Annotated in this window: 379 protein-coding genes, 9 tRNA genes, 3 rRNA genes, 3 pseudogenes and 1 riboswitch (2 of these 395 cut by a window edge); of the genes and pseudogenes, 146 read left to right on the forward strand and 248 right to left on the reverse strand. The window is 66.7% G+C overall.

Features of this window, described 5'->3' with window-relative positions:
- The 29 genes from pheT to QU663_RS05205 form a co-directional block, all read left to right on the forward strand.
- On the forward strand, positions 1-1,090 hold the 3' portion of the coding sequence (gene pheT / locus QU663_RS05065) for a phenylalanine--tRNA ligase subunit beta (RefSeq protein WP_034481155.1). It extends 1,559 nt beyond the left edge of the window; only the last 1,090 of its 2,649 coding nucleotides appear in the window; its start codon lies off the left edge, out of view; it ends in the stop codon at positions 1,088-1,090.
- Positions 1,091-1,194: 104 nt separating this feature from the next.
- A complete protein-coding gene (locus tag QU663_RS05070) occupies positions 1,195-1,683 on the forward strand; it encodes a flavodoxin domain-containing protein (protein ID WP_021611748.1) in 489 nt (162 codons plus the stop codon).
- A gap of 74 nt (positions 1,684-1,757) precedes the next feature.
- A complete protein-coding gene (argR, locus tag QU663_RS05075; RefSeq protein WP_084437414.1) occupies positions 1,758-2,279 on the forward strand; it encodes an arginine repressor in 522 nt (173 codons plus the stop codon).
- A gap of 63 nt (positions 2,280-2,342) precedes the next feature.
- Positions 2,343-3,563, forward strand: a complete 1,221-nt coding sequence (locus tag QU663_RS05080; RefSeq protein WP_009057789.1) for an argininosuccinate synthase — start codon at positions 2,343-2,345, stop codon at positions 3,561-3,563.
- A gap of 98 nt (positions 3,564-3,661) precedes the next feature.
- On the forward strand, positions 3,662-5,020 hold the full coding sequence (locus tag QU663_RS05085) for an O-antigen ligase (protein WP_021611746.1): 1,359 nt from the start codon (positions 3,662-3,664) through the stop codon (positions 5,018-5,020).
- 41 nt (positions 5,021-5,061) lie between these two features.
- The gene (argH, locus tag QU663_RS05090) at positions 5,062-6,489 is read left to right on the forward strand and encodes an argininosuccinate lyase (protein WP_021611745.1); all 1,428 of its coding nucleotides are present in this window, start codon (positions 5,062-5,064) and stop codon (positions 6,487-6,489) included.
- A gap of 71 nt (positions 6,490-6,560) precedes the next feature.
- On the forward strand, positions 6,561-7,823 hold the full coding sequence (tyrS, locus tag QU663_RS05095; RefSeq protein WP_021611744.1) for a tyrosine--tRNA ligase: 1,263 nt from the start codon (positions 6,561-6,563) through the stop codon (positions 7,821-7,823).
- A gap of 356 nt (positions 7,824-8,179) precedes the next feature.
- Positions 8,180-9,722: ribosomal RNA gene (locus QU663_RS05100) — 16S ribosomal RNA — on the forward strand.
- Between the two features lie 336 nt (positions 9,723-10,058).
- Positions 10,059-13,182 (forward strand): 23S ribosomal RNA (locus QU663_RS05105).
- A 126-nt stretch (positions 13,183-13,308) separates the two neighbouring features.
- Positions 13,309-13,425 (forward strand): 5S ribosomal RNA (gene rrf / locus QU663_RS05110).
- Together the 16S, 23S and 5S rRNA genes form the textbook arrangement of a ribosomal RNA operon.
- A gap of 238 nt (positions 13,426-13,663) precedes the next feature.
- A complete protein-coding gene (locus QU663_RS05115; RefSeq protein WP_304990694.1) occupies positions 13,664-14,410 on the forward strand; it encodes a hypothetical protein in 747 nt (248 codons plus the stop codon).
- The gene (locus QU663_RS05120) at positions 14,368-16,272 is read left to right on the forward strand and encodes an HAD-IIA family hydrolase (RefSeq protein ID WP_304990695.1); all 1,905 of its coding nucleotides are present in this window, start codon (positions 14,368-14,370) and stop codon (positions 16,270-16,272) included. The genes QU663_RS05115 and QU663_RS05120 overlap by 43 nt, the downstream gene beginning before the upstream one ends.
- Entirely contained in the window at positions 16,272-16,460 is a 189-nt protein-coding gene (locus tag QU663_RS05125) for a hypothetical protein (RefSeq protein WP_021610997.1), read from the forward strand. The genes QU663_RS05120 and QU663_RS05125 overlap by 1 nt, the downstream gene beginning before the upstream one ends.
- Positions 16,457-17,284, forward strand: coding sequence for a TlyA family RNA methyltransferase (locus QU663_RS05130; RefSeq protein ID WP_021610998.1), 828 nt, complete (start codon positions 16,457-16,459; stop codon positions 17,282-17,284). The genes QU663_RS05125 and QU663_RS05130 overlap by 4 nt, the downstream gene beginning before the upstream one ends.
- The gene (locus QU663_RS05135; protein ID WP_021610999.1) at positions 17,281-18,111 is read left to right on the forward strand and encodes an NAD(+)/NADH kinase; all 831 of its coding nucleotides are present in this window, start codon (positions 17,281-17,283) and stop codon (positions 18,109-18,111) included. The genes QU663_RS05130 and QU663_RS05135 overlap by 4 nt, the downstream gene beginning before the upstream one ends.
- On the forward strand, positions 18,108-19,784 hold the full coding sequence (recN, locus tag QU663_RS05140; protein ID WP_034480402.1) for a DNA repair protein RecN: 1,677 nt from the start codon (positions 18,108-18,110) through the stop codon (positions 19,782-19,784). Before QU663_RS05135 ends, recN begins: the two co-directional genes overlap by 4 nt.
- Positions 19,781-20,926: a putative cytokinetic ring protein SteA gene (gene steA, locus QU663_RS05145; RefSeq protein WP_021611001.1), complete on the forward strand. Its 1,146-nt coding sequence runs from the start codon at positions 19,781-19,783 to the stop codon at positions 20,924-20,926. The genes recN and steA overlap by 4 nt, the downstream gene beginning before the upstream one ends.
- Positions 20,923-21,807: a copper transporter gene (locus QU663_RS05150; RefSeq protein ID WP_021611002.1), complete on the forward strand. Its 885-nt coding sequence runs from the start codon at positions 20,923-20,925 to the stop codon at positions 21,805-21,807. The genes steA and QU663_RS05150 overlap by 4 nt, the downstream gene beginning before the upstream one ends.
- A gap of 108 nt (positions 21,808-21,915) precedes the next feature.
- Positions 21,916-23,610, forward strand: coding sequence for a CTP synthase (locus QU663_RS05155; protein ID WP_021611003.1), 1,695 nt, complete (start codon positions 21,916-21,918; stop codon positions 23,608-23,610).
- 8 nt (positions 23,611-23,618) lie between these two features.
- The gene (locus tag QU663_RS05160; protein WP_034480404.1) at positions 23,619-24,263 is read left to right on the forward strand and encodes an NUDIX domain-containing protein; all 645 of its coding nucleotides are present in this window, start codon (positions 23,619-23,621) and stop codon (positions 24,261-24,263) included.
- Between the two features lie 155 nt (positions 24,264-24,418).
- Positions 24,419-25,114 carry a metalloregulator ArsR/SmtB family transcription factor gene (locus tag QU663_RS05165; protein WP_009056222.1) on the forward strand — a complete coding sequence of 232 codons (696 nt, stop codon included), beginning with the start codon at positions 24,419-24,421 and terminating at the stop codon, positions 25,112-25,114.
- 32 nt (positions 25,115-25,146) lie between these two features.
- Positions 25,147-26,592, forward strand: coding sequence for a Fe-S cluster assembly protein SufB (gene sufB / locus QU663_RS05170; RefSeq protein ID WP_009056178.1), 1,446 nt, complete (start codon positions 25,147-25,149; stop codon positions 26,590-26,592).
- A complete protein-coding gene (sufD, locus tag QU663_RS05175; protein ID WP_009056185.1) occupies positions 26,592-27,782 on the forward strand; it encodes a Fe-S cluster assembly protein SufD in 1,191 nt (396 codons plus the stop codon). Before sufB ends, sufD begins: the two co-directional genes overlap by 1 nt.
- Before the next feature lie 16 nt (positions 27,783-27,798).
- On the forward strand, positions 27,799-28,551 hold the full coding sequence (sufC, locus tag QU663_RS05180; protein ID WP_009056224.1) for a Fe-S cluster assembly ATPase SufC: 753 nt from the start codon (positions 27,799-27,801) through the stop codon (positions 28,549-28,551).
- A 5-nt stretch (positions 28,552-28,556) separates the two neighbouring features.
- Entirely contained in the window at positions 28,557-29,834 is a 1,278-nt protein-coding gene (locus QU663_RS05185) for a SufS family cysteine desulfurase (protein WP_021611006.1), read from the forward strand.
- 39 nt (positions 29,835-29,873) lie between these two features.
- The gene (sufU, locus tag QU663_RS05190; protein ID WP_021611007.1) at positions 29,874-30,350 is read left to right on the forward strand and encodes a Fe-S cluster assembly sulfur transfer protein SufU; all 477 of its coding nucleotides are present in this window, start codon (positions 29,874-29,876) and stop codon (positions 30,348-30,350) included.
- A gap of 10 nt (positions 30,351-30,360) precedes the next feature.
- On the forward strand, positions 30,361-30,795 hold the full coding sequence (locus QU663_RS05195) for a metal-sulfur cluster assembly factor (protein WP_034480405.1): 435 nt from the start codon (positions 30,361-30,363) through the stop codon (positions 30,793-30,795).
- A gap of 178 nt (positions 30,796-30,973) precedes the next feature.
- A complete protein-coding gene (locus tag QU663_RS05200) occupies positions 30,974-34,261 on the forward strand; it encodes a helicase-related protein (protein WP_021611010.1) in 3,288 nt (1,095 codons plus the stop codon).
- Positions 34,258-35,034 (forward strand): DUF4391 domain-containing protein, encoded by a 777-nt coding sequence (locus tag QU663_RS05205; protein WP_232210904.1) that lies wholly within the window; start codon positions 34,258-34,260, stop codon positions 35,032-35,034. The genes QU663_RS05200 and QU663_RS05205 overlap by 4 nt, the downstream gene beginning before the upstream one ends.
- A 7-nt stretch (positions 35,035-35,041) precedes the next feature.
- On the opposite strand, the gene QU663_RS05210 is transcribed toward QU663_RS05205, so the two are convergent.
- From QU663_RS05210 to QU663_RS05225, 4 genes are read right to left on the reverse strand one after another with little or no spacing between them, the layout of a single operon-like run.
- Positions 35,042-36,727 carry an AMP-binding protein gene (locus tag QU663_RS05210; protein ID WP_021611012.1) on the reverse strand — a complete coding sequence of 562 codons (1,686 nt, stop codon included), beginning with the start codon at positions 36,725-36,727 and terminating at the stop codon, positions 35,042-35,044.
- Positions 36,728-36,779: 52 nt separating this feature from the next.
- Positions 36,780-37,676 (reverse strand): neutral zinc metallopeptidase, encoded by an 897-nt coding sequence (locus tag QU663_RS05215; RefSeq protein ID WP_021611013.1) that lies wholly within the window; start codon positions 37,674-37,676, stop codon positions 36,780-36,782.
- Positions 37,677-37,691: 15 nt separating this feature from the next.
- Complete coding sequence (gene tgt / locus QU663_RS05220; protein ID WP_021611014.1) at positions 37,692-39,017, reverse strand: tRNA guanosine(34) transglycosylase Tgt; 1,326 nt, start codon at positions 39,015-39,017, stop codon at positions 37,692-37,694.
- Positions 39,014-39,703 (reverse strand): queuosine precursor transporter, encoded by a 690-nt coding sequence (locus tag QU663_RS05225; protein WP_021611015.1) that lies wholly within the window; start codon positions 39,701-39,703, stop codon positions 39,014-39,016. The genes tgt and QU663_RS05225 overlap by 4 nt, the downstream gene beginning before the upstream one ends.
- A gap of 141 nt (positions 39,704-39,844) precedes the next feature.
- Here QU663_RS05225 and QU663_RS05230 point away from each other — a divergent pair, with 141 nt between their 5' ends.
- Positions 39,845-41,458: an ABC-F family ATP-binding cassette domain-containing protein gene (locus QU663_RS05230; protein WP_021611016.1), complete on the forward strand. Its 1,614-nt coding sequence runs from the start codon at positions 39,845-39,847 to the stop codon at positions 41,456-41,458.
- Between the two features lie 64 nt (positions 41,459-41,522).
- On the opposite strand, the gene QU663_RS05235 is transcribed toward QU663_RS05230, so the two are convergent.
- The 5 genes from QU663_RS05235 to QU663_RS05255 all read right to left on the reverse strand — a co-directional run bounded on the left by QU663_RS05235 (position 41,523) and on the right by QU663_RS05255 (position 46,103).
- On the reverse strand, positions 41,523-42,320 hold the full coding sequence (locus QU663_RS05235; protein WP_021611017.1) for an amino acid ABC transporter ATP-binding protein: 798 nt from the start codon (positions 42,318-42,320) through the stop codon (positions 41,523-41,525).
- The gene (locus QU663_RS05240) at positions 42,317-43,276 is read right to left on the reverse strand and encodes an amino acid ABC transporter permease (protein WP_021611018.1); all 960 of its coding nucleotides are present in this window, start codon (positions 43,274-43,276) and stop codon (positions 42,317-42,319) included. Before QU663_RS05240 ends, QU663_RS05235 begins: the two co-directional genes overlap by 4 nt.
- Positions 43,277-43,283: 7 nt before the next feature.
- Entirely contained in the window at positions 43,284-44,231 is a 948-nt protein-coding gene (locus tag QU663_RS05245; protein ID WP_021611019.1) for an ABC transporter substrate-binding protein, read from the reverse strand.
- 99 nt (positions 44,232-44,330) lie between these two features.
- Complete coding sequence (locus tag QU663_RS05250; RefSeq protein WP_034480406.1) at positions 44,331-45,266, reverse strand: ABC transporter substrate-binding protein; 936 nt, start codon at positions 45,264-45,266, stop codon at positions 44,331-44,333.
- Positions 45,267-45,410: 144 nt separating this feature from the next.
- A complete protein-coding gene (locus QU663_RS05255) occupies positions 45,411-46,103 on the reverse strand; it encodes a DUF4191 domain-containing protein (RefSeq protein WP_009056190.1) in 693 nt (230 codons plus the stop codon).
- A gap of 261 nt (positions 46,104-46,364) precedes the next feature.
- Between QU663_RS05255 and QU663_RS05260 the strand changes: the two genes are divergently transcribed.
- Entirely contained in the window at positions 46,365-47,546 is a 1,182-nt protein-coding gene (locus QU663_RS05260) for a lipopolysaccharide kinase InaA family protein (protein ID WP_332248477.1), read from the forward strand.
- A gap of 61 nt (positions 47,547-47,607) precedes the next feature.
- Here the strand turns inward: QU663_RS05260 and sucB are convergent, their stop codons facing one another.
- Entirely contained in the window at positions 47,608-49,344 is a 1,737-nt protein-coding gene (sucB, locus tag QU663_RS05265) for a 2-oxoglutarate dehydrogenase, E2 component, dihydrolipoamide succinyltransferase (RefSeq protein ID WP_304990696.1), read from the reverse strand.
- 25 nt (positions 49,345-49,369) lie between these two features.
- The gene (gene lpdA, locus QU663_RS05270; protein WP_034479968.1) at positions 49,370-50,743 is read right to left on the reverse strand and encodes a dihydrolipoyl dehydrogenase; all 1,374 of its coding nucleotides are present in this window, start codon (positions 50,741-50,743) and stop codon (positions 49,370-49,372) included.
- A 212-nt stretch (positions 50,744-50,955) separates the two neighbouring features.
- Here lpdA and QU663_RS05275 point away from each other — a divergent pair, with 212 nt between their 5' ends.
- Positions 50,956-51,447: a hypothetical protein gene (locus tag QU663_RS05275; RefSeq protein ID WP_021610616.1), complete on the forward strand. Its 492-nt coding sequence runs from the start codon at positions 50,956-50,958 to the stop codon at positions 51,445-51,447.
- 78 nt (positions 51,448-51,525) lie between these two features.
- Here the strand turns inward: QU663_RS05275 and QU663_RS05280 are convergent, their stop codons facing one another.
- On the reverse strand, positions 51,526-51,987 hold the full coding sequence (locus QU663_RS05280; RefSeq protein WP_021610615.1) for a tRNA (cytidine(34)-2'-O)-methyltransferase: 462 nt from the start codon (positions 51,985-51,987) through the stop codon (positions 51,526-51,528).
- 4 nt (positions 51,988-51,991) lie between these two features.
- Positions 51,992-52,519 carry a YbhB/YbcL family Raf kinase inhibitor-like protein gene (locus tag QU663_RS05285; RefSeq protein ID WP_021610614.1) on the reverse strand — a complete coding sequence of 176 codons (528 nt, stop codon included), beginning with the start codon at positions 52,517-52,519 and terminating at the stop codon, positions 51,992-51,994.
- 132 nt (positions 52,520-52,651) lie between these two features.
- Here QU663_RS05285 and QU663_RS05290 point away from each other — a divergent pair, with 132 nt between their 5' ends.
- Genes QU663_RS05290 through QU663_RS05300 form a run of 3 tightly spaced genes read left to right on the forward strand, consistent with a single transcriptional unit; the run spans position 52,652 to position 57,890 of the window.
- On the forward strand, positions 52,652-53,143 hold the full coding sequence (locus tag QU663_RS05290) for a hypothetical protein (RefSeq protein ID WP_034479958.1): 492 nt from the start codon (positions 52,652-52,654) through the stop codon (positions 53,141-53,143).
- Positions 53,144-53,152: 9 nt separating this feature from the next.
- Complete coding sequence (locus QU663_RS05295) at positions 53,153-54,724, forward strand: DNA polymerase Y family protein (protein ID WP_021610612.1); 1,572 nt, start codon at positions 53,153-53,155, stop codon at positions 54,722-54,724.
- 37 nt (positions 54,725-54,761) lie between these two features.
- Positions 54,762-57,890, forward strand: a complete 3,129-nt coding sequence (locus tag QU663_RS05300; RefSeq protein ID WP_021610611.1) for a DEAD/DEAH box helicase — start codon at positions 54,762-54,764, stop codon at positions 57,888-57,890.
- 15 nt (positions 57,891-57,905) lie between these two features.
- Here QU663_RS05300 and QU663_RS05305 read toward each other — a convergent pair whose 3' ends face one another.
- Positions 57,906-58,961 (reverse strand): alcohol dehydrogenase catalytic domain-containing protein, encoded by a 1,056-nt coding sequence (locus QU663_RS05305; RefSeq protein ID WP_021610610.1) that lies wholly within the window; start codon positions 58,959-58,961, stop codon positions 57,906-57,908.
- A 104-nt stretch (positions 58,962-59,065) separates the two neighbouring features.
- Here QU663_RS05305 and QU663_RS05310 point away from each other — a divergent pair, with 104 nt between their 5' ends.
- On the forward strand, positions 59,066-62,344 hold the full coding sequence (locus tag QU663_RS05310; protein WP_021610609.1) for an error-prone DNA polymerase: 3,279 nt from the start codon (positions 59,066-59,068) through the stop codon (positions 62,342-62,344).
- A gap of 6 nt (positions 62,345-62,350) precedes the next feature.
- Here the strand turns inward: QU663_RS05310 and QU663_RS05315 are convergent, their stop codons facing one another.
- On the reverse strand, positions 62,351-63,007 hold the full coding sequence (locus tag QU663_RS05315; RefSeq protein ID WP_021610608.1) for an HAD family hydrolase: 657 nt from the start codon (positions 63,005-63,007) through the stop codon (positions 62,351-62,353).
- A gap of 88 nt (positions 63,008-63,095) precedes the next feature.
- On the opposite strand from QU663_RS05315, the gene QU663_RS05320 reads away from it, so the two are divergent.
- The 6 genes from QU663_RS05320 to QU663_RS05345 all read left to right on the forward strand — a co-directional run bounded on the left by QU663_RS05320 (position 63,096) and on the right by QU663_RS05345 (position 66,488).
- The gene (locus tag QU663_RS05320) at positions 63,096-63,584 is read left to right on the forward strand and encodes a MarR family winged helix-turn-helix transcriptional regulator (RefSeq protein WP_009057694.1); all 489 of its coding nucleotides are present in this window, start codon (positions 63,096-63,098) and stop codon (positions 63,582-63,584) included.
- A 78-nt stretch (positions 63,585-63,662) separates the two neighbouring features.
- Positions 63,663-63,749, forward strand: a tRNA-Leu gene (locus tag QU663_RS05325).
- Between the two features lie 59 nt (positions 63,750-63,808).
- Positions 63,809-64,492 (forward strand): DsbA family protein, encoded by a 684-nt coding sequence (locus QU663_RS05330; RefSeq protein ID WP_232210891.1) that lies wholly within the window; start codon positions 63,809-63,811, stop codon positions 64,490-64,492.
- Positions 64,489-65,004, forward strand: a complete 516-nt coding sequence (locus QU663_RS05335) for a nucleoside triphosphate pyrophosphohydrolase family protein (RefSeq protein WP_021610606.1) — start codon at positions 64,489-64,491, stop codon at positions 65,002-65,004. Before QU663_RS05330 ends, QU663_RS05335 begins: the two co-directional genes overlap by 4 nt.
- 71 nt (positions 65,005-65,075) lie before the next feature.
- A complete protein-coding gene (locus QU663_RS05340) occupies positions 65,076-66,173 on the forward strand; it encodes an FAD-dependent oxidoreductase (RefSeq protein WP_021610605.1) in 1,098 nt (365 codons plus the stop codon).
- A 33-nt stretch (positions 66,174-66,206) separates the two neighbouring features.
- Positions 66,207-66,488 (forward strand): hypothetical protein, encoded by a 282-nt coding sequence (locus QU663_RS05345; RefSeq protein ID WP_021610604.1) that lies wholly within the window; start codon positions 66,207-66,209, stop codon positions 66,486-66,488.
- Positions 66,489-66,571: 83 nt separating this feature from the next.
- Here QU663_RS05345 and QU663_RS05350 read toward each other — a convergent pair whose 3' ends face one another.
- Both QU663_RS05350 and QU663_RS05355 read right to left on the reverse strand, forming a co-directional pair.
- On the reverse strand, positions 66,572-67,504 hold the full coding sequence (locus QU663_RS05350; RefSeq protein ID WP_034479962.1) for an aldo/keto reductase: 933 nt from the start codon (positions 67,502-67,504) through the stop codon (positions 66,572-66,574).
- A gap of 5 nt (positions 67,505-67,509) precedes the next feature.
- Positions 67,510-68,364 (reverse strand): PD-(D/E)XK nuclease family protein, encoded by an 855-nt coding sequence (locus tag QU663_RS05355; protein ID WP_009057696.1) that lies wholly within the window; start codon positions 68,362-68,364, stop codon positions 67,510-67,512.
- A 79-nt stretch (positions 68,365-68,443) separates the two neighbouring features.
- Between QU663_RS05355 and QU663_RS05360 the strand changes: the two genes are divergently transcribed.
- The 12 genes from QU663_RS05360 to nusB are packed head-to-tail and all read left to right on the forward strand — an operon-like array spanning position 68,444 to position 79,781.
- Positions 68,444-69,493, forward strand: coding sequence for a tRNA (adenine-N1)-methyltransferase (locus tag QU663_RS05360; RefSeq protein ID WP_021610601.1), 1,050 nt, complete (start codon positions 68,444-68,446; stop codon positions 69,491-69,493).
- The gene (gene arc / locus QU663_RS05365) at positions 69,486-71,030 is read left to right on the forward strand and encodes a proteasome ATPase (protein ID WP_021610600.1); all 1,545 of its coding nucleotides are present in this window, start codon (positions 69,486-69,488) and stop codon (positions 71,028-71,030) included. The genes QU663_RS05360 and arc overlap by 8 nt, the downstream gene beginning before the upstream one ends.
- The gene (gene dop / locus QU663_RS05370) at positions 71,027-72,547 is read left to right on the forward strand and encodes a depupylase/deamidase Dop (protein WP_021610599.1); all 1,521 of its coding nucleotides are present in this window, start codon (positions 71,027-71,029) and stop codon (positions 72,545-72,547) included. The genes arc and dop overlap by 4 nt, the downstream gene beginning before the upstream one ends.
- A gap of 26 nt (positions 72,548-72,573) precedes the next feature.
- Entirely contained in the window at positions 72,574-72,750 is a 177-nt protein-coding gene (locus QU663_RS05375; RefSeq protein ID WP_009057700.1) for a ubiquitin-like protein Pup, read from the forward strand.
- 1 nt (position 72,751) lies between these two features.
- Positions 72,752-74,137 (forward strand): Pup--protein ligase, encoded by a 1,386-nt coding sequence (pafA, locus tag QU663_RS05380; RefSeq protein WP_021610598.1) that lies wholly within the window; start codon positions 72,752-72,754, stop codon positions 74,135-74,137.
- Positions 74,134-75,177 (forward strand): FKBP-type peptidyl-prolyl cis-trans isomerase, encoded by a 1,044-nt coding sequence (locus tag QU663_RS05385; RefSeq protein ID WP_021610597.1) that lies wholly within the window; start codon positions 74,134-74,136, stop codon positions 75,175-75,177. The genes pafA and QU663_RS05385 overlap by 4 nt, the downstream gene beginning before the upstream one ends.
- A gap of 60 nt (positions 75,178-75,237) precedes the next feature.
- Positions 75,238-76,449, forward strand: coding sequence for a chorismate synthase (aroC, locus tag QU663_RS05390; protein ID WP_296492072.1), 1,212 nt, complete (start codon positions 75,238-75,240; stop codon positions 76,447-76,449).
- Positions 76,446-76,955 carry a shikimate kinase gene (locus QU663_RS05395; RefSeq protein WP_021612376.1) on the forward strand — a complete coding sequence of 170 codons (510 nt, stop codon included), beginning with the start codon at positions 76,446-76,448 and terminating at the stop codon, positions 76,953-76,955. The genes aroC and QU663_RS05395 overlap by 4 nt, the downstream gene beginning before the upstream one ends.
- Entirely contained in the window at positions 76,952-78,034 is a 1,083-nt protein-coding gene (gene aroB / locus QU663_RS05400) for a 3-dehydroquinate synthase (RefSeq protein ID WP_021612375.1), read from the forward strand. The genes QU663_RS05395 and aroB overlap by 4 nt, the downstream gene beginning before the upstream one ends.
- Positions 78,031-78,555, forward strand: coding sequence for a shikimate kinase (locus QU663_RS05405; RefSeq protein WP_021612374.1), 525 nt, complete (start codon positions 78,031-78,033; stop codon positions 78,553-78,555). The genes aroB and QU663_RS05405 overlap by 4 nt, the downstream gene beginning before the upstream one ends.
- 24 nt (positions 78,556-78,579) lie before the next feature.
- Entirely contained in the window at positions 78,580-79,143 is a 564-nt protein-coding gene (gene efp / locus QU663_RS05410; RefSeq protein WP_009055954.1) for an elongation factor P, read from the forward strand.
- Complete coding sequence (gene nusB / locus QU663_RS05415; protein ID WP_009055976.1) at positions 79,143-79,781, forward strand: transcription antitermination factor NusB; 639 nt, start codon at positions 79,143-79,145, stop codon at positions 79,779-79,781. The genes efp and nusB overlap by 1 nt, the downstream gene beginning before the upstream one ends.
- A gap of 101 nt (positions 79,782-79,882) precedes the next feature.
- Here nusB and QU663_RS05420 read toward each other — a convergent pair whose 3' ends face one another.
- Positions 79,883-80,179 carry a DUF2249 domain-containing protein gene (locus QU663_RS05420; RefSeq protein ID WP_050981220.1) on the reverse strand — a complete coding sequence of 99 codons (297 nt, stop codon included), beginning with the start codon at positions 80,177-80,179 and terminating at the stop codon, positions 79,883-79,885.
- A 364-nt stretch (positions 80,180-80,543) separates the two neighbouring features.
- Between QU663_RS05420 and pyrR the strand changes: the two genes are divergently transcribed.
- The 23 genes from pyrR to QU663_RS05535 all read left to right on the forward strand — a co-directional run bounded on the left by pyrR (position 80,544) and on the right by QU663_RS05535 (position 107,472).
- A complete protein-coding gene (gene pyrR / locus QU663_RS05425; protein ID WP_034481826.1) occupies positions 80,544-81,107 on the forward strand; it encodes a bifunctional pyr operon transcriptional regulator/uracil phosphoribosyltransferase PyrR in 564 nt (187 codons plus the stop codon).
- 3 nt (positions 81,108-81,110) lie between these two features.
- The gene (locus QU663_RS05430; protein ID WP_021612370.1) at positions 81,111-82,097 is read left to right on the forward strand and encodes an aspartate carbamoyltransferase catalytic subunit; all 987 of its coding nucleotides are present in this window, start codon (positions 81,111-81,113) and stop codon (positions 82,095-82,097) included.
- The gene (locus QU663_RS05435; protein WP_009055946.1) at positions 82,090-83,409 is read left to right on the forward strand and encodes a dihydroorotase; all 1,320 of its coding nucleotides are present in this window, start codon (positions 82,090-82,092) and stop codon (positions 83,407-83,409) included. Before QU663_RS05430 ends, QU663_RS05435 begins: the two co-directional genes overlap by 8 nt.
- Positions 83,406-84,593, forward strand: a complete 1,188-nt coding sequence (carA, locus tag QU663_RS05440; protein WP_021612369.1) for a glutamine-hydrolyzing carbamoyl-phosphate synthase small subunit — start codon at positions 83,406-83,408, stop codon at positions 84,591-84,593. Before QU663_RS05435 ends, carA begins: the two co-directional genes overlap by 4 nt.
- Positions 84,593-87,892: a carbamoyl-phosphate synthase large subunit gene (carB, locus tag QU663_RS05445; protein WP_021612368.1), complete on the forward strand. Its 3,300-nt coding sequence runs from the start codon at positions 84,593-84,595 to the stop codon at positions 87,890-87,892. Before carA ends, carB begins: the two co-directional genes overlap by 1 nt.
- On the forward strand, positions 87,889-88,755 hold the full coding sequence (gene pyrF / locus QU663_RS05450; RefSeq protein ID WP_021612367.1) for an orotidine-5'-phosphate decarboxylase: 867 nt from the start codon (positions 87,889-87,891) through the stop codon (positions 88,753-88,755). The genes carB and pyrF overlap by 4 nt, the downstream gene beginning before the upstream one ends.
- Positions 88,756-88,856: 101 nt before the next feature.
- The gene (gene mihF / locus QU663_RS05455) at positions 88,857-89,168 is read left to right on the forward strand and encodes an integration host factor, actinobacterial type (protein ID WP_007589281.1); all 312 of its coding nucleotides are present in this window, start codon (positions 88,857-88,859) and stop codon (positions 89,166-89,168) included.
- A 27-nt stretch (positions 89,169-89,195) separates the two neighbouring features.
- A complete protein-coding gene (gene gmk, locus QU663_RS05460) occupies positions 89,196-89,753 on the forward strand; it encodes a guanylate kinase (RefSeq protein WP_034481823.1) in 558 nt (185 codons plus the stop codon).
- A gap of 36 nt (positions 89,754-89,789) precedes the next feature.
- Positions 89,790-90,056, forward strand: a complete 267-nt coding sequence (gene rpoZ, locus QU663_RS05465; protein ID WP_003792400.1) for a DNA-directed RNA polymerase subunit omega — start codon at positions 89,790-89,792, stop codon at positions 90,054-90,056.
- A gap of 1 nt (position 90,057) precedes the next feature.
- Positions 90,058-91,293 (forward strand): bifunctional phosphopantothenoylcysteine decarboxylase/phosphopantothenate--cysteine ligase CoaBC, encoded by a 1,236-nt coding sequence (gene coaBC, locus QU663_RS05470; RefSeq protein ID WP_021612365.1) that lies wholly within the window; start codon positions 90,058-90,060, stop codon positions 91,291-91,293.
- Positions 91,290-92,477, forward strand: coding sequence for a methionine adenosyltransferase (gene metK / locus QU663_RS05475; RefSeq protein WP_021612364.1), 1,188 nt, complete (start codon positions 91,290-91,292; stop codon positions 92,475-92,477). Before coaBC ends, metK begins: the two co-directional genes overlap by 4 nt.
- The gene (locus QU663_RS05480; RefSeq protein WP_021612363.1) at positions 92,474-93,112 is read left to right on the forward strand and encodes a vitamin K epoxide reductase family protein; all 639 of its coding nucleotides are present in this window, start codon (positions 92,474-92,476) and stop codon (positions 93,110-93,112) included. The genes metK and QU663_RS05480 overlap by 4 nt, the downstream gene beginning before the upstream one ends.
- A gap of 41 nt (positions 93,113-93,153) precedes the next feature.
- Positions 93,154-95,136, forward strand: coding sequence for a primosomal protein (locus QU663_RS05485; protein WP_021612362.1), 1,983 nt, complete (start codon positions 93,154-93,156; stop codon positions 95,134-95,136).
- 34 nt (positions 95,137-95,170) lie between these two features.
- Complete coding sequence (locus QU663_RS05490) at positions 95,171-96,106, forward strand: methionyl-tRNA formyltransferase (protein ID WP_034481819.1); 936 nt, start codon at positions 95,171-95,173, stop codon at positions 96,104-96,106.
- Positions 96,103-97,575: a transcription antitermination factor NusB gene (locus QU663_RS05495; protein WP_021612360.1), complete on the forward strand. Its 1,473-nt coding sequence runs from the start codon at positions 96,103-96,105 to the stop codon at positions 97,573-97,575. The genes QU663_RS05490 and QU663_RS05495 overlap by 4 nt, the downstream gene beginning before the upstream one ends.
- A 10-nt stretch (positions 97,576-97,585) precedes the next feature.
- Entirely contained in the window at positions 97,586-98,248 is a 663-nt protein-coding gene (gene rpe, locus QU663_RS05500) for a ribulose-phosphate 3-epimerase (protein ID WP_021612359.1), read from the forward strand.
- A 101-nt stretch (positions 98,249-98,349) separates the two neighbouring features.
- A riboswitch (FMN riboswitch) is annotated at positions 98,350-98,479 on the forward strand.
- A gap of 56 nt (positions 98,480-98,535) precedes the next feature.
- Complete coding sequence (locus tag QU663_RS05505) at positions 98,536-99,309, forward strand: ABC transporter permease (protein ID WP_034481815.1); 774 nt, start codon at positions 98,536-98,538, stop codon at positions 99,307-99,309.
- A gap of 12 nt (positions 99,310-99,321) precedes the next feature.
- Positions 99,322-100,371, forward strand: coding sequence for an ABC transporter substrate-binding protein (locus QU663_RS05510; protein ID WP_051267784.1), 1,050 nt, complete (start codon positions 99,322-99,324; stop codon positions 100,369-100,371).
- Between the two features lie 48 nt (positions 100,372-100,419).
- Entirely contained in the window at positions 100,420-101,349 is a 930-nt protein-coding gene (locus QU663_RS05515) for a YafY family protein (protein WP_021612356.1), read from the forward strand.
- Complete coding sequence (locus tag QU663_RS05520; RefSeq protein ID WP_021612355.1) at positions 101,342-102,277, forward strand: YafY family protein; 936 nt, start codon at positions 101,342-101,344, stop codon at positions 102,275-102,277. The genes QU663_RS05515 and QU663_RS05520 overlap by 8 nt, the downstream gene beginning before the upstream one ends.
- Entirely contained in the window at positions 102,274-105,036 is a 2,763-nt protein-coding gene (locus QU663_RS05525; RefSeq protein WP_021612354.1) for an RNA helicase, read from the forward strand. Before QU663_RS05520 ends, QU663_RS05525 begins: the two co-directional genes overlap by 4 nt.
- A gap of 74 nt (positions 105,037-105,110) precedes the next feature.
- Positions 105,111-106,667, forward strand: a complete 1,557-nt coding sequence (lnt, locus tag QU663_RS05530; RefSeq protein WP_021612353.1) for an apolipoprotein N-acyltransferase — start codon at positions 105,111-105,113, stop codon at positions 106,665-106,667.
- A 19-nt stretch (positions 106,668-106,686) separates the two neighbouring features.
- Positions 106,687-107,472, forward strand: a complete 786-nt coding sequence (locus QU663_RS05535; RefSeq protein WP_021612352.1) for a polyprenol monophosphomannose synthase — start codon at positions 106,687-106,689, stop codon at positions 107,470-107,472.
- Here the strand turns inward: QU663_RS05535 and QU663_RS05540 are convergent.
- Entirely contained in the window at positions 107,469-107,834 is a 366-nt protein-coding gene (locus QU663_RS05540; protein WP_009056016.1) for an RNA polymerase-binding protein RbpA, read from the reverse strand. The genes QU663_RS05535 and QU663_RS05540 overlap by 4 nt on opposite strands.
- A 162-nt stretch (positions 107,835-107,996) precedes the next feature.
- On the opposite strand from QU663_RS05540, the gene QU663_RS05545 reads away from it, so the two are divergent.
- Complete coding sequence (locus tag QU663_RS05545) at positions 107,997-108,740, forward strand: phosphatase PAP2 family protein (protein ID WP_021612350.1); 744 nt, start codon at positions 107,997-107,999, stop codon at positions 108,738-108,740.
- Positions 108,741-108,773: 33 nt separating this feature from the next.
- On the forward strand, positions 108,774-110,288 hold the full coding sequence (locus QU663_RS05550) for an Hsp70 family protein (protein ID WP_034481809.1): 1,515 nt from the start codon (positions 108,774-108,776) through the stop codon (positions 110,286-110,288).
- Between the two features lie 77 nt (positions 110,289-110,365).
- Here the strand turns inward: QU663_RS05550 and QU663_RS05555 are convergent, their stop codons facing one another.
- From QU663_RS05555 to pepN (QU663_RS05585), 7 genes and pseudogenes are all read right to left on the reverse strand, one after another.
- A complete protein-coding gene (locus tag QU663_RS05555) occupies positions 110,366-110,917 on the reverse strand; it encodes a MerR family transcriptional regulator (protein ID WP_034481805.1) in 552 nt (183 codons plus the stop codon).
- Positions 110,918-111,029: 112 nt separating this feature from the next.
- The gene (locus QU663_RS05560; RefSeq protein ID WP_021612347.1) at positions 111,030-111,797 is read right to left on the reverse strand and encodes a MerR family transcriptional regulator; all 768 of its coding nucleotides are present in this window, start codon (positions 111,795-111,797) and stop codon (positions 111,030-111,032) included.
- A 1-nt stretch (position 111,798) separates the two neighbouring features.
- Positions 111,799-112,233 carry an FHA domain-containing protein gene (locus QU663_RS05565; protein WP_009056029.1) on the reverse strand — a complete coding sequence of 145 codons (435 nt, stop codon included), beginning with the start codon at positions 112,231-112,233 and terminating at the stop codon, positions 111,799-111,801.
- Positions 112,234-112,338: 105 nt separating this feature from the next.
- On the reverse strand, positions 112,339-113,154 hold the full coding sequence (locus QU663_RS05570) for a DUF881 domain-containing protein (RefSeq protein WP_021612346.1): 816 nt from the start codon (positions 113,152-113,154) through the stop codon (positions 112,339-112,341).
- 1 nt (position 113,155) lies between these two features.
- Positions 113,156-113,488: a small basic family protein gene (locus QU663_RS05575; RefSeq protein WP_007589292.1), complete on the reverse strand. Its 333-nt coding sequence runs from the start codon at positions 113,486-113,488 to the stop codon at positions 113,156-113,158.
- Complete coding sequence (locus QU663_RS05580) at positions 113,485-114,339, reverse strand: DUF881 domain-containing protein (RefSeq protein WP_021612345.1); 855 nt, start codon at positions 114,337-114,339, stop codon at positions 113,485-113,487. Before QU663_RS05580 ends, QU663_RS05575 begins: the two co-directional genes overlap by 4 nt.
- Positions 114,336-116,913 (reverse strand): annotated as a pseudogene (pepN, locus tag QU663_RS05585) (aminopeptidase N). Before pepN (QU663_RS05585) ends, QU663_RS05580 begins: the two are co-directional and overlap by 4 nt.
- A gap of 71 nt (positions 116,914-116,984) precedes the next feature.
- Between pepN (QU663_RS05585) and QU663_RS05590 the strand changes: the two are divergent.
- The 5 genes from QU663_RS05590 (at position 116,985) to QU663_RS05610 (ending at position 122,409) form a co-directional block, all read left to right on the forward strand.
- A complete protein-coding gene (locus QU663_RS05590; RefSeq protein WP_034481801.1) occupies positions 116,985-118,565 on the forward strand; it encodes a UDP-N-acetylmuramoyl-L-alanyl-D-glutamate--2,6-diaminopimelate ligase in 1,581 nt (526 codons plus the stop codon).
- A gap of 79 nt (positions 118,566-118,644) precedes the next feature.
- Positions 118,645-120,198 (forward strand): ribosome biogenesis GTPase Der, encoded by a 1,554-nt coding sequence (der, locus tag QU663_RS05595; RefSeq protein ID WP_021612342.1) that lies wholly within the window; start codon positions 118,645-118,647, stop codon positions 120,196-120,198.
- A 158-nt stretch (positions 120,199-120,356) separates the two neighbouring features.
- Positions 120,357-120,992 carry a DNA-3-methyladenine glycosylase I gene (locus QU663_RS05600; RefSeq protein WP_021612341.1) on the forward strand — a complete coding sequence of 212 codons (636 nt, stop codon included), beginning with the start codon at positions 120,357-120,359 and terminating at the stop codon, positions 120,990-120,992.
- A 60-nt stretch (positions 120,993-121,052) separates the two neighbouring features.
- Positions 121,053-121,565, forward strand: a complete 513-nt coding sequence (locus tag QU663_RS05605; RefSeq protein WP_021612340.1) for a PH domain-containing protein — start codon at positions 121,053-121,055, stop codon at positions 121,563-121,565.
- Positions 121,566-121,611: 46 nt separating this feature from the next.
- Positions 121,612-122,409, forward strand: coding sequence for a DUF421 domain-containing protein (locus QU663_RS05610; RefSeq protein ID WP_021612339.1), 798 nt, complete (start codon positions 121,612-121,614; stop codon positions 122,407-122,409).
- Between the two features lie 434 nt (positions 122,410-122,843).
- On the opposite strand, the gene QU663_RS05615 is transcribed toward QU663_RS05610, so the two are convergent.
- Positions 122,844-122,917 (reverse strand) — tRNA-Pro (locus tag QU663_RS05615).
- Positions 122,918-123,143: 226 nt separating this feature from the next.
- Between QU663_RS05615 and QU663_RS05620 the strand changes: the two genes are divergently transcribed.
- Both QU663_RS05620 and QU663_RS05625 read left to right on the forward strand, forming a co-directional pair.
- On the forward strand, positions 123,144-123,701 hold the full coding sequence (locus tag QU663_RS05620) for a hypothetical protein (RefSeq protein WP_156912142.1): 558 nt from the start codon (positions 123,144-123,146) through the stop codon (positions 123,699-123,701).
- A gap of 153 nt (positions 123,702-123,854) precedes the next feature.
- Positions 123,855-124,652 carry a hypothetical protein gene (locus QU663_RS05625; protein WP_021612336.1) on the forward strand — a complete coding sequence of 266 codons (798 nt, stop codon included), beginning with the start codon at positions 123,855-123,857 and terminating at the stop codon, positions 124,650-124,652.
- 62 nt (positions 124,653-124,714) lie between these two features.
- On the opposite strand, the gene cmk is transcribed toward QU663_RS05625, so the two are convergent.
- The 7 genes from cmk to QU663_RS05660 are packed head-to-tail and all read right to left on the reverse strand — an operon-like array spanning position 124,715 to position 130,677.
- The gene (gene cmk, locus QU663_RS05630; protein WP_021612335.1) at positions 124,715-125,443 is read right to left on the reverse strand and encodes a (d)CMP kinase; all 729 of its coding nucleotides are present in this window, start codon (positions 125,441-125,443) and stop codon (positions 124,715-124,717) included.
- Positions 125,444-125,470: 27 nt separating this feature from the next.
- Positions 125,471-126,673: a prephenate dehydrogenase gene (locus QU663_RS05635; RefSeq protein ID WP_021612334.1), complete on the reverse strand. Its 1,203-nt coding sequence runs from the start codon at positions 126,671-126,673 to the stop codon at positions 125,471-125,473.
- Positions 126,670-127,419: a pseudouridine synthase gene (locus QU663_RS05640; protein WP_021612333.1), complete on the reverse strand. Its 750-nt coding sequence runs from the start codon at positions 127,417-127,419 to the stop codon at positions 126,670-126,672. Before QU663_RS05640 ends, QU663_RS05635 begins: the two co-directional genes overlap by 4 nt.
- Positions 127,416-127,976 carry an SMC-Scp complex subunit ScpB gene (gene scpB / locus QU663_RS05645; protein ID WP_021612332.1) on the reverse strand — a complete coding sequence of 187 codons (561 nt, stop codon included), beginning with the start codon at positions 127,974-127,976 and terminating at the stop codon, positions 127,416-127,418. The genes QU663_RS05640 and scpB overlap by 4 nt, the downstream gene beginning before the upstream one ends.
- On the reverse strand, positions 127,969-128,865 hold the full coding sequence (locus QU663_RS05650) for a ScpA family protein (RefSeq protein ID WP_021612331.1): 897 nt from the start codon (positions 128,863-128,865) through the stop codon (positions 127,969-127,971). The genes scpB and QU663_RS05650 overlap by 8 nt, the downstream gene beginning before the upstream one ends.
- On the reverse strand, positions 128,849-129,712 hold the full coding sequence (locus QU663_RS05655; protein ID WP_034481786.1) for a ParA family protein: 864 nt from the start codon (positions 129,710-129,712) through the stop codon (positions 128,849-128,851). The genes QU663_RS05650 and QU663_RS05655 overlap by 17 nt, the downstream gene beginning before the upstream one ends.
- Before the next feature lie 14 nt (positions 129,713-129,726).
- On the reverse strand, positions 129,727-130,677 hold the full coding sequence (locus tag QU663_RS05660; RefSeq protein WP_021612329.1) for a site-specific tyrosine recombinase XerD: 951 nt from the start codon (positions 130,675-130,677) through the stop codon (positions 129,727-129,729).
- A 131-nt stretch (positions 130,678-130,808) separates the two neighbouring features.
- Here QU663_RS05660 and tkt point away from each other — a divergent pair, with 131 nt between their 5' ends.
- From tkt to pgl, 4 genes are all read left to right on the forward strand, one after another.
- Entirely contained in the window at positions 130,809-132,893 is a 2,085-nt protein-coding gene (tkt, locus tag QU663_RS05665) for a transketolase (protein WP_021612328.1), read from the forward strand.
- A gap of 167 nt (positions 132,894-133,060) precedes the next feature.
- The gene (zwf, locus tag QU663_RS05670; RefSeq protein WP_304990516.1) at positions 133,061-134,587 is read left to right on the forward strand and encodes a glucose-6-phosphate dehydrogenase; all 1,527 of its coding nucleotides are present in this window, start codon (positions 133,061-133,063) and stop codon (positions 134,585-134,587) included.
- Positions 134,584-135,525, forward strand: coding sequence for a glucose-6-phosphate dehydrogenase assembly protein OpcA (locus QU663_RS05675; protein ID WP_021611234.1), 942 nt, complete (start codon positions 134,584-134,586; stop codon positions 135,523-135,525). Before zwf ends, QU663_RS05675 begins: the two co-directional genes overlap by 4 nt.
- 2 nt (positions 135,526-135,527) lie before the next feature.
- Complete coding sequence (gene pgl, locus QU663_RS05680) at positions 135,528-136,265, forward strand: 6-phosphogluconolactonase (protein WP_021611233.1); 738 nt, start codon at positions 135,528-135,530, stop codon at positions 136,263-136,265.
- A gap of 112 nt (positions 136,266-136,377) precedes the next feature.
- Here the strand turns inward: pgl and QU663_RS05685 are convergent, their stop codons facing one another.
- From QU663_RS05685 to uvrC, 10 genes are all read right to left on the reverse strand, one after another.
- A complete protein-coding gene (locus tag QU663_RS05685; protein WP_232210911.1) occupies positions 136,378-136,881 on the reverse strand; it encodes a YdcF family protein in 504 nt (167 codons plus the stop codon).
- 503 nt (positions 136,882-137,384) lie between these two features.
- Complete coding sequence (secG, locus tag QU663_RS05690) at positions 137,385-137,630, reverse strand: preprotein translocase subunit SecG (RefSeq protein WP_009056010.1); 246 nt, start codon at positions 137,628-137,630, stop codon at positions 137,385-137,387.
- A 162-nt stretch (positions 137,631-137,792) separates the two neighbouring features.
- A complete protein-coding gene (gene tpiA / locus QU663_RS05695) occupies positions 137,793-138,569 on the reverse strand; it encodes a triose-phosphate isomerase (protein WP_034480609.1) in 777 nt (258 codons plus the stop codon).
- Between the two features lie 3 nt (positions 138,570-138,572).
- On the reverse strand, positions 138,573-139,763 hold the full coding sequence (pgk, locus tag QU663_RS05700; protein WP_021611229.1) for a phosphoglycerate kinase: 1,191 nt from the start codon (positions 139,761-139,763) through the stop codon (positions 138,573-138,575).
- Between the two features lie 107 nt (positions 139,764-139,870).
- Positions 139,871-140,878 carry a type I glyceraldehyde-3-phosphate dehydrogenase gene (gene gap, locus QU663_RS05705; protein WP_009056013.1) on the reverse strand — a complete coding sequence of 336 codons (1,008 nt, stop codon included), beginning with the start codon at positions 140,876-140,878 and terminating at the stop codon, positions 139,871-139,873.
- A 203-nt stretch (positions 140,879-141,081) separates the two neighbouring features.
- Positions 141,082-142,065 (reverse strand): DNA-binding protein WhiA, encoded by a 984-nt coding sequence (gene whiA / locus QU663_RS05710; RefSeq protein WP_034480606.1) that lies wholly within the window; start codon positions 142,063-142,065, stop codon positions 141,082-141,084.
- 45 nt (positions 142,066-142,110) lie between these two features.
- Positions 142,111-143,115: a uridine diphosphate-N-acetylglucosamine-binding protein YvcK gene (gene yvcK / locus QU663_RS05715; protein WP_021611227.1), complete on the reverse strand. Its 1,005-nt coding sequence runs from the start codon at positions 143,113-143,115 to the stop codon at positions 142,111-142,113.
- Positions 143,115-144,110: an RNase adapter RapZ gene (gene rapZ / locus QU663_RS05720; protein ID WP_021611226.1), complete on the reverse strand. Its 996-nt coding sequence runs from the start codon at positions 144,108-144,110 to the stop codon at positions 143,115-143,117. The genes yvcK and rapZ overlap by 1 nt, the downstream gene beginning before the upstream one ends.
- Positions 144,111-144,152: 42 nt before the next feature.
- On the reverse strand, positions 144,153-145,376 hold the full coding sequence (gene purT, locus QU663_RS05725; protein WP_021611225.1) for a formate-dependent phosphoribosylglycinamide formyltransferase: 1,224 nt from the start codon (positions 145,374-145,376) through the stop codon (positions 144,153-144,155).
- Positions 145,373-147,388, reverse strand: a complete 2,016-nt coding sequence (uvrC, locus tag QU663_RS05730) for an excinuclease ABC subunit UvrC (protein WP_021611224.1) — start codon at positions 147,386-147,388, stop codon at positions 145,373-145,375. The genes purT and uvrC overlap by 4 nt, the downstream gene beginning before the upstream one ends.
- Before the next feature lie 186 nt (positions 147,389-147,574).
- On the opposite strand from uvrC, the gene glnA reads away from it, so the two are divergent.
- The 3 genes from glnA to QU663_RS05745 all read left to right on the forward strand — a co-directional run bounded on the left by glnA (position 147,575) and on the right by QU663_RS05745 (position 152,944).
- The gene (gene glnA / locus QU663_RS05735) at positions 147,575-148,999 is read left to right on the forward strand and encodes a type I glutamate--ammonia ligase (protein ID WP_021611223.1); all 1,425 of its coding nucleotides are present in this window, start codon (positions 147,575-147,577) and stop codon (positions 148,997-148,999) included.
- A 116-nt stretch (positions 149,000-149,115) separates the two neighbouring features.
- The gene (locus QU663_RS05740) at positions 149,116-150,981 is read left to right on the forward strand and encodes a long-chain fatty acid--CoA ligase (RefSeq protein WP_021611222.1); all 1,866 of its coding nucleotides are present in this window, start codon (positions 149,116-149,118) and stop codon (positions 150,979-150,981) included.
- Positions 150,982-151,027: 46 nt separating this feature from the next.
- The gene (locus QU663_RS05745; protein ID WP_021611221.1) at positions 151,028-152,944 is read left to right on the forward strand and encodes a long-chain fatty acid--CoA ligase; all 1,917 of its coding nucleotides are present in this window, start codon (positions 151,028-151,030) and stop codon (positions 152,942-152,944) included.
- 92 nt (positions 152,945-153,036) lie between these two features.
- Here the strand turns inward: QU663_RS05745 and QU663_RS05750 are convergent, their stop codons facing one another.
- Both QU663_RS05750 and uvrA read right to left on the reverse strand, forming a co-directional pair.
- Complete coding sequence (locus QU663_RS05750) at positions 153,037-153,522, reverse strand: polysaccharide transporter (protein ID WP_232210910.1); 486 nt, start codon at positions 153,520-153,522, stop codon at positions 153,037-153,039.
- A 17-nt stretch (positions 153,523-153,539) separates the two neighbouring features.
- A complete protein-coding gene (uvrA, locus tag QU663_RS05755; protein WP_021611219.1) occupies positions 153,540-156,410 on the reverse strand; it encodes an excinuclease ABC subunit UvrA in 2,871 nt (956 codons plus the stop codon).
- A gap of 57 nt (positions 156,411-156,467) precedes the next feature.
- Between uvrA and QU663_RS05760 the strand changes: the two genes are divergently transcribed.
- Positions 156,468-156,749 carry a YciI family protein gene (locus tag QU663_RS05760; protein ID WP_034480602.1) on the forward strand — a complete coding sequence of 94 codons (282 nt, stop codon included), beginning with the start codon at positions 156,468-156,470 and terminating at the stop codon, positions 156,747-156,749.
- A gap of 68 nt (positions 156,750-156,817) precedes the next feature.
- Here the strand turns inward: QU663_RS05760 and QU663_RS05765 are convergent, their stop codons facing one another.
- From QU663_RS05765 to coaE, 5 genes are all read right to left on the reverse strand, one after another.
- On the reverse strand, positions 156,818-159,214 hold the full coding sequence (locus QU663_RS05765; RefSeq protein ID WP_370465099.1) for a cation-translocating P-type ATPase: 2,397 nt from the start codon (positions 159,212-159,214) through the stop codon (positions 156,818-156,820).
- The gene (locus QU663_RS05770; RefSeq protein WP_021611216.1) at positions 159,198-160,196 is read right to left on the reverse strand and encodes a TerC/Alx family metal homeostasis membrane protein; all 999 of its coding nucleotides are present in this window, start codon (positions 160,194-160,196) and stop codon (positions 159,198-159,200) included. The genes QU663_RS05765 and QU663_RS05770 overlap by 17 nt, the downstream gene beginning before the upstream one ends.
- 40 nt (positions 160,197-160,236) lie before the next feature.
- The gene (locus QU663_RS05775; RefSeq protein WP_021611215.1) at positions 160,237-161,238 is read right to left on the reverse strand and encodes a TerC family protein; all 1,002 of its coding nucleotides are present in this window, start codon (positions 161,236-161,238) and stop codon (positions 160,237-160,239) included.
- A 281-nt stretch (positions 161,239-161,519) separates the two neighbouring features.
- Positions 161,520-163,601 (reverse strand): excinuclease ABC subunit UvrB, encoded by a 2,082-nt coding sequence (uvrB, locus tag QU663_RS05780; protein WP_021611214.1) that lies wholly within the window; start codon positions 163,599-163,601, stop codon positions 161,520-161,522.
- A 94-nt stretch (positions 163,602-163,695) separates the two neighbouring features.
- The gene (coaE, locus tag QU663_RS05785; RefSeq protein WP_021611213.1) at positions 163,696-164,376 is read right to left on the reverse strand and encodes a dephospho-CoA kinase; all 681 of its coding nucleotides are present in this window, start codon (positions 164,374-164,376) and stop codon (positions 163,696-163,698) included.
- A gap of 89 nt (positions 164,377-164,465) precedes the next feature.
- Between coaE and brnQ the strand changes: the two genes are divergently transcribed.
- Positions 164,466-165,815: a branched-chain amino acid transport system II carrier protein gene (gene brnQ / locus QU663_RS05790; protein ID WP_021611212.1), complete on the forward strand. Its 1,350-nt coding sequence runs from the start codon at positions 164,466-164,468 to the stop codon at positions 165,813-165,815.
- Between the two features lie 432 nt (positions 165,816-166,247).
- On the opposite strand, the gene rpsA is transcribed toward brnQ, so the two are convergent.
- Together rpsA and polA are read right to left on the reverse strand one after the other, a co-directional pair.
- On the reverse strand, positions 166,248-167,684 hold the full coding sequence (gene rpsA, locus QU663_RS05795) for a 30S ribosomal protein S1 (protein WP_021611211.1): 1,437 nt from the start codon (positions 167,682-167,684) through the stop codon (positions 166,248-166,250).
- A 171-nt stretch (positions 167,685-167,855) separates the two neighbouring features.
- Positions 167,856-170,585 (reverse strand): DNA polymerase I, encoded by a 2,730-nt coding sequence (polA, locus tag QU663_RS05800; protein ID WP_021611210.1) that lies wholly within the window; start codon positions 170,583-170,585, stop codon positions 167,856-167,858.
- Here polA and QU663_RS05805 point away from each other — a divergent pair.
- Complete coding sequence (locus QU663_RS05805) at positions 170,584-171,060, forward strand: PaaI family thioesterase (protein WP_021611209.1); 477 nt, start codon at positions 170,584-170,586, stop codon at positions 171,058-171,060. The two genes, polA and QU663_RS05805, sit on opposite strands and share 2 nt — an antisense overlap.
- Before the next feature lie 68 nt (positions 171,061-171,128).
- On the opposite strand, the gene QU663_RS05810 is transcribed toward QU663_RS05805, so the two are convergent.
- Entirely contained in the window at positions 171,129-171,719 is a 591-nt protein-coding gene (locus QU663_RS05810) for an ANTAR domain-containing response regulator (RefSeq protein WP_009057992.1), read from the reverse strand.
- A gap of 64 nt (positions 171,720-171,783) precedes the next feature.
- Here QU663_RS05810 and QU663_RS05815 point away from each other — a divergent pair.
- A tRNA-Leu gene (locus QU663_RS05815) sits at positions 171,784-171,857 on the forward strand.
- Between the two features lie 134 nt (positions 171,858-171,991).
- On the opposite strand, the gene QU663_RS05820 is transcribed toward QU663_RS05815, so the two are convergent.
- From QU663_RS05820 to aspS, 23 genes are all read right to left on the reverse strand, one after another.
- A complete protein-coding gene (locus QU663_RS05820; RefSeq protein ID WP_034480594.1) occupies positions 171,992-172,207 on the reverse strand; it encodes a hypothetical protein in 216 nt (71 codons plus the stop codon).
- A gap of 246 nt (positions 172,208-172,453) precedes the next feature.
- On the reverse strand, positions 172,454-173,893 hold the full coding sequence (gene pyk, locus QU663_RS05825; protein WP_021611207.1) for a pyruvate kinase: 1,440 nt from the start codon (positions 173,891-173,893) through the stop codon (positions 172,454-172,456).
- Between the two features lie 123 nt (positions 173,894-174,016).
- Positions 174,017-174,970 carry a prolipoprotein diacylglyceryl transferase gene (lgt, locus tag QU663_RS05830; protein WP_021611206.1) on the reverse strand — a complete coding sequence of 318 codons (954 nt, stop codon included), beginning with the start codon at positions 174,968-174,970 and terminating at the stop codon, positions 174,017-174,019.
- The gene (gene trpA, locus QU663_RS05835) at positions 174,967-175,776 is read right to left on the reverse strand and encodes a tryptophan synthase subunit alpha (protein WP_021611205.1); all 810 of its coding nucleotides are present in this window, start codon (positions 175,774-175,776) and stop codon (positions 174,967-174,969) included. Before trpA ends, lgt begins: the two co-directional genes overlap by 4 nt.
- A 1-nt stretch (position 175,777) precedes the next feature.
- Complete coding sequence (trpB, locus tag QU663_RS05840) at positions 175,778-177,073, reverse strand: tryptophan synthase subunit beta (protein WP_021611204.1); 1,296 nt, start codon at positions 177,071-177,073, stop codon at positions 175,778-175,780.
- Positions 177,073-177,921 (reverse strand): indole-3-glycerol phosphate synthase TrpC, encoded by an 849-nt coding sequence (trpC, locus tag QU663_RS05845; RefSeq protein ID WP_021611203.1) that lies wholly within the window; start codon positions 177,919-177,921, stop codon positions 177,073-177,075. Before trpC ends, trpB begins: the two co-directional genes overlap by 1 nt.
- A gap of 88 nt (positions 177,922-178,009) precedes the next feature.
- Positions 178,010-179,575, reverse strand: a complete 1,566-nt coding sequence (locus QU663_RS05850; protein ID WP_051267738.1) for a chorismate-binding protein — start codon at positions 179,573-179,575, stop codon at positions 178,010-178,012.
- Positions 179,576-179,642: 67 nt separating this feature from the next.
- The gene (locus QU663_RS05855) at positions 179,643-180,335 is read right to left on the reverse strand and encodes an A24 family peptidase (protein WP_021611201.1); all 693 of its coding nucleotides are present in this window, start codon (positions 180,333-180,335) and stop codon (positions 179,643-179,645) included.
- Positions 180,332-181,204: a shikimate dehydrogenase gene (locus QU663_RS05860; RefSeq protein ID WP_021611200.1), complete on the reverse strand. Its 873-nt coding sequence runs from the start codon at positions 181,202-181,204 to the stop codon at positions 180,332-180,334. The genes QU663_RS05855 and QU663_RS05860 overlap by 4 nt, the downstream gene beginning before the upstream one ends.
- Positions 181,201-182,667 (reverse strand): endolytic transglycosylase MltG, encoded by a 1,467-nt coding sequence (mltG, locus tag QU663_RS05865; protein WP_021611199.1) that lies wholly within the window; start codon positions 182,665-182,667, stop codon positions 181,201-181,203. The genes QU663_RS05860 and mltG overlap by 4 nt, the downstream gene beginning before the upstream one ends.
- Positions 182,664-183,152, reverse strand: a complete 489-nt coding sequence (gene ruvX / locus QU663_RS05870; protein WP_021611198.1) for a Holliday junction resolvase RuvX — start codon at positions 183,150-183,152, stop codon at positions 182,664-182,666. Before ruvX ends, mltG begins: the two co-directional genes overlap by 4 nt.
- Complete coding sequence (alaS, locus tag QU663_RS05875; RefSeq protein WP_021611197.1) at positions 183,149-185,857, reverse strand: alanine--tRNA ligase; 2,709 nt, start codon at positions 185,855-185,857, stop codon at positions 183,149-183,151. Before alaS ends, ruvX begins: the two co-directional genes overlap by 4 nt.
- A 122-nt stretch (positions 185,858-185,979) precedes the next feature.
- Positions 185,980-186,603, reverse strand: a complete 624-nt coding sequence (gene rpsD / locus QU663_RS05880; protein ID WP_021611896.1) for a 30S ribosomal protein S4 — start codon at positions 186,601-186,603, stop codon at positions 185,980-185,982.
- A 125-nt stretch (positions 186,604-186,728) separates the two neighbouring features.
- Entirely contained in the window at positions 186,729-188,072 is a 1,344-nt protein-coding gene (locus QU663_RS05885) for a replication-associated recombination protein A (protein ID WP_021611897.1), read from the reverse strand.
- A gap of 10 nt (positions 188,073-188,082) precedes the next feature.
- On the reverse strand, positions 188,083-189,465 hold the full coding sequence (locus QU663_RS05890) for a type IV secretion protein Rhs (protein WP_304990517.1): 1,383 nt from the start codon (positions 189,463-189,465) through the stop codon (positions 188,083-188,085).
- 205 nt (positions 189,466-189,670) lie between these two features.
- Positions 189,671-190,702: a hypothetical protein gene (locus tag QU663_RS05895; RefSeq protein WP_232210902.1), complete on the reverse strand. Its 1,032-nt coding sequence runs from the start codon at positions 190,700-190,702 to the stop codon at positions 189,671-189,673.
- A 330-nt stretch (positions 190,703-191,032) separates the two neighbouring features.
- Positions 191,033-191,827 carry an ABC transporter ATP-binding protein gene (locus QU663_RS05900; RefSeq protein WP_021610976.1) on the reverse strand — a complete coding sequence of 265 codons (795 nt, stop codon included), beginning with the start codon at positions 191,825-191,827 and terminating at the stop codon, positions 191,033-191,035.
- A gap of 4 nt (positions 191,828-191,831) precedes the next feature.
- Entirely contained in the window at positions 191,832-192,878 is a 1,047-nt protein-coding gene (locus tag QU663_RS05905; protein ID WP_021610975.1) for an iron chelate uptake ABC transporter family permease subunit, read from the reverse strand.
- Positions 192,875-193,873, reverse strand: a complete 999-nt coding sequence (locus QU663_RS05910) for an iron ABC transporter permease (protein WP_021610974.1) — start codon at positions 193,871-193,873, stop codon at positions 192,875-192,877. Before QU663_RS05910 ends, QU663_RS05905 begins: the two co-directional genes overlap by 4 nt.
- Positions 193,874-193,909: 36 nt before the next feature.
- The gene (locus QU663_RS05915) at positions 193,910-194,947 is read right to left on the reverse strand and encodes an ABC transporter substrate-binding protein (protein ID WP_021610973.1); all 1,038 of its coding nucleotides are present in this window, start codon (positions 194,945-194,947) and stop codon (positions 193,910-193,912) included.
- 21 nt (positions 194,948-194,968) lie between these two features.
- On the reverse strand, positions 194,969-196,102 hold the full coding sequence (locus QU663_RS05920) for an enterochelin esterase domain-containing protein (RefSeq protein ID WP_021610972.1): 1,134 nt from the start codon (positions 196,100-196,102) through the stop codon (positions 194,969-194,971).
- Between the two features lie 115 nt (positions 196,103-196,217).
- On the reverse strand, positions 196,218-196,835 hold the full coding sequence (locus tag QU663_RS05925) for an L-threonylcarbamoyladenylate synthase (protein ID WP_021610971.1): 618 nt from the start codon (positions 196,833-196,835) through the stop codon (positions 196,218-196,220).
- A 75-nt stretch (positions 196,836-196,910) separates the two neighbouring features.
- Positions 196,911-198,716, reverse strand: coding sequence for an aspartate--tRNA ligase (aspS, locus tag QU663_RS05930; protein WP_009056253.1), 1,806 nt, complete (start codon positions 198,714-198,716; stop codon positions 196,911-196,913).
- 102 nt (positions 198,717-198,818) lie between these two features.
- Here aspS and QU663_RS05935 point away from each other — a divergent pair, with 102 nt between their 5' ends.
- Positions 198,819-200,216: an MFS transporter gene (locus tag QU663_RS05935; protein ID WP_034480369.1), complete on the forward strand. Its 1,398-nt coding sequence runs from the start codon at positions 198,819-198,821 to the stop codon at positions 200,214-200,216.
- Positions 200,217-200,219: 3 nt separating this feature from the next.
- Here QU663_RS05935 and QU663_RS05940 read toward each other — a convergent pair whose 3' ends face one another.
- From QU663_RS05940 to QU663_RS06025, 18 genes are all read right to left on the reverse strand, one after another.
- A complete protein-coding gene (locus tag QU663_RS05940; RefSeq protein ID WP_034480366.1) occupies positions 200,220-202,376 on the reverse strand; it encodes a DEAD/DEAH box helicase in 2,157 nt (718 codons plus the stop codon).
- Between the two features lie 219 nt (positions 202,377-202,595).
- A complete protein-coding gene (locus tag QU663_RS05945; protein WP_021610967.1) occupies positions 202,596-204,197 on the reverse strand; it encodes a GTPase in 1,602 nt (533 codons plus the stop codon).
- On the reverse strand, positions 204,194-205,846 hold the full coding sequence (locus QU663_RS05950) for a GTPase domain-containing protein (protein ID WP_021610966.1): 1,653 nt from the start codon (positions 205,844-205,846) through the stop codon (positions 204,194-204,196). The genes QU663_RS05945 and QU663_RS05950 overlap by 4 nt, the downstream gene beginning before the upstream one ends.
- Positions 205,847-207,199, reverse strand: coding sequence for a histidine--tRNA ligase (gene hisS, locus QU663_RS05955; protein ID WP_034480363.1), 1,353 nt, complete (start codon positions 207,197-207,199; stop codon positions 205,847-205,849).
- A 32-nt stretch (positions 207,200-207,231) separates the two neighbouring features.
- Positions 207,232-207,951: an MBL fold metallo-hydrolase gene (locus QU663_RS05960; RefSeq protein ID WP_021610964.1), complete on the reverse strand. Its 720-nt coding sequence runs from the start codon at positions 207,949-207,951 to the stop codon at positions 207,232-207,234.
- A 1-nt stretch (position 207,952) separates the two neighbouring features.
- Complete coding sequence (locus QU663_RS05965) at positions 207,953-209,284, reverse strand: DUF349 domain-containing protein (RefSeq protein ID WP_021610963.1); 1,332 nt, start codon at positions 209,282-209,284, stop codon at positions 207,953-207,955.
- A gap of 166 nt (positions 209,285-209,450) precedes the next feature.
- Complete coding sequence (locus QU663_RS05970; RefSeq protein WP_021610962.1) at positions 209,451-211,751, reverse strand: bifunctional (p)ppGpp synthetase/guanosine-3',5'-bis(diphosphate) 3'-pyrophosphohydrolase; 2,301 nt, start codon at positions 211,749-211,751, stop codon at positions 209,451-209,453.
- A 79-nt stretch (positions 211,752-211,830) separates the two neighbouring features.
- A complete protein-coding gene (locus QU663_RS05975; protein ID WP_021610961.1) occupies positions 211,831-212,370 on the reverse strand; it encodes an adenine phosphoribosyltransferase in 540 nt (179 codons plus the stop codon).
- Positions 212,367-213,455 (reverse strand): protein translocase subunit SecF, encoded by a 1,089-nt coding sequence (gene secF, locus QU663_RS05980; RefSeq protein ID WP_021610960.1) that lies wholly within the window; start codon positions 213,453-213,455, stop codon positions 212,367-212,369. The genes QU663_RS05975 and secF overlap by 4 nt, the downstream gene beginning before the upstream one ends.
- Before the next feature lies 1 nt (position 213,456).
- Positions 213,457-215,439 (reverse strand): protein translocase subunit SecD, encoded by a 1,983-nt coding sequence (gene secD, locus QU663_RS05985; RefSeq protein ID WP_034480357.1) that lies wholly within the window; start codon positions 215,437-215,439, stop codon positions 213,457-213,459.
- Between the two features lie 26 nt (positions 215,440-215,465).
- Complete coding sequence (gene yajC, locus QU663_RS05990) at positions 215,466-215,876, reverse strand: preprotein translocase subunit YajC (protein WP_021610958.1); 411 nt, start codon at positions 215,874-215,876, stop codon at positions 215,466-215,468.
- Between the two features lie 179 nt (positions 215,877-216,055).
- Positions 216,056-217,069, reverse strand: coding sequence for a Holliday junction branch migration DNA helicase RuvB (gene ruvB, locus QU663_RS05995; protein WP_156912117.1), 1,014 nt, complete (start codon positions 217,067-217,069; stop codon positions 216,056-216,058).
- 19 nt (positions 217,070-217,088) lie between these two features.
- Entirely contained in the window at positions 217,089-217,694 is a 606-nt protein-coding gene (gene ruvA, locus QU663_RS06000; RefSeq protein ID WP_296490622.1) for a Holliday junction branch migration protein RuvA, read from the reverse strand.
- Between the two features lie 57 nt (positions 217,695-217,751).
- The gene (ruvC, locus tag QU663_RS06005) at positions 217,752-218,381 is read right to left on the reverse strand and encodes a crossover junction endodeoxyribonuclease RuvC (protein WP_021611025.1); all 630 of its coding nucleotides are present in this window, start codon (positions 218,379-218,381) and stop codon (positions 217,752-217,754) included.
- Positions 218,381-218,974 carry a pyridoxal 5'-phosphate synthase glutaminase subunit PdxT gene (pdxT, locus tag QU663_RS06010; RefSeq protein ID WP_021611026.1) on the reverse strand — a complete coding sequence of 198 codons (594 nt, stop codon included), beginning with the start codon at positions 218,972-218,974 and terminating at the stop codon, positions 218,381-218,383. The genes ruvC and pdxT overlap by 1 nt, the downstream gene beginning before the upstream one ends.
- Entirely contained in the window at positions 218,968-219,870 is a 903-nt protein-coding gene (pdxS, locus tag QU663_RS06015) for a pyridoxal 5'-phosphate synthase lyase subunit PdxS (protein WP_009057597.1), read from the reverse strand. The genes pdxT and pdxS overlap by 7 nt, the downstream gene beginning before the upstream one ends.
- Positions 219,871-219,872: 2 nt before the next feature.
- Positions 219,873-220,634, reverse strand: a complete 762-nt coding sequence (locus QU663_RS06020) for a YebC/PmpR family DNA-binding transcriptional regulator (RefSeq protein ID WP_021611027.1) — start codon at positions 220,632-220,634, stop codon at positions 219,873-219,875.
- Positions 220,635-220,782: 148 nt separating this feature from the next.
- Positions 220,783-221,265 carry a histidine phosphatase family protein gene (locus QU663_RS06025; protein ID WP_021611029.1) on the reverse strand — a complete coding sequence of 161 codons (483 nt, stop codon included), beginning with the start codon at positions 221,263-221,265 and terminating at the stop codon, positions 220,783-220,785.
- Between the two features lie 32 nt (positions 221,266-221,297).
- Between QU663_RS06025 and QU663_RS06030 the strand changes: the two genes are divergently transcribed.
- The gene (locus QU663_RS06030) at positions 221,298-221,546 is read left to right on the forward strand and encodes a hypothetical protein (RefSeq protein ID WP_021611030.1); all 249 of its coding nucleotides are present in this window, start codon (positions 221,298-221,300) and stop codon (positions 221,544-221,546) included.
- On the opposite strand, the pseudogene QU663_RS06035 reads toward QU663_RS06030, so the two are convergent.
- The 13 genes and pseudogenes from QU663_RS06035 to glgA all read right to left on the reverse strand — a co-directional run.
- Positions 221,534-221,653, reverse strand: a pseudogene (locus tag QU663_RS06035) (histidine phosphatase family protein); the annotation flags it as partial. The gene QU663_RS06030 and the pseudogene QU663_RS06035 sit on opposite strands and share 13 nt — an antisense overlap.
- A gap of 79 nt (positions 221,654-221,732) precedes the next feature.
- Positions 221,733-223,433: a tetratricopeptide repeat protein gene (locus QU663_RS06040; protein WP_304990518.1), complete on the reverse strand. Its 1,701-nt coding sequence runs from the start codon at positions 223,431-223,433 to the stop codon at positions 221,733-221,735.
- Between the two features lie 75 nt (positions 223,434-223,508).
- A pseudogene (locus QU663_RS10615) lies at positions 223,509-224,201 on the reverse strand (hypothetical protein); the annotation flags it as partial.
- Between the two features lie 18 nt (positions 224,202-224,219).
- Positions 224,220-226,013 (reverse strand): hypothetical protein, encoded by a 1,794-nt coding sequence (locus tag QU663_RS06045; protein WP_304990519.1) that lies wholly within the window; start codon positions 226,011-226,013, stop codon positions 224,220-224,222.
- A gap of 151 nt (positions 226,014-226,164) precedes the next feature.
- Positions 226,165-230,754 (reverse strand): tetratricopeptide repeat protein, encoded by a 4,590-nt coding sequence (locus QU663_RS06050; protein WP_304990520.1) that lies wholly within the window; start codon positions 230,752-230,754, stop codon positions 226,165-226,167.
- A gap of 929 nt (positions 230,755-231,683) precedes the next feature.
- A complete protein-coding gene (locus QU663_RS06055; protein WP_034482239.1) occupies positions 231,684-233,066 on the reverse strand; it encodes an acyltransferase in 1,383 nt (460 codons plus the stop codon).
- A gap of 185 nt (positions 233,067-233,251) precedes the next feature.
- Positions 233,252-233,923: a histidine phosphatase family protein gene (locus QU663_RS06060; RefSeq protein WP_021612680.1), complete on the reverse strand. Its 672-nt coding sequence runs from the start codon at positions 233,921-233,923 to the stop codon at positions 233,252-233,254.
- Complete coding sequence (locus QU663_RS06065; protein ID WP_021612681.1) at positions 233,920-236,853, reverse strand: bifunctional [glutamine synthetase] adenylyltransferase/[glutamine synthetase]-adenylyl-L-tyrosine phosphorylase; 2,934 nt, start codon at positions 236,851-236,853, stop codon at positions 233,920-233,922. The genes QU663_RS06060 and QU663_RS06065 overlap by 4 nt, the downstream gene beginning before the upstream one ends.
- Complete coding sequence (locus QU663_RS06070) at positions 236,850-238,190, reverse strand: glutamine synthetase family protein (RefSeq protein ID WP_021612682.1); 1,341 nt, start codon at positions 238,188-238,190, stop codon at positions 236,850-236,852. The genes QU663_RS06065 and QU663_RS06070 overlap by 4 nt, the downstream gene beginning before the upstream one ends.
- A gap of 70 nt (positions 238,191-238,260) precedes the next feature.
- A complete protein-coding gene (locus QU663_RS06075; protein ID WP_021612683.1) occupies positions 238,261-239,220 on the reverse strand; it encodes an SPFH domain-containing protein in 960 nt (319 codons plus the stop codon).
- 38 nt (positions 239,221-239,258) lie between these two features.
- Entirely contained in the window at positions 239,259-239,726 is a 468-nt protein-coding gene (locus QU663_RS06080; RefSeq protein ID WP_021612684.1) for an NfeD family protein, read from the reverse strand.
- Positions 239,727-239,746: 20 nt separating this feature from the next.
- Positions 239,747-240,535 carry an ABC transporter ATP-binding protein gene (locus QU663_RS06085; protein ID WP_009057477.1) on the reverse strand — a complete coding sequence of 263 codons (789 nt, stop codon included), beginning with the start codon at positions 240,533-240,535 and terminating at the stop codon, positions 239,747-239,749.
- Between the two features lie 36 nt (positions 240,536-240,571).
- Positions 240,572-241,795, reverse strand: coding sequence for a glycogen synthase (glgA, locus tag QU663_RS06090; RefSeq protein ID WP_034482244.1), 1,224 nt, complete (start codon positions 241,793-241,795; stop codon positions 240,572-240,574).
- Positions 241,796-241,966: 171 nt separating this feature from the next.
- Here glgA and QU663_RS06095 point away from each other — a divergent pair, with 171 nt between their 5' ends.
- Positions 241,967-243,202: a glucose-1-phosphate adenylyltransferase gene (locus QU663_RS06095; protein WP_021612686.1), complete on the forward strand. Its 1,236-nt coding sequence runs from the start codon at positions 241,967-241,969 to the stop codon at positions 243,200-243,202.
- Positions 243,199-243,894 carry a phosphoserine phosphatase SerB gene (gene serB / locus QU663_RS06100; RefSeq protein ID WP_021612687.1) on the forward strand — a complete coding sequence of 232 codons (696 nt, stop codon included), beginning with the start codon at positions 243,199-243,201 and terminating at the stop codon, positions 243,892-243,894. The genes QU663_RS06095 and serB overlap by 4 nt, the downstream gene beginning before the upstream one ends.
- Before the next feature lie 4 nt (positions 243,895-243,898).
- Here serB and QU663_RS06105 read toward each other — a convergent pair whose 3' ends face one another.
- The 12 genes from QU663_RS06105 to QU663_RS06160 all read right to left on the reverse strand — a co-directional run bounded on the left by QU663_RS06105 (position 243,899) and on the right by QU663_RS06160 (position 256,834).
- Positions 243,899-244,426 carry an NUDIX hydrolase gene (locus tag QU663_RS06105; RefSeq protein WP_021612688.1) on the reverse strand — a complete coding sequence of 176 codons (528 nt, stop codon included), beginning with the start codon at positions 244,424-244,426 and terminating at the stop codon, positions 243,899-243,901.
- A complete protein-coding gene (locus QU663_RS06110; protein ID WP_034482254.1) occupies positions 244,423-245,271 on the reverse strand; it encodes a PrsW family intramembrane metalloprotease in 849 nt (282 codons plus the stop codon). Before QU663_RS06110 ends, QU663_RS06105 begins: the two co-directional genes overlap by 4 nt.
- A gap of 90 nt (positions 245,272-245,361) precedes the next feature.
- Positions 245,362-247,086 carry a PrsW family glutamic-type intramembrane protease gene (locus QU663_RS06115; RefSeq protein WP_034482257.1) on the reverse strand — a complete coding sequence of 575 codons (1,725 nt, stop codon included), beginning with the start codon at positions 247,084-247,086 and terminating at the stop codon, positions 245,362-245,364.
- Between the two features lie 17 nt (positions 247,087-247,103).
- Entirely contained in the window at positions 247,104-248,435 is a 1,332-nt protein-coding gene (locus QU663_RS06120; RefSeq protein WP_021612691.1) for a PrsW family intramembrane metalloprotease, read from the reverse strand.
- The gene (locus QU663_RS06125) at positions 248,401-249,024 is read right to left on the reverse strand and encodes a hypothetical protein (protein WP_021612692.1); all 624 of its coding nucleotides are present in this window, start codon (positions 249,022-249,024) and stop codon (positions 248,401-248,403) included. Before QU663_RS06125 ends, QU663_RS06120 begins: the two co-directional genes overlap by 35 nt.
- A complete protein-coding gene (locus QU663_RS06130; RefSeq protein ID WP_021612693.1) occupies positions 249,021-250,199 on the reverse strand; it encodes a glycosyltransferase family 4 protein in 1,179 nt (392 codons plus the stop codon). The genes QU663_RS06125 and QU663_RS06130 overlap by 4 nt, the downstream gene beginning before the upstream one ends.
- Positions 250,196-251,122, reverse strand: a complete 927-nt coding sequence (locus tag QU663_RS06135; RefSeq protein ID WP_021612694.1) for a phosphatidylinositol mannoside acyltransferase — start codon at positions 251,120-251,122, stop codon at positions 250,196-250,198. The genes QU663_RS06130 and QU663_RS06135 overlap by 4 nt, the downstream gene beginning before the upstream one ends.
- Positions 251,119-251,745, reverse strand: a complete 627-nt coding sequence (gene pgsA / locus QU663_RS06140; protein WP_021612695.1) for a phosphatidylinositol phosphate synthase — start codon at positions 251,743-251,745, stop codon at positions 251,119-251,121. Before pgsA (QU663_RS06140) ends, QU663_RS06135 begins: the two co-directional genes overlap by 4 nt.
- Positions 251,745-252,320: an HIT domain-containing protein gene (locus tag QU663_RS06145; protein ID WP_021612696.1), complete on the reverse strand. Its 576-nt coding sequence runs from the start codon at positions 252,318-252,320 to the stop codon at positions 251,745-251,747. The genes pgsA (QU663_RS06140) and QU663_RS06145 overlap by 1 nt, the downstream gene beginning before the upstream one ends.
- Before the next feature lie 5 nt (positions 252,321-252,325).
- The gene (gene thrS / locus QU663_RS06150) at positions 252,326-254,359 is read right to left on the reverse strand and encodes a threonine--tRNA ligase (RefSeq protein ID WP_021612697.1); all 2,034 of its coding nucleotides are present in this window, start codon (positions 254,357-254,359) and stop codon (positions 252,326-252,328) included.
- A gap of 71 nt (positions 254,360-254,430) precedes the next feature.
- The gene (locus QU663_RS06155) at positions 254,431-255,456 is read right to left on the reverse strand and encodes a GNAT family N-acetyltransferase (protein WP_021612698.1); all 1,026 of its coding nucleotides are present in this window, start codon (positions 255,454-255,456) and stop codon (positions 254,431-254,433) included.
- Between the two features lie 100 nt (positions 255,457-255,556).
- A complete protein-coding gene (locus QU663_RS06160; protein ID WP_021612699.1) occupies positions 255,557-256,834 on the reverse strand; it encodes a hypothetical protein in 1,278 nt (425 codons plus the stop codon).
- Between the two features lie 71 nt (positions 256,835-256,905).
- On the opposite strand from QU663_RS06160, the gene QU663_RS06165 reads away from it, so the two are divergent.
- Positions 256,906-257,589 (forward strand): hypothetical protein, encoded by a 684-nt coding sequence (locus QU663_RS06165; protein WP_156912156.1) that lies wholly within the window; start codon positions 256,906-256,908, stop codon positions 257,587-257,589.
- Between the two features lie 5 nt (positions 257,590-257,594).
- Positions 257,595-259,343: an alpha-glucosidase gene (locus tag QU663_RS06170; RefSeq protein WP_034482265.1), complete on the forward strand. Its 1,749-nt coding sequence runs from the start codon at positions 257,595-257,597 to the stop codon at positions 259,341-259,343.
- A gap of 234 nt (positions 259,344-259,577) precedes the next feature.
- Here QU663_RS06170 and QU663_RS06175 read toward each other — a convergent pair whose 3' ends face one another.
- From QU663_RS06175 to QU663_RS06205, 9 genes are all read right to left on the reverse strand, one after another.
- Entirely contained in the window at positions 259,578-261,218 is a 1,641-nt protein-coding gene (locus QU663_RS06175; RefSeq protein WP_021612703.1) for an Ig-like domain-containing protein, read from the reverse strand.
- A 913-nt stretch (positions 261,219-262,131) separates the two neighbouring features.
- Entirely contained in the window at positions 262,132-262,734 is a 603-nt protein-coding gene (locus tag QU663_RS06180) for an IS3 family transposase (protein WP_304990521.1), read from the reverse strand.
- Positions 262,700-262,939: a transposase gene (locus QU663_RS10620; protein WP_370465159.1), complete on the reverse strand. Its 240-nt coding sequence runs from the start codon at positions 262,937-262,939 to the stop codon at positions 262,700-262,702. The genes QU663_RS06180 and QU663_RS10620 overlap by 35 nt, the downstream gene beginning before the upstream one ends.
- Positions 262,940-263,091: 152 nt before the next feature.
- Positions 263,092-263,463, reverse strand: a complete 372-nt coding sequence (locus tag QU663_RS10625) for a transposase (RefSeq protein ID WP_370465100.1) — start codon at positions 263,461-263,463, stop codon at positions 263,092-263,094.
- A gap of 35 nt (positions 263,464-263,498) precedes the next feature.
- A tRNA-Val gene (locus tag QU663_RS06185) sits at positions 263,499-263,573 on the reverse strand.
- 1 nt (position 263,574) lies between these two features.
- A tRNA-Cys gene (locus QU663_RS06190) sits at positions 263,575-263,645 on the reverse strand.
- Positions 263,646-263,679: 34 nt separating this feature from the next.
- Positions 263,680-263,752: transfer RNA gene (locus QU663_RS06195), tRNA-Gly, on the reverse strand.
- Positions 263,753-263,807: 55 nt separating this feature from the next.
- Positions 263,808-263,879, reverse strand: a tRNA-Val gene (locus tag QU663_RS06200).
- A gap of 1 nt (position 263,880) precedes the next feature.
- A tRNA-Gly gene (locus tag QU663_RS06205) sits at positions 263,881-263,953 on the reverse strand.
- 152 nt (positions 263,954-264,105) lie between these two features.
- Between QU663_RS06205 and glgX the strand changes: the two genes are divergently transcribed.
- The 3 genes from glgX (at position 264,106) to QU663_RS06220 (ending at position 268,129) form a co-directional block, all read left to right on the forward strand.
- On the forward strand, positions 264,106-266,217 hold the full coding sequence (glgX, locus tag QU663_RS06210) for a glycogen debranching protein GlgX (RefSeq protein WP_021611311.1): 2,112 nt from the start codon (positions 264,106-264,108) through the stop codon (positions 266,215-266,217).
- 127 nt (positions 266,218-266,344) lie between these two features.
- Positions 266,345-266,884: a DUF3000 domain-containing protein gene (locus tag QU663_RS06215; RefSeq protein ID WP_198010205.1), complete on the forward strand. Its 540-nt coding sequence runs from the start codon at positions 266,345-266,347 to the stop codon at positions 266,882-266,884.
- Positions 266,885-268,129 (forward strand): HRDC domain-containing protein, encoded by a 1,245-nt coding sequence (locus tag QU663_RS06220; protein WP_021611309.1) that lies wholly within the window; start codon positions 266,885-266,887, stop codon positions 268,127-268,129.
- On the opposite strand, the gene dxs is transcribed toward QU663_RS06220, so the two are convergent.
- A complete protein-coding gene (dxs, locus tag QU663_RS06225) occupies positions 268,126-270,033 on the reverse strand; it encodes a 1-deoxy-D-xylulose-5-phosphate synthase (protein WP_034480690.1) in 1,908 nt (635 codons plus the stop codon). The genes QU663_RS06220 and dxs overlap by 4 nt on opposite strands.
- Positions 270,034-270,163: 130 nt before the next feature.
- Between dxs and QU663_RS06230 the strand changes: the two genes are divergently transcribed.
- Together QU663_RS06230 and QU663_RS06235 are read left to right on the forward strand one after the other, a co-directional pair.
- On the forward strand, positions 270,164-272,164 hold the full coding sequence (locus QU663_RS06230) for a S9 family peptidase (RefSeq protein ID WP_021611307.1): 2,001 nt from the start codon (positions 270,164-270,166) through the stop codon (positions 272,162-272,164).
- The gene (locus tag QU663_RS06235; protein ID WP_034480688.1) at positions 272,161-274,002 is read left to right on the forward strand and encodes a chloride channel protein; all 1,842 of its coding nucleotides are present in this window, start codon (positions 272,161-272,163) and stop codon (positions 274,000-274,002) included. Before QU663_RS06230 ends, QU663_RS06235 begins: the two co-directional genes overlap by 4 nt.
- Here QU663_RS06235 and QU663_RS06240 read toward each other — a convergent pair.
- Together QU663_RS06240 and QU663_RS06245 are read right to left on the reverse strand one after the other, a co-directional pair.
- A complete protein-coding gene (locus QU663_RS06240; RefSeq protein WP_021611305.1) occupies positions 273,999-275,348 on the reverse strand; it encodes a class I SAM-dependent RNA methyltransferase in 1,350 nt (449 codons plus the stop codon). The genes QU663_RS06235 and QU663_RS06240 overlap by 4 nt on opposite strands.
- Positions 275,345-277,426, reverse strand: a complete 2,082-nt coding sequence (locus tag QU663_RS06245) for an APC family permease (RefSeq protein ID WP_034480685.1) — start codon at positions 277,424-277,426, stop codon at positions 275,345-275,347. Before QU663_RS06245 ends, QU663_RS06240 begins: the two co-directional genes overlap by 4 nt.
- Before the next feature lie 91 nt (positions 277,427-277,517).
- On the opposite strand from QU663_RS06245, the gene QU663_RS06250 reads away from it, so the two are divergent.
- Positions 277,518-278,183: a TrkA family potassium uptake protein gene (locus tag QU663_RS06250; protein ID WP_034480683.1), complete on the forward strand. Its 666-nt coding sequence runs from the start codon at positions 277,518-277,520 to the stop codon at positions 278,181-278,183.
- 2 nt (positions 278,184-278,185) lie between these two features.
- Positions 278,186-278,884 (forward strand): TrkA family potassium uptake protein, encoded by a 699-nt coding sequence (locus QU663_RS06255; protein ID WP_034480680.1) that lies wholly within the window; start codon positions 278,186-278,188, stop codon positions 278,882-278,884.
- Here QU663_RS06255 and QU663_RS06260 read toward each other — a convergent pair.
- From QU663_RS06260 to QU663_RS06275, 4 genes are read right to left on the reverse strand one after another with little or no spacing between them, the layout of a single operon-like run.
- Positions 278,833-279,501: a DUF3159 domain-containing protein gene (locus QU663_RS06260; RefSeq protein ID WP_034480677.1), complete on the reverse strand. Its 669-nt coding sequence runs from the start codon at positions 279,499-279,501 to the stop codon at positions 278,833-278,835. The genes QU663_RS06255 and QU663_RS06260 overlap by 52 nt on opposite strands.
- Complete coding sequence (locus tag QU663_RS06265; protein WP_021611300.1) at positions 279,501-279,881, reverse strand: OB-fold nucleic acid binding domain-containing protein; 381 nt, start codon at positions 279,879-279,881, stop codon at positions 279,501-279,503. Before QU663_RS06265 ends, QU663_RS06260 begins: the two co-directional genes overlap by 1 nt.
- 1 nt (position 279,882) lies before the next feature.
- Positions 279,883-280,515 (reverse strand): DUF3710 domain-containing protein, encoded by a 633-nt coding sequence (locus QU663_RS06270; RefSeq protein ID WP_021611299.1) that lies wholly within the window; start codon positions 280,513-280,515, stop codon positions 279,883-279,885.
- 9 nt (positions 280,516-280,524) lie between these two features.
- On the reverse strand, positions 280,525-280,827 hold the full coding sequence (locus QU663_RS06275; RefSeq protein ID WP_021611298.1) for a DUF4193 domain-containing protein: 303 nt from the start codon (positions 280,825-280,827) through the stop codon (positions 280,525-280,527).
- Between the two features lie 165 nt (positions 280,828-280,992).
- On the opposite strand from QU663_RS06275, the gene sepH reads away from it, so the two are divergent.
- Positions 280,993-282,252: a septation protein SepH gene (gene sepH, locus QU663_RS06280; RefSeq protein ID WP_021611297.1), complete on the forward strand. Its 1,260-nt coding sequence runs from the start codon at positions 280,993-280,995 to the stop codon at positions 282,250-282,252.
- An 11-nt stretch (positions 282,253-282,263) separates the two neighbouring features.
- Here the strand turns inward: sepH and QU663_RS06285 are convergent, their stop codons facing one another.
- Positions 282,264-283,397: an alkaline phosphatase family protein gene (locus tag QU663_RS06285; RefSeq protein WP_304990522.1), complete on the reverse strand. Its 1,134-nt coding sequence runs from the start codon at positions 283,395-283,397 to the stop codon at positions 282,264-282,266.
- Between the two features lie 7 nt (positions 283,398-283,404).
- On the reverse strand, positions 283,405-283,941 hold the full coding sequence (locus QU663_RS06290) for a DUF5998 family protein (protein WP_009058650.1): 537 nt from the start codon (positions 283,939-283,941) through the stop codon (positions 283,405-283,407).
- Positions 283,942-284,008: 67 nt separating this feature from the next.
- Here QU663_RS06290 and QU663_RS06295 point away from each other — a divergent pair, with 67 nt between their 5' ends.
- The gene (locus QU663_RS06295) at positions 284,009-286,480 is read left to right on the forward strand and encodes a DNA topoisomerase (ATP-hydrolyzing) subunit A (RefSeq protein ID WP_021612252.1); all 2,472 of its coding nucleotides are present in this window, start codon (positions 284,009-284,011) and stop codon (positions 286,478-286,480) included.
- Between the two features lie 144 nt (positions 286,481-286,624).
- Here QU663_RS06295 and QU663_RS06300 read toward each other — a convergent pair whose 3' ends face one another.
- From QU663_RS06300 to QU663_RS06320, 5 genes are all read right to left on the reverse strand, one after another.
- Positions 286,625-287,575, reverse strand: coding sequence for a PfkB family carbohydrate kinase (locus QU663_RS06300; RefSeq protein WP_021612253.1), 951 nt, complete (start codon positions 287,573-287,575; stop codon positions 286,625-286,627).
- Complete coding sequence (locus QU663_RS06305; protein WP_021612254.1) at positions 287,568-289,034, reverse strand: sugar porter family MFS transporter; 1,467 nt, start codon at positions 289,032-289,034, stop codon at positions 287,568-287,570. Before QU663_RS06305 ends, QU663_RS06300 begins: the two co-directional genes overlap by 8 nt.
- A gap of 220 nt (positions 289,035-289,254) precedes the next feature.
- The gene (locus QU663_RS06310) at positions 289,255-290,277 is read right to left on the reverse strand and encodes a GNAT family N-acetyltransferase (protein ID WP_009058635.1); all 1,023 of its coding nucleotides are present in this window, start codon (positions 290,275-290,277) and stop codon (positions 289,255-289,257) included.
- Between the two features lie 17 nt (positions 290,278-290,294).
- Positions 290,295-291,233 carry a GNAT family N-acetyltransferase gene (locus QU663_RS06315; protein ID WP_021612255.1) on the reverse strand — a complete coding sequence of 313 codons (939 nt, stop codon included), beginning with the start codon at positions 291,231-291,233 and terminating at the stop codon, positions 290,295-290,297.
- A gap of 186 nt (positions 291,234-291,419) precedes the next feature.
- A complete protein-coding gene (locus QU663_RS06320) occupies positions 291,420-293,540 on the reverse strand; it encodes a type IIA DNA topoisomerase subunit B (RefSeq protein ID WP_021612256.1) in 2,121 nt (706 codons plus the stop codon).
- Between the two features lie 258 nt (positions 293,541-293,798).
- Between QU663_RS06320 and QU663_RS06325 the strand changes: the two genes are divergently transcribed.
- The 5 genes from QU663_RS06325 to QU663_RS06345 all read left to right on the forward strand — a co-directional run bounded on the left by QU663_RS06325 (position 293,799) and on the right by QU663_RS06345 (position 297,214).
- Positions 293,799-294,014, forward strand: coding sequence for a hypothetical protein (locus QU663_RS06325; RefSeq protein WP_021612257.1), 216 nt, complete (start codon positions 293,799-293,801; stop codon positions 294,012-294,014).
- Positions 294,015-294,361: 347 nt separating this feature from the next.
- On the forward strand, positions 294,362-294,742 hold the full coding sequence (locus QU663_RS06330) for a hypothetical protein (RefSeq protein WP_021612258.1): 381 nt from the start codon (positions 294,362-294,364) through the stop codon (positions 294,740-294,742).
- 299 nt (positions 294,743-295,041) lie between these two features.
- Positions 295,042-296,325, forward strand: a complete 1,284-nt coding sequence (locus QU663_RS06335; RefSeq protein WP_021612260.1) for a C2 family cysteine protease — start codon at positions 295,042-295,044, stop codon at positions 296,323-296,325.
- Positions 296,322-296,885: a hypothetical protein gene (locus tag QU663_RS06340; protein WP_021612261.1), complete on the forward strand. Its 564-nt coding sequence runs from the start codon at positions 296,322-296,324 to the stop codon at positions 296,883-296,885. Before QU663_RS06335 ends, QU663_RS06340 begins: the two co-directional genes overlap by 4 nt.
- Positions 296,882-297,214: a hypothetical protein gene (locus tag QU663_RS06345; RefSeq protein ID WP_021612262.1), complete on the forward strand. Its 333-nt coding sequence runs from the start codon at positions 296,882-296,884 to the stop codon at positions 297,212-297,214. Before QU663_RS06340 ends, QU663_RS06345 begins: the two co-directional genes overlap by 4 nt.
- Positions 297,215-297,327: 113 nt before the next feature.
- Here QU663_RS06345 and QU663_RS06350 read toward each other — a convergent pair whose 3' ends face one another.
- The 8 genes from QU663_RS06350 to QU663_RS06385 form a co-directional block, all read right to left on the reverse strand.
- Positions 297,328-297,615 carry a ribbon-helix-helix domain-containing protein gene (locus QU663_RS06350; RefSeq protein WP_021612263.1) on the reverse strand — a complete coding sequence of 96 codons (288 nt, stop codon included), beginning with the start codon at positions 297,613-297,615 and terminating at the stop codon, positions 297,328-297,330.
- A complete protein-coding gene (locus QU663_RS06355) occupies positions 297,612-297,896 on the reverse strand; it encodes a hypothetical protein (protein WP_034481697.1) in 285 nt (94 codons plus the stop codon). Before QU663_RS06355 ends, QU663_RS06350 begins: the two co-directional genes overlap by 4 nt.
- A gap of 142 nt (positions 297,897-298,038) precedes the next feature.
- Positions 298,039-301,698, reverse strand: a complete 3,660-nt coding sequence (smc, locus tag QU663_RS06360; protein ID WP_304990523.1) for a chromosome segregation protein SMC — start codon at positions 301,696-301,698, stop codon at positions 298,039-298,041.
- Positions 301,699-301,718: 20 nt separating this feature from the next.
- On the reverse strand, positions 301,719-302,189 hold the full coding sequence (gene ndk / locus QU663_RS06365; RefSeq protein ID WP_009055505.1) for a nucleoside-diphosphate kinase: 471 nt from the start codon (positions 302,187-302,189) through the stop codon (positions 301,719-301,721).
- Between the two features lie 17 nt (positions 302,190-302,206).
- Entirely contained in the window at positions 302,207-302,944 is a 738-nt protein-coding gene (gene dhaM, locus QU663_RS06370; RefSeq protein WP_021611886.1) for a dihydroxyacetone kinase phosphoryl donor subunit DhaM, read from the reverse strand.
- Positions 302,941-303,582, reverse strand: a complete 642-nt coding sequence (dhaL, locus tag QU663_RS06375) for a dihydroxyacetone kinase subunit DhaL (RefSeq protein WP_304990524.1) — start codon at positions 303,580-303,582, stop codon at positions 302,941-302,943. The genes dhaM and dhaL overlap by 4 nt, the downstream gene beginning before the upstream one ends.
- Positions 303,583-303,607: 25 nt before the next feature.
- On the reverse strand, positions 303,608-304,600 hold the full coding sequence (gene dhaK / locus QU663_RS06380) for a dihydroxyacetone kinase subunit DhaK (RefSeq protein WP_034480432.1): 993 nt from the start codon (positions 304,598-304,600) through the stop codon (positions 303,608-303,610).
- Between the two features lie 117 nt (positions 304,601-304,717).
- Entirely contained in the window at positions 304,718-306,388 is a 1,671-nt protein-coding gene (locus QU663_RS06385) for a folylpolyglutamate synthase/dihydrofolate synthase family protein (protein ID WP_021611037.1), read from the reverse strand.
- Between the two features lie 241 nt (positions 306,389-306,629).
- On the opposite strand from QU663_RS06385, the gene QU663_RS06390 reads away from it, so the two are divergent.
- From QU663_RS06390 to QU663_RS06405, 4 genes are all read left to right on the forward strand, one after another.
- A complete protein-coding gene (locus QU663_RS06390; RefSeq protein ID WP_021611035.1) occupies positions 306,630-307,121 on the forward strand; it encodes a hypothetical protein in 492 nt (163 codons plus the stop codon).
- Positions 307,122-307,488: 367 nt separating this feature from the next.
- Positions 307,489-308,409 (forward strand): hypothetical protein, encoded by a 921-nt coding sequence (locus QU663_RS06395; RefSeq protein WP_304990525.1) that lies wholly within the window; start codon positions 307,489-307,491, stop codon positions 308,407-308,409.
- 918 nt (positions 308,410-309,327) lie between these two features.
- Entirely contained in the window at positions 309,328-309,678 is a 351-nt protein-coding gene (locus tag QU663_RS06400; RefSeq protein ID WP_021612276.1) for a hypothetical protein, read from the forward strand.
- Between the two features lie 291 nt (positions 309,679-309,969).
- Complete coding sequence (locus tag QU663_RS06405; RefSeq protein ID WP_021612275.1) at positions 309,970-312,783, forward strand: DNA methyltransferase; 2,814 nt, start codon at positions 309,970-309,972, stop codon at positions 312,781-312,783.
- A gap of 85 nt (positions 312,784-312,868) precedes the next feature.
- Here the strand turns inward: QU663_RS06405 and ileS are convergent, their stop codons facing one another.
- Positions 312,869-316,147, reverse strand: a complete 3,279-nt coding sequence (gene ileS, locus QU663_RS06410; RefSeq protein ID WP_021612274.1) for an isoleucine--tRNA ligase — start codon at positions 316,145-316,147, stop codon at positions 312,869-312,871.
- Positions 316,148-316,588: 441 nt separating this feature from the next.
- Between ileS and QU663_RS06415 the strand changes: the two genes are divergently transcribed.
- The 7 genes from QU663_RS06415 to QU663_RS06445 all read left to right on the forward strand — a co-directional run bounded on the left by QU663_RS06415 (position 316,589) and on the right by QU663_RS06445 (position 324,499).
- Positions 316,589-317,608, forward strand: coding sequence for a permease (locus QU663_RS06415; protein ID WP_021612272.1), 1,020 nt, complete (start codon positions 316,589-316,591; stop codon positions 317,606-317,608).
- The gene (locus QU663_RS06420; RefSeq protein WP_021612271.1) at positions 317,605-318,486 is read left to right on the forward strand and encodes a TIGR03943 family protein; all 882 of its coding nucleotides are present in this window, start codon (positions 317,605-317,607) and stop codon (positions 318,484-318,486) included. Before QU663_RS06415 ends, QU663_RS06420 begins: the two co-directional genes overlap by 4 nt.
- A 129-nt stretch (positions 318,487-318,615) precedes the next feature.
- Entirely contained in the window at positions 318,616-320,061 is a 1,446-nt protein-coding gene (locus tag QU663_RS06425) for a sugar porter family MFS transporter (RefSeq protein WP_232210941.1), read from the forward strand.
- A gap of 42 nt (positions 320,062-320,103) precedes the next feature.
- Positions 320,104-321,624: a sulfatase-like hydrolase/transferase gene (locus QU663_RS06430; RefSeq protein ID WP_021612269.1), complete on the forward strand. Its 1,521-nt coding sequence runs from the start codon at positions 320,104-320,106 to the stop codon at positions 321,622-321,624.
- A 90-nt stretch (positions 321,625-321,714) separates the two neighbouring features.
- Positions 321,715-322,974, forward strand: a complete 1,260-nt coding sequence (locus tag QU663_RS06435) for an ROK family transcriptional regulator (protein ID WP_021612268.1) — start codon at positions 321,715-321,717, stop codon at positions 322,972-322,974.
- Positions 322,971-324,266, forward strand: a complete 1,296-nt coding sequence (locus tag QU663_RS06440; protein WP_021612267.1) for an anaerobic sulfatase maturase — start codon at positions 322,971-322,973, stop codon at positions 324,264-324,266. Before QU663_RS06435 ends, QU663_RS06440 begins: the two co-directional genes overlap by 4 nt.
- The gene (locus QU663_RS06445) at positions 324,263-324,499 is read left to right on the forward strand and encodes a hypothetical protein (RefSeq protein WP_021612266.1); all 237 of its coding nucleotides are present in this window, start codon (positions 324,263-324,265) and stop codon (positions 324,497-324,499) included. The genes QU663_RS06440 and QU663_RS06445 overlap by 4 nt, the downstream gene beginning before the upstream one ends.
- Positions 324,500-324,540: 41 nt before the next feature.
- Here QU663_RS06445 and QU663_RS06450 read toward each other — a convergent pair whose 3' ends face one another.
- Positions 324,541-325,209 (reverse strand): hypothetical protein, encoded by a 669-nt coding sequence (locus QU663_RS06450; RefSeq protein WP_021610673.1) that lies wholly within the window; start codon positions 325,207-325,209, stop codon positions 324,541-324,543.
- Between the two features lie 200 nt (positions 325,210-325,409).
- Here QU663_RS06450 and QU663_RS06455 point away from each other — a divergent pair, with 200 nt between their 5' ends.
- Complete coding sequence (locus tag QU663_RS06455; RefSeq protein ID WP_034480023.1) at positions 325,410-326,462, forward strand: hypothetical protein; 1,053 nt, start codon at positions 325,410-325,412, stop codon at positions 326,460-326,462.
- Positions 326,463-326,544: 82 nt separating this feature from the next.
- Here the strand turns inward: QU663_RS06455 and QU663_RS06460 are convergent, their stop codons facing one another.
- The 4 genes from QU663_RS06460 to glpA form a co-directional block, all read right to left on the reverse strand.
- Positions 326,545-327,297 carry an SDR family NAD(P)-dependent oxidoreductase gene (locus QU663_RS06460; protein WP_021610670.1) on the reverse strand — a complete coding sequence of 251 codons (753 nt, stop codon included), beginning with the start codon at positions 327,295-327,297 and terminating at the stop codon, positions 326,545-326,547.
- 65 nt (positions 327,298-327,362) lie between these two features.
- Positions 327,363-328,646, reverse strand: a complete 1,284-nt coding sequence (locus QU663_RS06465; protein WP_021610669.1) for an anaerobic glycerol-3-phosphate dehydrogenase subunit C — start codon at positions 328,644-328,646, stop codon at positions 327,363-327,365.
- Entirely contained in the window at positions 328,643-329,893 is a 1,251-nt protein-coding gene (glpB, locus tag QU663_RS06470) for a glycerol-3-phosphate dehydrogenase subunit GlpB (RefSeq protein WP_021610668.1), read from the reverse strand. The genes QU663_RS06465 and glpB overlap by 4 nt, the downstream gene beginning before the upstream one ends.
- Entirely contained in the window at positions 329,890-331,476 is a 1,587-nt protein-coding gene (glpA, locus tag QU663_RS06475; protein WP_034480020.1) for an anaerobic glycerol-3-phosphate dehydrogenase subunit GlpA, read from the reverse strand. The genes glpB and glpA overlap by 4 nt, the downstream gene beginning before the upstream one ends.
- 264 nt (positions 331,477-331,740) lie before the next feature.
- Here glpA and QU663_RS06480 point away from each other — a divergent pair, with 264 nt between their 5' ends.
- Together QU663_RS06480 and pepN (QU663_RS06485) are read left to right on the forward strand one after the other, a co-directional pair.
- The gene (locus QU663_RS06480) at positions 331,741-333,780 is read left to right on the forward strand and encodes a M13 family metallopeptidase (RefSeq protein WP_021610666.1); all 2,040 of its coding nucleotides are present in this window, start codon (positions 331,741-331,743) and stop codon (positions 333,778-333,780) included.
- A 115-nt stretch (positions 333,781-333,895) separates the two neighbouring features.
- Positions 333,896-336,460 carry an aminopeptidase N gene (gene pepN, locus QU663_RS06485; protein WP_021610665.1) on the forward strand — a complete coding sequence of 855 codons (2,565 nt, stop codon included), beginning with the start codon at positions 333,896-333,898 and terminating at the stop codon, positions 336,458-336,460.
- Positions 336,461-336,642: 182 nt separating this feature from the next.
- Here pepN (QU663_RS06485) and QU663_RS06490 read toward each other — a convergent pair whose 3' ends face one another.
- The 13 genes from QU663_RS06490 to QU663_RS06550 all read right to left on the reverse strand — a co-directional run bounded on the left by QU663_RS06490 (position 336,643) and on the right by QU663_RS06550 (position 352,420).
- On the reverse strand, positions 336,643-337,434 hold the full coding sequence (locus QU663_RS06490; RefSeq protein WP_021610664.1) for a cell wall-binding repeat protein: 792 nt from the start codon (positions 337,432-337,434) through the stop codon (positions 336,643-336,645).
- A gap of 396 nt (positions 337,435-337,830) precedes the next feature.
- Entirely contained in the window at positions 337,831-338,997 is a 1,167-nt protein-coding gene (locus QU663_RS06495) for an excalibur calcium-binding domain-containing protein (RefSeq protein ID WP_304990702.1), read from the reverse strand.
- Between the two features lie 246 nt (positions 338,998-339,243).
- On the reverse strand, positions 339,244-341,118 hold the full coding sequence (locus tag QU663_RS06500) for a CAP domain-containing protein (protein WP_021610662.1): 1,875 nt from the start codon (positions 341,116-341,118) through the stop codon (positions 339,244-339,246).
- Between the two features lie 1,658 nt (positions 341,119-342,776).
- Positions 342,777-342,849, reverse strand: a tRNA-Ala gene (locus QU663_RS06505).
- A gap of 133 nt (positions 342,850-342,982) precedes the next feature.
- Complete coding sequence (locus tag QU663_RS06510; RefSeq protein ID WP_021610658.1) at positions 342,983-343,717, reverse strand: histidine phosphatase family protein; 735 nt, start codon at positions 343,715-343,717, stop codon at positions 342,983-342,985.
- Complete coding sequence (rsfS, locus tag QU663_RS06515) at positions 343,714-344,139, reverse strand: ribosome silencing factor (RefSeq protein ID WP_021610657.1); 426 nt, start codon at positions 344,137-344,139, stop codon at positions 343,714-343,716. The genes QU663_RS06510 and rsfS overlap by 4 nt, the downstream gene beginning before the upstream one ends.
- A 13-nt stretch (positions 344,140-344,152) precedes the next feature.
- The gene (nadD, locus tag QU663_RS06520; protein WP_021610656.1) at positions 344,153-344,863 is read right to left on the reverse strand and encodes a nicotinate-nucleotide adenylyltransferase; all 711 of its coding nucleotides are present in this window, start codon (positions 344,861-344,863) and stop codon (positions 344,153-344,155) included.
- Complete coding sequence (locus QU663_RS06525) at positions 344,860-346,140, reverse strand: glutamate-5-semialdehyde dehydrogenase (protein ID WP_021610655.1); 1,281 nt, start codon at positions 346,138-346,140, stop codon at positions 344,860-344,862. Before QU663_RS06525 ends, nadD begins: the two co-directional genes overlap by 4 nt.
- A 37-nt stretch (positions 346,141-346,177) precedes the next feature.
- A complete protein-coding gene (gene proB, locus QU663_RS06530) occupies positions 346,178-347,305 on the reverse strand; it encodes a glutamate 5-kinase (RefSeq protein ID WP_021610654.1) in 1,128 nt (375 codons plus the stop codon).
- Positions 347,302-348,825, reverse strand: coding sequence for a GTPase ObgE (obgE, locus tag QU663_RS06535; protein ID WP_021610653.1), 1,524 nt, complete (start codon positions 348,823-348,825; stop codon positions 347,302-347,304). Before obgE ends, proB begins: the two co-directional genes overlap by 4 nt.
- Positions 348,826-348,900: 75 nt before the next feature.
- Complete coding sequence (gene rpmA, locus QU663_RS06540; RefSeq protein WP_003792637.1) at positions 348,901-349,158, reverse strand: 50S ribosomal protein L27; 258 nt, start codon at positions 349,156-349,158, stop codon at positions 348,901-348,903.
- 34 nt (positions 349,159-349,192) lie between these two features.
- The gene (gene rplU, locus QU663_RS06545; protein WP_021610652.1) at positions 349,193-349,513 is read right to left on the reverse strand and encodes a 50S ribosomal protein L21; all 321 of its coding nucleotides are present in this window, start codon (positions 349,511-349,513) and stop codon (positions 349,193-349,195) included.
- A 219-nt stretch (positions 349,514-349,732) separates the two neighbouring features.
- Entirely contained in the window at positions 349,733-352,420 is a 2,688-nt protein-coding gene (locus QU663_RS06550) for an Rne/Rng family ribonuclease (RefSeq protein WP_296491359.1), read from the reverse strand.
- Between the two features lie 414 nt (positions 352,421-352,834).
- Here QU663_RS06550 and QU663_RS06555 point away from each other — a divergent pair, with 414 nt between their 5' ends.
- The 5 genes from QU663_RS06555 to QU663_RS06575 all read left to right on the forward strand — a co-directional run bounded on the left by QU663_RS06555 (position 352,835) and on the right by QU663_RS06575 (position 360,706).
- A complete protein-coding gene (locus QU663_RS06555) occupies positions 352,835-354,382 on the forward strand; it encodes a cytochrome ubiquinol oxidase subunit I (protein WP_021611106.1) in 1,548 nt (515 codons plus the stop codon).
- Between the two features lie 14 nt (positions 354,383-354,396).
- Positions 354,397-355,518, forward strand: a complete 1,122-nt coding sequence (cydB, locus tag QU663_RS06560; RefSeq protein ID WP_021611107.1) for a cytochrome d ubiquinol oxidase subunit II — start codon at positions 354,397-354,399, stop codon at positions 355,516-355,518.
- A gap of 120 nt (positions 355,519-355,638) precedes the next feature.
- The gene (cydD, locus tag QU663_RS06565; RefSeq protein ID WP_021611108.1) at positions 355,639-357,312 is read left to right on the forward strand and encodes a thiol reductant ABC exporter subunit CydD; all 1,674 of its coding nucleotides are present in this window, start codon (positions 355,639-355,641) and stop codon (positions 357,310-357,312) included.
- Positions 357,309-359,063 carry a thiol reductant ABC exporter subunit CydC gene (gene cydC / locus QU663_RS06570; RefSeq protein WP_021611109.1) on the forward strand — a complete coding sequence of 585 codons (1,755 nt, stop codon included), beginning with the start codon at positions 357,309-357,311 and terminating at the stop codon, positions 359,061-359,063. The genes cydD and cydC overlap by 4 nt, the downstream gene beginning before the upstream one ends.
- Positions 359,060-360,706 (forward strand): GAF domain-containing sensor histidine kinase, encoded by a 1,647-nt coding sequence (locus QU663_RS06575; RefSeq protein ID WP_021611110.1) that lies wholly within the window; start codon positions 359,060-359,062, stop codon positions 360,704-360,706. Before cydC ends, QU663_RS06575 begins: the two co-directional genes overlap by 4 nt.
- 103 nt (positions 360,707-360,809) lie before the next feature.
- On the opposite strand, the gene QU663_RS06580 is transcribed toward QU663_RS06575, so the two are convergent.
- The 9 genes from QU663_RS06580 to QU663_RS06620 form a co-directional block, all read right to left on the reverse strand.
- Complete coding sequence (locus tag QU663_RS06580) at positions 360,810-364,358, reverse strand: alpha-L-fucosidase (protein ID WP_034480506.1); 3,549 nt, start codon at positions 364,356-364,358, stop codon at positions 360,810-360,812.
- A 256-nt stretch (positions 364,359-364,614) separates the two neighbouring features.
- Positions 364,615-365,229 carry a response regulator transcription factor gene (locus tag QU663_RS06585; protein ID WP_021611112.1) on the reverse strand — a complete coding sequence of 205 codons (615 nt, stop codon included), beginning with the start codon at positions 365,227-365,229 and terminating at the stop codon, positions 364,615-364,617.
- A 78-nt stretch (positions 365,230-365,307) separates the two neighbouring features.
- Positions 365,308-366,030, reverse strand: a complete 723-nt coding sequence (rnc, locus tag QU663_RS06590; protein WP_009058416.1) for a ribonuclease III — start codon at positions 366,028-366,030, stop codon at positions 365,308-365,310.
- A complete protein-coding gene (locus QU663_RS06595) occupies positions 366,030-366,599 on the reverse strand; it encodes a DUF177 domain-containing protein (protein WP_021611113.1) in 570 nt (189 codons plus the stop codon). The genes rnc and QU663_RS06595 overlap by 1 nt, the downstream gene beginning before the upstream one ends.
- The gene (locus tag QU663_RS06600) at positions 366,592-367,302 is read right to left on the reverse strand and encodes a hypothetical protein (RefSeq protein ID WP_034480509.1); all 711 of its coding nucleotides are present in this window, start codon (positions 367,300-367,302) and stop codon (positions 366,592-366,594) included. Before QU663_RS06600 ends, QU663_RS06595 begins: the two co-directional genes overlap by 8 nt.
- Before the next feature lie 30 nt (positions 367,303-367,332).
- A complete protein-coding gene (gene coaD, locus QU663_RS06605) occupies positions 367,333-367,803 on the reverse strand; it encodes a pantetheine-phosphate adenylyltransferase (RefSeq protein ID WP_021611115.1) in 471 nt (156 codons plus the stop codon).
- Positions 367,800-368,441 carry a 16S rRNA (guanine(966)-N(2))-methyltransferase RsmD gene (rsmD, locus tag QU663_RS06610; RefSeq protein ID WP_021611116.1) on the reverse strand — a complete coding sequence of 214 codons (642 nt, stop codon included), beginning with the start codon at positions 368,439-368,441 and terminating at the stop codon, positions 367,800-367,802. The genes coaD and rsmD overlap by 4 nt, the downstream gene beginning before the upstream one ends.
- Before the next feature lie 21 nt (positions 368,442-368,462).
- Positions 368,463-370,610: an ATP-dependent DNA helicase RecG gene (locus tag QU663_RS06615; RefSeq protein ID WP_021611117.1), complete on the reverse strand. Its 2,148-nt coding sequence runs from the start codon at positions 370,608-370,610 to the stop codon at positions 368,463-368,465.
- Complete coding sequence (locus QU663_RS06620; protein WP_021611118.1) at positions 370,598-372,211, reverse strand: DAK2 domain-containing protein; 1,614 nt, start codon at positions 372,209-372,211, stop codon at positions 370,598-370,600. Before QU663_RS06620 ends, QU663_RS06615 begins: the two co-directional genes overlap by 13 nt.
- 204 nt (positions 372,212-372,415) lie before the next feature.
- On the opposite strand from QU663_RS06620, the gene rpmB reads away from it, so the two are divergent.
- Entirely contained in the window at positions 372,416-372,607 is a 192-nt protein-coding gene (gene rpmB, locus QU663_RS06625) for a 50S ribosomal protein L28 (protein ID WP_003792657.1), read from the forward strand.
- 1,424 nt (positions 372,608-374,031) lie between these two features.
- On the opposite strand, the gene QU663_RS06630 is transcribed toward rpmB, so the two are convergent.
- From QU663_RS06630 to QU663_RS06715, 18 genes are all read right to left on the reverse strand, one after another.
- Positions 374,032-375,201, reverse strand: a complete 1,170-nt coding sequence (locus QU663_RS06630; RefSeq protein ID WP_156912147.1) for a hypothetical protein — start codon at positions 375,199-375,201, stop codon at positions 374,032-374,034.
- A gap of 302 nt (positions 375,202-375,503) precedes the next feature.
- Positions 375,504-379,079 carry a bifunctional proline dehydrogenase/L-glutamate gamma-semialdehyde dehydrogenase gene (locus tag QU663_RS06635; RefSeq protein WP_021612555.1) on the reverse strand — a complete coding sequence of 1,192 codons (3,576 nt, stop codon included), beginning with the start codon at positions 379,077-379,079 and terminating at the stop codon, positions 375,504-375,506.
- A 293-nt stretch (positions 379,080-379,372) separates the two neighbouring features.
- Positions 379,373-380,017 (reverse strand): TetR/AcrR family transcriptional regulator, encoded by a 645-nt coding sequence (locus QU663_RS06640; RefSeq protein WP_021612556.1) that lies wholly within the window; start codon positions 380,015-380,017, stop codon positions 379,373-379,375.
- Between the two features lie 136 nt (positions 380,018-380,153).
- Positions 380,154-381,290: a hypothetical protein gene (locus QU663_RS06645; RefSeq protein ID WP_232210950.1), complete on the reverse strand. Its 1,137-nt coding sequence runs from the start codon at positions 381,288-381,290 to the stop codon at positions 380,154-380,156.
- 386 nt (positions 381,291-381,676) lie between these two features.
- A complete protein-coding gene (locus QU663_RS06650; RefSeq protein ID WP_034482046.1) occupies positions 381,677-382,810 on the reverse strand; it encodes a hypothetical protein in 1,134 nt (377 codons plus the stop codon).
- Between the two features lie 197 nt (positions 382,811-383,007).
- Positions 383,008-384,036, reverse strand: coding sequence for a hypothetical protein (locus tag QU663_RS06655; RefSeq protein WP_304990703.1), 1,029 nt, complete (start codon positions 384,034-384,036; stop codon positions 383,008-383,010).
- A gap of 415 nt (positions 384,037-384,451) precedes the next feature.
- Positions 384,452-385,645, reverse strand: coding sequence for a hypothetical protein (locus QU663_RS06660; protein ID WP_304990528.1), 1,194 nt, complete (start codon positions 385,643-385,645; stop codon positions 384,452-384,454).
- 188 nt (positions 385,646-385,833) lie between these two features.
- A complete protein-coding gene (locus tag QU663_RS06665) occupies positions 385,834-387,078 on the reverse strand; it encodes a hypothetical protein (protein WP_156912151.1) in 1,245 nt (414 codons plus the stop codon).
- A 172-nt stretch (positions 387,079-387,250) separates the two neighbouring features.
- A complete protein-coding gene (locus QU663_RS06670; protein WP_021612603.1) occupies positions 387,251-388,351 on the reverse strand; it encodes a hypothetical protein in 1,101 nt (366 codons plus the stop codon).
- 119 nt (positions 388,352-388,470) lie between these two features.
- Complete coding sequence (locus tag QU663_RS06675) at positions 388,471-388,662, reverse strand: hypothetical protein (protein WP_009056712.1); 192 nt, start codon at positions 388,660-388,662, stop codon at positions 388,471-388,473.
- Between the two features lie 80 nt (positions 388,663-388,742).
- Positions 388,743-389,738 carry a thiamine-phosphate kinase gene (thiL, locus tag QU663_RS06680; protein WP_021612601.1) on the reverse strand — a complete coding sequence of 332 codons (996 nt, stop codon included), beginning with the start codon at positions 389,736-389,738 and terminating at the stop codon, positions 388,743-388,745.
- Between the two features lie 46 nt (positions 389,739-389,784).
- The gene (locus QU663_RS06685) at positions 389,785-390,633 is read right to left on the reverse strand and encodes an RNA methyltransferase (RefSeq protein WP_034482091.1); all 849 of its coding nucleotides are present in this window, start codon (positions 390,631-390,633) and stop codon (positions 389,785-389,787) included.
- Positions 390,634-390,636: 3 nt separating this feature from the next.
- On the reverse strand, positions 390,637-391,017 hold the full coding sequence (gene rplT, locus QU663_RS06690; protein ID WP_009056730.1) for a 50S ribosomal protein L20: 381 nt from the start codon (positions 391,015-391,017) through the stop codon (positions 390,637-390,639).
- A gap of 27 nt (positions 391,018-391,044) precedes the next feature.
- The gene (gene rpmI, locus QU663_RS06695; protein ID WP_005871559.1) at positions 391,045-391,239 is read right to left on the reverse strand and encodes a 50S ribosomal protein L35; all 195 of its coding nucleotides are present in this window, start codon (positions 391,237-391,239) and stop codon (positions 391,045-391,047) included.
- Positions 391,240-391,275: 36 nt separating this feature from the next.
- On the reverse strand, positions 391,276-391,863 hold the full coding sequence (gene infC, locus QU663_RS06700) for a translation initiation factor IF-3 (protein WP_003792668.1): 588 nt from the start codon (positions 391,861-391,863) through the stop codon (positions 391,276-391,278).
- Between the two features lie 351 nt (positions 391,864-392,214).
- Positions 392,215-392,982, reverse strand: coding sequence for an SseB family protein (locus tag QU663_RS06705; RefSeq protein ID WP_021612598.1), 768 nt, complete (start codon positions 392,980-392,982; stop codon positions 392,215-392,217).
- Complete coding sequence (locus tag QU663_RS06710) at positions 392,979-393,704, reverse strand: HisA/HisF-related TIM barrel protein (protein ID WP_021612597.1); 726 nt, start codon at positions 393,702-393,704, stop codon at positions 392,979-392,981. The genes QU663_RS06705 and QU663_RS06710 overlap by 4 nt, the downstream gene beginning before the upstream one ends.
- Complete coding sequence (locus QU663_RS06715) at positions 393,701-394,348, reverse strand: hypothetical protein (protein ID WP_021612596.1); 648 nt, start codon at positions 394,346-394,348, stop codon at positions 393,701-393,703. The genes QU663_RS06710 and QU663_RS06715 overlap by 4 nt, the downstream gene beginning before the upstream one ends.
- Positions 394,349-394,440: 92 nt before the next feature.
- Here QU663_RS06715 and QU663_RS06720 point away from each other — a divergent pair, with 92 nt between their 5' ends.
- Entirely contained in the window at positions 394,441-394,671 is a 231-nt protein-coding gene (locus QU663_RS06720; protein ID WP_009056720.1) for an RNA-binding S4 domain-containing protein, read from the forward strand.
- A 65-nt stretch (positions 394,672-394,736) separates the two neighbouring features.
- Here the strand turns inward: QU663_RS06720 and dnaE are convergent, their stop codons facing one another.
- From dnaE to dinB, 21 genes are all read right to left on the reverse strand, one after another.
- Entirely contained in the window at positions 394,737-398,279 is a 3,543-nt protein-coding gene (gene dnaE, locus QU663_RS06725; RefSeq protein WP_021612595.1) for a DNA polymerase III subunit alpha, read from the reverse strand.
- Positions 398,280-398,399: 120 nt separating this feature from the next.
- Entirely contained in the window at positions 398,400-399,305 is a 906-nt protein-coding gene (locus QU663_RS06730) for an RluA family pseudouridine synthase (protein WP_021612594.1), read from the reverse strand.
- Between the two features lie 8 nt (positions 399,306-399,313).
- Complete coding sequence (gene lspA / locus QU663_RS06735; protein WP_021612593.1) at positions 399,314-399,817, reverse strand: signal peptidase II; 504 nt, start codon at positions 399,815-399,817, stop codon at positions 399,314-399,316.
- 69 nt (positions 399,818-399,886) lie between these two features.
- Positions 399,887-400,465 (reverse strand): DivIVA domain-containing protein, encoded by a 579-nt coding sequence (locus QU663_RS06740; protein ID WP_021612592.1) that lies wholly within the window; start codon positions 400,463-400,465, stop codon positions 399,887-399,889.
- A gap of 173 nt (positions 400,466-400,638) precedes the next feature.
- A complete protein-coding gene (locus QU663_RS06745; protein WP_009056624.1) occupies positions 400,639-400,950 on the reverse strand; it encodes a YggT family protein in 312 nt (103 codons plus the stop codon).
- A gap of 8 nt (positions 400,951-400,958) precedes the next feature.
- Positions 400,959-401,423, reverse strand: a complete 465-nt coding sequence (locus QU663_RS06750) for a cell division protein SepF (protein ID WP_034482097.1) — start codon at positions 401,421-401,423, stop codon at positions 400,959-400,961.
- Positions 401,424-401,599: 176 nt separating this feature from the next.
- Positions 401,600-402,358, reverse strand: a complete 759-nt coding sequence (locus QU663_RS06755) for a laccase domain-containing protein (protein WP_021612589.1) — start codon at positions 402,356-402,358, stop codon at positions 401,600-401,602.
- Complete coding sequence (gene ftsZ / locus QU663_RS06760) at positions 402,358-403,611, reverse strand: cell division protein FtsZ (RefSeq protein ID WP_021612588.1); 1,254 nt, start codon at positions 403,609-403,611, stop codon at positions 402,358-402,360. Before ftsZ ends, QU663_RS06755 begins: the two co-directional genes overlap by 1 nt.
- 127 nt (positions 403,612-403,738) lie before the next feature.
- Positions 403,739-404,788, reverse strand: coding sequence for a cell division protein FtsQ/DivIB (locus QU663_RS06765; RefSeq protein ID WP_198010235.1), 1,050 nt, complete (start codon positions 404,786-404,788; stop codon positions 403,739-403,741).
- A complete protein-coding gene (gene murC, locus QU663_RS06770) occupies positions 404,785-406,176 on the reverse strand; it encodes a UDP-N-acetylmuramate--L-alanine ligase (RefSeq protein ID WP_021612586.1) in 1,392 nt (463 codons plus the stop codon). The genes QU663_RS06765 and murC overlap by 4 nt, the downstream gene beginning before the upstream one ends.
- Entirely contained in the window at positions 406,169-407,293 is a 1,125-nt protein-coding gene (murG, locus tag QU663_RS06775) for an undecaprenyldiphospho-muramoylpentapeptide beta-N-acetylglucosaminyltransferase (RefSeq protein ID WP_009056621.1), read from the reverse strand. The genes murC and murG overlap by 8 nt, the downstream gene beginning before the upstream one ends.
- 35 nt (positions 407,294-407,328) lie before the next feature.
- Positions 407,329-408,585 (reverse strand): FtsW/RodA/SpoVE family cell cycle protein, encoded by a 1,257-nt coding sequence (locus QU663_RS06780; RefSeq protein ID WP_021612585.1) that lies wholly within the window; start codon positions 408,583-408,585, stop codon positions 407,329-407,331.
- Positions 408,572-410,017, reverse strand: coding sequence for a UDP-N-acetylmuramoyl-L-alanine--D-glutamate ligase (gene murD, locus QU663_RS06785; protein WP_021612584.1), 1,446 nt, complete (start codon positions 410,015-410,017; stop codon positions 408,572-408,574). The genes QU663_RS06780 and murD overlap by 14 nt, the downstream gene beginning before the upstream one ends.
- On the reverse strand, positions 410,014-411,099 hold the full coding sequence (gene mraY / locus QU663_RS06790; RefSeq protein WP_021612583.1) for a phospho-N-acetylmuramoyl-pentapeptide-transferase: 1,086 nt from the start codon (positions 411,097-411,099) through the stop codon (positions 410,014-410,016). The genes murD and mraY overlap by 4 nt, the downstream gene beginning before the upstream one ends.
- On the reverse strand, positions 411,096-412,493 hold the full coding sequence (gene murF / locus QU663_RS06795; RefSeq protein ID WP_034482085.1) for a UDP-N-acetylmuramoyl-tripeptide--D-alanyl-D-alanine ligase: 1,398 nt from the start codon (positions 412,491-412,493) through the stop codon (positions 411,096-411,098). The genes mraY and murF overlap by 4 nt, the downstream gene beginning before the upstream one ends.
- A gap of 20 nt (positions 412,494-412,513) precedes the next feature.
- Complete coding sequence (locus QU663_RS06800) at positions 412,514-414,247, reverse strand: penicillin-binding protein 2 (protein WP_021612581.1); 1,734 nt, start codon at positions 414,245-414,247, stop codon at positions 412,514-412,516.
- Positions 414,248-414,264: 17 nt separating this feature from the next.
- Positions 414,265-414,657 (reverse strand): membrane protein, encoded by a 393-nt coding sequence (locus QU663_RS06805; RefSeq protein WP_009056622.1) that lies wholly within the window; start codon positions 414,655-414,657, stop codon positions 414,265-414,267.
- Positions 414,654-415,697, reverse strand: coding sequence for a 16S rRNA (cytosine(1402)-N(4))-methyltransferase RsmH (rsmH, locus tag QU663_RS06810; protein ID WP_021612580.1), 1,044 nt, complete (start codon positions 415,695-415,697; stop codon positions 414,654-414,656). Before rsmH ends, QU663_RS06805 begins: the two co-directional genes overlap by 4 nt.
- 119 nt (positions 415,698-415,816) lie before the next feature.
- Positions 415,817-416,248, reverse strand: coding sequence for a division/cell wall cluster transcriptional repressor MraZ (gene mraZ / locus QU663_RS06815; RefSeq protein ID WP_009056606.1), 432 nt, complete (start codon positions 416,246-416,248; stop codon positions 415,817-415,819).
- A gap of 629 nt (positions 416,249-416,877) precedes the next feature.
- Positions 416,878-417,297, reverse strand: coding sequence for a DUF3040 domain-containing protein (locus QU663_RS06820; protein ID WP_021612579.1), 420 nt, complete (start codon positions 417,295-417,297; stop codon positions 416,878-416,880).
- Between the two features lie 68 nt (positions 417,298-417,365).
- Positions 417,366-418,697 carry a DNA polymerase IV gene (gene dinB / locus QU663_RS06825; protein ID WP_021612578.1) on the reverse strand — a complete coding sequence of 444 codons (1,332 nt, stop codon included), beginning with the start codon at positions 418,695-418,697 and terminating at the stop codon, positions 417,366-417,368.
- 48 nt (positions 418,698-418,745) lie between these two features.
- Between dinB and QU663_RS06830 the strand changes: the two genes are divergently transcribed.
- Positions 418,746-419,567, forward strand: coding sequence for a spermidine synthase (locus tag QU663_RS06830; RefSeq protein WP_009059498.1), 822 nt, complete (start codon positions 418,746-418,748; stop codon positions 419,565-419,567).
- Positions 419,568-419,642: 75 nt separating this feature from the next.
- Here QU663_RS06830 and QU663_RS06835 read toward each other — a convergent pair whose 3' ends face one another.
- Positions 419,643-420,719, reverse strand: coding sequence for a PAC2 family protein (locus QU663_RS06835; RefSeq protein ID WP_021612577.1), 1,077 nt, complete (start codon positions 420,717-420,719; stop codon positions 419,643-419,645).
- A 179-nt stretch (positions 420,720-420,898) separates the two neighbouring features.
- Here QU663_RS06835 and QU663_RS06840 point away from each other — a divergent pair, with 179 nt between their 5' ends.
- The 3 genes from QU663_RS06840 to QU663_RS06850 all read left to right on the forward strand — a co-directional run bounded on the left by QU663_RS06840 (position 420,899) and on the right by QU663_RS06850 (position 426,525).
- Positions 420,899-423,172: an AAA family ATPase gene (locus tag QU663_RS06840; RefSeq protein ID WP_296491245.1), complete on the forward strand. Its 2,274-nt coding sequence runs from the start codon at positions 420,899-420,901 to the stop codon at positions 423,170-423,172.
- Between the two features lie 60 nt (positions 423,173-423,232).
- Positions 423,233-424,438 carry a phosphoglycerate dehydrogenase gene (gene serA, locus QU663_RS06845; RefSeq protein ID WP_021610774.1) on the forward strand — a complete coding sequence of 402 codons (1,206 nt, stop codon included), beginning with the start codon at positions 423,233-423,235 and terminating at the stop codon, positions 424,436-424,438.
- A gap of 86 nt (positions 424,439-424,524) precedes the next feature.
- Positions 424,525-426,525, forward strand: coding sequence for a long-chain-fatty-acid--CoA ligase (locus QU663_RS06850; protein ID WP_021610773.1), 2,001 nt, complete (start codon positions 424,525-424,527; stop codon positions 426,523-426,525).
- A gap of 50 nt (positions 426,526-426,575) precedes the next feature.
- Here QU663_RS06850 and nrdR read toward each other — a convergent pair whose 3' ends face one another.
- Both nrdR and QU663_RS06860 read right to left on the reverse strand, forming a co-directional pair.
- The gene (nrdR, locus tag QU663_RS06855; protein WP_021610772.1) at positions 426,576-427,148 is read right to left on the reverse strand and encodes a transcriptional regulator NrdR; all 573 of its coding nucleotides are present in this window, start codon (positions 427,146-427,148) and stop codon (positions 426,576-426,578) included.
- A gap of 56 nt (positions 427,149-427,204) precedes the next feature.
- On the reverse strand, positions 427,205-427,669 hold the full coding sequence (locus QU663_RS06860; protein WP_034480148.1) for a peptidoglycan-binding protein LysM: 465 nt from the start codon (positions 427,667-427,669) through the stop codon (positions 427,205-427,207).
- A 187-nt stretch (positions 427,670-427,856) separates the two neighbouring features.
- Here QU663_RS06860 and lexA point away from each other — a divergent pair, with 187 nt between their 5' ends.
- Positions 427,857-428,531 carry a transcriptional repressor LexA gene (lexA, locus tag QU663_RS06865; protein ID WP_009057022.1) on the forward strand — a complete coding sequence of 225 codons (675 nt, stop codon included), beginning with the start codon at positions 427,857-427,859 and terminating at the stop codon, positions 428,529-428,531.
- A gap of 67 nt (positions 428,532-428,598) precedes the next feature.
- Here the strand turns inward: lexA and QU663_RS06870 are convergent, their stop codons facing one another.
- From QU663_RS06870 to hflX, 3 genes are all read right to left on the reverse strand, one after another.
- On the reverse strand, positions 428,599-429,588 hold the full coding sequence (locus QU663_RS06870; RefSeq protein ID WP_034480144.1) for an L-lactate dehydrogenase: 990 nt from the start codon (positions 429,586-429,588) through the stop codon (positions 428,599-428,601).
- 102 nt (positions 429,589-429,690) lie between these two features.
- The gene (locus QU663_RS06875) at positions 429,691-431,631 is read right to left on the reverse strand and encodes an ATP-dependent DNA helicase (RefSeq protein WP_021610769.1); all 1,941 of its coding nucleotides are present in this window, start codon (positions 431,629-431,631) and stop codon (positions 429,691-429,693) included.
- Positions 431,628-433,151, reverse strand: a complete 1,524-nt coding sequence (gene hflX, locus QU663_RS06880; protein WP_021610768.1) for a GTPase HflX — start codon at positions 433,149-433,151, stop codon at positions 431,628-431,630. The genes QU663_RS06875 and hflX overlap by 4 nt, the downstream gene beginning before the upstream one ends.
- Positions 433,152-433,237: 86 nt before the next feature.
- Here hflX and QU663_RS06885 point away from each other — a divergent pair, with 86 nt between their 5' ends.
- The gene (locus tag QU663_RS06885; RefSeq protein WP_021610767.1) at positions 433,238-433,852 is read left to right on the forward strand and encodes a class I SAM-dependent methyltransferase; all 615 of its coding nucleotides are present in this window, start codon (positions 433,238-433,240) and stop codon (positions 433,850-433,852) included.
- 69 nt (positions 433,853-433,921) lie between these two features.
- Here the strand turns inward: QU663_RS06885 and dapF are convergent, their stop codons facing one another.
- Both dapF and miaA read right to left on the reverse strand, forming a co-directional pair.
- A complete protein-coding gene (dapF, locus tag QU663_RS06890) occupies positions 433,922-434,845 on the reverse strand; it encodes a diaminopimelate epimerase (protein WP_021610766.1) in 924 nt (307 codons plus the stop codon).
- A gap of 47 nt (positions 434,846-434,892) precedes the next feature.
- Entirely contained in the window at positions 434,893-435,882 is a 990-nt protein-coding gene (gene miaA, locus QU663_RS06895; protein ID WP_021610765.1) for a tRNA (adenosine(37)-N6)-dimethylallyltransferase MiaA, read from the reverse strand.
- A 60-nt stretch (positions 435,883-435,942) separates the two neighbouring features.
- Between miaA and QU663_RS06900 the strand changes: the two genes are divergently transcribed.
- Both QU663_RS06900 and QU663_RS06905 read left to right on the forward strand, forming a co-directional pair.
- Positions 435,943-436,389 carry a hypothetical protein gene (locus QU663_RS06900; protein ID WP_021610764.1) on the forward strand — a complete coding sequence of 149 codons (447 nt, stop codon included), beginning with the start codon at positions 435,943-435,945 and terminating at the stop codon, positions 436,387-436,389.
- Positions 436,382-436,927: a YbjN domain-containing protein gene (locus QU663_RS06905; protein WP_009057024.1), complete on the forward strand. Its 546-nt coding sequence runs from the start codon at positions 436,382-436,384 to the stop codon at positions 436,925-436,927. The genes QU663_RS06900 and QU663_RS06905 overlap by 8 nt, the downstream gene beginning before the upstream one ends.
- 402 nt (positions 436,928-437,329) lie before the next feature.
- Here QU663_RS06905 and miaB read toward each other — a convergent pair whose 3' ends face one another.
- The 22 genes from miaB to nusA all read right to left on the reverse strand — a co-directional run.
- The gene (gene miaB / locus QU663_RS06910; protein WP_009057018.1) at positions 437,330-438,868 is read right to left on the reverse strand and encodes a tRNA (N6-isopentenyl adenosine(37)-C2)-methylthiotransferase MiaB; all 1,539 of its coding nucleotides are present in this window, start codon (positions 438,866-438,868) and stop codon (positions 437,330-437,332) included.
- 10 nt (positions 438,869-438,878) lie between these two features.
- Positions 438,879-439,373, reverse strand: a complete 495-nt coding sequence (locus QU663_RS06915; protein ID WP_021610762.1) for a CinA family protein — start codon at positions 439,371-439,373, stop codon at positions 438,879-438,881.
- 5 nt (positions 439,374-439,378) lie between these two features.
- Positions 439,379-440,005, reverse strand: a complete 627-nt coding sequence (locus tag QU663_RS06920) for a regulatory protein RecX (RefSeq protein WP_021610761.1) — start codon at positions 440,003-440,005, stop codon at positions 439,379-439,381.
- A 3-nt stretch (positions 440,006-440,008) separates the two neighbouring features.
- On the reverse strand, positions 440,009-441,100 hold the full coding sequence (gene recA / locus QU663_RS06925; RefSeq protein ID WP_009057019.1) for a recombinase RecA: 1,092 nt from the start codon (positions 441,098-441,100) through the stop codon (positions 440,009-440,011).
- A 278-nt stretch (positions 441,101-441,378) separates the two neighbouring features.
- The gene (locus QU663_RS06930; protein ID WP_009057013.1) at positions 441,379-441,603 is read right to left on the reverse strand and encodes a DUF3046 domain-containing protein; all 225 of its coding nucleotides are present in this window, start codon (positions 441,601-441,603) and stop codon (positions 441,379-441,381) included.
- 3 nt (positions 441,604-441,606) lie between these two features.
- Entirely contained in the window at positions 441,607-441,921 is a 315-nt protein-coding gene (locus QU663_RS06935; RefSeq protein WP_009057028.1) for a helix-turn-helix domain-containing protein, read from the reverse strand.
- 170 nt (positions 441,922-442,091) lie between these two features.
- Positions 442,092-442,790, reverse strand: a complete 699-nt coding sequence (gene pgsA / locus QU663_RS06940; protein WP_021610758.1) for a CDP-diacylglycerol--glycerol-3-phosphate 3-phosphatidyltransferase — start codon at positions 442,788-442,790, stop codon at positions 442,092-442,094.
- Positions 442,791-442,806: 16 nt separating this feature from the next.
- On the reverse strand, positions 442,807-445,686 hold the full coding sequence (locus tag QU663_RS06945) for a DNA translocase FtsK (RefSeq protein WP_021610757.1): 2,880 nt from the start codon (positions 445,684-445,686) through the stop codon (positions 442,807-442,809).
- Between the two features lie 56 nt (positions 445,687-445,742).
- Positions 445,743-446,642: a PfkB family carbohydrate kinase gene (locus QU663_RS06950; protein ID WP_021610756.1), complete on the reverse strand. Its 900-nt coding sequence runs from the start codon at positions 446,640-446,642 to the stop codon at positions 445,743-445,745.
- Positions 446,643-446,755: 113 nt separating this feature from the next.
- Positions 446,756-448,447: a ribonuclease J gene (locus QU663_RS06955; protein ID WP_021610755.1), complete on the reverse strand. Its 1,692-nt coding sequence runs from the start codon at positions 448,445-448,447 to the stop codon at positions 446,756-446,758.
- Between the two features lie 148 nt (positions 448,448-448,595).
- On the reverse strand, positions 448,596-449,492 hold the full coding sequence (dapA, locus tag QU663_RS06960; RefSeq protein WP_021610754.1) for a 4-hydroxy-tetrahydrodipicolinate synthase: 897 nt from the start codon (positions 449,490-449,492) through the stop codon (positions 448,596-448,598).
- 101 nt (positions 449,493-449,593) lie between these two features.
- Positions 449,594-450,127 carry a GNAT family N-acetyltransferase gene (locus QU663_RS06965; protein ID WP_034480138.1) on the reverse strand — a complete coding sequence of 178 codons (534 nt, stop codon included), beginning with the start codon at positions 450,125-450,127 and terminating at the stop codon, positions 449,594-449,596.
- The gene (gene dapB / locus QU663_RS06970) at positions 450,124-450,864 is read right to left on the reverse strand and encodes a 4-hydroxy-tetrahydrodipicolinate reductase (RefSeq protein ID WP_021610752.1); all 741 of its coding nucleotides are present in this window, start codon (positions 450,862-450,864) and stop codon (positions 450,124-450,126) included. The genes QU663_RS06965 and dapB overlap by 4 nt, the downstream gene beginning before the upstream one ends.
- A gap of 73 nt (positions 450,865-450,937) precedes the next feature.
- On the reverse strand, positions 450,938-452,242 hold the full coding sequence (locus QU663_RS06975; RefSeq protein WP_021610751.1) for a pitrilysin family protein: 1,305 nt from the start codon (positions 452,240-452,242) through the stop codon (positions 450,938-450,940).
- A gap of 129 nt (positions 452,243-452,371) precedes the next feature.
- The gene (locus QU663_RS06980; protein ID WP_021610750.1) at positions 452,372-454,717 is read right to left on the reverse strand and encodes a polyribonucleotide nucleotidyltransferase; all 2,346 of its coding nucleotides are present in this window, start codon (positions 454,715-454,717) and stop codon (positions 452,372-452,374) included.
- Positions 454,718-454,901: 184 nt separating this feature from the next.
- Entirely contained in the window at positions 454,902-455,204 is a 303-nt protein-coding gene (gene rpsO / locus QU663_RS06985; protein WP_003792740.1) for a 30S ribosomal protein S15, read from the reverse strand.
- A gap of 198 nt (positions 455,205-455,402) precedes the next feature.
- The gene (locus QU663_RS06990) at positions 455,403-456,392 is read right to left on the reverse strand and encodes a bifunctional riboflavin kinase/FAD synthetase (protein WP_021610748.1); all 990 of its coding nucleotides are present in this window, start codon (positions 456,390-456,392) and stop codon (positions 455,403-455,405) included.
- Positions 456,393-456,402: 10 nt separating this feature from the next.
- Positions 456,403-457,437, reverse strand: a complete 1,035-nt coding sequence (truB, locus tag QU663_RS06995) for a tRNA pseudouridine(55) synthase TruB (RefSeq protein ID WP_304990529.1) — start codon at positions 457,435-457,437, stop codon at positions 456,403-456,405.
- A 6-nt stretch (positions 457,438-457,443) separates the two neighbouring features.
- Complete coding sequence (rbfA, locus tag QU663_RS07000; RefSeq protein ID WP_021612017.1) at positions 457,444-457,893, reverse strand: 30S ribosome-binding factor RbfA; 450 nt, start codon at positions 457,891-457,893, stop codon at positions 457,444-457,446.
- Positions 457,894-457,993: 100 nt separating this feature from the next.
- Positions 457,994-460,879 carry a translation initiation factor IF-2 gene (infB, locus tag QU663_RS07005; protein ID WP_304990530.1) on the reverse strand — a complete coding sequence of 962 codons (2,886 nt, stop codon included), beginning with the start codon at positions 460,877-460,879 and terminating at the stop codon, positions 457,994-457,996.
- Between the two features lie 136 nt (positions 460,880-461,015).
- Entirely contained in the window at positions 461,016-461,303 is a 288-nt protein-coding gene (locus tag QU663_RS07010; RefSeq protein WP_370465104.1) for a YlxR family protein, read from the reverse strand.
- A 44-nt stretch (positions 461,304-461,347) separates the two neighbouring features.
- Positions 461,348-461,373: the 3' portion of a transcription termination factor NusA gene (nusA, locus tag QU663_RS07015; protein WP_021610832.1), read on the reverse strand. 1,003 nt of this gene lie beyond the right edge of the window; 26 of the gene's 1,029 nt are visible here — the last part of the coding sequence; its start codon lies beyond the right edge, outside the window; it ends in the stop codon at positions 461,348-461,350.

Below are 461,373 nucleotides of genomic sequence, written 5' to 3' on the forward strand. Positions count from 1 at the left end.
CGCGGGCCACGGCCTGACCACGGGCCAGAAGGCGCGTCGTCTCGCTGCTGCGATGCTCGCCGACGGCGGCCTCGTCGAGGTTGAGTCCTACCCGTTCGTGTCCGACACCTGGGATCGTCAGGGTATCCCCGCCGACGATCAGCGCCGCGAGGCCCTGCGCCTGCGCAACCCGATGGCGGACGATGCCCCGTGGCTGCGCACCTCGGTGCTCGACACACTCCTCGACGTCGCCGGCCGCAACGCGTCGCGCTCCAACGCGGAGGTCGCCGTCTTCGAGGTCGCGAAGGTAGCCAGGCCCCACGGCACGGTTCCCGCGGCTCTGCCCGGGGCGGAGGAACGCCCCTCGGATGAGGTACTCGCCGCCCTCGAGGCCGGCATCCCGCCTCAGCCGTGGCACATCGGCGGTGTCCTCACAGGCCAGGCTGTCCCGGCCGGCGTGTTGGCGAACGCCCGCGCCTACGACTGGGCGGACGCCCTGGAGTACGTGCGTCGCGTGGCCTCGGCCCTCGGGGTGCGCGTCGAGGTGACCCGCGCCTGGATGGACAAGGCTCCCGCCCACAAGGGGGCCCCGATGCCCGCCCCGGCCACGGATCCCGCGGACGTTGCTCCCTTCCACCCGGGCCGCGTCGCCCGCGTCTTCGTGCGCGCGGGCCGCACGCTCGTGGACGTCGCGCTGGCGGGCGAGCTCTCGCCGGCGGCGTGCCGCGCCTTCGGCCTGCCGGCGCGCGCCTGTGCCTTCGAGATCGACATGGATGCGCTCATCTCCCAGATGAGCGCCGACCCGATCCAGGTCAAGGGCGTCTCGACGTTCCCGCTGGCCAAGGAGGACATCGCTCTCGTCGTTCCGTCTGACATCCCCGCCTCGCGCGTGGAGCAGATCGTGCGTCAGGGTGCCGGCCCGCTCGCGGAATCGGTCTCACTCTTCGATATCTACGAGGGCGACCAGGTGCCCGAAGGCTACCGCTCGCTCGCGTTCGCCCTGCGACTGCGCGCCGCTGACCACACGCTGACCGCAAAGGAATCCGAGGCGGTCCGTGCGCAGGTGGTGGCCAAGGCCAAGAAGGTCCTGGGAGCCTCCTTGCGCGCCTGAGACATCGCGACCAGCGTCTGGCCGGTCGAATCTCACGTGTGGCGCCCCACTCATTGGGGTGTCGCAGGTGCGGATTCGACCGGTCTTCGCCTTAGCATGGTCTTATGCACATTCTTGTAACTGCAGCATCAAAGCACGGGGCGACGGATGAGGTCGCCGACGCCATTGCCCGGCGTATCGAAGCGAGTGGAATCACCGTTGATCGTCTCGCGCCCGCCGACGTCACGTCGGTCTCGGGTTACGATGCCGTCGTTGTCGGATCGGCCGTGTACATCCTCCAGTGGATGCCCGAGGCACACGACTTCATGGAGCGTTTTAAGGACGAGTTGCCCGTCGGACGCGTATGGGCCTTCTCCGTCGGCATGAATGGCGTTCCCAAGCACTCCGAGCAGGACGGCACGCGCGTCGGACCGCTCCTCACCCATGTCAAGTGCCGCGAGCTGCATACCTTCCCGGGTCGGTACAAGCCCTCCCTCCTGTCCCTGCGCGAGCGTTCGGTTGCCCGCCTGGCTGGAGTTGTCGAGGGGGACTTCCGTGACTGGGAGGCTATCGACCAGTGGGCTGATGAGATCGTCGAGGCGCTGAAGGCCTGAGACTGTCAGAACGTGAGTGGGTGAGGGGTGCCCCTCACCCACTTGCGCACATATATGCATATGCATGTATAATCATGCATATGAGTTCAGCAGCAGCGTTCCCCAGCACCAAGAGTGCCAGGCACGAAATGATCCGCAACCTCCTGGCCTCCGAGTCCATCGGTAGCCAGGAAGCGCTGCGCTCACGCCTTGCTCAGCGGGGCATCGACGTCACCCAGACGACGCTGTCGCGCGACCTCATGGACCTGCGGGCCACCAAGGTGCGCAACGCATCCGGCACCCTCATCTACACCGTGCCCGACCACGACGGGGGAGCGACCCACGACGGCGAAGCCGCCAACGTCCGCCTCGCGCGCTGGTGCCAGCTCCTCCTCGTCACCTCCGTCAAAGTCGGCAACCAGCTCGTTCTACGCACCCAGGTCGGGGCGGCCAATCTCCTTGCCTCCTCGATCGACTCCGTGCGCCGAGAGGAAATCGCCGGCACCATCGCCGGCGACGACACGATCCTCGTGATCTGCCGCTCCGAGGAGGATGCTGTCGGCGTCGAACGCATGCTTCTCGCCCTCGCAGAGCCCGGCGCTCTGCCCGAAAACTAGCCACGGCCTCGTCCCAACGAGCCGCGATACGACCCAACGAAACCCCCAGTGGAAGGAACCCCCATGTCGAGCACAGACCGCGTCGTCCTGGCCTACTCAGGCGGCCTGGACACCTCCGTCGCCATCGGATGGATCGGCGAGCAGACCGGCCGCGAGGTCGTCGCCGTCGCCGTCGATGTCGGCCAGGGAGGCGAAGACCTCGAGGTCATTCGTCAGCGCGCTCTCGACTGTGGTGCCGTCGAAGCCTACGTCGCCGACGCTCGCGACGAATTCGCAAACGAGTACTGCATGCCCGCGCTGAAGGCCAACGCCCTCTACGAAGGCAAGTACCCCCTCGTCTCCGCCCTCTCGCGCCCCGTCATCACCAAGCACCTGGTCAAGGCAGCGCGCGAATTCGGTGCCACGACCGTCGCCCACGGCTGCACCGGCAAGGGCAACGACCAGGTCCGTTTCGAAGTGTCCATCACCTCGATGGCCCCCGACATGGACTGCATCTCCCCGGTGCGCGACCTCGCCCTGACCCGCGACGTCGCCATCGAATACGCAGAAAAGCACAACCTGCCGATCGAAACGACGAAGCATAACCCCTTCTCGATCGACCAAAACGTGTGGGGCCGCGCCATCGAGACCGGCTTCCTCGAAGACCTGTGGAACGCCCCCACCAAGGACGTCTACGTCTACACCGACGACCCGACCTACCCGCCGCTGCCCGACGAAGTCGTCATCACCTTCGACAAGGGCATCCCCGTCGCCATCGACGGACGCCCGGTCACCCCGCTTGAGGCCATACAGGAGATGAACCGCCGCGCCGGCGCCCAGGGCATCGGCCGCATCGACATGGTCGAGGACCGCCTCGTGGGCATCAAGTCCCGCGAGATCTACGAGGCGCCCGGCGCCGTCGCCCTCATCGAGGCCCACCAGGCCCTCGAATCCATCACCCTGGAGCGCATGCAGCACCGCTACAAGCGACAGCTCGAGCAGACATGGGGCGAACTCGTCTACGAGGCCCAGTGGTACTCGCCGCTCAAGAAGTCGATGGATGCTTTCATCGAGCACACCCAGGAATACGTGTCCGGCGAGATCCGCATGATCCTTCACGGCGGACGCGCGACCGTCAACGGGCGCCGCTCGGAGTCCTCCCTCTACGACTTCAACCTGGCGACCTACGAGACGGGCGACACCTTCGACCAGTCGTCCTCGCGCGGATTCATCGACATTTACGGCCTGCAGTCCAAGCTCGCGGCCGCACGCGACGTGCGCTTCGGCGTCAATATGGGGTACTGAGTACTCGCTGAGTGTTCTCTCACAGGGAATGTTTCAGTTGGGTTTCAAGAGGTGGGAGCGTCGGCGACGGCGCTCCCACCTCGCCTACTGTGTCGTGTATGACGTTCCAAGACAGTGTGCCGATCGGAGGGGCCGCGGCCACCGATCAGGATGAGACCCTGCGTGAGCGCATGATGCGCTACACAGTCGCTGGCATGTTTTTCGTCGGCTTCGCCGGGAAGGGCGTGCGTGGGATATTCGGAGACATCGGCTCCCTCGTGCCCATGCTCATCCTTCTCGTGGCCTTCGTGGTGCTGTTCCGCAGCTCCGGGCGGTCCCTGCTGTTGCGCCGCTTCCCGACGACGATCAGCCTGTTCGTGCTCTGGTGCGGGCTCACCTGTTTCTGGTCGGTTGACCCCATGACGAGCGCGCAGTTCTGGGTTCTTCAGTGCGCGCTGACGCTGGTCTCGATCGCCGTCGCGGTCGCGCTGCCGTTGACGGCGCTTGTGGAGTCCCTGATCCTGTCGTTCCAGTGGATCATCGGGTCCTCGTTCATTCTCGAGGTCCTGGTCGGCTTGTTCGGCCGAGGTCCCCTGGCCCCGCCGACCATGTGGGGAAGGGGACTGCTGCCAGCGTCCTCCTATTGGGTCGACGGCCTGATCTTTCACGGAGGCCCCATCCAGGGCTTCCCCGGCAATCGCAACCCATTGGCCTTCGTTGCGCTGCTCCTCGCGATCTGCCTGGTCCTGCGCTACATGCAGACCCGCCGCGCCCTGCCCTCCACTCTCGCGTGGCTGGCCGCATGCGCAGCCGTGTTCCTGCTGACCCAGTCGGCGACGGTCTCCCTGTCCACCGCGGGATGCTTCATCGTGATCGCCGCTCTGGTCGTCCAGCGGCGTGTGCCCGTGCGCTTGAGACTGCGCGTCGTCGGTATTTTCGCCGCCGTGGGCATACTCGCGGCGATCGGCGCGTTCTTCGCGCGCCACGCGATCGCGGACGCCTTCGGGCGCAGCCCGGACATGAGCGGGCGCTCCGTCATCTGGCACGCCGTCGAGCCCTTGGTGAGGCAGCGGCCGATCGGCGGCTGGGGCTGGTTCATCGGCTGGCCGACATGGATGGAGCCTTTCGCTTCCCTCGTGATCCGCCCGGACGGGACCCCCACCAACCAGGCTCACAACGTCTACGTGGAGGCCGCGTTGACGACCGGCTTCGTCGGCGCATTTCTGGTCACGGCCGCGATCGTGTGGACGCTCTTGCGGGTCGTCAAGGTCGCGGTGGCCCATATCGACGATAACCTCTGGGACGTGGTCCCCGCCGTCCTCATGATCGCGATGTTCATCCAGTCCTTCACCGAATCGAGGATGCTCTTCGAGGGCAACTGGATGCTCGTTGTCATCATCGCCACCTGGGTCAAGGTGCGCGGTGAGGTGCCCGTCGTGTGGCCGTCGGCGGCCCGCCAGCACCTCGAATACTCTTAAGCCATAGCTTCGTTCCCGCCACCGACCTTGGGAGGTCAACCATGTCGCAGTCCGACAAGCACGTGTCCCTGTGGGGAGGCCGCTTCGCCGGAGGCCCGTCGCAGGCCCTCGCGGCGCTGAGCGTCTCAACCCATTTTGATTTCCGCCTGGCTCACGTCGACATCGCGGGATCACACGCGCACGCCGACGAGCTGCACCGCGTCGGCCTGCTCACCGACCAGGAGTGCGAGGACATGCATGCGGCGCTCGCCCGCCTCGACGCCGACGTCGCCTCCGGCGCTTTCGTACCCAGCCCCGACGATGAGGACGTGCACACCGCCCTCGAGCGTGGACTCATCGAGCGTGCAGGCGCGACCCTCGGTGGCAAGCTCCGCGCGGGGCGCTCGCGTAACGACCAGATCGCGACTCTCATTCGCCTTTACCTGCGCCAGGAGGCACGCCACTTGGCCGGGCGCGTCCTCGATATCGCCGAGGCCCTCATCGGCCAGGCCAGCCGCGCGGGGGACGCCGTCATGCCCGGTCGCACCCATATGCAGCACGCCCAGCCCGTCCTTGTCGCGCACCACCTGCTCGCCCACGTCTGGCCGCTGGTGCGCGACGTGGCGCGCCTTGGTGACTGGGACAAGAGAGCCGCCATCTCGCCCTACGGTTCGGGCGCGCTCGCCGGCAACACCCTCGGCATGGATCCGCGCCGTATCGCCACGGCCCTTGGATTCACCGACTCCGTCGAAAACTCGATCGACGGGACCGCCGCCCGCGACGTCGTCGCCGAGTTCTCCTTCATCTGCGCCCAGATCGGCATCGACATCTCCCGACTGTCCGAGGAGATCGTCATCTGGAACACGAAGGAGTTCGGCTACGTCACCCTCGACGACTCCTACTCGACCGGGTCCTCGATCATGCCGCAGAAGAAGAACCCGGACGTCGCCGAGCTTGCGCGCGGCAAGGCCGGACGACTCATCGGCGACCTCACTGGCCTCCTCGCCGTCCTCAAGGCTCTTCCTCTCGCCTACGACCGTGACCTCCAGGAGGACAAGGAGCCGGTCTTCGACCAGATCGACACCCTCGATGTTCTGTGCCCCGCCGTCGCCGGCATGATCGACACCATGACGATCCACCTCGAGCGCCTCGCTGAACTCGCCCCGCAGGGCTTCTCGCTGGCGACCGACATCGCCGAATGGCTCGTCAAGCGCGGGGTTCCCTTCCGCGACGCCCACGAAATCTCGGGCGCCTGCGTGCGCCTGGCCGAGGCGAGGGGAGTGGAGCTCGCCGATCTGACGGACGCGGAGCTCGCCCAGGCCTCGTCCCACCTCGACCCGGAGGTTCGTTCCGTCCTCACCGTCGAGGGATCGGTCGGAGCACGCCTCGGCCGAGGTGGTACCGCACCCGTGCGCGTCGCCGAACAGCTCGACGAGGCCCGGGCCGGACTCGCTCACGCCCGTCAGTGGGCGGACACCGCGCTGCGCTAACGCCCGGCGCCGCCGAGCCGATACACTACAAGAACAACAATCCGTCGAATCCGCAAGGAAGGACAAGTTTCGTGACAGACATTCTGGACGAATTGCAGTGGCGTGGGCTGCTCGCGCAGCACACCGACCTCGAGGCGCTTCGCGCGCACCTGGCCGCCGGACCTGTCACCTTCTATTGCGGCTACGATCCGACCGCGCCCTCCCTGCATCACGGTCACCTCGTTCAGCTCATCGTCATGCGCCACCTCCAGCTCGCCGGGCACCGCCCCCTCGCGCTCGTTGGCGGCGCCACCGGGCAGATCGGCGACCCCCGCCAGAGCGGCGAGCGTCAGCTCCAGTCGACCGAGGTCGTCAAGGGATGGGCGGATCGTCTTCGCGCCCAGATCTCGCGGTTCCTCGACTTTGAGGGGCCGGCGGCCGCGCGCATGGTGAACAACCTGGACTGGACCCAGGAGATGAGCGCCATCGACCTGCTGCGCACCATCGGCAAGTACTTCCGCGTGGGCACGATGCTCAACAAGGACATCGTCGCGCGCCGCATCGCCTCCGACGAGGGCATCTCCTACACGGAGTTCTCCTACCAGGTTCTCCAGGCCAACGACTTCCTCGAGCTGTACCGTCGCCATGGCTGCACCCTCGAGACCGGCGGGAACGACCAGTGGGGCAACATGGTGGGCGGCGTCGACCTGATCCGCAAGGTCGAGGGCGTCGACACGCACGTGATGACCACGCCGATCATTACCAAGGCCGACGGCACGAAGTTCGGCAAGTCCGAGGGCGGTGCCATCTGGCTCGACCCTGAGATGATGACTCCCTACGCTTTCTACCAGTTCTGGCTGCAGGTCGCGGATGAGGATGTCGTGCGCTTCCTGAAGATCTTTACCTTCAAGTCTCGAGAAGAGATTGAAGCGCTGGCTGCCGAGGTCGCCGAGCGTCCCCACCAGCGCGCAGCGCAGAAGGCACTGGCCGCCTCCGTGACTGAGCTTGTCCACGGGGCTGATCAGCTCGCCCGTGTCCTCGCCGCAACGGATGCCCTGTGGGGTGGCGGCGATATCCGCGACCTGGACGAGGCCACCCTGGCCGCCGCGACCGCCGACCTTCCGCGCGCCTCGCTCACTCTCGGCGAATCCACCGTGGCCGACGCTCTCGTCGCCCTCGGTTTCGAGAAGGGCAAGACGGCTGCCCGTCGCACGATCTCCTCCGGCGGTGCGTCCATCAACAACGTCAAGGTCACCGACCCCGAGGCGATCCTCCGCCAGGAGGACGTCCTCGCAGGTGGACTGGCTCTCATTCGTAAGGGGCGCAAGAACCTTGCCGTGCTTGAGCTGAGCTGATTCTTTCTGAGAAGGGGGCGTTCGATGGCGATCGGACGGCCCCTTTTCGTTGTGTTTGGTGGGTTTGTGGGTTGTGTGTTGGGGGTCACGTTGTTTTGGGTTGACTTTTGTGTGGGGGGTGAGTAGATTATTCACCTGTCGCCGCGAGCTTGTGAGTGAGTTTGTGGTGGTGGTTCACTGCTTGGGTGGCTGGGTTTTGGCCTGGTTGTTTGGGTGTGTGGGTGTTGTTTGTGAACTCGATAGTGTGTTTGTTTGTTTTGTTTATGCCTGTTTTTTGTTTTTGAGTGTTTTTGGTTGGGATTGCTGGCCGGGCTTTGTGTTTGGTTGGTTTTTCTGGGCTTTAACGTTTTTGTTTTTGTTCGGAGAGTTTGATCCTGGCTCAGGACGAACGCTGGCGGCGTGCTTAACACATGCAAGTCGAACGCTGAAGACCTGGCTTTTGTTGGGTTGGATGAGTGGCGAACGGGTGAGTAACACGTGAGTAACCTGCCCCCTTCTTTGGGATAACGCCCGGAAACGGGTGCTAATACTGGATATTCACTGGCCTTCGCATGGGGGTTGGTGGAAAGGTTTTTTCTGGTGGGGGATGGGCTCGCGGCCTATCAGCTTGTTGGTGGGGTGATGGCCTACCAAGGCTTTGACGGGTAGCCGGCCTGAGAGGGTGACCGGTCACATTGGGACTGAGATACGGCCCAGACTCCTACGGGAGGCAGCAGTGGGGAATATTGCACAATGGGCGAAAGCCTGATGCAGCGACGCCGCGTGAGGGATGGAGGCCTTCGGGTTGTAAACCTCTTTCGCTCATGGTCAAGCCGCAACTTGGGTTGTGGTGAGGGTAGTGGGTAAAGAAGCGCCGGCTAACTACGTGCCAGCAGCCGCGGTAATACGTAGGGCGCGAGCGTTGTCCGGAATTATTGGGCGTAAAGGGCTTGTAGGCGGTTGGTCGCGTCTGCCGTGAAATCCTCTGGCTTAACTGGGGGCGTGCGGTGGGTACGGGCTGACTTGAGTGCGGTAGGGGAGACTGGAACTCCTGGTGTAGCGGTGGAATGCGCAGATATCAGGAAGAACACCGGTGGCGAAGGCGGGTCTCTGGGCCGTTACTGACGCTGAGGAGCGAAAGCGTGGGGAGCGAACAGGATTAGATACCCTGGTAGTCCACGCTGTAAACGTTGGGCACTAGGTGTGGGGGCCACCCGTGGTTTCTGCGCCGTAGCTAACGCTTTAAGTGCCCCGCCTGGGGAGTACGGCCGCAAGGCTAAAACTCAAAGGAATTGACGGGGGCCCGCACAAGCGGCGGAGCATGCGGATTAATTCGATGCAACGCGAAGAACCTTACCAAGGCTTGACATGCACGGCGGCACTGCAGAGATGTGGTGGCATTTAGTTGGTCGTGTGCAGGTGGTGCATGGTTGTCGTCAGCTCGTGTCGTGAGATGTTGGGTTAAGTCCCGCAACGAGCGCAACCCTTGCCCTATGTTGCCAGCACGTGATGGTGGGGACTCGTGGGGGACTGCCGGGGTTAACTCGGAGGAAGGTGGGGATGACGTCAAATCATCATGCCCCTTATGTCTTGGGCTTCACGCATGCTACAATGGTTGGTACAGAGGGTTGCGATACTGTGAGGTGGAGCGAATCCCTTAAAGCCAGTCTCAGTTCGGATTGGGGTCTGCAACTCGACCCCATGAAGGTGGAGTCGCTAGTAATCGCAGATCAGCAACGCTGCGGTGAATACGTTCTCGGGCCTTGTACACACCGCCCGTCACGTCACGAAAGTTGGTAACACCCGAAGCCCATGGCCTAACCACGTTGGTGGGGGGAGTGGTCGAAGGTGGGATTGGCGATTGGGACGAAGTCGTAACAAGGTAGCCGTACCGGAAGGTGCGGCTGGATCACCTCCTTTCTAGGGAGCCCAGTTTTGTGGGGAACAGTTAGTGTGTCTGCCCGTTGTGGTGGGTGTTCTGGTTGTTTTCTTGTGCCTGCATGTGTTTACTGCCCCGGTAGTGGGGTGGTGGGTGTGGGTGCGTTTTTGGGTTGGGCATAAGCGTTTGATAGCAGATGAGTACACTGTCGGGTTCACGTTCAACACCGTGTGAGCGTCTACTGCCTTGGTGGGTGGTGGTTGCCTGCGCAGCCGGCCGGTGGCCTGTGTGTTGTTGGTGTGGGTTGTGTGTGGTGGGTTGTTTGTGATTTGTATAGTGGTTGCGAGCATATTTGTTCTGTACTGTTTTTTGTGTTTTGTTTAGTTTTGTTGGGCATTCGGTGGATGCCTTGGCATCAAGAGCTGATGAAGGACGTTGCGGCCTGCGATATGCCTCGGGGAGCTGGCGAGCGAGCGTTATTATCCGAGGGTGTCCGAATGGGGGAACCTAACCTGGGTTGTGCTGGGTTACCATCATCTGAACGTGTATAGGGTGGTGGGGGGAACGCGGGGAAGTGAAACATCTCAGTACCCGTAGGAGAAGATATTCCGTGAGTAGTGGCGAGCGAAAGCGGAGGAGGCTAAACCAGATGCGTGTGATAGGCGGCGGCCGTTGCGTGTTTGGTGTTGTGGGGCCATGTTGGATCCTTCTGCCGGGGGGTCGCACCGCGTGTTGTTGGGAGTTGAACAGTCTGGGATGGCTGACCGTAGAGCGTGATAGTCGTGTAGGTGGACCGGTGGTGTGTGGTGTGGATGTGGTGCCCGAGTAGTGCGGGACTCGTGAAATCTCGTGTGAATCTGCCAAGACCACTTGGTAAGCCTAAATACTACTTGATGACCGATAGTGCATAGTACCGTGAGGGAATGGTGAAAAGTACCCCGGGAGGGGAGTGAAATAGTACCTGAAACCGTGTGCCTGTAAGCCGTCAGAGCCTTGTGGGGTGATGGCGTGCCTTTTGAAGAATGAGCCTGCGAGTTAGTGATACGTGGCGTGCTTAACCCGTGTGGGGTATGCGTAGCGAAAGCGAGTCTGAAAGATGGCGTTTGTCGCGTGTTCTAGACCCGAAGCGGGGTGATCTACCCATGGTCAGGTTGAAGCAGAGGTAAGACTGTGTGGAGGACCGAACCCACCAGGGTTGAAAACCTGGGGGATGAACTGTGGGTAGGGGTGAAAGGCCAATCAAACTCCGTGATAGCTGGTTCTCCCCGAAATGCATTTAGGTGCAGCGTTGCGTGGTCCCTGGTGGAGGTAGAGCTACTGGATGGCCGATGGGCCCTGTGGGTTACTGACGTCAGCCAAACTCCGAATGCCATTAGGTGTAGCGTGGCAGTGAGACTGCGGGGGATAAGCTTCGTAGTCGAGAGGGAAACAGCCCAGATCATCAGCTAAGGCCCCTAAGCGTGCGCTAAGTGGGAAAGGATGTGGAGTCGCGGTGACAACCAGGAGGTTGGCTTAGAAGCAGCCATCCTTGAAAGAGTGCGTAATAGCTCACTGGTCAAGTGGTTCTGCGCCGACAATGTAGCGGGGCTCAAGCGTACCGCCGAAGCTGTGGCAGCAACACGCGTGCTGGCGCCAGGAACTGGATTGTTGGTGTGTTGTTGGGTAGGGGAGCGTCCTGCATGAGGTGAAGCCTGGAGGTGACTTCTGGTGGATTGTGTGGGAGTGAGAATGCAGGCATGAGTAACGAATCTGCGGTGAGAATCCGCAGCGCCGATTGACTAAGGGTTCCAGGGCTAGGTTTATCCGCCCTGGGTTAGTCGGGTCCTAAGGCGAGGCCGACAGGCGTAGTCGATGGACAACCAGTTGATATTCTGGTACCGCGTTGTGACCGTCCATGCTGAAGTCATTGTGCTAACCAATTTGCTCACACCACCACGTAACCTTCGGGTTTGTTGGTGTGTGTGGGTCTTGGGGTCCCGGTGATTGTAGGCAAGCGTGTTAACAGGGGTGACGCAGACAGGTAGCTGCAGTGCGCCGATGGTTGTGCGTATTTAAGGTTGTGGCCCGTCCCTCAGGTAAATCCGGGGGGCATGAAGGGTGAGAACTGATGAGGGTGACACGATAGTGTTGTCTTGTGGTGATCCTATGCTGCCGAGAAAAGCCTCGACGTGAGGGCATGACGCGCCCGTACCCTAAACCGACTCAGGTGGTCAGGTAGAGTATACCGAGGCGTTCGAGTGAATCGTGGTTAAGGAACTCGGCAAAATTCCTCCGTAACTTCGGGATAAGGAGGACCCCGTGACTTCCCCGCGCCAAGCGCGTGGGTGGGGTTGTGGGGTCGCAGAGAATAGGGAGAAGCGACTGTTTATCAAAAACACAGGTGCGTGCGAAGCCGTAAGGCGATGTATACGCACTGACGCCTGCCCGGTGCTGGAAGGTTAAGAGGAACTGTTAACACTCCTTCGGGGTGTGAAGCGGTGAATTTAAGCCCCAGTAAACGGCGGTGGTAACTATAACCATCCTAAGGTAGCGAAATTCCTTGTCGGGTAAGTTCCGACCTGCACGAATGGCGTAACGACTTCTCCGCTGTCTCAACCGCGAACTCGGTGAAATTGCAGTACGAGTAAAGATGCTCGTTTCGCGCAGAAGGACGGAAAGACCCCGGGACCTTTACTATAGCTTGGTATTGGTGTTCGCTTGGACTTGTGTAGGATAGGTGGGAGACTGTGAAGCTGCCGCGCCAGCGGTGGTGGAGTCGTCGTTGAAATACCATTCTGGTTCAAGCGGTCACCTCAACCTTGGCCCGTGATCCGGGTTGGGGACAGTGCCTGGTGGGTAGTTTAACTGGGGCGGTTGCCTCCTAAAATGTAACGGAGGCGCTCAAAGGTTCCCTCAGCCTGGTTGGTAATCAGGTGGCGAGTGCAAGTGTACAAGGGAGCTTGACTGTGAGACCGACGGGTCGAGCAGGTGCGAAAGCAGGAACTAGTGATCCGGCCATGGCACGTGGGTGCGTGGTCGCTCAACGGATAAAAGGTACCCCGGGGATAACAGGCTGATCTTGCCCAAGAGTCCATATCGACGGCATGGTTTGGCACCTCGATGTCGGCTCGTCGCATCCTGGGGCTGGAGTTGGTCCCAAGGGTTGGGCTGTTCGCCCATTAAAGCGGTACGCGAGCTGGGTTCAGAACGTCGTGAGACAGTTCGGTCCCTATCCTCTGTGCGCGTAGGAAATTTGAGAAGGGCCGTCCCTAGTACGAGAGGACCGGGATGGACGAACCTCTGGTGTGCCAGTTGTACCGCCAGGTGCATGGCTGGTTGGCTACGTTCGGAAGGGATAACCGCTGAAAGCATCTAAGCGGGAAGCCTGCTTCAAGATGAGGTTTCCGCGCCCCCCTGTGGGGTGAGAGGCCCCCGCTAGACTAGCGGGTTGATAGGCCAGAGGTGGAAGCACCGCGAGGTGCTCGTGAGCCGACTGGTACTAATGGGCCAACACTAAACAACACCCACACAATACGTGCGGGTAACAAGAACAACGGACAACAACACTGCCGCAACCACTATACAAATCACGATCAACCCACACCCCCCAAACACACAGCCGGGGGGGACAGTGTTGAACACCAGTCTTGTGGTGGTCATAGCACCGGGGAAACGCCCAGCAACATTTCGAACCTGGAAGCTAAGCCCGGCAGCGCCAATGGTACTGCAACCGACAGGTTGTGGGAGAGTAGGACACCGCCACAACACAACCAAATGGGAGGGACGGCACGCCACACGGCGTGCCGTCCCTCTCCTTTCACACCCCCACCACCCCCACCACACCAAACCTCGTCTAAGATTGGGTGGTTGAACGCGCTTCGTGCGCACCACAGACAAGAGCGCGAGCGAGCGCAGGAATAGAGGTTTAGCACCATGGCAGAAGAGACTCAAGGACGCGGCGGATTCGGCCGTGGTGACTACTCGAAGCGTTCGCCCCAGTGGCGTGAACGCGCCGATCGCGGTGGCTATCAGCGTCGCGATGAGCGCCGGGGCGGTTATGACCGCGGCACGGATCGAGACTTCCAACGTCGAGATGGTGAGCGCCGTGACTTCGGCGGTCGCGACGACGCTCGCGGTGATCGTGGTTTCCAGCGTCGTGATGACCGCCGCGGAGGTTACGACCGTCGTGAGGGGGACCGTGGTTTCCAGCGTCGTGATGACCGCCGCGGTGGTTTCGAGGATCGCGGTGAGCGTGGCGGCTTCCGTCGTGATGATCGTCGTGGTGGTTTCCGTGATGATCGTCGTGGTGGTTTCCGTGATGATCGTCGTGGTGGTTTCCGTGATGATCGTCGTGGTGGTTTCCGTGATGATCGTCGTGATGGCGACCGTGGCGGTTTCCAGCGTCGTGATGATCGTCGCGGTGGTTTCGAGGATCGCGGTGAGCGTGGCGGCTTCCGTCGTGATGATCGTCGTGGTGGTTTCCGTGATGATCGTCGTGATGGCGACCGTGGCGGTTTCCAGCGTCGTGACAACGATCGTCGTGACTTCGGTTCGCGTGATGATCGTCGCGGGGATCGTGGGGGTTACCAGCGTCGTGACGACCGCCGTGGTGGTTTCCGTGATGATCGTCGTGACGGTCGCGGTCCTCGCGGCAACGACCGCCGCAAGGACGCAAACTACCAGAGCTACTCCTCGACTGAGGAATACGTGTCCCCCAACGGCAACGAGCCGACCATTCCTGCTGGCGTGAGCGCTCAGGAGCTCGACGCTGACGCCGCGCGCGCCCTGACCACCCTGTCGGGCCCCAACCGCGACATCGTTGCACGCCACCTCGTCATGGCCGGCCAGCTTATCGACCTCGACCCCGAGGCCGCCTACCAGCACGCGCAGGCTGCGGTTAGTCGCGCCGGACGCGTCGACGTGGTTCGTGAGGCCGCGGCCCTGACCGCCTACGCGTCGGGCCGCTACGAGGAAGCCCTGCGTGAGGTTCGCGCCGTTCGCCGCATGCGCGGTGACGAGTCGCTGCGCGCCGTGGAAGCGGACGCTGAGCGCGGGCTCGGCCACCCCGACAAGGCGGTGGAGATCATCGACGCGACCGACTCGTCGTCTCTGGATCTCGCCGAGCAGGTCGAGCTCGTGCTCGTTTCTTCTGGCGCCCGCGCTGACCTCGGCCAGCCCGACGTCGGCCTCGTGATCGTCGACGACGCGCTGGCGGTGCTGCCCGCGTCCGCTGACGACGAGCTGCGCCGCCGCCTCATGGCGGTCAAGGCTGAGCGCCTGACCGAGCTCGGTCGCACCGAGGAAGCGGAGGAGGTCATCGCAGCGATGCCTGCCGAGGCCGAGGACACCGACATCATTGATATTGCCCTGTACCAGGATGCCGACGTCGACAATAAGCGTTCGCCGCTGCGCGGTTCCGAGAGCGCCTTGGCCGAGGACTTTGACTGTGCTCTCCTCGACCTGGACGGTACCGCCTGGTCCGGCGACGAGCGCATCGAACACGCGGCTTCCTCCGTCATCGAGGCGCGCACGATGGGCATGGCCTCCGCGTTTGTGACGAACAACGCGATGCGTACCCCGCAGCAGGTCGCGGACAAGCTCAACGGCATGGACTTCGAGGCGACCCCCGAGATGATTATGACCTCGGCGATGGATATTGCCGCGATCATGGCGGAGGAACTCGAAGAGGGCGCTAAGGTCTTCGTGCTCGGCGGACCCGGCCTGCGCCTCGCTCTCGAGGAACGGGGCTTCGAGCTGGTCGACAGTGCCGACGACGAGCCTGCCGCCGTCGTCCAGGGACTCGACAAGGAGGTCAACTGGACCCTCCTGTCCGAGGGGGCATTCGCCATCGAACGCGGTGCAGCCTTCTACGCCTCCAACCTTGATGCGACCCTGCCCGTTGAGCGCGGTCAGGCTCTGGGCAACGGCTCGCTCGTGCGCGCGATTCAGCACGCCACCCGCAAGCGTCCCACCGCGGGAGGCAAGCCTGAGCCCGGAATCTACCGCCGCGCGAGCGAACTCGTCGGCGCCACGAACCCCGTGGCAGTGGGCGATCGCCTCGAGACCGACATCATGGGTGCCGTTGCCGCCGGCGTGCCCGCCATGCACGTCTTGACCGGCGTTCACCGTGCCCGCGAGGTCCTGCGCGCCCCGCGCGGCCAGCGTCCCGCTTACCTAGCGATCGACATGCGTGGTCTGCTCGAGTCGCACCCGGCGCCCAAGCACCACCGCGATGGCACGTGGACCTGCGGTCTGTCCCAGGTGGCCAAGGTGACGCGCGCGGGCGTGCTGACCCTTGACGACATCGAGCTCACCGACGCGGTCACGATCTCCATCGACTCCTACCGCGCACTCGCCGCGGCAGCGTGGGAGTGGGCCGACGGCTCCGGCAACCCGGTGACCTGCCCCGACATCACGGTCGTTGACAACGACGACCCGGCCGGCATCGTGACCGCCCCGGAACCGGTCGTCGACGCGGATGACGACTTCGTCGAGGGCGCCGACGCTGACGCGCTGCCGGAGCCCGGTGAGGACACCCCCGCATTCCTGCCCGGTGAGGAGGAACTCGAGGCGCTCCTGGAGTCGACGGCCGACATGGATGACGAGGCCTGATGGCCCTGAGTGAACAGACGGCGGCCCGTTTGGTCGGCTTCGATGAGCTTGGCGCGCAGATGCAAATCTCGACGCTGACGGCCATCGAAGCCGATCTGCGGCGGGCCCTGTCGACCGACGTGCCCCCGGGAACGCCAGTTTTGGGTGTGGGCGTCGGATCGCGAGAGGACGGGAGGGCTCACACGTGAAGCTGAGAAGGATTGACTCCGAGCTGGTGCGACGAGGCCTGGCGAAGTCTCGCTCGGCCGCGGCGTCCATGATCGTGGAGGGACGCGTCAAACTCGACGGCCAGGTCGTCCTCAAGCCCGCGCGCCAGATGGATCCCGCCCAGGCCATCGTCGTGGCCGCCTCCGACGACCCCGAGTATGTCTCTCGCGGCGCGCACAAGCTCGCCGGGGCCCTCGACGCCCTGGGCGATAAGGCCCCGCGCATTGAGGGACGTCGCGCCCTCGACGCGGGGGCCTCGACGGGAGGCTTCACGGACGTTTTGCTGCGCAGGGGAGCGGCCTCCGTTGTCGCAGTCGACGTGGGTTACGGCCAGCTCGCCTGGAAACTTCAGTCCGACCCGCGCGTGGAGGTTCACGATCGGACCAATGTGCGCACACTGGACCCGGCCTCGGTTGCTCCTGCCCCCGGCCTCGTCGTGGGCGACATGTCCTTCATTTCGCTGACCCTTGTCCTGCCCGCGCTGGTCGCAGCGGCCGCTCCCGACGCGGATTTCCTGCTCATGGTCAAGCCGCAGTTTGAGATCGGTAAGGAGCGCCTCGGACACGGGGGAGTGGTCCGCAATCCCGAGCACCACGTCGAAACTGTTGAGAACGTTGCGCGCTGCGCCATCGGCCTGGGGCTGGACATCGCCGCCATCGCGGCCTCCCCGCTGCCCGGCCCCTCCGGCAACGTCGAGTATTTCCTGTACATGCGCCGCGGCTACCCGGATCCGATTGACCCGCGGGAGCTGACTGACTACATTCGCGCAGCCGTCGCGCAAGGACCCGCAGGAGGTGGGGTATGACGCGTGTTCTGATGGTGCGTCACCGTCATCGCACCAACGCGGTGACTTCCGCTGTAACGCTGTCGCAGGCCCTGTCTGAGCGCGGCATCGAGGTCGTCGAGGACGCTTCGGTCGGCGACATTGACATGGTCGTGTCGATCGGCGGCGATGGCACGTTCCTGGTTGCCGCGTCGAGCGCGCGAGCCCTGGACGTGCCGCTGCTGGGCATCAACGCCGGACACATGGGATTCCTGACGGAACTCGGTGCGACAGGTACGGGCGACGTCGCTCGCAAGATCGCCCAGGGTGATTTCACGGTCGAGCGGCGTATGACGCTGGACGTCACCATGGAACGCCCCGACGGTTCGAGGGCGTCCGACTGGGCACTCAACGAGGCCGTCATTATGCACACGGATGTCGCACACCCTGTTCACTTCGCTCTCGTTGTCGATGGGCAGGAAGTGTCCACCTACGGCGCGGACGGGATGATCCTGTCGACGCCCACCGGCTCGACGGCGTATTCCTTCTCGGCTGGCGGTCCCGTCGTGTGGCCTGACACGGAGGCGATCGTCGTGGCTCCGCTGGCCGCGCACGGCCTGTTCACGCGCCCGCTCGTGGTCGGCCCCTCCGCATGCGTGGAGATCGTCGTCCTGGACGACATGTGGACTGCCCCCGAGATGTGGTGTGACGGCCTGCGGCGCATGACTGTTCCGGCGGGCAGCGTCGTTCGTGCCCGCGTTGGGTCGGCGCCCGTCCAGCTCGTGCGCGTGGACGACACGCCCTTCTCGGCGCGCCTCGTGCGCAAATTTAATCTTCCCGTGCGCGGGTGGAGGGACGGCTCGCGGTGATTGAGTCTCTCGATATTGCCAACCTGGGTGTCATCGCGTCGGCGCACGTCGATTTTGGCGGCGGCCTGATCGTTGTGACGGGCGAGACCGGCGCGGGCAAGACGATGGTCCTGTCGAGCCTGCAGCTCCTGCTGGGGGCCAGGGCTGACGCGGCGCTCGTGCGAAGCGGCGCCGATCGATTGTCGGTGGACGGTATCTTTTCTGTCGGCGATGACGTCGCTTCTCGCGTCGAGGAGGCCGGTGGCGTCGTCGAAGGGGGCGAGCTCATCGTCGGCCGGTCCGTCCGCGCGGCTGGCAGGTCGCGCGCGCACCTGGGTTCGCGCCCCGTTCCCGCATCCGCGCTCTTAGAGATCGTCGGGTCAATGGTCACAATCCACGGGCAGTCGGATCAGATTCGCTTGACCGGCGAGGCTGCCCAACGCCGCGCACTCGACCAGTTCGGCGGGGCCACTCACGCCGCGCTGCTGGAGGAGTATCGCGAGGCCTTTCGCGCGGCAGTTGACACGAAGCACCGACTCGACTCGCTGCGTGGGGATGCGAACGATCGCGCGGAGGAGCTCGAGGACCTGCGCGGTGCCCTCGCCCAGATCGACGCGCTCAACCCGCAGCCTGGCGAAGAAGAAGAGCTGGTCCGCGAGGCGTCTCGCTTGACGAACGTTGAGGACCTGCGCGCACTCATGGGGGTCTCGCTGGGCTATCTCAAGGGCGACGACCGCGGCGACTACGCGGGGGCCGTCGAGTCAGCGCGCGGCGCCTACGCGCAGCTAGACGACGCTTCTCATTTCGACGAGGCCGTGGCGGAGTTTGCCGCTCGCGCTCGCAGCCAGGCCCTCGAGCTGGACGCGCTGGCAGACGACGTGTCCGCCTACCTCTCCCGCCTCGACGCCGATCCCGAGCGCCTGGCCCAGATCCACGCCCGTCGCGCGGCCATCAAGGACGCGTTGCGTGGGCGCGCCGGTGACATCGAGTCCCTGCTGACGTGGGCAGACCTGGCGCGCGGGCGCGTCAAGGAACTATCGGCCCCGGCCTCGGATCCTGCGGTGGTCGAGCGCGAGCTCGCGCAGGCCCAGCGCCGCGTTCTTGACGTTGGCGCGCGCCTGTCGAAGGCCCGTGCCCGCCTAGCCAGCGAGCTCGCGGCCGGAGTCAACGACGAGCTGCACGCCCTGTCGATGCCCGACGCGACTCTTCGCATTGACCTGGAGGCAACGAAGCCGAGCTCTCACGGATGCGAAACGGTCGTTTTCCGGCTCCAGCCTCATCCGCACGCCCCCGCGCGCCCCCTCGGTCAGGGAGCCTCCGGCGGCGAGTTGTCCCGTGTCATGCTCGCCCTCGAGCTCATGCTGGGACGCACCGAGGCCTCGTCCACCTTTATCTTCGACGAGATCGACGCCGGCATCGGCGGTCAAACCGCGACCGAGGTGGGCGCGAGGCTGAAGAGGCTCGCGGCGAGTCGGCAGGTCATCGTCGTCACCCACCTGGCGCAGGTCGCCGCCTTCGGAGACCAACACCTCGTCATCGAGAAGCACGACGGCACGACGAACGTCAGAGAGGTCACGGGGGCGCAGCGCGAGGCGGAACTCACCCGAATGATGGGTGGCGATCCGCACTCGCAGGCGGCGCGCCGCCACGCTTCGCAGGTCTTGGCCTCCGCCGTGTCACAATCGCAGGGATGAGTGACACACGTTCAACAACAGCACACGCCCGGACGGGGCGGGTCCGTATCGACGACCGCCCCAAGCACCTGGCGACGCGCCTGGAGCGCGGCGATATCGCCGTCATTAACGTCGCGGACCTGGACAAGGAGAGCGCCGCTGCGCTCGTGGCGAACCAACCCGCCGCCGTCCTGAACGCCCAGCCTTCCCTGACGGGCCGAGTGGCCGCGATGGGTCCCAGGCTCATCCTCGACGCGCAGATTCCCCTCGTGGACGACCTCGGCCAGGACATCATGTCGTTGCGCGAGGGGCAGGAAGTGACGGTTACCGGGGGCACAGTGCTGCTCGAGGGCACCGTTATTGCGACGGGGACGCCCGTGGAGAGCGAGGACCTCGACATTGAGGTCGCTGATTCCGCGCCGCTGTTCGCCGGCTTCGAGGGCGCGATCGAGGACTACCTGGCCAAAGACGGAGCCACCGTCTTGCGAGGGCAGGACGTTCCCGAGCTCTCCGGGCTTCGCGGTCGCCCGGTCCTGCTCGTCACTGGAGCCCCGGACGCGGCCGTTCAGCTGCGTGCCCTCGCCCGTTGGCGCTCGGAGGCGGCCCCCTACGTGCTCGCCGTCGACGGGGGAGCGGACGTTGCCCTGAAGGCGCACCTGCCCCTTGACGCTGTGATCGGCGACGCTGACCTGATGAGCGAGAAGGCGATCCGCAAGGCCAGGTCCTTCATCGTGCGCGTGGGCGGCGACGGACTGGCCCCTGGCTCCGATCGCCTCGACCGCATGGGAGTCGTCTACAGTTCCGTCCCAATGGCCGGCTCCTCGCTCGACGCCGCGCTGGTCGTTGCGGCCCACTCCGATGCCCCCGCCGTCATCACGGCTGGCGTCTCCTACGGTGAAGCCGAACTCGTTGACGCAGGACGCGCCCTGGTCGCCCCCGCCTTCTTCTCGCGCCTCGCGTGCGGGTCGCGCCTCATCGGCGCGGACGCCGTCGCAGCTACGTTCCGTCCCCGCCCGCGCGGCTGGACGCTCGTGCTGCTCGCGCTCGTCGCTCTCGCACTCATGGGCGTCGCTTTGTGGTCCACCCCCTGGGGTCACGACCTCCTGTATCCGCTCACGTCCTTCTTCTCGTCGCTCATGCACCTTGCTGGAGGAACCCAATGATTAACTTCCGTTACCACGTCGTCTCGATCATCGGGATCTTCATCGCGCTGGCCGTCGGCGTCGTCCTCGGCGCCGGCCCGCTCCAGCGCAGCATTAACGCCGGCATGAACCCCTCGTCGTCGCAGGCCGCCTCCGACCCGGTCCTGAGCGCGCAGGCCGAGGCCGAGGCGGCGGGCCTGAAGGCACTGGCCTCCTCGACGCTCACCGGATCGCTGACCGGGACCTCGGTGGCGCTCGTGGTCCTGCCCGGTGCCTCCGACGACGACGTGTCCGCCATACGTTCGACCCTGACCGACGCGGGCGCCTCTGTCGTGGGACGCGTCACGCTGACGGATAACTGGCAATCGACCTCGATGAGTCAGTACCGCACGACGCTGGCCACGACGCTGGCCTCCCACCTCCAGTCGAGCGGCGCCAAGACGGCAAGTGCCGACGGCGTCGTGGGCTACTCCATCGTCCAGGTCCTGACCTCGACGGGAGCAGAGACTGACCTGCTGCGCCAGATCCTCACCGACAAGTCCACGCCGCTCATGACGATCGACGAGGATCCCGCCGGTAAGGCCACGACGCTCGTCGCCGTTGGGGCGCGCGCGCAGACCACGACGTCCACGCAGGCGTCGGTCGCGGCGAGCTCCGATGCGTGGATCGGTCTGGGCCTGGCCGTGGGTTCCACGTCCGGCGTGGTCGTGGGCGACGCATCGTCTCGCGAGGCCATGATCTCCCAGATCCGCACGTCGGGAACCGCGGTGACGACCGTCGACTCGGTGGGCACGACCCTCGCCTCCGTCGACACCGCGCTCGCGTTGTCCACCGCTTCGAGCGGTGCCCGCGCCTTTGGAGTGGGTAACGGAGCACAGTCCGTCATTCCGAGTAGCAAGTAACGCGCGTGTCGACGCGATGTGCCTCGTCGGCCCCCGCTGATCTGCAGAGATAGCGGGGGCCGAGTCATAGGTGGAGTGTTAAGCTGGAGTTCCATGGTGAGTACTTCAATGCGCGCGGTGCGCGCGGAACATTCCATGACCAAGCACATTTTTGTGACGGGTGGTGTCGTTTCCTCCTTGGGCAAGGGCCTGACCGCCTCCAGCTTGGGCAGACTCCTTCGATCGCGGGGACTGCATGTGGTCATGCAGAAGCTCGATCCCTACATCAACGTCGATCCCGGCACGATGAACCCCTTCCAGCATGGCGAGGTGTTCGTGACGGAGGACGGCGCGGAGACTGATCTGGATATCGGCCACTACGAGCGCTTCCTCGACGTGAATCTGTCGGGCGCCGCTAATGCGACGACCGGCCAGGTGTATTCCACGGTGATCGCCAAGGAGCGCCGCGGCGAATACCTGGGCGACACGGTTCAGGTCATCCCTCATATCACCGACGAGATTAAGAACGTCATGCGTCGCCAGGCTCAGCCCGATGAGAATGGTGACCGTCCGGACGTCATCATCACGGAAATCGGCGGCACTGTCGGCGACATCGAATCCCAGCCGTTCTTGGAGGCGGCCCGTCAGGTGCGCCACGACCTCGGCCGCTCGAACGTTGCCTTCGTGCACGTGTCGCTTATTCCTTTCCTGCCCGCGGCGGGCGAGTTGAAGACAAAGCCGACGCAGCACTCCGTCAGCGCACTGCGATCGATTGGCATCGCACCTGACGCACTGGTGCTGCGCACCGATCGCGCGCTGCCTGAGGGCATTAAGTCGAAGGTGGCCCTCATGTGCGATGTCGACCCCGACGCGGTCATCGAGTGCGCCGACGTCGCCTCCATCTACAACGTGCCGCTGACGCTGTATCGCGAGGGCCTCGACGCCTACCTGGTCCAGCGCCTCGGATTGTCCTTCCGCGACGTCGACTGGAAGGAATGGAAGGAGCTCCTGGAGCGCGTGCATTCTCCCAAGCGCCGCGTTGAGGTTGCCCTGGTCGGCAAGTACATCGACCTGCACGACGCGTATCTGTCGGTGTCTGAGGCGATCAAGCACGGCGGCTTCGCACACAACGCTCGCGTTGACATCCGCTGGGTCGCGTCGGACACGTGCGAGACGCCCGAAGGCGCTGCCCGCGAGCTCGCCGGCGTCGACGCGATCGTTGTCCCCGGAGGCTTCGGCATCCGTGGCATTGAGGGAAAGCTCGGCGCGCTGCGCTGGGCGCGTGAGCATCGTGTTCCGACGCTGGGGCTGTGCCTGGGCCTGCAGTGCATGGTGATTGAGGCCGCCCGTCATCTCGCTGGCATCGCCGGGGCGTCGTCGACCGAAATGGATCCGGACACGACCGAGCCCGTCATCCATACGATGGCCGACCAACACGAGTTCGTCGACGGCAGCGGTGACATGGGCGGAACGATGCGACTCGGCGCATACCCCGCGGCTCTCGTCCCGAATTCGATTGTTGCCACCACCTATGGCGCGACGGAGGTCAGTGAGCGGCACCGCCACCGTTACGAGGTCAACAATGCCTACCGCGACCGCCTCGAACAGGTGGGTTTGAAGGTGTCCGGAACCTCTCCGGATGGCTCGCTCGTTGAGTTCGTCGAGCTTGATTCGGCGCTGCACCCCTATTATGTTGCAACACAGGCGCACCCGGAGTTCAAGAGCCGTCCGACGCGCCCGCACCCGCTGTTCGCGGGGCTGATCGCAGCCGCGTTGAAGCGTCACGTGGGACGTTACTCATCGCGCGTGGATGAGAAGGAATGAGAGACGACATGCATTTTCTGTTGAGCGAGCAGGTCCGCGCGATCGCGGATCAGCCAAGCCCGCACACGGTTGCGTCGAGCGAGGTCGTGTGGAGCGGGCGGATCGTTGACATGGTGGAGGACCGTGTGGTGGTCGTCGAGGGCGAGGAACCTGTCGTGCGCCAGTACACGCGCCACCCCGGTGCCGTCGCCGTCGTCGTCATGCGCGGCGAGGAGGGGGCCGAGGAGATCCTGCTTGAGCGCCAGTACCGCCACCCCGTCAATGCGTCGCTGTGGGAGATTCCCGCGGGTCTGCTGGACATCCCGGGGGAGGATCCCCTTGTTGCCGCCGAGCGTGAGCTTGCCGAGGAGGCGGATTTGGCGGCCCGACGCTGGGACGTGCTCGTGGACTTCTTTACCTCGCCCGGTGGTTCGACGGAGCCCCTGCGCGTCTTCCTGGCCCGTGACCTCGAAGCGACCGGCACGTCTTTTGAGCGTGAGGACGAGGAAGCGACGATGGAATACGCGTGGGTGGCGCTGTCCACGGCGCTCGAGTGGGTGCTGGCCGGGCGCCTGCACAACCCGTCGACGGTCATCGGCATCCTCTCGGCACACGCGGCACGAGGCCGTGGCTGGGAGGGGCTGAGGGAGCCAGGTGCTCCCTGGCTTCGCTGATTGCCCGGTAATAGGCCGTAAGTCCCTCGACATGTGGGTCGTGTAACACTCCGACACGCTTTTCGCAACGCCTCTTTATCCAAATTAGCGTAGACTTCTTTCCAGAGAAAAGCACGGATTGGGGCGCGCGAGATGCGTGTCGGAGCGGAGGACAGGTGGCTGAAGAAGTAGACGCCACAACCCGTCAGCAGGTGCTCGATCTCATTGTCGAAAAAGGACCTGTGACGGCATCGGCGATTGCCAAGGTCCTGGGCTTGACGACGGCGGCCGTGCGTCGCCACATCACGCTCCTCCTCGACTCCAAGGAGATCGCCGAACACGAGCCGAGTGCCCCCTCCAAGCGGGGACGTGGACGCCCCGCCCGGCACTATGTGGCCACCGAGCGGGCGCACGTCCACCTTGCCGACGGGTATTCCGACCTTGCCACCAAGGCCCTGGGGTACCTCGGACAAGTCGGCGGAGAAGAGGCCGTCGAATCCTTCGCGGCCGCGCGCTCGCGCGAGATCGAGCGTCGCTACGCGCCCATCGTGCGAGATGCGGGAACGGATCCCAGGGTCCGAGCCCAGGCGCTGGCCGACGCGCTCACGCAGGACGGATACGCCGCGACCGTCCGCGACATCGGGGGAGGCACGCTGGCTGTTCAGCTGTGCCAGGGACACTGCCCGATCCAGAACGTGGCGGGGGACTTCCCCCAGCTGTGCGACGCCGAGACAATTGCCTTCGGCAAGCTGCTCGACGTGCACGTCCAGAGACTTTCCACGCTCGCAGGCGGGGGACACGTGTGTACCACCCACATACCGGTGGGCATGCCGATCATCCGCCCCGGCGCGAGGAACGTGCGACGCAAGTAGCACACGGTTAAGAACGAGAGGTTGACACAACTATGACGCAGGCACCCGCCTCGGGCGCTGACGACCGTCGTATGACCGATGACGAGATCATCGAGTCCATCGGCGGTTACGAATACGGTTGGCACGATTCCGACGACTATTCGAAGGACGTCCCCACCGGAATTAATGAAGAGATCGTCCGTTTTATCTCGGATGTTAAAGACGAACCGCAGTGGATGAGGGAACGTCGCCTGAAGGCCCTGGAGCTGTTCGAGCGCAAGCCCATGCCGGCCTGGGGTCCCGACCTGTCCCACGTGGACTTCGACGCCTTTAAGTACTATGTGCGTCCCACGGACCGTCAGGTCAACGACTGGGAGGACCTCCCTGAGGAAATCCGCGACACCTACGATCGTCTCGGTATTCCGGAGGCGGAGAAGGCCCGCCTGGTCTCCGGCGTCGCCGCCCAGTATGAGTCCGAGGTCGTCTACCAGCAGATCCAGGAAGACCTGGAGCGCCAGGGCGTCATCTTCACCGACACCGACACGGGCCTGCGCGAGTACCCCGAGATCTTCGAGGAGTACTTCGGCAAGTGCGTGCCCGCCGGCGACAACAAGTTTTCGGCTCTGAACACGGCCGCGTGGTCGGGTGGCTCCTTCGTGTACGTCCCCAAGGGCGTGCACGTGACGATCCCGCTGCAGGCATACTTCCGTATCAACACCTCCGCGATGGGCCAGTTCGAGCGAACGCTCATCATCGCCGACGAGGGCTCCTACGTGCACTACGTCGAGGGCTGCACCGCGCCGATCTACGACGAGAACTCGCTGCACTCGGGCGTCATTGAGATCTTCGTGAAGAAGGATGCTCGCGTTCGCTACACGACGATCCAGAACTGGTCGACGAACGTCCTGAACCTGGTGACCCAGCGTGCCATCGTCGAAGAGGGTGGCACCATGGAGTGGGTCGACGGCAACATGGGTGCCGCAATCACCATGAAGTACCCCGCCTGCTTCCTGATGGGCGAGCACGCCCGCGGCGAGACGCTGTCCATCGGCTTTGCCGGCCCCGGCCAGCAGCAGGACACGGGCGCCAAGATGGTGCACATGGCGCCCCACACCTCGTCCTCCATCGTGTCGAAGTCCGTCTCGCGCGGCGGCGGCCGCACGTCCTACCGCGGCCTCGTCCAGGTCAACGCGCGCGCCCGCCACTCCAAGTCGAACGTGCTGTGCGACGCCCTGCTCGTCGACAAGATCTCGCGCACCGACACGTACCCCTACGTGGACGTGCGCACGGACGACGTCGAGATGGGCCACGAGGCCACCGTGACCAAGGTGAGCGCCGATCAGCTCTTCTACCTCATGAGCCGCGGCCTGGACGAGAACGAGGCCATGGCCACGATCGTGCGCGGCTTCGTCGAGCCGATCGCCAAGGAGCTGCCCATGGAATACGCCCTCGAGCTCAACCGCCTCATTGAACTGCAGATGGAAGGATCCGTCGGCTGATGACGACCCCCAACACTATTGTCGACACCATGAACAAGGCCCACTCGCACGGGGCACACGCCGAGAAGGCGCACCCCTCGCGCGCGGACCGCCCGACCTCGTTCAACCTGGACGACATCGCTGTGCCCCACGGACGTGAGGAAGACTGGCGTTTCACCCCGATGCGTCGCATCGAGCGCCTCTTCGAGCCCGCCAACTACGACGCGGGCGACGCGGCCGTGGCCGTCGAGGCCCCCGCCCCCGTTTCTGTCGAGACCGTCGCGCGCGATGACAAGAGGCTGGGCACCGTCCTGGCTCCCGGCGACCGCACCGCGGTCGTGGCCTGGAACGGCTTCGAGCAGGCCACCGTCATCGAGATCCCGGCCGAGGCCGAGCTTGACGCCCCGGTGCGCATCAACGTCGCAGACGTCGAGGGCACCCGTGCCCAGCACATCGTCATCCGCGCGGCCGCCTTCTCCAAGGCCACCGTGATCCTCTCGCACACCGGCTCCGCCCAAGCCGCCCTCAACCAGACCGTCGAGGTCGAGACCGGCGACAGCGCCGACCTGACCGTCGTGTCGCTGCAGGAATGGGACGACACCGTCCTGCACGCCTCGAACCAGCGCCTGGCCCTGGGCCGCGACTCCAAGCTCACGCACATCGTCGTCACCTTCGGCGGCGACCTTGTGCGCCTGTGCGCGGACACCGACTTCCGTGGCCCCGGCGCCGAGCTGACCATGCTGGGTATCTACTTCGTGGACGGCGGCCAGCACCTCGAGCACCGCGTCTTCGTGGACCACTCCCAGCCCAAGTGCTTCTCGCGCGTCACCTACAAGGGTGCCCTGCAGGGCAAGGACGCGCACTCGGTGTGGATCGGCGACTGCCTGATCCGCGAGGCCGCCGACGGGACGGACACCTACGAGCTGAACCGCAACCTGGTGCTCACCGAGGGCGCCAAGGCCGACTCGGTTCCCAACCTCGAGATTGAAAACGGCGAGATCGAGGGCGCCGGACACGCCTCCGCGACCGGTCGCTTCGACGACGAGCAGCTCTTCTACCTGATGAGCCGCGGCGTCCCCGAGGCCGAGGCCCGCCGCCTCGTCGTGCGCGGCTTCTTTGCCGAACTCATCAATCAGATTGGCGTCCCCGAGGTGGTCGATCATCTCATGGCAACCGTCGAGGCCGAGCTGGCCAAGTCCCGTAACAACTGAGCTGTAAGGAATACACATGTCGACTCTTCGCATTAAGGATCTGCACGTCTCCGTCGAGACCTCCGAGGGCCCCAAGGAGATCCTCAAGGGCGTCAACCTCACGATCAACTCCGGCGAAATCCATGCCATCATGGGCCCCAACGGCTCCGGTAAGTCCACCATGGCCTACGCGCTGGCCGGTCACCCCGACTACGAGATCACCTCGGGCGAGGCCTGGCTCGATGATCAGCTCATCACCGAGATGAGCGTCGACGAGCGCGCCAAGGCGGGCCTGTTCCTGGCCATGCAGTACCCCGTCGAGGTCGCGGGCGTGTCCGTGTCGAACTTCCTGCGCACCGCTAAGACCGCCATTGACGGTCAGGCTCCCGCCCTGCGTTCGTGGGTCAAGGACATGAAGACCTCTATGGAGAACCTGCGCATGGACCCCGACTTCGCCGAGCGTGACGTCAACGTCGGCTTCTCCGGCGGTGAGAAGAAGCGCCTCGAGATCCTCCAGATGGAGCTCCTCAAGCCCTCGTTCGCCGTCCTCGACGAGACCGACTCCGGCCTCGACGTCGACGCGCTGCGCATCGTCTCCGAGGGCGTCAACCGCGTCCACGGCGAGACAGGCTGCGGCGTCATGCTCATCACGCACTACACCCGCATCCTGCGCTACATCAAGCCGAGTCACGTTCACGTGTTCGTTGACGGTCACGTCGCCGCCCAGGGTGGCCCCGAGCTGGCCGACGAGCTTGAGGAAAACGGCTACGACAAGTACCTGGGACTCTGATACCTGTGCCCACGGATTTCACTGCCGCCGAGCTCGACGCGATCCGATCGGACTTCCCGATCCTGGGCCGCGTCGGGCGCGGCGGCGCGCCCATTGCGTACCTCGACGCGTCAGCGACCTCGCAAAAGCCCGAGGCCGTCATCGACGCCGAGGCTACCTTCTACCGACGCTCCAACGGTGCGGTCCACAGGGGTACGCACCTGCTGGGTGACGAGGCGACCGACGCCTTCGAGAGCGCGAGGGGCACCCTGGCCTCGTTCGTGGGCGCGCGCCCGGACGAGATCGTGTGGACGAAGAACGCCACCGAGGCCATCAACCTGGTCGCCCTGTCGATGGGCAACGCATCCCAGGGCATGGGCGGGGCACTGGCCGCGCCCATGCGCGTGGGGCCCGGCGACCGCATCGTGTGCACACGGGCCGAGCACCACGCGAACATCGTTCCGTGGCAGCAGCTGTGCGAGCGCACGGGGGCCGAGCTCGCCTGGCTCGACCTGACCCCGGACGGGCGCATCGACCTCGATACCCTCTCGGTCATCACCCCGAACACGAGGCTCGTCGCTGTCACGCACGTCTCCAACGTGACGGGTGCCGTCTCACCGGTCGCCGCGATCACCGCTGCTGCACGCGCGGTGGGGGCGCTCATCCTGCTGGACACCTGCCAGTCGAGCGCTCACATGCCCCTCGACCTGTCCGCCCTTGACGTGGACTTCGCGGTGTTCTCCTCCCACAAGATGCTCGGTCCGACAGGCGCGGGCGCCCTGTGGGGTCGGCGTTCGCTGCTTGAGGCGATGCCCCCCGTCCTGACCGGCGGCTCCATGATCGAGTGGGTGACCATGGAGGGGTCCACCTTCATGGCGCCACCCGAACGCTTCGAGGCAGGCTCTCAGCCCGTCGCGCAGATCGCCGCATGGTCCGAGGCGCTGCGCTACATGTCGGCTCTCGACATGACCCGCGTCGAGGCCCACGAGCACACGCTCACGCGCCTTATGCTGGAGGGTATCTCCTCGATCGAGGGCATCACGGTCCTGGGACCCAACACGGACGTCGACCGCATCGGCGTCGTGGCTTTCGCCGTTGACGGCGTGCACCCCCACGACGTCGGTCAGTTCATGGACTCGGTGGACGTCGCCGTGCGCGTCGGGCACCATTGCGCCATCCCGTTGCACACCTTCTTCCAGGTGCGTTCGTCGGCGCGAGCCTCGGTGGCGCCCACGACCACGCCGGAAGAGATCGAGCGTCTAGTGGATGGCCTGTCGAAGGTGCGAGCCTTCTTCGGCCGGTAGAATCGTTCACAGCCCTCGAAGCAGTTTGGAAAGGTAGCTATGGGTAGTCTCGACCAGTTGTATCAGCAGGTGATCTTGGATCATGCGCGCGAAAAGCACGGCGAGGGCGATCCTGCGGGGATGGACGCAACCTCCCACCAGGTGAACCCGACCTGCGGCGACGAGGTGACCCTCGGAGTCACGATGGATGGGCAGACACTCGCTTCCGTACAGTGGGACGGCGACGGCTGCTCGATCTCGCGCGCGTCCCTGTCCATGATGACGGACCTGACCCAGGGCAAGAGCACCGAGGAGATCGGCCGCCTGTACCGGGACATGGAAGTCATGATGCACTCGCGCAACCTGGGCGTCGACGACGAGATCCTCGACGAGCTCGGTGATGCGGCCGCCCTGGAGTCCACGTCCCAGTTCGCCAACCGCGTCAAGTGCGCGCTGCTGGGCTGGTACGCCCTGCGCGACGCGATGGCCAAGTCCGGTATCGACATTTCCAATGCGGGCGAGCCCGCCGAGCAGTAAAGGATCCGCAATGAGTAACCCGATGGCTCAGTCCGAGCCCGTCGAGCAGCGCTTCGGTGCGCCGGCCTCGAACGAGGCCGAGCAGGCGCCTACCCCCACCCGCCAGATCGACGGAACAGACGTCGTCGAGCAGGGGAGCCTGGCCGCCGACAACGTGCTGGAGGCCCTCAAGGATGTCATCGACCCCGAGCTGGGCATCAACATCGTTGACCTTGGTCTCGTGTATGGCGTCGTCATCGGCCCCGAGAATCAGGTGCGCCTCGACATGACGCTGACGTCGGCCGCCTGCCCGCTGACCGACGTGATCGAGCGTCAGGCCCAGACGATCCTGTCGGGCGTGACCGACGAGGTGCAGATCAACTGGGTGTGGATGCCGCCGTGGGGCCCCGACCGCATCACGCCGGACGGGCGCGAGCAACTGCGCGCGATCGGCTTCAACGTCTGAGCTCCCCGAGTTCACAGCTGTCCCCGGAACTTCACGGTTCCGGGGACACTCGTATGCGGCGCGCTGTCACTGTCGCCGCCTCCCGGCGCTCCTGTGCGAGCAGCACCGGTGTCGCTCGTGCCCTTCGTCATGCTGTTCCGGTAACCTAGTGTGAGTCACGGCATGAAGGAGAGGAACAATGCCCATAGAGATGCTCGACAACACCGAGGGCAAACGCTTGGGAGACTCCCTGCGGGCCGTCCTCGACGACGAGGCGAAACTGTCGTTCATCAGCGCGCACGTCAGCTTGTTCGCCTTTGGAGAGTTACGGGAAGAACTTGAACGCTTGGATTCCGTGCGCGTGCTGTTCAACGAACCAACCTTTATATCGGACATGAAAGGGCTCGCCGATGCTCCGGAGTTCGAGCTCACGCGACGTGCGCAGTGCGAGAGAGAAAGAGCGCTCACTGACTCGGCCCTGGAACTGTCGTTGCACAACAAGCTCAACCAGCGCGCTCTCGCGCGGGCGTGTGCATCCTGGCTGAGGGAGAAGGTTACGCTGCGCTCCGTGCGGCGCGAGCACATGCTCCAGCATCCGCCGACCTACGTCATCGAAGGCTCTGGCGCGAGTCCCCATTTGTTTTGGGGACAGGGCGCCACCTTCACCCTGGAGGGACTGGGAGTTGAACGCCGCCCGGACACGCTGACGATGATCACCCATTGTGCGGGGGATGAGGCCAAGGCACAGGTCGAATTCCTCATGGCGCAATTTGAGTCCGTGTGGGCCGACGACGCTAAGACCTGCGACGTCACCGAGCAGATCGCTTCGAAGATCGAGGCGCTGTACACTGACAATTCCCCCGAGTTCATCTATTTCCTGACCCTCTACCACATCTTCCGGCGTTTCCTCCAGGAGAACCAGGACCACAATCCGCGTGAAGACACCGGCTTTTTCGAGTCGGTGATCTGGGGCAAGCTGTACGATTTCCAGAAGGACGCCGTCATTGGGGCGATTCGTAAGTTGGAAAAGTACAACGGTTGCATCATCGCCGACAGCGTCGGCCTGGGCAAGACGTTCGAAGCACTCGCCGTCATCAAGTACTACCAGCAGCTCAACAAGAACGTCCTGGTCCTGTGCCCCAAGCGCCTGCGTGAGAACTGGACGCTATGGACGCAGGCGAGTGATGAACGTAACCCGCTGGCGAAGGACCGATTCGCCTACAAGGTGCTGAACCACACGGACCTGTCGCGCCGCCGTGGGAAGAGCGGGGACACCGACCTGGAACACCTGCAGTGGGGGACATTCGATCTGGTGGTCATCGACGAGAGCCACAACTTCCGCAACAGGAGCGCGACAGCGGCGAGCACGAATCGTTACACGCGGCTGATGAACGAGGTGATCCGGGCCAACGGACGCACGAAGGTGCTCATGCTGTCGGCGACCCCGATCAACAATCGCCTCACCGACCTGCGTAACCAAATCGAGCTCATCACGGAGGGGCGCGATGACTACCTCGAGAAGACCGACGGCATCACGTCCATTGACTCGGTGATGCGGCTGGCACAAAAACGCTTCAATCTGTGGTGTTCTCAGGCACATGGACGTCACACGACCCAGAGCTTCGCCGAGTACGTTAACGCTGACTATTTCCGGCTTCTCGATGCGCTGACAATTGCGCGTAGCCGAAAGCACATAGCGAAATACTACGGCACGCAGACGGGCTCGTTCCCCGCCCGCCTCGCTCCACGCAACGTCCAGGTGCCCATCGACGAACGCGGCGAGCTGCCTCCTATCGGGGCGCTATACGACATGATCAGCGACCTGACGTTCGCCCAGTATCAGCTTCTGTCTTATGTGCGCGAGGACGCTCGGCCGACCTACGAGGCCAACTACCGCGAGGGCTTCGGCAACGACTTCGGCAGTGAATTGCATCGGACAAACGCGGTTGCCGTGCTCATGCGTGTCAACCTCCTCAAACGCATGGAGTCCTCCGTGAGCGCCTTCCGTTCGACGCTGGGCCGCGTGCGTAGCTCCTGCGCCGACATCCTGGATCGACTCGCGGCGCTTGACGCGCGCGATATCAACGATGCTCTCGCTTGCGTCGACGCGCTCTACGGGACCGAGGGGCTCGATGACGGCCTCGATGACCGCGATGCCGAAATATTCGAGATCGGGGCCCAGATTCGCGTCGACCTGCGCGACGTGGATCGCGGCGCTTTGTCCGCGGACCTGTCACGCGACATCGAGATCCTCGACGAGCTCATCGGTTACGCCCGCGAGGTGACCCCCGATCGGGATGCCAAGCTCGGCGCGTTGAGGACACTGATCGCGGAGAAGACCGGAGCTGGACAGATCAATCCGGGTAACAGAAAAATACTCATTTTCAGCGCCTTCGCTGACACCGCGACCTACCTGTACGACCAGTTGGCGCCGGAACTGCTCCGGACCCATGGCCTGACGTGCGCCCAGGTGACGGGCACCCGCAACCGCGTCGCTGGGAAGCGGCGGGCGAGCGGTGGCTTCGAGGATATCCTCGGCCGTTTCTCGCCGCGTTCGAAGGAAACCATTGGACGTGCGCAGCGGGAGGGCGAGATCGATATTGTTGTCGCAACGGATTGCATTTCGGAGGGGCAGAACCTCCAGGACTGCGATTGCGTGATCAATTACGACGTGCACTGGAACCCGGTGCGCATCGTGCAGCGCTTTGGCCGCGTCGACCGCCTGGGTTCGACGAATAAGCACATTCAGATGGTGACCTTCTGGCCGGACGTCGACCTGGAGTCCTACATCAAGCTTGAGTCGCGTGTGAAGGCACGCATGGCTCTGGGCGATGCGAGCGCCTCCGGTGAGGAGAATCTGCTCACCCCCTCGGAGGACATGAACGACCTGGAGTATCGCTCGGATCAGTTGCGTGCCCTGCGCAGCGAGACCCTCGACCTCGAAGACATGCGGCGAGGAATGTCGATCACTGATTTTGCGTTGGACGATTACCGGATCGAGCTGGAGCGCTACATGAACGCGAACCCGGGCGTGTTGGAAGGCGCAGCGACGGGCTTGCACGCGGTCGTGTCAATCCCGGACGACCTGCGCGCTCAGGTGAGTCCGGGAGTGGTTTTCTGCCTTCAACAGCGTGACGGCACCCATGATGCCAACCGTGCACACGCCCCGCTCTCTCTGATTTACGTGCCGCGGGACGCGACGGGCGCACCGACACTGTCCCATCCAACGTGTTCCCTGGACCTGCTCAGGCGGCTGTGCGAGGGACACCGTGAGCCACTGGAAGCCCTGTGCGCGCAATTCGATCGAGCGACACGTGATGGTGAGGACATGAGCGAGTACACGGCTTTGCTGAGCCAGGGAGTCGCAGCGGCGATCAGGCAGGGAGAAGAGGCAACCCTCGAATCGCTGTTCACACCCGGAGCGATTGCCCAGGGGGCCTCGTCAGAAGCTGACTTCTCACTGGTAAGCTTTGTGGTGCTCCTGTGAGTTCCATCGATTGGGTGTCGACACTGGCCATGCCGCCTTGCGTCCGCCGCTTCGAGCGCACGATTCCTGTCCACGTGCTGGCGCGCGAGGCGGATCTGACGCGCACGCAGCGCGAGGGTCTGGGCAAGATTGAGGCGCTGACTCTTCTGGGAGTCGCACAGGAGATCACGACGAGCATTCCCGCCACTCCAGCGACGGATCGTCGTATCGACGCGGTCTTGTTCGTGCGGGCCTCCCTCGGCAACACGCGGGCGCTCGAGTCAACTGCCACCGTGGTGCACGCCTGCTTCCCGCATCCATCGGTCCTGATCCTGGAGAACGCCCGTGGCGACGTCTGCCTGTCGGCAGCGCTCACGTCGCGTCGCAAGCGTGCGACAGGGTTCGCCGTCAACGCCATGGAGGCGGACAGTGACATCGGTTCGTGGCGGCGGACCGAGCAGGGGAAGGCGTTCCTGTCCTCGTTGGCTTTCGAGACCCTTGATCAGCGTTCGCTGGCTCATCTGACCCAGGACATCATGGCCAGAATCCGTTTGGCTCGCGTCGCTCGTCTTGTTGGCTTCTATCCGGATCCGGGTCTATGCCGGAGCCCGGATGTGGTGGCTGTGATCGAGCGTTTGCTTGAGTGTCAGGGCAGGCAGGATCGACTGCGCGCCCGGTGGAAGGCACACGGGACCACGCAGCGTGAACGCCTGCGGCTACGAATTCCTCTCAGCGAGGCGATCGACCAGACGAAGGCAGCGGTCGATGAGCTGACGCGACGTTGCGGCCGTTGACGTGCGCCTAGCGCCCGAGCTTCTCGCGCACAACCTGAGCGACCTTGCGGCGCAGGATTTTACCCATCTGGTTGCGGGGAAGCTCCGCGATGAAGACGATCTGGCGAGGCAGGGCGTAGTGGGCGATTGACTTTTCCGCCCACTCGCGCACCTGCTCCAGGGTGAGGCGCGCGGCGCCCTCCTCCAGGATGATCGCCGCAGTGACCTCCTCGGTGGCATCGGAGACGGGCACTCCGACGACGGCGACGTCAGCGACCCCGGGCAGCGACCTGATTGCGTCCTCAACCTGGGAGGGATAGACATTGAAACCGCCGGAGAGGATCAGTTCCTTCTTACGGTCGGCCATGGAGATGTAGCCGTCGTGGTTGACGCCAACATCCCCGGTTTTGAACCATCCTTCCGAGGTAAACACGCGCGCGCTCTCCTCGGGAGCGTCAAGGTAGCCCTCGAAGACCTGCGGACCCCGCACGATGATCTCGCCGGGCTGGCCGTCCTCGACGTCACGCGTATCGTCCTCCAGGGAGACCAGGCGCAGCTGTGTGGAGGGGAAGGGAACGCCGAGCACGCCGTGTCGGCGCCGGTCGGATAGGGGAGCGCCGGTGAGGACGGGCGCCGTCTCGGAAAGCCCGTATCCCTCGACGATGAGACCGCCCGTGGTGGCCTCCCAGTCTGCGGCGAGCGCCGTCGACAGGGGCATCGCGCCCGCGACCGAGTAGCGGATCGACGAGATGTCGGTACCGGTCTGCTTCGCGCGCGCGAGGATGCGCTCGAACATGGGAGGGACGCCCACGAAGAAGGACACCGGGCGGCGCTTGTGCGCGTCGAGGGCCATCTGGACGTCGAACTTGGGCAGCAGTACCTGGGTAGCAGCCTTGCGAACGGCAGCGCACAGGAAGAAGGTCATGCCAAAGGCGTGGAAGTAGGGCAGCAAAGAGAAGAATGTTTCGGCGCCCTCATGCAGTTTCCACACCCAGAACATGCACTGATTGACGTTGACGCCGATGTTCGCGTGGGTCAGGGGAGCCGACTTGGGAACCCCGTTCGTGCCCGAGGTGTGCAAGATGACGGCGCGGTCGTGCGGGCCGGGCAGCGGATGGGAGGCGTCAATGGGCCGCGCCGAGGCCGTGGCGCGGTCCCACGACACGCAGGCCGCGGGCACGGCGCCGCGCAGCTGAGCGCGCATCTGGCGCGCGCGAGGCACCGGCAGCTTCAGGAGGAAACGCTGGGAGGCGGGCATCGCGACAGAAATATCGACCGTCAAGACCGTGTCGAGCGCATCGAGGGGATAGGCGTCGACGCACTTTTCCCACACGATCGCGACCCGACCGCCGTGACGCGCCAGCTGCCCGGCTATTTCTTGCGCGGGAGCGAGGGGATTGTGCTGGGCCGCGACCGCCCCGATGCGCATGCAGGCGTAGAAGGCCACGAAAGCCTGCGGGCAGTTCGGCAGCGCGATGGCCACCGTATCACCCGCGCGTACCCCGGCCTCGTGCAGGACGCGTGCGGCGCGCAGCACCTGCTCGCGCACCTGCGCGTAGGTGGTCGTGGCCCCGAAATAGTCCAACGCCACGCGATCGGGGTACAGGCGCGCGGCCGTGTCGAGGAGCTCGTACAGGGAAGCCTCGGGCACGGGTACTTCGTAGGGCACCGCGTCGTAGAAGTCGTGTGCCTGCTCGACGATACTCCGTGTCATGACGTCCTCCTGTGATCGACCTCAACAATTGTAGCGACCGGCACGGGCGCGCTCACACGCGAGAGGCGCTCCAGGTGTCGCACGTCGCAATATCGCCGGAGTCCAGCCCCTTCTGGAGCCAGGTCGCGCGCTGTGTGGCGCTGCCGTGCGTCCACGACTCGGGGTTCGTCGTGCCCTGGTACTTGCTCTGGAGTCGGTCGTCGCCGATGGCCTCGGCGGTCTGCAGGGCGCCCATCACCTGGTCGGCGGTGGGCGTGCGCAGGTAGGGCGTGCCCGTCGTCGGATCCGGGGTGGTGGAGGCCCAGTGCATCCACACACCCGCGTAGCAGTCCGCCTGCAGCTCGGAGCGCACACCCGCCCCCTGTTCGCCCGTCTCTCGCGTGTCGTAGGTGCGGAACACGCCCTGCAGGTTCTGGATGTGGTGGCCCCACTCGTGGGCGACGACGTACTCCTGCGCCAGCTCGGAGTCGGACGCGCCGTACTGGGAGACCATGTCCTCGAAGAAGCCGAGGTCGAGGTACACCGTCGAGTCACCCGGGCAGTAGAAGGGACCGACGGCGCTCGTCGCGGACCCGCACGCCGTGGACACGGAACCCGTGAACACCTGGAAGTCGGGCAGCTCGTAGCCAACGCCCGTGTTCTGCTGTGCCAGCTGTGTCTTCCACACCTCGTCCAGGGACTGGGCGGTGGCCACCATGCGGCACTCCACGCGCGCGTTCGCGTCCGCGCCCGTGCGGCACGTCGAGACATCAACCGTGGAGCCGGACGAGGACGATGTCGACGACGGGGAGGAGATGAGACTCGTCAGGTCGATGCCCGTGACATAGGAGAAACCCAGGATCAGCAGGACGCCCAGGAGCGAGCCTCCGCCAACGCCGACGGCCTTACGGCCAGCGCCCGAGGTGCCCACGCGCGTGGGGTCCAGGTGGATGTTGTCGTTGAAACTCATTGATACTCCAGATCGTCAGGGGCGTCGACCGGCCAGGTAGCGGCCGAGCATGTCTGAACGGAACTCCTCGAAGCACCCGTCCTCGATGGAGGCGCGGATGGCGTCCACGAGGCGCAGCGTGAACCACTCGTTGTGGATCGTGGCCAGCGTCGAGGACAGGATTTCCTTCGCCTTGAAGAGGTGATGGACGTAGGCGCGCGTGTAGTGCGTGCAGGTGTAGCACTCACAGCCCTCGACGAGCGGCGTGAAGTCGCGCTTGAAGCGCGCGTTCGTGATGTTGAAACGGCCGTCGGGCGTATAGATCGCCGCGTTGCGTGCGACGCGCGAGGGATTCACGCAGTCGAAAGTATCGGCTCCGGCCGCGACGCCGGCGAAGAGGTCCTCGGGCTCGGAGATCCCCAGGAGATGGCGGGGGCGGTCCTCGCCGAGCTCCTCGCACACCCAAGACACGATTGTGCCGAGGTTCTCCTTTTCGAGGGCGCCGCCCACACCGAAACCGTCGAAGCGCTGCCCGTCGGCCTCCATATCGGCCATCGTGCGAGCGGCCCGGCGGCGCAGGTCCTCCCACTGGGCACCCTGGATGACACCCCACAGCTGCTGGTAGGGCTTGCCTGCGCGTTCGCGCGTCAGCCGCCGGTGCTCGACCAGGCAGCGCCTCGCCCAAGCGTGCGTGCGCTCGAGCGAGGAGACCTGGTAGTCGCGCGGGTGCAGCAGGCTCGTCAGCTCGTCGAAGGCAAACATGATGTCGGCGCCCAGCTGATGCTGGATCCCCATCGACACCTCAGGATTGAAGCGGTGTTTCGTGCCATCGATGTGGCTGGAGAACACGACACCGTCATCGTCGACCACGGCGTTCGAGGCCTTGATCGCCTGCATCTGGACGGCCGGGTCGCTCGGATCGGCGTGGCCGGAAAACTCCTGCGAGAGGACCTTCTTAAAGCCAGCGCCCAGGGAGAGCACCTGGAAGCCGCCCGAGTCCGTGTAGGTTGGCCCCGCCCAGTTCATGAAGGACGCGAAGCCCCCGGCCTCGTCGACGATGTCGGAACCTGGCTGGAGATAGAGATGATAGGCGTTGGCCAGCACCGCCTGAGCGCCGAGCGATCGCACCATCTCCGGGGTGAGCGCCTTGACGTTCGCCTTGGTTCCCACGGGAATGAAGGCCGGTGTGGCAATGGTGCCGTGCGCTGTGTGAATAATGCCGGTCCGCCCCAGGCAGCGCTCGGCCTCCAGGCGCGCGCCGACCTCGAATCCGCGGTCGGGGCTGTGGGCTCCCGACGAGGCCGGGGCTGGGAAAGGCGCGACCTGTTCGGGGACGGGGGCGCCGAGCCAGTGAGCATTCATTGACCAAACACCTCGTCTTTCGCCAGGCCCTCGCTGCGGCGGATCGCCGCGATCACCGGGTAGGTCACGGGCAGGAGCACGACCTCGAGCAGCACCTTGTAGAAGTACCCGGTCACGGTGTAGTTAATGAGGTTACCCATCGACATCTCGCCGTAGAACAGGATCGTGCAAAACAGGATCGTGTCCGCGGCCTCGCCGACGATCGTCGAACCGATGAGGCGGGCCCACAGGTGCTTCGAGCCCCACTTCCGGCGAATCCACACGAGCACGTAGGAATTCAGCAGCTGACCCGCGAGGTACCCGACCAGGGACGCCAGCACCGCGCGCCACACGACGCCCAGAACTGCGGCGAAGGCGTCCTGGTTCTCGTAGTCGGGGGCCGGGGGCAGGTACTGGACGATGAAGAAGGTAAAGGAGGCCAGGAACGAGGCCACAAAACCCATGATGATGACCCGCCGCGCGCGAGCGAAACCATACACCTCGGACAGGACGTCGCCGATGATGTAGGTGAGCGGGAAGAGGATAGCGCCCCCATCGAAAATCAAATAGTGGGTGGAAGACCCCACCATGAAAGCCTTCGTCGCTGCGATATTCGAAATAAGCAGCAGCGCGACGAACGCGACCGAAATGATGTCGAGGGCGCGCGCGGGGCGCGCCGATCCAGACGGGACCGGGCTATCTGTCATGGGATGAAATCCTCACTTATGAGCACTGTAACGGTTATATGCACCACCCATTGTGCCCGGAAAAGGTGCCGTGTGACCCAACAGGGCACTGCCGGGGCGGGTTGATTCGCCCACAACGGTCCCTCCCTCTACTCTTGGAGCGTGATTAACGTCCAGGACTTCTCGCTGCGAATCGGTGCCCGTGAACTCGTCAACCACGCGAGCTTCCGCATCGACAAAGGAATGTGCATCGGCCTCGTGGGGCGCAACGGCGCCGGAAAGACCACGACAATGCGCCTGCTCGCCGGCGAAGCCGACCGCGGGGGAGCGGCCGAGTACACCGGCACAATCACCTCCAACGGAACCATCGGCTACCTCGCGCAGGACACGCACGTCGGCGACCCGCAGATGCTCGCTCGTGACCGCATCATCTCCGTGCGCGGCATCGACTCCATCATCGCGCGTATTCGCAAGGCAGAGCACGAGATGTCGACGACCGAGGGCGCCCGCCAACAGCGTGCCATGGAACGCTACGTCAAGCTCGATCAGCAGTTCACGAATTCGGGCGGCTGGGCAGCCAACGCGGAGGCCGCACAGATCGCCCATTGCCTCGGCCTCGAGGATCGCGTCCTGAATCAGAGGCTCGACACGCTCTCGGGTGGTCAGCGCCGCCGCGTCGAGCTCGCCCGCGTGCTCTTCTCCAACGCCGACGTCCTCCTGCTCGACGAGCCCACCAACCACCTCGACCACGATTCCATCGTGTGGCTGCGCGACTGGATCAAGACCTTCCCCGGCGGCGTCATGATCATCTCCCACGACGTCAAGCTGCTGGGCGACACCGTCAATCAGGTGTTCTACCTGGACGCCAACCGCGCCCACGTCGACATCTACCATCTCACCTGGGCCGCCTACCTCAAGCAGCGCGAGGAAGACGAGCGCCGCCGCCGCAAGGAACGCGCCAACGCCCTGAAGAAGGCCGAGCACCTCAAGGCCCAGGGCGAAAAGATGAGGGCCAAGGCCACCAAGGCCGTCGCCGCCCAGCAGATGCTGCGCCGCGCCGAAGAACTCTTCGCCCAGGCGGGAGGGGAGGTCGCTTCGGACAAGGTCGCGCGCCTGCGCTTCCCCGACCCCGCTCCCTCCGGCCGCGTGCCGCTCACCGCCGAGGGCCTGTCCAAGTCCTACGGGTCCCTCGAAGTCTTCACCGGCGTCGACCTGGCCATCGACCGCGGCTCCAAGGTCGTCGTCCTGGGCCTCAACGGCGCCGGTAAGACCACGCTGCTGCGCCTCCTGTCCGGCATCGAGGAACCCGACTCCGGCCGGGTCGTCCCCGGTCACGGCCTCAAGCTCGGCTACTACGCCCAGGAGCACGAAACCCTCGACGATACCCGCACAATTCGCGAGAACATGGCCGAGGCCGCCCCCACACTCGACGACACGCACGTGCGTAACATCCTCGGACAGTTCCTCTTCCAGGGCGACGACGTCGACAAGCCCGTCTCTGTGCTCTCCGGCGGCGAAAAGACCCGCCTCGCCCTGGCCACCCTCGTCGTCTCCGGCGCCAACGTCCTGTTGCTCGACGAACCCACCAACAACCTCGACCCCGCCTCCCGCGAGGAGATCCTCGCAGCCCTGCGCGACTACGAGGGCGCCGTCATCCTCGTCACCCACGACCCCGGCGCCGTCACCGCGCTCAACCCGCAGCGCGTCCTGCTCCTGCCGGACGCCGACGAGGACCTGTGGGACGACAGCTACCTCGACCTCGTCACCCTCACCTGAGGAGCAACGCAGCCCACGACAAAGGCCGGGACTGGACGAACCAGCCCCGGCCTCGTCGCACCTGTCAGAGGACCTTGGAGAAGAACTCCTTCGTGCGCTCCTCCGTGGGGTTGTCGATGACGTCCGCGGGAGCGCCCGCCTCGACGATCACGCCGCCGTCCATGAAGACCACCTGATCGGCGACCTCCCGGGCAAACCCGATCTCGTGGGTGACCACAGCCATCGTCATGCCCGACGCCGCCAGGTCCTGCATGACCTGCAGGACCTCGCCGACCAGCTCCGGGTCGAGCGCGGAGGTGGGCTCATCGAAGAGCATGATGTCCGGATCCATCGCGAGCGCACGGGCGATCGCCACACGCTGCTGCTGGCCGCCCGACAGTTCGGCGGGGTAGTGGTCCGCGCGATCCGCCAGCCCCACACGCTCCAGGAGTTCCAGGGCCTGCGCGCGGGCCTCCTTCTTCGAATGCTTGAGCACCTGAACGGGCGCCTCCATCACGTTCTCCAGGGCCGTCATGTGGGGGAACAGGTTGAAGCGCTGGAACACCATGCCGATGCGGGAGCGCTGCGCGGCGATCTCCTTGTCGTGGCGCTCGAAGAGCGCGCCGCCCGCATACTCGCGATAGCCCAGCAGCTCCCCATCGACGTACACGCGACCCGCGCTGATCGCCTCCAGCAGATTCAAGCAGCGCAGCAGCGTGGACTTACCGGAGCCCGACGGCCCAAGGATCACGCACACCTCGCCCGGCGCGATGTCCAGGTCGATGCCCCGCAGCACGTGCAGGTCGCCGAAGAACTTATGGACGCCGCGCACGGACACCATCGGCGTCGCATCGGTCGTCGTCTCCACAGCGTTGTCCGTCATGGTGTCACATCCAAAAACTTGTGCGTGCTCATCTTCTTGTCGTCCCCATCCGAGCTATCCTCGCCGGTGGACGCATGCGCGCCGGCGTTGTCGCGGCGCTCGAACCCCTTGCCGAAGTGCTTTTCGATCATCGACTGGATGACCATCAGCAGGCTCGTAATCACCAGGTACCAGATCGCGGCTGCGATCAGGAGCGGCACGGGGGCGAAGGTCGCCTGGCCGCGCTGACGCGCGATGAAGGTGAGCTCAAGCGTGAAGGGAATCGCCGACACAAGGGAGGTGGTCTTGAGCATCGAGATCGTCTCGTTGCCGATCGGGGGCACGATGACGCGCATCGCCTGGGGCAGGATGATCCTGCGGAAGATCGTCGCCCGCGGCATGCCCAGGGCCGTCGCCGCCTCCCACTGGCCCTTCGAGACGCTCAGCAGGCCCGCGCGCATGATCTCCGCGAGGTACGCGCCCTCGTTGAGGCCCAGGCCCACGAACGCCATCCAGAAGGGCGTGAAGTAGGTCGCCGTATTGAAGCTGACCTCCCAGCCCCACAGCGTGCCGAGGAACGGCACCCCAACGGACAGTGACGGGTAGAGCGTGGGCAGAAGTGACCAGAAGATCAGCTGCGTGTAGATAGGCGTCCCACGGAAGAACCAGATGTAGGCCATCGCCACCCAGCGCAGGACCGGGTTGACCGACTGGCGCATGATCGCCATCGTGATGGCGAGGACCGTACCCACCGCCATCGCGAGGACCGTCAGGATGATCGTGAAGGCGACGCCCTGCATGATCGAGGCGGAGAAGAGCCACTGGAACACGACGTTCCATTGGAAATTCACGTTGGTGATCAGGCCGTGAATGGCCATTGCCGCGAGGATAGCGACGATGATCGCGCTGACCCACCTCCCCGGCCGGGGGACGGGTTTGGCGTCGAGCAGCTTGACGCCGTCTTTCATGTGTGCCATGTGAGCCTCAGTCGGTGGTTGCCGGGTTGAGTTCCGCCGTCGTCAGGGCGGCTTCCTTCGCGCCGTAGGTGTCGAGGATGTCGGCGAGGTAGCCGTTGTCCATCAGGTACTGCATGGCCTTCTGGACCGCCTCAGCGAGCTGGGCATCATTCTTGTTGACGGCCACGCCCTGGGGGGCGGACTCGACGACGTCGCCGATCTGCTCGATCTGGCCGCCCGAGAGGGAAGCCGTGTATCCGATGACGGTGGAGTCGGCTAAGGTCGCATCGTACTGGCCGCCGATCACCTTGGTGGTGATGTCGGTCTGCAGGTCGTGCGGCATGATCGTGATCTTGTCCTTACCGTCGGCCTCGCATTTCTCGGACAGCTCGGTCGCGTAGTCTTCCTGAGCGGTGCCGGTCTGGACGCCGATGGTGGTGCCGCAGGGGTTGGTCGGGTCGAAGTTTTTCGGGTTGCCCTTGGCGACGCCGAAGGCGGATCCGACCTGGACGTAGGAGATCAGGTTGGCCTGCTCCTCGCGCTCGGAGGTGATCGTGAAGGAGGAGATGCCCACGTCGAACTTGGTGCCGAGGGCAGGGATGATCGTCGGGAACTCCGCGTGGTTGGTGGTGCCTTCCTTCAGGCCCATGACCTTGGCGAGGGCGCGGTTGATGTCGACGTCGTAGCCCTGGGGGGTCTGGGAGTCGTCGCCGAGGAATTCGGCGGGGGCGTAGTCCGCGGAGGCGCCGTTGCGCAGGGTTCCTCGCTTCGCGACGTCGTCGGGCACCAGGGCGGCGATTTCGTCGACCGTGGGGATCGCCGAGACGTCGTACGAGGTCGTGGCAGCGCTCGAGCTGGAAGTGTTCGCCCCGGTGGACGGTCCGTTCGAGGACGTGGCCGGGTCCGCGCAGGCGGCCAGCGGGAGTGCGGCTGCTGCTGCCAGAGCGATGAGAGCGTGTGCCTTCGTGATGGTCATGATGTGCCTTCCGATGGGGTGGGGCTGTGTGCCCCTGCGTTGCTACCATTATGCGCCTATATGCATAATGATGCATATTATGCGTTGAGTGTCACGCGATTATTCGACGGTAGGATTGAGTTCGGCCGTCGTTAGTGCGGCACTGTCGGCGCCGTAGGTGGCGAGAATGTCGGTGAGGTAGCCATTGTCCATGAGGTACTGCATAGCCTGCTGGACCGCCTCGGTCAGCGCTGCATCATCCTTGCTCACCGCGACGCCCTGGGGTGCGGATTCGAAGGTATCTCCGAGCTGGACGATCTTTCCGCCCGACTGCGCGCTCGTATAGCCGATGACGGTCGAGTCGGCCAGGGTTGCGTCGTACTGGCCCGATATGAGCTTGGTGGCAATGTCGGTCTGGAGTTCGTGTGGCATGACCGTGATTTTCTCCTTCCCGTCGGCCACGCACTGATTGGACAGATCGTCTGCGTAGGTCTCCTGGGCGGTGCCGGTCTGAACGGCGATCGTCATGCCGCACGGGTTGGAGGGGTCGAAGTTCTTCGGGTTCCCCTGTGCGACACCCCAGGCTGATCCTACGTTGAGGTAGGAGATCATGTTGACCTGCTGCTCGCGTTCGGAGGTAATCGTGAAGGAGGATAGGCCCACGTCGAACTTCGTGCCCAGTGCGGGGATGATCGTCGGGAACTCGGAGTGCTTCGTCGTCCCCTCTTCAAGGCCCATGACTTTCGCGAGCGCCCTGTTGATGTCGATGTCGTAGCCGATGGGGGTCTGCCCATCGGCAGCCATGTACTCGGCGGGGGCGTAGCCGGTCGATGCGCCGTTGCGCAGTGTGCCCCGCTTCTTAATCTCGTCGGGGACGAGGGCCGCGATCTCGTCGACCGTGGGGATGGCCGAGACGTCGTAGTGCGTCGTCGATGCGGCGGTGGAGGAGTTACTCTGCTCGGTCATGCTGGAGTTTGTCGTCGGGTCCGCGCATGCGGTCAGTGCAACCGCCGCCGTGGTCGCCGTCAGGGCTGCGAGAATCTTTGTCGAGTGCATGGTTATGTTCCTCAGTATCTGTATTGTTGCGGATCGTCGATACTGAATATGCAAGCAGACGCATACTATGCATGTCTAGGGAGTCTCACATCCCGGATACGAAAGTGGGCGAGCACACTGTGCTCGCCCACTTGACTGCGCGTCTTAGTTTCCGCGCAGCGCACGCCGCGACGCGCGGGCGCGCAGGGGATCAATGCCCTTGGGGATGGGAGGCTCATTCGAACGCAGCGCGTTGATGCGCGCCGACACCTGCGGAACCTCCTCCGCAGTCAGAACGTTCTTCAGGCCACGCAGGGCGCGCTGCAGGTCCTTCAGAGCTGTCTGACCATCCTCTCGACCCACCTGAATCTGGTGGACGGGAACGTTTCGCATCACCTTGGTGACGCGCTTGGCCTCGGACTGCAGGAGTGGGCGCACGCGGGACGCGGGTCCCTCGGAGATGAGGACGACGCCCGGGCGTCCGACGATGCGCCAGACCAGATCCTGCTCACGCGTGAAGGCGACCGGCTGTTCGGGAATGATCCAGCCACGCTGAATCTGGGAGAGCGCGACCTTCACGGCCCCGGCGGTTTCTTCGACCTGCGCATAGAGCGCGCGGCGGGCCAGGAAGCTCAGGATCGCGAGGGCTGCGGTGATGGAACCCATGATGCCGATGACGAGCCAGCCGATCCAGGATGTGTTCGTCAGGAACGCCAGCAGCATAAACACGGCGATGACGAGAGCGGCCGCTCCCAGGAGGATCCACGGCAGCGCCGGATACGTGCGTGCGGTCAGTCGATACGCGTCGAGCACGTTCTGGTAGAAGCGCCTCTTCGCAGGGGGATTCTTTTCACTCATAGGACCATTATTCTACGTGCTAACACCCCGACAAAGCCCACGCATCCGGCCGGGCACTATGTGAGATGAGTTGCATCACATTGAGTGAGTTTAGACAATGACCGTATGGATATCGGGGGATATGACATTGGTCAGGTGTTCCACATCGGCGCCCGTGGCCCGCTATGGAGGACGCGAACGAACGCCGGAGAGGCACTCATCGCCCTGCGCTCAGCAGACGATGGTCGGCGCTGCCTCCCGCGATGGAAGGCGTGGGCGCGTGTGTCGTCGCATCACGTCGTCGCGCTGCGTGACGTCGTCCAATCCGACGACGGTCGGTGGGCCATCGTCTATGACTACGTCCACGGTCGCCCGCTGGACGTCGAGATCGGATCGGCGGACCTTCGCCCCAAGGCAACCCGACGGCAGATTGTCGAGGGAATTGCCGCTGGCCTGGGTGCCCTTCACGCGGCGGGTATCGTCCACGGCGACCTCACGCCCGCAAACATCATGGTGACGCCGCAGGGCAGGGCGGTGATCATCGATCTCATCGACGAGATCGGGGAAGGGGAGGGGACGCCCGGATGGAGCGTGGACAGCGTCGGCATGGAGGGGGATCGTCAGTGCCTGCGCCGCATCGCCTCGCTCCTCGAGATGGACGAGGTCTTGGCGCAGCTCGGCTACGACGATGTCGCCGCCGCCGTGGCATCGGGGGCAACCCCAGTGCTTGCCGACCCCGAGGAACACGTCATCGCGCGCGAGCCCGTTGATCCCGAACAGGTCATCGCGGATCTTCGGGCGGCTGCCCTGCGCGAAGACACGGCTATCGAAGACGAGGGACACGCGCGGCGGACGAGGAGGCGAACGCACGCAGGAGACATGGGTCCCACCGAAACGAGAGGCCGGATCCGCACCAGGGCGGCGCTCGTTGGCGCAATCGCGGTGCTCATCCTCGCTCTCGGTGTCGGCGGTTACGCGGGATGGCGCACCCTGACTTCGACGGCGAGGCCGAGCGATGGGCAGGGCATTCAGTCCCAGCCCCCGGCGGACCCGTGCGATGTGACGGCGGTGACCGACCTGATCAATCACGCGATCGAGGTACGCGATCAGGCGGTTATCGCGGGAGATGCCTCGGGACTCGATGCCGTCCTCGGCGGAGAACTGCTCGATCAGGACACCGAACGGATCGAGTCAATGCGATCGGGAGGGGTGCGCGTCGAAGCACTCGTATCCCGTGTCGACGACGTCTCCGTTGTCGCCTGCGAACCCGGAGCTATCGACGTGAGCGCGACCCTGAGCGTCTTAGAGTCGCGCACCTGCGTGGAAGAGACCTGCGACCAACACGGGGCGCCGAACTCCGCCACTCTCACCCTGAGGGTTGATCCGGTGTCCGGCAAGGTCGTCGCGGCCACTGCGACACCATCCCCGGAGTCGGAGCAAGCCGAGTCGGGGCACAAGGAGTAGCGTGACAATGCAGTGATGGGGTGGGCCCGCGGGCCCACCCCATCACGAGCGTGGAAGAGAATCAGAGAGCCAGGTCGGCCTCGAACGCACCCTCCTCCAAGCGCTTCTTCACGTCCATGAGGAAGCGCGACGCATCCCCGCCGTCAATCAGGCGGTGATCGTAGGACAGCGACAGGTAGACCATGGAGCGGATCGCGATGACATCGGCGCCGTCGGCCCCCTTCATCACGACGGGGCGCTTAACGATCGTGCCGACGCCCATGATCGCGGTCTCGGGCATGTTGAGAACGGGCGTGTCGAAGAGCGCGCCACCCGAACCGGTGTTCGTGACCGTGAAGGTCGAGCCGGACAGCTCGTCGGGGCCGATCTTCGAGTCGCGGGTGCGTGCCGCCAGGTCGTTGATGGACGCGGCGATGCCGGGGATGTCCTTCTCGCCCGCATTCTTCATGACCGGGACGAGCAGGCCACGCGGCGTATCAACGGCGATGCCCACGTGCTCGTAGTCGAAGTACGTGACCTCCTTGTCGTTGATGGTCGCGTTGAGCTTCGGGTGGTAGGCGAGAGCCTCCGTCGCTGCCTTCACGAAGAAGGGCAGGAAGGTCAGCTTCGTGCCGTGCGTGGCCAGGAAGGTGTCTTTCGAGCGGGCGCGAAGCGCGGCAACCTTGGTGACGTCGACCTCGATGACCGTGGTCAGCTGAGCCGCGGTCTGGAGCGACTCGACCATGCGGCGCGCGATCGTCTGGCGCAGGCGGGTCATCTTTTCGGTCGTGCCACGCAGGGGCGACGGCTCGCGAACGGCCTCGGCCTTCGCGGCGGCGGGTGTGGCCGAGGCCGAGGCGGGAGTCGCCGCTGCGGCGCGCGCGGCGGCAGCCGCAGCCTCGACATCCTCGCGACGCACGCGACCACCGACGCCGGTACCCGACACGCTGGCCAGGTCAACGCCGAGATCGCGGGCAAGCTTGCGCACGATCGGGGTCACGTAGGCGCTGCCGGTCGCGGCCGCGGGGGTTGCGACGACGGGTGCGTTCGAAGCGGCCGCCGCAAGCGTGGAGGCGTTCGGGAACGGATCGACGGGCGCAGCGGGAGCCGCGGGCGCAGCGGGAGCCGCGGGCGCAGCGGGAGCCGCGGGGGCGACCGGAGCCGCGGGGGCGACCGGAATCGCGGGCGCAGCGGGAGCCGCGGGGGCGACCGGAGCAGCCTGAGCAACCGCCGGGGCGGCAGACGGGGCGGACGCGGAGATGACCGCGACGACCGTGCCGACCTCAACGGTCTCATCCTCGGGCACGCGAATCTCGGCGAGGAAGCCCGCAACGGGAGAGGGGACCTCGGAGTCCACCTTGTCGGTGGACACCTCGAGCAGCGGCTCGTCGGCCTCGACGGCGTCGCCCACGGCCTTCAGCCACGTGGTGACGGTGCCCTCGGTGACGGACTCGCCCAGCGCGGGCATGCGGACCTCGGTGCCCGAAGCGGGTGCGGCGGAAACGGGGGCCGCGGGGGTGACCGGCGCGGCGGCAGCCGGCGCAGCGGCAGCCGGAGCGGCGGCGGGGGCCGAGGCCTCGGACGCGTCGCCGATGCGCGCGATCTCGGTGCCGACCTCGACGGTCTCGTCCTCGGGAACCAGGATCTCGAGGAGGACGCCCGCGACGGGGGAGGGGACCTCGGAGTCGACCTTGTCGGTGGACACCTCAACGATGGGCTCGTCGAGCTCGACGGTATCGCCGACCTGCTTGAGCCACGTCGTAACGGTGCCCTCGGTGACGGACTCGCCCAGCGCGGGCATGGTCACTGACGTTGCCATGTGTGTTCTCCTAATAAAAGCTGTATCAGTTGTGGACGTGGAGGGGCTTGCCGGCCAGCGCCATAGCTGCCTCGCCGAGAGACTCGTTCTGGCTCGGGTGGGCGTGAATGAGGGATGCGACGTCCGAGGGGTACGCCTCCCAGTTCACCATGAGCTCGCCCTCACCAATCTGCTCTCCGATGCGCGCGCCGATACCGTGGAAGCCCACGATCGGTCCGCCCTCCACCGAGACCAGCTTGATGAGACCCGACGTTGCCAGGATAGACGACTTTCCATTGCCCGCGAGGTTGTACTCAACCGTGCGCACCCGATCGCCATACTTCTCGCGAGCCTGCTTCTCCGTCATGCCGACCGAAGCGATCTCGGGCTCGCAGAAGGTCACGCGCGGGATGTCGATGTCGGCCTGCATGGTCGGGTTCAGGCCCGCGATCTCCTCTGCCACGAAGATGCCCTGCATGAAGCCGCGGTGAGCGAGCTGCAGGCCAGGAACGATATCGCCGACCGCGTAGATGTTGCCAACGCCGGTGTGCAGGCGCTCGTTCGTGATGACGAAGCCGCGATCCAGCGTGATGCCGACCTGCTCGTAGCCCAAGCCCTCGGTGACGGGGCCTCGGCCAACAGCCACCAGGAGCACGTCAGCGTCGAAAGACTTGCCGTCCTCGGTGCTCACGTGCACGCCCTGCTCAGACTGCGAAGCCGACGCGAAACGGGTGTTCGTGTGGAACTTGATGCCGCGCTTGCGGTAGGCGCGCTCAAGCTGCTTGGAGATGGCCTCGTCCTCGTTGTTGGCCAGGTGGGGCAGCGCCTCGATGATCGTGACCTCGGCGCCGAAGCTGCGCCACACGGAGGCGAACTCGAGGCCGATGACGCCGCCGCCGAGGATCACGGCGGAGGAAGGAACCCAGTCCATCTGGAGGGCCTGGTCGGAGGAGATGATGCGTCCGCCGATCTCGAGGCCGGGGATCGAACGCGAGTAGGAGCCGGTCGCGAGCACGATGTTGCGGCCGGTGATGCGCTGGCCGCCCACCTCAACGGTGTTGGCGTCGGCGAGGCGGCCCCAGCCAGAGATGAGCTCGACGTTGCGGGACTTGAGCAGCCCCTGCAGGCCCTTGTACAGGCCGGAGATGACCGAGTCGCGGTACTTGCCGACCTGAGCCATATCGATGCCGTTGAAGGTGGAGTTGACACCGAACTTCGCGGACTCTCGCACGGCCTCGGCAGTCTCGGCCGCGTGCAGGTACGCCTTCGTGGGGATGCAGCCGCGGTGCAGGCAGGTGCCACCGACCTTATCGCCGTCGATGAGGGCGACCTTCATGCCCAGCTGCGCCGCGCGCAGGGCGGTCGCGTAACCGCCGGAACCCGCACCCAGAATGACGATGTCGTAGATCGATTCGCTCAAGGTAGACAACTCCTCGTTGATGAACTGAACGCTCAGTATGGTTGATTTCATGACGGGCCTCACGGTCCATATAGGCCCATTGTCCCACGTTTGCCCATCGCTGTCCCACAGGTCGGTGTGCCGAGTTGGTGTATCGGGACACACGATCCCGTGCGGCGGGTCGCCTGGCGGAACGCGGTGCATCGAGACAGGCCTGTCGGTAGGATCGAAGCGTGCACACACAAGACGCGACTCATGACAATGGCGGCGCTCGCGACAAGCGCCCACCCTCCCTGGGGCTCGGGCGCATCATTATCGCGCTGTTTTGGGTTCTCGGTGTCTGGATTTTTGCGACGGCTATCATCGATCTTTTTCACGGGCAGGGCAAACCTTGGGGGCCGCAGCTCGTCGCCCTCCTGGCGGGCATCGACTACCTCGTCGCCGCGACTGCCTTGACGCACAACGGCAAGCGCATGCGCATGGTCGGCTGGGTGTCTATCTCCCTGTCGATTGGGATCCCCCTCGTCCTGTGGGTTGCCTCCCTCGGGTTGGACGAACTCAACTCCGCGCGCTCGGCCTGGACCGCGATGGGCGCCGACTTCTACTACCTTCCCCTGGTCGTCTCGCTCATCGGCATCGTATGGATGTGGCGCTCGAATCCTCGCCGGATCGTCTCGCTCGCCGAGCAGGTCGAGCGCTCGGGCCCGCCATGGAAGGCGAGCTGACGCGGGTATTGGCCCGATATCAAGAGACGAGGCGAGGCCCGGCGGAGCGATCCGATCCGGGCCTCGACCGGTTGGAGTCTAGACCCCGCCCGGGAATCCCAGCTGACGCCACGCCTCGTACAGGACGATTGACGCCGAGTTGGCGAGGTTGAGCGAACGCACCCCCTCGCGCATGTGGATGCGGACGCGCTCGCGCACGCGCGGATGATTCATGGCCTCCTCGGACAGGCCGACGGACTCGCGCCCGAACAGCAGAGCGTCGCCGTCCTGGTAGGCGACGTCCGAATACATGGAGGTCGCGTGCCCCGTCAGCGCCCACACTCGTCCGGGAACCTGGGCGAGGGCGTCGTCCAGGCTCTCGTGCACCATGACGTGCGCGAGGTCGTGGTAGTCGAGGCCCGCTCGGCGCAGCTTCGCGTCGTCCATGTCGAAGCCCAGGGGTTTGACCAGGTGCAGCATGGATCCGGTGCAGGCCGACAGTCGGATCGCGGCGCCCGTGTTGCCAGGGATTTCGGGCTCCCAGAAGATGATGTGCAGCATGTCCTCAGGCCTGGTGGGTGACGGTCAGGGTGGCACGCGCGATCGTGTGCTCGAGCGCGGCGAACGAGGCCATGGCGGGGGTCGCGTCGTCGTCGAGCCCCAGGGTGTCTACGTCGAGCGCGTGCACCGTGAAGATGTAGCGGTGGGGGCGGTCGCCGGCCGGCGGGGCGGCTCCGAAGTAGGAGGCCTCGCCCGCATCGCCGCGCAGGTGGAACGCGGGGCCGTCGAGGGTGAGATCGGATGTGCCCGCGCCCGGGTCTAGGTGGGTCATCGAGGCGGGGATGTCCAGGATCGTCCAGTGCCACCAGCCCGAGGGGATGGGGGCGTCCGGGTCGAAGCAGGTCAGCATGAAGCTGGCCGTCTGCTCGGGGAAGCCCTCCCATGTGAGGTCGGGGGAGAGGGAGCCTGCGCGCGCGGTCGCCGACTCTGGCATGGGTGCGCCGTCGGTGAGGGTGGACGAGGTCAGGGTGAAGCTGGGCAGATCGATGCCCTCGAAGGGGGCGGGTGCCGGGGGGCGAGTATCGATGTTCATGAGTACTCCTTTTCTTGTGTCCCCATTGTCGCGTATGAGATGGGGAACGTGCGCCCGGGACGCAGATGTGTGAGCGGGGTTCTACACTTCCCCTATCGAACAGGTGTTCTACGGTTGTGGAAAGGGGGAGACGTGTCCGATGCGCGCATGCGCCTGCTGCGAGCCCGTGAGGCTCTGAGCCGCGCCGAAAATTCTGTCGGTCTGCGCGGCCGGGTCGCCGTCGAGGCACCTCGTATATCCGGCGCACTCGCCCCGGTCCTCCTGGGCCCACAGGACAGGGGACGGCTGATACGCATCCTCATCGACGCCTGCCCGCCAGAGGGGTGGATCGGGCTGTGCGGGGTACGCCATATCGGGTGGGAATGGGCCGAGCGCCAGGGGATGGACCTGGAGCGCGTGCTCGTCCTGAGCCCCGGGGAAGGGACGAACGTGGGGCAGCTGTGCGCGCTACTTCTCGACGCCTGCGACGTCGTCTGCCTGGATGTCGCGGAGCTGACCCGCTCCGAGTGCCGCACGCTGGCGGCCCGAGCCCGCTCGCTGGGGCGCACCCTCGTGACGCTGCGCGCGTGGCCGGGGCTCTCGCGCGCGACGAACGTCGCGGGAGAAAGACGGGCGGTGGTCTAGGTGCGCTACATGGTGGTGTGGGTGCCCGACTGGCCCGTGAATTGCCTGGTGGTCGACCTGCCTCCCGGTGGGTGCGGCGCCGTGACCCACGCGGAACGTATCGAGATCGCCAGCGCCGCAGCCAGGCGCTGCGGTGTGCGCTCTGGGATGAGCGTGCGCCAGGCGACCTACCTGTGCCCGGAGCTCGTGTGTCTGCCGCGTGACCCCGACCGGGAGGCGCGCGCCTTTGGCGCGGTCGTCGACGCCTTCGACACGGTCGCGGCGGGTGTCGAGTGCCTGCGCCCGGGGCTGGCGCGCTGCCGCGCTCGGGGGCCCGCGCGCTGGGTGGGCGGAGAAGAGCAGGCCGCCTCCCTGCTGGTCGAGGCGATCGAGGCGGCCGTGGGTGTCGAGTGCTTCGTTGGAATTGCCGACGGTCCTCTTGCTTCCACGGAGGCTGCCAGGGCGGGGCGCATCATCCCCTCCGACGACACGCTCTCGTTTCTCGGCCCACTCGGCCTATCCAGCGCTCTGGGATGCGTGCCGACGTCGATGGACGAACGCATGCGGGCCACTATCCAGCTCCTGGCGGGGCTGGGCATCACGACGTGCTCGGACCTGCGCGGTCTTGGCCGGGGCCCCGTATGCGAACGTTTCGGGGACGTCGGCCAGCGCCTCTGGACGCTGGCATCGGGCGGGGATGTCGTCGTGCCGCTCGGGGTGCGCGCTCACTCGGACCTGTCAGTCGAGCGCGATATCGACAGCGGAGGAGAGCGCATCGAGACGATGACGATCCCCGTGACACGTGCGGCTGACGAACTCTCCGGACGCCTCTTCCGAGCGGGCCTCGTCTCGCACACGCTGCGCATCGACGTGACAGACGGTGGCGGCTCCTCGCGCACCCGCACGTGGAGCGGATGCGACCTGTCGGTGAGCGCCGACATTGCGTTGCGCGTGCGCTGGACCCTGACGGGGTGGATGAGCGCAACGCAGGGGCCCTCCGGTGAGGTCCGATCAATCCGTCTAACGGCCTGCGACCCGCATCCCGGCGATTCCGCTTCAGCCCTGTGGGGGCGCGGACACAGGGACGCAGACGTGTCGCGCAGCGCCGTGCGCATCCAGGGCCTGGCTGGGCCGGACGCTCTCCTGATGCCGCGCGTGCAGGGCGGGTACGACCCGCGCAGCCGCGTCGTCATGGCGCCGTGGGGGGCGGGGGAGGCGTTACGTTCCCGTTCTGGCGCCTGGGAGGGGGCCGTGTCGGAGCCACCGGCAACCCTGTTCGAGGAGCCGGTGCCGGTGCGTCTCACAGCGTCGATCGGAGCGGGCAGTGACATCTGCGTCGACCAGCGCGGCGCGCTGACGGCGCCCCCCGCGTATCTGTGCGCTGGACGCTCCGCTCATCGCGAATCGGATAGGTGCGACGCCCTCGCGGGCCTCGTGGGGCCCGCGAGGATACGCAGCGTCGCCGGCCCCTGGCCCGTAGCCGGGCGCTGGTGGGAGGGTGAGCGGGCCCGCGCCTACATGCGCGCCACGCTCGAGGACGGGCGAGTGGTCCTGCTCGTGTGGAGTGGGGGTGAGTGGATGGTAGAGGGGCTTGACGAGTGACGGCGCCGCACCTGAGAGCGTGCCGTAGACTGAAAGGATGGTAGCCCTGCCTCTGAGCGAGACCCTCGCGTCGATGTCCGACGACGACATCATGGCCCTCGTCGGCCCCGCCACCTGGGCCAACGGCCTGCGCCTGGAACGCGCGGGCGCTGTGCGCGACGTGTCGTGGGCCACGGAGGATGGCCAGCTGGAGGCGCGCGTGAAGGACGCGGGCCTGACCTATCGGGTGCGCATCTCGCACGGGGCGCTGCGCCCCACGCTCGCCTGCGCCTGCCCGCTGAGATCAGATTGCCCACACGCGGTGGCCGCGCTCATCACGGGCCGCGCGCAGGCCATCGAGCGCCAGTCCCACGTACCCGAGTGGAGCCGCGTCCTGGGTCAGGTGCTGGGGGGCGAACGCTCGCGCGGCGGAGATCCCCTGGCCCTCGTCATCGACGCGCATGATCCGGCCGTGGAGGCCTCGCTCACGCCGCTGCGGCGAGGAGCCTCCTCGTGGACGCCGAAGCGGGCCTCGTGGCTTGACCTGACGGCCACGCAGTGGGCATCGGTGACGGATGGGCTCGATCCGACCCACGTGTCCTTGCTTCGCGAAGGGTATCGACTCTCCCGCGAATCGCGCTCGTGGCATTCGCGCACGGAGGTGACCCTCAGCTCGCTGGGAGAGCACGCCTACGCGTGGCTGACTCGCCTCGTGCGCGCGGGAGTCGAGCTCTTCGCATCCGCGGACGCGCGCGAGCCCTTCGTGCTCTCGCACGCGACGTGGGACGCCGATATCGACGTGACCTGCGGCGACGAGGGGCTGGACGTGCGAGTCGTGGCACGCAACGGCGACCACGTGCTGTCCCGCCCGAGGATCGATCGCGACGCCGGTCTGCTGCTCCTCGATGGAGGCACGGCGGCCGCGCGCATCGAGGGGCTCGCCGCGCTGGACGGTTTTCCCCTCGGGCGCGCGCTGAGGGTACCGACCTCGGACGTCGCTGATTTTCGCGCCTCGTGGCTGCCCGCGCTGCGCAGACGTTTCGCAATGAGCTCCGTCGACGGCAGTTTCGACCCGGAGGCGACACCACCGGTGTCGGTCGTGGGCACGGTGCGCCGGGATGGGCAGACCGTCGTGGTGCGCTGGTGGGCAGAATACGACGAGGGTGGGTTGCGCTCACGCACGCCGCTTGCGCAAGGCGTTGGGGATCAGGCCGTAGCGAGCCTCGTGGAGCGCATCAACCGGTGGGGACGCGGCGTGGAAGGCGACCTATGGACGATGCTTCCGACCACCGGGCGGATCGCCCCGTGGCGGATTCCGCAGTTCCTGGCGACCGTCGTCGATCGCGAAGCCGTGGAAGGCCTCGTGTGGGACGTGGCCGACGACGTGCGCGCCATCGAGGTCTCCGACGACGGCATGGCCGTTGATCTGCGCGTCGAGGACGCACAGTCCGACTGGTTCGACCTGTTCGTGCGCCTGCGGGTCGGCGCCCACAGCCTGAGCGTGCGCGAGGCCCTCGAGGCCATCGGACGCGGGGACGACTACGTGGAGGTGGAGGGCGTCTGGGTGCGCCTGGACGGGCCACGCATCCGCGCGCTGCAGGCCCTCTTGGAGGAGGCACGTGCGCTGACGGGCTGGGAGGGTGAGGGTCTGCGCCTGTCGGCTATGTCGGCGGGCGTGTACGAGCTCTTCGAGAAGGAGGCCGACTCGGTCGTCGCATCGACGCAGTGGCGTGAGCGACTCGCCGCGCTGAGGGGGCAGGAATCGGGCGGCGGACTGGCGCCCGTGCCGGCCCTGGCGCAGGTGCTGCGCCCCTATCAGCGTCACGGGCACGCCTGGCTGACGTCTCGCCTGGGCGCCGGGATCGGCGCCATTCTGGCGGACGACATGGGCCTGGGCAAGACCGTGCAGATCCTCTCCGCCGTCGCTGCCCTGCGCGCCTCGGGCGCCAGCGTCGGGCCGGTCCTCGTCGTCGCCCCCACCTCGGTCGTGGGCGTGTGGGCCGAGCAGGCCGCGAAGTTCACGCCCTTCCTGCGCGTTCGCTGCATTGTCGAAACAGCGGCGCGCAGGGGAACGACGATCACGTCGCAGGTGCAGGACTGCGACATCGTGGTCACCTCTTACACGCTGGCGCGCCTCGAGGCCGACCAGTGGAGCGGGGTTGCTCTGGCCGGCGTCGTCATCGACGAAGCGCAGGCCGTCAAGAACCCCCGCACAGCCACGTATCGGGCGTTGCGTGACATGGATGCGCCCTGGCGCCTGGCGGTGAGCGGCACGCCGATCGAAAACTCGCTGGGCGACCTGTGGTCGCTCCTGTCCCTGACCTGCCCGGGGCTTCTGCCCGGGTGGGACACCTTCACGCAGAAGGTGCGCCGCCCCATCGAGGGGGGCGACGTGGGCATGGCCGCCCGCCTCACCTCCTACGTCGCCCCCTTCATCCTGCGCCGCACGAAGGAGGAGGTCGCCACGGATCTGCCCGACAAGATCGTCGACGTCGTGCGCGTGGAGCTCGGCAAGGAGCACCGCCACATCTACGACCAGTACCTGGCCCGCGAGCGCGCGCGGATCCTGGATCTGCTGGCCGATCCGGAGGCGAATCGCATGAGCGTGCTGGCGTCGATCACCCGTCTGCGTCAGCTCGCGCTCGACCCCGCGCTGGTGGATGAGTCGTATGCGCACGTGGGATCGGCCAAGGTCGAGTACGTTGCCGACCGCCTCGACGAGATTGTGCCGGGCGGGCACCGGGCGCTGGTGTTCAGCCAGTTCACGTCGTTTCTGGCTCGTATTCGGCGCGTGTTGGAGCGGCGCGGTATCTCGGTGGTGCAGCTGGACGGATCGACGCGCAACCGCGAGGAGGTGGTCGAGCGTTTCCGTTCGGGCCAGGCGTCGGTCTTCCTGATTTCGCTCAAGGCCGGCGGCTCAGGCCTGACGCTCACGGAGGCGGACTACGTGTATGTCATGGACCCGTGGTGGAATCCGGCGGCCGAGGAGCAGGCGATCGACCGCGCCCACCGCATTGGCCAGACGAAGAAGGTCAACGTCTATCGGCTGGTGGCCACCGACACGATTGAGGCGAAGGTCGTGGAGCTTCAGGACCGTAAGCGGCGCCTGATTTCCTCGGTGATGAACGGGACGGGGGCGGGCGCGTCGCTCAGCGCTGCCGACCTGCGAGGCTTGCTCGAATGGTGACGCCCCGGCGAGGGATTACCCCTGCTCTGGGCGCACGGCGACCTTGAGGCCGACGCGGGAGCGGACGGCGTCGAGGGCGGCATCGACCTCGGTGAGGGCGAATTCGTGCGTGATCAGCGCGGAGAGGTCGAGAGCGCCCGTCGATAGTGCAGTGACGGCTGCCGCGTAGTCTGCCAGGGTCGCGTTTGCGCTGCCGGAGACGGTGAGCTCGCGGTAGTGGACCACGTTCGGGTCGATCTGGGCCAGTGCACCGGCGGGGAAGCCCGCGAAGCAGGAGACGCTCCCACCGATGGCCGCGCACTGGGCGGCGACGGGGACGAGGCCGGGGTCGCCGACCGCGATGATGACGACGTCCGCGCCGGCTCCGCCCGTCCAGTCGCGCACCTCGGCGACGAGGTCGTCTCCCTGGGAGGCGGTGGTAACCTGTGCGCCGAGGGCGAGGGCGGGGGAGAGGCGGTTGGGGCGCCCGCACGCCATGACGGATGCGTGGGCGCTGGCCGCGAGCGCGCAGTGGATGAGTCCGATGGGGCCGGTGCCCAGGACGAGGACCCGGGTGCCCTCGGTGATGGGCAGGCGTGTGGTGGCTCGCAGGCAGCAGGAGAGGGGTTCGGCGAGGGCTAGGAGGGGTGGGGCGATCTCGCGCGCGGTGGGGGTGATGCACGCGAGGGCTCGTTCGGGCACGCGGATGACGTCGGCGAGGCCGCCGTCCACTCCGGTTCCGAACAGGGCCATGGAGGCACAGACGTTGGAGCGCCCGGCGGTGCACGGCTCGCAGTGGCCGCAGGCGATTTCGGGGGCGAGGCCGACCTGCGTTCCCGGGGCGGGGACGTCGACGCCGGGGGTGAGGGCGGAGCCGACGCGCCAGACGCGAGCGGCGATCTCGTGGCCGAGGATCACGCCGGGGGTGACGCCCTTCGTTTTTTGTCCGGTGACGATGCGCAGGTCTGTGCCGCACAGCGTCGTGGCCTCCACGGTGAGGAGGGCGTCGCGCGGCCCCAGGGCGGGAAGTGGGCGCCGGTCCAGGGTGAGGGTGCCAGGTGAGGTGAGCGACGCTGCGAGCATGGAGTCCATGCGACCAGGATAGGGCGTGGCGGGGTTGTTATGAGTGCCTTGCGTCGCGCGTGTGTGGGCGGCAAACGACGGACTATCGAACAGGTGTTCGATATAATGGTGTAGTGAGTGATGAACCCCGATACGCCGAGCTGCATGCCCACAGCGCCTTCACCTTCCTAGAGGGCACCGACGAGCCTGCCGATATGGTGGCGCAGGCCTCGCGCCTGGGCTTGGACGCGCTCGCCATCCTCGACGTGGACGGCATGTATTCGACCGTGCAGACCACGATGGCGGCCCGTGACTGCGGGCTCCCCATCGTCTACGGGGCCGAGGTCACCCTGGACCCCCACGCGTTGCGCGCGATTGTTCCGGGTTCCCATGCGCGGGGCTGGGGGCTGGCTCCCGGGGCCGAGGAGCCGGGGATCCGTCTGCCGCTGCTGGCCGGGGGGCCCGACGGGTACGAAAACCTCGTGGGCATGATGAGCACGCGGGCGCTGGCCCGGGAGGGGGAGCGCTCTCCCCGCTTCACCCTGGAGGACGTGAGCGGGGCCGGTGGCGGCCTCGTCGCCCTGACCGGGGGCAGGCGGGGCCCCCTCATACGTGCCCTGCGTGCGGGTGGGCCCACGTGGGCGCGACGGGTCATCAACGCCCTCGCGGAGGCGGTCGGAGGGGCCGATCGCGTGCTCGTCGAGTGGCAGGCGGCGCCGGGGGATGGGCCGCAGGACGCGGATGTCCTCGCGGATCTGGCACAGCGGACGGGAGCCATGCTGGTGGCCACGACGGGGGCGCGCATGTCCTCTCCGGCCAAGGAGGCCCTCGGCGATGTCCTCGCGGCGACCCGCATCGGCACCTCACTGGAGGAGGCCTACGCCCACCTGGGGGCACGCCGCTCGTTCCTGCGCTCGCCCTCCGAGATGGCACGCCTGCACGCCGCCTATCCCGAGGCCCTGAGCAACTCCTGCGAGGTGGCGGCGCGCGCGGCCTTCGACCTGCGCCTCGTCGCACCCAGGCTCCCTCACACGAGCGTCCCGACGGGCCATACTCCCCAGACGTGGCTGTCCCACCTGGCCCGGCAGGGCGCACGCGAGCGCTACGGCAGGCGGGAGGAGCATCCCAGGGCGTGGGAGACGATCGACCGGGAACTGGGCGTCATCGAGCGCCTCGGTTTCGCCGGTTATTTCCTCATCGTCAAAGAGATCGTGGACTTTTGCGCCCAGCGTGGCATCGTGTGCCAGGGGCGTGGCAGCGCGGCGAACTCCGCCGTGTGCTTTTGCTTGGGCATCACGGCGGTGGATGCAGTGCGCCATCACCTGCTCTTCGAGCGTTTCTTGTCGGACGCCAGGTCGGGCCCTCCCGATATCGACGTCGACATTGAGGCGAGCCGGCGCGAAGAGGTCATCCAGCACGTGTACGAGCTCTATGGGCGCGATCGTGCGGCCCAGGTCGCCAACGTCATCACGTATCGTCCGCGCTCGGCGATGCGTGACGCGGCGCGGGCCCTGGGCTATCCGGCGGGCAGCGCGCAGGCGTGGTCGCGGGGGAAGGGGGAGGCGCCGCTCCTCGTGAGCGAGGCCGCCCGGGCCTTGTCACGCCTGCCGCGACACATGGGCATCCACTCGGGGGGCATGATTCTGACCGATCAGCCGGTCTCGCGTATCTGTCCGGTCGGGTGGGCAGCGATGGAGGGGCGCACCGTGCTCCAGTGGGACAAGGAGGACTGCGCGGACGCGGGCCTGGTGAAGTTCGATCTGCTCTCTCTCGGCATGTTGACGGCTCTGCGCATCGCCTTCGACGAGTTGGGTGACGGCTCGGGACGCGGCGAGCATCATCCTCCCCTGCGCGGCTGGGCGTCGCGCGCCCTGAATGGGGTGGGGGAGCGTCGGCTCGGCCTGCACACGCTTCCCGCGGAGGATCCTCGCGTCTACGACCTGCTGTGTGCGGCTGACACGGTGGGCGTGTTTCAGGTGGAGTCGCGCGCACAGATGAATACGCTTCCGCGCCTGAAGCCCCGATGCTTCTACGACATCGTCGTCGAGGTGGCTCTCGTTCGGCCGGGCCCCATCCAGGGTCGCGCGGTCAACCCGTATCTGCGCCGACGCGCTGGGAGGGAAGCGGTCACCTACCTGCACCCCCTGCTGGAGCCTGCCCTGCGTCAGACTCTGGGCGTCCCCCTCTTTCAGGAGCAGCTCATGCGCATCGCCTCGGACGCGGCGGGCCTGTCCGGAGCCCGCGCCGATCAACTGCGCCGAGCCATGGGGGCCAAGCGCAGCCCGGAGCGCATGGAGGCCCTCAAGGAAGATCTCATGGCTGGGATGGAGACGCGCGGTATTGACGCGCCCACGCGCGAGCGCATCTTCGATCAGCTCAAGGGTTTCGCCGACTTCGGCTTCCCCGAGTCTCACTCTTTTTCCTTCGCGCACATCGTGTACGCGTCCGCGTGGCTGAAGGTGCACGCACCCGAGCACTTTTATGCGGCGATCCTTTCCTCCCAGCCCATGGGGTTCTACTCGCCGGCGACGCTGGTCCAGGACGCGCGCAGGCACGGCGTGAGGGTCGCGGGCCCGTCGGTGAACGCCTCCTTCCTGGACGCGGGCGTGCAGCTCGCGACCGTCGCGCCAGAAGAATATCGGGAGGGGCGCCCCGACCCGCTCCCGTCGCGCCAGGTCGTCCCCCTGGATGTGGATCCCTCGCTGGTGCTGCGCATCGGCCTGTCCTCGGTACGAGGCCTGGGCGGGGCCGCGACGCGCATCGTGACGGCCAGGGAAGCGGGAGCCTTCACGAGCCAGGCGGATCTGGCCGCGCGGGCCCACCTGAGCGCCACGGACATGGAGAAGCTGGCCCTGGCCGGGGCGCTTGAATGCCTGGGAGTGAGCAGGCGTGAGGGCGCCTGGTCGGCCGGGGCGCTGGCCGCGCCGACGTCGAGGCGGGGGGAGTGGCAGCCCTTCCTGCCCGGCACCGAGGTGGGCACCCGCGTACCCGACCTGCCGGCTCTGACGCCGGCCGAGCAGATGTGCGCCGACGTCGAGGCGATGGGGCTCACCCCCGGGCGCCACCCGTTCTCTTACCTGCGCGACTGCCTCCCGAGCACGGTTCTTCGTGCCGCTGACCTGGGAGCCCACCTGGACGGGCGCATCGTCGAGGTGGCAGGCCTGGTCACGCACCGCCAGCGCCCCCACACGGGCGGCGGCGTCACCTTCTTGTCCCTCGAGGATGACACCGGCTACGTCAACGTCTCGGTGGCCGTGGGCACCTGGAATAAGTTTCGCCGCGTCGGCCTCGAATCGGATGCCCTGCTCGTGTCGGGAACCCTCGAGTGGGGCGACGGCGCGATCAACGTGCGAGCCTTCCGCCTGCGCGCCGTCGAGCTGCCCATCGACGTGCGCTCGCGCGACTTTCGTTAATGCCCCTCAGCGACCGGCAGGCATGAGGAGCGCACGCAGGTCCTCGACCGTGTCGCACACGACCTCGGCGTCGTCCAGACCGTCCGCCGTCGCATACCCCCACCGAACGCCGACCACCGCGATGCCGGCCTCGTGGCCGCCGCGCACGTCCCACACCGAGTCGCCGACGATCACGGGGTGTGACACGTCGGCGCCCATTGCGTCCAAGCGAGCCACGGCCTCGTGAATGACCGTCGCCTTGGAGGAACCCGGGTCCGGCGTGGCCCCCGCGATCACGTCGAAAGCGCCCGCCAGTCCCAGGTCCTCCATCTGTGACAGCGCCATGGGAGCCTGCTTCGACGTGGCCGTCGCCACTGGCACGCCCGCCCGATGCAGGTCCCACACCAGCTCGGGCACCCCCTCGAAAGGCACGGGGTCCAGATAGTGACGCATGTAGCACTCCCGGTAGCGTTTTACCAGGTCAGCCAAGAGTTGACCGGAGTAGCCCAGATCGCCGAAAGAATGCCACAGGGGAGGCCCCACATAGCTGCGAAGACGCTGATCATCGGGGATCGGCAGTCCGAAGTCTGACAGGGTTTCGCGGAAGGCGCCCATAACGGCCGGGGCGGAGTCGACGATCGTCCCGTCGACGTCGAAAAGAACAGCAGAAATGGGTAAAGACACTAAATCCCCCGAGTTGTTGGTGCTTTCTTAGTCACTATGCCCTATTATCCCGAGAGAAGCATCCGACACGACTACGCGAGAGGCAGACGTGGAATCACGAGCACGGCTCACCCCGATCGTTCAAGCCAATAGTGCGCGTGCGGCCGCGTGGAGAGTCTTCTTCGAGGCGTCCGGACGCCTGCAGGGGATCCTCGAGACGCGCCTGAAGCGCACCTACGGCGTCTCCATGCCGGACTACAACATCCTCCTGGCCCTGTGGGAGGCGCCCGGCCACCGCCTGCGCATGGGCGAGTTGGCCGACCGCGTCGTCTACTCGCCCTCGCGCGTCACCTACCTGGTGTCCAACCTGTCGCGCGATGGCTGGGTCGAGCGCATCCCCTCCAAGGTCGACCGACGCGGGTACGACGCTTGCCTGACCACCCAGGGCATTCAAACTGTGCTTGCTGCCACAGAACTGCATCAGCAGACGGTCAGCGAGTACCTCCTGGACGGCATGACGGACGAGGATATCGACGCAATTGCAAAGGTTTTCTCGACCCTGGACTCCCGCCTGAAGGCCGACACAGCCGATTCATAGTTTCGATTGGCGCAAGTCGACGCAATCGTGTTAGGCTTCTACTCGCTTGCGGATCGCAATGGTTCGCATCGCTCACCTGCGCGGGTGGCGGAATAGGCAGACGCGCTAGCTTGAGGTGCTAGTCCTCATTTTACGAGGGTGGGGGTTCAAGTCCCCCTCCGCGCACGAGATGCCCCGGGGCCGGAAGGCTCCGGGGTTTTCCATATCACCGAACAGGAGACACCGTGCGCATAGATATGTGGCTCGACACGTGCGACCCGTGGAGCTACCTGGGGCTACGCCACCTTCGCTCCGCCATGGATACCTTCGACCACGGCGACGAGATCGAGGTCTATCTGCACGCCTACCTGCTCGACCCCGACCTGGACGCGCCCATCGACAAGCCGCGCGTCGTCGCCCTCGTCGAATCCGGGGCGGCGACCCTGGAGGAGGTGCGCGAGGCCGACGAACGCATGCGCTCCCTTGGAGCCCGCGAGGGCGTTCGATTCGACTTCGACTCCCTCGTCATCGCCCCCACCTCCCGCGCCCACCGCGTCATCGCCGCCGCCCACGACGCCGACATCGACACCGACACGGTCGCTGGCCCCGACTCTCTCCATCTCAAGGTCGCCGAGGCCATCATGCGCTCGCACTTCGAGATGGGCCTGGACGTATCCCACCCCGAGGTGCTCATCGGATGCGCGCAGGACATCGGCATGCCCGGGCAGCTGGCAGCCCTCGCCATCGAGGACGAGGAGTGGGCATCGCGCGTCTACTCCGACTACCAGATGGCGATGCACATGGGCGTCACCTCCGTGCCCACCTACGTCTTGGATGCCCAGTTCCTCGTCGATGGACATCAGACCGTCACCGCTTTTTCCAATATCCTGGCCACCGCCTGGGACAACGCACGAAAGGATCACGCATGAGCGAGAAGGACACCACGGCCTCGTCGGTGACGACAGGCGCCCCCAGCCCGATGGAGCTGGTCCTCCAATTCCACCGCACCTACTCCACTCCCATCCGCCCCTTCGACGATCCCACGCTCGACTACGAGCGCGTCGGCATGCGCATGAGCCTGATCGCTGAGGAGTTCGCCGAGCTCATGGGCGCGGTCTACGGACCGCGCGCACGCGCGATCGTCGAGGCCGCCACCGCCGAGGCCGTCGCCGCTGACGACGGGACCCGCGACGTTATCGAGGCCGCCGACGCGCTGGCCGACCTCGTGTACGTCATCTACGGCATGGCCATCGAGTCGGGCATGGACCTCGATTCGGTCCTGGCCGAGGTGCAGGCCTCGAACTTGTCCAAGCTCATGCCCGACGGCTCCGTCAAGCTGCGCGAAGACGGCAAGGTGCTCAAGGGCCCCAACTTCTTCCAGCCCAATATCGCCCGCGGACTGGGGCTTGACACCAGTGCGACCAAGGCGGATGCGGACTAAAGTCCCTATCACGCGCATTCGAGGGCGCGAGGTGACACAATAGACGCGGTCCATTCAAAAGGAGGAATGTCATGGCACGCGTCGTAGTCATCGGCGGAGGATACGGAGGCGTCACCGTCGCCAAGGGGCTCGACCCCCTCGCGGAGGTCATCCTCATCGAGCAGAAGGACCAGTTCGTCCATCACGCGGCCGCCCTTCGCGCCGCCGTTGACACCGTGTGGGAACACGCCATCTTCATGCCCTACACGAACCTCCTGAGCCGCGGCCAGGTCGTGCGTGGAACCGTCTCCGCCGTCGATGGCACCACCGTCCACATCTTCGGGCACGACCCCATCGAAGCCGACTACATCGTCTTTGCCACCGGCTCGACCTACCCCTTCCCGGCCAAGTACTCCTCCTACCGCTCTTCCGTGGCCAAGGCCCGACTGGAACAGCTCCACGAGAACCTCTCGCGCGCCCGTTCCGTCATGATCGTCGGCGGCGGAACAGTCGGCATCGAGCTGACAGGCGAGCTCGCCAGCGCGTTCCCCGGACTGGACATAACGATCGTCGAGGCCACCGACCAAATCCTGGGCACCCCCGGATACACCGACGCGCTGCGCGACGAGATTAGTGAGCAGCTGGCCACCCTCGGTGTTCGCGTCGTCACCGGCTCCGAGCTGGCCTACCTGCCGCCACAGAACGTCGGAGACCTGGCCCACTTCATGGTCGAGACCAAGAACGGCGATGTCATTGAGGCCGACCTGTGGTTCCAGTGCTACGGCGCGCGCGCCAACACCGGGTTCCTGATCGGCAGCGAGTACGAGTCTGTCATGCACCCCGACGGCACGCTCCGCGTCGAGCCGACCATGCAGGTGGCGGGCCATTCCACCATCTACGCCGTCGGCGACCTGACCGATGTGCGCGAGTCCAAGCGCGCCGACGCCGCCCGCCAGCAGGCCCGCGTCGTCATCGCGAACATCACCGCGCAGATTGAGGGGGAGGCTCCTGACGCCCACTACGTTCCCACCAAGGAATGGGTCATTCTGCCGCTGGGCCCGAACATGGGCGCCTCGCAGCTGCTGGATTCCGATGGGCAGACGCGCATCCTGGGCGCCGAGCAGACGGCAGAGATCAAGGGAACGGACCTCATGGTGTCCGTTATCCGTTCGCAGCTCAACCTGCCCTGAAAAAGTGCGCGTTCTCACGGTAGACTAAGTGCCATGACCCGAGATGCCCGCCGCGCGCTGACGCGCCTGCTCAATGCATTCGAGAACCACTTCGACATCGCACGCGATGGAGACGAGGCCGACGACGCCGCGCTCGAAGCCGCCGAGCTGGCGCTGCGCGACGCCTTCTTCACCTACGACGACATTCTCTTCACCCAGCTGGGCGTCGAGCTCCCCTTCGATATCCTCGACGATAGCGACGACGAGGACGACTACGACGATGAGGAAGAGGACGAAGACGACGGGGACGACGACTTCATTGAAGTCGACGACTGATCTGCGCCTCTCAGTCCATTCGTGACGTGAAGGGTCCGAACCTGATGGTTCGGACCCTTCACGGGTTTCGGCGCTCAACTACTCTACTGGGCGACCTCAGCCAGAACCTGGCGGATCGGGTCGGGCAGCGGCTCCGTGTACTCCAAGAGTGTGTCAAGCTGGCGCACGGTGCGTGGGCCAACGAGAGCGGAGCTGACACCCGGGTAGTCGCGCACCCACGCCAGCGCCACGTCCGCAGTCGAGCGGTCCAAGCCGGAGGCTGCACGATGCGCCGCCTCGATGACCCCGCGGGCAAAGCCCGACAGGTACGGCTCTACCATGTGGCGCAGATGCGGGGACGCGGCGCGCGAGTCGGCGGGAGTGGAATGACGGTACTTCCCCGTCAACGCGCCCCCCGCCAGCGCGGAAGCCGCCACCACACCTACCCCGCGGCTGGCGAGCTCGGCCACCGTGCCCGCATGCGAGGCGTCCGCCAGCGAGAAAGGAAGCTCGACGAGCGTGATCGGAGCACTGACACCCACGGCGCCGCGTGTCACGGCCTCGGCGAGCTGCCAGTGCGACGAACGCGACAGGCCCACGTAGCGCGCACGCCCGCTGCGGTAGGCGAGGGTCGCCGCCTCCAGCGTTTCCTCCAGGGGAACCTCAGGGCGCGGCTCAACCAGCCAGACATCGACGTAATCCGTGTCCAGTCGCGCCAGCGCATCGTCCAGGCTCCGCAGCAAATCTCCACGACCCGCCGCGCCCACCCAGGCGCCCTCCGAAGCACGACGCATCCCGCCGCGCCACGCAAGAACCACGCGGTGCCTGCCCACCGACGCCACGGCCTCGGACACAACATCCACAGCCATCCCGTCGCCGTGAGAGGGAGAGCACTCGAGGAGGGAACCACCCGCGTCGACGAAATGCGTGAGCATCTCGAGAGCCTCGGGCGCGTCAGTGTCGCGCCCCCACGTGAGGGTCCCCAAACCGATCGGGGACAGGAAAAGGCCGCTGCGTCCGCATTGCTCCGAGTTCATGAACACTAGCCTAGCCGAGTCCGAGCCAACCACCGCGCATGCTCCTTCGGCATCGGGGGAGTGGTGCCCCCAAAGACCGGGCACAGGGAACGCACGCCGCACCAGTTGCACAGCGGGTTCTTGCGCGCAGCGAAAGAATCGTTCTCAATATCGGACTCGATGCGCGCCCACAGCTGATCGATATGTCGCTCGAAGGCACGAATATCGTCGGCCACCGGATCGAACGTGATCACCTGCCCGGCACGCAGATACACCAGCTGCATGCGCGCCGGCAGCCTCCTCGTTCGCGCCAGAAGCAGCGCGTAGAAACGCATCTGGTACAGGGCCTCGTCCACATAGCGCGGACCGGGAGCCTTGCCCGTCTTATAGTCGACGACGCGCAGGCGCCCGTCCGGGGCCGCATCGATGCGGTCGATGAAGCCGAGCAGGCGCACGCCGCCCGCAGTCGTCGTCGTCACGCGCTCCTCGCGCGCGGCTGGCGCGATCCAGCGCGGCTGCTCGATGGCGAAGTAACCGTCGATCACCCCGCGCGCCTCCTCGAGCCAGGCGTCGCGATCCGCCTCGTCGGCAAACAGCCGAGCAATCGCAGGCGCCTTGTCAACCGCCGCCTCGTAGGCGGGGCCCACCTGCGCGCGAGCGGCCTCGGGCGTGCGCTGCTCGGGCGGGAGCGCGAACAGATCCTCAAGGACCGCGTGGACGATGGTGCCCAGCGCCTTCGCCCGGGTCTCGGGCTCGCGGTACCCGTCCAGGACGTGGAGCCGATACTGCAGGGGGCAGCGCTCGTATTCCTTCGCGCGCGAGGCCGACAGGGCGGGGTCCCACGTGCGCGGGCCGGGGGAGGGGGCAATGAGGTCTGTCATGAATACCACGCTAACCCCCGCCGCCCCCATCTGCGTCCTGGCAGGGGCCAGACAGGCCCGAAGCGCTATTCTTTACGTAATGACTATTCAACGTAATAATTCCGAAACAGCCACTGATTATGGCCAACCCACCCGCCGAGGCCCCCTCGCCGAGGGCGACCGCGTCCAGGTCCGCGACCCGAAGGGGCGCTTCCACCAGGTGATCCTGGTCCGTGGCGGACGCTTCCAGTCCAACCGCGGCGGATTCAACCACAACGACGTCATCGGCCGCCCCGACGGCCAGGTCATCATCACCGACGAGGGCCGTCAGTTCCAGATTCTGCGCCCCCTCCAGGTCGACTACGTCATGTCGATGCCTCGCGGAGCCGCCGTCGTCTACCCCAAGGATGCCGGCGTCATCACCCACATGGGCGACATCTTCCCGGGCGCCACGGTCGTCGAGGCCGGGGCCGGGTCGGGTGCCCTGTCAATGGCGCTCCTGGACGCCGTCGGCCCGCAGGGGCGCCTGATCTCCGTGGAGCGTCGCCAAGACTTTGCCGACATCGCCGCGGCGAACGTGGACCTGTGGTTCGGACGCCGTCACCCCGCGTGGGACCTGCGCGTCGGCGACGTCGACGCGGTGCTGTGGTCAGCCGAGCAGGGCAGCGTGGACCGCGTGGTCCTCGATATGCTTGCCCCCTGGGAGAACATCGAGGCGATCACGCACGCGCTCATTCCCGGCGGCGTGCTGGTCTGCTACGTGGCGACGGTGACCCAGATGTCGCGCCTCGTCGAGGACCTGCGCTCCTCGCAGCGCTTCACCGATCCCGTCGCATGGGAGGACATGCGCCGCGAGTGGCATCTTGACGGCCTGGCCGTGCGCCCCGAGCACCGCATGGTCGCGCACACCGGATTCCTCGTCGTCACCCGACTGCTTGCCCCCGGCGTCACGCCGCAGGAGCGTTCGACCCGCCCCGCTAAGGCAGCGGAGGGCCAAGGCGGCGCCTGGGACGACGAGGCGGACTGGTCCTTGGAGAAAGTCGGCCAGCGCGTGAACTCTGAGAAGAAGGTCCGTAAGGTGCGCCGCGACGTCGTCGCACAGGCCGACACGTGGGCCAGCGAGGGACGCGAGGCACAGACCGATGAATGACGCCGACCAGCGCCTCTCGCTCGAACGGCGCATCGTCTCGCTGGAGGAGAAGAACGGGCGCCTCACGAGCGCTCTGACGGCCGCCCGCACGGAGCTGATCCGCCTTCAGGGCGAGTTGGCTGACGTGTCACGCCCGCCGCAGACGCTCGCGACCTTCGTGCGAGCCTTCCCGGCGGCGCGCCAGATCGAGGTCGTGACGGGCGGCAAGCGCATGCGCGTGGCGGTCTCGCCCAAGCTTGACGTCACCGACCTGTCCTACGGGCAGTGGGTACGCCTGGACGACACGATGATCGCGGTCGCCGCGGACGACTTCGCGCGCAGCGGGCAGGTCGTCTCCGTCCTGGAGCTCGTGGGCCCCGACCGCGTGCTCGTCGCCGCCGAGGGCGGCGCAGAGACTCTCTTGGAGCTCGCCGGGCCGCTGCGTCACGGCAACCTGCGCCCCGGGGATTCCCTCGTCGTGGACGCACGCTCGGGTATCGCGCTCGAGCGCATCGTGCGCGAGGACGTTGAGCAGCTCCTCACCCCCGAGGTGCCCGACGTGACCTACGGGGACATCGGAGGCCTCGACGCGCAGATCGCTCAGGTGCGCGACTCCATCGAGATGCCGTTTAATCACCCCGAGCTTTACCGTCAGTTCGGCCTGCGCCCGCCCAAGGGCATCCTGTTGTACGGACCGCCTGGGTCGGGCAAGACCCTCATCGCCAAGGCGGTCGCGAACTCCCTGTCCCGGCGCGGCGGGGCCTCGACGTTCTTCCTGTCGATCAAGGGCCCGGAGCTCCTCAACAAGTTCGTGGGCGAGACCGAGCGACAGATTCGCGCGATCTTCGCCCGCGCGCGCACGCTCGCGGCCGGAGACACCCCCGTCGTCATCTTCTTCGACGAGATGGAGGCGCTGTTCCGCACGCGCGGCACGGGCGTGTCCTCCGACGTGGAGACGATGATCGTCCCGCAGCTGTTGGCCGAGATGGACGGCGTCGAGTCCCTCGACAACGTCGTCATCATCGGCGCCTCCAACCGCGCGGACATGATCGACCCCGCCGTCCTGCGCCCCGGGCGCCTGGACGTGCGCATCCGGGTGGATCGCCCCGACCGCGCGGGCGCCCTCGACATCTTCTCCAAGTACCTGACCCCTCGGGTCCCGATCCACGCCTCCGAAGTCGCCCGCTTCGGCGGCCTCGATGAGGCCGTGGCGGGGATGATCGAACGCGCCGTGGACGCGCTGTACACCCGCGATGAGACGACCGCTTTGTTCCTCGCGACGCTCGTGAGCGGCGAACACAAGCGCATCTACCTGGCCGACCTCGTCTCCGGCGCACTCATCGCGGGGATCGTGGAGCGCGCGAAGAAGTACGCGATCAAGGATGCCCTGAGCGGCAAGGCCGCGGGGCTCACGATGGGTCACCTGCTGCGCGGCGTGCACGAGGAAATGAACGAGTCGCTGGAGCTGGCAGCGACGTCCTCGCCGGAGGACTGGGCTCGCACGAGCGGGCTCGCGCCCGAGATCGTCAGCGTCAAGCCGATTGGAGTGGTGAAATGAGCAGCGAACGCATCATCGGGACCGAAACCGAGTACGGCGTCTACCGCCCGGGCGACGCCTGGGCGAACCCGATCGCCCTGTCCACCCGCGTCGTCTCCGCCTACGGGGAGATCTCGCGCGCCGGGACTGCGGCCGAGGGGGCGGGTGTCGTGCGCTGGGACTACACGGGCGAGGATCCGCTCAATGACCTGCGCGGCATGCGCATGTCGCGCGCGGCAGTCGACCCGTCGCTCCTCACGGACGATCCGTACCACCTCGCGCCGTCGGGCGGCTCCGAGCGCGTCGCACGCCCCACGGCCGAGGAGCTTGCCTTGCCGGCAGCGACGACCGCTGTGCTCACCAACGGCGCGCGCCTGTACGTCGACCACGCCCACCCCGAATACTCCGCGCCCGAAACCCTGGGTGCGCGCGACGCCCTCCTGTGGGATCGAGCGGGCGAGGTGATCGCCAGGCGCGTCATGGAGCGCCTGGAGGCACTGGGCGAAGAGCCCATCGTTCTCGTCAAAAACAACACCGACGGCAAGGGCGCGGCCTACGGCACCCACGAGAACTACCAGATGCCACGCATCACCGACCTGGACACAATCGTGCGCGGCCTGACCCCCTTTATGGTCACCCGCCCCGTCATCTGTGGCGCGGGCCGCGTCGGACGCGGGCAAAAGAGCGAGGTCCCCGGCTTCCAGATGTCTCAGCGCGCGGACTTCGTCGAAAACGAGGTCGGACTCGAGACGACCTTCAACCGCCCGATCATCAATACGCGCGACGAGCCCCACGCCAACCCCGCACAGTTCCGCCGCCTGCACGTGATCGGCGGAGACGGCAACATGTTCGACGTGTCCGCCTTCCTGCGTTTCGGCACAACCTCCCTGGTGCTGTGGGCCATCGAGCAGGGCACCGACCTGCGCTGGGACTCCATCGTCATGGACGATCCCGTGCAGGAGACGTGGAATGTCTCCCACCACCCGGACCTCGACTATAAGATCGGCACGGCCGGCGGCTCCTACACGGCCGCCGAACTCCAGCAGGTCTACCTCGACCTCGTCCTGGACACCTTCAAGGAGACCGGAACCACGCCGACGGCGGCGGACCAGGAGATCCTCAGGCTGTGGCAGTCCGTCCTCGACCGCATGCGCACCGACCTCTTCTCGGTGGCAGCCCAGGTCGAGTGGGTCGGCAAGTACCAGCTGGTCAAGCGCCAGAAGGAACGGGCGGGACTGGACTGGAACGACCCGCGCCTGGCCGCCATCGACTTGCAGTGGGCGGACCTGCGCCCCAGCCACGGCCTCGTGTTCCGCCTCGCCCAGGCCGGCATGGTGCACCGCCTCGTGTCCGACGAGGAGGTCGAGCGCGCCGCCGACGAGGCACCGACCAACACGCGCGCCCACGTGCGCGGATGGGCCGTGCGCAACCGCCCGGACCTGGTCAAGGCCTCGTGGTCGTCGCTCGTTTTCGACCCGGGCCAGGGCGACCTGGTGCGATTCCCGCTCGCCGACGCCCTCGACACGTCCACCCGCTGATACGACGACAGAAAGAAGAACACACCATGTCGAACCAGATTTTTGCCGGCACCCCTACGCCCGACGACGACGCCACCGAGGCGGCGGGTCAGGTCCAGGCCCGTACCTCCTCGATTGACTCCCTCCTCGACGAGATCGACTCCGTCCTCGAAACGAACGCCGAGGCCTTCGTGCAGGGCTTCGTCCAGAAGGGCGGCCAGTGACGTGAGGCGGAGAGTTTTCGGCATCGAAACGGAGTACGGGCTGACGGCCGCGTCCCCGTCCGGAGCGGCGCCGATGGACGCCGAGCACGCCGCTCGCCAGCTGTTCGAGCCCCTCCTGCACCAGGGCCGTTCCTCCAACCTATTCCTGCGTAACGGCGGTCGACTCTACCTGGACGTGGGCGCCCACCCCGAGTACGCCACCGCCGAGTGCGACCGGCTCGAGGATCTCCTCGAGCAGGACCGCGCCGGTTCCGTCATGCTCGCCGACCTGGCCGTTTCTGCCGACGAGGCGTTGGCGGAGCTGGGCACCGACCTGTCGCTGCACCTCTTCCGCAACAACCTGGACTCGCAGGGCAACTCGTATGGCTGCCACGAGAACTACCTGCTGCACCGCAGGCGCGACTTCCGCCAGGTCGCCGACGCGCTCGTCGCCTTCTTCGTGACCCGCCAGATCCTGGTGGGTAACGGGTGGATCAACACGGGAGCCGCGACGCCGCGCCTGCAGTTCTCCCAACGCGCCGACCAGATGTGGGACGCCGTGTCCTCGGCCACTACCCGCTCGCGCCCCATCATCAACACGCGCGACGAGGCCTTGGCCGACTCGGGCGCGTACCGGCGCATGCACGTCATCGTCGGCGATACGAACGTCGCGGAGCCGACGACGGCGCTGAAGGTCGGCATGACCGAGCTTCTCATCCACGCCATCGAGGACGGGCTCCAGATCGAAGACCTCTCTCTCGCCGATCCGATGCGGGCCATTCGAGAAATCAACGCCGACTTGACCGGCTCCACCCCGATCGAGCTGGCCTCGGGCCGCACGACGAGCGCCGTGGTCCTCCAGCGCGAAATCCGCGAACGTGTCCTCGCGCGAATCGGCGTCGCCGAGCTCGACCCGATGCGTGCCTACGTCGTCGACCTGTGGGGCCGAGGCCTCGACGCCATCGCGAGCGGCGACTGGAGCGGGGTCGACACCGAACTCGACGTCGCCATCAAGCGCTCGCTGCTGGAGTCCTACTGCGCGCGCACCGGCGCTGCCCTGAGCGACCCGCGAGTAGCCCGCCTCGAGCTGTCCTATTCGGACATCACGGCGCAGGGCCTGCGCGAGCGCATGGAGCGCGCCGGCCTCATGCGACGCCTCACGACGCCGGAGGGGGTGGCCCGCGCCACCACCGTGGCGCCGGCTACGACGCGCGCGTGCCTACGTGGTCGCATCATCGCGGCAGCGGAGGACGCGCGCGCCGACCTCAGCGTCGACTGGGTGCACGTGCGCCTCGACGATTCCTCGGCCATTCCGCTCTCCCTGCAGGATCCACTGGCCACCTCGGACCCGCGCGTCGATGGACTCATCGCGCAGATCACCGCGTCGTCTCCTACGATTCCGGCATGAGCTCAGCTTCGCAGACCCCCGACTCCTCGCGTGCCCGACGCGCGAAAGGCTCCTCGCAGCGCGCTGCCGCGAGAGGTGAGCGCTCGCGCGGCTCCTCGCGTGCTTCGCTGCTCGGACGCCTCCTCCTCGCCCTGGTCCTCCTCGCGGCGGGAGGCGGCATCGCCTGGTGGGCTCTCCACCCGGCCGAGCCGAGCGCGACGGAGGTAACGGCCGAGCCGAGCCCGCAGTCGGCGCCGCTTCCCCTCTTCGAGCGCGTCGCCGTCTCGGGCCGCGTCGGCGCGACGCCGACGATCGAGATCAAGGCCCCTCTCGAAGTCACGGGAACGAAGGCGACCACCCTCGTCGAGGGCAGCGGGCGTGACATCACCGAGGGCTCTCCCGTACTGGTCGCGATCACCGCCTTCGACGGCGAGACCGGGCAGACCCTGTCGGAGTCGGGGCGCCCGCAGCTGAGCCTGGGCATCGTGGGAAGCGACGTCATCGGCGACGAGCTGACCTCCATGGTCGTGGGCCAGCGTGAGGGCACGCGCATTGTCGCCTTCCGCACGATCGCGCCGGGTGCCGGCGCTCCGGGAGCCACCAGCGGCATTGAGGTCGACGTCATCGACATCCTGCCTTCGATCGCCATGGGGACTGCGGTGGATGCCACGGTCGGCCCCCTGAGCGTCGAAATGAGCCCGGAGGGCCCGATCATCACGCATTCGACCACCGTTCCCGACGGGGTCACGACGCAGGCCCTCATTAAAGGCGACGGCGTACAGGTCCACGAGAGCGATCGGGTGGTCGCCCAGTTCACGGTGCTCGGCTGGACGGACGGCGTCGTGCGCGTCTCCACCTGGGAGACGGGCGTCCCGCAGGTCATCAACCTCAGCACGGCCATGCGTGGCCTCCAGACCGCGCTGGTCGATCAGAAGGTCGGGTCGCGCCTGGCGATCACGATCCCGCCGGACCTGGCGGCCGGCGACGATACGCTGTGCATCGTCATCGATATTCTCGGCACCGAACCGAGCCTGAGCGGCGACGAATCATCCCAGTCCTGAGCGTTCACCCCGTGAGAGACGGCGGGCGTCGGCGGGCGGCCTTGTGGGACACTGGGAGGCATGCTGAGTTGGATGACCGCCGGAGAATCGCACGGGCCCGCACTGCTTGCCACGATCGAGGGGATTCCCTCCGGCCTGCACATCACCACGGAGGATCTGCGCCGCGCCCTTGCTCGGCGCCGCCTCGGCTATGGGCGCGGCGCGCGCCAGAAGTTTGAGGCCGACGACGTCTCGATTCTTGCGGGCGTTCGCCACGGCGTGACGACGGGCGCCCCGATCGCCCTGCGCATCGGTAACTCCGAGTGGCCCAAGTGGGAGACCGTCATGAGCGCGGACCCCGTGGATCCCTCGGCTCTTCTCATTGATGCCGGTACCGGGGACGAGCGCGAGATCGCGCGGAACCGCCCGTTGACGAGGCCTCGCCCGGGGCACGCCGACCTGCCCGGCATGCTCTCCTACGATCTGCCCGAGGCTCGCCCCGTCCTCGAGCGCGCCTCCGCCCGCGAGACCGCCGCGCGCGTCGCCCTCGGCGCGCTGGCCGAGGCGCTCATCGACCAGGTCGCCGGCATCCGCCTCGTTTCCCACGTCGTGGCCGTGGGCGCCCAGCGCGCCACGTCCCAGGCCGTGCCCACGCCCGCTGACGAGGAAGCCCTGTGCGCCGCGTCCATGCGCACGCTCGACCCGGCCGACAACGCGCGATTCGAGGCGGCCGTGGACGACGCGAAGCACGCGGGGGACACCATCGGCGGCGTCGTCGAGGTCATCGCCTACGACGTTCCGGTGGGCCTGGGAACGCACGTGAGCGCGCGAGAACGCCTGGACGCCCGCCTGGCGGGCGCGCTCATGTCTATCCAGTCCGTCAAGGGCGTCGAGATCGGCGATGGGTTCGCCCAGGCCGCCCTGCTCGGTTCCGCCGCGCACGACGAGATCGTGCGCGGGGAGGACGGACATCTGACGCGCACGTCCAACCACGCGGGCGGAATTGAGGGCGGCACCTCCAACGGCGCTCCCATCGTGGCGCGCGCCGGCTTCAAGCCGATCTCGACCGTCCCTCGCGCCCTGCGCAGCGTGGATCTGGCCACCGGCGAGGAGGCGGTGGGCCTGCACCAGCGCTCCGACACCTGCCAGGTCGTTCCCGGCGCCGTCATCGCCGAGGCCGAGGTGGCCCTGGTGCTGGCCGACGCTCTCTTCGACCACGCGGGCGGGCGCTCGGTGGGCGAGATGCGCCGCAATCTGGCCGCCTACCTTCATGCCGTGGGTGAGCGCGCATGAGCGTCAACCTACCCATCGTGCTCGTCGGCCTACCCGGCGCCGGTAAGTCGAAGGTCGGTCGCCTGCTGGCCTCCCGCCTCGGCGTGGACCACGTGGACACCGACGATCTCGTCGAGGAGCGCCAGGGGCGACCGATCGCCGACATTTTCGCCGTCGATGGCGAGGCTGCCTTCCGCGTCATGGAAACCGATGCGGTCGCTTGCGCGCTCACGCGCAGCGCAGTCGTGTCTCTGGGTGGGGGAGCGGCGGCCACGCAGGCCGTGCGCGACCTGCTCGCTGGCCACACCGTCGTCTACATTGACGCTCCCCACGAGGAGCTCGTGCGCCGTACCGCGTCTAAGACCCATCGTCCTTTGCTCGCGACGGATCCCGACGGGGCGCTGCGGCGCCTGCGCGAGGCACGCGAGCCCCACTACCGCGCCGTCGCCACGCTGATCGTTTCCAGCGGTCCGGGCCCAGCCGACGGCGTCGTCACCGACATTCTCACCAACCTGGAGCACTCATGAGCACCACCATCGAGGTGACCGGCGTCCAGCCGTCGACCATCACCGTCGGACGCGATCTCGGTTTCGATCCGATCGTCGCCGCTCTCGACTCGGCGGCGACCAAGGCCCTCATCGTCCACGCCCGCCCGCTCGCCGCCCGCGCGCAGGCCCTGGCCGAGCATCTACGCAGCCTCGGGTACGAGGCCGCCACCGCCGACCATCCCGACGCCGAGGCCGGCAAGACCATCGACGTCGTGGCCGGCCTGTGGGACACGTGCGGGTGCCTGCAGCTGGGCCGCAAGGACGCGATCATCGCCATGGGCGGGGGAGTGACCACCGACATGGCGGGCTTCGTGGCCGCCACGTGGCTGCGCGGCGTGAGTCTCATCAACGTGCCGACTACGCTGCTCGGCATGGTCGACGCCGCCGTCGGCGGCAAAACCGGGATCAACACGTCGGTAGGCAAGAATCTCGTCGGCTCGTTCTACCCGGCCCGCGCCGTCGTCGCCGACATGAGCCTGTTGTCCTCGCTGCCGCGCGAAGACCTCGCCGCCGGGGCAGCCGAAGTCATCAAGTGCGGTTTCATCGCCGATCCGGACATCTTGCGCATCGTGGAGGAGACTGACCCTGATGCGCTCCTCGATCCCTCCAGCGAGCAGCTGGCCGAGATCACGACGCGCGCGGTCGCCGTCAAGGCCCGCGTCGTGTCGGCCGACCTGACCGAGGGAGGCCTGCGCGAGATTCTCAACTACGGGCACACCCTCGCCCACGCGATCGAGCGCGCGAACGACTACACGTGGCGCCACGGCGATGCGGTCGCCGTCGGCTGCTGCTTCGCGGCGCGCCTGGCCCAAGCCCGGGGGCAGCTCAGCGCCGAGGACGTTGCGCGCCACGACCAGCTCTTCTCCCGCGTAGGCCTGCCCACGCGCTACGAGGGAAGCACTCTGGAGGAGCTGACGCGCATCATGTTGTCAGATAAGAAGGTACGCCGCGGGATTCTGCGCTTCGTCCTGCTGGACGGGATCGCAAACCCGCGCACCGAGGCCGTCGAACCCGGCGAGCTCTGCGTCCCCGCCGAGGCGATCGGAATTCGCCCATGAGCATGATCGTCCTCATCGGAGTGACGGGCTCGGGCAAGACGACGGTCGGTTGGATCCTGTCTCAGCGCTACGCACTCCCGCTCTACGAGGTCGACGATGCCGTTGAGGAGAGCCTGGGCGCGCCAATGCGCACCCTCGTCGTCGGGCGCGACCCGCGCCTGCCCGAGGCCTCTCGCGCACAGGCCGCGCGCCTCTTAGACGCTAACGAGGGCATCGTCACGCTCGGCGCCTCGCAGCCGCTTGACTCCGCCACGGCCTCGGCAATTCAACGAGCACGTGCCAAGGGCGCGCATATCATCGAGCTCGGCGCGGACCTTTCCGCAGTATCTCGCCGAGAAAACCTGGGTGCACCACGCTCGGTGGGGCTTGGCGCACCCCGCGCGGTCCTCACCCAGCTGATGAACCAGGCCCGCGAGGCGTATGCGGCCGTGGCCGACACAACAGTCGATACGAGTGAGCGCACCCCGCAAGAAGTCGCGGATTTCGTCGCCGGCGCGTGTAAACTGACCCCTGATTACTGATTCCTTCACAAGTGAGGTACCCCTGTGGCAACGACAAATGATCTGAAGAACGGCCTCGTCATGGTGATCGACGGCCAGCTCTGGCAGGTTGTCGAATTCCAGCACGTCAAGCCCGGCAAGGGCCCGGCCTTCGTGCGCACCAAGATCAAGAACGTGCTGTCCGGCAAGACCGTCGACAAGACCTTCAACGCCGGCCTCAAGATCGAGACCGCGACCGTCGACCGCCGCGACATGACGTACCTGTACCAGGACGGCACCGACTATGTCTTCATGGACCAGTCCACCTACGAGCAGATCAACGTTCCCGCCGAGACCGTGGGCGATGCCCGCAACTTCATGGTCGAGAACCAGGACGTCATCGTCTCCCAGCACGACGGCACCGTCCTGTTCGTTGAGCTGCCCGCGACCGTCGTCCTGACGATCACGCACACCGAGCCCGGCCTACAGGGCGACCGTTCCTCCGCCGGCACCAAGCCCGCGACGCTCGAGACCGGCTACGAGATCCAGGTTCCCCTCTTCATGGAGGAAGGCACCCGCGTCAAGGTCGACACCCGCGACGGCTCGTACTCGGGCCGCGTGACCGAGTAATGTCGAAGCAGCACCGCTTCACGTCGCGCACGAAGGCCCGCAAGCGCGCGGCCGACGTCGTGTACGAGGCCGATCAGCGCGGGATGGGGTCTAACCCCGACGTGCTGCGCGACCTTCTGCGCGAGCGCCGCGTCATCACTGCGGCTCAGACTCCGCTCCCGGAGTTTTCGATTCAGATCATCGCCGGTGTGGCGGATAACCTGCGTCGCATCGACTCGTTGATCTCGGCGCACGCGCGCGTACCCGGGCTGGATCGTATCGCCGCCGTGGACCTGGCCGTCATGCGCGTGGCCGTGTGGGAGATGCTCGAGAACGACGAGGTGTCGCCGATCATCGTGATCGACGAGGCGATCTCTATCGTTCGCTCGATTTCGACGGATACATCGCCGTCCTTCGTCAATGCGGTCCTCGACGCGATTCGCAAGGATCTGGCCTCGCCAGCGTGGTCGCGCAGAGAGGGCCGCGAGGAGGAGTCTTCCGCTCTTTCCGAGGCCGAGGCGTCCCAGACGAGTCACGTGGACTCAGGTGAGGATCTGCCCGTTCAGGAGGCGCCCGCCAGGTCGCTTCCCGTCGGCGCGAAGCCGCTTGACGGTGCCAGCGTTGACGACGAGCTCGATGAGCTGCTCGAGGAATACTGAGCCGACGCCTCGACGACAATAGTGCATGGGTGTGGCCGCCATGATCGTTCGTGGCGGCCACACTTGTATGCGTCTGCGTTGTGATCCCTGGTCGGGCGCCCTCACAGGGAGACGCGCGTGGTGCGCACGTCCCAGTACTGCGGGCCATCGACGAGGACCTCGAAGGTCCATTCGCCGGGCAGCTGCATGATCTGCGCGAGCAGGGGGCGGGGCAGATGGGGGGCACGGATGATGAACGACTCACCGGCGTTCATCGACCCGGCCGCGCCGAGCACCGCCGCATGACGGAGCCGGTGGGGGATAGCGGTCGCATCGATCGTGGGCTCGTCGCCGTCGTGTCCTCCACACCCGCAGCCGCCGCCGTGGACCCCGGGCGTAGGCAGTTCTTCAATGGTCATTGCGTGATCATCCTGTCTGTCGACGTTGAATGGGTGCGCGTATTCGCACGGTACCAATTTTAACGGCTTCATCCCTTTCATTCGCTTCGTAGGTGACGGGCGCGCAATTTGCGTGATGCGTCGATACCCGGTAGGGGTATTCTTCTATACCCCTACCGGGTATATTCCTCGCAGCTTCATGCCCCGGCGTCCACCTCGGGGACATGCCCCACACCGCACCCAGCCCTCATCGCGCCGCCTCATATGCCCTCCCACGTGGCCTTTCACACGCGCCCGTGATCCGCGAGTGTCACACCAGGCGCGTACCATTGATCTGGAACACATCCTTTAATGACCGTCCCGTGAGGCGGGGAAGGAGCTCGCAGTGGGATCACTGCACGCTGATCGCGCATCGCGCGGCAAAGAAGTATTGGGAGCAGGCGACGTCGCCCGCTCTCTGACACGCATCGCCTACGAAATCATCGAGCGCAACGGTGGCAGTGACAGTCTCGTCATCGCCGGCATTCCGACTCGCGGAGCCACCCTCGCGCGCAGGCTTGTCAACAGGATTCGCGAAGTGTCCGGCACCTACGCGGACCTGGCGATCATCGACGCCACGATGTTCCGCGACGACCTGGCCAGCCAGCCGCTGCGTGCCCCCAAGGAAACGCTGATTCCAGTCACCGGCATCGATGGAAAGACAGTCGTCCTGGTGGACGACGTCCTGTACACGGGCCGCACGATTAAGGCCGCCCTCGATGCGCTCAGCCGCATCGGCCGACCCGCGGCCGTCCAGCTCGCCGTCCTGATCGACCGCGGCCACCGCGAGCTGCCGATCCGACCGGACTACGTCGGCAAGAACTTGCCGACATCGCGGGATGAAACAGTGACCATCCTGCTCGACGAAACCGATGGGCGCGACGGCGTCCTGCTAGGGAAGGGCCTGTAAGCGATGAGCTTGAGCCATCTTATTTCGATCCGCGACGTGACCCGCGAGGAGGCGATCCTGATCCTCGACACGGCGGAGCAGATGGCCGCCACACAGCGCCACGGCGTCAAGAAGCTTCCGACGCTTCAGGGAAAGACCGTCGTCAATCTCTTCTTCGAAGATTCGACGCGCACCCGCATCTCCTTCGAGACGGCCGCCAAGCGCCTGAGCGCCGACGTCATCAACTTCCAAGCGCGAGGCTCGTCCGTGTCCAAGGGCGAGTCCCTCAAGGACACGGCACTGACGCTGCAGGCGATGGGCGCGGACGCCGTCATCGTGCGCCACTCCTCCTCCGGCGCCGCCCACCGCCTGGCCCACGCCGGATGGATGGACCTGCCCGTCCTCAACGCCGGTGACGGCACCCATCAGCATCCGACGCAGGCGCTGCTCGACGCAATGACGCTGCGCCGCCACTACGCGCCGTCGCTGGGAGAAGACGGCACCCCCGCTCCCGGCTCCGGCCTCGACGGGGCGCACGTCGTCATCGTCGGCGACGTCCTCCACTCGCGCGTGGCGCGCTCCAACGTCGACCTACTGACGCTCCTGGGTGCCCGCGTCACCCTGGTCGCGCCCCCGACGCTTCTGCCGATCGGCGTGGACACCTGGAACTGCGACACCTCCTACGACTTTGATGAGGCCCTGGCAAGCCGCCCCGACGCGGTCATGATGCTGCGCGTCCAGCGCGAGCGCATGTCGAGCGCCGGCGGCGGCTTCTTCCCCTCGCCGGGCGCCTACCACGCCGAATACGGCCTGACCCCCGAGCGTTTCGCGAAGCTGCGCTCCGACGCGGTCGTCATGCACCCCGGCCCCATGAACCGGGGCCTCGAAATCTGCGCTGAGGCAGCCGACTCAGACCAGTCTGTCATCGTCGAGCAGGTGTCCAACGGCGTGTGTATCCGTATGGCTGCCCTCTATCTGCTCCTCGCATCGGAAGGACATAGCAATGACTGAACAGACCCGTGACATCCTGATCACCGGCGCTTCGCTGCTCGGCGGGGAGCCCACCGACATTGCGCTGTCCGGCGGCACGATCGTCGCGATCGGCGCCGACGCTCGCGACGCCGTGCGAGACCCGCGCGTCATCGACGCGGAGGGCCTCATCGCCCTGCCCGGCCTCGTCGATATTCACACCCACCTGCGCCAGCCCGGCGGTGAGGACGCCGAGACCGTCTTCACGGGCACCCGCGCGGCCGCCGTCGGCGGCTACACGGCCGTGCACGCGATGGCGAACACGACGCCCACGCAGGACAGCGCGGCCATCGTCGACCAGGTGCTGCGCCTGGGCGAGGAGGCCGACTGGGTCGAGGTGCGCCCCGTCGGCGCGGTCACCAAGGGCCTGGAGGGCAAGCATCTGGCCGCTCTCGGCTCGATGGCCCGCTCGCGCTCGAAGGTGCGCGTCTTCTCCGACGATGGCAAGTGCGTGTCCGACCCCGTGCTCATGCGCCGCGCCCTCGAATACGTCAAGGGCTTCGGCGGCGTCATCGCCCAGCACAGCCAGGATCCTGCCCTCACCGAGGGCGCGCAGATGAACGAGTCGGCGCTGTCCGGTGAACTCGGCCTGGCCGGCTGGCCCGCCGTCGCCGAAGAGGCGATCATCGCCCGCGACATCCTGCTCGCCAAGCACGTGGGCTCGCGCCTGCACGTGTGCCACCTGTCCACGGCGGGCTCCGTCGACCTCGTGCGCTGGGGCAAGGCGCAGGGCGTCGACATTACGGCCGAGGCCACGCCCCACCACCTGCTGCTCACCGAGCAGCTGGCCGCCACCTACGATCCGCTCTACAAGGTGAACCCGCCGCTGCGCCGCGCGGAGGACGTCGAGGCGGTGCGTGAGGGCCTGGCCGACGGCACGATCGATTGCATCGGCACCGACCACGCCCCCCACCCCCTCGAGATGAAAGACTGCGAGTGGCAGGCCGGCGCCTTCGGCATGACGGGACTGGAAACGGCGCTGCCGATCCTCATCGAGACGATGGTCAATACCGGTCGCATGGACTGGACGGATATCGCTCGCGTCATGTCGACGGTTCCCGCCCGCATCGGCCGCGTGCAATCGCAGGGCCAGGGCCTCGTCGTCGGTGCCCCCGCGCACGTGGCCCTCGTGGACGCCACCGTCCGCGTGACGGTCGATCCTGCCAAGCAGTGGACGCGCTCCACGAACTGCCCCTTCCGCGGCATGGAACTGCCCGGCCAGGTGCGCTACACCATTTTCAACGGCGTCCCCACGGTCGTCGACGCCACCCCGATTGCCAAGGAGGACCGATGACCACGTCCGATATCGCTTTGCTCGTCTTGGAGGACGGAACCGTCTTCAAGGGCCGCGCGTGGGGCGCGAGGGGCCGCACGCTCGGCGAGATCGTGTTCTCGACCGGCATGACCGGCTACCAGGAGACGCTCACCGACCCGTCGTACCACCGCCAGATCGTCGTCATGACGGCCCCTCACATCGGCAACACCGGCGTCAACGACGAGGACCCCGAGTCCTCGCGCATCTGGGTCGCGGGCTTCGTCGTGCGCGACGCAGCGCGCCGCGCCTCCAACTGGCGCTCGCGCCGGGAGCTGGAAGATGAGCTGATCGCCCAGGGCATCGTCGGCATCGCGGACGTCGATACGCGTGCGATCACGCGCCACATTCGCGAGCGCGGCGCCATGCGCGCCGGCATCTTCTCGGGGGATGCACTGCCCGTGGGCGCGCAGTACCTGGGGGATGAGGCCGTGGCCTCGCTCGTGCGCATCGTCGCCGATTCTCCCGCGATGAGCGGAGCGGCGTTGGCAGCCGAGGTGTCGACGGACGAGACCTACGTGGTCGAGCCCCTCGGTGACTTCGAGGGCAAGGAACCCATCGCGCGCGTCGTCGCCGTCGACCTGGGCATCAAGTCGCGCACGCCCTACCACCTGGCCGCACGCGGAGCGCGCGTTTACGTGGTGCCCTCCACCGCCACCTTCGCGGACATCGAGGCGCTCAAGCCGGACGGCGTGTTCTTCTCCAACGGCCCCGGCGACCCGTCGACCGCCGACCACGAGATCGGCGTGCTACGCGCCGTGCTGGACGCGGGCATCCCGTACTTCGGTATCTGCTTCGGTCACCAGCTGTTTGGACGCGCCCTCGGGTATGGCACCTACAAGCTAAATTACGGGCACCGCGGCATCAACCAGCCGGTGAAGGACGTCGCGACGGGCCGCGTCGAGATCACCGCCCACAACCACGGGTTCGCGGTTGATGCGCCCGTGGGGGAGCCCTCGATTGCCCCCTTCGAGTCGGGCAGGTACGGCCGCGTCGAGGTCTCGCACGTCGGGCTCAACGACGGCGTCGTCGAGGGCCTACGGGCCCTGGACATCCCTGCCTTCTCCGTCCAGTATCACCCCGAGGCAGCCGCCGGCCCGCACGACGGCGAGCTGCTGTTTGATCGCTTCATGTCCCTGATGAGCGCCGCTAAGGAGACCCACTGATGCCCCGCAGGAATGATCTGTCCTCCGTCCTCGTCATCGGGTCGGGCCCCATCGTCATCGGCCAGGCGTGCGAGTTCGACTACTCGGGCACGCAGGCATGCCGCGTCTTGAAGGAGGAGGGCCTGCGCGTCATCCTCGTCAACTCCAACCCGGCAACCATCATGACCGACCCGGGCATCGCGGACGCCACCTACGTCGAGCCGATCACCCCGGAGGTCGTGGCGTCGATCATCGAGAAGGAGCGCCCCGACGCGCTGCTGCCGACCCTGGGCGGCCAGACGGCCCTGAACACGGCCGTCGCCCTGTCCGAGATGGGCGTGCTCGAGCGCTTTGACGTCGAGCTCATCGGCGCCTCGATTGACGCGATCCGGGCGGGCGAGGACCGCGAGGAGTTCAAGGAGATCGTCGAGCGTTCGGGCGCCGAGGTCGCGCGTTCCTTCATCGCCCACACTCTGGAGGAGTGCCACGCGGCCGCCGCCGAGCTCGGCTACCCCCTTGTCGTTCGTCCCTCCTTCACGATGGGCGGCCTCGGCTCCGGTTTCGCGTACACCCCCGAGGATCTCGAGCGCATCGCCGGCCAGGGCCTGGCCGCCTCCATCACGACCGAGGTGCTCCTGGAGGAGTCGATCCTCGGGTGGAAGGAGTACGAGCTTGAGCTCATGCGCGACAAGGCGGACAACGTTGTCGTCGTGTGTTCGATTGAGAACGTCGACCCGGTCGGCGTGCACACGGGTGATTCGATCACAGTCGCCCCGGCGCTGACCCTCACCGACCGCGAGATGCAGCGCCTGCGCGACATCGGCATCGCCGTCATCCGCGCCGTGGGCGTGGACACGGGCGGCTGTAACATCCAGTTCGCGATCCACCCCGAGACGGGCCGCATCATCGTTATCGAGATGAACCCGCGCGTGTCGCGTTCCTCCGCCCTGGCCTCGAAGGCGACGGGCTTCCCGATCGCGAAGATCGCCGCGCGCCTTGCCACCGGCTACACGCTGGACGAGATCCCCAACGACATCACGGGCTCAACCCCGGCCTCGTTCGAGCCGACGCTCGACTACGTGGTCGTCAAGGTCCCGCGTTTCACCTTCGAGAAGTTCCCGGCCGCCGACCCCACCCTCACCACGTCGATGAAAGCCGTCGGCGAGGCCATGGCAATCGGCCGTTCCTACACGGAGGCTCTGCAGAAGGCGCTGCGCTCGATCGACAAGGGCGGCGTTCAGTTCCACTGGGATGGGCCGGCCCCCACCCCCGAGGAGACCCGCGCGCTCGTGGAGGCTGCGGGAGTCGGCACCGAGGGGCGCCTCGTCCAGGTCCAGCAGGCGATTCGCGGGGGCGCGACCCTCGAGGAGCTCTACGAGTCCACGAAGATCGACCCGTGGTTCTTGGACCAGGTGTTCCTCCTCGACGAGGTCGCGACCCGCATCCGAGGGGCCGAGGCCCTCACGGGCGACGTCCTCGCCGAGGCGAAGCGTCACGGCTTCTCCGACCGTCAGATCGCCGCCATGCGCGGCCTGTCGGAGGATACGGTGCGCGAGGTGCGCGGCGCGTTTGGCATCCACCCGGTCTTCAAGACGGTCGACACCTGCGCCGCCGAGTTCGCCGCCCGCACGCCCTACCATTACTCGACCTACGACCAGGAGAACGAGGTACGCCCGCGCGAGCGCGAGGCCGTCATCATCCTGGGAGCCGGTCCCAACCGCATCGGCCAGGGCATCGAATTCGACTACTCGTGCGTGCATGCCGCCATGTCGCTGCGCGGCCGCTACGAGACGATCATGGTCAACTGCAACCCGGAGACGGTCTCGACCGACTACGACATCTCGGACCGACTCTACTTCGAGCCCTTGACCCTCGAGGATGTGCTGGAAATCTACCGCGCCGAGTGCGCGGCCGGCCCCGTCAAGGGCATGATCGTCCAGCTCGGTGGCCAGACCCCGCTGTCGTTGGCCGCCGACCTCGAGCGCGCCGGCGTGCCGATCCTGGGCACAAGCCCGCGGGCCATCGACCTGGCCGAGGACCGCGAGGAGTTCGGCAAGGTTCTCGAGGCGGCCCACTGCCCGGCACCCGCACACGACACGGCGCACACGCCCGAGCAGGTCATTGCCGTCGCCGAGAAGGTCGGATACCCGGTCCTCGTTCGGCCCTCCTTCGTGCTGGGCGGGCGCGGCATGGCGATCATCAACGACGAGTCGGCGCTGCGCGAGTACCTCGCCAGCCACGACTCCGAGCTGCTCTTCTCGCGCGGCCCGCTTCTCATCGACCGCTTCCTCGACGCGGCCATCGAGATCGACGTGGACGCCCTGTACGACGGCCAGGAGCTCTTCATGGGCGCCATCATGGAGCACATCGAGGAGGCGGGCATCCACTCGGGTGACTCTTCTTGCGTGCTGCCTCCCATGACGCTGTCTGCACGTGAGCTGGAGCGCATCACCGCCTCGACCGAGGCGATCGCGCGGGGAGTCGGCGTGCGAGGCCTCATCAACATTCAGTTCGCGCTGCTCTCCGACACCCTCTACGTCATCGAGGCAAATCCGCGCGCCTCGCGCACCGTCCCCTTCGCCTCGAAGGCGACCGGCGTGCAGCTGGCCAAGGCCGCGGCCCTCATCCAGGTGGGTGCTTCGATCTCGTCCTTGCGTGAGCAGGGCCTTCTACCCACACACGACGCGCGCGAGATTCACGACGGCGGATCGATCGCCGTCAAGGCCGCGGTCATGCCGTTCAAGCGTTTCCGCACGGACAAAGGCGAGATCGTCGACACCGTCCTCGGTCCCGAGATGCGTTCGACCGGCGAGGTGATGGGCATCGACCGCGACTTCCCGACGGCCTTCGCCAAGTCACAGCTCGGTGCATCGACCGACATGCCGACCTCGGGCACGGTGTTCATCTCCATCGCGGACACCGACAAGCGTGCGATCGTCCTGCCGGCTGCACGCATGCATGAGATGGGATTCAACATCCTCGCAACGTCCGGCACCGCCTCCGTGCTGCGCCGCAACGGCATCGAGGCCCAGTCTGTGCGCAAGTCCTCCGAGGGCCGCGGCGACGGGGGAGAGCCGACGGTCGTCGACCTGATCAACGAGGGGTCGATCGACCTGGTCGTCAACACGCCACAGCGCAGCGCCCCGCGTAACGACGGCTACCAGATCCGCGCGGCCTCGGCCTCGCAGGATCGCCCCGCCGTCACGACGCTCCAGGCGTTCAACGCGATGGTGCAGGCCATCGAGGTGCGCATGCGCGGAGCCTACTCCGTGCGCTCCCTGCAGGAATGGGATTCGATCCGATCGGAGGAAACACGATGAACCCGCATTCCGCCACCCGTCCGATTCGCCTCGGTTTCGGAGACCGCCTCTACGCCGCCATGGAAGAGCATGGTCCCGTGTGCGTGGGCATCGACCCGCACGCCTCGCTGCTGGCCCAGTGGGGATTGGATGATGACGCGAACGGCGTTCGAGAGTTCTCTCTTCGCGTCGTTGAGGCCCTGGGTGGGCGCGCCGCCGCCTTCAAGCCGCAGGCCGCATTCTTCGAACGCCATGGCTCGCGCGGCGTCGCGGTCCTCGAGGAAGTCATCGCGGCCTGCCGCGAGGTGGGCACGCTGTGTATCGTCGATGCTAAGCGCGGCGACATCGGCTCCACCATGGCCGGCTATGCGCAGGCCTATCTGTCGGATGATTCGCCGCTCGCCGGCGACGCTGTCACCCTGTCTCCCTACCTGGGGGTCGGCTCGTTGACCCCCGCTCTTGAGCTTGCGAAGCAGACGGGCAGGGGAGTGTTCGTTCTGGCGCTGACCTCGAACCCCGAGGGCGCCTCCGTGCAGCACGCGCGCGGAGAGGACGGACGCAGCGTCGCAGGTCACGTCGTGTCCCAACTGGCGGACTTTAATGCCTCTTGTGATCAATTACACCTTGGCCCTGCGGGCATCGTCATCGGTGCCACCGTGGGCGATGCCGTGCAGCGTCTCGGCATCGATCTTCCGGCTCTAAAAGGCGCTTTTTTGGCTCCAGGAGTGGGCGCGCAGGGTGCCGGTCCGGTGCAGGTCAGGCAGGTTTTCGCGGGCGCGGAAGACGCCGTGTTGGCCTCGTCGTCCCGCGCGATTCTGGGCGCGGGCCCGAGTGTGGCCGGACTGCGCGACGCCTACCTTGCGACGGTCGATTCTCTGAAATAACCTATCGAGTTAATCAGAAGTCGGCGTTTTGGGATGGCGCAAGTGCTTTGAGAGGTGACATAGTTTAATTACCGAAGATCCCAACGGAGGAGATGATCAGAATGGCACTACCTGATCTCACGCCGGAACAGAGGGCACAGGCCCTCGAGAAGGCAACTCAGGCACGGCGTCGTCGCGCCGAGGTCAAGAACGCGCTCAAGGCGCGCTCGATGAACCTGTCTGAGGTTTTGGAACTCGCCGATTCCGACGAGGCCGTGGCGAAGATGAAAGTCGTTTCGCTTCTGGAGTCGCTGCCGCGCGTCGGCACGAACACGGCCGCTGTCCTGATGGACGAGTACAAGATCGCCCAGAGCAGGAGAGTACGAGGCCTTGGCCCCGTCCAGCGCAAGGCACTGGTCGAGCGTTTCGGCTGATACGGGCACGCATGGCACAATTGAGCCATGACTCAGGCTCAATTGACAGTCCTTGCTGGCCCAACCGCTGTTGGAAAGGGAACCGTCGTCGCCGCTCTCCGTGAGCGCTACCCGCACCTGTTGGTGTCGGTTTCGGCGACGACTCGTCATCCTCGACCCGGTGAAGCGAACGGCGTCCACTACTACTTCGTTTCCCCCGAAGAATTCGATTCCATGATCGAAGGGGGAGAGATGTTGGAGTGGGCGCTTGTTCATGGCACAAACAAGTACGGCACCCCTCGCGGTCCTGTCGATGCGGCTCTGGCGGCTGGCGAGCCAGTCCTGCTCGAGATCGACCTTGCTGGCGCGCGACAGGTTCGAGCTAATCGCCCCGACGCTCAGTTCATCTTCCTGGCTCCGCCCTCCTGGGAGGAGCTGGAGCGTCGACTCGTCGGCCGCGGCACCGAAGGCCAGGAGGAGCGCGAGCGCAGGCTTGCCACGGCCCGCGTCGAGATGGACGCCGCCTCCGAGTTCGATCACGTTGTGATCAACGACGATGTCGAGCGCGCGGTGCGTGAGCTGGCCGGGCTCATTGGCCTGGAGTAATATCTATCTGAATCTGCCACTGAGAGGAAGACACGCATGTCCGGAATTGTTGCCCAGCCCGTGGGTATCACCTCCCCGCCTATTGACGATCTGCTGGAGCACGTCGATTCCAAGTACGCGCTGGTTATTTTTGCCGCGAAGCGTGCTCGCCAGATTAACTCCTACAACCTGCAGCTTCAGCAGAACATGATCCAGTTCGTGGGTCCCGTCGTCGACGTTCAGCCCGACGAGAAGCCTCTGGCCGTGTCTCTGCGTGAGATCAACGAGGGCCTGCTCTCTCTCGAAGCAAACCCCGAGGCCTGACGTGGCGTCGATCGTCGTCGGAGTGACCGGCGGCGTCGCAGCCTTCAAAGCACCGATCGTGGTCCGCGAGTGTCAACGCGCGGGCCACGACGTGTATGTGGCGGCGACGCACGCTTCGTTAGAGTTCGTGGGCAGGTCGACCTGGGAGGGCATCACGTCTCGCCCCGTCGCAGTCGAGATCGCGGGGGAGGGGCGCGCCGAGCACGTCGAACTGGCCCGGGTCGCCGACCTGATCATCATCGTCCCTGCGACCGCAAACACCCTCGCCCGCCTGGCCGGGGGCTTTGCCGATGACATGGTGTCGCTCACCGTGCTCGCCTCTCGCGCTCCGGTGGTCGTGGCGCCCGCGATGCACTCGAACATGTGGCTGGCTCCCGCGACCCAAGCGAACGTCGCAACGCTGCGCCAACGCGGCGTCCACGTCATCGAACCCGAGTCGGGCGCACTCGGCTCCGGAGACAGCGGCGTCGGCCGGTTGCCGTCGCCGGAGGAGATCGCGCGCCGCGCCCTGGCGATTCTCGGCGGGAGCGATGAGGCCACTGTGGGCACCTCGCTCGCCGGAAAGACACTGGTCGTGACGGCCGGAGGCACGAGGGAGCCGATCGACCCGGTGCGTTTCCTTGGCAACAAATCTTCGGGTCGTCAGGGCCTGGCCATCGCCGCCGCCGCGCAGCGTGCGGGAGCACGTGTGCGCGTCATCGCAGCCAACATCGACGACTCCGTGATGGCGTGCCTTCCCTCCTCGGTTGAGGTGACTCGCGTGGGCAGCGCCCAACAGATGCGCGAAGCCACCCTCGCCCAGGTGCGGGGCGCCGACGCCCTGGTCATGACGGCCGCGGTCGCCGATTTTCGCCCCGAGGCGACCCACGCCTCGAAAATGAAAAAGGACCCGAGCACGTCGGACGCGCCGACCCTGCGCCTCGTTCGAAACCCCGACATTCTCTCCGAGGTGGGCCACAGCGTCACTCGCCCGCCCCTCGTCGTGGGCTTCGCGGCAGAGACGGGCACCGACGAGCAGATCCTGGCCTACGGCGCCGACAAGGCCGCGCGCAAGGGGGCGGACTACATCGCCTTGAACCGTGTGGGTGCGGGCGTCGGCTTCGGTGACGTCCCCAACGATATCCGACTTCTCGACGCCAGCGGCGCCATCGTGGGCCGTTACACCGGCTCAAAGGATGAGGTTGCCGCAGGTCTTATCGGCCAGATCGCCGCTTTCCTTGATAGCCTTGAGCGGTGAGTCAACAGCTTTTCTCTTCCGAGTCCGTCACCGAAGGTCACCCCGACAAGGTCTGTGACCGCATCTCCGATGCGATCCTCGACGCCCTGCTCGACGCCGATCCCCGCTCGCGCGTGGCCGTCGAGACGATGGCCGCCACCGGCCTCATCCACGTCGCAGGCGAGGTGACCACGGAGGCATACGTTGAAATCCCCGAGATCGTGCGCCGCGAGATCCTCTCTATCGGCTACGACTCCTCGCGCGTCGGCTTCGACGGCGCCTCGTGCGGCGTCTCCGTATCGCTCGACGGGCAGAGCCCCGACATCGCTGGCGGCGTCGACGAGGCGCTCGAGGTGCGCGGCACCCAGGGCGGCGATCGCCGTGACCGCCTGGGAGCGGGCGACCAGGGCATCATGTTCGGCTATGCATCCTCCGATACCCCCGATCTCATGCCGGCGCCCATCTGGCTGGCGCACCGCCTCGCCAAGCGCCTGACCGACGTGCGCAAGCAGGGCGTCGTGGAAGGGCTGCGCCCCGACGGCAAGACCCAGGTGACCCTCGCATACGAGGGCGGGCGCCCCGTGGGCATCGACACCATTGTCGTGTCGACCCAGCACGACGAGAAGCTCACCCAGGGGGCCATCGCCGACGCCGTGCGTACCCACGTCATCGACCCCGTCATCGAGGAGTCCGGCCTGGCTCTGGCAACCGGCGACATGTCTGCGCTGATCAACCCCTCGGGACGCTTCGTCCTGGGCGGCCCCGCGGCGGACGCGGGCCTGACGGGCCGAAAGATCATCGTCGACACCTACGGGGGTATGGCCCGTCATGGCGGCGGCGCCTTCTCGGGCAAGGATCCCTCCAAGGTTGACCGCTCCGCCACCTACGCTGCCCGCTGGGTCGCCAAGAACGTCGTGGCCGCCGGCATCGCCCAGCGCTGCGAGATTCAGCTTGCTTACGCCATCGGACGCGCCCGCCCGATCGGCCTGTACGTTGACACCTTCGGCACCGGCGTCGTACCCGAGGAACGCATCGCGGATGCTATCCGCGAGGTCTTCGACCTTCGTCCCCTCGGCATGATCGAAGACCTGGATCTGCTCCGCCCGATCTACCGCGAGACCGCCGCATACGGCCACTTCGGCCGCGAGGGCTTCCCCTGGGAGGCCACGAACCGCGTCGAACAGCTCAAGGCCGCCCTCGCATGACGAGGTCAGCGGAGCAGATCGAGGATTTCGTGCCCTCCTGGGATACCGAGGAGGCGCGCGGGGCGTGGCGTCGGCGCACGAGCCTGGAGATGATCGTCTCCGGGTTTATCGGCCTGGTCACTTCCTTCGTCCTGTCGATCGAGGCGTGGCAGCTGGCCGCCGATTCGTCGACGCGCTTCGGCTGCGACGTCTCCGCGGTTCTGTCGTGCTCGACGGTCGCCCAGACGTGGCAGGCCCGTATTCTGGGATTCCCCAACGCCTTCCTCGGCATTTTCTTCGAGGCGGTGGTCTTGGCTATCTCCGTCGCGATTGCCTCCGGCGTGCGATTCCCGCGCTGGTACATGGCCTGCACGAATCTCCTGTACACGGTCGCGCTGTTTTTCGCGTTCTGGCTCTTCAGCCAGTCCTACTTCGTCATTCAGGTTCTGTGCCCGTGGTGCCTCCTCATCACGCTCACGACGACGCTCGTGTTCGGCGGTATTACGCGCATCAATATTCGTGACGGCGTGATTCCGGCGCCGGAGTCTGTGCGTCGCATTGTTGGCCAGGGCCTGGATTGGGCGTTGTGGGGGCTCATCGTCTTTGGTGTGCTCGCGATGGTGGTCGCCAAGTATGGGCTTAAGCTCTTGGGCTGAGCGGTACCGCAGATGAGCCCGCGCCGTGTTTCACTAGGCTCATGATGTCCACGCAGGGTCTGCTCGACGGTTTCGACCCGCCTGCCACACGCAGCGCGGAGGTCGCCCGCGTGCTCGTCGACGTGGATCTGGCTCACATGGACCGGCCGCTCGACTACCTCGTCCCCGACGGACTCGTTGACCAGGCCACGGTCGGCTCTCTCGTTCGTGTGCGCTTCTCCGGCAACCGCGTTGACGGCTGGATTATCGAGCGCACCCGCCGCGAGGTGAGCGACGGCGTCGGCCGTCTCGAGGCCGTCGTGTCGGCAACGCCCGTGCTCACGCCCTCCCTGTACGAGGCCGCACGCCGCGTTGCGTCACGTTTCCTTGCCACCACCTCCCAGGTGCTCTCACTTGCGCTGCCGCCCCGGCACGCGCGCGCGGAGAAGGACGTGCTAGCCAGTGCGCCTGGCGCGTGGCCTCTCGTTGATAGCCCGGCTGCAGGGGAGGGATGGCGCGCATATTCGGCCGGTCAGGCCCTGCTGTCGCGACTGGCGGCGGGGGAGAGCCCCCGCGCCATCGTCACCTCCCTGCACCCTCACCTGCGTTCGTGTCTGTCGGAAGCTGTGGCCGCAACTGTGTCATCGGGGCGCAGCGTCATAGTGATCACGGCGACCGGCGAGCAGGCCACGCGCGTGGCCCACGACCTCGAGCAGGATCTCGCCGTTCCCGCGGTCGTCAGCGGAGGAGAGGTGAGTGCCGAGGAGCGTTACCGCGTTCACGTCGCCGCTTCCCTGGGCCGCGTTCCCGTCGTGGTGGGTACTCGCTCGGCCGCGTGGGTTCCCTGCGCGTCCCTCGGGCTCATCATCATCCTTGACGATGGGGACGATCGTCTGCGCGAGCGTCGTTTTCCTCGCTGCGATGCCCTCGACGTGGCCGTGCAACGCTGCGCGGTTGAGGGCGCCGGCCTACTCGTCCTGTCCGCGTCCCGTTCGGTCAAGGCTCAGGCTCTCGTCCGCTACGGTTGGGCGGTGAGTGTCGATCCCACCGTGCACGCGCTGCGCGAGGCTACGCCGCGCGTGCACCTGCACGGGCAGGTTGAGGCACAACGAGAGGGAGCCGGCGGACACATGCGCATCCCGCAGGCCGCCTTACGCATGATTCGCCAGGGCCTGCGCGACGGGCCGGTCCTTATCCAGGTGGCGTCCGCAGGCTACTGGCCGACCGTCGTGTGCCGCCGCTGCGAGGAGCATGCGCGCTGCCCGCGATGCTTCGGGCCTCTGACGATGAGCGCCGACGAGGCGCTTTCGTGTGCCTGGTGCGGGCGCGAACCTAGCTCTTGGCGGTGCCCCCACTGCTCTGGGCGAGAGCTGCGCGGTGCCCGCGTGGGTTCCTCGCGCACGGCTGAGGAGATCGCTCGAAACCTGCCTGAGGCCTCCGTGCTCGAGTCTTCGGCTGCCCATCGCATCAGTCGCACGCTTCCGTCTCGCCCCACCGTCATCGTTGCGACGGCGGGCGCCGAACCCCACGTCGACGGCGGCTACGCCTGCGGGATCGTTCTCGATGCCGCAGCCCTCGCCGGGCGGGCGGAGCTGTGGGCCCCCGAGGAGGCTGCGCGGCGCTGGCTTCGCGCCCTCTCGCTCGTGCGCCCGGGCCGCCCGGGCCTCGTCGTCGGGACGATTCCTGAGGCTTTGGGCCAGATGCTGGTTCGTTGGTCACCCACCGACTACGCGGAGCGACTTCTCGACGAGCGTGAGGCCCTCGGCTTTTTCCCCGCGTGCACGATGGTTGCCCTGGACGGCCCCGCTGCGCAGGTGCGCCAGGTCGCTGACCAGGCCGTGCGCGAGGGCGGTGCACAGCTCGTAGGTACGGTGGCTGTGCCAGCTACCCGTGAGGGTGAGGAGAACCAGGTGCGTACCCTCGTGCGTGCTCCGCTGCCGGACAGCGCGCACATGCTCGCCTCGCTTGCCGACATTCGGCGCTCGCGTAGCGCACGCAAGGCACCACTGGTGAAAATGAGCGTGAACCCACCGGAGCTCTTCTAAGTCCGAGGCCACGCGGTGCCGTAAACTGGCGCCCGTGCGCATTATTTTTGCTGGAACTCCCCACGCCGCAGTGCCCACACTGCGCGCCCTGCTTGCCTCCCCCCATGAGGTCGCCCTCGTGATCACCCGTCCGCCAGCGCGGCGCGGACGGGGTAAAACGCTGTATCCGTCTCCCGTGGCCGAGGTTGCCGCACAGGCTGGCATTGAGCTGGCGGAGACGACGACAGTGAAGACGCCGGAGATCGGCGAGCGCATCGCTGCCGTGGGAGCCGACCTCGGTGTCGTCGTGGCCTACGGGGGGCTCATCCCTCCCGCCGTCCTGGCGATGCCGACACACGGATGGGTGAACCTACACTTTTCTGACCTGCCCCGATGGCGCGGCGCAGCGCCTGTCCAGTGGGCGATACGCGAGGGTGACACTGAGACGGCCTCGTGCGTCTTCAACCTTGAAGAGGGGCTCGATACCGGCGACGTCTACTCGCGCGTCGCGGTGCCGATCGGGCGCGAGAGCGCCGGCGAGCTGCTGAGCGCGATGGCGCAGGCGGGTGCCGCCCAAGCCCTTGACGTCGTCGATAAGCTCCAGGCTGGGACCGCGGTCGCGCTCCCGCAGAGCGCGACGGGCATCACGCACGCACGCCGCCTGGAGCACGCCGACGGTTACGTCTCCTTCACGCGCAGCGCCGAGGAAGAGGATCGCATTATCCGCTCCGTCACGCCCAACCCGGGCGCCTACACGATCCTGCCCGGCGGCACGCGCATGAAGCTTGGCGTGGCGATGCCGGTGGAGCGCGATGACCTGGAGCCAGGCCAGCTGGACATCACGAAGAAGCAGGTGAGCGTCGGCTGCGCGGGCGGCGCGCTCATCCTCGGTCAGGTCGCACCCGCCGGTAAGTCCTGGATGGACGCCGCGGCGTGGGCTCGTGGCGCCAGGCCGGATGTCACGATGCGCATCGGTGGTGCGAGACGATGAGCGAACGCCGATACTCCGACGGCTACCGCAAGCTGCGTCGCGCCGACGAGCCCCGGCGCATCGCCTACGAGGTCCTCTACGAGGTCCAGGCCAAGGGCGCCTTCGCGAACATCCTGTTGCCCAAGGCGCTGCGTCAGGCGCGCCGGGACGGGCACTTCACCGACCGCGACGCGGCCTTCACCTCCGAGCTCGTCCACGGCACGCTGCGCGCGATTGGGCGCCTCGACTGGGTCATCGCGCGCCACGTGGATCGGCCGCTGGCCGACCTGGATCCGCGCGTTGTAGTGCTGGCGCGCATGGGCGCCCACCAGCTCCTCGACATGCGCGTTCCCGACCATGCGGCCGTCTCAGCGACGGTGGACGTCGCCCGCGAGCACCTGTCCGACGGCCCCGTTCGATTCGTCAACGCCGTCCTGCGCTCGATCACGCGCGAGAGTAGCGAGGAGCGCGAGGCCGCCATGGCCGCCATCTCGGACGTGGACGAGGCGCTGGGCGTGCGCTACTCGCATCCCGCGTGGATGGTGCGCGCGTTCCGCGAGGCGCTCGTCGCGCACGGCTACTCGCCGGACGAGCTTGAGGACGTCCTCGCAGCGGACAACGAGGTGCCCACCGTGACACTCGTCGCGCGCCCGGGCCTGATGAGCGTGGACGAACTCGCCGACGAGGCGGAGGATATCCTCGATACGCGCGTGGCCCTCGGTGCCATCTCCCCGCGCGCTGTGCTGCTCGAATCGGGTGATCCAGCGCGACTTCCCTCGATTCGCGACGGCCGCGCGGGCGCCCAGGATGAGGGTTCTCAGCTCGCCGCGCTCATCGCCGCGCACGCGCCCTTGGATGGGGGAGCGGATGAGCGCTGGCTTGACCTGTGCGCGGGTCCGGGCGGTAAGGCGGCGATGCTCGCGGGGCTGGCGCAGGAGCGCGGGGCTCGCGTGATCGCCAACGAGGTCCATCGCCATCGTGCCCGTCTCATCGAACGCACGACGCGGCTCTACGACTCCATCGAGGTGGTCAGCGGGGATGGGCGCAGCTTTGGCGGCGGGCGCAGCGCCTGGCCGCTCGCGTCCTTCGACCGCGTCGTCGTCGATGCTCCATGCTCGGGCATGGGGTCGCTGCGCAGGCGGCCCGAGTCGCGGTGGAATCGCACCCCCGCGGATGTGGAGGAGCTGACGGAGTTGCAGGCTGAGCTCCTGGACCGCGCCGTCGCACTGACGCGCCCCGGCGGCGTCCTAACCTACATCACATGCTCGCCGCACGCGGCCGAAACCCGCGACCAGGTCGCGCGTCTGCTCGAGGTCGGCGACGTCGACCTGTGTGACACTGTCGCACTCGCCGACGACTGTGCTCCATCGCCGCTTGGCGTGCCAGACGCGGCGGGCCGCCTATCCGGCGCGGCGGGCCGCACCCTGCAACTGTGGGATCACCGGTTTGGCACGGATCTTATGTTTGTGGCGTGCCTGCGCAGACGCTAGCATATGCGTTATGAACGCCACAATTAGCCCCTCGATCCTGAACTGCGACATCGCCGACCTGCGCGGCGAACTCGCGAAGATCGCCGGAGCCGACGTCGCCCACGTCGACGTCATGGATAACCATTTCGTGCCAAACCTGTCGTGGGGGCTCCCGGTCGCTGAGGCCGTCGTCAAGTCCGGGATCCTCCCGGTGGACGCCCATCTCATGATCGAGGATCCCGATCGCTGGGCGCCCGGCTACGCGGAGGTCGGATGCCACTCGGTGACCTTTCACGCCGAGGCTGCGGCCGCGCCGCTTCGCCTGGCGCGGGAGCTGCATCGTCTGGGGGCGCGCGCGGGGCTGGCGCTCAAGCCTGCGACTGACATCGCGCCCTTCGTGGATATCCTCAACGAGTTCGACATGATCCTGATCATGACTGTCGAGCCTGGATTTGGCGGCCAGTCTTTCATCGAGCAGATGATTCCCAAGATCGAACGCACCCGGGCGGCCATCAACGCCGCCGGCCTGGAGGTGTCGATTCAGGTGGACGGCGGGATCTCGCGCGCGACTATCGAGCGCGCGGCCATCGCTGGCGCCGATAACTTCGTCGCCGGCTCCGCTGTGTTCCGCGCTGAGGACGCCCACCGCGAGGTGGAGGCGCTGCGCGAGCTCGCGAACGCCCACACTCACTGATCGCGACTACGCCAATGAGCGGGACGGGGCTCGGGCCTCGTCCCGTTCGTGCACCGCGAACTCCTCTCGCAGCCACACGCCCCGCGTGGCACAATGGCAAGCGAGTACTCCGGGGTCGGTGAAAGTCCGAACCGGCGGTGATAGTCCGCGACCCGCCCTCACCGAACGAGGGCGGTTGAGCCGGTGAAATTCCGGCGCCGACGGTTACAGTCCGGATGGGAGGAGTGCATGAGGCGCATGCGTGCGTCTGCTGTGCTGCGCGTACCCCCGGTGTCGGAAAGTAAGTCGTGGCATCTCGGAACAAGCCTCGCGGTGTGCTCACCGTCGCGGCACCGATCATCTTCTTCGCCCTGTTGCTGGCGGGTTGGTGGCTGTCGACCACGCTGACCGGCATCGAAGCCTGGCGCCTGCCCGATCCGCTCACTGTCGCCCGCAAGGGGGCGGCGCTCTTGCAGCGCCCGACCACCTGGCGCCAGATCGCGGTCACGGGCGGCGAGGCGGTTGCTGGGTGCGCGCTCGGAACGGTCGTTGCGCTGCCGTTAGCGTATGCAATCTACCGTTGCCGCCTGTTGGCTGCGGCGGTGGAACCCTTCCTTGGGGCAACCCAGGCGTTGCCCGCCATCGCAATCGCCCCCATTCTCGTGCTGTGGGTCGGGTACGGCATCACGCCAATCGTCGTGCTGTGCGCGCTCATGGTGTTTTTCCCGATCCTGGTGTCCACGGTCGTCGGACTGCGTCATATCGACCGCGAGCTGCTTGAGGCGGCCGCGCTCGACGGGGCGAGGGGGTGGACGATGGCCCTGCACATGGAGATTCCGCTTGCGGCCCCCGCAATTCTCGGTGGTCTGCGCAACGGTTTCGCCCTGTCGGTCACGGGCGCAGTCGTGGGGGAGATGGTCATGGGAGGGTCCGGGCTCGGGCAGGTACTCACTCAAATGAGAAGCAACGTGGACACCGCCGGCATGTTCGTCATCATCGCGATCCTGTGCGTGATGGCGACGATCCTGTACGTCATCGTGTACCAGGTCGAGCGGTCGAAACGTTACGCCATCACGCAGTGAAGGAGACATCCCTTGAAGCTTTCCACTATTGGTCGCGGCCTCGCACTCGGTGTGTGCGCCTCGCTGGTGCTGTCCGCTTGTGTGGCTGGTTCGAACGCAGGCCAGTCGGGCTCGTCCGCAACCGGCGACGCCGACGTCACCATCGGTCTGACCTACATTCCGAACGTGCAGTTTGCGCCCGTGTACGTCGCCGACGCGCAGGGCCTGTATAACGACGCGGGAGTGACGGTGACGGTGCGCCACCACGGCTCCGATGAGGGGCTCTTTACGGCGCTGTTGGCCGGGCAGGAGGACGTCGTTATCGCCTCGGGCGACGAGGCTGTGGTGGCCGCCTCGCAGGGCCTGGACCTCGTCTCGATCGGGCAGTACTACGCGTCCTACCCCGGCACTGTCATCGTTCCCGCGGATTCTCCGATCGCGACCCTCGCAGACCTGAAGGGCAAGACGATTGGCATTCCCGGCGAGTATGGCTCGAGCTACTACGCGACCCTCGCGGCGATCAAGGCCGGCGGTCTGCAGACCTCCGACGTGACTATTTCGTCGATCGGCTACACGCAGCAGGCGGCCCTGGCGGCCGGCCAGGTGGACGCGGTCGTCGGTTTCACGAACAACGACGCGGTGCAGATGCGCCTGTCGGGTCTCGACATTCGCGAGATTCCACTCGATGACGGTTCCACCCCACTGGTCGCGGCCTCGATTGTGACGACGCGCGAATGGGCGCAGTCCCACCCGGATGCGGCGCGCGCGGTCGTCTCTGCAACCACCGAGGCGATGAATGCGATCGCCGCCGATCCCCAGGTCGCGCTCGATGCGACTGCGCAGTGGGATACGACGCTGACCGATGAGACGTCGCTCGGCGCGGCGAACGCGGTGCTCGCTGCGACCGTTCCACTGTGGCTCGGCGACGACGCGCGGGCGGATGGGGTTCAGGATCTCGCGACGTGGTCGTCGATGGTGTCGTTCCTGTCCTCCATCGGCGTCCTCGAAGGGGACGTGGATCCGTCCGCTATCGTGACAAACGAGTACGCCGACGCCGGTGCCCAGGCCTCGTCTCAATCCTGACGGTGCGCCGCACGCACGGGACGCGCACGCGTCGCGTAGGGTAGGTGGGTGAGCACCGCCCCTACCGCCAACGTGCGCGTCCTTGAGCTTTTCGTCGAGCTCCTGGGTGCGCGGCCGGGACGCACCAAGGCGCAGTTGCGTTCCCTTCCCGGCTATCGAGGCCTGGCCGACGACGCGTTCGAGACACAGTTTCAGCGCGACAAAGACGCCCTGCGCGACGCCGGGGCACACCTGAGCATTGGGCGCGGGGAGCGTTATTCGATTGCGCGTGATTCTTTCGCCCCCGACATTGAGGTCACGAGTGTGGACCGGGTGCTGCTCTCGCTTGCTGCCCGCGCCTGGGACCGCGCGGATATCGTGGCGGATTCGATCGACGCGAAGGCGGCGGCCGCGTCGGATGAGGACATCTCCGCGCCCGCGATTCGCTTGGGGCTGCGGGGGCTGGAGGCCGCGACGTCTTTCGCGCGCGCTATTCGCGAGCGCCGCGTCGTGAGCTTCGAGTACCCGGGGTCGGGGGATCTGACAGAGCGCGCGGTGGAGCCGTGGGCCCTGAGCGTTCAGGGGCGGGCGCTGTACCTGTGGGGCTGGGATCTGGATCGGGACGCGGAGCGCACGTTCCGCGTGTCTCGCGTGCGCTCCGCGGTTGAGTTCTTGGGGGAGGAGGGTGACGCCTCTCCGGCCCCCGCGCGCGTCGCCCCGCGCGTCTCCTCGCTGGTGTCCCCGCTTGTTCGCATCCGACGGGGCAGTACCGCGCGGAGTCTGCTCGCGGGGTACGAGGCCTTGGATGAGCGCGCAGCGAGCGTGCACACGCGTGAGGGCTGGGAGCCTGTGAGCCTGGAGGATGGTGAGATCGGCACGTGGATCGCCCGGCTCTTGCCGTTGGCAGCCGACGTGGTCGTCATCGGTCCCGACGCGCTGCGCGCAGCGATGCTCGACCGCCTACGATCGGCTGCGGCCTGGGGAGGAAACGATGCCTGAAACCGTGTCCTTGGCCATCGTGCGCCTGTCCTCGATGATCGCGTGGATCGCCGAGCATCCGGGGGTGCACGTGGATGAGTTGTGCGCGCACTTTGGCCGCACGCGCCGCCAGGTGCGGCGCGACATCGAGTACGTGGCCTCCGTTGGTGATTCGCTGCCCGGGCAGTCCTTCGAGGTCGACTGGGGACTGTTCGAGGAGGAGCAGCGCGTGTCGCTGCGCGCGACGCTGGGGGCGAGCGCGCCCCTGCGTTTGTCGGAGGTGGAGGCTCAGGCACTCCTGATCGGCCTGTCGGCCATCGGCCCTCTCCTGGCGCCGGATGTGGCTGCGCACCTGCCCCATGCGGCCCTCGTCGTGAGTGCCCTGGGCGGGCTAGAGGAGGCGTGCGCCCAGGGCCGCATTGACGCCTCGCCCGTCCCGGCCTCGTCCACCATCGCCGACGCTCTGCGCGAGGCCCTCGCGAAGGCTCAGCGCGTGTCTTTCGACTACGTGTCTGCCCAGGGACGCTTCTCACACCGCGTCGTCGACCCGTGGTCGTTGGAGGCGAGTTCGACCGGCTGGCTGCTGCGCGGATGGTGCACGCAGGCGCAGGGGCCTCGCACGTTTTCGCTCGCGTCGATGTCGAACGTCGGCATCGTCGGACCGCGCGTTCGCTCTCCGCGCCGGGTGCACGACGACGCACCGACCTGGACGCTCGACGTGGACCGCACCGCCCGCTGGATCGCCGACGAGTACGCGGGCAGCGTCGTCGATGAGCTCCCCGATGGGGGAGCGCGCATCCGCGTGCCCGTGTGGAACGAGGAGTGGGGGCTGAGCCTGCTCACCGACATCGCCGCGCACCTGCGCGCCGTGACGCCCGACCGTCGCGCCCTGGCAGGCACGCGTGCGCGTTCGATCATCACCGAGTGGAGTCGGGAGGAAGAATCGTGAGCCCGAAACGACGCAGGCACCGAGCGGCACACGCACGCTTAGTCGAGGTCGAGGAACGCACGAGCGTCGGAGAGGGCAGCGCCTCCCAGCGTTACGCGGCCTACAGGGAGTACGAGCGCGCCGCAGCGTCGCTGCGCGCTCGCTGGGTCGAGGGGTTGAGTTTTACCCCCGATCCCTTCCAGATCGATGCGCTCGACGCCGTCGAGGCGGGAAACTCCGTGCTCGTCGCGGCCCCGACGGGTGCGGGCAAGACGATCGTCGGCCAGTTCGGGGCATACGTGGCTGTGCAGCGCGGCATGCGGGCCTTCTACACGACGCCCATCAAGGCGCTGTCGAACCAGAAGTACCTGGAGCTGTGCAAGCTGTACGGGGCTGACAACGTCGGCCTGGCGACCGGCGACACGTCGATCAACTCCAAGGCTCCCATCGTCGTCATGACGACCGAGGTCTGCCGCAACATGATCTACGCGGGGGCGCCGTTGGAGGACCTGGGCGTCGTCGTCCTGGACGAGGTGCACTACCTGGCGGACAAGATGCGCGGCCCCGTGTGGGAGGAGGTCATCATTCACCTGCCCGCGCACGTCGCCATCATCGCTTTGTCGGCGACGGTCTCCAACGCGGAGGAGTTCGGCGCGTGGATCCGCGAGGTGCGTTCCTCCTGCGAGATCATCGTCTCCGAAAAGCGCCCGGTGCCGCTGTACCAGCACATGATCGTCGGCGAGGAGATTTTCGACCTGTACGCGCCGACCGGCAAGGGCAAGCTCAACCCTGAGCTGGTGGCTGCCACGGGCGACTCGGGGATGCGAGGCGGACGCGGGTCGCGCTCGTGGAACCGGTCGCCGCGCGTGCGCCGCGAGTCGCGGCCCTCGACCCTGATTTCGCTGGACCGGGCGCACCTGTTGCCCGCGATCACGTTCATTTTCTCGCGAGCGGGCTGTGAGGACGCGGTGCGTCAGGTTCTTCTGACCCGCATCACCCTGACGACTCGCTCCGAGGCGGCCGCCATCGAGCGCTACGTCGACGAGGTGATCGCGCTGATCGCCCCCGAGGACGCCGTCGTGCTCGGTGTCGACGCCTGGAAGCGCGGCCTGATGCGCGGCATCGCGGCCCACCACGCGGGGATGCTGCCGCTCATGAAGGAGACGGTTGAGCACCTCTTCTCGGAGGGCCTGGTCAAGATGGTGTACGCGACCGAGACACTGGCCTTGGGAATCAACATGCCCGCCCGTACCGTTGTCATCGAGTCCCTCACGAAGTGGAACGGCTCCGCCCACGTGTCCCTGTCGGCCGGTGAGTACACGCAGCTGTCCGGGCGCGCGGGGCGCCGCGGCATCGACACCGAGGGGCACGCGGTCGTTTCTCACCGCGGGGCAGTGGCGCCCGAGGAGGTCGCGGCCCTGGCGTCCAAGCGCACCTATCCGCTGATCTCCGCCTTCACTCCGACCTACAACATGGTCGTCAACCTGTTGGCCCGCTCGACCCGCGCCCAGACCCGCTCCGTCCTAGAGTCTTCCTTCGCCCAGTTCCAGGCAGACTCCGCGGTGGTCCAGCTGGCGACGCGCCTGAGCGAGCTTGAGGCCCTCAGGGACTCGGCGGCCGATGACCTGTCTTGCTCGCGCGGCGACGTCGGCGAGTATCTCATGATGCGCGAGCGCATCAGCCAGGCCGAGAAGGCGGGCGCGCGCGCCCGCAAGCGCGAGACTCGTGAGGAGTCGCGCCGCGTCCTTGCGGGGGTGCGCACGGGTGACGTGCTGGCCCTGTCCAGGGGCCGCAAGGTTCGTTTGTGCGTCGTCGGCGCGAAGGCGACCGCCGCCTCGGGCCGTGTCGAGGCCTCCGTCATCGGCGAGGATGCCACGTGGCGCGCGCTCGCCCCGGAGGATGTGCGCGGCGGCATCGCGATCGTGGGGCACATGTCGATCCCGGGCGGTTCGGCTCTGAGGCGCACGAAGGAACGCACGCGCATCGCCGCAGAGCTGCGCTCGGGCGCGGCCAAGGGACGATACCAGCTGCCCGCCGATGCGGCGGGGGAGGACACGATCGGCCAGATGCGCGCCGCCATGCGGGCCCACCCCGTGCACCGCTGCCCCCACCGTGAGGAGCATGCTCGCGCGGGCGCCCGGTGGGCGCGTATGGGGCGCGAGATCGAGCAACTGCGCCGCTCGATCGACTCTCAGACCGGTTCGGTGGCCGCCCAATTCGACCGCGTGTGCGCCGTCTTGGAGCGCCTCGGATTCCTCGACGGTGACCGCGTGACGGCCTCGGGGCAGCGCCTGCGCCGTATCTTCGGCGAGCGCGACCTCGTCGTCGCGATGTCCCTCAACGAGGGGGCGTGGAACGACCTGGACGAGGCGGAGCTGGCGTCGATCGTCTCGGCCCTTGTGTACGACTCGCGCAGCGACGACGAAGCGAACGAGCTGGCCCCCACGGGGGTCGGGATCCGCCTGCGCACGGCCTGGGAGGAGTGCGTGGGCACGCTCGCGCGCGTGCACCGCGTCGAGAAGCAGTGCGGCTGCGAGCCCACACCGTCCCTCGACGCTGGGCTGATGTCCTCGACGCTCGCGTGGGCGCACGGGTCGACGCTGGCGACCGCGATTGACGGGGCCGAGATTCAGGCCGGCGATTTTGTGCGGTGGATGCGCCAGGTGATGGATTGCCTCGGGCAGATCGCCTCCGCCGCGCCAACAAGCGATCTCTCGCGCACGGCCGAGGCCGCCAAGGACCGCATCGGTCGCGGTATTGTTGCGTGGTCCACCATCTAGCGTGCCGGGAGGGTAGCGTGAGGACTTCGCAGATACTGCGCCGCGCGTCGATTGCACAAACGTGCGCGGACGCCATGATCGGGGCGGTGGCCGGGCTGGCTCTGTACTCGTCTTTTCCGCCGCTGGGGTGGTGGTGGATGTCGATTCCGGCGCTCGCGCTGTTCATCTCCCGCATCGACGAGGCCCGGGCCCCCAGGGCGCTTGGCGTCACGCTTTCCTTCGGCATGAGCATGTGGCTGCCGCTCATCGACTGGATCCCCATGGCGGTGGGAACGCGGGCGGCGTGGTTCGTGCTCGCCTTCGTGCAGACGCTATTCCTGTGCGCCTGGGTCGTGTTCGTCCGGTGGACGAGCCTGTGGCGCGCGGCTCGCTCGCCGCTGGCGCAGGCGCTCCTGTATGCGATCAGCTGGGCGGGGGTCGATGCCGCGCGCTCGCGCTGGCCGTGGTCGGGCTTCCCGTGGGGTTCGGTGGCCCTACCTCAGGTGGATTCCCCGCTCGGGCATCTCGCGCCCGTCGGCGGGACGAGCCTCGTTGCGGCCGCCGTCGTTTTTATCGCCGTTCTCCTGCGCCGGTCGTGCGCCGGGCGAGATGGGGCGGTTGCCCCTGAGCACCGTTTCTCACGGCCACTCCTGGCGCTGAGCGCGTGCGTGCTTGTCGTTGCCCCGGCGGCGATTCCGCTGTCGAACGAGGCGGAGGCGGGCACCGTGCGCGTCGGCGTGGTTCAGGGGGACATCGCATTGCCGGGCGCGCAGGCCTACAGTCATCCGGGTGAGGTGACGGGAAACAACCTGCGAGCCTCACTCCAGCTCGCCGCAGACCCTGCCGTCCAGGAGCGGCCGATTGACGTCGCACTGTGGGGCGAAGGCTCGGTGGATCGAGACCCGGTGGCCTTTCCCGCGATCGGCGCGATGGTGGACGAGGCTGCACTGGCACTGGATGCGCCGATCATCATCGGCTACACCAACCTGAACGAGCGCGACCGCGTGAAGAACTGGCTCGCCGTGTGGGAGCCGGGGCGAGGCGTCGACGAGGAGGCTCGCTACTCCAAGCACGTGCCCGTACCCTTCGGGGAGTTCATCCCCTTCCGCGAGGTCATTTCATCTTTCGCCACCGAGGTCGCCCAGGCCAGCAAGGACATGGAGGCGGGGCAGGAGGCTCCCCTCATGACGCTTCGTCTGCGCGACGGGCGCGACGTGCCCGTGGCCGTCGGCATCTGCTTCGAGGCGGCCTACCCCTCGGTCATCGGGCAGGGCGTGGCGCTGGGCGGGCAGATGATTGTGACGCCGTCGAACAACTATCATTTCCGTTCTTCGGGGGAGTCCGCCCAGCAGGGCCAGCTGCTGCGCATGCGCGCGATGGAGTATTCGCGCGCCGCGATCCAGTCATCGACGACGGGCAGCTCCTACGTGATCCGGCCGGATGGAAGCGTGTTGGCCTCCACAGACACGCAGAGCGTCGCCACGCTGATCGCAGACGTTCCCCTACGTACCTCGACAACGCTCGCCACGCAGGCGGGGGAGCGGATCCCGAGTGCCTTCATGGGTGCGACGCTCCTCATCGCACTCGCAGGGCTCGTCGCGGCTCTTCGCGGGCGCGCCTCGATGCGCCCAGCAGGTGCGACCACTCGTTAAAACAGGCAGAATGTGACTCATGACTAACGCGCAGCGTCTTGCCCCAACTCCTCAGGGCGACCACACCCTCGTCGTCATCCCGACCTACAACGAGATGGAGACGCTGCCGAGGCTCCTCGACGAGGTCTGGGCTCAGCTTCCCGCGGCCCACATCCTCATCGTTGACGACTCTTCGCCCGATGGCACGGGGGAGTGGGTCGACGAGCGGCGTGCGCGCGAGGAGCGGCTCTTCGTCCTGCATCGCCCCGCGAAGTCCGGTCTGGCAACCGCCTACGTGGATGGCATGGGGTGGGCCATCGCTCACGACTATCCGTTTATCCTCCAGATGGACGCGGACGGATCGCATCGTCCGATCGATCTACCCAAACTGCTGGCGCGCATGGGAGGACCCGACCAGCCCGACCTCGTCATTGGCTCTCGTTGGGTCGCCGGCGGGCGTATCAACGGGTGGTCAACCAAGCGCGTCGCCCTGTCGAAGGCGGGCAATTATTATGTCCGTTTATGCCTCGGGACCCCCGTGCGGGACGCGACCGCGGGGCTGAGGGTTCATCGGTCCTCGTTCCTTGCGAGCCACGGCGTGTTGGAGCGCGTGGCGACCACCGGCTTCGGCTTCCAGGTCGAGATGACGGAGCTCGAACGTTCCCTCGGAGCCGTTATCGCCGAGGTGCCCATCACCTTCGATGAGCGAGTGGCGGGGGAATCGAAGCTCGACTCGTCGATCTTCGTCGAGGAACTCGCCATGGTGACAAAAGGCGGCCTGAGCCGTCTGGCCCAGGCCGCGCGTTCGCGGTTTCGCAGGGGTTAGCCCTTGCGGTAGGAGCCTTCGGGACGCAGGCGACCCTCGCGGTAGGCGGTGAGCTGCTCGCTCAGGACGACCTCGAGTTCCTCGATGGAGCGACGCTCGAGCAGCATGTCCCAGTGGGTGCGCTGCGGCTTGACGGGCTTGTTATCCTCGTCTTCCTCGGTTTCGCCGATGAGCTCGGCGGTCTGACCGCACTTGCATTCCCAGGTGGCGGGAGCCGTGGCCTCGCTGGAAAGGGTCACCTCGAACTCGTGTCCATTCGGGCACGCGTACCGGACGATGAAACGGTCGGCGAAAACGACACCATCCTCGGACTCGAGGGACTTGGCGCCGATCTGCATGCCACGCAGTGCGCGGTCAGCCATAACTGCCTCCTGGACGTAGTGAAGAAACGGGTCCATTCTATCGGACACGTCAAGCGGAGCGCCGTGTCACCCCTCGCGACCCCACCCCCTCGATCCGATAATGTACATTATGTCCGTTTTCCTCCCCCGGGCGCGCCCCTCCCACGCGCTAGAGTTACGACCATGACAACGGACCATCAATCACAGCAACACACCAGGCATCCCGTGCGAGAGGCGCTCACACTCGCCCTCGCCTGCCTGGCCTACTCGGTCCTCTCGTTCTTGGCGCGCGCCAGTGAGTCGCTCGCACTCAGCCACGCCCACAGCATCGTCGCCCTCGAGCGCCGCGTTGGCGTCTTTATTGAGCCGTCTGCAAACGCATGGCTGGGCGCACACTCAACCCTTGCCTCGCTCGCATCGACACAGTACGCGACCACATTCCTCCTCTTTACCGGGCTGACGCTCGTGGCGCTATGGATCAAGGCACCACAGTTTTACTCCCGGGCCAGATGGACGCTCGTCGTCATGACACTCGGCGCGCTCGCCACCTACTGGAGCTACCCGCTTGCTCCCCCGCGGCTCGTGCCAGGACTTGGCATCGCCGACTCCGTCGCCGAGCACACCTCCTCGTATTCCCACCTCTTTGGCACCCTCGCCAATCCCTACGGAGCCATGCCGTCGATGCACACAGGCTGGTCGGTGTGGGTGGCCGTCATGCTCGGAACCTACGTCTGGCGTTCATGGTGGGCGCGTCTCACACTCGCCCTCCATCCAACTCTGACCATCGTGACAATTGTCGCAACAGGCAACCACTATGTGATGGACGCCATTGCAGGAATCGCATATTTCCTGATCGCATGGCTCTGCGTCACACTCACCCGCCGAACCTTACTGAGAAACGTGCGAAGCACCGGCGAGACGTCCTAGGATGCACCGAAAATGCGCGCTACTGTTGAGGCTATGAGACTTGGAGTAGATTTTGGCACCACCACGACCGCGATCGCTATTGTTGATCGAGGAAACTATCCCATCGTCTCCTTCGTCAACAACCGAGAGGACACGGTCGACTTTATCCCCTCGGTGCTCGCACTCGACGGCGATCGCCTCGTGTTCGGCTTCGACGCCGAGGACGCCGCGCGCGAGGGCGCGCCTCACCTGCGCTCCTTCAAGCGCCTTCTGTCCGACCCCTCGGTGACCGACACCTCCACGCTGCGCCTGGGCAACCATTCCATCCCGATCCTTGATGCGCTCACCGGTTTCCTGAGCTACGTCGCCCGCCAGCTGCGCACGAACTCGTCCGTGTCCACCGTGCCCGCCGATGAGCCCCTCGAGGCCCTCGTCGGCATCCCCGCTCACGCGTGGTCCGCCCAACGCTTCCTCACCCTGGAGGCGTTCCGCCGCGCCGGATGGAACGTCCTGGCGATGGTCAACGAACCCTCCGCAGCGGGTTTCGAGTACACGCACCGCCACGCAGGCACCCTGAACTCGAAGCGCACCGCCATTCTCGTCTACGACCTGGGCGGCGGCACCTTCGACGCCTCCATCGTGTCGGCGACCGGCACGCTCCACGAGGTGCTCGGCTCTCGCGGCCTGAACCTGGTCGGCGGCGACGATTTCGACGTTATCCTGGCAACGCGCCTGGCCGCTGCCGCGGGCACGGATTCCGGCCTGCTCGGGGACGCCGCCTGGGAGCGCCTCATCGAGGACGCTCGCTCCGCCAAGGAGGCCCTCTCCCCCTCCACGAAGTTCATCACCGTTCCCGTTGACGGCGAGCCCACTACGATCACGGTCGCGGACTTCTACGAGGACGCGACCGCGCTGGTGGAGGCGACCGTCGAGGCCATGGAGCCCCTCCTGGTCCCCGACGCGTCGGGCGTCGGCCAGCTCGGTGGCGACATCGCCGGCCTCTACGTGGTCGGCGGCGGCTCCCAGCTGCCCCTCGTCGCGCGCATCCTGCGCTCGCGCTTCGGGCGCCGCGTGCACCGCTCGCCCCACACGGCGGCCTCGACCGCGATCGGCCTGGCCATCGGCGCCGACCCGGAGGCCGCCTACACGGTGCGCGAGCAGCTCTCGCGCGGCGTCGGGGTCTTCCGTGAGCGAGACGCTGGTTCCTTCATCTCCTTCGACACGCTGCTCGAACCCAACACCGAGCTGGCGCCGGGCGAGACCCTGACGATCAAGCGCCGTTACCGCGCGGCCCACAACATCGGCTACTTCCGTTTCGTCGAATACTCCTCGCTCGACGACTCCTGGGTGCCCCGCGGCGACCTCCAGCCCTACGGGGAGGTCATCTTCCCCTTCGATCATGCCCTGCGTCGCTCGAACGTCGACATCGCGTCGGTGCCCGTCGTGCGCACGGAGGACGGGCCCCTCATCGAGGAGTCGTACATGGTTGACGAGAACGGCATGGTGTCGGTGGAGATCACCGACGTCGAGTCCGCCTACACGGTGACCTGCCCCCTCGGACGCAAGTAGGGGTCCACTCCCCCGCGCACTGATAAGGCCGTGGGCCTGGCGAATGCCAGGCCCACGGCCTTATATCAATGTGTGTGTCAGGACGCGGATCGCTTCGCGCGGCGGCGCTCGGCCAGCTCGTCGACGAAGGTGCGTTCCGAGCGCTCGAGCGGCAGCTCCGCGAGCGACCCCTCGACTTCACGCCACACGCGCCCGACCGCGATACCGAAGACGCCCTGGCCGCCCTGCAGAAGATCAATCACCTCGTCGGTGGAGGTGCACTCGTAGACGGATGCGCCGTCGCTCATGAGCGTGATCGACGCCAGGTCATCCACTCCCCTGTTCTGCAGCGAGGCGACGGCGACGCGCACCTGCTGGAGGGACACGCCCGCGTCCAGGAGCTTCTTAACGACCTTGAGAACGAGGATGTCCCGGAAGGAGTAGAGGCGCTGCGAGCCCGAGCCGCGAGCCGCGCGTATCGAGGGCTGGAGCAGGCCGGTGCGAGCCCAGTAGTCCAGCTGACGGTAGGTGATGCCGGCGGCGTTGCACGCAATCGGCCCACGGTAGCCGACCTCGTCCGTTTCGAGGCCCTCGAGCGGGTCGCCAAAAAGCATGCCCTGCCGACTCACGGCGTTGGCTTCTGCGCTCACTGTGGGGCTCCTTGGGGGTCGTATGTGATGAGAACAGGACTACGGTAGAGCACCGGGCGGGGCGGGTCAATGACCGTATCGGCGAGTCTAACCTTCAGGTTAAACATGAAAGTTAGACGCCGTCGTCACTGAGCGATGACACGGCCACCGCCAGCATGTCTCGATGCAGCTCGGCGAACAAATCACCCAACTCGATCGCTCGCGCACGCGCCCGTTCGCGGTCCGCGCCACGGCCTCGTCCCCTCTGGGAAGACACCGTCTGATCAATGATATCCGCGCTGCGCTCCGCGCCCTGGCGCACCGCGCGCAACACCCGCACATCCACGCCCGAACCCTCTAGACGCGCGATCGTCGACACCGCCTGCACGCACCGTGCCGGGAAGTATCCCGCCAGATCCGGGGTGATCAGGCCGAGACGCGAATAGCGCTCCAGCGTGTCCATATCGACACCCGTCAGGTCCGACAGGTCAGCGGCGGGGATCGCTCGGCGGCCGCCCAGCGACACCGTCTGGCCCTCCGAGGACACCACCTGCGCAACGCGACGCCGCGTCGGCGTATGTCCGGCGTCGAGGGCATCGAGCTGGGTGCGAATCACGCTGAGCGGAGTGAAAGAATCGCGCTGTTCGGACAGGACGTATCGCAGACGCTCCACGTCGGCGGCAGAGTACTTGCGGTAACCGGCGCCCGTGCGCGCGGGGCTGACGAGGCCTTCGCCCTCCAGGTAGCGCACCTTCGACAGCGAGATCGCAGGAAACTCCGTCTTGAGCTCCTCGACCACCCGGCCGATGGAAAGCACGGGGGCGTGATCGGCATCGTGCGGCCACGAGGTCGCCCCGGGCTCGGGGTGCGAGTCGCGGATGCGTGCGACGGACGCCGACACGTCAGGCCTGCTTGGTCGACGGCTGGTAGGTCAGGCGGTACTTACCGATCTGGACCTCGTCGCCGGCGTGCAGCTCGATGGAGTCGACGCGCTCACGATTCACGTAGGTACCGTTCAGGGAGCCCGAATCGCGCACCACGTGACCGCCGTTGGAGGCGATGAACTGGCAGTGCTTACGCGAGACGGTCACGTCGTCGAGGAAGATGTCGGCCTTGGGCGAACGGCCCGCGTTCGTCACCTCGGGGTCGAGGAGGAAACGCGCGCCCGTGTTCGGACCGCGCTGGACGATCAGCAGGGCGGAGCCGGCGGGGAGCGCCTCGACGGCCTCGCGGTCGCGGGCGGACAGAGCAACCGGTGCCTCTTCGACGTCATCCGCCACGGGTGCCAGGCCGAAGATCGACGTTGCTGTGGGGTCAAAAGGCTGGTTGTCAGACATGGTGCGCTCCAAAAGGTCTCGTTACGGGAATGTGCTAAGTGTAAACGCTCACCATGCCTCAGGCGCGGGCACGGCGGCTTCCGACACCATTATAGGCCGGGGCCTCTACTCGTAGGTCGCGTACTGGGGCGGGCGAGGGCTGGCGAGGGAATCAATCGTGACGTGATCGGTCGGTGTGATCGTGACAGTGGCGCCCTTGGCGCGCATCTGAGAGGCGGAGCCGGCCTGAATCTCCAGGGCGGTCGCGATCGTCTGAGACTCTCCGATGACGGTCCACGTGTAGGGCGAGGCGATGGGTGTGCCGTCCACGACAATGGACCCCGCCTGCCCCGTGAAGGCGGAGCGTGTGGTGAGCCGCACGCCGTTGAGGTCGATGGCCTCGGCCCCCGCGTTGCGCAGCTCGCCCAGCGTCATGACGAACTGCGTGGGGCTCAGGTTGGCCCCCGGGTCGAGAACCGAGACGCTCACCCCCGGCCCCTGGACGGCCACGGTTCCCGCGGCGATCTGCGCCTGGAGCGCGGCCTTCGCGGAGGCCTGTTCGCGCGCTTGGGCCTCGTCGGCAGCGCTTTGCAGGTCCTCAAGCTCGCTGGTCAGCTCTGCGCGCCGCTCGCGCAGGTTCTGCTCCCGGGTACCCAGCTCATCGAGGACGGTCACCAGGTCCTGCTCCGAGAGCCCTTCGAGAGGATCGGAGCGCTGGGCACGGACCTGCGTGGCCAGGGCGAAGCCGAGGATCATGAAGATGATGAGCATGACCACGTGCAGGCCTCGCGGGAGTGCGAAGAATGCTCCCCTGGCGCGCGCCCAGAGGCGCGGCGCAGCGTGTTCCTCGCGGTGGGCGCTCCTCCTGCGGGCGCGATTGCTCCCCTCGGCGTGGCCCGCCTCGTCGGCGGTCGCGGTCTCGTCGATGATGTCGTCGCTCATATCAGGCCTTCAGCAGGAGTCGGCGGATGGATGCGGTGTTGGAGAAGATGCGGATGCCCAGGACCACGACGACGGCGGTCGTCATGGCCGAGCCGACGCCGAGCTGCGTGCCCAAGAAGACGAGCAGGCAGGCCACCACGACGTTCCAGAAGAAAGAGGTGACGAAGACGCGGTCCGCGAAGCGCCCCTCAAGCCACGCGCGCCCCGCGCCAAAGAGCGCGTCCAGGCCCGCGACGACGGCGACGGGCAGGAAGGGCGTGAGCCAGGCGGGTACGGTCGGGTCGAGCAGGACGCCCAGGACGATTCCGATGATGAGTCCGATGACGGCAATCATGAGGTGCCTCCGTGAGTGGGGTCGGAAACGGGCGAAGCATACTGGGGGACGGAGGGCGCGAGCGCGTCCATGGTCAGGGAGGAGACGACCTTGGTGGACACGGTCATGCCAGTGACGGACTGCGCGGCGGAGAGGTAGTCCCCCGTATTACCGCGCACGAGGGCGACGGACAGGGCGTTCGAGTCTCCGATGGCGCTAACCTCGTAGGGCGAGGAGATGGGGGTGACGTTCACCAGGATGGCAGAGCCGGCGGTGCGCACGAATGTGGCCGGCCCAATCCTCTGCCCGTTGATGGAAATCGCTTCGGCCCCCGCTCCCCACAGGGCGTTGACGACCATCGCCAGATCCTGGTCACGCACGGCACCGCTCCCCTTCCCGGGGGCCGCCCGATCCGTGAGCGTCACGATAATGCCGGGGCCCGAGGCAGGAGTCGTCGCGACCTGGAGGGCCAGCGTCCCATCGGTCCCGGCGGCGTTAGCGGGGTCGGAGTATTGCTCGATGGCGTGCCCCAGCGACTGTACCTCCGAGTCCAGGGCGGCCACGTTCTCGCTACGAGTCGAGGCCTGTTGCTTCAAATCCGCCTTCACGTCGCCCGCGGGAGCGCGCAGCGACGCGGTCGCCACGACCGCACCGAAGCCGAGCGCGACGGCCACCGCGAAGACGCCAACCCGCCCTATCAGGGAGGCGGGACGCGGCCCGTGCTCCGCACGGTAGTGCTCGTATCCGGCGTCGAGAGGGTTGGCCAGAAGCGAGGTGAGCAGCGACATCGAGGCCGCGGGGTCCACCGACGAGGCCTCGATGGCCTCGGGCGCCGCCCCCGCGGTCCCGCCGCGCTCCTCCGGCCTCGTCACTGATCGCCCTGCCAGCGACGCTGGACGCGCTCGCGGCGCTCAAAGTCGTCGAGGTGTTCGACGACGATGCGGCGCAGCTGCGCGGGAGCATCCTCGTTGGCGCCGAGCCAGGAGCCCAGCAGCGAGACGCTGGCCTCGACGCTTCCCTCGCGGTCGATGTCGACGCTGAGGTCAAGGACGCCGCTGACGTAGCGCAGGGACATGCCGATCGTGTGGGACTCCCAATAGCCGCGCATGCGTGCCACGGCCTCGCCGATGCCGCGCTCGCCCTCCCAGGTGGAGGACTGCAGGCCCCGCGAGAGTCGCGCTCAGGTAGTCGTTGGACAGCGTGTCCGACCAGGCGGATTCCCACGCCCGAGCGCGGGCTGCCTCGTCGGGGATGGAGGCCAGGGCCTCGACGCTCATGCGGGCGGCCTCACCCGAACCGTCGGCGTCACGCCACGCAAGAATCGTCTCCTCGTCGACGAGGCCTCGGGCTGCCAGCGCGCGGCGCGCGCGCCAGGCGATGTCGGGGTTGTCGCTGGCCGCGAAGGCGCGTACCGTCGCCTCGTATTCGTCGCCGCCGCGGGCCGCGAACTCGGCGATAAAGGCGCGCGTGTAGGCCCGCCATGCGTCGGCGTCGTCGGCCTCCTTCGCCAAGCGAATGGTGGTGGCCAGGACCTGGCCGTGGGCATCTGCGCGCGCCGCGCCGGGCAGGAAGGAGGAGAGCGCCTCCGACACGAACAGAAGCAGGCGGTCGCGAATAGCGGGCTCAGTCTCGGCGGGGACCGCGTTCAGGACGGCAACGACGAAACGCCTGGGATCGAGCAGGCCGTCGCGCACCGCGTTCCACAGCGACGCCCAGACGACCGCGCGGGTGATGGGCGCGCCGATCGTTCCCACGTAGGCCAGGGCGACGTCGGTGGAACGCTCGTCGAGGCGCGAAATCGCATACGTGAGGTCGTCGTCGTTGATGACGACCAGGTCGACGAAGGCTGCTCCGCCGGGGAGGGCAAGCACGCCGTCGGGATCGATGGGGGCGCTCTCACCGTCGATGCGAACATCGAAGACGTGCGTGCGCTCGAGCGCGCCGGAGGCGGCACGCCACGTGGAGACGGTGACGCGATGGGGACGCAGCACACCGCCGCACGCCTCCGCGCCCTGGTGAAGGGTGAAGTCCGAGATCGCTCCGACAGGATCGGTGCGCCAGGAGGCGGACAGCGTCGAGGGGCCGGACGTCTCGAGCCAGGCGCTCTTCCAGGAGCCGAGCTCCTGATGGGAGGCGGCCTCGAGGGCCTCAAGCAGGTCGGCGAGCGAGGTCGCAGCGAAGCGATGCTTGTCGAAGTAGCGGCGCGCTCCCTCATAGAAGGCGTCCTCGCCGACCCACGCGACGAGCTGCTTGAGGACGGCTGCTCCCTTGGCGTAGGTGATGCCGTCGAAGTTTGTCTTGGCGGCGGCCACGTCGGGGATGTCGGCGGCGATGGGGTGCGTCGTGGGCATCTGGTCCTGCGTGTAGGCCCAGATCTTGCGGTTCATCGCGAAGTTGGCCCACTCCCCTGTATATTGCGTCGACGTCGCGATCGCGCTGGCGCCCTGGTTCTCGGCGAAGGATTCCTTGAGCCACAGGTCGTCCCACCACGCGGGGGTCGCCAGGTCGCCGAACCACATGTGGCACATCTCGTGCAGGGTGGTGTTCGCGCGACGCTGACGTTCCGTGAACGTCGGGGTGGAACGGGAGATGTAGCTCTCGTTAAAGGTGATGCAGCCGGGATTCTCCATGGCGCCGAGGTTGTACTCGGGCACGTAGATCTGGTCGTAGGAGCCCCACGGGAAGGTCACGCCGTAACGCTCATGGAAGAAGTCGAGGCCCGCGCGAGTGACCTCACAGACGTCGTCCGCGTCAAGGTAGCGCGCGAGGGTACGCCGACACGCCAGGCGCAGGGGAAGCTCGACGTGTCCGCCGTCGCTCGCGCCGCCGCTCCATGTTCCCCCGTCGATGACGGCCCACGGTCCCGCCACGACCGCGGTGATGTAGCTGGACAGCGGGGGCGTGGCGGAAAAATCGTGACGCACGGCGTCGTCACCGGCTGGCGTTGCGCCGACCTCGACGCCGTTGGAGAAGACGACCCAGGACGGGGGCGCGATCACGTGGAAGGTCCACTCGGGCTTGACGTCGGGCTGGTCGATGCACGGCCAGGCGCGGTGCGCGTCGTTGGGCTCGAACTGGGTGTACAGGTACACCTCCCCGTCCTCGGGGTCGGTGTAGCGGTGGAGGCCCTCGCCGGAGCGCGAGTAGTGGGCGAGCGCGCGCACTTCAAGCGTGAAGCTCTCCCCCACAGGCAGGCCGGATACCCAGACGCGATCCTCATCGTCCTCGAAGGGGTGCTCCGCGCCGTTGAGCAAGACGGTGCGGACTTGCCCGACGATATCGATGAAGGTGCGCTCCTCGCGAGCGGTCAGGGTCAGGACCGACGTGACGGGGTAGGTTTCCTGGGAGGAGTCTGCGGCACCCGAAACGTCAACGGTGACGTCAATGGAGGACACCTCGAGCGTGGCAGCGCGATGGGTTGCTTCGTTGCGTGTCAAAATCTGCATGTCTCCATCCTACTGTGTCACTGTCCATGCGTGTGCGACACGGGCAGCCGATGACGAACTACAGTAGTGCCATGACATCAGTGATTGATATTCGCCCGTCCATCGACCCGACCCCGCTCGCGCGCGTCCTCGCGGGCATCGACATCGAGGGGTTTTATGGCGTTGACGGTGCTCCCGCCTCGATCGATGCCTCCGACGTGAGCGTCACGGGCGTCACCGTTTCCTCCGACGATTGCGAGCCCGGTTGGATCTTCGTGGCGATCCCCGGCCTGACACAGCACGGCATCCGCTTCGCCCACGCCGCCATCGAGGCGGGCGCCAGCGTTATTCTCACCGACGCGGAGGGACGGGTGCAGGCACATGAACGAGGCTTGGGCGCGCCGGTCGTGCAGGTGGCCGATCCGCGTGGCGTCGTCCCCGCCCTGTGCGCAAACGTGTACTCCTCTCCCGCCACGCGCTTGACGACGATGGCCGTGACCGGCACGAACGGCAAGACGACGACCTCGTACCTGATGCGCGCCGCCATCGCTTCGCGTTTCCCCCAGGCGTCCCTGTGCGGCACCGTCGAGACGCACGTCGGACCGATCTCGTTTGAGGCGGTGCGCACGACCGCGGAGGCGCCGGTCATCGCCCGTTTCCTGTCCGCCACCGACCAGTACGGCTGCGGCGCCGGGGTCATCGAGTTGTCCGCGCACGCCCTGTCCCTGCACCGGGTGGACGGCATCGTCTTCGACGTCGCCGCCTTCACGAATCTCCAGCACGATCACCTGGACTACTACGGCGACATGGAGCACTACTTCGCCGCCAAGGCGCTGCTCTTTACACCCGAGCACTCCCGCGCCGGCGTCGTGTGCGTGGACGACGAGTGGGGCCGCCGCCTGGCCGCGCAGGCGACCGTGCCGGTGACCACCGTGTCCGCCCTGACGAGCGAGAGCGCCGACTGGCAGGTCCGCGATATTGCCCCCGACAAGGTGATCGGCCGCACGGTGTTCACGCTCGTCGACCCTGACGGCGTCGGCCACCGCGTCGCGATGCCGATCCTGGGTGAGGTCAACGTGCAGAACACGGCCGTGGCGATCGTGTCCGCCGTGACGCTGGGCATCGACCTGCCTGACGTTATCGCCTCCATCGAGGACGCTCCCCAGATTCCGGGCCGCATGGAGAAGGTCAACCCCACCCCCGGCGCCCAGCCCCTCGTGATCGTCGACTACGCGCACACGCCGGAAGCCCTCGAATGGACTCTGCGTTCGACCCGCGAGCTCACCCCCGGCCGCGTCGTCGTTGTTTTCGGCACGGACGGTGACCGCGACGCGACCAAGCGTGAGGACCTGGCGGCAATCGCGGCGCGCGAGGCCGACGTCCTGTGGGTGACCGACGAGAACCCGCGCACCGAAGATCCCCAGTCGATCCGCGACTATCTGCTGCGCGGCATCGCCTCCGTGCGCCCCGACATGGAGGACGTCACCGAGGTCACGACGTGCCGACGCGACGCCGTGCGCCGCGCCATCTTGGCGGCCGACCCCGGCGACACCGTCATCATCACGGGCAAGGGCGCGGAGTGGTACCAGGAGATCCAGGGTATCCACCACCGCTACAACGACGTGCCCGTCGCCGCCGAGGTCCTCGCTGGCGACGTGCGCTCCCACGAGTAAGCGCAACGAACCTGTGAACTGGCGCGCCACGGGGGTCCCCATACGACCCGCGTGGCGCGCCACACCGTAGACTGGGCGGGTGAACGACTTCGATACCCAGCACGGCGCGACCCCCACTCCCGGGGACGACGCGGCCGACGCCTACACCGCGGACCTGGCCCCGGCCTCGTCTGAGATGATCGACCTGACCGACGATGACGCCGCGGCCCGCGCCCGCGTCATGCGCGCCAACCTCGACCAGTTCGACCTGGACGAGGAGGATTTGGCGCTGCTCTCCGGCGACGTCGAGCTCGACGATTCCGGCGACGTCGCGGCGGGCCTGCCGGTTCTCGCCGTCGTCGGCCGACCCAACGTCGGCAAGTCCACGCTGGTCAACCGAATCCTGGGACGCCGCGAGGCCGTCGTCCAGGACACGCCGGGTGTCACGCGCGACCGCGTCTCCTACCCCGCGGAGTGGGCTGGACGCGACTTCACGCTCGTGGACACCGGCGGCTGGGAGATCGACGTCAAGGGACTGGATCGTTCCGTCGCCGAGCAAGCGGAGATCGCCGTCGACCTGGCCGACGCCGTCGTCCTCGTCCTGGACGCAACGGTCGGCGTGACGGCATCCGACGAGCGCATCGTGGAGATGCTGCGCTCGAAGAAGAAGCCGATCATCCTGGCGGCCAACAAGGTGGATTCGCCCCTGCAAGAGGCCGACGCCGCCTACCTGTGGAGCCTCGGCCTGGGCGAGCCTCACCCGATTTCCGCCCTCCACGGGCGAGGCACGGGTGATCTCCTCGACGTCGTCATGGATGTTCTGCCGACCGAGTCCGCGGTAGCCTCCGCGCTCCCGTCGGGCGGCCCGCGCCGCGTGGCCCTCGTCGGGCGTCCCAACGTCGGTAAGTCCTCCCTCCTGAACGCCCTGGCCGGCGGCGAGCGCGTCGTCGTCAATGAGCTGGCGGGCACGACCCGCGACCCCGTCGACGAGCTCATCGAGTTGGACGGACGTTCCTGGTGGTTCGTCGACACTGCCGGCATCCGCCGCAAGATGCACCGCACGACAGGCGCCGACTACTACGCTTCGATCCGCACGCAGGCAGCCATCGAGAAGGCCGAAGTCGCCCTGGTCCTCATCGACGGTTCCGCCCCCCTGACCGAGCAGGACGTGCGCGTCGTCCAGCAGGTCATCGACGCGGGCCGGGCCCTCGTCGTCGTGACGAACAAGTGGGACCTGGTCGATGAGGAGCGCCAAAAGGAGATCAAGAACGAGCTCGAACGCGAGCTCGTCCAGGTTCAGTGGGCACCGCGCATCAACCTGGCGGCCAAGACCGGTTGGCACACGAACCGCATTGTGCGCGCGCTCGACACCGCCTTGGAGGGGTGGGAGACCCGCATCCCGACGGGCCAGCTCAACGCCTTCCTCGGCCAGCTCGTGGCCGCTCACCCACACCCGCTGCGCGGCGGCAAGCAGCCCCGCATCCTCTTCGGCACGCAGGTCTCCAGCAAGCCCCCGCGCTTCGTGCTCTTCACGACGGGCTTCCTCGATCCGGGCTACCGTCGTTTCATCGAACGCCGCCTGCGCGAGACCTTCGGCTTCGCCGGCACGCCGATTCAGATTTCGGTGCGCGTGCGCGAGAAGCGCCGCAGGTAAGAACGCTTTGACACGTGGCCCGCTTCCCCCGGAGGCGGGCCACACCCGTGCCTGCACTCCCCTGGCGTGTATCCACAGGCTCGTTCCAACCGGCGTCGTTATCCACAAGCGTCACGGCGCCCCTTGACCGGTGACCACCACGCGCGCAGGATCGACACATGAACACTCCACTCACCCAATCTGCTGATCTCCCCCTAGCCTCCGGACTCACCCTGTGCGATGACGGGCTCATCCGGCCCACGTGGGCCTCCCATGACGAGCTGTTACGCAGTTACTACGACACCGAATGGGGGCTACCCGTCCACGACGAGGCGGGCGTCTTCGAGCGCCTCGTCCTCGAGGGATTCCAGGCGGGCCTGTCCTGGCGCACCGTGCTGGCCAAACGCGAGGCCTTCCGCGCGGCGTTCGAGGGCTTCTCACCGGACGCGGTCGCCGCATTCAGCACGGTCGACGTCGAGCGCCTCACTCGTGATCCCGGGATCATTCATAACCGCCGCAAGATCGAGGCGGCGATCAGCAACGCTCACGCGACGCTAGCTATGAGGAACACTTCGGAAGCGACGGACGGCCCCTCCCACCTCGGTGAGTTCGTCTGGTCGTATCGGCCGACGCGTGATCCCCGTCCGCGCTCTCACAACGAGGTGCCCACACAGCTGCCGGAGTCGGTGGCTCTCGCGGCCGACCTCAAGAGTCGCGGTTTTAAATACGTGGGTCCCACGACGATGCTCGCGCTGATGGCGGCGATAGGCATCGTGAACACAGACATTGTGGGAACGCACCGCAGGCCCCGCTGAGGCGCACTGCCACCGTCTTAGGCGTCCTCACGCACTCGCGAAATCTGGCATGATGGTGTCATGGCATTGTCACAGAAGCTCCTCAGCCAGGACGAGATCGTCGTCCGCCACATGCACACCCACATCAAGAAGCTGCTCCCCGCGATCATCGTGGAGTCGATCCTCGTGATCGCAGCGGCTGTCGGTTCTTTCTACGTTCCGGAGAACGCGCGTTACTGGGCGCTTCCGACCATTTGGATCGCCGTCCTCCTCCTGTCGATTCCGCTCATCCTTGTTCCCTGGATCAAGTGGATAACGACGACCTACACGGTGACGACGAAGCGAGTCATCACCCGCACGGGCATCATGAAGCGCACCGGTCACGATCTGCCGCTCACCCGCATCTCCGACATCCAGATCGAAAAGGACTTCGATGACCGGATCTTCGGTTGCGGCACGCTCGCCCTCCAGACATCCGCTGACGATCCGTTGCTGCTGCGCGACGTGCCGAAGGTTGAGACGGTGCAGGTCGAGATTTCCAATCTGCTCTTCAACGACATCCAGGGAGCTATCGACGCGGATCCGACGAGTTAATCACACCACGCCAAACCGCGTCCCCACATGCGAATAGACTGCTCTCATGTTCGATATTCATGGTTTCGAAATGACGGTCTTTAAGCTCCTGATCGGTGTCACCCTGATCGTCCTCCACCTGCGCCTCACGGGCAAGCAGCGGACGGTCCAGCTGACACCGATCGACTTTATCGGGAACTTTATCCTCGGTGGCGTTATCGGCGGCGTCATCTACAACCACGCAATCTCGTTCGCGGAGTACATCAGCTTCCTGCTCGTCACCTTTGGAATCATCTCCGGCCTGAACTACCTGATGTCGAAGTTCATGTCGACCCGCTCTCTCGTGATGGGAAAGGCGTACACGATCATCGAGGGCGGGCGATTTACTCAGGACGCGCTCGACAACACGGATCACAAGCTCGACCCAGTCGAGTTTCTCGCAGAGCTACGCGGCATGGGCATCTTTTCACTGAGCGACATCAGCCTCGTACAACGCGAAGCCAACGGCTCCCTGACGGTACGGCGCAAGGGCGAGGGCGGCATCAACTACGTCCTGGTGTCCAGTGGCCAGGTCGTGACCGACAACCTCGAGTTGGTACATCGCGACGAGGAGTGGCTACGCGGAGAGCTTTCGTCGGCGGGCGCTGGAGAACTGGAAGACCTCTTCGTTGTCGAACTCGACGCCGACAACCGGCTCAACATCGTCGATCAGACGGGAAACACAACTGCGATGACCGTGTCTGATCCGGCCATCAACGAGGTGACGATGGTAACCGAGTTCCAGGCCCCGCACGAGCAGTCGGCGACGCTGGAGGATGTCATCCCCGAGGATGCGCGCGAGGGCGCGGCGAAGTCTGACGGCTGACCGTTCTCGCTCCTCATTCGCGTCTCCGGCTCCCCCGGCCTCGTCTCCGTTGACGAGGCCGGGGCCGTTTTGTGTCGGTCCGTGCACTTCGCGCTCCATCTTGGATGGCGGCGGCCGGTACCGGCTAGGTAGGTCGAAATCATCCCCGTTGACGACTTCGACCTGTGCCACAGTTTACCCCACTGAGGGGGCACCCATTGTCACGCCTCACAACGCATCACATGCGCTGCGACCTGCACGAACCCGCGGAAGATTGGTCGAAAACTAGCGTTTACCGGGGGAAATAGACCACCACAGATGAGCATTACGTTTCGGTTACAAAGATTGACCGACAATTGATGCGGGGACGGAGGTCCCTCCAACGACTCCAGGCAACGAAGGCCCATGGAATACAAAAAGCGCGAGGACACAAACCTGTCCTCGCGACTCTTTTGTCGGGCTGGCGGGATTTGAACCCACGACCCCTTGACCCCCAGTCAAGTGCGCTACCAAGCTGCGCCACAGCCCGTATTCAGTTCGTCGCCGTGGCGACCTGTAGAACTATAGCGCACCCCTCGATCAGGAAGCAACCCGACGGGCGTGCGCCATGACACATTCCCCCTGTTGATCTGACAGCAGCATCCGCCGCCCTCGTGCGTTGCCTCCATATCGGCACGCAGAACAGCGGGTCGGGCGACAGATCCCAGGCTAGACTGATGCTATCTCGTCACCAACACACCGTAGGAGCACACCACATGACCATCCGCCGCCTCCTGACATCTGCCGCGACCCTTGCCCTAGCGGTCACGGGTGTTGCACTGCCGTCTGCCAGCGCGTGGGAGGCGTCGACAGTGCAGGCGAGCGCGGTCGTTGTGAGCACGGAAAACTCCCCTGCCAGCACCGCAACCACCGGACGTGCGACGCGTGCAAGCGTGTCCGTCCCCGCACCGACACGCCGTCGTTTCCGTTCACGAAGGACGTCTCACGACCCGGTTGCCGTCGTCATCTCCTTGGTGCTTTTCGCTCTGATCGCAGGTGGCTACTACCTGTTCCGTTACCTGGCTAACCAGGGGTCGCGCCGCCAGATGCAGACCGTTAATTACAACGGCCCCAGTGGGCCTCAATACGGAGTCACGGGCAACGTCTATGGCGGTGCTCAGTACCCACAGGCGGGTGCACCCATGAATCCGCCGATGCAGCAGGGAAACGGCTACGGCACGGCAGATTACGGCAACTCCTACGGCAGCCAGCAGGGCGACTATCCGTCGTCGGGCATGAACGGTGGCTACGGTTCCTACGGCAGCGGATACTGAGCTTTCGCTGCGCCTGCGGGCACTGCACCACGACCGCGTGTCACGAACACACACATTCGCTGGAATTCCGTCATTGTCTCTTCGATACGAACGTTCGGCGGTCACATGAGCAGGTCTCCCCTCACCTTTACTCGCTCTCGAAGGAAACACCACATGCTCTCTCATCGGCTTCTCGCCTGCGCAGCCACCCTCGCATGCGCGACACTGCCTCTCGTGGTTCCCGCGGCGCAGGCATACACGCTGATGAACACGCCGAGGGTGACCACCTCGAGCTCCGCAGCACTGCCTGCCTCCAGCGACACGCCTGAGCTGAACGCCGCGACGGCCGCGCAAGCACATCACGAAGCCTTCGCAAGCAGCTCTCTCACGCGCACACGCAGCAACACCGCTACCTCATCAGGTTCGACGATCACGACGTTTGAGGCCCTCGTTCTTATCGCAATTATCACGATCATTTTTTTGCCCGCGTCCATCATCTACGTCATCTTTTATCGGCAGGCGCGCAAGGACGTCCGCGATATGCCTAACTACACCAGCGTCAACGGCCCGCAGTACGGAGTGACAGGCTACCCTCAGGGCACCGTTCCCCCGAAGCAATCGCGCTACACCGGCTTCAACCCTCTCTGGTCGAGAAATACCTCCTACAGCGGTGGCCCGGCGATGCCAGGAACACCTGGCGCCCACGGCTACGGCACGCCGACGGGTCAGGGACCGGTGTATGGCACGCAGCCCTCTCAGGGACCCGCCTACGGTTACGGAACCCAACCCGGCCAGGCATCCGCGTACGGGTTTGGCGGCCAGCCGCCCGCCTACGGATACGGAGCTCAGGGTACCCAGGGGCCCGCCTATGGCACGCAAGGCGGTGTCCAGGGATATGGAACAGCGCGCTCCCCGCAGGACCAGAACCCACCGTTCGACCAGGCTCCCGGGCAAAACCATCCCAGCTACTAGCCACCGTATGTGTGTGCCCCGCAGCGAGGCGCTGCGGGGCACACACATCTACCTGCCAGGAGCTATCCCTCGCGGGCGGACAGGTCCTCGTCCACGTATGCCAGGATCGCCTCGCACACGCCGGCGATATCCAGCCCTGTCGAATCCACTGTCTCCACGCCGGGGGCCGCGGTCATAAACTCCGAGACGGTCGAGTCGGCCTTGTCGCGGCCCTCCACCTGGGCGCGCACGATCTCCATGTGCTCCTCGGTCGCGTCCCCATACAGCTCCAGGGTCCGCCGACGCAGGCGCGCCTCCTGGTCCGCCAGCAGCAGGATGCGCACGTCGGCGTCCGGGCACACGACCGTCGTGATGTCACGCCCCTCGGCGATCATGCCGGAGCCCTGCGCGCGCGCCTCCATCATGCGGCGACGCTGCTCGGCCGCCATCCACGCGCGCACCGTCAGGTTCGTCGAAATATGCTTGATCGCCAGGGCGATGCGAGGCTCGCGAATCGCCTGGGTGACCTCGGTATCCCCCACCCACACGTGCGGGTCCGCGGGATCGGAGTGCAGCCGCAGGACCATCTCGTCGGCCGCGGCTGCGACCGCCTCCGCGTCCTCCAGGTCAATGCCACGGTCGAGGGCGTACCACGTCAGCGCGCGGTACATCGCGCCCGTGTCGAGGTATCCGATGCCCAGACGCGAGGCCAGCTCCTTGGACACCGTGGACTTACCAGAACCCGCAGGACCATCGATCGCAATGGTGATGCCCACGCGCGAAATCGCATCCTGACGCATCGAGTCGTTCATCCGGTGATTCTCCTCATCGAGGTTGTTCTAGTGGGTAATGAGCCGCCAGCCCCGCTCCTGCAGGTCCGCGGCGCAGCGGTCAGCGACCGCCGGGTCAATCATGACGCGAGCGACGCCAGCCTGCGCGCCCGCCGAGTGCTCGAGAACCAGGTCCTCGATGTTGATGGAGGCCTCACCGAGCTCACTGAAGAGGCGCCCGAGCGCACCGGGCTCATCGGGGATCAGCACCTCGACCTCGCGGTACCGAGAAGGCGCTCCACCGTGCTTGCCGGGGATGCGCGCGACGCCCTGATTGCCAGCCGTCATCACGCGGTTGATCGCACCGACGCTGCCGCCCCGAAGCGGGCCCAGCTCGGCGGCCGCATCCAAGTGGGTCAGCAGGTCATCCAGGTCGCCCCTCAACTCGCGCAGGATGTCGGCGACAGGCCCAGCGTTGCCGGCCAGGATCGCCGTCCACAAGCGAGGATCGGAGGCCGCGATACGCGCCGTGTCACGCAGCCCCTGCCCCGCCAAACCGAGTGCCTGCGCGGGAGCATCAACGAGGCGCGCTGCCAGCATCGACGACACGAGCTGCGGCACGTGGGACACCAGGGCCACCGCATGATCGTGCGTGCCCGCGTTCATCTCCAGGGGCACCGCGCCCACGTCCGTGGCAAGCGCACGCGCGGCCAACACCGCACGAGGCCACGTGGACTCGTGGGCCACGATCACCCACGGCCGACCGTAGAACAGGTCGGCGTCGGCCGCGCCGGCGCCGGAGCGCTCGCGTCCAGCCATCGGGTGTGAGCCCACGTAGCGGCACGCCTCGTCCTGGAAGCCGCGCTGCGCGAGCGTGGCAAGCACGTCGGCGACGACCGCGTCCTTGACCGAGGCGACGTCCGTGACGATAGCGTTGGGGAATCGCACAAGAGAATCGACGATAACCCGGTCGGCGACGTCGGGAGGGGTCGCGACCACAACGATGCGCGGTGCCTCGTATCCGTGCCCATCCGCGCCCACGTCCTCGTAGCCGACCCCGGCCTCGGCGATAACGTCACTGAAAGGGACGCCGGCGCCCACGTCGGAGGCCAGGCGCAGGGAGGTGGGCGAGGCATCCTCGAGGTAGACTCCCACTCCCCCGGCGCGCAGGGCGAGCCCGAGGGACGCGCCCAGCAGGCCCGACCCGATGATGAGGACAGGACCCACCGTGGACACGACGCGCGTGGGTGCGCCACCGCCCTGGGCGCTCACAGGCCGACGGCCCCGTACAGCGCCGTCAGAGCGTTGCCCTTGACGCGGCGGGTCGTGCCCTGCTTGAGGTGGTCGAGAGAGATCGGCCCAAAGCCGGTACGCACGAGCTCGCGGACCGGGTAGCCGACGGCCTCCATCATGCGTCGCACGAGTCGATTGCGGCCCTCATGGACGACGATCTCAACGGTGGTGATGTCGCCGTAGGTGTCGACAACGCGGAAGGCATCCACCTTGATCGGGCCGTCCTCCAGCTCGATTCCGTTCATGAGAGTGCGCTTGACTCCCGGCTTGACCTCGCCGTGCAGGCGTGCAACGTATGTCTTGCGAATCTCGTAGGACGGGTGGGTCAGGCGGTTCGCCAGCTCGCCGTCGTTGGTCAGCAACAGCAGGCCCGAGGTGTCGATGTCGAGTCGACCCACGTGGTAGAGGCGCTCGGGGTAGTCAGCGATCAGGTCGGCGATGGTCGGGCGTCCCTCCGGGTCACTCATCGTGGACACGGTGCCGATCGGCTTGTTGACGGCCAGCACGATGTGCTTGGTCTCGTCCAGGATCAGGCGCTCGCCGTCGACGTGAATGACCTGGGTTGCGGGATCCACCCGCACGCCCTGGGTGCGCACGACTGTTCCGTCCACGCTCACGCGGCCATCCGCGATCATCTGCTCGGACGCGCGCCGAGAAGCGACGCCGGCCTGGGCGAGCACCTTCTGCAGTCGCACGCCACCCTCGGTGTAAGGGTTAGCCCTCATAGTTCTTCCTCCAATTCGTCCAGCGCATCGGCGTCTGGCAAGTAGGGTGCCAAGGGTACCAGCTCCGACAGGCTCGTCATCCCCATTTTCTCAAGAAACTCCCCGGTCGTGCCGTATAGGCGCGCCCCGGATGGTGTCGCCCCCGTCTCTTCCACGAGGCCTCGAGCGAGCAGGGTGCGCACCACGCCGTCGACGTTCACCCCGCGGATGCGAGCGATGCGGGCGCGTGAAATAGGCTGGCGGTAGGCGATGACCGCCAGGGTTTCGAGGGCGGCCTGGGACAGGCGCGCATGGGAGGAGCCCACGACGAAGCGACCGACGACGTCGGCGTAGGCGCGCGCGGAGTAGATGCGCCAGCCTCCCGCGACCTCGCGCAGCTCGAAGCCGCGCGCCGGCCCTTCCCCCTGGCCGAGGTACTCGCTCGCCAGGGAGCGCAGCGTCTCCGCCACGTCGAGCGGATCCGCCTCAAGGGCGCCCGCGAGCTCGTCGACGGACACCGGTTCGGAGGCGACCATCAGGATCGCCTCGATCGGCCCTCGCAGCTGCTCGTCAGTCATCGCCGCTGTCTCCTTCCATCGTCCGTGCATTCTTCCCCGTCGACGAGGCCGTGGCGCCCACGGCGGCGGGCGTGTCCTCGGGGCGCGTGCCGCGTGGCGCCTCGTCAATGTCGATGTCGCTCGCGTCCACCTCGGCTCTCCACTGGATCGAAAGTGTCCCCAGCGCCCCCTCCTGGATGAACTCGACGGCCCCTCGCCGGAAGAGTTCGAGGAGCGCCAAGAAACGCGACACGATGACGGCGCGCGTGGCGGCATCGGCGATGAGCTGCCGGAAGGTCATCTCCCCTGCCGACGCGAGCTTGTCGGCGACGACGATGGCCTGCTCGCGCACAGGCACGACCGGGTCGTGCAGGTGGGTGACCTGGACGGTGGGCGCCGACTGGGAGAGGGCGTCGGCGGCGAGGCGGGCCAGGTCCTCGGGGCTGGTGAGCCAGGTGAGCTCGGGCAGGAGCGTGGCGAAGTGGGGCTCGAGGGCGACGTCGCGGGCCACGTAGGAGGCGCACGCAACCATGCGCGCGTCGATCTCCTTCGCCGCTTCTTTGAAGGCGCGGTATTGCAGGAGTCGGGAGAACAGGAGGTCCCGGGCCTCCAGGTCCGCCTCGCTCACGTCTTCCTCCTCGTCGAGGCGGGGCAAGAGGTGGGCGGCTTTCATGTCGAGAAGCGTTGCGGCGACGACCAGGAATTCGGTCGTGCGTGACAGGTCGGGCGAGGCCTTCATGAAGGCGATGAACTCGTCCGTCACCTGGGCGAGTGCCACCTCGGTAATGTCGAGCTTTTTGCGCGCGATCAGGGACAGGAGCAGGTCGAAGGGCCCCTCGAAGACGGGCAGCCTCACGGCGAAGAGCTCGAACTCCCCCTGAATCTCGATCGGTTCAGGCGGCGTCGCCACGGGCGATGACTTCCCGCGCCAGTCGGCGATACGCGTGCGCCCCCGCGTGGTTGGGAGCGTAGGACGTGATCGGCTCGGTGGCCACCGAGGCGTCCGGGAACTTAATCGTGCGCCCGATACGAGTGTCGAAGACCAGATCCCCGAAGGCCTCCTTCAGGCGCTGGAGGACTTCGCGCGAGTGCAGGGTGCGTGAGTCGACCATCGTCGCCACGATGCCGTCGATCTTCAGGCGCGGGTTGATGCGATCGCGCACCGTCTCGATGGTCTCGACCAGCAGGGCGACGCCACGCAGGGCGAAGAACTCGGCCTCCACGGGCACGATGACGCCGTGCGCGGCGGTCAGCGCATTCACCGCAAGCAGGCCGAGCGAGGGCTGACAGTCGATCAGGATGACGTCGTAGTCGGCCTCGACGTGGCGCAGCACGCGCGCCAGGGCGCTCTCGCGCGCGACCTCGTTGACCAGTTGAACCTCCGCGGCCGACAGGTCGATGTTTGCCGGGATGATGTCCAGGTTCTCCGTGGCCGTGTGGCACACGGTCGCACGCACGTCGGCCTTGGGGTTCATCAGCAGCGTGTAGATCGTCTGTTCCATGTCGAGGGCGTTGATCCCCAACCCGACAGACGCCGCCCCCTGCGGATCGAAGTCAACGATCAGGACGCGGCGACCGTACTCGGCCAGGGCGGCGCCCAGGTTGATCGTGGTCGTCGTCTTGCCGACGCCTCCCTTTTGATTACACATCGCGATCACGCGTGCGGGTCCGTGGCCCTTCAGGGGCGCGGGCACGGGGAAGTCGACCTGCTCAGTGGGCAGGTCGGGCGTCAGCGTCGGATGCGAATTCATGGTCACTCCTCCATCCTAGGTCATTGCCGTGCAATCTCGTCGGTGCCACGCGCCCGGGGGTGCGAGAGCGTAAAGACCTCGCGCAGGGCCGCGGCGCTCACCGCCGTGTAGATCTGGGTCGTGGCCACCGAGGCGTGTCCGAGCAGCTCCTGCACCTCGCGCACGCTCGCCCCACCCTCGAGCAGGTGAGTCGCGAAGGAGTGGCGCAGCGTGTGGGGCGACACCCTCGACCCCAGCTGCGCGGCTTCGGCGGCCCTGCGGATCGCGGTCCACGCGCTCTGGCGAGAGAGGGGGGCGCCCCGAGAGTTCAGAAAGAACGCGGTCGCGCCACGGCCTCGTGCCGCAAGGGCCGGACGCGCACGAACCCGGTACGCCCCCAGCGCCTCGACCGCGAAGGAACCGACGGGGACGATGCGTTCCTTGCGCCCCTTCCCGAACAGGCGGACCACCGGGACGTCGCCGTCAAGGTCAAGGTCATCGGCGCTCAGGCTCACTGCCTCGGACACGCGCGCGCCCGTCGCGTACAACAGCTCCAGGAGCGCACAGTCACGCAAACCGATGGGCGAATCGTCCGCGTGGGCGACGTCGAGCAGGCGCCCCACCTCCTCGACCGTCAGGGCCTTGGGCAGATGGCGTCCCGCACGGGGGGCGCACAACTGGGCGGAGGGGTCGACCCCGACAAGCCCTTCCGTGAGCGCGTACTTGTGCAGGCCACGAATGGCAGCGGATGCGCGGGCGACCGACGAGGCCGCGGCAGGGTGGCCCGTCACCTCGCCAGAGGCGAGGCGCATCGTGTAGTCCTCGATGTCGCGCACACTCACCTCGGCGAGGCTCGCGACGCCGCGGTCGGCGAGGTCACGGACGTATCGCAGGGCATCACGCCGATAGTTGGAGACGGTGTGCGCCGATGCGCCCTTCTCGACGCGCAGATAGTCCACCCACTCATGCACGAGGGCTTCCAAGGACGTCATGGTGTCAGAGTAAGCGAGATTTCAACAAATGTGCGCGATACCTATGCGCGTGCGCACATTTTCGCTAATATGTGACCCGGTAACCATTTCCCTACCCCGACGCTGGGGTCCAACAACGGCTGGAGGCCGACGTGACACTTCAATGGGACCATATCGATGACGACGCGGTCAAGACCGCCAAGCTCCTCGCGGCGGACGCCGTCGAGCAGGCGGGATCAGGACACCCCGGAGCCGCCATTTCCCTCGCCCCCGCAGCATACCTGCTCTACAACAAGGTCATGAACGTCGATCCGGCCGATCCTCGTTGGATCGGCCGTGACCGTTTCATCCTGTCGGCGGGGCACTCCTCGCTGACCCAGTACGTCCAGCTCTACCTCACCGGCTTCGGCCTCGAGCTCGACGACGTCAAGAAGCTGCGCACCGCCGGCTCCCTGACCCCCGGCCACCCCGAATACGGGCACACCAAGGGCGTTGAGATCACCACCGGGCCCCTGGGCACCGGCATCGCATCGGCCGTCGGCTTCGCCATGAACGCCCGCCGCGTCCACGGCCTGCTCGATCCGGGGACCCCGCTGGGCGAGTCCGTCTTCGACCACAACGTCTACGTCATCGCCGGCGACGGCTGCTTCCAAGAGGGCGTTTCCGCCGAGGCTTCCTCCCTGGCCGGCACCCAGGAGCTCGGCAACATCACCGTCATCTGGGACGACAACCACATCTCCATCGAGGACAACACCTCGATCGCCTTCACCGAGGACGTCTTGGCCCGCTACGAGGCCTACGGCTGGCACGTCCAGCGCGTCGACTGGCTCGGCGAGGATGGCTCCTACGAGGAGAACACCGCCGCCCTGAACGACGCCCTCGAGGCTGCGAAGGCCGAAACCACCAAGCCCTCGCTGATCGCGCTGCGCACCATCATCGGCTGGCCGACCCCTGGCAAGCAGAACACCGGCGGCATCCACGGCGCCAAGCTCGGCTCCGACGCCCTCAAGGGACTCAAGGTCGCCCTGGGCGCCGACCCCGAGAAGATGTTCGACGTCGACGCCGCCCTCGTGGACGAGGTCCGCGCCCGCGCCGCCGCCCGCGCAGCCGAGTACCGCAAGGACTGGGACGCACGCTTCGAGGCGTGGAAGGCCGCCAACCCCGAGCGCGCCGCTCTGCTCGAGCGACTGTCCGCCGGCCGCCTGCCCGACGGCTGGGAGGCCGCGCTGCCCACCTTCGAAGAGGGCAAGGCGCTGGCGACCCGCGCCGCCTCCGGCCAGGTCCTCAACGCGATTGCCCCCGTCCTGCCCGAACTGTGGGGCGGCTCGGCCGACCTGGCAGGCTCGAACAACACGTTCGTGAAGGGAGAGCCTTCCTTCCTACCCGAGCACCGTTCCTCTGCGTCGTTCAGCGGCGACGAGTTCGGCCGCAACCTGCACTTCGGCGTGCGCGAATTCGCGATGGGTGCCGCGCTCAACGGTATCGCAGCCGACGGCTTCACCCGCGCCTACGGCGGCACGTTCTTCGTGTTCTCCGACTTCATGCGCGGCGCCGTGCGCCTGGCGGCCCTCATGGACCTGCCGGTGACCTACGTGTGGACCCACGACTCCATTGGCGTCGGCGAAGACGGCCCGACCCACCAGCCGATCGAGCACCTGGCCTCCTACCGCGCGATCCCGAACCTCGCGGTCGTGCGCCCCGCCGACGCCGCCGAAACGGCCGCCTCCTGGAAGGCCATCCTCGAGCAGTCGCACCCGGCCGCGATCATCCTGTCGCGCCAGAACCTGCCCAACCCCGCTCGCGGCGAAGGCACCGGGCTGGCTACGACCGACAACCTCAGCCGCGGCGCCTACGTCCTGGCCGACACCGAGGGAACGCCCGACGTGATCCTCATGGCCTCAGGCTCCGAGGTCTCCGTCGCCCTCGAGGCGCGCGAGGCCCTCGCCGCCGACGGCATCGCCGCCCGCGTCGTGTCCGTCCCCTGCCTCGACTGGTTCGAGGCCCAGGACCGCGCCTACCGCGACGAGGTTCTGCCCCCGTCCGTGCGCGCCCGCGTCTCCGTCGAGGCCGGCCTGGCCCTGCCCTGGTTCCGCTGGATCGGCGACGCCGGCCGCGCGGTCTCCATCGAGCACTTCGGCGCCTCCGCGCCGGGCGATGCGCTCTTCAAGGAGTACGGCATCGACGCCGAGCACGTCGCCGCCGCCGCGAAGGAGTCCATCGCGGAAGCACGCGCGTGACTTTGTAGTCACCTAAACTAACGGAAGGGCTGCTGACGCGCATGTGCGCGTCAGCAGCCCTATTCTCATAGTCATGTGTGGGTCCTCGGTCCCGTCCCTCTCCCTCGCGGGCGAAGTGTTCGGGCCACGGCCTCGTCCCCCTCCCCGAGTGAACGGAGCGTTACCTCGTGACCAACGCGATTCCCACCCTGCGCGATCCGCAAGACCGCAGGCTTCCGCGCATCTCGCCGCCCTGCGGCCTCGTCATCTTCGGCATCACTGGTGACCTCGCGCGCAAGAAGCTCCTGCCCGCCATCTACGACCTGGCCAACCGCGGTCTGCTGCACCCCGCGTTCTCCCTGACCGGCTTCGCGCGCCGAGACTGGAGCCCCCAGGACTTCGAGGAGTACGTGCGCGCGTCCATCGAGGCGCACACCCGCACCGGCTTCAACGAGGGGACGTGGAATCAGCTCCGATCGGGCCTGCGCTTCGTCTCCGGCACCTTCGATGACCCGGAAGCATACCGTCGCCTCGCCGACACCGTCGCCGAGCTTGACCGGGTGCGCGGCACCGGCGGCAACCATGCCTTCTACCTGTCGATTCCGCCGTCGTACTTCCCCGTCGTGGCCAAGCACCTGTCCGACACGGGCCTGAACAAGCGACAGGGCCGCGAGTGGCGCCGCGTCATCATCGAGAAGCCCTTTGGCCACAACCTTGAGTCGGCGCGCGAGCTGTCCGACGTGATCTCGCAGATCTTCGATGAGCAGGATGTCTTCCGCATTGACCACTACCTGGGCAAGGAGACGGTCCAGAACATCATGGCCATGCGCTTTGCGAACGCCATGTTCGAGCCCCTGTGGAAGGCCAACTACGTCGACTCCGTGCAGATCACGATGGCCGAGGACATCGGCATCGGCACGCGCGCGGGCTACTACGACGGCATCGGCGCGGCGCGCGACATCATTCAGAACCACCTCCTCCAGCTCATGGCACTGACCGCCATGGAGGAGCCCGTTCACTTCACGCCCGAGGAGATCCAGGCCGAGAAGGAAAAGGTACTGTCCGCCGTGAGCCTGCCCGAGGACCTGGCCGCCGACACGGCCCGCGGACAGTACGCGAGCGGCTGGCAGGGCGGCGACAAGGTGCGCGGCTACCTCGAGGAGGACGGCATTCCCTCCGACTCGACGACCGAGACCTTCGCCGCGATCAAGCTCTTCGTGGATACGCGACGCTGGGCTGGCGTGCCTTTCTACCTGCGTGCCGGCAAGCGCCTGGGCAAGCGCGTCACCGAAATCGCGGTGATCTTCAAGCGCTCCGCGCACGTGCCTTTCGGCAATTCTGCCCTCAGCGAGTCCGCCCAGAACGCGCTTGTCATCCGCGTGCAGCCTGACGAGGGCCTGACCCTCAAACTCGGCGCGAAGGTACCGGGCACATCGATGCAGGTGCGCGACGTGACCATGGACTTCGCCTACGGCCATGCCTTCACCGAAGATTCGCCAGAGGCCTACGAGCGCCTCATCCTCGACGCACTTGTCGGCTCCGCGCCCCTCTTCCCGCACCAGCGCGAGGTCGAGGCCTCGTGGAAGATTCTCGACCCGATCCTGTCCTTCTGGGAGACCCAGGGCCAGCCCGAGCCCTACACGCCGGGCACGTGGGGTCCCCAATCCGCGCACGACATGCTGGCCCGCGACGGCCGCTTCTGGAGGCTCCCGTGATCATCACCCTGAAGAACACCACGTCCGCCGAGGTTGCTTCCCGCATCGTGGAGCTGCGCGACGAGCGCGGTTCCGCCGCCCTGAGCCGCGTCCTGACGCTGCTGATCTGCGTTCCCGACATGATTGACGTCGACAAGGCGATCGAGGTGTCCGACGCTGTCTCGCGCGAGCACCCGTGCCGCGTCATCGTCATCGTCGAGCCCGAGTCGACCGCGGGTAATGCTCTGCTTAACGCGCAGATCCGCGTGGGCGACGCGGCGGGCCTGTCGGACATCATCATTCTGGAGCCTCGTGGCGAGGCGGCGTCGAATATTGACTCGCTCGTCATGCCGCTCCTGCAGTCGGACACGCCGGTCGTCACCTACTGGCCGGTCACCCCGCCCGAGAATCCGGGCGCGCACCCACTGGGCCGCCTCGCGGTCAAACGCATTACCGATTCGCGCGCCACGGAGTGCCCGATGGAGACCCTGTCGGCCCTGTCGCTCGTCTACACGCCGGGCGACATCGATCTGGCGTGGGCGGGAGTCACCCTGTGGCGCGCGCTGCTCGCAGCCGTCGCCGAGGACTTCGACCGCCTGCCCACTTCTATCCGCGTCGCGGGTAACGCCACGCATCCCTCGCCGTTCCTCGTGGCCGCGTGGCTGCACCACCAGCTGGGTGTGCCCGTCGATCGGATCGTCGATCCCGAGGCACACACGATCACCGACATCACGTTCTCCTTCGACGATGACACGACCGTGTCGCTGTCGCGCAGCGCCACCTCCTCGGTCGCACGGCTCTCGCGCCCGGGCCTGGAGGATCGCAGCGTGAACCTGGCCCGTCGCTCCGTGCAGGATTCCCTCATGGAGGACCTGCGTCGCCTCGACCCGGACGTGTACTACGGCGAGCTCCTCACGAAGGAACTCCCGCGACTGGCTGCAAGCTCTGAGGGAGAGTAACGATGGTGGCCGTGCACACGCTTGAGGTCCTGCCGACAGTCGAGGAACTCAACCAGGCCGTGGGCCGAGCGTTCCTCGCTCGTCTGCGCACGCTCATCAACGAGGCCGAAGCCGGTTCTCGCGTCGACCTGGCCATCTCCGGTGGCGCGATCACGACGAGCCTGTTGCCCTCGTTGCTTCCATTTGTTGGCGAGGTCGATTGGTCACGCGTGCGCGTGTGGCTGGTTGACGAGCGTTATGTGCCAGCGGGCGACGAGGATCGCAACGACGATCAGGCGTGGGAGGGGTTCTTCCGCGCGGCGTCCGGCGTCGAGTTGGTCCGCATGCCGACCTCGGATGCGTCCGCGCCAGGTGCCGGTTCTCTCGACGCAGCGACCACGGCATTCGCCAACACGTGGCGCGAGCTTATGGGTGATCGCTCCTTCGACATTGCTTTGATCGGTATGGGGCCCGACGGGCACATCTGTTCCCTGTTCCCCGGGCGTGTTGACCTGGAGGAGCCCTCCCCCATCCTGGCGATCCGCAACTCCCCCAAGCCGCCGCCCGAGCGCATCACGGTGTCGATGCCCATCATGCGTGCGTGCGGTGAGGTGTGGCTGACGACTGCGGGTTCCGCGAAGGCGGATGCCCTCGGACGAGCCTTCGCAGGTGCGTCGCCGTTTGACCTTCCCGTCGCGGGTATCCTCTCCCCCTCGACTCGCGTTTACCTCGACGAGACTGCAGCCGCGCGGATTGCGTAGGACTGACGTTGATGTCTACGGCATGAATCGGGGGCGGCAGTTGCCGCCCCCGATTGTTCTGTCTTCGGTGGTTGTCACCAGCCTCGCTCAGGTCACGTGGTGTACACGCCACTCAGCGAAGAACCGCTAGAGCGTAGATGGCGACCGTCGCCAGCGCCCATAGCCCCATAATGACCGCATAGGGCCACCAGTACTTGCGGGAGATAGCGATGAATTCCCGGATAAAAGCCGTCGAGAAATAGTAGAAGGCGGTCTTGGACCCTAAGCCATCCGCGTTGAAGCCGACTGCTCGAGCGTACATCGCAGGACGGAATACGTGGTAGTCGCTCGTGACCAGTACCGACCGGGGACTATCCTCCTCGGTAAGGCCTGCGATCAGGTCACGCGAATTGATCAGGTTCTCCCACGTGGTCGTCGACGCGTCTTCCAAAACGATCTGCGAATCCGGGACCCCGAGCGAACGCAGGTAGCGGGCCATGGCCTCGGCCTCAGAAATCACCTCGTCGGCGCCCTGACCGCCCGATGGCACGAGGGTGGCCTGTCTGCCCTGCGCAACCCATAGGTCGTAGGCCCGATCAACGCGGGCGCGTAGAAGAGGGGTCAGCTCCTCTCCCATAAGCCCCGCACCGTGGATGACAATGAAGTCATAGCGGCTCTTCCTGGGCAACGCACGATAGAACCAGGAGTACAACAGGAGTGCTGTGCATGAGAGGAAAACCAAACGCCGCACACCGTTAGCGCGGCCACCAAGCCCGGTACCACTGCGGGTAAGCCGGCGAGCAGCGCTGCGGGAAGCGCGACAAACCAGGCGACGATAGTGCACGCAAACAGGAGCGGAAGCGCGAGTGACAGAGAGAAGCCCTCGCGGCGAACCAACGAGATCTCATTGATAAACAAGAAGACGATCGTGATGAATGGACTCAGCATCAACACGAGAGCAATCGGCAGGGACATCCACCACTGATCCAGCTGAAGCAATGCCGCTGCGAGCGCCGACGCGCACAGGAAGAACAAGAAATAGGCATGACGAAAACGACGTGGCTCGATGCACTACGACCACAAGAAAATGGCTCCCCACACGAGGGTGGGGAGCCCTAGGACGACGTCGATCCTGACGGATCAGGAGCCGAACTTAACCAGAAGCGCGTAGCAGATGATGCAGATGACCCAGACCAGCAGGGTGCCCAGCGTGATGCGGTTCAGGTTACGCTCAGCGACGCCCGAAGAGCCCGCGGAAGAAGAGATGCCGCCACCGAACATGTCCGACAGGCCACCGCCCTGTCCCTTGTGCATCAGAATGGTCAGGGTCAGCAGGATGCTGGTCAGGTAGATCAGCACGGTCAGCACGTTGTTCAGAATCGTCACAGTCGGTCCAGTCTCTATCACGTTCACGCCCAATGCCGGGCACATACATGCTAAGTGTAACGGAGAATGACGGTGGGGCCAACCGGCACACCGGTTGGCCCCACCTCGCATCCGCTCCGACCCGGCCTAAGTGGCTGGGCGGGGCTGGCGCGTGATGTCTACTCAGGCGTAGAACGTCGCCATGGCGGCGAAGGAATCGGCCTTGAGGGAGGCGCCGCCGACGAGACCGCCGTCGACGTCGGGCTGGGCCATGAGCTCCTTGATGTTGCCGGGCTTAGCGGATCCACCGTAGAGGATGCGGGTGGCCTCGGCGGTCTCGGCGCCGAAGTCCTCGGCCAGGGCGGCGCGGATGGCGCCACACACTTCCTGGGCGTCCTCAGCGGATGCGGTCTCGCCGGTGCCAATGGCCCAGATGGGCTCGTAGGCGATGACGATCTTGGCGACCTCTTCGGCCTTCCAGCCGGCCAGGGCGGCGCGGATCTGGCCAAGGACGAACTCGACGTAGGTTCCGGCCTTGCGGACCTCAAGGGCCTCACCGCAGCACAGAATCGGGGTCATGCCAGCGTCGAAGACCTTGCGGGCCTTGGCGCCGACGAGCTCGTCGGACTCGCCGTGGTACTCGCGGCGCTCGGAGTGGCCCATGACCACGTAGGTGACGCCGAGCTTGGTGAGCATCTCGGTGGAGATTTCACCGGTGTAGGCGCCGTTGTCGTGGATGGAGACGTCCTGGGCACCGTACTTGATGCGCAGGTCGTCGGCGTCAACGATGGTCTGGACGGTGCGGATGTCGGTGAACGGCGGGATAACCAGGACCTCGCACTTGGAGTAGTCGTGTCCCGCGTCGGACAGCGCCATCGCCAGGCCCTGGACGAGGTGGTTGGCCTCGAGGTGATCGAGGTTCATCTTCCAGTTGCCGGCCATGAGGGGGGTACGTGCCATGAGTCAGTCCTCCAGAACTGCGATACCGGGCAGAACCTTGCCCTCGAGGAGCTCGAGGGAGGCGCCGCCGCCAGTGGAAATGTGGGAGAAGGTGTTCTCGTCGAAGCCGAGCAGGCGCACGGCCGCGGCGGAGTCGCCACCGCCGATAACGGAGAACATGGAGCCCGTGGACAGGGCTTCGGCGACGGCGCGAGTGCCGCCGGCGAACGCGTCGAACTCGAAGACGCCCATGGGACCGTTCCAGGCCACGGTCTTGGCGGTGGCCAGCTTGTCGGCGAAGAGCTTCTGCGACTCAGGGCCGATGTCGAGGCCCATCTGGTCCTCGGGGATGGCGTCGACCGTGACGACGGTCGCGGGCGCGTCGGCCGCGAACTCGGGGGCGACGATGACGTCAACGGGCAGGACCAGGTCGACGCCGCGCTCGGCGGCCTCAGCGATGTAGCCCTTAACGGTGTCGATCTGATCGACCTCGAGCAGGGACTTGCCCACGGAGTAGCCCTGAGCGGCCAGGAAAGTGAAGACCATGCCGCCGCCGATGAACAGCATGTCGGCCTTCTTCAGCAGGTTGGCGATGACGCCGAGCTTGTCGGAGACCTTGGAGCCGCCGAGGACGACGCCGTAGGGACGCTCGGGGTCGCCGGTGACCTTGGACAGGGACTCGATCTCCTTGAGCACGAGCAGGCCGGCGGCCGAGGGCAGCACCTTGGCGATGTCGTAGACGGAGGCCTGCTTGCGGTGGACCACGCCGAAGCCGTCGGAGACGAAGGCGTCGCCGAGCTTGGCGTACTCGCGGGCGAGCTCTTCGCGCTCCTCGTCAACCTTAGAGGTCTCGCGGGGGTCGAAGCGAACGTTCTCGAGCAGGGCGATCTCGCCCTCGCCCAGGTCGGCAACGGTCTGGGCGGCGGAGGGGCCAACGACGTCGGAGGCCAGGGTGACCTTCACGCCGGAGAGTTCAGCAAGGCGCTTGGCGACGGGGGCCAGCGAGAAGGCGGGATCGACCTTGCCCTTGGGGCGGCCGAGGTGGGCCATGATGACAACCTTGGCACCGGCGTCGGTGAGGGTCTTGAGGGTCGGCAGCGCCGCGCGGATACGGCCGTCGTCGGTGATGACGCCGTCCTTGAGCGGAACGTTGAAGTCGGAGCGGACGAGGACGCGCTTGCCGCGCAGGTCGCCCAGGGTGGAGATGGTCCTCACGAGGAGTCCTTTCGGTCTGAAGGCGGTGATGATGTACGAGATGCCCGTGCACGCGCGTGCACGGGCATCTCGCTGATCAGCTCATGGCTGGTGTTTCAGCTGTGTGCTCAGGCGAGCTTGGAGCCGACGAGGGCGGTGAGGCGAACGAGAGCGTTCGAGTAGCCCCACTCGTTGTCGTACCAGGACAGGACCTTGACGAGGTTGCCGATGACCTTGGTCTCGGTGGCGTCGAAGATCGAGGTGTGCGGGTCGCCCACGATGTCGGAGGAAACGATCGGATCCTCGGTGTACTCGAGAACACCCTTGAGCTCACCCTCAGCGGCGGCCTTCACGGCAGCCTTGACGGCCTCGACGGAGACCTCCTTCTTCGCGATGAAGGTGAGGTCGGTCAGGGAGCCGGTCGGGGTGGGGACGCGGACGGCGAGGCCGTCGAACTTGCCCTCGAGCTCGGGCAGGACCAGGGCGACAGCCTGGGCAGCACCGGTCTTGGTGGGGATCATGTTCAGGGCCGCGGCGCGGGCGCGACGCAGATCCTTGTGGGGGGCGTCGAGGACGCGCTGATCGCCCGTGTAGGAGTGGATGGTGGTCATGATGCCGCGCTCGATGCCGAAGTTCTCCTCGAGAACCTTGGCCAGGGGGGCGAGGCAGTTGGTCGTGCAGGAAGCGTTCGACACGATGTTCATCGTGGCGCCGTCGTACTTGTCCTCGTTCACGCCCATGACGAAGGTGCCGTCGACGTTCTTCGCGGGAGCGGAGATGACGACCTTCTTGGCACCGCCGTCCAGGTGAGCCTTGGCCTTCTCGCCATCGGTGAAGAAGCCCGTGGACTCGACGACAACCTCAACGCCGAGCTCGCCCCAGGGCAGATCGGCGGGGTTACGCTGTGCGAGCACCTTGATGTGCTTGCCGTTGACGATGATGCCCTCGTCATCGTAGGACACCTCACCCTGGAAGCGACCCGTGATCGAGTCGTACTTCAGCAGGTGAGCAAGGGTCTTGTTGTCGGTCAGGTCGTTAACGGCGACGACCTCAATGTCCGCGCCCTGCTCGAGAGCTGCGCGGAAGAAGTTACGGCCGATGCGGCCGAAGCCGTTGATGCCAACGCGGGTGGTCACTATGGTTCCTCCTGCTCGTGCCCTCACAGGGCACGGTTTTCGATGCAACCGGGCGTGCGGGTTGCCAGCCCGGCCCGCAGATTTCTGCGGTTCCAGCAGTTCCTAATCTACACCCGAAAGCGGACTCTGTCACAATCCAATTTCGAAATTTGCACGTGGGGTAATTCTCGTTTGGACCGGGACGAACGTAACAGGGGAGGAAGTCAGTCCTCTTCGAGCATGTCGAGAGTGAGGGCGGATTCGGTGTCCGGTATGCCGCGTTCGTGCGCGACCTTGTCCGCCAGGGCCAGGAGTCGGCGGATGCGTCCGGCGACGGCGTCCTTCGTGAGCGGCGGATTCGTGTGTTTGCCGAGCTCTTCCAGAGATGCCTGCTTGTATTGCAGACGGAGCGTGCCGGCCTCAAGCAGGTGTGCGGGCACGTCGTCACCGAGGATCTCGAAGGCGCGTTCGACGCGGGCACCCGCGGCGACGGCGGCGCGCGCGGAGCGCCGCAGGTTGGCATCGTCAAAGTTGGCCAACCGGTTTGCGCTGCCGCGGGCCTCGCGGCGTTCGCGGCGCTCCTGCCACGCCTCGAAGGTCTGGGGCGCGCCCATGGCGGCGATGAGGGTGCCGATGGCGTCGGAGTCACGCACGGACACGCGGTCGGCGCCTCGCACTTCCTTGGAGCGGGCCGCCGCTCCAAGCTTGCGTGCGCAGCCGACCATGGCCAGGGCGACCTCGGGGCCGGGGCAGGTGATCTCGAGAGAGGAGGAGCGACCGGGTTCCATGAGGGAGCCGCGTGCTAAGAAGGCTCCACGCCAGATAGCGGCGGCTTCGGCGCTTCCCGACGCGACGAGCACGGGGGGAAGCCCGCGCACGGGGCGGCGCATCGAGTCGACGAGACCGGTCAGTCGCGCGAGCTCGTCAGCCTTGTGGACGACGCGCACGACGTAGCGCTTGCCCCGGCGCAGGGAGGAGCCGGAGACGACGACCACGGAAGATTCGGCGTTGTACAGAGCCTGAAGGTAGGTGCGCAGCCTGCGCGCGGCGACGGGCGAGTCGAGCTCGGCCTCAACGAGGATGCGCCCACCGACGAGGTGGAGTCCGCCCGCGAAGCGCAGCGTCGCGCTTACCTCGGCGGCCACCTCGGAGGGGGTGGTGATGACGGCGCGCGCGAGCTCGTCCTTCATGTCTGATGTCAGCGACACGGATTCTCCCTATGGTGTCTGTTGTTTGTCAGCGGGCAACAGGTTCTAAGGTAACCACGTTTCGGCCTGGCCGACCTCCCCGAGGAAGCCGTCGAATGCGTCACGTAGGGCTGCGGCGAGGCGCAGCGGGTCGTGGTGGGGCGCCCCGTCGCCGGTGCGCACCTGGCGCAGCAGGACGCGAGCGCCCAGCTCCTCGGCGGCGACGATCAGGTCGTCGATGTCGTCGCAGGCGGTGGGGTCGGCGACGACGACGTCGAGTTTGAGCGCGGGCGCGTACTCGCGCAGCACCCGCACGTGATCGGCCGTCGACATCGTGTCGGTTTCGCCGCGCTGGCGGGCGAGGTTGAGCACGAGAGCACGGTGGGCGTCGGTCGTGGCCAGCGCTCGGTTGATCTCGGGAACCAGCAGGTGCGGGATAACGGAGGTGTACCAGGAGCCGGGGCCCAGGACGACCCAGTCGGCCTCAGAGATGGCCTCGATGACGGCGCCGGGCACCGCGGGAGCCTCGGGGGTGATGCGCACGTGCTCGACGGTGCCGGGCGCGACCGCGACTTTGGACTGGCCGGCGACGACGTAGCGGCGCCCGCCGTCGTTCATGTCGGCTTCGATGTCGATCGGGGTGGTCGACATGGGCAGGACGCGTCCCTGAGCCCCGAGGAGTCGGCCGACCCAGTCGAGGCCCTCGACGGGATCGTCGAGGAGCTGCCAGAGGCCGGAGATCAACAGGTTACCGAGGGCGTGCCCGTTGAGCGGGCCGGTCGTGTCCAGGCGCAGCTGCATGACGTCGCGCCATGTCAGGCCCCATTCGGATTCCTCACACAGGGACGCCAGCGCCATGCGCAGGTCGCCGGGCGGCAGGATCGGCATTTCCTGGCGGAGGCGGCCGGAGCTGCCGCCGTCGTCGGCGACTGTGACGACGGCGGTCAGGGCGCGGGTGATGTGGCGAAGGGCCCGCAGGGTCGCGGACAGGCCGTGTCCGCCTCCGAGGGCGACGATGGACTGGCCGGATTCTCCTCGTTGGACCCAGCCAGCTGCATCAAGGTAGGGCATTACTCTCTCCCAATGTCGCGGTGCATGACGCGCACCGAATGTCCGTGCTCGCGCAAGCGAGCGGCGATGGCCTCGGAGCATGCGACGGAGCGGTGCTTTCCGCCCGTGCAGCCGACGGCGATCGTGACGAATGGCTTCAATTCTGCCAGATAGCCGGCGAGCATGGGGGCCAACAAGTCGGCATAGCCGAGAGCGAATTCGCGGGCACCGGGCTGGGAGAGGACGTAGTCGGCGACGGCCTGGTCTTTTCCGGTGAGGTGACGCAGTTCGTCGACCCAGTAGGGGTTCTTCAGGAAGCGGACGTCGACGACGTGATCGGCGTCGAGGGGCAGCCCGTGCTTGAAACCGAAGGACTCGACGGTGACCTGCAGGGGGCGCTTCTCCCCCGCCACGATGTCTCGGATGCGTCGGGTGAGGTCGTGCACGCTCATGGCGGAGGTGTCGATGACCTCGTCGGCGGCGCGGCGCAGCGGGGCAAGCAGACGAATCTCTGCCTTGATGCCGTCCATGAGGGTGCCCGCCCCCTGGAGGGGGTGGGGGCGCCGGTTGGACTCGTAGCGTCGCACAAGGGCCTGGGGGCTTGCCTCCAGGAAGATGATGCGGTAGGCGATGCCGGCTCCCTTGAGTTGTTCGAGGGTCGCGTCCAGCGTGCGGAAGAAGGTGCGAGAACGCACGTCGACGCCGACGGCCAGGCGGTGTACGCCGGCAGCGGGGTCGTTGGACATCATGCCGACCAGGGCGGGCAGCATCGACGGGGGCAGGTTGTCCACGACGTACCAGTCGAGGTCTTCGAGGGCTCGCGCGGCGCCCGTGCGGCCCGCTCCCGAGTAGCCGGTGATGATGAGGACTTCGTTAGAGGCGCGGGGCTCGTACTTGACACGCATCATGTCGCGCACGGGGATGCCCTCGGGGAAGGTGCGCGGGTTTTCCTCCCTCGCGGACGAGGCCGGGGCGTCCGCGGCGCGTGGCGCTTCCTGGGGTGCGTGATCGGTCATGGTGTCCTCCTTGGGGGCGGGGTAGGCGTGTGCGGGGGCGTGCTATGCGCTGGGGCGCGCAGCGTCGTCGATCATGATGGCGGCTGCTGCGCGTCGGGCGATGACGCGCGATTCCTTGGGGGTGGTGGCGGTGGCGGCGACCACGCCGACGCGGCGCCCAGCGCGGCTGATCGGCTTGCCGAAGAGGCGCACGATGTCGGCGGTGGCCAACGCGGTGGCGACGCCACGGTAGGCCGGGGATGCGATGGCGCGCGCGGACTTGATGACGGCGGAGGCGCCGGGGCTGGCCAGGGCTGTGGAGGTGGGCAGGCCGAGGATGGCGCGCGCGTGGAGCTCAAACTCGGACTGGGGCTGGGTCACCATGGTGACCATGCCGGTGTCGTGGGGGCGAGGCGAGAGCTCGGAGAACCACACCTGGTCGCCACGCACGAAGAACTCGACGCCGAAGATGCCCAGGCACGGGCCGTTTCCGTGCTCGGCGAGGGCGTCGGTGACCTCCTTGGCCATGTGCCGGGCGGAGGCGAGCGCCTCCTCGCTCATCGCCATCGGCTGCCAGGACTCGACGTAGTCGCCGTCTTCCTGGCGGTGGCCGATGGGCTCGCAGAAGGAGGTGTGGACGCTGGAGCTTGCTGCGTCCCATGAGCGCACGGTGAGCAGGGTGATCTCGTAGTCGAAGTCGATGCCCTCCTCGACGATGACCACGCCGGTTGTCGCGCGCGCATCCTCCTCGGCGTGGGTCCACGCCGCCCGGGCCTGCTCGGGTCTGCTCACGCGAGACTGACCGTGGCCGGAGGAGGACATCGTGGGCTTGACGAAGGCCGGGTAGCCGACCTCGTCGAGGGCCTCCTCCAGCTCGGCCTCACTGCGCGCGAAGCGGAAGGCGGAGGTGCGCACGCCGGGCAGGGCGGCCGCCAGGGTGCGGATGCGCTGGCGGTCCATCGTGGCCTGGACGGCGAAGGCGTTAGGGACCACGCGCACGCCGCGCTCCTCCGCAGCGGACAGCTCGTCCGTGGCGATGGCCTCGACCTCGGGAACGATCAGGTCGACGTCGACGCCGTCAAGAACCTCACGCAAGGCGTTTGGGTCGCTCATGTCGAACACCAGGGAGGAATCGGCGACCTGCATCGCGGGAGCGCCCTCGTAGGAGTCTGCGGCAATCACCGTGCAGCCGTAACGCTTCAGGGCGATCGTCACCTCCTTGCCGAGCTCGCCGGAGCCCAGGAGCAGCACCCGCGCAGGAAGCGGCATCGGAAGCATCGTGGTCATGGTGTGTCCTCCCTTGACGATGCTGCAAGCCTATCGCGGATCGAAGCAGCGAGGGCGGGTCCCACGCCCTTAACCTCGGCAATCTGCTCGAGACTCGCCTCCCGAATCCGCTTCACGGAGCCGAAATGCTTGAGCAACGCCGCCTGGCGCGCGGGTCCAAGCCCCGGGATGGAGTCCAGCACCGAACGCCGCTGAGCCTTCGAGCGCCTCTTGCGATGCTTCGTGATCGCGAAGCGGTGGGACTCGTCGCGCAGATACTGGAGCAGATACAAAGCCTCCGAGGTGCGCGGCAGGATGAGGGGGAACTCGTCGCCGGGAATCCACACCTCCTCCAGGCGCTTGGCCAGGCCAACGACGGGCACGTCCGCGCCCACCGCGTCCAGGGCGGCGCGAGCGGCGTTGACCTGGGGCAGGCCGCCGTCCACAACGACCAGGTCGGGCCTGTACGAGAAACGCTTGGGACGCCCGGTCGTCTCGTCGATCGGGCCGGAGGCGAAGGCGACGCCATCCTCGTCCTCGCCCTTGACGCCGGCCTCCTCGGCGAGGAGCCGCGAGAAGCGACGGGTGAGGACCTCGTTCATCGCGCTCGTGTCGTCGGGCGTGCCGTTTCCGTCCTCGCCGCGGATGTTGTAGGTGCGGTACGCGTCCTTACGCGGCATACCGTCCTCGAAGACCACCATTGAGGCAACCTGGTTCTCCCCGCCCGTGTGCGAGACGTCGTAGCACTCGATGCGCAGGGGCGCGCCCGGCAAATCCAGGTTTTCCGCAAGCTGCTCGAGCGCCTTCGAGCGCGCCGTAATATCTCCCGCGCGCTTCGTGCGGTGCAGGGCGAGCCCCTGACGGGCGTTCTCCGTGACTGTCTCCATGAGCTGGGCCTTCGGGCCGCGCTTGGGCACGTGGATCGACACGGACGCGCCGCGGATCTGTGCCAGCCACCGCGCGATGGTCTCCTTTTCCTCGGGTTCAACGGAGACGAGCACTTCGCGCGGGATCGCCGAGGTCGGGGTGTGCGCGACGTCGTCCACGCTCACCGCCGCCACCTTCGTCGCACTCCCCGCCCCGGCCTCGTCCATCGACGCCGAGGAATACACCTGCTCGAGGAGGCGGGACATGAGCGCCTCATCCCCCGCCCCATCCACGCGCTCAATCACCCAGCCGCGCGTACCGCGGATGCGCCCGCCGCGCACGTGGAAGACGTAAACGGCGGCATCCAGGTCGTCGCTGACGAGAGAGAACACGTCCGCGTCCGACCCGTCGTCGAGCACGACCGCGTTGCGCTCGAGCACCGTGCGCAGCGCCTTGACGTCGTCGCGCAGCTTCGCGGCGCGCTCGAAGTTCAGCTCCGCCGACGCCTGGCGCATCTGCTCCTCGAGGTCCCGGATCACCGGGCCCGTGCGCCCCTCCATGAACTGGCACAGCTCCTCAGCGAGCTCGCGATGCTCCTCCATGGAGATGCGCCCCACGCACGGCGCCGCGCACTTGTCGATGTAGCCGAGCAGGCACGGACGCCCCTGAGCCTTCGCACGCTGGAATACGCCCGCCGAGCACGAGCGCATTGGGAAGACACGAAGGAGCTGATCGATCGTGTCGCGAATCGCCCACACCTGCGTGTACGGACCGAAGTAGCGTGACCCGGCCCTCTTGCGCTCGCGCGTGACCTGCACGCGAGGGAAGCGCTCCCCCATCGACACCGCCAGGTAGGGGTAGGACTTGTCGTCCTTAAACATGACGTTGAAGCGCGGATTGAACTCCTTAATCCACGTGAACTCCAGCGTGAGGGCCTCCACCTCGGAGCGCACGACGGTCCACTGAACGGCGCTCGCGGTCGTCACCATCTGCTGGGTGCGCGGGTGCAGGTTCGCCAGGTCTTGGAAGTAGTTGGTGAGGCGATTGCGCAGGTTCTTGGCCTTGCCGACGTAGATGACGCGCCCGTGAGGGTCGGAGAATCGGTAGACGCCCGGCGAGGTCGGAATGTCTCCCGTGCGGGGCCTGTACGTCGAAGGATCTGCCACGGTCCCAGCGTACGAGGCCGTGGCTGGGAGCGCCCGTCACCCTCTGTGGGCGTGCTCTATGTCATGAAACCTTTGAATAATGAAACCAATACGCGCGGGCGCCACCTGTAGGCATATACTGGACTTGGTTACGAATTGACCGATTCTTGACCATTGAGTACAGCTCTCCCACAAAGAAGGACGTTCATGTTCACCTCCACCCAAGAGGTCGCAGACTTTATCTCCGAGCAGAACATTGAACTCGTCGACGTCCGCTTCTGCGACGTCCCCGGGGTTCAGCAGCACTTTACGATCCCCGTGAGCGAATTCCTGGACGCCGCTTTGTCGGACGGTCTCATGTTCGACGGCTCCTCGGTGCGCGGATTCACCGCCATCCACGAGTCCGACATGAAGCTCATCCCGGATATCTCCTCCGCCTTCGTCGATCCGTTCCGCGACCGCAAGACCCTGGTCGTCAACTTCTCAATCGTCGACCCCTTTACCGACGAACCCTTCTCGCGCGACCCGCGCCAGGTGGCCGCCAAGGCCGAGGCCTACCTGCGCTCCACCGGCATCGCGGACCAGTGCTTTATCGGCGCCGAAGCCGAGTTCTATCTCTTCGACGACGTGCGCTACCAGGTCAGCCCCCACAACACCTTCTTCTCCGTCGACTCCCCCGAGGCGTACTGGAACACCGGCCGCGTCGAAGAGGGCGGCAACATGGGCTACAAGGTGGCCGTGAAGGGCGGCTACTTCCCCGTCTCCCCCGCCGACAAGTACGCGGACGTGCGTGACGAGATGAGCCGCCTCCTCGAGGAGGTCGGCCTGACGATCGAGCGCGCACACCACGAGGTCGGCTCAGGCGGCCAGCAGGAGATCAACTACCGCTTCGCGACGCTGCAGACCGCGGCCGACGACATGATGAAGTTCAAGTACGTCATCAAGAACTCCGCCCTCGAGTTCGGTCATTCCGCGACCTTCATGCCCAAGCCCCTGTTTGGGGACAACGGCTCGGGCATGCACACGCACATGTCGCTGTGGAAGAACGGCGAGCCCCTCTTCTACGACGAGCGCGGCTACGGCTCCCTGTCCGACACGGCGCGCTGGTTCATCGGCGGCCTGCTCGAGCACGCGCCCGCGCTGTTGGCCTTCACGAACCCGTCGGTGAACTCCTTCCGACGCCTGGTCCCCGGCTTCGAGGCTCCAATCAACCTCGTGTACTCGGCGCGCAACCGCTCCGCCTGTATCCGCATCCCCGTGACGGGCACGTCGCCCAAGGCCAAGCGCGTGGAATACCGCGTGCCGGATCCGAGCGCGAACCCCTACCTGGCGTTCTCCGCGTGCCTCATGGCGGGCATCGACGGCATCAAGCGCCGCATCGAGCCGGCAGCGCCGATCGACAAGGATCTCTACGAACTGCCCCCGACCGAGTACCAGGACATCGCGAAGCTACCGAGCTCCCTCGAGGCCGCCCTGGACGCGCTGCGTGAGGATCACGAGTTCCTCACCGAGGGCGACGTCTTCACGCAGGACCTCATCGACACGTGGCTGGAGTACAAGGAGACCAACGAGGTCGCCCCGATGCGCGCCTACATACACCCCTACGAATACCAGATGTACTACGACCTGTGATCTAACCGTCACTTGAGCGGCCCCCACCCCGATTGAGGGGCGGGGGCCGCGCCACAACCAGTAGACTCACATCGAACCTGTTGTTCAGTCTTTGAACCGACATCCCGGAGGACACGATGAAACGCATGCGTGACGGCTCCTACACGATCAAGCCGGCCTACAAGGTCGGGGAGCACGACATCATCCCCGACATGCTCGCCAAGCGGGCCGCCACGTTCCCCAAGCAGGTCGCCCTCGAGCAGCGCTCCTCCGTTGGCTCCACGCGCTCCCTGACCGCCGGCGAACTCCAGCGCCAGGTCGACTACACCGCCTGTGGCCTCATCGGCCTCGGAGTCGAGCAGGGGCACGCGGTCGCGATCCTCGCCTCCACCTCGTACGAGTGGCTCCTCCTGGACCTCGCACTCCTGTCCGTCGGCGCGATCACCGTCCCGATCTACGAGTCCGATTCCGCCTCCCAGATCCAGCACATCCTCACCGACGCGCACGTCACCCGCGTCTTCACGGCCACAACCCAGCAGGCCGAGCTCGTGCGCTCGGCCGCGCCGTCCTTCACGCTCTCGGTCGACTCCTTCGACCAGGGCGCCCTGCGCAAGGTCGCGCGCGCCGCCACGAACGTCACCATCGAGGACGTCGAACGCCGACGCGCCGCCGTATCCTCATCCGACATCGCGACCATCATCTACACCTCCGGCACGACCGGCAGCCCCAAGGGCGTGGCCCTCACGCACGCGAACTTCGTCGCAACCGCGCAGGGTGCGCGCCAAGTGCTCGGCGAGGTCATCGACTCCCCCGAGACCCGCCTCCTGCTCTTCCTGCCCGTCGCCCACGTGCTCGCCCGACTCGTCATGCACGTCATCCTCTCCGGCCAGGGCGTCCTCGGCTTCTCCCCCTCCATCAAGAATCTGCTGCCCGACATCCAGGCCTTCAAGCCTTCCGTGCTCCTCGTCGTGCCCCGCGTCCTCGAGAAGGTCTACAACGCCGCCTCCTCCAAGGCGGGCGGTGGCATCAAGGGTCGCATGTTCGCGTGGAGTGCCAAGCAGGCCCGCACCTACTCCCTCGCGTCCGAGAAGACTTTCGGTCCCGGCCCCTTCAAGAAGATCCGCCACGGCATCGCCGACGCCCTCGTTTTGAAGAAGATCCGCACGGTGCTCGGCCCCAACCTGCGCTACATCGTCTCCGGCGGCGCTCCCCTGGCCACCGACCTCGCCCACTTCTACGCGGGCATGGGCATTACCCTCATCCAGGGCTACGGCCTGTCCGAGACGACCGGCCCGATCGCCGTCCAGCACATCGGCAAGAACCCGATCGGCGGCGTCGGCCTGCCCCTGCCCGGCAACTTCATCAAGATCGCCAAGGACGGCGAGATCCTCGTGCGCGGCCAGTCCGTCATGCCCGGCTACTACCACCTGCCCGAGCAGACCGCCGAGGTCATGCCCGACGGCACCTGGTTCCACACGGGCGACCTGGGCTCAATCGACCGCAAGGGCCAGCTCACCATCACCGGGCGCAAGAAGGAACTGATCGTCACCGCGGGCGGCAAGAACGTCTCCCCCGAGGTCCTCGAGGACTCCCTGGCCACGCACCCGCTCATCGCCAACGTCATCGTGGTGGGCGACCAGCGCCCCTACGTCGGCGCGCTCTTCACTCTCGACGCCGACATGCTGCCGGATTGGCTCTCCAAGCACGGCCTGGCGCAGTGCTCGCCCACCGAGGCGGCCGAGCTGCCCGCCGTGCGCGAGTCCCTCGAAAAGGCAGTCGAACGCGCCAACAAGGCCGTCTCCCGCGCCGAGTCGATCCGTAAGTTCCGCATCATCGACGCCACCTTCACCGTCGAAAACGGCTACGTGACGCCGTCGATGAAGCTGCGCCGCCGCAAGGTCCTGACCGACTACGCCTACGAGGTCGACGCCCTGTACGGCGGCCCCGTCTCCGCGGAGCCGGCAAAGAAGCACGGCTTCTTCCGCCGCGCCAAGAAGAACTGATCTCACCACGCACGGCGCACAGCGCCCACCCCACGAAAGGACCGCAATGACGGTACGCAGGCTCGCCGACGGCTCATGGGAGTCGATCGCCACGCGCGAGGCCACCGAGGACATGAACCTACCCAAGATGCTCCATCAGCGCGTCGAGCGCCACCCCGGGCAGGTCGCGATCGAGCGCCGATCCAACGTCGGCGCATGGCGCCGCGTGACCATGGAGACGTTCCTCGGCGAAGCCGACTCTATCGCGCGTGGCCTCATCGGCATCGGCCTCGAGGCGGGCGACCACCTGGCGATCCTGGCCCCGACCTCGTATGAGTGGGCCCTCATCGACGTGGCCGCCCTGTCCTGCGGCGCGATCACCGTGCCCATCTACGAGACGGATTCCGCGCAGCAGATCGCCCATATCCTCGCAGACGCCGACGTGCGCATCGTCATCACGGCCACCACGCAGCAGGCCGAGTTGGTCGAGTCCGTGCGCACCGACGGCGTGCGCCATATCCTCTCCCTCGACCGCGGCGCCGAGCGCGTCCTGACCGGCGCCGCCCAGGGGGTCACGGTCGAGCAGGTTCGCGAGCGCACCGACGCCGTGACGCTTCACGACGAGGCGACGGTCATCTACACTTCCGGCACGACCGGTATGCCCAAGGGCGTCGTACTCACGCACGGCAACTTCATCTCGCCGATGCTGCAGGCCTACGACTTCCTGCCCGTCCTCATCAACGACCCGAAGTCGCGCTCGTTGCTCTTCCTGCCGGTCGCCCACGTCCTGGCGCGCTTCGTCATGTACTGCCTGCTCGCCGGTCAGGGAGTCACCGCTTTCTCCCCGGACACCCGTAACCTCGTCAACGACATCGCGACCTTTAAGCCGACGATGCTCCTCGTGGTTCCGCGCGTCATGGAGAAGGTCTACAACGCTGCCGCCGCGAAGGCCGGTGGAGGCGTGAAGGGGCGCATGTTCTCCTGGGCCGCCAAGCAGGCGCGCGCCCTGTCCAAGGCCACCGCCTACGTGGACTCTCCCCTGCCCGAGTCCGCGGTCGCTGGTCCCGGCCCCGACACGACGCCCGTCCCCGATGCCTCGGCGATGCCCTCCCCTGGCCCGTCGTCCGCGCTGAAGCTGCGCGCCCGCGTCGCCGACGCGCTCGTCCTGTCGAAGGTCCGCGCGATCCTGGGCCCGAACCTGCACACGATCATCTCTGGTGGAGCTCCCCTGGCCCTCGACCTGGCAAACTTCTATCGGGGCTTGGGCATCACGCTCCTCCAGGGCTACGGCCTGTCCGAGACGACCGGCCCTATCTCCGTGGAGACGCCGCAGGACTTCCCCCCGGACTCGGTGGGCTTCCCCTGGCCAGGCAACCGGATGACGATCGCCCCCGACGGCGAGCTGCTCGTGCGCGGTATCTCCGTGTCGAAGGGCTACCACAACCTGCCCGAGGCCACGGCCGAGGCCTACGTCGACGGCTGGTTCAAGACGGGTGACCTCGCCTCGATTGACGATCGCGGGCACCTGCGTATCACGGGCCGTAAGAAGGAACTTATCGTCACCGCGGGCGGCAAGAACGTGTCCCCCGAGATCCTCGAAGAATCCCTGTCGACGCACCCGCTCATCGCGAACATCATCGTGGTCGGCGACAACCGCCCCTACATTGGCGCGCTCATCGCCCTGGACACGGAGATGCTGCCCGAGTGGCTCTCGACCCACGGCCTGCCCGTCGTGGATGCGGCGCAGGCCGCGAACCTGCCCGAGGTGCGCGAGTCTCTCGAGAAGGCGATCGCCCGCGCCAACAAGGCCGTCTCGCGCGCCGAGTCGATCCGCCGCTACCGCATCGTGAACGCGGCCTTCACCGTGGAGAACGGCTACATGACGCCCTCCCTCAAGCTGAAGCGCCGCCGCGTCCTGGCCGACTACGCCGACGAGGTCGACGCCCTGTACGCGTCGGGCGAGGCCGCGAAGAAGCAGGAGTAACCCGGCAAGGCACGCGGACCCTCCGTCAACACGAAGCGGCCCCGGCCTCGTTCATCGACGAGGTCGGGGCCGAGTCGTATGCGCAGGCGCGGTTAGTCGGCGGTGTTGCGCCCGACGACGAAAGCGGCGAAGAGCGCGAGGAGGACTGCCACGCCGATGACCGGAAGCGGAATCCACATCAGCGTGCGCCGGGTAATCTCCAGCGCAGCCGAGGCGACGACGCCGACAAGAAGGAATGTATGGAAGGCGCGGGACCACAAGAAGCCGTCACTGTCGCTGCTCCACAACATAAAGAGCGACATGATCACAAGCACAGCGACGACCGCGTAGATCGCGATAACCGTGCCCAGGTGCCACACGTGGCGAGCCTCCGCTTGGGCCGTCACGCTCAGGCACAGGTTGCCCAGCCCGGCGACGAAACCGCAGCCCAGCCCGTAGACGCGGCTGCGCCCGGCCGAGCGGGCCGCGAGGGCCTTGAGCGTGAGTGCGCCGGACACCACCATGAGCGCCACCACGATGAGGTGGACCCATGCGGGCCAGAAATAGGAGAAGCCGTAGAGGCCGTATGCGGGGTTCATGAGCTCCATACTAACCATTACTTCCGCGAAGCAGCGGAGTCGCGCGCGGCCTCCTTCGCGAGGACCTCGGCGAGGTACTGCCCGGTGAATGATTCCTTCACCGTCGCGACCTCCTCGGGTGTCCCCTGCGCGACGAGAGTGCCACCGCCGGCGCCGCCCTCGGGACCCATGTCGATGATCCAGTCGGCGCTCTTGATGACGTCCAGGTTGTGCTCGATGACGATGACCGTATTGCCCTTGTCCGCCAGGGACTGCAGGACCAGCAACAGCTTGCGGATGTCCTCGGAGTGCAGGCCGGTCGTGGGCTCGTCGAGCACGTACACCGTGCGGCCGGTCGACCGCCGCTGCAGCTCAGAGGCCAGCTTCACACGCTGCGCCTCGCCGCCCGACAGGGTCGTCGCGCTCTGGCCGAGGCGCACATAGCCCAGGCCCACCTCCACGAGCGTGTTGAGGTGGCGGGCGATGCGCGAGATCGGGGCAAAGAACTCCGCGGCCTCCGAAATGGGCATGTTGAGCACGTCCGCGACCGTCTTGCCCTTGTACTCGACCTCGAGAGTCTCGCGGTTGTAGCGCGCGCCATGGCAGACCTCGCAGGGCACGTACACGTCGGGCAGGAAGTTCATCTCGATCTTCAGGGTGCCGTCTCCCTTGCAGGACTCGCAGCGACCACCCTTGACATTGAAGGAGAAGCGTCCCGGGCCGTAGCCGCGCACCTTCGCCTCCTGCGTCTCGGCGAAGAGCTTGCGGATCTGGTCCCACACGCCCGTGTAGGTCGCCGGGTTCGAGCGCGGCGTGCGACCGATCGGGCTCTGATCCACGTGCACGACCTTGTCGAGCTGCTCGATGCCCGTGATCGTGCGGTGGCGGCCGGGAACCATGCGCGCGCCGTTGAGGCGCGAGGCCAGGGTGCGGTACAGGATGGCGTTGACGAGCGTCGACTTACCGGAGCCGGACACGCCTGTGACGGCTGTAAAAACACCGAGCGGGAAGGACACGTCGATATTCTTCAGGTTGTTTTCCCGCGCGCCCTTGACGGTCACGACGCGCTTCTTGTCGATCGGGCGACGCGTCGGCGGCACGATGATGCGGCGCTTGCCCGACAGGTACTGTCCGGTCAGCGACTTGCGGTTCTCAAGCAGCTCGGCCAGCGGACCCGAGTGGACGACCCACCCGCCGGTTTCGCCAGCACCGGGGCCGATATCGACGATCCAGTCGGCCTCTTCCATCGTCTCCTCGTCGTGCTCGACGACGATGAGCGTGTTGCCCAGATCCCGCAGGCGCTCCAGGGTCGCGATGAGCTTGCGGTTGTCGCGCTGGTGCAGGCCGATCGAGGGTTCGTCGAGGACGTACAGGACGCCGACGAGGCCGGAGCCGATCTGTGTGGCCAGCCGGATACGCTGTGCCTCGCCGCCCGACAGCGTTCCAGCGCCGCGCGAGAGCGTCAGGTAGGTGAGCCCGACGTCCACGAGGAAGGCCAGGCGGGCCTCGATCTCGGTGAGGATCGGCTCGGCGATCGAACGTGCGCGCTGCTCGAGCTCCACTGTCGCGAGGAATTCGCGCGCCTCCGAGATCGACATGTTGGAAAGCTCGGCGATCGACTTGTCCCCGATGTGCACGGCGAGAACCTCAGGCTTGAGGCGCGCACCGTGGCACGTCGGGCACGGAATCTCGCGCATGTAGGAGTCGAGCTTCTCGGACACGGCGGCCGACTCGGTCTCCTCACGCTTGCGCTCGATGTAGTTGACCGCACCCTCAAATCCCGTCGTGTAGGAGCGCTCGCGCCCCCAGCGGTTGCGGAACTTGACGGTGACCTCGTAATCCTTGCCGTACAGGACGGCGTCCTTGACCTTCTTCGGCAGGTTCTTCCACGGCGTGCCCATCGCGAAGCCCAGCTCCTTGGACAGGGATTCGAGGAGCTTCTTGTGGTACTTGAAGTTCGAGTTCCAGGGGATCACCGCTCCGTCGGCGAGGGAGAGTTCCTCGTCGGGGACGACCAGCTCGGGATCGACCTCGAGGCGGAAGCCCAGGCCCGAGCAGTCCGGACAGGCACCGTAGGGGGCGTTGAAGGAGAAAGTGCGCGGCTCGATCTCGTCGAGCAGCAGCGGGTGATCGTTGGGGCATGCGCGCTTCTCGGAGAAGCGGCGGCGGCGCTCAGGATCGTCCTCGTCCAGATCCACGCAGTCGATGACGACCAGGCCGTCGGAGAGACGCAGCGCGGTCTCGACGGAGTCGGTCAGGCGCTGGCGCATCCCGTCGCGCACGACGAGGCGGTCGACAACGACCTCGATGGTGTGCTTGAGCTTTTTCTCCAGCTTGGGGGCATTTTCAAGGCGCACCATCTCACCGTCGATGATCGCGCGGGTGTAGCCCTCCGAACGAAGCTCGTCGATGAGGTCCTGGTACTCGCCCTTGCGTCCGCGCACGACCGGGGAGAGGACCTGGAAGCGCGTGCCCTCGTCCATCGTGCGCACGCGATCGACGATCTGCTGGGGCGTCTGCGCCTGGATGCGGGCCCCGCACTCGGGGCAGTGCGCGACGCCGGCGCGGGCGTAGAGCAGACGCAGGTAGTCGTGGATCTCCGTGATCGTGCCGACGGTCGAGCGCGGGTTGCGCGAGGTGGACTTCTGGTCGATGGAAACAGCGGGTGACAGGCCTTCGATAAAGTCCACGTCGGGCTTGTCCATCTGGCCGAGGAACTGGCGCGCGTAGGAGGAGAGCGATTCCACGTAACGGCGCTGTCCCTCGGCGAAAATCGTGTCGAAAGCGAGGGATGATTTACCGGATCCGGACAGGCCGGTGAAGACGATCATGGAGTCGCGGGGCAGCTCGAGGTTCACGTCCTTAAGGTTGTGTTCGCGGGCGCCCTGGATGATTAGCTTGTCATGCACCCTTCGATCCTATCCGCCCCCTAGGCAAAAGCGCGGATCAGGGCTAGTGTTATGCGTATGGCTTACTATGCAGTTGAATACGTGTACAACCCCTCGATGACGCAGACCATGGACGAGGTTCGCCCGACGCACCGCGCGTTCCTGTCCGGCCTGCTCGAGCAGGGAATCAACATTGCGTCCGGGCCACTCGTTGGCGAGATCCCCGGCGCTCTCATCCTCATCAACGCCGAAACCCAGGCTGACGTCGAGCGCATCCTCAACGAGGATCCTTTCTACGTCGCCGAGGTTATCCAGGCGCGCCTCATCCGCGAGTGGAACCCCGTCATTCGGGCGTTCTGATCGCACGTCGCGAACGAGGCCGGGGCCGGGTTGATACCCGACACTGGCCTCGCCTCGTATCCGCCCCCCTACTCCTGGATCGAGCGGGCGAATTGGCGCGCGTAGAAGATGCGCTGAGCGATCTCGATGAGGGCGGCGGCGCACGCGCCGACACACGCGATCACGAGCCACTCGTATCCGGTGGGCGCGACCATCGAGAAGAAACCGCGCACCGGCGGCAACAGAACGCCGCCGACCGTCGCGGAGATAACGCTCACCAGTAGGACCCACTTCCACAGCGACAGGGGTCGCGAGGTGATCACGAGCAGCCAGATGGCGCCCAGCATGAGGGACAGGATCGCGGCGGTGGACTCGCGCGCGATCGGTGGGCCATCGACGATGCCGAACGCGGTCAGCGCAGCCGCCGCCAGGATGAAGCCCGTGGGCATCGCGAGCGACAGGGTACGCCTCAGGAATCCGGGCACGTAGCGGCGCGGGTTGGGCCACAGCGCCAGGAAAAACGCGGGGATACCGATCGTCAGCGAGTCGATGTAGCTGAACTGGCGCGGCAGGAACGGATAGCGCCAACCGACCAGGGCGGTGACGATCACCAGCACCGCCGCGTAGGTGGTCTTCGCGAGGAACAGCGAAGACACGCGCTCCATGTTCGCGATGATGCGTCGCCCCTCCGACAAGACCCCGGGCAGGACAGAAAACTTCGAGTCAACGAGCACGATCTGCGCGACCGCCTTCGTGGCCTGCGTACCGTTGCCCATCGCGATACCGAGGTCGGCGTCCTTGAGCGCCAGGGCGTCGTTCACGCCGTCGCCCGTCATGGCCACGCAGTGATCGCGCGCCTGCAGGGCACCCACCATGGCCCGCTTCTGTTCGGGCGTCACGCGCCCGAACACGTCGTGACTCTCGATCGCGTTGTTGAACGCCTCCGAGGTCAGGTCCTCGGGAAGGTCGCGCGCGTCCATGAGGCGAGCGGGCGAACCGTCGGGCGCCGTCAAGCCCGCCTGGGCTGCCAGCGCGCCGACCGTCGTCGGGTTGTCGCCCGAAATGACGCGCACGTGCACGCCCTGCGAGCGGAAGTAGTCAAGAGTCTCGGCCGCGTCCTCGCGCAGGTCCTCCTCCAACGTCACGAGGGCGGCCACCGTCCGACGCGCGGGCAGCTCGTCGTCGATCACGGCCTCGTCCGCACGAACCAGCGCCACGACGCGGGACCCCTGAGTGGCAATGGCGCGCACCCGCTCCAGGAGAACCGCGTTCGTCGCCACGGCCTCGTCGATAACGAACTCGGGCGCACCCAGGATCCAAGACTCGCGTCCGGTCCCCCACGCGCTCCACTTGCGGGCCGAGGAGAAGGGAACGGACCACTCGATACGCTCGACAGCCCCGGCCTGCTCGGCTCCATCCAGGTGCTGCCAGATCGCCTCGGCAGTGGCATTGGTACGGTCGCACGAGGCGCTCGCGAGGGCACGCATCACCTCCTCCGCGTCCCCCGAAACCACGTCGACCTCGCGCACCCGGATGCCACCCGTCGTCAGCGTGCCCGTCTTATCCAAGCACAGGCAATCGACGCGGGCCAGCACCTCGACGGCCGGAAGCTCCTGAACGAGGACGCCCCGGCGTGCCAGCGTCGCCGATCCGATCGCGAAATTCATCGACGTGAGCAACACCAGGCCCTGGGGGATCATGCCGATGACGGAGGCGACCGACAAGACGAGAGCCTCGCGCCAATCCCCGCCCGAGCCGCCGGCGATACGGTTCTGCGAGTAAAAGGTCAGCGCAACGACCGGGAGCAGCATGACGGAGACGACCTGCAGCACGCGGTTGATCGACACCTGAATCTCGGACACGGTACGGGTGAAGGCGCGCGCCTGCTCAGACAGGCCTTGCGCGTACACGCGCTCACCGACCGCCGTCGCCACCATGCGCCCCGAGCCGGCCACGACGCTCGTGCCCGCAAGCAGCTGATCGCCCTCTTTCTTCTTGACGGGACGCGATTCGCCGGTGAGCAGCGACTCGTCGATCTCGAGGCCCGCGGAGGCCAGGACCGTCCCGTCCACGCTCACCTGATCGCCGAGCGTCAGCTCGATAACGTCGTCGAGCACGACGTCGCGAGCCGGAATGACCGACAGGGTCCCATCGCGCAGGACACTCGCCTGCGGGGCATCCACGATCGCCAGCGAATCCAAGGTGCGCTTTGCGCGCAGCTCGGAGACGATACCAATCACGGCATTGATAATCATCACGCCGCCGAAGATGCCATCGCGCAGGTCACCGAACAGCAGCACGATGATCGACGCGCCCACGATGATCGCGTTAAAGAGCGTCAGCACGTTCTCTCGAACGATCGATGCCACGGAACGCGACGTGCGGTCCTTCACGCGGTTAACCGCGCCGCGGGCGACGCGCTCCGCGACCTCTGCCGCACTCAGGCCGCGCTCGCCGAGGCTCGTCACGTCAGCGCTCACGGGCATCCCCCTCATCCATCGCGGTACGTATCAACGACGCGACAACAGTTACCGCCAGCGTCACGACGATGACGCCCAGCGATACCGACACGGAAATGTTGGGCGCCCACTCCACACCCCGACCGCCATTGATAAACGGGAGGGTGTTGGCGTGCAGCGCCTCAAGAATCAGCTTAATACCGATAAAGCTCAGGATGACGCCGAGGCCGTAGCCCAGGTAGACGAGCTTGCCCAGCAGCGCGTCCACGAGGAAAAACAGCTGGCGCAGACCCATCAGGGCAAACACGTTGCAGGCGAAGACCAGGAACGCCTGCTGGGTCACGCCGAAAATCGCAGGAATCGAATCAAACGCAAACATCAGGTCCGCGGAGCCCAGGGCCAGCACGACGACAAACAGGGGCGTCAGGTAGGTGTGCCCGCCGTGACGGTAGAGCATCCGGTTGCCGATGAAACCGTCGGTGATCGGCAGGACGCGCCGCACGAGGCGAATGAAGCCATTCTCGTGGTACTCGTCGTCCGCCTCTTCGCCCCTGGCAGTCTCCCGAACTTGAGACACGGCGGTCCACAGCAGCCACGCGCCAAAAATGAAGAACACCCACGAGAATCGAGAGACCAGCGCGGCGCCGAGCAGGATGAAGACGAGGCGCAGCACCAGCGCGATGACGATGCCGAAGAGCAGCGCCTTCTGCTGGTTCTCTCGGGGCACCCGGAACGCTTTGAGGATGAGAATGAAGACGAAGAGGTTGTCGACCGACAGCGACCACTCCATCGCCCAGCCGGCGTAGAACTCCTGGGCGTACAGCCATCCGTTCGTCAGCCAGATGCCGACGCCGAAGAGGGCGGCGAGCCCCACGTAAAAGAGAGTCCATCGGGCCGCCTCAGCGGCCGTGGGTGGATGCGGGTTGCGTGCGTGCCCGAGGAAGTCGATCACAACGAGTCCGACGGCGACGAGCGCCAGGATCCCCCACGCCCACGGGTGAATAACCATGAATACCTCTTAACTATTCGACCGGCGAATTTTACCGCTCTCAGGCGGCACTGTCGTCGCTTCCGCGCCGAACGCGAGATGCCACGAGCGAAGCTGCGACCGTGATCACGATCGTGACCACGATGAATCCGAGCGAGAAAGCGATGGACGGCTCGGGGACCGTCGCGACCTCGTGGCCGCCGTTGATGAAGGGCAGCTCGTTGGTGTGCAACGCGTGGTTGATGAGCTTGAAGCCAATGAACCCGAGGATCGCGGCGAGGCCATAGTGCAGGAACACGATGCGGTCGAGCAGGCCGTCGATGAGGAAGTAGAGCTGGCGCAGCCCCAGCAGCGAGAACGCGTTGGCGGCGAACACGAGGTAGGCCTCGGAGGTCAGCGAGTAGATCGCGGGGATCGAATCGACGGCAAACATGACGTCGGCCGTACCGATCGCGATGACGCACAGCAGCATCGGCGTAATGTAGGTGCGTCCGCCGTGGCGGTACAGCATGCGCGAGCCGATGAAACCATCGGTGACGGGCACGACCTTCGACACCCAACGCACGAGCGACGGCGGGCGGTAGTCCTCGTCCTCCTCGTCGCCACCGATGCCCTCACGAACCTGACTGATCGCGGTCCACATGAGCCACGCGCCAAAGAGGTAGAACACCCACGAGAAGTTCTCGATGAGCGCGGCGCCCGCGAGAATGAAGATAAGGCGCAGCACCAGCGCGATGACGATACCCGCTAGCAGGACCTCCTGCTGGTTCTTGCGGGGCACGCGGAAGGCCGACAGGATGATGACAAAGACGAAGAGATTGTCGATGCTGAGGGCTTTTTCGGTGATGTAGCCGCCCAGGTATTCCTGTCCGTATTGTGGCCCCCAGACTGCCCAGACGATGGCGCCGAAAATGAGGGCGATCGCAATGTAGGCGATGGACCACCAGGTCGCTTCCTTAAGCGTGGGTTCGTGGGGTGTGCGGACGTGGCCGACGATGTCGACGACGATCATGGTCAGAATAATGCCAGCCAGGATGATCCAGGCAAGGGCGTGCACGTGCATACGTGGGGCCTCCGGTACGAGTCGGGTACCGGAGGTCTCCTCCCGCCAGGAATCCTGGCCGGTGACGCCGGAGGCCGCGCCGCGTTGGCGGGCCGTCGTGATGACGACGCCACTGTTGGTGGGAGTACTCCCCTCCGCTTACACCTCTATCCTAGTCGGAAGTAGCCGATCCCAGGCGATTCATAACAAGTGGCGTCTGTCGCCTTCACGGTGTCGACCGCTCCCGATGGACGAGGCCGCAGCCGCATCCGGCGTCCGGCCGCCCCGGGCAACATGCACGATCAATGGGCGCGCTTCATGGCGCGCAGTTCCTTCTTGAGATCCTCGATTTCGTCGCGTAGGCGCGCCGCGACCTCGAACTGGAGGTGCTGGGCGGCGGTCATCATCTGGGCAGACAGCTCCTCGATGAGTTCGGCGAGCTCGGCCTCCGCGCGCTGACCAGGATTCGAGACGGCAGGCGTCGCGGCCGCACCTCGGTCGCGTGCGCTCTTCTCCTTGCGATACCCGCCCTCGAGGAGGGTCTGCGTGTCGACCTGCTCGCGGGCGAGCATGTCGGTCACGTCGGAGATCTTCTTGCGCAGGGGCTGCGGGTCGATGCCGTGTTCCTTGTTGTAGGCGATCTGAATCTCGCGACGGCGCATCGTCTCGGAGATGGCCTCGTTCATCGAATCGGTCATGTTGTCCGCGTACATGTGGACCTCGCCGGACACGTTTCGTGCGGCGCGACCGATCGTCTGGATGAGCGAGCGGGTCGAGCGCAGGAAGCCTTCCTTGTCGGCGTCGAGGATGGACACGAGGGAGACCTCGGGCAGGTCCAGGCCCTCACGCAAGAGGTTGATGCCCACGAGCACGTCGAAGGTACCCAGGCGCAGTTCGCGCAGCAGCTCGACGCGGCGCAACGTGTCGACGTCGGAGTGCAGGTATTCGACCTTGACGCCGCGCTCGGCCAGGTAGGTGGTCAGTTCCTCGGCCATCTTCTTCGTGAGGGTGGTGACAAGGACGCGCTCGTCGCGTTCGACGCGCAGGCGTACCTGTTCGAGGAGGTCGTCGATCTGTCCCTCGGTGGGCTTGACGACGACGAGCGGATCGACCAGGCCCGTCGGGCGAATAATCTGCTCGACCACCCCGTCGGAGCGTTCGAGCTCGTAGGGGCCGGGCGTCGCGGACAGGTAGACGGTTTGGCCGATGCGCGCCGTGAACTCATCCCATTTGAGCGGGCGGTTGTCCATCGCGGAGGGCAGGCGGAAGCCGTAGTCGACGAGGGTGCGCTTGCGCGACATGTCGCCCTCGAACATCGCGCCGATCTGGGGGACGGTCACGTGCGACTCGTCGATGATCAGCAGGAAGTCGTCCGGGAAGTAGTCCAGGAGGGTGTGCGGCGGCGTGCCGGGTCCGCGCCCATCGATGTGACGCGAGTAGTTTTCCACGCCCGAGCACGACCCGATTTCCTTGAGCATCTCCAGGTCGAAGGTGGTGCGCATGCGCAGGCGCTGCTCCTCGAGGAGCTTGTTCTGGCCGCGGAACCACGCGAGGCGATCGTCGAGCTCGTCCTCAATCGAAGCGATCGCCTTCTTCATGCGCTCCTCGCCGGCGACGTAGTGCGAGGCGGGGAACAGGTAGGTGTGGTCGACTTCGGAGATGACGTCGCCCGTGAGCGGGTGCAGAACCGCGAGGGAATCAATCTCGTCGCCGAACATCTCGATGCGGATCGCGAGTTCCTCATACACGGGGATGATCTCGATCGTGTCACCGCGCACGCGGAAGGTACCGCGCGTAAACGCCATGTCGTTGCGCACGTACTGCATGGCGACGAAGCGTCGCAGCAACGCATCGCGATCGATGATCATGCCGCGGCTCAGCTCGATCATGCGCGCCACGTACTCCTCGGGGGTGCCGAGGCCGTAGATGCAGGACACCGAGGAGACGACGACCGTGTCACGGCGGGTGAGCAGGGAGTTCGTAGCGCTGTGACGCAGGCGCTCGACTTCGTCGTTGATCGAGGAATCCTTCTCGATGAACGTGTCCGTCTGAGGGACGTAGGCCTCGGGCTGGTAGTAGTCGTAGTAGGACACGAAGTACTCGACCGCGTTGCCCGGCAGGAGCTCGCGGAACTCGGCGGCGAGCTGCGCGGCGAGGGTCTTGTTCGGCTCGAGGACCAGCGCGGGTCGTTGCAGCTCCTCGATGAGCCAGGCGGTGGTCGCGCTCTTACCCGTACCCGTCGCACCCATGAGGACGACGTCCTGCTCGCCGTCGCGAATGCGCGCGGCCAGCTCTCGGATCGCCTTAGGCTGGTCGCCCGACGGCGTGTACGGGGAGATAACCTCGAAGGGCTTGTTCTGGCGGATGACGGGGGTTTCGCTCACTCCCCTACGCTACCGCCCACGCCCTGACATCGCGCGGAGGACCCGCCCGGGTGCGCGGCGAGCGACAGTGTGCCCCGGCCTCGTCGTTTGCCCCCTAGAGATCGGCGATCAGCCAGCGCCGCCACACCCGGGACGCGACCTGCCGCAGGTCCTCGGCGCTGCCGCAGTTGTCGATCCACACGTGCGCGATAGCGCGGCGCTGGCGTGACGAGGCCTGGGCACGGATGCGAGCGCGCGCATCCTCGGGCGACACTCCCCTGCCCTCCAAGCGCGCGATCCGCGCCTCGATGGGGGCGTCGACGATGACGACGGCATCAAAACGCTCCGCCCCTGCCCCCTCGACGAGAAGCGGGACGTCATAGACCGCGAGCGAACCGGCGGGGGCGGCGCTCAGGATCTGCCAGGCGCGACGCTCGATGGCGGGGTGCGTGATGGCATTGAGGGCTGCGACGCACTCGTCGGCATTCTCACCGGCGAAGACACGACGCGCGAGGCCCGCGCGATCGAGGGTCCCGTCAGGCCGAATCAGGTCCACCCCGAAGCGCGCGGCGACCTCAGTGAGGGTGCTGTGCCCAGGCTCCATGATCTCGCGCGCGATGGCGTCGGCGTCCGCGACGATGGCACCCAACGAGGCGAAGGCGGCGGTCACCGTGGATTTGCCGGAGCCGATCCCACCGCTGACCGCGACCACGCGGGAGGGGCCCTCTGTGCGCGCCGGGCCCAGTGGGCGCAGGAGCGTGGCGGAGCATTCTCCGTAAGAAAGCGACGTCGTCATGGCGCCAGCGTATCCCCCCTGCGGTTGCGCATACGTACCCTCATGCAAGAATTGGTCCTGTTAAAGCCCCCACAACACAGCGAGTAGCAGTGACGCACACAATCAACGACGATACCACCCAGCGCTCAGGTACCGCGGTCCTCATCGCGACCTCACTGACCCTCTTCTCCATGTTCTTTGGGGCCGGTAACCTTATTTTCCCGCCGATTATGGGCGCGTCCGCCGGCTCGAACTTTACCCCCGCGATCATCGGCTTCCTCATCGCCGGCGTCGCCCTGCCCGTCGTCTCCATCATCACGATCGCCCTGTCGGGCACCGACATGCGCGACCTCGTCAGCCGCGCGGGCACGTACTTCGGCCTCGTTTTCTCGGTGCTGGTCTACCTCTCCATCGGAGCCTTCTACGCGCTCCCACGCACGGGGGCCGTCTCCTTTTCCACGGCCGTCGCACCCATTATCGGCACACAGTCCACCGTTGCATCGATCATCTTCAACCTGATCTTCTTCGCCATCGCCTTTTACCTGTGTTGGAACCCGACCAACATCATCGACAGCCTCGGCAAGGTGCTCACCCCGATCCTGCTGGGCCTGCTCGTCCTCCTCGTCTTCCTCTGCCTGGCGTCCCTGCCGGCTTCACACGACGCTCCCACGGGCGAATACGTCCGCAACCCTCTGGCCGCCGGCCTGCTGGAAGGCTACATGACGATGGATTCCATCGCGGCTCTGGCCTTCGGCATCATCGTCGTGACGTCGCTGGGGCACACGGGCGGCGGTATCGGAGCCAAGGTCGTTCGGCGTACCTCCACCGCGGCAGTGATCGCTGGGGCGCTCCTGGGCGTGGTCTACGTCGGCCTGGGCCTGATCGGGCACGTCATCCCCAACGCACAGAGCTACACGGACGGTGCGAGCCTCCTGGCCGATGCGGCGCGCTCGACGATGGGCTGGCCCGGTCAGATAGTCTTCGGTCTCATCGTGCTCACCGCATGCATGACGACCGCCGTAGGCCTCATCGCCGCCACGTCGGAGTTCTTTAACCGCTTGCTGCCCTCGATCTCCTACCGGGCGTGGATGATCCTCTTCACGCTTATCTCCTTCGTACTGGCATCCACGGGCCTGTCCTCAGTGCTGGCGATCGCGGTGCCGATCATCACCTTCCTCTATCCGATCGCCATCACGGTCGTCTTCATGACGATCGTGAGCCACCCCTTCCGCCTCGCCACGCCCGCGATGTGGACCTTCCGCCTGGGCACGTGGACGGCCGCCGCCTGGTCGGGGGCGACGACGCTGGCGCAGGTCGGCGTCGCCACCGACCGAATCAACTCCCTGCTCATGTGGAGTCCCCTCCAGGCCAACCAGCTCGGCTGGATCCTCCCCACCGTCGTCGCGGCATTGATCGGCGCGTGCGTTGACGTGGCGCTGTTGAAGCGCTCGGCGGCCTGACCTGCGTCGACCACAGACCCCGCACGACATCGGCGAGCGGGATCTCGTTATCTGTACGACGAGGAACGATGTAACCCCGAGCAAAAGTCGCACGTAATTTACATCGGTCAGTTTTCAAGATGTGCTCAAAACGTTGCAATTCGAACGACGCGATTTCAGTGTTTGAAATACTCGCACGGGAATTACGTGCGAGATCGCTGAGCAACTAGGCCGGCCGATTGGAAGTCACCGCGAGGCCTCGGGGCCTGGCAGGGCTTCGGGACGAGGCACCGAGCGAAGCTCGCGGCGCGGACGGCGAGCGGGCCTCACGGCGGTCGGACATCTAACGGCACGTCAAGCAAAAAGTGGTGGCCCCCAGGAAAACCTGGGGACCACCACTCATGCGTTCACTGGCGTGAACCGACGAGTTGAAGCTCAGTCTAAGCGACCGATTCAGTTGTTCGTCAGCTTCTCACGCAGCGCGGCCAGCGCCTCGTCGGACGCAAGGGTACCCTCGTTGTCGACCGGGGTCGAGTAGGAGGCCTGCTCCTCGATGGAGGGAGCCGCTTCGGCGTCCTCTTCGAGGGCCTTGCGGACCTGAGCCTTGTGGGCCTCCCAGCGGGCCTGAGCCTCGGCGTACTGGGCTTCCCACGCCTCGCGCTGAGCGTCGAAGCCTTCCATCCACTCCTGGGTCTCCGGATCGAAGCCCTCGGGGTACTTGTAGTTGCCGTTCTCGTCGTACTCGGCGGCCATACCGTAGAGCGAAGGATCGAACTCTTCGGAGTTCGGGTCCACGCCCTCGTTGGCCTGCTTGAGGGACAGGGAGATGCGGCGACGCTCGAGGTCGATGTCGATGACCTTGACGAAGACCTCTTCGCCGACCTTGACGACCTGGTCCGGCAGCTCGACGTGACGCTGAGCCAGCTCGGAGATGTGGACGAGACCCTCGATGCCGTCCTCGACGCGCACGAACGCGCCGAAGGGAACCAGCTTGGTGACCTTGCCGGGCACAACCTGGCCGATGGCGTGGGTGCGAGCAAAGGCCTGCCACGGATCTTCCTGGGTGGCCTTGAGGGACAGGGAGACGCGCTCGCGATCCATGTCGACGTCGAGAACCTCGACGGTGACTTCCTGGCCAACCTCGACGACCTCGGACGGGTGGTCGATGTGCTTCCAAGACAGTTCGGAGACGTGCACCAGGCCGTCGACACCGCCGAGATCGACGAACGCGCCGAAGTTGACGATGGAGGACACGACACCCGAGCGCACCTGGCCCTTCTGGAGGGTGTGCAGGAAGTTCGTGCGGACCTCGGACTGGGTCTGCTCGAGCCATGCGCGGCGGGACAGGACCACGTTGTTGCGGTTCTTGTCGAGCTCGATGATCTTCGCTTCGATCTCGCGACCGATGTAGGGGGCGAGGTCGCGGACGCGACGCATCTCGACGAGGGAGGCGGGCAGGAAGCCACGCAGACCGATGTCGAGGATCAGGCCGCCCTTGACGACCTCGATGACGGTGCCGGTGACGACGCCGTCCTCTTCCTTGACCTTTTCGATCTTGCCCCACGCACGCTCGTACTGAGCGCGCTTCTTCGACAGGAGGAGACGGCCTTCCTTGTCTTCCTTCTGGAGGACGAGCGCCTCGATCTGGTCGCCCACGGCGACGACGTCTTCGGGGTTGACGTCGTGCTTGATGGACAGCTCGCGAGAGAGGATGACACCCTCGGTCTTGTAGCCGATGTCAAGGAGGACCTCGTCGTGGTCGACCTTGACGACAGTGCCCTCGACGATGTCGCCATCGTTGAAGTACTTGATGGTCTCGTCGATGGCTGCGATCAGGTCTGCTTCCGAACCAATGTCGTTGATAGCGACCTGCGGCGTATTCGTGGTCATGTAGTAGTTTCTCCGAAACGGACTGGATAGTAGATGGACAGTTCCAGCGCCTGCGGACGAATGCGGATGCACCTGTCCCTAGGCACCGTGGTTCAGTTTAGCAGCCTTTGACGCGTAAATGTGACGAATTTGGCGACAGTTTGCGTGGCGTGCGTCGCGTCGTCACACCGATCAGTGCGCCGCGAGCTGCCACGACGCGCCGACGCCGACGGCGACGTCCAGCGGGACGGACAGCGTGACGGGCGACGCCATCTGTGCCCGGACGAGCTCTTCGACGGCGGCCTCCTCGCCGGGGGCGACCTCGAGGAGAAGCTCGTCGTGGATTTGCACGAGGAGGCGCGAGGCCAGGCCGGCCTCGCTCAGGGCGGCGGCGACGTCCATCATGGCGATCTTGACGATGTCGGCGGCGCTGCCCTGAATGGGGGCGTTGAGCGCGGCGCGCTCGGCCATTTCTCGGCGCTGACGGTTCGTCGAGCGCAGGTCGGGCAGGTAGCGGCGACGTCCGAACATGGTCTGCGTGTAGCCGTCGGCGCGGGCCTGGGCGACGAGGCCTTCGAGGTAGTCGCGGACCTTGCCGAAGCGCTCGAAGTAGCGTTCTCGCAGGGCTGCGGCCTCGGGGACGGGGATGCCGAGCTGGGCGGCCAGGCCGTAGGAGGACAGGCCGTAGGCGAGGCCATAGGAGGTGGCCTTGATGCGTGAACGCTCCTCGCCGGTGACCTCGGCGACGGGAGTGCCAAAGACCATGGATGCCATGGTGCGGTGCAGGTCCTCGCCGGAGTTGAAGGCCTCGATGAGCGCCTCGTCGCCGGACAGGTGCGCCATGAGACGCATTTCGATCTGCGAGTAGTCAGCGCTCATGAGGGACTCGTAGCCCTGGCCCGCGACGAACGCGCCGCGGATGCGCATGCCGTCGGCGCTGCGCGCGGGGATGTTCTGCAGGTTGGGGTCGGAGGAGGCCAGGCGTCCCGTGGCCGCGGCGACCTGGGAGAAGGTCGTGTGGATGCGGGAGTCGGATGCGACGGTGGCGGACAGGGAGTCGACCATCTGCTTGAGCTTGATGCGGTCGCGGTGGGTGAGAAGGAAACCGAGGAAGTCGTGCCCCGCTCCCCCGCTCTCCTCGGTCTTGGCCCACAGGTCTACCAGCGCGTCGGCGTTCGTCGTGTAGCCGGTCTTGGTCTTCTTGGTCTTGGGCAGCCCGAAGTGGTCGAAGAGGATTTCTTGGAGCTGCTTGGGGCTGGAGAGGTTGACCTCGCGTCCGGCGGCGGCCCACGCGCCGTCGCGGGCGGCCTCGACGTCGGCGCCGAGCTCAGCCGAGAGGTCGTCGAGGACGCGGGCGTCCGCGGCGATGCCGACGGTCTCCATCTGGGTCAGGAGGCGCGAGAGCGGCATCTCCATGTCTGTCAGGAGCGCCGTTTCGCCGCTCTCGTCGAGCGCCCGGCGCAGCTTGTCGGCCAGCGGGTGGAGCGTGGCTGTGAGGCGGCCCGCGCGCACCTGGGCGGCGGTAGGCCCCTCGCCGATCTCGCCGAGGTCGAAGAGGGCGTCTGAGTCGGCGTTTCCCTCCTCGATGGTCATGCCGAGCAGGCGCGAAGCCACGTCCTCAAGCTTGTGGGATCGCTGGTCGGGGTGGGCCAGGTACGCGGCGAGCATCGTGTCGAAGGAAGGCGCTCCGAGGGCCCATCCCCTCGATGCGAGGGCGTGACGCGTTCCCTTCTCGTCGTGCACGATGAGGGACGAGGCCTGGGCGAGGACGGCGGTGAGCGCGCCCTCTTGCGCGGGGCTGAGCTCGGCTGGATCAATGACCAGGGCCTCGTCGGCGGTCGCGAGGACGATCCGGGAGACATCTCCTCGGGTTGGGCGCATGTCGCCTTGGACGAGGAGGGCGACAGTGGGGTGCGCGAATGTCCACGCGGCGATGTCGCAGTCGGCGTCGGCTAGGCGCACCTCAACCTGCGTCTCGGGCACGGCCTCCTCGGCGGGCTCGGCCGCGGGGGTCTGTCCCATGCCAATGCCGGCGACCTCGCGGACCTTGACGCGCAGGCGCCCGAACTCCAGGGAATCGAAGAGCCTGTCGATGGCCGCCACGTTGGTCGCGCGGCGGGCCAGGTCGGCGGGGGTGACCTCGAGATCCATGTCGGTCAGGAGGCGATTGAGGCGGCGGTTGCGCACGACGTCGTCCATGTGCTCGCGCAGGGCGGCGCCGCGCTTTCCACCGATCTCATCGGCGCGCGCCAGCAGGTTGTCCAAGCCGTCGTACTTGTTGATCCACTGTGCAGCCGTCTTGGGTCCCACACCGGGCACTCCCGGCAGATTATCCGACGTCTCGCCGACGATCGCAGCAATCTCCGGGTAGCGATGCGGCGGCACCCCGTACTTGGCCTCGATGGCCTCGGGCGTCATACGACGCAGGTCGCCCGGGCCCGTGCCCGGGTACAGGACGGTGACGCTGTCGGTCACCGTCTGGAAGGAGTCGCGGTCACCCGACACGACGAGGACGGTCGCTCCTTGCTGGCTGGCACGGTGAGCGAGCGTCGCCAAAATATCGTCTGCCTCGAAACCTTCGCGCGACAGCGAGACAATACCCATCGCGTCCAGGACCTCGCGGATGAGCTCCACCTGGCCCTTGAACTCCTCGGGGGTCGCCTCGCGCGTGCCCTTGTACTCCGGGTACTCCTCGGAACGAAATGAGTGCCTCGACACATCGAAGGCGACGGCCACGTGCGTCGGACGCTCCGTCTCGAGCAGGCGCGTGAGCATTGACACGAAGCCGTAAACAGCGTTCGTGTGCTGCCCCGTCGCCGTCACGAAATTGTCCGGCGGGAGCGCATAGAACGCACGAAATGCCATCGAATGGCCGTCAATAATCAGCACAGTGTCACTCACACATGCCACCCTAGATGCCATGACACACGATCACCAGACGAAACACACCCGCACCTCCAGGCCCGACCCCCTCGCGACAGGCGGCTGGGTGGGCGCCCACTGGCCGGGAACACTCATGGAGGCCACCGGCATGGAGGTGCTCGAACACTCGGCGGCGCGCACCGTGATCTCGCTGCCCATTGACGGCAACCGTCAAAGCGCCGGGATCCTGCACGGCGGCGCCTCCGCTGCTCTCGCCGAGACAGCGGCCTCTTTCGCCGCTCAGATCCACGCGCGCGAAACGCACCCCGGCAAGCAGGCCTACGCGGTCGGCACCGAGCTCAACGCCTCCCACATCAGCGCGGGGCGGGAGGGTACGATCACGGCGACGGCGACCGCCGTGCACCTGGGTCGTTCCTCGACCGTGCACACCGTCGACATTCGAGACGACGCGGGACGACTCATCTCCGTCGCCCGTGTGACCAACCGCATCCTCGTGCGTTCCGCGCACGAGTGAGCGCGTCGTCAGACGAGGCAGGCGGGGAGAGTCGTTGACTCTCCCCGCCTGCGCCGTAAGGTCTGTGATCAGTCGTCGACCTGGTTGATGACCGCGTCGGCAACCTCACGCATGGAGAGGCGACGATCCATCGACGTCTTCTGAATCCAGCGGAAGGCCTCGGGTTCGCTCATGCCCATGTTCTTCATGAGCAGGCCCTTGGCGCGATCCACGCGCTTACGAGTCTCGAAACGGTCAGTCAGATCCGCGATCTGATCCTCCAGGGACTCAATTTCCGCGTGACGCGACAGCGCGATCTCAACCGCGGGAATCAGGTCGGAGGGACTGAAGGGCTTGACCACGTAGGCCATGGCGCCCGCGTCGCGGGCGCGCTCGACCAGCTCGGTCTGGGAGAAGGCGGTCAGCATAACCACCGCGCAGGACAGCTCCTGCAGGATCTTCTCGGCCGCCGTGATGCCATCCATCTTCGGCATTTTGACGTCCATCACACACAGGTCGGGCTCCAGCTCCAGCGCCAGCTCGACTGCTTCTTCACCGTCGGCAGCTTCGCCGACGACCTCGAACCCCGCCTGGGTCAGAGTCTCAACGATATCGAGACGAATCAGCCCCTCATCCTCGGCGACGAGGACGCGACGCGGTTCAGCCTGCTCTTCACTCATTGTCATATTCCTCAGTTTGATCGGTGTGCTCAGCTGTTCTATTGTGGTTCTCGCACACGCGAAAGCCCCGATAGCCCAACTGGCAGAGGCGGTCGGCTCAAACCCGGCTTGTTGTGGGTTCGAATCCCACTCGGGGTACCGCCACTGGAGTACGTGCTCCATGGTACCGGCAAACAGGTACTGGCGCGACGCTGGAACCGTTATTGATACGAGTTGTCGCATCGCAGAAAAGGGGCCGACAAGCAACGCTTGTCGGCCCCTCACCGTATCTGTTAGGCAACCACGCTCAGCTCGAGGCCGAGAAACTCGGCTGCCTCTCCCCTGCGGGTCGGCTCGTCGAGATCGGCGATCGCCTGCTTGACCCTCCTGTCATGGAAGTCGGCAAACCACGGCTCGACGGCTCGCGAGAGCTGGGCGACCTCCAGGTTGTTGGCCACGCGGCCAAACAGAGTGTCATGGACCGACACGGTCCGGATGTTCGTATTCATTTCTTCCTCCATCTTCCGTTGTGGGCGCGCGGAAACGTGCTTTGTTCGCACTGGCATTCCGTGATGTGCCCGCAGCAACCTGCTGCCTCGCCGCGCCGTCGTTGGAGCGGCGTTACACGTCTCAACGTGTATTTGGAATACTTTATTCCAGCGTTGTCATTGTGTCCACGCGAAGGGACTCACATCGCAGAAAACGACGGTGGGGTGCTGGCCATGCCAGCACCCCACCGTTTGCGCCTCTACGGTTTAGCGTGCGCCGCCGATCGCGTAATCGGCTTCGTCACCCACCTCGTGGATACGCAGCATGTTCGAGGAACCGGGGATGCCCGGCGGCATGCCGGCGACGATGACGAGCTGCTCGCCGATCTCCGCCAGGTGCGAGGACTGCACGACCTGATCGAGCTGCCAGACCATGTCATCCGTGTGCTGCACCTCGGGGACGCGGTATGTCTGGATGCCCCACGACAGGGCCAGGCGACGGCGCGTCGACTCCAGCGGCGTGAAGGCCAGCATCGGGATCGGGCGGCGCATGCGCGACAGCAGGCGCGCAGAGGTACCCGACTGGGTGAAGGTCACCAGGTAGCGGGCGTCCATGTGTTCTGCGATGCGGGCGGCCGCTTCGCAGATGACGCCTGCGCGGTCGGCGAAGAAGCTGGGAATGGACGCGATACGCTCGCCACCGTTCTCTTCGGTGGACTCGATGATCGCTGCCATCGTGCGCACCGTCTCGATGGGGAAGGCACCCACCGAGGTCTCGCCGGAGAGCATGACCGCGTCGGCACCATCGAGGATGGCGTTCGCACAGTCGGAGGCCTCGGCGCGGGTCGGGCGCGGGTTCTTGATCATGGAGTCCATGACCTGGGTCGCCACGATGACGGGCTTAGCGGCAAGACGAGCCAGCTCGATCGCACGCTTCTGAACAAGCGGCACGGCCTCGAGGGGCATCTCGACGCCGAGGTCGCCGCGGGCAACCATGATGCCGTCAAAGGCCTCGACAATCTCCTCCAGGGCCTCGACGGCCTGGGGCTTCTCGATCTTGGCGATGACGGGAATGCGCTTACCCATCTCGTCCATGATCTCGTGGACGTCCTTAATGTCGTGGGCCGAGCGCACGAAGGACAGGGCGATGAAGTCGGCATCCTGCTCGATCGCCCAGCGCAGGTCCTCCTTGTCCTTCTCGGACAGCGCAGGAACGGACACGGCGACGCCGGGCAGGTTCAGGCCCTTGTGGTCCGAGACCACGCCGGGGACCTCGACGCGGGTCACGACGTCCGTATCGCTCACCTCGACGACGCGGACCGCGACGTTGCCGTCGTCAATCAGCAGGCGGTCGCCGGGCGCGCAGTCACCGGGCAGGCCCTTGAAGGTGGTACCGACAAGCTCCTTCGTGCCGGGAACATCGCGGGTGGTGATGGTGAAGGTGTCACCAATCTTCAGCTCCTGGGGGCCGTCCTGGAAGGTCTCCAGACGGATCTTGGGGCCCTGGAGGTCGACGAGAACCGCGATCGCACGGCCGGACGTCGCAGACGCCTTTCGCACGCGCGCAATAACGGCCTCGTGTTCCTCAGCCTTTCCATGCGACCGGTTGATACGCGCGACATCCATGCCGGCGTCCACCAGCGCCTGGAGCTGCTCAGGGGTTTCAGTGGCAGGTCCAATAGTGCAGACAATTTTAGCTCGACGCATAAAGCTTAGTCTACCGTCCAGTCACAAAGTAATCACTAAGGAGCTCGGCCCGGCCGACGTGATCATTCCCATGAATGAGCCCATGATGGGACCTTCTACTCCACTAGCGTGCCCGCCGCTGGTTTAAAACTCCTCGAGAGAGCTCTCCTGCGCGGACTCGTCCTCGCTCACGCGCGTGTCGATGACGTCCTCAGCATCGGAGTCGCTTCCCTCAGGGCTCGCCCCCGCACGCTCATCGTCATCCGTCACCGCCCCGTCGCCGACGACCTCGCGCGGCCGACCCAGGCGACCCGCGAGGACAAACAGTGCGACGCCAAGGAGGAACACCGCCAGGGACGTCCACACATTCAGGCGTAGACCGGCAATCGTGTGTGCGTCGTCGATACGCAGCATTTCGATCCACGCGCGTCCCGCGGTGTACACCATCAGGTACATGCCGAACAGCTGGCCGGCCGCGAAGCGGCGGCGGCGCTCAAGCGCCACGATGAGCGCAGCGCCGGCCAGGTTCCACAGGCACTCGTACAGGAACGTGGGATGGAACAGGGTGCCCACCGGGTAGCCCGCGGGCAGGTGCGCGGCGTCAATCTGAAGCCCCCACGGCAGAGTCGTCGGGGCGCCGAACAACTCCTGGTTAAACCAGTTTCCCCACCTGCCGATCGCCTGGGCAACCAGCAGGGCAGGCGCCAGAGAGTCCGCGATTGGCCCGAAACGCACGCCGGCCCTCTTGACGGCGAGGAAGGCACCCAGCGCGCCGAAGGCGACGCCTCCCCAGATCCCCAGGCCGCCGCGCCAGATCTGCAGGGCGAGCCAGGGATCGCCGCCCGGCCCGAAGTAGGCCTCGGGCGAGGTGACGACGTGGTAGAGGCGCGCACCGACGACGCCCAGCGGGATCGCCCACAGAGCGACGTCGAAGATGGTGTCGGGGTTGCCCCCGCGCGCCGCGTAGCGCCGGGAGGTCCACCACACGCCGACGATCATGCCGACGGCGATGATGATGCCGTAGGCGCGCAGCGGGAGCGATCCGAGGTACCACACGCCCTGGGAGGGCGAGGGAATGCCAGCAGCGAGGAGACTCACGCGCGCGCTCCGCTCACACCGGCCTTGAGCTCACGGGCGAGCTCGCTGAGCGCCCGCAGGCCGCGGTCGACGTCGTCTTCGAAGAGGGTCTTGACCAGAGCCGAACCGACGATGACGCCGTCTGCGTAGGCACCGATCTGCCGCGCCTGGGCACCGTTTGACACGCCCAGGCCCACGCACACGCGCTGGGCACCGGCCGCACGCGTGCGTGCAACGACGTCCGCCACGTGCGCGCCGACAGCCGCGCGGGCGCCCGTGACACCCATCGAGGAGGCCGCGTACACCCAGCCGCGCGAATGCGCGGCGATCAGCTTCAGGCGATGCTCCGGGGACGAGGGGGCCGTCAGGTAGATGCGCTCCAGGTCGTACTTATCCGAAGCTTCCTCCCACTGCGCGCCCTCCTCGGGCGGCAGGTCGGGGGTGATGAGGCCCGAGCCGCCGACGGCGGCGAAGTCCTTCGCGAAGCGCTCGACACCCCACCACTCAACGGGGTTCCAGTAGGTCATCGAGGTCGTGGAAATCCCATACGAGGTCAGCTCGTCCACCGCGTGGAAGAGATCCTCCAGGTGCGTGCCACGCTCAAGCGCAGCGACGGTTGCGCGCTGAATCGTGGGGCCGTCCATGCCCGGGTCGGAGTAGGGAAATCCCAGCTCGATGACGTCGACTCCGGCATCCGCGAGGACCTTACCCGCGCGAACGGAGTCCTCGACCGACGGAAAACCGACGGGCAGGTAGGCGATCAGCGCGGCATCGCCGCGCTCGAGTGCCGCATCGATGGCGACGGCGGAATGGGGGGCTCGCGTCATGTCACTTCTCCTCGTTCTCGTCCAGGACGGCCACGCCCGAGGGGCCGGCGCTCGGGTCGATGACCTGTAGCTTCGCGCGGCCGTATCCGAACCAGCGCGACGCCGTGTCCACGTCCTTGTCGCCGCGCCCCGACACTGTCACGATGGCGATGGGCTCGTCTCCGGGCGCGAAAGGTCCCTCGGCCTCGGCTTTCGCCCGGGCCCACGCGCGCACCCCGGCGAGCGCGTGCGATGACTCGATCGCGGGAATGATGCCCTCCGTGCGTGACAGGTGCAGGAAGGCGTCCATGGCCTCGGCGTCGGAGACGGGGATATACGAGGCCCGCCCCGATCGGGCCAGCCACGCGTGCTCGGGGCCCACGCCCGGGTAGTCGAGGCCCGCCGAGATCGAGTGCGAGGCCTTCGTCTGTCCGTCGCGCTCCTGCAGGACGAACGTGCGAGCGCCGTGCAGCACTCCAACCTGGTCGGCCGTGATGGAGGCGGCGTGACGCCCCGTGTCGAAGCCGTCGCCAGCCGCCTCGCAGCCCAGCAGCTCGACGCTCGGATCGTCGATGAACGCCGTGAAGGAACCGATCGCGTTCGACCCGCCGCCCACGCAGGCCACAACGACGTCGGGCAGTCGTCCCTCGGTCGCGAGCAGCTGGGCGCGCGCCTCGTCGCCGATAACGCGTTGAAGATCGCGCACGAGCTCCGGGAAGGGGTGCGGGCCAGCCGCCGTGCCGAAGATGTAGTTCGTCGTCTCGACGTTGGTCACCCAGTCGCGGAAGGCCTCGTTGATGGCGTCCTTGAGGGTCGCAGAGCCGGCCGTCACGGCGATCACCTCGGCGCCGAGCATCTGCATGCGCGCGACGTTGAGGGCCTGACGTTCCGTGTCCTCGCGCCCCATATAGATCGTGCAATCCAGTCCGAGGAGGGCCGCCGCGGTTGCGGTTGCGACCCCGTGCTGACCGGCTCCTGTCTCGGCGATGACGCGGGTCTTGCCCAATTCCTTCGTGAGCAGGGCCTGGCCCAGCACATTGTTGATCTTGTGCGAGCCCGTGTGGTTGAGATCCTCGCGCTTGAGGAAGACACGCACGCCGCCCAAATCTGCCGCGAAACGCGGCGCCTCGGTCAGCAGGGACGGGCGACCGGCGTAGTTGGCAAACAGGTCACGCAGACGCGCCTGGAAAGACTTGTCGCGCCACAAGCGCTTCCACGCCGCCTCAACCTCTTCGAGGGGGCCCATCAGCGACTCGGCCACAAATCGGCCGCCGAAATCACCGAAATACGGTCCGGGGACGAAGTTCTCAGCGCTCATCACAGTCCTTCCTTGCGGGCCGCGGCGACGCGGGCCCGACGATCCGTGCGCAGCGCCGGATGCTGACCGGCGCTGACCATGTCCTGAATGCTCGAGAGAGGATCGCCGGACGTCACCAGCGCCTCACCAACCAGGACCGCGTCCGCGCCCCACTTGGCGTACTCGAAGACATCGTGTGCCTGTGCAACCCCCGACTCGGCGACCGCGATGACGTCCTGCGGGATCACGTCGATGACCTGCTCGACCGTCGAACGGTCGACCTCGAGGGTCTTCAGATTACGCGCGTTAACGCCGATGATCGACGCGCCCGCGTCGAGGGCACGCAGCGCCTCCAGGCGCGAATGCGTCTCGACGAGGGCCTCCATGCCCAGCGAACGCGTGCGCTCCAGGAGCGACACCAGCGCGTTTTGTTCCAGGGCAGCCACGATCAGCAGGACGAGATCCGCGCCGTGAGCACGCGCCTCGTGAATCTGGTAGGGCGTCACGATGAAATCCTTGCGCAGGATCGGGATGTCGACCGCCGCGCGCACCGCGTCGAGATCCGCAAGCGACCCGTGGAAGCGACGCTGCTCGGTCAGTACCGACACCACGGAGGCGCCCCCAGCCTCGTAGACGGACGCCAGGGCGGCAGGATCAGGGATCTGCGCGAGTGCTCCCTTCGAGGGGGAGGATCGCTTCACCTCCGAAATGATCTTGACGGCGCCGTCGCGATTGCGCAGGGCACCCAGCGCATCCTTCGCCTCGGGAACGCTCTGTTCCATCTCCTTGACACGGCTCAGAGGAACGCGATCCTCGCGCTCTTTCAGGTCCTGACGGACCCCCACGATAATGTCATCGAGAACGCTCACGACGCTCCCCTTTCACCGAGAAACAGTTGGACGCCATCAAGGCTAGCGAATAAAAGGGACGCCCGGGCAAAGCATCCGGCCGCGCGTCTCACGACAGCGGGGCCAACGTCGAGGCGCGCACGACGGACTCGACCGCGGCGGCGGCCTTATTGCGGGACTCCTCGTACTCCAGCTCGGGCACCGAGTCCGCGACCACGCCGGCACCGGCCTGAACCGAGGCCACGGAGTCCCTGAGGGAGGCCGTGCGGATGGCGATCGCCAGATCGGCGTCACCCGACAGGTCAAAGTAGCCGACGACGCCACCGTACACGCCGCGGGCGGCCGGCTCGAAGTCGTCGATCAACTGGATAGCACGAGGCTTGGGCGCACCCGAGAGGGTACCCGCCGGGAAAGTCGCAACCAGGGCATCGAGAGCGTCCGCATCCGGTCGCAGGACCCCCGTCACGGTCGACGAAATGTGCTGGATGTGAGAGAAACGCTTGAGCTCCATGAGCGTGGACACCTCGACCGAGGCGGGATCGCAGACCTTCGACAGGTCGTTGCGCGCCAGGTCGACGAGCATGACGTGCTCGGAGAGCTCCTTGGGATCGTCCAGGAGCTCCGCAGCCAGGCGGTGGTCCTGAGCCGAGTCGGCGCCGCGGGGACGCGAGCCCGCGATCGGGTACGTCCACACGCGACGGCCCTGCGCCTTGACGAGCGTCTCCGGGGAAGAACCCACGACCTCGAAGTGACCACCACGCTCGTCGGGCAGATCCAGGTAGTACATGTAGGGCGAGGGGTTGACCGTACGCAGGACGCGGTACACGTCCACGCCGCTGGCCTCAGTCGACACGTCGAGGCGCTGAGACAGGACGATCTGGAAGGCATCCCCGTCCGTAATCGCGCGCTTGGCGGCGTTGACGGAAGACTCGAAGTCGGTGCGGCGCGTGCGCTGGCGGACGGCCGGAGGTTCCTGGCCGCTCACCCCTAGCACCGCCGGGGCGATGGGCGAGGCCAGCTGGCTCGTCATGGCGTCAAGCCGCTGGATCGCGCGGTCGTAGGCGCCATCGACGCCCTCATCAGAGCCGTTGAGGTTCCAAGCGATGGCCATCAGGTACACCGACCCCGTCGCGTGATCGATCGCAGCGACCTCCGTGGCGAGCACGAGCGTCGCGTCGGGGAGGTCGGACTCCTTGGGTGCGGTTGCCGCCAGGGTCGGCTCCCATTCAGGAATGATGCCCCATCCCAGCGACCCGACGAGGGCGCCCGTCAGCGGGGGCAGCCCCTCAATGGGCGACGCCGCCAACTGTTCGAGCGCGGAGTGCACAACCTCCAGGAACGTCCCCTCCACGACGGCACCCTCCGGGTGTGCACCCACCCACTGCGCGTGGCCGTCGCGTGCCACGATGGCGCCGGCGCTGGACGCTCCCACGAAGGACCAGCGGCCCCAAGAACCCCCGTGCTCGGCGGATTCGAGAATAAAGCTGCCGTAGTCGCCGTGGGCGAGCTGACGGTAGACGCCAACGGCGCTGAGCTCATCGGCGAGGACGCGGCGCACGACGGGAATCACGCGCCTCGACGTGGCGAGCTTCGAGAAGACGTCACGAGGGGGCCAAGTCTGACCCCATTCGAGGCTGACAGGCTCGGACGGATGCGAAGGCGTCGTAATACTCACCGTGTCATTGTCCCATCACAAGCGGCCTTGGGCCCGACGGGTCCACGATGAGGCGCGTGAGACCGGCCTATAGCCAGTCGGGCACGACACCCCAGGCGATCGCACCCACGAGGGCGGAGCCGATCATCCACGGGCCCATGGCGACCCGCGACTTAGTGCCGGCGGAGCCCACGACGATCTTCCACAGGGCGGCCAAACCCGCGGATATGAAGGACAGGGCGAGCGCGAAGACGGCGGCGTGCAGCCCGACTGAGCCCACCATGGCCCCGAGCACGGGGGCGAGCTTCACGTCACCCCCGCCCATTCCTCCGGGCAGACGGTTCAGGATCGCGACGGGGACGAGCCAGATGAGCGCGCCCACGGCGAAGCCAATGAGTCGCCCAGACCACATCGGGGAAATCAGGCACCCGATGAGGGCACCGACGATAACGCCGATCCCCATGACCACCGTGTACATGTTGGGAAGCCGGTGCGTGCGCGCGTCCACGTAAGCGCTGAGGGTGCCGATCATGGCGACCGTCATCACCGCCGGCATGCCGGGTCGCATCTGCGCGGCGACGAAGAAGAGAGCACCGACGATGCCCGCCACCCACACGATCGCGTTACGCGACAGAGGCTTTTGGGTCACCTCGATGAAGTATCGGCGCTGCACCCTCCACCCGGAGTGCCACAGCCATCCCAGAATAATGATCCACGTGAGAAAGCCCGAGACGAGGGACAGGTCGGAGCTGATGCGAGGCGAGAGCCACTCGGCAATCACGGGTGCCCCTCTCCCCCGCTCGCGCGCTCGCGCCGCGCGAGCTCATCCTCCAGGGCGGCGCGCATGAGGGACGGGTCGGGGCTGCGTCCGGTCATCAGCTGAACCTGAGCGGCCCCCTGATAGACCAGCATGTCGGTGCCCTCGGCCACGACCGCCCCGGCGCGCTCGAAGGCTGCCCGCAGGGCGGTGTCGCGCGGAGAATAAATAACGTCGAGCAGGACCTGGTCCTCTCGAGCAGTGAGGGCGGCCGCGAGCGGATCCGCGACCGTGGCTGGCAGGGTCGAGATGAGAACGTCGCAGGCAGTCGCCGCGGCGGTCACCGCGCGCATATCCGACCACATCACCTGCTCGACGCTGACACCGAGGCGGGACGCCGCAGCGATCACCGAGCCAGGTCCGCCGAAACGCCGGGCCGCCACCGTGGTCGTCGTGATACCGAGTTCACCCAGGGCTGCCAACGCAGACGAGGCCGTCGCGCGGGCCCCCAGGACCAGGGCACTCGTCGGAAGCGGGACCCCCGCCTGGTCACAGGCGCGCCTGATCGCCGAGGCGATGCCGGCCACGTCCGTGTTGAATCCCGCGAGCACCCCGGCGGAAGGAACGACCGTGTTGACGGCTCCGACCGCGCTGGCCAGCGGGTCGATGGCGTCGAGCAACCCCATGATCGCCTGCTTGCAGGGCATCGTCACCGACAGGCCACGGAAGGAGTCATCGAGGCACGCGACGAAGGCGGGCAGGGTCCCCTCGTCCACCTCACAGCGCCGGTACTCCCAGTCTTCAATCCCGAGCTGGCCCCAGGCCGCGCGGTGAATCACCGGGGACAGAGAATGCGAGATCGGGGAGCCGATGACCCCAGCCCATGCCGTCATGACTGGGGGTTGCACTGGTCGGTGTGGGTCTTGCAGTACTCGACCAGCTTCTCCTTGTTCTTCTCGTGGTCGGCCGCGTTGGACGCGAAGAGAGTGTCGCCCGTGTTCAGGTCGACCGTCACGAAATAGAGCCAGTCGCCGTCGGCCGGTTTGAGGACGGCCTTGATGGCCTCCAGACTGGGCTGGTTGATCGGTGTGGGAGGCAGGCCCGCATGCAGGCGCGTGTTGTAGGGGTTGTCCGCATCCAGGTCGGCCTGGGTGGGCAGGCCGCCCTCCTTGCCGACGCCGTACAGCGTCGTCGAGTCCATGCCGAGCATGCCCTTCGTCTCGCCCTCCGTGTCGGCCAGTCGATTGTCGATGACTCGGGCAACCATCGGCATGTACTTCGAGTTCGTGCCCATCTCACCCTCGACGATCGAGGCCTTGATGAGGACGGTCTCGCGGTCCGCGGCGGGCACACCCAGCTTGTCCAGTTCTTCGACGGTGGCCGCAACCATACGGGCGACGACGCTCGTCGGCGTGTCATCCTTCTCGACCTTATATTCGCCGATGTGCAGCCAGCCCTCGACGTTGCCGCCGGCCTCGGCGGGCAGACCGATGGCCGCGGTGTTCGCAAAGGCCTGTTCGACCTCGGCATCGGAGACGTCCATGACTTCGGCGATGCGCTTCTTGATCACCGACATGCGTTCGCCCGCCAGGACCGTCACAGTCGAGTCGACGCGATTCATCGGATCGAGCAGGACGGCGAGCGCATCCGCGGCGCTCATCTGCAGCTTGAAACGATAGGTGCCCGGATTAATGCTGCGTGCCGCACTGTTCTTCTCGTACTGACGCACGAAGGCTCCCACGGAGCGGACGACGCCTGCTTCGTAGAGCTTCTGGCCGATCTCGCGTCCGGTCGCCTGGTCGTCGATCGTCACCAGGATGTCGGTCGTGCCGGGGCCCGGGTAATCGTCGGAGGCAACGGTCGAGGAATTCATCAGTTGAGAGTATGCAAAGTAGCTCGCGCCGCCCACGAGGCCGAGCACGAGAACGATCACGAAGAAGGAACGAATACGGCGGCGGCGCTTACGCTTGCGGGCGGCGCGGCGTTCGCTGGCGATCCGCCGAGAGCGCATGCCGGTCGTCTCCGAGGCAGCGTCGGTCGGCTTCCACGCGGGGTGCTCGCCCCGCGGCTCGGACTCGCTCAGCGATGAACGCGCGGGCGTCACAGCAGGCACGCCCTGAATCGGGGTGGGCGTGGGGTCGGCCTGGGAGACGGCGGGCGTGCTCTGGCGGGACAGGCGCGCGTCACTCTCATCAAACGAGGCGTGGGCGGGCGAGGCGGTTCCGCGCACCGGGGTGGGCGTCGGATCCGATGGCGTAGGGGTCACGTCCTCGTTGGGAGCGTCGGAGTAGACCTTGGGCTGGCCGGAATGGATCTCTCGGCGCGAGCGGAAGGGATACGTGGGGGGCGTACTCATTGGTTCGCTCCTTCGCTATTCTCGAGGACGATCTCCTCCCCGGGCGCGCGACCGCTCATGCGCTCGAGCTCCAGGGCCTGTTCCAAGATGATCTGCGCCGCAACCTGATCAATGACGCTACGGTGCTCACGCTCCGGAATACCGGATGCGCGCAGACGCTCGTGCGCCTGGTTGGAGGTAAGCCGCTCGTCGACCATCGCAACGCGCACGCCCCCAACGAGCTTCTTAAGGCGACGCGCGTACTTGCGGGCGCCCTTAGCGGAGATGCCTTCCCCGCCGCGCAAGTGCCGCGGCAGCCCCACGATCACCTCGATGGCCTCGTGCTGGGCGACGATATCCGCGAGCTGATCGAGGTCCGACGAGTCGGGGGCGCGCGTGAGGGTCATGACGGGCATCGTGAGGATGCCGTCGGAGTCGCATCGGCTGACGCCGACACGCACGGTGCCGACGTCCACGCCGATGCGGATTCCCCTGCGCAGGCTCACAGCGACTCGATCTGCGAACGGATCGCTGCCAGGCCGGCCGCAATACCCTCGGGCTTGGTACCGCCACCCTGGGCAATGTCGGCCTTGCCGCCACCGCGACCATCGACGTGCGCGAGTCCCGCGCGCAAGAGCGCGCCCGCGTCGAGCGTCAGCTCGCGCGCACGCTCGTTGGTGGCAACCACCAGAGCAACCTTGCCGCCCTCAGCACCGGCCAGGGCGACGACCGCACCGCGCTCGTGCCCCAGACGCGCCGCAACGTCCTGGACCAGACCGCGCAGCTCCTTCGTCGGAACACCGTCGACCGCGGCTGCCACGAGGTCGACCGCCCCGATGCGCTCAGCGGATGCGGCCAGGTCGCCGCCCCGACGCTTTGCCTGATCGGCCTGAATCTTCTCCAGCTTCTTCTCGGACTCGCGCAGCTTGGCGAGCAACGACTCGATGCGCTCGGGCAGCTCATCCACGCGGCCGCCCACGAGCTGGGAGAGCTGGGAGACGAGAGCGTGTTCCTTCGCCTGGAACTCGTAGGCGCCGGAACCGACCAGGGCCTCGATGCGGCGCACGCCGGAGGCCACCGAACCCTCGCCGAGCACCGTCACGCGGCCGATGTGGCCCGTCGTCGGTACGTGGGTGCCGCCGCAGAGCTCGCGGTCGAAGCCGTCGCCGATCGTCACGACGCGTACCTCGGAGCCATACTTCTCTCCGAAGAGAGCGATCGCGCCCATTTCCTTCGCCTTGTCAATGCTCATGACCTCGGTGGTCACGGGCAGGTCCTCGGCCAGCTTCTCGTTCACCAGCTCCTCGATGTCGCTGAGCTGAGAGCCGGAGAGCGCGCTGTTGTGACGGAAGTCGAAGCGCAGACGCGAGGGCGAGTTCTCCGACCCTGCCTGGTCCGCGTGCTCGGACACGACGTTGCGCAGTCCCGCGTAGACCATGTGGGTCGCCGTGTGCGCACGAGCGATCGCCAGGCGACGCTCGGAATCAATCTCGGCGATCACCGAATCACCCAGAGCAATGCCACCCTGACGCAGGTGACCACGGTGGACGGTCAGCCCACGGATCGGAGCCTGAACGTCGGTCACGTCGATCACCGTGTCGCCGCCGGGCAACCGAATCGTTCCGTGGTCGGCCAGCTGGCCGCCCATCTCCGCATAGAAGGGCGTCTGATCGAGGACAATGTCAATAGCGGCGGGAGCTTGCGCCACCGGCACCGGCTGTCCGTCCACGAGGATCGCATGGACGCGGGCAGGCGCAGACTCCTGGGTGTAGCCGAGGAACGTCGAACCGCCGCCCATCTCCTTTTCGATGTCGTGGAAGACGCGCACGTCAGTATGTCCGGTCTTCTTCGAGCGCGCGTCGGCGCGCGCGCGTTCCTTCTGCTCGGCCATGAGGGCGCGGAAGCCCTCCTCGTCGACGGACACGCCCTGCTCGGCGGCCATCTCGAGGGTCAGATCAATCGGGAAACCATAGGTGTCATGCAGCAAGAATGCCGACTTACCCGAAATCAGGGGCGCGCCCGCCGATTCCTTCGCGCTCGCCACGGCCACGTCCAGGATCGTCGTTCCGGCGCTCAGCGTGCGACGGAAAGCATCCTCCTCCGCGTAAGCGACCTCGGAAATCGTCTTCCAGTTCGTCTCCAGCTCGGGGTAGGAGGCCTTCATCGCGTCCTTCGACGCCGTCAGCAGCGTCGGCATCGTCGCTTCGTCGACACCCAGCAGACGCATCGAACGAACGGCGCGGCGGATCAGGCGACGCAGCACGTAGCCGCGGCCGTCGTTGCCCGGACGCACGCCGTCACCGATGAGCATAAGGGAGGAACGCACGTGGTCGGCCACGACACGCATGCGCACATCATCGTCGTAGGCCGCGCCGGCCTCGGGACCCGCGGCCCCCAGGCCGTAGCGCTTGCCGCTCATCTGCATCGCGGCATCGATGACGGGGAAGACCTCGTCGATCTCGTACATGTTCGGCTTATCCTGCATGACGAACGCGAGGCGCTCGAGGCCGGCACCGGTATCGATCGCCTTCTTATCGAGTTCCCCCAGCAACGGGTAGTCCTTGCCGGTTCCCTCGCCACGCATGAACTGGTCAAACACCAGGTTCCACACCTCGAGGTAGCGGTCGCCACCCGGGTCCACAGTGCCACCCACGGCCTCGGGACCGTAGGAGGGGCCGCGGTCGTAGTGCCACTCGGCGCAGGGGCCGGCCGGGCCGGGCTGACCCGTGTCCCAGAAGTTCTCAACGCGCGGCAGGCGCACGATGTGCTTGGGGTCCATGCCGATCTGCTTCGTCAGGACGTTCAGAGCCTCCTCGTCCTGGTCCCAAATCGTCACCCAGAAACGATCACCGTCGAGGCCGTACTTGCCTTCCTCGCGCGAACCGGTCAGCAGGTCCCACGCAAAATTGATGGCGCCTTCCTTGAAGTAGTCACCAAAGGAGAAGTTACCGTTCATCTGGAAGAACGTGCCGTGACGGGTCGTCTTACCAACGTTGTCAATGTCGTTGGTACGAATACACTTCTGCACCGACGTGGCCCTCGGCCACGGAGCAGGCTCGACGCCCATGATGTAGGGAATGAACGGAACCATGCCTGCGATCGTGAAGAGGATCGAGGGCTCCGGAGAGACCAGTGAGACGGAGGGACACACCTCGTGACCCTGCTTCTCAAAGTAGTCGAGCCAACGGGTGCGGATTTCAGAAGTACGCATAGTGCCTTATGTTAGTCGGTTCCCACCCATGACGGCACATCGGCACGCTTACGCGCGCTGTGGGATACACATACAACCGCGCCCCCCAAGCACGTGCTTGGGGGGCGCGGTGATGACAAAGGTCAGCGCGAGTAGTGCTCGACGACCATCTGCACGTCAACGGTCACGGGGACCTCGGCGCGCTTCGGGCGACGCACCAGGGTCGCCTTCAGGCGGGAGAGCTCAACGTCCAGGTACTCGGGGACGGCGGGCAGCACGTCGCGGTGAATGCCCTCAGCGGCAATCTCGAAGGGGACCGTGGTCTGCGACTTGGGCTTGACCTGGATGGTCTGGCCGGGCTTGACGCGGAAGGAGGGGCGGTCCACGATCTTGCCGTCGACGAGGATGTGACGGTGGACGACCACCTGACGGGCCTGCTGGATGGTGCGGGCGAAGCCGGCGCGCAGGACCAGGGCGTCCAGGCGCATCTCGAGCAGCTCGACCAGGTTCTCACCGGTCAGGCCGGCGGTGCGGCGGGCCTCTTCGAAGGTGCGACGCAGCTGCGACTCACGGATGCCGTACTGGGCGCGCAGACGCTGCTTCTCCTTCAGACGAACGGCGTAGTCGGAGTCCTGACGACGGCGGGTGCGGCCGTGCTCGCCGGGGCCGTAGGGGCGCTTCTCGAAGTAGCGGACGGCCTTGGGGGTCAGCGCGAGGCCGAGAGCGCGGGACTCGCGGACCTGCTTACGGGAACGATTTGTTGCCATGATTCTTCTTTCCTGTTTCTCATGTCATGTCGGGACGTTCGCCCGACATGGGGCCAACTCCAGGACCGGTGAAGGTCCGTCGGCTAAGGCCCCAGGTGCCCGCGCAAGCGGACAACTGTTCCATACTAGCGTCTTTTCAGCAGATTGCGAATGACACCAAGCCTCTTCGTGAGCATCGCCTCATGCCCGTTCTCGGTCGGCTCGTAGTAGCGGGTACCCTCCAGGTCGTCGGGCAGGTACTGCTGGGCCGCGACGTGATGGGGATGATCGTGGGCGTAGAGGTACCCGTCGCCGTGCCCGAGCGAGGAGGCCCCGGAGTAGTGGGCGTCGCGCAGGTGGGGAGGAACCGCTCCCCCGCGCCCGGCTCTCACGTCCGCGAGGGCACGATCGATCGCCAGGTACGTGGCGTTGGACTTCGGGGCGGTCGCAACCGCAACAACCGCTTGGGCGAGGAGGAGGCGCGCTTCCGGCATGCCAATGAGGGCGACTCCCTGGGCGACACTGACGCATGTCGTGAGCACCTCTGGCGCGGCCATGCCGATCTCCTCCGAGGCGGCAATCATGATGCGCCTCGCGATGAAGCGCGGATCCTCTCCGGCCTCGATCATGCGCGCCAGGTAGTGCAGGGAAGCGTCGACATCCGAGCCGCGCATCGACTTGATGAAAGCGCTCGCCACGTCGTAGTGCTGGTCGCGGCCCCACCGAACGAGCGCCTGATTCGCAGCTGCCTCCACGCTGGCCACCGTAATCTCACCGGAGCCGTCATCGCTGGCCACGCCCGCCGCGGCTTCGAGAAGCGTCAGCGACTTACGCGCGTCGGAGCCCGCCAGGCGCACGAGGCCCGCCACGGCCTCGTCGGTGATGGAAAACCGACCGGCGAGACCGCGCTCATCAGTGGCGGCACGCCGGACCAAGCCCTCCAGCGCACTGGAATCCAGGGGACGCAACGTCAGCAGGAGCGAGCGCGAGAGCAGGGGCGCGATCACGGAGAACGACGGGTTCTCCGTCGTGGCAGCGACGAGAACAACCCACCGGTTCTCGACCGCAGGAAGGAGCGAATCCTGCTGCGACTTGGAGAATCTGTGAACCTCGTCGACGAAAAGAATCGTCTCCTCGCCACTGCTCGCCAGGGTCCGACGCGCCGCATCCACGACACGACGCACGTCCCCCACACCCGATGACACGGCGGACAATTCGACGAAACGCCGACCCGAGGCGCGGGCGATCAAATACGCGAGCGTCGTCTTTCCGGTACCGGGAGGCCCCCACAGGACAACCGAGGAGACGGCGACCCCACCGCTCGACTCCGCGGAAAGCAAGCGTCGCAGCGGGGCGCCCTCCCCCAGGAGGTGTGACTGGCCGACGACCTCTTCCAACCTGGTAGGCCGCATACGAACGGCGAGGGGCGCGTCCGCGGTAAACGCGGGCACGCCCAGCTCGTCGAATGATTCAGAATCAAACAGATCCATGAAACCTAGCCTACGTCAGGGTGACTCCCTGCGAGGAGGACCCGATCTTCGGACCGGACAGAACCTGGAGGACGACGAGGCCTCCAAGGATCAGCATGCACGCTCCGGCACCCAGCAGGTATCCGTTCAAGCCCTCGGACTCGTCGCCCGAGTTCGAAGAGGACAGGACCTCAGCGTGGAGCTTCACGGAGCCGGAGCCATCCACCGCGGTGCCGGGGCTCGCGGCGGCGACCGTCGAGGCGACCTTGAACTCGGCCCAGCCAACCAGCTGGTGCGAGCGGTTCGCGACGACGACCTTATAGTCACCCATCGGCAGGCCCGTGACATCCATGGTCACCTGGTTCGAGGGCTCAACCTGGAGCCAACGCGCCTCGCCCGTCTGCATGATGCTGGCGCTCACCCACTCGCCAGCAACGGCCTTGTCAGAGGGAACGTTGATCGTGAGCTGTCCACCGGTGAAGGCGGCGCTCACGCCACCCTTGTTGGCGTCGGTCAGCTGCGACTCATCGGTCACGGGCGACACGGGCGTGTCGGAGGGCTGGCTCGAGTGAGCGGCGGGAGAGGAGGAAGCGGAGGGACTGGGCGTCGGGCTCACAGAAGGAGTCTGGGTCGGCTGGACGACGGGCAGCTCCGGATCGTCGGGCTGTGGCGCAGGAGCAACGGTCGGTGCCGCCGACGGCTCGGGGGCGGGCTCCGGGGCAGGATCGGTCGTCGGCACCGGGGCGGGATCGGTCGTCGGCACCGGGGCAGGCTCCGGGGCAGGATCGCTCGTCGGCTCGGGGGCGGGCTCCGGGGCAGGATCGGTCGTCGGCTCGGGGGCGGGCTCCGGGGCAGGATCGGTCGTCGGCGCCGGTGCGGGCTCCGGGGCAGGATCGGTCGTCGGCGCCGGTGCGGGATCGGTCGTCGGCGCCGGTGCGGGATCAACAGGGTCGGTGTCGGCGGGGTTGTAGGGCTTGAAGACCTGTACCGAGTAGCTCGAGGTGGTCGCGAGCGTCTTATCGTCCTTGTAAGTGACGATAGTGACCCAATGCGACGTGCCGGGTTCCCACGTGATGCCCTCGATGTTGTTGGTGCCGTTGGGCACAGGAACGATCATCGAGTAGCTGTTGAGCGGGGCAGCCTTCCACAGGTCATCGGCGGTAGGGGCCACGATCTCACCGTCGCGCTCGAAGGTCACGGCCGACGTGGGAGTCACGCGGCCATTATCGAGAATGACGCCCCAGTAACCCGTCTTACCGTACTGCGCCTCGAAGTCAAAGGCGTTTTCGAGGCTGACGATAAAGGTCGTGTTGGGGATGGAGTAGGGACCATCGTTGCTGTCTGCACGCGCGGTGAAACCAGGAATGGCGAGCGCGATCGCGGCAAAGAGACACAGGGCCATCAGGACACTCATCGCCCGACTGCGGCCCGCGAGCCCCCGCGCGGAGAGGGCAGTCCTAGCCCGTCCGTGCTGCATAATGGTTCTCCTTAGTGACTAAATACTCAGCAGCTATTATCTAGAAACCAGAGTAACAGGTGTGACGACTGATTGCTAAATTCCAACGCACACCAACCGGTTAATCGTGATCTCATTGGCATGAGACGGCCCGCGACTGTCCCTAGTGAGCCCCCGGGTGCGGGCGGCGCACAATACTGACCGTCACGACGGCACCGAGGAGGGCCAGCAGCCCACCACCAGCGAGGATCCATCCGTTCAGGCGCCCCTCTTCCTCACGGGCCGCCTGGTCGTTCGCCTGCTGCTCAGTGTGCGCTTTGGGTCCAATCTGCGAGGCGGAGACGCTCTGCTGTTCGGTAGAGGCGGAGGCTTGTGGGGTCGGGTCGGACGAATCTGCGGGCGCACCGGCACCGCCAGAGGAGGATCCACGGGCAGGGGAAGCGCTCGAAGAAGCCGATGGCGACGGGGACGAGGCCTCGCTCGCGCGGCGCTGTGCATCGTCCGACTCGCCATCCGTCGGCTGCGTGAGGACCACCTTCGAGTTGGTGACGGGCTCCGCTTGCTCGTCGGCAGGAACCGCCGGTGGCATCACGGTCGACGCGGATGAGTCGACGTCACTGGGAGCAGTCGCATCACCACCGGGCTCGGCGGCGTCGCCCCTCTGGTCCGGCTCGACGGGGGTCGGATCATCGACGGCAACAGAACAAGAGCGAACCGCGACCTGCGCATCGACAACCGTCACGCTCACCGTCACGTAGGTGCCCGTCACGCCGTCGCCGATCGCGATCTGATGACTGGAGCCAACCTCCCAGGTGGAGGGAACAGCGATGTCCGCCGAGAAGGAGCCATCGCCGTCGACCTCGAGAACCGCCCAGGCACTCCGATCGCGCGCAACGGCGGCCGGCACCCAGTCGGGAAGATTAGTATCGGCGGGGCGCCGCTCCTTGCCATCATCGAGGGTGACGATCACAAAGCCGCGCGTGGTGTCCGAGCTCGGACCCCACCCACTACCCTCGGCATGAACGGGCTCACCCGCATGGAGGATAGAGGAGACGTGGACGGTCGCATCTTCTTCGGTTGCCACGAGGCAGGACGCCGACACATCCGGCACACCGTCGTCACTATAGGCGGGGGTGGCGGCGACAAACACGCCTGCGACGATGGACGCAGAGGCGGTCAAGCCGAGCAGGGACATGTGCAATCCCTTGCTCCGCGTGAGCGACCGTGTCGTCATGCCTAATGTCTTCCTTTTCCTCGAGATAATCTCAACCAATCCTTGCAGTTCTGGGCAGAACGTTAATGTCAGTGTCCGAGTAACTACCGGTTACATAGTCAATAGTATTATCTCGCGCCCCCGACGCAATTGCGAGCAACAAGCAAATTACTGGACCATAGGCTCGATAGTTGATTTTTCGGGCAAAAATAGCTCCGCACACCATTTATTGTGAGCTATATTATCGGATAATCATGCTGTCAGATAACCCGCTGGTCAGCATTTGAGATTGCGAGTTCACGTGCTCAACACCTAGGGGCGTGGCACGACGAGCGGCGAACCCGTCTGCGGATCCTCGATGATCACGCACGGCACGTCGAACACCGCCTCGATGAGGGCTGGAGTCACGATGTCACTCGGCGCCCCCTGCGCCACGATCCGCCCCTCCTTCATGCACACAAGGTGGGTCGCATAGCGAAACGCTAGGTGCAGATCGTGCAGCACGGCGACAATCGTCCTGCCGTCGGCCTGCAAACGCCGCGCGAGGCGCAACACCTCAAGCTGATGATTCAGATCCAGATAGGTTGTCGGCTCGTCCAACAACACGATGTCCGTCGACTGCGCAAGCACCATCGCGATCCACACTCGCTGACGCTGCCCGCCCGAGAGCTCCCCGACGCGCCGCCGAGCCAAGGCCTCAACGCCCGCCTGACGCATGGCCCACGCCACGGCCTCGTCATCCTCAGCGCTCCACTGACGAAGCAACGACTGATGAGGATAGCGCCCGCGCGCGACCAGGTCCTCCACGAGGATATCCGCGGGAGCCGTGGAAGACTGCGCGAGCAGCCCGAGTCGACGAGCCAGCTCCTTCTGGTTCATCGTCGTCAGGGCCCGACCATCCAATTCGACCACACCCGAGCGCACGCCCAGCACACGCGCCAAGGAACGCAACAGCGTTGACTTGCCGCAGGCATTCGGACCAACAATCACCGTCAGCTGCCCCTCGAGAACGTCGAGAGACAGATCCTCCAAGATGGGAGCATCCTTGCCGTACCCCACCGTCACCGAACGCGCGCGCAACCCCCGCGCATCACCCCTGGCGCCCAACACGTCACCTCACCTCACGAACCAACAGAGCCAACAGATAGATACCGCCCACGACGCCCGTCACCACGCCGACGGGCAGCTCGTGCGGCGCCACGATACGCTGCGCGACCACGTCGGATGCCAACACGATGAGGCCGCCCACGCCAGCCGACGCCGTGAGGCCCACTCCCCCGCTACGGCTCACACGCCGAGCGACATGGGGAGCAGACAGGGCGACAAAAGACACCGGACCGGCAACGGCAGTCGCCGCGCAGACCAGCACCATCGCCACGACAATCGCGACAATGCGAACGACACGAACCCGCACCCCCAACCCTGTCGCGACATCATCGCCCATCGCCACGAGCCCCAACGGCACCGACGCCCACGCAAGGACGCATGCCGCGGCCAGGAGGACGACCACGAGGGGAAGCACCCGAGCCATCGTGACCCCCGCGAGGGAACCCGCGCTCCACAGCTGCGCTCGCTGGGCAGCCTCCAGAGGTGCCTTCACAATGAGGAGCGAGTTCACGGCCCTCAGAGCCGCCGAGCACCCGATACCGACCAACACCACGCGCATCCCCGTGACCCGCACGCCGCCCGCGCACGCCACGATGACAACACCCGAGGCCAGCCCACCCACGAGGGCTCCAACCCCCGTGACGGCAGGACTCGAACCCAGAACGATAATCGCGACGAGAGCCCCCGTCGCCGACCCCGTGGACAGGCCAACTATGTCAGGGCTACCCAGCGGGTTACCCGAAATCGTCTGAAAGACCGCACCGGCGATCCCCAACGCACACCCAACGCACACGGCTGCGACCATGCGGGGCAGGCGAACAGATCGCACGAAGTAGACGCCGAGGAAATCGTCCGACGGACCACCATCACCCATCAGGCGCCGAAACGAATCCGCGGCGCTGAGCCCGTAGTCCCCCAACGTCAGCGACAAGACGCACAGGGCAACGAGGACGACGAGGGCCCCGAGCACGACAACGGCGCTGCGCCTGTGAACGCGCACAGACACGCGCCCCAGTGCCACGCGCACGTACCGATCCCGCTCGCAGTTCACGACACTCCCCTTCCGCGCGCGCCGAGGATGAAGAACGGCGCGCCGATGAGCGCGATGACAACTCCGACGGGCACCTCCTGCGGGGCCAGCACGAGGCGGGACGCAACGTCAGCGGCCGTCACCCACACCGCTCCGACCACCACGGACCACGCAGCGATCAGCCCCTGTCGAGCGCCCACCGCCCGGCGCACGAGCAGCGGAACGGCCAACCCGACGAAGGTCAGGGGGCCGCCGATCGCCGTCGCCCCGCCCGCGAGGGATGCGACGGCGACAGTCCCCAAACCTCGCACGAGGCCCACGCGCACCCCAAGACCCGAGGCGGCCTCGTCTCCGAGGGTGAGCACTCCGAGGGCCGACGTCAGGGCCGCCCCCACGACGAGCCCACAGGCGATGACGATGCCGCCCCACACCAGGGTCGCCACGTCCACGCCCTCGAGCGAACCGGACGCCCAGTAGCGGAACTCGTTGAACGCATTCTGATTGGAGGCGAGTACGGCCTGCGTGAGGGAGGAAAGCGCGGCGGACACCGCGATACCGGCCAGGGCGAGGCGACCATGCGATCCGGCCCCGCCGCGCCCAGACAGGAGGATAACGAGACCCGAGGCGATACCAGCCCCCACCAGCGCCGCACCGATCGTCACGGCGCGCGTCGACACGCCGACCACTGCGGTGGCCGACACGACGACGAAGGCAGCGCCGGCGTTAATGCCCAGGACCCCGGGATCGGCCAGCGGATTGCGCGTCATCGCCTGCATAATCGAACCGGCAAGCCCGAGCGCGCCGCCGATCATGAGGGCGGCGAGCGTGCGGGGAACGCGCAGCGCGAGGACAACCTGCGCGTCCTGCGAGCTGCCGCCATGCACCAGAGCGTCCCACACCGCATCGGCGCCTATCTGGCGCGACCCCAGGGCGAGGGACGCGACGATCACAGCGACGAGGACCAGCGTCGTCACCGCACAGGCGGCAACGACGCTGGCAAGGCGGCGTGGTCTCATCTCAGGTGCATTCCGGATAGTGCGTCGCCGCCCCCGTCACGAGGCCGGAACGAACTGCGCCTCGATGGACGAGACGATTCCATCCATGAGGAGGTAGCCGCCGGTCGAGGTCCACAGGGAGCCGTCGACCGGGATCACGTGGCCCGCCTTGACGGCACCGAGCGAGTCGAAACCAACGGTGTTCTTCGCCTCCTCGAGGGCGGCGGCAGAGGCCTCGACGCCGGTGGCACCGCCCGCGGCGGGGTTGTTCACCGAGGACTTACCCAGCGTGCCGAAGAAGATCCAGTCCGCGTCGATCTGATCGATGTTTTCCAGCGAGACAGGCTCGGAGTGTCCCTCACCGTCGCGATCCTGGTTGGCGGGACGCTTCATGCCGAGCGCGGTGAGAGCCTGGCCAGCGGGCAGCTCCTTGAGGATGAGGCCGGCGCTGTCGCCCTGCCAACGCACGACCGAGTAGGTCTGGTCGAGGTAGCCAGCATCCTTCAGGCGGGCGCTTACGGAGGAGACATGCTGATCAAACTCCGCGAGCTTCGTCGCAGCCTCATCGGACAGACCCAGCGCATCTGCGGTCAGGGTGAAGGTCTCGCGCCAGTCACCACCGGATTGAGTGGTGAAGAAGACGGGCGCGATCTGAGACAGAGCGTTGAGCGTCTCCGTGTCGTTGTCCTTCACGGAGGTGCCGTCGACGAGGATCAGGTCCGGGTGGGCGGCGCCGATTGCCTCGAGGTTGGGGGTGCCAATCGAGCCGAGGATCGGGATGTCTCCGGCGCGGTCGAGGAGGTAGTTGGGGACGGTCTGCTGGCCGCGGCCCGACACGACGCCGATGGGGGTGACGCCCAGGGCCAGCGCGTTGTCCGTCGTGGGCTCCGACAGGGTCACGACGCGGCTCGGGTGAGCGGGAAGCGTCACCTCCTGGCCGGAGGCGTCGGTGACGGTGCGCGTCGCAGAGCTCTCGGACATCCCGGAGGCCTCGTGGGACGAGGCCGGAGCGGGCTGGTTGGACGAGCAAGCTCCCAGCGTCAAGGCTGCCAGGGCGAGCGCCGCGATGGCGCGGACTCGTGTCGAGATGTGCACGTGTTCCTCGATTCGAATAGATCACAATAGATGCGTAGGTAAGCCTAACCTAGGAGCGATTGGCGTCGCCTTGTCATCTTGCGCACCGTCGCCTCGAACACACCACTCGTCGAGCGCGCGCAGGAGCCCCTCGCGCCACCAGGCGACATCGTGCCCGCCCGAATAGGTCTCGAATCTGACAAGCGACGTCGCACCATCCAACAGCCCCACACAACGACGCACCACCGGCCACATCGCCACCTCACGCTCACCCACCTGACACCACAGTGTCAAGCCGTCTGGCAGGCGTCGCTCCCCCCTGCTCAGCTCAGCCATGAGCGTCCCCTCGCCCCGACCTCGTTCCCCTCCTCCCCACCACAGGGATGGAGACTGTGCGACAAAACACTCGACGGGAAGCGTGCCCCCCAGGGCAGCTTCGAGGACACCGAGCCCGCCATAGGACTGCCCCGCCAGGGCGATCGGTCCCACGCCGACCTCATCGCAGACCGCGCCCACGAGCGCCTCGACCCTGCCGGCATCGGTGAGCTCCCGCTCGCGCTCCCCCAGCTCGCCCGCGTCGATGGTCACGACGCGCAGACCCGGGTAGCGCCGCGTCAGCCACCCCACGCCGTTAGCCCTCCAGATCTGCCCATCGAACACAAGAAGCGTGCGCTGTGGCGTCCCATCACCATCATGCACGACCGCGACGCGCCGACGCGGCGACGACCCTCCGGACGCGACCAGCACCGCGCACTCCACCTCGCGCGCGGCGCGCATGTACGACGAATCCCCCTGAACAGCGGGCCAGGCAAGACGCGCATCCGGACCCGCGAACAGGGAAGCGACATGCCCTCGCCCATTGACGAGCACACGCGGATGAGAGCGATCGCGCACCGCCGAGGCAACGACGCGTGCCCACGCACGCCGATCATCCGCCACGCGCGGATCAAGCCCGCCTGGCCCAACCGGCACAAACTGGTAACTCACGATGACATCGGCGGGCAACGCGCACGACAGCACCCACGGATCCACTCCGCCCACCCGCTCCATACGAAAGAGCTCCAGGTGATCGCGCGCCCGATCCGTCACCGTATTGAGGACCAGGTAGACCCCCGAGGCGCCATCCCCGGCGCACCGGAATGTCACCGAAACGGCGTCACGGCCATCGATCACCATCCGCGCGCCAACAAGCGGACCCGCGGCGGCGCCAGCAGACCGGACCACCGACGGCTCAGGAACAAGCCGAAGAAAACCCGTCTCAGAAAACGAAGGCGCGTCGATAATCAGCCGATCAGTCAAAGAGCGAAATGTCGCCCGCGCCCACGCGAGCAACAACCGCGTCGCCGCCCGCGAAGTCGATGACCGTCGTCGGCTCTGCCACGCCGACCGGACCCACGACGACGAGATCGACCTGGTGACCAATGCGCTCATCCACGTCGAACCCATCCGTCAAAGGCTCGGTCTCTCCGGGCATGATGAGCGTCGAGCAGGCGAGGGGCTCGCCGAGCGCCTCCACGATCGTCTGCGTGATGACGTGATCCGGGATGCGCACGCCGACCGTGTGCTTCTTCTTGTTGAGCATCACGCGCGGCACCTCCTTGGTCCCACGCAGGATGAACGTGTAGGGTCCGGGCGTTAGGGCCTTCATCGTGCGGAACTCATGGTTATCCACGATCACCAACTCCCCAAGCTGGGCGAAGGAATGGCACAGCAGCGAGAAGTTATGCTTGTCGTCGAGCTTGCGGACCGCGCGAATCGTGTCCATGCCCGACTTATTGCCGATCTTCGTGGCGATCGCGTAGCCGGAGTCCGTGGGCAGTGCGATGGTGCCGCCGCGCTCCAGCAGATCAACGACCGTGTTGACCAGACGTGCTTGAGGATTTTCCGGGTGCAGCTCAATGTACGACATACCCCTATTGTGCACGAAACCCCCTCCGACCGGGGCCGGATGGGGGTTTCGTGGACAAGACTGCCGAGAGCTAGATCACTTCTTTTCCTCGTCGGTGGATTCCTCGCCGCGCTTCTTCGGCTTTGCATCGACGCCGGCTTCCTTACGCTGCGCGGGCGTGATCGGAGCCGGGGCCTCGGTCAGCGGATCGAAGCCGCCGCCGGACTTCGGGAAAGCGATGACGTCGCGGATCGACTCGGACTTCGTCAGCAGCGAGACGATACGGTCCCAGCCAAAGGCCACGCCGCCATGCGGCGGAGCGCCGAACTTGAAGGCATCGAGCAGGAAGCCGAACTGTGCCTGAGCCTCTTCCTCACCGATACCCATCACGTTGAACACGCGGTTCTGGATGTCGCGGCGGTGGATACGGATCGAGCCGCCGCCGATCTCGTTGCCATTGCAGACGATGTCGTAAGCGTAGGCCAGCGCGTTGCCCGGATCCTTGTCGAAGGAGTCGATCCACTCGGGCTTGGGCGAGGTGAACGCGTGGTGGACGGCCGTCCAGGCGCTGTGACCCAGCGCGACGTCACCCTCGGCCTCGGCATCACCGGTGGGCTTGAAGAGCGGCGCGTCGACAACCCAGGTGAACGCCCAGGCATCGGGGTCGATGAGGTTGCAGCGCTTGCCGATCTCAAGGCGAGCAGCGCCGAGCAGCTCACGCGACGGGGTCGGCTTGCCAGCGGCGAAGAAGATGCAGTCGCCGGGCTCGGCGCCGGTGGCGCCGGCCAGGCCCTCGCGCTCGGCCTCGGTGATGTTCTTGGCCACGGGACCGCCCAGCGTGCCGTCCTCGGCGATCGTCACGTAGGCCAGGCCCTTGGCGCCGCGCGCCTTGGCCCACTCCTGCCACTTGTCAAAGGTGCGACGCGGCTGCGAGCCGCCACCGGGCATGACGACGGCGCCCACGTAGGGAGCCTGGAACACACGGAACGTCGTGTCCTTGAAGTACTCGGTGAGCTCGGTCAGCTCCAGGCCGAAGCGCAGGTCGGGCTTATCGGAGCCGTAGCGCTCCATCGCGTCCTTGTAGGTCATGCGCGGGATCGGCGTGGACAGGTCGTAGCCGATGAGCGCCCACACGTTCTTCAGGACGTCCTCGGCGACCTCGATGACGTCGTCCTGGTCCACGAAGCTCATCTCGATGTCGAGCTGGGTGAACTCGGGCTGACGGTCGGCGCGGAAATCCTCGTCGCGGTAGCAGCGCGCGATCTGGAAGTAGCGCTCCATGCCCGCCACCATCAGCAGCTGCTTGAAGAGCTGGGGGGACTGGGGCAGGGCGTACCAGGAGCCCGGGGAGAGGCGCGCGGGGACGATGAAGTCGCGGGCACCCTCGGGCGTCGAACGCGTCAGGGTCGGGGTCTCGATCTCGACGAAGTCGCGGGCGTAGAGCGCCTCGCGGGCCGCGCGCGAGACCTTCGAGCGCAGGCGAATCGCGTACTGCTCGGGTTCGCGGCGCAGGTCAAGGTAGCGGTACTTCAGGCGGGTTTCCTCACCCACGTTGCCGGAATCTTCAGCATTGGAGGAGACCTGGAAGGGCAGGGGCGCGCTGGTGTTGAGGATCTCGATGTCGTCGCCCATGACCTCAATAGCGCCGGTGGCCAGGTGGGGGTTCTCATTACCCTCGGGGCGAGCGCAGACCTCACCGGTGACCTTCAGGACGAACTCGGAGCGCAGCTCGTGGGCGACGCGCTCGTCGCGCACGACCACCTGGGCGATGCCGGACGCGTCACGCAGGTCGATGAAGGCGACACCACCGTGATCGCGGCGACGGTCCACCCAACCGGTGAGCGTCACGGTCGAACCGACCAGGTCGGTGCCGAGAGTTCCAATGTTGTGAGTGCGAAGCACTGTGATTCCTTTCGTCATTACCATCCGCGAGACAGGCGGCGGCAGAGTCATTGTACGCCTGACGTCCGAAGAGTTGCGTGTGCCGCGAGTAGGATGGCCATCATGCCCGCCGACGATTCCTCCGCCCCCGCTTCCGCCTCGTGGACCCCGTCCGAAATTGGCTTGGCCATCGGGTCCGTGCTTCTCATTACCCTCGTGGCCTTCGAGGAACTCGCCGCCACGACGATCATGCCGGTCGTCGTCGAGTCTTTCGACGCGGCACCCTGGTACCCGATCGCATCGGGGGCGGCACTGGCCGCGCAGCTGAGCGCCACCGTGGTCGCGGGCGCCCTGGCCGATTGGAAGGGCCCCCGTGTCGTCTTGCTCGCGGGGCTGGTGCTCTTCGCAGTCGGCCTGCTGGTGTGCACCGTCGGCTCACACGTCATCGTCTTCGTCGTCGGGCGCGCGCTGCAAGGGCTAGGAGGCGGCCTCCTCATCGTCCCGCTCTACGTGCTCGTGGGCTCGGTTGCCTCCCCTCGGCACCGCCCTACGTTCTTCGCATCTTTCTCCCTGGCGTGGGTGCTTCCCTCCCTGGTCGGCCCCGCGATCGCCGGTCACGTCACCCAGGAGTGGGGATGGCGCTACGTCTTCGGCGTCGTTCCCCTCCTCGTGCTGATCGCCGCCCTTCCCATTGCCTCTGTCCTGCGTTCCGTGCCGACCGCGCAGGGACAGCGCTCCCCCGTCCTGGCGGCCCTGTCTCGTGATGCCGGGCTCGTCGGCGTCGGGGTCGTGCTGCTCCAGCTCGCGGGAGCCCTCGCCTCGCCCGTCGCGCAATTCGGTGTTTTCGCCCTCGGCGCGGTCATCACGGTGTGGGCGCTCCCCCGTCTCCTCCCGCGCGGCACCTTCGTGTCGCGCCCGGGCATGCCCTCGGCGATCCTGGCGAGGCTCGGCGCACTCGCCTCCCAAGTCGGTCTCGCCGTCATGATCCCGCTGATCCTCCAGCGCGTGCACGGCTGGTCCGAGGCCTCCTCCGCCTGGTGGGTCACCCTCGGTTCGATCACGTGGTCCATCGGCGCGGTCGGGCAGGCGCGCGTCCACGACCCGCACCTGCGCCGACGGCTCCCCGTCATCGGTGGCACGCTGATGGCTATCGGCTCGATCCCCGTGGGGGCCCTCCTCGTCCCCGCAATTCCCGTGTGGGTGGCCCTCATCGGTTGGCTTCTGGTGGGCCTGGGCGTCGGCCTCGTTCACGCACCCCTGTCCGTCATGGCCCTCGAGGTAACTCCCGAGGCCAAGCACGGGCGCGTCGCCTCGTGGCTGCAGGTCGCCGATTCCGCCGGTCCCGCCCTCGAACTCGCCCTCGTCTCGGTGGCCATGAGTGCGTGGGCCGCCACCGCCACGGCGGGCGGGGCGGCCTACGCTCCCTATTGGGTGATTGCTGCTGCGCTCGCGATCCTCACGGTGTTTGCCGTGACTCGGCTGCGTCCCGCGTCGGAACGATCCACCGGTGGGGAGAGCTAGCGCTCAGTCCTCGTAGCGGCGCTTACCGAAGTGGCGACGTCCGCCCTCGCGGCCACCGTCGCGCTCCCAGCCGTCGCGGCCGCCCTCGCGTTCACGACGCGCACGCTTGATGTCCTTTTCCCAGCGCTCGGTGCGCACCGAGCGGCGCGGTCGCGAGCCATCGCCCTTCTCGAAGCGGTGCGGGCGCTTGTCGTCGCGATCTGAGAAGCGCCCCTCGCGATCGCCGTAGCCGCCCCGGCCTCGGTAGTCGCGCTCGAAGTCGCGGCGCTCGAAGCCGTCTCGCTCCCCGCGCGCGCCCGGCCCCTCGTCCACGCGGATACGCAGCTGACGACCGGATACGTAGCCCTTGGAGATACGCGACAGCTGCTCGCCCGACAGATCCGCCGTGATGTCGACGAGGGAGAAGGTCGGATAGATCTCGATGTTGCCGATGTCGCGGCCGTCGATGCCGCCCTCGCCCGCGATCGCGCCGACGATCGAGCCGGGCTTGACACGGTCCTTCTTACCGACTTCGATGCGGTAGCGCGTGCCGGAGCCGGGGGCCGGGCGGCCGCCGCCACGGCGGCGAGAGCCGTTGGCACCACCCTTGAGCGGGCGGTCCTTATCGCGTCCCGCCTCGAAGGATGCGCCGACGAATTCGCCGGACTCGTCCAGGCGCTCCTCGCGGCGAATCTTGCCATTTCCACGGCGGTCCTTCTCGCGGCGGGGCGCGGGGCCCTCGTCGCCGACCGCCGTGGCCATGAGCGCGGCCGCGATGTCCTCGACGCTCACGTCCTCGCCCATGTCGGCGAGCAGACCCTTGTACATGTCGAGGCGGCCGCGCTCGATTCGTGCGCCCAGGCCCTCGAGCAGGCGGCGAGCCCGGAACTCAGAGACGGCGGCGGGCGAGGGGATCTCGACCTCTTCCATCTCGGTCCCCGTCAGCTTTTCAATGCGACGCAGGCGGCCGTGCTCGCGCGGGGTAAAGAAGGTGAGGGCGCGGCCCTCGCGCCCGGCGCGGCCGGTGCGGCCGATGCGGTGCACGTAGGCCTCCGGCTCGCGGGGCACGTCGAAGTTGACGACCAGGGAGATGCGCTCCACGTCCAGGCCGCGCGCCGCGACATCGGTGGCGACCAGCACGTCGAGAGAGCCGTTCTTCAGGCGCTCGACCATGCGCTCGCGCTCAGTCTGGGCGACGTCGCCGGAGATGCCTGCAGCTCGGAAGCCGCGGCCCGACAGCTCAAGGGACACCTCTTCGACATCCGCGCGGGTGCGCACGAAGACGATGGCCGCGTCGGCCTCCTCCTGACCCGCCGCGATGTGCTGGGCCCGCGTGGCCAGGACGCGCGACAGTGCGCCGATCTTGTGCTTGTAGGGCACGACCGCGTAGGTCTGGTGAATCGTGTCGACCGTCGACGATTCCGTCGAGACGGCGACCTTGACGGGATCCTTGAGGTGCTCGCGCGCCACCTTCTCAATGGCGGCGGGCATCGTGGCGCTAAACAGCGCCGTCAGGCGGTCATCGGGCACGCTCGACGCGATCGTCTCGACGTCCTCGGCGAAGCCCATGCGCAGCATCTCGTCAGCCTCGTCCAACACGAGCATGCGCACGTTCGACAGGTCGAGTGCGCCCTTCTCGATCAGGTCGATGACACGGCCCGGGGTGCCCACGACGACCTGCGCGCCGCGCTTAAGCGCGCCGATCTGGGGACCGTAGGGGGAGCCGCCGTACACGGGGACGACGTCGAGGCGGGCGGTGCGCGCAGCGAAATCCTCAATGGCCTGGGCGCTCTGCATCGCGAGTTCGCGCGTGGGAGCCAGGACCAGGGCCTGGACGTCGCGCTCATCGGCATCGACGATGGCCAGCAGCGGCAGACCGAAGGCGGCCGTCTTGCCGGTACCCGTCTGGGCGATACCCACGACGTCGCGCAGCTCAAGGAGCGGCGGGATCGCGGCGGCCTGGATCGGGGTGGGGACGCGGAACCCCATATCGGTGACGGCCTCGAGGATCTCCTCGGGCAGTCCGAGGCTCGCGAAGGTCACGGTATCGCCGTCTTCACCGTCGGCTTCCTGCCCGGCGTCGCGATCCTGGCCGTCGGCCTCATCGACGAGATCGAGCTCGTCGTCCATGTCCATGATGTCGTCGCGCTCGTCGCGATCCATGTAGTCGTCAGAGGGCATAGTCATTCCTTGCCTGTTGCGTGTGGGGTAGCAAAACCATCGGGGCGGGCCATCTCGGCTCCTCAGCGCGGCCTCACCCATAACAACAAATCCCGCGTCCCGCGGGGCACCATAACAAGGGGCTGCGCCTCATCGCTGCGTCCAGCATAGCGCGCGCTTGCTCGAAAAAGGTGCCTGTCGTCGGCGAATTCACTGTTCGCGCCAGTCCAAGGCGGCGCTTCACGACCTCCGGTCCAGGCGCAGGCGCGCCACGAAGGAGGCGATGGTGACCTGGCGGTTGTCTTCCGCGCGCAGCGGGGCGACGACGAGGCGCTCGACTTCGTCGCGGCACAGGGCCCTCATGTCGCGACGCACGGCGCGCGCACGCCTCGATGCCACCCAGGAGCTGACGACGCGGCTCGCCCCCGCGCACAGGAGCGTGAGCGCGAGCGACACGCCAATGATCACAGGAGGAACGGGAATCGGGCCGAGCGTGGGAACGCGGGCATCGATGAGGACCGCGCGGCCCAGGTGCGCGAGAAGAATCCACGCACCCCCTCCCACGCAGGCGAGCCAGGCGAGCAGCTGCACGACGCCGAGGAAGCGAACGGCCGCGGGGGCGCTCGCGCTCACGCGCAGATTCGCAGCCACCTCGCGGTGCGCGCCCTCCGGCACCTTCCCAGCGCCCGACAGCGCCCGATCGATGAGTAGGCGCCGCCAGCGCTCTGGGCGCCCCTGCGAGCGCGCGGCCACCTCGCGGCGCACCGCATTAGCGAAGGCCGCTTCGTCGGAGGTGGAGCGTGTCGGCAGCGTGGGCGTCGTGGCGCTCTCCTCGCGGGACTCGTCGCCCAGGTGAAGGCGTCGCAGAGGATCGGCCCCCAGACGCGAGAGCCAGCGCAGGGGAAGCCAGCCGCCGACGCGCGCACACGCGCGTCGCGTCGAGCCGGCCACGGCCTCTTCGATGATAGGTGCCCCCGCAAGGTCCGCTGCGGCCTGAGCGAGCTCACCGGCCAGGCCCTCGGTCTCGACCCCACGGATGGTGCCCTCCAGGCCGAGCGCATCGCGCAGAAGGACCGCGGCCTCGGCCAGGGCGGCGCGCGCACGAGCTGCCTGACGCGACACACGGGCAGCTTCCCCGCCGAGATGGGCGGCGAGCGCGCTCACGCCCTCCCCCGTCGTCGCACTGACGGGAAGGATACGAGCGCCAGCGAGGCCGCGCGCATCGAGGATGCGGCGCAAGTCGGACTCGATGGAGGCGCGCGAGGCGGCGTCCAACGTGTCGATGTGAGTCAGGGCGACCGTCACGGAGGCGTGCGAGGAACGCAGGCGCGACAACCACTCGTCGTGCAGGCGCGCGTCCGCATACTTTTGGGGATTGACCACGACGACCAGCGCGTCCACGCGCGAGGCCAGGCGTTGCGTCACCTCGGCATGAGCCGCCTCGACTGAGTCAATGTCGGGCAAGTCCACGATGACGGTATCGCCCTGCGGACCCGCGGGCGCATCCACACGCGCGGCCACGCCCAGCCACCCCAACAGCTGCGCGGGTTCGCGGCCCGCGGGCAGGACCGCGCAGGCCTCGTTGGTCGTGGGCCGCAAAATACCCGCGCGCACGACCTGCGCCCCGCACAGAGCGTTAACGAGGGACGACTTACCCGCGCCCGTGCCGCCCAGCATGCCGATCACGCACCACGTCGGATCCATCTCGCTGCGCTCAGAGGTCACGTCGATGAGCTCGCGCACCCTCGCCAAGGTCGTCGGCTCGATGTCGGACGCGGCGAGCATCGTGATCTGGTCGAGCTGTGCCGCTGCCGCCGCAACGGGGATCGATGAGCGCCTCATGCCAGCGCCTCCCGGGCCTCGTCGAGCGCCAACGCGAGGGCCTCGACGCGCTCCCGTTCCTGCGAGCGATCCAGCTTCGCGGCAATGGGGGCGACGACGTCGGACAGCGAGTCGGCCGCCAGCGACTCCAGGGCCTCACGGGCCTGCGCGGCGAGCGCACGCACCGTGCGCTCGCCGAAATACGATTCGAGGATCGTCTGCGACAGCGCGGCCGACGCCCCCGCAACGCCGACCTCGATGCCCGTGACGCCGCCCGTCATCGCGAAAGCACTGACCATGAGCGACACCGTCACGACGTTAATTCCTCCGGCCAGGAGCCGCCCCGTCACGCGCGAAGACTCCGCCTGACCGCGCACGATCTGCGTCACCTCGCTGGTCCACGCCTGCGCCGTCCTGCGCGCGCGCTCAAGGCACGCCTGAGCGTCCAACAGCTCCTCGAACTCGCCGATTGCGACGACCGGCTCGGCCAGACGCAGGGCCTCGGTCCACGCACGATGGTACTGATCGCTCAAGCGCTGAGCCAGCCCGCCGGTCAAGTCACGACGCACCTGCTCCTCGGGGGCGGCAGTTCCGCGCACGGCACCCATGACGCGCTCACGCACGCTGCCAAGGACCCTGGCCAGAGTGCGTGTCATGTCCCACGAGCCGAGCACCTCGGCGATGCGGGCGCTCACCTCGCCGCGCAAGACGTCGTCGCTCGACGAGGAGGCAACCTCTCGAGCGCCCGAGGCGATCAGCTGATCGATGCCCTCGCTCGCGGAGGCGATCGCGCGGTAGGACTCTCGGGCGCCGTCCAACGCCTTCCTGGCCTCGTCGAGCGATGCGGCAACGGCCCCCGACAGGGAAGAACGAATGATGGCGGCGCGCTCCTGCGCGTCGTGCCCGATCCCCCGCAAGAAAGACCCCACGGCGGCGATCGCATCGAAGGGAAGACGCCCCTCCGTCAGGGGCTGCTCAGTGATCACGATGATGGGCACCTCGCCCAGGCCTCGGCGCCGCGCGAGCGAGGTCAAATCCGCTCGGATCTCCTCCTGCGCGCCCTCGGGCACCCGGTTGAGGACGATGGCGACACGAAGGCCGCGCTCGGCCGCCTCCTCCAGATGCCTCCACGCGACCGCGTCCGCGTAGCGAGCAGCGCTCGTGACAAAAATCCACAGATCCGCGCCATCGAGAAGTTCCGAGGCGAGCCGACGGTTCCCCTCCTCGACCGAATCGATGTCGGGGGCATCCAAGATGCCGATCGACGGCCACATCATGTCGTCCACCACCACCGTCACGGCGTCCAGGCTCGTACCCGCCCCGCCCTCGTGCTTCGCCAAGCGAGGCAGCACGCGATCCGACATGAACCACGCGCGAGCCGCGGGCGAACACACCACGACCGGGCGCCGAGTCGTGGGGCGAACGGCACCCGACCGGGACACATTACGATCAAGCAGCGAGTTCACGAGGGTCGACTTGCCCGAACCCGTCGACCCGCCGACCACGACGAGCAGGGGCGCGTCAGCGTCCTCCAGACGCGGCAGCACGAGGTCCTGCAGGCGACGAAGCGCCCGCTCGGCCTCGGGGCGGGCGCCCTGGGGCATCGCCTCCAACGATTCCTTGAGCGCGCCCGCGAGGCGGCGGGCGCCTTCAACCGCGGTGGTCGGCACTCAGGCCGTCACCTTCTCCACAGTGGGCACCGCGTCCGCCGCGGGAACCTCCCACGTCGCGGCATCGGCCTGAACCTGCTCTCCCGTGCGGATGTCCTTGACCGTGTCGGCGGCCCCCTCCTCACCCGGGAACCAGACGAATGGAATGCCGCGCTTATCCGCGAACTTGATCTGCTTACCGAACTTCGCCGCGCTCGGGGCGACGTCGGTCGAGATGCCTCGCCCACGCAGCGTCGCCGCGATCTCCTCGGAACGCTCGCGGTGCTCCTCGTTGGTCACGGCCACGACGACGGCCGTCGGAACCTTACGCGAGGCACGCACCAGCGGCGCAGAGATCATGCGCGAGACGAGGCGCGAGACACCAATGGACAGGCCAACGCCCGGGTAAGTGCGCTTACCGTCCTTGGCCAGGGAATCGTAGCGGCCGCCCGAGCAGATCGACCCGAGGTCCTCATGGCCCTCAATCTCTGACTCGTAGACGCTTCCCGTGTAGTAGTCCAGGCCGCGCGCGATCTTCAGGTCGGCGACCACGGCACCCGGCATGCGCTTGTTGGCGGTGTCGAGCAGCTCGGCGAGCTCCTTGAGCCCCTCGTCCAGCAGCTCACCGCTCACGCCCAGTCCAGCCAGGCGCTCGCGCACCTGGGCCGAATCAGCCGTGCGAATCTGGGCCATCTGGAGCAGAACGGACGCCTGGTCGCCGTCGATGCCGGACTCGGCCAGCTCCCTGGCCACGCCCTCGGGCCCAATCTTGTCGATCTTGTCAAGCCCGCGCAGAGCCGCCTCGACGTCGGTGACTCCGAGGGACTCGCACACGCCCTGAACGACCTTGCGGTTGTTGACAAGCACGCGCACCGGCGGGATCGGCAGGCTGTTGAGGGCCTCGGCCATGACGAGAGGCAGGTCCACCTCGAAGTGGAAGGGCAGCTCGCCGTTGCCCACGACGTCGATATCGGCCTGCGTGAACTCGCGGAAACGCCCCTCCTGCGGGCGCTCCCCGCGCCACACCTTCTGAATCTGGTAGCGCTTGAAGGGGAAATCCAACTCGTTGGCGTTCTCCACGACGTAACGCGCGAAGGGGACGGTCAGGTCGAAGTGCAGACCCATGCCCTTGTCCTTGGAAGCGCGCGCACCCGCGGCCGCAGCCTTCAGCGCTTGCAGGCGGTCAAGAACGTAGATCTCCTTCGAGGTCTCTCCCTTGGCCTCCAGCTGCGCCAGCGTCTCGACCGCACGCGTCTCGATTCCCGCGAAGCCGTGCAGCTCAAAGACACGGCGCAGCTCGTCGAGGACGTGCATCTCAATGATGCGTCCCTCGGGGAGCCATTCGGGGAAACCTGACAAAGACGTGCGAGCCATAACAAAATCCTTGAGATCGAACGACACCTGCGCTAGCCGATACGACGAGCGCGGATCAAGTATTGGTTGGAGCGTATCTCATCCGCAAGCGTAGTCGCCGGACCGTGGCCGGGGATGAGGATCGTGCTCGGGTCGAGGGCGTTGGAAATAGTGCGCAGCGAGTGACGCATTTGCGTTTCGTCACCGCCGGGCATGTCGGTGCGCCCCACGCTGTCTTTAAACAGGACGTCGGCGGACAGCGCCCACGGCACCGCCTCCTCGCTGGCGTAGAAAGACTGGTTATTGACGCGCACGTCCAGCGGGCTGTGCCCGAGGAAGAGCGCCGATCCCTCGGTGTGACCGGGGGCGGGCACCATGCGCAGCCACACGCCCAGGGTCAGCTCGACGGAGTCCGCGGGCATCTCACGCAGGTCGGTGGGCCTCACCCAGGGTCCCACGAAGTCGGGCGGGGCCATGGGCAGGAAAGAGGCCGGATCGTCCATGCGGTACATGTCCGGTCCCGGCAGGTAGCACGGGACCGTAGAACCGTCTGCTCCCCAGGTGGAGACCTCGGCCGCATCCCACACGTGGTCGGGGTGGCCGTGGGTAAGCAGCACGGCACCGACGCTCACGCCCTCGAATTCGAGGATTTGCCGAATCAGGTGCCTGATGCCGGCGGAGGGGTCGACAACAAGGGCAGTGCCCGCCCCGGAAGGGACGAGCACAAGCCCATTCGCCGCGTAAAAGGGCGACGGGATGACGTGAAGACGCATGTCACTCCATGGATGAGGAGATCTGCGCGAGCCAGGCGCGCTTGGTCTCGAGGGTCTCACGCACACTGGTCGCCGCCTTCGTATCGCCCTTGGCCTCGGCGTCGGCGAGGGAACGCTCAAGCTGAGCGATCTGCTCCTCCAGCTGGCCCACCATGCCGGCCGCGCGGGCTCGCGTCTCGGGGTTGGTGCGGCGCCATTCCTTCTCTTCGGCTTCGCGAACGGCGGCCTCGACGGCGCGCAGGCGGCCTTCGATGCGGTGCAGGTCGGAGGAGGGCACGCGGCCGACCTCTTCCCAACGGTCCTGAATCTGACGCAGCTGGGCCTTCGCGCGGTCGATATCGGTGACCGGCAGGATGGCCTCGGCATCGACGAGGATCGCCTCCTTGGCCACCAGGTTCTCGCGGTACTCGGCGTCCGTGGCCTCGTCCTTGGCGCGGCGAGCGTCGAAGAACACCTGCTGAGCGGCGCGGAAGCGCGCCCACAGGGCGTCGTCTTCCTTGCGCGAGGCGCGCGGGGCTGCCTTCCAGCGGTTCATGAGCTCACGATAGGCACCCGACGTGCGAGACCAGTCCACCGAGGAGGACAGGGCCTCGGCCTCGGCGATCAGGGCTTCCTTGATGCGCTTTGCCTCGGACTGAGCCAGATCCAGCTGGGAGAAGAACTGGCGGCGGTGGCGGTCGAACTGGGTGCGCGCGGTGGAGAAGCGCTTCCACAGTTCGTCTTCGACCGCCTTCTCCAGACGCGGGCCTCGGCGCTGCAGGGTCTTCCACTCTTCCAGGAGGTCGCGCAGCGTCTGGCCCGACTGCTTCCAGTGGGTCTTGGCGGGGTCCTGAGCGACGATGGACTCGGCGCGCTCGACGACGGCCGTGCGGTCGGCCAGGGCCTGCGCCTTGGCAGCCTTACGCTCCTCGCGAGCAATCTCCTTGCGTTCCTCGGCGGCCTTCTCGACCGCCGCGACGCGCTCGCGCAGCGCGGGGATGTCGCCGACGACGTTGGGGGAAGCAACCTGCTCACGCAACGTCGCGAGAGTCTGATCGATGTCGCGCGGGCTCAGGGAGCTCAGGCGATCCTCGAAGAGCTTGATCGTGGCCTCGAGATCGGCGTAGCGACGCTCGTACAGGGCATAGGGAGACGTGGGAATACCCTCCGGGAAGCCGCCGATGACGCGCTCCTCGTCGCCGTCCTTGACATAGACAGTCCCGTCCTCACCAATGCGGGCGAAGGGGTGCTCAGGCACCTCCGACGCTGCGATCGTCGAGGCCTGGGCTTCCTCGGGAGTAGCCGTCACGGCTTCGGGAGTGGTTTCGTTGTTCGGAATCGACGTCTCGGTCACGATATTCCTTCTTAGACGAGGGCTGACGCCCGGCGCGGTCGCGTGCCGATGTGACACACAATGCTAGTGTGTCACATCTAACGAGAAAATGAGTGTTGACCCGCGAAAAACGGGACGGATGTAACACCTCACCCCGCTTCCCAGCGGCGGCGCGCCGAGTCCTCGTCTAAGAATCCGCCCCGATGCGCACCGCTTCGAAGACACCATCCACCCGGCGAAGCGCCGACAGGACAGCGTTCAGGTGGCCCAGGTCCGCCAGCTCGAAGGAGAAGTTACCGGAGGCAACCTGATCCCCATCCGTCTTGAGGGCCGCGGCCAAGATATTGACGCCATAATCAGACAGGACCCGGGTCAGATCGGAGAGGAGTCCACCACGGTCGAGTGCACGCACCTCGATCTGGACGCGGAACGGCGCGATGAGCCCCTCGGAGTTCCACGACACGTCCACGAAGCGCTCGGGCTGCAGCTGGCTCAGGCGCACCGCGTTCGCGCACGTGGAGCGGTGCACCGACACGCCCTGGCCGCGCGTAATGAAGCCGACGATCGCATCTCCGGGAACAGGCGTACAGCACTTGGCGAGCTTGACCCAAATCTCGTTCGGGCTCAGTCCGGACACGGTGATCGCACTGTCCCCCGAGGCCTCCGACCGAGGCTTCTGCGAGCCCGGCGTGACGCCCTCGGAGAGCGTCTCCTCGGTGCCGTCTCCCCCACCCAGGTTATCCACGAGCCTGTTGACGACGCTCTGGGCAGAGATATGCCCCTCGCCTACCGCCGCGTAGAGCCCCGAGACATCCGGGTATCCAAAGGATGTGGCGACCGACAGGATTGACTCGTGGTTCATGAGCCGCTGGAGGGGAAGGTTCTGCTTACGCATCGCGCGGGCCAGCGCCTCCTTACCTGACTCCACGGCCTCCTCGCGGCGCTCCTTCGAGAACCACGCCTTGATCTTCGAACGGGCACGCGGAGAGGCGACAAAAGCCAGCCAGTCGCGCGATGGGCCGGCCTTGTCCGACTTCGAGGTGACGACCTCGACCGTCTCGCCCGACTCCAGCGGCGTATCGAGAGCGACGAGGCGCCCGTTAACCTTCGCGCCGACCGTGCGGTGCCCGACCTCCGTGTGCACCGCGTAGGCGAAGTCGACGGGGGTCGCACGCGCCGGCAGCACGATGACCTCACCCTTGGGTGTAAAGACATAGACCTCGTCGCCCGCGATCTCGTAGCGCAGCGAATCCAGGAATTCCTCCGGGTCACCCGTCTCGCGCTCCATCTCGACCAGAGCGCGCAGCCAGTTCGCCTGTTCTTCCGAGCTCATGCGGTCCGAGTCGCCGCTCGTGGCGTTCGGATTCTGCTTGTACTTCCAGTGAGCCGCGACGCCGTGTTCCGCGCGCTCGTGCATGTCGTAGGTGCGGATCTGGATCTCCACCGGCTTGCCACCTGGGCCGATAACTGTCGTGTGCAGCGACTGGTAGAGGTTGAACTTGGGCATTGCGATATAGTCTTTGAAGCGCCCCGGGATCGGATTCCACCGGCCGTGCAGCGCGCCGAGAACGCCGTAGCAGTCCTTGATTGAATCCACCAGCACACGCACGGCGACCAGGTCGAAAACCTCGTCGAACGCTTTGCCGCGCACGATCATCTTCTGGTAGATCGAATAGTGGCTCTTCGGGCGGCCACTGACCGTACCCTTCGTTCCCGAGCGACGCAGATCCTCTTCGATCTGATCGATGACGTCACGCAGGTATTCCTCCCGTTGAGGGGCCCTCTCCGCGACGAGCCGGTCGATCTCCTCGTAGATTTCCGGGTACAGGGTCTTGAAGGAGAGTTCTTCGAGCTCCCACTTCACCATGTTCATGCCGAGTCGGTGGGCCAGCGGTGCGTAGATCTCCAGCGTCTCCTGCGCCTTCTTCGCCGCCGACGCGGCCGGAACGAAGCGCCACGTTCGGGCATTATGGATGCGGTCGGCCAGCTTGATGAGCAGCACTCGGATGTCACGGCTCATGGCGACGAGCATCTTGCGCAGCGTCTCGGACTGGGCGGCTGCGCCGTAGCGGACCTTGTCGAGCTTGGTGACACCGTCGACCAGATTCGCGATGGGTTCACCGAAATCGGCGGCCAGCTCCTGGAGCGTGTAGTCCGTGTCCTCCACGGTGTCATGCAGCAGCGCGGCCACCAGGGTCGGGGTCGTCATGCCCATCTCCGCCAGGATCGTCGCGACCGCGACCGGATGGGTGATATAGGGTTCGCCCGACTTGCGCATTTGCCCCCGGTGGCATTCCTCAGCCTTGCGGTAAGCCCTCTCAACCACGCTGATATCCGCCTTCGGATGATTCGCGCGCAGAGCCCGCACAAGCGGCTCAATCTCTGGGATCGTGGCGCGCCCACGCGAACCAAACCACACGAGGCCGGAGCGCACCCGGGAGACGGCCGCGGGAAGCGCGGATCCTGAAGTCGTGTCGTCGCTGCTCATGAACCAATGATAGCGACGAACGAGCGGCTCCGGGGATCAAGATAATCCCCGGAGCCGCTCGTTGCTGGACGACGCTCACTCAGACGAACAGCGCGGTCTCCACCGCGATGCCGTCAAGCTTGCTGCGCCCGTTCAGGCCCTCCAGCTCGAGCAGCACGGCGAGGGCCTCGACCGAGGCGCCGCACTGTTCCAAGAGGTCGACCGCGGCGCGGGCGGTCCCGCCCGTGGCCAGGACGTCGTCGATGATCAGGACGCGCTGCCCCTCGTGAACCGTCTGGGGACGGATCTCCATGCGCGCGCTGCCGTACTCCAGGGAGTAGTCGACGCCGATCACCTCGCCGGGAAGTTTGCCCGCCTTGCGGATCGTCAGCATGCCCAGGCCCAGCTCGGCGGCAACGGGGGCCCCGAGGATGAACCCGCGCGACTCCAGCCCGGCCACCGCGTCGATGCGACCCGCGTAGCGCGCGCCGATCAACTCTACGAGTTCCTTGAAGGCAGGTCCGTTGGCGAACAGGCCCGTGATGTCGCGGAACAGAACACCCGGCTCGGGGAAGTCCGGGATCTCCACCAGGTTGTCTTGGACAAGAGTGGCGACGCGGTCGCCGAGTTCACCGATCATCGATGAGTCTTCTTCCTGTGAGGCTGATTCTCGTTGCCCAGGCGCTTGCCGGGCTTAATAGGGGCCACCTTGACGACCTTCGCGGACGAGGACTCGCCGGTGGTGGTGCGGTGGGCGCGCTCGTGCGCGACGGCCGCGTTGTGCTCGCGGGTCTTGTCCGACAGCTCCTGGAAGGTGACGAGGAGCGGCGAGGCGATAAAGATCGACGAGTAGGTGCCCGCGATCATACCGATGAACAACGCCAGCGAGATATCCACCAGGGTACCCGGGCCCAGGGCCACCGTACCGATGATGAGGATCGCTCCGACCGGGAGAAGGGCCACAACCGACGTGTTGATCGAACGAACCATCGTCTGGTTGACGGCGAGGTTCACATATTCGGCGAAGGTGTAGTGCTTCTGCTCGTAGACGTCCGAGGTCAGCTCGCGCACCTTGTCAAAGACGACGACGGTGTCATAAAGCGAGTAGCCCAGAATCGTCAGGAAGCCGATGACGGTGGCCGGGGAGACCTCGACCTGCAGAATCGCGAACACGCCGACGGTTACTGCGATGTCGTGCACGAGGGCGAGCAGCGCGGAGGCGGCCATCTTCCAGGAGCGGAAGTACACGGTCATGAGCAGGGCCACGAGGGCCATGAAGATGACGAGCGACTGCGCGGCCTTGGTCGTCACCGACGAGCCCCACGAGGGGCCGATCGAGGAGGACTGGACCTCGGACGCGTCCACGCCGTATGCGCTGGCCAGGGCCTCGCGCATCTGGGCGGTCTGGGCCGAATCCAGCGACGTGGTCTGGATGCGCACCGAGTCGGAGCCGACGCGGGTGACCTTGGGGGAACCTGCGACGAGGCCGGTAGAGGTGACCGCGTGTGAGGCGAAAGACTCGCTCTGGTCAGCCACATGCGCGACGTCGAACTGGGAGCCGCCCGTGAACTCGATCGAACGGTTCAGGCCCAGAATCGCCACGAGCGCGAAACCAGCGACGACCACCGCCGCGGCCAACCCAACGAAAATCTTGCGCTTAGGCACGACCGCATAGGACTTCTCGCCCGAATACAGGGCGTTGCCCCACTGAGCAAAACTCATCATGTCAGTTCTCCTCTTCTTCGGTCGCCACGGGTTCAGCGGACACCTCGGACGAAGCTGAGGCACCCTCGGCGGCGGCCTGCTCGGCCTTGCGCGCGGCCAGACGCGCCGCGCGGCGACGCTCGGCGATGGACAGTCCATCCCCGGCCTCGTCCTTCGTCGACGAGGCCGACTCCCCGCGCGCGACGACGCGACCGCGTCCGGCGTACACGAGGGCATTCTTTGCGCCCAGGTGCTCGGGGTCGAGGCCGGAGAGCTTGTGGCCCTCGCCGAAGAAGCGGGTGCGGATCAGGAGCTCCATCATCGGGTGCGTAAAGAGGAAGATCACGGCGATGTCGATGACGGTCGTGACACCCAGGGTGAAGGCGAAGCCCTGAACGCCACCGACGGCGAGCAGGTAGAGCACGACGGCTGCGACCAGGTTGACCGCGTCGGAGACCAGGATGGTGCGCTTGGCGCGATCCCAGCCCTCCTCGACGGCGGCCTGCAGCGGGCGACCGTCACGCACCTCGTCTCGGACGCGTTCGAAGTACACGATGAAGGAGTCTGTCGTCACACCGATAGCCATGATCAGGCCTGCGACGCCAGCCAGCGACAGGCGGTAGCCCATCGCCCACGACAGGAGCGAGATCACCAGGTAGGTGATAATCGAGGCGATGATGAGCGAGCCCGCGGAGATGACCGCGAGGCCGCGGTACTGCCAGATCAGGTAGAAGATGACGAGCAGGAAGCCGATGAGGGCCGCCCACAGGCCAACCGTCAGGTGATCGGTGCCGATGGTCGCTGAGATCTGCTGTTCGGACTCGACCTCGAAGTTCAGGGGCAGCGAGCCGAACTGCAGCTGGTTGGCCAGCGCGGTCGCGGACTGGGAGGTGAAGTTACCGCTGATCTGGGCCTCACCGTTGGAGATGATCGCCTCCATCGACGGGGCGGTGATGACCGTGCCGTCCAGGACGACTGCGAAGGCGTTGCGGTCGGGGCGTCCCTGATAGAAGGAGGAGCCCTGCGGATCCGAGTCGTGGTAGCCGTAGAGGATCGTGGACGTTTCCTTGAACTTCTCAGTGCCATCGGCGTTGAACTGCAGGGAGACGATCCACTGACCGGTGGTCTGGCCGTTGTTGTTGCGCGCGAGACCAGCCGTGGCGCTCTTCAGGTCCGAGCCGGGCACGGCCACGGGTCCCAGGATGTACTTAATCTGGCCGGACTCGTCGCAGGCGGCGTAGGGCTTGTCCGCCGCACCCTCGACGCGCTTGACGTCAGCGGAGGCGGAGCAGTCCAGGGTCAGGAAGTCGTACCAGACCTGCTCGGTGACCCACGCCAGGTCCGAGGCGTTGGCCGGCTCGCTCGCCGGGGTGTCCGACAGGACGCCATCGCCGTTCTGGTCCGCGATGCTCATCGCAGTCGCCTCGTCAAGGGCGGTGGACTGCACCTCGGACGCACCGGACTGGGCTGCGCCAGACTGGGCGTCAGCGCTGGACTGGGCTGCGCCGGACTGGGCGCCCGACTGAGCGCCGCTCTGTGCCTGGCCCGACTGGCCCTCGGCGTCACCAGACGTCGCCGCCGTCGTCTGCTGGTTCTGGATCACGCCCTGGGCCGCGCCGACGCGCAGCACCGGGCGGAAGTTCATCTGCGAGGACGAACGAATGAGGTCCAGCTGCTCCTGCGAGGGGGTGCCGGGAATCGACACCATGATGTTGGAGTTACCGAGGGAGGAAATTTCGGACTCGGACACGCCGGAGGCGTCGATTCGATTACGAATAATCGTGATCGCCTGCGTGATGTCGTTCTCGGTGATCTCGCGCTGACCCTCGGAGGTTGCGGTGGGGGTCAGGATGAGCTGCGTCCCGCCCTTCAGGTCGAGGGCGAGGTCGGGGTAGGGTGATACGCCCTTGACGAAGTGCCCGATCGCCAGCGCCGCGCACGCCGCCACGATGGCGACGGTGAGCGTCACGAGCGCGCGCACAGGGCGTCGCTTATGAGATGCCACGGTTCTACTTTCCGTTCAGCCTTGTCTTACTTCTGCTGCTCGTCGGAGTCCTGGGACGAGGACTGCGCGCCCGTGTCGTCGAGCCCGAGGATGGTCTCATCCTCATCCGCCGACTCAGGCGCGTCGGATGCCTCGGCCGCCTCGTCCTCCTCGGTCGTGGCCAGGGGCGGCTGGCCACCGATCTCGGCGATCATTTGGCGTTCCCAGTACATCTCGTGACCATCGGTGGTCTCTAGGACGACGATGTCGCCGTCCAGGTCGACGAAACGGCCCCAGAAACCGACGCGGGTACGCACCCACGTGCCGGGGGTGACGGCCGCAAGCTGGTCGCGCTTGTCCTGCTCCATTTTCTCCATCTGCTTCTTGCGGGAGCGCGATGTCCACACCATGAACAAGAGGGCGACAGCGATCAGGGCGAGCATGGTTAGGTTGTTCATAAAGGCTGGTTCACTTTCGATGACGGTCCGGCGCGTCGAGCGCACCTTGCCAGTCTAATGCCGAGGGAAGGTTTTAGCCTAAGTGATGTCCATGCGGCGCGGCGCATCGACGCCAGCGTCTTGATTTGTCACCCCGCGGGCGGCCGGGACCAGCGCCATCGGAGACGAGGCCCACTCCCCTAGTCGAAGAGAGCGCCGTCCGGCGCGGGCGGCGCGAGGCCGAGGTGTCCCCAGGCCTTCGGGGTCGCCATGCGTCCGCGATTGGTGCGCACAAGGAACCCTTCGCGCACCAGGTAGGGTTCGGCGACCGTCTCGACTGTCTCCGCCTCCTCGCCGATGGTCACGGACAGGGTCGTCAGTCCCACGGGGCCGCCGGCGAAACGACGACACACCGCGTCGAGGACCGCGCGGTCCAGGCGATCCAGGCCGGAGGGATCGACCTCGAAGAGCTCGAGGGCGCCGCGCGCCGCGTCCAGCGTCAGGGTCCCGTCCCCGTGCACCTGGGCGTAATCGACGACGCGGCGCAGGAGCCGGTTCGCGATGCGGGGTGTTCCGCGCGAACGCGAGGCGATCTCGTGGGCGGCGCGCGCGTCGATGGGCAATCCCAGGAGGGTCGCGGAGCGCGTCACGACCGACTGGAGCTCCTCGGTCTCGTAAAACTCCAGGTGAGCGGTGAAACCGAAACGGTCGCGCAGCGGGGCCGGCAGCAGGCCGGAGCGCGTGGTAGCGCCGACGACCGTGAAGGGCGGCAGCGTCAGGGGAATGGAGGTGGCGCCGGGTCCCTTGCCGACGACCACGTCGACGCGGAAGTCCTCCATCGCCAGGTAGAGCATCTCCTCGGCGGTGCGCGCCAGGCGGTGGATCTCGTCAATAAAGAGGATGTCGCCTTCCTGAAGGCCCGACAGGATCGCAGCCAGGTCACCGGCGTGCTGAATCGCAGGTCCGGAGGTCAGGCGCAGCGACGTGCCCATCTCGGCGGCGATAATCATGGCGAGTGTCGTCTTGCCCAGTCCCGGGGGGCCGGCCAAGAGCACGTGGTCGGGGGTGGCCGAGCGCATGCGGGCGGCGTCCAGGACCAGCTGCAGCTGGCCTCGCACGACGCGCTGACCGACGAACTCGGAGAGCTTCTTGGGGCGCAGGGCCGCCTCGGCGGCGCGCTCAAGCTCACCCGCGTCCGGGGCGACAATGCGCATCGACTCGATGTCGGGCTGGTCAGCCACGGCCGCCTCCCAGGCTCACGAGCGCGGCGCGCAGCATGTCGGAGGCCCCGAGCCCGCTGCCCGCGAGCTTCTCGATGGCCTTGGCTGCCTGCGCCTCGGACCAGCCCAGGCCCACGAGGGCGGCGCTCACCTCGGCGGCGACCGCGTCCTGGCTCGGCGCGGGCGGCGCGGTCGGCTCGGCTCCGGGCAGGGCCGCGGGGCTGCCCAGCTTGTCGCCGATCTCCAGGGCCATGCGCTGAGCCGACTTCTTGCCCACTCCGGGGATCCGCTGGAGCGTGGCCAGGTCCTGGTCTCGCACGGCGCGGCGCAGGTCGTCGGGGCGCAGGACGGCCAGGGCGGCCAGCGCGATCTTCGGGCCGATTCCCGACACCGACAGGAGCTTGGTGAAGACGTCGCGCTCGTCGCAGGATTCGAAGCCATAGAGGGTCATCGAGTCCTCGCGTACGATCATCGAGGTGTAGACGGTGATCTCCTCATCGCGCGGGGCCGCCTGCGCGAAGGCGGGGGTCACGTGGACGCGGAAGCCAATGCCACCGACCACGACGTCGACGTGGTCGAGTCCGACGCTTGCGACAGCGCCGCGCAGAATCGAGATCACTACGGTCCTTTCCCTGGTCACTCGCCCGCGAGACCGCGGGCGAACATATGTACGATTCTAGCCGCGCCTGCGCCTCGGGTCGACGGCACCCGTGCGGCGTTGCGCGGCCTGGGCCTCGGCCCACGCCCGCTGAGCGGGCGTCATGGACCCGCGCGAGGTCAGGCGCCCGGAGATGGACACGGCGACCGAGGAATCCTCGGGCGCCCCGAGCAGGCCGGTCCCCCGCCAGGCGTGCGTGATCGCGATCGCCAGGGCATCGGCCGCGTCCGCGGGCTTGGGCGCCTTGGCGAGGCCGAGGATGCGCGCGACCATCGTCTGGACCTGGGCCTTATCGGCGTTTCCGTTGCCGGACACGGCCGACTTGACCTCCGAGGGCGTGTGGACCGCCATCGGCAGGCCGGCGCGCCCGACGCACGTCATCGCCGCTCCCATCACCTGCATGGTCGTCGTCACCGACTGCAGGTTGTCCTGCGCGAACACGCGCTCGATTGCGACGACCTCGGGCCGGTACTGCTCGATGACCGCGTCGATCGCATCCGCGATGGTACGCAGGCGAAAGTGCGTGGCCAGATCCTTGTCGGTGCGGGCCACGCCGACATAGACGAGGCTCGCGCGCCGCGACTCATCCACGTCAACGACGCCGAGGCCGCAGCGCGTCAAACCGGGGTCAATCCCCATCACGCGCATCAGGCGCGCGCCACCATAGTGACGAAGAGGCCGTGGATACGGTCGTCGCCTCCCACCTCGGGGTGGAAGGACGTCGCCATCACGTTGCCGCGGCGCACGCCCACGATCGGACCGTCGGCGCTGTTGCCCGCGCGCGCAATCACCTCGACGCCTTCGCCGACCGACTCAACCCATGGGGCTCGAATGAACACGGCGTGGAAGGGGCCGCCCTCCAGTCCCGCGACGTCCAGGTCCTCCTCGTAGGAGTCCACCTGTCGGCCGAAGGCGTTGCGACGCACGACCATGTCGAGGGCGCCGAAAGAACGCTGGTCCTTGCGCCCATCCAGGATCGACGAGGCGAGCATGATCATGCCCGCGCACGTGCCGTAGACGGGCATGCCGGACGCAATGCGCGAATTCAGCGCATCAAACAGACCAAAGGAGAGCAGCAAGTTCGACATGGTGGTCGACTCGCCGCCCGGGATGACCAGGCCGTCGACCTGGTCGAGCTCAGAAACCCTGCGCACAAGCAGCGCGCGGGCGCCGGAGTGTTCCAGCGCCCGCACGTGCTCTGCGACGTCGCCCTGCAGGGCGAGAACGCCGATGGTCACCATCCGCGCTCCGCGAGGCGGTGATCGACCGGCAGGTCGTCGACGTTAATGCCGACCATGGCCTCGCCCAGGCCGCGCGAGACCTCAGCGATGACGGAGGGGTCGTCGTAGAAGGTCGTGGCCTTGACGATGGCGGCCGCACGCTTGGCGGGGTCGCCGGACTTGAAGATGCCCGAGCCCACGAAGACGCCCTCGGCGCCCAGCTGCATCATCATGGCGGCGTCCGCGGGGGTGGCGATGCCGCCGGCCGTGAAGAGCACGACGGGGAGGCGACCCTCGCGGGCAACCTCGGCGACGAGCTCGTAGGGGGCCTGCAGTTCCTTGGCCGCGACGTAGAGCTCGTCCTCGGGCAGGGAGGTCAGGTGGCGGATCTCGTCGCGGATCTTGCGCATGTGCGTCGTCGCGTTGGAGACGTCGCCGGTGCCGGCCTCGCCCTTCGAGCGGATCATGGCGGCGCCCTCGTTGATGCGGCGCAGTGCCTCACCGAGGTTGGTGGCACCGCAGACGAAGGGAACGGTGAAGTTCCACTTGTCGATGTGGTGGCTGTAGTCCGCGGGGGTGAGGACCTCGGACTCGTCGATGTAGTCGACGCCGAGGGACTGCAGGACCTGGGCCTCGACGAAGTGACCAATGCGGGCCTTCGCCATCACGGGGATGGAGACGGCGTCGATGATGCCTTCGATCAGATCCGGGTCGGACATGCGGGCCACGCCACCCTGGGCGCGGATGTCTGCGGGGACGCGCTCGAGGGCCATGACGGCCACGGCGCCCGCGTCTTCGGCGATCTTGGCCTGCTCGGGGGTGACGACGTCCATAATCACGCCGCCCTTGAGCATCTGGGCCATGCCGCGCTTGACCTGCGGAGTGCCGACCTCGCGCTTCGCGGTGCTCTCGCTCATGGTTACTCCTGCTCTTCCAGCTGGGCACGAACCTCGTCGCTCAGCGACATGTTCGTGTAGATGTTCTGCACGTCATCAGAGTCCTCGAGAACGTCGATGAGCTTGTTGACCTTCAGGGCGCCCTCGAGATCGAGCTCGACTTCGGTGGAGGCGACGAACTGGACTTCGGCGGAGTCGTAGTCGATGCCGGCCTCCTGCAGGGCGGTGCGCACGGCGACGACGTCCTTGGGGTCGGATTCGATGACGAAGAGCTCGCCGGCATCCTCGACTTCTTCGGCTCCGGCGTCCAGGACGGCCATCATGATGGATTCCTCATCCACACCGTCGGCGGCGGGCACCTCGACGACGCCGCGACGCGAGAACAGGTAGGAGACCGAACCGGGGTCGGCCAGGGAGCCGCCGTGGCGGGTGAAGCCCAGGCGCACGTCGGAGGCGGCGCGGTTGCGGTTGTCGGTGAGACACTCGACGAGGAAGGCAACGCCGTTGGGGCCGTAGCCCTCGTACATGATCGTCTCGTAGTTGGCGCCACCGGCCTCGGCACCGGATCCGCGCTTGACGGCGCGGTCGATGTTGTCGGCGGGGACGGAGTTCTTCTTCGCCTTCTGGATGGCGTCGTACAGCGTCGGGTTGCCAGCGGGGTCGCCGCCGCCCGTGCGAGCCGCAACCTCAATGTTCTTGATGAGGCGCGCGAAGAGCTTGCCGCGCTTGGCGTCAATGGCGGCCTTCTTGTGCTTAGTGGTCGCCCACTTAGAGTGTCCCGACATCACTTCTCCCTGTTGGGTGGATAGATACCGGCACATTCTATCGCGTCAATGGGGCGCTTCCCCATGTGTGTGGCGTGCTCGTGGACAAACGTAAACACCGTCACAGGATCGGGGACGAGGCCGTGGCCGCCTGTCCGGGGCACGCAAGCTATCGGGTCGGTGGGGTGTAGAAGACCCTCATGGCGCATGTTCCAGGTGCGAGGTCCTCCCACGTGCCGTCGAAAGAGAGGACCAGGGCGGTGGCCGTCGGCACTCCCCTGTCGGCCGCCCCTCGGTCCTCCTGGCGGGCGAGGATGTATCCGGCGTAGGAGATGACGGGCTCGTGCCCGACGATCAGGCCTGCCTCGCCCGTGAAGGTGCGGGCCAGCTCGATGATCTCCTCCTCGCCGCCGTCGTAGATGGAGCGGTCGTGCCAGGCTTCGTCGGCGCCCGCGCGCGTGAGGATCGCCGCGAAGGTTTCGCGGGCGCGCTGGGCGTCGGAGGAGACGGCGACGCTGAATGCGCCGATCTCGCGGGCGAGGGTCGCCCCGAGGCGCGCGGCCTGGTCTCGCCCGGCGTCGGTGAGCGGGCGGGAACGGTCGGGATAGTTGTAGGCGGCCTGCGCGTGGCGAACGAGAACGAGGGTTGGCATACTTCCAAGCGTAACCGCATGGGGAGGACACCATGGCTCTGGGAGTCGAAAGCGCCTCGGGCATCTGCTCGGCGCGCGAATGCACGAACGCCGCGATCTACCGGATCGACTGGCGTAATCCGGCGATCCACCGCGCCCGCACGAAAACGTGGCTGGCGTGTGAGGAGCACCTCTCCTACCTGGAGGGGTACTTCAAGTACCGCTCGTTCCCCTACGAGGTCTCAGCGTTCGTGGCACCCGAGGCCGGACACTCAGGCGCCGAGGAGGCTCACGACCACTGATCGAGGGGACGGTCGTTCCAGGTCAGGGCGTGCAGGCCCTTGGCCAGCTCGGAGGCCGAGGCCGGGGCGAAGCCGGGAGCCCACTCGAAGGTGGTCGTGCCTGTACGTTTGTTTGCATTGCGAAAATGCAAACGGAAAGTCCCCCAGCAGCTTAGAAGCCTCCCATCGTGGCAATTCACCTGTGCATTATTCAGCGTTCAAGGACAAATCGTGAGCGGCGCTGTCAGAATCGACGCCAAGGACAGCAGCCTGAGGCAAATCATCCACCAGCTGCCTAGCCTCACGGGCCACCTCCAGCGCCGCCTCCCAATCCCCCACCGCCGACAAACAATTCGAAAGATTACTCATCGACATCGCCAGGTTCGGGGTGTACGCCGCCGGAGACTCCTCAGCCAACCCGCGATACAGCCCCACGGCCTCACGAGCCGCCACCAACGCCTCTGCTCGCTCCCCAACCTCAGACAAACGAATCGCCAGGTTATTCAACGACCCAGCCAGGTTCGGGGTGTAAGCCTGCGGGGAAGCCTCAGCCAGCGCTCGGCGCAAACGCACCGCCTCGCGGGCCGCCTCCAACGCCTCATTCCGCTCCCCCACACCCGACAAAATGTTCGCCAGGTTATTCAACGACGCAGCCAGGTCGGGGGTGTAAGCCTGCGGGGAAGCCTCAGCCAGCGCTCGGCGCAAACGCACCGCCTCGCGGGCCGCCTCCAACGCCTCATTCCGCTCCCCCACTGCCGAGAAACGATTCGCTAGGTTATTCAACGACGCAGCCAGGTTCGGGGTGTAAGCCTGCGGGGAAGCCTCAGCCAGCCCACGATACAGCTCCACCGCCTCACGAGCCGCCTCCAACGCCTCATCCTGCTCCCCCACCTCCGACAAAAAGCTCGCTAGGTTATTCAACGACGCAGCCAGGTTCGGGGTGTAAGCCTGCGGGGAAGCCTCAGCCAGCCCACGATACAGCTCCACCGCCTTGCGGGCAGCCTCCAACGCCTCATTCCGCTCCCCCACCTCCGACAAAAAGGCCGCCAGGTTATTCAACGACATTGCCAGGTTCGGGGTGTAAGCCTGCGGGGAAGCCTCAGCCAGCGCTCGGCGCAAACGCACCGCCTCGCGGGCCGCCACCAACGCCTCATTCCGATCCCCCACCTCCGACAAAAGATTCGCCAGGTTATTCAACGACCCAGCCAGGTTCGGGGTGTAAGCCTGCGGGGAAGCCTCAGCCAGCCCACGATACAGCTCCACCGCCTCGCGGGCCGCCACCAACGCGTCATTCACCTTCCCCACCTCCGACAAAATGTTCGCCAGGTTATTCAACGACGCAGCCAGGTCGGGGGTGTAAGCCTGCGGGGAAGCCTCAGCCAGCGCTCGGCGCAAACGCACCGCCTCGCGGGCCGCCTCCAACGCCTCATTCCGCTCCCCCACTGCCGAGAAACGATTCGCTAGGTTATTCAACGACGCAGCCAGGTCGGGGGTGTAAGCCTGCGGGGAAGCCTCAGCCAGCCCACGATACAGCTCCACCGCCTCACGAGCCGCCTCCAACGCCTCATCCTGCTCCCCCACCTCCGACAAAAAGCTCGCTAGGTTATTCAACGACGCAGCCAGGTTCGGGGTGTAAGCCTGCGGGGAAGCATCAGCCAGCCCACGATACAGCTCCACCGCCTTGCGGGCAGCCTCCAACGCCTCATTCCGCTCCCCCACCTCCGACAAAAAGGCCGCCAGGTTATTCAACGACATTGCCAGGTTCGGGGTGTAAGCCTGCGGGGAAGCCTCAGCCAACACCCGATACGACTGCACACCGTCGCGCGCATGCTTAAGTACCTCGGCCATCTGTTCCGTGTCCCCTTCGAGTGGGGCACGATCGGCAGAATCTCCAATCTCGTCATCCATTTGCGACACTGACAGATTCCCGTTCATCGACCAGCGGAAACGCAGCGCTTCACGCATTGCATCCAGCGCCTCACCTTGTTTACCATTCGCGCGCAGAATAGAAGCCAGCTCGTTGAGAGCATCAACCAACTTTACATGATCCCCAGACGGCTCTGATTTAGCCAACTCTCGATAGAGTTTCACCGCCTCTCGGACCGCATATTCCGCCTCAACAGTCGCACCTAACTTATATCGCGAATGCCCGAGTAGAGTTAATGCCTCAGCAAATTGCACAGCATACGCCGAAGGTGACCCCTCAGACAGAACGCGACATACTTCCAAAGCCTTCTCTGCAGACGTTAACGCTTTGGCCCACTCACCCATCTCTAACAGACGTTTCGTTAACAGAATTTGCCAGGACAACTGTTCTTCAGTACCTGGTTGAGCACAAGCAACCAAACGATTAGTCGCTGCCAGCGCAACCCTCCGCAAGGAAGCATCCCCAGGTGAAATTTCTTCCAGAATATCCTTAAAAGGAAGATCAGCACCAGAGTTGATTAAGTCCTCCAAGGCGCACACAAACGGTCCTCCCTGCGCAATTGCAACACCCAGCGCATTACGCCACAAATGCGGATGATGCCTCAGAGTCTGACAAGCAATCTCTTCTGCCGCTTCCCTATTTAGAGAGGCCGCACGAGTGAGAGCACTAAACACGTTCCCCAGCTGTTGTTCGCGCACGCGACTACGCTCAGCATTAATTTGACTTGCGCGAGGATATTTGACAACCATAACCCACTCCTTCAATCTTTAAGAAAGGATATCGTCTAAGAGCTCTGGATTATTTCCAAAAACCGTAAGGATAAGATGATCTGCCACAGGATCTGGCTGGAGACAGATAGGTTTTTTACCGTCTGTACGCAACAGTGCCTGCACGAGAAGCTCTGCAAAGCGCCCACGGCGTAAGTGTTCACTGCTCCACTCCGGGAGCGCACTAAGGACAGCGTCCACCTGCTCTTCATCTGACGCAGGTGAAATTAAACTCAAAGTTGCAGCAGCTCGGTGAAGATGCCTGGTGCTTACCTCCGCTAGTATTGGAGCTTTGCGCCACTGAGCAAACTCTATCTCTAATACACTCTCATAAAGCTCACTCTGATCCGATAGCATTGCTGTACTATCTACTCTTTCACTGCACACTGCACGCCATGCTCGCAGGATAACATCGAGTGCTGTGCCACCAAGATCATTTGGCACAACACCATTTGAGGGGAGATCCACCTTCATATGTTCACAGAACTTTTCAACAGCTCTTTTGTAAAGATTGGTAAACACGCATGGATCTGTATCTTGATGCGTTTGCCCCAGGTTTGATATCCTGAGAATTCTATTCATATCATTACCATCTTGCACCATCCTTCGTCGAAAATCATCCCACCATTGGTCTGTACCACGCGCTGTCAACACGATCCGGGTCGGCGACTGCCTGGCCCGCAGCACGCGAACCACCCGTGCGACGAGACCTCGCCGAGCTTCCTCGGCGTAGTCCACCACAACCAACAGCTCCGTTGCCACCTCCACTAGAGCCGACAGTTCCGCGTCCGTTATTTCCGTCGTCGACGGCAAAAAACCTGTATACCAACCCTTTCCCGAAAGTTCTTCGCACAACTGCACTGCCATACGTGTCTTCCCAGTCCCCCCTGCCCCCGTCACCACAGCAACAGCGATATCACCATCACCCTCATGCCTCGCAGCTTCCTCCGGCATTCTCGTGGCCCAGGTTCGAAGTTGCTGAATCTCAGGACCTTCCTGAAACGGAACAATTGCATGCCGCGCCCGAATCAGCTGCAGAGGCGTGAAATCTATAGGTAACGGAGTGCGCGCTGGCATCAACACCTTGTCAATGTGCCCCCCGGGCGGAATCTCCCGATCAGGGATGCGACTGCGCAGACCCCCAATGTCCACTAATACATCCCAGTCCCAGTCCCGGATATAGGCGGCACCGCGGGAGAGCGCAACGCCCCACCCAGCCCCAGGTTCTGTCACCTGTTCGACGTCGATCGCCAGCCACGTACCCCTGGGATCATCGGCGGACTCGACCATGAGAGCTCTCAGGTCTTCCCGATTAGGCAGCATCGACTCACGGCTGAACCCCTCGTCGATGAGGACGTCGCACCCCATGGCCCACTGACGTTCTATCGGCACCACGACGATCGCGTGCCGCCGCTGCCCACCGTCAGCCGTCACCGTCAAGATCAGCGGGTAGATCCCGGCATCGAGTGCAGCGCAACAAAAGGCCACACACAGATCCACGCACGTCGCCTTGCCGAATTTAAGCACCTCGTTGACGGGCCGAATCCGCTGTGCGCCAGGCTCACTATCCGTCGGCTCTGAGACCCTTTCAATCCCTAGCTCCGCAAACTTTTCAAAAATTCTCCTCGCATGAGGGCCCACTCGCGTCTGTCCGTGAGCAACGAGGTCAGGCTCAGGACCGGGGAAACCGCTCCACTGCGCAGCGCGGAGCAAGCGCTGCACCCACCCGACGTGAACCATATCCACCAACCCCGTCGGATACTTGACCGAATCCCAGAAAAACCGATCACTCATGACGCAATACCAAGGTGTACACGTTTCGGTAGAAACACAAGACATCATACAAATTGATTCTCATTAGGATGTCCCCCTTAGAATCGTCGACATACATTTGATTGTTGAACCGTTCGCTACAAAATATCGTGTCTCTCTGGCCCCTACACACCTACTCCTTGACCCAAAGGAGAAGATCAAAAAACGATTTCGGGCTTTGGTCGGTTCCGAGGGCCTTGTCGAGCAGGGCCTGGAGCTGCCTGCGGTGGATCGCGTCCATCTCCGCGTTCGCATGCTCGTAGAGTTCGCGCAGCCTCTGTACGGGTTCGTCGTTGACGGCTGCAGACAGCAGACGGGCGATACGCCCGTAGGTCGACTCCGCCACGGACGGGCGCACTCCGAGGATGGTGACCATCGCCCGCCAATTGCGCGCCTCGAGCAGCTCTCTGAGCGTGTCTTCGGCGCCCTCGTCGCTGCCGTGCGCATCGTAGGCGGTTCTCGGATCCGTGAGTTCCGCAAGCGTCAGAACACTCTCCATACTGGCTGCCTCAGCCTCCGGGAGCGTTGCCGCCAGCACCTGGAGGACTTGGGTTCTCATGTCGGGGTCGCCTAGGTCTTTCTCCCATTCCTCTGGCTCTTGCTTGTCACCCTCGCTGATCTGATCTTCGCCGCGCGACGCATCGGGGTTGCCCCTCGTGTGCTCGCGCAGGAAGCTTGCTCCTCTCCCGTTCACGTGAGCCTCACGCCAGTCGCGCGCAAGCAGCCGAGCTCGGTGATGGGTCCGCAGATCGGTTGTGACGGCCTGTATACCCTCGTCAGCGATGTGCTCCACGAGGGCAGCGAGCTCGGCAACAGGGGGACGGTCCACGTACAGCTCGGCAAGGGCGGCCAGCGTTGCTCTCTCCGAGGCCGACGGCGAGCTCCACTGCGCTTCGAGAAAAGCCGCCCGCTGCGCTAGATCGCTACACTCGAGCCATCCCTCAATCCTGGAAGTCGCCGACTCAGCGTCGACGATGGCCCAGCGGGGAAGACCCGTGTCCGTTATTCCCGCATCGGTGACCGCTCGGGCGATCATGCGGCGCACCGGGCCCAGGAGCACCGGATCATCAGTGGAGTCTGCTTCCCGGGCCGCCGCGACGACATCCCCCGCTTCTCCGCCGTCGTCACGCCAGTGGGCCCTAGCCACCAGCAAGCGGGCACGCACAGCTGGCGAGAAGCAATCAACGCCTTCAACGAAGATCTCCAACGCCTCATTCCGCTCCCCCACCGCCGACAAACGAATCGCCAGGTTAGTCAACAACATTGCCAGGTTCAGGGTGTAGGCCTGCGGGGAAGCCTCAGCCAGCCCGCGATACAGCTCCACCGCCTCGCGGGCAGCCTCCAACGCCTCATCCTGCTTTCCCACCTCCGACAAAATGTTCGCCAGGTTAGTCAACGACGCAGCCAGGTTCGGGGTGTAGGCCGCCGGGGAAGCCTCGGACAGCGCTCGGCGCAAACGCACCGCCTCGCGGGCAGCCTCCAACGCCTCATCCTGCTTTCCCACCTCCGACAAAATGTTCGCCAGGTTAGTCAACGACGTTGCCAGGTTCGGGGTGTAGGCTGCCGGGGAAGCCTCAGCCAGCACTCGGCGCAAACGCACCGCCTCGCGGGCAGCCTCCAACGCCTCATCCTGCTTTCCCATCTCCGACAAAATGTTCGCCAGGTTATTCAACGACGTTGCCAGGTCGGGGGTGTAGGCTGCCGGGGAAGCCTCGGCCAGCGCTCGGCGCAAACGCACCGCCTCGCGGGCAGCCTCCAACGCCTCATTCCGCTCCCCCACCTCCGACAAAATGTTCGCCAGGTTAGTCAACGACATTGCCAGGTCGGGGGTGTAGGCCGCCGGGGAAGCCTCAGCCAGCCCACGATACAGCTCCACCGCCTCGCGGGCAGCCTCCAACGCCTCATTCCGCTCCCCCACCTCCGACAAAAAGGCCGCCAGGTTATTCAACGACATTGCCAGGTCGGGGGCGTAAGCCGCCGGGGAAGCCTCAGCCAGCACTCGGCGCAAACGCACCGCCTCACGAGCCGCCACCAACGCCTCATTCCGCTCCCCCACCTCCGACAAAATGTTCGCCAGGTTATTCAACGACCCAGCCAGGTCGGGGGCGTAGGCCTGCGGGGAAGCCTCAGCCAGCCCACGATACAGCTCCACCGCCTCACGAGCCGCCTCCAACGCCTCATTCCGCTCCCCCACCTCCGACAAAATGTTCGCCAGGTTAGTCAACGACATTGCCAGGTCGGGGGCGTAGGCCGCCGGGGAAGCCTCAGCCAGCCCACGATACAGCTCCACCGCCTCACGAGCCGCCTCCAACGCCTCATTCCGCTCCCCCACCTCCGACAAAATGTTCGCCAGGTTAGTCAACGACCCAGCCAGGCGCGGGGTGTAGGCCGCCGGGGAAGCCTCAGCCAGCCCACGATACAGCTCCACCGCCTCACGAGCCGCCTCCAACGCCTCATTCCGCTCCCCCACCTCCGACAAACGAATCGCCAGGTTAGTCAACGACCCAGCCAGGCGCGGGGTGTAGGCCACCGGGGAAGCCTCAGCCAGCCCACGATACAGCTCCACCGCCTCACGAGCCGCCTCCAACGCCTCATTCCGCTCCCCCACCTCCGACAAAATGTTCGCCAGGTTATTCAACGACGCAGCCAGGTCGGGGGCGTAGGCCGCCGGGGAAGCCTCAGCCAGCCCACGATACAGCTCCACCGCCTCGCGGGCAGCCTCCAACGCCTCATTCCGCTCCCCCACCGCCGACAAAATGTTCGCCAGGTTATTCAACGACGCAGCCAGGTTCGGGGTGTAGGCCGCCGGGGAAGCCTCAGCCAGCACTCGGCGCAAACGCACCGCCTCGCGGGCAGCCTCCAACGCCTCATTCCGCTCCCCCACCGCCGACAAAATGTTCGCCAGGTTAGTCAACGACGCAGCCAGGTTCGGGGTGTAGGCCGCCGGGGAAGCCTCAGCCAGCCCGCGATACAGCTCCACTGCCTCGCGGGCCGCCTCCAACGCCGCGTTCCGATTTCCCACCGCCGAGAAACGATTCGCCAGGTTATTCAACGACATTGCCAGGTCGGGGGTGTAAGCTGCCGGGGAAGCCTCAGCGAGCGCTCGGCGCAAACGCACCGCCTCCCGGGCAGCCTCCAACGCCTCATTCCGCTCCCCCACCTCCGACAAACGATTCGCCAGGTTATTCAACGACGTAGCCAGGTTCGGGGTGTAGGCCACCGGGGAAGCCTCAGCGAGCGCTCGGCGCAAACGCACCGCCTCGCGGGCAGCCTCCAACGCCTCATTCCGCTCCCCCACCTCCGACAAACGATTCGCCAGGTTATTCAACGACATTGCCAGGTCGGGGGCGTAGGCCGCCGGGGAAGCCTCAGCCAGCCCGCGATACAGCTCCACCGCCACGCAGGCCGCCACCAACGCCGCTGCTCGCTCGCCAACGTCGGACAGACGAATGGACAGGTTATTGGCCCAGTGTGCCTGTTCCTCCGGACTCCGCTCAGCGGAAGTCGCAAGGCGCCTGGTCGCCGCCAAGGCAGCTCCTGCCAACGCCGGGTGCCCGGCAGGAATCGCATCATCAATCTCACCGAGTGGCAGGGTCGCACCTGATTCGATGAGCGCTTCGAGAGCGGGTGCCAGCGGTCCTCCCTGAGCGAGCGCGACGTCCAGTGCCTCCTTCCACAGGAATGGCCTCTCACGGAGAGCACGCCGGGCCAGGCGAAGTGCCACCTCTCTATCGAGAGAGGAGGCCCGTGTGAGGGTCACGCACGCGTTGCGCACCTGTTGGCCCATCTCAAGCGCACGCGTAACAACCGAGTCCTCAGCATCGGGGTCGTCTAAGCCAGGTAGCTGCACCGGACCCTGTGGAAGCACCCGATCCAGCAGGTCCGGATTCTTTCCGAATACCTCCAGGATGAGGTGTTCGGCAACCGGATCGGGCCGCAGGCTCACGGCCTCAGCACCGTCATCACGCAAGAGGGATTGGACAAGCAGTTCTGCGAAACGACTGCGGAGCAGATGCTCCTGACTCCACTCTGGCAATCTGCTCAGGACGTCGTCGATCTCATCTGTGTCCCGCTTCGGGGCTAGCAGGCTGAGTGTGGCAGCCGCACGACGCAGGTGGTCACGGCTGATCCTTCCCAGTTTCGGCTCCTTACGCCACCGAGCAAACTCAATCGACAGTACTTTGTCGTAGAGCTCTTCCCGGGTCGGCATAGCCTCCTGAGCCCTATCATTGTCGCCGCACACGGCAAGCCAGGCCCTCAACACCACGTCAAGAGCGGTGTCCCCCAGGTAGTCGGGAACCTCAACGTCTGTCGGAACAACACCATTGAGATCATGGGAGAAACGCTGTACCGCCCTGCGATACATGCGTCCGAAGAACCACGGATCCCTCTCCACCTGTTGCTTGCCCCGAATGGACAGTGACAGCGTGTTACTCAGTACGGTTCCGTCTTGCTCCGCCTCCTCGCGGAACTCCTCCCACCACGCGTCGGCGCCACGCGCTGTCAACACGATCCGGGTCGCCGATTCCCTCGCCCGCAGCTTACGAACCACCCGTGCGATGAGACCTCGCCGAGCTTCCTCGGCGTAGTCCACCACCACCAACAGCTCCGTGGTTACCGCCGCGAGAGCAGCCAGCTCCTCATCCGTCACCTCGGTCGTCGAAGGCAAAAACCCCGTGTACCATCCGATCTTGGACAGATCGTCGCACAGCTGCGCAGCCATACGCGTCTTACCTGAACCGCCAGCCCCCGTCACAACGGCAACGGAGATATCGGCATTCCGTCCGTTCCTCCCAGTTCGACTATCACTCGGCACTGTCATCGCCCATGCGCGAAGCTGGCGCATCTCGGCGCGTTGCTGGTACGGCACGACGCCGTGCCGAGCCTTGATCAGCTGCAGGGGCGTGAAATCCTCGGGCAGCTCGGCATAAGCAGGGGCCAAGACCCTCTCGATGTGCCCCCCGGGAGGAAGCACACGATCAGGGGTACGGCTGCGCAGCCCCCCAACGTCCACACAGACGTCCCACTCCCAGTCGTGGACATACTCAGCGCCCAAAAACAGTGCAGTTTTCCAATTGCCATCTGATTCAGTGACCTGCTGTACGTCAATCGCCAGCCACGTACCCCCGGGATCATCGGCGGACCCGACCACGAGAGCTCTCAGGTCTTCCCGATTAGGCAGCATCGACTCACGGCTGAACCCCTCGTCGATGAGGACGTCGCACCCGATGACCCATTGACGTTCCATGGGCACCAAGACGATCGCGTGCCGCCGCTGCCCACCGTCAGCCGTCACCGTCAAGATCAGCGGGTAGATACCGGCATCAAGCGCAGCGCAACAAAAGGCCACACACAGATCAATACACGTCGCTTTCCTAAAAGCAAGCACTTCATTGACAGGCCGAATACGCTGCGCGCCAGGCTCACTATCCGTCGGCTCAGAGACCCATTCAATCCCTAGCTCCGCAAACTTTTCAAAAATTCTCCTCGCATGAGGGCCCACTCGCGTCTGTCCGTGAGCGACGAGGTCAGGCTCAGGACCAGGAAAACCCATCCAATCCGCAGAACGAAGCAAGCGCTGCACCCACCCGACGTGAACCATATCCGCCAGCCCCATCGGGTGGTTGATTGAATCCCACAGATTGCGCTCGTTCACGAAGCTGCCCCCACCTGCGTCTTCAACACAAGACGATCGACGTTGGGCACACCCGTCGCGGACAACATCAACGAGTGCACGCCCTCCTCCAGCGCCGGAAGCTGAGCCGACCACCACCCGTCGTCACGGCGGTTCGCCAGGAACCGTTTACCGCCGACGTTGCCGCCGACATTCCCCACATCCAATACACTGCCAGCCTTGTCTACCACGCGCAGCCTCACCTCAGCGTCAGTGCCCGCGAGCACGACATCGTCGAGATCGAGCTGCAGGTATGCATCGACGTCATGTCGGCGAGCCCCCCTGGCCGCAGCGGGCAAACGATCCCGCGCATACTCCGACACATGCCCAAACACCGACTTCTCTTCCACAAGGTCTTGATGCTTGCCAGCCAGTCGCCGCCACCGGGAAACATCTCTTTCCACGACGCGGGGAATTGTCGAGAACATCGGAACCGTCCCGTCGCCACCATCCCAGCTCGCGTGGAAAGCTCGCGGGTTTCCCTTGGCCACCACGAGTTGATCCGAGTGAGTATCGATGCTGGCGTGCCCCAGAGTCGCGTGTCCCTGCGAGTAGTAGACAGTGAAGGGATTGCGCCCACTCTCTGCAACCTTATTGACCAGCGCATCATGCAAACATCGGTTCTTCTGATAGGCGTTGAGCGCTTTGCCTGAGAACCCAGTGATGGCCGACGTGATGCCGGAAGGCAATTCGTACGGGTACCGGTACTTATCATTCCCGTCGACAACCTGGTAGTGGGGCAGCAGATCGAAGACGGAATCCCATGTCCTCACCGTGTCAGTAACAGCCTGAGGCACATATGGCCCGATGCGCATCCCATTAACCAAGACATTGAGAGCCTTCGCAGCACCTCGATATGGTGTTCCTAGCGTAATGATCTCAGCGACATCGATACCTTCGCTAAGGAAAGCCCACCACCACGCGGCAACCAGGCCGCCCATCGAGTGCGCGACGAGCACTACGCGCCGTCCCTGCGCCCGCGCGCGCACCACACGGTCCAAATCATTGGCGATATGTTCCACCGACCGGCGGAAATCGTATGGAAAAGCGACCACGGTCGCGTCAGGGTCGACCAGTTCCTCACCGGCGGTTACGACGCGGTCAGGGGGTAGTCCCAGTCCCTTGCTGATACCGTTCAGCAATCCGTCGTAGCCGGTCATGAGTTGCCAACATATCACCGAACAGTGCCCGATGAGTCCGACCGGGCGCAGCTCGTTGTTCGGATCGAGCACGCTCGGATCTCGCACCACGCTGAGGAGAGGACCCAAACCATCTCTATAGACGATTGTGCCAGACGCATCCGCGAGTTTACTTCCCCCGATACCGGGAATGACGACGACCAGTGGCAGGGAACGGGACATCGGCGTACCTCCTCGTTGTGGTGTCTTACATGACACTGACCACAAGCTCAGGGTACCTCGACTGACGGTTTGACGACAACAAACGGATCAACCGGTATCAGTTCTCATACAGACCTCTACGAGGTCTCAGAGTTCGTAACCCCCTCCGAGGAATCCGGCGGCGAGGAATCAGGCGCCGAGGCCGCTCAGGCCCACTGATCGAGGGGACGGTCGTTCCAGGTCAGGGCGTGCAGGCCCTTGGCCAGCTCGGAGGCCGAGGCCGGGGCGAAGCCGGGAGCCCACTCGAAGGTGGTCGTGCCCGCGTTCGACATGAAGTGCTTCGACACGAGGGCCTCGTCAATGTCGGCCGACAGCCATGTGGCCAGCAGGCGCGTGAGCGCGCCGTGGATGACGAACACCGCGACGGCGTCCTCCCCCGCCTGTTCGCGGGCGGCCAGTCCCACGCGGCGCACGGTCTCCAGGGAGCGGGCCAGGGCCTCGCGCCCGCTCTCCCCGCCCGGCATCCGGTTATCCAGGTCCCCCGCGCACCACGACAGGGTCGTGCGCACGTACTCCATCTGAGAGGCGGGGTCTGAGGCCATCTCCAGGTCGCCCGAGCGCAGCTCGCGGATTCCCGGGCACACGAGCGGCGTGAGCCCGTAACGAGCGGCCAGCGGCGCGGCCGTCAGGCGCGTGCGGTGCAGGCCGGACAGGGCGATGAGCGTGGGAGGGGCCGCGACCTCGCCCTCCCAGCGATCCGCGAGGCGGCGCGCCTGCGCCAGGCCCTCCTCGGTCAGGCCGAGGCCGGGGCGGACCGTGTCAAGGGCCCCCAGTCGGTTGGCGGGGGTCTGTCCGTGCCGTACCAGCACAATCTTCACTGCTGCTCCCAGAATGTTCGTTCCATCACGTCGCGCGCCTGTCGTGCCGCGCGCAACCAGTCTTCTTCGAGGGCGGTCAGCCCGCCGCTCCCGTACCCGAGGATAGCGGCAAGCGCCCCCAGCTCGGCGCTGTCACGAGGCACAACGTCAAGCTTCACACCGCTCATGCGCCCGGTCGCCAATGTGTTGCCGGCGCGGATGCGCGTGGCCAGGTCCCAGGCGTTCAAAAGAATCTCGGCGTCGGGCGCCCCCAGCAGCCCGGCGTCGCGGGCGGCCGCAATCGCGTCGGTCGTCGACGACGTGCGCAGGGCTTCGACCTCGCGCCCGTGGCGCATCTGGATGAGCTGGATCGTCCACTCGACGTCGGTGAGGCCACCGGGGCCGAGCTTGACGTGGCGGGCGGGCTCCGTGCCGCGCGGCAGGCGCTCGTTTTCCATGCGGGCCTTGAGCAGGCGGATGTCGCGCACCTCGGCCTCGCTCACCTCCCGGTACGCCATGGACTCAAAAAGAGACCTGGCAGCCTGCGCCAGCTCACCGTCTCCGATGGGCCGGGCGCGCACGGCCGCCTGGCGCTCCCACGTGGAGGCCCAGCGCTGCGCGTACTCCTCGTGCGAGGTGATCGTGCGGCTCATCGGGCCGTTCTTGCCCTCGGGGCGCAGGTCGAGGTCGACGACGATGCCGAGTTGGCTGGTCGCCGAGCCGAGCAGATTCTTCACGCGGTTGACGATCGCGGTGGCGCTGGCAGCCGCCTCGGCGTCGGAGGCACCACCCACGGGCTCGTGCAGGGCGATGACGTCCGCATCGGAGGCGTAGGAGCACTCGCGTCCGCCGTAGCGGCCCATCGCGACGAATACGACAGAGGCCCGTTCCTCGCCCCACCGCTCGGCTTCCTCGCGCCGGGCAATCGCCAGCGCACCGAGCAGGGCGGCGTCCGTCGCGTCCGCGATCGCGTTTCCGCGAGGATCGACGCCGCCCAGCAGGTCCCTCATCGCGCAACGCGTCAGCTCGCGGGTACGCACAGCGCGGACCCGAGCGGCGGCCTCCATCGCGTCGTCATGACGGTCGATGAGGGCGGCGACTTCTCGGACCAACCGGTGCGGCTCACGCGGTGCCAGCTCAGCATCATCGTCGAGCCACGCCACTGCCTCGGGACGCTTGGCGAGGGCCTCGGCGATCCACCGAGAGTTCGGCAGCATCGTCATGAGCCTGCGGGCCGCCACCCCCGAGTCGCGCAGGAGCGCCAGGTACCAGTGAGAGTCCCCGATGTCCTCAGAGAGGACGCGGAAGTTGAGCAGCCCCATGTCGGGGTCCGCGCCACCGGCCAGCCATGAGATGAAGACGGGCAGGAGGTGGCGCTGGATGGCGGCGCGCCGGCTCGTCCCCTGAGTGAGCGCGGCAATGTGCGTGAGAGCGCCCGCCGGGTCGCGGTAGCCGATGGCCGCCAACCGGTCGCGCGCCCCCTCTGCGTGCAGGGACGTCTCGTCCTCGCGAAGCTGCGCGGTGGCCGCGACGATCGGCCGATAGAACACGTCCTCATGCAGGGCACGCACGCTGGCGCGCACCTCGTCGATCGCCGCGCGGATCGAGTCCGCGTCCGGGTAGCGCGCCGGATCCATCGCGCGCCCCAGCACGCGCAGCTCCCGGTCCTTGTCGGGAATCAGGTGGTTGCGGCGCATGCGCGGCAGCTGCGTGCGATGCTCGACGGCGCGCAGGAATCGGTAGCACGACGCCAACCGGTCGCCGTCCGAACGGGCGATGTATCCTCCCTCGCGCAGCGCCTCGATCGCCTCCAGGGTGGAACGCACCCGCAAGAACACATCGGTGCGCCCGTGCACCAGCTGGAGGAGCTGGACGGTGAACTCCACGTCGCGCAGACCGCCGCGCCCAAGCTTGAGCTCACGCGAGGCGTAGGAGCGCGAAATGTTGTCCTCGACGCGCCGACGCATCGCGCGCGCGGCCTCGACGAAGCCCTCGCGCGCCGAGGCGCTCCACACGTAGGGCTGGGCGGCTTCCTCGAAGGCCATGCCCAGGCGGGGGTCGCCCGCGCACGCTCGCGCTTTGAGCAGCGCCTGAAACTCCCAGGTCTGGGCCCACTTGTCCCAGTACTGGCGGTAGGACTCGATCGTGCGCACGAGGACGCCGTTGCGCCCCTCGGGACGCAGGTTCGCGTCCACGGTCCACAGCGGCGCCTCGCTTCCCGGGCCCGAACAGGCCGAGGCCGTGGCTGAAGCCAGACGGGTCGCGATCTCCAGGGCGCTTCGTTCGTCCCCGTCAGCCCCGGCCTCAGCAACGTAGACGACGTCCACGTCGGAGATGTAGTTGAGTTCGCGCGCGCCCGTCTTGCCCATCGCGATAATCGCGAAGGGAACCCGCGCCTCCGGGTCGACGTCGCGGCGCGCCAGGGCCAGGGCTGCATCCAAGGTGGCGTCCACCAACGCAGCGATGCGCTCCCCCACGATCGGCATCATGTCCTCGGGGGATGCGCTCGTCAGGTCGTCGGCCGCCAGGTGCAGCAGCACCCGGCGGTAGGCGGCGCGCAAGTCGTCGACGCTGGCCTCCGGCGCGGCCACCCACGCACCGCCGCCGACGCTGTGGGCTCCCACGGCCTCGTACAAGACGTCGCGCGGCTCGCCCGGCTTCTCGTTCATCGCCGCCGCGCGCGAGGGCTGCGCGATCACGTAGTCTCCCAGCCACTGGCTGGCGCCCAGGACCGCGCACACGCGCCGCCGGGCATGCTCGTCCGTGCTGAGCGTCTCGACGAGACCCGCATCCGCCTCCCTCAGTCGCACCGCCTGCAGCAGTGCCTGATCCGGGTCGGCCGACGCGCTCAGATCCGCAACCCACGACTCGCCCCGCGGAAGCTCCTCAAGGAAGGCCTGGGCGCGGCGCGCGTCCAGGAAACCCGCGACCCGCAGCTCCTCGGGGGTCACCGCGGGACGACCTTCAAGAATTGCTCGATCTCCTGGCGGGTGATCTGCTGGCGGTACTCGGTCCACTCCTTGCGTTTGTTACGGATGACGTAGTCGAATACCTGCTCGCCGAGGGTGGAGGCAACCAGCTCCGACCCCTTCATTGCCCGCACAGCGTCCGACAAGGAGGCGGGCAGGGCGTGGATGCCCATCACCTGCCGCTCGCGATCGGACAGATCCCACACGTTGTCCTCCGCCTCAGGCATGAGCTCCATCTTCTTCTCGATGCCGTCCAAGCCCGCCGCGATCATGACGGCGAAGGCCAGATACGGGTTCGCGCTCGGATCGGGGGCGCGGTACTCGATGCGCGCGGATCCGCTCTTCTTCGGCTTGTACAGGGGGACGCGCACGAGAGCCGAGCGGTTCAAGTGTCCCCAGCACACGTAGGAGGGTGCCTCTCCCCCGCCCCACAGGCGCTTGTACGAGTTCACGTGCTGGTTCGTGATCGCAGCCATGTCCCCCGCGTGGGCGAGGAGCCCCGCGATGAAACGCCGCCCCGTCGTGGACAGACGGTACTGGCCCGACGGGGAAAAGAACGCGTTCTCCTCGCCCTCGAAGAGCGACAGATGCGTATGCATGCCCGATCCCGGGTGCTCGATGAACGGCTTGGGCATGAAGGTAGCGACCAGCTCCTCGCGCAGCGCCACCTCCTCAATGACCGTGCGGGCCGTCATAATGTTATCGGCCGCACGCACCGGATCCACGGCGCGCAGATCAATTTCGTTTTGGCCGGGCCCACCCTCGTGGTGCGAAAACTCCACGGGGATACCCATGTCCTCCAGCATGCGCACCGCGCGGCGCCGGAAATCGTTCGAGTCCCCACGCGCCACGTGATCGAAGTAGCCCGCCTGATCCACGGGCACCATGCGCTCGGGGGTCACAGGCTGACGCAGGAGATAGAACTCAATCTCGGGATGCATCATGACGCGGAATCCCGCGTCCGCAGCGCGCTCGACCGTGCGCTCCAGGACACCGCGAGGGTCTGAGGGGGCGGGACGCCCGTCCGGCATGAGCACGTCGCAGAACATGCGCGCCACGGGCTCCTCCTGCGGGCGCCACGGCAGCAGCTGGAACGTCGAGGCATCCGGCATCAGCAGCATGTCCGACTCAAACACGCGGGTCAGGCCCTCGACGGCCGAGCCGTCGAAGCCAATCCCCTCGCTGAACGCATCCTCGAGCTCACCCGGATCGATAGAAATCGACTTCAGGACGCCCGCGACGTCCGTGAACCACAGCCGAATGAAACGGATATTCTTCTGCGCGACCTCGCGCAGCACATGCTCCTGGTGCGAATCCACCGTTGACCTCCCGTTGAATAGACGACGGGCCGACCGCAGGGACTGCGGTCGGCCCGGCATAGGGTCCAGTCTACTTGCCCAGGTTGAAACCCTTCGAGATGGACTCCAGTGCGCCGGTGAGATCGGAGGGAAGCATCCACAGCTTGGACGCCTGTCCGTCGGCGATCTTCGGCAGCATCTCGAGGTACTTGTAGGAGAGCAGCTCGGGCGTGGCCTTGCCAGCGTTGATCGCGGCAAAGACCGTCTGAATGGCCTCGGACTCACCCTGAGCGCGCAGGATCTGCGCTTGGCGGGCACCCTCTGCCTGCAGGATCAGGGCTTCCTTCTGACCCTTGGCCTGCAGCACCTGAGCCTCCTGCTGGGCGGAAGCGGCCAGAACGGCGGCTTGCTTAGCACCCTCGGCCTTCTTGATCTGCGCCTCACGCTCGGCCTCGGCGGTCAGAATCGTGGCGCGCTTGGTGCGCTCGGCGGTGATCTGCTGCTCCATGGCGGCCAGGACTCGCGGCGGCGGCTCGATCGACTTGAGCTCGACGCGGGTCACGCGGATGCCCCACGGGCCCGTCGCCTCATCGAGGACGCCGCGCAGCTGCTTGTTGATGGACTCGCGCGAGGTCTGCGTCTGCTCGAGGTCGAGGGAACCGATCAGGTTACGCAGCGTGGTCGCGGTCAACTGCTCGATCGCCTGCAGGAAATTCGCGACTTCGTAGGTCGCGTTGCGCGGATCGGTGATCTGGAAGTAGATCACCGAGTCGATCGAGACCATCGCCTGGTCGGCCGTGATGACCGGCTGGGGCGGGAAGTTCGCGACCTGCTCACGCAGGTCGATGCGGGCGGCGACGCGGTCCACGAAGGGAACCAACAGGTGGAAGCCACCTCGCATGACCGCCTGGTATCGTCCGAGGCGCTCAACAACGTAGGCTTGCGACTGCGGGACAATGCGCACCGCGCGGACCAGCGAGACCACGACGAAAACGATGAGGGCAAAGATAACGACCAGGGCAATGTTGCCGATGAGGTCAGCGGATCTCATACCGTCTTTCCTTTCTTATCAAACAAATGGGGCGCGACTCAGGACGCGGGGCCGGCATAGGGGTGCGTGGGGGCGAGCTGCGTGGGCTCGACGGCGCTCACGACGGCGGTCGCGCCGTCAATGCGATCGACGCGCACCTCGGCTCCCACCGGGATAGACGCGCCCTCGGTGCGCGCGCTCCACTCGCCGCCCGAAAACTGGATGCGTCCGTGTCGCTCGCCCACGACCTCGGTGACGTACCCGGTCTTACCGATCAGTGCGTCGGTGTTCGTGCGCACGTCACCCGCAGATCGATCGATACGCCCCTTCAGGAAGGGACGTAGACCGGCCAGAAGCGCCACCGTCACGACGACGAAGACGATCACCTGAATCGTCACGCTGGCGCCCAGGGCACCTGCGATGCCGGCCGCCAAGGCGCCGATCGCGAACATGAGGAACACGAAGCTGACGCTCATGACCTCGATGATGCCGCACACGAGGGCGGCAAGGATCCATACCCACCACATGGTTTCGTTCCCTTACTGCTCTATTCGGTGACGCCGCGCGCCCACCAGCGCCCGTCCGTGCGCCCGGCGAGCAGGGGCATGCCGTAGACCTCGGACAGGTTGACGCCCGTCAGCACGTCCTCGATGGGCCCCTGATGGGCGATGGTCCCGTGCGACATGATCGCGCAGTGGGTCGCGCCGTCGGGAATCTCTTCGATCTGGTGGGTCACCAGGATGATCTGAGGAGACTTCGAGCCCTTCATGATCTCGGAGAGCGCTCCGATGAGGAGCTCGCGCGCCCCCAGGTCGAGGCCGGAGGTGGGTTCGTCGAGGACGAGCACCTCGGGGTCGGTCATGAGCGCGCGCGCCAGAAGGACGCGCTGCGCCTCGCCCTCGGACAGGGTGGCGAATTCGCGCTGAGCCAGGTGGGCGACACCGAAGATCTCCATGAGCGCGTTCGCGCGCTCATCGTCGACCTCTTCGTATTCCTCGTCGTGAGCGACAGCGACGCCCCAGGCGGCGCTGCGCACGGTGTCCAACACCGACTGCGTGGGGACGATCTTCGCCGCCACGGCAGCCGAGGCCAGCCCGACGCGCGTCGCGACATCGGCCGGATCCGCGTGGGCGAGATCCGTCTCCGACACCGTCACCTCGCCGCTATCGGGAGTGATGCGGCCCGAGGCGACGCGCGCCAGCGTCGTCTTACCCGCGCCGTTGGGACCGACGATGACCCAGTGCTGGCGCGGACGCGTCGACCACGAGACGTCGGACAGGACCTGCGTGTCTCCTCGCTGGAGGGACACGTGAGAAAGATTCAGGACGTAAGTCATGCATCAAGCCTAGTCGTGTTGGACACCGCGCGCGCCCTAGACGAGCGAGCGGTACAGGTCGGCGGTCTTCACGCCGATGGCTTCCCACGAGAAGTGCTCGCGCGCACGCACGAGGCCGGCCTCGCCCATGCGACGACCCAGCTCCGGGTCGTCCAGGACACGAATAAGGCGATCCGCCATGTCGTGCTGGAAGGTCTCGGGGTCCAGCGGGGTTCCCGTGCCGTCCTGCATCTGCTCGATCGGCACGAGGTAGCCCGTCTCGCCGTCGACAATCACGTCGGGGATGCCGCCGGTCGCCGTGCCGACGACGGGAAGGCCGAGCGCCATCGCCTCCAGGTTGACGATGCCGAGGGGCTCGTAGACCGAAGGGGTGATAAAGACCTGGGCGGCGGAGAGGATCGCGGCGACCTCTGGCTGCGGGAGCATCTCGGAGATGAGCACGACGCCGGAGCGGGTCGCGCGCAGGTCGGCGACGAGGCCCTCGACCTCGGCGGCAATCTCGGGGGTGTCCGGGGCGCCCGCGCACAGGACCAGCTGGACGTCGTCGGGCAGCAGGCGGGCAGCGCGCAGGAAGTAGGGCAGGCCCTTCTGTCGGGTGATGCGGCCGACGAAGACCACCGTCCGACGCGTCGGATCGATGCCGTGCTCCGCCAGGACGCGCTCGCGCAGCTCATCCCCGGCCTCGCCCGTCGGCGCGTGCCACTTGTTCAGGTCGATGCCGTTGTGGATCACGTGGACGCGCTCGGGGTCGATGCTCGGGTAGCAGCGCAGGATGTCCTCTCGCATGCCGTTGGAGACGGCGACGATGGCACTGGCGGCCTCGTAGGCAGTCTTCTCCACGTAGGAGGACAGGCGGTAGCCGCCGCCGAGCTGCTCGGCCTTCCACGGGCGCAGCGGCTCCAGCGAGTGGGCGGAGATGACGTGGGGGATGTCGCCAAGGAGCGAGGCCACGTGGCCCGCGAAGTTGGCGTACCAGGTGTGCGAGTGCACCAGGTCCGAGCCCTCACACGCGGCGGCAATCTCGAGGTCGACACCGAGGGTACGCAGCGCTGCGTTCGCCCCCTCAAGCTGGGGCAGGTCCGAGTGACCGGTCACCCCCGGATCGGCTCCGTCAGTTCCGGGCTCGCGGGGGCCATCGAAGGCCTGCACTCGCAGGTCATCGACGAGGCCGCGCAGCACCTTGGCCAACTCGAGAACATGGACACCGGCTCCGCCGTAGACGTGGGGCGGGTATTCGCGGGTGAGCAGATCAACGCGCATGATGTGGTCCTTCCGACAGTGGCGACGCGTGTAACACATAGTATCCGAAATCACGGGCATCGAAACCGAAACGAGACGGTGCAGCAATCGATGGACATTTGTAATACAGTGTGACTACACCCACGGGCCTGCACCGGTGCGCGCCCAAAACGACCAACGAAGAGGTGCCGTATGGCAAAGAACCACGTTCTAGCGATTGTTCTTGCGGGCGGTGAAGGTAAGCGTCTGATGCCGCTGACGGCGGATCGCGCGAAGCCTGCCGTTCCGTTTGGAGGTCATTTCCGTCTGATCGATTTCGCTCTGTCGAATATCGTGAACTCCGGATACCTCAAGATCGTCGTGCTGACCCAGTACAAGTCTCACTCGCTTGACCGCCACGTGACGAAGACTTGGTACACTTCTCCCCTGCTCGGCAACTTCATTGCGCCTGTTCCGGCTCAGCAGCGTCGCGGGCCGCACTGGTACCTGGGCAGCGCGGACGCGATCTACCAGTCTCTCAACATCGTCGACGACGAGGCGCCCGAGTACATCGTCATCATCGGTGCGGACAACATCTACCGCATGGACTTCTCGCAGATGGTCGACCACCACATCAAGTCGGGCCTGCCGGCCACGGTCGCCGGTATCCGTCAGCCGATCGAGCTCGCCCCCGCCCTGGGTGTCATCGACGGCGAGGGCGGCGTCGTGAAGAACTTCCTGGAGAAGCCTCAGCACGCAGAGGGCCTGCCGGACGATCCCACCAAGGTCCTGGCGTCGATGGGCAACTACGTCTTCACCACGAAGGACCTGGTCAACGCTCTGCGTGAGGACGCCAACAACCCCGATTCGAAGCACGACATGGGTGGCAACATCATCCCGTGGTTCGTCGAGCGCGGCGAGTGCGGCGTCTACGACTTCCAGGACAACGACGTGCCGGGTTCGACCGACCGCGACCGCGATTACTGGCGCGACGTTGGTACGCTGGACGCCTACTACGAGGCGAACATGGACCTTATCTCGGTGCACCCGGTGTTCAACCTGTACAACCGTGAGTGGCCGACGATGACGATGATCGATGGCTCGCTGCCGCCCGCCAAGTTCGTCTATGGCGACCAGGATCGTCTGGGTCACGCGATCGACTCGTTCGTCTCCCCCGGCGTGATTGTCTCCGGCGGTGAGGTCGTGCGCTCGGTCCTGTCCCCGAATACCTACGTCCATTCGTGGGCGAAGATCGAGGATTCGGTCGTTATGCACGGCTGTCGCATCGGCCGCTCGGCCCGGGTCGTGAAGACGATTCTGGATAAGAACGTCGTCGTTGAGGAAGGCGCCGAGGTCGGCGTCAATCACGAGTACGATATCGAGCGCGGCTTCACGGTTACCGAGTCGGGCATCACGGTCGTTCCCAAGGGCACGGTCGTCACCAAGTGAGCTCCACTCACCGTATCGATGAGCCGGGTGCACCGCTGCTATTTGCTAGCGGGGCACCCGGCCTCGTCGTCACCGACGTCGATTCGACGCTCATCAGCCAGGAGGTGATCGAGGAACTGGCCGAGGCCGCGGGCACGCGCCAACGGGTCGCCGAGATTACCTCGCGCGCGATGAACGGCGAGCTTGATTTCGCCGAGTCCCTGCGTGAGAGGGTCGCAACCCTCGCGGGAGTGTCCGCCTCCGTTTTCGCCGACGTCCTCACCTCGATCACGCCGACGCCGGGCGCGCGCAAGCTGATCGACGCCGTGCACGCGGCCGGGGGTCGATTCGGGGTCGTCTCCGGGGGCTTCGAGGAGGTCGTCGCCCCCCTGGCGGCCTCCCTGGGCATCGACTATTACGCGGCCAACCGCCTGGAGGTGGTCGACGGCGCGCTCACGGGCCGAGTCCTCGGGCGCATCGTGACCTCACAGGTCAAGGTCGAGTGCCTGCGCCAGTGGGCCTCGTCCCTGGGGGTGCCGATGGAGCGCACGGTCGCGATCGGGGACGGAGCCAACGACATCCCCATGATGAACGAGGCCGGGGTCGGTATCGCTTTCTGCGCGAAGCCCGCGGTGCGCGAGCAGGTGACGGTCCAGCTCAACGTGCCGGATCTGTCCCTGGCGATCGCGCCGCTGGGCCTGTCCCTGGCCTAGCGTTTTACGGTTCGCGGGTGTCGGTCAGCTCGATGAGCTTTCCGTCCCAGCCATCTTTCCACGCCCTGGCGTACCTCAGGATCTGCGCGGGATAGATCTCCCCGTCGATGGTTGCCGAGGCTTCGTCGATGTCCCACCAGCGTTGGGTGTCGATGACGGAGCGTTCGAGCTCGGTCCACCCGTCCCTGCTCAGCGCAGTGGAGGGGGCCCGGGCGATGAAAAACCACTCGTCCTGGCGCGCGGTGAGCGCCAGGAAATCGAATTCGGCGGTGCGATACAGGACGGGACCGACCAGGTCATCGGGGCACAGGCGCAGGCCCGTTTCCTCGTAGACCTCGCGCACGGCGGCCGCGCGAGGGTCCTCCCCCGCCTCGATGCCGCCTCCGATCGTGAACCACCAGGACCGTTCCGGCTGGTCCTCGTCGTGCCCCATTGCCAGGAGCACCCTGCCTGTGTCGTCGAACAGGAGGACGCGGGCGGCCTCCCGGTGGGGGTAGCCGTCCGCGTCCAGCGGCCAGTCGAGTGCGCTCATGCCTCCAGGGTAGCCCGGCGGCGGCGCATCCCCCACACGAGGAGCGCGACACTGACAGCGAGAATCGGAACCTCGATCGCTCCGTAGGTGAGGTTCCAGGAGTCCTCGGGCGCCAGGAAGCCGACGCCGTTGGCCTGCGCGTGCAGGAGCAAGGCTCCCGCGAAACCGCCGAGGCCCGCGGCGATCCCGACGAAGACACTCTTCGCGCGCAGGATCGCCCAGCACAGCGCGAATCCGAAGACGCCCGTGAAGATGGCGTGCCCGAAGGCACCGAGGAGGGCGCGAGCCAGGAACGATTCCCACAGGCCGCCCATGCCATCGTCGAGGGCGCTCACGTAGTAGCCGATGTCCTCGCCCCACGCGAAGCCGAGTCCCACGAGGCCGCCCAGGACCGCGCCCTGGGCGGGGCGCTGCAACACCTTGCGAGCTGCAAGGATGAGGATGAGCGCGCCGATCACCTTCGCGGTCTCCTCGATAAGTGGTCCTGTCACAACCGACGTCACGACATCGGCCGTCTGGGCACCTGAGATGCTCGTCTCGATGGCCGCATCGGTCACGCCATTTCCGATGCCCGCGATGATGAGCGCACCACCGGTGCCCCACGTGAAGGCGGCGATCCACGAGAGGATCGACGGGGTGAATCGCGCCAACCACGCCAAGAAAACGAGACCGACAAGGGCGCTCACGCACGAGGCGCCCACGGCGAGTGCCGCCGTTGAGTTGGTGGCACCGTCGATCGCGCCACGCACTTCGTAGGCAAGTGCCGGGATGCTCAGGATGATCAATACGATCGAGCTCACGGTGAGTGCCGTCGTTGATCGACGGGCAGGGTGTGTGTGAGTCACGTCTATGTCCTTTCTGTCGGTAGCATCATGGCCCGCTTTCCTGTGTCCGCCCTGTGAGGAGGCGTTGAGTGGGCCATGAGCATCGATGATTCAGACAACACGTGCACCCGTGAGTCGCATGAAGATGGCGCGCTGCTCGGTTGCTTCCTTCGTGGCCTCGCGCGTGGCCTCCAGGCGCTTGGGTTCGGGGCCCCGCACGTTCATGACGACCTGGTCGAGGCCGAGGGTGGCCAGCGCGTAGATGAACTGCTTCATCGCCTTCTTCGAGGCAGGGCCACCGCGCGCTGCCCAGTTCAGGGCGGTGCGACGCGAGGCGGGATCGCACACCATCTGGACCTCGCTGGGGATGATCCAGCCCTGTTGGACGTAGGGCATGAGGCCCGCGGCGGCGTCTCGGCGCTCGCGCTTCATGGCGAAGCCGACGAAGCACAGCCAGCCGATGAAGAGGGGGATCTGCAGGCAGGCGTACAGGAGGTACCAGGCCTCCTCTGAGGAGACGATGTAGCCGGAGCCGTTCCACACGCCGTGGAGGGTGACGCCCAGGAGGTATCCGAGCGTGATCGCGCCGCATCCGAGACCGATCGACTTCGTCCGGGTGACGGCCCAGCCGATCGCCCAGCCCGTCAGGGACGTGTACATGACGTGACCGAACACGCCCATGAAGACGCGCACGAAGAAGGTGGTCCAGAAGGTACCGTCGACCGCCGCGTCCACGAAGTACCCGAAGTCTTCGACGACGAGGAAGCCGGCAGCGGACAGGCCACCGTAGAGCAGGCCATCGAGGGGGGATGAGATGTTGTTTCGGCGCAGGAGAACGATGGCGATGACGCCGAGCGCCTTGAGGAATTCCTCGCCTAGGGGGGCCCCGACGACGACCGCGAAGACCTCGCCGGCCGCGGGGTTATCCGTTGCTGCGGAAAAAACAAGCTTCGCGAGGTCGTTGGACATTCCAGCGAAGAAAATGGCGACGCCCCCGCCCCACAGGAATGCGGCGATCTTCGTCCACCAGGGCTCGGGCTCGAAGCGGTCCACGAAGAGCAGGAAGGAGATGACGATCGACAGCGGAAAGAGGCACATGAACGCGAAGAACATGCCGTACAAAGGCCCAGCGACAAGAATCGCTCCTAAGATGCCGAGAAGCATCATCGCGGCGCCCGCGCCGATGGTGACCCCTTCGAAGACGGGGAGAGGCTTCCTCTCAGGCTCGGGCATGACCCACACCTGGGCTGCCTGCGGTGCGGCCTGCGGATATTGGGCCGTGCCGGGGCCGGGCATGGAGGGACCCGAGCGCACGAAGGAGCGGAATCCGGGGGTGAACTGACCGGGTGCAGGGGCGCCCGGCGCAGATGCGCGGGAAGCCGACGAGGCCTGGGGGGTGCCAGGCTCAGACGCGGACTGTCCCGGGGGCGCGAAGGGGTTGCCCGCGGCGCGGGGCGCCTGGTCGGGCGCGCTCGGGGCTCCGAACTGCGCCGAGGCCCGGGTGGGCGCGCCCTGTCCAAACTGGGGCGACGCCTGCTGTCCCATGGGAACGCGCGCGGGAGGCGTCGTGCCCTGCGTCGGTTGCGGGACCTGGCCCTGCATCGGGGCGGGCACGGCCTGGCCACCGTAGCGGGACATGGACTGAGCCGACGCGCTCGGGGCCGGAACCGGAACCTGAGGCGCCCTGGAGCCCGAAGCAGGAGGGGTCGCGCCCGCCATCGGCTGCGGGACTTGGCCTGCCCCGGGGGCGGGCACAGTGTTGGCTCCTGCGTTGCCCTGCGGGGGAATCGCGCGCCCCGTGGGAGCCGGACCGGGGAACTGGGGATTGTAGGTCACTGTTGTTCTTTCTGCTTTCAGGCTGCCCGGGCGCGCGAGGAGACGGCCTTCGAGACGTCGTGCTGCTGCTCGGCGATGGAGGTTAGGCGCAGGAATTCACGCCTGTTGTCGGCGGCCTCGGTGAGCATCTGTCGATCGTTCTCGATGCGGGCGGGATCGGGCCCGTGCTTGGCCATGAGGCGCTGGTCGAGGCCGAGGGAGGCGAGGTTGGCCAGGAAGGAACGCATCGCTTTCTTGGCGTCGCGACCGCCACGGGCCGCCCACTTCAGGGCTGCCTTGCGGGAACGCTTGTCGGTGGCCATCGTGACCTCGCCGGGCAAGACCCAGCCGGTACGCACGTAGGGAACCAGGCCGGTGCGGATCTTCTCCGCTTCCTTGCGTGTCGCGCGCAGCAGCAGGACGGACCACACGATGAACGCGGGCACCTGAACAACAGCGTAGAGGACCAGGAACCAGCCACCCCCGTAGGAGGCGCTGCCGTTCCACAGGAAGTGGATCCCCATAGCGCACACCCAGAACACGGCGACGATTCCCGCCTTGGACCATCCGCGCTTGAACTTGAGAAGTGCCAGCGCCAGCCCGATACCCGTCATGGACGTGGCCATGACGTGCAGGAAGGGGCTGAAGATACCGCGCATGACGACGAGGACGATGAGGTTGGTCGTGCCCTCGGCCTCGCCACGCAGGAAGTAGAGGATATCCTCGGTGAACATGAATCCAGCGGCCGAGAATCCGGCGTACACGACGCCGTCCAGGACGGAGTTAATGTTGGTGCGCCGCACGAGGACCACAATGAGCACGACGACGCCCTTGAGCGTCTCTTCGACGAGCGGGGCGACGAAGGTCGCGGACAGGGCGGAAGCCCCCTGCGCGTCGCCGGTCGAGTAGGCGATGTTGTGATGCAGCGCGGTGTTGAGGATGCCGGCCGACAGAGTTGCAACGCCGGCGCCCCACAGGAACACCGAGATCTTCGTCTTCCAGGGCTCGGGTTCCCAGCGGTCGATGCGGATGAGGAACCCGACGACGATCACCAGCGGGATGAGAGCCAGCAGTGTCGTCTTGACGAGCGCAAAGTATCCCGTGGCCTCGGGGGTCAGCATGTACAGGGTCAGGCCGATGACACCGAGGACACCGATGACGGTCATGACCATCTCGAACCATGGGAACGAGTGAATCGCCTTGGGCGGCTGCCACACGGGGGCGGCGTCGTCGGGGGCGGGCGCGCCGATGCCGTTGTCCTCACTGATGGCAGCAGCGCTGATCTTGCTCAGGCGGTAGTCTTCGCCCGGCCCTCCCCAGTGGGTCGTCTCCATGTCAGTATCCCCGTCCGCCAGTGTGCGTGTCGTCATCAAAGTCAATCGGCTCCGGAATCGGAGCGTGCCCCGCGAGCCGAAGCAATTTTACCATTCGTGCGGAACGAAGGGCACGCACGCCCGCGACGTCCACGTTATGCACGTTACGTGTCAGTTGGATCCGATAGCACGTCGCGTCGAGCGCCTCGAGCCGCGCCGCGGCCAGCGGGTCTGCGCTGATCGACTCGCGAACCGGCGGAGTCAGCGTATCCCGGATGGCGCGCGACAGGGCGGAGGCACGCTCAAGCCGAGCGGCGACCTCCACGCGATCGGCTTGACGTCCGGCGGTCGTGCGCCGATCGAGGCCATCGGTCGTGAGCTGATCGCCGCCGTCGTGAATATAGGCGCGCGCGAGGTCGCGCATCGCGTCGGCGCTCCCCTCCTCGAAGGCCGCGCACTGCGTCAGGAGCGAGGCCTCCGAGGCCCGGCGCAGGAGCAGCCGCGAAAGCGCGTCGCGTGAGGCAATGATCCTCTGATGCAGGCGATCGAGGCGACGGGCTCGGCTGATCGCCACGAAGGCGACAATCCCGAGCGCGACGATGAGGACGGCGAGGCCGACCAACGCCCACGGGGACAACAAGATCACGATGACTCCCCTCGTTCTTCACGTCCGCGAATCAGGTCCCGCGTGCTGCGCGAACCCGATTCCGCGGGGCTTCCCATGTCGATGGCGAGCTTATAGACCTCGAACACCTTGTCCGCCACGACCTCCCAGTCATACTGGGCGGAGGCTCGCTGGCCCGCATCCGACAGCTCGTCGAGTCTGTCGGGATCCCCCAGCAGGTCGATCAGCGTGGCCGCCAAGGACTCGGAGCTTCCGGTCTCGAAGAGCGCTCCCGCACGCCCGTCCTCGAGGACGGCGCGGAAAGCCGGAATGTCGGATGCGACGACGGCGGTGCGGGCGGCCATCGCCTCAACGAGGACGATGCCGAAGGACTCGCCTCCCGTTTGAGGCGCCACGTAGATGCTCGCGCCCGCGAGCAGCGACTCCTTCTCCTCGTCGCTGATGCCACCCAGGAAGGACACCGACTCGCCAAAACGCGCCACGGCCTCGCGAATGTCGGGGGCATCCCCCCTGCCCGCGATGAGGAAGCGCGCGCCTGGGAAACGCTCCAGGACAGAGCCGATCGCCCCGGCAAAAATGCTCAGGCCCTTGCGCGGCTCGTCAAGCCGCCCCAGGAACACGATGACCGGGCGATCGGCGCTGGCCTCCCAGCGCTCCAACGGCGAAGCAGAGCGGAACGAGGCCGTCTCAACCCCGTTGGGGATGATGACCGCGTCCCCGCCGTGGTGCTCGATGAGGGTCCGGCGCGCCTCCTCGGAGACCGCGATGCGCACACCGATGCGCTCCATGTACAGCCTCATCGGAGCCGAGGCGATGGCGCGCGACACCGAACGACCGAGGGCCGCGTGGAAGGTACCCACCAGGGGCGCCCGCGACAGCATCGCGGCGGCCATGGAGACCGAGGGAACGACCGGCTCGTGCACGTGGACGACGTCGAAGTCGTTGTCGGCGAGCCAGCGGCGCGTCCGTTTGAGAATCGTGGGCTTGACGGAGATGTTGGCGACCGACCCGTTGAAGGGAATCGACACCGAGGAACCGGCCGACGTGATCCACTCGGGCAGGTCATCGCAGGTCGAGGGGGTCAGGACGCGCACGTCGTGACCGCGTGAGCGCAGCTTGAGCGCCAGGTCGCGGATATGGAAGCCCACTCCCCCGGGCACGTCCCAGGAATAGGGGTTGACGATCCCGATCTTCACCGGTTCTTCCTCTCATGCTCCGCCCGGGCGCGGGCGAGGCGCTCGGGGTCTAGGTCCTCGACGAACACGCGCTGCATCATGTGCCAGTCCTGCGGCCGCTCCGCCATCATCGCGGCGAACTCACTCACCCACGCCTGTGTCAGCGCCTCCACGCGGTTCGCGCCCGGCGCCAGCTCCTCGGGAGCGCTCACCGGACCGACGCATCGCACGCGCACGTCCGCGCCCGTGGGAGTCTCATTCTCATAGGTGATGCACGCGACGAAAAGAGGGCGATCCAGTTTGGTCGCGAGGGCCGCGGGTCCCGCCGCGACGAGGGCTCGCGCGCGCCCCAGATCCACCTCGATGCCCGATCCCGAAATGTCGCGGTCAGCCAGCAAGGGCACGATCACGCTACGGCCGCGCACCCGCTCGACGAGGCTGCCGAACACAGACTCACCCTTGGCGACGCCGATGATCTCCATCCCAAGCCCCTCGCGCAAGGCCACGAAACGCTCGAACAGCGAGGGGGGCTCGACCTTCTCGGCCACCGTGACGATCCCCCGACCGTGGGCGCACACCCACGCGCCCGCGCGGTCCCAGCTGCCCGAGTGCCCCAGGGCCAGGACGACCGGGCCGTCCTCACTGGCCGCAGCCAGGGCCTCGAAACCGTCAAAGGAAACGCCCTCCAACAGGGGTGCTCCCCTGCTCGAGCCCAGCATCAGCTCCTCGGCATAGTTGCGAATATGAGAGCGGACGGCGGTAATCAGCAGGTCGCGGGAGGGCTGCTCGCCCGTCAATCGCGCCATGTTGGCGCGCAGGCGTTCGATGGGCGCTCCCCCGCGCCGCGCGAGGACGCCGGCGCCGACGTGAGCAGCACGCATCACGACGCCCAGGGGCAGGCGTGGGGCCAGCGCGAAGGCTGCCGACAGGGGCGAAAAGGTCACTGCGCTCCCTCGTCGATGGTGCGCGCGGTGAACCAGATGCGCTGGCACACGGTCACGAAAGACGCGAAGCAGACCCAGGTCAGGCCAGCCGCGAACACCCATTCGGGCAGCCCGAGGCTCATAAGCATCGCCGTGCCCATGCCGACAATGAGGCGGTCGGTGCGCTCGGCGATACCGAGCTTGGCGACCACACCCACGGACTCCGCTCGGGCGCGGGCGTAGGGCACCGCCGCCGCGCCGATGATCGAGCAGATGCCGACGATGATCGCCCAGGTGCGCACGGGGGAATCCGCCATCCGGAAGACCGCGTAGGCGGTGAGCGAACCGAAGACCGCGCCGTCGGCGAGACGGTCGAGCGTCGAATCCAGGAAGGCACCGAAGCGCGTTCCGCCGGTCGTCATCCGCGCCAGCGTTCCGTCGACCGAATCGCCGAACATCACGACCGCCAGGGCAATGCCGCCCTGCCAGATCCATCCCCGCGGGATGCACACGACCGCGATGGCCACGGACGCCACCGTTCCCGCAACCGTCACCATGTTCGGAGTCACACCGGCGCGGGCAAGAACGCGGGCGAAAGGCGTAAAGATCGCCTTGGTGATCGACCGTCCGTGATTGCCGAGCATCAGTCCTCCTTCGGCCAGGCGGCAGCTAGGCGTGCGCGAGCGTCCTCGAGGAGCTCGGGCACGGCCTTCGTGCGCGCAATGATGGGCAGGAAGTTCGCGTCACCGGCCCATCGAGGCACGATGTGCTGATGCAGGTGAGCGGCGATTCCGGCGCCCGCCACCTCGCCCTGATTCATGCCCAGGTTGAAGCCGTGCGGGGCTGCCACCTCGCGGCTCACCCGCATGGCGGTTGCCGTCAGCTCCCCCAGCTCGACGCGCTCAGCGTCGGTCAGCTCGGTGTAGTCCGAGACGTGACGATACGGACACACGAGCAGGTGACCGGAGTTGTAGGGAAAGAGGTTCATGAGCACGAAGCACGTGGCGCCTCGGTGAACGATGAGCCCCTCGTCGTCGGCCTTACCGGGCGCGGCGCAGAAGGGACACGTGCGGTCACTCGCGTCGGCGGGTTTGCCCTCCCCGTGGATGTAGGCCATCCGATAGGGGGTCCAGAAGCGAGAGAAGCCGTCCGGGACGCCCGCAAGCCCGCGGGCGTCCTCGGTGGGCAACGGTTCGTGGGGCGTGCCCTGCTCCGTCATGTCGCTCACGCCTCGTCGAGGCCGTCGATCTGGTCCGCGTTGTTGCGCTGCTCAATGTGCGCGGCGATCAGCTCAACCGCGCGATCGACAACAATGCCGTTGTGCTGCGAGCCGTCGCGCAGGCGGAAAGACACGGCCCCGGCCTCGACGTCCTCGCCACCGGCGATGAGCGTAAAGGGGATCTTGTCCTTCGACGCGTTGCGGATCTTCTTGCCGAAGCGGTCGTCGGACAGGTCGGTCTCGACGCGCACGCCGCGCTCGCGCAGCTTCGCGGCGACGTCCTTGACGTAGCCGTCGAAGGCCTCGGCGACGGGGATAAGGCGGACCTGGACGGGCGAGAGCCACGCCGGGAACGCGCCCGCGTAGTGCTCGGTGAGGACGCCGATGAAGCGCTCGACGGAGCCCAGCTTCGCGGAGTGGATCATGACGGGGCGCTGACGGGTGCCGTCGGCGGCCGTGTACTCCAGGTCGAAGCGCTCGGGCTGGTTGAAGTCGTACTGGATCGTCGACATCTGCCAGGTGCGGCCGATCGCATCCTTGACCTGGACGGAGACCTTCGGGCCATAGAAGGCGGCGCCGCCCGGATCGGGCACGAGGTCCAGGCCGGTGGCCGCGCAGGCGTCCTCAAGCGCCTTGGTGGCGGCCGCCCAGTCCTCGTCGGAGCCGATGAACTTGTCCTTCTTCTTGCCGTCCTCGTCGCGCGTGGACAGCTCCAGGTAGAAGTCCTTCAGTCCGAAGGCGGAGAGGATGGAGAGGAAGAACTCGATCTGCGTGCGGATTTCCTCGGAGGCCTGCTCGGGCGTGCAGTAGGTGTGCGAGTCGTCCTGCGTGAAGCCGCGCATGCGGGTCAGGCCGTGGACGACGCCGCTCTTCTCGTAGCGGTAGTCGTGGCCCAGCTCGTAGAAGCGCAGGGGCAGCTCGCGGTAGGAGCGGCCTCGCGAACGGAAGATGAGGTTGTGCATCGGGCAGTTCATGGCCTTGAGGTAGTACTCCTGGCCTGCCTTCGTGACGTTACCCTCCTCGTCGCGTTCCTCGTCGACGAGCATGGGCGGGAACATCGTGTCCGCGTAGTAGGGCAGGTGGCCCGACGTGTGGAACAGACCGCCCTTAGAGATTTCTGGGGTGTGCACGAAGTCGAAGCCGGCCTGCTTATGCCGGTCGGTCACGTAGGACTCGATCTCGTGGCGCAGAATGCCGCCCTTGGGGTGGAAGACGACCAGGCCGGGGCCGATCTCCTCGGGGAAGGAGTACAGGTCCAGCTCGGCTCCGAGGCGGCGGTGGTCGCGGCGCTCGGCTTCCTTGATGCGCTCCTGGTAGGCGACGAGGTCCTCCTTGGAGGCCCAGGCCGTTCCGTAGATGCGCTGGAGCTGGTCGTTCGACTGGTCGCCCTTCCAGTAGGCGGCCGAGGCCTTGGTGAGCGCGAAGCCGTTGCCGATCAGCTTGGTGGAGGGCAGGTGGGGGCCGCGGCACAGGTCCTTCCAGGCGACGGAACCGTCGCGGCGGACGTTGTCGTACATGGTCAGGGTCGCGCCGCCGACCTCGACGGACGCGCCCTCCGCGCCCTTGCCCTTCGTGGTCACCAGCTCAAGCTTGTAGGGCTGGGCGGCCAGCTCGCGGGTGGCCTCCTCCTCGGAGATTTCGCGGCGCACGAAGCGCTGGCCTTCCTTGATGATGCGCTTCATGCGCTTTTCGAGGTCGCGCAGCAGCTCGGGGGTGACCGCGTCGATGTTGCCGAAGTCGTAGTAGAAGCCGTCGGTGATGAAGGGGCCGATGCCGAGGTTGACATCGGGGAAGACGTCCTGAACGGCCTGGGCGAGCACGTGTGTGGCGCTGTGACGCAGGATGTTCAGGCCGTCCTCGCTGGCCAGTGTGATGGCCTCGACGCTCGTGCCCTCCTCGAAGGGGGTCGCGAGGTCGCGCGGCGTGCCGTCAACCTTGATGGCGACGACGTCGCGGGACTTCTCGAACCACGTCGTGCCCGTGGTCCCCGCCGGTACGGTCTGGTTTTCTCCGTCGATGACGAGCGAGATGTCGGGCACAGTGTCTCCTTGGTCGATACGGTCGATGCAGTTAGGTGCTAGTGGGATTCTAACGCCCGGGGGCGGGCGATTCAGGAGCGGGCGCGCCAGTCCTTGATCGCTTTTGCCGCGCTCAGGGCGCGATAGATGTTCTTTTTGACGGGCATATCCCACCCGCCGGGGACGTCGGTGAAGTGCGCCGCAAAGGCGCTCTTGTACTTGCCGACACTGTAGAGATCGGGGCAGCGCGGGGAGTGCGCGCCCATGAGGTCGAATTCGCGCACGCCGTCGCGGGCCAGGAACTCGGCGGCCAGGAAGTCCAGGACCGGGGGCTGGCGCAGGCGACGGCCGGCCTCGGTGGAGGCGCCGTATTCGGCCTGCGCACGGATCCCCTCCACGAGGCAGAAGTCCCAGCACAGGATGGCGCCGTCGGCGTCGCGCATGGAGAAGATGCGCGCATGCTTGGGTCCCAGCGTGGTCAGCAGGCTCATGTAGTAGGCCTTGGGGTGGGGGCGGAAACCGTCACGCTCGGCGGTCTCTTCCATGACGGCGTAGTACTCGTCGATGACGTCGGCCGCGTTCGCTGTGTCCTCGTGGAAGGTGATGCCTTCGGCCTTGCCCTTCTTCAGGCCGGAGCGGATCGAGCGCTTGCCGGACTTGGGCATCGCCGCGAGGATCGCGTCTTCGGTCTTGCCGGAGGTGTCGATGACGACGGTGCGGTCGTAGGAGATGGTCTGCAGGGGCATCACCAGGTCGGGGTGCTGGTAGATGGCGTGCAGGCGCACGAAGGCGACGGACTTGTCCCGTTTCTTGATTTCGCGCAGCAGGTCGGCGCGCAGGGCGGCCTCACGTTCGGGGGTCGCCTCCTTGACCCAGGCCGGGCCCCACTTCGCCCACAGGTAGTGCACGCCTCGCACCGCGTACTTGTAGAGGGTGATGAAAGCGACCTTGGTGTCGTCCTCGCACCACGCGTATCGGCCCCATACGCCGTGTCCCTGGGACTTTTCGAAGGCTTCCCACACGCAGGCCTGCTCGATGGGCAGGGAGCGATCCTGGAAGCCGGAGACGGCGGCGATCTTGTCTTCTTGGGAGATGGGCACGAGTGAGGTTGTCGTCATGGTGTCCTCGTTGGTCGGGTCTATCGGTCGCGTAGGGGGTCAGTCTATCAGGGGCGCCTTCCCCGCCGACGAGGCCGTGGCGGGGTGAGGCGGTGGGAGCTCAGTAGGAGGTGTCGGTCGGCTCCGGATAGTAGCGGGCGAACTTGCGCCGGTGGTTCTGTTTCTGGAGCCACACCGTGAGGTTTCGGCGCAGGTCCTTCTCAGTCGGGTTGAGCAGCAGGTCGAAGCGACGCCCCTCGCGGATGATGCGTGTGACCCGCGCGCGCAGCTCGGGGTCTGTGATGTAGCGCAGGAGAAGAGAGTCGGGGACCATCGTGTAGAGGATCTCATCGCGCGCCTGCGTCTGCTCGCATTCCTGGCCGTCGATGAGGTCGGCAACCATCGGGATCATGGGGTTCGCCCCGGCGGCAGCCATGTACCAGTTGTTACGCCCGATGCGGGGGTTGACCTCGAAGAAGACGGCGCGTCCATCGCGAGGATCAATCTTGACGTCAAAGTTCGCGAAGCCGCGGTACCCGTTCTCGGTGAGCAGTGTGCAGGCGTCCTCCCACAGGGAGGGGAAGTCCTCGGTGATCATCGCAACGGGGTTTCCGATCATGGTCGGCGCGTGATCTTCGAGGAGCACGCGCGCGGAGCCGATGAGCGTGACCGTGCCGCGGGAGTCCACGTAGGCGGTGATCGAACGCATCGCCGTGTTATCGCCGGGGATCAGCTCCTGGACCAGGAACGTGTCGCGGAACCCCGCGGCTTTGAGGGTCTCCCACAGCCAAGTGAGCTCGTCGGGGGTGTCGATGAACCAGATCTTGCGCTTGCCCTCGAATTCGAGGACGTCGTAGGGCTCCCCGTTGGCGGCCTTGGCCACCACGGGGAAAGCGAAGGGAATCTCCGGAGCCGCCCAGGCCTCGTCGAGGACGCCTGAGAAGTCGACGACGACGGTGCGGGGCGTGTCGATGCCCGCGCGCTGGCAGGCGCGCGCAAACTCGGCCTTGTCCGTCAGGCGGTTCATGACGTCCAGGGACGGGAAGGGCAGCGCGTAGTGGCGCGACAACGCCGCCATGTTGCGGGCGACGAAAGCGGAGAAAATGTCGTGGTTCGCCATCAGGATGAGCTTCTTGTCGGAATGCTCACCGGCGATGGTCATGAGGGTGTCCAGCAGCTGGGCGTCCGTCGCGTGTGCACTCACATGTCGGACATCGAAAAAGTGTGACCGTGTGATCGAATCGGTCGGCTGGGAACCCACGCAGATGCAGCGACATCCGAAGGCCTCGTTGAAACAGCGGCCAATCCCATACACTCCGAAGTCCCCGCCGATAATGACGGGGAGGATGTCCTGGCGGGGAGCGAGGGGACGAGGCCGGGTCAGGTAGTCGATCGTCATGCCACAAGCCTAGCGCCTGGTAGGATACAGAACGATCCCTGAGACCTCTCTCACCAACACGAAAGTCCGCTATGAGTACCCCGTTCCCCCCTCAGAATCAGCAGCCGTTCCAACAGCAGCCGACCGGCGGTTACAACCAGCAGCCCGGCTACCACCAGGGCGCTCAGCAGGGGTATGGAAACGCAATGCCCGGCTCCACTCCCTCGCCCTACGGCGGCGCGCCGATGGGCCCTGCGCCTCGCAAATCCAACGGCGGGCTGATGGCAGCCATCATCGCCGGTGTGTTTGTCATCACTCTCATCGGCGGCATCGTCGTCCTCTTCCTGTACGCGGCGGCCACGTCAGGTTCTTCGTCCTCCGAGCGCTCGAGCTCTCCGTCGCCAACCTCGACGTACAGCCCGAACCCGTCCAACAGCCCCACGCCGTCTCGCAGTCCCCAGCCGACCTCCAGCCCCAAGCCTTCCTCCAGCTCGTCCAGTTCCTCGACGAGCTCGGTGTCCGATGAGGAAGAGCACGGCGTCATGGAAGCGTGCCGATCCGCGCTGAGCCAAGTTGTGTCCAGCGGCCGCATCACGGACGCCTCGATCCGCAAGTCCAGCAAGAACTCCAAGGGCGAGCAGCAGTTCGAGGTCAAGGGACAGCTGAGCGGAACGGTGGCCGCAACCGGCAAGAACGGGACCCACAACTTCACGTGCTCGGCCGTCTACCACGACAGCAAGGACACCTACGAGGCCTCGGTGACGGTCGACCTCTGATGTCGATGATCCTCCACTCCGACCTGCTGCCGACCGGGCGCGCCGATGCCGACCCGTGGTGGATGAACGCGGTGCTCTATCAGATCTACCCGCGTTCCTTCCAGGACAGCGACGGGGACGGCGTGGGGGATCTGCAGGGGATCGTGCGCCGCCTGGAGTACCTGGCTCAGCTCGGCGTCGATATCGTGTGGATATCGCCCATCTATCGCTCGCCGCAGGCAGACAACGGATACGACATCTCCGACTACCGCGACATCGACCCGCTCTTTGGCGACCTCGAAACCTTCGACGCGCTCGTCGCTCGCGCTCACGAGCTCGGGATGCACATCGTCATGGACTTGGTCGTCAACCACACGTCCGTCGAGCACCCGTGGTTCGTCGAATCCGCCACGGGCCCCGACTCCGCGCGTCGCGACTGGTACTACTGGCGCGATCCGCGCCCGGGAGCGGTGCCCGGCACACCCGGTGCGGAACCCTCGAACTGGGAGTCCTTCTTCGGGGGGTCTGCGTGGGAGTACGACCCGGCCTCGGGCCAGTACTACCTGCACCTGTTCGCGCGCGAGCAGCCGGACCTGAACTGGGAGAATCCCGAGGTTCGCGACGCCGTCTACGACATGATGAACTGGTGGCTCGATCGAGGGGTGGACGGTTTCCGGGTCGACGCAATCGACGTCATCTCGAAGCGACCGGGGCTGCCCGACGGGGGGCCCGCACGCGCCCCCTTCGGCGTCGGCCACGAGTGCTTCGCCGACGGCCCGCGCCTGCACGAGTTCCTTCAGGAGATGCACGAGCGCACGTTCGCCCGCCATCCTGGCTCGTTCACCGTCGGGGAGGCCTCGAATGCCTCCCCCGAGTCGGCCCTCCTGTTCTGCGATCCGGACAGGCGCGAATTCAACATGCTCATCCAATTCGAGCACGTCAACCTGGGCCAGGAAAACGGCAAGTTCTCACCGCGCACACTGGCCGACGGCGAGCTGGCGGACGTCATGTCGACCTGGCAGAAGACCCTGGGCGAGCGGGGCTGGAATGCCCTCTACCTGGAAAACCATGATCAGCCGCGCGCGGTGTCTCGCTTCGGCGACCCGCACGGCGCCTGGTACGAGTCGGCCACGGCACTGGCCACCGCGTACTTCCTCCAACGCGGAACACCCTTCATCTACCAGGGCCAGGAGATCGGCATGCTCGGCGGTCACTTCACCCGCCCGAGCGACTTCCGCGACATCGAGTCCCTCAACTACCTGAGCGCGCATCCCGGTGAGGGCGTGTCTGCGGGGCTCGCGGCCATCTCGCGCGATAACGGCCGCACCCCCATGCAGTGGGACTCCTCCCCCGCCGCCGGCTTCACGTCCGGGACACCGTGGATCGACCTGCCTCCGTCGGCCTCGTCCATTCACGTTGAGCGCCAGCTGGCCGATGCTTCCTCGGTCCTGGCCTTCTATCGGGCGCTCATCGACGCGCGACACAGGGTCCCCGCCCTGACCTCGGGGTCCTTCCGGCGCGTCGACGCGGGCGATCCTGGGCTCTTCGTCTACGTGCGTTCGAGCGAGGGCAGTGAGGTCCTCGTCATGACGAACCTGACGGGGCGTGCGATCACCCCTCGGGGCGTTTTCCTTGACGAGGACTTGAGCCCCTCGCGCTGGGATCTGTACCTGGGCAACGTGGCGTCCCCCACTGATTCCTCGGAGGCCGAGGCGGGCGACCCACTGCCTTCATCGACGATGGCGCCGTGGGAGGCGCGCGTCTACCTGCGCTAGCTCCGGCGGGTGCCCGCCGGAGCACACCCCGAGCGTCCGGAGTGACTCGCCTCCCGCAGGCGCGAGGGCCGCGTGTGTGTCCACGTCGTTGCGTCGCGCGTCCTGCCCCGCTCCCGCTGTGATCGTGGCTATCTCCGACAACGAATAGTGGGTGGGAGGAGCATCGCTCCTCCCACCCACTACACGGCCGTGACGGCCTACGTTATCGTGCTGTGCCCACGCAGTGGCGCGTCATCAGCGCACCTCGCGACCGCGGCGCTTGATGGCCACGAGCGACAGACCAGCCATCGCGACGATCCCGGCGAGCACTCCCAGTCCGGCGGCGTCCGTGCCGGTCGCGGCCAGCTTGGGCGTCGGGGAAGGCGTGGCGGACGGGGTCGGCGCGGGGCTCGACGGCGTGGCGGACGGGGTCGGGGTCGGCGTCGGAGCCAGCGTATTCGTCAGAACGAGCGAGTAGATGTTCTCGTCGCTCAGCGTGAAGGTGGCCTCGCGGTTGTCGGCCGCCAGCATCACGCCGTCTGCTGTCTCGAAGACGCGGCTCTCGGCATCGTTCCAGGTGATCTCCGCTGCCGTGGGCAGGTCGCCCTCGGTGACGGTGACCTCGGTGCCCAGCGGGAGCGACTCGGGGTAGGTGTAGGTTTCCCCGGCCTTAATGGTCGTCTGGAAGGTCTTGTTCACGCTCGGATCGGCGTTATTCTTCAGCGTGATGACGAGCGTGTAGTCGAGGTCCTTCGCGGACTCGGGCAGCTCGCCCTCCACCTTCTTGGTCACCGAGAAGGTCTGGTGCGCGTACGCATTGGCGACAGCTCCGTAGCGCAGGACCTTCGTAATGGGCTCGACCGTCTCACCGGGGACGGTGTACTTCACGGTGTTCGCGAATTCGCCAGCGATGTCGCTGGCCCGCTTGGCGCCCTCGACGCGCGCCGGCAGCATGATGATGGCCGACTGGTGGGCGGGGATCTCCGCGAGCTTGACGGTGACCTTCGTGGAGGTGCACTCGATCTGGGCGGCGTTGCCGAACGCACCGTTCGAGGTGTCCTTGTCGCGGCGCAGACCCTCGGAGGTCGTCGGGTCCGTGACGATGAAGGTGTGGGTCTTCGTGTACTCGTTGACCGTGTCGCAGTCGAAGCTCCAGCGCGAACCGGCGGGGGCCTCGTCGACGATTGAGGCTCCAGTCACGGCCGTGTCGCCGGCGGGCAGGACCACTCGCCACATGATGGCCTTGTTCTCGTCACCGTCCTCCGAGTCACTCAGGTTCAGCCAACCGTCCTTCTGGTAGCGCGCCTCGCCGGGGGTGCGGCGGGTCATATCCAGGGTGCGGGTCACCTTACCACCGATGACCACCTTGTAAGTTTCGCCGCCGGGGCCGGTGTAGCTGGCCAGGCCGTTCGTCGTCACGGTGCCGTACCACTGTGCGGCGGATTCAACCTTGTTGTTGAAAACGACCGTGACGGTGCCGTCGGCCGCCCAGGTGCCGCAGCCGACGACGATGTTGTCGTGGGAGACGACGTCGAAGCTACGCGAGACCGTCGGACGAAGCACCGACTGTCCGGACGTGGATTCGACGACGGAAGCGTCGTAGGTGAAGTAGTCACCGGCCTTGACACGCCCCTGCGTCTGCCACGGGAGCTTGACGCCCAGGTCCCACCAGTCGCCGACCGAGTGGACCTCGTGTCCGGCGTGGTCAACCAGCTGAGCCTTATCCCAGTCCAGCGCGACCTTATCGCTCACGTTGGTCACTGCCGCCGGGCAGGAGGGCGTGTCCGCGCGCGCGGGAACCTGCGCGGAAAAAACCTGTGTGAGTCCAAAAAAACTCAGTACCAATACGAAGGCAGCAAGAAGTGCACCGACGTGACGGCGCTTCGAGGCGACCATAGAAAACTCCTGTCAACGGGATGTGCGACGGCGTCGCTTCACACCCTGCCAGTCTATGCTACTGCTCTGTAATTTGGTCAAGAATCGGAGCGAACAGTCCTCCATCAACGGCAATAACCGCAGTCGACAAAAGCACGATTCCGCTTGTTCACTTTCTTTGCTATCAAAGTGTCAATTTTTAGATGTCGGGCGTGTCGGACAAGTTTTAAAGCGGTCAGGTCTCATGCGAACTGTGACGGAACGCCAACAAACGCTGACTCGTCCCTACCGACGCGCATAAATCCACTAGCAGCCGACAAACTCCCAACAGACGTCACCAAACGACCCAAACTGGGCTCGTGTCACGCAGCGCCTTCATCACCTGGCACACTGCTGTTCACGCCGCAAGCCCTCCCCGATCTGGCCGGGACAACTGATCACGCCCGAGGGTGCGCAGGCCACCATGCGGGACACCACTGAGCGACAGGCCACGTCATGAGGACACACCTCGACTCGGCGTCGACGAGACGCACGGATCCTGCACCAGAGCGCACATCAAGCGCAGGCGGTACGCCTCGGGCCTGGCGGATGGCCGCCCAGGACAGCTCACCCTTCACTCTTGATTGTCCCGCACCAGCAAGCCGACACGTCACCACACAACCAACACGTTGTGTCCATCCTTCAAGTTGGCTCCCACCACCTTCAATACCGATTTTTCCGTACCAAAAAGCCGAAAAGTCACCACAAAACCAACACGTTTTGTTCTTTAACGCACCTTCTGCGTACCGGCGGTCGTCCCGCAGATTCCGCGTTTGTTCTTGTTATTGGGTGCGCTGCACCCGATCTGTAGGCATTGCACCCCTTCTGTTCGGGTGTATCGCCACGTAACGGGTGCAGCGCCACGTAACGGGTGCAGCGGCCCTCGCGCTGTTTGTCAAGGCCAAGTCCTGGGTTTTGTGGAGGCTTGTTGAGGCCGCTTCCTTTCGTGTTGTTGTGTGTTGGTTTTCTGCTTGTTGTGGTGTGATGCCGCCCAGGGCGAGGTGGGGCGGCGGGTGTTGTACCAGTGGACCCAGGCAGCGGTTTCGCGTTCGACCTCGCGCCGATCGCGCCAGGGGCCGGCATAGCCGGGGCGCGCCTCGCTGTAGATGAGTTCTGCTTTGTACAAGGAGTTCAAGGCTTCGGCCAGGGCGTTATCGTAGGAGTCACCGGTCGAACCCACCGACGCCACTGCCTGGCAACGGGCGAGAGCTTGCCCGTAGCGCACGTCGCGGTATTGGACGCCTCGGTCGGAGTGGTGCACGAGCCCACGAGTGTCTATATCATCGCGGCGACGTTGGTAGATCGCCATGTTCAACGCGTCCAGGGCCACGTCGGTATGCAGCGAGGAGGCGACTTTCCAGCCCAAGGTTTTACGCGAGCACACGTCGGTGACGAAGGAGACGTAGACCCAGCCAGCCTGGGTTGGCACGTAGGTGATGTCCGAGACCCACAACTCGTCGAGATCACGGGTCCCGAAATGCCGATTGACCAGGTCCAAGGGGCATGCATGGCGCGGTGCTAAGGCTGACATGACGGGTCCGACGCCGACTCACGCCACGAATGCCCATACGCCGCATCAGTCTCTCGACCGTGCACCGCGCCACATATCCCACGCCCAACTCGTGAGTGTTGAGGAAGGCATGCATTTTACGCACCCCGAACACACAGTAGTTCTCCTTCCACACCTGCCTCATCACACGCATCAGCGCCTCATCGCGCACGCTGCGCGCCGACAAGGCACGAGTCCGGGCAGCGTAATAGGCACTGGGAGCAACCCGCACCCCAAACTGGGTTAAAGCAGCGCAGATCGGCCGGGCTCCCCACCGATGCCGGTTGGCCTCAATGAAATCGTAGACTAGCGTCCGAGGCGACCTGGCTCCGCCCCGAAAAAAGCCGACGCCGCCTTCAAAATTTCGTTGGCCCGCCGTAGCTCACGGTTCTCAGCTTCCAGCGCCCGGATATGGGCCTCTTGATCACTGATCTCGCCACGCTCATTGCGCCCGCCCTGCTCCACGGCGCGCACCCACGTACGCAGCGCCTCAGGATTGATCCCCAACTGGCCGCTAATGCGCTTAATAGCACCCCTACACCGCCCGGGATCAGCACGAGCCTCCAACGCCATACGCGTCGCACGCTCACGCAACTCCATCGAATACTGACGCTGACCAGACATCCCAAACCTCCAATCCGGCCTAAGACACTCTCCACAATACCCGGGACAGCTCATACACAAAGAGCCGGATCACAAGGATCCGGCTTGAATGGTGGGCGATACTGGGATCGAACCAGTGACCTCTTCCGTGTGAAGGAAGCGCGCTACCCCTGCGCCAATCGCCCGAGGTGGGTACGGGATTCGAACCCGTGTATACGGCTTTGCAGGCCGCTGCCTCGCCTCTCGGCCAACCCACCACGCCCAATGGGATCGTGTGGATTCCCGATTGAGAGCGGATGACGGGACTCGAACCCGCGACCCTCACCTTGGCAAGGTGATGCTCTACCAACTGAGCCACATCCGCGTGCACCGCTTGTGCGGCTGGGCATATGCCCGCCAGCCCCTACAAGGGGTGACCGTGGGCGATACTGGGATCGAACCAGTGACCTCTTCCGTGTCAGGGAAGCGCGCTCCCGCTGCGCCAATCGCCCGAGCGGATGACGGGACTCGAACCCGCGACCCTCACCTTGGCAAGGTGATGCTCTACCAACTGAGCCACATCCGCGTTTCTCAGAACGTTGACCGTTCTTCGCAACGGGTAAAACCTTAACAGACCTTGCGGGCAGATTGCAAAACCAAACAACCGTTATCCAAGTCACATGCTCATTTTTGGGCGGATTCACGCTATCGAAGAGCATTCGTGCCACCCTTGTCCGTATGGAAACACGACCTGGTAAGGCTTACCCGCTGGGCGCCACCTTTGATGGAACCGGCACGAACTTCGCGATCTACTCGTCGGTCGCCACCTCGGTGACCCTGTGCCTCCTAGACGACAAACTCAACGAAATGCGCATCCCCATGACCGAGGTGGATGCCTACGTCTGGCACGTCTACGTCCCGCAGGTGCGGGCCGGCCAGCGCTACGGCTACCGCATCGAGGGCCCCTGGGACCCCGCTCGAGGCCTGCGCTGCGACTCCTCCAAACTTCTCCTCGACCCCTACGCCAAGGCCATCGTGGGACAGCTCAAGGATTCTCTCGACCTTCTCTCCTACCAGGCAGACGACCCCCTCAGTCTCAAGGGCGGGGACTCCGCCAAGGCAACCATGCACTCCGTCGTCGTCAACCCCTTCTTCGACTGGGAGGGCGACCGCAGCCCGGGGCACGACTACTCGGAGTCGATCATCTACGAGGCGCACGTCAAGGGCATGACCATGCGCCACCCCGACGTCCCCGAGGAGCTGCGCGGCACCTACGCCGGCATGGCGCACCCGGCGATCATCGAGCACCTCACGAAGCTCGGCGTCACCACCGTGGAGCTCATGCCGATCCACCAGTTCACCAACGACACGACGCTGCAGGCCAAGGGCCTGTCGAACTACTGGGGATACAACACGATCGGCTACTTCGCGCCGCATAACGCCTACGCAGCCACGCAGGAACCCGGCGCTCAGGTGTCCGAGTTCAAGGCAATGGTCAAGGCCCTGCACGCCGCCAACATCGAGGTCATCCTCGACGTGGTGTACAACCACACGGCCGAGGGTAACCACATGGGCCCCACCCTGTCCTTCCGAGGCATCGACAACCCCTCGTACTATCGACTGGTGGACGGGGACCGTCAGCACTACTTCGACACGACGGGAACCGGCAACTCCCTCCTCATGAGCTCCCCGCAGGTCCTCCAACTCATCATGGACTCGCTGCGCTACTGGGTGACAGAGATGCACGTGGATGGCTTCCGCTTTGACCTCGCCTCCACGCTGGCACGCCAATTCGCCGAGGTCGACCGCCTCTCCGCGTTCTTCGATCTGATTCACCAGGACCCGGTCGTCTCACAGGTCAAGCTGATCGCCGAGCCCTGGGACGTGGGCGCCGACGGTTACCAGGTCGGCGGCTTCCCTCCCCTGTGGTCGGAATGGAACGGCAGGTACCGCGACACGGTGCGCGACTTCTGGCGCGGCGAATTCTCCTCGCTGCCAGACTTCGCCTCCCGCCTCGCCGGCTCCTCGGACCTGTACGGCACCACGGGACGCAAGCCCATGGCGTCCATCAACTTCGTGATCGCACACGACGGCTTCACGCTGCGCGACCTCGTGTCCTACAACGAGAAGCACAACGAGGCGAACCTCGAAGGTGGCGCGGACGGCGCGAACGACAACCGTTCGTGGAACTGCGGAGCCGAGGGCGACACGGACGACGAGGAGATCATCGAGCTGCGCTACCGCCAGCAGCGTAATTTCCTGACGACGCTCATGTTCTCCCAGGGCGTGCCCATGATCGCCCACGGCGACGAACTGGGTCGCACTCAGCGCGGCAACAACAACGCGTACTGCCAGGACAACGAGCTGTCGTGGATCGACTGGGATCTCGACGAGCAAGATTACGAGCTGCTGCGCTTCACCCGTCACCTCATCCACCTGCGTCGCGATCACCCGGTGATGCGTCGGCGTCGTTTCCTCGAGGGACCTGCAAAGCGCGGTGGCGAGTCGGACCTGGGCGAGATCGAGTGGTTCACGCCCGCCGGCACTCACATGACGGAAGAGGAATGGAACCAGCCGTGGGCTCGCTCCACGATGGTCTTCTACAACGGGGACGCGATCCGCGAACCCGACGCCAACGGACGGCGCATCCTCGACGACGACTTCCTGCTGCTCATCAACGCCGCGCCGGAGGCGGTCGACTTTACGCTGCCTGACGCCAAGTATGGGCACCTGTGGCACACGGTCATCGACACGGCTGGCGATGACGATCACAAGGACTACCAGTCCGGTGACGTGGTCCATGTTGGACCGCGAACGGCGTTCATTCTGCGCAATCCGCGGGGCCTGTAAAACGCGGGGCCGTCTCGATACGTTGCGAGGAACACGTACCCGCTACTTATCGAGATGGCCCTTAGCGGCGCGTCTGGCCCTCAACAAGGGATGACACCTTTACGATTTAAACGTGAATGAGAACGCGGTGCCTGAGGAGTTTGTTCGGGCCCTGTTGTCCCTGCGACAGGCCGACCACCTGCCGCACATCCTCCTCGAAGAGGTGCCCCCGCCTCGTCGTTTGGCGCCGTTTACGGCCGCACTGGCGATGCGCACGATAGACGAGGACCCTGCGGGACAGCCCCTGTCGACCGGTCGCATAATCGTGCTGCATGATCCCGTGGAGCAGATCGGCTGGAACGGCACGTTCCGCATCGTGTGCCAGATGCGCACCCAGGTTGACGCTGACATGGCTATCGACCCGATGCTCGCCGAGGGAGTGTGGGGCTGGATGGTCGATTGCCTCGACGGCGCGGGTGCTGGTTTCCACGATATGACGGGAACGGTGACGCGCGAGATGAGCGAGACATTCGGCGGGCTCGAGCTGCGTGGCTCGTCTCTGTTCGTCGAGGTGCGCGCATCGTGGACGCCCACCAGCGAGTATCTTGGGGAGCACCTGTCCGGCTGGGCGGACGTCATGCGCCGCACGGCCGGCATCGTTCCCATCCGTCACCTCGAAGGAGTCTGAGTGCTGGTTAACAACGGTGGCGGCTTGCCCACGGGTGATACGGACAATCCGGAGCTCATCGCGCAGCCGCGTGGGGGCACCCCTGCCGTCATTGATACCCAGCGTGACCTCGATGTGGCCGCCCGCGCCCTGTCCGCAGGATCGAGCCCCGTTGCGCTCGACGTGGAGCGCGCCCAGGGCTTCCGCTACGGCGCTGACCCTTACCTGGTGCAGATTCGACGCGAGGACGTCGGCACGTTTTTGATCGACACGCACGCCCTCCCCGACCTGTCCGTGCTTCAGCCGGGCGTGGAGGACGTGTGGTTGCTGCATGACTCTCTGCAGGATCTGCCGAATCTTCGTCAGGTTGGTCTGCGCGCCCCTTCCCTCTTCGATACCGAGGTCGCGGCGCGCCTGGTGGGCTTGGAGCGCTTTGGCCTGGCGGCCGTCGCTGAGCAGGTTCTCGGCCTCGGCCTCGTCAAGGACCACCAGGCGTCGGACTGGTCGGTGCGTCCCCTTCCCAAGGAGTGGCTGCGCTACGCGGCCCTGGACGTCGAACTGCTGACGGAGCTGTATTACCGCCTGTCTCAGCGCCTCGATCAGATGGGGCGCTGGGAGTGGGCGCAGCAGGAGTTCGCCTACGCACTGACGGTGGCTCCCCCGGCTGCGAAGTGGGATCGGTGGCGTTCACTGCCCGGCGCGGGAAAGATTCGTTCGCGTCGAAGCCTGGGTGTCCTGAAAGCACTGTGGGAGACGCGCGAGTCCATCGCACGTCGCATCGACATGTCCCCAGGGCGCCTGGTGCGTAACGCCGCGCTCGTGCGCGCGGCCTCGAATCCTCCGCGCAACAAGCGCGCACTCATGAGCATCAGCGAGTTCCGCTCCCCCATCGCCCGCCAGTACGAGGACGAGTGGATGCGGGCGCTCGCCAGCGTGGCCGCCATGACGGAGGACGAGCTGCCTCCCAAGCGTAAGCCCGTGCAGCCCGGCTCGATCCCGGAGCCTCGCCAGTGGGCTCGTATTGACGAGGCCTCGGCGGCGCGCTTGGGCACGGTGCGCAGTGCGGTCGCCTCCGTTGCGTCGGGCCTGGGCCTGGCGCCCGAGGTTGTGCTGGCCCCGCAGGTGCAGCGCTACCTCGCGTGGGCGCCCCTGGATCCGTCGCGTCCGTCGGGTGACGAGGTCGAGGAACGCATGGTGATGCGAGGGGCGCGTGACTGGCAGATCGACCTCACGCTCGACCCGATCTGCGACGCGCTCGGCGTCTAGCCCTCGCGCGCCCCGAGCGCGGATACGGCGTCACGCGCCGCTCGCTCGATCCCGTCCGCGTCGTAGCCGAAGTCCGCGATCATCTGGGCGCGCTCCCCGTGCTCGGGGAAAACCTGGGGAACCCCGAGGCAGCGCACGGGCGTCGCGGCCTGCGTCAGCCCGTCGCGCAGCGCCCACCCGAAACCGCCGTGGACGATCCCGTCCTCGACGCTAATGACGGCGTCGTAACCGGCGGCCATGTCGACGAGGTCCAGCGAGAGGGGCAGGAGCCAGCGCGGGTCAACCACGGTGACGCCGATTCCATCCGCCGCCAGGCGGCTGCCTGCCTCGATCGCGTCGGGCGCGCAGGCGCCGGTTCCGACGATGAGCACCCGCGGGCTCGAGTCGGCCCCGGCCTCGTCGAAGAGGACGTCCACTCCCCCGACGCTGCGCAGCGCGGGCATCGGGTCAGGCAGGGAGCCCTTGCGGTAGCGCAGGACCGTGGGTGCGTCGCTGACGTCGAGGGCGTCGCAAAGCTCGGCGCGCAGCGTGTCTTCGTCGCGAGGCGCGGCCAACCGAATCCCGGGAATCAGCGAACACATCGCGATGTCCCACACTCCGTTGTGGGAGGCACCGTCCGCGCCCGTGATGCCGGCGCGGTCAAGGACGACGGTGACGCCAGCACGATGCAACGCCACGTCCATGAGCAGCTGATCGAAGGCGCGGTTGAGGAAGGTCGCGTACAGGGCGACGACGGGGTGGGCGCCCTCGTAGGCCATGCCGGCCGCCGACGCGATGGCCGCGGCCTCCGCGATGCCCACGTCGATGACGCGCCCCGGGAAGGCCTCGTGCATGGGACCCAAGCCGACGGGATTCATCATGGCGGCGGTGATGCCCACGATGTCATCGCGTACCCGCGCCTGGGCGCAGATTTCGTCGGCGAACACGCCGGTCCACCCGAAACGTTCGGGGGCGACCGGCAGGCCCGTCTCCGGGTGGATTGGGCCAACGGCGTGGAAGCGGTCCGCGATGTCCTTTTCCGCAGGCTTGTAGCCGCGTCCCTTCTCGGTGATCATATGGACGATGACAGGCTCTTCGAGCGAACGGGCGCGACGCAGGGCCGTCTCGACCGAGGAGATGTCGTGCCCGTTGACGGGACCAATGTACTTGAGGCCGAGGTCCTCGAACATGACCTGCGGCATGAGCGCATCCTTGATGCCCGACTTGAGCCCGTGGAGCGCGTCGTAGGCGGCTCGACCGGGGGTTCCGTGGCTGAGGAGATGCTGCTTGCCCCAGGCGAGGGCCTTCTCGTATCCGGCGGAGGTACGCAGCGCATCCAGGTGCTCCGCGAGGCCGCCGATGGTCGGAGCGTAGGAGCGGCCGTTGTCGTTGACGACGATGACGATGCGACGGTTCTTGGAGGCCGCAATGTTGTTGAGGGCCTCCCAGGCCAGTCCTCCCGTGAGAGCGCCGTCACCGATGACGCCGACCGTCCACGTGCGCTCCCCGCGGCGGTGCTTCTCGCGGGAGATGCCATCCACCCACGCGAGGGAGGACGAGGCGTGGGAGGATTCCACGACGTCATGCTCGGACTCGGCGCGCGAGGGGTACCCCGACAGGCCTCCCGGGCTGCGCAGGGACGAGAAGTCCTGACGTCCCGTCAACAGCTTGTGCACGTACGACTGATGCCCCGTATCAAACACGATCGTGTCCTGTGGGGAGCGGAAGACGCGATGCAGGCCGATCGTCAGCTCGACGACACCCAGGTTGGGCCCCAGGTGCCCGCCCGTGCGCGATACGTTGTCAATCAGAAAGGCACGAATCTGCGCGGCCAACTGATCCAGCTGTCCCCGCTCGAGGCGACGCAGCTCACGAGGGGCGGTGCAGCGCGACAAGAGGTCACGCGTCGTTGGTGCTCCAGACATGGTTTCTAGTGTAGTTGCCCATCGTCTCACCTACAGATCAAAACGGGAGCATCGGGTCCCGATCCGCGCAGGCCCCATGCGCGAGCATTAAGATAGAGGTATTGGCTCGCCAACCGATCTAGGAGGCACTATGTCCGTCACCGTCGCACCCCACGGCATCTGGAAGTCACCGATCACGGGCGATTCTTTCACTGCCCGCTCCGTCACCCTGTCCCAGGTCCGCGTCGATGGTCCGGACACCTACTGGGTGGAGGGGCATCCGCTGCAAGGTGGCCGTGGTACGCTCCTGCGCCGTCGGAGCACCGGTGAGACGGGCGAAGTCCTCCCGCTGATCGACGGCACCCGACTGCCCGACATCGGCACCCGCGTCCACGAGTACGGCGGCAAGGCCTACGCGGTTCACCACGGTCTCATCGTGTTCTCCGATCGCACGGACGGCCGCGTCTACGCTTTCGACACCTCGGATGCGCGCCGGGGCGTTCGTCCGCTGACGCCCCTGTCGAAGGTGCGTTACGGAGACTTCTGGATCGCTGACGTGCGCGACCTCGTCTACGCGGTCGCCGAGGATCATTCGGGCGAGGGCGAGCCCGTGAACTCGATCGTCGCGATCCCGCTGGACGGCTCCGCGGCTCGCGACAACGACGCGGTCATCCCCGTCTTCGGCGGCACCGACTTCGCGCAGGCCCCCACGGTCTCCCCCGACGGCACGAAGCTGGCGTGGCTCTCGTGGAACCACCCGAATATGCCGTGGACCTATTCGCAACTGCACGTCGCATCCCTGACCTTCGAGGGCCGCATCGACCGGGAGGTCGTCCTGGTCGACCAGCCGGGCGTGTGCGTCTACGAGCCTCGCTGGACCCTCGACGGAGAGCTCATCCACGTGGATGACTCCTCCGGCTGGGCGAACCTGTACCGCACCCAGGGCTTCACGTGGAATGAGGGCGAGGATCCGAACGCGTGGATGTCACGCCTGCGTACCCGCGCCCTGCACCCGGGCACGCGCGCGTTCTCGCACCCGCACTGGCACCTCGGCCTGCACTCCTACGACAACTTCGACAATGATTACCTCGTGTGTTCGTGGGCCGAGGACCAGGTCTGGCACATCGGCACCGTCCGCATTGACAACGGCTTGACCGAAGAGTGGGCGACCGGCTGGTGGCCCATCGGCAACGTGGCGGCCGCCGACGGCCGCGTCGTTTTCCTGGCCGACTCCGCCACGCACACCCCGGCGATCATCGAGGTGTCACGCGGCAAGACGAAGGTTCTGCGTCCATCGTCGGAGGCCGAGGTCCCCACAGCCCTCGTGTCCACGGCTGAGATGATCACCTGGAAGACCTCGGACGGCGAGGAGGCTCACGGCTTCTACTACGCTCCCGTCAACCCGGACTATGAGGCTCCCGAGGGCGAGCTGCCCCCGCTCATCGTCAACGTGCACGGCGGCCCGACCGAGGCCGCGCGCCCCGGCCTGCAGGTTCCCTTCCAGTACTGGACCAGCCGCGGCTTCGCCGTGCTGGACGTGAACTTCCGCGGTTCCACGTCCTTTGGCCGCGCCTATCGCGAGCGCCTCAACGGCAACTGGGGCGTCATGGACGTCCAGGACTGCATCGACGGCGCCCGGTACCTCATCGACCTGGGCCGCGTCGATCCGGCGCGCGTCGCGATCCGAGGCCGTTCCTCCGGCGGATTCACCGTGCTCAACGCGCTTGCATCCTCCGACATTTTCACGGCGGGCGCGTCGTTCTCCGGTATCGCAGACCTGGCGAAGCTGGCAGAAACCAGCCACAAGTTCGAGTCTCACTACGACGGCATCTTGCTGGGCACCGACGACCCGTCCGACCCGGTGTGGGCGCAGCGTTCGCCCATCAACCGAGTCGCCGATATTAAGGCTCCACTCATGCTCCTGCAGGGCACCGACGACCCGGTGGTGCCCGTCGAGCAGGCGAAGGAAATGTACGAGGCCCTGCGTGCCGCGGGGAACGCGGTCGCCCTGAAGCTCTACGAGGGCGAGGGACACGGATTCCGGTCGGCTCAGAACATCAAGGACGCCTTGCTCTCGGAGCTGTCCTTCTACCGCACCGTGTGGGGCATCGCCACCGATACCCCCATTCACGTGGAGATCGCGAACCTGTGAGCCCCACCGATCAATCCCCGCGGTCCGAGCGCTCGGCTGTGGGGACGCGCGTTCGCGTCGGCCACACGGTCGCCTCCCATCGTTCCCTGCTCGGCGTCGTCGCCGCACTCGTTGGCGCTGTCGTCGGCGCTGCGGCGGTGCTCTTTAACCTGGCGATCCGCGCGTGGACGTGGGTGTCGACGGGCTTCGAGGAGTACACGACGCACATTGGGGCCTCGCATGGGCTGTGGGGGTGGGCGCCGTGGCTGTTCCTGCTCCTCTCTCCCGCCGTCGCGGGCCTCCTGTACGGTCCGCTCATTCAGCGCTTCGCGCCCTCGGCAAAGGGGCACGGCATTCCCGAGGTCATGCTCGCGGTGCGCCGCAAAGGCGGGCGCATCCCGGGGCGCGTCGCGGTCGTGAAGATCCTGGCCTCGGCCCTGACGATCGGCTCGGGCGGGTCGGCCGGACGCGAGGGACCGATCGTCCAGGTGGGGGCCTCCCTGGGCTCCACCATCGCCTCGTGGCTGCACATGCCCGTCTCCCGCGTCGTCCTATTGGCCTCGTGCGGGTCCGCGGCGGGCATCGCGGCGACTTTCCATGCGCCGCTCGCGGGCGCTGTCTTCGCCCTGGAGATCATCCTCGTGGAGTTCACGGCCGAGACCTTCGGCTTCGTCGTGCTCTCCGCCGTGACATCCTCGATCGTGGCGCGCCTCCTGCAGGGAGACGAGATGGTCGTGCGCGTCGCCGACAACCTGACCTTCGCGTCGATGTCGGACATGTGGTGGGTGGCCCTCCTCGGCCTCGTCGCCGGGCTGTGCGGCCTCGGCTTTTCGAAGCTCCTCTACGCCTGCGAGGACGCGATCGACTGGCTGTGGGCGCACACGCACCTACCCGAGTGGGCGCGCCCGGGCGTCCTCGGCCTCGTCCTCGGCGGGGGCCTCATCGCGTTCCCCTACATGTTCGGGTCGGGTTATCCGCTGGAGGAGCAGGCCATCGCGGGTAGCTACTCGATCGCATTCCTCCTCGCCCTGATGGTGGGGCGCGCCGTATTCACGTCCTTCACGATCGGCATGGGTGGCTCGGGCGGAGTCTTCGCGCCCACGCTGTTCATCGGCGCGATGGCGGGAGCCGCCTTCGGGGACGTCATCTCCCCCCTGTCGGGCTCTCCCGTCGGCGTCTTCGCCGTGGTGGGCATGGGCGCAGCGTTCGCGGGTGCCGCGCGTGCTCCCATAACGGCGGTCCTGATCATCGTGGAAATGACCGGCCAGTTCTCGTTGATCCTTCCGATGATGCTCGCGGTCGTCATCGCGACCGGCGCGTCGCGTTTCCTGACCCGCGCGACGATCTACACGGAGAAGCTGCGCCGCCGCGGGGACGTCCTCGACGACCCGGTCGAGGGAACGCTGCTCGGCACACGCGCGGCGTCCGAGTGGATGACGGAGGCTCCCGAGACGCTCGCGTGCCAGGCGAGCGCCGCGTCCGCGATCACGGCCCTGCGTCGCACGAAGGAGACGGTGCTGCCCGTCGTGAACGAGGAGCGGCGCTACGTCGGTCTCGTGTCCTCGCTGCGCCTGGCCGAGCTCACGCAGGAGGACGGCTCCCTCGACGCTCCCCTGTCGGATCTGCCGCTCATCGACGAGGCCGTGGCCGCCTCCGCTCCCCCGTCCGAGGTTCTCTCGGCGCTGCGGCGCACGGGATTGCAGTCACTACCTGTCGTGGATGAGGATCGGCGAGTGGTCGGCTGGGTGTCCGAGCGCGACCTGGTGGATCGCATGTACCGCGATCAGCGCCGCGCGATCGAGGCACGCACGCAGACGTCGTGGGGCTCGCGCATGCAGGAGCGCCGAAAGAGCCACTAGCGGCTCAGAACAGAGACCGTCTCCACGTGGTGGGTGTGCGGGAAGAGGTCCCACGCCTGCAGCGACTCCAGCTCGTACCCGGCCTCGGTGAGGGTGCGCAGGTCGCGCGCGCCGGCGGCCGGGTCGCAGGACACCAGGACGACGCGCGGGGTACCCGTGGCGGCGATCGCCTCGCACACATCGGCGCCGGCTCCGGCGCGCGGCGGATCGGCCACGACGACATCCGGCACGGCACCCAGCTGGCCGGACAGGTCGACGACACCCTCGCGGTCGACGTTTCCGGCGAAGGCATCCACCCAGTCGAAGGCTGCGAGATTCTCGCCGGCGTCACGCACGGCGCCCTCGTCCCCCTCGAGCGTCACGACGCGCCCCGACTCCCCAACGGCGCGTGCGAGCGGTACGGAAAATAGGCCCGCGCCGGAGTACAGCTCCATGACAGCGCGGCCGACCCCGGCCTCGTCCGGGCCGAACGCGGCTCCAAGCACGGCGTTCGCGAGCACCTCGGCGCCGCGCACGTGTGTCTGCCAGAAACCGGAGGGACGCACGTGGTACGACTCCACGCCGACGCCCACGGGGACGTCCCAGCGCAACACGTCGGCGTCGATGCGCACGCCGTCCGCGGCGTACGTGTCCTCGCCGATCAGGACGACGGGATCGCCGCCGGAAGGGGCAACCGCACGCACGCGGTCGCCAGGCTTCCACAGGCGACGCCACGGCGTGTCCTCGTCGAACAGGCCGAGCTCACGGATCGCGGGAACGGCCAGCGGCATGTCGTCCAGCGCGATGACGCGGCGACCGCGGAACTCGTGCATGCCGGCGCGCCCATCCGCGTCGATGACCACGTCGATGCGCGAGCGGCGGCCGGTCAATGCATCACTCGGATCCTCATCTCCCGGCGCGGGAGCGACACGCACTCCCCCGAGGGCTTCCACGGCCTCGGCCAGGGCCTCGCCGCCCACGCGGCGCAGCTGCCCGGCGATCACGCGGGACTTCCAGTCGCGTTGGGCAGCCGGGGTCAGGTGCGCGAGCTCGCCGCCGCCGACACCGCCAGGACCCGCCTGGGGCCAGACGGACTCGACGCGATTCGCGGACGCGGACACGACTTCAACGGCGTCCGCCCACGCGAGCTTCTTCTGGACGGCGCTCACCCGCGCGCGGACGACCTCCCCGGGGGCGGTGTGACGCACGAAGACGACGCGGCCACTGTCGTCGCGGGCCACACACGCTCCTCCGTGGGCGGGCTCCCCGACGCTCAGCTCGAGGATCTCGCCGATCCCCTCGCGCGAGCGCCCGGAGTCGGTACGCCGACGAGGAGAGGGACGACGGCGGGACCGGCGCGGACTCATGAGGCTTCCTCATCGGTGGTCTCGCCCGGCGACTTGGCGGGCGCTTGTGGGCGGGAGGCAGACTCCGGCGAGGCGGCCGCGGACCCGACGCGCAGGAACGGGTCGTTAACGCGCTGACGTCCTTCGACGACGTCGTCCTCGCCGAGCTGCCAGGGCACGATCGTGATGACGACGCCGGGCACATTGAGCAGAGCGGCACGCAGACGCAGGGCAGACTGGTTGTGGACGAAATTCTCCCACCAGTGGGTGACGAGGAACTGCGGCATGTAGATGACGAGCATCTCGGTGGGCATCGCGCGGCGCCTGCTCCGCACGTACTGAAGGATCACGTAGGAGATGTCACGGTAGGGGGCAGACAGCAGGGTGAGAGGCACCGGAACGCCCGACGCCCTCCACTGGCGCAGGATCTTGTTCTCCTCCTCATCGTCGGCGACCACCGACACGAGCTCGATCGAGGTGGGCGAAGAGGCGCGTGCCGCCGCGATCGCGCGCATCGCGGCACGCGAGAGCGAGGACACCAGGACGAGGGCGCGCACGCGGGTTGGCAGCGCGCGCCGAGCGTGCCAGTCGTCGACACGCAGCTGGTTGCTGATCGTCTCGTAGTGGCGGTGGATGGAGATCTGGAGACCGAATGCGACCGCGATCATGAGCAGCGTGATCCACGCGCCGTGCGTGAGCTTGGTGGCCAGCACGATGGCGAGGACCGCGCCGGTCATCATGAAACCCACGATGTTGACGGCGCGCGAGCGCAGCACCGCCATACGTTCCTGGCCGGACTGACGGGTGCGCAGCTGCCTGTTCCAGTGCTTAATCATGCCCAGCTGCGAGAGCGTGAAGGAGATGAAGACGCCCACGACGTACAGCTGGATGAGTCGGGTGGTCTCGGCATGGAATCCGACGATCAGCGCGATGGCGGCGAGCGTGAGGACCACGATGCCGTTGGAGTAGGAGAGGCGGTCGCCGCGGCGCACCATCTGGTGGGGCAAGAAGGAGTCGCGCGAGAGGACCGAGGCCAGGGTCGGGAAGCCGTTGAAGGCGGTGTTTCCGGCCAGCACCAGGATGAAGCCCGTGACGACGGTAATGAGGATGAAGAGGATGGAACCATGGCCGAAGACAGCCGAGGCGATCTGGGAGATCGCCGGGTCGATGGGTGTCTTGTCGGGGACCGGCGCGCCGTCGAGGGTCAGCTGCGTAGCAGGGTCCTCCACGATCTTGACGCCCGTGACGCGCGCGAGGAAGAGGATCGAGACCATCATGGCGGCGGCGATTCCGCCCAGCATGGCCAGGGTCGTCGCGGCGTTGCGTGACTTGGGTCGGCGGAACATCGGGACGCCGTTTGAGATGGCCTCGACGCCCGTGAGGGCGGCGCAGCCCGAGGAGAAGGCACGCATGAGCAGGAAAGCACCCGCCAGCCCCGCCAGCCCGTCCGCGTGCCCGGGGGCGGCGACAAGGTCATAGGCGGCCGTCGGCGCGGAGCCAAGGTGTCCCGTCGCGAGCTTCGCGAAGCCAACGACGACCATCAGGCCGATAGAGAACATGTAGACGTACGTAGGTACCGCAAAGGCACTGCCGGCCTCGCGCGTGCCGCGCAGGTTGAGCGTCGCCAGGATAACGACGAGGCCCACGGCGATCGGCACCTCGTAGCCCGCCAGCGCGGGCACGGCGGTCGTGATGTAGCTGGCGCCCGAGGAGATGGACACGGCGACGGTCAGGATGTAGTCGACCAACAGGGCCGAGGCCACGAGGAGCCCCCAGGAACGGCCGAGATTCTTCGTCACGACCTCGTAGTCACCGCCACCCGAAGGGTATGCGTGGACGGTCTGGCGGTAGGAGGCGACCACGACGGCCAGCACGAGTGCCACGACAACGCCCACCCAGATGGACTGCATGGCGGCCATTGTGCCAGCGAGCGCCAGCGTCAGGAGGACCTCGTCGGGTGCGTAGGCGACCGACGACAGCGCATCCGAGGCAAAAATCGGAAGGGCGATGCGTTTGGGAAGAAGCTGGTGGCCCATCGCGTCCGATCGCATCGGGCGTCCGATGAGCACGCGCTTCGCGTAGGCCAACAAGTTCGTCACGAATAACAAGCGTAGTCCACCGCGCCCACGTTGGGGCACAGCGCAAGACCACGCGTGGATATTCAGCCCCGAGAGGGGTACTTTGGTACTCGTGCACTTTGTGATCATGGGTTGCGGGCGCGTCGGCGCCCGCCTGGCATCAACGCTCGACGCGGCGGGTCATTCCGTGGCCATTATTGACCAGGATTCCAAAGCCTTTTCGCGCCTATCCCCCGATTTTTCCGGCCGCAGGGTCACGGGGGTCGGCATGGACAGGGCCTGCCTGCGTCAAGCCAACATCAAAGACGCGTACGCCTTCGCGGCGGTGTCCTCGGGTGATAACTCGAACATTATTGCCGCGCGCGTCGCACGTGAGGTTTTTCACGTCGAACACGTGGTGGCCCGCATCTACGACCCCACGCGGGCCTACCTGTACGAGCGCCTGGGCATCCCCACGGTGGCCTCCGTCCAGCGCACCGCCGATTCCGTGCTGCGCCGGATGCTCCCGCCTGACGCCTCGCTCATCTGGTCCCACCCGACCGGCGCGGTGAGCCTCGTCAACGCGACGCCCTCCCCCGCCTGGTACGGCTTAAGTTTCCAAGTCGTCGAGGATCTCACCGGCTGCCGGATCGTTTTCACCTCGCGCCTGGGGTCGATCCGCACGGCGGCGCCCGACTTCGTCGTCCAAGAGCATGACCAACTGTATTTCGCGATCAACGGGACGGACACGACCGGCCTGCGTGACCAGCTCGCCAACCCGCCGAAGATGGAGCAATGAGCATGAAGATCGTCATCGCTGGAGCCGGGTCCGTGGGCCGTAGCGTCGCCCTGGAGCTCCTCGCCCACGACCACGACATCACACTGATCGACAACATGCCCGAGAAACTGCGCATCTCCTCCGTGGCGGACGCGGACTGGGTGTTGGCCGACGCCTGCTCGCCCGACGCCCTGCGCGACGCGGGCGTTGAGGACGCGGACGTTGTCGTCGCTGCCACCGGGGACGACAAGGCGAACCTGGTGATTTCCCTCCTGGCTAAGACCGAGTTCGCGGTTCCCCGTGTGGTCGCGCGCCTGAATAACCCGAAGAACGAGTGGCTCTTCGATCAGGCGTGGGGCGTGGATGTGTCGGTGTCGACGCCGCGTATCATGACGGCGCTCGTCGAGGAAGCGGTCTCGGTCGGCGTTCCCGTGCGCCTCTTCTCCTTCAACACGGCTGCCGTCTCGATGCACGCGCTCATCCTGCCCGAGGATTCCCCCGTCGTCGGCAAGCGCGTGCAGTCTCTAGAGCTTCCGCCCAGCTCTGTGCTGGCAGCTCTCCTGCGTGACGGGCGACCCCTCACCCCCAGCGCGGATGACGTCTTCGAGGCCTCCGACGAGCTGCTTCTCCTGGTTCCCGACGCGAACAGCGCGGACCTCGACCAGCTACGTCAGGCGGTCGCGTCCCCCTCCTCGGAGGAATCAGAGGAAGACGAGGAGTAGGCGCGCAGGCCCCACCAGGTGGCCCAGGCGCCGAGCGCGAAGAGCGGCAGCCCCAGGGCGAGTTTGGCGACGCCGAGCTCGGCGACCGCGCCCGCGGCCCACAGGGGTGCCTGGACGGCCACACGCACACCGAAGAGCCCCGCCCACATCCACGTGAGCGCATTGCAGCGGCGGCGCAGGGAGCGCTGGGAGGCGTCCGCCCGCCAGCCAGTGGGCAGGCCCGTTGCCATCGCGTAGAAGAATCCGACCAGGCTGCGGCGCGCGAGGACCGAGACCGCGAAGGCCGCCGACATGGCGACGTTGGTAGCGATGCCCCACGCGAAGTAGTTTTCTCCGCGTCCAGTCGCGGCGGCGACAACAACTCCAACGGCGACACCGAAGAAACCCGAGAGGGCCTGCTGGACGCCCTGACGCTGAATCAGGCGGATGAGACAGGCGATGAGGGCGACCGACAAGGCTGCCACGAGCGTCGGCACGAGCGCGTGCGTGAGGACGTAGACGACGACGAACACCAGGCCGGGTGCGCTGGCTTCGATGACACCGCGCGTGCCGCCTAATGCCTGCGACCAGGAGAACTCCTGTGAGGTCGCCTGGCTCATCCATCGCGGAGTCGGCATCAGCCCTCCCCCGCGATGACGCGGTAGAGCGGGTTGATGATGACCAGGCGTTCCCCGACGCGGCCGACGGTCCCCTCAACCTCGAGGCGCTGTCCGACGCTGAGCCCCGGAATGGAGGAGCGGCCGGGCCAGCGCAACTCGAGGGTGTCGGTGCCGTCGTAGAGGGTGGCGACGAGGACGCGCTGGGCGCCATCCTCGGGCGGGTAGGTCATGCTCAGGAGGGTGCCGAAGACCAGCGCATGGCTGCGATCCGTCACGTCGCTAATGGGGGTAACGCCGCGCGCGGCACGCGCCGAGTCCTCGTCGAGGGCAGCGTCCAGGGAGCGAGCATCTTTGTCGAGGCCGAGCGCAGCGCCGACACGAGAGATCCACGAGGACATGTCAGGCTTCCTGAGCACCCGCGGGCAGACGGACGGGCAGGAGCTCGAGACGGGTCCTCGGATGCTCGTCGCGGCGAACGACGATGCGGTCGATGACCTTCTCGATCTCGAGGCCGGCATCGGCATCGGCGGCCGCGGGGCCGATGATGTCGATGCGGGCGAACCAGCGATCGCCCTCGCGGCCCAGGATGCGCATGCGCGAGGTCGCGGAGCGGCCGTCGGGCATCCTCATGGGCATGTCGACGAGGAGCTCGTTGCCGTAGCGGGTGCGAATGTCGGCGACCTTGGCGCCCTGCTTCTCGAAGCCGGAGCGGATCTCGTCGCGCAGCTCGTCCCACACCCCGCCCGAGCGCGGTGCGGCGGCGACGCTCATCTGGATGCCGGAGTTTCCGAGCACGACGAGGATCTGCAGCACCGTGGTACCGTCGTCGGCGACTTGGGTACGCAGCTGCATACCCGGCCTGGCAGGGAACAGGATGGCTCCCATATCGACGTAGCCTTCGGAGGTGTCCACCTCCCCGTAGTTACGAGGCCCGGGTTCGTTCCAGATGTCGGCGTCCTCGTCGCTGAGGCGAGGCAGCGCCTCGACCTCGTCGATCTCGTCGTCGTGTGTCTTCTTCTTTCGTCCGAACATTCCTCTACCTTACATCGCGCACTCGGTGCACACGGGATTGCCGTTGGCATCCACGTGGTCGAGCTGCGAGGCATGGTGGACGAGGAAGCACTGCGAGCACGTGAACTCGTCGTCCTGACGGGGAACGACGTGGACGGTGAGCTCTTCCTTTGACAGGTCGGCGCCGGGCAGTTCGAAATTCTCGGCAGCCTCGTTCTCGTCTTCTTCGATCTCGGCCGAGCCGGCATCGTTGCGACGGGACTTCAGCTCCTCGATCGAGTCCTCAGAGACTTCGTCCTCATTCTTGCGCGGCGCATCGTAATCGGTTGCCATGGTTCTCCCCTTTCGCCCTCGAGCATTGTTGCACGAGTGGTCCATGCGCAGGGAGGATAACACTTGTTGGCGTCATGTGCCATCGTATGTGTGACACGCGCACTGCTACGCGACATTGACAGCATAATTTGAGACGATTCCACCTAGACGTATGAGGAGGAAGTGATGATTGAGCTCGAATTGCTCGGGACCAGCGCCGACGGCGAATCCCTGGTGCTCACTGACGCCCAGGGTGAACGCTACTCTGTGTTGATCTCGGACGAGCTCCGTGGCGCGACGCGCCGCGACAAGCCCCGCGTTGAGGTCGCTCCGTCGCGCCCGACGCTGGCTCCTCGCGACATCCAGGCTTTGCTTCGCGCGGGCGCGACCCCGCAGGAGATCGCGACCGAGCATGGGATGGACGTGCGCGCTGTCGAGCGTTTCGAGGCCCCCGTGCAGGCGGAGAAGGACTATGCGCTCACGCGCGCACGCGCGGTGCGTATCGGGGAGGGTGGACCCACGATGGGCGACCTGGTCCTGGATCGTCTCGCGGCACGCGGCGTCGACCCCTCTTCTCTGGAGTGGGCGGCCACGCGCGAGGCCGGCGAGCCCTGGCAGATCATCGTGACCTTCGTGCAGGGCGCGGCCGAGCATGGCGCGCATTGGCACCTGTCGAATTCGGGCACCCTCGAGGCCATCGATCAGGAGGCGCAGTGGTTGACCGAGCAGATCTCGGCCTCTCCGACCGCCTCCATTTTTACTCCCCTCACGCGCCCCGCGCCCGCGCCTGATCCGGACGAGGAGGACCTGCGTACCCGCGAGGCTCTCGTCGATCAGCTCAATGCGGCGCGCGGTAAGCGCCAGCAGATCGAGATCGACCTGGGCGACGACGTGGACGAGGAGGCCGAGTACCTGGCGGCCATCGCCGAGGAAGAAGGGACACAGGACCCCGAGCCCGAGCCATCGACTGGCCCGATTTCGGCGCGAATCTACTCGCTGGCCTCCGCCCGCACCAAGGTTGATCCCGCCGAACAGGAGGATGTCCTCTTCTCGGCGGCTCCCGAACTGCCCGCCCCGCGCCCCACCATGACGGGGGCGATCCCGGTGACCCAGCGTGGGGCACGCGAGGGCGCCCAGACCTCGCCGCACGCTCTGCCGTGGCTCTCCGAGGCCCCCTCCCCCACAGAGGGAAACGACGCCTCGGGTCAGACGGACGAGCAGGAGACGCCCGCGATTCCGATGAAGGTCGTCACCCCCGATGGCGATGAGGCTGCTTCCGCCACGACCGGGGCCGTGCCCGCAACAACCGGTTCCGTGTCCACTGCGACGGGCTCGGTGCCCGCCCAGGGGCCGACGGGATCGCGCCTGGCGCGCAACGCGGCATCAAAGAAGGGCCGCCGTTCGGTGCCCAGCTGGGATGAGATTCTCTTCGGCTCGAAGCCGTAAATTAGCGCCCCCTAGGAGAGGGTGACGACGGGGATACGCATCTCTGTCGAGGTCACCGACCCGTGAATACCCGGCATCGCAATGGCCGACGCGCTCTGCGTGCGCGAATCGACGACGCCGCCGCGCCCGCGTGAGAGCACCAGCAGGTCCCCGATGATGGACGCGCCGCTGCCTTCACCGATGAGGGCGGGCATCTGGGAGCGCGACACGATCCACGCGCTCTCCCCCAGGGCCTCGCGCCAGCGTGCCTCCACTTCCGCGGCGCAACCCTCCTGCGCGTGCACGTGGGCCGCTCGCGTCTCTCCGGCCACGATCCTCACGCCCTCGCACAGGGCGGGCGTCGCGGCCACGTCGACGATCGAGTCGCGCTCCACGTTAATCATGCCGTGATCGGCCGTCAGAACCGTTCGCACGCCGCCAGGGAGGCCGCGCAGCAGGGTGGACAGGCCCGCGTCAAATTGCTCGACCTGCCCGATCCACGCGTCCGAGGCGACGCCGTGGGAGTGGCCGGAATGGTCGATCTCGGACCAGTAGAGGTAGACGACGGGCGTGCCCGCGCGCAGCTCGCGCAGGGCCGCGCTCACGCGCTGCTCGAGGGTGTCGGCGGGCACGTGGCGCGCGCCGCGCAGGGCCGCTCCGGTCAGCCCGGAGCCGGCGAAGCGCGCCGGGGAGACGACCGCGCAGTCCACGCCCTGGGCCCCGAGGCGCTCGAAGTACGTGGGCACCGGCTGCCACTGGGCGGGAGCCGGGCCGCCCTCCATGGCGAGCAGGTTCATGAGGCCGTCCCCGTACGCCACCGAGAAACCCACCATGTTGGTCGCGCCGGGGCGCGCGCCCGTCCCGAAGGCGGTGATCGCCGCCGAGGTCGTGGAGGGGACGATCGTGTGGATCGATCGGATGTCTGTGCGAACGGAGCGCAGCGTCGGCGTGTGGCCCAGGTGATCCATCATGAGCTCGTAGCCGAAGCCGTCAACGAGGATGAGCAGTATCTGCCCAGCCCCGGCCTCGATACCCAGCGCGCGGGCGGCCTTCGCTGATGCCCCGGGCAGGGTGGGATCGATGGCGGCCAGCGCGGCGGGGATGACGTCCGTGATCGTGGGGGCGGCCGCGCCCGGCAGGTCGGCGCCCGGCATGTCCAGTGTCATCGCGCGCTCACTCACCGTGGGTTCCCATCAGGCAGGCTAGGTGATCGACGAATTCGAGGGCCTCGTCCAGCGCGTCCCGCCCGTCGGCGGCCGCCGAAATGCGGAAGGTCAGGTCGTCCGGGTACGAGGTGCCCGTGTAGCCGTGGTCGGCCATGCAATTGGGGTCGTCGCAGCGGGCGGGTTCCATGTCGAGGCGGCGCGCGCCCTTCAGATCCAGCGCGATCGTCAATTCGGAGAGGCCGTCGGCGTGTTCGGGGTCGGAGAAGACTTCCATCGTGGAGTAGCCTGCGATGTCGGCCACGCGGTGCACGGCGGTCGCGATGTTGGCGGAGCCGCCGTCCAGTTCGTCGACGTGCAGCTGGACGATGGCTCGGCGCGTCAGGGAGACGACGGTGAGGTGACGGAAGACGGATCCTCGATCGAAGCCAGTATCGACCTGGCACAGCGTCGCCAGCGGTTCGACTTGCCCCAGGGCGCGGCGCAGCGCGCGCTCGACGGCCCTCGGGTAAAAGCCGCTTCGTTCAATACGGGTCCATGTGTCCATCCCCCAATTGTGCCCCGAAGCGGCGCGCCAGTCGAAATGAGCGCTCAGGCGCGCCATAATTGCCCGTATGGCTAAGAAGGACCAGGTCGTCGATATTCCCGAGAAGGATGAAAACATCTCCGAGATCGACGTATCGACAGAGATGCGTGGCTCCTTCCTGGAGTACGCCGTCTCCGTCATCTACGCTCGCGCACTGCCCGACGCGCGCGACGGCCTCAAGCCCGTCCAGCGCCGCATCCTGTTCCAGATGGATCAGATGGGCCTGCGCCCCGACAAGGGGCACGTGAAGTCCCAGCGCGTGGTCGGCGAGGTAATGGGTAAGCTTCACCCGCACGGCGATTCCGCGATTTACGAGGCCTTGGTGCGCCTCGCTCAGCCCTTTAATCTGCGGGTCCCCCTGGTCGACGGTCACGGTAACTTCGGTTCTCTGGATGATGGCCCGGCTGCCGCTCGTTACACGGAGGCGCGCATGGCGCCCGCCGCGCTGGACCTGGTGACGGGTTTGGACGAGGACACGGTGGACTTCGTCCCCAACTACGACAATCAGTTCATGCAGCCGGACGTCCTTCCGGCCGCGTTTCCGCAGCTGCTCGTCAACGGGGCCTCCGGCATCGCCGTGGGCATGGCGACGAACATCGCTCCGCATAATCTCTCGGAGACGATCGCGGGTGCCATTCACCTGCTGGATCACCCGTCGGCCACCGTCGCCGACCTCATGCGGTACATCCCGGGCCCTGACCTGCCCGAGGGCGGCGTCATCGTCGGCTTGGAGGGCATCAAGGAGGCCTACGAGAGCGGTCGCGGCGCGTTCAAGACGCGAGCGAAGGTCCAGATCGAGCGCGTGACGGCCCGCAAGATGGGCATCATCGTCACGCAGCTGCCCTACATGGTGGGCCCTGAGAAGGTCATCGAGAAGATCAAGGAGAACGCGAACGCGGGACGCCTGAAGGGCATTTCGTCGGTTCAGAACCTCACCGACCGCATCCACGGCCTGCGCCTGGTCATCGAGGTGAAGAACGGATTCAATCCCGAGGCTGTGCTCCAGCAGCTCTACCAGCGCACGCCGCTGGAGGATTCCTTCTCGATCAACGCTGTGGCCCTCGTGGGCGGCCAGCCGCGCACGCTGGGCCTGAAGGAGATGCTCCAGGTGTTCCTGGATCATCGCCTGGATGTGACGACGCGACGCAGCCGCTTCCGCCTGACAAAGTACGAGGATCGCCTGCACCTGGTCGAGGGTCTGCTCATCGCGATCCTGGACATCGACGACGTGATCGCGATCATTCGGTCCTCCGATGACGCGGAGATCGCGCGCGAGCGCCTGATGACGGCCTTCGATCTGTCCGAGGCCCAGGCGAATTACATCCTCGAGCTGCGTCTGCGCCGCCTCACGAAGTTCTCTCGTATCGAGCTGGAAACCGAGCGCGACGAGCTGATGGCCAAGATTGCGTCGCTGCGCGAGATCCTGGAGGACCCGGAGTTGCTGCGCGCGCTCGTGAAGAAGGAGCTGCGCGAGGTCTCGGATCGTCTGGGCACGCCGCGTCGCACGCTGCTCCTGGCTTCGACGGGCACGCCCGTGGGCGCCGCGGCCTCGGACGACGCTGCACTGGCGGCACTGCCGTCGGTGTCGCGTTCGGGCAAGGGTTTGGAGCTGCAGATCCCTGACGACCCGTGCGTCGTCGTCCTGTCGGCGTCGGGCGCTCTGGCTCGCGTCGAGGGCGGGGATCCGCTGGAGCCCGGTCCGCGTGCTGCCTCGGATGGCTGGCGCGCGCAGCTGTCGTCGACGGCCCGCTCGCAGGTGGCCGTGGTGACGGAGGACGGCATCGCGCGCCGCATCGACGTCGTGGATCTGCCGGCTCTCCCCCGCTTCGAGACGGGCCTGTCGCTGGCCGGGGCGATGCCCTCGTCGCTGCTGCTGCACACGGACGTTCCCGCCGTGGGCTTGCTGGATCCCGAGGGCGAGGCCGTGGTCGCGATGGGCACGGCACGAGGCACGGTCAAGCGCCTGCGCCCGGATGTGCTTCAGCGCGACGAGTGGGAGGTCATCGCCCTGGAGGACGGGGACCGTCTCGTGGGCTTCGATCAGTGCTCGGATGGGGCGGACCTGGTGTTCGTGTCCTCGGACGCGCAGCTGCTGCGCACCCCCGCTGCGAAGGTTCGCCCGCAGGGGCGCACGGCCGGCGGCATGGCGGGCATGAAACTGAACTCCGGCGCCGAGGCCCTGGGCTTCTGGGTGGTCGAGGCCCCCATCGACGCCATCGTCGTGACGGTGGCGGCGGCGCTGGGCGCGCTGCCGGGCACGGGCCAGACGACCGTGAAGGTCACGCCTTTCGAGTGCTATCCGGCGAAGGGCCGCGGCGGCCAGGGCGTGCGCTGCCAGCGCTTCCTGCGCGGCGAGGATCGCCTGGACATCGCGTGGGTGGGCACGAGGCCGGGGCGGGCCGCGTCGGCCGATGGTTCCCCCGTGGAGCTGCCCCAAGAGGACGAGCGCCGCGACGGCTCGGGCGTGCCGATCACCTTCGCGATCGCGTCGATCGGCTGAGGCTCCCCTGTCCTCGTGACGTGACGGTGGGGTGGCCGGGACTTCTCCCGGCCACCCCAGCGCTTTATCAGTTGTCATGCTGATGTGCGTGTGGGCCCGGCCGGTCGGCCGGGCCCACACCCGTTAGTTGAGGGATGCTCCTCGTCAGCCTCGCAGCGTCTTGTCTGCTGCCAGGATCTCGTTGACTTCCTCGCGCGTGGGCGAGTAGGCGCCCTGGTAGAGGATCGTGATGCCCGAGGTGATGATGCCGCGGTGGATGGCGGGCAGGATCTGATCCCACGAGGCCTCGCGCAGGCGCTGCTTCGCCTCGGCCGAGCCCAGGAGACCCGCGTCGACGAGGCCGGAGATCAGGCCGGCCATGAGCGAGTCGCCCGCACCCACGGTGTCCACCAGCTCGACGTCGAGGGGATCGACGACGAGCATGTCGCGCTCGGCGGCAGCCACAATGTAGACGCCCCAGGGGCCGCGCGTGCACAGGATCAGGGAGGGGCCGGACTGCAGCCACTCGTGCAGGACGTCCTCGACGGGACGATCCGGGTACAGCCACTTCAGGTCCTCGTCCGACGCCTTGACGACGTCCGCGAGGGCCACGATCGCCTCGACGTGCGGGCGGGCCTCGTCGGGCGTGCCCAGCAGGGCGGGACGGATGTTCGGATCGTAGGACACCGTGCCGCGGATGGCCTGGCGCTTGACGGCGGCCAGGACCTTCTCAGCTCCGGGTTCGACGACGACCACGTAGGATCCGGTGTGCACGTGTCCGACGGTGTCCGGGTCCTCGACGGCAGGAACGTCCCAGGACAGATCGAACTCGTAGGTGGCGTGGCCCTTCTCGTCGACGGCCGCGTGGGCGACCGTGGTGAATTCGGCGCCGTCGCTGCCGGGCGTCAGGGTGACACCGGCGGCTTCTGCGTGCGCGCGCACCTTGTCGCCGCGAGCGTCGCGGGCGAACCAGGTCGCCAGCTCGGACTCGTGACCCAGCCGGGTCAGGCCGGCTGCGACGTTGAGCATCGATCCCCCGACAACTTCGACGGGTTCACTGTTTGGGCGGGTGATCTCATCGATGAGAGCTTCCCCGATGTTCACGATTCTAGTCATTCGTCAACCCCAGTTTCTCTTCCATTTCTTCGAGCGGAATGCCTTTGGTTTCGGGCATCACCTTCAGGACCCAGAATAGCTGACCGACCATCGCGAGGAAGAAGATACCGAACGCGAAGCCGCCGCCGAGCTTATCCGTGAGGACCGGGAAGGCGTACGTGGTGATGAAGGCGAACACCCAGTGCGTGAGCGAGCCCAGCGACTGGCCACGCGCGCGCACGCGGTTCGGGAAGATCTCGGAGATGAAGACCCAGATGACCGATCCCTGACCGAAGGCGTGGGAGGCGATGAAGCCGAGCAGGCCGAGGAGAATGAGCCACACGGGGGCGGCGCTGCCTTCCTGGAAGACACCGCCCTCGTAGGCGAACATCATGCCGGCGAGGAAGCCGAGGGAGATCAGGTAGCCGATCGATCCGACGATCATGAGCTGGCGGCGGCCGAGCTTGTCGATAACGGTCAGGGCGGCCATGGTGGCGATCAGGTTCATGAGGCCGACGATGACGGAGCCGATGTAGGGGAAGGCGTCACCGAGCACCTCGGCGCCGCCGGCGAGCTTCATGACCTTGGGCGCGTAGTAGAGGATCGCGTTGATGCCAGAGAGCTGGTTGAACATCGCGATGCAGAAGGCCATGAGGATGACCTTGCGGTAGCGACGCGTGAAGAAGGCGACCTTGCCGCCCGCGGCGTCCTCGGCGATCTGCGCCTTCATCTCGGCGATCTGCTCGCTGCTTTCTTCCTGCGTAGAGGTGAGGCGCTCGGAAATCTTCACGGCGCGTTCCTCGTGCCCGTGGGCGAGCAGCCAACGCGGCGTCTCGGGGACGGTGGCCAGGAAGATCAGGAAGAAGACGGCGGGCACGGCCATGACGCCGAGCATCCAGCGCCACGCGGTGTCTTCGTGCGCAATTTCGCGGATGACCGCGTTGGAGGCGTAGGCCAGGAGGATACCGAAGACGATGTTGAACTGGACCAGGCCGACCAGACGTCCGCGCACGCGGGCGGGGGCGATTTCAGCGGTGTAAATGGGAGCGACCACGGAGGACAGGCCGACGCCGACGCCGCCCAGGAAGCGGAACACCATGAAGAAGGTGATCGGGAAGGCGGACGAGGCCGAGACCGTGCCGTCAGCAGCTGTCACCAGGGTGGGCACAGGCGCCAGGGCAGTGGCCAGCGCACCCACGCCGAAGAGGATGCCAATCCAGAAGAGGATGGGTTTACGGCCAAAGCGGTCGGCGAGTTTACCGGCGACGATGGCACCGCAGATCGTGCCGATGGTTGCGATGGCAACGATCATGCCCTCCCCCATGGAGGAGAGCGCGTAGAGCTTGGTGAGCTTTTCTTCCGCGCCGGAAATGACCGCTGTGTCAAAGCCGAAGAGCAGGCCGCCGAGAGAGGCAACGATAGCGCTTCGAATGACGAGAGGCGGAATGGATTTAGTTTGTGCTGACGACTTCGTAGTCATGCTGGCTCCGCACTGTGGAGATGGGGCGCGCGTGGCGCCGAGGACACTCACGGTCCCCCGCCGTGAGCCTAAATAATCAATTGGTCAGACAATTAGGACTTAGGGACCGATTCCCAAAAAAGCATTGAAAGAAAGGGACCTACACACACAAGAGCATAGAAAATGGAACAGATCACAACTCTGCGCTGATCACGCGTCATTCCACTATGCGAAACGATTGTCACACGTCGATGGCGTAGAGGCGCGTCTGCCCGACCGTACGGAACCCCAGGGAGTCGTAGACAGCCAACGCGCCCGTATGGTTGGCCGAACCGACGCCGGTGCCAGCCCGATCCATCCCGTCGCGCCTCTGCGCCCACATCGAGGCCAAAATCAACGCGTCAGCCACACGGGTCTCACGCCACGCCGACAGAACGCCCAGCTGATCGATGTAGCCTTCGCGCCATCCCAGCGCCGCCCAGTCCTGCTCGTAACGCGAGGCCAGGAGGAAGCCGGCAACGCGCGGGCGATCGCCGGTGCGATCCACGGCCAGGAACGACCACTCGGGAGCGAAGGCCGTGCGCCCCTGCATCCACTGCTCCTGGGTGAGCGGCGGGCGCCCCCATTCCGACTCGTTGAGGCGGTTCGCGGCGCGCAGGGCAGGCTCTTCCCACTGAGGCCCCCAGGCCTCGACGCTCATGTACGAGCCCAGGTCCGGCACCGGGGCCAGGCCATCGAGCGAGGCGCGCAGCTCATAGTAGGTGCGCGTCCACCGGAAGCCGTGCACCTTCAGCTGGGCCTCGAGGTCATCCTGGCCGGCCTCGACGTGGCAGGTAATCTGCGCGGGGCCCTCCCCCTCCACGCTCGCCAGCATCTGACGGGCCGTCCCCTCCTGCCAGTCGACGATCGCGCTACCCAGGCCGATGCGCCGGAAGTCGGGATCCACTCCCCCGATGCACACGCACTCAACCCGTCCCGGGAATCGCAGCACCACCTGCGCGAAGGCCACCAGGCGACCGGCGGCGATGCCCCGACGCGCGACCCCGACCAGGCCACGCCACTGGGAGGCACCCGAGAGCATCTCCTCTACCTCGTCCGCGCTGGTGCGGTACGGCGGATTATCGCGCGCCTCCATGCGCGCGAAGAGGGCCGCGAGGCCGACGTGATGGTCGGCGCGCAAAGGCTCCCACTCGATGCCGTGATGCTCGCCCGGGAAGGGAACGAACTCGGGGGCACCGGCTCTCTGCGCGAGAGGAATGCTCATGCTCGTCTCCTAGCGGACTACTGGTCGATCGTGTAATAAACCTCGGCGGCTTCGTCGACGAAGCCAAGGTGCTCGTAGATATTATGCGCGCCGTCGGGACTCGACATGTCAACATCAAGACCGATACGACTCACACCCGAGGCCGATGCAGCTGCGACCGCGTGCCCCACGAGGGCCGTCGCCACGGAACGGCCGCGGTGGGCCTCGGCAACGCCGAGGAGGTAGATGTAGGCCTCCGGTCGGCCCGTCGCGACCCAGCGCGCGGCGGGACGGCCCGTCATCGCGTAGCCGACCACCTCGCCCTCGGCGTCCACGGCCACGAAGGACCAGCGCGGGTCGAAGTGATTCATCGCGTCGTCCCACCACAGGGCGCGCAGCGGCGAACGGAACGACTGCTGGAAGGCCTCCATGTGGATGGCGCGGACCTGCGCCTGCGGAACCTGGTTCCACGGCAGGACACGGTATCCGTGGCGTGCGGGCACGGGCACCTCGCCGCCAGCCAGGTCACGGTACATGACCTGATACGTGCGCTTCGCGAAGAAGCCGGCCGCAATGTAGAGGCGACGACGATCGGTCATGTGCGCATCGACGAGGTTCGAGATCGACGCGGGCACCTCGGACTCGGCGCCGAAAGCTTCGACGAGCATCTGTCGGGCGCGACCGTCCTGCCAGTACAGGAGGGCCCGGCCCACGCCTCGGCCACGCCAGTGGGGGTGAATGAAGGCGCTGACGATTGCTGTCGCGGCCTCGTGGATGCCTCGCAGGACGCGCACGGACGCCACCGCGCAGATGTTTCGCTTCGCATCCAGGCCGACGATCGTGTCCACCCAGTCGCGGCCGTTCTCGCCTTCCATCATGTCCGCGATATCTTCCACGGAGGTACGGCGAATCGCCCGGTCATCGTCTTCGATGTGGCAGATGAGCGCGTACACCGCGGGCGCGTCGCGGCCGATCATGGGCCGCCAGCGCAACCCGAGGTGGTTGCCCGGGTACGGGACGGACCCGGGCGGCGTGAGTCGCTGCGCAAGTCCTGTCATGCGTCATATCCTAGCGGCTGATAGGGCCTTTAGTCACACTGACGATGGACATTTGTCCTTGCATTCTGAACACTTGTGCAGCCAGCGGGCGCTTGTCGCGCGATATTACGCGTCGATTCGCATGCGATCCAGGCCGGCGGATTCCTTGACAATGAATTCCTTACGGGGGCCGACGGTAGAACCCATGAGCAACTCGAACACGTCTTCGGCCTCGCGCAGAGCCCGCTCGTCGGCCAGCGTGATACGACGCAGGGAGCGGTGCGCCCGGTCCATCGTGGTCTCCGCGAGCTGGTCGGCGTCCATTTCGCCCAGGCCCTTGTAGCGTTGGATGGGTTCCTTCCAGGTGCGGCCCGAGCGGCGCAGTGCGGCGAGCTTACGGTGCAGCTCGTCCTCGGAGTAGGTGTAGATGTATTCGCGCTTCTTGCGCCCCTTGCCGGCGACCTCGATGCGGTGCAGGGGCGGCACGGCCGCGTAGATGCGGCCGGCTTCGACCATGGGGCGCATGTAGCGGAAGAACAGGGTGAGCAGCAGGGTGCGGATGTGCGCGCCGTCGACGTCGGCGTCGGTCATGAGAATGACCTTGCCGTAGCGAGCCTGGGACAGGTCGAAGGTGCGTCCCGAGCCCGCGCCGATCACCTGGATGATATTCGCGCATTCGGCGTTGGCGAGCATGTCCGCGGTCGAGGCCTTCTGCACGTTGAGGATCTTGCCTCGGATCGGGAACAGCGCCTGGTAGTGGGAGTTGCGGGCGGCCTTGGCCGTGCCCAGGGCGGAGTCGCCCTCGACGATGAACAGCTCGGTCTCCTCGACGTCCTCAAGGCGGCAGTCCGCGAGCTTGGCGGGCAGCGAGGAGGTTTCCAGCGCGTTCTTCTTGCGTGAGATCTCCTTGTGGATGCGCGCGGAGACGCGGGCCTTCATCTCGCCGACGACCTTCTCCATGAGGAGGGAGGTCTGCTGCTTGTCGTCGCGCTTGGAGGAGGCGAACTTCGCCTTGAGCCAGTCAGAGACCACTCGGTTGACGACGGCGCGAATCTGCGGCGTGCCCAGCGTTTCCTTCGTCTGCCCCTCGAACTGCGGCTCGGGGAAGCGCACGGTGATGACGGCGGTCATGCCGGCCTGCACGTCGTCCTTTTCGGGGCGCCCGTCCTTGGCGGCGACCTTGAGTTTGCGCGCGTTCTTGTCGATCGCCGCGCGCAGGATCTTCAGGACTGCCTGCTCGAAGCCCGCGACATGTGTGCCGCCCTTGGGGGTGGCGATGATGTTGACGAAGGAGCGGACGGTCGTGTCATAGCCGATGCCCCAGCGCAGCGCGATGTCGACCTCGCAGGTGCGCTCGACCTCGGTGGCGCGCAGGTGCCCGGTCTCGGAATCCAGGGCCTGCACGGTCTCGTTATAGGTGCCCTCACCCGTGATGTGCCATGTGTCGGTCACGGGGCCGTCGGAGGCCAGCCAGTTCGCGAAGTCGACGACGCCGCCATCGAAGCGGAAACTTTCGTGGAGCTCCTCGTCGCCGCGCTCGTCGTAGCAGTTGATGGTCAGGCCGGGCACGAGGAACGCGGTCTGGCGGGCGCGAGCCAGCAGGTCTTCCCACGAGAAGCCCTCGGTGGACGGGAAAATCTGGAAGTCGGCCCAGAATCGCACGCGCGTGCCGGTCTGCGACTTTTTGACCTTGCCGACGGTCCTGAGGGTGGAGCCGTCGATGAAAGGTGTGAAGGGCGAGTTGGGGGTGCGCTGTTTCGAGTCGTCGAACTGCCCGGGTTCTCCCCTGCGGAAGCACATTTCGTGGGTCTTTCCGCCGCGGTCGACCTGCACGTCGAGGCGGGCGGAGAGGGCGTTGACGACGGAGGCGCCGACGCCGTGCAGGCCGCCGGAGGCCGCATAGGAGCCGCCGCCGAACTTGCCGCCGGCGTGGAGCTTGGTGTAGACGACCTCAACGCCGGTCAGCCCCTGGCCGGGGACGATGTCGACGGGGATGCCTCGGCCATTGTCGGCGACGGATGCAGAGTGGTCGGGGTGCAGGCGCACGTCGATGGTGTCGCAGTGGCCTTCCAGGGCCTCGTCGACGGCGTTGTCGATGATCTCCCAGAGGCAGTGCATGAGGCCGCGGTGGTCGGTGGAGCCGATGTACATGCCGGGGCGCTTGCGCACGGCCTCGAGCCCCTCGAGGACGGAGAGGTGTCGCGCGTTGTAGTCGGATGCGTCGGTAGGAGTCACGTTGTGCATCATATGTGTCCCCGTGCTCGTTTGCGGCCACCGGTGCGCGTGGCGCTGGTTCTGGGACGCTTTCCACGATTGACGAGGCCGGGGCCGGATCGCGCTGGTGAGTAAGGTTTCTGGGGTCGGCGGGGGCCTGCTGGCAGGGGTGCCCACGCCTCCACCGCGCGGTTATGACGGCGTCGGCTCACACTTGTAGCGGAGGGGCGTTGATTGCGCCCCGGGTGAACAGGGGTGCGCGGGGGCGGTGCGATGGTGTGTGATGGACGCATGAACGCACAGACTCTTGAACGCCCCGTACTGGACGAGCCGCAGCTGAGCGCGGCGAATCGTTGCGACGCCTGCGGCGCTCGCGCCTGGGTTCGTGCGACCATGCCGTCGGGCGGCCAGCTGTACTTTTGCGGCCACCACGCGAACGAGCACCTGCCCTCCCTGGTGGGCGCCGGCGCGCAGATCCTGGACGAGCGTCATTTCATGAACGACTGATTGCATCGCACCCGCCTCGGCGGGACGCACGGCTTTGAGGCGCGGGCGGGGACCAACGGGTCCCCGCCCGCGTTTCGCAGTACAGTCAACCCCTACCTACCGAGCAATCACCGCAATCGCATTGCCCAACGAGTTTAGGGGGACTAAACTCATGTCATGACGCGGCCAATGCCATACCACAAGCTGAAGCGAGAGCTCCTCAAGGCAGGCTTCATCGCTTGCCCGGGAAAAGGGGATCACGAGGTCTGGTCGAATGACGGTATCAGGGTTGTCGTGACGCAAACCCGCGAGGTACCGCCCGCATTGACACGACAAGCCCTCGAGGCTATTGAGAGGAGCAAACAGCAATGACGAGCCTCGTCGTCACCGCTTCGCGGTGGCAAAGCAAGCTCGGTGGCGGTTGGGAGCTCCTCAACGGCGACCATGCCATGACGCAGGTCCGACGCCTTTCCGATGCTCGCCAGCAGGTGGTCGATTACCTCGACACAATTGATCCCGATGTCTCCCACGAGGATTGGGATATCACTATCGTTCCCGCAATTCCACAGGCACAGTCGGTCGAACAGGCAAAAGCTGCGACACGGGAAGCGATGGATGCCCAGGCAGCCGCTGCTGCTCAATCCCGCGAGGTCGCCCGGTCGCTGCGAGCCTCGGGCCTCTCCATCGATGACGCTGCCTGGATCATGGGCGTTTCCCGGTCCAGGATTTCTCAACTCGCGCGCGCTTAATACTCTTCCCACACGAGCATACACACACCTGTTGTCGGCCTCCGCCTACTCATGCGGCGGATCACACCAGGCCCGTGCGTGCGTCGTTGAGGGCTTTTTGATGCAACCGTTGCCCTGGCCGCCTGGTGGGGTTCGCATCCGATGGGCGATGTGCCCCGCCGAACCGCTGGGCAACGCGCGTGGCGACCGCAGTGCGCGCCGTCGCCCCGTCGTGGCTGCTCCGGCCTCGCACGCGCCGATGAGCCGTGCGTCTCTGCTACGGTTGACCACACAGTCAGCGGCGACGATGGGACCACCACGTGAGATTCTTCAGATACGCATCCTACTTCCCCGACTGCGACGGAGATCCCGCGGCGATATGGGAGTACTCCTGCACCCTGGAGGAGTGGCATGACGCTCTTCTTGAGGCGCGCGACGACTTCTGGGCCGCGCGTCGCTCCTACCCGGAGTGGGAGGGCCTCTCGAAAAATGCCTTTGTTGCCCAGAGCCTGACAGAATACAGACTTCTCGACGTCCTCGAGGAGGGCTCCGCCAAGGCCGTCGGCGCCGTGCGTGACTACCACGACGCGCTGGGCGTTCGCCTGAGGGTCATCCGCTCAATCCGTTCCGACGCGGAAAACCTCGACAGAATCTACGACTCGCTTACCTGGGGACAGGTGTTCAACGGCGGGGATGCCCACCTCGAGGCTCAATTCAAGAGCTTGAAGGACTACTACGCAAGGCAGCTCAGCACACTCGAGGAGGACCGAGCGAAGTGCGCGGCGGTCCTGCGAGAGGCTCTGCGCATCGAGCCCTTCGTGCCCGGCGACAATGTCCCACTCTCTGAGAAGAAGGCTCTCAGGCAGGAACAACTCGACGCGCTCGCCGCCATCATCGAGAGCGACGACGACTACGATTTCTCGCTCACGCAGGGGGACATCGGGGACTGCTATTTCCTCTCCTCCGTCCTCGCCCTGGCCCAGAGCAAGTCGGGCAGGGATCACCTTCGATCCCTCATCAAGGTACACCGCAACTCCTCGGGACAGGTCGACGGCTTCTACGTGACCCTCCCCGCGGCTCCGGGCGACCCCAATCCCTTCGGCACCGACACCGTCTTCGTGAGCGACGTGTACGCGCGGGGAACATCGAACGGCTCCCCGGGCATCGATTCGATCCTGGAATCCGCCTTCGCGCAGGGCTACACCGGCGGCATCAACCAGTGGTACAAGGGAGGCGCACAGGCCGGACTCAGCGCGCAGGCACTCTACGCGCTGACGGGGCACGCCCACGTCCCAACCCCCACAGTGATGACCTCCCCCGCAAACATTCAACAGGCTTACGCGGCCGAGCGTCCCATCACAGCCGAGACTTTTCTCGCATCCGAGGCAACGGTCTTGGTCGACGGACAAGAACAAACAATCAGGATCTCCGGCTTCCACGCCTACGCGGTCACGGGCGCCGATGAGAACGGCGTCTACATCACGAATCCGTGGGGCTTCAATAAGCGCGCGGACTCCACCGGCAACACGAGCGGGCAGTTCTACATGACCTACGAGCAGTTCAACAAGCACTTCCTCTCCTACACGATCGGATCGTCCTCATGACAGTGCGTGCCAGATACGTCGTCGCCGCTCTTCTCGCCTCAGCCTGCGCCCTTGTCGGACTGGACTACGCGAGCATCACCTACGCGAGCGACCGCATCGAAGACCTCGACGCGGCGTGCCCGGGCGGCATCGTCGTCGCGACGGGAGGAGGCAAAGACCGGATCGAGCTCGGCGCCAACGCAGACCACGACTTCGTCTACTCAGACACCCGCCAGATTGGGATCACCGCCGGGCGCCAACACGCGCTGATCTCAGCCAGTGTCAGGGGCGCCCCCGGCAAACCTCTGCCGCCTCTCCTGCACGTCGGCGACACGCAGGTCGAACCCGGAGTCGGGACCTTCACGTTCCTGGCCGCCCACCCGTCCGGGTACGTCACGGGGCCGCGCGAATCATGGGCACAGTTCTGCTTCGAACCCGATCCCACCTTCGAACTGGCACCGCTGCGATACCCCACCTCGGACCCCCGGCACGACCCGGAGTGCGGCTACAGCTGGGTCACCGCCCCCGAGTGTCTATCGATCAGGCCGACCCCCACCCCTTTCGACACGGAGCAATCATGAGTCTATTTCGAGTTGACCCCGAGCGCATCAAGACGCTGCAAGGGAGAATCGCCGACATCCGCACGTCGCTCGAGACTCATCCCGTCCCCTCCCCTCCCGCTGACGCGGTTTTTTCCTCCCCGGCTATTCTCTCCGCGCTGGGTGAGTTCCGTGAGGCTGCGCGCCAGCGCCTTCAGGACTCGCGCCTGTACTGCGAGGAAACGGAACAGGCCCTCTCCTCGTTAGCGAGCGGTTCCAGCGCGGACGATCAGGCCGCAGCGTCCGCGCTCAACGCGCACAGTTTCGACAAGTTCCAGCGAGGCCGCGGGCAGGATATCGGCCGGGTCTAGTTGGGCGGAAGCTCGCTGTCACTGGCCCGAGTGCGGGGATCACGCCACGCGCATAGAAGCGGCGGCGACGGTGCGGGTCTCCTGGGCACTGCTTTGAGGAGATCCGCACTGCTTTATGCCTTTAGAGCCAGCAGGCCGTCAGATATGAAACGACGAATGAGTTCACTGCGAGTTTGTCCGAGCTCCCCTGCCGCCTCGTCGAGCTCGCGGACTAAGGATTCGGGCAGGCGTGTGCCGACCGGCATTGTGTCCTCGCCGAAGAGCTGCGGACGCCCTGGCAGAACCTTCCACGCTCCGTCGCATTCGCCCGCTTCAAAGCGCTGCGCATCTGCTTCAAGATCGGCGTCGGTAACGGTGATTCCTCCCGCAAAACGGTAGGTTCCCTGTTGTTTCTTGCTCATTGCTCTCTCCTCACAGGTCCAAATATTTCGGTCATCGTTTCCTTTGAAGGTGGAGTCATCGCGTGATAGATGAGAATGCTGCCGTCTTCCTGGAGCGCGGCAAGGAGTTCGAGCAGTCTCCCGTTCCTGTCGTATCCCAACGCTGCGTATGCGGGCCAGTACGGAGAGTCCACGCGTTCGGCACACTCGACTGCATACACCCAGGCGTGAATCGCATCTTCCTCCTCGATCTCAGGATGGCGCGCACTCACTCGTGGATGCACAACAACCGGTACGTCCATCGGCGCCTCACCTCCCCCTCGCCCATGCCAGGAATTTCGTTAACAAAATTCTAACGCTGTCCTCACGGGTCCGCTGATCAATGCAATTGATGGGCAACGAAAGCGTTGAACCGCGACCTTCTCCGCGAGTTGCACCCCTCCCCTAGTCCGCCAAGCGCTGGGAGACCACCGTCGTGACGCCGTCGCGCATCGTGACGCCGTACAGCGCGTCCGCGATCTCCATCGTGCGCTTCTGGTGCGTGATCACGATGAGCTGTGAGGTCTCCTGCAGCTCCTTGAAGATCGCGAGCAGGCGCGTCAGGTTCACGTCGTCCAGGGCGGCCTCGACCTCGTCCATGACGTAGAACGGGGAGGGTCGCGCCTTGAAGATCGCGACCAGGAACGCGATCGCGGCCAGGGAACGTTCGCCGCCCGACAGGAGCGAGAGACGCTTGACTTTCTTGCCCGCCGGCCGCGCCTCGATCTCGATGCCGGTGGCAAGCATGTCCTCCGGGTCTGTGAGCACCAGGTCGCCCGCCCCGCCCGGGAACAGCACGCCGAACACGTGCTCGAACTGCTCGCGCGTCTCAGCGAACGCGGAGGCGAAGGCCTCCTCCACCAGGCGGTCCACGTCCGTCACGATGCGCAGCAGGTCCGCCTTCGACTGCTTCAAGTCCTGCACCTGATCCACGAGGAACTTGTGCCGGGATGCCAGCGCCTCATGTTCCTCGAGCGCCAGGGGGTTGACGCGCCCGAGCTTCTCAAGGTCCTTCTGGGCCTTGGCGAGGGCGCGCTCCTGCTCGGCACGCACGTACGCGCTCGGCTCGGCTCCCGCGACCTTCTCGACGTCGTCGGGGTCGAGGGGCAGCATCGGCACAGGCGTCTGCGGGCCGAACTCGGCGAGCAGCTGCTCGGGTTCGAGGGAGAGCTCCTCCAGGGCGCGCCGCTGCAGGTCTTCGACGCGCAGGCGCGTCTGCTCGGCGGCGATCTGCCCCTGGTGGGCCGAGGCCGTGGCCTCCGACAGCTCGGCGCCCAGCCGATCCAGGGCGCGGCGCGCATCGCTGACCTCCTGGGACACCTGGGAGCGCCGCTCGCTCAAGCGGTCACGCTCGGAGGCGGCCCGGGACAGGGCGCGTTCGGCGGCTTCCAGCGCTATTCTCGCGGCGGACTCCACGTCCGAGGCCGTGGCCAGTTCCGTCTGCCTCGCTGCCTCGCGCCTCGCGTAGCGGGCGCGCTCCTCGCGCTGGGCCGCGGCCCCCTGGCGCAGGGAGCGGGCGCGCGCGGCGGCGCGCCGCGATTGTTCTTCGAGGGTGCGCAAGCTAAGGCGAGCCTCGTTCTCAGCCTCGCGGGCCTCGCGCGCGGCGCGGGAGGCGGCGTCGGCGCGGGCCTGGGCGTCCTCCAGTGATTCGGGCGGGCCAACCGAGTCTGCTCCTTCCAGGCGAGCCTTGGCCGCCACGTCCTGTTCTTTCGCCCACTCCACCTGTTCGTCGGCGCGGCGGGCCACGTCGTGGGCGCGCTCGGCCTCGGCGTTGGCGGCCTGCGCGGCCGACTGCGCGCGCGCCAGTTCCTGCGCCTCCTTCGCGCGCTGGGCGTCTTCCTCGCGCAGGGCCTTCAGGGCGTCGTTCGCCTCGCGAATGCGCCGGTCCAGGTGGGCGTTCGCCTCACTGAGCTGCTCGGACACCTCGGCCATGCGGGCCTGGGCGGCCTCAGTCTGCGTAGACGCCTCCTCGTAGTCGGCGCGAACGGACAGCACGGAGGACGCCTGGTGGCCTCCCTCGACCGACCACGCGCGCAGCACGTCGCCGCCGGGCGTGACGACGGCGCGCACACCGGGCACTCCCAGCACCGACGGCGCCTCGTGCGCTGAGCAGACGACGACCCCATCAAGCAGAGACGTGAGGGGCGCGGCGCCTCCCTCGCAGGCGACGACCGATCCCAGCCACGTGGCCCCCTCGGGCAAGTCGCCGACGTCTGCGGGCACCGCACCCTCGCCCGCGCGTTCAGGGGACGAGGCCCGGGTGTCCGCTGGCTCGTCCGCGTCGCTTTCGGGCGCCGGGGGTGCGACGACGAGCCGCAGCGAGCGCCCGGCTGCGCGGGCGACGTCCAGCTCGTGCAGGCCTCGGGCAAGCGAATCGACGACGACTGCGTCGGCGAAGGGGGCCAGGGCGCTGGCGACCGCATCCTCGTAGCCGGGGGCCACACGTAGCTGCGGCGCCACCTGCCCGAGGACGCCGGGGCGACCCAGCAGCTCGGCGGTGCCGTCCTCGGGGGTCAGCAGCTGGGAGAGCGCGTCGCGTCGTGCCTCCCATCGGGCACGGTCGGCGCGGGCCTCGCGTTCGACGCCGAGCAGCTCGTCCACGCGCGCGCGAGCGGCGTCACGACGGGCCGATGCCTCGGCGTGTGCGCGGGCGGCTCCGCCGCCAGTTTCCGGCCCATCAGCAGCTTTATCGAACGCACTGTCAGACTGCGCCTTCCCGGAAGAGGACACCACGGCCTCGTCCGCAGAGACGGACAAACGACCGGTGGCGGGCACAGCCGCAGCCGCCACCTCGGCACGCTCCTGAGCCGCGCGGTATGCGCCCCACGCGCGCTCTGCCTCGGCGCGGGCGGCCTCCAGGCGTGAGGCTGCCGTGGTGGCGTCACCCGTGAGACGGGCGACCTTCTCCCGATGGTCGGCGATGACACGGTTGACGCGGGCGAGCTCACGGGAGGCTGATTCGTCGGCGTCTTCTGCTGCCTCGCGCGCGCGAGTCGCGGACGTCAGGGCAGAGCGCGCCTCCTCGACCTGAGCGGCCAGGGCGGCGTCCTCGGCGCCGGCGACGCGGGCGCGCTCGTCAAGCACGTCGGGATCCTCGCCGCCCGGGGGCAGCTCGGGAGTGGCACGCAGGGAGACCTTTTGCGTCGCGGCCATCAGCGTGCCGCGCAGGCGCTCGGTGATCGTGGTCAGCGACTGCCAGTCGGCAGACGCCTGATCGAGCGCCGGCGAGGACGCGCGCTCAGCGCCCTCCAGACGCGCAAGCTCGGCGCGCGCGGCGGCTATCTGCTCCTCGAGCGACGCGCGGCGCTCGGCCGCCGACTCGTCCGATGCCTCGAGCACCGACAGCTTGGAAAGCGCAGACGCCAGATCGTCCGCGAGCAGGCGGGCCTTCGCGTCGCGCACGCGCGCCTGAATGAGGGAGGCGCGCCTGGCAACGCGCGCCTGGCGGGCCAGGGGCCCCAGCTGGCGGTGAATCTCGTTCGTCAGGTCCAGGACGCGCACAAGGTTCGCGTCCATGTCCGACAGCTTCTTGAGCGCTCGTTCCTTGCGGCGCCGATGCTTGAGGACGCCCGCGGCCTCTTCGATGAAACCGCGGCGCTCCTCGGGGGTGGAGGACAGGATCGCGTCGAGCTGGCCCTGGCCGACGATCACGTGCATCTGGCGGCCCATACCCGTATCCGACAGGAGCTCCTGGACGTCCAGGAGACGCACGGGCGAACCGTTGATGGAGTACTCCGAGCCGCCCCCGCGGAACAGGGTGCGGCTGATCGTGACCTCCGAGTACTCAATGTCGAGCAGCCCGTCGGTGTTGTCGATCGTCAGGTCCACCTGGGCGCGCCCCAACGCCGCGCGCCCAGATGTCCCCGCGAAGATAACGTCCGCCATGTTCGAGCCGCGCAGCGCGCGTGCCCCCTGCTCGCCCATCACCCAGGCGAGAGCGTCGACGACGTTCGATTTACCCGACCCGTTGGGGCCGACGACGCACGTGATGCCCGGCTCGAGGGCAAGCGTGGTCGCACTGGCGAAGGACTTAAAGCCCCGCAGCGTCAGGTTCTTGAGGTGCACCCTTGCAGGTTACCGGCCCCTCAGTAAATCTCCGGGAACCACAGGGAGATTTCGCGCTTTGCGTTATCCACGGAGTCCGAGCCGTGGATCAGGTTCTCCATGTGGGGGCTGTTCCAGGCGCGGCCCAGGTCGCCGCGGATCGTGCCAGCGGGGGCGGTCGTCGGGTCGGTGGACCCCATGAGGACGCGCATGCCCTCGACGACGCGCTGGCCCTCGACGATCATGGCGACGACGGGGCCGGAGCTCATGAACTCCAGGAGTCCCTCGAAGAAGGGCTTGTCCTTATGGTCGGCGTAGTGCTCGGCGAGCAGCTCGCGGGAGGCGACCATGAGCTTCAGGCCCTTGATCGTGTAGCCCTTTGCCTCGATGCGGCGCAGGATCTCGCCGGTCAGGCCGCGCGCGTAGCCGTCGGGCTTCACGACGATGAGGGTGTGCTCGAGGTCGGGGTCGAGAAGGTGCTGGGGCTCCAGCAGAACACTCTTAGCGCTCACGTTGTCTCCTTTGATTGTCACAGTGGTGCGTTAGCGCTTTCAAGCATATCCGCCAAGGCAGCAACAGCAGCTGTGGCGTCGGCCCCATTTGCTTCGATATGGACCGTGTCGCCCTGCGCGACACCCAGAGCCATGAGGTCGAGCACGGACCCGCCGTCCGCCCCGTTGACGCTCACCTCCGCATCGAAGGTGCCGGCCAGTCGCACGAAGGCGGCCGCCGGGCGCGCGTGCAGGCCCACGGGGTCTGCGACGACGGCGTCCGCGGACGCCCACAGCGACGAGGCCGGGGCCTGTCCCGAGTCCCCGCTGATGAGGGGCACGGGGTCCTTGGGCGCCTCCGGGGCAGGGATGGCCTCGATGTGCGGGGCCACGGAGGCAGCGACTTCGGCGACCTGGCTGAGGCTGTCGCCGAGTTGGGCGCGCACGGAGGCTGCGACGGCGCCCTCGACGAGGGCGGTGTCCACGAAGCGCACGCGCTCGGGCTCGTCGCTCATGTCGATGGCGGATTCGACGGTCATCGTGGCCGATCCGAGGTCGGTGAGTACGACAACGCCGCTGCCCTCCCCCTCGACCGCGCCGAGCGCGGCCTCCAGGGCCGCCTCCACGCGGTCGTAAGAGGTGCCGATGCGACCGTCGTCGGTTCCGCCGGCGGCTGTGAAGGGCACGTCGGGGGCCATCTGTGCGGCGAGTTCGCACACGCCGACAGCCAGGGAGGCGGAATGCGAGACGATAACGAAGGCGACGCGCACGCTCATGCGGCACCGCCCTCGACTGCGGCGCGCGCGGCGGCACGCAGGATGAGGGAGGTCGAGACCGCCCCGGGGTCCAGGTGTCCGACGGAGCGTTCGCCCAGGTAGGAGGCGCGTCCCTTCGTGGCGCGCAGGGGCTTCGTTGCGGCCGCCCCGGCCTCGGCTGCCGTCGCCGCGGCGTCCAGGACGTCAGCCGCGTCGGCGCCCCCTTCCGCGGCCGCGCGGGCGGCCTCGAGGGCCGGCGTCCACGCGTCCACCATGGTTTTTTCGCCCGCGGTGGCCTTGCCGCGCGCCTGGATGCCCCCCAGGGCTGCCTCGATGAGCGCGACGACGCCGGCGCCGTCCAGGTTGCCGCCGCCCGCCGCCTTCGATGCGCGCAGGAACGCGGTCCCGTACAGGGGGCCGGCGGCACCGCCGACCGTGGACATCAGGGTCTTAGCGACCAATTTGAGTACCTCGGCGACGGTGCCCGGCTGGGCTTCGCGCAGGGCAGCAACGGCGGCGGTGAAGCCCCGGTCCATGTTTTCTCCGTGGTCGCCGTCCCCGATGGCCCGGTCCAGGTCCACCAGGTAGTCCCGGTTCTGAGCGACCGTGGCCGCCGAGGCCTCGATCCATCGCAGGGCCCACGCTGCGTCAACGCTCATCGTCTCGCTCCTTCCGCTCGGGCGTTTACTTCCAGGCCACCGTCGCCACGGGCGCGTCGAAGAGCTCGAGGAGCTCGTCGTCGGCGCGCATGAGGGTCACGGACACGCCGGGCATCTCCAGGCTGGTGACGTAGTTGCCGACCATCTGGCGGGCGATCTCGATACCGTCCTTCTTCAGGAGGGCAGCGAGGGCACGGAAGCAGATGTAGAGCTCGGAGATGGGGGTGCCGCCCATGCCGTTGACGAGGGCGACGACGCGCTCACCTTCGGTCAGGCCCAGGTCGGCGCGCACGCGCTCGTAGAGCTCCGCGACCAGCGCGTCGGCGCTCTCCATGGAGCCGCGGCGGTATCCGGGTTCGCCGTGGATGCCGATGCCCAGCTCGATTTCGTCCTCGCCCAGGTCGAAGGAGGGCTTGCCGGCGTGGGGCACGGTGCAGGGGCCCAGCGCCAGGCCCATGGAGCGGGTCTGGTCGTTGACCTTGGTCGCGATGCGGGTGACCTCCTCGAGAGAGTCGCCGCGCTCTGCCGCGGCGCCCGCTATCTTTTCCACGAAGATCGTTCCGGCGACGCCGCGGCGTCCCGCCGTGTACAGGGAGTCCTCGACGGCCACGTCGTCGTTGACGACGACGGTGGCGACCTGAATGTCCTCCATGTCGGCCAGCTCGGCGGCGGTCTCGAAGTTGAGGACGTCGCCCGTGTAGTTCTTAACGATATGCAGGACGCCCGCGCCGCGGTCGGCGGCCTTCGTGGCCTCCAGGATCGGGTCGGGGGTGGGCGAGGTGAAGACTGCGCCTGGCACGGCCGCGTCCAGCATTCCCTCACCCACGAAACCGGCGTGCAGGGGCTCGTGTCCGGATCCGCCGCCTGAGACCAGGCCGACCTTGCCTTCGGCCTTGGGGGCGTGACGGGTCACGAAGTCCGGCGAGTAGTGGACATCGACGAGGTCGGGGTGGGCCAGGGCGAAACCTTCCAGGGTTTCGCGCACGACGGCGTGGACGTCATTGACGAGCTTCTTCATGATGCCTCCTTGCACTGTGCTCATCTGTTCTTGTAGTCGAGATAATCGTGCCACGTTCCACAGAAAAACCCAACTGAGGCGGCCGCCACAGGGCGACCGCCTCAATCGATAATCGGCTCATCGCGGGCTGTGGCCCGCCAGCTTGAGCATTTCCCCGGCCAGCATGACCGAGCCAAACACCAGGACTCCGCTACGATCCGCGGGCTCGGCCCCTGCCTCGGCGATCTCTGCTGCACGATCGACCGCGTCGGCCAGCGATTCGCGCACGTCTACCCGGTCGGGCCCGAAGACCTCCTCGGCGATCTCGGCCAGGCGCGCCAGGTCAGCGGCGCGCTCGCCCGGCATCTGGGTGACGACGAGGTGGTCGACGAAGGGCTCGACCTCGGACAGGACGCCTTCGACGTCTTTGTCGCCCATCGCCGAATACACGCCCGCGATGCGCGCGAAGGCGAAGGAGGACTCCACGGCCTCGCGCAGGGTGGCCGCGCCCGCGGGATTGTGGGCGGCGTCCACGATGATCGTGGGCGAATGCCGCACCACCTGCATGCGCCCCGGGCTGGAGGCGTTCATGAGGCCCTGCTCGACGATGCGCCCGTCCAGGCCGCGTCCGCCCATGAATGCCTCGACGGCGACCAGGGCAGCGGCCGCGTTGTGCGCCTGATACTGCCCGAACAGGGGGACGAAGACGTCCTCGTAGATCGCGGAGGGCGTGCGGATCGTAACCATCTGGCCGCCGACCCCCATCTGGCGGCCCACGACCTCGAAGTCGCGCCCCTCAACGCGGGCGATGGCGTCCACGGAGCGCGCCTGCTCGAGGAGGATGTTGAGGACGGCCTCTTCCTGAGCCATGATGACGACGATCTGGCCGGGCTTGATGATGCCGGCCTTTTCGCGCGCGATTTCCTCGATCGTGGAGCCCAGCCACTTCGTGTGGTCCAGGGCGATTGGCGTGATGACGGAGACGCCCGCATCAATGACGTTCGTGGCGTCCCAGCGCCCGCCCATGCCGACCTCGACGACGGCGGCGTCCACAGGGTAATCCGCGAAGGCCGCGTAGGCCATGATCGTGAAGACCTCGAAGAAGGACAGGCGCGGTCCGCCTTCCTCCTGGCTACGCTCGTCGACCATGGCGATGTACGGGGCGACGTCCTCCCAGGCGCGCACGAATCCCTCGCGCGTGATCGGGAGGCCCTCCAGGGAGATGCGTTCGCGCACGTCGAGCAGATGCGGGCTCGTGAAGCGGCCCGTCTTCATGCCGAAAGCGGCGAGCAGCGAGTCGATCATGCGCGACGTGGAGGTCTTGCCGTTGGTGCCCGTGATGTGGATCGACGGGTAGGAACGCTGCGGGTCGCCCAGGATGTCCAGGGCGAGCTTCACACGGTCGAGCGTGGGATCGATGTCGTGTTCGGGGGCGCGCGCGACGATGGAGCGGTAGATCTCCTGCACACGTTCGTCGAGGGCCATGTCTTCCTCGGCGCGGGCGAGAGCGGCCTCATGGGAAGCGCGCTCGTCGCGTGCCTCGGCGGCGTCGTCGGCGAAGTCCTCGTCCACCTCGCCCTCGATCTCTGCGAGCACGGAGGGGTCAGGGCCCAGCAACAGGGAGTTCTCCACGAGGGCGCGCAGGGCGGCCTCGCGTTCGCTCTCCTCGGCCTGCGGGTCGCTCGTCTCCCCCGCCTGGGTGTCCTCGGCCTCGTCGGCCGCTTCCAGGTACGGGATCAGGTCGGCCGGGATTCCGCCGCGCTGGTCGTCGTGGGCGGGGTCTTGCCCGAAGAACGATTCGCCTGCCATGTGTCCTCCACTTCTCGCGCTGTCCCGGCCATTTTACCGGCCCGCGCGGCGCGGGCGGCCTGTTGTGCCAGTCACGGCGCGTTCGCGCGTACTGTTCGCGAGCCGTCATCGACGAGGCCGGGGTACCTCGCTCGGGTCGTGCGCCGACGCTCGGGACCTCCGGGAGGCGGTTACTCCTTGCTTCCACGAGCGGACCGTTAGGATTGTGCCCATCGCTTCGATCCCTTCATGGAGGTAACACGTGGGTAAGTGGTTTGGTCAGGCAAACGAGATCGAGGAGCTGCGCGCCGAGAACCGCCGACTCAAGGAACAGGTGGCGACCCTTGAGGCGCGCCTGCGCGCGGCCTACGCCGACGCCGGCATCACGGCCCTGGCCGGGCCCTCGCCTACTCCCGAGGCCGCGGCTCCCACCGCGCCCCCTTCTACCGCCGCCGCGCCTTCCCCTGCCACGGCCTCGTTCCCGGAGCTGAGCGCCGCCGAACTCGACATGGTGGCCGCGGGTCGCAAGATCGCGGCGATCCAGTCCTACAAGGGGCGCACCGGCGTCGACCTGAAGACCGCGAAAGCGGCGATCGACGCGGTGCCCAAGGCCCCGTCCGCTGGCCTGGAGCTGACGAGTGCGGAGCTCGACCTGGTGGCGGCCGGTGAGCTCTTCAGCGCGGTCAAGGCCTACAAGGACCGCACGGGCGTCGACCTGAGGACCGCCAAGGCGACGATCGACGCGGTCCGCTGAGCACCAGTAACCTCATTTCCCGCCTACCACGAGGTTTGCTCCACACCGCAGCTGGTTGGAAAGCTGTTGTTTCCCGGTTGACGCTCACTCATGCGGATAGGTTGCGCGCATGCGGATAGGTTATTCGGATACGGATAGGTTATTAACCTATCCAGATGTTCATAACCTATCCAGGTGTTCATGACCAATCCGCGTGAAGGCATCCACCGGCCACAGCGCGTTATCTTGGACAGCAATGCCGGGTTCATCAACGAGGCCGGGGCGGGGCACGGTCATCGCCTGTCCTCATGCTCGGCGGGCCAACCTCTCTGATAGGATGCCGCACACAGCGCGGCATCGCGCAATGTGACAACGCTAAGGAATCAACATGCTACTCGTTGGTGAACACGAGGAAGACGGCTGGATCCAATCCACCTTTACCCTGACCTATCGCGTCGCGTGGGAGCAGCTGCTCCTCGCCGTGTATGGGGCCTACCGCTACTTTTCCGATCCCGAGGTCCTGGTGGACGGCAAGCCCGTCGAGATCGGCACCCCCGAGGAAATCCTCACCATCGCCGAGGACCGCAACATCATGCTGCGTGGCATCTCGACGGTCATTACCGCGCCCCTGATGATCAGCTTCTACAATCAGGTGCAATTCGTCAACGTGTCCGTGGCTGCCGTCAACGACGAGTTCCGCGACACCGACTACGAGAAGTACAACAAGTCGATGGGTCAGCTCATGGACTCCATGGAGATCATGATGCACCTGCCCGCGCCCACAGCCAAGGAAGAGCCCGCCGTCAGCGACACGTCGGCCTCCCAGGAGGCCGCGCCGGACACCGACGAGGTCTCCGCGCAAGCGCCCGCTGGCGACGAGCCGCCGACCGACGAGGCGCAGCCTGCCGCTGAGGAGCTGTTCGCCTCGGACGAAGACGCGCAGGAACGGCCCGTCGCCGAGGCCCAGGCGCCCGCCGAGGATGCACAGCCTGCCGTCAGCGACACACCCGTCGCACAGGCCCAGGCGCCCGCCGAGGATGCACAGCCTGCCGCTGAGGAGCTGTTTGCCTCGGACGAAGACGCGCAGGAACGGCCCGTCGCTCAGGCCCAGGCGCCCGCCGAGGATGCACAGCCTGCCGTCAGCGACACACCGGCCTCCCAGGAGGCCGCGCCGGACACCGACGAGGTCTCCGCGCAAGCGCCCGCTGGCGACGAGCCGTCGGCCGACGATGCACAGCCCGCCGACGAGCAGGTTTCTCCCCTCTCGCGCCTATCGATGGAGCTCGGCATCCCCCAGCCGCCCGCCTGACCTTCAGGAGCTCGCACCATTCCTGTGGTACCCGCCCTGTCGCCCTCGCGCGCCAGGGCGGGCGCTGTGTCGGGGTTTCAGGACGTAACGTGTCGGTTTTGTCGCGACTTTTCGGCTTGCTGGCACGGGACAACCCACATTGACGGGGATTGTTTCATCGTGGGGCGTGAATGCCCCCACGTACCTGATGTGTGGGCGAACGAGTGGCCGGGTATGGACACTCGGGTTCAGGGGCAGTTCGCCAGCGCCGACGGTGCCCACCATGCCAGGCCTCTGGTACGCCACCGTCTGCTCCATCGGCGGCGCCACCGACTGCTCCACCGTCGGCGGCAGCGTCTGCGCCGTCGGCGGCAGCGCATGACTCCCATTGGACGGGCTATCGAAGAATGTCGCATGCAATTCCCCCGACCCTGTGTCGCGCCACGCATTCGCATCGTTGGAATTGCAACGTTTGTAGACACTGTTGAACATTCACTCAATCGAATTGCATGCGAAACTGCTCCGAGCGAGCGCCAGCAACGCGCGCGTGGGCCCGACGCCTCGCACGCGGGCCCTCTGATCCGCGCCTGGGCCCGCTAATGCGAGCATGGGTCCGCTAATGCGCACGTTAACCCGCTAATGTGAGCGTGGGCAGCCCCACCCAGACGCGGAATAGCGGGTTGACGTGCGATATAGCCGGTTAGCGCACGCAATAGCGGGTTCACGTGCGAGCGACACACCAGGCCGGACGCCGTTGTGCCCACATCGCCCCGAACCGCGACGTCACCGCCAGCAAACGGGGGGAATTGCACCAATAGAGGCGCGACACGCCGGCGACACGCCGACAGGATGCTCCTAGTGGTGCAAAACCCCCACCATTACCCCTGGCGTCACGCTCCCTCATGGGTCGAGTGCTCCCGATCGGGTGCAATCCTCCAGATGGGATTCATCCAGTCTGTGGCGCGGCGGCGCACACGGCTGCGCCGGCGCCCCATCGTGATCCCGGGTGAGGCTCCCTCTCCGCAGCAGTGGACGATCGACGACACACGGTGGCCGCGGGTCAAGCGATACACGAGCGCCGCCGACCCGACGATGGTCGTCAAGTCGGTCAACAGCCTCGAGCTGTGTCAGACTCTCTTCGCCACGCAGTTCCCGCTGGAGGACTACCTCGAGTCCTTCATCGACCCGGACGCGAATCCCGTCCTTTCTCCGTATCTCTCCTCGGTCGAGCCGCACCTGGAGTGCCTGCGCGACGCGGGCGTGAAACTGCCGTCCGATGTCGAATACTAGGACGTGTCTGCGCTCCTTGCTCCGTTCACGCGGGACGCCCCACTTCACGCAGCAAACCCTTGCCTCTTCTCAGTTCGGGCACGACGTCGCTCGCACGGACTGTCTAATGACGGTGACCGCGGCCAATTAGTACGAATTTTGTATGTGTCATAGTTTGTTAGCGAAGAACATGGAAACAACAATCTCTTGCCACGTCACGTACCAACAAACTGTCAAGTGTCGATATACTGAGTACCTAACCGACGCCGAGTAATTCTCGCGCCCATTGCCGTCGACAACCAGGAGTCGCCCATGCCCGCAACGCTCTCACTCAATGCAATCCGCAAAAATTGCGCGAAGTTTGCTCACGAGTGGAGCGATTGCGTAGGTGATGAGAAACAGGAAGGCCATGAGTTCATGCGCGAGCTCATGCAGTGTTTTGGCATTACTCAACACAAAGCTATCGCCTACGAGAGGCGTTCGAACCGAGCGTCGACGGGACGTCAGGGCTATATCGACGCCCTCATCCCGGGCAAGGCGCTCATCGAGATGAAGTCCGCGGGGAAGGATCTCGACAAGGCCGAGGAGCAGGCTCTCGATTACATCCACGATCTCACCGACGTCGAGACTCCGCGCCTCCTCATCATCAGCGACTTCCGACGCATCCGGATCGTCGATCTCGACAGTAAGATGGCAACTGACGGTTCGGAAGATACCGGGCGCACGGAGTTTCGACTCGCCCAACTTCCCGATCATGTCGACGACCTGAAGTTCCTCGCTGGATATGGCATGGTTCAGGTCGGTTCGCGCGAGCAGGAGGAGGCCTCGATTCGGGCCGCCCGCGTCATGGCCGACCTCTACGAGGCCCTGGACGGGTCGGGCTACAGCGACCACGAGGCCTCCATCTTCCTCATCCGCACCCTTTTTTGTCTCTACGGTGACGACGCAGGCCTGTGGGAACGCGACCTGTTCACGGAGTTTCTCGTGACCCGAACTCGTGAAGACGGCAGCGACCTCGGCGCGCAGCTCGCGCTCCTCTACCAGACGCTGAACACACACGTGGAGCGCCGTCAGTCGACCCTGGACGAGCTGACCGCGCGTTTCCCGTACGTCAACGGTGGGATCTTCGCGGAGCCCCTCAGCATCCCCAGCTTCTCCTCCACGATGCGTGACGAGCTCATGCGCGCGTGCGCCTTCGACTGGTCGGGCATCAGCCCCGCCGTCTTCGGATCGCTCTTCCAAGCCGTCAAGTCCCCCGAGGCACGCCGCGAGCTCGGCGAACACTACACCAGCGAGACAAACATCCTCAAGACGCTTGGTCCACTCTTCCTCGACGACCTGCGTGAGCGCTTCGCAGAACACACGCACGATCTCACCAAACTCAAGGAGCTCCGTCAGGAGCTAAGAGAACTACGGATCATGGATCCCGCGTGTGGCTGCGGCAACTTCCTGGTCGTCGCCTACCGAGAGCTGCGTCGCCTGGACACCGAGATCCTGGTGCGTATCCGGGAGCTGGAACTCGCCCGCAAGAATAACGACGAGTTCCAGGCCACGATGTTCTTCGACGACCGTGGAGAACATGCTGAGATCACGGTCCAGCTGGATCACTTTTTCGGCATCGAGATCGAGGAGTGGCCGGCACGGATCGCGCAGACCGCCCTGCACCTCGCTCACCACCAGGCGAATCGCGAGATGGAGCGCCTCCTCGGCCAGGCCCCCTCGATCCTTCCCCTCAGCACGTCCGCCCACATCATGATCGGCAACGCGCTGCGCGAAGATTGGACGCAAGTCTGCACGCCCTCCGCATCCGTCAGGATCGTCGGCAATCCACCATTTATCGGCCAGCACATGCGATCCGAGCAGCAGACCGACGATCTGCGCGTCGTATGGGGCGATGGCTACGACGGCTACCTGGACTACGTGACCGGCTGGTTCATCAAGGCTTCCCAGTACTTCCACGCTGTTCCGCGAGGCGGTCGCTTCGCCTTCGTCTCAACCAACTCGATCGCGCAGGGCGCACCCGTCGCGGCCCTCTTCCGCCCCCTCCTTGAGGGCGGCTGGCGGATTCGCTTCGCCCACCAGACCTTCGCGTGGACCTCCGAGGCCCCGAGGGCTGCTGCCGTCCACTGTGTCATCACGGGCTTCGACCGGGGAGCGCCGCACGAGAAGGCACGTCCCGTGCTCTTCACATATTCGACCCTCAAGGCACAGCCCGAGGCGCTACCGGTCAAGCACATCAACCCCTACCTGGTCGAGGGACCTGATATCTTCCTCAAGGCACTCAGACACCCTCTGTCTCCGAATCTTCCAGAAGTGCGCTTCGGATCAAAACCCGTAGACGGCGGGAATCTCATTGTGGAGGCAGAGGACTATCCACAAGTCGCGGCCGACCCGATCGCAGCGAAGTATCTGCGCCCCTTCCGCATGGGCCGCGAGGTCGTTCGAGGCCTCGACCGCTGGTGCCTCTGGATGCACACGGAAGATTTCGATCCTCGTGACATTGACCGTAGCCCCATCTTGAAAGAACGAGTGCGAGCGTGCGCCACTTTTAGACAAGGCTCAAAGAAGACGGCAACGGTGGCGGGAGCTCAGACCGCTCACCTCTTCCAAGAGAATCACCAGCCATCTGAGCCATACGTTGCAATCCCCCGTGTGGTGTCGGAGACGCGATTTTTCTACACGGCAGCACATCTGAGTGAAGACGTCATCGCCGGTGACAAGGTATACACAGCTCTTGATCCCGATGGATTCCTCTTCGCAATAATTAGCTCTTCGATGTTCATGTCCTGGCAGAAGCTCGTCGGTGGACGCCTGAAGTCTGATCTCAACTTCTCGAACAAAATCGTCTGGAACACCCTGCCGCTGCCCGAGGTCTCTGACAAGCAGCGCGCCGCCATCATCGCGGCCGGCCAGGGCATCCTGGAGGCCCGCGCCGAGCAGCCGGGGGCGAGCCTGGCCGACATGTACAACCCGCTGGCGATGGCCCCGAGCCTGCTCAAGGCTCACCGCATCCTCGATCGCGCGGTCGACCGAGCTTTCGGGGCGCGCAAGGCCCTGGAAACGAACGAACAGCGCCTCACGATTCTCTTCAAGCGCTACCAGGAGATGACGGCGACAGAAAACTGATCGCACGTTTTCGACCGAGGTACCCACGGATAGAGAAGTGGGCGGGCCGCGCCTTCGCGCAGCCCGCCCACCTCTACAACAGCACTCAGTGCTTGGCGACGCTCACGGCAAGCTTGTCGCCGGCCTCGACCGTCGCAGACAGCGCGAGGGTCTCGGCGGCGATCATGTCGCGCCAGGCCTCCACGTCCGCCACGTGATCGGCGGGAACCGTCAGCGACAGGTCGATGCGGTCCGCGATGTGCAAGCCAGCGTTCTTACGCTCATCCTGAACGGCGCGCACGACGTCGCGGGCGTAACCCTCGGCCTCGAGCTCGGGGGTCAGCTCCGTATCGAGCACCACGAAAGTACCCGACGCCAGCACGTCCGCGACCTGGCCCTCGGCGGCGTCCACCGAGGTGGACACCGAGAACATGTCGCCCGTGAGCACCAGCGGCGCCCCATCCAGCTCGACGGAAGCGAAACGGCACGCACCATCGTCCATGAGCTCCCACTCGCCCGCCTTCTGCGCCTTGAACAGCTGGCTCGTCAGCTTACGAACCGCCGGTTCGAAGGCACGCGGGTTCAGCGCCAGCTCGGTGCGGACGCTCAGGCCCGAGTCCTGCGGTGCAGAGAAGACCACGGACTTCACGTTCACCTCGGAGGCGATCAGGTCCGCGAAGGGCTCCAGTGCAGCGAAGTTCTCGGACACGACCAGCAGGGAGGCCAGCGGCTGGCGCACGCGCAGCTGATGCGTCTTGCGCAGCGCGTGGGCGGCCGACACGATGGAGCGAACCTCGTCCATGGCTGCGACCAGCTCGGGGGCGTCCACGGCCTCGTCGATGACCGGGAAGTCAACGAGGTGCACGGACTCGCCGCCCGTCAGGCCGCGCCAGATCTCCTCGCTCAGCAGCGGCAGCAGGGGCGCTGCCAACTCCATGAGCGTCACGAGAGCCGTGTACAGCGCGTCGAACGCTGCACTGTCCTCATCCCAGAAACGCTGACGCTGAGTACGAACGTACCAATTCGTCAGGATATCCAGGTAGTCGCGAACCGCCTCACACGCGCCGGCCACATCGTAGCTATCCAGGGCACCCCGCACGTCCTCAACGAGGGTACGGGTATGAGCCAGCAGGTAGCGATCCATCTGCGCCAACGCGGCCACGGCCTCGGGCGAAGAGAGGTCGACACGAGAGGCCTCGTAGCCCTCACCCTTGTTGCAGGCGCCCGCGTACAGCGTGAAGAAGTAGTACGTGTTCCAGATCGGCAGCAGCACCTGACGCACCGTGTCGCGGATCGACTCCTCCTTGACGATGAGGTTGCCGCCGCGTACGACCGGGCTCGACATGAGGAACCAACGCATCGCGTCGGAACCGTACTTGTTGAACACCTCTGCCACGTCTGGGTAGTTACGCAGCGACTTACTCATCTTCAGGCCGTCGTCACCCAGCACGATGCCGTGGGAGACGCAGGAACGGAACGCGGGACGGTCGAAGAGCGCGGTCGCCAGGACGTGCAGCGTGTAGAACCAGCCGCGCGTCTGACCGATGTACTCGACGATGAAGTCGCCCGGGTAGTGGTTCTCGAACCACTCCTGGTTCTCGAACGGGTAGTGCACCTGCGCGAAGGGCATCGAGCCGGACTCGAACCAGCAGTCGAACACGTCGGAGATACGACGCATCGTCGACTTGCCCGTCGGATCGTCCGGGTTCGGGCGCGTGAGCTGATCAATGAAAGGACGGTGGAAGTCCGTGACCTCCACGCCGAAGTCGGCCTCGAGCTCCGCGATCGAGCCGTAGACGTCCGTGCGCGGGTAGGCCGGATCGTCCGAGACCCACACGGGGATCGGCGCGCCCCAGAAGCGGTTACGCGAGATCGACCAGTCGCGGGCGCCCTCCAGCCACTTGCCGAAGATGCCGTCCTTGGTGTGCGCGGGGGTCCAGGTGATCTCCTGGTTGAGCTCCACCATGCGGTCGCGGATCTCGGTGACGCGGACGAACCACGAGGACACGGCCTTGTACATGAGGGGCTTGCGGCAGCGCCAGCAGTGCGGGTAGGAGTGCACGTAGGACTTCTCGCGCACCAGCACGGCGCGGATCTCGGGGGCGCGGCGCGCGATGGGGCCGCCCTGCTCGCGCAGGTCGGCGACCACGTAGCGGTTCGCGTCGAAGATCTGCATGCCCTCGTAGTCGCTCACCTCGGAGGTGAAGACGCCGCCCTCGTCGACGGGCAGGACCACGCCGATGCCGTACTCCATACACGTCCACATGTCGTCCTCACCGAAGGCGGGTGCCTGGTGGACGAGGCCGGTGCCGTCCGTGGTCGTCACGTAGTCGGCGGCGATGATGGACCAGCCGTTGGGGCCGGGGGCGGCGCCTTCAGCGCGGCGCTCGGGGGTGTCGAAGTAGTCGTAGATCGGGTGGTAGTGGATGCCCACCAGCTCGTGTCCCTTGTAGGTGGCCACGACGGTGGGTTCCTCGCCCAGCTCCTTGGCGTAGGCGGGGATCAGGTCGGTGGCGATGAGGACGCGCTCACCCGCGAGGTTGCCCTCGTGGTCGGCGGCCACCTCAACGAGGGAGTATTCGATCTGCGGGCCCACGGCGACGGCCGAGTTCGAGGGCAGGGTCCACGGCGTGGTCGTCCAGATGAGGGCCAGCTCGGGGCGCGCCGAGTCCTCGCGCAGCTTCTGCTCCAGGCGCAGACCCACCGTCACGGTGTTGTCGGTGCGGTCCTGGTACACGTCGTCGTCCATCTTGAGCTCGTGGTTGCTCAGCGGCGTGCGGTCGTTCCAGCAGTAGGGCAGGACGCGGTGGCCCTGGTAGGCCAGGTCCTTGTCGTAGAGCTGCTTGAAGGCCCAGATGACGGACTCCGTGTAGGACTTGTCCAGGGTCTTGTAGTCGTTCTCGAAGTCGACCCAACGTGCCTGGCGGGTGACGTATTCTTCCCATTCCTTCGTGTAGCGCAGGACGGAGGAGCGGCAGGCCGCATTGAACGCCTCGATGCCGATGCCACCTTCGCGGGTGATCTCGGTGACGTCCTCGATGCCGAGCTGACGCTGGGCCTCGAGCTCGGCGGGCAGGCCGTGGGTGTCCCAGCCGAAGCGGCGCTCGACGCGGTGGCCCTTCATGGTTTGGTAGCGGCCCACCACGTCCTTGACGTAGCCGGTCAGGAGGTGACCGTAGTGGGGCAGGCCGTTGGCGAAAGGCGGGCCGTCGTAGAACACGAATTCGTTGGAGCCGTTCTCGCCGGCGTCGCGCATCTCAATGGACTTGCGGAAGGTGTCGTTGCTGGCCCAGAACGCCAGGGTGCCCTCTTCCATCGTGGGGAAGGAAGGGCTGGGGTCCACCTCGTCTTGCCGGTGGCGGGGGTAGAAGCCGTGCTTCGTCATGAGTGTCCTCGTCTCGCGCCTGTACAGGGACGAGGACCGGCGTCGCCGGCACCCGCGGTACCACCCCGCTTGCCGCTCCCTCACCGGGCGCGGCCGCTTCGTTGGGGCTGTGTCGGGCCCTCCCGTCCGGTTCTACTGGAGGGGACGAGGCCGTGGCCGGCGCTCGCTGCCCTCTTTCTTCCGGATGCTCCCCGGTGATACCCCGCAAGCGGGCCGGATCGTAGCGAAAGTCCAGTGTAGCGAAGCGTCCGCTCACGCGCCCGGTGGGCGGGCGTCTGTCTGCCCACAGCGCAGCCCGCCTCCCCCACATGCCCGGCCACGGCCGCCTCGCACCGGCGCGCGTGCGCGGGGAGAGGGGACGCGGCCAGCGTCAATCGACGGGTGGAGCATGCACCGGCGCGCGTGCGCGGGGAGAGGGGAGCCCTGCACTAGAGTTGTGGGGTGAGCAAAACGGACACGAAACGCCCCGCGCGCCCCTGGGGTGCGCTCGTCGGCGCGTGCGTGATCGCCGCACTGCTGATCGTCTGGGCGATGCAGGGGTCCCTGTCGGGCGCGGGTGTGCCGGTCGGGCGGGCCGCGACGATTGCTGTCGGCATGACGCTACAGGCGATCCCCTTCCTGCTCCTGGGGGTCTTCGTCGCCGAGCTGATCGAGGCCTTCGTCTCCCCCTCCTTCATCGCGCGGGTCTTCCCGACCAATCCCCTCGCCTCGGTGCTGACCGCCCTTGTCGCGGCTTTCGCGCTGCCCGTGTGTGACTGTTCTGCCGTTCCGATTTTTCGTTCTCTGCTTCGTAAGGGCGTCCCCCTATCAGCGGCGACGACGCTCATGTTGGCCTCGCCCGCGATCAATCCGCTGGTGATCGCATCGACCCTCTACGCATTCGGGTCCTGGTCGCTGGTGGCCGCGCGCGTCGGAGCGTCCGTCGTCGTCGCCCTGTGCGTGGGCCTGTCCATGCTGGTCGCTCCCCCGACGGCGCTGCGCGAGGAGGGCCGTCCGGGCGCAGATCACGGGCCGGATGCGTGTTGCTGCGGGGACGGGTGCGAGCTGCCCGACCGGAGCATCTCTGGCGTGTTGGCGGCGACGGGGCGCTCCTTCGGGCGGATTCTGCCGTTCCTGCTGGGGGGCGTAGTGGCCTCGACGATGGCACAGGTGGCGTGGCCGGTGTCGTCGCTACTGTCGGGACTACCGGCGGTCGGCGCGTTGGCCCTCATGATGGGGGCCGGTTTCGCCCTGTCCCTGTGTTCGTCCTCTGACGCGGTGATCGCGCGGTCGTTGGCGTCGTTGGCGCCGACGGGGGCTCTGATGGGCTTTATGGTGTACGGGCCGATGATGGATGTGAAGAACGTGGCGCTGTTGGCCTCGCAGTTCCGGGGCGCGTTCGTGGCGCGCCTGTTTGTGACGGTGACGGTGGTTGCCGCCGTGGTGGTCGGCGGCGCCTGGTGGATGGGGGTCCTGTCGTGAAGCTCGTGGATCGCATCGCTCCGACGCTGGAGGCCCTCGCACTGGCTGGTTTGGGGGCGGCGCTGGTGTGGATGGCGCTGTCGGGTCGCTACGGCTCGTTCGTGCCGCCGTCGGCGCGCCTGGGGATCACCCTGTCGGGCGTCGCCTTGCTGGCGTGTTCGTTGGCGTTGTCGTCGCGTTTGGGCGCGGGCGAGGGTGGGCATGTCCATGGGTCCGCCTCGTCGCGCAGGGGCCTGACGCGCTGCGTCGTCGCGGTCCTGGCGGCTCTCATGCTCGTGCTCCCCTTCCACGTGTCTCCTTCGGAGTTGGCGTCGACGACGCTGAGCGCTCGCGCTGGCGATGCGGGGGACGAGGCTGGGGCAGGCACCGGGGAGCAGGCCGAGGAATCCCCCTCCGAGGAATCCCCCTCCAAGGAGCCCGCGAGCGCGGGAGCGGGCGCACAGTCGGCCGACCAGAGCGGGGGCCCGAGCGGTTCTGGCGCCCAGGCCTCGTCGGGCGGGACGTTGGAGCTGACGACGGAGAACTTCGCGGCGCAGATTGAGGAGCTGTCGTCTCAGGGGAAGGTGCACGACGGGCAGCGCGTGGAGCTGACGGGCTTCGTGATGAGCGAGGCGTCGGCGCGCGGCCAGGCGTCGATCCCGCGCCTGACGTCGGAGGAGAGTTTCGCCGTGGCGCGCATGGCGATCTGGTGTTGCGCGGCGGACGCATACGCGATCGGTTTTGCGGTGCGGTGGGATGGTCCGGTTCCCGCGGCGGACAGTTGGGTGCGCGTGAGTGGGACGCTGCGCGTGCGGGGCAATAAGGCGCTGATTATCGAGGCGGATTCGGTTGAGGTGACGAGCGCCCCGGATCCGGAGTTCGTCCTGCAGCAACGCTAACCCCATACTGTTATCCAGCTCACAGCTTTTCTTTATGTCCGTAACTTCGGACACAAAATCGGGGGCGTAGCGTGAGGAATGCGCACACGGCAGGCGCGGGCGCATCTCACAACCTTCAAGGACGAAGACATGTCATCGACACTGACACTCACACCCCGCGAGAAGCGGGCGAGGCGCTACGCCACGAGGCTGGCGCTCATCGCAACCCTCGGCCCCTTCTTCTACGGCTTCGAGGGCATGGTCCTCAACGCCGCTATCAAGGCGGTCGGCACCACCTTCGAGCTCGGCCCCATCCTCCAGGGAGTCGCCGGCGCGGCAGGCGTCATCGGTGGCCTCATCGGCGCGCTCGCCGCAGGACGCATCTCCGACAAGATCGGCCGCAAGACGACCCTCATGTGGGTCGGCCCCTTCCTCCTTTTCGAGGCCCTCCTCGGCCCGATCTCTCCCCTCCTGGGCAGCTTCGGCTACCCATTCCTGCTCGTGACCCGCATCGTCGGCGGCATCGGCTTCGGCGCGGCAACGACGGTCGCCCCCGGCTATGTCGCCGAGATCGCCCCGGCCGACATCCGCGGCCGCCTCATCGGTTTTCGACAGCTGGCCATCATCCTCGGCCTGTTCTTCGCGGGCCTCATTAACACCGGCGTCGTGGCCATCACCGGTGGCGCCGCCCAGCCGGCCTTCGCCGGTCTCATGACCTGGCAGGTCCTCTTCGCCTGCCTCATCATTCCGGCGCTCCTCTTCGTCATTTTCACGGCGACGATCCCCGAGTCGCCGCGCTACCTCGTCTCGGTGGGACGCACGAAGGAGGCCGAGTCGGTGCTCGAGGCGGTCAGCGGCGAAGAGGACCCTTCCGCGCGCGTCGCCGCCATCGCGGACTCCCTGACCGCCACGGGCGGCGCCAAGCTCACGATCGGGCAGATCCTCTCCTCGAAGTGGCGCGGCCTCGTCTTCATCGGTATGGCGATCGCCGCGTTCCAGCAGCTCACCGGCATCAACGGGGTGTTCTTCTACTCCAACTCCCTGTTCGCGGCGGTCGGCTTCACCGAGTCGATGGCCCTGGCCCAGACCCTGCTGATCACGGGCTTCAAGATCGTCGGCGTCGTCACGGGCATCATGCTCGTGGACAAGGTCGGGCGCAAGCGCATGCTCGTCTACGGAGGCACGCTCATCTTCGTGTCCCTGGGCGTCGTTGCTACCGTCTTCACGATCGCTCCCACCGTCGACGGCAAGCCCGACGTCGCCCACTCCCCCGTCCTGGCTTTCCTGGCGGTCGCCGCCCTGTGTACCTTTCTCCTGGGATTCACCTCCTCGTGGGGTCCGATCTTCTCCATCGTCATGGGTGAAATGTTCCCCAACTCGATCCGCGGCGGCGCCATGTCGCTGGCTTCGGGCGCGGATTTCCTCGTCAACTTCCTGGTCGTCCTCCTCTTCCCCTTCCTCATCGGCTGGTCGCCCGCCGGCACCTACTGGATCTACTGCGCCTTCGGCGTCCTGGCCGTCATCTTCACCGCGAAGTACCTGACCGAAACCAGCGGCGCCCAGCTCGAAGACATGGACAAGGTCGTCTCCCAGTAACGCCGAAGCGGCACCACTTCCACTGACGAAAGAGAGAATCCAATGGCTGACACGACGCGGGATATTCCCGATAACGTGCGCAACGTCCTGGTCATCATGACCGACCAGCACCGCACCGACACGATCGGCTGCCTGGGCAACCCGCACGCCCACACCCCCGTCATCGACTCGATGGGCGAATCGGGCTTCGCCTTCACGAATTGCTTCACGCCCACGGCGATTTGCACCCCGGCGCGGGCCTCCCTCATGACGGGTAAGCGCCCGGGCAAGCACCAGGTGCTCGCCAACCCCGAGTGGAACATCGCCTACCAGGTCTCGATCCCCGAGGGCACGTGGACCTACACGCAGGAGCTGCGCGACGCCGGCTACAACGTCGGCATCGTCGGCAAGTACCACTGCGGATACAACCTGCCCGACAAGTTCGGCGCGGACGACGACACCTACTGGGGCGCCGAAAACCCGGTCGCCAACGAGAAGTACGTCGCCTGGCTCCGCGCCAACAACCTCCCGCCCGTGCGCGCCCACGACCTGTGGCGCGGCAAGCTCCCGGGCGGGCGCGACGGCCACATCATCGCCGCCCGCCTCGACCAGCCCGAGGAGGCTACCTTCGAGCGTTTCCTCGCCGACCGCGCGATCGAAAAGCTGCGTGAGTACGCGGCCGACTGGAAGGACTCGGGTCAACCCTTCTGCCTGGACGTGCACTTCTTCGGCCCCCACCTGCCCTACTTCCTGCCCGACGAGTGGTTCGACTTGATCGACCCCGACCTCGTGGAGCTGCCTCAGAACTTCGGCGACTCACTCATCGGCAAGCCCCCAATCCAGCAGAACTACGCCACCTACTGGTCCACCTCCTCGTTCACGAACGAGCAGTGGAGGAAGCTCATCGCGGTCTACTGGGGTTACACAGCCATGATCGACTTCGAGATCGGGCGCATCATGGATGTGGCGCGCGAGCTGGGCATCCTGGAGGACACGGCGGTCTTCTTCTGCGCGGACCACGGGGAGTTCACGGGCTCGCACCGGCTCAACGACAAGGGCCCGATGATGTACGACGACATCTACAACGTGCCCTTCATCGCTCACATCCCCGGCGTCTCAACGGTGGGCCGCTCGGACGCGTTCGTCTCCCTCATCGACCTGCCGGCCACGGTGCTCGACATCGCTGGCCTGGATACCTCCCTCGTGGAGGACGGGCGCTCGATCGTGGACCTCACGCGCGGCGAAGCCGTCGACGGCTGGCGCGAGGACATCGTGTGCGAGTTCCACGGTCACCACTTCCCCCTCCAGCAGCGCATGCTGCGCACGAAGGACTTCAAGCTCGTCATCAACCCCGAGTCGATCAACGAGCTCTACGACCTGCGCCTCGATCCCGCCGAGATGAACAACGTGTACACCGTGCCCGTGTACGACGAGATACGCAAGGAGCTGGCCACGAACCTGTACCTCCAGCTGCGCGAGCGGGGGGACCACTCCTTCGCCAAGTGGATGGCCGCGATGACCGACTTCGAGATCCCGCTGGTCAACACGGCTCGCTCCGACCTCGACGAGGTCACGAGCGACTAGACACGCGCGCGGCGGCGGGAGCCCGCAGGCACATCCGCCGCCGCGCGCGCATGTGGCGTTCGCGCGCGCCGCACCCACTAGACACCTACAGTGATACGTATCATAGACAGGTTGGAACGAGGCCAGGGCGGCGCGCCGCCCGAGGGCCAGCAGACGGGAAGGACGGACATGCACTACCCCACGCGCCACCCCCTTCCCACGCTCGAAGATCGCATCGTGGCGCAGCTGGCGCTCTCCCCCGCGACTCGCTCGCAGCTGTGCGAGGCCCTGGACACCTCCCGCACGAACCTGGGACGGGCACTGTCAACCCTCCTGGACGAGGGATCGGTTGGCGCCGTGCGCTCCAACGTGGCCGGTCGCGGACGCCCCACTCAGCTCCTCGCTCTCAACGCAACGGCGGCGCACGCGGTCGGCCTGCTCATCACGCGCACCTCCTGCGCCGGCGTCATGCTCAACCGGTCGGGGGCTGTCCTGGCGGCCGTCCACATCGTCTCCCACTCATCCCCATCGATGTCCCGCTCGCTCGAACAGACCTGCGAGACCCTGGCCGACAGCGCCGCCGCCCAGGGCATCGACGTGACGCACGTGCGCGCGGTGGGCGTCGGCGCGCCCATTCCGATGGGCCGCAACGCTCGCCTATCCTCAAACGCCTATCCGAGCGTGGAGGAGCTGGCCAGCCTCACGGGCCGCTGGTGGCCCGCGGCCCCGGTGGTGGACAACACGGTGCGCATGGCGGCCCTCGCGGAAGGACTGTGGGGCGCGGGAACCGGCATGTCCTCCTTCATCTACCTGCGCCTGTCGGGGGGTGTGGGCGGCTGCGTCGTGTCCGATTTCCGCCTCGTGGGCGGGGCAACGGGGCTCGCCGGCGAGCTGGGCCACATCACGGTGGCCGGTAACGACGCCCTGTGCGCGTGCGGCAAGCTCGGCTGCCTGGAGACGCTCGCCTCGATTCCCGCCCTGTGCGAGCGCGCCGGAGCACAGGACCTGACGGCGCTGCGCGCCGCCGTGCATGCCGGGGATGAGCGTGCGCTCGGCGCGCTGGAGCGCGCCGCGGCGGCCGTCGGCTACGTGCTCGGGTCGGCCAGCCTTCTCATCAACCCGAGAGCGATCATCCTGGCGGGCGAGATCGTGGACGCGTTCCCCTCCATCAAGGAGGACATCGCCGCCCACATGCGAGCGGAGCTGCTGCCGGTCATGGAGTGGGATATTGACGTGGTCGGGGCATCCCTTGGCCCCCTCGGGGCGGCCCAGGGGTGCGCCTACGTCGCGGCGCACCGCGCGCCGGAAGAAGACGACCGCGAGCGCACGCCCCTGACGTCGGGGTCCGCGGATGAAGGCGACGGCTCATGACTCGTCGGATTCCTTTTTCGGTCGTCACCAAGCCGACGGGGGCGGCCTGCAACCTGGACTGTCAGTATTGTTTTTTCCTGTCGAAGGAGCTGTTGTACGACGCGGGGGCCCAGACCATGTCGGAGGGGACCTTGGAGCGCTACGTGGAGGCGTTCCTTGAGTCGAGTCCCGACGGCGAGGTGACGATGCTGTGGCAGGGCGGGGAACCCACCCTGCGAGGTCTCGGCTTTTTCGAACACCTGATGGAACTATGCGAGCGCTACCGTCGCCCCGCTCAGCGGGTGCGTCACGCTCTGCAGACCAACGGGACGCTGGTGACCGAAGAGTGGGCGCGCTTTTTCGCGGACCACGGCTTCCTGGTGGGCGTGTCGATTGACGGGCCCGCTCCCCTGCATGACGCCTATCGGGTGAACCGCGGCGGGCGCGGCACTCATGCGATGGTGGTGCGCGGCTGGGAGGAGCTCGCGCGCGCGGGGGTTGAGACGAACATCCTGTGCACGGTCAACGCCGCGAATGAGGCGCACGGCTCGCTGGTCTACCGCTATTTCCGTGACGAGCTGGGAGCGCGGTACCTGCAGTTCATTCCCATTGTGGAGCGGGTACGCGCCGCAGACCTGGCCCAGGCTGAGCGTGGCTGGCGCTCCGGTACGTCGGCGTTGTTGTATCGCCAAGACGGGGACTGCGTGACCAGCCGTTCGACCTCGCCGTCTGGTTATGGACGTTTCCTGTGTGAGGTGTTCGACCAGTGGCTGGCCACCGACGTCGGCGAGGTTTTCATCCAGGATGTTGATTCGACCCTGGCGGCCATGTTTGGCTCGGCGTCGGTGTGCGTGCACGCGCGAACGTGTGGGGTGAACATGGCGATGGAGTTCAACGGCGACGTGTACGCGTGTGACCATTGGGTGGAGCCGGACTGGCTGGTGGGGTCGATCTATTCCTCGTCCTTCGCCGATCTGGCGTCTTCTCCCAGGATGGGCGATTTCGCGCGCCTGAAGCCGGATGTGGACGCGCAGTGTCGGGCGTGCCCGCACCTGCGGCTGTGCTGGGGTGGGTGCCCGAAAGACCGTTTCGTCCGACGCGGTGACGGGGCGCACAACTACCTGTGCGAGGGATACCGGGCGTTCTACGAGCACGCCACCCCGGTCCTGCGCGCGATGGGCATGCTGATCGCGGCGGGCAGGCCTGCCTCGGACATCATGGATCCCGCTGTGGCGGCCTCCCTCGGGGTGTGCCTCCCCTCCCCCGCCTCCTCGCCGGCCACGTCCGCGTCCCTAGCCGGGGTGCGGTCGTGATTGTGTCGGCTGTGCTCATCGGCATCGTCGTGGGCGTCGTCGTCGGTTCCCTCGGTGCGGGTGGTGGCATCCTGTCGGTTCCTGTGTTGGTGTACGTATCCGGCTCATCGATGCTCGGTGGGCTTGCGGGTGCTCAGCTCACGACCCGCGTCTCGAATCGCGTCCTCGGCCTCGTGTTTGCGGCGCTCCTCGTGTGCGTGGCCTTCTCGACGCTGGTGGCCACGCTCGCGTAGAGGGCGCGCGAGACGGGTGTCGTCTCGCGCGCCCTCATCGCTCAGCTGGCGGTCGTATCGGATTCCTGGCCGCTCACGTCCTCATCCCCACTGCGGGTGCTACCGGGGCCTCGGCCCCCCTCCGGAGGGCGGCCCGGGCGAGTGCTGCCAGTGTCTCCCTGCTCGCCGCCGGGGCCCCGCTGGCCGTTGCCGGGGCCTTGCTGCTGCCCACCCGGCCCCTGCTGCTGGCCGTCACCTGGCGCCTGGCGACCGCCGGGGCCGACATCACCGTCCTCGTCGCCGTTACTCTGATCGTTGTAGCCGTCCTCGTAGCCCTGCTCGTAGAAGTCCTGACCATCACCCATGACGGCCGCATGCGTGATGATGCCCGCGCCGAAACCGACTGACAGCAGCGCGGCTGCGGCGCCGGCAATAGCTGCGCGCTTGCCCCACGAGGTCTTCTTCGATGCGGGCTCGACTGTCGCGGCACTTGCCGCCACGGCCTCGTCACTGGCCTGGTCGTCGGAAGAAGACTCCGCGACAGGCTCCAGGGGCGTGCCGGCGAACGCATTGCCGGTTTCCTCCTGAGCAACGGGAGGCAACAGCGCCGTTTCCGCCCCAGACGCGTGGGTGGGCAGGACTTCGGTCTGATCCGCGGCCTGCGGCTCCGACTGGGGCAGGATCGAGGTGCGCTCGGTGTCACCCGACAGGTTCTTGTTGTCGTCCGCCATAAGGGACGCTCCTTTCTGCTGATTTGTGCATCATTGCCTCGCAGATTAGGGACGATAATTGAGCGAACGTTATGGCGAAACTGTGAAAACGCTATGAAATGACAGGTGCTGCACATCACTTTTTGGAGTTTGATTCATTTGTCAGCTCACAACTATCCTGCAACGTTCGCCACCCGCCGATCATCCTCAAGAGGTGCCACATGTCCATCAAAACCCTGTCGTCCGCTCTGCTCACCGCCACCTGCGTCCTGGCGTTGGGCGCCTGCGCCCACTCCTCGACCCCCTCCACGACCGGCGCGCCATCGTACCCCTCCTCCGGCGGGCCCACCGCCTCCCAAGACCCCGCAACCGCCCCCATGTCCGGCATCATCTTCGCAGCCTCCGACGCTGGCATCGACACGACGGTCACCACCGTGCGGGCCATCGACCCGCAATCGGGCACGATCACGGCGACGCGCACCTTCACCTTCTCGAGCGAGTACCTGTCCGCACCGGGGTACATGTGCGAGTATATGCAGTGCTATTCCCCCGACTTCTCGCGCATGATCGTCGCGAACAACGACGGCGAGAACGAAAAGGTAGCTGTGGTCTCCACGGACGGCACGCTCACCGTCCTCAACGACGCGATTCCCACGCCGAGCGGACACACCCCCGTGTCCAATCATTTCGCCCAATTCGGCCCCGACGGAGCCATCTACGTGGCCCACATCGACAAGGACGCCGCATCGGATCGCGTTGGCACAATCTACCGTTTCCCCTCAGAAACTGAAGCGCCCAAGGCCATTCCCACAGACTTCACGGTCGAGAACTACGCACGATTCCAAGTCATGCCCGACCTGTCCATCCAGCGCACCAAAACCGCGATGTGGGTCGCCAACGAGGCCGGCGTCGGCTGTTTCGGCGCGGATGCCGTCACCCCCGACGGCACGTGCCTCACGATCGACCAAGGCACCATCTACTCCAAGCCCGGCACGCCTCTCGCCCAGACCACCCCGGCGGACCAGACGCGGCTCGTTTCCAACTGGACGAAAGTCGCTCTGCCCGGCCTGGAGAGCACTCACACCATCGAAGGATGGCTAGCCGTGAGCCCCGACGGCACACAGATGGTACTGTACGCGTCGCCCAAGGACCCCTACTCCGACCTCTCGCTGCCCCTCTTCGTCGCTCCCGTCGCAGGCGGCGACGCAACCCAGGTCACGACGACCACCGAGGACGTCCCGGGCGTCGTGCGCATCCTGGGCTGGACCAAGTAGAAGGAACGAGGCCGGGGACGCTCACCGCTCGCCGCGCACCAGCCCGCCCCGGCCTCGTTCCTATGCTGTGAGCGCGCGGACTCTACTGCGCGGCTTTCCAGGCCACGAGCGTGTTCGTCGCCTGGGCCACCGGGCGCACGATCATCGAATCGATGTTGACGTGGGAGGGGCGCTCCAGCGCCCACACGATCGCCTCCGCAATGTCCTCGGCGACGAGCGGGGCGGCGACTCCCTCGTAGACGCGGTCGGCCGCCTCCTGGGAGCCGAGGCGGTTGAGAGAGAATTCTTCGGTGCGCACCATGCCGGGCGCGATCTCGATGACGCGCACGGGCTCGCCCACCAGTTCCTGGCGCAGCGTGTTGGCGATGATGCGCTCGGCGTGCTTGGCGGCGACATACCCCCCGCCTCCCGGGTAGGTGTCGTGGGCGGCGGTCGAGGTCAGGAAGACGAGGTCTCCCCCGCGCTCATGCATCCCCGGCAGGAAGGCGCGCGTACAGTGCAGGGCGGTGAGCACATTGCGGTCGAACATCGCGCTCCACCTCGCGGGGTCCCCCTCCGCCACGCGGTCGACACCGATAGCACCTCCGGCGTTGTTGACCAGAGCATCCACGGGGCCACCCTCCAGGACGTGGGCGGCCATCACTTCCACCTGTGCCTCATCGGTGAGGTCAGCCGCCCAGTATTCGCAGCCAACCTCGGCCGCGAGAGCCTCCAGGCGCTCGCGACGCCTCGCCACCGCGACGACGCTCCACCCCCGCTGGGCCAACAGGCGGGCGGTGGCCCACCCAATTCCGGTGGAAGCTCCAGTAACGACGACGCGGCGAGAGATGCTCATAGGCACACACTAATATCCCCGGGCACGCATTGTGAACTGCGCGCCCGGGGATACTGCATGAGGCTTCAGCCGTTGGGCAGGCCGTATGCCTTGTGGATCAGCCATATCGGGTGGACGACGTTCGCGCCCGTGGCCGTGCGCAGCTGCCAGCGGCACGTCTCCGTGTCGCAGGCGGCCAGCTCGGCGTTGACCTGCTTAATGAAGTCAAAGACGGGGGCGCCCACGGCCTGGGCGATCGCGTACTTCTCCTTCTTCATGCCGTAGGTACCCGCAATGCCACAGCAAGGCTGCTCGGAGTCCTTGACGGTCACACCGGGAATCAGGCTCATCAGCTCGATGGCCGGCTTGCCCAGACCCTGTGACTTGACCTGGCAGGGCGCGTGGTACGGGATGGTGACGTCGATGCGCTGGAAGTTCATGTCCAGCTCGCCCTTGTCATACAGGTGCAGCAAGAACTCGCTGATGTCCCACATGCGGCTACCCACATCCGTCAGCTCGGGCGTGTCCATCTCGAGGATCTCGTGAGCCTCATGACGCAGCATCCCCGCGCACGAACCGGAAGCGGAGATGATCGGGGCATCGCGGTTCACCGTGCGCAGGTCGTTCGTCAGTTTCGAGACGTACTTGCGAGCATCCTTGTACAGGCCGTTGGACTGCAGCGCCAGGCCGCAGCACCCGTGCTTGGGGACCAGGACCTCGTAACCCAGGTGCTCGAGGACCATGACCGAGTGGATCGAGGTCTCCACCTCGAAATACTGGCCGGCGCATCCGTGGAAGAAGATCACCTGGCCGCGCGTGCCGGAGTTCGGCAGCGGCTTGTGCTTCTTGAACCAGCCCTCGAAGGTGCGCCCGTAGGCGCGCGGCATGGGGGCCGAGCGGTGCACGCCAATGATGGCCTCCATCGCCACACGGATCGGCTTGACGTCGAGCGCCCAGTTCGCGATGGGGGCGACCGGGGTCATCATGGTGCCAATCAGCGAGGTTCGCCCGATCAGGCGGTCGCGCATGGGGATGCCGTGCGCTTCCTTCATCGCAGTGCGCCTGTGGTGGATGATCTCGGTGACCTTCACGCCCTGGGGGCACACGAGCGAGCAGGTGCCGCACGAGGAGCAGTAGTCGATGGACTTATCGACCATCTGCCCGTCCTTGCGGAAGCGCTCGGCCTGCGGGCCGGAGTACTTCGGGCCGCCAAACAGGTCGGTGACGCGCATGACGGGGCACTGTGTCTCGCAGATCGTGCACTTGACGCAGGCATCCAGGCTGGCGCGCAGCGCGGCATCCCCCTCCAGGGAGAAAACGTCGGCTTCTTCCACGCCCGGCCCCATCAGCGTTGACATTTCCAGGGTCATTTCAGCTCCTCCACGATCGCGTCGACGGCGGCCAGGGCACTGGCCAGAGCGATGCCTTCGCCGCTCTTTTCACGCCAGCGGGTGGCGCCGGCCAGGTTGCCGCCCGCGGCAAACAGGTTGGTGTACACGGCCTTGCCGTTTTCGTCGACGACGCGCATGGAGTCGTCGACGGCCAGTCCCGCCAGGAACAGGGGCTGTTCCTCGCCCCAGAAGTCGGCGTGCAGCAGCTGACCGGTGGGGCCCATGACAGGCAGGCCACACACGGTGTCGCGCACGACGCCGTAGGAGTCCATCTCCAGGGCGCCGGAGTCGAAGCCGCCGGCCGCCAGGATGACGGCGCGGGTCTCCACGCGGGTAGCGCGTCCTGCGCTGGCGTATTCGACGGCCTGAACGCGCCCGTCGGCGGTGTGCAGGGCCTTCAGGGGCGAGCCGAGGACGACGCGCGCCTTGGCGGAAGCCAAGCGGGTCAGCGACGCATTCAAGCGCATGCCGGGCACCGACGGGGGCTGGACCGGGATCTCGAAGACCGGGTGTCCGAGCTTGTCCGCCAGGTCTCGCCACGCGTTCGGGTCGTCGAGGCCGAGGACGGCGGGCAGGCCAATGATCGTACCGTCTTCCAGGAGAGGGCGAATCTGGGCGGCCAGGCGCGCGCGGTTCTCCTCGTGGTCGAGGCTGCGCGCGTGGTTGGTGCCGGTCGAGTCGATCTCGCCCTCGCGAACGACGTAGTCGACGCTCAGGGCGCGCGCCTTGATGGGGGCGCCGTCGGGGCCCGTCTGACGCGACAAGTTCTCGGCGACGAGGCTGGGGTAGAAGTCCTTGAAGCGCGCCAGGCCCACGATCGCGTAGCGGGCGCCCGCCTGGGGGATTCCGGCCTGCATAGAGGGAGGAATCAGGCAGGTGGGGCGCAGGGCGCCGACTCCGGTGGGAATGCGCACGTTGCGCGTCTCATCACCGATGAGTGCGTCCGGCCCGACGATGTCCCGCAGCCACGCGACCGAGGCGCCGACCTGGTCGGGGGTGACGTGGGCGTAGGGGTGAGTGGGGCGCGAGGCGACGTGCGCGGGGATCGCGTCCAGGGGCGCCTCGACCGGGTCCGGGCCGTAGCCGAGGATGTCGACCGTGCCGGTGCCGAGCTGGATGCCGCCAACGCCCTTGGTGATCAGGGTGACGCTCAGACCGGCATCGGCGGCCTTGATCGCGGCGGCCAGCCCGGCCAGTCCAGCGCCAATAATAACGACGTCTCTCATCGAACGACCTCTTCCTTGGCTGCGGGCAAGTGCTCGACGTCGAGCGTGCCCTCGTGAATCCAGGCGTCGAGCACGGCCTGCCTGGCTTGCTTGCCGTACAGGATGGGCCACAGGCCGATCCAGCGGTTCTTCAGGAACAGGCGCAGCAGGCCGTTGGCGCGCATCGAATCAATGTCGCCGCGCTCGTGGGCGATTCCGGCGGCTCGCTGGGAGCAGAAGCCGCCCTGACAGGGGCCCATGCCCAGGCGCATTTGGCGGCGAACGTCGTCCAGCTGTCCCTTGGGCAGGGTGTCCATGACTTTTTCAAGCATCGCTCGGGTGGCCATCTCGCATTCGCAGATAATCTGCTCGTGCGTGGGGCCGTCGTTGCGCGATTCGACGTTGTCGAGGCGGTGGCCGATCGTGTACAGGCGCGCCTCCTTGGCCGGGGGAACGGCCTCGTCGGCGGTCTTACACGGGCGGGTCTCGCCCATCTCCGAGCACATGATGTCGACGATGCGCTCGGCCATGAGGCGGTAGGTGGTGAGCTTACCGCCGGCGATGGTGAGCATGCCGTAGACGCCGTCGCGCGTGTTGTGGTCGATGATGCTCATGCCGCGCGCCATGTGGCGGGTGTCGGTCTCCGAGACTCGAGAGTCCTTGATGAGGGGTCGAGCGCCCGCCCACGCGTGGACGGCGCGGGCCTTGCGGAAGCCGGGAATCATGGCCTCGCCCGAGTCGAGCATCTGCTGGACCTGGTCGGCTGGGATGGGCAGGTTGTCGGCGTCGTCGGACTTGAGGTCCGTCGTGCCGATGATGCACACCGTGTGGTCGGGCACCAAAATGTCGCCGTCGGCGGGCCACACACAGCGGTTGATGACCGAGTGGGTGAGGCGGTGATTCATGGCGATCATGATGCCCGCTCCGGCAACGACGTCGACGCCGTGGCAATCCGCCATGGCGGCGATCTGTCCGGCCCAGGGGCCACCGCAGTTGAGGACGAAGCCGCATTCGATGCGCACGTCCTCGCCACCCCGTTCGTCGTGGACGATGACGGCGCTGACGCGATCACCTTCGCGTTCAACGGAGGTGACGCGGTGGTAGGTCAGGATCTGCGCCCCATATGCCTGCGCGGAGCGGATCGCTCCCCAGGTCATCTGCCAGCCGTCGACGGTTCCGTCCTGGACCTCGAAGGCTCGCTTGATGCGCGGGTCGAGCCGGGGTTCGCGGCGCAGGGCCTCGGCGATGGAGATTTCCGCAGCGGGCACCTTTGCTGCCGCTGCACGAGCCAGGAACTGATCCGCGTACTCTTCATCGTCGTGGGCCGTCACCACGAAGAGGCCACCGGTGGCCTCGATCGCGTTGGCGTTGATGCGCTTGACGATTTCGTTTTCTTCGGCGCATTCGGTGGCCGACTCAGGATCGGACGCAATGTAGCGACCACCCGAGTGGAGCAGGCCATGGAAACGACCGGAGGTCCCCTGAGCGATATCGGCCCGGTCGACGAGGATGGCTGAGAAGCCGCGCATCACGACGTCGCGGACGACGCCGGCACCGGTGGATCCGCCACCGATGACGCACACGTCAGTGCGAAGTGTCTTCACCGTGTTTTTCCCTTCACGTCTTCATGAGGATGTGCCTCATTGCGCTTACAATTCTGCCCCACACACCCCCGTTTGAACGAATTCGCAGACCCCCGTGCACATATGTGCACGCACGGCGCGCGCAAAAGTGGCATTCTCACTTCTAGCCCCACATTGCGCGAAATACGCGGAATTACAGCCCGCGACCGTCACGTAAATCGGTGGTCGCGCCCCCGAGATCTCTAGGTCACGCGTAAGGGGCAGGAAACACCCTAGAGTTAGGGCATGACGAACTCATTGCTCGCACGCGTCCTCGAAACCGCGAACATGGACCGCTCCGTGCGCCCCCAAGACGATTTTTACCGCCACGTGAACGGCACCTGGCTGGCGACCCACGAAATCCCCGCCGACCGCCCGATGGATGGCGCCTTCCACGCACTGCGCGACGCATCCGAGAAATATGCCCGCGCAATTGCCCAGGACGCGGCTGCGGGCACCCTCGACGACGCGGACGCATCGCGCATCGCGACCCTGTGGACGCAGTTCCTCGACGAGGACGCCATCGAGGAGGCCGGAGCCACCCCCCTGCGTGCGGACTTGGACGTCATCGAGGCGTGCGACACGCGCGAGGAGCTCGCCGAGGCCATGGGCGCCCTCATGCGCGCAGGCATCGGAGGCCTGGTGGGGGCCTACGTCGGCACCGACCCGCACGACTCCTCCTCCTACATGGTCTGCCTGGTCCAGTCCGGCATCGGGCTGCCCGACGAGGCCTACTACCGAGAGGACGACTACGAGCCGATCCGTCAGGCTTACGTTGCCCACACCGGGCGTCTTTTGTCGCTGGCGGGCATGCCCGACCCCGACGGCGCGGCGAGGCGCATCATGGCGCTGGAGACGGCCCTGGCCTCGCACCACCGCGACTCGGTCTCCAACCGCGATCCCCTCCTGTCCGACAACCCGACCCTGTGGAGCGAGCTCAATACCCTCGCTCCCGGCTTTGACTGGGACGCGTGGGCGCGCGGTGCCCACATGCCCGTCTCCGGCCTCGTCGTCAACGTCGATCAGCCCGACTACCTGCGCGGCGCTGCCTCCCTGTGGGAGCGCACCGACCTGGCGACGCTCAAGGAGTGGCTGAGTGCCTCGGCCATCGACGCCCGCGCATCCCTGCTCTCCACCGACTTCGTCACGGAGAACTTCGACTTCCACGGCCGCACACTGGCGGGCACGCAGGAGCTGCGCCCGCGTTGGAAGCGCGCACTGTCCCTCATCGAGTCCTACCTGGGCGAGGCCATGGGACGGGCCTGGGTCGCCCGCCACTTCCCGCCCGAGGCGAAGGACGCGATGGACGCACTCGTGCGCCGCCTGCTCGACGCCTACGGCGAGTCGATCCGAGGCCTGGACTGGATGAGTGACGAAACGAAGGAGAAGGCGCTGGCCAAGCTGGCGACCTTCAACCCGAAGATCGGCTACCCCGCCAAGTGGCGCGACTACTCCACGCTGCACCTGGACCCCTCCGCCACGCTTGTTGATAACGTGCGGGCCGCCAACGCCCACGCCACCGACCGCGAGTGGGCCAAGCTCGGGGGCCCCGTCGACCGCGACGAGTGGTACATGACCCCGCAGACGGTCAACGCCTACTACAACCCCACGCAGAACGAGATCGTCTTCCCCGCAGCGATCCTCCAGCCCCCCTTCTTCGACGCGCAGGCAGACGACGCGGTCAACTTCGGCGCAATCGGAGCGGTCATCGGCCACGAGATCGGCCACGGTTTCGACGACCAGGGCTCGCGCTACGACGGGGCGGGCAACCTGTCGAACTGGTGGACCGACGAAGACCGGGCCGCCTTCGAGGAGCGTACCCACGCCCTGATCGGTCAGTACGACGTTCTCACCCCCACCGTACTGGCCTCCGCCGCGAGCGACGAGGCAGGCGAGGACGCCGGGGAGGACGGCGCCGAGCGCTCGCTCCCCCACGTCAACGGCGCACTGACCATCGGTGAGAACATCGGCGACCTGGGCGGCATGACAATCGCGTGGAAGGCGTGGGTGGCAGCCCTGGCCGAGCAAGGCCTCACCCCGCAGACCGCTCCCGTCATCGACGAGCTGACCGGCCCGCAACGCTTCTTCTTCTCGTGGGCCCGCGCCTGGCGCACCGCGACTCGCCCCCAGTTCGCACGCCAGATGCTAGCCATCGACCCCCACTCCCCCGCCGAGTTCCGCTGCAACCAGGTGCTGCGCAACCTCGACGCATTCGCCGCGACGTTTGACGTCAAGCCAGGAGACGGCATGTGGCTCGATCCCGCTCAGCGAGTCACCATCTGGTAAAAGCGTGTCCCAGCCGACAAAAGTCGGCGCGCCCCGCGCATCCACCTGCAACACATGACACCATAGGAATGTTTGGCGCGACAGCGCCCCCATTCCATCGACGGAAAGGCACCCCATGCCAGGCCTGAACCTCACGCGCGAGGAAGCGACCGAGCGCGCCTCGATCATCTCCTCCGTGACCCGCTACGAGATCTCACTGGACCTCACGCGCGGCGACACCGACTTCGGTTCGTTCACCCGCATCGAGTTCGACGCGCGCGAAGGCGCCTCCACGTTCGCGGACCTCGTCTCCAACAACGTCCACTCGATTCGCCTCAACGGCAATGCCCTCGACCCCTTCTCCGCCCACCAGGACAACCGCATCGCCCTGGATAACCTGGCGGAACACAACGTGCTCGAAGTCGACGCGTCCTGCCAGTACATGCACACCGGTGAGGGCCTGCACCGCTTCGTCGATCCCGCGGATGGCCAGGCGTACACCTACTCTCAGTTCGAGGTCCCGGACGCACGCCGCGTCTACACGACCTTCGAGCAGCCCGACCTGAAGTCGACCTTTACCCTGACCGTGAAGGCCCCCAAGGGCTGGAAGGTCTTCTCCAACGCGCCCACCCCCTCCCCCGAGGAAGAGGGTGACGCGTGGACCTACCGCTTCGCGACCACCGAGGTCATGTCGACCTACATCACCGCGATCGTCGCGGGCCCCTACCAGGGCACCACGGCCTCGCTCACCTCCTCCGACGGACGCACGATTGACCTGGGCGTGTACGCTCGCGCCTCGATCATCGAACACCTGGACGCCGAGGAGATCATCGACATCACCCGCCGAGGCTTCGAGTTCTTCGAGAGAGCCTACGGCATCGCCTACCCCTTCACGAAGTACGATCAGATCTTCGTGCCCGAGTACAACGCGGGCGCCATGGAAAACGCGGGTTGCGTGACCTTCCGCGACGCCTACGTGTTCCGCACGCGACCCACCGAGGCCCAGATGGAGGCCCGCGCCAACACGATCCTGCACGAGCTGGCGCACATGTGGTTCGGCGATCTGGTCACCATGAAGTGGTGGAACGACCTGTGGCTCAACGAGTCTTTCGCCGAGTTCATGAGCCACCTGGCTCTGGCCGAGGCCACCAAGTACACCGAAGGGTGGACGGGCTTCATGGTCCGCAAGGACTGGGGCCTCAAGCAGGATCAGCTGCCCACCACCCATCCGATCACGGCCGAGATCCGTGACCTGGCCGACGTTGAGGTGAACTTCGACGGCATCACCTACGCCAAGGGCGCCTCCGTGCTGCGCCAACTCGTCTCCTACGTGGGACGCGACGCCTTCTTCGCGGGTCTACACGAGTACCTGACGAAGCACTCCTACGCCAACGCCACGCTGGACGACCTGCTCTCCGAGCTGGCCGCCGCCTCGGGCCGCGACCTCGCGTCCTGGTCGAAGGTGTGGCTGGAGGAGGCCGGCGTGACCCTGCTGCGCCCGGTCATCACGACCGGCGAGGAAGGCACGATCGAACGCCTCGAGGTCGTCCAGGAGGCCTTCTCCGAGGGAGCCTCCCTGCGTCCGCACCGCCTGGGCGTCGCCGGCTACTCGCTGAACGAAGAGGGCACGCTGGCCCAGGTCTTCCACGACGAGCTCGACGTGGACGGCGCGTCCACGATCGTCGAGGCGGCCGCGGGCATCGCCCGTCCCGACTTCATCCTGGTCAACGACGGCGACCTCGGCTACGCGAAGGTTCGCCTGGACGAGCAGTCCCTGGCCTTCGCGATCTCCAACATCACCAAGTTCACGGACTCCCTGACCCGCGGCGTCGTCATGGCCTCCGCGTGGGATATGACCCGCGACGGCGAGATGCCCGCCCGCGATTACCTGAACCTCGCGCTGACCTCGATCCCTGTCGAGGACAACATGAGCCTGCTCATGCTGACCCTGCGCCACATTGACGAGGCCGTGCGCACCTTCGTCGCGCCCCAGTACCGCGCGGACGCCGCCGAGGACACGGGCCGACGCCTGCTCCTCCTGGCTCGCACCGCCGCCTCCGGGTCGGACGCGCAGCGTATGCTCGTTGCCGCGGCCGCCCGTAACGCGACCAGCTCCGAGCAGTTCGAGGCTATCCACGGTCTCTTCGACGGCACCCAGACCCTGGATGGCCTGGACCTGGACGTCGATCTCAAGTGGGATCTGCTCGCGTCTCTCGTGCGCGGAGACGCCGCCACCGAGGCCGACATCAACGCTCTCGAGGCCGCCGACGACACGATGACCGGTCACCAGAATGCTGCGGCCTGCCGCGCCGCGAGGTCGGGCGAGTGGATCAAGGCCGACGTGTGGGACAAGGTCCTATCCGATACGACCATCCCCAACGACACGCGCTGGGCGATGATCTCCGGTTTCTGGGCGCAGGCTCGCACGACCCCGTCGGCTTACGTCGGCTACGTGGGCGAGTACTTCGAGGCCCTGGCGGGCATCTGGGAGCGCTTCACTTTCCACACCGCCGAGGACCTGACGACGCTCCTCTTCCCGACCGCCCTCGCCGGCTACGTGCCCGAGGTCGACGTCGTGTCGGCGGGACACGCCTGGATCGAGGCACACGCCGACGCGTCGGCGGGAACGCTGCGCATCGTCCGCGAGCTCATCGACGTGTGTGAGCGTCAGATCGCCAACCAGGCGGTGGACGCGGGCTGATTCGCTCCTCTCAGACGCCAGGGGGCGTGGCCGCATGGCCACGCCCCCTGTGTGTTGATCATCCGTTCACTCACCTTCGCCCGGTTGGGCATGCAAGCGCCCCGGCCTCGCTGCGAAGAACGAGGCCGGGGCGGTGTGTGTGATTGCGTGTCAGTGAGCGTGACTCACTGGGAGCTCATGCGTCAGTTCCAGACGCCCCACCAGGCGCCGTTGCCGTAGAACCAGTGGCGCTCGCCGTCGATCCACTGGGTGCCGGTGACCATCGCGCCGGAGGCGTTCAGGAAGTACCAGGTGCCATTCACATTGACCCAGCCGATGAGCATGACGCCGGTCTGGTTCATGTAGTACCAGGTGCCGCCAACCTGGGCCCAGCCGGTGACCATCGCGCCGGAGCCGCCCAGGTAGTACCACTCGTTGTTGTACTTGATCCAGCCCATAGCCATGTCGCCGGAAGCATTCAGGTAGTACCAGGTGCCGTCGAGTTCCAGCCAGCCGGTGTGCATGATGCCAGTCTCGGGGTCCAAGTAGTACCAGGAGCCGTCGATGACGTTCCAGCCGAAGGCCTGGGCACCGGAGGGCGCGTAGTACTCCCACATGCCCTCCTGGTTGTGCCAACCGGTGATCATGTAGCCGCGCGCATCGAAGCGGTAGATGGCGTCGTCGATCTCGATTTGCTCATCCTTGGCGTAGGTGCCGTCGCCGAAGTCGAACCACCATCCGATGGCGTCTTGCTTCCAGGAGGCGAACGCGCCCTCGTCGGCGCCGGCCTCGTCTGCGGCGGGGTCGTTGGCCTCGTCGGTGGCGGGAGCCTCGTCGGCGGCCTCGTCCTTGGCGGGATCGGCGGCGGTGACGGCGACCTCGGTGGGCGCCGCGGGGTCGGTCAGGTCGGCGGCGTTGGCGGGAACGACGGTTCCGGCGAGAACGGCAGCACTCACGGCGGCGATCATGAACGTGCGGGTATTGATGGGACGCATCTGTGGGTTCCTCTCAGGTGTGGGGGCGGCATCGCATGCAGTTGTCAGGTCGCCCGAACGGATGATCCTTCGAAGAAGCGTGCTATGGTTCCGCGCTAATGCGTTACTGAGTATACATAATGGTTTGTCAACAATCAAGCATTACCGGCACATCATGTCGCACATCACATAGCGCCCCTCACAGAGCTGTCACCTCATGACCGCCAACCACTGAAACGACAATCACATCATGCCCGTTACTAAATGTCGATCACCCATTGTGTCACACTAAAACGCCACACTGACTGACCAGAAAATATGCGCGCCCCATTCCCCCACCAACTTGACACCCAACGCACAACCGCGCCCCAGCCTCGTTCATCGACGAGGCCAGGGCGCGGCAGGAGACACGCTCACTCAGTAAGGACGAACCTCGCAGGCGACGCCGTCACCATCTCGATCCAGGTCCGCGCTATAGCCGGCCTGCCCCCGATGCAGAGGGGCAGCACCCGCATTCCAAGCCTCGGCGCAATTGCGATACGTGCGCGACGAGGACGCGGCGCCCGACCCGCTCGACGACACAGGATACGCACCCCACCAGGCGCCCGAATCATAGAACCAGTGACGCTCGCCGCCGATCCACTGTACGCCCGTCACCATCGCGCCAGAAGCGTCCAGGTAGTACCAGGTACCCGACTGATTCAGCCACCCGGTCACCATCGCACCGGAGGCGTCCAGGTAGTACCAGGTACCCGACTGATTCAGCCACCCGGTCACCATCTCCCCGGATGAAGCAAAGTAGTACCACGTACCACCAATAGCTCTCCACCCGGTCACCATCGCGCCAGAAGGATCCATGTAGTACCAGGTTCCCGACAGATTCAGCCAGCCGCTCACCATCGCACCGGAGCCGCCGAGGAAGTACCACGTCGCCCCAACCTTCACCCAGCCGGTCACCATCTCCCCGGAGTCACGGAAGTAGTACCACGTCCCACCGACGGCACTCCAGCCGGTCACCATCGCACCAGAGGCATCCAGGTAGTACCAGACGCCCCCTTGAGAGAGCCAGCCCGTCGCCATCGCGCCCGACATATCCAGGTAGTACCAGGACGCGCCAATCTTCTGCCAGCCAGTGCGCATCACGCCGGTCTCAGGATCCAGGTAATACCAGACACCCTGAATCTCCGACCACCCGCGCACCTGCGCTCCCGAAGCGGCGTAATACTCCCACGAACCCGCGGAGCCGTACCAGCCAGTCACCATGTAGCCGTTACCGTCGAATCGGTACGCCACCCCATCGATCTCGCGAACCTCGCCGCGCGCAAATCCCCCATTGTCCAGGTCATACCACCAGCCGACCGCGTCCCGCTTCCAGCTGGGACGAGGCACGGGCGCAGGCTCAGGGGCCGGCGTGGGGTCCGGGGTCGGCGTGGGGTCCGCGGTGGGCGACGCCGTCGGTTCAGCAGAAGGCGAGGGATCCGGAGCGGGCGTGGGGTCACCGTCAGCCGCATATGCGGGCATGACGACGCCGGCGGCGACAACTGCGGCACTCAGGGCCGCGATCATGCTTCGACGCATGTTCATGGAGCGCACGTATGTTCCTTTCAGTAGCGGTGCCACGAAGACACACTGTTCCTCCGATGGACAGCTCATACCTCGGGCCACCAGGATTGCATCAGTTTCGCAACATCCATTTACCGAGTATAGACATGCAGTCTCCAACAAACAAGCATTTCACGAGGCTCGCGTCACACCTCGCCCCTCGAGCCCCGGACACTAGAAAGCGCCCCACCGACGAGCATTCTCATCGGCGGGGCGCTTCTGACTGCGTCAGTTCTTCGCGCGGCGTGATGCGACGAGCGCACCGATACCAGCGACGAGGACCGCTACCGCGCCAACCGCGACCCACACGGCGGAGCTACCCGTGGCGGCGAGGGTGTCGGTACGAGCCTGCGAGGGAGACGGTTCCGCACTCACGGCGGGGGTGGTTGCGGTGGGAGTGCCAGCACCCGGAGCCGGAGTGGAGGGCTGGCCAACCGAGGGATTCTCAGCCGGGGTCGAGGGAGCCGGAGTGGTGGGCTGGCCAACCGAGGGATTCTCAGCCGGGGTCGAAGGAGCCGGAGAGGTGGGCTGGCCAACCGAGGGATTCTCGGCCGGGGTCGAGGGAGCCGGAGTGGTGGGCTGGCCAACCGAGGGATTCTCAGCCGGGGTCGAGGGAGCCGGAGTGGTGGGCTGCTGAGTGGGCTGGCCGATCGACGGGTTCGGGAGGTTCTGCTGATCGGCGGGCTTGGCGGGGTCATAACCGCCGGCGCTCGTCGTACAGGCCGTCAGGGCATCGCGATACTGCTCGGCAGTCAGGTAGCGGCCATTGTCGTCGCCACCCTGCATAGTCACGCCGCCGTCCTTCTCGGGACGCACAGACGTCTGCGCCGCGATATCGGCGGCGAGTTCGTCAAGCTGAGCGTCAATATCCGCCGGGCTCACGGTGGACTGCTCGTTGGCGACGGAGTCGAGGTAGCTGTCCAGGGCGGACTGAGCAGCATCGACGCTCGCCTGCGCGTCAACGACGGCTTGGTTGGCATCGACCGAGGTGCCGGTCTCGACGGGAGCGGGAGCCGGGGTAGAGGGAGCGGCGGAACCGGCCTTAGCGGGAAGCTGGTTCACATCGACAGGCAGGGCGACACCCGGGAGGGAGCCAACCTTGTTCTGCCAGGAGTTCGCACGCTGCGCGTCGCCAGAGCCGGCCAGTCCGGACACGTAGTTCGTATTGTCGGCATTGAAGGCTGCGCCGTCGAAACCGTAGGCCGAGGCCGTGTCGCCCGTCGTATGGAAGCGCGAGATCGTGGGCGAACCGCCGGTGATCGCGTAGAACTTCTGGGTACCATACACGCGGGTACCCTCGCTGTGCCGAGCGATATGCACACCCACACCAACAACATTGTTCTGAGCGAGCATGTTCTTGTCGTGCCCCGAGGAGTTCTTCCACTGATCGAAGAGGGCATCAGCGGCCTGCATGGGGTTCTTGGTCGTGCCGTAGGCCCCCCACTTATCGCCGTAGTTTTCGAGGTGGTTGTAGGCGATGTTCTCGCCTGCGTAGCTCGTTTCGCCTCCATCGAGCGTCACGCCGTTCCAGTACTTGAAGACCGGATCGTGGTTAAAGTCGTCGGTGTCGGACATGTGCTTGCTCCACCCACGAGAGTCGGTGGTCAGCGTGTCCGAAACGACCAGCTCAGGCAAGCCCGCGTTGGCCCGGTAGGCGTTCATCTTCTGAACGATAAGGGCCTCAATGATCTTCGCCTGGGTGTCATAGTCAACCTGTGACCAGTCAACCCAGTCCAGGCCGCGATCACTGGTGCTGGCATTGTCGCTGGGGGCGACGCCCACGGAGGGGTTGGACTGAGCCACTCCCTGCTGAGCGGATTCAAGCGCGGCCTGCGCGTTCGCTAGATCGTTGCGCAGTTGAGCCTCGCGCGCAGGGTCCGCGGTAGCGGACGCAGGCTTACCCGCGACGGCAGAGGCGTAGCTGGCGAGAAGCGGGTTGTATTCGGAGCTGATGCGAGCATCGGCACCGACGAGGGAGTTGCAGAAGGCATCCTGCGAGGCGCCGGTACCCTCGGCCAGGGAGGGGATCACGACGAGGGACGCCGCAATCGTGGTGGCAGCGAGGACCACCGACGTGTGGGTGCGGGTGAGCTGGAACGACATTGACGACCGGCCTAACACTATGGAACAGAGACAGGTAAATCTTTCCATGCGGTACACGCAATTTCAAGCTTTTCTCAGTAAGCAATTACAGGTGAATGACCGAATTTTCAACGCTTTCAAGGTTTGACAGATTTTGAACATCCCACATTCCGATATCAAAACGTTATATTTTCCGACCGTGCACTGACCGTTTCGCAACCATCATCATGACCAGAGCATCAGATTTCCAACCGATAGCAGGCCGCAACAACCCGCTTGCCCTCCCCCAACGCAGCCGAGCAAGAGAACACATCCCGTCGCCAACGTGCACACCCACTGAGCGATCAATGCCAAAAGAGGGCCGTTTGGGGTGAATGGGGCTGGATGTTGGCGAACTTACAGCGAAGTGAGCGGCCGGCACGTTGAAGGCCCCACGTGTGCGACGAGGAGGAGCGTGTGCGACCAGGAAGCCGAGCCATCCCAGTGCGCAGCGCGGGGCGACACGGGGTTATTGTGCACAACGTATTGATGTGGGGTTAGTCCCAAGCGTCGTCGAGGGTGGTGCGCCTGTGCTAGGGCGCCCGCGCCGCAGCGCCTCAGACAGGATCTCCCCCATCGGGAGGATTGCAGCTGATCGGGAGCACTCCACCCGTTAGGGAGCACTGCACCCGATCAGAACGGGTTGAATGGTCCCCGATGGGGTGCATGACCCCATCGGGGACAAGCCTCGTCGCAGAGCTGGCCGCCCGTGATACCCCCGCGCCAGCGAGGCCATCCAAGGTTCGTCGCAACACCAGCCGTCAGCGCCGCCCCAGACGCCCAACAGGGCCTGGCCGCGCCCTCCAGCCCCGCCAACGCCTGGGCCAGGCCCTCATCTCAAGGCCCGGATGGGCAGCCATGCGCCAGTGAGGGAGCATGACACCAGGGACACCGGTGGGGGTTTTGCAGCATTAGAAGCCTCACCACGGCGTGTCGCCGGCGTGTCGCACCTCTAATGGTGCAAATCCCCCCATTTGGTGGCAGTGAGGTCGCGGTTAGAGGTGGCGTGGCGCCCGGCCTCGTGCGTATCTCGCACGCGAACCCGATATATCGCACGTAAACCCACTATTCCATGTCTGGGCGGGGCTGCCCACACTCACATGAGCGGGCCCACGTGCGAGATAAGGGGCCCAGGCTCACATCAGCGGGCCCACGTGCGCGCGGGTGCGCTCGCTCGGACCAGTTTCGCGTGCAATTCAACTAAGTGAACGTTCAATAGCGTCTACAAACGTTGAAATTCCAACGATGTGAATGCCTGGCGCGACACAGCGTCGGGGGAATTGCATGCGGCATTCTTAAGATAGCTCGCCCTGCGGGAGTCATGCGCCGCCGATGGCGCAGCCGATGGCCCAGTCGGTCACCTGGTGCGGTGGACACCGTCGACGCAGGCGACCTGCCAGCGTCTTGCCGTGACGGATCATGGGGCCACACACAGGCCCACCATGCAGTACTCACTGGAACGAGGTGCACGCGACCCACCAGCACACCGACTTTTCCGCACCAGCAAGCCGAACGATCGCCACACAACCAACACGTTTTGTCCTTTAACCCCGATCATCCGGTCCAGGAGACGCGCCCGACTAACGCCGGTCGCAGACAACAAAAAACCGGCGCCCGCAAGCCGAGCACCGGAATTTCTGTGGAGCTAGGGGGATTCGAACCCCCGACCTCTTCCATGCCATGGAAGCGCGCTACCAACTGCGCCATAGCCCCGTTATTTAGTTCGTCGCCCTGGCGACCTGATAAATAATAGCCAACCCGAAGAAGGAAGCGCAAATCAGAATCAAGTGCCGCTCATCACAAGCATGTCTGTTGTCCTCACAGAAGAGGCGCCGGATCCCAGAGGCTACGCGCCCAGGATGTCCTCGCGCGCGCCGATATTGTGCGAGGCCAGACGCCAGCCGGTGCGCGCCGCGCTCTTGGCCGTCGAGACGCCGACAGGCACGAGCTCCGACCAGTGGCAGTTATCGACGCCGCGCAGCCCGTTGAAGTCGGCGGGATCGAGGCCGAGCAGGGACACGACGCCGCGCGCGATCGCGGAACCGTGCGAGACGACGATGAGTGACTGGTCGGACCGGCACCCGGCCGCCGCCTCCAGGACGGCGTCGCGGAAACGCGCTCCCACTGCCTCGGAGCGTTCCACCTCGGCGATCTCGCATTCGCCGTCGGCCCGATACTGCGCATAGGCCTCGGGCTGATCGCGCGCGATCTCCTCGTAGGTCTTGCCCTCGAAGGTCCCGTAGTAACGTTCCGTGAGCCGTTCGTCGCTGGACGGGCCCTCGCAGGGGTAGTCGGCAATGTCGAAGACGCGCGCGACAATACGCGCGGTCTCCAGCGCCCGCCCCAGGGGAGAGCTCACGATGCGCACTCCCCCATCGTCGTAGCTGCGCGTGTTCTCAGCGGCGATCATGCCCACCTCGGCGCTCGGCTCGCACAGGCGGCTCACGAGCACGCCGGCAGCCCCCGCCGCCTGGGAGCGCCCCGCCTCGTTCAGGGGCTTGTCGATGTGCCCCTGGAAACGACGCTGCAGGTTGAAGTCAGTCTGGCCGTGGCGCAGCAGGACGATCCGAGATGCGGTCACTGCGCGGACTCCGCACCGTGCGCCGCTGCACGCTCGGCCGCGGCCGCGCGGGCCTCGTCCATGTCCACATCGATCGCCTGCGCGGGGCAATCGCCCCACAGGCGCTCGAGCGCGTAGTAGTCGCGTTCCTCCTCGGAGAGCACGTGGACGAGCAGCTCCGAGTAGTCCAGCAGCACCCAGGTTCCCTCGGCGCGGCCCTCGATGTGCGTGGGTCGGCGGCCGTGCTCGGCCCACAGCCGGTCCATGATGTCCTCGGCGATGGCGCGAACCTGACGGTCGGTCGGCGCAGACACGACGACGAAGGCGTCGGCCAGAGCGAGCTTGCTGGTCACGTCCACGAGCACGGGCTTGATGCCGCCGCGGTCATATGCGGCGCGAGCAACCAGGCTCGCCAGTTCTACGGTAGCGTCGGGAAGGCTCACTGTTCTCCTTGCGTTAGTACCGGTAGAGGCCGTACTTGTTGATGTATTGGACGACGCCGTCGGGCACGAGGTACCACACGGGTTTTCCTTCCTCGACGCGCGAACGGCAGTCGGTGGAGGAGATAGCCATGGCGGGAACCTCCAGCAGGGACACGGACTCGTGCGGCAGGCCGGGATCCGACAGGTTGTGTCCCGGGCGCGTCACACCGATGAAGTGCGCCTGCTCGAAAAGCTTGTCGGCATCCTTCCACTGCGCGATCTGCGCCAGCGCGTCGGCGCCGGTGATGAAGTAGAAGTCCGAATCCGGGTATTCCGCGGACAGGTCGGCCAGCGTGTCAATCGTATAGGTCGTCCCACCCCGGTCGATGTCGACGCGTGAGACGGCGAACCGAGGGTTGGAGGCGGTCGCGATGACGGTCATCAGGTAGCGGTGCTCGGCCGACGTGACGCGCCGATCCGCCTTGAACGGCTGCACGGCGGCGGGTACGAATACGACCTGGTCGAGCCCGAACACGTCCATGACCTCCGACGCGGCGACGAGGTGCCCGTGATGGATGGGGTCGAAGGTTCCGCCCATGATGCCGATCGCCCGCCTCCTGCGCAGGGCGCGCGGGGGATGCTGGGGCAGGGCCGGGGCTGCGGTGGCGCCCGCCGTTGCCTCAGTGGTCTTCTCGATCGCTGCGCCGCCCGAGGCCGGGACGGGATCCTTCTCCTGCGCGCTCACGGGCGGATGGTTCCTTCCCCCTCGTAGATCCAGGTGGTCGTCGTCAGTTCCGCGAGCCCCATGGGGCCGCGCGCGTGGAGCTTCTGGGTCGAGATCCCGACCTCCGCGCCGAGGCCCAGCTGTCCGCCATCCGTGAAGCGGGTCGAGGCGTTGATGGCGATGGCGGCGGCGTCGACTCCCGCCCGGAAGGCGGCAATGGCCGCCACGTCGGATGCGACGATCCCCTCAGTGTGCCCGGTCGAATAACGCCGGATGTGATCAGTGGCCTCCTCGACGCTCTCAACGACGCGCACCGCCAGGTCCATCGAGAGATACTCAGTCTCCCAATCGGCCTCGGTGGCGGGCACGATCATGTCGGCGTCGATCGAGGGCTGGCCGTCCACGATGGCCCGGGCGGCCTCGTCGGCGTGGATCGTCACGCCGGCCGTCGTCAGGCGCGTGATCGCGGCGGCCAGGAAGCGCTGGGCAACGTCGGCGTGCACCAGCAGCGTCTCCGCCGCGTTACACACGCCCACGCGCTGCGTCTTGGCATTCATGATGATTGCTTCGGCGGCGTCCAGGTCAGCCGAGGCATCGACGTAGAGATGGCAGTTGCCGGTTCCCGTCTCGATGACGGGAACGCGCGACTCTTCGACGATGGCGTTGATGAGCCCCGCTCCCCCGCGCGGAATGAGCGCGTCGATGGCCCCGCGGGCGCGCATCATGGCTCGGGCACCCGCTCGGCCCCACTCGTCGACGCTCTGGATCGCGTCTGCGGGCAGGCCGACCGAGGTCAGCGCGTCACGGCACACCTCGATGAGGACGCGGTTCGAGGCCTGGGCGGCGCTTCCCCCGCGCAAGATGACGGCGTTTCCCGCCTTGATCGCCAGGCTGGCCGCGTCGATCGTCACGTTGGGGCGGGCCTCGTAGATGATGCCGATAACGCCCAGGGGCACGCGCTCCTGCGTGACGCGCAGGCCGATGTCCGTGCGGCTTCCGCGCACGACCTGGCCGACCGGGTCAGGCAGGGCCACGATCTCGAGGACGGCGTCGGCGATGGAGCGAAGACGGTCTTTCGTCAGGGCCAGGCGGTCGAGCAGCCCGTCATTCATGTGCTCGGCGCGACCGCGCGCCACGTCCTCAGCATTCGCGGCCAGGATCTGGTCGGCGCGCTCCACGAGCGCAGCCGCAATTGCCTCAAGTCCGCGGTTCTTCGCACGGGTTGTCGCGCCTGCGAGCACGCGCGCCGCCTCGCGGGCGGCGTCGGTCACCTGGGAAATGTCTGCAGCAGTATCCACTCGCACATCATGTCACACGAGTGGCATTCGGACCGTGTCAGTCCGCACCCATCGCAGAAAATGCGTCGCCTAACACCGCAAGGTCGTCGCGGTGAATGGCGGGCCTGGGGTGCTCGAAGCCGGCTGCTGCCAGCTGCTCCATGCCTGCACCCGCAACCTCGGCGAGGGTGTCCGAGTCGTAGCCGGACACACCGCGCGCAATCAGCCCGGTCGGGCTCGCCACGTCGACCACGTCCCCCGCCTCGAAGTGACCGAGCACCGAGTGCACGCCGGCGATGAGGAGTGACTTCTTGCCCTCGGTAATTGCGCGCGCGGCGCCCTCGTCCACGATGATCTCGCCGCGCGAGGGAGCCACGTGAGCGATCCAGAGGCGCCGTGAGGCGGGACGCTGGGCGCGAGGCTCGAACCATGTGCCCACGTGCGTCCCCTCCAGGACCGCCTGCAGGTCGTTAGCGCTGGCCAGCTGGACGCCGATGCCGCTGGCGGTCGCCAGCATGGCGGCCTGCACCTTCGTCGCCATGCCACCGGTGCCCACGCGCGAGCCTGCACCGGTGACGAGGACGCTCATGAGATCGTCGACACCTGTGACGCGCTCGATCAGCTGCGAGCCCGGGTGGTCCGGGGGCGCCGTGTACAGTCCGTCGACGTCCGTGAGGAGCACCAGGGCGTCAGCCTTGATCATCTGGGCGATCAGGGCGGCCAGGCGGTCGTTATCGCCAAAGCGCAGCTCCCGGGTGGTCACAGCGTCGTTCTCGTTGAGGATCGGGACGACGCCGAGGCCGAGGAGGCGCGTGAGGGACGCGCGCACGTTCGTGTAGTGGTCGCGACGCATGACGTCGTCCGTTGTCAGCAGGACCTGCGCGGCGTCCAGGTGGTGAGCCTGGAACGCGGCCGTCCAACGAGCCATGAGCAGCCCCTGGCCCATCGCGGCAGCTGCCTGAACGCTGGGCAGATCCTTCGGCTTGGCCGAAAAACCGAGCGGATCCAGCCCCGCGGCGACAGCGCCCGAGGAGACGATGATGACCTCCCGATCGCGCCCGCGCCAGCGGGACACGAGGCGCGCGACGGCATCAATACGGTTCAGGTCCAGACCGCCATCCGCGCGCGTCAGCGACGAGGAGCCGATCTTGACGACGATGCGTGAAGCGCCAGACACACCGCTCATGACTGATCCGACGCGTCGGTCCAATGTCCGGCCTGACGCTCCGTCCACAGCTCGTCACGAGCCGCGCTCTTCGCGTCCATGACCTGGTGATACACCTCGCGGCGTTCCTTGCGGCTCGGACGCGCATTCTGCTCCAGGCGCAGGTCGGTGCCGCGCGAGCCCAGCAGCTCCGGTCCGGTCGTGAGGGTCGGCTCCCAGTCGAAGACGACGCCTCCGTCCAGGTCGCCAATCACGACGATGTCGCCGGCAACCGCTCCTGCCTTCATCAGCTCGTCCTCGACGCCCGCGGCGTTCAGGCGATCCGCGAGGTATCCCACGGCCTCGTCGTTGGCGAAGTCCGTCTGACGCACCCAGCGCTCCGGCTTGTCGCCGCGCACCTGGTAGACCTCTTCCCCGTCCTTGCGGGTCTTGCGCACCGTGATCTCCACGCTGCGCCCGACTGCCTTGGGGCGAATAACGGGTCGGGCGGCCTCGAGGGCGGGGCGCTTCGCGCGTTCCTCCTCGACGATGCCAGCCAACGCAAAAGACAACTGCTTGAGCCCCTCGTGGGACACGGCGGACACCTCGAAGACCGGCCAGCCGAACGACTCGAGGTCAGGCCGCGTGATCTCGGCCAGGTCACGTCCGTCGGGAATGTCGATCTTGTTCAGGACGATGACGCGGGGACGCTCCATGATCGGCACGTAACCCTCGACCTGGGTGAGGTCACCCTGGTAGGCCTCGAGCTCCGCCTCGATGATGCGCAGGTCCTCCACGGGCTCGCGATCCGTCTCAAAAGCGGCCGTGTCCAGGACGTGTACGATGACGGCGCAGCGCTCGATGTGGCGCAGGAAATCCAGGCCCAGGCCTCGTCCCTGGGACGCGCCGGGGATCAGGCCCGGGACGTCAGCGACCGTGTAGCGTGTGTCCCCCGCCGACACGACGCCCAGGTTGGGGACCAGGGTCGTGAAGGGGTAATCGGCGATCTTCGGGCGCGCCGAACTCAGGGCGGCGATCAGTGAGGACTTGCCCGCCGACGGGAAGCCGACCAGGGCCACGTCCGCAACGGACTTGAGCTCGAGGACCACGTCGCGTTCCTCGCCCGGCTCACCCAGGAGAGCGAAGCCGGGAGCCTTGCGTGCCTTGGAGGCCAGCGCCGCGTTACCGAGGCCGCCGCGGCCGCCCTCGGCTACCACGAAGCGCGCGCCCGCGCCGGTCAGGTCGGCCAGCAGCTCGCCCGACATCGACTTGACGACCGTTCCCTCCGGAACCGGCAGGACGATATCCGCGCCGGTCTTGCCCTGACGGAAATCGCCCATGCCGGGGGTACCGTTGTCGGCGCGGCGGTGCGGGCTGCGGTGATAGTTGAGCAGAGTCGTCTCCTGCTCGCTCACCTCCAGGATCACCGAACCGCCGTTGCCGCCATCGCCACCGTCGGGGCCGGCCAGCGGCTTGAACTTTTCACGCTTAATCGAGGCAACGCCGTTGCCGCCGTTGCCACCCGCCGCGTGCAGCGTCACGCGATCCACGAAGTCTGCCACTGGTGCTCCTACCAACCGACAATGAATAGTGAAAAGGGCGCCCGGCAACGCCGGACGCCCTTCATGCGCGCGGTCTCAGGCAGAGACCGGCGAAACGCTGACAACCTTGCGATCGCGCTTGCGGCCGAACTCGACCGCACCCGCGCGCAGGGCGAACAGGGTGTCATCCTTGCCGCGGCCGACGCCGTCGCCAGGATGGAAGTGGGTGCCGCGCTGACGAACGAGGATCTCACCAGCGTTAACCAGCTGGCCGCCGTAGCGCTTCACGCCGAGGCGCTGCGCGTTCGAGTCGCGGCCGTTACGGGAGGAACCAAGGCCCTTCTTATGTGCCATCAGGTGCTACTTTCTGCTCGTGGGTCCGTTGGATTCAGGCGATCTCGGTGATCTTGACGACCGACATCTTCTGACGGTGTCCCTGGCGCTTGCGGTAGCCCGACTTGTTCTTGTACTTAATGATGGAAATCTTGGGGCCCTTGGCCGAGTCAACAACCTCAGCCTTGACGGAAACCTTGTCCAGCTTGGCTGCGTCAACAGTGATGGCGTCGCCATCCACCAGCATCAGCGGCTGGAGCTCGATGCTCGAACCGATTTCCTCTGCCAGCTTGTCGACGACGACGACGTCACCGACGGACACCTTTTCCTGCCGGCCGCCAGCCTTGACGATCGCGTAGACCACGTTGGAGCTCATCTCTTCTCGTATTCGTAACCGGGATCCCGCCTCGAAACTGCCGAGGACTTGCGAAGTTCTCATGATCCCGTTGGCACTTGTTGCGCCGACGATCAAATTTAGCCGATTGGCACGCCCGAGTGCAACCCGGCGCGGCCGACGGCTCGTCGGAATAGCTGTGCGATTCCACACCCCGCGCGGAAGGGAGGGCCGAGGTGGCCCTCCCTCACCGCCTACACGTCACCCGGCGTCCACGATTCCCGTGGACACGGCGCGACGGCGACGCTTGACGCGCGGCTGGTCGGACGCCTCGGGCAGCTGGATGTCGGCCGTCGAGCGCGTCGGCGCCGCGGGCTCGCTCGTCTGGGTGCGTGCGGGCAGGTCGACGACGATCGGGGCCGGCGCAGCGTCGGGTTCGACGACGCCGGTGGAGGCCACCGCGCGACGCTTGCGAGCCTTGCGCGGGGCAGGCGGCTCGGGAGCCGCCGGGGCGGGCGCCTCGGGAGCCGTCTGCTCGGCGGCCTCCTTGCGCGACGGCGCGGCGGGTGCCTGAGCGGGCTCAGCGGACGAGGCCGTCGCGGCCTTCCGGGACGCGCGCCTGCGAGTAGCGGGCGCCTTCTCCCGCTGTTCGGGCAGCTGGATCTCGGAGGCATCCTTGATGGGCGCCCCAGGCTGCTCAGCATGGGCGACCGGCTCGGGCAGGTCGATGTGGACCGGAAGCTCGGGCATCGGCGCGCTCTCCGCGACACGGCGGCGGCGACGGGGGCGCTTGGTCGCACCATCGTCCGCTGCTGCCGTCTCGGAAGCCGAAGGAGCGGCGGGTGCCGACTCCGTGGGCGACTCCTCGGCGGGGGCAGCCTCGGCGGAGTCGGCGCTCGCGCCACGCGCCTTACGCTTCTTGGTGGGCGCGCCTTCCTGCTCGCCCGAGGCCTCGTCCTCCTTGCGCGAAGAAGCGGCGGCGATCGCGCTCAGGGCTTCCTTCGCGCGCTCGTGATCCACGTTGTCCTCGACGCGGCGCGCCTCAGCCTTCTTCTGCTGCTTCTTCGAGCCCTTGCCCATCTTCGAGGAGCTGTCGCCACCGGATGTTTCGACGGGATGGTGATGCACGATGAACCCTCGGCCCTCGCACGCCTCGCAGGGGGTGGAGAAGGCTTCGACCAGGCCCTCACCCACGCGCTTGCGCGTCATCTGCACGAGGCCCAGCGAGGTGATCTCGGTGACCTGGTGGCGCGTGCGGTCACGACCCAAGCACTCCACCAGGCGACGCAGCACGAGGTCGCGGTTCGACTCGAGCACCATGTCGACGAAGTCGATGATGACAATGCCGCCGATGTCACGCAGGCGCAGCTGGCGCACGATCTCTTCGGCCGCCTCCAAGTTATTGCGGGTGACCGTCTCCTCGAGCGTGCCGCCGGCGCCGATGAACTTGCCGGTGTTGACGTCGATGACGGTCATCGCCTCGGTGCGGTCGATGATGAGGGTGCCGCCCGAAGGCAGCCAGACCTTGCGATCCATGCCCTTGGCGAGCTGCTCGTCGATGCGATGCGCATGGAAGACATCCTCCGTACCCACCCACTGCTCGACGCGATCAGAGAGCTCGGGGCTGAGCTCATCCACGTACTCCTTGACGGTCGCGTAGGTGTCGCGTCCCTCGATGACGAGCTTCGTGAAGTCCTCGTTGAAGATGTCGCGCACGACGCGCACCGCGAGCTCAGGCTCGCCGCGCAGGAGCGTCGGAGCGCTCTTCGTCGAGGTGCGCTTCTTCTCGATGTCCTCCCACTGGCGCGTCAGACGAGCGACGTCGTCGCGGATCTGTTCCTCCGAAGCGCCCTCGGCGGCCGTGCGCACGATGACGCCGGAACCGGAAGGCACGACAGCCTTGAGGATCTTCTTCAGGCGGGCACGCTCCTTGTCCGGCAGCTTGCGGGAGATGCCCATCATGGAGCCGCCGGGGATCAGGACCAGGTAGCGGCCGGCCAGGGTGATCTGCGAGGTCAGGCGCGCGCCCTTATGACCGATCGGATCCTTCGTCACCTGGACGAGGACCGGGTCACCGGACTTGAGAGCGGACTCGATGCGGCGGGGCTTGCCCTCCATACCGACGGCATCCCAGTTGACCTCGCCAGCGTAGAGCACGGCGTTGCGGCCGCGACCCACGTCAACGAACGCGGCCTCCATGGAGGGCAGGACGTTTTGTACACGGCCCAGATAGATGTTGCCGACCATCGAGGACTGCGTGCGGCGCGCGACGTAGTGCTCGACGAGCAGGCCGTCCTCAAGGATCGCGATCTGGTCGAGGCCATCCTGGTCGCGGATGACCATCGTGCGTTCGACGGACTCGCGGCGCGCCAGGAACTCGGACTCGGAGATTGAGTGGCGGCGCCGTCCCTCGCGACGCCCCTCGCGGCGACGCATCTTCTTCGCTTCGAGTCGTGTCGACCCCTTCAGGGCCTGCACCTGATCCGCAGGATCGGTGCTCTCCTCGGCAGACGAGCTGGAGGAGCGGGCGCGGCGACGGCGGCGACGACGGCTCGAGGAGTCCTCCTCGTCCGAGACCTCCGCCTCGCCGGAGTTGTTCTCTGCCTTGTCGGCACTTTCCTCGGCGGGGGCCGAGGCCTCGTCGGCCTTCTTCGAGCGGCGGCGACGGCGCGGCTTCGACTCCGCGGGCGCCTCGTCGGTTTCGGCGGCGGGAGCACTGTCCTCGGGCGCGGCGTCGTCGGCTTTCTTCGAGCGGCGGCGACGCTTGGGGGCAGCCTCTTCCTGGGGGGCGTTCGATTCCGCATCGGCGGAGGCGCGCCGACGCTTGGGCTTCGCCTCAGGTTCGTCGACGACGACCGGCGCAGCCACGTCGGGTGCAGCCTGGAAGACGGGAGCCTGGAACAGCAGCGACGCGGCGGGGGCCACGGGCGTGTGTGATTCGGTTGTCACGATTCTCCAATTAATGGGCGCGCGCCCCATGCCCGGACGCGCCCGTTTTCATCGCCCGCGAGGGGCGGAAACCTAGTGGAGCGCAGTTGCGCAGCTGCCGGCGGCAAGTCACAGAGGTTCGCTCGGCTCTCATCGCGGGGGCATGCCCGCGACATCCATTCACCCCTTATTGTCGCACATCGCCAACCTGCATCAACCGAAGGGTGACCCGTTCAACGTCACACTCACACAATCTCAGGGAAAAAGCCGTTCAAAATAATCAGACACATATGTCACAAAACTGTCACGCATCGCGTCTTCCAGGCGCTTCGCTGCTGTCTTTTGAGCTACATTTAAATCAGCCCGTGACATAGGTCCTAGCACTCTTGTTGCGGGGCACTTCGATCCCCCATCCCCACACGGGAAGGTCCCATCATGACCCTCGCGCAAACAGCGCTCGACGCGGTCACCGTCGGACGATGGCAGTTCGGTGTTACCACCGTCTACCACTTCGTCCTCGTACCGCTGACGATCGGCCTGTCCCTGCTGGTCGCCATCATGCAAACCGCGTGGCACCGCACCGGCAAGGAATACTGGCTGCAAGCAACCCGTTTCTTCGGCAAGCTCCTCCTCATCAACTTCGCTCTCGGCGTCGCCACCGGCATCGTGCAGGAGTTCCAGTTCGGCATGAACTGGTCCGAGTACTCCCGCTTCGTCGGCGACATCTTTGGCGCCCCTCTGGCTGTCGAGGCCCTCCTGGCCTTCTTCCTCGAATCCACCTTCCTCGGACTGTGGATCTTCGGCTGGGGCCGCCTCTCCAAGGGCATCCACCTGGCGACCATCTGGTGCGTCGCCCTGGGCACCATGTTCTCCGCGGCCTGGATTCTTGCGGCCAACGCGTGGATGCAGCACCCCGTGGGCGCCCGCTTCAACCCCGAAACCGGCCGCGCCGAGCTCGACGGCGCCGGCGGCTTCCTCAAGCTCATCACCTCGGGCGTCTACCTGTCCGAGTACTCCCACGTCATCACCTCCGCGTGGCTGGTTGCCGGTTCCTTCGTGGCCGGAATCGCGATCTGGTGGATGGTGCGCGCTTCCCGTGAGGGCAGCGACGAGGCCGTGGCACAGGCACGCGACGTGTGGCGTCCCATCGCCCGCTTCGGTCTGATCGTCGTCCTCATCGGCGGCCTCGGCACCGTCGCCTCCGGCCACATCCAGGGCCAGGAGATGGTCGAGGCCCAGCCCATGAAGATGGCCGCAGCAGAAGGCATCTGCATGGACACCGACGGCGCCGCATTTACCGTCGCCCAGTTCGGGTCCTGCCCCCTCGGTGAGGACGGCACGCAGCCGACCCAGTTCATCAAGGTCCCGGGTGTCGCCTCCTTCATGTCCCACAACTCCTTCTCCGCAACCTCCGAGGGCGTCGCCGACGTCCAGGAGCGCATGGTGGAGCTGCTCAACTCCGACCCGAATTTCACCGCCAAGTACGGCGATGCTTCGCAGTATGACTTCCGTCCGCCGCAGATGGTGACCTTCTGGTCCTTCCGCTTCATGATCGGCCTGGGCATGGTGGCCTTCCTGCTGGCGGCGTGGGGCCTGTGGGCCACCCGCGGTGGTCGGGCCTCGTCCAACCAGTGGCTGAGCCGCCTCGCGCTCCTCAACCTGCCGCTGCCCTTCCTGGCGGCCTCCTTCGGCTGGATCTTCACCGAGATGGGTCGCCAGCCGTGGGTCGTCGTCCCGAACCTGCAGGCGCTGTCCGCAGGCTCCGACCTGGGTTCCGTCAACATGATGACCGACATGGGTATCTCCCCCAACGTTCCCGCTGGCCAGATGCTCACCTCGCTCATCCTGTTCACCCTGCTGTACGGCGTCCTCGGCGTCATGTGGTACATCCTCATGAAGCGCTACGCCGTCGAGGGCATCCACTCGTCGAAGGCCGACAAGGCTGAGGACGAGACACCGACCGACCTGTCCTTCGGATACTGAGAGGAACACCGATCATGACTCTGTCTATCCTGTGGTTCGTTCTCATCGCCGTTCTGTGGACGGTCTACCTGATCCTCGAGGGCTTCGACTTCGGCGTCGGCATGCTCCTCCCCTTCGTCGCCAAGGGCGACCGTGAGCGCACCCAGACCGTGCGCACGATCGGCCCCCACTGGGACGGCAACGAGGTGTGGCTGCTCACCGCCGGAGGCGCGACTTTCGCCGCGTTCCCCGAGTGGTACGCGACCATGTTCTCGGGCATGTATCTCGCCCTGTTCCTGATCCTCGTCTGCCTGATCGTGCGCGTCATGGCGCTCGAGTGGCGCTCCAAGGTCGCCACCGAGAAGTGGCGTCACGCCTGGGACTGGGCGCACACGATCAGCGCGTGGCTCGTCCCGATCCTGCTGGGCGTCGCTTTCGCGAACTTCGTCCAGGGTATGCGCATTGAGGTCGTTGACGTGGCCACCGGCACCGTTATCGACCCGACGCTGGTCAACCAGTCGCTGGCAACCGCGACGCACCAGCTGACTGGCGGTTTCTTCTCGCTGCTCACGCCCTACACCATCCTGGGTGGTCTGGCCGTTATGGCCGTGTGCCTGGCGCACGGCGCGCAGTTCCTGGCGCTGAAGACGACGGGCGAGGTCCGCGACCGCGCCAACGCGATTGCCGCACCCGCGACGATCGCCGCGACCGTCCTGGCCGCCGCGTGGCTGATGTGGGGCCAGTTCGCCTACACGACGAACGTTCTGGCATGGATCCCGCTCGTCGTCGCCGCCCTGGCGATCATCGCCTCGACCGCCCTGTCGCAGGCGTCGCTGCGCCGCGAGGGCTTGTCCTTCGTGGCTTCCTCCGTGGCGATCGCCGCCACGGTGGCTTGGGTGTTCGCGTCGATGGCTCCCGCCGTCCAGAAGTCCTCGATCAACCCGGCATATTCGCTGACGATTGATCAGGCCTCCTCTTCGGACGCGACGCTGACCGTCATGACGATCGTGACCGTCTGCCTCCTGCCCATCGTTCTGGCCTACATCGCCTGGTCCTACTGGACTTTCCGTGGCCGCGTGGGCACTGAGGACGTGACCACCCGGACGGGTCTGCTCATGAAGAAGATCCGCCTGGGCGAGAACTTCCTCGCCGGCTGATTCTCTGCCGAGCTGCGCCCGGTTCCCCCCTCGGGGAGCCGGGCGCAGTCGTATTCCCACCGGGGACGAGGCCGGGGACCTTCGACCCATGACGTGCACTTTTGGGGCACAATAGTATCCGTGCGTCCCTTTGATCCTCGCTTACTGCGCTACGCCCGTTCGGCTCGCGGTCCCATCGCGCTGACGGCGCTCCTGGGTACGATCACGGCCCTGCTGGTGCTGGCCCAGGCTCTGCTGATTTCCGCCGCCCTCTCCCCCGTCGTGTCGGGGACGGCGTCACTGGGCGACGTGGCGAGTGTTATCGCCGGCATCGGGGCGGTGTTCGCGTGCCGCGCCCTGGTTGTCGCCGGGCGCGAGGCGATCGCCGCGCGCGCCGCCACCAGGGCCGTTACCGAGCTACGCAGGCGGGTGATCGACGCCTCCATCGCCCTCGGTCCGCGGTGGAGGGCAACCAACGGCGCCCAGACGGCGACGCTCCTGGCCACGGGACTGGAGGACTTGCGCCCCTACTTCGTTTCCTTCCTCCCTCAGCTGGTGCTCGTGTGCACGGTGACGCCCGCGGCCCTGGGGGTCATTCTCCTCCTGGACTTCTGGTCGGCACTCATCGCCCTCCTCGTCGTCCCGCTCATCCCCATCTTCATGATCCTCATCGGCCGCTTCACTCAGGCCGCCTCCGAGGACAAGCTGGAGTCCATGAAACGTCTGACCGCCCAGCTTCTGGACCTCATGTCGGGCCTGCCCACCCTGCGGGCTCTGGGCCGGGAGAAGGGCCCCCGCGCTCACCTGCGCAAGCTCGGGGAGGCCAACACGAAGGCCACGATGGCGACCCTGCGCGTCGCCTTCCTGTCGGGCGGCGTCCTGGAGTTTCTGACGACCCTGTCGGTCGCGCTCGTCGCCGTCGAGGTCGGTATGCGCCTGGTTTTCGGCGATATCTCTCTCTTCCACGGTCTGGCCGTCATCATGCTGGCCCCCGAGGTCTTCGAGCCTCTGCGCCAGGTCGGCGCCCAGTTCCACGCGTCGGCCAACGGCGTGACCGCCTCGCGCGCCGCCTTCGACATCATCGAGCAGGCGCAGGACGTAGCCGCCCCCGGCACGTCCCCTAGCCCCGACATGTCCACGACGGCGATCGTCCTGGACGGCGTCGGCGTGCGCGCACGGGGAGCCTGGGGCCCTGCCCCCACCGACGGGGTCATCCGGCCCGGCACGATCACGGCCCTCGCGGGCCCCTCCGGCGCGGGCAAGTCCACGCTCGTCGCCTGCCTGCTCGCCGACGTGGCGCCCGACGCCGGGCGCATCGTCCTGAGGCCCCAGGCCTCGAACCCGCGCGGCGACGACCTGGCCCTCACCGACGTCGACCCCGTGTCCTGGCGCTCCGGCCTCTCCTGGGTCCCCCAGTCCCCCACCCTGATCCCGGGTTCGATCCTGGACAACATGGCAGGTCTGCCGCTGGCCGACCTGGAGGAGGCCGCGCGCGCCACCGGCTTCGACGCCGTCCTGGCCACCGCACCCCACGGGTGGGACAGCACGATCGGCTCCGGCGGGGTCGGATTGTCCGTCGGCCAGCGCCAACGCCTGGCGCTCACGCGCGCGCTCGCCGCGCGCTCCCGCGTCGTCATCCTGGACGAGCCGACCGCGCACCTCGACGCCGTCAGCGAGGAGACAGTCGTGCGAGCTATCACCACGATGCGCGAGGAGGGCCGCACGGTCATCGTCATCGCCCACCGCGCCGCCATTATCGGCGTGGCCGACACGATCATCGACGTTGCGTCCGAAGATGAGGAGGCACTGGCATGAGACTCTTCCTGACCCGCTCGGAATCCGCAGCGCTACGCCGGTGCATCTCCATGCTCCAGGTGTCGCGATCGGGCTTTGCCCTCTCGCTACTCCTGGGCGTGGGCGCGCTCGGCTCGGCGATCGCGCTGGGAGGCACCGCGGCGTGGCTCATCGCCCGTGCCTCCCAGCAGCCGCCGGTCCTCTACCTGACCGTCGCGGCCACCTCCGTCCGGCTCTTCGGCGTCTCGCGCGCACTCGCGCGCTACCTGGCGCGCCTGGCCTCCCACCGGGTTGCCCTCGAAGGGATGGACGCGCTGCGCGGCAACCTCTACGACCGCCTGTGCCTCCAGCCCGCCGCCTCGCTGTCGAGTCTGCGACGCGGCGACCTCATGACGCGCGCCGGGGCGGACGTGGACGAGGTCGGCAACGTCGTCGTCAAGACGCTCCTGCCCGCCCTCATCGCCCTCGTCGTCGGCGTGGGCACGGTCGGGGCCGTCTCGTTCATTTCCCCCGCGGCCGGCCTGATCCTTGCCGTGTCCCTCGTCGTCTCGGGCGTCCTCGCTCCCGCGCTCATCGCCCGCTCGGTACGCTTGGCCGAAACCCAGGGGTCGGCCGCACGCGCCGACATCGCGGCCACGAGCCTCGCGGTTCTGGAGGGCGCCACCGAGCTCTCCCTGTCGGGAACGCTCCCTCAGGCACGCGCTTCCCTCCAGCGCGCCGAAGAGGAGCTTGCCGGCGCGATCGGGCGCTCCGCGCAGCTGTCGGCCCTCGCGCGCGGACTCGACGTGGTCGCCATGGGCGCAGCCGTCATCGGCGCGCTCCTCATCGGCATCCCACAGACTACTTCCGGGGCCCTGGCGCAGGTGCTCCTGGCCGTCATCGTTTTGATCCCCCTGTCCTCCTTCGAGGGGGCCGCCGAGCTCGCTCCGGCCGCCGCCCAACTGGTGCGCAGCGCACAGGCAGCGACGCGCATCTGCGCGCTCATCAGCGAGGAAACCCCCGAGGCTACGCACAAAATCCCCGGCGGAGAGCCCGTCATCGAGGCGCGCGACCTGTCGATCGGCTGGCCGGAAGGCCCGACCCTGGCCACCGGCATCTCGCTCACGCTGCGCCCCGGCTCCTCCCTCGCCATCGTGGGCGCCTCCGGCATCGGCAAGACCACCCTGCTCGCAACGCTCACCGGCATCATCCCGCCCAAGGAGGGCCAGGCCCTCATCAACGGCGTCCCCGCGTGGGGCGCGGATCGCGACCAGGTCACGTCCCTCATCACGATGACCGCCGAAGACGCCCACGTCTTCGCGACCTCCATCTTCGAAAACCTGCGCGTCGCCCGAGCCTCCCTCACGAGGGACGAGGCCGGGCAGCTCCTCGCGCGAGCCGGCCTCCAGGAATGGGTCTCCTCCCTGCCAGACGGCATCGACACGCTCGTCGGATCGGGTGGCACCACCGTGTCCGGCGGCGAACGTCGCCGCCTCCTCATGGCCCGCGCCCTGGCCGCCCCCGCCCCCATCATGACGATCGACGAGGCCTCCGAGCACCTTGACGCGACCACCGCCGACAGGCTCATGGACACCCTCCTGACCCCCTCACCGACGCGCGCTACCCTGGTCGTCACGCACAGGCTCAGCGCCCTCGACAAGGCCGACCACGTCCTCGTACTCGCCGCCCCCCACCCCGGAGCCATTGCAGGCGTCGCCGCGTACGGCACCCACAAGGACGTTCTCGACGCCCTCCCCACCTACCGCCAGGCCCTCGATCAGGAGGAACAATGAGCCCCGATCACACGGACTTCAGGCTGCTCAAGGCGGCCATCGACCTCACCAGCTCGCTCGATCTGAAAAATGGGCTGCAGAACTTCGTCAATCAAGCGTGCGCCCTCACCTCCTCCCCGCACGCCACGATGTGCGTGCTCGATACCTGGGGTGCGACAACCCTGCGGCTCGAGCACCACGACTCCTACCCCGCCCCGCCCGTTCCCGACTCGCTACCGACGGCGATCCCCGTCACCACGCCGCTCCTCGTCAACTCCCCGCAGGACGCGCCCGACATCGACCTGCCCGCCTCCACCCCACCCTTCCTCGGGGTTTCCGTCCTCGTCCACGAGCAGGTCTACGGGCGCCTCTACCTCATGGGAAAGCCCGGAGGCTACACGGATGAGGACGCGGCCGTGGTCGCGGCCCTGGCCCCCGCCGCCGGCATCGCCGTCGAAAACGCGAACCTCTACGCGGACTCCAAGCGCACCGCACGGTGGATCAGCGCCTCACAGTCGCTGACCACGACGATGCTGGAGGGCACGGACGAGGAAGAGGCCCTCGAGCTCATCGCGAAGACGGTGCGCGAGGTCTCCCACGCCGACACCGCGATCATCGTCTTGCAGTCCGTGGGCGACACGTGGGCTGCCGAAATCACCGACGGCAAAAACGCCTCCACCCTGCTCGGCCTGACCTTCCCGCCCGAGGGACGCGCCATGAGCGTCCTGCACGAGGGAACCGGCATGATCGTCGACTCCATGTCGCGCGCCCAGACGATGCGCGTTCCCCAGCTGGCGGCCTTCGGCTCCGCGCTCTACGCTCCCCTGCGTTCCCGCGGCGTCTCCTCCGGCGTCCTCATCCTCCTGCGTCAGATCGGCGCCCCCGAGTTCGACGCCTCCGAGCTCTCACTCGCCGAATCGCTTGCCTCGCAGGCGACGCTCGCCCTCGAGCTCGCCTCCGCCCGCCACGCCCAAGACGTCGCCGCGCTCCTCGACGAGCGCGACCGCATCGGCCGCGACCTCCACGACTTCGCCATCCAGCAGCTCTTCGCGACCGGCATGGCCCTGGACGCCGCCAAGCAGAAAGTTGCACAGGGGCAGGCCGACCCTGCATCCATCGAGTCCCTCATCGACTCCTCCCTCGCGTCCATCGACGAGGCCGTCCGACAGATCCGCACGATCGTCCACAACCTGCGCGAGCGCGACAAGGCCGTCGGCCTCGTCGAGCGCATCCGACGCGAGTCCTCCCTGACGCGCTCAGCCCTGGGTTTCGCGCCCTCCCTCGTCATCACCCTGGACGGGAGCGCGATCAATTCCGACCTGGACAACGAGCTGGTGGTCATCGACGAATTCGACGGGCGCGTCGACCCCGATCTCTCCGACGACGTCGTCGCCATCGTGCGCGAGGGCCTGTCGAACATCGCCCGTCACGCCCACGCGACGGCAGCCACCGTCACCGTCGACGTTTCCGGGCGAGGAAAATCCGGTCGCGTGCGCATCGTCATCAACGACGACGGCCGCGGCATCGACCCCTCCCGCACCCGCAACTCCGGCCTGGCGAACATGGCTGAGCGCGCGCGACGCCACCACGGCAGCTTCGACGCGGACACGGGAGAGGGCGGAGTGGGCACGCAGATCCGGTGGATCGCTCCGCTCGAAGACTAGCGCAGCGCAAGCATCCACAAGACGGTAGGGGTGGAGCTCCCATCGGAACTCCACCCCCACCGCATGGGCACAGAGCCGTGACCTGGCGGCTCTCAGCTCGGCCTCAGCCCAGCCACCGACCGGAGGAGTCGAAGCTGTACCAGCGCCAACCGATCCAGTGGCCGCCCGTGTACATGTCTCCTCCGGAACCGAAGTAGTACCAGGTCGAACCCACCTGAAGCCAGCCGGTATGCATAGCGCCCGAGGCGTCAAAGTAGTACCAGCTGCTACCGCTCAGCTTCCAGCCGATGACCATCGCACCGTTGTCGCCCAGCATGTACCAGCGTCCATCCAGCTGGAGCCAGCCGGTGTGCATGGAGCCCGACGGATTCAGGTAGTACCAGTCGCCGCTGGAAGAGACCCAGCCTGTCGACATGGCGCCGCCGGACGAGAACATGAACCACGCGCCGTCAATCATCGTCCAGCCCGTCGCCATGACTCCCGTGTCAGGCGCCAGGTAGTACCAGGTGCCGCCCTGATTCATCCAGCCGCTGACCTGTGCGCCCGCGGCGTTGTGGTAGTGCCAGGCGCCGTCCCAGTAGACCCAGCCCGTGAGCATGTAGCCGTTCTGATCGAAACGGTAGACGTGACCGCCCAGAGTGAGCGTCTCGTTCTTGGCGTAGTCGCCGCCGGTGATCTTCCACCACCAGCCGACCCCGTCGTTCACCCACATGCCGACCGTGTGATCGGGAGCGGGCGTGGGATCGGGCGTGGGGGTCGGGTCCGGAGTAGGCTCGGGGCTCGGCTCCGGGCTGGGCTCGGGTTCGGGGGCAGGTTCCTCAGCCAGAGCCAGGGTCACGAGACCCGATTCAGCGACCCCGGCCTCGTTCATGGCCATGACGCGGATGACCGAGCCGTTGCTCTCCCCATCGATGGTGAGGGTCAGCTCGGGGCCGTTCTCGTCTTCCACAATGGACCAGGAATCGGAGCCCTCGCGCTTGATCTGCCAGAAGAGGGTCGGGGCCGGCTTGCCGCTCGCCTCTGCCTTGATCGTGACCTGCGTGCCCTCCTTGCCCGTCACGGTGCGGAAAGCACCGTCACCGGAGATCTGAGCATCCTCCGCTGGGTTGGCGGTCACGGTCAGCGGCTTGATAACCGGGGGCTCCTGGTCATCCGGCTCCGGCGTCGGCGTGGCAGCCGCGAAGGCCTCGACCTCCGCGAGCGCGAACTCGCCAAACTCGGTGGGCTGGATGACTCGAATGAAGCGCGCGTCGAAACCCTCGAAGTTGACCGCGCTCGGGCGGGCGCCGACCCCGTCGACCTTGATCATGTGGACGCCGTCGACCACGCCGGCCGTGGCGGGGTTAAAGGAAGCGTCGAGACGTGTCGTTGAGGCGACGACCCAGAAGTCGTGCAGGCGCTGGTCGCAGGGGATTCCCTGGCAGTTGTCGGATGCGGAGCGGTTCCAGACGTTGACGACGCCGAGGGGGTGGCTCTCGCCGAGGTCGACCTCCCACCAGGGGTTGGCCTGCTTGCCGGTGTGGGCGACCGAGCCGTTGTCCCACACGCCGTCCGTGTTGCCGTCGACGGCGCGTGAGGCGGTGCCGCCCCAGCCGGTCGAGGACATGGTGGCCGTCTTGTTGAGGGCGAGGTTGTCGCTGCCCTTGGTGACGGTGAGGGTGGCGCGCTGGGAGGTGGTGGAGCCGTTGGCGTTCGTGGCGACGGCGTAGAACTGCGCGCCGTCATCCTCAAGCGTCGTTGTCAGGGTGTACGTGGGGCTCGTGGCATTCGGAATCGCCGTTCCATCGGTTGCTCCCTTGGGGACGCGGTACCACTGGATGGTGGCGGCCGGGCGGCCCGAGGCGACGACGGTGAAGGTGGCGCTCTCCCCTGCCTTCACGGAGACCGAGGAGGGGTCCGTGGCGATGACGGGCGGTTGGGTGGCCGCGTTTTCGCCGTAGACGTGCACGGTCGCGCTCACGGAGCGCAGGCCGATCGGGTTGGCGTAGTAGGAGGGGTGAGCCAGCTCGAGGCGCAGGGGCGTCACCGTGCCGGGCTCGAGGGTGAGGCCCTCGCCGACTTCCCCGGCCTCGATCTGCGCACCGGTGACCTCGATGGAGGTGGTCCCGAGGGTGATCTTGTAGGTCGTGGAGGCATCGAAGTTGCCCGAGAAGGTCAGGGTGAGGTCGGTGATGGCCTTGTCCGTCTTGTTCACGAGGTAGGCGTCGTAGGCCTGTGCGCCGGAGTAACGCAGTGCGGAGGCGCGTCCGAAGAAGTGCTCCGAGGAGATGGTCGCGCCGTCGACGGCGGTGACCGTCTGCGTGGGCACGTAGGTGGGGGCGGCGTCGAAGGTGACCTTGACGACGGGGCGCAGGTTGGGCTCGGGGTTCTCGCCCGACATGGTCACCGTGAGCGTCGTGCCATCCTGAGTGAAGTCGAGGGAACGGTCGGTGCCGTCCACGCTCACGGCGGTGACGTGGCCGCCGACGCTGGGAAGCGTCAGGGTCTGACCGGTGCTCCACTGCTCGGGGAAGAAGTAGAGGTCGTTGCCCTTGGTCATGATCTTGCCCCAGGAGGGTGCGGGGAACCACGTCGGGCGTGCTCCTGTGATGGCGTCGGGGTGGCGTGCCATCCACTGGCCGACCTCGGTGACGACGCCGGAGTCGAATGCGTCGATCGTCCCGTCACCCTTGGGGCCGATGTTGTAGGCGAACTGGCCGCCCGAGGCGACCGTGCCGATGAGGTTGTTGACGAGTTCGCGTTCCTTGTAGTTCTTGGCGCTCTCGTCGCGGTTCGCCCACGAGCAGTATCCCCAGCAGGCCGGGTAGATCGAGCGGATCGATTCCCAGGGGCCCATGTGGAAGTCGGTTGTCACCGAGTTGTCGCCGCCGACTTCAAAGTCACCGGCCTTGTTCCACACGCGCGAGTTGACCATGGTGTCGGGCTGGAGCTCGTGGACCCACTGGGCCATGCGCTGGGATTGCTCGGCGGTAGGGCCGCCCATATCGAACCAGAGCTCGGCGATAGGACCGTAGTTGGTGAGGAGCTCGGTGAGCTGGGGCTTGATGGTGCCCGTCATGAGTTCCTCGTCGATGGGGTTGACGTTCCCGTAGGGCTCGGGGGTCTGCTTCGTCCAGTCGATGATCGAGAAGTAGAAGGCGAGCTTGACGCCGAGCTTGTTGCACTCGGTGGACAGCTCCTTCATCGGGTCTTTGCCGTAGTTGGACTGCTTGACGATGTTGTAGTCGGTCGTCTTCGTGTCCCACATGGCGAAGCCGTCGTGGTGCTTGGACGTGATCATCAGGTAGGTCATGCCCGAGTCGTGGACCGTCTTGCAGATGGCCGCGGCATCGAAGTTGGAGGCGAGGTCTTTGGCCTTGGCCAGGTAGTCGTCGGTGGGAATGTTTTCCCAGGCCTTGATCTGCTCGGGGTAGCCCATGCCCTGGCGGTGACCGTTGTAGTAGCCGCCGTAGACGGAGTAGACGCCGAAGTGCATGAACATGCCGTATTGGAGCTTCTGCCAGTTGGCGACTTTGGTGGTGTCGCTGAGGGGGACCGCTGCGGGGACGCCGGTGGGCGCGCTTGGCGCGTCGGCGAAGGTTGGTGCGCTCAGGGGTGCGAGCACTAGTGCCGCTGCGGCACCGCAACCGGCAAGCATTCGCTTGAGGTTCACGGGGTGTCCTTTCAGGGGGTGGCGGACTGCGTTGTCCGTCCTCATCGGTGAGGATGAGGCGAACGTTACCCCATGGGACTTATTCATGAACCAGTTTGATAGTAGCTTTCTTACAAATCAGGGACATCCCTGATTAGAGGGAAACTGGAACGGCCGTACTATTCGGTCACGCTGCTCCCCCTATACGAGGAAGCGGGCCGGTTACTCCGACCCGCTTCCTTCGTCGATTGTCACCCTCGGGGGACGAGGCAGTGGCTCAGTTACGCCACGCGGCAGCCCTTTGCCCGGCCACCCACGCGGCCACCTGCGTGCGACGCTGCAGGCCCATCTTGGACAGGAGGGAGGTGATGTGGTTCTTGACGGTCTTCTCCGCCACCCCGAGCTTTTCGCCGATCTCGCGGTTCGACAGGCCATCACCAATCAGGTCGAGGACTTTACGCTCCGACGGCGTCAGATCCGCTGTCGGATCCTCGTGGTCCACGCGCCGACGCGTCAGGGTGCGCTCGTCGAGCAGCACGCGTCCATCCGCGACCGCCTTGATGACGTCGGTGATCTCCGCCCCGCGCACGGTCTTGAGGATGTACGCGCGGGCACCGGCCTCGAGGGACTCAGCCAAGGCCTCGTCATCATCGAAAGAGGTCAGGACGACGGGCAGAATCTGCGGGTGGGAGGCGCGCAGGCTTGTCATGATGTCTATGCCGGTACCGTCGGGCAGCTGGAGGTCGACCAGGATGACGTCGGGGCGCACCAGGTCGGCTCGGCGCACGGCATCCGCGACGGAGCCGGCCTCAGCGACGACCTCGAGAGCCTCGTCGCGGTCAACAATTTCAGCAATACCTCGCCGAACGATCTCGTGATCGTCGACGATCATGACGCGCGTGCGCGCGGAAGTATTTTCACTCACGAGCTCATACTAACTGTTAGGAGGGCAAACGCCCTCGTGTACCTATTACTCCTCCGGGGAGAGCCGACTCATCGCGTCCTGAGCGGCCGCGTTCTCCGCGTGCTTCTTCGACGAGGCTTGGCCGGAGCCAACCGCGTCGGAACGCTCGGCGAGAAAAGCGCGGGCAGTAAAGACGCGCTGATGATCGGGTCCCTCCCCCTGCACCTCGTACGAGACCTCGCCCAGGCCCTCAGCCTGAGAGTACTCCACGAGGAGGGTCTTCCAGTCCTGGTGGTGGCCGCGCGAGGGGGCGTCGGCCAGCAGGAAACTCAGGCGTGCCAGGACGACCCGGCGCGCCTCCTCCAACCCGCTGGTCAAGTACGTGGCACCGATGAGGGCCTCGAACGTGTCGGACAGAATCGAGTCTTTCTCGCGTCCCCCGTGCATGGATTCGCCCTTGCCGAGGAACACAAAGTCACCCAGCCCGATGCGCCGTGCGGCCGCGGCCAGGGGCTGCTGAGAAACGGTCGCCGCGCGCATCCGCGACAGGTCGGACTCGGGCACGTCCGGATACTGCTCGTACAGCTTCTGGGCAATGATGATCGAGAGCACCGAGTCGCCCAAAAACTCCAGGCGCTCGTTGTTTGCGATACCGCCGGCCTCGTTCGCGTAGGAGCGGTGCACGAGCGCGAGCTGCAACAAAGGAGCGTCGATGCGCGTGCCCCACGCCTCCACGAGCGCGTCGGTGTCGGTGCGCGGAGGCACCGGCAGGTGCTTGGATTTGGCCATCAGGATCGCCCCGGCTCGGGGCTGCCGCCCAGGAGGGATGCCAGGGAGGCCAGGCGAGGGTCGATGACGACGTGCTCGTGGTCGGCGGGCAGGTCGACCCACTTCTCGCCGCACACGTCACACAGGCCCGCGCAGTCGGAGCTGCACAGGGGGCGCGGGTCGACGAGGGTGACGATGGCGTCGCGCAGCTGCGTTTCGATGTCGATCGTGTCGCGCTCGCCGATGACGAAGAGATCGTCGGCATCCTCGTCCTCGCCCTCGGAGAGCGTCAGGGCGGGGGCTCCGGGCTCGAAGTAGACCTCCGCGCTGGTGACGTCATGATGCTCACGCACCTCGTCCAGGCAGCGCACGCACTCACCCACCAGGTCGACGGAGGTCGCGACCTGCACGAGGACGCCGTCCTCGACACTGGTCAGGTCCACGGACACGTCCAGCGGCGTGCCGGGAACCACCGACATCGAGGGCGTCCCCAGGTCATCGGGGGCGATCCACGTGATGTCTTCGTGGAGCGTCGAACCCAGCGCGCGCGGCAGGCGCGCCAGGGACAGGGTCAGGGCCTTCTCACTCATGGGACAGGTCCACGTCCGTCACATCGACACCGCGCCGCTCGGCGATCGCGCGTCGACCGGCATCGGTGCGCCGCGACACGTCGGCGATCAGGCGGGCCAGCTCGTCGAGGGAGGAGGCGACGTAGTCGTCGGCGCCCTCACGCAGGGAGGTGGCTGAGCGCTTGGCCTCGGAGACGATCTCGCGGGCGCGGTCCTCGGCCATGCGCACGATGTTTTCGGTGGAGACGATGCGCGCGGCCTGGGCGTTCGCGTCGGCGATGGTGGCCTCGGCGTCGGCGCGCGCCTGCGAGACTAGTGCGGTGGCCTCCTCGTTCGCGCGCGAGCGGGTGCGCTCGGCTTCCTCCTCGGCGTCCGCGCGGATCTGCGCGGCGCGCTCGTTGGCCTGGGCGAGGGTAGAGGAGGCGCGCGAGTTCGCCTCGGCGATACGCGTCTCGGCCGCGGAGTCGGCGCGCCCCAGGACAGCGTCCGCGTCGGCGACGACGGCGTCGGCGGCGACCAGGTCCTCGGGCAGCGCTTCGCGAGCCTGGTCAAGCAGGTCGAGAATCTCGGCCTTGTTGACCATGATCGAGGCGGACAGGGGCACTGCGCGGGAGGACTCGACAAGGTCTTCGATCTGGTCGAGGGCGGCGATCACGGTGGAGGGACCATAAACGGTCTCCTCGTTCCACTCGTCCTGATTCTTGTCTGCGGGCGTGTCGGCCATGAGTCCCTCCTGCGTTCCACCGGGCATGATTCAGTTTCTATTGTCCGTCAGATAGCGCGCGAGCGCCGGTGGGACATACCGGGAAATGTCTTTTTTGAGGCTCAGAAGTTCACGCACCGCACTGGAGGAGACATGTCCGAGGCCGGGGCGGGCGGGAATCCACCACGTGTCCACCCCTCCGACCTCCAGGTTGAGGGCAGCCTGGGGGCCCTCGAAGTCCGCGTCCTGCGCGCCGCGCACCCCCTTGACAATGAGGTGTGCGCCCAGGCGGCGGGCCTCGTCCATGGTGGCGCCCGACAGCGCGACCACCTCCACGCGCTCCAGGTGCGCGGTCGCCTCCTCGATGAGCGCCACACGCCTCGCCGGCTCGATGAGCCCGCGCTTGGCGGGGTTGATGCCCACCCCGATGATGAGGAGGTCAGCGACCTCGGCGGCGCGTTGGGCGACGTCGAGGTGCCCGTTCGTGAAGGGGTCGAAGGACCCGGGGAACAGCGCAATCATTGGGCCATCTCCTCACGCACTGGCAAGGCTGCCGCGCGCTCGGCGGCGTCGCTGTCATCGCCGTTCTCCTCGTTCTTGGGCAGGGGTGGGCCGGCGAAGTAGGCGACCGTCTCCCCCCACGCGCGCGTGTCTTCGAGGACCAGGAAGGGCGGCCAGGTGGGGGCCGGTGCGCGGGTGGAGCGCTCGACGACGATCAGCGAGTCCGGACCGACCCACGGCGCGAGGGCGGACAGCACCGCCGTCATGTCCTCCTCGGCGATGTCGTAGGGAGGGTCGATGAAGACCAGGTCTACCTCCCCCGTGAGGGCCTCACCGCTGCGGGCACCCAGGTAGGCGCGCACGTCCGCCGTCACGACGCGGGCGGACAGACTCGTCGCGCGGACGTTAGCGGTAGCGACGCGCGCGGCCGCGGAGGCCTTCTCGACGAGGGTCGCTCGCGCGGCACCCCTGGACAGGGCTTCGAGGCCGAGGGCCCCCGTGCCGGCGAAAAGGTCGAGGACGGTGGCCCCCTCCAGGACGTTCATGTGATCCAGGCGGGAGAAGAGCGCCTCGCGGACTCGCTCGGAGGTGGGGCGCGTGCCGGACTTGGGCACGGCGAGTGTCCTGCCCTTGGCGCTGCCTGCGACGATTCTGGTCATGCCCCTACCCTACCGGGAGCGCTAGGAGCGCTGCATCCATTCGAGTTGCCTATCCGAGGCGGCCCGCAGGGCGCGGGCGAGGTCGGGGTAGGCCGACAGGGTCGGATCCTGGGCGAGCAGGGCCTCCGCCTCGCTCTTACAGGCCCGGATCAGGGCCTCATCGCGGCGCACCGACAGGAAACGCAGGTGCGTGGCGGTGCCGGACTGACCGGCCCCCAGCACGTCGCCCTCCTTGCGCAGGCGCAGGTCGGCTTCGGCGAGCTCGAATCCGTCCGCCGTCGTCGCGAAAGCCTGGAGCCTGGCCATGCCCGAGTCCGTCAGCTCGTGGCGATGCATGGCGATGCACAGGGAAGGCCGGTCGGAGCGCCCGACACGCCCGCGCAGCTGGTGAAGCTGGGCGAGCCCGAATTGTTGAGCGTCGAGGATCACCATGAGGGTCGCCTCGGGCACGTCGACGCCGACCTCGATGACGGTCGTGGCGACCAGCAGCGGGGCCCGTCCGGCGGAAAAGTCCTCCATGATCTGGGCTTTGAGCGCCGTCTGGGTACGGCCCGTCAGCTCGTGGATGGCGAGGCCCGCGAGCGCGGGGTGGGAACGCAGGTAGGCGGCGACTTCTTCGACGGAGGCGAGGGGGCGCGTGTCCTCTTCCTCGGCGTCGGCGACGGTGTCGGAGGCGTCGATGCGCGGGCAGACGACGTAGACGCGGTGCCCCGCGGCGATCTCTTCGGCGGCGCGCGTCCAGGTGCGTTCAACCCAGGCGGTGTTGGCCGCGTCGGCGAGGAAGGTGGCCACGGGCGCGCGTCCCTTGGGCATGCCGGTCATGCGGGTCTCGTCGAGGTCGCCGAAGACCGTCATCGCGATCGTGCGCGGGATGGGGGTTGCCGTCATGACGAGCTCGTGGACGCCCCGCCCGTCCTGGCGGGCATCGCGCAGGGCGGCGCGTTGTTCGACGCCGAAGCGGTGCTGCTCGTCGACGATGACCAGCGCGAGGTCTGCGAAACGCACGCTGTCTTGGAACAGGGCGTGCGTGCCCACGACGATGAGGGGCGTGTTGGAGGTCATCGCCGCGGCGATTTCGCGGCGCACCGTCGGCGTCGTCGAGCCCGTCAGCAGTCGCACGTCGGGGGTGTCGTCCCCCAGGGGGACGAGGAGGTTTCGCAGAGATGCGGCGTGCTGCTCGGCCAGGACTTCCGTGGGAGCGACCAGGGCTCCCTGATGCCCGGCGGCGATAACCTGGAGCAGCGCGAGGAGCGCGACGACGGTTTTGCCCGAACCAACGTCCCCCTGCAGGAGCCGCTGCATCGGTACTTGTCCCGCCAGGTCGGCGCCGATCTGGGCCACCGCCTCGCTCTGGGAGTGGGTGAGTTCGAAGGGCAGGGTGCGTCGGAAGCGCTCAAGCAGTGGGGCTTCGCGCGGCGAGGCCAGGGCGGGGGTCGAGCGCGCTCCCCGGCGCCTGGCGGCCAGGCCTACCTGGAGGACGAAGGCCTCCGTGAAGGCCAGTGCCCGGCGCGCCCGCTGGTAGTCCTCGTCCGTTTCCGGCTGGTGCAGGCGGCGCAGCGACTGGGCGTAGGAGTCGATGCGCTGGCGCCCTCGCACGTCGGCGGGCACAACGTCGGGAACGTCCGCCTCGTCCAGGTGTTCGAGGACCATACCGACGGCGCGGGCGATGGCCCACGAGGTCAGCTTGCCCGTCGCCGGGTAGATCGGGATGGGGCGGGTCGCGATGCGGACAATGTCCTCCCCGTCGACGCCTTCGAAGGAGGGGTGGGTGAGCTGGAGTTTGCCGCGGTAGGCACCGACCTTGCCGGCGAAGAGGAAGGAGGCTCCCGGGGTGAGGAGGCGTTCGATGGGGGCGAGCTTGAACTGGCTTTTCGCGAAGAAGGTTGCGGACAGGAACTGGACGCCGTCGGTGAGGCTCACCTCCAGGCGCACGCCCGATCCGGAGCGGTTGGCCACCAGGTGGGTGCCCGCGACCTCGGCCAGGATCGTGACATCTTCTCCCTCGCGCAGCGACGACAGCGGGGTGAGCCTGCCCCAGTGGTAGTAGCGGCGCGGGGCGACGAGCAGCAGGTCGCCGACCGTGAAGATACTCGCACCCTCGAGTGCCTTAGCGGTTCTCTTCGGCAGGCGCAAGGACAGCGGGATGTCGAGCGCGCTCACGAGGTGCACCCCGCAACGAGGCTCGGGCCCACCTGTCCGCCGTCCCACGTTTCCAAGTCGATGGAGGAGGAGGCGTCGCGCGTGGACAGGAGCTGGCGCACCGTCGCCACCGTGTACGGGCCGTCGTCCTCGCGGGAGATCAGGAGTCGCCACGCGCGCGCTCCCCCGCGAGCGGCCTCGGCCAGGGCCTCGGCGATGCCCTCAGGGTCTCCGTCACGAGGCAGGGGCGCGCTCGCGCTAGACATCAGGGCGTCGTGCGCCCCATCCCGGAGCATGCGAGCCAGCGTCGGCGCGGCCTCGATCCCGCCCGGCTGCGGCACGAACAGCGGGGCGCAGGCGCGTGCGACGGCGAGAACGTCCAGGTCGTCGCGGCTATCGGCACGCAGGATCGCGGGAACGCCCGGGGCGGGCGCTGGCAGTACCGAGGCGACCGTGCCCACCAGGGCGGCGCTGGCCTCGTCGCAGGGGGCGACGAGCGTGACACCCGTGCGTGAGCCCGCCGCCGACACGATCCCGGCGGCGTCCATCGCGCTGGGGTCGAGGAAGACCACCGCCCCGGCGCGCGCCAAGTCCTCCACGAGGCCCGGGGCCCGCGTGCAGGCGATGACCCGCGCCCGCTCGACCCGTCGCATCGGTCGACGTTGCAGCAGGCGCACTCCTCGATGGGTGAGCCCCTCGTCGGCGAGCTCGTCGATGCCGATCTGCGCATCCGGGCGCGCATCGCTGACCTGGAAGCGCACGACCTGACCCGAGGTGGGGTGCGCGGCCAGCGGCGCGGAGGTGTCCACGTGCAGTCGCCACTCCCCCATGCCAAACAGGTCCACGCGCCCAACGTAGGACAGGCGCGCACCCAGCCCTGTGAGTCGGGCTAGGAGGACGCGCAGGTCCTCCTCGACGCCCTCGACGATGATGTCAACCGTGAAGTCGCGGCCCGGCGGCGGCGAAGCGGGTTCGGGCGCCCGCGAATGACGGCGCGTCAGGTCGGCGAGCATCGCCGTGAAGGACTGGAGGATGCCGGCGTCATCCCGCATGGTGGCGTCAATGCATGCCAGAACCAGCGCGATGAAGGCGCCACCCGGGTCGATCCTGCCCGTCGCCTCGTTTGTCGCGTCCACCAGGCCGATCTGCGCCTGGGAGGAGAAGCGGGAAAAGACGTCCTCCGCCTCGGGCAGCGTGGGCCCCAGCTCCGCAACCTCGCGCACGGCACCCCCCAGCATCTCCGCCAGCGCATCCGACCAATCAATAAAGGAGGAGGACGGCGCAAGGGAGGAGGCGAGCATCCGACGCAGGACCAGGGGCGTCACCTGCGCCGCGTCCCCCAGGGCCCCCGCCCACGCCTCGAACAGGGCGGCCAGGGCAACGCCGCTGTGCCCCACGCCCCTGCGGATCAGGGTCTCCACAGCCGCTTCGAGCGCGACGCGCAGATGCGCGCGCGGCTCCAGGGAATCCATCGCGGCCGCCAGGGCAGCCATCGTGGCTGCCGCGTTCGTGCCCGTGTCGCAGTCCGCTCCGTCCCAGCCGTCCAGGTCGTCAAGGAAGGGCGCGAGCCTGGCCGCCTCCTCGGCCCCCGCTCGGCACGCCGCGATAATCACCGATGCATTCAGTTCCATGACTCCCCTTTCCGGCACCCTCAATTGTCCCCACGGCGCCCGCTGTGTGCGACCTGACACGACCGATATGCCGTGCGACTTGTTGAAAGTGCGCATCATCCGCTATTCTGTCATGGTTGCCTTCGGTTCAAGCACCGAAGGATGCGTTTCCCGCGACCGCGGGGAGCCAAAGACTGAACTGGAAGACATACCGAGGAGAACATCGTGGCTGCCGTTTGTGACGTGTGCGGTAAGGGACCCGGCTTCGGCAAGAGCGTGTCGCACTCGCACGTTCGCACCAACCGCCGGTGGAATCCGAACATCCAGCGCGTTCGCGCCCTGGTCAATGGGACGCCCAAGCGCCTGAACGTGTGCACCAAGTGCCTGAAGTCCGACAAGGTCGCCCGCGCGATCTGAATCGAGACAATACACCACAGCTGGTGGGGTGAGGCGTTGCGCCTACCCCACCAGTTTTTGTATGTACGGGCAGCCCCGCTCCCGCGCCGCGAAACTGGGATTGAAGGACAAAACGTGTTGGTTATGTAGCGGCTTTTCGGTGTGCTGGCGCGGGAAAGTCAGTGTTCAAGGGAATTGTTTCATCGGGGGTCATGAATACCCCCACGCGCCCGATGCGCGGGCGGACGCGCAGCCAGGTGTGGACATTGAGCGTCAGGGGGCAGTTCGCCAGCGCCGACGGCGCCCGCCATGCCATGCCTCCGGTACGCCACCGACTGCTCCATCGGCGGCGCCACCGACTGCGCCACCACCTGTGCCGTCGGCGGCAGCGCATGACTCCCATTGGACGGGCTATCGAAGAATGTCGCATGCAATTCCCCCGACCCTGTGTCGCGCCACGCATTCGCATCGTTGGAATTGCAACGTTTGTAGACACTGTTGAACATTCACCCAATCGAATTGCATGCGCAACTGCTCCGAGCGAGCGCCAGCAACGCGCACACGGGCCCGACGCCTCGCACGCGGGCCCTCTGATCCGCGCCTGGGCCCGCTCATGCGAGCATGGGGCCACTAATGCGCACGTTAACCCGCTAATGTGAGCGTGGGCAGCGCCGCCCAGACACGGAATAGCGGGTTTACGTGCGATATAGCCGGTTAGCACTCGCAATAGCGGGTTCGCGTGCGAACAACACACCATGTCCGAGACAGTTTTGCCCACAACGCAGACCACCTCGCCCACGACACCCCATTGTCGGCGTTTGTCGCCGAGGTGGTCTGCACTTCGGGCGCCACACCACCCCGAACCGCGACCTCACCACCCCGAACCACGACCTCACCGCCAGCAAACGGGGGGAATTGCACCATTAGAGGCGCGACACGCCGACGACACGCCGAAGGGAGGCTCCTCATGCTGCAAAACCCCCACCATGACCCCCGGCGTCACGCTCCCTCACTGGCGCCATGCTCCCTCACCAGTGCAGGGCAGCCCGGCGGAGCACCGATAAACGCCGGGAGGGCGTCGCCAACGGGGCCTTGCTGCACAGGCGCGGGTAGGACAGGCGCAGATAAACGCCAGAAAGGCATCGCCGACAGAACCGGCGCAGGGGAACGATCGACCAGCTCCGCGACGACGCTTGTTGCCGATGAGGCGAAACACCCCATCGGTGATCATTCAACCCGTTCTGATCGGGCGCAATGCTTCCTCGCGGGTCGAATGCCCCCGACCAGCTACAGTCCTCCCGATCAGGTTGAATCCACCCGATAGGGTTGATCCAGTCTGAGGAGCTGCGGCGCGAGCAGGCTAGCCCGAGGCCCCCTCCCACGACGACGCCTGGGACTAACTCCCAACCAACACGTTCTGTCCTACAGCCCGGCAATCACTCCGGTCAGCACCCGGGAACACTTGTGCTTTCGATGCTCACGTCGAATGTCGGTTTGCCGTCGGCGTCAAGGATGAGCGACGCCGACTCATCGAGCCTCAGCGACGCGACCGCGACTGACGGTACTGACCGGAGCACACTGCCCGACGTATTAGGACGAATCAAAAACGAGAGGTCCGACTTGAACTTGTTTGGTTCATAGTCCACGCTCTCGACACTGACAGGCTCGCTCTGAACTTCCAGGACCGCCAGATTGCGGCTCTGCAGTGGAACCGGACAGCCACGATCAAGATTCCCTGCGGGAGTCACGCACGCGTGAGTCTTCTCCTTGATCGCTGCGAGTGCCGCCTCACGAACGTCCGGGGTGTACTCGGTGTTCACCTCGACATCCATCACATCAGAGTCTGCTGAACGCCCGTCGTTTCCCTTCGCAACAACCGCGACCGAATCAGCCGTGACGTACTTGCTGGACAATTCCGGTTCCAGATTGTAGGTACCGGGGTAGAACGCCAGGAGGGCCCACCGCCCAGTGTTATCGGTCGTCAGCGGAGCAGTAGCTTGCACATTGTCGATGGTCATGCCCTCCACGTTGCGTCCCGTCACGTAGATTCGAGTGATGAGGGGATCGAGAATCTCCCAGTTGTCGAAGAATCCTAGCGTCGACTCCCTCTTCATGACCCGGAAGGTCTGCGAAAAGCTCTCTCCCCTGACGCTCATCGTAGCCCTGACCTGATGCAGAGAGGACGAGGAGTCCTCATCTGTGTCAACGATTTCCTCGACAGTCAAACGGTTGGGCGTGGCCCCGAGAGCCTCATCCGTCAAGAACACGCGTTGCTCACTGGGAATGCCCGGATCGACCATCCGCGAGGCGGCACTGGCCTGCCCACTGGACAGCAGACCGAGATAGCGCCGAACCTGAGCCTCGGGAGTGCGCATTGCTCGGGCAACAACGAGGCCTGCCACGCCCACGCCGATCAGCGCGATCACGACGGTGAAGGCGATGATCATACCGTACGGACGACGCTTGCGGACCGCAGCTGTCGGATAAGCGCCGGGTTCTGGCCCGCCGACTTGTCCGGTGGACACGCGCACGAGGGTTCCGTCCTCTAACAAGCGAACTTGCGCCCTCTGCGCGCCGGTAACGCCATCGTACGACGACGCGCCGGCACTCGACATGTCCGCTCCGAACCGCGCGAGCGGATCTCCGTTGTGGGGGTATCGACTCGTACCCATGTGTCACTCCTGACCTCTTGAGCGGCGGTGCGCCGTGTCGTAACCAACGAGTACTTCCTCGCTACATGGTTACCCAGACAGGGCTAACGTTAAGCACCGGGACCACGAAAGTCAAAACACCAGGTGGCGGAACGGGAATCACCGCTGATCCACCCCACGACCGCGCGAACAGGCCGCGAATGACACCTCGCTGCCCGCCGGGACCTCGTGAACACGGGTCGAGCGGGCAGCGAGGGATACGAGCGCTACAGGAGCCCGGCCGCCAAGTCGAGCGGCGTGCCGAAACGGTGATTCGTCAACGACACCGCCTGCTCGCGCAGGAAGGGCAGCAGCTCGGCGTGCGGGCACGTCGTCACGGCACTGGTGTACAGAGCGATGTCGGGGCTGCCAGCACTCACGCGGCAGGCATGCACCCACCGATCCTGCGCGGACTCCTCGCGCGGACCAAGGACGCGCACGCGCAGCCCCAACCCGCCGGAGGCGGCCAGAGCGGCGAGTCGAGCATCCCACGTCTGTTTGTCGTCGACGCTCACCTCGACGCCCGCGGCCTCGATAGCGACCGCCATCGAGTAGGGCAGCTGATCGGCAACCGACAGGGTGACGGGGCCGCCAGCGAGGATACCCGCCGCCATCACGCGCGCGATATCCGCCAGGGCGCTCCCCCGCTCTGCTCGGACGAGGACTGTGGCCGGGCGGTAGCGCAGGATGTTACGCTCGCACGCCAGGCCCGTGACGTCGCGGTTGACCCCGTAGTCGCTGGCCCAGGCGGCGGCATCGGCCACGATGGCGCGATGCAGCTGCGCCAGGTCCGCCGCTCCCAGGTGCTCGCCCGCCGCGTCGTACAGGGCGAGCACGCGGGTCGACAGACCCATGCTCTCCGGCGCATTGGGTTCTCCCGCGAGCTGATCGTGGGCAGGTTCGATATCGCCCAGGCCCAGTAGGTAGGAGGGACCGCCCGCCTTCGTCGTCGAACCGATCGCGGAGCGTTTCCACCCACCGAAGGGCTGGCGGCGCACGATGGCCCCCGTGATGCCGCGGTTGACGTAGAGATTGCCCGCTTGAATGCCGTCCAGCCATTGAGCTAGCTCGTCGGTATCCAGGGTGTGGAGCCCGGAGGTGAGGCCGTAGTCGACGGAGTTCACCGCCTCGATGGCGTCCTCAAGCGTGTCGACGCGCATGACGCCGAGGACGGGCGCGAAGTACTCGGTGAGATGGAACTCGCTGCCGGGAACGACTCCCGCGCGGATGCCCGGCGTCCACAGGCCGCCTCCCAGGCAGCGGGGCTTGAGCACCCAGTGTTCGCCGGGTCCTAGCGTGGTGAGTCCGCGCAGGGCCTTCTCGTCGTCGGGCACGACCACGGGTCCCACCTGGGAGTCCAGGGCGGAGGGCGCACCGACCCGCAGCGATGCTGCGGCGTCCACGAGCTGGCGCGCGATGCGCGCGGAGTGTCCGGCCGACCCAACGAGGATCAGCAGGGAGGACGCCGAGCACTTCTGGCCGGCGTGGGCGAACGCCGAGGAGACGATGTCGCGCACGGCCAGGTCGGGGTCGGCCGACGGGGTGACGATAATGGCGTTCTTGCCGCTGGTCTCGCCCAGCAGATGCATGTCGGGTTTCCACGACTTGAAGAGGCGCGCCGTCTCGTAGGAGCCGGTCAGCACGACACGGTCAACCCGCTCGTGGGTCACCAGGTGGCGTGACACGTCCCCGTCCTCGAGGGGGGCGAGCGCCACCAGGTCCTTGGGGACTCCGGCCTCGTGGAAGGCCGCGATGAGCTCCGCGGCACAGCGCTTGGCGGGAGGCGCCGGCTTGAGGATGACGGCGCTGCCCGCGGCCAGTGCAGCCGCGACGCCACCGGTGGGGATGGCCACCGGGAAGTTCCAGGGTGAGGCGACGACGGTGACGTCCACGGGGACGAAGCATGCCCCCGCCATGTGTGCCTCGTCGGTAAGCTGCAGCGAGGCATCCGCGTAGTGGTGGCAGAAGTCGATGGCTTCGCTCACCTCGGGGTCGGCCTGGTCGATCGTCTTGCCAGCCTCGGAGCCGGCGACTTCGATGAGCTCGCCTCGGCGCGCGGCGAGGACGTCGCCGACGCGGTGCAGCGCGGCGGCTCGCTCCTCGGGGGCCAGGGCCTGCCAGGCGTGGGCGGCCTTGGCGCTCGCATCGATCAGCGCGTCGATTGCCTCGCGCGTGGCCAGGGCCTGGGCGCCCTGGCGCACGGTCTCCTCCCCTCGCGTCGAGGCCGGGATGGCCTCGGCGATGTCGCGCGCCCACTGGCGGTTGGTGGCCAGGGCGGGGTCGGAGTCAGCCTCCGAGGAGAAAGGCCGACGGGCGCGCTCATCGAGGCTCCCCTGTTCGACCGGGACGCCGCCGTCGCGCTCCGCGAGCCGGTTCTGGGAGCGGTTGGGAACGGGGATGGGCGCGTGCGGATCCACGTCGGACAGGGCGGCGAGGAATCGGTCGCGCTCTCGAGCGAACACGTCCTCGTTGGTGGCGATGTCGAAGACGCCGGACATGAAGTTCTCGGGGGCCGCGTTTTCCTCCAGGCGACGCACGAGGTAGGAGATGGCGACGTCAAACTCGCGGGGGTTGACGACGGGCACGTACAGGAGGAGGGAGCCGACGTCTCGGCGCACGACCTCCTGAATGCCGGTCGCCATGCCGGAAAGCATCTCGAACTCGACGCTGTCCTCGACGCCGCGCGCCGCGCGCAGCTCGTAGACGAAGGCGATGTCGAAGATGTTTTGTCCGGCCACGCCCAGGCGGATCGCGCGGGTGCGCTCGGGGGTCATCGCCCAGTTGAGCATGCGCTTGTAGTTGGTGTCGGTGGCCTGTTTGGAGGGCCAGGTGGTGAGCTCCCAGCCGTGGATCTCGGCATCCACCCTCTCCATGGACAGGTTCGCGCCCTTGACGATGCGGACCTTGATGCGCGAGCCGCCGGCATCGACGCGCGCGGACGCCCACTCCTGGAGACGTTGAAGGGCACCGAGGGAGTCGGGCAGGTAGGCCTGGAGGACGATGCCGGCCTCGTAGCCGCGCATGTCCGGCTGGTCGAGGATGGCGGTGAACACGGCGATCGTGAGATCCAGGTCCTTGTAATCCTCCATGTCGAGGTTCAGGAAGGTCCCGTTGTCGCGTGCGAGTCGGTAGAGGGGCGCCAGGGCGCGCACGCCATGGGCGACGACCTCGTCGAAGCCCCAGGGGTTGTGCGGGCCGGTGACCGCAGAGACCTTGATGGAGACGTAGTCGACGTCCTCGCGCGTGACGAGGCGGGAGACCTCGGCGAGGCGGTGGGCGGCTTCCTTCTCTCCGAGGACGGCCTCGCCCAGGAGGTTGACGTTGAGGCGGTGTCCGCCTGCGCGCAGGCGGGCGAGCGCCGGGCCGAGGCCCTTGTCCGTCGCGTCGACGACCAGGTCACCGACGATCTCGCGGAAGACTCGGCGCGCGATGGCCGTCACGCTGCGCGGCGCCAGGCGCGACGCGCTCGATCCGAGGCCCATGGCGGCGGCGAGCGCCGGGGGCAGGAAGTCCTTGCGTCCCCGTGCCAGTTTCTGGAGGGCCGCGCTGGCCACGTCGAGGTCCACGGGACGCACGACGTCGTCGACGAAACGGGTGGTGAACGTCAGGCCGTCCGGGTCGGCGAGGATCCGGGAGAGCAGCTTCGCGGATTGAGGTGTAGGTTCGTGGGCCGACTCGTCTGCCCAGCGGCGCGCTCGGGTGACGGCCCTCTCCCCCAGTTTCCACAGGTCATCGGGGCACTGGCGTCCCTTGGCGCCGTGCGTGCTGGGTCGGGGTGGGGTGGGAACGGCGGCGTTCGTCATGCGTGGCCCTCCAGGCTCGGGTGAGTGTCGGATACTCCGCATCACGTGCGCCTCGATCATTGACCGCGCGTCCTCGCTCTGCGGCGTGCCAGGCTTCCGACGGTGTAAAGCATGCTGGTTTGTCTATCCTAACGCGCCTGAGGGTTCTTAGTGGCGCCGTGGGCGCGTTCGTCGCGCCACGGAAGCACGGGACCTAAGCCCCGCGCCCAACACAAGCCATTGTGACATTGGACATAGACAACTGTGATTGCCGTTCTCATGCCTTCTTCGAGCGTGAGGAGGCAACGCTGCGATCAAGAACGAATAAGCCACCGATCCTTGATATCCGAGACGACGCCCGCTGTCACCGCTCGCATGTCGACATCGCGCCCACCATCGGCACGCGAGCACAGCCACTGGACCTGCAAGCCATCGGACAGCGCGACGAGTTTGCGGGCAATCTGTTCGCTCGGCGCGTCGGGATGGACCTCGCCGGCGGCCTTTCCGCGCTCGAGGGTGTCCACCAGGTATTCGATCGTGGCCATCAAATGCTGACGGAACCAGGGGTAGGCCTGATGACTCGCATCGATGACCGCCGCGGACATCGCGGTGTACAGGGCGACGCCATCGGGATGACGTTGATTATGCGCCACCATCTCCACCCACGCGTCGAGCGCCGCCTCTGTCCCCTTGTCCCCGTCGGGCAGGCGGCTCATCGTGCGCCGATCGCGCTCGTCCAGGACGGCGGCCAACAGCTGGTCCTTCGACGAATAATGATGGAGCAACCCCGCCTTGGAAATATCCGACGCCCGCGCAATATCCGCCAGGGAGGTCGCCACGTAGCCGCGGGTCGAGAAGAGAGTCAGCGCCTCGGCGAGGATGCGCGCCTTCTTGTCCTCAGAACCGGCCTTGGGGCGTCCGGGCCGGCGCGTCGTCGTTACCTGTGCGTCGTTGCTCATGCAGGCTGCTCCACTCTCGCTGTGACAGAGTTACCAACAACCCATCATAGCGTCCCACGCGCCGTGTGCCACCCAATTGGCAAACAACTCTCAACACAAGAAGCGGCGCGGAGCCCTCGCCCCGCGCCGCCCCTTGTCAGAACCCGAATTTCACGTCGAAGACCGGCTTGCCCGCCGAGTCGAGCTGGATTTTCCCGTCGGAGTCCAGCTTGACGGTGACCCTCACCGTCGCTTCCTCGTCGTGAGGAGACTTGTCGAAACCAGAGTCGCTCTGAATGCTGAAGACTGCCTCGCCAGTGTAGGTATCGCTCCCAGGGCCATCCTGCTTCACAGAGGTCGGCGCCGACTTCAGCTCCAGCACCGATAGGTGTTTGGATTGAACGGCGTAGGGGCAAGCCTTGTTGATATTGCCGGGGATCGTCACGCAGGAGTTCGTCAGATCAACGGCGGCGTTGAGAGCCTCCTGGGCGAGCTTGTCGTTATACCGTCCAGTCAACTCCACGGTAGCGCTCGAGGAATTCGTCAGGAAGTCGCTCGCCCCCGCCTTGACGGGCTGCTTGACTGGATCAGCGCTGACGTACTCACCCGTATCGACCGGGGTGAAGGTGTAGACCCCCGGGTAGAACACGAAGGAGGTGCCCGAGGAGTACTTGTTGCCATCGAGAGAAGACGTGACGTCGCCGACGGAGAAACGGTTGACCTTCTCGCCGGTGACGAGCACGCGCGTCACGAGCGCGTCCTCGATCTTCCAGTTCTTCAGGAAGCCCATCGTGGGCTTGGCTGAGGACACACGGAAGGAGTGGGTAAAGCGGTCGCCATCGAGCTGCATCGTGGCGGTGACGATGCGAATGTTCCCGCTGGTCGAGTCGGCAACCACGTCCTCGACCACCAGGCGCGCGCTCGCCGAGGCCATGACGTCGTCGGAGAGGAAGCCACGCTGGTCATTGGGCAGGCCGGGGTCGACCATCGCTGTCGCCGCGCTGGCCTTGCCGTCGGCCAGGAGGTCCAGGTACTGGCGCACCTGGGCCTCGGGCGTACGCGTCCAGTTGGCGAACATGAGGCTCACGGCACCCACGAGTCCAAGGACCATGATCGCAACCAGGACGATGGCGGTGCGCTTGACGCGGCGCTTGCTCGTAGTCGACATGGGGGTAAAGGAGAGGGAGCCCTGCACCTGCGGCGTGGGAACGCCAGCAAACTGATCTGCGGGGACAACCTGCGCGGGCGCCTGCTGCGCCGCAGGTGGCGCAGGGACGGCGTGGGCTTCGGACACAGCCGGAGCTCCTGCCTCCTCAGGAGCGGGAGGAGGCGTCAGACCGTGGCTATTATCCTCGCTGCTCTGTTTCATCGTTGTTCCTCTCTGCCCCGCGTCCGTCATGCGCCCGGAAGCGGACGTCATGGAGTGCCTGGTGGATACAAAAACCGAGCAATTTTCTCACACGCCATAACCTGATTCAACACGCATGCGATACAGGACCGCGCGGCGTGGTTTTCTTCAAGGGGGACACGCATCGCGCGCAGCTCAGAGGCATCCTGTCCGGATCAGACAAGTAGCGGCGCGAGGCATGAGCCCCGCGCCGCTTGTCGCTATCACAGTGACCGCGAGGGTCTCCTGCGCTACGCGCGTGAAAGACGTCCGTGTCGAAGGCGGCGCCGGCCTTAGCGGGATGCGCCCACCCAGAAGTCCGGTGTGCCCTCCGGTGTGAGCTTGAGAGTCCCATCGTTGGCGAATTGGACGTTGACAACCACCGCGGCGTCGACGTCGCGCGTGCCCGGCATGTAGGACTTGTCGGAGTATGTCACCGCGAAAGTGACCTGACCCTGGAAGACCCCCGGGTCCAGGTCCATCGGTTCGAGCGTTGTGGGCATCGTCTTGATGGAGATCGCGCTCACCGCGTCGCTATTGAGGGCGGAGGGGCACTCAGAATTCTGGTTGCCCGGGATGGATGCGCAGGAGTTCAGGAATTCCTTCGCGGACTCGAGCGCCGCTTCCTTCAGTTTGTCGCTGTAGGTTGCTTCCAGGGACACGTCGGCGGCGTCAGCATCGTTGGCGGTTCCACCGTGGACGCCGTCAAGGACGGCAACGGTCTTGGTGTTGACATTCACGTATTCGCTCGGGGCGACGGGCGTGAACGTGTAGACGCCGGGGTAGAAGAAGTACGTGGCCGGCTTACCGGAGACAAGCTTGCGTGGAGCGTCGGCGCTCACCTCTCCGACGGTGAACTGGGTGTATCCCTGCGCGTCGACGCTGACCTGCGCAGCCAGGGAGTTCTTCACCGTCCAGTTATTGAGAACGCCCATCGTCGGCTTGTCCTTGGTCACGGTAAAGGCATGGGTGAAGCGTTCGCCGTTCACCTGCACGGTGGCCGACACCTGACGGGTCTGGGAGTCCTCGTTCGCATCGGCGACCACGTCTTCGACGACCAGCAGCGACGTCGCCGAGGCCATGGCGTCGTCGGTCAGGAAGCGACGCTGGTCGTTCGGCACGCCAGGATCAACCATGGCCGTCGCCGCACTGGCCTGACCGGAGGCCAGCAGATCCAGGTACTTGCGCACCTCGGCCTCGGGCGTGCGTGAACTGTTGGCAACCTTGAGCGCCACCACGCCGGCGATCACCAGCACCGCGAGGACACCAACGAGGATGCCGATCCGGATCGCCCGCTTCTTGCCCCGGCCAGATGGAGGCGTCGACGCCACGCCTCCCCCGGCGGACGTCGACGGAGCCGGAATCGCGGGGGTTGCGGGGTGTTCCGGTATCGGTGCCGTGTTCGCTTGATTCTTCTCAGTGCCCATCGTGTGCTCCTCACAACGTTGACAATCCTCAGCCGGACGGCGGCACACGCTGTGCGCGACGTCATCCAGCCACTCAACCGCGCCCAGTATTACGCCACGCATGCAACGAGTCAAAGAAGGATCACAGTGCGGATAAGCGGTGCCCGTCCGCTTCACGCGAACGGGCACCAGGTGTATAGGGACGGCAGAAGCGGACGTTAGTAGGCGAAGGACACCTTAAAGTCCGGCTTGCCGTCGGCGGTCACCTTCAGCACTCCGTCATCGTCGAAACGCGCGTCGACCTTCACTGTCAGGCCGACGTCCCTCGTTCCGGCGAACAGCGTTCCCTCTGTCGTGACCGTGTAGGTCACGCTCCCAGAAAATGACGTTGGATCGAAGCTGTAGGAATCGAGAGATGTCGGCTTTTCCTTGATGGAAATAGCGGTGACGCTCTGTCCCTGAATCAGGGATGAGCAGTCGTCGCCCTGGTTGCCCGGGTATGTCCCACACGATTCAACGAGCGCCTGAGCTGCTTCGAGAGCAGCGGCTTCCAGCTTGTCGTTGTAGGTTGCCTTGAAGGTGACGTCGCTGCTGCCATCGCTATTTCGAGTGTGCACCTCATCGAGCACGGAGACGGGCACGGGAGTCGCGTCCACGTACTCGTTGGGCACGACGGGCGTGAAATTGTATGCGCCCGGATAGAAGAGGAAGGAACGCCCTTCCATGAAGAAGCTTGCCTTGTCGATAGAGGCCTTCGTCTCACCGACGGAGAACTGATCGATCCCGTCACCGTCCACGGTCACGGGCACCGCCAGCGAGTCCCTAATCTTCCAGTTATCGAGCACCCCCATCGTTGCCTCATCCGAGGTGACACGGAAGGCGTGGGTGAAGCGTTCCCCGTTGACCTGCATGGTGGCGGTCACCGTGCGCGTATCAGAACTGTCATTCTTATCGGCGACCACGTCCTCGACGACCAGCAGCGACGTCGCCGAGGCCATCACGTCGTCGGTCAGGAAGCTACGCTGATCGTTATCCACGCCGGGATCAACCATCGCCGTCGCCGCACTGGCCTGACCGGAAGCCAGCAGATCCAGATACTTGCGCACCTCGGCCTCGGGCGTGCGCGAACTATTCATCACCTTGATAGCAACGACGCCGGCGATCACCAGCACCACGAGAACACCAACCAGCGCTCCGATCACCTTCACGCGCTTACGCGCGCCAGGCGAGACCGGCGTGAAGGACACCCCCGCGGCGGGAACCCCACCGGGCCCCGGAACAGGCGCAGCACCGGGCCCCGGAACAGGCGCGGCACCGGGCCCGGGAATGGGGGCAGCACCGGGCCCCGGAACAGGCGCGGCACCGGGCCCCGGAATGGGGGCGGCGCCAGAAGTTGGGTCTGCCCCAGCCGGGGACGGTGCAGGTATCTCGCTGCCGGTAGTTTCGTTATTGTCAGTACTCACGACTCGCTCCTCACGATGCGCTGATGGTCCGGAGCCAGCATTGGGCGACAAACACACCAATACCAACCACCGGTCAAAAAGACGTGCCCATGATCACACGCCACCAGCCGAGAGTCAAAGCCGTGTCACACTACGGATACGACGCGCTCCCCGACCGCCAAGCGATCGAGGAGCGCGACAGGTCGCTTGCCGGGGGACCTTAGCGGGTGAAACTCACTTCGAAGTCGGGCTTACCGTCCTTGTCCAGCTTGAGTACTTGGTTGTCATCCAGCTGCGCGCGAATCTCCACCTTGGCCTCCACGTCTTGCGTGCCTGCCATGTAGTACTTGTTGTTGTACGTCGCCGTGAAGACGACAGTCGCCCGAAAGACCGTCGGCTGCTCCTCGGACACCGGCGCCAGCGCCTTCGGCATTGAGCCACCCGTTACCGCGGTGACGGCATCGCTCTGGATCGCAAATGGGCACCAAGAATTCTGGTTGCCCGGAATGGTCGAGCAGGTGTCAATGGCCCATTGCCCCGCCTCGATCGCGGCCGCCGTCAGCTTGGTGTTGTAGGTGGCCTTGAGAGTCACGACGTTGTCTCTGCCACCCAACCCATCATCGAGGACAGAAACCGTCTCGGGGTTGGAGTCTGCATACTCGCTCGCCGCGATGGGCGTGAACGTGTAGACGCCGGGGTAGAAGAGGTAGTCGTTCTCCTGTTCGTTACGGCCCACCGCGGACGCATCGGCATTCACGCCGCCGACGCTGAACTGGGCGTATCCCTCGACATCAACGCTGACCCGAGCGACCAGAGAATCCTTGACTGTCCAGTTATTCAGAACGCCCATCGTCGACGCCCCCTTCGTCACGGTGAACTCGTGGGTGAAGCGTTCCCCGTTGACCTGCATGGTGGCGGTCACCATGCGCGTATCAGAACTGTCATTCTTATCGGCGACCACGTCCTCGACGACCAGCAGCGACGTCGCCGAGGCCATCACGTCGTCGGTCAGGAAGCTACGCTGATCGTTTCTCACGCCGGGATCAACCATCGCCGTCGCCGCACTGGCCTGACCGGAAGCCAGCAGATCCAGATACTTGCGCACCTCGGCCTCGGGCGTGCGCGAACTATTCATCACCTTGATAGCAACGACGCCGGCGATCACCAGCACCACGAGAACACCAACCAGCGCTCCGATCACCTTCACGCGCTTACGCGCGCCAGGCGAGACCGGCGTGAAGGACACCCCCGCGGCGGGAACCCCACCGGGCCCCGGAACAGGCGCAGCACCGGGCCCCGGAACAGGCGCGGCACCGGGCCCCGGAATGGGGGCGGCGCCAGAAGTTGGGTCTGCCCCAGCCGGGGACGGTGCAGGTATCTCGCTGCCGGTAGTTTCGTTATTGTCAGTACTCACGACTCGCTCCTCACGATGCGCTGATGGTCCGGAGCCAGCATTGGGCGACAAACACACCAATACCAACCACCGGTCAAAAAGACGTGCCCATGATCACACGCCAGCAGCCGAGAGTCAAAGCCGTGTCACACTACGGATACGACACGCTCCCCGACCGCCAAGCGATCGAGGAGCGAGGATTGTCATACTTATTCGACTTCGTACCTCAGCCAGAACTGAGGCTTACCAGCAGAATCGACCACGATCTTTCCGTTTTCGTCAAACTTCAGCGTCGCGTACACAGTTGACTTCAGGGTGTAGATCGGAGTCCCGGCCCCCTGCTGCACCTTAAAGAAGGCATAGTCGTGGAACTCCGAGGTCGAGTCCGCCCACTCTTTCGCCTCGGTCGGCATCTGCTTGACCTCGAGGACGGTCAGATCTGTCCTCTGTAGCCCAAAGGGACACACCGTATCGAGATTCCCCGGAGGCGTGGCGCACGACGTGGTCTGCGCGACCATCGCCTCGACCGCAGCTGCAAGCAACGAATCACTGTATGATGTATCGACTGTCACATAGCGAAGCGGGTCGGCACCGTACTTGTACTCGTCTCTCGCGGCCTTGAAGATGACCGGGTCGGCTTCGATATAATCCCCCGGGTCGGCGGCACTCACCGTGTAGACCCCTGGATACAGCATGTAGATCGGGGACGTGTATGGAAAATAATTGTCATCACTGACCGGCGCCGTCACGCCGCCGATGCTAAACGTCGACACATCCTTAATCCTGACGGCGATGGGAACGACTAGGGCGTCTTGGATCGTCCAGTTCTTGATGATTCCCAGTGTCGGTTTACTCTCTTGGACTTCAAAGGGGAATGTAAAATGGACATCGCCGACCGTCACTGTGGCATCCACGGTGTGTTTCTTCGATGCGCTGCCTTCATCCCTGTCGACGACATCTTCGACCTGCAGCAGCGAGGTTGCCGAGGCCATGACCTCGTCCGTCAAAAAGACGCGTTCATCGTTGTCCACACCTGGATCAACCATCGCTGTGGCAGCGCTGGCGTTCCCTTGTGCGAGGTAGTCCAGGTAACGGCGCACCTGCGCTTCGGGTGTACGCATTGAGTTCGCAAGGGCGAAGCTGCCAACGGCTACCACCACGAGTGCAACGAGGAACAGGCTAGCGAAAAAGATGGGGTTGGCGCGCTTGCGCGGACGCTGCGAGACCGCAGTGACTAAGGGCTGAACTCCGCCAGCCATCGCCGGTGCCATCGCAATCGGCTCACCCATCGGAAACTGGCCCTGTCCAGGGCTGTATGCACAAGCCGACAGCGGGGCGGACATGCCTGGCACACTCGATGACAACGTCGGCGGATCGGGGACGGGATCGCCATCCATGCCACTAGCTATCGGACGGATCGCGCTCCCGGTCACATCATCACTAGCAGCATTCATTGCTCGCTCCTCACGGCGTCCGTCGGTGATGTCTCGGGTAATCCACCAGAGACTTCCTCGACAACTGGTTACCACGACACCACGAATGCTATCACCAGCGAAATGTCCCCGTCAAACACCTCCGACGCAGACGAATCCCCCGCATCAACGCGCCACACGAGGACGTATCTCGTTAGAACCAGGGCACGCTGAGACTGACAGAGAAAACGGGTTTGCCGTCAAGAGTGACCACGGGGATCCCTCCCTCCGTGGTGGCAACCGTCGCGGTGGGACGCACAGTGAGGTCGTGGGGGCTACGATCAGGGAACCAACCGCCCGTGTCCTGGTAGCGGATAGCTCCGTCCTCGCCAGTGTAGGAGCCATCCTCGGTCGCGCTCACCAGCGCAGATGGGAGTTTCGAGACCTCAAGGACACTCAGACTCGACGAATGTAGAGCGGAGGGACACGAGTCGGCCATATTCGTTCCCTGCGTCGCGCACGCCTGCACCGCATCTTGCATCGCCTGGAGCGCTTCCGTTTTCAGCTCGGCGCTCAGCGCTCCCTGGAGAGTGAGGGCTGTCGTCTCGTATGGACTGTCATGGCTCCCATCCTCGATCACCGCCTGTTGGGAAGGAGCGGTCACGTACGCTCCAACGCCTTCTGGTTCGACCGTGTAAACGCCGGGGAAAAACAGGAAGTCCCGTTTCTTGGATGCGGAGGGATCAAGGTCCGCGACGACGCCGCCGACACTGAACTGGGGCACGCGAGAGCCCGACACGGGCAGCGTGACGAACAGGCCATCTCGCAGCGTCCAGGCCGACACGGCCCCGTTGCCTTTCGCGCGCTCAACGGTGAAGACGTGCGTGAAGCGATCGCCGTCGAGTCGCATCGTTGCGGTAACTGTCGAGGAGTCGACACGCTTGCCGCCGTTATCTTCGGCTTCAACGGATTCGATGATCAGGCGCGACGAGGCCGAGGCCATGACGTCGTTGGTCAGGAAGAGACGCTGGTCGTTGGGCACGCCAGGATCGACCATCGACAGCGCCCCCTCGGCGTCCCCTTGCGCAAGGTAGGTCAGATACCGTCGCACCTCCCCATCGGGCGTTCCCTCTTTTTTCGCGATCCATCCGAGCGCCCCCATGCAACCGACGACGATCGCAACCAAAACAAGAACCGTGAGGGCGTCCTTTCGCGTCCACGCGCGTCTCTTTCGCCACTGCGGCCTGCACGTCGACATGCGCGGGCGCGCATTGCCTGGCACCCCGTACTGCGGACCGGGCATCTGCACCCTCATCGCTCACACCCTTACATGCTCGGTAACTACACGGTGGTGTCAGCCTACGTCATGACGCGAGGGTTGGGCAACGACACGCGCACGCGTCGGCGTCGCGCTGTTTGGGTAAGGGCGCCCTGTTACTTCGTGGAGGCCTCGTCCTCACCCACGACCGGCAGCGCCTTCGTCGGAGGCACCGCCGCGTCTCCGCGCAAGGCCGGAAGCGACAGGCCTGCGGTGGCGGGGATCTCCTCCGAGGACTCGGCGAGCTTACGCGCGAGGCGCGACATGGGACGGGACGAGGCCTGGGCCCTCTCGGTCGACGCGGTCATCCTGATGCACTCCAATCGTTGGTCGTCACGCCGCTTGGCCTCCCCGCCTACCGACGAGGACTCCAGCGGCCCACATCACACTAGTCTACGGAATCGGAGGAGAAATGATCCCACGCACCGCGCAGGACCTCGCCATCGAACATCGCACACGGCGTCTCCCCGGCCGCGCATTCGCGCGCGCGACCGATCGCCCGGAAACCCTCAGGCAGTTGTACATCGGGAGGGAATGCCGCGAGCATCCCATGTTCCTCGCCGCCCTGGAGCACCCACCACACGGGATCCGCCCGGCAGATCAGCGCCGGCCCCTGTAGCTTCCAGGCCTCCTCCTCGATCGAGGGCCGATCAAAGTCAATGACGACACCGGAGGCGGCGGCCATACGCGTCGCATCTGCGGCGGGACCGTCGGAGAGATCCATCATCGCGCGGGCGCCCGCCCCCGCCGCAGCCACGCCCGATCCGAGCGGAGGATGGGGAGAGCGGTAGGTCCGCACGAAGGGCTCGAGCTCCCCGAGCTCCTCCACGCCCCGCGCGCTCGGGACGACGTGGCCCCCCTCGAGCAGATCCAGTCCGGCGTAGGAAAAACCGAGGGTGCCGCTCACCGCGATCACGTCACCGGGACGCGCGCCGTCGCGGCGCACAACGGGCCCGGGACAGTATCCAAAAGCCGTGATTGAGACGACGAGCTTCTCCCCCGCGCTCAAGTCTCCCCCCACGACGCCCGCACCAGCCTGGCGCGCACGGTCCCCCAGGCCTCGGACCACATCGAGGAAGACGTCGGCGTCCATGCCGCGCGGAGCAACCACCGACGCCACAAGCGCCGACGGGCGCCCACCCATCGCGTCAATATCCGCGAGACTCTGCGCCGCTACGCGCTCCCCCACCTCGTATCCCGTCGACCACGAGAGGTGAAAATGCTGGTCCTCAACCATGACGTCCGTCGTCACAATAAAGGATCCTTCGGGAGCAGCCACCTGAGCACAATCGTCGCCGATGCCGATGATCGTGCGCTCGCCTCGCGGGAAAGACTCACGGAAGTGAGACACCAACTGGGCCTCGGACAGGTCACCTAACTTCATGAGACCCAGCGTAGTCGCGTGCGCACCGCTGCGCCGCAAAGGCCAGTCAGCTGTGAAGGCCTCGCACCGTCTGGGATGCGAACAGGCACGTCGCGGCCGCGCTGGCAACGTTCAGGGACTCCGCGTCCCCACTCATCGGGATCGAGACGAGCGCGTCGCACAGGCGCATGTCGTCACCCGACAGCCCCTTCGCCTCGTTGCCGAACACCCACGCGTGAGACTGCGACAGGCGGGAGCGTGCCGAGACGCCCTGCACAAACATCTGCGCCAAGTCGACGGATCCTCCGCCGCCGCTGGTCCCCAGCAAGGCGGCACCGCGGCCGTGCACGAGAGCGCGCGCTTCCTCAAAGGAAGGCACGACGCGCACGGGAATATGGAACACCGAACCGACGCTGGCGCGCACGACCTTCGGGCTCGAGGCATCCACCGTGCCCGCCACGGCGATGACGCCGACGGCACCGAATGCATCGGCCGTGCGAATGATCGTGCCGACGTTGCCGGGATCGCGCCCCTGAGCGAGCACGACGAGGGTCTCGCCCACGCTCGGCTCCGGCAGTTCACGCACGAGGGCATCGAGGGACGCCACCGCGCACACGCCCTGCGAATCACGCGAAAGCGCCGCCGAGACCTCGTTCGTGACGGGATGCACCCACCGGGTCGCACGCCTCGCAGCCTCCACGACGTCAGCGTGCGTGTCCCACGCATCCTGCCGCACGTACACGTCACGGACAGCGCCGGGGCGGAAGCGCGCGAGCTCGCGCACGGCCTGTGGCCCCTCGACGAGCATCAGGCCCGAGCGTGAACGCGCCGAGCGCCCGACCAGACCCGATACCCTGCGCACGCGATCGGCGCGGGGATTATCGAGAAGGGTCAGGCGCTCGGGAAAAGAACCCACCAATCAGGCCTTGGGGGCGTTGACGTCGGCGGGAAGCGCGTCCTTGGCGACCTTCACCAGGGCGTTGAACGCGTTAATGTCGGAAACGGCCAGCTCGGCCAGCATGCGACGGTCGACCTCGACGCCAGCCAGGTTCAGGCCCTGGATGAGGCGGTTGTAGGTCAGGCCCTGAGCGCGGGAGGCAGCGTTGATGCGCTGGATCCACAGGCGACGGAAGTCACCCTTCTTGGCCTTGCGGTCGCGGTAGGAGTAGACGAAGGAGTGAGTGACCTGCTCCTTGGCCTTACGGTACATGCGCGAGCGCTGGCCACGGTAGCCGGAGGCCTGCTCGAGTACGGTACGACGCTTCTTCTTGGCGTTGACAGAACGCTTAACACGTGCCATTTTCTACTGTTCTCCTCTAACTCGAGCTCACTTGCCCAGCAGACGCTTGACGCGCTTGACGTCGGCGGTCTCCAGGACCTGGTCGGTGGCCAGGCGGCGGGTCTTGCGGCTGGACTTGTGCTCCAGCAGGTGGCGGGCGCCGGCCTGCTCGCGCATGATCTTGCCCGAGCCGGTCGTACGGAAGCGCTTCTTAGCACCGGAATGAGTCTTGTTCTTCGGCATTTCTATTCCTTCGTTGTGAGGCGATGGGTATCGCCGTCAGTCCTGTTCGTCAGCCTTGTCGGCTGCCACTCGGGCCTGGTCCTTGCTGGCGCGCTCCGCGCGCTTGCCCCGACGCTCGGCGCGCTCGGCCTCGCGGCGCTTGCGCTGCTCGGTCAGGGCGTCAGCCTTGCGCTTGGTGGGGGCCAGCACCATCGTCATGTTGCGCCCGTCCTGACGGGGCATCGACTCGACGGTGGCGAGGTCACCGATCTCCTCGGCCAGGCGCTGCAGGAGGCGAACGCCGGCCTCGGGGCGAGACTGCTCTCGACCGCGGAACATGATCATGACCTTGACCTTGTCGCCGGCGGACAGGAAGCGCTCCACGTGGCCCTTCTTGACGCCGAAGTCATGATCGTCAATCTTCAGTCGGAAGCGGATTTCCTTCAGCTGCGTGTTCGCCTGGTTGCGGCGAGCATCGCGGGCCTTCTGGGCGGCTTCGTACTTGTACTTGCCGTAATCCATGAGCTTTGCGACGGGCGGCTTGGCATTCGGCGCAACCTCAACCAGATCGAGCCCGGCCTCTTCGGCCAGACGCAGCGCGTCCTCGACTCGGACGACGCCGACCTGTTCACCTCCGGGCCCCACGAGGCGAACCTCGGGGACTCGAATACGCTCATTGATGCGAGTCTCGCTGATGAGCGGCTCCTTCCACAGAATCCTTATGCGCGTAACAAAAAGCCTCCGTTACGCGACGCGCACGGAGGCTTCCAACGGGTCAACACGCACCGGTGCTGACCGCCGAACCCGATCCCCTGCGCGGCGCCCTGACGGGCGGCATCCCCTCTTTCGAGAGGCGGGTATCCAGGTGGGATTTCTCCGCTTGCGTTCCAGGCTTTCGCCCAGACGGTCGTATCAACCCTACCAGAGACGGTACACGAGCGCCAGATCAGCGACCGTTGCACGCCTCACGCTGTGCAGGCCGCGTCCGGTGCACACTCAGCGCAGGACGGGCGCGATCTCGACCCGGTCGGCCGAGGCGATGAGTCGGGGGTTCGCTCCCAGGGCGTTCAGGGCTCCCGACAGCGTCTCTTTCATCGCCGAGGCATCGGCCCCCTGGGCGAATCGCTCGCGGTCCACAGACACGACGACGCGGGTGAGGCCGTCGCCCGCGTAAACAATCTCCAGATCAACGATGGCCGGACACGCCGCGGCGGCCTCGGCCAGCAGGAGCTCGCGCAGGGAGCCGTCACGCCACGCGGGGAGCCACTCGTCCCCCTGCGCCAGGGCAGCGACGGCTGGGCGCGGCAGCAACACCGCGTCGGTGCCCGGGTTGACGACGACGCGTCCACCCGTCTCGACGAGGGCGGTCAGCCCAATCGTGCGAAAGTCCAGGGCCATCGGACGGGCTCCGGGGCGATGCGCGGACAGCGCGCGGACCGACGAATAGATGGCGAGCGCCTCCCCCGCGGGGGTCTGCGCACGCACGAAGTCGATCGGGTTATGACCGTTTTCTCCGGCGTGAACGCCCGTCACGCGCGGGTCCGGTTCGACGTCGATGGGAACGATGACGCGTTCAAAGACGAGGGCATCAACGAGGGCCTCAAGCCGGGCCGCTCCCCCGTCGCTCCCCTGCCCCAGCGCGAGCGCACGAGCGGTACGGGGCAGCCCCTGACCAACGTCAGCGCGGTCGTGGCTCATCATCGACAGGCGCTGCGCCAGTCGATTCTTCTGTTCCTCGGTGAGAGAAGGGGGCGCGGGGTTCATGAGAGTTCCTCGTATCCGGCAACGTCCAGTGCGTCGGCCAGGGTGAACGCACCCTGGTACAGAGCCTTACCTACGATGGCGCCCTCGATGCCGAGCGCGCGCAGGGCCTCGATGTCGGCCAGGGAGTTCACGCCACCCGAGGCGATAATGCGAGCCTGCGTCGCGTCGACAACCCGGGCCAGCAGCTCGCGGTTCGAGCCGCTCATCTGGCCATCCCGCGTCACGTCGGTGACGACCACGCGGGCCACGCCGGCCTCGTTCAACACGCGCAGCGCCTCCCAGACGTTGCCACCCTCGCCGCTCCCACCGCGCGCGGCCAGGCGATCCCCGCGCACATCCAGACACACGGCGACTCGCTCACCATAGGCGTCCACGGCCTCGCAGACCGCATCAATGTCACCCAGTGCCTGCGTCGCGATGTTGACGCGTTCGGGCCCCAGGGCCAGGCCGACGTCGATGGCCGCGCGGCTCACGATGCCACCCGACAGCTCGACGCGCGCGGGCGTCTCGCGGATCACGCGGGCCAAGAGCGCGGAATTCTCGCCGCGACCAAAAGCCAGATCGAGGTCCACGAGGTGAACCCAGCGTGCCCCGGCCTCGGCGAAGGAGTGAGCAACCTCGAGGGGGCTGCCCCAGCTCCCGGCGTCTACCGACCCCGAGGACAGGCGTACCGCCTGCCCGTCCGTCACATCAATGGCAGGAAGAAGCTCAAGGACCGTCATGACTGCTTGCGGCGCAGCCACCCAAGCGGGCCGCCGCCCTTCCGAGAACCATCGGCACTCACCGAATCCGAGTAATCGCCCGGCGTCGTGCGCCCCAACAGCAGGTCCTCCGTCGCCGCAGGCATTGCGCCGAGCAGCAGACCCGCGGGAATCGTCTCCTCCGGCTCGCCGCCAACGTAGCGCTGGGCCGAAATACGGCCCGACACTCCCGGCTCCACGCCGTCGCCCTCCACGAGCCAACTCATCAGCGCCACCGCGCCATACTTGGACAGTCGCGAGACGGCGCGGGCAACCTGATCGACCACGTCCGGCATCGGCCGCTGGCCCATCAGCAGCGCGTCGAGCTCCTCCTCGTCCGTCGGCGTCGTCTCAACACGCAGCCACACGGCAGTCCACGGCTTGAGACGCACGATAGACTCGCGGATGCCCGACAGCGCCAACAGCGAGTGCAGGGCCTCCGGGTAGGCGATCGGGGCCAACACCAGCGCGACCGACAGACGGCCACCCTCTAGGTGCAGCGACTCGTCAACGGGCGTATCGTCCGGATCGCGCGTCGGCTGAGAGGTAGCCGACGGCCCCGTCTCCCCCAGCGATGCGACCAGCGACTGGAACTCCGCATCGATATCGTCGTTGTGAGCGCTCACCGCTCCTCCTTATTGTGTGTCTCTCCCACCAAGGATACTGTTCCTCTACGCCCTCGCGCGTGATGCGCTCTCCACCAGCGAAAGGACCCCTCATGACGACCCCCACGATTCCCGTGCGCGGACAGATCAAACTCGGCCAATTCGTCAAGCTCGCCTCCCTCGCAGAGGACGGCGCGCAGGCCCGCGAACTCATCCAAGCCGGCGACGTGAGCGTCAACGGCGAGGTGGAAACCCGCCGCGGCCACCACCTGAACCCGGGGGACCTGGTCGAGGTCGACGCCCCCTGGGGACGGGCCGCCGCAATCGTCGGGGCCGCCTCCTAAACCGGGCGCGGGGGCACAGCCGCGCACGCCGACGAAGTCAGGATGCCCGCCTCGGCGAGCCTGCCCTACGAGCTGGTGACGACCCCGCCCGCGCCGACGACGGCCTTAATATGGCTGAAGAAGGCGCTCGTCTGCTCGACGCGCAGCTTCGGATCCAGCTCGACGACCGTCGTGCGGCCCGGTTCCGTCAGGTGCAGGCGCACCGGGGAACCGCCCGGGTAGGACTCGAGGACGCCGCGCAGGTCGGTGAGCAGCTCGGGCGTGCAGCGCGCCACCGGCAGGCGAAGGTCGAGCGGCAAGTCCGCACCGCCCGACAGATCCAGGAGGGTCATCGACTGGCCGTAGATGGTCATGCCCTCCTCGCGCACGTTCACCTTGCCCTCGATCTGGACGATGATGTCCTGAGCCAGGTAGGTCTGAATCGACTCATAGGAACGCGGGAAGAAGAGCACATCCACCGAGCCCGACAGATCCTCGATCGTCGCGATCGCCCACGCGTTGCCCTGCTTCGTGACCTTCGTCGTTACGCCCGAGACCAGGCCTGCGATCTTGACGATGCGATCAGCCATCGTGCCCTCCGAGCCCACGACCTGCGCGATCTCGTAGTCCTGGTGGCGCGCCAGAGCCGCCTCCACGCCACGCAGCGGGTGATCAGACACGTACAAGCCCAGCATCTCGCGCTCGGCCGCCAGCTTCGTCTTGCGATCGAACTCGGGCAGGTCCGGGATGTCGATCGTCAGACCCGAGCCCGACTCCTCGTCCTCCCCCAGAGCGCCAAACAGGTCGAACTGCCCGATCGCCTCGTTGCGCTTGACGTCGATGATCGCGTCCACGGCCTCGTCGCAACGAGCCAGGAGGGCGCGGCGCGTGTGCCCCATCGAGTCGAAGGCGCCGGCACGGATCAGGGACTGGATCGTGCGCTTATTGCACACCACCTGCGGGACCTTGTCCAGGAAGTCCTGGAACGAGGCGAAACGCCCCTTCTCAGCACGGGTTTCCACGATGGCGTCGACGACCGGGCCACCCACGTTCTGGATAGCGTTCAGACCAAAGCGGATCGCCTCACCATCAGGGGCAAAATTGCCCATCGACGAGTTCACGTCCGGGGGCAAGACCGTAATGTCCATGTGGCGACACTCCGCCAGGTAGAGGGCGCGACGGTCCTTGTTGTCCTTCGTCGAGGTCAGCAGGGCCGCCATGTACTCGGTCGGATAGTTCGCCTTGAGGAAGGCCGTCCAGTAGGAGACGAGGCCGTAGGCCGCCGAGTGAGCCTTGTTGAAGGCGTAAGCAGAGAAGGGCACGACGACGTCCCACAGGGCCTTGATCGACTCCTCGGAGTAGCCGTTGTCGACCATTCCCTGACGGAAGCCCTTGAACTGCTGGTCCAGGACCTCCTTCTTCTTCTTACCCATCGCCTTACGCAGGATGTCCGCCTGGCCCAGCGAGTATCCCGCCAGCTTCTGGGCGATCTGCATGACCTGCTCCTGATACACGATCAGGCCGAAGGTCGTTCCCAGGATGTCCTCGAGCGGCTCGGCAAGCTCGGGATGAATGGGCGTGATCTCCTGACGCCCGTTCTTACGCAGCGCGTAGTTCGTGTGCGAGTTGGCGCCCATCGGGCCCGGTCGATACAGGGCGCCGACAGCGGAGATGTCTTCGAAGTTGTCGGGCTTCATGAGCTTGAGGAGGTCGCGCATGCCGCCGCCATCGAGCTGGAAGACGCCCAGGGTCTCGCCTCGTCCCAGCAGCTCGTACGTCTTCCTATCGTCGAAGCTCAAGTGATCCAAGTCCGGGTCCGGCTTGCCGTTGATCGCGATATTTTCGAGCGCGTCGGAGACGACCGTGAGGTTACGCAGGCCCAGGAAGTCCATCTTCAGCAAGCCCAGCGTCTCACACGTCGGGTAGTCGAATTGGGTGATGATGGCGCCGTCCTGGGGGCGCTTCATGATCGGGATGATGTCGGTGAGCGTGTGGGAGCTCATGATGACCGCGCATGCGTGCACGCCCCACTGGCGGGTGAGCCCCTCCAGACCGAGCGCGTACTGAACGACCTCGTGCGTGTCCGGGTTCTCCTCGTAGAACTTACGGAACTCCGCGGCCTCGGCGTAGCGCTTGTCCTTCTCGTCGAAGATGCCGTGGACCGTGATGTCCTTGCCCATGATGGCGGGGGGCAGCGCCTTAGTCAGCTGCTCGCCGACCTTGAAGTCCTTGCCGAGGATGCGCGCGGAGTCCTTCAGGGCCTGCTTGGTCTTGATCGTGCCGTAGGTGACGACCTGGCTGATGCGGTCCTCGCCGTACTTGCGCTTGACGTAGGCGATGACCTCGTCGCGCCTACGTTCGTCGAAGTCGACGTCGAAGTCGGGCATCGAGATTCGCTCGGGGTTGAGGAATCGCTCGAAGATCAGGCCGTGGTCGAGGGGGTTGAGCTCGGTGATCTTCATGGCGTAGGCAACCATCGACCCCGCGCCCGAACCACGACCGGGCCCCACGCGGATCCCCTGGGACTTCGCCCAGTTGATGTAGTCGGCGACGGTGAGGAAGTAGCCGGGAAATCCCATCGAAATAATGACGTCTTCCTCGTACTGGGCCTGCTTGCGCACGGCGTCAGGGATGCCGCCCGGGAATCGGTCACGCAGGCCTCGCTCAACCTCCTTGATGAACCACGAGGTCTTATCCTCGCCCTCGGGGACCGGGAAGTCAGGCATGTAGTTCGCGCCCTCCTTCGTGGTCGTGAAATGCACGTCGCAGCGCTCGGCGATCTCGAGGGTCGAGTCGCAGGCGCCGGGCAGCTCACTCCACAGCGAACGCATCTCATCCGAGGAACGGATGTAGTAGCCGTCGCCGTCGAACTTGAAACGGTCGGGGTCGTTGATGCGCGAGCCCGAGTTGATACACAGGAGCGCGTCCTGGATCTTGCGATCATCGCGCTTGACGTAATGCGCGTCGTTGGTGGCCACGAGGGGCGCGTTCATGAGCTTGGCGATCTCGAGGACCTGCTGGTGGGTGCGTCGCTCGATGTCGATGCCGTGGTCCATGACCTCGACGTAGAAGTTCTCCGCCCCGAAAATATCGCGCAGCTGGGCGGCCTCAGCCACGGCCTCGTCCCACTGCCCCAGGCGCAGGCGCGTCTGCACGGCACCCGAGGGGCAGCCCGTGAACACGATGAGTCCCTCGTGGAACTGCGCGAGGAGCTCCTTATCGGCGCGCGGCCACTTGCCGAACTGGCCGTCCGTCGAGGCATAGGACCCCAGGCGGAAGAGGTTGTGCATGCCCGTCGTGTTGTAGGCGACGAGGGTCAGGTGGTTGTAGGAGCCGCCGGCGCTCACGTCGTCGGCGCGCTGCCACGGCTCGCCCCACAGGACCTTCTGACGATCGAAGCGCGACGTGCCGGGGGTCACGTAGGCCTCGAGGCCGATGATCGGCTTGACACCGGCGTTTTTGCAGTTCGTGTAGAAGTCGTAGGCGCCGAAGAGGTAGCCGTGGTCGGTCAGGCCGATCGCGGGCTGGCCGAGGCGCGCCGCTTCTTCCGCCATGGCCTTCGTCTTCGCTGCCCCGTCGAGCATCGAATACTCGGAGTGATTGTGGAGGTGCACGAAGGAATCAGCCATGCGTCGATTCTACTGTCCGGGACCGCGCCGGGGCCGCGCGACTCCCGGGGGCGCGCGGTCGTTCATCTCACGGCTCACCGACGAGGCCGGGGCCGGGTGACGCGGGCATATTCCCCCGCGTCAGTCGCGGGGGTGGCGCAGCGTCTCCAGGGCGGACTGAAGGTCGGCCGGATAGGGGCTGGACACGCTCATCGGCATGCCCGTGCGCGGGTGTGCAAAGCCCAAGCGCACGGCGTGGAGCCACTGGCGGGTGAGCCCCAGACGCTCAGCCTGAGTGGGGTCCGCGCCGTAGAAGGTGTCGCCGACACAGGGATGGCCGACGGCCGCCATGTGAACGCGGATCTGGTGGGTGCGCCCCGTCTCGAGGTGGACCTCGGTGAGCTGGGCCCCCGCCATGAGCTCAAGGGTGTCGTAGTGGGTGACGGCGCGCTTCCCGCCGTCGATGACGGCCATGCGCCATTCGCGCGAGGGGTGGCGCCCGATGGGCGCGTCGATGGTACCCGAGGCGGGGTCGAGGTGGCCGGCGACGACCGCGTGATACACCTTCTCGATCGTGCGCTCCTTGAACGCGCGCTTCATGACCGTGTAGGCGAGCTCCGACTTGGCGACCATCATCGCCCCCGAGGTGCCCACGTCAAGGCGGTGGACGATACCTTGGCGCTCGGGAGGCCCGTAGCTGGTGATCCGATACCCGGCCGCCTCGAGATTGCCCAGGACGGTGGGTCCCTCCCAGCCGGGCCCCGTGTGGGCGGCGACACCAACGGGCTTGTCAACGACGACAATGTCCTCGTCGTCGTAGAGAATCGCCATGTCGGTGACGGGGGTCGGCTTGCTCTGAGGCTCGGGAATAGTGACCTCGATGATGTCGAGGGCGCCCAGGCGATCCGACTTGCCGGCCGCCGCCCCGTTGATCAACACGAGCCCCTCGCCCGCCAGCTCCGCGCAGCGCGAGCGCGACAGGCCAAGCATGCGGGCCAAAGCGGCGTCGACCCTCTCCCCCACGAGCGCATCGGGGACGGGAAGCATACGCGAACTCACTGGGCGTCCTCCTTCGAGGGTTCACGGGACAGCGCAAGGGCCAGCAGAGGCGCCCCAAGGACGATCCAGATGTCTGCGACATTGCCCACGAACCAGGTCCCGTAGGCGATGAAGTCGGTGACGTGGCCGACGCCGAAGCCAGGCTCGGCGGTCAGTCGGTCGATCAGGTTTCCAACGGCCCCACCCGCCAGCAGGGCGATCGCCAACAGCGTGGAGGCACGGTGAACGCGGCGAGCCATCACGACCAGCGCGCCGAGGATGACGACGGTGAAGATCGTCAGAATCCATGTCTTGCCGGCAGCGAAGGAGAAGGCGGCACCCGAATTGTGCACGAGGGAAAGCGACAGCCACTGCCCGAGGAGCGGGCGCGGCCCCTGGCCATCGAGGGCGCTGCGCGCCCAGATCTTTGACGCCTGATCGGTGGCGATAGCGGCAACGAAAACGAGGCCCGCATACATCCACGTCACGCGGGTGTGGGTCGGGTGGGAGGAGTCAGCCATGGTTCCCTATCTTAAAGATCGGCGGCGGCACACCGCAGGGTGCACCGCCGCCGATCGAAGCGATTGCGTTCAGTTCTCGCCGTTGCCGACCTCGTTGAGGAGGGACTCGAGGTGGCTGCGCAGGTTCGTGCGGTACTCGGACTCGAAGGTACGCAGGCCGTTGATCTTGTTCTCGAGCAGCTCGCGCTCCTGCTCGAGCTGGTTGAGCAGGGAGTCCTTCTGCTTCTGGGCGTCGGAGATGATCGAATCGCGCTCGGCGTTGGCCTCGGCGATGATCTTGGCGGCCTGCTCTTCGCCGTCGCGCACGTACTCGTCGTGGACGCGCTGGGCGAGGGCCAGCATGGAGGTGGCGGACTCGGCGTCCTGCGGACCGGTGAGGGCCGGGGCCGCGGGGGCGGGGGTCTCGACAACCGGGGCCGCGGGGGCGGGGGCCTCGGCGGGACTGAAATCGGAGTTGGAAAGCTCGGCGATGCGGCGCTCCGCGGCCTCCAGCTTTTCCTTCAGATCCTGGTTCTCCATCTGCAGGGAGTAGATGGTGGAGACAACCTCATCGAGGAACTCGTCAACCTCATCCTGGTCGTATCCCTCGCGGAACTTGACGTACTGGAACTTCTTGTTGAGGACATCCTCGGTAGTGAGCAGGGCCATTGCTTCGCCTCTCGGTCGTTTCGATTGGACACGCGGAGTCCCGCATGTCTGGACGACCGGGAAGGCCGCCCGCTATCACGTCACAAAAATAATAACCGATATTGTCACACTAGCAACATTCATCACGGGGTGAACGCGATTTATGTGCGAGCTCTCATGCCTAGTTATATTACCTATTGGCTAATAAAATAAAGGAGAGTCACGAAGCGCTGCGCAACGATAAGGACCAAAAACAACAGCAAAAAACCGATGTCGATGGTCATTCCGTCGCCAATCCTCACCGGCGGAATGAAACGACCAATCCAGCGAACCGGCGGGTCGGTCAGCGCGTAGAGAACGTTCGCGACGACGAGGACAATCCCGCGGGGGCGCCATCCGCGCACGAAAAATGGAATCCACTCCAGGATGACGCGCGCGAACAACACCATCATGTACAGGTTGATGAGGACGCTCAGGCCCCACGCAACCCACGACAGAACGACCACGACGGGGCTCAGCCCTGGTTATAGAGGGAACCGCGACGCGCCGAGGAGGAGTTATCGCCGGTGACCTCGACAGAGGCCGGAGACAGCAGGAACACGCGCGCCGTCACGCGCTCGATGACGCCGCGTAGGCCGAAGGTCAGGCCGGCGGCGAAGTCAACGAGGCGACGCGCCTCCTCCTCAGCCATGTCTGTGAGATTGATGATGACGGGGGTCCCATCGCGGAAAGCCTCGCCGATGGTCACGGCGTCGGAGTAAGCGGTGGGATGAATCGTCACGATGCGCGTGAGATCCTCGGAGGGCTCCTCGCGACGGATGGCGGTCAGCGTCGGACGGGATACGGGAGTGATATCGGCCACAGGTGCTACCTCTTCCACCTCGTCGAACTCTTGGAAGTCTTCAAACTCATCGATGGGCTCCTCCTGGGAGTACCAGCCCATGAACTTACGTGCGCGCGCACCGAACGAATCGCTCATCATTCCTCCTTTTGGCGATGCATAGCCACAAGCTACAGGCGCTTGACGGCGAGGAGGCGCAGCGGCGTCGGCGCGTCGCAAGGAACGGGCCGACGAGGCGCATCACGGGGTGTTTCACGCGCACAAAACCAACCGAGGCGACGGTTTGCCGCCGTGGGCTGGGCACCCGCTTTCGCTTACGCAGGCACAATAATGAGCGCTTGACGCCCGCACGCAGGATCGGCGCGATAGGAGAAGAGATCACCATCTTCGAGCGTGCACCGCGGATCAATCTCCACGCACACACCGGCATCGGCCAAAAGAGCCGCCGCGGCCCGCGGCAGGTCAAGGGAGGGGGTCCCCCACGACGTCACAGCACCGATTCCCGGCACAACGGCCTCGCTCTCGCGAACCATCTGCGCAGGAACCTCGTAGCAGCTGCCGCAGATCGCTGGACCAATCAGAGCGTCAATAGGCCCATCGGCGAGCTCGCGGATCGCGTCGACGGCGCGGGTAAGGATACCGCCAAGGAGGCCGCGACGGCCCGCATGGACCGCCGCAACGACGCGACCGCCGTCGGCCGCCAAAACGACGGGCAGGCAGTCGGCCGTCTGGACGGCGAGGCCAGGCGCCCCGACCCACCCACGCGCATCGATGACGATGCCGTCGGCCCCAACAGGACCCCACTCCCCCGGCGCAGGGGCTTCAAGGTTCGACGAGGCTCCCGCCAACCTCGGCGCCCCCTCGACGCACGCCAGGGCCTCGACACGCGTCGAATGCGTCTGGTCCATCCAGACGATGTCGCGGCCGATCAGATGCGCCAGGGCCTCGCGGCGCCGGCGAACGAGCCCCGGATCGTCACCCACATGCAGGCCCACATTGCCCGCAAGCGGGCCGGTGCCCGGGTCGACCTCAGTCAGGTAGATCCGGGCACCGGCCAGAAGCGATGGTGTCATCAGCGCAGGAAGGGAGGGATATCCAGCTCTTCCTTCTCAGGTGCCTCGGGATAGACGCGAGGAACCTCGAAGGAGTGCTCGGACTCAGACTCCTCGTACTCGACGGCTGCGGGCGTCTCGACGGCGGCAGGAGCGGCCTCACGGACCGGTGCGGCGACGTCCAGGCGATGCTGGGGGCGACGCGTCGAAACCTGGCTGATGCGGGTCGTCTCCGCAGCTGGAGCCTTGGCCTCGGGGGCCGCGGGGCGCTTCTGCGCGACGGGAGCAGAGACGCGCGACACCGCAGGACGCGCCGGGGTCGCCTCGGCCACATCGTCAAAGCCAGCGGCGATGACTGTGACGCGAATCTCGTCACCCAGGGTGTCGTCAACAACGACGCCGAAGATGATGTTCGCCTCGGGATGGACGGCCTCGCGCACGAGCTGCGAGGACGCGAAGACCTCCTGCAGGCTGACATCGGAGCCACCCTGGAAGAACATGAGGACGCCGTGGGCACCGTCGATCGAGGCCTCGAGCAGCGGGGAGGAAATAGCGCTCTCGACCGCGCGCAGGGCGCGATCCTCGCCCGTGGCAGCACCGATACCCATGAGGGCGGAACCGGCGTCCTTCATGACGGACTTGACGTCGTTGAAGTCGACATTGATCAGGCCCGGGGTGGTGATCAGCTCGGTGATGCCCTGGACACCGGAGAGCAGCACCTGGTCGGCGGCGCGGAAGGCGTCGAGCACTGAGATGGAGACGTCGGAAATCTCCAGAAGACGATCGTTAGGGATGACGATGAGGGTGTCGACCTCTTCGCGCAGCGTGGTCACGCCACCCTCGGCCTGCGCCGCGCGGCGGTTCCCCTCAAAGGAGAAGGGGCGGGTCACGACGCCAACCGTCAGCGCGCCAGCCTCGCGGGCGACGCGAGCGACGACGGGGGCCGCGCCGGTTCCGGTGCCACCGCCCTCACCGGCAGTCACGAAGACCATGTCCGCGCCCTCAAGCGCGGCGGCGATCTCCTCGATGTGATCCTCCGCAGCCTTGCGGCCGACGGCGGGATCTGCGCCGGCCCCCAGGCCGTGCGTCAGTTCACGACCGATATCAAGCTTCGTCTCAGCATCGGACATGAGCAGAGCCTGCGCGTCAGTATTGACCGCGATGAACTCAACGCCCTTGAGGCCGACCTCGATCATTCGGTTCACGGCGTTCACTCCGCCGCCGCCGACGCCGACGACCTTGATCACTGCCAGGTGGTTTTGCGGTGTCGCCATGGATGTCTCCCTTGCATCAGACCCTCAACCTCTAGTTGAAGGTTGATGTTGAACGTGCTTCGTGTCGGAAAGAAATTAGGGGTCCGCGCGCGATCGTTCAAGCCAACACGCGGACAAAGAAGAAGACTTAACTGGTCACAGGGTGATTCGGAGACGACACGTCGTATGTGCTCGCCTGGACATTCGCCAACAACGTGGCCAGCACCCGCGCCTTTTGAGGCGCGTCGGCGTTGGTCCCCCACTTGACACTCTGGCCCCCGCGCAGCGTGAAAGTCACCTGCGTCCCGGTTGCGGTGATCGCCGAGACCTGGGAGCGAGTCGACTCATCGAGCGCACCGAGAACAGAAGCGACATCGGAGGCCCCCGTCGTCCGATCATCCGGCAGCGTCACGAGCGGATAGGTACCCGCGCCACTGAGCTGCTGGAACGCCACACCCTGATCGTCCACCAGCCAATAGCCGCCCGAGGCAGCCTCGACGGCCATGCCCGTGCGCATCGTGACCGAGACCGTCAGGCTCGTCGGCCAGCGGCGAGACACCGACGCCGACTTCACGGCGACGTTCGATTCGACGGCGCGCGCGACCTCCTGCGTGTTCAGGCGCGTCAGCGGCACCCCCTCGAACGCGGCCACCGAGGAACGCACCGACTCGTCAGTTGCAAGCGTCCCATCCTCGCCAGATACCTGAATGGCGGACGTCGACAGGGCGAACAGGGGCGAGAAAAACGCCACCCACGCGGCACCACCCACGATCGCCACCGTCAACACGGCAATCGCCACGCGACGAAGAAGGAGCATGCGTCGCGCACGCGCGCGCTCGCGCAGCCGATCCCCCAGGTCCGTCGTCTCCTCGCCGCCCAACAGCGCGGCGGCATCCGCGGCCGCGATCGGAGTCGCCACGGTTCCTCGCGCGCTCCGACGCACAACCGCGGACGAGGCCTCCTCGCCGCCCTCACCGCGCGCCTGTCGATCCGAGCGCGCCTCGCGCGAGCCACGCTCGCGCGAGCGAGGCGAGGACCGGCGCTGAGAAGCCTCACCGCGCGCCTGGTCACCCTCCGAAGACAACCCCTGTCCCGACGAGGCTTCCACGGCCTCGTCGGACACCTTCCCGGACGCGTTCGACGCCGCTCGGGACCGGTCGTGGCGTCCGCCCGGACGCCTCGGGGAGGGAGGCCTCATGCCTCCATCCGCTTCCACTCTTCCAGGACGTCATCCCCGCAGCGCGTGATCGAACCCGCGCCCATCGTGACACAAACGCCACCCTCGGGGGTCACAGACGCCGCCAGGCGCGCTGCCTCGTGCATGTCCTCCACGTAGGAGGCGCCGGGAACGCGCGACGAAATCAGCGTCGAATCCACGCCCGGCTCCGGATCCTCGCGGGCGCCGTAGATCCCCGCCAGGACGACGTGGTCCGCGCCGGCTAGAGCGTGCGCGAAACGCTCGGCAAAGATGCGGGTGCGCGAGTACAGGTGCGGCTGGAAAACGACCGTCACCGGCGCCCCATCGGCGACGACGCGAGCCTCTCGGATCGCTGCCTCCACCTCCGTCGGGTGATGCGCATAATCGTCGAACAGCCGGCGGCTGCCCACCTGGCCACGCGCCTCGAAGCGACGCGCCGCCCCCGTGAAGCGACCCAACCCATCCGCGACGGCCTGCGGTTCCAGTCCGCACTCGATGCCCGCCACCCAGGCCCCCGCCGCGTTCAGTACATTGTGTTCACCGGGCACGGACATGACCAGCTCGGCATGACGCTCCCCCCACGCCAGGCGCGCCGTTGCCCCATGTGCCTTCACCTGCACATCGGAAATCTCGACATCCACCTCGCACAGCGAGCGCTCCGGGCGCCCGTAGGTCACGACCCGCAAACCCTGCGCGCGCGCCGCGGCGGCCAGGCGCACAGCGCCCTCATCCTCCCCGCACGTCACCAGCAGCCCGCCGGGCACCAAGCGCCTGGCAAACTCAACGAAAATATGTTCGAACTCCTCGCGCGAATGGTAGCGATCCAGATGATCGGGCTCCACGTTTGTCACGATCTCAATAGCCGGGGAATAGTTCAGGAACGAGCCATCCGACTCGTCGGCCTCGGCGACGAAGACGTCTCCGCCGCCCAGGTGCGCGCCCGTGCCCAGCTGGGGCAGCACGCCGCCCACAGCCACCGACGGGTCCAGCCCGCACGCCGCCAACGCGATCGCCAGCATGCCCGAGGTCGAGGTCTTACCGTGCGCCCCGGCCACGCCCACGAAACGCATACCCGTCGCCGCCAGAGCCAGCGCCTGGGAGCGGTGAATCACCAGCTGACCGCGCGTCCGTGCGATCGCCAGCTCCGGGTTGTCCTCGCGGATCGCCGTCGACACCACAACCACCGATGCCGGGTCCACATGCGAGGCCTCGTGCCCAACAAAGACGCGCACCCCGACGGAGCGCAGGTGCTCGAGCACGGCGGAGTCCTCGCGGTCCGACCCCTCCACGGTCGCGCCACGCGAGGCCAACAGCTCCGCGACAACGCTCATGCCGGCACCACCGATGCCAATCAGATGGAAACGATCCTCAAGCGTCGGCTCACTCATGGCCGCCCTCCTTCACCTGCGCCAAAGCCAGATCAGCCAGTGCGCGGGCCGCTCCCGCACGCCCCAGCGACTGCGACGCAGCCGCCATATCCGCCAGACGCGTCGACCCCAGCAACGGGAACACGTTGCGGCGCACGAACTCGGCGGTAAAGTCCTTGTCGTCGATCAGCTGCGCGCCACCGGCGGCGACATGATCGGCCGCGTTCAGGCGCTGCTCGCCGTTGCCGATCGGCAGAGGCACGTAGATGCACGGCAAGCCCAGGGCCTCCATCTCGGCGACCGTTCCAGCACCCGAGCGACACACGACGAGATCCGCGACGGCCAGCGCGTCCTCCATCGTCGTCAGGTAATCAATGACGTGCCAGCGATCCGCCAGACCGGCGGCCTCGACGGCCTCCCTCACCGGCTCGTCCTTGCCGCGGCCCGTCAGGTGCACGACCTGGGCGCCCTCGGGCAGCGCATCCGCCGCGCCCGTCATCGACTCGTTGACGTGCAAGGCCCCCAGGGATCCGCCCGTCACCAGCAGCGTCGGGGCGTCGCCGTCCACGCCCAGGCGCTCGGCTGCCTCGCGGCGCGCCAGCTTGGCCCCCTCCGCGTCCGCGCGACGGCTCGCCAGATCCGCGATCGCCGCCCGCAGGGGCAGACCGGTCACGACCGTCTCCCCGCTCTTTGCCGCCAGCGGCGACGAGGGGAACGTCAAAGCAACGACGGCGGCGTGGCGCGCACCCACCTTATTGGCCAAGCCCGGGCGAGCGTTCTGCTCGTGGATGACGATCGGCACACCCGCGCGCGATGCTGCGATGTAGGCCGGAGTCGAGACGTAGCCGCCGAAACCCACGAGTACATCGGCACCCTGCAGAGCCTGCGCGCAACGCTTCACCGCATCCGCGAAGCGAGAGGGCAACGTAAAAAACGCCAGAGAGGGACGCCTCGGCAGAGGAACACGAGGAATCTCCACCAGCGGGAAACCCGCGGCGGGAACCAAATCGGCCTCAAGACCAGCCTTCGTCCCCAACACGACCACCTCGGCGCCGCTCTCGCGCAGCTGCGCGGCCGTCGCCAAAAGAGGATTCACGTGGCCGGCGGTCCCGCCGCCAGCCATCACAACCTTGACCATAAGCGTCTCCTTAACGCGAGTGCCTGACCTTCAGTTTAGCGAGCGGAGCGCCTGCGGGGCGCCACCCGCGGGTCCCGACCAGCCGAGGCCTCGTCCGGCCTCCCAATCATCCGCATCCCCGCACGCGCACGCGCGAAGGACGCCACGACCGCCACCGACGTGATCGTGAACAGGAACGACGAGCCGCCGTAAGACACGAGCGGCAAGGGCACGCCGATAACCGGGCCAACGCCGGTCACCGACAGCACGTTAATGACCGTCTGCACACCGATCCACGTGCCCACACCCGACGCGGCGATAATGACGAAAAGATCCGAGGACTCACGCGCCACGCGGAACATGCCCCACACGAGCAGCCCCAAGCACAGGAGCACCGCGAAAGTGCCAAGCAAACCGAACTCCTCGCCGACGATCGCGAAAATGAAGTCCGTGTGCGCGGCCTGCAAGTAGTTCCACTTCTCACGCGACGCGCCCGGCCCCAGGCCCGTGAGCCCACCCGAGCCCAGCGCCCACAGCGAGTGGTCGATCTGCTCCGGCGCGGACTCATCCGGCCCCTTCGAGGTGCCCGGCAGAACCGCCAGGATGCGCCGGATACGCGTCGGATTCGACAACACGAGCAGCACCAAAGTCGGCACCGCAACCATGACAAGCCCGCCGAACCAGCGCTTGGGCAGGCCCGCAACCCACACGGCTCCGAGCGCACCCATCGCAACAACCATCGCCGTGCCCATGTCGCGCCCCAACATGACCGCTCCGAGAGCCACCAGGACCGGCAGGCCCACCGCAACACTCATCGTCTTAATATCGGAACGCTTCGCGGCCGACTTGGAGACCATGAATGCCAAAAACACGACGAGCGCGAGCTTCAAGAACTCCGACGGCTGGGCCATCACCGGGCCGAGCTTCACCCAGTTCGCGTTGCCGCCCTCCGAGCGGCCCAGGGGGCTCAGAACCAGCGACTGGAACGCAAGCGCCCCGATGAACATGGGTGCCGCCAGGCGCATCAGCCACCGCTGGGGCACCAGCTGCACGCCGGTCGCGATTAACAGCGAGACGAGGATGATCGCCAGCGGGCGCGCATACGCCGTATAGGGGTTCTCCCCCTGGGCAATCGACGTGACTGTCTGAGCGGAAAAGCCCATGACCAAGCCAAACAGAGACAGCATGAGAGCCGGGATCACGACCAGGTAATAGGTCGTCACCGGGTTGTCTTCACGCTCACGCCCCGACCCGAAGCGAATCCGGGGCAGGGTCACGGTCGGGATATGCCAGCCGCGCTTATTCGTCGCCACCGGCGCTCCCCCACCCGGCAGCCAGGCGGTGCACAGCCTCGGCGAACACGTCGCCGCGCTGGCCGTAGTTGTCGAACTGGTCCCAAGACGCGCACGCCGGGGCGAGCACGACGGTGTCACCCGGACGCGACAGGGCCACGGCCTCGTTGACGACCGAGAACATCCAGTCCTGGTGGCCATCGACCTCGACGACGGGCACCCCGGGCGCGCCGCTCGCCAGGGCCGCCACGAGGGCCCGACGATCCGCGCCGATGACGACGACGCCGCGCAGGACCGGCTCAACCTGGCTGATAAGCTCCGTGAAGTCCTGCCCCTTGGCGTCACCGCCGACGATCCAGATCGCGCTGCGCGGGGGCAGCCCCGACAGGGAGGCTCGGGCCGCGTGCGCGTTGGTTGCCTTCGAGTCGTCGATCCAGGTCAGGTCCGCGGCGCGGGCGACGACGGCGCGTCGGTGCCCGGCGGGACGGAAGGAACGAAGACCCGCCTCCACGGCCTCAGGCTCCACGCCGTAGGCGCGCGCCAGCGCGGCGGCGGCCAGCGCGTCGGAGAGAACGGCGGGCGAGGGGTGGGGGCCGAACGCCTCAGACAGGTCAGAAACGTGGGCGAGGGCCAGGGCGTGGCGCGCCCGATCATCGACGAAAGCGCGATCCACCAGCAGTCCCTCAACAATGCCGAACTGCGAGACGCTCGGCGCCCCGAGCGTCAGGCCGATAGCCCGTGCACCCTCCACGACGTCCGCGTTCTCCACCATGGCCTCGACGCGCCGGTCGGCAGCCGGGTACACGCAGGCGCGCACCGTGTTCTCGTAGACGCGCGCCTTATCGGCCGCGTAGGCCTCCACGCTGCCGTGCCAGTCCAGGTGATCCGCGTCCACGTTCAGGCACACGGAGGCGAGCGGACGCACCGTGCGCGCCGTGTGCAGCTGGAAGCTGGAAAGCTCAACCGCGAACACCTCGGCGTCAGAGTCGATCGCGCGCGTGATCGGCGTACCGATGTTGCCCACCTCTTCGGCTTTGACGCCCGAAGCGCGCAGGATCTGCCCGAGCATACCGACGGTCGTGGTCTTGCCATTCGTTCCGGTCACCGTCAGCCACGGGCGCCCCGCGTGGGGGCCTTCCTCCTGGAGGCGCCAGGCGAGCTCCACCTCACCCCACAGGTCAATGCCCGCCTGCTCGCACGCGGAGAAGATCGGGTGATGCGCGGGGATCCCCGGAGAGACAACGACGAGGTCGGGGCGGGCGTCGATCACCGCGGCCGACAGTGCGTTCGCGTCCTCCTCGACGTGGACGGGCACGCCCGCGACGTCGTCGAAGGAAAGAGAGTCGGTGGCCCGCGACGCGTAGGCGCGAACACTCCAGTCGCGGGCAAGCAAGGCGCCCGCGGCTCCCTGGCCGGACTTACCCCAACCGATGACGGCAGCGCTGCGGTTCATCGCGCGTACACCCACTCCGCGTAGAAGACGCCCGCTCCAGCGACCGCGACGATAGCGGCGATCAACCAGAAGCGGATGACGATCGTGACTTCCTTCCAGCCCAACAGCTCGAAGTGATGATGCAGCGGAGCCATGCGGAAGACTCGCTTGCCCGTCGCCTTGAACACGCTGATCTGGATCACGTCGGAGAGGACAACCGCGACGAAGAGGCCACCAACGATGATCGCGAGCAGCTGGGTCTGGGTGAGGATAGACAGGCCGGCGACGGCACCACCCAGGGCGAGCGCGCCGGTGTCACCCATGAAGATCTGGGCGGGCGACGCGTTCCACCACAGGAAGCCCGCCAGGGCGCCGATGAGGGCGGCACAGAAAATCGCCAGGTCAAGCGGGTCGCGGGTCGAGTAGCAATTCGCCGGGTTAGCCCCCAGCTGCGTGCAGGACTGAATACGCTGGAAGTAGGCGATGAACGTGTATGCGCCGAAGACGAAGATGGACACGCCCGTCGCCAGGCCGTCCAGGCCGTCCGTCAGGTTGGTTGCGTTCGACCAGGCCGTCACGATGAGGTTCGTCCAGATAAGGTACAGGATGACACCGAGAGCGAGCCCCGCGAAGCCGAGCGTCACCGCGGTCGGACGCGCGAAGGAGATCGCAAGCGTTCCGGGGTACTCACCGTATTCGTTCGGCAAGATGAGGGTGCCCAGCGCGAAAGCGGAGGCAATCAGCACCTGGCCGATAATCTTGCCCGACGGATGCAGGCCCAGAGAACGCTGCCTCATAATTTTAATGCCGTCATCGAGCAGGCCGATAACGCCGAGCCCCGCGAACAGGAAAACCAGGAGAAGACCCGACCACGAGGGACCAGCCCCCGCGACGAAGGAGCCGATCAGCCAGGCGACAATGGTCGCCAGGATGATGACGACGCCACCCATCGTGGGGGTTCCGCGCTTCGTCAGGTGCTGAGTCGGCCCATCCTGACGGATGAACTGACCGTACTGGTGCAGCACCAGAAAACGGATGAGCAGCGGTGTGCCCATCACGGACAGCGCCATCGCGATGATGAACGCAGCGATAAGACCAATCACCGGGTCATTCCCTTCTCCCGCAGGATGTCAGCCACCTGCCACGAATGTGAACCAAAGGAACCCTTCACCAGGACGACTGCTCCGTCGCCGGCGAATTGAAGAGCCAAGCGGGCGGCGTCGGAAGGATCCGACGCGACCTCGCGGTGGGGTACACCGCTGGCTCCCTCGAGATAGTAGTGAGCGTTCGCGCCCAGGCCGACGAGCACGTCCACGCCTGCCTCCTCGATCATCTCGCCGACCTGCTCGTGCAGCGACCGGGAGTCCTCCCCCAGTTCGAGCATCTCTCCGAGGACGGCGACCGTTGGCCTGCCTTGACCGATCGACGCCAGCGCGGCGATACCCGCGCGCATCGAGTCAAGGTTCGCGTTGTAGGAGTCGTCAATAAGCGTGAGCTCCCGGCCCCCTACGACGAGCTCGTGAACGTCCATCCGGTGGGGGCTGAGCGCGCGAGCACTGGACAGGACCCGCGCGACAGTCGCCAGATCGACGCCCAGGGTGAGAGCACCCGCGGCGGCGGCCAGCGCGTTCGCGACGTGGTGACGGCCGACGATTTTCAGGGAAATATCCGCGCTGCCCGCAGACGTGACGAGCGTGAAATGCGCGCGGTCCGCGGCGTCGACGCTCACGTCCAGCGCGCGCACGTCGGCAAGCGGGTTGCCCGACGCGGAGAATCGGATGACCTTGCCGCTGGCCAGGGGCGCCATCGCCTCGACATTGGGATCGTCCATGTTGAGGATAACGGGACCTCCCGGGCGGGTCCCCTTAATCAGCTCGGCCTTCGCCCGCGCGACGCCCTCAAAGCCGCCGAAACCGCCCACGTGGGCGTGGCCCACGCACAGCTCAATGGCCACGTCGGGGGCGACGATATTTGTCAGGTAGGTGATGTGGCCGGGGCCGGAGGCCCCCATCTCGAGCACCAGGTGGCGCGTGGACTCGTCCGCCAGCAGAGCCGTCAGGGGCAGCCCGACCTCGTTGTTGAAGGAGAGCTTGGGCGCCACTGTCGGACCATCCGCGCTCATGATCTGGAAGAGCAGGTCCTTCGTCGTCGTCTTGCCCACGGACCCCGTCATCGCGATGACATCCAGCGTCCCGCGGCCACGCAGTGCCTCGACGTGCGCACGCGCGAGAGCACCCAGCGCCTCCGTCGAATCCGTCACGACGATCTGCGCCACGGCCTCGTCGACCTCATGCTCCACGATCACCGCGACCGCGCCGCGCGTGGCCGCGCCCGCCACGAAGGCGTGCCCGTCGGCACTCTCGCCGCGCCGCGCGACGTACAGCGACCCCGCCTGCGCTTCACGAGAGTCGGTCACCACCGGTCCGGTCACAGTGACGTCGGCGCCCACGAGGCGACCAGAAACCGCGTCAGCGATCCATTGAGCTGATGTCTGCATGTTTCTCTTCTCCTTCAGACTCACGGAGTCGTCGGGTACAGATTAGCGGACCCAGAGGACGCCGGGATACCCAGGTTGCCCACCGCGGTACGCGCGACGTCGCCGAACAGCGGCGCCGACGAGTCGGATGAGACCGACGCCACTCTTGGATTGTAGAGAATCACGGCGATCGCCAGGCGCGGCGCGTCCACCGGAATGATGCCGGCCGTCGTCGAGACCAGACCCGAGGCCCCGTCGATGACCGTCTCCGCGGTGCCCGTCTTCACGCCCACTCGGTAGCCGGGAACCTTCGAGGCGCCCGCAGTACCCAGGTCGTCCTCGACGACGGACTCCATCATGGTCAGCAGCTGCGAGGCCGTACCCGCCTCCATGACCTGAACCGGCTGGGTCGCCTCGGGAACCTCGACCGTCCCGTCCGCGTTCGTCCACGACTTGACGATATGCGGGGAAATACGCACGCCGCCGTTCGCGATCGTCGCGAGCGCCGACGCCTCCTGAATCGCCGTGATCGCGTAGGCCTGGCCGAACATCGTCACGTAGCGGTCACGCCCCTGCCACTGGTCCGAACTACGCAGCAGACCCGCGGACTCGCCCGGCAGCTCGATGCCCGTCTCCTGACCGAAGCCAAACGCACGCATCATCGAATAGCGCTGGTCGTCCGTCATCGTCTGGCCGATCAGCACGGTGCCCGTGTTCGAGGACTCGGCCAGGATACCCGTCGCCGTCAGCGTCTCCCCGCCATGCTCGTGGAAGTCCGTGATCGGGCCCCCCGCATCGGGCAGATTGAGGGAATAAGGCACCTGGAAGACGCTCGTGGGGGTGATCGTCCCCTGGTTCAGAGCCGCGCCCACCGTGATGAGCTTGCCCACCGAGCCGGGCTCGAAGGTATCTTGCACGGCGTGCACCTTCTGCGGATTCGCGTTGTCCGGCTCCTTCGAGTTCGAGTCGGCCATGACCAACACGTGGCCCGTCGCGACGTCCTCGATGACTACCGCGCCCCAGTCAGCCTGGTGCTTGGCCACGCGGGCGTCTAACAGATCCTGCACCTGATGCTGCAGATCCGCATGCAGCGTCAGCTCCACGGAGCCGCCATTCTTCGGCTCCACCGTCGTACGCTTGCCGCCCGGCATGACGGCGCCGTTGGGAGCAATTTCGAAGGCCTGCGCTCCGGGCGTACCCGTGAGCAGCTGGTCGAACTGGGCCTCCATGCCCGAGGAGCCCTGCCCCTCAGCGTTCACCGTCCCAATGACGGGGGCGGCCACGTTTCCGTTCGGGTACTCGCGCTCGAAGACCGACTCCCACTCGATGCCGTAGATGTCGAGCTTACGGATCTCGCGGTAGGTGACCGCATCGACGTTGCGCTTGATGTAGACGTAGGTCGACTCACCCAGCATCATGCCGCCGAGGACCGCCTCATCCATGCCCAGCAGCGGGGCGAGCTGATGAGCGGCCTCAGCCGGGCCTCGCCCAACCTCATTCCCGTCGTCGTCGCGGTGCACGTAGGACCGAATGTTCACCTGGTTGACCGCGATGTCGTAGGTCTGAATTGAATTCGCCAGGACGACGCCCGTCGCATCGACGATCGAGCCGCGCGCGGCGGCCACCGACGTCGACGACGTGCGCACGCGCTGCCCCTGAGCAGCCAGGGATGGCCCCTCAATGATCTGGAGCTGGACCAGGCGCACGCCACACAGGCTCAGCGCCCCGATGATCAGAATCAGGATCCAGCGCGAGCGTGTGAAGACGGTATCCATAGGAATGACGCTCCGCGTTACTTGGCGGGGGTCCCGCCCTCAACGGTTCCCGTCTCGAGCGTGATGAAGCCCGAGGTACCAGCGGGGACCATGCCGTTGGCCTTCGCGGCCTTCTCGAGCTCCGCGGGCGAGGCCTTGCGGTCCAGTTCGGCGCGCATGGTCCACGACTGTGCTTCCAGCTCGTTGAGCGCCAGCTGCTGCTCGCGAATCTCGAAGGAAGTCTGAGCCATGCGGGTGTTGAGCACCATCGACGCGAGCACGGAGGCCAGGGCGACGGCGACGAGGAGCATGAGGATGGCCACGGCCGAGCGGCGCGGACGAGTCCCCTCGACGATACGAAGCTCGCGAACCTCCTCACGGCGCAGCTCAGGGCGGGCCGCAGGACGTGCCTTGGCAGTTGCTGCACTCATGAGAGATCCTTCCATTCGGCAATGAGTTCCGCTCCGCGCAGTCGCACGGAAGCTGATCGGGGGTTGTGGTCTTGTTCGGCTCGGTCGGCGCGATTCGCGCCCTTGGTGAGCAGTCTGAGGCTGGGGGCCATCTCGTCTGGGATGATCGGCAACCCGGGGGGCGCGGCGCTGGTAGAACCGCGGCGCAAGATGTCTTTGACTAGTCGGTCTTCGAGACTCTGGTACGACTCGACCACCAGGCGCCCTCCGACCCTCAGGCACGACAGGGCGCGCGGCAGGGCGCGCTCCAAGATGGTGAGCTCATCGTTGACGGCCACGCGCAGCGCCTGGAAGGTGCGTTTTGCGGGGTTGCCGCCGGTGCGGCGCGCCGGTGCGGGGATGGCCTCGCGGATGATGTCCACGAGTTCGCCCGTGCGCGTGATGGGGGCGTCGTCCCTACGGCGAATGATCAGTCGCGCGATGCGGGGCGCAAACTTCTCTTCGCCGTAGGTACGCAGGATCCGGATGAGCTCCCCCTCCGAGGCGGTGGCCAGGAGGTCAGCGGCGCTGCGTCCGGCGGTCGCGTCCATGCGCATGTCGAGCGGCGCGTCCTTCGAATAGGCGAAGCCCCGGTCAGCTTCGTCGAGCTGGAGGGAGGACACTCCCAGGTCCATGAGGACCCCGTCGATGCGCGCGCCGCGACCGCACTGCTCGGCCACGGCCTCGTCAATGCGATCGTAGGTCGTGTGGACCGCGCGGAAGCGGCTCCCGAATCGTTGGAGGCGAGCGGAGGCAAGCGCGATAGCCTGCGGGTCACGGTCGATACCGATAACGGTCAGCTCGTCGAAGCGCTCGAGCGCGCCCTCGGTGTGACCGCCCATCCCCAAGGTGGCGTCCACCAGGACGGCTCCGGGGGCGTCAATCGCGGGCGCGAGCATGTCGAGGCACTCGGCGAGGAGGACGGGGACGTGGCGCTCGGCAGCGGGGCGACCGAGGTCGACCTCGTCGGCCGAGCCCGCGGGGCGCGACGAATCGCGCACCGAGTCCAGTGCATGCGCCATGCCACACCTCCTTGTCGTTCGTCGCGACCGGTGTCCGACCCGTCCACCCAGGTCCCCCACCGTGCTCCGCCACCGGGGAAGTGATGTCGGAACAGCGGGCGGAGACCTCGGAGTACGGGTCAGAACATCCCGGGAATAATTTCTTCTGCTGTATTGGAGAAGACCTCTTCCTGGACGGCGAGATATTCGCGCCAGGCCGAGGCGTTCCAGATTTCGGCTCGCGAGCCCGCGCCGATGACAGCGAGCTCACGGTCCAGCCCCGCGTATGCGCGCAGGTCCGCGGGGACGCTGATACGCCCCTGCTTGTCCGGAATCTCCTTATAGGCCCCCGAGAGCATCACGCGGATCCAGTCGCGCGCCTGTTTGGAGGACAGGGGTGCGCGGCGAAGCTCTGCGGTCATGCTCTCGAATTCCGCGGCGGGGAAGGCGTACACGCAGTGCTCTTGGCCGCGAGTGAGGACGATCCCGCCCTCCATGTCCTCGCGAAAGCGCGCGGGCAGGAACATGCGTCCTTTGTCGTCGAGCTTGGGCTCGTACGTGCCGAGGAACATGTCACCGCCCTCCCCTGTTCGGAACTTTCCCCCACTTTAACCCACCAAGCCCCATATTTACAGAGAAACGTGCGGCGTGGCGCGCGATACTTATGGCATTTTTGGCATGTTTCCAATGAAAAATTGCCGTGGAGAAAAGTGGAGGAAATCTAGCACACAATCTGCGTGCGAGGAGGGCCATTCACAACCCGCCGGCGTCAATCCCGGGCCGCACACGTGAGATATTTCCTTGATATTCCGCGGATTATCAACGAGGCCGGGACGCGCTCGGGCGCCGCTCCCCCACCAGTGGAGGGCGGTGGGGAGGAGAGTGGGGAACCCCGTGGGGCACGGTGGGGCGCGCCGTGGGGAGGAGAGTGGGGAACCCCGTGGGGAGGAGAGTGGGGAGCGCCCGGGGCGGATGGGGGGTTTTGCACCATTAGAAGCATCGCTACGGCGTGTCGCCGGCGTGTCGCATCCCTATTGATGCAATTCCCCCCTCGCAACGGGGAGGAGAGTGGGGAACCCCGTGGGGCACGGTGGGGCGCGCCGTGGGAAGCGCGGCAGGGAGGCTAGATCGCCCCCCACAGACACCGAAGCGGGGGCGCGCCCACGCGCACCCCCGCCCCTCAACCCGGCAGTCGGTCAGGTCAGTCGTCGTTCTTCCGGTCGTCCCAGCGTCGTTCCTGATCCTGAATGAAAGAGTCCCAGCCGCCGCTTTCCTTGCTCTTCTTCCGCCTGGCGGCCTGCCCCGTCTCCTCCGAGGACGTCGCCCCCGGGCGGGACAGCGCGAACAGGACGCCGGCGACGGTCAGCGCGAAACCGACGACCCCGAGCAGGATCGACACGACCGAGTACCCCAAAGAGACGGCCGCGACCAGGACGACCATGCCCAAGACAGCTCCCCCAAAGCCGAGGGCGATGCGTCGAGGCACCCGCGGCCCGCTCGAGGGCTCGGACTCCTCCGCGGCAGCAGGAGCGGACATCTGTGAGGCCAGCGCGGGGTCCTCCTCGCGCAGGGACGCCTCCATCTGCTCCAGGACCTTCTTCTCATACTCGGTGAGAGCCATTGCGTGCCCCTTTCGGACGGTAACTGCTCACAAGCTTAGCGTGTGCCTTGCTCGGGAGACGAACCGGCTCACAGGAGCATCCCCTGCTCGCCGCGCGCATCACCGGCAGACCCGGCCGAGGCCTCGGACGAGTCGGACCTGCCCGAGGGGTGTCCGTCCTCCGCTCCAAAGGAACGCCTCCCCGGGACCTTCTTTCCCAAGAGGGTGGCCGGCGCCAGGGCCCCGGCACCGAACTTGGAGCGAATCTGATCCATCGCACGCTCGGAGGCTGCGGGGCGCTCGTCCCGGTCCAGTGTCACGGCCACGCCACCGGAACGCGACTGCAAGCCCTCCACGCGCACGCCGAAAAGCCTCACTCCCCCGATCGGCATGTCCTCGCGGGCAAACAAAGACTGGGCAGCGCGAGCGATGTCTCGCCCGGTGTCGGTGGGAGCGACCAGGCTCACGCTGCGTGTGATCGTGTGAAAATCGGCGCCTCGCATCTTGATCCCGACCGTCCATCCGACGACTCCCCCGGCGCGTAGCCTGCGCGCACAGTCGTGAGCGGCAGCCAGGATGAACTCCTCGATCAGCTCCCGCGAGCGCACGTCCTCCTCGAAGGTACGTTCCATGCCGACGGACTTCTCGGAGCGTGAGGCGGCGACCGGGCGTGGGTCGATGCCCCAGGCGAGGTCATGGAGATGGTGGGCGGCGGCGACGCCGAGCAGCTTGGACAGGCGCGCAACGGGGGCATGGGCGAGGTCACCGATCGTGTCAATACCCTCGCGGTCGAGGATGGCCCCAGTCCTGCCGCCGACTCCCCACAGTGCGCCGACGGGCAGGCCGTGCAAGAAGTCGACGGTGGCTGGTGCGGGGATGAGCAGGAGGCCGTCAGGCTTGGCATGCGAGGAGGCGATCTTAGCGACCGACTTGGTGGCGGCGATACCCACTGAGGCGGGCAAGCCCACGCTCTCTCGGATGCGGGCGCGGATGAGGCGGGCGATGCGGGTGGGAGTCCCCAGGCGGCGCCGGGCACCGGACACGTCGAGGAAGGCCTCGTCGATGGAGACCTGTTCGAGGTCGGGGGTCACGGTGGCGAGAATCTCCATGACCTGGCGGGAGTAGCGGCGGTACAGGGAGTGGCTGCCGGGGATGAACGCGGCCGTGGGGCACAGCGCGCGGGCGCGCGAGGTGGGCATGCCTGCGCGCACACCCAGGGCGCGCGCCTCGTAGGTCGCGGAGGTGACGACGCCGCGCCCGGAGGTGCCGCCCACGATGATGGGCCTGCCGACGAGCGAGGGGTCTTCGCGCATCTCGACCTGGGCGAAAAACGAGTCCATGTCCACGTGCAGGATCGGCGTGGCGGAGTCGTCCGATCCCCAGTCACGTTTCGCGCGCGCATCCCTGGGAGCGTTTGACATGTCACCTCCTGACTCCGATGTCTTGGTCCCACGGTTACAGTGTCAACCATGGCACGCTCATCTTCGTCACGCGACATCTCCTTCGAGACGGATTTCGGCTCCGCGCGCATACGATGGGATGGTCCGCGCGCCACGCTCTTCCTCGATGGAGTGGAGTCCTCGGCGGTGGACACCTCTGACCCGACCTACCTGGAGTTTGAGTACATGCAGCATATGAGCGCGGTCGTGGCCGCATCGCGGGGCGAGGGGGATCGATTTCGCGCGCTGCATGTGGGTGGCGCCGCGTGCGCGCTGGCGTGCGCGTGGTCGGCGCGGTATCCCCAGTCTCGGCACGTGGCCGTGGAGGTGGACGGGGCGCTGGCCGCGCAGGTGCGCGAGCATTTTCCGATTCCCAAGGCCCCGCAGGTCAAGATTCGCGTGGGGGATGGCCGCGCGGTCCTGGACGCGGCCCGCGAGGGGGCTTTCGACGTGATTGTGCGTGACGCCTTCGCTGCGGGCGTGACGCCGGGGCACCTGCGCACGCTCGAGTGTGCCCGCCAGGCACGCCGCGCTCTCGCCCCCTCGGGCGTCTATCTGGTCAATTGCGCGCACGGGGGCGAGGCCAACGCCCGCCAGGACGTGGCGGCGCTGCAGGAGGTCTTCCCCTTCGTGGCGTCCATTCAGGATCCGAAGGTGGGGCGAAGTGGGCGCCGCGGCAACGTGGTGGCCGTCGCCTGCAATCAGGGCGTCGTCGACGCGGACGAGATCGATCGCGCTCTTCGCACGCTCGCACTTCCGGCGCGCATCACGCGGCCGAGGGAGCTGACGCGCTGGGTGGCGGGGTGCCCGCCCCTGACGGATGAGCAGGTCGGCTATCCCCCGTCGCATTGACGAGGCCTGCCCTCCGTCTCGCTCCCGTTCGACGCCGGGCGGGCGCTCCCAGACGAGGCCGGGCGTGCGCCGCGCTCAGGCGCGGTGGCGCGGTGCGGAGGGCCCGGGCTCTTGGCCGTTGCGGCGCGCCTCGACGCGGGCGAGCACGTCTTCGAGGGTGTCGGGCTTGGGGGGTTCCTCGGGGTTATCGACGCGAGGGGCGCGCTGGACGGACTGGATTTCCTCGTCCTTGGCGCGCGAGACCTGCGCGAGGTAGGCCTCGATGACGTCGCCAATATCCTTGGTGGCCTTCTCTTCTCCGCGCGCGGCAGGCGGCTGGCCCATGCCGGGCAGGGGAATAGCCCCATCCCCACCGCTCCACGCGTCGAAGTGCTCTTCGAGGGCGCTCACGGTGTGGGCGATCTCGGGGTTGTTCTCGACGAGCTTCTCGATGTTCTCCTGGTCTTGGGCGGCGCCCTGTTCGAGGTCGCCGACGGGCAGGGACAGGTCCGCGAACTTCGCGAAGGAGGTGAGCAGCGCCGAGGATGCGGCCGGGTAGCCGGTGTCGGCCATGTAGAACGGGACGGCACCCAGCAGCGCCAGCCCGCCCATGCCTCGTTGCCCCATGCGGATCTGCACGAAGGTCGACAGGGGCGCAGGGAACTGCATGTGGTTCGCGATCGTGGCCCCACCCGCGGGCAGCAGGGAGGCGTCGGTCGCCTGCACGTGCACGGGGGTCGGGCGCGTATGGGGGACGCCGGAGGGAACGCCGTGCAACGAGAAGGTGATCTCGACGCCCGCGCGCTCGCAGATGCCGCTGATCGCGTTGGTGAAAGACTCCCAGTGGGCGTCCGGTTCCGCGCCATGCAGGACCAGGATCGGGTTACCCATATCGTCCTCGACCAGGTCGAGAACGGTCTGGGGCATCACCATGTCCGGGGAGGACACCCAGTCCTCGACGGTGATAATCGGCCGGTGGGATCGGTAGTCCACGAGCGCGTCGGCGTCAAAGGTCGCGACGCGCTCGTTGTGCAGCGAGCGCAGCATCTGCCCGATGGCCATGCGCCCGGCCCCACCGGCGTCGATCGCCCCGTCGAAGTGGATGAGGAGGATCTTGGCCTTTGCGCCCGCGGCGGGGCCATCCTCGTAAAGGTCGGTCGCGTTGATGCTCACGTCTCCTCCTCATGCTCGATCTTCTTCGTCGTGTCTAACGTACCCGCGAGGCACCCGCCGCGTCACCCGGGAACGCCATTTGAGCTTGGGGCGAAGCGCGCGAGTCGAATTGCGGCTGTTCACAGCGCAGCGACGAAAAGTGAGGGACAATAGAAGGCCACCAAAATCGAGGAGGACCCATGACCACGGGCGCGCAGCAGCACTCACTCACGGATCTTCCGTTGCCCGAACAGGAGTTTGTCGACAGCGCGTACGCGCGCCTGGATGCCCTGCGCGCCTCCTACCGCGAGCGCCAGGGACGCATTCACTCGACCCATGGTGTCGGCAACGCGCAGGCGTGGACGGAGCGCGAGGCTCTCTCGGCGCACTTGGGTGAGATGGCCGCGCGCCTGGAGGGCGTGGAGGAGCGCCTGGTGTTCGGCCGCCTCGACATGGTGGATTCGTCGACGCGTCACGTCGGGCGCCTGTCACTGTCCCATGATGACGGGACTCCCCTGCTCGTCGACTGGCGTGCCCCAGCTGCGCGTCCCTTCTATCAGGCGACGTCGGCCAAGCCGGAGGGGGTCGTGCGTCGCCGCCACATTTCGACGCGTGATCGGCGCGTGACGGGGCTGGAGGACGAGCTGCTCGATGCCTCGGCCGCGCACGGCCTGGAGCTGCAGGGCGAGGGCGCGCTCATGCATGCGCTCAGCGAGGCGCGCGACGGTCGCATGGGTGACATCGTCGCCACGATCCAGTCCGAGCAGGATCGCATCATCCGCGCCTCTGACAAGGGTCTCCTGGTCGTCCAGGGCGGGCCGGGCACCGGCAAGACAGCGGTCGCCCTGCACCGCATTGCGTATCTCCTGTACGCCCACCGCGAGCGCCTGGAGCGCTCGGGCGTGCTGCTCGTTGGTCCTTCTCGCTTGTTTTTGCGCTACATCGAGCAGGTCCTGCCGTCCCTGGGCGAGACGGGCGTCGTGTCGGTGACGGTGGGCGACCTGGTTCCGGGCGTGCATGCCCGGGCCAGCGAGGACGAGGCCGTGGCTCGGATCAAGGGGCTCCCGGCGTGGGCGGCAATCGTCAAGGAGGCGGTGCGCGCGCTCGCGAAGCTCCCCCGGGAGGATCAGGAGCTGCGCGTGTGGAACCGGACGGTGACGTTGACGCGCGCGGACGTGGAGGGCGCCCGGAGGCGCGCCAAGCGTTCGGGGCGGCCGCACAACGTGGCGCGGGAGTCTTTCGCGCGCGAGCTCATGGACGTGCTGGCGCTGCGCCTGGCGCGCGAGGCTGGGGATGCGGATTCCGAGGGCGGCGTCGATCCGGAGGTGAAGCGCTCGTGGCTCATCGAGATTCGCGACTCCATCGATTGTCGTCGTGCGATCAACACGGCGTGGATGCCGACGAGCGCGCAGACGCTGCTGCGCAGGCTCTATGCCCGTCCCGAGGTGCTGGCGGCGGCCAACAGGCGCGCCAAGTCTCCCTTGCGCCCCGACGAGCTGGCGCTCCTCGTGAGGCCGCGATCCGCGCTCTGGACGGTGTCGGATGTGCCGATCCTGGACGAGTGCGAGGAGCTGCTGGGGCCCATGCCCTCCTCCTCGGCTCCCTCCCAGGAAATGGATCCGGCAGAGCTTGAGCGGGCGCGCGCAGCCATCGAGGGACAGAACCTGGGCGGGGGCATCGTCACCGCCCAGATGCTCGCCGAGCACAGCGCCGCGCAGGAGTCGTGGGCTCCCCTGTCTGAGCGCGCAGCCAAGGACCGCACGTGGGCCTACGGCCACATCGTCGTCGACGAGGCACAGGAGCTGTCCCCCATGGCCTGGCGCGCCCTGCTGCGCCGCTGTCCCTCGCGTTCCTTCACGGTCGTCGGCGACCTCGACCAGCGCCGGGGCTCCACGCGGCCCCCCTCGTGGGAGAAGGCTCTGGGGCCGGCTGCTCGCGCCTTCGCGGCCGAGTACGCGCTGACCGTGTCCTACCGCACGCCCGCGACCCTCACCTCGCTTGCCGAGGGCGTGGTGGCGCGCGCAGGATCACCCGTCCTCTACCCGATGACCGCCGTTCGCGACGTCGAGGGCTGCTACCGCGTGACTCACGCGGACGCGCCCGAGGAGGCCCCGGCCTCGTCGCGCCGCGACAGCCCCCTGTGGCGCGCCGTCGTCGATGCCCAGCGCGAGGCCGAGCAGCGCCTTGATCGCGAGGCCGGTGCCTCGCGCGGGCGCATCGCCATCATCGTCGGCGCGCAGCGCGCCCGGGCGTGGGGCGCCGACGTCGACGGCGAGACCGCCCTGTCCGAGCGCGTCGCCCTCCTGTCCGCCAACGCCTCCAAGGGGCTCGAGTTCGACTCCGTCATCCTGGTGGAGCCCGGCGAGATCATGAGCGATGGGACCGGCGACCTCTTCGTTGCGCTCACGCGCGCCACCCACGACGTCCACGTCGTGCACGCCGGCCCCCTGCCCGCCGGCATGGAAGAGTGGTAGCGAGTGACCACACAGTGAGGACCCCACGCTGGTCACCCTCTCATCTGCCATGATGGAACCATGACACGCGCACTGCTTCTGGAAAACCCGCACCCCATCGCCGACGACATCTTCGCGAAGTTCGGTATCGAGGTCACCCGCGTCACAGGCGCCCTGTCCGAGGACGACCTGATCACGGCCCTCGACGGCGTGGACTACCTGGGGCTTCGTTCCAAGACGGAGGTCACTGAGCGGGTCCTGCGCGCGCGCCCAAACCTGAAGGCCATCGGGGCCTTTTGCATCGGCACCAACCAGATCGACCTGGCCACCGCCACTGACATGGGTGTGGCCGTCTTCAACGCCCCCTACTCCAACACGCGTTCCGTCGTCGAGCTCGCCATCGGCGAGATCATCGACCTGTCGCGCCGCGTGACCGTGAAGAACTCGCGCCTGCACCGCGGCGTGTGGGATAAGAGCTCCGACGGCGCCCACGAGGTGCGCGGGCACACACTCGGTATCATCGGCTACGGCAACATCGGCACCCAGCTGTCCGTCCTGGCCGAAGCCATGGGCCTCAACGTCATCTTCTACGACGCCGCCGAGCGCCTCGCCCTGGGCAACGCCACGCAGATGCCCACGATGGAAGCTGTCCTGCGCGAAGCGGACGTCATCTCCGTGCACGTCGACGGCCAGGAGTCCAACACGAACCTGATCGGCCGCACCGAGTTCGAACTCATGAAGCCGGGCACCCTGTTCATCAACCTCTCGCGCGGACACGTCGTCGACGTGGAGGCCCTGCACGCCGCGCTCGTGTCCGGACACCTCGGCGGCGCGGCCATCGACGTGTTCCCCGAGGAGCCGCGCGCCAACGGAGACCCCTTCTCCTCTCCCCTGGCCACCCTCGACAACGTCATCCTCACCCCCCACATCGGCGGCTCCACGGAGGAGGCGCAGTACGACATCGGCCGTTTCGTCGCCGCCAAGATCGGCGAATACCAGGCCAGCGGTTCCACGGACATGAGCGTGAACCTGCCGAACCTGACGATGAACGTCGGCAAGCGTTCGCGCTACCGCATCCGCCTCATTCACCGCAACGTCCCCGGCGTCATGGCCCGCGTCAACCAGATCTTCGCTGCCTCCGAAGCGAACGTCGACGCGCAGATCCTGGCCACCGTCGACGAGGTCGGCTACGTGCTCACCGACATCTCCGCGGGCCTTGGCCGCGAGGCGCTCGAGGAGCTCACGCACCTGCCCGAGACGGTCCGACTGATCGCGACTCCACTGTAAGACTGTCGCCTTCGTCGCGTTCCCAGCTGGTCAAACGGGACCGTAACTTACGGTATCGTAGGGGAAGCATCCCCAAAGGAGGACAGATGGACCTGACGTCGAAGCTACGCGCGCTCTACGCGCCCGGAGTTGCCTACGAGATCGCCACCCCCACCCAGCCGATCCCCGAGATGGTCCTGGAGGTCGCCTCCCGTTACCCGGGGCGCGCCGCCATCGACTTTTTCGCGCGCCAGCTCACCTACGCCGAGCTGGCCGAACAGATGCGTCGCTGCGCGGGCGCACTCCATCAGGCGGGCGTGCGCCCCGGCGACCGCGTCGCCCTCGTCATGCCCAACTGCCCACAGCACGCGGTCGCGGTCCTCGGAACGATGCTACTCGGCGCCATCGTCGTCGAACACAACCCGCTCGCACCCTCCGGCGAGCTGCAGGGCGAATATGAGCGCCACGGCGCACGCGTCACCATCGCCTGGTCGAAGACCCTGGAGAAACTGACGTTCCTCGGGCGCGGGCACACCACCTTCTCCATGGACCTGACGACGGCGCTTCCCACGGCCTCGAGAATGGCGCTCAAGCTCCCCTTGAAGGCGGCGCGTGCCAAGCGCGAACAGCTCGCGAGCCCGCGTCCCGCCTGGGCTCGCTCCTGGTCGCGGGCAATGCGTACCGCGACGCCCTGGGACGGGCAGTGCCCCTCCTCCATGGACGACGTCGCCCTGCTCATCCACACGGGCGGCACGACGGGCGTGCCCAAGGCGGCGGCTCTCACGCACGCCAACCTGCGCGCCAACGTCGAGGAGTCCATCGCGTGGGTGCCGGTCCTGCACGAGGGTGCCGAGGTCTTCTACTGCATCCTGCCCCTCTTCCACGCCTTCGGCTTCACGATCGGTTTCCTGGCGGGCCTGCGCCTGGGGGCGACCGTCGCCATGTTCCCGAAGTTCGACACCGCCCTGGTCCTGGCCGCCCAGCGCCGACTCCCCTGCACGTTCTTCCTGGGCGTGCCCCCCATGTACGAGCGCCTGCTGGCGGCAGCCGAGGGCACGGACGTGGACCTGTCCTCCATCCACTTCTCCCTGTCGGGCGCGATGCCCCTGTCGGCGCCTCTGGCCCACAAATGGGAGGAGGCGACCGGCGGCCTCATGATCGAAGGCTACGGCATGACCGAGGCATCCCCGATTCTCCTCGGTTCCCCCCTGGCCTCCTCGCGGGCGCGCGGGGCGCTGGGTATTCCCTTCCCCTCCACGCAGGTGCGCATCGTCGACCCCGAGGACCCCGCGCGCGACGTCGAGGACGGCGCGGTCGGCGAGCTCATCGCAACCGGCCCGCAGGTTTTCTCCGGGTACTGGAATCAGGACGAGGAGACCGCGGAGGTGTTCACCGCCGACGGCTGGCTGCGCACGGGCGACCTGGTCCAGGTGCGCGACGGCTTTATCTACATGGCGGACCGACGCAAGGAGATGATCAACTCCTCCGGCTTCAACGTCTATCCCTCTCAGGTCGAAGATGCGGTGCGCACGATGCCCGGCATCCTCGACGTGGCTGCCGTGGGGGTCCCCGCCGGCGAGAGCGGCGAGGATGTCGTCGCCGCCGTCGTGCTCGAGGCCGGCGCGTCGGTCACGCTCACGGACCTGCGCAACTGGGCGGAAAAGTCTTTAGCGCACTACGCCCTGCCCCGTCAGGTCGTCGTCATGAGCGAGCTGCCGCGCTCCCAGCTGGGCAAGGTCATGCGAAAGAAGGTGCGCGAGCAGATCGTGGGCGCGCGCGGGGCGACCTCCGAGGCCGTGGCCGGGGCACGCGAAGCCGTGGCCGAGGCCGTGGCCGGGGCGCGAGATTCCGTCTCCGCTGCACGCGAGTCCATGTCGGAGCGCATTGCGGACGCGCGCGAGTCCATGTCCGAGGCCGTGGCGGACGCGCGCGGAGCTGCCTCCGAGGCGGCGGCCGGCGCCCGCGAGGCCGTGGCCGGGGCCCGCGAGTCCATGTCGGAGAAGGTTGCGGAGGCGCGTGAAGCGGCCTCAGAGGTCACCAGCGAGGCGAGCGCCGCCATGCGCAGGCTGACGTCGGGAGGCCATGGCACAGACGAGGAGCGCCACTAGGAGCCGTTCTCCCTCCCCACCGAGACGCCCGCATCGCTTCGATGCGGGCGTTACTCGTCTCCGAGGAGGGTCGGCCCGGCCGCGCGCTTGCGACTCGCGCGCGTCTTGCGGGGCTTCTTGGTAGGCGCGGAAGCGCTGACGGGCTCCTCACCCACCTCATCGGGTGCCACTGGGGTCTGCAAGCGCTCACGCAACGCCTGGATCGCGTCCTCGAAATCCTCGAGGGTGTCGAAGGCACGATAGACGGATGCAAAGCGCAGGTAGGCGATGACGTCCAGGTCACGCAGGAAGGGCAGGATGGCCTTTCCCACCTCGTTGGTCGACACGTTGGACACGCCGGTGGAGCGCAGTTTCTCCTCGACTTGCTGGGCGAGGATGGCGAGCTGATCGTCGGAGACGGGCCTGCCCTGGCAGGCTTTTTTCACGCCGGAGACGACCTTGTTGCGCGAGAAGGATTCGACGACTCCGGAGCGCTTGACGACCTGGAACGACGACGTCTCCAGGGTCGTAAAGCGTTTCTTGCAGTGCGTGCACTCGCGACGGCGCCGAATCGAGGCGCCGTCATCCGCGATGCGCGTATCGACGACGCGCGAATCAGGGTTATGGCAGAAAGGGCAGTGCACCCTTCAACGGTACACGCTCAGACACTGACCTGTCACAGGAGTCCCACCTGTCACCGTTACCGGACGGGCACGACGACGCGCTGACCCGGCTGCAGGGCCCCGCTCAGATCGTTAAGACGTTCGATATCCGAGACGATTTCCTCGAGGGGACGTTCGCTCTTCACCCCCTGTGCGAGCGACCAGACCGAGTCGCCGCTGACGGCCGCCTTCACGACCGTCGGCCCGTCGTACACCGCGGGCTGGAGGGCCAGACCGAGGGCACCGGCGCCGATCGACAGCACGAGCGTTGCGAGAGTCCCGACGACGATCCCGCGCCGGGAGGAGCGAACCGAACGACGAGGCACGGCCGGAACCCGCAGGAACGACGGATCATCACCGCGCTGCGCCTCCACGCGGCGACGCGCAGACGGGGCCGAGGAAATGTCGCGAACAGTGGCCAGGGGCGCATCCTGCGCCACCCGCATCGGCGAGCGGCGCGCCGGGAACGAGACGGCAGGCTTGGTAGCGAAGGAAACACTCATGACGACCTCCAGAGAAACGATATCGAACACATGTTCGTCGAACACCTGTACGATAGCATGGCGAGAAACAAATGTCGAGGCACACTCGAACATATGTTTCATTTCCCGCCAATTCGGCTTAAACTTGACGTAACCAGTGGACGACCACCCATGCACATCTGCGTCCATCAACCACGGAGGAGCACCCATGACCGAGCGTTCGATCAGCGATCGGCACCGCGCGATTCTGCGAGTTATCAACGAAAAACTCGATTCGAGCGGCTTCCCTCCCTCTGTGCGCGAGATCGCATCCGCGGTCGGCTTGGCGTCCCCCTCCACCGTCAAACACCACCTCGACGCACTCGAGGCGCAGGGCTACCTCGCCCGCGAACCAGGTCTGCCGCGCGCCCTCGACCTGACCGACAAGGCGCGCAGTGAGCTCGGCATCGAGGCGCCCGCTCCCTCCCCCATCGTCCGCATCGAAATCCCCGTCTCCCACGTGGAGGAAGAGGGCACGGCGATCCCACTCGTCGGCCGCATCGCGGCGGGCTCGCCCATCACAGCTGAGCAGCACGTCGAGGACGTGTTCCATCTGCCCACCTCCATGACGGGGCACGGAGACCTCTTCATGCTCGAGGTCAGCGGACAGTCCATGATCAATGCCGGAATCTTCGACGGAGACTACGTCGTCATCCGCTCCCAAAACGATGCGCGCAACGGAGAATTCGTGGCCGCCATGATCGATGGCGAGGCCACCGTCAAGGAACTCTCCATCACGGGCGGACACGTGTGGCTCCTGCCCCACAACCCTGACTACTCCCCCATTCCCGGCGACGAAGCCACCATCCTCGGCAAGGTCGTCACCGTCATCCGCTCCCTCTGACTCCCCATTCATACTAATGGCGCCGACCCCAGCCGGGGTCGGCGCCATTAGCGAAGGCGTGACAGGCTCAGAAGCCCAGGTCGCGGGCCACCTGACGCAGGCGCTCGGCCGAAGCGGTCAGGCCGTCACGCTCGTTGAGGGTCAGCGGCGGGTTCAGAACGCGTCCCGCGCCGTCGCGTCCGACGATCGTCGGGGCGGCCATGACGACGTCCGAGATGCCCTCCCAATCCTCGAGCAGCGTCGAGATGGTCAGGACGCGCTGCTCGTCGCGCAGGACCGCGCCCGCGATGTTCGCAGCGGACAGGCCGATCGCGTAGTTCGTCGCACCCTTGCCCTCGATGATCTTGTAGGCGGACTGGACGACCTCCTGCGCAATGGAGTTACGCAGGGCCGAGTCGAAGACGCCGCCGCTCAGCGTCGGTCCCCACTGCGACAGGGGCACGTTGCCGATCTCTGCGCTGGACCACAGGGCGACCTCGGAGTCGCCGTGCTCGCCGGCCACGTAGGCGTGAATGTTCTGCGTGGCCACGCCGGTCTCGCGCGAGACGAGGTAGCGCAGACGGGAGGTGTCGAGCACCGTGCCCGAGCCGAAGACCTGGTTGCGGGGCATGCCCGTGAGCTTGAGCGCCACGTAGGTGACGACGTCGACCGGGTTGGTCACGAACATGAATCGAGCGTCGGGCGCCACGTTCTGAAGGTTCGGGACGATCTTCTTCATGAGGTTGACCGTCGAGCCGGCCAGCTCCAGGCGGGACTGGCCGGGCTGCTGCTTCGCGCCAGCCGTGATGATGATGAGGTCGGAACCGCGCACGATCTCGACGTCGTCGGAACCCTCAATCGAACCGGCGGGGGTGAACTGGATGCCGTGCGCCATGTCGAGGGCCTCGGCCTCGACCTTCGGCTTGTTGATGTCTTGGAGGACGATCGAGCGAGCATCGCCACGCATCGCACACGCATACGCGACGGCGGTACCAACGGCGCCAGCACCGATGATGGCGATCTTTGAGGGACGTCCAGAGGACTTCGAGGGGTACAGGGTCTGCGCTTTGTTTTCCACGTGTCTCTCCTAGTGTGAGCAGGCGCTTCCATTGCTGCAGGTCGTGGGAGGCCTAATGGTTAATTTACACGACTTTTCACGTGTGCGAAACCACTCTTTCACCTACTGAACGCCCTCGCCGTTCAAACGCCTCAAGGCCCCCCGAACGACCTGCGGATCCGTGGTCGGCCACATGGCGGGCAGGGACCGCATAATGAAGGCCCCGTAACGCTTGGTCACCACGCGCGGGTCGAGGATCGCGACGACGCCGCGGTCGCTCGTCGAGCGCAGGAGACGTCCCGTCCCCTGGGCCATCATGAGGGCCGCATGCGTGAGAGAGACGGACATGAAGCCGTTTCCTCCCCGGCGTTCGACGTCCATCGACCGGGCGCGCGAGACCGGGTCATCCGGGCGCGGGAATGGGATCTTGTCGATGACGACCAGGCGACACGCCTCCCCAGCCACGTCCACGCCCTGCCACAGGGACATCGTGCCAACCAGACACGAGTCGCGTTCGTCCCGGAAACGCCGGATCAGCTGCGCGAGCGTCTCCTCCCCCTGGAGGTAGACCGTCAGGTCGGTACGCTCACGCAGAGCCTGCGCCCCGGCCTGAGCCCCCCTGCGTGAGGCGAAGAGCGCGAGGACCCCGCCCCCCGAGGCCTCGGCGAGTTCCACGAGCTCATCCAGCAGTTGCTCGGAGGGACCATCGCGCCCGGGCAGGGGCAGGTGGGTGGCCACGTAACGGATACCCTGGCGGGCATGGTCGAAGGGAGAGCCCACATCAATGCCGTGCCAAGGCACGCCCGTCACGGCCATCCCGGTGGCGGCGGCCATGACGTCGAAGTTGCCGCCGAGGGCAAGGGTCGCCGAGGTCAGGATCGCGCCTCGCTCGCCGATACCGACCCCGCCGATCGCCCCCGACACGTCGAGGGGGCCCACCGTCAGGCGGGCGTTGTCGGACTCATCCTTCGTGATGTAGGCGATCGACTGATCGGGGTCGCGTCCCCACGCGTCAAGAGCGCCGATCAGCTCGTCGATGGCCGCGCGGGCGAGGAGCTTCGCGGCGGGCTCGCCCTGGGCGTCGGACACCTCATGGCTGGCGCGCCGGGCCGCGCCATCCAGCACGACCATCGCATCCACGAGCGCGCCCGGCCGATACTCCAGGAGCCCCTCCTCCAGGGGTGCCATTGCCGCGCCCAGGCCCGCCCCGGCCTCGTCCAAGTCGGTGGAATCGATCGAGAGATTCGAGCGCAGGGAGCGCGCCACGCGGCTCACGCGCGCCACCGTCAGGTCGGCTGCCGCCTGGGAGCGCACGCGGTCGGCCAACTCGTGGGCCTCGTCGATGACGACGGCATCGTACTCGCCGAAAAGCTCGCCCTCCCCGCACGCGTTGATACCGAACAGGGAGTGGTTCGTGACGACAACGTCCGCGTCCGCGGCTTCCACGCGAGCCGCCTGCGCGAAGCACTCGTCAACAAGCGGGCAGTGCTTGCCCAGGCACTCGGGCTTCGCAACCGACGCGTGGTGCCAGGCGCGATCCGAAACGCCCGGAACCAGGTCGTCGCGGTCCCCCGTCGTGGTCTCGCTGATCCACTCGCGGATGCGCAGGATTTCCTTGCCGAGCTCGCCCGTCGGGCCGGCTCCGATGTCCCGGTCTTCGAACAGGGTGCCCTCCGTGGGGTACCCGCCGTCCAGCTTGTGCATGCAGGCGTAGTTCGACCAGCCCTTGAGTACCGCGACCTTCAGGCGCGCGCCCGTCGCCGAGGCGACCGCGTCGACGGCCACCGGCGCATCCTTGACGAGGATCTGGCGCTGCAGCGCAAGCGTCGCCGTCGAGACGAGCCCGCGCACACCGCTCACCGCGCAGTGCGTCAGCAGGGGCACCAGGTAGCCCAGTGACTTGCCCGTGCCCGTACCCGCCTGCACCAACAGGTGCTCGCGGGCCTCCAGCGCGGCGGCCCCCTCGGCGACCATCGATGCCTGCCCCTCACGCGCGGACCCGCCCATCGAGGTGACGACCGCGTCGAGGACGCGCCCCGAGGCCTCGACCAGGTCCTCGCTCACTGCCCGCTCACCGCCGCCTCACCCACGGTGCCACCCACCGCCGCGCGGGCGATGACGGCCGCCAGCGCCTCGTCGACGCGGGCCACGATGCGAGTTCCAGCGTCCACGTATTCCTCACGCTCCACCTCGCCCTCCTCGTGGATCCTGTGCACGAGGGAACCCGCCGAGTACGGCAGGATCGCGTCGACGGCGACCCGAGGCCGGGGCAGCATATCCTCGAGCGCGACGCGCAGCGCGTCCACACCCCACCCGGTGTGGGCGCTCAGGGGAACAGCGCGGGGGAACACCGTGCGCAGCAGCGCGATCTGCTCGGGCGAGGCCAGGTCGGCCTTGTTCAGGGCGATCAACTCGGGGATGTCCGAGGCCCCCTCGATCGTATCGATGACGGCGCGCACGGCCTGGACCTGCGAGACAGGGTCCGGGTGGGCTGCATCCACAACGTGCAAGATGACGTCGGCCTGGCCCACTTCCTCCAGCGTGGAGCGGAAGGCCTCGACCAGCTGGGTGGGCAGGTTGCGAACGAAGCCGACCGTGTCAGTGAGCGTGTACTCGCGCCCGTCGGCGGCGCGGGCCCGCCGCACGGTCGGGTCGAGGGTGGCGAACAGCGCGTCCTGGACGAGCACCCCCGCGTCCGTCAGGCGATTGAGGAGCGTCGACTTGCCGGCGTTCGTATACCCGGCGATCGCCACCGACGGCACGCCCCCGCGCCGACGCGCGTTGCGCTGCGTGCGCCGGGCGGGTTCCATGCGCGCGATGTCCGCGCGCAGCTTCGCCATGCGCGTGCGGATGCGGCGACGATCCAGCTCGATCTTGGTCTCACCCGGGCCCCTGGAACCGATACCCGCGCCGCCCGCGACGCGGCCGCCGGCCTGACGAGACATCGACTCGCCCCAGCCGCGCAGACGCGGAAGCAGATACTCCAGCTGGGCGAGCTCCACCTGCGCCTTGCCCTCACGGGACTTGGCGTGCTGAGCGAAAATGTCGAGGATCAGCGCCGTGCGGTCGACGACCTTGGCGTCGACGACGTCCTCCAGCCCGCGGCGCTGGGAGGGCGCCAGCTCCTCGTCGACGATGACGGTGTCGGCCTCCACGGCGCGCACGATGTCAGCCAGCTCGCGAGCCTTACCCGACCCCAGGTAGGTCGCGGGGTCCGGCTTCATACGGCGCTGGATGATGCCGTCGAGCACGCGCGAACCCGCGGTCTCCGCCAGCGCGGCGAGCTCGCGCAGCGAGTTCTCCGCCTCCTCCTCGCTCTGCGTGGTGCGCAGGCCCACGAGGACGACCTTTTCGAGTCGCACCTGGCGGTATTCGACCTCGGAGATGTCCTCACGGTCGGAGGCACCCGTGTCGACGCGGCGCGTTCCCGCGCGGGCCTCGCGTTCGAGCGCACCGGCATCCCCCGAATTGTCCTGCCCCGCGGTCGATGCGAGCGCAGTTCCCGAGCGCGCGAGGATGCGCGCGACGACGTCGTTGACGCGCTGGTCGCGTTCCGCGGTCGAATCGGTGGGGGTCGTGTCCATGTCCGTCCTTCACGTGGGGGGCTTCCAGTGTCGCACGCGCCGCCCCCATCTGCGTCTGCGCGCGCGGGCGCGATAGGCTTTCTTCCGTGGACGAACAGTACTTCACCGACTCTGCCCCCGCGAGCGCCGACGAGACTCACGTCATCGAGGTGAGCGCGCGCGGCTTCGACCTGTCGATGCGCGTGTCCTCGCGCGTTTTTTCCGGGTCCAAGCTGGACCTGGGGACCCGTCAGCTGCTCTCGGTTGCGCCCGACCTGCCCGAGGACGGAACCTTCCTGGATCTGGGCTGCGGCTGGGGTCCGATCGCGACCGTCATGTCGCGAGAGTCGCCGGGGGCCACCGTGTGGGCCGTCGACGTGAACTCGCGCGCCCTGGATCTGACGCAGCGCAACGCCGCCGCCAACGGGGCGCGGGGCGTGCGCACCCTCAAGGCGGATGACGCGCTCGCCGCCTCCATCGAGTCGGACACGCGCTTCGACGTCATCTGGTCGAATCCGCCCGTGCGCATCGGCAAGGAGGCGATGCACGAGATGCTGGCGGCGTGGCTGGGCAGGCTCGCGCCCACCGGCGTCGCCTACCTGGTCGTCCAGCGTAACCTGGGCGCGGACTCCCTCATCGCCTGGCTGAACGGTCAGGGCTTCGAGGCCTCAAAGTTCGCGTCGAAGAAGGGATTCCGCATCATCGAGGCGCGTCCCGCGTAAGGCTTTCCTCCGCTTCGACGAGGCCGGGGCCGCGTCACGCTCTCCGGCGTCGTTGTCGTGGGACCACCGTCAGGATAGGCGGATCTCCGCGACCCGGGTCGCGGGGCCGGTGAGGAACACCGACGCGTCCGTGATCCGGGGTCGGTCGCCGGACCAGTCGATGACGCCGTCGAGGCCCACGCTCACCGTGCCCCCGGGGACGTCGACAACCCACTGGGTGGGGGCGCCGGGGCCCCGGCGCAGGGCGGTGGCCAGTGCGGCCGCGCAGCATCCGGTGCCGCACGCCTGGGTCTCACCAACGCCGCGCTCGAGGACACGCATGGCGATGTGCCCCACGTCCGCCCCGGGCTGGGTCAGGTCCACGACCAGCTCGAGGTTCGTGCCCAAGTGCGGCGCAGGGTCGTAAGAGGGGCGCGCAGCCGGCGGAATGAGGGAGACGTCGACGGTGGGCAGAAACACCCCGCGCAGGGCGGACTCGTCGGCGAGCTCAACGACCGTGTGCGGGTTGGGCATATCCACCCAGATGCCGCCGAGAACCCCGTCGATGCCGGGGATGCTCACCTGAATCGTCTCGCGCGCCGGGGAGGCCGCCGGCCCCATGTCGACGCGGTAGCGCGCGCCCGCACCCTCGTCGTCGGCCTCGGGGGTCACCCGCTTGATGCCCCCGCGCGTGGCCACGTCCAGGGTCTGGCCGACCGGCAGATCGACGAGGCCCTCGCGGCGCAGGTGGTCGACGAAAACCCTCACTCCGTTGCCGCACATCTCCGCCTTCGAACCGTCCGCGTTGCGGTAATCCATGAACCACACGCCATCGCGTTCGACTGCCCGGATGAAGCCATCCGCCCCGATCCCGAACGCCGGGGAGCACAGGGCCGCGACCTGCGCTTCGCTCGGATTGTCCTCGTCGAAGCGGTCGGTGGCCACGACGAAAGAATTGCCGGCGCCGTGAGCCTTCACGACGCGCGCGTGGGAGGGAAGCTGCGAGTTCGTCATGGACCCACCGTAGCGTGAGCGTCAAAGCCGCGCAGCCGCCGAGCGTGTTACGAGCGTCCCAGCGCCTGCTCGGCCGCCCGTCTCGCCAGCTCGACCACGTGGGATGCCACGGCCTCGTCCGAGGCGAACGTCCCCACGTCCAGCCAGTGCACGCGCGGGTCCGGGCGCAGCCACTTGACCTGGCGGCGCGCCAGCTGCCGGGTGGCCAGCGCGATAGAGTCCACCGCCTCGTCCTCGCTCATGTCCCCGTCGATGACCGCGAGCGCCTGCGCGTAGCCCGTCGCACGCGACGCTGTCTTCGCCTCGCGCAGGCCGACGTCGATGAGGGCGCGTACCTCCTCGATCAGGCCGCCCGCCATCATGGCGCGGGTGCGCACCGCGATCCTCTCGTCGAGTTCGTCCATCGGGCGGCGCAGCGCCACCATGAGGGCGGGTGCCGCGAACTCGTGGCGGGGCATCGACGCCGAATACGGGCGCCCCGTCAGCTCGATGACCTCCAGGGCGCGCACGATGCGGCGCGCGTTGTGCGGGTCGATGCGCGCGGCGGACACGGGGTCCAGCCGGGTGAGGCGATCATGCAGTCCACGAGAGCCCAACGCACCGGCGGCTTCTTCCTCGAGGCGGGAGCGCACGCCCGGGTCCGTCCCCGGGAAGTCAATGACGTCCAGGAGCGCCCGCTGATACAGTCCCGATCCTCCCGCGACCACGGCGACCCCGCCCCGGGCGTGAATGCCCGCCACGTCGGCGCGCGCGTGCTTCTGGTAGGCAGCCACCGACGCCTCGTCGCGCACCTCCAGCACGTCGATCTGGTGGTGGGCGATCCCCCGGCGCTCATCGACCGGGGTCTTCGCGGTGCCCACGTCCATCCCCCGGTACAGCTGCAGGGCGTCCGCAGAGACGATCTCCCCCGCCCCGCGCGCCCCCAGGGCGCCCGGAAGCTGGCACGCGAGCTCCAAGGCCAGGTCCGACTTGCCCGAGGCCGTGGGGCCCACAACCGCGCACACAAGGTCCGAGGCGCACGAGATCGATAACTTCATACCCTCCAGTGTACGGGTGCCCGCGCACCACAGCGCCCAACAACGGCTAGGCTTAACACCATGAGCACAACAGATACTCCCCCGGTCACCCTCGACCGGGTCACCGAGGCCGTCCAGGCCGTCGGCTTCATCCCCTTCGTGTCCGCCACCGGACAGGTAGCGGCCATCCTGCCCAACAGGACCGTGCGCATCGCGGTTCCCGAGGGGCACCCCGTGCAGGGCGTCGCCGATTACCCGCGTTTCTTCGACCCGTCGCACGCCGACGAGATCGCGTCGGCGCTGCGCCGACTCAACGCCTCCACGTACCTGCCCAAGGTGACCTCCGCGATCACGGACACGGGCTCCATCGCCCTGCACCTGCAGCACACCTTCAACTGGGTCGTCGGAGCCACCGACGCCCAAGTCAACGCGGAGGTGTCCCAGTTCATCATGGCTTCGATCTCCATGATGAACCAGCTTGACATCATGTTCCCCGACCAGTGGACCAAGGAGGCCGCCAATGCCTGAATGGAAGAGCTTCACCTTCGGTGAGGACGGGGAAGCCACCCCCACCGCCGAGGCGCCCACCCCCGCCAGCGCGAACCCCGCGATGGAGCCCGACGAGTACGCCGCCAAGTGGGGCACCGAGGTTTCCGAGGTGACCATCGCCCGCATTGAGGCTGTCCTCGAGGGCGACGGCCTGCCGCACGGCTCCAGCGAGTTCATCGCCTTCACGCAGCTGGAGGACATTCCCTTCCAGGTGCACCGCGAACCCGCCGACGCCCCCTGGGCGCAGATCGAGACGCGCATTCTCCCCGTGGGCGAGGGCCACACCGAGGCCTCCCTGCAGGCAATCGCGAATCGTTGGAACACCGAGCACCTGCAGCCTACGGTCTTCCCCATCGAGTCCGAGGACGGCTGGATCCTGGTTGCCGCATCCCGTTTCTTTGTCGGAGAGGGCCTGTCGGATCGCCAGATTCACGCGATGCTGCGCCGCGGCCTGATCATCGGCGTGTCGGCTGCCCAGGAGGTGCCGTCGTTCTTCGACGAGGCCTCCGCCGAGTAATCTCACCGTTTTCTGTTCAATATCCTCAGTGCCCCGCTCCTCATGAGGAGCGGGGCACTCCCGGTGAGTGTGCGCCGACTACATGCGACGGCGCAGCGTATTCCGCCTGCGCGGTGAGGGCCACGGGTCGCATAGGGGGCTCGAATCGACCCGCACTACCGAGAGTGCTCCCGCATGCCGATCGCCTCAACATCGTGACGACCGCCACGACTCAAAGGTAGCTCTGGAGACGCACGTCTCACATGCCTTTGAATGCGACATTTTCCCGACTTTTCGCATCGGTCGTGCGCAAACGTGCAGAACATCGCCGTGCGAGGACGATTCCCACGAGCAACCAGCCCGGCGCGACGCGGCCCCGGCCTGAACTCTCTCAGGCCAGGGCGCTGCTTCGGGCGTCGTTCCTCAGCGCGAGGCGCCCACGCGAAGCGTCGGAATCCCCAGGGACACGGCGCTGTCGGGCTCAGGCGAGGCCTGACGAGCCTCCCACACGTCGCCTGCACGGGTGCGGCGCACCTCGAAGAGACCACCCTGGGCGCCCGAATCGGCGATGAGGTGATGCGGCGCCCCGTAGGTGACGGTCGCGCGAATCATGTCGCCCGGGCGCGGGCGATCAGTCTCGCTCATCCCCTCGGGCAGCGCCACATGCACCAGGCGGTTGTCGCGGGCGCGGCCCGAGATGCGCTGGGTGGCGCCGTCCTTGCGTCCGTCCCCCTCGGAGACGAGAATCTCGACGTCAGTGCCGGCCAGGGCCGCATTGTCCTCGGCGCAGATGCGTTCCTGAAGCTTGATGAGGCGCTGGTAGCGCTCGAGGGCAACATCGTCGGGCACCTGGTCCTCGCGGTCGGCCGCGGGCGTGCCGGGGCGACGCGAGTACAGGAAGGTGAAGGCCGACGTGAAACGCGCCTGTTCCACGACCTCGAGGGTCGCCTGGAAATCCTCTTCCGTCTCGCCGGGGAAACCGACGATGATGTCCGTCGTGATCGCTGCCTCGGGGATCGCGGCTCGCACGCGCTCCAGAATGCCCATAAAACGATCGCGGCGGTAGGAGCGGCGCATCTGACGCAGGATCGCATCCGAGCCGGACTGCAGCGGCATGTGCAAGCTCGGCATAACCGTAGGGGTTTGCGCCATCGCAGCGATGACGTCGTCAGTGAAGGCGGCCGGGTGGGGGGAGGTGAAGCGGACGCGCTCGATGCCATCGACGCGGCCGACCGCGCGCAGCAGGTCCGCGAAGGCGCCGCGCTCGCCGAATCCCACACCGTAGGAGTTCACGTTCTGTCCCAGCAGGGTCACCTCGATGGCCCCCTGCGAGGCAACGGCCTCGACCTCAGCGAGAATGTCGCCGGGGCGACGATCACGCTCCTTGCCGCGCAGGTGCGGCACGATGCAGAACGTGCACGTGTTATTGCAGCCCACGGAGATCGACACCCACGCCGCAAAGGCGCTCTCGCGGTGGGTGGGCAGGGTCGAGGGAAAGACCTTCAGGGACTCCTCGATCTCGACAGCCGCCTTGCTGTTGTGCTCGGCGCGACGCAGGAGTGCGGGAAGCACGTCGATGTTGTGGGTGCCGAAGACGGCATCAACCCACGGAGCCTTGGCGACAATGCCGTCGCGCATCTGCTGGGCGAGGCATCCGCCGACCGCGATCTGCATCCCGGGACGCTCGCGCTTGACTGCGGCGAGCTGGCCGAGGTTGCCAAACAGGCGGGTCGCGGCGTTTTCGCGCACGGAGCAGGTGTTGATGACGACGACGTCGGCTCCCATGTCACCGGCGTCGGTTGCACGCGCGGCGGCTTCGGGGACAGTATCGACGGGAACGAGGCCGGCCTGCTCCAGCAGGCCCGCCATGCGTTCGGAATCGTGTTCATTCATCTGGCAGCCGAGCGTGCGCACCGCATAGGTGCGGGGCAGGGCGTCGGCCCGCTGAGTCGTCGTATTCATCGCATACAGTCTAGTCGCGCGCGCTCACGCCAGAGAAGTCGAGCACGTCACGCAACAGAGTCAGGGCAGCGTCGATAGCTCCCGCCCGCACCTGGGCGCGATCCCCCTCCAGGTGGAGGAGGCGGTGCTCCACCCCCGCCGGATGCGCGCACGCGATGTGCACGGTTCCCGCCGGGAAACCGTCGGCGGGTCCGGGGCCTGCCACCCCCGTCGTCGACAAGCCAATCGAGGCCCCAAACAGCGAACGCACCCCCACAGCCATCTGGCGGGCCACCTGCTCGTCGACCGGCCCTGTGAGTGTCAGCCGACTCTCCGACACGCCCAGCACCGAGGCCTTCGTGTCGACCGCGTATGTACACACGCCACCGCGCACGACGTGAGATGCTCCGGGAACATCGACGAGGCGAGCGACGAGGCCACCGCCCGTCAAAGACTCCGCCGTCGCGATCGACAGCCCGCGTCGCGTGAGATCAGCAATTAGCTGCGCGACCTGCTCGTCACCCATGACGCTTACAGTCCCCACTGCCACTCCTCCTGCGCATGATCGCCCTCGTCGCCCCACTCGTCGAGGGCCTCGCGCACGACCGCGGACGCCACGGACGGGGAGTACCCCTTGCGCGCGAGCATGGAGCTCAATCGACGGTAGGCCGTGTCACGGGGGACGCCCGCCAGGGCGCGCCGCTTGCGCTCGACGAGCTGCGCGGCGCGCTCAACCTCATCCTCCCGATCGATCTGCGACAGCGCGCACTCGATCGTGGAAGCGTCCAGGCCTTTGCGCACGAGTAGCTCACGCAGCGCGCGCACGGAAGCGCCGCTGCCCGCAAAACGCGCGCGCACCAGCGCATCCGCGTAGGCCTGATCGTCGACCAGGCCCACCGCCTCGAGACGGTCCACGACCTCACAGGCCAGCTGCGCGCTGAAGCCTCGCCCCTCGATGGCGCCGGTAAGCTCGGCGCGCGAGCAGGCACGCGCGTCCAGCTTGCGCAGCGCCACCTCCCTGGCAGCCTCGATGGCCTCGGTGCCCGTCAGGGCGGCGTTGCGCTCACGAGCCCGCGCGAGCCGCTCGCCCGGGGAGGAACGACGGCGCCGCTCCTCCCCCAGCTCCGGATGCTCGTCGGGATCCGCGTATCGGACCACGACTCAGAAGCCCGCGTCCTCGTCGGGATCGACCTCGGGAGCGTCCGAGGCCCCCTTGTCCGCCTCGGGGGCGTCGGTGATGCCCAAAGCGACCAGGATCTTGTTCTCGATCTCGTTGGCGAGCTCCGGATTATCCACCAGGAACTGGCGCACGTTTTCCTTGCCCTGGCCCAGCTGATCATCCCCGTAGGTGAACCACGAGCCAGACTTGCGCACGATGCCGGCCTCCACGCCCATGTCGATGATCGAGCCCTCGCGGGAAATACCCTTGCCGTAGACGATGTCAAACTCGGCCTGCTTGAAAGGCGGCGCCATCTTGTTCTTGACGACCTTGGCGCGCGTGCGGTTACCGACCGGGGAACCGGCCTCCTTGAGCGTCTCGATGCGGCGCACATCAATGCGCACCGAGGCGTAGAACTTCAAGGCCTTGCCGCCGGTCGTCGTCTCGGGGGAACCGAAGAACACGCCAATCTTTTCACGCAGCTGGTTGATGAAGATCGCGGTGGTGCCGGTCGCGGACAGGGCACCCGTGATCTTACGCAGGGCCTGGCTCATGAGGCGCGCCTGCAGGCCGACGTGCGAGTCGCCCATCTCGCCTTCGATTTCCGCCTTGGGCACGAGCGCCGCGACGGAGTCGATGACGATGATGTCGATGCCGCCCGAACGAATCAGCATGTCAGCGATCTCGAGGGCCTGCTCACCCGTGTCGGGCTGAGAGACCAAGAGGGAATCGGTGTCCACGCCGAGGGCGCGAGCATAGACGGGATCGAGTGCGTGTTCGGCGTCGATGAAGGCAGCGTTGCCGCCGGCCTTTTGCGCGTTGGCGACGGCGTGCAGGGCGACCGTGGTCTTACCGGAGGACTCGGGACCGTAGACTTCGATGACGCGACCGCGCGGCAGGCCGCCGATACCAAGAGCCACATCGAGGGCGAGGGAACCCGTGGGGATCACCTGAACGGGGGGACGATTATCGTCCCCCAGGCGCATGACGGAGCCCTTACCGAATTGCTTGTCGATCTGAGACAGGGCGACTTCGAGCGCCTTGTTTCGATCATTGGTGACGGTCTTTGCCGCGGGTGCTTTACGGGCTGCCATGGTGATCCTTTCGTCTGCGGCCTCTCCGGCCTGCGAGTGTCCTGGCCTGGATGACGCCCCTCTCCGAGGCGCCATGACGAGTATGCGACCGGCCATCGTCATCTGCGTCCCGCGCGCACCCTCCCTGTGGACGACACGCGCGAAGCCTTCGTCGCCCATCAGCTTAGATGGAACAGATGTTCGATATCGTGGCGACACGCCGAGGTCCGACGCCAACATGGTTGAAGCACGCCCGCGCGCACCACAGCACGTTCAGTGGGAGCCAGACACAAACGCGCTCAGCGCCCTCGCTCGCGAGGATCGATACGGTGAATCCACCGCGCATCCTCGCGCCCGGTTTCTTCACAGAGCCGCGCCCAGACCTCGTCCGGATTCACCCCGGCAGCCAGCGCGTCGTGAGCGGTAGCCCCCAGCGACGCCAGATACAGGTCGGACACATAGGAGCGGCCGAGGGCCGACCCGAAGGTCGCCTCGACCGCCTCGTAAAACTCGGAATGCTTCACGCGTCAGGAGATCAGCGTGACGGGCACGAGCTCGTCGGGCACCGCGTCGGGAATAACAGCACCGTCAATGATCGCCATACGCTCAGAAACCTCGCGCAGCACGAACCACAGCGGGACGCGCAGAGCGGAGGTGATCGCTTCGAGAAGCTCGGAGGAAGCTTCCTTCTGGCCGCGCTCCACTTCGGAGAGGTAGCCGAGGGAGACCTGCGCCTCGGAGGAGACTTCGCGCAGGGTTCGACCCTGGCGCTGGCGAATGCCGCGCAGGACATCGCCGAGTTCGCTGCGCAGCAGCGGGGTTTCGCTCAGTGTCTTTTCCATATCGCTACTGTAGCCGTTCTTGATCAGTGGACGCATCGAAAGTTCGCGCATCGGACCGGTGTGACCAGGCGAGCGCACGCCCGGAGTTGTTTGCATACCCATTCAACGAGCCCACAACAGGGACTATTCCAACGGACGCTAAATTCGCGTATGGGTTGCGTCACCCAGACTCAAGCCTGAACGTGCTGACCCGCGAGAGGCGTACCCGACGAAGAAGAATCATCGCGCTCATCCTCATCGCTGCTGCCGACCGGAGTCCCGCGCATGAGGCGCACACCCTCGACGATGTAGCCGACGCCGGAGTAGACCGTCAGCGCCAGGGCGACGCCCGCGAGCGCCTGGCCCAAGCGAATCATGAGAACAACCCACCACTGGTGGCTCGGCTCCATCGCAAAGAAATGCTCCCACGGGATGAGCAGGGTGCCCAGCGCCATGATCTGCATGAAGGTCTTGAGCTTGCCGGCATTGTTCGCGGAGACGACGACGCCGCGACGCAGGAAGAATCCGCGCATCGCGGTGATACCCAGCTCACGCACGGCAATCAGGGCCGTCACCCACCAGGGCAGGTAGCCCAGCCACGACAGGACCGCGAAGCCGCACAACGTCAGCGCCTTGTCCGCGATCGGGTCGACGATACGCCCAAAGTCGGTGATCTGGTTCCACGAGCGCGCGAGCTGACCGTCAAAACGATCCGTGATCGCCGCGACCGCAAACACGATGAAGGCCGCCCAGCGGGGGGCCCACGCATTCTGCAGGGCAAGAATGACGAAGATGGGCACCAGCACCAGACGCGCCATGGTCAGCGCGTTCGGCAGGTTCACAACGGGGATTTTGCTGTCCCGTTGCACGCGCGACACGTTATCTGTCATGGCTGGTCCCTCTCTCTCAGCGGCCGGTCAGCTGCCAAGCGTCCTCGTCTTCTTCCGGCTCTTCGTCCACCCAGTCGGGCGAGGAGCCACCAAAGTTATGTCCAGAGTACGGGTCCACCCCGGCCTCGCGCGAATCGCCCGCGTGTCCCGTTCCCGATTCGTAACCGGAGGTGGGCGCAGGGCCCCCCTGAGCCGAGGCTTGCTGACCCGCCGCGCCGCTTGCGAACTCGCCGGTGGCGGGGCTGGGCACCCCCACGGGGGCGGGAGACGAGGGGGCGCCGGTGGCTGCCGGGGAAGGGGCGCCCACCTCGGGCTCGGAGATGCCCGCGGACTCCCCGCGCAGCATCGCGAGGACTTCTGGCAGTTGCTCGGGGGTGACGAGGACCTGACGGGCCTTAGAGCCTTCGGAGGGGCCGACGATGTCGCGCGACTCGAGGAGGTCCATGAGGCGCCCGGCGCGAGCAAAGCCGACGCGCAGCTTGCGCTGGAGCATGGAGGTGGAGCCAAGCTGGGTGGACACGACGAGCTCGGCGGCCTGCAGCAGGTCTTCGAGGTCGTCTCCGATGTCTTCGGCGACCTTGGCTTCCTTCTTGTCGGGCACGACGTCGTCGCGGTAGTGCGTCTCCATCTGGCTCTTGACGTGCGCGACAACCTGGTGGATCTCGGATTCGGAGACCCACGCTCCCTGCACGCGCATGGGCTTGGAGGCGCCGGCGGGCAGGTAGAGGGCGTCGCCCTGGCCGATGAGCTTTTCGGCGCCGGGCTGGTCAAGGATCGTACGCGAGTCGGTGAGCGACGAGGTCGCAAACGCCAGGCGCGAGGGAATGTTGGCCTTGATGAGGCCGGTGACGACGTCGACCGAGGGGCGCTGAGTGGCCAGCACCAGGTGGATGCCGGCGGCGCGCGCGAGCTGCGTAATGCGCTGAATGGAGGCTTCCACGTCGCGCGGCGCGACCATCATGAGGTCGGCGAGCTCGTCGACGACCACGAGCAGATACGGGTAGGGGTGCAGGGTGCGCTGCAGGCCTGGCTTGGCCTGCAGCTGCCCGGAGGCGACCGCCTTGTTGAAGTCGTCAATGTGCTTGAAGCCGTAGTCCGACAGGTCGTCGTAGCGCGCGTCCATCTCTTTGACGACCCATTCGAGGGCCTCGGCGGCCTTCTTAGCATCGGTGATGATGGGCGAGATGAGGTGCGGGATGCCCTCGTAGATCGTGAGCTCCACGCGCTTGGGGTCAACCAGGATCATGCGCACCTGCTGGGGCGTGGCACGCATCATGATCGAGGTGATCATGGAGTTGACAAAGGAAGACTTACCCGAACCCGTCTGGCCGGCCACGAGCATGTGCGGGGTCTTGGCCAAGTTGGTGACCACGTAGCCGCCCTCGACGTCCTTGCCGACGCCGACGACGAGCGGGTGCTGGTTGCGGCGGGCAGCCGCGGAACGCAGGACGTCGCCGAGGGCCACGTTTTCGCGGTCGGCGTTGGGGATCTCGATGCCGATGGCGCTCTTGCCGGGGATCGGCGCGAGGATACGCACGTCTGCGGAAGCCACCGCGTAGGCGATATTCTTCGACAGGTTGGTGAGCTTGTCGACCTTGACGCCCGCGCCGAGGACAACCTCGTAGCGGGTGACCGTCGGGCCGCGCGAAAACCCGGTGACGCGTGCGTCGACGTTGAAGTCGGCGAAGACCTGGCCCAGGGCCGCGACGACCTGGTCGTTGACTGCCGAGCGCGTCATGTGCGGGGGCCCAGAGACAAGGAGGTCCTCCGACGGCAGCGTGTAGCTGATCGAGTCGTCGAGGTTGGGCTGGAAGGCGCCTTCGGGCTCGTCGGTGATCGGCGGGGGCGCAGGTTCTTCCTCGGGCTCGGGCACGTGCGCGGGTACCTGCTCGGGCTGCGGGGCCACGGCGGGACGCATCTGGGTGAGCATCTCGGTGGGCGCGTCGGGCGTCGCGGGACGAGGCCGGGGCGCGGGGGACGGGTCGGGCGCGGCCACCGGCACGGGGCCGGACTGCAGCAGGCGCGTCTGGCCGACGGCTTGCGTGTCGGCGGCCTGGCGGAAGGACTCGTCCCCGTCGTATTCGTCGAGGAAGGCGTCGTCGCCGGCGGCCAGATCCTTGCGGCCTTTGCGGCGCGCCTCCTTGGCGGGGTCAGGGTCCGCCTGCGCCTCCGGGGCGTCGCCGTGCGCTCGCTCCCCGCTCAGGCGCGCGGCGAGGTCACGCAGGCGCGCCGGAACGTCGGCGACGGCGGTGCGGGTGGCCAGCAGGATGGAGTAGGCCAGGAGCAGGACGAGCAGGGCACCCGCACCCCACCCGGACAGGAGGAGGGCGAGGGGGCGGGCGATGAACCAGCCGAGCAGGCCGCCTGCCGCGTCGAGCCCGGGATCGTCCCCCATCCCGGGGTTACCGCGCGAAATGTGGACGAGGCCGGTCAGGGCCATCGTGATGCCGATGCCGCCTGCCACGTGGTGGGGCAGGGCGGAGCGCCCCGAGCGAGCCGAGACGAGTTCGCCGGCCAGGGCGATGAGGAGGAGGGGCAGGACGACGGAGAAGATACCGACGAGTCCCGCGGAGGCAGCGTGGATGGCGTCCCCGGCCTCGCCGGAAATCTGGAACCACTCGCGCAGGGCGATAACGATCGATGCGGCGACAGCGACGAAGGCCGCGGCGTCGCGCTTGACCTGAGGATCCGTGGCTTTCCAGGCGCGCGCGGCGCCGACGCCCGCGCGCGCGACGGCCGCGAAGAAACGAGCCAGGAAGCCGGGCTGGGCGGGCTCGGGAGCACCCGACGCGCGTGAGGACGAGCCCTTGGGGGCGCCGGCCTGAGAGGCGCCGGCCTTGGTGCGCGGGCGCGCGGGGGCTTTACCGGAGGAGGAGCGTGGAGACGATTGTGCCATGATTGCTCCACGATATCGTCCGCTCCCCTCCCGGGCAGGAGGCGCGCCGCGCGGGCTCAGTGCAAGATATTCGTAACAACGCCGGTTTCGAGCACGTTTTCCACCTGGGCTCGGGTGGGCACGGGCAGCGCGGACTCGTGGGAGACGGCCAGGGCGGCTCCCGCATTCGCCATGAGGCAGGCGGTCTCCAGGTCGTAGCCCAAAAGGATGCCTGCGCACATCTCCGCGATGTGGGTGTCCCCCACGCCCGCGGTGTCGGCGGTGCGCACGTCGAAGGCAGGAATGGGGATGACGGGGCCATCCGCGCTGGTCTGGAGCTCGCAGCCCTGTTCGCCCGAGCGGCGCACGGTGGCCGCGTCGGGACGCAGGTAGGAGCGGATCGTGGAGCCGTGACGGTTCGCGTCGAGGATGTCGGCCAGGGCGAAGGATTCCCAGCTGTTCATCGTAACGACATCGGCGCGCGGGAAGATTGTCTCCCAGGCCTCGACGGGCACCTGGGCGACCGCAGGCGACACGGAGACAACCAGCGTGACGAAGGGCGGTAGGGCGGCCGCCCACTCGCTCAGCTCGACGGCCGCGTGCGCGTTCGTCATGTCGGAGGCGGCCACGTGGACCACGTCCCCCTCGCACAGCTCGATGAGCTCGAGGGCGGAACGCGAGGGCTCGGACTCGACCCCGGCGGTGACGACCGATCGCATCGTCCCGTCCTCGTCGATCAGCTGAATGACGACGCCGATGTCACCGACCAGTTCGGGGGTCAGGACCTCGACGCCGGCCTCGACGAGCTGCTGGCGCACAGCAAAGGAGTTTGGGCCCGTGCCCAGGGGCGATGCGGCCGCGGCTGGAACGCCCATGGCAGCCGCCGCACACAGGGTCGTAAAACCGCCGCCGGGCCGCGAGCTGGCGGCGTCGGCGTGCACGGAGCCCCCGCGATCCGGCATGTACGCGATGTGCATCGGCAGCACCAGAGCAACAGAGTGCGTCGAAATGAAACGACCCGACACGGACTTTCCTTCCCTGTTATCCGCGCTCCCCCGAGGGCAGCCACGGCCTCGTCAATGGCGGCGAGCTACTGCTCGGTGACCACCGGAACGATCATAGGACGGCGACGCAGGCGCCGCGCAACCCAGCGCCCCATGACGCGGCGCATCGCCTGCTGCAGAACGTAGGGGTCCTGGCCGCCGGGAGCCGCCGCATCCTTCAGGGCCTTAGCGACGTCGGGCAGGATCTCCTCGAACACCGAATCGTCCTCGGCCATGCCGATCGCGCGGATCTCCGGCCCGGCCAGCACCATGCCGGAGTCGTGCTCGACGACCGCGAAGATGGAGATGAAACCCTCCGACCCCAGGGTGCGGCGCGTCGCCAGCTCGTCCTCGGAAATCTCGCCGATCGAACGACCATCGACGTACACGTACTCGCAGGGCACGACGCCCGACACACGCGCGACGCCATCCTTGAGGTCGACGGTCACGCCATCCTCGGCCAGGACAACGTTCTGCGGGTCGATGCCGGTCTTAACGGCCAGCTGCCCGTTGCCCACCAGGTGACGCACCTCGCCGTGGATCGGCATGACATTCTTGGGCTGAACGATGTTGTAGCAGTAGATGAGCTCGCCGGCGCTCGCATGGCCGGATACGTGCACCTTCGCGTTCTCCTTCGACACGACGCGCGCACCCAGGCGGGTCAAGTCGTTGATGACGCGATACACGGAGTTTTCGTTGCCGGGGATCAGTGAGGAAGCCAGGACCACCATGTCACCCGGCTCAATTCGAACCGAGCGGTGCGAGCCGACCGACATGCGCGACAGGGCCGCCATCGGCTCGCCCTGCGAACCGGTCGCCATGTAGACGCGCTGGGAGGGCGCCAGCTCGCCGATGTCCTTCAGATCCACGATGACGCCCTCGGGAATCGACAGGTACCCCTTCTCCTCCGCGATGCGCATGTTGCGCTCCATGGAGCGGCCCACGAAGGCGACGCGGCGCCCGTGGTGGGCGGCGGCGTTGATGACCTGCTGGACGCGGTGCACATGGGAGGCGAACGACGCAACGATGATCTGGCCGGTCGCCTCGCCGAACACCTGATCCAGGACCGGGCCGATCTCGCGCTCAGGCGTGATGAATCCGGGCACCAGCGCATTCGTGGAGTCCACCATGAACAGGTCGACGCCCTCCTCGCCCATGCGAGCAAAAGCCCGCAGGTCGGTGAGGCGACGATCCAGGGGCAGCTGGTCCATCTTAAAGTCGCCCGTGATGAGCACCTTGCCGGCCTGCGTGCGTACGAAGACCGCGAGCGCGTCGGGGATCGAGTGGGTGACGGAGACGAACTCGAGGTCGAAGGGGCCGACGGTGAGGCGGTCGCCCTCGGCGACGACGTTCAGGCCGGGGTCCGCGAGGCGATGCTCGCGCAGCTTGGGGGCGACGAAGGCCAGGGTCAGGTCGGAACCGTACACCGGGATGTCGCCGCGCAGCTTGAGCAGGTAGGGGACGGCACCGATGTGGTCCTCGTGACCGTGGGTGAGCACCAGGCCCACGACGTCGTCCATGCGCTCCTCGATCCAGGAGAAATCGGGGAGGATCAGGTCAACGCCTGGTTGGCTTTCCTCGGGGAAGAGGACGCCGCAGTCCACGACCAGGAGTTTGCCCCGGTATTCCAGGACGTTCATGTTGCGGCCGACCTCGCCGAGGCCTCCCAGCGGGATCACTCGCAGGGCGCCGTCTTCGAGGGGCGCGGGTTCGCTGAGATTCTCGTACAAAGACTTCATAGTGCCAGTCTGCCACGTCAGAGTGCTTTTGCCCGCATCGGGGGCTCTCCCTGTCGGGTCGGCCCCCTCACACTTGGGGCGAGGGGGCCGAGGAGTCTCGTCAACGAGGCCGTGGCCGGGCCGCGTCGCAGGGCGGGGACGGGCGGCGCTAGAGGAGCCCGGCGACGCACAGGGCGCGGCGCAGCTCGGAGACCTCGTCGTCGCTGATGCCGACCATGGGCAGGCGCACGGCCGGGGTGTCGATGACGCCCTGAAGCCACAGGGCGTACTTGGCCATGACGGCGCCCTGCCCGCCGCCCATAATGGCGTGGACGAGGGGGCGCAGGGAGTAGGACAGCTCGCGGGCCTCCCACACTTGGTCGGTGTCGAGCAGCTCGATCATGCGGCGGTAGTGGGCGGAGGCCACGTGCGTGACGACGGAGATGAAGCCGGAGGCGCCGCCCGTCATCCACGCGAAGTTCAGGCCGTCGTCGCCGGAATAGTACTCCAGGCCGGTCCGGTGCATGCGCTCCACGCCGGTCTCGACGTCGCCGGTGGCGTCCTTGACGCCGAGGATGCGCGGGTGTTGGGCGAGGATGTCGAGGGTCGAGTCGGAGAAGGCGATGCCCGTGCGGCCCGGGATGTCGTAGAGCATGACGGGCAGGTCGGTCGCATCCGTGACGGCTCGCACGTGGGCGCGCAGGCCCTCCTGGGAGGGGCGGTTGTAGTACGGGGAGACGATCAGCAGACCGTCCGCGCCGTGCTCCTGAGCGCCCTCGCCGATGCGCACCGCGTGCGCAGTGTCGTTCGAGCAGGCGCCGCACAGGATGAACGCGCGATCCCCCACAGCCTCGCGCACGGCGTCCGTCAGGTCGTTCTTTTCGGGCTGGTGAGTCGTGGGTGACTCTCCCGTCGTGCCTGACAGGAGGATCGTGTCGCAGCCTTCGTCGACCAGCTTAGTCGCGAGGCGCTGCGCGGAGACCAGGTCAATGTCGCCGGAGGCCGTCATGGGGGTGACCATCGCGGCGGCCAGGGAGCCGAAGCGGCGCGGAGGAATATTCGTCATATCCCCATCTTACGCACCCCGGGCTACCTGGGCCTCCCCCCGCCAGTTCCCGGGCATCCACGATGCGTCAGGCGCACCACCGCGCGCTCCCCCGTGGGCCCTTAGTCGCGCTGCGCCCACCACATGTGCTGGGTCTGGCCGCCGATCGCGCGAACCGCCCCCGAGGGGGCGAATCCAGCGGAGGAATAGAAGCGTTGGCGCTCCTCGTCATCCGCGCCGACCCACACGCGCAGCTGCCCGCTCGTCAGGTCGGCGATGGCCGCCAGGAGGCGCGAGGCGTGTCCGGCGCGCCGAAAGTCCGGGTCCACGACGAGCTCGTAGACCTGCGTGGCCTGTCCCCCATCCGTCTCACCCGGCTCCGATTCGGCGGAGCCCGCCCCAGCCTCGTCGGGCCCGGCCAGGGCAAATCCGACGATCGTGTTGGCGTGCAGCGCGATCAGGGCCGCGCTGCCGGCGGGACGGGGTTCAGTCAAGGCCCCCTCCCACCGGCGAGAGAGCATGTCCTCGGTGATGCCCTGGGCCTCAAGCGCGTCCCCTCCCATGAGGACGCGCCAGGCGCTCAGCTGCAGGCGCGCGATGGCGCCTTCGTCGCCACGCTGAGCGGGCCTCACTGATCGGTCGGGGGATGCGCTCACAGGCCCATGACCTGGTCGAGGCCGATCGTCAGGCCGGTGCGTCCACTCACGCGGCGCACGCCCAGGAGCACGCCGGGCATGAAGGACACTCGGTCGAAGGAGTCCGTGCGAATAACCAGCTGCTCGCCCTCGTTGCCCAAGAGGATCTCCTCGGAGGCGGTCAGGCCCCGCAAGCGCACGGCGTGCACGGGGATGCCCTCGACGCGTCCACCGCGGCTGCCCAGCTCGTCCGTCTGCGTCGCGTCGGGCATCTGCCCCAGGCCTGCCTCGGCGCGCGCCTTCGCGATGCCTCGTGCGGTCGCGACCGCGGTGCCCGAGGGGGCGTCCACCTTGCCCGGGTGGTGCATCTCGATGACCTCGGCGGACTCGAAGTAGGGGGCGGCCATGGCCGCGAACTTCATGGCCAGGACAGCCCCCATCGCGAAGTTCGGAGCGATCAGGACCGCGCGTCCGGCTGCCTCGGCGTGCTCGCGCACGCGCGCGTAGGACTCCTCAGTCCAGCCGGTGGTCCCGACGACGACGTCGACTCCCGCGTCCAGGAGCGCGTGCACGTTCGCCTCCGTGACGGCGGGCACCGAGAAGTCCACGGCGACCGCGGCGCCGCGCAGGCTCTCGGCAGTAATGGGGTCGCCCGCGTCGAGCTGAGCGACGACCTCCATGTCAGGGGCTCCATTAACGGCCGCCACGACGGTCGAGCCCATGCGGCCCTTAGCTCCGGTCACTGCCACGCGAATCATGTCTGTCTCCTAGTGCGAGTGTGTTGTAGTCGTCAGGGGCCTGCGCTGGGGGCCGCCCCCTCGTGTCGTTGTCTTATTCCTGGGGCAGGACCAGCGCTCGGCAGTCCAGCTTGGCGAGGAGGGAGGAGGCCAGGGCCCGCACGGCGGCGGCGTCCACCGCGTCGAACTCGGCCAGGGACTCGTCGATGGGACGGTAGCGTCCGATGATCTCCGAACGGCCCAGGCGCATCATCCGCGACCAGTTATCCTCAAGGCCCAGGACGACGCCGCCTCGCACTTGTCCGCGCACGCGCGTCATCTCCTCCTCCGTCGGGCCTCCAGCGGCCAGATCCTCCAGCTGCGCGCGCATGATGGCCTCGACCTCGTCGACCTTGTCGGGGCTGCAGCCCGCGTACATGCCGAAGGTGCCCGTATCGGAGTAAGCGACATCGAAGGCGTAGGTCGTGTAGGCCAGGCCGCGCTTTTCTCGCACCTCCTGGAAGAGGCGCGAAGACATGGAGCCGCCCAGGATCGACAGCAGGACGCTCATCGTGGGGCCGAGGGGGTCGGTGGCCGACAGGCCTTCGCAGCCGATGAGGACGTGCGCCTGGGTGACGTCGCGGCGTCGAGTGAGGTCCTTCTCGTGGTCGGCGATGGGCGTCGCGTTCGTCGATCGACGAGGCCGGGGGGCGGCCGCGCTCACGTGATCCCAGGGGGATGCCTCCAGCGCAGCCTGGACACGCTCGACAACATGGGCGTGGTCGACATGGCCGGCGGCGGCGACAATCAGAGAGGAGGGCCCATAGTGGGCCTGGTAGTGCTCCCAGACATCTAAGCGGCCAACGGCGCTGATCGCCTGGGAGGTGCCGCCGACGGGGCGGCCGATGGGCCGGTCGCCGTGGACTGCCAGCTGGAAGGCCTCGTGGACGGTTTCCGTGGGCGAGTCCTCCCCCATCGCGAGCTCGTCGAGGATGACGCCGCGCTCCATCGCGAAATCCTCCTCGCCCAAGCGCGAGTCGGTGACCATGTCGGTCAGGGTCTCGATCGCCATGTTCAGGTCGGCGTCGCGCACGCGCGCCCAGTAGGCGGTGTGCTCGCGCGCCGTCTCCGCGTTCGATTCGCCGCCGACGCTGTCGAAGGCGACCGCGATGTCCAGGGCGGTGCGCTTGTTCGTGCCCTTAAAGAGGAGGTGCTCGAGGAAGTGGGTCGAACCCGCTGTGCGCTCTCCCTCGTCGCGAGAGCCCACGGGCACCCACAGTGAGATGCCGGCGCTCTTAGTCGCGGGGATCGTCTGGGTCAGGACGCGCGTGCCGCATCCCAGGATGGTGCGATCAATGCGCGTGTCGCCGTCCTCGATGGACAGGCCCGCCACGTCGAGCGGCAGCGGCTTCGGTGTCATTCTTCTCCTCATCGGTTCCCAGCGCGTGGATGAGCATGAAACGTTCACAGTGTAGCGGTAATAAGGCCGGTGGCCGGGTGGAGCACGCGCCCCGTCCCGGCCACCGGTCTGTCAGCTAGCGGGAGCTACTCACTCCTCGGAAGCGCCTTCCTCGCGCTCGTCGTCGCGGCGACGACGGGTGCGCGTGCGGGGACGACGCTCGCGGCGCTCGGAGCGATCGCGACGCTCGCGGCGCGGCTCTGCCGACTCGCCCTCGGGAGCCTCGAGTTCGCCGGCCTCGCCGTCGATGACGGCGTGCAGGCTCAGTTTGCCGCGGTCGCCGATCTCGTTGATCTCGACCTCGACCTGCTGGCCGACCTGCAGGACGTCGTCCACGGAGTCGATGCGCTTGCCGCCCACGAGGCGACGGACCTGCGAGATGTGCAGCAGGCCGTCCTTGCCGGGGGTGAGCGACACGAAGGCGCCAAACGACGTGGTCTTGACAACCGTGCCGACGAAGCGCTCGCCGACCTCGGGCATCTGCGGGTTCGCGATCTGGTTGACCATCGTACGGGCGGCCTCGGCGGAGGCGCCGTCGGAGGAGGCGATGTAGACGGTGCCGTCGTCCTCGATGGTGACGTCAGCGCCGGTCTCGTCCTGGATCTGGTTGATCATCTTGCCCTTGGGGCCGATGACCTCGCCGATCTTGTCGACGGGGACCTTGACGGTGATGATGCGAGGAGCGTTCGGGCTCATCTCATCGGGGCCGTCGATGGCCTGGTTGATCAGGTCGAGGATCGCCAGGCGGGCGTCGCGGGCCTGGGCCAGCGCGCCGCGCAGCACCTGGGAGTCGATGCCGTCGAGCTTGGTGTCCAGCTGCAGGGCAGTGATGAAGTCACGGGTGCCAGCAACCTTGAAGTCCATGTCACCGAAGCCGTCCTCGGCGCCCAGGATGTCGGTCAGGGTGACGGCCTTGAACTGGCCGTCGACCTCGCCGGTCATGAGGCCCATCGCGATGCCCGCGACGGGGGCGCGCAGCGGCACGCCAGCCTGGAGGAGGGACAGGGTCGAGGCGCACACGGAGCCCATCGACGAGGAGCCGTTGGAACCCATGGTCTCGGAGACCTGACGGATCGCGTAGGGGAACTCATCGCGCGAGGGCAGGACGGGAACCAGGGCGCGCTCGGCCAGGTCACCGTGGCCGATCTCGCGGCGCTTCGGAGAGCCGACGCGGCCGACCTCGCCCGTGGAGAAGGGGGCGAAGTTGTACTGGTGCATGTAGCGCTTGGAGTTGACGGGCGACAGGTTGTCGATCTGCTGCTCCATGCGCAGCATCGCCAGGGTGGTCACGCCCAGGATCTGGGTCTCGCCGCGCTGGAAGAGGGCGGAGCCGTGCACGCGGGGCAGGACCTCGACCTCGGCGGACAGGGAGCGGATCTGGCGCGGGGTGCGCCCGTCCATGCGGATCTCTTCGCGCAGGGTGCGGTTACGGATCGTGGCCTTCTCGAGCGAACGGAACGCGGCCTTCAGGGCCTTCTCCGACTCGGGGAAGCGCTCGGCCAGGGCGCCAAGCATCTCTTCCTTGACGGCGTCGACGGCCTGGTCGCGGGCAAGCTTGCCCTCGGTGAGCAGGGCCTGGGCGACCTTCTCGGCGGCGTATTCCGCGACCGCCGCGTACTCCTCGTCGGTGTAGTCCAGGAACAGCGGGAACTCCGCCGTCTCCTTGGAGGCCTTCTCGGCCACCTTGAGTTGGGCCTCGCACAGGGCCTTGATGAACGGCTTAGCGGCCTCGAGGCCGTCGGCGACGACGTCTTCGGTGGGGGCGGTGGCACCGGCCTGGATGAGCTCCCACTCATTCTTGCCGCCGCCGGCCTCGACCATCATGATCGCGACGTCTTCGGAACCGTCTTCCTTCGTGACGATGCGGCCCGCGACGACGATGTTGAACACGGAACGCTCAAGCTCGCTCCAGCGCGGGAACGCGACCCACTGGCCGTCAATGAGCGCCAGGCGGGTGCCGCCGATCGGGCCCGTGAAGGGCAGGCCGGCGATCTGGGTGGACATGGACGCTGCGTTGATCGCCAGGACGTCGTAGGCGTCGTCCGGGTCGATCGTGAGGATGGTCTCGACGACCTGAACCTCGTTACGCAGGCCCTTGACGAAGCCGGGGCGCAGCGGACGGTCGATGAGGCGGGCGGCCAGGATGGCCTCGGTGCCCGCGCGGCCTTCGCGGCGGAAGAAGGAACCGGGGATGCGACCCGCGGCGTACTGACGCTCTTCGACGTCGACGGTCAGCGGGAAGAAGTCGAACTGGTCCTTGGGGTTCTTGCCGACCGTGGTGGCGGACAGAACGGTGGTGGAATCGTCCAGGTAGGCCAGCGCGGAGCCGGCGGCCTGCTTGGCGAGACGGCCGGTCTCGAAGCGCACGGTGCGCTTGCCGAAACGGCCGTTGTCGATAATCGCCTCTGCGGCGACGATGTCGGAGCCTTCCATCATGGGGCGTTTCTCCTTGGGTTGGTGGTGTCGCGCTCCACTTCGGCCTTCGATCGAAGCCCACGGATCATCGCTCCGGAGGCCACTGTCGAAAACCGGCGGTTTTCGCGCGAAAAATTACGGTTTGCCCGAGGTGGGCGTGTGAAAACCGGCCCGTCTCCGCTACGGGAGGCGGGCCGGCCCAAAATCAGCGGCGCAGGCCGAGGCGCTCGATGAGCGAGCGGTAACGCTCGATGTCGATGTCAGCCAGGTAACCCAGCAGGCGGCGACGACGGCCGACCAGCAGCAGCAGGCCACGACGGGAGTGGTGGTCGTGCGTGTGGGTCTTGAAGTGCTCGGTCAGATCCTTGATGCGGCGGGTCAGCAGCGCGATCTGCACCTCGGGGGAACCGGTGTCGCCCTCGTGGGTCGCGTACTCGGCGATGATCTGGTCCTTGACGTCCTTGCTCAGCGGCACAGGCTTCTCCTTTGTGTTCGTTGCGCGGGGCATCCGGGCTTGTCCCGGATGCTGACAGTCCGCGGCCGATCGACGGCTTTTCTACAGTAGCACGTCCGGGATGCGAGATCGCGCGTGAGCGACGAAGGTAACGATTCTGTCGGGCTGGAAAGAAGCCCGCTCCCCTCTCCCGCCACCTGCAGGGACGCTCGTCGTCGGCCGGCACCGCGGCCGGGATCCGGGAGGAGGCACCTAGCGGGCGGTGACGGAGTCCGGGTCGACGCGCCCGGTGACACCGATGCCGAGGATGGAGGCGGTCTGTCGCAGGTCGTCGTCCATCTGGGTGAGCAGCCCGTCAAGGGAGCCAAAGGAGAGCATGGGGCGGATGCGCGACACGAAGGTCACGGCGATGCGCTCGCCGTACAGGTTCAGGTCCGACCGGCCCAGGACGTGAGCTTCGACGGTGCGTTGTTCTCCGTTGAACTGGGGATTCGTGCCCACGGAGATAGCGGCGGGGAGGAACTCGGCGGATTGGGTGCCGGGCACGGCTCGCACGACCCAGCCGGCGTACACGCCGTCGGCGGGGATGACGCCTTCGACGTCCTCGGACAGGTTTGCGGTCGGGAATCCGAGGGTGCGTCCGCGCTTGAAGCCGTGGCAGACGGTGCCGCGGATGCGGTGGAGGTGGCCGAGGACGCGGGCTGCGCCTGCGACGTCGCCGGCTGCCAGGAGCTCGCGCACCCAGGACGAGGACCAGCGGCGTCCCTCGGGAGCCTCAATGTCGGTGACGGTGATGACGCCGAAACCGTAGCGGCTCCCCAGCTCGCGCAGCGTGTCGATCGTGCCCGCATTGCCGCGCCCGAAGCGGAAGTCTTCACCGACGACGACCTCGCGCGCGCCGCATCGCTCCACCAGGTACTCGTAGACGAATTCCTCGGCCTCAAGACTGTAGACGCTGGCGTCGTAGTGGGCGACGAGCGTGGCGTCCAGCCCGGCGGCAGCCATCGCGTCGAGGCGGTCGCGCAGCGGGGAGATCAGCTGGAGGCCCACCTCGGGCTTGTGTACCTGGATGGGGTGAGGGTCGAAGGTGATGGCCACGGCGTCGACGCCGAGCTTGTGGGCTCGCTCGATGCAGGTGGAGACGACCTTCTTGTGCCCGTTGTGCATGCCGTCGAAGTTACCGATGGTGACGACACTGGCCTCGTTGCCGGGAATGTCAGAGAGGGAATACCAAACGTTCATGAGTATCTTTCTAGAAAACCAGGACGGTACGCAGGCGAGCGGCATCAATGCGAAGCAAGCCCAGGACAGTGCCGTCGGGCGCGACGGCGGCGATCGGCGCGGATTCCTCCTCGGGCGCGGCCTGCGGGGCGTAGCCGACCTCGGCCGCCCACTGCGCCAACTCACCGCGGCAGCGCCTGGGGGCCTGCCCGTGGCTCAACGCCCCGGCCTCGGCCTCGGTCAGGGCCAGCGCCGGAAACATGTCGAGCGCGGCGCGCCCCAGAGGAATCAGGGGGAGCACCGGTTCCTCGCCCTCCCCCGTCGGTGTGTCTTCCACGGCGCGGGTGAGCTCGTCCAGGGTGAGCGCGTCATCGAGCGGGAAGCCGCCGACGCGCGTGCGTCGCAGCGCGGTCAGGTGGGCGCCGACGCCGAGGGCGGCGCCCGCGTCGCGCGCGAGCGCGCGCACGTAGGTGCCCGAGGAGCACTCCACGTCCACGTCCACGTCCACGACGCGCACGGGTCCCGGAGGACACGCGGCGCCCTCCCCGGCCTCGTCGATATGCGCCTGCGCCTCGCGCGGGGGCGCGAGGACCTCAAGGCGGGAGATGTGCACCGGGCGGGCGGCCAGCTCGACGTCCTGCCCCGCGCGGGCCAGGGCGTAGGCGCGCTTTCCGTTCACCTTGATCGCCGAGACCGTCGTGGGCACCTGCATGATGTCGCCGCGCAGGGGTGCGAGCACCGCTTCCAGGTCCGCCTCGCTGAGGCAGGCGCAGCCCTTGGCCGCGGTGGCGACGCCCTCGGCATCATCCGTGTTGGTCGAGATGCCGAATCGGATCGTCGCCCGATACTCCTTGGAGTGCCCGCTCACCCACGTCAGGAGCTTCGTCGCCTTGCCGATGCCGAGGACGAGGACCCCCGTCGCCATCGGATCCAGCGTTCCGCCGTGGCCCACCTTGCGGGTGTGGGCCAGGCGTCGCACGCGCGAGACGACGTCGTGGCTGGTCATGCCGGCCTGCTTGTCGACGACAAGCAGGCCGGGGCGGGGACTATCGGGTCGACGAGCCACGTCGAATCAGGCCCATTCCTCGTCGTCGGCTTCGTCCTCGTCGTCGTGACGGTAGGGGTCTTCCTCGCCGGCGTATGTGGCGCCGACGGACGCGGCGGCGATGGCCTCGTCCTTTGCCTTCGCCTTGGCCAGGGCGTCCTCGAGCGCGGCTGCATTCTCGGGCAGTGCGTCGGGGATGAACTCCAGGGTCGGGGTCAGGCGCAGGCCCAGGGCCTTGCCCACGCGGGAGCGGAAAAGACCCTGCGCGGATGCGAACGCGCGCGCGGCCTTCTCACGCTGCTCGTCGTCGCCGAGCACCGTGTAGAAGACGGATGCGTGCTGTAGGTCGCCCGTCACGCGCACGTCCGTGATCGTCACGAGCTCCAGGCGAGGATCCTTCACCTGGCGTCCGATCATCGACGCAACAGTCTGCAGGATTCGCTCCTGCACCTTTCGAACGCGAGCTTCGTCAGCCATCGCGCCCTCCCTTCCGGGCGTTATCGCCCTGGTCACAACACTTGGTGAGAGAAGATCGGGGTCCGAGCACGCCCGGACCCCGATACTTCACGCCACGGAATCAGTCACGAGCCTTCTCGCGCATCTCCCAGGTCTCAATGATGTCGCCTTCGGCGATGTCCTTGTAGCCCAGGGTGATACCGCACTCGTAGCCCTCGCGGACCTCGGTGACGTCGTCCTTCTCGCGACGCAGGGACGCGATCTCGAGGTTGTCAGCGACAACGACGCCGTCGCGCACCAGGCGAGCCTTGGTGCCGCGCTTGATCGTACCGGAACGGACGATCGAACCGGCGATGTTGCCGAACTTGCCGGAGCGGAAGACCTGGCGGATCTCCGCGGTACCCAGCTGGACCTCCTCGTAGATCGGCTTGAGCATGCCCTTGAGGGCAGCCTCAATGTCGTCGATCGCAGAGTAGATGACGTTGTAGTACTTGATCTCGACGCCCTCGGCATCCGCCATCTCGGCCACGCGCTCGGCGGGACGGACGTTGAAGCCGATGATGACTGCGTTGTCGACGGTCGCCAGGTTGACGTCGTTCTGCGTAATCGCACCGACACCGCGGTGGATGATACGCAGCGCGACCTCGTCGCCCACGTCGATGCGCAGCAGCGAGTCTTCCAGGGCCTCGACGGCACCGGACACGTCGCCCTTGATGACCAGGTTGAGGGTGTCAACCTCGCCCTCGGCCAGGACCTTGTCGAAGTCCTCCAGGGAGACGCGCTTGCGGCGCTTAGCCAGCAGGGCCTGACGCTCGGCAGCCTCACGCTTGTCGGCGATCTGGCGGGCCGTGCGGTCATCGGGCGCGACCAGGAAGGAATCGCCGGCGCGCGGAACGGACGTCAGACCGAGGACCGCGACGGGGGTCGACGGACCAGCCTCGGAGACGTCGTGACCGGCGTCGTCGAACATGGCGCGCACGCGACCGTAGGAGGAGCCGACCACGAGGGAGTCGCCGACGTGGAGCGTGCCACGCTGAACCAGCATGGTCGCGACTGCGCCGCGCCCCTTGTCCAGGTTCGCTTCGATGGCGACACCGCGCGCGTCGGTGTTCGGGTTGGCCTCGAGGGTCAGCGCCGCGTCGGCGGTCAGCAGGACGGCCTCGAGCAGCTCGCGGATGCCCGTGCGCTGCTTGGCGGAGATGTTGACGAACATGACGTCGCCGCCGTATTCCTCCGCGACAAGCCCGTACTCGGTGAGCTGGGAGCGGATCTTTTCCGGGTTCGCGCCTTCCTTATCGACCTTGTTGACCGCGACGACGATCGGAACGCCGGCGGCCTGCGCGTGGTTGATGGCCTCCACCGTCTGGGGCATGACGCCGTCATCGGCGGCGACCACGAGGATCGCGATGTCGGTGACCTGGGCGCCACGGGCACGCATGGCCGTAAAGGCCTCGTGACCGGGGGTGTCGATGAAGGTGATCGGGCGACGCGTGCCGTCCTCAGCCGTGACCTTGACCTGGTAGGCGCCGATGTGCTGAGTAATGCCGCCGTGCTCGGTGTCGACGACGTCCGTGTGTCGGATCGCGTCGAGGAGCTTGGTCTTACCGTGGTCGACGTGACCCATGACGGTGACGACCGGGGGACGCGGCACCATGTTGTCGGCGTCGTCGAGTTCTTCGGCCTCGAGGTCGATGTCGAAGGACTCGAGCAGCTCGCGGTCCTCGTCCTCGGGGGAGACGACCTTGACGTCGTAGCCGAGCTCGGCGCCCAGGGCCTCGAAGGTGTCCTGGTCGAGGGACTGCGTGGCGGTGGCCATCTCGCCCAGGGCGAAGAGGACCGTCACGAGCGCTGCAGGGTTGACGTCGATCTTTTCGGCGAGGTCGGCCAGGGACGCGCCCTGGCGGATGCGGATCTGCGCGCCGTTACCGCGCGGGATCGAGACGCCGCCGATGACCGGCGCATTCTGCTGCTCGTACTCTTGACGCTTCGCGCGCTTCGACTTGCGTCCGCGCTGCGAGCGGCCGCCTCCGCGACCGAATGCGCCGGGAGTGGAGCCGCGTCCGCCGCGACCGCCACCGCGGGGGCCGAAGCCACCGCCGTTGTTCTGGGGTGCGCCGTTGCCTGCGCCTGCGCCCGCGCCGGGACGCGCGCCGCCGCGACCGCGACCGCCGCGACCGCCGCCGCGCTCTGCGGAGCCGCTACCGGTGGCAGCGTTGCGGGCGAAGTTGGCCTGGCCGGGCATCATGCCCGGGTTGGGGCGGTTGCCGCCGGGGCGCGGGGCGCCGGGACGGGGACCGCCGTTGCCGGAGCCACCCGGGCGCGGGGCGCCGGGACGCGGGCCGCCGTTGCCGGAGCCACCCGGGCGCGGGGCGCCGGGACGCGGGCCGCCGTTGCCGGAGCCACCCGGGCGCGGGGCGCCAGGACGCGGGCCTCCGTTGCCGGAGCCACCCGGGCGGGGCATGCCCTGGGAGGAGGCGTAGGGGTTGTTGCCGGGGCGCGGGCCGCCGGGCCGGGGCGCTCCGGGGCGGGCGGGACGCGGGGCGTCGCCGCGACGCGGCGCGGGCTTGGGGGCGCCACCTTCCGCGTTCTTGCGGCCGGCGGGCTTGGGCGCGCCGTCGGACTTCTTGGCACGAGGCTTGGGCGCGGTGTCGCTCTTGCGCGCACCGGGCTTGGGGGCGCCGGGCTTGGGAGAGTCGGCCTTGGGTGCCGGCTTGGGCGCGGGTGTCTCGGGGGTGTGCGCCGCGGGGGCCGCGGCCTTGGGCGCTGCGGGCTTATTCGCCGCCGGCTTGGCGGCGCCCGGCTTGGGCGCCTTGGGGGCGGCCTTTGCGTCCGCCTTCTTGCTCTTGGGTGCCGCCGCGAACTTCTCGCGCATCTGCCGCACGACGGGCGGCTCGAGCGAGGACGAGGACGACTTGACGAATTCACCTGCTTCCTTCAGGTGACCCATCAGTTCTTTGCTGGTGATTCCGAGCTCTTTGGCGAGCTCGTGGACACGCAACTTTGCCACATTTCTCCATTCCGGAAGCGTCTCCGGTCCGGAGACGCCTTACTGATATTGCTGGCAGCTCATCGCTGGGTACTCATCGGGTGCCCATCAGCTTCCAACCCGCTTCCATTATCTCGGCGTTGATGGCGCGTGGCCATCACTGGGTAGTGATCAGCTCCTCCACGTCGTCCCACACGCTCTCCGGCAGGTTCCCCGTCCGGAAGGCACGCGCGAGGGCTCGCCTGGCTCGGGCTCGCTGGACGCATCCCCTGTCGGGGTGGATCCACGCTCCTCGGCCTGGAAGAGTCGCCGTTCGGTCGAGGTGAATCGCGCCGTCCGGCGAACGCACGATCCGCACGAGGGCGGTTCGGTGCGCGCGAGTACCGCATCCGATGCAGGTGCGCTGGGGCCCGGTGGTGGGCTCAGGCGGCACGGGATACGACACAATCCCCTAGCTTAGTCCAGCTAGGGGATTGCTCGTCTCAGATTCTATGAGCGACTTGTCACGTCGTCGG

The sequence above is a fragment of the Schaalia sp. HMT-172 genome, assembly GCF_030644365.1.
Taxonomy (GTDB): domain Bacteria; phylum Actinomycetota; class Actinomycetes; order Actinomycetales; family Actinomycetaceae; genus Pauljensenia.

Bases quoted from the DNA above. Each gene is read 5' to 3' on its own strand.
- QU663_RS05210 (WP_021611012.1), bottom strand. From the start codon at position 36,727: ATGACACGGAGTATCGTCGAGCAGGCACACGACTTCTACGACGCGGTG.
- QU663_RS06395 (WP_304990525.1), top strand. From the start codon at position 307,489: ATGCTACTCGTTGGTGAACACGAGGAAGACGGCTGGATCCAATCCACC.
- pdxT (WP_021611026.1), bottom strand. From the start codon at position 218,974: ATGGTGACCATCGGCGTTCTCGCCCTGCAGGGCGACGTCGCAGAGCAC.
- dhaL (WP_304990524.1), bottom strand. From the start codon at position 303,582: ATGAGCGTTGACGCAGCGTGGGCCCTGCGATGGATCGAGGCCTCGGCG.
- aroC (WP_296492072.1), top strand. From the start codon at position 75,238: ATGCTGAGTTGGATGACCGCCGGAGAATCGCACGGGCCCGCACTGCTT.
- murF (WP_034482085.1), bottom strand. From the start codon at position 412,493: ATGCAGACATCAGCTCAATGGATCGCTGACGCGGTTTCTGGTCGCCTC.
- alaS (WP_021611197.1), bottom strand. From the start codon at position 185,857: ATGCGTACTTCTGAAATCCGCACCCGTTGGCTCGACTACTTTGAGAAG.
- QU663_RS06840 (WP_296491245.1), top strand. From the start codon at position 420,899: ATGACCACGGGCGCGCAGCAGCACTCACTCACGGATCTTCCGTTGCCC.
- dhaK (WP_034480432.1), bottom strand. From the start codon at position 304,600: ATGAAGAAGCTCGTCAATGACGTCCACGCCGTCGTGCGCGAAACCCTG.
- QU663_RS05085 (WP_021611746.1), top strand. From the start codon at position 3,662: ATGACGTTCCAAGACAGTGTGCCGATCGGAGGGGCCGCGGCCACCGAT.
- QU663_RS06630 (WP_156912147.1), bottom strand. From the start codon at position 375,201: ATGTCGAGTGCCGGCGCGTCGTCGTACGATGGCGTTACCGGCGCGCAG.
- glnA (WP_021611223.1), top strand. From the start codon at position 147,575: ATGTTCACCTCCACCCAAGAGGTCGCAGACTTTATCTCCGAGCAGAAC.
- dinB (WP_021612578.1), bottom strand. From the start codon at position 418,697: ATGTCAAACGCTCCCAGGGATGCGCGCGCGAAACGTGACTGGGGATCG.
- QU663_RS05430 (WP_021612370.1), top strand. From the start codon at position 81,111: ATGAGCTTGAGCCATCTTATTTCGATCCGCGACGTGACCCGCGAGGAG.
- QU663_RS05235 (WP_021611017.1), bottom strand. From the start codon at position 42,320: ATGACGGACAACGCTGTGGAGACGACGACCGATGCGACGCCGATGGTG.
- QU663_RS06430 (WP_021612269.1), top strand. From the start codon at position 320,104: ATGGCTGACACGACGCGGGATATTCCCGATAACGTGCGCAACGTCCTG.
- rpsD (WP_021611896.1), bottom strand. From the start codon at position 186,603: ATGGCAACAAATCGTTCCCGTAAGCAGGTCCGCGAGTCCCGCGCTCTC.
- QU663_RS05155 (WP_021611003.1), top strand. From the start codon at position 21,916: ATGCGCGCGGTGCGCGCGGAACATTCCATGACCAAGCACATTTTTGTG.
- rpe (WP_021612359.1), top strand. From the start codon at position 97,586: ATGAACGCCACAATTAGCCCCTCGATCCTGAACTGCGACATCGCCGAC.
- QU663_RS05080 (WP_009057789.1), top strand. From the start codon at position 2,343: ATGTCGAGCACAGACCGCGTCGTCCTGGCCTACTCAGGCGGCCTGGAC.
- rsmD (WP_021611116.1), bottom strand. From the start codon at position 368,441: ATGACCAGAATCGTCGCAGGCAGCGCCAAGGGCAGGACACTCGCCGTG.
- QU663_RS06080 (WP_021612684.1), bottom strand. From the start codon at position 239,726: ATGTGGTGGGTATGGATCCTTGCCGCCCTCGTGTGCGGCATCATCGAG.
- QU663_RS06120 (WP_021612691.1), bottom strand. From the start codon at position 248,435: ATGACGACACGCACACTGGCGGACGGGGATACTGACATGGAGACGACC.
- QU663_RS06025 (WP_021611029.1), bottom strand. From the start codon at position 221,265: ATGCCAACCCTCGTTCTCGTTCGCCACGCGCAGGCCGCCTACAACTAT.
- proB (WP_021610654.1), bottom strand. From the start codon at position 347,305: ATGAGCGGTGTGTCTGGCGCTTCACGCATCGTCGTCAAGATCGGCTCC.
- rapZ (WP_021611226.1), bottom strand. From the start codon at position 144,110: ATGACCGATCACGCACCCCAGGAAGCGCCACGCGCCGCGGACGCCCCG.
- QU663_RS05575 (WP_007589292.1), bottom strand. From the start codon at position 113,488: ATGATTGCCGTCATCGGACTCATCATCGGAATCGTCCTGGGCGTCCTG.
- cydB (WP_021611107.1), top strand. From the start codon at position 354,397: ATGACTCTGTCTATCCTGTGGTTCGTTCTCATCGCCGTTCTGTGGACG.
- QU663_RS05150 (WP_021611002.1), top strand. From the start codon at position 20,923: ATGATTAACTTCCGTTACCACGTCGTCTCGATCATCGGGATCTTCATC.
- QU663_RS06175 (WP_021612703.1), bottom strand. From the start codon at position 261,218: ATGGTCGCCTCGAAGCGCCGTCACGTCGGTGCACTTCTTGCTGCCTTC.
- QU663_RS05485 (WP_021612362.1), top strand. From the start codon at position 93,154: ATGATGTCCACGCAGGGTCTGCTCGACGGTTTCGACCCGCCTGCCACA.
- QU663_RS05355 (WP_009057696.1), bottom strand. From the start codon at position 68,364: ATGACAGACCTCATTGCCCCCTCCCCCGGCCCGCGCACGTGGGACCCC.
- lnt (WP_021612353.1), top strand. From the start codon at position 105,111: ATGATCGGGGCGGTGGCCGGGCTGGCTCTGTACTCGTCTTTTCCGCCG.
- QU663_RS05225 (WP_021611015.1), bottom strand. From the start codon at position 39,703: ATGACAGATAGCCCGGTCCCGTCTGGATCGGCGCGCCCCGCGCGCGCC.
- QU663_RS05910 (WP_021610974.1), bottom strand. From the start codon at position 193,873: ATGAGACCACGCCGCCTTGCCAGCGTCGTTGCCGCCTGTGCGGTGACG.
- QU663_RS06425 (WP_232210941.1), top strand. From the start codon at position 318,616: ATGTCATCGACACTGACACTCACACCCCGCGAGAAGCGGGCGAGGCGC.
- QU663_RS06860 (WP_034480148.1), bottom strand. From the start codon at position 427,669: ATGAGTGTTTCCTTCGCTACCAAGCCTGCCGTCTCGTTCCCGGCGCGC.
- QU663_RS05195 (WP_034480405.1), top strand. From the start codon at position 30,361: ATGAGTAACCCGATGGCTCAGTCCGAGCCCGTCGAGCAGCGCTTCGGT.
- QU663_RS05940 (WP_034480366.1), bottom strand. From the start codon at position 202,376: ATGCCCTCTGACGACTACATGGATCGCGACGAGCGCGACGACATCATG.
- dapB (WP_021610752.1), bottom strand. From the start codon at position 450,864: ATGATTCGCGTGGCAGTGACCGGAGCTAAGGGCCGCATGGGCTCGACC.
- pgsA (WP_021610758.1), bottom strand. From the start codon at position 442,790: ATGACAGATAACGTGTCGCGCGTGCAACGGGACAGCAAAATCCCCGTT.
- QU663_RS06055 (WP_034482239.1), bottom strand. From the start codon at position 233,066: ATGTCCCGTTCCCTGCCACTGGTCGTCGTCATTCCCGGTATCGGGGGA.
- QU663_RS05605 (WP_021612340.1), top strand. From the start codon at position 121,053: ATGGCATTGTCACAGAAGCTCCTCAGCCAGGACGAGATCGTCGTCCGC.
- QU663_RS05590 (WP_034481801.1), top strand. From the start codon at position 116,985: ATGACATCAGTGATTGATATTCGCCCGTCCATCGACCCGACCCCGCTC.
- QU663_RS06030 (WP_021611030.1), top strand. From the start codon at position 221,298: ATGGCTCTGGGAGTCGAAAGCGCCTCGGGCATCTGCTCGGCGCGCGAA.
- QU663_RS06490 (WP_021610664.1), bottom strand. From the start codon at position 337,434: ATGCGTCCCATCAATACCCGCACGTTCATGATCGCCGCCGTGAGTGCT.
- yajC (WP_021610958.1), bottom strand. From the start codon at position 215,876: ATGAACAACCTAACCATGCTCGCCCTGATCGCTGTCGCCCTCTTGTTC.
- QU663_RS05350 (WP_034479962.1), bottom strand. From the start codon at position 67,504: ATGAACTCGGAGCAATGCGGACGCAGCGGCCTTTTCCTGTCCCCGATC.
- QU663_RS05745 (WP_021611221.1), top strand. From the start codon at position 151,028: ATGACGGTACGCAGGCTCGCCGACGGCTCATGGGAGTCGATCGCCACG.
- pyrF (WP_021612367.1), top strand. From the start codon at position 87,889: ATGAACCCGCATTCCGCCACCCGTCCGATTCGCCTCGGTTTCGGAGAC.
- QU663_RS05395 (WP_021612376.1), top strand. From the start codon at position 76,446: ATGAGCGTCAACCTACCCATCGTGCTCGTCGGCCTACCCGGCGCCGGT.
- QU663_RS05810 (WP_009057992.1), bottom strand. From the start codon at position 171,719: ATGAGTGAAGAGCAGGCTGAACCGCGTCGCGTCCTCGTCGCCGAGGAT.
- coaD (WP_021611115.1), bottom strand. From the start codon at position 367,803: ATGATTGCGCTGTTCCCCGGGTCCTTCGACCCCTTCACGAACGGGCAC.
- QU663_RS06665 (WP_156912151.1), bottom strand. From the start codon at position 387,078: ATGAATGCTGCTAGTGATGATGTGACCGGGAGCGCGATCCGTCCGATA.
- QU663_RS05610 (WP_021612339.1), top strand. From the start codon at position 121,612: ATGTTCGATATTCATGGTTTCGAAATGACGGTCTTTAAGCTCCTGATC.
- QU663_RS05435 (WP_009055946.1), top strand. From the start codon at position 82,090: ATGACTGAACAGACCCGTGACATCCTGATCACCGGCGCTTCGCTGCTC.
- QU663_RS05495 (WP_021612360.1), top strand. From the start codon at position 96,103: ATGAGCGAACGCCGATACTCCGACGGCTACCGCAAGCTGCGTCGCGCC.
- QU663_RS05760 (WP_034480602.1), top strand. From the start codon at position 156,468: ATGGCTTACTATGCAGTTGAATACGTGTACAACCCCTCGATGACGCAG.
- QU663_RS05420 (WP_050981220.1), bottom strand. From the start codon at position 80,179: ATGACCATTGAAGAACTGCCTACGCCCGGGGTCCACGGCGGCGGCTGC.
- QU663_RS06440 (WP_021612267.1), top strand. From the start codon at position 322,971: ATGACTCGTCGGATTCCTTTTTCGGTCGTCACCAAGCCGACGGGGGCG.
- QU663_RS06285 (WP_304990522.1), bottom strand. From the start codon at position 283,397: ATGACACTGGACATGCCGGGCGCCGACCTGCCGGGCGCGGCCGCCCCC.
- QU663_RS06500 (WP_021610662.1), bottom strand. From the start codon at position 341,118: ATGTCGTTCCAGCTCACCCGCACCCACACGTCGGTGGTCCTCGCTGCC.
- QU663_RS05375 (WP_009057700.1), top strand. From the start codon at position 72,574: ATGTCGAACCAGATTTTTGCCGGCACCCCTACGCCCGACGACGACGCC.
- rbfA (WP_021612017.1), bottom strand. From the start codon at position 457,893: ATGGCTGACGAAGCTCGCGTTCGAAAGGTGCAGGAGCGAATCCTGCAG.
- QU663_RS06355 (WP_034481697.1), bottom strand. From the start codon at position 297,896: ATGGACGTACCGGTTGTTGTGCATCCACGAGTGAGTGCGCGCCATCCT.
- QU663_RS05545 (WP_021612350.1), top strand. From the start codon at position 107,997: ATGACAACGGACCATCAATCACAGCAACACACCAGGCATCCCGTGCGA.
- QU663_RS05565 (WP_009056029.1), bottom strand. From the start codon at position 112,233: ATGTCTGACAACCAGCCTTTTGACCCCACAGCAACGTCGATCTTCGGC.
- QU663_RS05550 (WP_034481809.1), top strand. From the start codon at position 108,774: ATGAGACTTGGAGTAGATTTTGGCACCACCACGACCGCGATCGCTATT.
- murC (WP_021612586.1), bottom strand. From the start codon at position 406,176: ATGAGTGAGCCGACGCTTGAGGATCGTTTCCATCTGATTGGCATCGGT.
- sufB (WP_009056178.1), top strand. From the start codon at position 25,147: ATGACGCAGGCACCCGCCTCGGGCGCTGACGACCGTCGTATGACCGAT.
- QU663_RS06730 (WP_021612594.1), bottom strand. From the start codon at position 399,305: ATGCTTCCCGTCCCCGATGCGCTCGTGGGGGAGAGGGTCGACGCCGCT.
- QU663_RS06325 (WP_021612257.1), top strand. From the start codon at position 293,799: ATGAACGCACAGACTCTTGAACGCCCCGTACTGGACGAGCCGCAGCTG.
- rpoZ (WP_003792400.1), top strand. From the start codon at position 89,790: ATGTCCGGAATTGTTGCCCAGCCCGTGGGTATCACCTCCCCGCCTATT.
- secF (WP_021610960.1), bottom strand. From the start codon at position 213,455: ATGATGAGTTTTGCTCAGTGGGGCAACGCCCTGTATTCGGGCGAGAAG.
- QU663_RS10625 (WP_370465100.1), bottom strand. From the start codon at position 263,463: ATGAGCTGTCCCGGGTATTGTGGAGAGTGTCTTAGGCCGGATTGGAGG.
- QU663_RS06165 (WP_156912156.1), top strand. From the start codon at position 256,906: ATGAGTACCCCGTTCCCCCCTCAGAATCAGCAGCCGTTCCAACAGCAG.
- QU663_RS06345 (WP_021612262.1), top strand. From the start codon at position 296,882: ATGAGTCTATTTCGAGTTGACCCCGAGCGCATCAAGACGCTGCAAGGG.
- QU663_RS06990 (WP_021610748.1), bottom strand. From the start codon at position 456,392: ATGAACGTTTGGTATTCCCTCTCTGACATTCCCGGCAACGAGGCCAGT.
- coaE (WP_021611213.1), bottom strand. From the start codon at position 164,376: ATGACGACGTCGCTTTCTTACGGAGAATGCTCCGCCACGCTCCTGCGC.
- lspA (WP_021612593.1), bottom strand. From the start codon at position 399,817: ATGGCTGACTCCTCCCACCCGACCCACACCCGCGTGACGTGGATGTAT.
- QU663_RS05295 (WP_021610612.1), top strand. From the start codon at position 53,153: ATGGTGGTGTGGGTGCCCGACTGGCCCGTGAATTGCCTGGTGGTCGAC.
- QU663_RS06480 (WP_021610666.1), top strand. From the start codon at position 331,741: ATGACGAACTCATTGCTCGCACGCGTCCTCGAAACCGCGAACATGGAC.
- hisS (WP_034480363.1), bottom strand. From the start codon at position 207,199: ATGGCTCGCACGTCTTTGTCAGGTTTCCCCGAATGGCTCCCCGAGGGA.
- QU663_RS06350 (WP_021612263.1), bottom strand. From the start codon at position 297,615: ATGAGCAAGAAACAACAGGGAACCTACCGTTTTGCGGGAGGAATCACC.
- QU663_RS06650 (WP_034482046.1), bottom strand. From the start codon at position 382,810: ATGGGCACTGAGAAGAATCAAGCGAACACGGCACCGATACCGGAACAC.
- yvcK (WP_021611227.1), bottom strand. From the start codon at position 143,115: ATGCCCTACCTTGATGCAGCTGGCTGGGTCCAACGAGGAGAATCCGGC.
- QU663_RS05240 (WP_021611018.1), bottom strand. From the start codon at position 43,276: ATGGCACACATGAAAGACGGCGTCAAGCTGCTCGACGCCAAACCCGTC.
- QU663_RS06260 (WP_034480677.1), bottom strand. From the start codon at position 279,501: ATGCCGACTCCGCGATGGATGAGCCAGGCGACCTCACAGGAGTTCTCC.
- QU663_RS05340 (WP_021610605.1), top strand. From the start codon at position 65,076: ATGGCACGCGTCGTAGTCATCGGCGGAGGATACGGAGGCGTCACCGTC.
- purT (WP_021611225.1), bottom strand. From the start codon at position 145,376: ATGACCACGATGCTTCCGATGCCGCTTCCTGCGCGGGTGCTGCTCCTG.
- QU663_RS05750 (WP_232210910.1), bottom strand. From the start codon at position 153,522: ATGAACCCCGCATACGGCCTCTACGGCTTCTCCTATTTCTGGCCCGCA.
- QU663_RS06315 (WP_021612255.1), bottom strand. From the start codon at position 291,233: ATGATCGGCCGCGACGCGCCCGCGGTGTACGCGCTCATCTGCCACATC.
- QU663_RS06765 (WP_198010235.1), bottom strand. From the start codon at position 404,788: ATGAGGCCTCCCTCCCCGAGGCGTCCGGGCGGACGCCACGACCGGTCC.
- QU663_RS05660 (WP_021612329.1), bottom strand. From the start codon at position 130,677: ATGACGTCCTTGGAAGCCCTCGTGCATGAGTGGGTGGACTATCTGCGC.
- ruvB (WP_156912117.1), bottom strand. From the start codon at position 217,069: ATGCGCATTGTCGCCCCGGACGCGGGTGAGCTTGAGCGCGCCGCCGAG.
- scpB (WP_021612332.1), bottom strand. From the start codon at position 127,976: ATGACTGACGAGCAGCTGCGAGGGCCGATCGAGGCGATCCTGATGGTC.
- QU663_RS06255 (WP_034480680.1), top strand. From the start codon at position 278,186: ATGAAGATCGTCATCGCTGGAGCCGGGTCCGTGGGCCGTAGCGTCGCC.
- QU663_RS05740 (WP_021611222.1), top strand. From the start codon at position 149,116: ATGAAACGCATGCGTGACGGCTCCTACACGATCAAGCCGGCCTACAAG.
- QU663_RS06075 (WP_021612683.1), bottom strand. From the start codon at position 239,220: ATGAGATCCGCTGACCTCATCGGCAACATTGCCCTGGTCGTTATCTTT.
- ftsZ (WP_021612588.1), bottom strand. From the start codon at position 403,611: ATGGCGACACCGCAAAACCACCTGGCAGTGATCAAGGTCGTCGGCGTC.
- QU663_RS06265 (WP_021611300.1), bottom strand. From the start codon at position 279,881: ATGTCCTCGTGGATCTCTCGTGTCGGCGCTGCGCTCGGCCTCGACAAA.
- QU663_RS06310 (WP_009058635.1), bottom strand. From the start codon at position 290,277: ATGAGCATTCCTCTCGCGCAGAGAGCCGGTGCCCCCGAGTTCGTTCCC.
- QU663_RS06050 (WP_304990520.1), bottom strand. From the start codon at position 230,754: ATGGCTGCGCAGCTGTGCGACGATCTGTCCAAGATCGGATGGTACACG.
- steA (WP_021611001.1), top strand. From the start codon at position 19,781: ATGAGTGACACACGTTCAACAACAGCACACGCCCGGACGGGGCGGGTC.
- QU663_RS06975 (WP_021610751.1), bottom strand. From the start codon at position 452,242: ATGACACCGAAGCCGCTGCCGCTCGACGTGGCGGGCCTGTCCATCGAG.
- QU663_RS06705 (WP_021612598.1), bottom strand. From the start codon at position 392,982: ATGAACCCCGCGCCCCCTTCTCTCACCGAGGAACAGAAGAATCGACTG.
- QU663_RS05570 (WP_021612346.1), bottom strand. From the start codon at position 113,154: ATGAGCGACGACATCATCGACGAGACCGCGACCGCCGACGAGGCGGGC.
- serA (WP_021610774.1), top strand. From the start codon at position 423,233: ATGACACGCGCACTGCTTCTGGAAAACCCGCACCCCATCGCCGACGAC.
- rpmA (WP_003792637.1), bottom strand. From the start codon at position 349,158: ATGGCACATAAGAAGGGCCTTGGTTCCTCCCGTAACGGCCGCGACTCG.
- QU663_RS06755 (WP_021612589.1), bottom strand. From the start codon at position 402,358: ATGACACCATCGCTTCTGGCCGGTGCCCGGATCTACCTGACTGAGGTC.
- QU663_RS06230 (WP_021611307.1), top strand. From the start codon at position 270,164: ATGTCCGTCACCGTCGCACCCCACGGCATCTGGAAGTCACCGATCACG.
- murD (WP_021612584.1), bottom strand. From the start codon at position 410,017: ATGAACCGCAGCGCTGCCGTCATCGGTTGGGGTAAGTCCGGCCAGGGA.
- QU663_RS05890 (WP_304990517.1), bottom strand. From the start codon at position 189,465: ATGAGTGTCCTGATGGCCCTGTGTCTCTTTGCCGCGATCGCGCTCGCC.
- QU663_RS05215 (WP_021611013.1), bottom strand. From the start codon at position 37,676: ATGAGTTTCAACGACAACATCCACCTGGACCCCACGCGCGTGGGCACC.
- QU663_RS06275 (WP_021611298.1), bottom strand. From the start codon at position 280,827: ATGGCAACCGATTACGATGCGCCGCGCAAGAATGAGGACGAAGTCTCT.
- QU663_RS06455 (WP_034480023.1), top strand. From the start codon at position 325,410: ATGTCCATCAAAACCCTGTCGTCCGCTCTGCTCACCGCCACCTGCGTC.
- mraZ (WP_009056606.1), bottom strand. From the start codon at position 416,248: ATGTTCCTCGGCACGTACGAGCCCAAGCTCGACGACAAAGGACGCATG.
- QU663_RS05975 (WP_021610961.1), bottom strand. From the start codon at position 212,370: ATGATCGGTGAACTCGGCGACCGCGTCGCCACTCTTGTCCAAGACAAC.
- QU663_RS06155 (WP_021612698.1), bottom strand. From the start codon at position 255,456: ATGACGACAACCTCACTCGTGCCCATCTCCCAAGAAGACAAGATCGCC.
- QU663_RS05250 (WP_034480406.1), bottom strand. From the start codon at position 45,266: ATGCACTCGACAAAGATTCTCGCAGCCCTGACGGCGACCACGGCGGCG.
- arc (WP_021610600.1), top strand. From the start codon at position 69,486: ATGAATGACGCCGACCAGCGCCTCTCGCTCGAACGGCGCATCGTCTCG.
- QU663_RS05135 (WP_021610999.1), top strand. From the start codon at position 17,281: ATGACGCGTGTTCTGATGGTGCGTCACCGTCATCGCACCAACGCGGTG.
- QU663_RS10620 (WP_370465159.1), bottom strand. From the start codon at position 262,939: ATGCGTGTGATGAGGCAGGTGTGGAAGGAGAACTACTGTGTGTTCGGG.
- QU663_RS05535 (WP_021612352.1), top strand. From the start codon at position 106,687: ATGACTAACGCGCAGCGTCTTGCCCCAACTCCTCAGGGCGACCACACC.
- QU663_RS06330 (WP_021612258.1), top strand. From the start codon at position 294,362: ATGACGAGCCTCGTCGTCACCGCTTCGCGGTGGCAAAGCAAGCTCGGT.
- QU663_RS06805 (WP_009056622.1), bottom strand. From the start codon at position 414,657: ATGAGTGCAGCAACTGCCAAGGCACGTCCTGCGGCCCGCCCTGAGCTG.
- QU663_RS06145 (WP_021612696.1), bottom strand. From the start codon at position 252,320: ATGACGGAGCAGGGCACGCCCCACGAACCGTTGCCCACCGAGGACGCC.
- QU663_RS05920 (WP_021610972.1), bottom strand. From the start codon at position 196,102: ATGGTGATCGATGGCCGTGACGCCGTTTCGGTGACATTCCGGTGCGCC.
- QU663_RS05200 (WP_021611010.1), top strand. From the start codon at position 30,974: ATGCCCATAGAGATGCTCGACAACACCGAGGGCAAACGCTTGGGAGAC.
- QU663_RS05620 (WP_156912142.1), top strand. From the start codon at position 123,144: ATGACCATCCGCCGCCTCCTGACATCTGCCGCGACCCTTGCCCTAGCG.
- hflX (WP_021610768.1), bottom strand. From the start codon at position 433,151: ATGGACACGACCCCCACCGATTCGACCGCGGAACGCGACCAGCGCGTC.
- QU663_RS05925 (WP_021610971.1), bottom strand. From the start codon at position 196,835: ATGTCGTACATTGAGCTGCACCCGGAAAATCCTCAAGCACGTCTGGTC.
- QU663_RS06750 (WP_034482097.1), bottom strand. From the start codon at position 401,423: ATGAGCGATTCGTTCGGTGCGCGCGCACGTAAGTTCATGGGCTGGTAC.
- QU663_RS06465 (WP_021610669.1), bottom strand. From the start codon at position 328,646: ATGACCCTGGAAATGTCAACGCTGATGGGGCCGGGCGTGGAAGAAGCC.
- QU663_RS06160 (WP_021612699.1), bottom strand. From the start codon at position 256,834: ATGACGATCGACTACCTGACCCGGCCTCGTCCCCTCGCTCCCCGCCAG.
- QU663_RS05685 (WP_232210911.1), bottom strand. From the start codon at position 136,881: ATGGGAGAGGAGCTGACCCCTCTTCTACGCGCCCGCGTTGATCGGGCC.
- QU663_RS06495 (WP_304990702.1), bottom strand. From the start codon at position 338,997: ATGAACATGCGTCGAAGCATGATCGCGGCCCTGAGTGCCGCAGTTGTC.
- QU663_RS05895 (WP_232210902.1), bottom strand. From the start codon at position 190,702: ATGTCCCTGCTCGGCTTGACCGCCTCTGCGTCCATCGTCGCAGGCGTG.
- QU663_RS06905 (WP_009057024.1), top strand. From the start codon at position 436,382: ATGCCTGAATGGAAGAGCTTCACCTTCGGTGAGGACGGGGAAGCCACC.
- QU663_RS05125 (WP_021610997.1), top strand. From the start codon at position 16,272: ATGGCCCTGAGTGAACAGACGGCGGCCCGTTTGGTCGGCTTCGATGAG.
- QU663_RS05335 (WP_021610606.1), top strand. From the start codon at position 64,489: ATGAGCGAGAAGGACACCACGGCCTCGTCGGTGACGACAGGCGCCCCC.
- trpA (WP_021611205.1), bottom strand. From the start codon at position 175,776: ATGACGCGAGCCCCCCATTCCGCCGTCGCCATCGATGCGGCACTCGAG.
- mltG (WP_021611199.1), bottom strand. From the start codon at position 182,667: ATGAGTACGCCCCCCACGTATCCCTTCCGCTCGCGCCGAGAGATCCAT.
- tpiA (WP_034480609.1), bottom strand. From the start codon at position 138,569: ATGGCACGTACCCCCCTCATGGCCGGCAACTGGAAGATGAACCTCGAT.
- miaA (WP_021610765.1), bottom strand. From the start codon at position 435,882: ATGAAGTTATCGATCTCGTGCGCCTCGGACCTTGTGTGCGCGGTTGTG.
- QU663_RS05070 (WP_021611748.1), top strand. From the start codon at position 1,195: ATGCACATTCTTGTAACTGCAGCATCAAAGCACGGGGCGACGGATGAG.
- QU663_RS06270 (WP_021611299.1), bottom strand. From the start codon at position 280,515: ATGTTCGGACGAAAGAAGAAGACACACGACGACGAGATCGACGAGGTC.
- QU663_RS06295 (WP_021612252.1), top strand. From the start codon at position 284,009: ATGGCTAAGAAGGACCAGGTCGTCGATATTCCCGAGAAGGATGAAAAC.
- QU663_RS06105 (WP_021612688.1), bottom strand. From the start codon at position 244,426: ATGAGCGCACTCGACTGGCCGCTGGACGCGGACGGCTACCCCCACCGG.
- dhaM (WP_021611886.1), bottom strand. From the start codon at position 302,944: ATGAGCGTGCGCGTCGCCTTCGTTATCGTCTCGCATTCCGCCTCCCTG.
- QU663_RS06980 (WP_021610750.1), bottom strand. From the start codon at position 454,717: ATGATGGAAGGCTCCGACATCGTCGCCGCAGAGGCGATTATCGACAAC.
- QU663_RS05285 (WP_021610614.1), bottom strand. From the start codon at position 52,519: ATGAACATCGATACTCGCCCCCCGGCACCCGCCCCCTTCGAGGGCATC.
- QU663_RS05640 (WP_021612333.1), bottom strand. From the start codon at position 127,419: ATGAGGGCTAACCCTTACACCGAGGGTGGCGTGCGACTGCAGAAGGTG.
- QU663_RS06950 (WP_021610756.1), bottom strand. From the start codon at position 446,642: ATGCACATCGCGTACATGCCGGATCGCGGGGGCTCCGTGCACGCCGAC.
- QU663_RS05480 (WP_021612363.1), top strand. From the start codon at position 92,474: ATGACGAGGTCAGCGGAGCAGATCGAGGATTTCGTGCCCTCCTGGGAT.
- sufD (WP_009056185.1), top strand. From the start codon at position 26,592: ATGACGACCCCCAACACTATTGTCGACACCATGAACAAGGCCCACTCG.
- QU663_RS05245 (WP_021611019.1), bottom strand. From the start codon at position 44,231: ATGACCATCACGAAGGCACACGCTCTCATCGCTCTGGCAGCAGCAGCC.
- pepN (WP_021610665.1), top strand. From the start codon at position 333,896: ATGCCAGGCCTGAACCTCACGCGCGAGGAAGCGACCGAGCGCGCCTCG.
- QU663_RS06095 (WP_021612686.1), top strand. From the start codon at position 241,967: ATGGCAAAGAACCACGTTCTAGCGATTGTTCTTGCGGGCGGTGAAGGT.
- QU663_RS06675 (WP_009056712.1), bottom strand. From the start codon at position 388,662: ATGACCGCGTCGACCGAGAGGGCCCAGGCCTCGTCCCGTCCCATGTCG.
- sufU (WP_021611007.1), top strand. From the start codon at position 29,874: ATGGGTAGTCTCGACCAGTTGTATCAGCAGGTGATCTTGGATCATGCG.
- QU663_RS05255 (WP_009056190.1), bottom strand. From the start codon at position 46,103: ATGAGTGAAAAGAATCCCCCTGCGAAGAGGCGCTTCTACCAGAACGTG.
- QU663_RS06720 (WP_009056720.1), top strand. From the start codon at position 394,441: ATGACGACCCCCACGATTCCCGTGCGCGGACAGATCAAACTCGGCCAA.
- QU663_RS06040 (WP_304990518.1), bottom strand. From the start codon at position 223,433: ATGGATGACGAGATTGGAGATTCTGCCGATCGTGCCCCACTCGAAGGG.
- pyk (WP_021611207.1), bottom strand. From the start codon at position 173,893: ATGCGTCGAGCTAAAATTGTCTGCACTATTGGACCTGCCACTGAAACC.
- glpB (WP_021610668.1), bottom strand. From the start codon at position 329,893: ATGAGAGACGTCGTTATTATTGGCGCTGGACTGGCCGGGCTGGCCGCC.
- rpsA (WP_021611211.1), bottom strand. From the start codon at position 167,684: ATGACCACGAATACGCCGCAGGTCGCTATCAACGACATTGGTTCGGAA.
- QU663_RS06945 (WP_021610757.1), bottom strand. From the start codon at position 445,686: ATGGCACAATCGTCTCCACGCTCCTCCTCCGGTAAAGCCCCCGCGCGC.
- QU663_RS05935 (WP_034480369.1), top strand. From the start codon at position 198,819: ATGCCCGCCGACGATTCCTCCGCCCCCGCTTCCGCCTCGTGGACCCCG.
- QU663_RS06340 (WP_021612261.1), top strand. From the start codon at position 296,322: ATGACAGTGCGTGCCAGATACGTCGTCGCCGCTCTTCTCGCCTCAGCC.
- glgX (WP_021611311.1), top strand. From the start codon at position 264,106: ATGGAAACACGACCTGGTAAGGCTTACCCGCTGGGCGCCACCTTTGAT.
- QU663_RS06045 (WP_304990519.1), bottom strand. From the start codon at position 226,013: ATGAGTGATCGGTTTTTCTGGGATTCGGTCAAGTATCCGACGGGGTTG.
- QU663_RS05300 (WP_021610611.1), top strand. From the start codon at position 54,762: ATGGTAGCCCTGCCTCTGAGCGAGACCCTCGCGTCGATGTCCGACGAC.
- recA (WP_009057019.1), bottom strand. From the start codon at position 441,100: ATGGCAGCCCGTAAAGCACCCGCGGCAAAGACCGTCACCAATGATCGA.
- rplT (WP_009056730.1), bottom strand. From the start codon at position 391,017: ATGGCACGTGTTAAGCGTTCTGTCAACGCCAAGAAGAAGCGTCGTACC.
- polA (WP_021611210.1), bottom strand. From the start codon at position 170,585: ATGGCATCTAGGGTGGCATGTGTGAGTGACACTGTGCTGATTATTGAC.
- QU663_RS06400 (WP_021612276.1), top strand. From the start codon at position 309,328: ATGGGATTCATCCAGTCTGTGGCGCGGCGGCGCACACGGCTGCGCCGG.
- sucB (WP_304990696.1), bottom strand. From the start codon at position 49,344: ATGGCAACGTCAGTGACCATGCCCGCGCTGGGCGAGTCCGTCACCGAG.
- QU663_RS05885 (WP_021611897.1), bottom strand. From the start codon at position 188,072: ATGGATCTGTTTGATTCTGAATCATTCGACGAGCTGGGCGTGCCCGCG.
- mihF (WP_007589281.1), top strand. From the start codon at position 88,857: ATGGCACTACCTGATCTCACGCCGGAACAGAGGGCACAGGCCCTCGAG.
- argH (WP_021611745.1), top strand. From the start codon at position 5,062: ATGTCGCAGTCCGACAAGCACGTGTCCCTGTGGGGAGGCCGCTTCGCC.
- ileS (WP_021612274.1), bottom strand. From the start codon at position 316,147: ATGACGAAGCACGGCTTCTACCCCCGCCACCGGCAAGACGAGGTGGAC.
- cydC (WP_021611109.1), top strand. From the start codon at position 357,309: ATGAGACTCTTCCTGACCCGCTCGGAATCCGCAGCGCTACGCCGGTGC.
- QU663_RS05540 (WP_009056016.1), bottom strand. From the start codon at position 107,834: ATGGCTGACCGCGCACTGCGTGGCATGCAGATCGGCGCCAAGTCCCTC.
- sufC (WP_009056224.1), top strand. From the start codon at position 27,799: ATGTCGACTCTTCGCATTAAGGATCTGCACGTCTCCGTCGAGACCTCC.
- QU663_RS06820 (WP_021612579.1), bottom strand. From the start codon at position 417,297: ATGGCTCTCACCGAGTATGAGAAGAAGGTCCTGGAGCAGATGGAGGCG.
- QU663_RS05520 (WP_021612355.1), top strand. From the start codon at position 101,342: ATGCCTGAAACCGTGTCCTTGGCCATCGTGCGCCTGTCCTCGATGATC.
- QU663_RS06830 (WP_009059498.1), top strand. From the start codon at position 418,746: ATGGCACGCTCATCTTCGTCACGCGACATCTCCTTCGAGACGGATTTC.
- QU663_RS06305 (WP_021612254.1), bottom strand. From the start codon at position 289,034: ATGACTACGAAGTCGTCAGCACAAACTAAATCCATTCCGCCTCTCGTC.
- QU663_RS05385 (WP_021610597.1), top strand. From the start codon at position 74,134: ATGAGCTCAGCTTCGCAGACCCCCGACTCCTCGCGTGCCCGACGCGCG.
- tgt (WP_021611014.1), bottom strand. From the start codon at position 39,017: ATGAATGCTCACTGGCTCGGCGCCCCCGTCCCCGAACAGGTCGCGCCT.
- QU663_RS05960 (WP_021610964.1), bottom strand. From the start codon at position 207,951: ATGCGTCTTCACGTCATCCCGTCGCCCTTTTACGCGGCGAATGGGCTT.
- QU663_RS05945 (WP_021610967.1), bottom strand. From the start codon at position 204,197: ATGAGGCGCTCATCGATCCCCGTTGCGGCGGCAGCGGCACAGCTCGAC.
- QU663_RS05280 (WP_021610615.1), bottom strand. From the start codon at position 51,987: ATGCTGCACATCATCTTCTGGGAGCCCGAAATCCCTGGCAACACGGGC.
- QU663_RS06900 (WP_021610764.1), top strand. From the start codon at position 435,943: ATGAGCACAACAGATACTCCCCCGGTCACCCTCGACCGGGTCACCGAG.
- QU663_RS06300 (WP_021612253.1), bottom strand. From the start codon at position 287,575: ATGACTAGAATCGTGAACATCGGGGAAGCTCTCATCGATGAGATCACC.
- QU663_RS06620 (WP_021611118.1), bottom strand. From the start codon at position 372,211: ATGGAACTGAATGCATCGGTGATTATCGCGGCGTGCCGAGCGGGGGCC.
- rpmI (WP_005871559.1), bottom strand. From the start codon at position 391,239: ATGCCGAAGAACAAGACTCATTCCGGTGCTAAGAAGCGCTTCCGTACG.
- QU663_RS05860 (WP_021611200.1), bottom strand. From the start codon at position 181,204: ATGACGGCATGGGCTGGGGTCATCGGCTCCCCGATCTCGCATTCTCTG.
- QU663_RS05360 (WP_021610601.1), top strand. From the start codon at position 68,444: ATGACTATTCAACGTAATAATTCCGAAACAGCCACTGATTATGGCCAA.
- dapF (WP_021610766.1), bottom strand. From the start codon at position 434,845: ATGACGAACTCGCAGCTTCCCTCCCACGCGCGCGTCGTGAAGGCTCAC.
- trpB (WP_021611204.1), bottom strand. From the start codon at position 177,073: ATGAGCGCTGAGAACTTCGTCCCCGGACCGTATTTCGGTGATTTCGGC.
- QU663_RS06710 (WP_021612597.1), bottom strand. From the start codon at position 393,704: ATGACGGTCCTTGAGCTTCTTCCTGCCATTGATGTGACGGACGGGCAG.
- QU663_RS06020 (WP_021611027.1), bottom strand. From the start codon at position 220,634: ATGTCGGGACACTCTAAGTGGGCGACCACTAAGCACAAGAAGGCCGCC.
- QU663_RS05820 (WP_034480594.1), bottom strand. From the start codon at position 172,207: ATGAATACGAACATCCGGACCGTGTCGGTCCATGACACTCTGTTTGGC.
- carA (WP_021612369.1), top strand. From the start codon at position 83,406: ATGACCACGTCCGATATCGCTTTGCTCGTCTTGGAGGACGGAACCGTC.
- QU663_RS05160 (WP_034480404.1), top strand. From the start codon at position 23,619: ATGCATTTTCTGTTGAGCGAGCAGGTCCGCGCGATCGCGGATCAGCCA.
- pdxS (WP_009057597.1), bottom strand. From the start codon at position 219,870: ATGAGCGAGAGCACCGCGAAGCGCGAGGTCGGCACTCCGCAGGTCAAG.
- QU663_RS06915 (WP_021610762.1), bottom strand. From the start codon at position 439,373: ATGGGTGACGAGCAGGTCGCGCAGCTAATTGCTGATCTCACGCGACGC.
- QU663_RS05765 (WP_370465099.1), bottom strand. From the start codon at position 159,214: ATGCCCGTGAGCGCTGACGTGACGAGCCTCGGCGAGCGCGGCCTGAGT.
- rnc (WP_009058416.1), bottom strand. From the start codon at position 366,030: ATGGCCAAATCCAAGCACCTGCCGGTGCCTCCGCGCACCGACACCGAC.
- ruvC (WP_021611025.1), bottom strand. From the start codon at position 218,381: ATGCGCGTGATGGGGATTGACCCCGGTTTGACGCGCTGCGGCCTCGGC.
- QU663_RS06405 (WP_021612275.1), top strand. From the start codon at position 309,970: ATGCCCGCAACGCTCTCACTCAATGCAATCCGCAAAAATTGCGCGAAG.
- QU663_RS06935 (WP_009057028.1), bottom strand. From the start codon at position 441,921: ATGGAAAAGACACTGAGCGAAACCCCGCTGCTGCGCAGCGAACTCGGC.
- QU663_RS06670 (WP_021612603.1), bottom strand. From the start codon at position 388,351: ATGAGGGTGCAGATGCCCGGTCCGCAGTACGGGGTGCCAGGCAATGCG.
- rpsO (WP_003792740.1), bottom strand. From the start codon at position 455,204: ATGCCCCGCGCAACGAACACAAAGGAGAAGCCTGTGCCGCTGAGCAAG.
- pgl (WP_021611233.1), top strand. From the start codon at position 135,528: ATGGTGGCCGTGCACACGCTTGAGGTCCTGCCGACAGTCGAGGAACTC.
- QU663_RS06640 (WP_021612556.1), bottom strand. From the start codon at position 380,017: ATGAGCAACGACGCACAGGTAACGACGACGCGCCGGCCCGGACGCCCC.
- QU663_RS06240 (WP_021611305.1), bottom strand. From the start codon at position 275,348: ATGAGTCCGCGCCGGTCCCGCCGTCGTCCCTCTCCTCGTCGGCGTACC.
- QU663_RS06595 (WP_021611113.1), bottom strand. From the start codon at position 366,599: ATGAGTGAGAAGGCCCTGACCCTGTCCCTGGCGCGCCTGCCGCGCGCG.
- QU663_RS06955 (WP_021610755.1), bottom strand. From the start codon at position 448,447: ATGAAGTCTTTGTACGAGAATCTCAGCGAACCCGCGCCCCTCGAAGAC.
- QU663_RS06555 (WP_021611106.1), top strand. From the start codon at position 352,835: ATGACCCTCGCGCAAACAGCGCTCGACGCGGTCACCGTCGGACGATGG.
- dnaE (WP_021612595.1), bottom strand. From the start codon at position 398,279: ATGGCTGATTCCTTCGTGCACCTCCACAATCACTCCGAGTATTCGATG.
- thiL (WP_021612601.1), bottom strand. From the start codon at position 389,738: ATGAAGTTAGGTGACCTGTCCGAGGCCCAGTTGGTGTCTCACTTCCGT.
- QU663_RS06585 (WP_021611112.1), bottom strand. From the start codon at position 365,229: ATGATCGTCGACGATCACGAGATCGTTCGGCGAGGTATTGCTGAAATT.
- QU663_RS06290 (WP_009058650.1), bottom strand. From the start codon at position 283,941: ATGGACACATGGACCCGTATTGAACGAAGCGGCTTTTACCCGAGGGCC.
- sepH (WP_021611297.1), top strand. From the start codon at position 280,993: ATGATTGAGCTCGAATTGCTCGGGACCAGCGCCGACGGCGAATCCCTG.
- rplU (WP_021610652.1), bottom strand. From the start codon at position 349,513: ATGAGCTCCAACGTGGTCTACGCGATCGTCAAGGCTGGCGGCCGGCAG.
- argR (WP_084437414.1), top strand. From the start codon at position 1,758: ATGCATATGAGTTCAGCAGCAGCGTTCCCCAGCACCAAGAGTGCCAGG.
- aroB (WP_021612375.1), top strand. From the start codon at position 76,952: ATGAGCACCACCATCGAGGTGACCGGCGTCCAGCCGTCGACCATCACC.
- QU663_RS05305 (WP_021610610.1), bottom strand. From the start codon at position 58,961: ATGGACTCCATGCTCGCAGCGTCGCTCACCTCACCTGGCACCCTCACC.
- QU663_RS06635 (WP_021612555.1), bottom strand. From the start codon at position 379,079: ATGACGAACGCCGCCGTTCCCACCCCACCCCGACCCAGCACGCACGGC.
- murG (WP_009056621.1), bottom strand. From the start codon at position 407,293: ATGGTCAAGGTTGTGATGGCTGGCGGCGGGACCGCCGGCCACGTGAAT.
- QU663_RS05970 (WP_021610962.1), bottom strand. From the start codon at position 211,751: ATGAGCAGCGACGACACGACTTCAGGATCCGCGCTTCCCGCGGCCGTC.
- QU663_RS06170 (WP_034482265.1), top strand. From the start codon at position 257,595: ATGATCCTCCACTCCGACCTGCTGCCGACCGGGCGCGCCGATGCCGAC.
- nusB (WP_009055976.1), top strand. From the start codon at position 79,143: ATGTCGAAGCAGCACCGCTTCACGTCGCGCACGAAGGCCCGCAAGCGC.
- dxs (WP_034480690.1), bottom strand. From the start codon at position 270,033: ATGTCTGGAGCACCAACGACGCGTGACCTCTTGTCGCGCTGCACCGCC.
- glgA (WP_034482244.1), bottom strand. From the start codon at position 241,795: ATGCGCGTTGATCTGCTCACCCGCGAATACCCGCCCCACGTCTACGGC.
- QU663_RS06320 (WP_021612256.1), bottom strand. From the start codon at position 293,540: ATGATGCACAACGTGACTCCTACCGACGCATCCGACTACAACGCGCGA.
- QU663_RS06575 (WP_021611110.1), top strand. From the start codon at position 359,060: ATGAGCCCCGATCACACGGACTTCAGGCTGCTCAAGGCGGCCATCGAC.
- QU663_RS05805 (WP_021611209.1), top strand. From the start codon at position 170,584: ATGACACACGATCACCAGACGAAACACACCCGCACCTCCAGGCCCGAC.
- rsmH (WP_021612580.1), bottom strand. From the start codon at position 415,697: ATGGCGCATGCACTGGACTCGGTGCGCGATTCGTCGCGCCCCGCGGGC.
- QU663_RS06850 (WP_021610773.1), top strand. From the start codon at position 424,525: ATGGACCTGACGTCGAAGCTACGCGCGCTCTACGCGCCCGGAGTTGCC.
- QU663_RS05345 (WP_021610604.1), top strand. From the start codon at position 66,207: ATGACCCGAGATGCCCGCCGCGCGCTGACGCGCCTGCTCAATGCATTC.
- QU663_RS06450 (WP_021610673.1), bottom strand. From the start codon at position 325,209: ATGGCGGACGACAACAAGAACCTGTCGGGTGACACCGAGCGCACCTCG.
- gmk (WP_034481823.1), top strand. From the start codon at position 89,196: ATGACTCAGGCTCAATTGACAGTCCTTGCTGGCCCAACCGCTGTTGGA.
- dapA (WP_021610754.1), bottom strand. From the start codon at position 449,492: ATGACGAATATTCCTCCGCGCCGCTTCGGCTCCCTGGCCGCCGCGATG.
- QU663_RS05600 (WP_021612341.1), top strand. From the start codon at position 120,357: ATGAACACTCCACTCACCCAATCTGCTGATCTCCCCCTAGCCTCCGGA.
- QU663_RS06085 (WP_009057477.1), bottom strand. From the start codon at position 240,535: ATGACTTACGTCCTGAATCTTTCTCACGTGTCCCTCCAGCGAGGAGAC.
- lexA (WP_009057022.1), top strand. From the start codon at position 427,857: ATGACCGAGCGTTCGATCAGCGATCGGCACCGCGCGATTCTGCGAGTT.
- QU663_RS06740 (WP_021612592.1), bottom strand. From the start codon at position 400,465: ATGGCCCTGCTCACTACCGAGGATGTCCTCAACAAGAAGTTCCAGTAC.
- QU663_RS06460 (WP_021610670.1), bottom strand. From the start codon at position 327,297: ATGAGCATCTCTCGCCGCGTCGTCGTTACTGGAGCTTCCACCGGAATT.
- QU663_RS05625 (WP_021612336.1), top strand. From the start codon at position 123,855: ATGCTCTCTCATCGGCTTCTCGCCTGCGCAGCCACCCTCGCATGCGCG.
- QU663_RS05770 (WP_021611216.1), bottom strand. From the start codon at position 160,196: ATGGTTATTCACCCGTGGGCGTGGGGGATCCTGGCGCTCGTCGCCGTC.
- QU663_RS05405 (WP_021612374.1), top strand. From the start codon at position 78,031: ATGAGCATGATCGTCCTCATCGGAGTGACGGGCTCGGGCAAGACGACG.
- QU663_RS06385 (WP_021611037.1), bottom strand. From the start codon at position 306,388: ATGGCAGGCGAATCGTTCTTCGGGCAAGACCCCGCCCACGACGACCAG.
- miaB (WP_009057018.1), bottom strand. From the start codon at position 438,868: ATGAATACGACGACTCAGCGGGCCGACGCCCTGCCCCGCACCTATGCG.
- carB (WP_021612368.1), top strand. From the start codon at position 84,593: ATGCCCCGCAGGAATGATCTGTCCTCCGTCCTCGTCATCGGGTCGGGC.
- cmk (WP_021612335.1), bottom strand. From the start codon at position 125,443: ATGAACGACTCGATGCGTCAGGATGCGATTTCGCGCGTGGGCATCACC.
- QU663_RS06800 (WP_021612581.1), bottom strand. From the start codon at position 414,247: ATGGATACCGTCTTCACACGCTCGCGCTGGATCCTGATTCTGATCATC.
- QU663_RS06600 (WP_034480509.1), bottom strand. From the start codon at position 367,302: ATGGCCGACACGCCCGCAGACAAGAATCAGGACGAGTGGAACGAGGAG.
- QU663_RS05775 (WP_021611215.1), bottom strand. From the start codon at position 161,238: ATGCACGTGCACGCCCTTGCCTGGATCATCCTGGCTGGCATTATTCTG.
- dop (WP_021610599.1), top strand. From the start codon at position 71,027: ATGAGCAGCGAACGCATCATCGGGACCGAAACCGAGTACGGCGTCTAC.
- pgsA (WP_021612695.1), bottom strand. From the start codon at position 251,745: ATGCTCGGCAATCACGGACGGTCGATCACCAAGGCGATCTTTACGCCT.